We start from the raw sequence: 461,373 nt of genomic DNA, 5'->3' as shown, positions 1-461,373 counted from the left end.
GGCCTGCGGGGGCGGCGCCACCAGGGTGGCCCCGGCGCCCCAGGCGCAGAACAGGTCGAACATCCCGCAGTCGAAGTTGAGGTCGAAGCTCTGCGAGAACACGTCCCCGGGGCCGAAGTCGTACCGGCGGTCCAGGAGGCCGAAGTAGTGATGGGTGTTGGCGTGGGTGACCGGAACGCCCTTCGGGCGGCCGGTCGAGCCCGAGGTGAACAGGATGTAGGCGATGTCCGATGGCCGGGCCGGCAGCGGCGCCTTGAGCGCGCAGTCCGGGTCGAGCGGCACCTCGGGCAGGAGATGGCCACCGGGAGCGTGGAGCACCGGCAGATCGAGCCCGGTCTCCTTGCGCAGGGCGGTGAGCGCGGGCAGCGAGGCGTCGTCGGCGATCAGCACCTCGACCCCGGCCGCGTCGATCATCTGACGGGTGCGCAGGGCGGGAAAGGCGGGTTGCAGCGGCACCATCGTGACACCGGTGTAGAGACCGGCGAGGACGGCCGCGTACGCCGAGGGGTCCTTGCCCGCCAGCACACCGATGGCACGGGGCGGGGTTGCCGCTCGCGCGAGTACGGAGCCCGCCATGAGCAGCGCGCGCTCGTGCAGTTCCCGGTAGCTCAGCTCCGTCTCGCCGGCGCGGACCGCGGGCCGGTCGGGCGAGACCGCCAGCCCGCGCAGAAAGCGTCCGGACAGCGTGACGTCCACGGTGGGGTCCATGGCCGCGGTCCGCCTAGCCCTCACCGCGGGGCAGCATGTTCTCCACGGTCTTCCACAGCACACCCGCGCTCTCGAACGTCTCCATGGTCAGCGCGCCGTCGAGGAAGCGCACCCCGTAGGCCTGCTCCAGCGTGCCCAGGAGCTGCACCATGCCCAGCGAGTCCAGTCCCAGGTCACGCAGTTTGACATCGCTCGCCAGCGGCTCGTCCGGGGGCAGGAAGGGAAGGAAGGTGCGCAGTATCGCTTCGAACTGGTCGTCCCACATCAGGGCTCCAAGGGTCGGGGTCGAATCACGCGACGAGTGGCCTGCGCCGCGGTGTCATGGCGCGCCGGGGATGGGCGGCGATGACCTCGAAGGTGCTGGTGGTGCAGGTGGTCCGGCCGAACAGGCTGTCGGGTCCGGCGACGAGGACGCGCTTCACACCGGAGAGCGCGAGCGCGTCCACGACGCGGGGCCAGTCCAGGGGGCGTACGAAGCTGTCGAGCAGCATGGTGCGTACGTCCTCGGCCGAACGCAGCGGTCGGCCGTCCTGGTCGGCCACGATCGGCAGCCGCGGGTCGGCGAAGTCGAAGCCGGCCAGCACCTCCCGTTCGGCCTTGTCCCGCAGCGGGCCGAAGGCGGCGGCGTGCATGGGCGGACGCATGGTGTACAGCGGCATCCCGCCGACGGCGCGCAGCCGTTGCTCCATCCACTCCACCCGGGTCTCGCGCAGCGAGACCATGAAGAAGCCGTCGTCGACGTAGCAGGAGATGTCGTGCCACTCGCCGTCGGCTTCGAAGTCGGCGAGGATCTCGTCCAGCTTCTCCCGGGGGGTGCGGACGAAGGAGAGGGTGACGATGTCCCGGTGTTCGACGGCGAAGTAGGCGTCCATGCAGCGGGCCAGCTCGGCGGTGAGCCGTATCGCCTCGTCCGGGGGCAGTACCCCGCACCAGGCGAGAGCGGCCTTCTCGCCGAAGCTGGGGCCGGTGCACAGCGCGGGTTCGAGACCGAGGCTCTCCCGCGCCCAGTGGGCGCTGGCCAGGCAGTTCACCAGGAACGCGACCTGCGCGGCCTCGGAGTAGTCGCCCTCGGTCCGCCGGAAGGTGTCCAGCAGGGAGTAGCCCAGCACCTCGTCGGCGATGGCGACCAGCTCCCGGGCGTACGGGTTGACGACCATGAACCTGCCGACGTCGGAGAAGGCGGACGGGCCCATACCGGGGAAGACGAGAGCCGTTTCGGATCCCATGGATTCCGTTCCTCACTTATGCCGTTATGCGGTGGGGCGCTGCGTGTGCGGGGGGCGCTAGGTGTGCCATGGGGCGCTACAGGCCCTTCAGGAAGTCGGTCATCACCTCGAGGAACCGCTCCGGCTCCTCGAGGTGGGGCAGATGGCTGGAGTGCTCGAAGAGCTCCCACCGGGCACCGGGCACCCGTTCCGCGTACGGCCCCATGCACACCGGCGTGGCCTCGTCGTGGCGGCCGCTGATCAGCAGGGTCGGGGTGCGGACGGCGTCGAGCCCGTCGGTGATGTCCCAGTCCTTCAGGGTGCCGATCACATGGAACTCGTTGGGCCCGTTCATGGTGGCGTACACGGTCGGGTCGTTGTAGATCTCCATGAAGGAGGAGAGGAAGTCCTGCGGCCACGGCTGGACCCGGCACACATGGCGGTTGTAGAAGACCCGCATGGCGGCCAGGTACTCCTCGGTGTCATAGGTGCCCGCCGCCTCGTGGCGCAGCAGTGTCTGCTGGACATCGGACGGCAGCCGGTCGCGCAGCACCGCCATCTCGCTGAGCCACACCGGGTACGAGGCGGGGGCGTTGGCCACCACGAGCCCGCGCAGTCCGGCCGGGTGTCCCATGGCGTGCGAGGCGCACAGCGGTCCGCCCCACGACTGTCCGAAGAGCACGTAGTCGTCCGCGATGCCGAGGCGGGCGAGCAGGTTGTCCAGTTCGGCGAGGAAGAGGTCAACGGTCCAGAAGTCAGCGCCCCGGTCGGGCAGATGGGTGGATCCGCCATTGCCCAGCTGGTCGTAGTGGACAACCGGCCAGCCCTCGGCGGCGAGTGCGGTCAGCCCCAGCAGGTAGTCGTGGGTGCTGCCCGGGCCGCCGTGGACGGCGACGACGGGTGGTCTGCCCGCGCCGAGCTCACCGGTGACCCGGTACCAGGTCCGGTACTCCCCGAAGGGAACGGTTCCCTTCGCACTGGGGGCCGGGTGCACAGTGAACCACCTCATTCGACGGGCGGGATGACGCCCTGGGGCGCAGGAAGGAACACGAGGACCTGCGGCCGGGCAGGCGACTCGGGACACGGGACGACACACCACCGTGATCCGGGCTCGACGCTAACGCGGCCGCTCGCCCCGGCTGGACCCCTAGCCGCCCCTAAGGGCTGTCCCGTCATCCCCATCGGGCTCCCGCCGGCTGCGGCCGCCCCCAGGCCTCGCCCGGGAGGTGCCCCCCTGCCACGTTGTCGGGATCACCCGAGTACGCCCGGTACGAGGGCGGCCCTCCGCCTTGCGACTGACCGCATCCGGCGCCGCTCGCCGATCCACTGGGGATGACGGCACAGCTCTCCAGCGGGCCCCGGGGTCCGCGCCGCCCGGCCGGGGCCGTTCGGTCCTGGGGCCACTAGGGGTGTGGTGCGCGGAGCGGGCTGATTAGCGTGCGAAGAGGCGGTCGACGAAGGCCGCGGCCACGGCGATCCGGGCGCGGGGGCTCCCCCGCTCCGCGCCCGCCCCGTCCGCCGTCGTATCCCGACGTCCGGCGCGTACCCCGTATCGAGTTCGAGAGGGCACCATGACCCCATCCGCCGATCAGCACGACACCGTGCATCCGCCGTTCCCGATGGCGCGCTCCTGCCCGTTCAGTCCGCCGGAGGAGTACGCGAAGCTGCGCGAGGGCGAGCCGGTGTCCCGTGCCGTCCTCAAGGTCAACGGCAAGCCCACCTGGCTGGTCACCACGCACGAGCACGTCAAGAAGGTGCTCGGGGACGCGCGGGTGACCTCGAATCTGAAGCTGCCCGGCTATCCGTTGCAGGTGCCGGTCCCGGAGGAGATGCTCCAGGCGGTCCCGCTGACCTTCCTGTCGATGGATCCGCCGGACCACACCGTCCAGCGCCGCATGCTGGCACCGGAGTTCAGCCTCCGGCGGATGCGTGCGCTGCGCGGCCGGGTGCAGGCGATCGTGGACCGGCAGATCGACGAGATGCTGACCGCGGGCGGACCGGTTGACCTGGTCACGGCGCTGGCGCTGCCGGTGCCCTCCTATGTGATCTGTGAACTGCTGGGTGTCCCCTACGAGGACCATCCGCGGTTCGAGAAGTGGGCGTGGGCCATCATGAACCACGAGATCAGTGAGGAGGACCGGGGTCGCGCCCACTACGAACTCGACCAGTACGTGGACGGGTTGGTGACCGCCAAGGAGTCCGAGCCGGGTGACGACATGATCAGCCGGCTGATCGAGCAGAACCGCGCGGAGCCGGCCGTCGAGCACGCCGACATCGTGAGCATGGCCCGGCTGATGCTGGTGACCGGCCATGAGACCACCGCCAACATGATCGCCCTGGGCACCCTGGCACTGCTGGAGAACCCCGACCAGCTGAAGATCGTCCAGGACGATCCCGCGCTGCTGCCCAAGGCGGTGGAGGAGCTGCTGCGCTTCTTCAGCATCTCCGACTCCGGCACCGCCCGGGTGGCGCTGGAGGACATCGAGCTCGGCGGGGTCACCATCCGGGCCGGGGAGGGCATCCTGCCGCTCAACAACGCGGCCAACCACGACGAGACCGTCTTCCCCGAGCCCGACCGGCTGGATGTGCACCGCCGGGAGGTCCGCAGCCATCTCGCGTTCGGCTACGGCATCCACCAGTGCATCGGCCAGAACCTCGCCCGTCTCGAGCTCGAGATCGTCTACGGCACGCTGTTCCGCCGGATCCCCGGTCTGAAACTGGCCACCGGGCTGGACCAGTTGCGGTTCAAGGACGACGCCATGGTCTACGGCATCTACGAACTGCCCGTCACCTGGTAACGGCCGGTCACCGCCGGTCACCCGGCGGCAGTCGGCGACATCCCCGTCCCCCACCCAGAAAGAGTTCCGAGAGGGCGCCATGACCCAGTCCGCAGAGCAGACCGCCGAGACGGCGCCGCACCCCCCGTTCCCGAAGCGGCGCACCTGTCCCTTCAGCCCGCCCCCGGAGTACGCGGAGCTGCGCCGGGACGAGCCGGTGTCCCGTGCCGTCCTCAAGGTCAACGGCAAGCCCACCTGGCTGGTCACCACGCACGAGCACGTCAAGAAGGTGCTCAGCGACTCGCGGGTGAGCTCGAACCTGAAACTGCCCGGCTATCCGCACCAGTTCCACATCCCGGAGGAGATGCTCCAGCAGGTGCGGCTGATGCTGCTGTCGATGGATCCGCCGGACCACACCGCGCAGCGCCGGATGCTGATCCCCGAGTTCACCGCCCGCCGGGTCCGGGAGATGCGGCCGCGGGTGCAGGAGATCGTGGACGAGCGGATCGACGCGATGCTCGCCGCGGGCGGACCGGTGGACCTGGTCACCGCGCTCGCGCTGCCCGTGCCCTCCCTGGTGATCTGTGAACTGCTCGGTGTGCCCTACGAGGACCACCCGCAGTTCGAGGAGTGGTCGGCGAACATGATGAACCACGACCTCAGCCCGGAGGAGTACGGGGCCTCGGTGGCCGCCCTGGACGCCTATCTGGACAAGCTGGTCACCACGAAGGAGAACCAGCCGGGCGACGATCTGATCAGCAGGTTCATCGAGAAGAACCGCGAGGAGCGGATCGCCGACCACGTCGACGTCGTCACCATGGCCCGGCTGATGCTGGTGGGCGGCCATGAGACCACCGCCAACATGATCTCCCTCGGGGTGCTGGCGCTGCTGGAACACCCCGAGCAGCTGGAGGCCGTCCGGAACGATCCCTCGCTGCTGCCCGGGGCCATCGAGGAGCTGCTGCGCACCTTCAGCATCTCCGACTCGGGCACCGCGCGGGTCGCCCTGGAGGACATCGACCTCGACGGCACGGTCATCCGCGCCGGTGAGGGCATCCTCGCCCTCAACAACGCGGCCAACCACGACGAGACCGTCTTCCCCGACCCGGACACCTTCGACATCCACCGCACAGAGGCTCGCAGCCACTTGGCCTTCGGCTACGGCATCCACCAGTGCATCGGCGCCAACCTGGCCCGGGTGGAGCTGGAGGTGGTCTACGGCACCCTGCTGCGCCGGATCCCCGGTCTGAAACTGGCCACCGGGCTAGACCAGTTGCGGTTCAAGGACGACGCCATGGTCTACGGCGTCTACGAACTGCCCGTCACCTGGTGACCACGGCACTTCTCGGGCCGCCGCCGCCCCATCGGACCACCGAAACGAGGAACGGCCTCATGCGCCTCAGCATCGACCCCGACAAGTGTGTGGGGGCCGGCCAGTGTGCCATGTTCGCCCCTGACGTCTTCGACCAGGGCGAGGACGGCATCGTGGAGCTGCTCCAGGAGGAGCCGCCGGAGAGCGCCCACGAGGAGGTGCGCGAGGCGGCCGACATGTGCCCGGCCCAGGTGATCCGGCTCATCGCACACGCCGAGCGCCCCTAGACGGGCCCGGCACACGGCTCACGGCCCGGATCCGCCCCCAACCGTCATGGATCCGGGCCGTGTGGTGCGCACCGGGCGGGGTCAGGGGCGCGGGCCCGCGATGGTCTCCGCCCGCGCGACGAACTGCGGCAGCCACTCCTCGAAGCCGACCGTGCCGAGGAACTCCACCGCCATCTCCGCGTCCCGACCGACCGGGAGATGCAGCGGGGTGGCGGGGTTCTCGACGGCCCCGACGATGGCGTCGGCGACCACACCGGGGTCCCCGGCCGCCTCGCCGACCCCCGCCAGGAAGCGGGTGAGCCATGCCTCGTCGGCCGCGTACGGATCGTCCGCGACCGCCTCGCGGGTCGCCGGGCGCGTATGGACCTCGGTGGCGAAGCTGCCCGGTTCCAGGCAGACCACCCGCACCCCGAACCGCGCCACCTCGCCGGACAGCGCCTCGCTGAGGGCGCCGAGCCCGGACTTGCTGGCCGCGTAGAACCCGCCGTAGGGCACCGACGGGACCCGGCCCGCCGCGGAGCTCACGTTGACGATGACACCGGCGCCACGGGCCCGCATGGCGGGCAGTACGGCGCGGATGGTGCGCAGCGGCCCCCAGAAGTTGGTCTCCATCAGGGTGCGTGCCCACTCCAGGGGCATGGCCTCCACCGGCCCGGTGACATCGATCCCGGCGTTGTTCACCAGGACGTCCACCGCGCCGTGTCGTTCCTCCACTGTACGGACCGCCGTGGTGACGGACGTGTCGTCGGTGACGTCCAGGGCCAGCACCTCGACCTCCGCGCCGACGGCGGCGGCGCGCTCTTTCAGCCGGGCTGCCTTGGCCGGATTCCTCAGGGTGGCGTAGGTGTGGTCGCCCCGCCCGGCGAACCGCAGGGCCGTCTCCAGACCTATACCGCTGCCGCACCCGGTGATGAGTACCGCCGCCACAACCGGACTCCCTTCACTCGTCGATGACTTCTTGTCGGTTCCGGAGAGTAAGGGAGTGGACCGGGGGATTTGTGCCCCTAGTGGCCCCTATGCGCCGCGGGCTGTTCCTCCAGGTCGCCGTGGCGCGGCAGCCGGAGCAGGGTGGCGGTGGCCAGCAGGGCCACACAGCCGGTGAAGATCAGCCCGGCGGTCCGTACCCCGACCGCGACGGAGAGCGCCCCGACCCCGATCACCGGGATCGAGATCGCCAGGTACATCAGCACGAACAGGGCGGAGGTGACCTCGGCGCGCCGCCCGGCCGGGCTCCGCTGGGTCACCGCCCGCACCGCGGCGTGGAACGAAAGACCCTGGCCGGTGCCCGCGACCACCGCGCCGAGCACCAGGAGCGGCAGTAACGCGGCGGCCAGCGATCCCGCGATGGCGGCCATGCCCGCCACCAGCAGGGCGCACCCCGAGGGCAGTGCCCGCCGGATGCCCAGGCGCTGTGCCAGCAGCTGGCCGCCGAGCGAGGCGGCGAACACGGAGAACACCACACCACCGGCGACGGCGAGGTCCCGTTCGTCCTCCACGTCGAGCAGGAAGGTGGGGGTCACCGAGGTGAACAGCCCGAGGGTGGCGAAGCCCGCGAATCCGGCCATGGCCGCGGCCACGAAGGTGGAGCGCATCTCGCGGGGCACCCGCAGCCGCTCCGGTCGCAGCGGTGGTCGGCCGGTGCGCGGTACGGTCTCGGGGAGGCCCAGCACTCCGGCCGCGGCCACCGCCACCAGGACGAGATCCACCACGAACACCAGCCGCAGCGGCGCCGGGGCCCACTGCGCGAGCGTGCCCGCCAGCAGGGAACCGAGGCCCAGCCCGCCCAGGTTGGCGACGGTCGCGACGAGGGTGGAGGAGTTCCGCAGCCGCGGGGGCGCCAGTTCGATGACGGTCACGGTGGCGGTGCCGGTGACCAGCCCGGCCGAGAGCCCCGACAGCGTACGGCCCGCGAACAGCTCCGGCAGGCCGTCCGCGTCGAGGAAGCACAGCGCGCTGGCGGCCGACAGCACCAGGGCGGCCAGCATGACGGGACGCCGGCCGATGGCGTCGGACAGACGGCCGAACAGCAGGAGTGCGGCGATGACGCCGAGGGCGTAGACGGCGAAGATCACCGTGGACATGAACGGGGAGAAGTTCAGCCACCGCTGGTAGAGGTCGTAGAGCGGGGTGGGCAGCGTGGTACCGGCCATGGTGACCACAAAGGCGTAGGCGGCCACGACGCACGGCCAGGTCCGGTCCGCTTCGTACCGCTGAGTCCCCATGCTGCGTCATTTCACCACAAAGGGGCGGGATTCCAGTGGCTCTGGAGGGACGCCCGGGCCGGCGTCGCCATCCGGACAGCGAGCGGTGACCGCCGTCCGGGCCACTCCCCGTATGGGGCAGGATAGGCACCTTGGGCCGGGGCCGAACGGATGTGCCCCGGCACGCCCGTAGTTCCCGGCTCGAGCAGGTGACAGCGTGACAGAACAGCAGTCCGGACAGCACTCCGCACCGGCGGCGACAGGGGGTGGTGACCGATGAACCGTGCGCTCACACTGCACGACATCATCGTGGTCGGCGCGGCACTGCTCGGCAGTGTGGCGATCGGTCTGCTGCTTCGAGTGGGTCTGCGCTGGCTGGGGGTACGGACCCGGAGAACCCGGTGGAGCGGTGACGACATCATCGTCGACACCCTGTGCAGCCTTGCGCCGTGGGCCGCGCTGGCCGCGGGCGCCTCGGCGGCGGCCGCGGCACTGCCGCTGACCCCCTCGGTCGGCCACAACGTGAACCGGATACTCATCGGAGTGCTGATCCTGGTCACCACGGTCACGGCGGCACGGGTGGTGGCCGATCTGGTGCGGACGCTGGCGCTGTCCCGCTCCGGAGTGGCCGGAACCGCCACCATCTTCGTCAACATCACGCGGATCGCGGTACTGGCGATGGGGATGCTGGTGCTGCTGGAGACGCTGGGGGTCTCGATCGCGCCACTGCTCACGGCGCTGGGCGTGGGCGGTCTGGCGGTGGCGCTGGCCCTTCAGGACACTCTGGCCAATCTGTTCGCGGGGGTGCACATCCTCGCCTCCAAGACGGTGCAGCCGGGGCACTACATCCGGCTCAGCAGCGGGGAGGAGGGCTATGTGGTGGACATCAACTGGCGCAACACCGCGGTGCGACAGCTCTCGGACAATCTCGTCATCATCCCGAACGCCAAACTGGGCAGTACCATCATGACCAACTATCACCAGCCGGAACAGCAGATGTCGGTCATGGTGCAGGGACGGGTCGGCTACGGAAGCGACCTCGCCCATGTGGAGCGGGTGACGGTGGAGGTGGCCGGGAAGGTCATGGCCGCCGTCTCCGGCGGGGTCGCCGACCACGAGACGACGGTGCGGTTCCACACGTTCGGCGAGTCGGGCGTCGACTTCTCGGTGTTCCTGCGCGCCCTGGAGTTCAGCGACCAGTACCTGATCAGACATGAGTTCATGAAGGAACTGCACGGTAGGTTCCGCGCGGAGGGCATCGAGATCCCGCTGCCGACCCGCACCCTCGTCCTCCCCCAGCAGGAACAACCGCTGACCGGACCGGGCTTCATCTCCTCTTCCTCACTCTGAGTCGTCACTTCACCTCGTACGCACTCCACATGACTTCCCGTCCGGAGATGAAGTGGTCATGACCGGGTGTACCCGAATGAGTACGGGACCACCCTTGTGACGTATTTCATACCGACATAGAAATGACATAACAGTTCGTAGAGAGTCTCCTACACTTTTGGTGCGTACCGTTGCGTGACGGTTGGAACAATTCATGGAGCACAAGAGGTCACTCATGCAGCCTTTTGCACTGAGCCACACAATCCCGGCCGACCAATCGCCGGTGATTGTTCCCTACTCGTATAACGTCGCCCTGCAGTTGAATGTACTTTCTGACGGGCGTCCGGCCATCGCCGACCGGGCGGTGCTTCTTGCCACCGGCACGACCACCTCAACAGCTGGTTCGAAGACGCACTTCGACGACTGACCGATAAGAACTTCGATGACGGTACTCATCCTGACGTGCCGCCAGGATGTGACGGCGGACCTGGTGGTGGCGGAGCTGCGCGAACGCGGCGTCCCCCTCGTCCGCTTCGACCCCGCGGACCTTCCCCGGGACGCCGCCCTGTCGGTCGATTTCGACCGCGGTGACTTCACCGGCTATCTGTCGACGGGCGGACGCCTGATGAGCATGCACGGCCTGCGCTCCATCTGGGTGCGCAGGCCGGGAGAGCCCGCGGCCCACGCCGAGGAGCCCTCGGAGTGGCTGACCGCCGAGTGCGGCCAGGCCCTGTACGGGATGCTGTACGCCACGACGGCCCGCTGGATGAACCACCCCGGCGCCGCCGTGCTGGCCCGCTGCAAACCCTTCCAGTTAAGGATTGCCCAGCGGAGCGGTTTCGCCGTCCCGGCCACTCTCGTCACCACGTATCCCCGGGCGGCCCATGAGTTCGCGGCCGCGTTCCGCGACATCGTCGTGAAATCCACCTCCGGTCCGCCCAGCGTCGATCCTCCGGTCACCCTCCCGACCACCCGCATCGGGCCCGAAACGGATTTCTCGGACGTCGCCGCGGGGGCCACCCTTCTCCAGCAGTACATTCTTAAACAAGCCGACATCCGGCTGATCTGTGTCGGTGACCAGTTGTTCGCAGCGCGTAAGGTCGCCGCCGCCGACCAGGTGGATGGCCGCTTCGGCTTCCATGGACATCTGTGGGAGCCGGTGGAAGTGCCCGACAGAATCGTTCGCACGGTCCACGAGTACATGTCACTCACCAATCTCGCCTACGGGGCCTTCGACTTCGCCGAGGACGAGGAGGGCATCTGGTGGTTCCTGGAGTGCAATCAAGGCGGCCAGTTCGGATTTATCGAGCTGGAGACCGGCCAGCCCATCGCGGCGGCCGTCGCGTCCTGGCTGGCCGCGCCCCGTAACCCCGAGGGCAGCTGACCGTCCCGCCCGGCGGCAGCTGCCCGGTACCGGCGGTGGCGGCAGATTCGTCGCCCCGGCCGGCTGGTCGTACCCTGAGAACTGAAGAGCTCCTGCCCCCTTAAGCGCGGGAGGTCCGGATGACCGCGCCCGAAGGAATCCTCCGCCCCCGCAAGGCGGACGCGCCCCGTTACCTCCCCATCGCCGAGCACGGACTGATCGGCGATCTGCGGACGGCCGCGCTCGTGGGGACGAACGGCACCATCGACTGGTACTGCTGCGCCCGGTTCGACGCCCCCAGCGTCTTCGCCTCGATCCTGGACGCCGACCGCGGCGGGTCCTTCGACCTCTCCCCGGATGTGCCGGTACGGAACAAGCAGTTCTACTTCCCCGACACCAACATCCTGATCACCCGGTTCTTCGCGGACGACGGGGTCGCCGAGGTCCAGGACTTCATGCCGATCGTGGACGACTCCCGGGAGGCCGACCGGCACCGGCTGATCCGCCGGGTGCTGTGCGTCCGCGGATCGATGCCGTTCACCGCGCGGGTCGCCCCCCGCTTCGACTACGGCCGGCGGACCCACACCCTGGACATCGGCCACGACCACACCGTCTTCGCCTCCCCCGAGCTGTCGCTCGCGCTGACCACCAGCGTCACCCTCGAGGCCGACGGCCAGGACGCGGTGTCCACCTTCAAACTGGTCGAGGGCGAGAGCGCGGTCTTCGCCCTGGACCGTATCGGCGACTCGGTCCGGCCCCGGTCCTGCCCGCTGGCCGAGGCCGAGGAGCAGTTCGGTGCCACCGTGCGGTACTGGCGCCGCTGGCTGTCCCACTCCCGCTACCGAGGGCGGTGGCGGGAGATGGTGCACCGCTCGGCGCTCACCCTCAAGCTCCTCACCTACGCCCCGACCGGTGCCATCGTGGCCGCCCCCACCGCCAGCCTGCCGGAGCTGCTCGGCTCCACCCGCAACTGGGACTACCGCTACGTCTGGATCCGCGACGCCGCGTTCTGCATCTACGCGATGCTTCGGCTGGGCTTCACCGAGGAGGCCGAGGACTTCGTCCGCTTCCTGTCCGAGAACATCCGCCTCCAGGAGGGCCCGCGCGGACCGCTTCAGATCATGTACGGCATCGACGGCCGCAGCGACCTCCCCGAGGAGGAACTGCCCCATCTGGAGGGCTATCTGGGCTCGGCGCCGGTCCGCATCGGCAACAAGGCGGTCGAACAGCTCCAACTGGACATCTACGGCGCCCTGGTGGACTCCCTCTACCTCTATGACAAATGGGGCCAGCCGCTGTCCAGCGAGCACTGGGACACCATCGGTGACCTGGTCGGCTGGGTCTGCGACCACTGGGACCGGCCGGACCGCGGGATCTGGGAGACCCGGGTCGGGGACCAGCGGTTCCTGTACTCGCAGCTGATGTGCTGGGTCGCGATCGAGCGGGCCATGCGGATCGCCTCCCGCCGCGGCCTGCCCGCGGACACCCTCCGCTGGGCGCGGGCGCGCGACGCCATCTACCGGCGGATCATGCGGAACGGCTGGTCCCCGGCACGGCGTGCCTTCGTCCAGCACGAGGGCGACGACGTGCTCGACGCCGCCGTGCTGATGATGCCGCTCGCCAAGTTCATCTCCCCCACCGACCCCAAGTGGCTGTCCACCCTGGACGCCCTGGGCGAGGAGCTGGTGTCCGATTCGCTCGTCTACCGCTACGACCCGCAGCGCAGCCCGGACGGGCTGCCGGGCGAGGAGGGCACGTTCTCGATCTGCTCGTTCTGGTACGTGGAGGCCCTGGCCCGGGCGGGCCGGGTGGACGAGGCCCGGCTGGCCTTCGAGAAGATGCTGACCTACGCCAACCACCTCGGGCTGTACGCGGAGGAGATCGGGCGCACCGGCGAGCAGAGCGGCAACTTCCCGCAGGCGTTCACCCACCTCGCCCTGATCAGTGCCGCCTTCAACCTCGACCGGGCGCTGGGCTGACCGGACAGCCGTGGACGATAGGTTTGACCTGTCCATGCGTATGTCTTCCAAGGGACGTTCATGTCACAGCCACCACCGCCCGGAAATCCCTACGGCGCGGTTCCCGGTACCGGGTACGGCGCACCCCAGGCTCCGGCAGGCCCGCAGGTGCAGCAGGCACCGCCGCCGATACCCGGTGCCCCCGCCCAGCCCGGTGCGTACGGGCAGGCGGGCCCGTACGGCCCGCCCGGCGGGCACCCGCAGCCCGGGGCGTACCCCCATTCCGGTGTCCACGGTCAGCACGCCTGCCGGATCTGCGGTGGGTTCCCCGCGGCGGACGTCACCATCCGCAGCCATCAGGGGCTGCTGGTGATGATGACCTTCCGCAAGCTGGAGGGGCCGTTCTGCCGGATCTGCGGCACCTCGGTGTTCCGCGACATGATGAGCAGGACGCTGTGGCAGGGGTGGTGGAGTCCGTTCTCGGCGGCGCTGTTCAACCCGTTCACGATCGTCGTGGACCTGGTGGCGCGTTCGAAGATCAACAAGCTGCCGGACCCGGGGCATGACCCGTTCGGTGCGCGCCCGGACGTCGGTAGGCCCGTTTTCCAGCGCCCTGCCTCGCTCGTGGTACTCGTGCCGGTGTTGTGGGTGCTGTCCTTGTTCGTGCTCGCCGCGCTCGGGTAGATAGGGTTGACCGACATGGGGAACGGGGAGGGGCTCGCCGCCGGGCCGGAACAACACGGCGGCCACGGGGCGATGGCGGCATGGCAGGCGCCCAGCCGTGTCGAGCGGGAGCTGTACGAGGCGAAGAACCGCGGTGACTGGTCCGCGTACTTCGATGTGCTGGCGCGTACGGATCTGTTCGTGGCCGACTCCTACACCCGGCTCCAGGCGCATCCGAGGACCGTGCGGTTCACCCCGTACTGGTACCAGCAGGTCCGGGCGGAGTGTCTGCCGGTGCTCACCGAGGGCATGCTCCCCGCTCCCCATCCGGAGACGGTCTTCCTCTCGCAGTCCCTGGGCTGGTTCGCCGACGAGTGGCGGCATGACGATCCGCCGTGGATCGTCATCAACCCCGGCACTCCGTGTGAGACGTTCTTCCCGGCGGGACCCGCGCAGCGGGCCCTGTGGAAGCAGCACGCCCAGAACGCCTCGGGCTGCGGCCACTCCCACCTCGAGTTGCGCGGACTGGACACCGGCGGGGCCACGGAAGGGCCGGTGGCCCATGGACTGGCCTGCGCGGCGCTGCTGTTCGTGAAGAACGGTGAGCTGTGGAACGCCATGGCCTACCACGGCGGTGGCTACACCAGCGAGCGCAACCGGCTCAAGGAGTGGTGGGGGGTCACCAGTCGCGAGGAGTGGCAGCGCACCCAGGAGGTGCTGCTCACCGCCGAGATGATCAGCGGTGTCTGGGAGTTCGCGCTCGGTGTCCGCCGTTCGCTGGCCCTGGACTTCGCCGGGCCGGTCGGGGTGGACCACTGGCGGGCGGTGGCCGAGCGGGTGCTGCGGCGCAACGCGGCCGAGGCCGAGTTCCGGATCACCCCCGACGGGGTCACCAAGGCCGAGCCGCGGGAGAGCTCGGAGGTGGAGGCGCAGGTCGCGGGGGTGCAGCGGCTGATCGGGCGGATCGCCCGGTACGAGGCCCGGTTCCGCGCGGACGGGCTGCTGGCCGAGGGGAAGTTCATCCGCACCGTGGAGGCGTGGGACTACGGCCGGGCCTCGGGGATGGCCCGCTGGGGGCTGGCCGCCCGGTTCTGCACCCTGCCCGAGGCCGAGCACGCGGTACTGCGGGCGAGTCGCGCGGCGCAGGCCAACTACCGCTCCTGGGAGGAGTTCTCCGCCGCGTACATCCTCGGGCGCTGTCTCCACTTCGACGAGGAGGAGTTCGGCAGCTGGTACGAGGACATGCTCACGGCGCATCGCATCCTGACCACCGATCCGGCGAGCCCCTGGCTCACCCTCCCCTTCACGTAGAGCAGCCGCCGGGGCGGCCGCGGCGTCAGCGCCGTCGCTGCCCCGCGAGGAACACGCTCACTCCGGTGAGCGCGAACAGCCCGGCGGAGACGGCCAGTCCGGTGGTGTCCGGGGCACGGTTGCCGGGAGTGTCGGCGAAGGGGTCGAGAAGCCCGGCCGGGTCCTTGTACAGGACCACCCGCTGTCCGGCCTTGAACTGGCCGAAGCAGTTCTGCTGCTGGGAGATGTGGTGGACGGCGCCTGAGGTGTCGACCACGGTGCAGGCTTCCAGATCCTTGTTCCTGATGCTCTTGCGGTGTCCCGTCCGGGTCACCACGGCGTCGACGGCGTCCCCGGCCTCCTTCGCGTAGAGCTCGTAGAGCGCGGGCCCGGCGAAGAACGCGAGGACGAAGGCCGCGACGCACGCCGATGTGGCCGCGCCCGCGCGGTGCCACAGCCCCCCGGCGACGACCGCCGCGGCACCGGCGGCGAAGAACACCAGGGGAATGCCGAGCCACATGCCGTACGGGTACTGGGCGAAGCAGCCCGCCAGGGTGCTCAACACCGGAACGATCAGTGCCCATAGGAGCGAGGTGGGCCAGGTGCGGGAGGGGCCGGACGCCGGCGGTGTCCCTGTGGCCCCGGCGCTTTTGGTGTTCCGCGCGGCCCGCACCGTACCCATCATTCCTCCGACACCCCGTGCACCTGATCGTGTTCCGACACCACGTGTTCGGACAACATACCCGCCGATCAGGGGTCGTTCGGACCAGGTGGGGGTGGCTACCGGCCCACGTCGTCCTCGGCCAGCACACGGGCCATGGTGCGCTCGGCCAGGGCGGTGATGGTGACGAAGGGGTTGACCCCGATGGACCCCGGGATGAGCGAGCCGTCGGTGACGTACAGCCGCTCGTACCCGGCCGCGCGGCCGTAGGTGTCCGTGGCCCGTCCCAGCACACAGCCGCCCAGCGGGTGGTAGCAGAAGTCGTCCGCGAAGGCCCGGGTGTCGCCGAAGAGGTCGTACCGGTAGATCGTGACGTTGGCGAGGTTGATCCGGTCGAAGAGGGCCTTGGCGGCGGCCACCGAGGGGGCGCTCTGGCCGCGGCTCCAGTTCAGGACGGCGGTGTCCCGCGCCGCGTCGTAGGTGAAGGTGCCGCGTTCGGGGTTCTTGGTGATGGCGAGGTAGAGGCTGACCCAGGTCTCCAGTCCGGCCGGCAGCGGCGCGATCTCGGCGAACACCGGATTCCTGCTGTCGGACCAGGCGTCGATCGCCATCACCGGGATGGTGGACTGATGTGCCCCGGTCGGGTTCCAGAGGTGATTGGCCCGGCCGAGCATCACATTGCCGTTGCCGCCCCAGCCCCGGCCCACCTCCGCGTTCAGCCGGGGCAGTGCGCCGGTCTCGCGGGCACGCAGCAGCAGTTCGGTGGTGCCGAGGCTGCCCGCGCCGAGGAAGAGCGAGCGGCAGGAGATCTCGTCGGTGGCGGTGACCGCGCCGGTGTCATCGATGCGGTCCACGGTGAGGACGTAGGAGCCGTCGGTGTCCTGCCGTACGGCCCTGGCGCGGCTGAGGGTGTGGAGGGTGACGTTGCCGGTGCCGAGCGCGGCCGCGAGATAGGTCTTGTCGAGGCTGCGTTTGCCGAAGTTGTTGCCGTAGATGACTTCCTGGCCCAGGGCGGACTTGGTGGCGGTCCCGGCGGCCTCGCGGCGCATGTAGTCGAAGTCGTACACATTGGGCACGAACACGGTCTTCAGTCCGGCGCGCTGTGCCTGGGAGCGCGCGACCCGGGCGTAGGCGTACCACTCGGTGGACTCGAACCAGGCGGACGGGACGGTGCCCGTGCCGAGCATCCGGTTGGCCAGCGGGAAGTAGGTGCCGTACATCGCGTCGGCGTCGATCCGCGGCAGCACCTCCTCGAAGCAGGCGCGTGGCGGAGTGACGGCGATACCGCCGTTGACCAGCGATCCGCCGCCGACCCCACGGCCGACGTAGACGGACATCCCGGGGAAGGAGACCCGGTCCAGCACCCCGGGGTAGGGGGTGATGTCCCGGTTGATGACATCCAGCCACAGGAAGGTGGACAGCGGCGCCTCGGTGCGGTTCTTGAACCACATGGAGCGCCGGTCGGGTGAGGTCATCGTGCAGTACACCCTGCCGTCGGCACCGGGGGCGTCCCACAGCCGTCCCATCTCGACGACCAGGGTGCGGATGCCGGCCTCGCCGAGCCGCAGCGCGGCGACCGCGGCCCCGTAGCCGGAACCGACGACAACGGCGGGGACGTGGTCGGCGCTCGTGGCGGCTGCCGCCGGGGTGAGGCCGATACGGGTGAGCCCGAGGGCCGCGGCGCTCCGCAGCGCGGCCAGCCCAAGAATGTGACGACGCGTCAGGTTCGCTGCCATGGCGGCATGATGAGCGCAGGAACCCGAATGGGCCATGACTGGGCGCATGGTCGTTTCCGCCGCCCGCCGTGACAGCCTTCCTGGCTCACGGAATAATTGGTAATTAATGACAACTGATGGGAGAGCCGAGGTCAGGGGCCGCATCCGGCAGCGGAAGACCACCCATCGTCGGCACACACGCCCATCGCCGGAAGGGGACGGAGCCCGTGAAGATCACCCGTATAGAGACCTTTCTGGCCCCGCCGCGCTGGATGTTCGTCCGGGTGGAGACCGACGCGGGCGTCACCGGCTGGGGCGAGCCGGTGGTGGAGGGGCGCGCCGAACCGGTCCGGGCCGCCGTCGAGGTGCTGGCCGAGTATCTGACCGGCCGGGACCCGATGCGGATCGAGGACCACTGGCAGGTGATGACCAAGGGTGGCTTCTACCGGGGCGGGCCAATCCTCTCCAGCGCCGTCGCCGGACTCGACCAGGCCCTGTGGGACATCAAGGGCAAGCACTACGGCGTCCCCGTGTACCAGTTGCTCGGCGGCCCGGTACGGGACCGGGTCCGGGCCTACGCCTGGGTCGGCGGCGACGAGCCCAGCGAGATCCGGGACGCGGTCGTGGCGCAGACCGAGGCGGGGTTCACCGCCGTGAAGATGAACGGCTGCGGGCGGATGGCCCCGGTGGCCACCCGCGCCGAGATCCACGCCGTGGTCCGGCGGGCCGAGACCGCCCGTGACGCGCTGGGCGACGACCGCGACTTCGGCCTCGACTTCCACGGCAGGGTCTCCCCCGCCAACGCCCGGCGGCTGCTTCCGCCGCTCGCCGACAGTGCACCGCTGTTCGTGGAGGAGCCGGTGCTCCCCGAGCACATGGACGCCCTGCCGGGCCTGGTGAGCGCCTCCCCCGTTCCCCTCGCCCTCGGTGAACGCCTCTATGAGCGCGGTGCGTTCATGGCGCCGCTGCGCGCCGGGGTGGCCGTGCTCCAGCCGGACGTCTCCCACGCGGGCGGTGTCTCCGAGCTGCGCCGGATCGCCGCGCTCGCCGAGGTGTACGGCGCACAGCTGGCCCCGCACTGCCCGCTGGGCCCGGTGGCGCTGGCCGCGTGCCTCCAGATCGCCTTCACCACCCCCAACTTCCTGATCCAGGAGCAGAGCATCGGCATCCACTACCACCACGGCGCCGAACTGCTCGACTACGTGGCCGATCCGGAGCCCTTCCGCTTCACCGCCGGACATCTGTCGCGCACCGATCTCCCCGGTCTCGGTGTCGAGGTGGACGAGGTCGCGGTGCGCGCGGCGGACCGCCGTGGCCACGCCTGGCGCAACCCCGTCTGGCGCCACGCGGACGGTGCGTTCGCCGAGTGGTGAGAACGGTGACCGGGAGGCCGTTGGGCCCTGTCCGGTGGATCTGCGAGGGTCGGCCCGCGGCGTCTGGTGCGGGGGGGGCGCCTCCCAGCGGTAGCCGGGGGAGCATCGCAGGGCGGAGGACCGCCCTCGTCCTGGGCGTACCCGGGCGACTTCCGACCACGCGGCCGGGGGCACCTCCCAGCGGTAGCCGGGGGCGCGGTGCCAGACGTCGCGGGCCCGATAAGATCCACCGGACAAGGGCTAGTCCGGCCTAGTCCTCGGCCCGCTGGGTGACGGGCGCCCCGGTGCGGTCGCCCAGGAACTCGTACCACCGGCGCTGGAGGCAGCCGTAGCGGATGTCCGCCTCGACCAGGCCGAGGAAGCCACGGACGGTCTCGGAGAGCCGCGTCTGCAACCCCGGATCGACGAGGTCCCCGTTCTCGGTGAACCCCTCGTGTGACTTGGCGAGGCTGAACATGTCCGGGTAGACACGGGTGCCCAGGTGTTCCAGCGGCACCCGCAGCACCCACAGCCCGCGGTTGCCGCCCGCCATCGACGGGGAGGCGGACACCAGCAGCGCGTGCTTGGTCTTGAACGGCTGCGGCCGCACCCGGGACACCCAGTCGATGGCGTTCTTCAGCACCCCGGGCACCGACGCGTTGTACTCGGGGGACGCGATCACGAAGGCGTCGCTGTTCTTCAGCCGGTCGCGCAGGGCGAGCGCACCCGGTGGCAGCCCGTGGGCCTCCTCCACGTCCCCGTTGTACAGCGGCATGTCGAACTCGTGCAGCGGGGCGAGATCGGCGGTGGCACCGGTGTCGTCGATCAGTCGGGCCACCAGGGAGGCGAGCCGGAGATTGGTCGACCCCGCCCGCAGCGCGGCGCCGAGGACCAGGACACGCAGCGGGCCGGCGTGGGATTCCGTGGGCATGGCGGTGTCCTCCCGGCGTCCGGGCCTTCCGTGCGGCACCCGACCGGGGCCGGGCACCCCTGCGGACCAGTGTGGTGCGCCCCCGGCCGCCCCGCCATCGGACGGCCGGGCGCGGCGGACGGCTCAGGCCGGGTGGCGCGGGGTCAGCTCCGCCATGGTGTTCCAGCCCTGGCCCGGCACCTCCACGTTGATGATCTCCGGGGTGGTGGCGATGGCGTCGGCCATCGTCTCCATGGCGGCCGTGAAGTGCGCGCTTTCGACGTGCGCCGCCCCCGCGTCGGCGTCGGCGAACGCCTCGAGCAGGACGAACTGATGCGGGTCGGCCACACTGCGGGACCACTCGAAGAAGAGGTTGCCCGGCTCCTCGCGGGTGGCCCGGGTGAAGCCGTCGACGAGGTCGAGCCAGTCGGCACTGCGCTCGGGGCGGACGGTGAACTTGACGGCGATGAAGATCATGGAGGCTGCTTTCGCGACGTGGGCGGACCGGACACGGGATGCGGCAGCCGCGCGGGCGCGGCGTGTCCTGCCACTGTGCCGCCGGTGAGTGCCGTCCGCACCTCACGGGCCCGCCGATTCCGCCACGGTCGGAAATCCGGCCCGCCACGCGTGGGGCGGCGCCCCGTCCGCTGAGCGCTCCGCGGGAAGTGCCGCGAGGTACGGTCGTTCGTCCGCGGCTGGGCCGTGGCCGGTCGCGCGGTTCCCCGCGCCCCTTCGGGGCGCAACCGAACCGCACCGGACTTCAGCGAGGCCGCTCAGCCACCGGGCCCCAGCCGGGCCGCCTCCCGGGTCAGCACCGCCCGTACCTCGCCGTGCCGCCGCGGGAAGTCCTCGGCGGGCAGGGACACCGACAGGGCGTGCGCCACCCGCCCCGGACCGGCGTCCGGCGGTGCGAGGGGCACCGCGAGACAGGCGTACGCCGGGTCGGCCTCGCCGATCGAGACGGCCACGCCGTCCCCCCGCACCCGGGCCAGCTCGGCGTCGAACCGGTCGGCGCTGGTGATGGTCCGCTCGGTCAGCCGGGCCATGCCATGGGTGTCCAGATAGCGGTGGCGGGCCGCCCGGGGCAGCTGGGCCAGCAGCATCTTGCCGTGTGCGGTGGCATGCGCCCGTACCTCGGGGCCGGGGGTGAAGGGGTCGTCGAGGTCGGTGGCCGGGTTGGTGGAGTCGATCATCGTGATCCGCCCGTCCCGGTAGGCGGTGAGATACGCCGGGAGCCCCGCGGTCTCCCGTACCCGCCGCATCAGCTCGGCCGTGCCGGGGTGCACCCGCAGATGCCGCCGGAAGGAGCGGTGCAGCGCGACGGCCCGGGGGCCGGTGACATAGCCGTCACCGGTGCGCATCAGATGGCCACGGACGGTCAGCGGACCCAGGAGGTGGTACACGGTGGACAGGGAGCAGCCGAGCCGCCGTGCGAGCGCCTTCGCGCTGACCGGGCGGGCGGCCTCCGCCACCGCGTCCAGGATGTCCAGCGCGCGGTCGACGGACTGCGGGCCTGAGGCGGGGGCGGGCATACGGCGCGGTCCTCTCGTGCGGGGCGACGGCGTACCACCGTATGCGCCCCCGGGGCGCATGACGGCCACCATCTCGCCCCGGGGCACGTGACGGCCACCACGCAGGCGTCTCACATAGCGGCGGGATGAATCCGGTCGGCTGGGTAGGAGGACGGCATACGTCACGAGAAGTGGATCACATGGGGGCGGCCTGTGCGCAACTCGGCAGTAGTGTCGCCCGCGAGCTCATGCCCGTACGGGGCAGGCTTGTGGTCGTACCGGGCAGGTAGAAGGGATCGGGCATGTTCCGCAAGGTGCTGGTCGCCAACCGTGGAGAAATCGCCATTCGCGCCTTCCGCGCCGGCTATGAGCTGGGGGCGAGGACGGTCGCGGTCTTCCCCCACGAGGATCGCAATTCGTTGCACCGGCTGAAGGCGGACGAGGCGTACGAGATCGGTGAGCCGGGACATCCGGTGCGCGCCTATCTGTCCGTCGAGGAGATCGTCGCCGCCGCCCGTGAGGCCGGGGCGGACGCGGTCTATCCCGGATACGGCTTTCTGTCCGAGAACCCCGATCTCGCGCGAGCGTGCGAGGAGGCGGGGATCACCTTCGTCGGCCCCAGCGCGGAGATCCTCGAGCTGACCGGGAACAAGGCGCGCGCGGTGGCCGCGGCCCGCGCGGCCGGGGTCCCGGTGCTCGGTTCATCCGAGCCCTCCACCGATGTGGACGAGCTGGTACGGGCCGCGGAGGAGCTCGGCTTCCCGGTGTTCGTCAAGGCGGTGGCGGGTGGCGGCGGGCGCGGGATGCGCCGGGTCGAGGACGCCTCGACGCTGCGCGAGTCCATCGAGGCGGCGTCCCGTGAGGCCGATGCCGCCTTCGGTGACGCGACGGTGTTCCTGGAGAAGGCCGTCGTCGAACCGCGCCACATCGAGGTGCAGATCCTCGCCGACGGCGAGGGCAATGTCATCCATCTCTTCGAGCGCGACTGTTCGGTGCAGCGCCGCCACCAGAAGGTGATCGAGCTCGCGCCGGCGCCCAATCTCGACCCCGGGCTGCGCGAGCGGATCTGCGCCGACGCGGTGAAGTTCGCCCGGCAGATCGGCTACCGCAACGCGGGCACCGTGGAATTCCTGCTCGACCGCGACGGACAGCATGTGTTCATCGAGATGAACCCGCGCATCCAGGTCGAGCACACGGTGACCGAGGAGATCACCGACGTCGATCTGGTGCAGTCGCAGCTGCGGATCGCGTCCGGGCAGACCCTGGCCGACCTCGGGCTGGCCCAGGAGTCGGTGTACACCCGCGGTGCCGCGCTCCAGTGCCGGATCACCACCGAGGACCCGGCCAACGGCTTCCGCCCGGACACCGGCATGATCAGCGCCTACCGTTCACCGGGCGGTTCGGGTATCCGCCTCGACGGCGGCACCGCCCACGCCGGTACCGAGATCAGCGCCCACTTCGACTCGATGCTGGTCAAGCTCTCCTGCCGGGGCCGGGACCTCGCCACCGCGATCGGCCGCGCCCGGCGCGCCGTGGCCGAGTTCCGGATCCGCGGTGTGTCCACCAACATCCCGTTCCTCCAGGCGGTGCTGGAGGACCCGGACTTCCAGGCCGGGCGGGTAACCACCTCGTTCATCGAGCAGCGGCCGCATCTGCTGACCGCGCGGCACTCCGCCGACCGCGGCACCAAGCTGCTCACCTACCTCGCCGATGTCACGGTGAACAAGCCGCACGGCGAGCGGCCCCATCTCATCGACGCCACCGAGAAGCTGCCGCGGCTGCCCGCCATCGAGCCGCCCGCCGGGTCCAGGCAGCGGCTCACCGAGCTCGGCCCGGACGGCTTCGCGCGGTGGCTGCGCGAGTCGCCGACGATCGGGGTCACCGACACCACCTTCCGCGACGCTCACCAGTCGCTGCTGGCCACCCGGGTACGCACCAAGGACCTGCTGGCCGTGGCCCCGGTGGTGGCGCGGACCACGCCCGAGCTGCTGTCCCTGGAGTGCTGGGGCGGCGCCACCTATGACGTGGCACTGCGCTTCCTCGCCGAGGACCCCTGGGAGCGGCTGGCCGCGCTGCGCGAGGCGGTGCCGAACATCTGCCTCCAGATGCTGCTGCGCGGCCGGAACACCGTGGGCTACACGCCCTACCCCACCGAGGTGACCAACGCCTTCGTCCAGGAGGCCGCCGCCACCGGGATCGACATCTTCCGCATCTTCGACGCGCTCAACGACGTGGGGCAGATGCGACCGGCCATCGACGCGGTGCGGGAGACGGGCACCGCGGTGGCCGAGGTCGCGCTCTGCTACACCTCGGATCTGTCCGACCCCTCGGAGCAGCTCTACACGCTGGACTACTACCTCCGGCTGGCCGAGCAGATCGTGGACGCGGGCGCCCATGTGCTGGCCATCAAGGACATGGCGGGGCTGCTGCGCGCCCCGGCCGCGGTGAAGCTGGTGTCCGCGCTGCGCCGGGAGTTCGACCTGCCGGTGCACATCCACACCCATGACACCGCGGGCGGCCAGCTGGCCACCTATCTGGCGGCGATCCAGGCCGGTGCGGACGCGGTGGACGGGGCGGTGGCGTCGATGGCGGGCACCACCTCGCAGCCGTCCCTGTCGGCCATCGTGGCCGCCACCGACCACTCCGAGCGGCCCACCGGGCTCAGCCTGGAGGCGGTCGGCGCGCTGGAGCCGTACTGGGAGGCCGTTCGCAAGATCTACGCACCGTTCGAGGCGGGGCTCGCCTCGCCGACCGGGCGGGTGTACCACCACGAGATCCCCGGCGGGCAGCTGTCCAATCTGCGCACCCAGGCCATCGCGCTCGGCCTCGGGGACCGCTTCGAGGAGATCGAGGCGATGTACAGCGCAGCGGACCGGATCCTCGGCCATCTGGTGAAGGTCACCCCGTCCTCGAAGGTGGTCGGCGACCTGGCGCTGCACCTGGTGGGGGCCGGGGTGTCGCCGGAGGACTTCGAGGCCGAGCCGAACCGCTTCGACATCCCGGACTCGGTCATCGGATTCCTCCGCGGTGAACTGGGCAATCCGCCCGGTGGCTGGCCGGAGCCGTTCCGCAGCCGGGCGCTGGAAGGCCGCGGCGCCTCGAAGCCGACCGACGGGGAGCTGTCCGCTGAGGACCGTGAGCGGCTGGAGAAGGAGCCGCGGGCCACGCTCAACCAGCTGCTGTTCCCCGGGCCGACGAAGGAGTTCGAGACGCACCGCGAGGCGTACGGCGACACCAGCGTGCTGGACAGCAAGGACTTCTTCTACGGGCTGCGCCCGCGGCAGGAGTACACGGTGGACCTCGACCCCGGTGTCCGGCTGCTCATCGAGCTGGAGGCGGTGGGCGACGCCGACGAGCGCGGGATGCGCACGGTGATGTCCACGCTCAACGGCCAGCTGCGCCCGATCCAGGTGCGGGACACCTCGGCGGCGACCGATGTACCGGTGACCGAGAAGGCCGACCGGTCCAACCCCGGCCATGTTGCGGCACCGTTCGCGGGCGTGGTGACCCTGACGGTGTCCGAGGGCGACCAGGTGGAGGCCGGTGCCACGGTGGCGACGATCGAGGCGATGAAGATGGAGGCCACCATCGCCGCCCCGAAGGGCGGAACGGTGTCCCGGATCGCCATCAACACGATCCAGCAGGTGGAGGGCGGCGATCTGCTCGTAGCCCTGGACTGAGACACTGCGTCCGACTACAGCCGGACGGAAGGAAGCGGCACCACGTGGGGGACAAGGGGCAGGCTGCGCGGTATCGGTGACGCGGTGACATCCGCCGCGGGCGCGGTGACATCAGCGGCCACGGACGGATTCGACGCCGAGATCGACCGCGTCCGTGATCTGCTGCCTCCGCTCCCCGGCCGCACACGGGCGGTGACCAAGGTGGTCGAGGGCCTGGGCACAGTGGCCCTCGCCGCCCTGGAGCAGTCCGGTGAACAGCGGCTGGACACCCGGGAGGTGGCCCGCGAGATCGTCTACCGGGGGCTGCTCGGCCGGGAGAAGTCGCTGCGGGCCCAGCTGTTCACCACCGCGCCGCTGGCCCAGCAGCCCGAGGTGGTGCACAGTCTGGTCGTCACGGCCGAGTCCATGGGGGGTACCGGTCCTCCCGGCGGAGCCGGCGCCGCTGGAGGTCGGGGCGGCCGAGCGGGTGCTCGCGCTGCGGCGCCGTACGGACGCGGTGGCGGCACAGCTGGGGGCGGCCGCGGAGGACGGGGCCGGGAACGGGGCCGGGGCCGCTGACCCGGCCCCGGACGGTGCCCCCGCGCGGCCACGCGCCGATCCACGGCTGACCGCCGGGGCGTAGCACTCGCCCGGCGCCGCGGTCCGCGCGGCGCCTCTTCGCCGGTGCCGCCCGGGCCGGTGTCTCCCCGAGTGGGGGGCGACAACGGCCCGAGTACGGGGGCGCCGCTGACTGCCGTGCCCCGTGGCCCGTACCGCGCGCGGCGTCAGCCCCGTGACGCCGAGTCCGGGGCGGAGGCCGCCGCCTCGGACAGTGCCGTCTGCCCGCGCGTGAGCGGGGTACGGCCGGGCAGACGGGCGGCCAGGATCGCGCCGACGGCGGCCAAGGCGGCAAGGGCGGCGAACGTCGGCCGCATGGCGGTGAGGAAGGCATCCGCGGGCAGCCGTGGCCCCTCCCCCGCGCCCCGGCCACCGGCTGCGGTACCCGGCGCGGTGAGTGTCATCAGCGTGGTCGTGACGGCGATGCCCAGCACCGGGCCGATGTTCATCGCGGTCTGCTGGAGTCCCCCGGCCACCCCGGCGGAGTCCACCGACGCCTGGTGCACGATCACATGGGTCGCGGTGACCATCACCGTGCCGAACCCGGCCCCCAGGAGCAGAAAGCAGCCGCCGATCGCGACCGGGGTCGAGGACCGTTCGAGGCCGGACATCAGCAGGGCGGCGAGGACCATGAGCGCCATCCCGGCCACCACCGTCCGCCGGGCCCCCTGCCATCGCATCAGCATGGCGGAGGCGGGCGCGCTCAGCACCATCATCACGGCCCCGGGCAGCGCCCTCAGGGCACTGTCGAGCGGATCCAGCGCGAGGACGTCCTGAAGGAAGTACGTCCCGAGGAACAGCGCCCCGGACATCGCGGCCGACGCGGCCACCAGGACACCCAGCGCCGAGGTGACGGGCACCGAGCGCAGCACGCTGGGCGGCACCAGCGGGCTCGCCATACGCCGCTCGTGCTGGACGAAGGCCCCGCCGGCCGCCGCGACGGCGACGAGCCCCAGGGCGTTGGCCACCGTCCAGCCGGTCTCCGGTATCGCGACCAGCGTGTGCACCAGACATATCAGAGCCACCGCGAGAAGACAGGCGCCGGGCAGGTCGAGCCGGTGGTCGGCCGCGTCCTCCCGGGGCTGCCGGGGCTCCGGGATCCGGTCGGTGAGTGCGAGGACGCCCACGGCGAGGGCGGGCACGACGTTGAGGAAGAACACCGCCCGCCAGCCCAGGTGGGCGACAAGCGCGCCACCCACGAGCGGCCCGGCCGCGGCGGCCACGCCGATGGCTCCGGTGCGCAGCGCGATGGGCATGCCGAGCTTGTCGCGCGGATAGGCGGCCCGCAACATCCCGAGGGTGGCCGGTTGCAGCAGCGCGCCGAAGACGCCCTGGGCGACGCGCAGCCCTATCACCCAGCCGACTCCGTCCGCCAAGCCGATCCCGGCCGACGTGGCCGCGAAGCCCAGCACCCCCGAGGCGAAGATCCGCCGATGGCCGTACCGGTCGCCGAGACGGCCCGCGAACACGAGCAGACTGGCCACCGCGATCAGGTATCCGGTGCTGGTCCACTGGACCTGGGCGTAGGTGGCGTCGAGCTCCCGGCCCAGGGCGGGCTGGGCGATCGTCAGCACGGTACCGTCCATGGCGACGATCACCGCCCCGGTGATACTGCTGACGAGGGTGAGGCGCCGCCGGCGCACGGTGCTCATCGGGCCTCCGGTCCGAGGTGGGCGTCCACCGCGGCGCGCAGCAGCGGTTCGATGTCCTCGCTGCCGGTGGCGAGTTGGAGGCTGCCCCACCCCCACAGCTGGGCGATGCCGTGCAGATTCGCCCACAACGCCCCTGCCACCAGAGCCGGTTCGGCACCGGAGGACGGCCGGGCGCGGGCCACGAGGTCCACCAGCACACCGAACAGCGGCAGACTGGTGTCCCGCAGCCTGAGCCGGTCGCTCTCCAGCAGATCGTGGCGGAACATCAGCTCGTACATGCCGCGCTCGGTGCGCGCGAAGCCGAGGTAGACCCGGGCCACCGCCTCGATCTGGGCACGCGGCGCGGTCCCGGTGTGCGCGATCGCCGTGGCGGCACGGTTGGCCAGATCGATGAAGCCCCGGCGCGCGATGGCGGAGAGCAGATCCAGATGGGTCGGGAAGTAGCGGCGTGGCGCCCCGTGCGAAACCCCGGCCCGGCGCGCGATCTCGCGCAGGGACAGAGCCTGCACCCCCTCTCTGGTCACCAAGTCGACGCCCACGTCCACCAGCCGGGCCTGAAGCCCCATGTCCCGCTCGTTCATAGACACTGTCTACCAGAGCTGAGTAGACAGTGTCTACTCGTCGTGATGGGATGACGGTCCCCCGAGCTCCGATAGACGACATCTTCTGACCTATAGGGCCTCTACCGTTCTGCACATCGCACGACGGATGCCCAGGAACTCCCAGCAGAGGACGCCGAGATGAGCACCGAGATCCGCCCCTTCCGCGTCGACATCCCCAGGCCGACCTGGACGATCTCAACGACCGACTGCCCGTGCCCGCCGGCCCCGGCAGCTGCCCGGTGAGGGCTGGAGCCGTGGCGTTCCCACGACGTACCTCAAGGAGCTGGCCGACTACTGGCGCACCGGCTTCGACTGGCGTCGCGCCGAGGCGCGGATGAATGAGTTCCCGCAGTTCATGACCGATATCGACGGTCTGGACATCCACTTCCTGCATATCCGCTCCCCCGAGCCGGACGCCCTGCCGCTCCTCCTGACGCACGGCTGGCCCAACTCCTTCGTGGAGTTCCTCGATCTCATCGGCCACCTCACCGACCCGCGCGCCCACGGCGACGACCCCGCCCAGGCGTTCCACGTGGTCGTCCCCTCGGTGCCCGGGTTCGGCTTCTCCGCCCCGCCGCCCACCACCGGCTGGCACGTCGCCCGGGTGGGCAGCCTGAGGCGGAGCTGATGCGCCGCCTCGGCTACGACCGCTACGGCGTCCAGGGCGGCGACCTCGGGGCGTACATCGCCCCCGAGGTGGCCAAGGCCGCTCCGGACCAGGTGGTCGGCGTCTATGTGATCGGCGGGCTCGGCTTCCCCACCGAGGCCGACCTCCCCGAGATGAACGAGGAGGAGCGAGCCGTCTTCGCCTTCATGCAGAGCCAGGACTGGATGTCCGGTGTGGACCACCACGCGCTGCTGCGCGCCGCGCCGCAGACCTTCGCCTTCGCCCGGTACGACTCCCCGGTCGGGGCGCTGGCCTGGATGACGCAGAAGTTCAAGGAGTTCACCATGGTGGACAAGCTGCCGGACGAGATACTCGACCGCGATCTGCTGCTGACCAATCTGACCCTCTACTGGCTCACCGACACCTTCGGTTCCTCCTCGTGGTACATGTACGAGTCCACCGAGTCCACCGAGTTCGCCTGGCCGGAGGGCCGGCAGGCCGCGCCGACCGGTGTCCACAACGGCCCGCCCGGAATCCGCCGGCTCGCCGAGCGCCACAACACCGTCACCCACTGGCCGGTGGGCAGCCCGGGCTGGCACCACTTCGTGGCCATGGAGCTGCCCGGCAGTGTCGCCGCCGGTCTGCGGGTCTTCTTCGGTCCGCTCCGCGGCTGACCACGGCCGGGGGCGCTGGTGATCCGACCGGCGCCCCCGCACCGGCCCGCACCGGCGAACCCGCACCGACGGGGCATGAGGTGATCCTTTCCGGGAAACCGGGACGCCATGGAGACGCTGAGCCGATGGGAACGAGCGCTCGAACGCTGGCAGGAAGGACTGCTCGCCAAGATGTCCCGGAGCGGACCCGTGGAACTCGTCGAAGCGCTGCAACGGGAGTGCGACGACCACGCCGTGGTCTGCGGACCGAAGCGGGTGGTGGTCCCCAACGCCTACGACGTCGAGCTGTCCGAGGGCGTGTACGGGGAGCTGACCCGGCGCGGCTGCTCGGTGGGACAGGTGCTCACCGACAGCCTGCTGCGCCACGCGGAGAGGAACGGATACGAATGGGCGGGCCCGCTGACCGTCCATGTGACCTGGTCCCGCGAGGTGCCGAACGGACGGTACCGGGTGGCTGGAAACCCCATGGCCCACATCCGCGCGGACGGGTTCGCCGCTCCGGTGGTCACTCCGGTACCCGCTCCGGTACCCGAGTAGGGCTCCGGGCTCCCGGGACCGGTCCCGGGAGCCCGCGCCTACGGTGACCGCCATGCGGATCACACGGAAACTGGTCATCGGCTTCCTCGCCGTCTCACTGCTCGCGCTGCCGGCCGTGCTGGCCGGATCCTGGAGGTCGAGCGGCGCGGACACCGCGCACCGCACCCGGCACACCACCGATCCCCGGGACACCGCCCGTTCGGCACGGACCGGGGACGTGGTGTGTTTCGACGGCGACCTGTCCCGGCGGCGGCCGGCCATCACCCGGGGCGGGACCGCGCGGGAGCCGATCACCTACTCCGGTGGCGGAGCCGCGGTGCACGGGATCACGGTCGAGGCCGACCACGTGGTCGCCATCGGGCTCGCCGACCACTCGACCGGTGCCCCTATCGGCCGCAACACCCTCGATCCCGGGATCGGCTACGAGGTGGGCGTCGACGCGTCGTCCCGGCCGGGCTACGAGGGCCCGGAGCCCGGCGGCGCCCCGTAGCCCGCACCGGCCGCCGGGTGCCGCCACGACAACGCCTCCAGCAGCGCGGCCGTGAGGGGGTGGCGCGGTGCGCTCAGAATGCGGCCGGATCGCCACGGTCTCACAGCAGAACGGTGAGGAGCATGACCCCGTCACCCCGATCGCGGCACCCGTGGGCTCCGCCGACAGCGCCCCGGAACCCGGCTGGTGACACTGGATCAGGACTGTGCGCACGGGGTGTTCGCCAGCCGGACAACGCGTGTGTCGACGACCGCCGCGTACCTGGCCGACGGAACAGCGCTGGCTCCTCCAGGCGTACTGGCTGCTGTCCGGCTACGGTCTGCGCGCCTCTCGGGCGCTCGGGCGGTTCGCCGGTGCCGTGCTCGCCACCGTGCTGCTGATGATGGGCTTCGGCCTGCCGGGCACCCCGGCCCGGCCGTATGCGCCCGCCTCCGGGGTGATCGGCGACCGCCGCCCGGAACTCCACCGGCCGTTCGCCGACGCCGTCCGCGGGCGCATCAAAAGAGGATGACCACACCGCGGGGACGGTCGCGGCTCTTGAGTGGGCCCAGGGTCCGTGACGTACCCACGGCGTCGACAGTCGATGTCGTACGGCGTCGGCCTCCGGACGCAGAAGCGGCGTATTCCGCATGTCTGATTCAGGTCATGTCGCCGGGGCGGCCGGAGGCTGGTCTACTCTGCTGCCCGCACATAGGACTATGGAATATGCTCCTCCAGGCCCTTGGCCGCATGGACCACTCCGCGCTATGTGTCGACCACGGGCCGAAGTGGCCGGTGAACCCGAGGAGTTCGGGGCGCGACCGCGGGTCGTGGGCGGCCGGGCGGGGCGGGGGCGCCGTACGCAGGGCATTCGCCGGGGCCCTGTGGTGGGTGGGGCCGCTGGGGCCCGTGGGGCTGAGGGGGTCGTGGACCCTACTACAACGCACCGGCCTTTTCATAGCATTACCGGATTTCACCCCCTCGTGCTGAACGGTGCGTAACCTCACGGTCACTGATGTAGCGCCATCGGTGCGCGCCACGGGTACCGCAAGGAGGGGAGACCGTATGCCCGGCATCGACGAATGTCTGCTCGAGGCCATGACCGTGAACGGCGCCCGCGGAGCCGCCGTGATCGAGTGGACGAGCGGACTCGCGCTCGGGATGGTCGGCGAGGTGCGGGACGACGACCCGGAGGCCACGGCGGCGGAGACGGCCGAGCTGGCCCGGATGGCCGCGGAGCAGCGGGCGTTCGCGGCGGTCGGGGCGGAGGACGCGGAGGAGGCCGGAGGCGCGGGCGGGGCGTCGTGTGTGGAGGACGTCATCGTCACCACGGGCACCTGCTATCACCTGCTGCGCTTCGTCGACACAGCCTTCGACAGCGGCGTGTTCTTCTACTTATGGCTCGACCGCCGGGAGGGGAATCTGGCCCTCGCCCGGATGCGACTGCGCGATCTGTCCGACCGGTTGACCCTCATATGAACCCTGACATGAACCCTATGGCGAGACACAACGGCCGACCGGGACACCGCGGATCCGGAGACGGGCCCAGCCTCACCGAGCTCGCCGGTGAACAGGCCAGCGGCGCCCTGCTGTGCGACGCGGGCACCGTCTATCTGTCGCGGGGCCGGGTCGTGCACGCCGAGAGCCCGGTGGCCCCCGGTATCGATGTGCTGCTCACCACCGGTGGACGGCTGACCGCCGACACCTGGCGGGAGGCGGTCGGCCGTACGGACGGTCCCGGCGTCGGCCGGTTCCTGGTCGACAGCGGTCGGCTGTCGGACGCGGAGCTGGAAATCTGCCACCTGGGGGCGCTGTTCGACGCGGCCTACTTCGCCCTGGGTACCGGCAGCGGCCCGCGCGGCTTCCAGCCGGGCGCCGCCCACTGGCTGGGCCCGGTCCGCCCGGTGGGTGCCGACGCCGTCGAACGGGAGACCCGGCGACGCGGCCGACTGCTGGACGATTTATGGCCTTGTCCCCAAGTCGACACCGCGCCGGTAGTGCTCCGCCGGCCGGATCCGCGGTCCCCGGCCGTGACCCGCCGTCAGCGCGCGGTGCTGGAGCTGGCCGACGGTGTGCGCACCCCCGCCGACATCGCCCGAGCCCTGGGCCGCCCCGCCTTCCACACCCTCATCGACATCCGGCGGCTGGCCGCCGCCGGACATGTCGACACCCCCCGGCCCCAGGCCACCGCGTCACCGGCCCGCTCCCCCGGGTCCGGCGCGGTGGTCTGGCCCGGCCCCGTCCCCGGCACCGTCTTCGCCGACCCCGGTATCGATCTGCTGCGTCGGCTCCGTGACGCCTTGGAGGCAACCCTGTGAACCCCCCGACCACTCCGGCCGCCTCTTGCGCACCGTCATGAGACGCACCTTGCGACAGCGCACGGAGAGGAAACACCTGATGGCCGCCGAACCCGATGTGCTGGAAGAACTCCGACGGTTACGGGCCAGGGTCGTCGATGTCACCGGTGCCCTGGCCGCCACCAGCGACGGCCTCGTGCTGGCGCATGACACGGCCACCGTCGAACCCGAGGGCGTCGCCGCGCTGACCGCCGCGGCCCTCGGGGTGTCGCAGTCGCTCGCGGACGCCACCAGCCGCGGCGCCTTCCGTGAGTTGCTGGTGCGCGGCGAGGACGGCTACGTCGCCACCTACGCGGCGGGACCCGCGGCGGTGCTGACCGTCCTGGCCGGACGCCGCACCAACGTCGGCCGACTCCATATGGAGGCCCGCCGGTCGGGCGCCCGGATCGCCGACCTGGTCGGCGGCTCCTCGCACGGGCCGAGCACCACGCGTCGCCCGTAGTACGCGCAGCCCGTCGTACGCGCAGCTCGCACGCCGCGCAGCTCGCACCCCGCGCAGCCCGTACCCCGCGCAACCCCTACCGCGCACAGCCCGCCCCCTGCACACCATCGCCGGGCCGTCCCGGCCGCTCCACGGCCTGCTCACGGCCCGTTCCACCGCCGCGGCCACGCCTGCGGCACCCACGCACCACCACCATCCGGACTCACCCGGACATCACCCGATTGATGGGAAAGGAATCTCAATGATCGTGTCAAGCCGCCTGCGTGACCGGTGGGGCGGGGGTGAACGGCCTTTTGTCACGCAGCATCGCCCACAGCACGTCGACCCGGCGGCGGGCGAGTGCGAGCAGGGCCTGGGTATGCAGCAGGCCCTCGGATCGTTTCTTGAGGTAGTAGTCCCTGGACGGACCGGGCCGCATCATCGCGGTCTGCGCGGCCAGGTAGAAGATGTGTCGCAGGCGCCGGTTGTAGCGCTTGGGCCGGTGATAGTTGCCGCTGCGGCGGCCGGAGTCCCGCGCGACCGGGGCCAGGCCGGCGTGGGAGGCAAGTCGGCCGGCATCGCGGTAGCCCGACAGGTCCCCGACGATGGCGACGAACTCGGCGCCGAGGATGGGCCCCATGCCGGGCATGGACTCGATGACCTCGGCGCGGTCGTCGTCGCGGAAGGTTTCGCGGATCTCCCGGTCGTTGTCCTTGATCCGCTCGTCCAGCGTCAGCAGCTGGTGGGCGAGGTCGCAGACCAGCTTGGCAGCCCGTTTCTCGCCGGGCAGCACGGTCATCTGGGACTGGGCGGCCTCCACCGCCTTGGTGGCCACGGTGTCGGCGCTTCGGACCTTGCGGCGTTCCAGCCAGGTCGTCAGCCGCTTGACGCCGATCCGGCGGAGGGCTGCCGGGGTCTGGTACTCGGTCAGCATGACGATGGGCCCCTTGGCCGCGGAGTAGTCGAAGGCCCGTTCCAGCGCGGGACAGATCCCGACCAGCAGGTCGCGGAGCCGGTTGATCAGTCTCACCCGGTCGGCGATCAGGTCGGCCCGGTAGTTGGTGAGCACCTGGAGGGTGGTGACCAGCTCCGGGGGTGTGTTCAGCGGGGCGAAGTCCTTCGGGCGCATGCGGGCCTGGTCGGCGATGACACGGGCGTCCTTGGCGTCGGTCTTGCCCTCCCCACGGTAGGCGCCGGACATACGGTTGACCGTCCGGCCGGGCACGTAGACCACCTGCTGGCCGTGGGCAATCAGCAGGGCCAGCAGCAGGGTGGAGGCCCTGCCGGAGATATCCACCGCCCACCGCACTTCATCGGCCCGCTCACGGGCGGTGTCGATGAGGGCGAGAATCTGCGACTCGTCGTTGATCACCTTCGTCGAGAAAAGTGTCTCGCCGTCGGCGTCGACCGCCACCGCCCAGTGATGCCCCTTGCCGGCGTCGATGCCGACCCATATCCGCGTGTGAGACGTGCTCAAACTCGTTGCTCCGTTCCACCGTGACCAGCACCTTTCGTGGTCCGAGGAACACTCCGCCAACAGGTCCCTAACCAGCGATGACCGCAGTTCTCAATCAGTGGTCGGAGCGTCCCGGAGGACCGGGCGGCCATTCCTTTCGAGCCACGAACGGCAACCCACCATCAGCCACACCCGGTCCTCCCGGACCGCCAACATTCTTAGGGAAACTCCACCATGGCGAACACCCAGACCGCGCTCAAAGAGGCGATGACGAGTATCGAGGGCAGCCTCGGCGTCGCGCTGGTCGACTACTCCAGCGGTATGGCCCTGGGCACTGTGGGCGGTGGCAAGGAACTCGACCTGACGGTGGCCGCCGCGGGCAACACCGATGTGGTGCGCGCCAAGGTGCGCACCATGGAACAGCTCGGCCTGAAGGACGGCATCGAGGACATCCTCATCACCCTCGGCACCCAGTACCACCTGATCCGCCTGCTGAAGGGACGTGACAGCCAGGGGCTCTTCCTCTACCTGGCCCTGGACAGGAACCGTGCCAATCTGGCCATGGCCCGCCACCAGCTACGCAAGATCGAAGGGGAGCTGGAGGTCTGACCCCTCCGGCGCGGTAGCGGAACCGGCCGGCCCGGCCCCGGTGTCCGGCCGGTTCCGCTACGCCCCGCAGGCGTATCGTCACGGACATGACCGTGCTGAGGAAGATCATCCTGTCCATGTCGGTGTCCCTCGACGGCTACTTCGAGGGGCCGAACCGCGAGATCGACTGGCATCAGGTCGACGACGAACTGCACCGCCACTTCAATGAACACGCCGCGGCCATGGGCGCCTTCCTCAGTGGACGTGTCACCCATGAGCTGATGGCCGGCTTCTGGCCGACGGCCGACGCCGACCCGTCCTGTACCGGGCCCATGGCCGAATTCGCCGCGATCTGGCGGGAGATGCCCAAGATCGTGTTCTCCCGGACCCTCACCGGCGCCGACTGGAACACCACCGTCCGGCACGAAGTGAACGTGGACGAGATCATGGCACTGAAGGCACGGCCGGGCGGCGATCTGGCACTCGGCGGCGCCGACCTGGCCGAAACGTTTCGGCGGCACGACCTGATCGACGAGTACCGGATCTATGTCCATCCGGTGCTGCTCGGACGGGGCAGACCCCTCTTCCGGCCCTCGGACACCACCACCGGGCTGGAACTGGAGCGGACCCGGACCTTCGGCAATGGTGTGGTCCTGCTCCACTACCGGCGGTCCGGGTCCGCGGTGCCCGGGTGAGCGTCCGCTGGCGCGATTACGCCGTGCCGGACTGCTGCTGTTCCGACTACTGCTGTTCCGACCGCTGCTGTTCCGACCGCTGCTTGACCACGCGGTTCAGCCGGTCCATCCGGGTGGCCAGCGTCATCCGCCCCTCCAGCCGGAAGGCCGGGGGCCGCTTACCGTCCACATCGTCGAAGCCGTACCGCTCGGCCAGGTCACCGGTGGCCAGCACCTGCCCGGTGTACTCCTTGGCCTCCGGGTCCGCCAGCAGCGAGACGACCGCGCGGCCGACGTACTCCGGTGTGTGCACCACCGCGGCGGGGCCGCTGCCGAGAGCGTCCCAGGCCGCCTCCACCCGCTCGGTGCGGACGAAGCCGGGGTGCAGGGAGACGGCCGCGATATCGGTCTTGCGCAGATCGGCGGCGAACCCCCGGCACATGCGGTCCGAGGCCGACTTGAACACGTCGTAGCCGACCTGGCCCAGATAGATGTCCCCGTCGGAGAAGCTGATGCCCACGATCAGGCCGCGCTTCTCCGGGAGCATCAGCCGGGTGAGGCGGCGGGTCACATCGTACTGAGCCCGTAGCGACCCCTCGAAGAGGTCGTAGCGCCACATGGGCTGATCCCAGTACGGGGCGTCGAAGCGGACCTCGGAGGAGCGTTCGTAGCCGCCCCAGGCGTTGTTGACCAGCAGATCGAGCCGCCCGTGGTCGGTGTTGATCCGCTCGAACAGCGCCTCGTTGTCCGCCGGATCGCGGTGGTCGCAGCGTACGGCGACACCCGTGCCGCCACGCCGGGTGACCTCCTCGGCCGTCTCGTCGACCGTGCCCGGCAGGTTCTCGGTCCGGCTCCCGTCGCGCGCGCTGCGGCCCGTGACGTACACGGTCGCCCCCGCCGCGCCGAGCGCGGCGGCGATGCCACGGCCCACGCCCCGGCTGGCGCCGGTGACCACCGCCACCGCCTTGCTGAGGTCCGGTGGGTTCCAGCCGTCGTTCACCGTTCTGTCCTTCCGTTGTGGGGCGCGTATCAGCTCAGATGCGCCGTGGCGTACTCCAGGCTGCGGAGGTACGCCGTGGAGTCGGCCACAGGCGGCACGCCGTAGCGCTCGCGGAGGTGGGGCATGGAGGTGGGCAGGACCCCGCCGCTGCACGCGGTGACCTCGCTGACATCGCGCAGCACGGAGAGGTACGAGCGGGTCATCGGCGCCATCCGTGCCAGCTCGGCCGGGTCCAGCGAGGCCGGGTCCACGACCGGTGGTGCGGTGAGGTCCCGCCCCCGGGCGGCGGCGTGTTTGACGACCACCTGGAGACACTCGGCCACATCCATCGCCTCGGCCCCGTAGGTCACCCAGAACTCGCCCTGGTCGTCGCCGAGTTGGATGGCCCGCAGCACCGCCTTGGACAGCAGGTCCTGCGGGACGAAGTCCATCCGGATCCCGTCGTGGGCAGGGACGAAGGGCGCCCGGCCGCGGCCGATCCAGTCGGACATCAACTGGACGATCTGGCCCTGGGATGTCCAGCCGGTCACCGAGTCGCCGACCAGGTTGGTGGGCCGGAACACGGTGTGCGGCACTCCGGACGCGCGCAGCAGCTCCTCGGCCCGGTGCTTGGACTCGATGTAGTTGCGGCACACATTTCCGTCGCCGAGCGGCATCGGGGCGGTGTCCGCGAGCGCGGCGACGAAGGCCGTGCTCATGAAGTGGACGACCGCACCGGCCCGTTCGGCGAACTCGGCGACCCGCCGGGTGCCCTCGACATTGATCGGCTGGTAGCGCTCGGCGGGCAGACCCCATTCGGTCAGCCCGGCGGAGTGGATGACCACGTCCACCTCGTCGGCCAGCGCCGCGTAGCTCTCCTCGTCCAGTCCGAAGCGCTCGGCCGTGACGTCGCAGGCCACCGACCGCTCGGCCTCCGGCGCGGGGGCGCTGTGGGAGGCGGCGATGATGCGCAGTCCCGCGGCCTCCCGGCCGTCCGTGGGGCCGGTGTTCTCGCGCAGCAGGGATCGGCCGACCACACCGGAGGCACCGGTGAGCAATACGGTCCGCGGTGTGCCGCTCATGGCCGGGCGTCCTTCCAGTCCATCAGCCGGGGCGCCATCCGGGCTCCGGCGAAGAGGAAGGGCTCGGGCGGGAACGGGGGCGGGGGCTTGCGCTGGTCGTTGTCGACCAGCAGCAGCCGCGAGTGGTCGGTGTCCTTGCCGAGCACCAGATCGCGAAGGACCTTGCCACCGGTGTGGGTGGCCGCGATGCCGTTGCCGCAGTAGCCGTAGCCGTAGAACACACCGTGGCTGAGCCGGCCGAAGTGCGGTGCGTAGTCGCGGACGACGTCGGCGGTCCCCCCGTAGGCGTAGCTGAAGGACACGTCGTCCCACTGCGGGAAGAACCGCTGGAACTCGTGGCGGATCGTGCGGTAGACCTCGTCGCGGTTCATGTTGCGCTGCCGCTTGTCACGCCCGTAGTAGTACGGCGCGGGACCCCCCGCGAACATGATGCGGTTGTCGTGGGTGAAACGGGCGCAGGTCAGCAGGGACTTGGCCTCCACCATGCCCTCGCGTCCGGCCCAGCGCACCCGCTCGATCTGCCGGTCCGTGAGCGGTTCGCTCACCATCGCGTAGGTCCAGATCGGGACGACCCGGTGGCGGAACGGCCGGAACGCGTCCATGTGGACGTTGGTGGCGAGCACCACCTTGTCGGCGGTGACCCGGCCGCCCGCGGTGACGACGGTGGTCCGCACACCGGGCTCGACCCGCAGACAGGGGGTGTCGTCATGGATGACCACGCCCTTGTCCCGGACCACCCGGGCGATACCGCGCGCCAGCCGGAACGGGTTGACCAGGGCGCCGCCGACCCGCATACCGGCCTGGACGGCGGGCGAGTCGATGATGTCCCGGGCCTCTTCACCGCTGAGGATCTCGGGCGCGACCCCGCCGATGCGCTCGGCCAGCTCCCGGTCCTCCCGCAACCGCCTGACCTGACCACGGTCGGTGGCGACCATCAGGTAGTCATTGGCCTCGTATCCCGCGTCGACCTTGTTCCTGCGGGTGAACCGGCCGATTTCCAGGATGGACCGCCCGACGGCCTGGGTGGCTTCCAGGGCCCGCTGCGCACCGAACTTCTTGACGAGCGCCTGGAGATCCTTGCCGATGGTCGGGGTGACAAATCCGTCCGCCCGTCCCGAGGCTCCGTAACCGGAGTGCTTCGCTTCGACGATGTGGATGTCCAGCGCGGGTTCGGCCTCCTTGAGGAAGTAGGCCGTCCACAGTCCGGTGAATCCACCGCCGACAATGCACACATCGCAGTCGACCGACTCCCGCAGCGGGGGTCCGGGCACGACGGGCTCGGTGTCGTGCCAGTACACGACATGTTTCAGGTTGCTCAATTATGGCCCCTTGACATGAACCACCAGTGATTTCCGGTCACACCGCTTCGAGAACCATTCTCGACAGCCCCAGGTGCCGCTTGGCGAAGTGCTCGACGGTCGCGCCCAGGTACCTCTCGTAGTTGGCGACATTGAGCTCGCCGACGCATTCCAGGGCCTTCTCGCGGTTCGCCCGCAGCCGGTTCAGCCACTCCTGACAGGTGCGGCTGTAGTGGTCCGGGTCGTTGCGCAACGTGACGACGTCAAACTGTTTCTCACTGCCCTCCAGAACCTCGGAGAGTGCAGGAATCTCGGATTCCGGAAAGACCGTCTCCATGATGAACATCAGGTCACGGACGGTCTGCTTGTCCATGACCGTGTTGTTGCCCTTGATATTGGTCTGGAGCGCGAGCCGGCCGCCCCGGGGCAGCCAGGACCGGCACCTCTGGAAGAATTCCCGGTACGCCGCGACCCGCTCGGCGCGGGACAGCCCGGTGCGCGCGAAGTGCTCGAAGGCGCCGATCGAGATGATGGCGTCATAGCTCTCCACGGGTTCGTGGTCGAGCCAGTTCTCCACCCGGATCTCGGTGCGGGGCAGTTCCAGCCCGTTCAGATACTGCGCCTGACTGCTACTCAGCGTCAGCCCCACGGCCTGCTCGACGCCGTGCGTGCCGACCAGCCGCTTGAGCAGACTTCCCCATCCGCAGCCGACGTCGAGCACCCGTCGTGCGCCCGGCGCACGGGAGCCCTCGATCAGATAGTCCAGCTTCCGCCGCTGGGCGTCCTCCAGAGTGTCCCCCTCGCCCCACAGGGCGCAGGTGTAGGTCAGCTCCTCGTCCAGCCACAACTCATAGAAATCGTTGGAGACGTCGTAGTGGTGCCTGATCGATTCCGCGGTGGCACCTTGGTAGTCGACCGTCACTCGGCGCTCGCCTTGGTGGCCTCGGCCAGCTTCACGAGATCACCCACGGTCTTCACGCTCGCGGCCTGGCTCGGGTCGAATTCGATTCCCGCGTCGTCCTCGATGGTGTAGACGATGTCAGCGATCTGGAGACTCGACAGGCCCACCTCGTCGAAGGCGGTATCGGCGTTGAGTGTGAACGAATCCGCCTTGCTGCCGAGCTTCTTGGCTATGAGACCGCAGACGTCCTCGACGGTAATCACGGGCTTCACCTCTCCTGGAATGGTTACGCGACCGTAAACCGGTCCGAAACTCGATGCTCATGGTGCGGGAACGCGGGTACGGCGGTGCGGGACCACTCCCCGCGCCCGCGACGCACGGGCACTCGCGATGAACGGGTGAAACGAACCCGGGCCGTCCCCCGTCGAACCATCGAACTCGGTTGCCCATCTTGCACGACCGGCGAGGTCATTGCCAGTGTCTCCACTAACTCCCCGGCGTGCCGTAGGTTTCGGACCGTGAAAGAGTACGAACCGTACCGCCGCCCCAGGATCGCTCACGTCAGAGCGGTTGAAGTGCATGTGGCATGTGTTTCGCGGAAAATGGCAAGGACCTGCCACTAGGTGCTTCCGGAAAATTGGCAACGTCCTGCCACCGGGTAGCGGGTTGAACTCCTTTGCCGCAGTATCAAAAAATGGTGGGTGGACCATCGCCACCCGCCCTCCCGCTCGACGCAGGAGGGCGGAGGGCAAGACGATGTGACGGCCAGAGGGTGACATGCCTGATCAACTGGGGGAGCACGGCGATGCGTCGGCGTCGCCGACGTCCGGCTTATCCACCGGCGAAGCATGGGACGAAAGAATTCCGCTCGCCCCTGTCATGAAGTTGCCGATCGTGTCTTCGCGCTCCGGCCCCGGTCCACTCCCGCCACGGGTCATCTCCCTGCCGCCGTCACGGTGTTGACCGCCGCGGCAGACGCGTGATCAGCGGACGCGTGATCAACCGCGCCAGGTGAAGCAAGGGATCCAGAGAGGGAGAGAGACACCATGGACGGTAGGGAACATCGCTGGTTCATCCTCGCGGCGTCGGTGATTCCGCTCGTCGCGGTCTTCGGCGCCATGGTTCTCCTGTGGCAGGAGATCTTCCGCTGGTCGGACATCGTCGTCCTGGTCATCATGTACGCGATCTCCGGCTTCGGTATCTCCACCGGCTACCACCGGATGCTGACCCACCGTTCCTTCGAGACCTACAAGCCGATCCGGGTCGCCCTGGCCACCGCGGGAGTCATGGCCGGACAGGGCCCGCCGATCATCTGGGCCGCCCACCACCGGCGTCACCACAGGGTGGCCGACAAGGCCGGTGACCCGCACAGCCCGCATCTCGACTTCGAGCCCGGCTTCAAGGGCATGATGGCCGGACTGTGGCACGCCCACCTCGGCTGGCTGTTCCGGACCGAGCTGACCTCCGATCCCATCCGTTACTGCCCGGACCTGGTGCGCGAGAAGCCCCTGCGCTGGCTCAGCGAGAACCTGGTGCCGGTGGTGCTGGCCGGGGTGCTGCTGCCCGGCCTGATCGCGTACGCCATCACCGGCGGTTCGGTACGTGCGCTGCTCACCGGCATCCTGTGGGGCGGCCTGGTCCGCATCTTCCTGATCAACCACATGACCTACGCGGTGAACTCGGTCGGCCACTACTTCGGCCGGCGGCGGTTCACCACCACCGACGAGTCCCGCAACGTGGCCTGGCTCGCCATCCCGTCGTTCGGCGAGGCATGGCACAACAACCACCACGCCTTCCCCCGCTCGGCGCGGCACGGCATGAAGTGGTACGAGCTCGACCTGAGCGCCATCCTCATCTGGAGCCTGGAGAAGACCCGCCTGGCCTGGAAGGTCGTCCGCATCGACACCGAGCGGCTGACCATGCGGGAGGCCAACATCAGCCGGGTGGAGGCGGGCCGGCTGGGCCGCCAGGAGCTGCTGGAGGGCCAGCAGCGGATCGCACCCATGGCCGACCGCAAGCGGAACGCGACGGCGTCCGTGGTGGACGTCGAGTAGCCCCGGCGTACCGCCCGGCCCTCCACCGCCGGGTTGCCGGATTCAGACAACCGGAACACCACCTGAGCGGCCGGGCGACCGGATCAGCCGGGGAGCGAGACGACGGGGGAACATCCCATGCAACTGTGGAACGCGCTGACCAGCGGCTCGGCGGGCGGCACCCTGCACGCCTGGTCCGGCGAGGACTTCGAGCACACACCGTGGCGCGAGGTGGTCGCCGACGCCCATGGGATGGCCGCGCGGCTGCGCGCCCACGGAGTGCGGCCCGGCACCCGGGTGGCCACCATCCTCACCAACACCCCGGACACGGTCCGAGGGCTGCTCGCCATCTGGCTCGCGGGCGGCGCGGTGGCCTCGCTGCCGCTGCCCACCCGCGGCCAGAGCCAGGAGGAGTACCGCCGTCAGTTCGCCGCCGTCGCCGCGCGGCTGGATCCGACGCTGCTGCTGGTGGACGACTGGCTGACCTCCCTGGTGCCCGAGGAGCTGACCGCCCAGGTGCCGGTGGCGGGGTGGGCCTCGCTGCGCGGTTCCGGGACCATCGAGCCGAGCCCGCCGGGGCCGGACGACATCGCCTTCATCCAGTACTCCTCGGGCAGCACCAGCACCCCCAAGGGATGTGCGCTCACCACCCGCGCCATCGAGGAGCAGATGAAGATCATCCTCAGTCTGACCGGTGGCCGTCCCGCCAATGACACGGTGGTGTCCTGGCTGCCGCTCTCGCACGACATGGGGATGTTCGGCTGTCTGCTCTACGCCTGGTCGTACGACTTCCACTTCGTGCTGTCCACGCCCGAGCGCTTCGCGATGGCGCCCCGCAGCTGGTTCCGCGACATGTCCGAGTACGAGGCCACCATGACCGCGGGCACCAGCACCGCGGTATATCTCGCCGCCCGCGCCCAGGGCCGCGCGGAACTCCCCAAGGAGCTGCGGCTGCGCGCCGCGGTGATCGGGGCCGAGCGCGTGGACTGGGACACCCTGGCCATGGCCACCGAGAAGTTCAGCCGTTTCGGCCTGTCCGAAACCGCCTTCCAGCCCGCGTACGGCATGGCCGAGGCCACCCTCGCGGTGACCGGCAAGCCGTGGGCCAACGCCCCGTCCTCGCTCGTCTTCGACGGAGCGGCACTGCTGGACCTGAAGGCGGTGGAGGTGTCCGCCGACCACCCCCGGGCCACCCGGCTGGTGTCCAACGGACTGGCGCTCCCCGGGGTCGAGGTGGTGGCCGGCTCCTCGGGCCAGGTGGCCGAGATCGAGGTCGGCTCGCCGAGCCTGGCCCAGGGGTACTACGCCGATCCGGAGCGCACCGCCGACCGGTTTGTGGACGGCCGGCTGCGCACCGGCGACCTGGGCTTCGTCCACGACGGCGAGCTGTATGTGATGGGGCGCTCGGACGACATGCTCTCCGTCGGCGGACGGAAGATCTACGCCGCGGAGATCGAGTCGGCCGTGGACTCCTTCCCGCAGGTGCGCAAGGGGTGTGCGGCGGTGGTGGACATCGGCGGCTCCGGGGATCTGCCCCGGCTGGTGCTGATGCTGGAGCCGCAGGGCAAGCCGCGTGACTTCCGGCCGATCGCGGACCAGGCGGCGGCCGTGGCGCTGGAGAAGTCGGGGGTCGCGCTGTCGGAATGTGTGTTCCTGCCGCGCGGCACCCTGCCGAAGACCCCCAGCGGAAAGATCCAGCGGTTCCGCTGCCGGGCGATGCTGGACGGGGACCGGCTCGAGCCGCTCGCCCGTGTGGCGTTCGCCTGACGAGGAGGACGTCTGTGACCCCCACCCCAACGGCCGTTTTCCCGGTTGCCGTTCGGGCTCCCGCGGGCAGCTCCGCCCCTTCTCCCCGGAGGCATCGCACATGAAGGCGCGGATCACTCCGTCCGTGGGCGCACCGCACGCCCGTATTCTCGGCGTGGGCGCGTACCGGCCCCGCCGTGCGGTGACCAACGAGGAGCTGTGCCACCAGGTGGACTCCTCCGACGAGTGGATCCGCACCCGCACCGGGATCGCCGCCCGGGGCTGGGCGGATCCCGACGAGACCATCGCCGACATGGCGGTGCCCGCCGCGGGCAAGGCGCTGGCCGCCGCGGGCGTCCCGGCCGATGCCCTGGACTCTGTCATCGTGGCCACCTTCACCCATCTGCGGCAGACACCCGCGGTGGCGGCGGAGGTGGCACACCGGCTGGGGACGCACGCCGCCGCCTTCGATGTGTCGGCCGGCTGCGCCGGGTTTGTGCACGGTCTCTCGCTGGCCGCGGACGCGGTGCGGTCCCGGGGCGGCCATGTGCTGGTGATCGGGGCCGAGCGGATGACCGATCTGCTCGATCTGGAGGACCGCTCGACGGCGGTCATCTTCGGCGACGGCGCCGGAGCCGTGGTGGTCGGCCCGTCGCAGACGCCCGCGATCGGCCCGGTGGTCTGGGGCGCCGACGGCTCCCAGACGGAGGCGATCTCGCAGACCGTGCCGTGGGACGCGCTGCGCACGGACCGCGACCACCGGTGGCCCGCCCTTCAGCAGCAGGGACAGAAGGTGTTCCGCTGGGCGGTCTACGAGGTGTCCAAGGTGGCGGAGCAGGCCCTGGCCGCCGCCGGGGTCTCCCCCGCCGATCTCGACGCCTTCATTCCGCACCAGGCCAATACGCGGATCATCGACGCGATGGCCAAGCGGCTGGAGCTGCCCGAGTCCACCGTCATCGCCCGGGACATCGTGACCACCGGGAACACCTCGGGCGCCTCGATCCCGCTGGCGATGGAGGCGCTGATGTCCTCCGACGCGACCAGCCCCGGGGATCTGGCGCTGCTGGTCGGTTACGGCGCCGGGCTGTCGTACGCGGCCACCGTCGTCGCGCTGCCCTGAGGACACCGGGGGGCTGGCCCATGGTGGGTCCGCCCCCTCCTCTCCGTGGGCCGCCCCCGTGTCCGGTGGGCCGCCCGGTCAGCCGGTGGCGCGGGACCGGTCGGCGCGCTTCAGCAGATACGGCACGGCCATCTGATGGACCGGTTTGGCCATGCCCCAGACGGCGCGTGCGATTCCTTTGTTGAAGCGCACAAAAGTCACCCATACAACATCCCCGTCGTTCACCAGGACGATGTTGTAGGTGGCGACGATCCCGGAATGGGCTTCGATGGTCATCATCCCGTCGTCGGAATCCGCGATGTGCCAGCCCAGGACGTGCCGCGGCGACGTGGTCTTCGGGCCCATCCGTAAGCCGAGGACCTTGGTCCAGCCGAACCGGAGAAACCACCGCAGGACGGCGGGTGCGTCCTCGAAGGTGGCCCGCCCCCATTGTTCGGGCGTCAGCTTCCGTGCTTCCTCCACGGGCAATTGATACGCCGACTCGTAATGGAATCCCGTGAATTTGTGCCCGTCCTGAAGTGCTCGCGGAATGTCGACACGCCGTGCGCGCGCAGTGGCCATGGAAGAGGGCTCCTTGGGAATCGCTGGCGGGGACATACGGCCTGACGGCCCATGATGGCGTCGAATTTTACCCGCTGCTGACGAACGCCCGGAAGACGGCGCTTCGATATCCCCCCGCATCTCCGCGTCTCTTCCCGGCCGGCACGCTTCTCTCCGCGCAACACGTCAGCCGACCGGATTCCTCCGGGCGGCTGACGGCTCCGCTCGATCACCGGAATGGGTCCGGCGCGATGGGCTCAGGCACTCGTCCGCGGCGTCGGTAAGTCGTCCCGCTTGGCGGCGAGTTCGCACACCAGGTCGACGACATCACCGACGGTGCGGACCCAGGAGAGCTGCTCCCGTTCCACATGCTGGCCGAGTTCGCGCTCCAGCACGGTGATGAGGTCGACATAGTCCATCGAGTCCATGCCGAGGTCTTCCCGGAGATTGGTCCGCGGGTCCTCCACGTCCTCCCGCGGCATCACCACGGCCTCGGCCAGTAGCGTGATCACCCGCTCCTCGAGCTGGGCGCGCTCCATATCCGCTCCTTCGATCGATGTCCCGACGTCGGTCCCGGTCACGGCGTCGGCGCTTGTGTCGAGATCGGCACTCCGGCCATGGCCAGCGCCTTCGGGGACAGCTCATCGCGCTGCCAGCCCAGCGAGGAGAACCGGCTCAGCCCGTCACCCTCGTTGTTGTGCCCGACCATCACCGAGTACAGGTTGATGGTCCCGGGCTCCCGGAGCTGCTCGGCGAAGGGCACATCGTCGAATCCGACGATCCGGCGGTGCCGGACCGTCAGCCCGCCGTACTGCCGCTCGTAGTCCTCGGGAGTGAAGGTCAGCACCCCGGTCTGGCCGCTGATGCCCGAGGGCTTGACGCTCTCCCGGTAGGTGCGGATCACGGAGTGGCTGCCGTTGACGAACCGGAAGATGCTGAGGTTGCGGCGGAACGGCTCACGGTCGACCGCGATCTGCTGGACGAGGGTGGGCACGATGTCCGGGGTCATGGCGGCGGCGCCGTCGCCCGTGAAGGAGATGACGTTCTCCTCGCGCCGGGTGAGGATGCCGGGCAGGGCCATCAGACCGTCGCCCATCAGCCCCCGGCCGTACCAGCCGGAGACACAGGGGCTGGTACGCGGCAGGCTGTTGACCGCGGAGAGCCCGGCGCGCCCGATGTCGTAGACACCGACGTAGCGGTAGTCGTGCTGCCTGATGATGCCGTCCAGGACGCCGCGCAGCCGCCGGAAGAAGTAGTTGGTGGTCATGGGCAGCACCGGCAGCAGGCTGATCACATCGCCGTCGGAGTCGGTGGTGGAGGCCATGGCGTCCCGCCGGTAGGCCAGCACCTCGGGGTCCACGTCGAGCCGGTCCAGCAGGGTGCGCAGCACCCCCTCGATGTCGGCGACGATGCCCAGTCCGGTGAACGGCGCCCGGTCGATCTCCCGCTCGATGATCTGGATCGGGGCCAGCTGCCGCTGCTGGGATTCCGAGAACGGGGTGTCGATCTGCGGGATCTGGGTGCCGAGGAACATCACCGACTGCTCGTCACCGGGGCGGAGCCGCCCGTCGCGGTACAGGTACTCGTAGACGCGCGGTGAGTAGCCGTACATGCTCAGCGTGCCGATGTACTCGTCGACGGTGCGGCCGTTGTGGTGGCGGGTCACCGTACCGGGCTGGGCCACCGAGTCGGCCAGGCCGATACCCGCCTTGTGCGCCAGCTCGTACAGCAGCCCCTTCGCGGTGTCGCCGAGCGGCCCGACCTGGCAGAGCAGCCTGCGGCGCTCGGAGTTGAGCAGCTGGGACAGCCGCTCGACCTCGGGGGTGCGGACGGCTTCCGCCGTGGGTGCTGCCGCGGCCCCCGCCGCGGGCAGCTCGTCGAGGTCGAGGGTGGTCTGGAGGACATCGCGGGGTGCGATCACCATGACCGGGCCGCGGTCGGCCGAGTACGCCTCGAACGCCTCGGCGAGGCCGCGGGGGATGTCGTCGGACCGCGGGATGTGGACCACCGGGAAGCCGCGGGCCAGCAACGACGGACGGCTGTCCTCGGTGCGGTGGATGGTGCCCTGGAACGGGTGCCACTGGTCGACGCGGGAGTCGCAACAGACGATGAAGCCCTTGGTGCGGACGGCGACGTGGTTGGCGAGCGTACCGCGGAACTCCTCGTGCATACCGCTGGTGGCGACGATGGCGAACGGGGCGCCGTCGAGGGTGTAGCGGGCCAGCGCGGAGCAGGCGAGGCTGTGCTCGCTGGGGCCGCGGACGATCGGGTTCCCGCCCGCGACGGCGCGCTGCTCGATATCGTCGATGAAGGTGGCTACCCCTGATCCGGTGTAGTAGTGCAGCCCCCACTCGGATCCGGCCCGGGCGGTCAGGAAGTCGGCGATGGCGTCGGCGATGGTGCTCGGCTTCATCGCGGGCCGCAGCCGGCTGTTGCTCTGCAACTGGACGGAGTCGACGAAGACGCAGGCGATGTCGGCGGGAACGACCCATTCCTCGACCGGCTTCCAGCGCGGGGTGAAGTGCTCCACCGAGTAGAAGCTCTCGACATCGGTGTCGGTGTAGACGTGCACCGTGTAGGGGCTCGGCTCGAACTCGACCGTCTCGCCCAGTTCCTGGGAGAGGGCGCCCAGCCGCTCATTGAGGTCATCGGGCGAGGTCATGCGGTAGCGGTAGTCCGCGTGGTCGACGACCAGCAGGCTGAGGACGGTCTTCCGGTCCTGTGCCGCCTTGATGACCGCGTCCCCGACGGCATCGAGTGAATCCACCGTCAGAAGGGTGAACTGGTCCTCGGGCGCGACGAGGTCAAGGAATCGTAAACCGCGCTTGACCACTTCGCGGTATTCGTCATTCGCCGGATTACCGGCCGGTGAAACGGCTATGTCGACGTCACGCGCTCCGGCCAGATCGGAAAGCGCGCGGCCCGCCGCCGGGCCCATCACCTCGCTATCGGTGACGACAACCACCAGCCGGTGAAAGGGACTGATATGAGCCATCTCGGGCATCTAGAACATCCCAACAGTAGGCGTGATCAGGACTAACCAGGTCGGAGAGTGGTTCTGACGTTCCGTCGCCCTCGATCCGACATCGTGCGACTATCCCAATTTCGATCCTGACAGTCCTCTGTACTCGGTGTCAACGCATTGCGGATACACGGCCTTTCAGGGAGTCAGCCGGACTACGGCGGACCACAGAGAACGGCCGGGGCGGCGTGGATTCCCCTTGGGCAGCCGGGCCACGATTCGCATCACGGGTGACAGCCGATTCCATTGGGCGGCCGCGGGCAACTGTGAGGCGAAGCGATCGACGGTCCAGCCCGCCCGTTCGAAGAACGCAATCCCGTTCTCCGGCCCGAAGATGACCGGCGCGTTATTCGTTCTGCTCGCTCTGCTGGACATCTTGAGAATGGCGGGTCCGATGATGTCCGCGACCCACCAGGCGATTTCCGGCCTTTTCAGCTCCGTGGTGAGCTCATGGACCTCGGACTCCGCCAGATACAGCAGAAGTCCCTCGGTGATGACGAGTGTCTTCGCGGCCCCCTTGGTGGCGTCGATCAGACAGCCGCGGCGCGCCGCCACGTCGGTGAGATCGACCGGCACCCGGGAGAGCTTGCAGCGCGGGGACTCATCGGCGAGGAGGCGGTTCTTCTCCTCGATGATCCCCGGGAGGTCCACCTCGATCCACTCCAGCGACGGCGGCAGCTGAAGCCGGTACGGTCTGGTGTCCAGACCGGCGGCGAGGTTGACGACCCGGTCGCACCCTTCGGCGAGGGACCGCTCGATGAGGTCGTCGATCAGCTTGGTGCGCGCGATGAAGAACCAGCCGTTGCCGAACGACCGCTTGGCCGCCTCGGCGATGACCCTGCCGCGCTCCCCCGCCAGCCCGGTCGCCAGCGGATCACGGAACAGGGCGTCCGGGCGGGCGGATTCCCGTGCCCGGTACTCCGCGACCCAGCGCGCGGTGTCGGAGACATTGTCGATCACCGATTTGACCATGGGCTCTCCCCTTGTGCTGCTCGTGCTGCTTGCTGCTTGCTGCTTGCTGCTTGCTGCTTGTGCTGCGCCGGAGACGGGTGGGTCTGTTGCTGCGGCGGGACGCCGGTCAGGGTGCGGACACCCGGGCGAACCAGTCCCCGACCACCCGGGCGGTGGTCGCCGCCTTGTCCTCCAGGATCGAGAAGTGGTCGGCCAGGACGGATTCGCTGGTGTCCGCCGCCTTCCAGACCGGGTCGACGGGCAGGCTCAGCGGGGTGTCGGAGGCCACCGCCCGCACCGCGAGGGTCGGTGCGTCGAAGCTGCCCGGGGACCACTCGTCGTACAGCCGCAGATAGGACCCCATCGCCATCAGGTTGTTGTCGTTGACCACCAGACCGGTTGGATCCCGGTCGAGGATCTCGCTCATCGCCCAGACGAACAGGGCCTCGCGTTCGCTGCGGACGTCGATGTCATAGGTGTCGATCATGACAACGCCCCGGGCGGGATGGCCGCTGTGCTGGAGGCGTTCCGCGATGGCCCGGGCGATCAGCCCACCGACGGAGTGGCCCACCAGGAAGAAGGGCTCGCCCGCGGCGGCCGCCAGGGTGGCGTCCGACATCGCCTCGATCGCCACCGTCCAGGAGGCGGGCAGCAGATGCGACTTGCCGAACCCCGGCAGGACCAACGCCGATGTCCGCAGCCGCGGGGTGAACTCCGAGGCCAGCCGGGCGAATTGGTGCGGACCGGAACCGGCGAGGAACGAGGGTACGCAGATGACCGCGGGCGAGGCCGCGCCCTCGGCCGCGAGTATCGAGCCCGGCACACCGCTCAGCTCCGCCGTCGAGGAGAACGACGGCCGGAACCGCGAGGCGGCCATCACCATCGGGACGGCCTCGGGGATGGCGTTCTCGACATGGGCGCGGCGCAGCAGCACGGTGAGGGTGCCGCGGCTGTCCTCGGCCGCGGCCGGGCGCTCCGGCGGAGGCGCCGCCGGCCGGTCCTTGGTCCCGGCCAGCCAGTACCGCTGGCGCTGGAAGGGATAGGTCGGCAGCTCGACGGTGCGGGCGTCGCGCCCGGCGAACAAGGGAGACCAGTCGACCCGTACGCCCCCGACGAACGCCTGGGCCAGCGTGTGCAGAAAGGTGGCCAGGCCGTCGGGCGCGCCCGGCGCCGGTTCGGTGATCATGAATTCGCCGGGATCGCCGCCCGCGGCGGTCACGGCGCCGGTCAGGGTAGCGCTGAGCGTCGGCTGCGGGCTGATCTCGATGAAGGCGCGGAAGCCCTGTTCGACCTGGGTACGGAGGGTCTCCCGCAGGGCGCCGGACTCGGCCGCGCCGGTGGTGGCCGCGGTGGCCACGGCGGGTGCGGCGTCCTCGAGGGTGCGCCGACCGGCGATCACCTCGATGGTGATGTCGGCGCCCGGCTCACCGACGACCGCGTCGGGCTCCACACCGTAGGCGCGCCAGAGCGCCGCCAGGGACACCTGGACGGCGAAGAGGGCGGGGCCGAGGACACCGGGCTCCTCGGGCGCGGGGGCGTCCGGGGCGCCGTTCACCACGTCGAGCAGGTTCCAGTCGGTGTGCGGAGCGAGCGCCTGGGCGCACTCCTCCATCCGCGCGGTGAACGCCGGTGCGTCGGTGAGGAGTTGGCGGGCGAGCTCCATGGACTGCTTGTCGGGGGCGGGGACCACGAATGCCGCGCTTCCGGCCCGTGCCCCGGAGTGGAGCAGTACCCCGGGGGCCGCGTCCCCGCTGATCACCGTGTCCAGCCCGGCCAGGAGTTCGTCGCGGTCGCGGCCCACCACGACCGCACGGTGCGAGAGCTGGGCTCGGCCGGTGGTCAGGGAGTGGCCGATGTCCACGGGGTCGAGTTCGGGGTGGGCAGCCAGCCGCTCCCGCAACCGGCGTGCCTGGGCGGTGAGTCCGGACGGCATCTTTCCCGACACCGGCCACACCACCGGCTCACCGGGGGCGGTGGCGGCGGGCCGGGCCCGGGCGGGTGCCGGGTCGGCGGGCGGTTCCTCGACGATGAGGTGGGCGTTGGTACCGCTGGCGCCGAAGCTGGACACCCCGGCCCGCCGGGGGCGGTCGGCGCGCGGCCACGGGCGCGCCGAGGTCAGCAGGGCCACGGCGCCGGAGGACCAGTCCACCTTGGTGGTGGGCTCGTCCGCGTGCAGGGTGGCCGGAAGGGTCTCCGCACGCATCGCCGTGATCATCTTGATGAGGCCGCCGACGCCCGCCGCGGCCTGGGTGTGGCCGATGTTCGACTTCAGCGAGCCCAGCCACAGCGGCCGGTCCGCGGGGCGGTCCTGGCCGTAGGTGGCGAGCAGTGCCTGTGCCTCGATGGGATCGCCGAGCACGGTGGCGGTGCCGTGTGCCTCGACCGCGTCCACCTCGGCCGCTGACAGCCCGGCGTCCGCCAGCGCGCCGCGGATCACCCGCTCCTGGGAGGGGCCGTTGGGGGCCGTCATCCCGTTGCTGGCGCCGTCCTGGTTGACCGCGGAGCCGCGTAACACCGCGTGGACCGGATGGCCGTTGCGACGCGCGTCCGAGAGCCGCTCCAGCAGCAGCACCCCCATGCCCTCGGCCCATCCGGTGCCGTCGGCCTTGGCCGAGAAGGACCGGCACCGGCCGTCCGGCGACAGCGCCCGCTGCCGGGAGAACTCCACGAAGACACCCGGGGTGGCCAGTACGGTCACCCCGCCGGCCAGGGCCATCGAGCATTCGCCGCGACGCAGCGACTGCATCGCCAGATGGGTGGCCACCAGCGAGGACGAACACGCGGTGTCCACGGTCATGGCGGGGCCCTCGAAGCCGAAGGTGTAGGCGATCCGGCCGGAGACGAAGCTGCCCAGGTTGCCCAGTCCCCAGCGGCCGCCGACCTGGTCGTCGCGCTGGCGCGCCAGCCAGGCGTAGTCCTGGAACATGGCCCCGGCGAAGACTCCGGTGCTGCTGCCCCGCATCGTGTCGGGGGCGATACCGGCGTCCTCGAACACCTCCCACACGCCTTCGAGCAGCAGCCGCTGCTGCGGGTCCATGGCCAGGGCGTCACGGCGGCTGATGCCGAAGAACCGGGGGTCGAACTCGGTGGCGCTGGACAGGAAGCCACCGGTGCGGACGTAGCTGGTGCCCGGATGGCTGGGGTCGGGGTGGTAGATGGCGTCCAGGTCCCAGCCGCGGTCGCCGGGGAAGCCGGATATGGCCTCCCGGCCCGCCGCCACCAGCTCCCACAGATCCGTACGGGACATCACATCGCCGGGGTACCGGCAGGCCAGGCCGACGACGGCGATCGGCTCCCGGGAGCGTTCGTTCTCCTGCCGCAGCCGGACGTTGTCCTTCATGGCCGCGCGCAGTGCTTCTAAGACATCCTCGTTGTCGACAGGCATAGGTGTGGGTCCAATCACGAGTCGTTGCCGCGCAGGGCCAGGCGGACGAGGGTTTCGGCGTCCATGGCGTCGAGTTCGGCCGCCGCGTCGGGCGCGCCGTCGTCGTCGCGGGGTGCGCCGCCGCCTCCGGCGGTGTCCACGGCCGGGTCCGCGGGGGTGTCCCCGGCGGGGAAGAGCCTGCCCGCCAGGAACAGGGACACCGCCCGTGGTGTCGGGTGGTCGAACACCGCCGTCACCGGCAGTCCGAGTCCGGTGGCCAGGTTCAGGCGGTTGCGCAGTTGTACGGCTCCCAGCGAGTCGAAGCCGAGGTCGCTGAAGGCCCGGTCCGGGGGCACCGCGTCCGGCCCCGGGTACTGGAGCACGGCGGCGATCTCGGTGCGCACCAGGCGCAGCAGGACGCGTGCGCGCTCCGGCCCGGTGCGTCCGGCCAGCTCCTCCATGAGCGCGGCGGAGGTGGCGGCGGGGCGGGCGGGCGCGGTGCGCACCAGTCCGCGCAGCGGGGCGGGTGCCACGCCCGCGGCGGCCTGGGTGCGCAGGGCGGCCATGTCCAGCCGTGCGGCCAGGACCAGGGAGGCGGGCGCTTCGAGCGTGGCGTCCAGCAGTCGCAGCCCCTCCTCGGCGGTGAGGGCGATCACCCCGCTGTCGGCCAGCCGGGCGGTGTCGGTACGGCTGAGGTGGCCGGTCATGTCACTGGCCTCCTCCCACAGCCCCCAGGCGATGGACACGGCGGGCCTGCCCTGGGCACGGCGCCGGTGCGCCAGGACGTCCAGGAAGGTGTTGGCGGCGGCGTAGTTGCCCTGTCCGGGCCCGCCGATGACCCCGGCCAGCGAGGAGAACAGCACAAACGCGGTGAGGTCGTGGTCGGCGGTCAGCTCGTGCAGGTGCCATGCGGAGTCGGCCTTGGCGCGCAGCACCCGGTCGAGCCGGCCGCCGGTCATGGAGGTGATCAGGCCGTCGTCGAGCACACCGGCGGCGTGGACGACGGCCTTCAGCGGATGGTCCCGGGAGACCGTGGCGAGCAGGTCGGCCACGGCGTCGCGGTCGGCCAGGTCGCAGGCCGCGACCCTGACCTCCGCGCCCAGCGCGGTGAGTTCGTCCGTCAGGGCCCGGGCACCCTCGGCGTCCGGGCCGCGACGGCTGGCCAGCAGCAGATGGCGCACTCCGTGTTCGGCCACGAGGTGGCGTGCCACCAGCGCCCCCAGACCGCCGGTGCCACCGGTGATCAGTGCGGTCGTGTCCGGGTCGAAGGACGGGGCGGACGCCGCGGGGCGGGTCCGGACCGTCCGTGGCACCAGCAACTCTCCGTCGCGTACGGCCACTTGTGGTTCATCGGCGGCGAGGGCGGCGGCGAGGCCGTCCGCCCCGGCGGCGGCCTCGAGGTCGATCAGCCGGAAGGTGCCGGGGTTCTCGGCCTGTGCGCTGCGCACCAGGCCCCACAGCGGTGCGAGTTCCAGGGTGGGCTCGTCGTCGGGCAGGGCGGCCACCGCCGTCCTGGTGACGAACACCAGCCGGTTGTCCTGGAGTCCGTCGGCCGCCAGCCACTCCCGCAGCAGGGACAGCACACTGCCCGTCGCCGTCCGCACCGCGTCGGGTGCGGTCGTGGCGTCCGGCAGCCCGATGGGCGCGACGACCCACCGGGGCGGGGTGCCGTCCGTCTCCTCCAGCAGCGAGCGGAGATCGGGGTACGCGCGCGGCGTCTCGAGCCCCTCCCCCGTGCCGAGGACGGCCACGGTGTCGGGGGACACCGGAGCGTCCGCGGTGGCGGGCACCCAGTCCACGCCGAACAGACAGTCGGCCGTCACCGAGCGGGCGGCCGCGAGCTGCGCCATGGACACCGGCCGGGCCAGCACCGAGTCCACCGAGACGAGGAGGTGTCCGTCCGTGTCCCGGGCGGACATCCGCAAGGTGTCGGCGCCGAGCGGGGTCAGCCGGACCCGCAGTTCCCGGGCGGTGTGTTCCCCGGACCGGATCCGCACCCCGGACCAGGCGAACGGCAGCCGGGCGGAGCCGGATCCGCCCTCGTCCGACCGGTCGGCGAAGGCCGCGTGGAAGGCGGCGTCCAGCAGCGCCGGGTGGAGCAGATGGCGGGGGTCGATGTCCTCGCCGCCACCGTCGAGGCGGACCTCGGCGCAGATGCCGTCCCCGCACCGCCAGGCGGCACGCAGCCCCCGGAACATCCCGCCGTACTCCATGCCCCGGTCGGCCAGGCGGTCGTACAGATCGCCGATCGGGATCGCGACGGCGCCCTCCGGGGGCCAGACGGCCGACGGCCCCTCAACGGACGGCGCGTCGGCGGACGGCTCCTCGGTGTGCGGCGTGTCGGCGGAAGCGGCCAGCACTCCGGAGGCGTTCTGCGTCCAGCCGTCCGCGCCGTCCTCGGAGTGCAGGGTGAAGGCGGCCCGGCCCCGGGCGTCGGGTTCGGCCACCTGGAGCTGGATCCCGATCCCCTCGTCCCGTACCACCAGCGGGGATTCCAGGGTCAGTTCCTCGACGACGGGAACGCCGAGACGGTCGCCCGCGCTCGCGGCGAGGTCCACCAGTGCCGTGCCCGGCACGAACACCTCGCCGAACACGGTGTGGTCGGTGAGCCACGGCAGCTGCTCCAGCGAGAGCCGCCCGGTGAACACCGAGCCCAGCCCGCCCGCCAGCCGCACCTGGCCCGCCAGCAGCGGATGGTGCGCGGAGGCGAGTCCGGCGGGGCGCGGATCGCCCGCGCCCTCGCCGGTGGTGGCCCAGTAGCGCTGCCGGGTGAAGGCGTAGCGGGGGAGGTCGACCCGGTGCGCGGGCCGTCCGGCGAACGCGGCCGGCCAGTCCACCTCGACGCCGCGCGCATACGCCTCGCCGAGGGAGCCGAGGAAGTCCTCGAGCCGTCCGTGGTCCCGCTTCAGAGAGCCGAGGACCACCGCGTCGGGGTCGCCCAGCGACTCCATGGACTGCTGGAGGGCGGCGGTCAGCACCGGATGCGGGCTGACCTCGACGAAGACGCGGTGGCCCTGGTCGGCCAGGTCGCGGACGGTCTGCTCGAAGAGCACCGGGTTGCGCAGATTGGCGTACCAGTAGTCGCCGTCGAGGGTGGTGGTCTCGACGGCCTTGCCCACCACGGTGGAGTGGAAGGCGACCTGACCCGCCCGCGGTGTCACCGGGGCGAGCGCGGTGTGCAGCCGCTCACGGAGGTCCTCGATTTGCGGCGAGTGGGAGGCGTAGTCGACGGGGATCCGGCGGACCCAGACGTCCTCCGCGACACAGTCCTCGAAGAGTTCGTCCAGCGAGGCGGAGTCGCCGGAGACGATGACCGAGGACGGGCCGTTGACCGCGGCCACGGACACCTCGCCGGACACCATGGCCAGCCGGGCCCGGACGTCCTCCACGGACTCGGCGATGGACAGCATCCCACCGCTGCGGCCGAGGGTGGCTATCTCCTTGCTGCGCAGGGAGACCACGCGGGCGGCGTCGTCGAGGGTCAGGGCACCGGCGACACAGGCGGCGGCGATCTCACCCTGGGAGTGGCCGACCACCGCGTCCGGCTCCACACCGTAGGAACGCCACAGGGCGGCGAGCGACACCATCATGGCGAACAGGGCGGGCTGGACCACATCGACCCGGTCGAGCGAGGGCGCGTCCGGAGCGCCGTTCAGCACATCGAGCAATCGCCACCCGGTGTACGGTTCGAGCGCCTCCGCGCATTCCCGCATCCGCTCGGCGAAGACCGGTGAGGAAGCCAGCAACTCCACGGCCATTCCGGCCCATTGGGAGCCCTGGCCGGGGAAGACGAACGCCACCCGGCCCGGCCGTGCGCTGACCCCGGCGGTCTCAAGTCCGGGGCCGCGGTTCTCGATCCGGTCCAGCCCGGCGAGCAGGTCGTCACGGCCGTGGCCGACGACCACCGCACGGTGCGAGAGCGGAGCGCGGGTGGTGGCGAGCGAGTAGCCGACGTCCACCGGGTCCAGCCCGGGATCGGCCAGCAGCCATGCGCGCAGGCGGCGCGCCTGCGCCGACAGCCCCGACTGCTGCTTCCCGGACAGCACCCAGACGGTCGGGGTGGCCGCGGGCGGCCGCGGCCCGGCGGACGGTGGACCGGCGGACGGTGGACCGGGCTCGGCGGGCTGCTCGGCCGGGGCCTCCTCGACGATGATGTGGGCGTTCGTGCCGCTGGCGCCGAAGCTGGACACCCCGGCCCGCCGGGGTCGTTCGGCGCGCGGCCAGGGGCGTGCCGCCGTCAGCAGGGCCACGGCGCCCGAGGACCAGTCCACCTTGGCGGTCGGCTCGTCCGCGTGCAGGGTCGCGGGCAGGGTCTCCGCCCCCATCGCCATGATCATCTTGATCAGTCCGCCCACCCCCGCCGCGGCCTGGGTGTGGCCGATGTTCGACTTCAGGGAACCCAGCCACAGCGGCCGGTCCGGTGTGCGGTCCTGGCCGTAGGTGGCGAGCAGTGCCTGTGCCTCGATGGGGTCCCCGAGCACGGTGGCGGTGCCGTGTGCCTCGACCGCGTCCACCTCGTCCGGTGACAGCCCGGCGTCCGCCAGGGCCGCCCGGATCACCCGCTCCTGTGACGGGCCGTTGGGCGCGGTGAGGCCGTTGCTGGCGCCGTCCTGGTTCATCGCCGAGCCGCGCAGCACCGCGTGCACCCGGTGGCCGTTGCGGCGCGCGTCCGAGAGCCGCTCCAGCAGCAGCACACCGAGGCCGTCGGAGAACCCGGTGCCGTCCGCCGTCTCCGCGAAGGACCGGCACCGGCCGTCCGGCGACAGTGCCCGCTGCCGGGAGAACTCCAGGTACACGGTGGGGGTGGCGGCCACGGTCACCCCGCCCACCACGGCCATCGAGCATTCGCCGTGGCGCAGCGACCGCATCGCCAGATGGGTGGCCACCAGCGAGGACGAACACGCGGTGTCCACGGTCAGCGCGGGGCCCTCGAAGCCGAAGGTGTAGGCGATCCGGCCGGAGGCGACCGCGGGCAGGGTGCCGATCCCCCAGTAGCCCTGGAGGCCGGTGCCGCCGGAGCGGGCCACATAGCTGTAGTCGACGCCGGAGACGCCCGCGAACACCCCGGTACGGCTGGCGCGCAGGGTGCCGGGGTCGATCCCGGCGTCCTCGAACGCCTCCCAGACGCCCTCGAGCAACAGCCGTTGCTGGGGGTCCATCGCCAGCGCCTCGCGCGGGCTGATCCCGAAGAACTCGGCGTCGAACTCGGTGGCGGCGTGTACGAAGCCGCCCGACCTCGTGTACGCGGTGCCGGGGTGGTCCGGGTCGGGGTGGTACAGCTCCTCCAGTGGCCAGCCGCGGTCGGACGGGAAGCCGGTGATCGCGTCACGGCCCTCGTCGACCAGCCGCCACAGCTCGGCGGGGGATCCGACCCCGCCCGGATACCGGCAGGCCACTCCCACCACGGCGATGATGTCGTCGGCGCCGTCCGCCCCGCTCCCGGAGGGCGGTGGCGGGGCCTCGGGCCCGGTGGCGGACTCGGCTGCCGACAGCCCCATGCGGGAGAGCAGATATCGGGCCACCGCGTCGGGATTCGGTTGGTCGAACAACATGGTCAGCGGTAACGCAAGACCGCAGATGGAGCTCAATTCCTCGGTCAGCGCAACAGCGGCGAGGGAGTTGTAGCCGTAGTCGAGATAGGGGCGCTGCGGGTCGATGGCACTGGGCGGTCGGCCGAGCAGGGCCGCCGTTTCCCTCAGCACCACATCGAGTACGATCCGCAGCCGCTCGTCCGCCGCGGTTTCCGCCAGCCGGCCGGCCAGGGATTCGCCGCACGGTGCGCCGTCAGTTCCTGAAGTCCCCACGGTGTCCACCCTTTCTACGAACCTTCGGTCGGGCCGCAAAAGGGGGCCGGTGGCCCCGGTGATGAGGTGGGAGGCGGACGTCGTGATGCTTTCCCTCGTCCGATGTGCTCGCCATGCCATTCACATCCGGGAGGAGGTAACCCCGTTTTCTTCACAGTCAACTCCGCGACATCTTCTGGTCATTGAGTGTGCGGTTGTTATCCGGTTCGGCGGGGGATCACCATCGGAAGGCGGCCGCCGCGGCGAAATCCCCGGCATGCGCGAAGCCCGCCGTGACCACAAGATTGCCGGGCTTGATACGGCCGGCGGTGACCGCGTCGTGCAGGGTGACGGGCACTCCCGCGCCGTAGAGATTGCCGAAGCGGTCGTAGGTGTCGATATGGCGCTCGGCGTCGATCCCCAGTCCATTGCGCCAGTTGCGCAGGAAGATACGGTTCGGCTGGTTGGTGACGAGGACATCGATCTCGTCGACGTCGAACGCGCACTGCTCGCTCAGTTCGCGGACGAGCTCGGGCACCAGCCGGTTGCCCAGCTCCAGGGTCTCCTTGGTCTTCGCGGCGTCGAACTGCACATCGAGGACGCTGTCGCCGGTCTGCCAGTGGTGCCGGCCGTCGGAGGTCGCCATGCCGAGGTCGCGTGCGGTGGCGGGGGTGTTACGGGTGCGCGTGCCCAGCAGCCGGGGCGTGTCGGGGCCGGGGTCGAGGGTGACCAGGGCGACTCCGCAGCCGTCACCGGCGGCGACACTGTGCGATTTGAAGCGGTTGCCGTCCTGGGCGAATATCTGGCCCGCGGTGTTCTGCACATTGGCCAGCAGCGCGGTCCTGGCGCCTTCAACGGCCATGATGGGCGCGACGATCTTCAGCATGTACTGGAAGGACGCACAGCCGCCGTTGTGCAGATCGATGATCCACTCGGGCGACATCCCCATCCGGTGGGCGGTGTCGGCGCCGCATCCGGTGAACAGATCGTCGGGCAGCAGCACATTGGTGACTAGTAGGTCCACATCGCGGGCGGGATCGACTCCGAGCCGCTCGAACATCGGGGCCGCGGCCCGTTCGATCATCTCACTGGCCCGCTCACCCGGTGCGATGTGGTGCCGCCACTGCGGGGCCCGCAGCAGCGGTCCGTTGTCCATCGGGCTCAGTTCCAGACCCGCTTCGACATACGACTCCAGGCTGATCGGCTCGTGCGGCAGATAATTCCCGGTCCCCGCAATGCCGATCGAGGGGGTCAAGACAGCCACTCCCCGTTTCCTTCCCACTGTTCCGATGGTGCGACGAGCTTACGCGTCACCGGTCCGAGACTGCCAGCTTCGACATGTCCGACTCGGCTTCCACATCCTCGGGAACGTCCTCGCGCATGTCGCGCCGCCGGATGAACAGCAGGGCGGTGACGGCGCCGATCCCGGCGACCACGGCCAGCACCACAAAACACAGATGCATACTGCTGACGAATACGCTGTCGGCGGAACGGAGAAAGTCCTGCCGCAGGGGCCCCGGAATGGCCTCACTCGCTTCTCTGGCACCGCCGTTGGCGATGGTGACACCGAGAGTGTGGGTGTCCACTCCGGAGTCACCGAGCTGTTTGCCGACCGCACTGTCGGAGAATTCCCGCGCCACGTGGTTCTGGAACAGCGAACCGGTGGCCGCGATTCCGAGTGCCACTCCGATCTGCTGGAATGTCTCACTCGCGCCCGAGGCCATCCCGGCCCGGGCCGGTTCGGCGACCAGCATCGCGACCGACGCGCGTGGCGGATTGAAGGCCCCCATTCCGATACCAGCGGCGATCATGCTCGGAAGCAGCGCCGTCCACGACGAGTCCTGGTCGGCCAGCAGAACCAGGAGCATGGCTGCACACAGAAACGCTCCACAGCCGAACAGCAGCAGCCGGGTAGGGATGCGATTCATCACCATACCCGCCACGGTCCCGGCGACGAGCATGCCGAAGGTCAATGGCAGGAAGCGGACACCGGTCTCCCACGCGCTCAGCCCGAGGACGTTCTCGACGTAGTTGGCCTCCAGGAAGATGGAGGTCGTACCGGCCATGTAGGCGAAGAGGGCGACCAGGGCCAGACCGACGAAGGTCACATTGCCGAACAGGCTCATGTCGAGCATCGCCGCGGGTCCGCGGCGGCGCTCCACCACGACGAACAGGGCGAGGCCCGCCACCGCCAGCACACCCAGGCCGATGATCTTCGGATCGCTCCAGCCGTCCTGTGGGCCCCGGATCAGCCCCAGGACGAGGGCGAGCAGCGCGACCGACAGCACCAGCAGACCGGGTACGTCCACGCCACGAGCCCGTGGATCGCATGACTCACGGACGAACACGGCGGTGATGACGATCGCGAACACCCCGATCGGGATGTTCAGGTAGAAGATCCACCGCCAGCTCGCGGTGGTGACCAGTGCGGCGCCGATCAGCGGTCCCAGGGCGACGGCCAGTCCGATGATGGCCCCGAACACGGAGAACGCGACCGCCCGTTCCCTGCCGCGGAACTGATGGGAGATCAGCGCGGGGGCGACGGCGAACAGCACGGCTCCGCCCACGCCCTGGGCACCGCGGGAGATGTCCAGGGCGAGGCCGGTGTTGGACACTCCGCAGGCCAGGGATGCCAGCGTGAAGACGACGAACCCGACCTGGAAGATCTTCTTACGGCCGAGGGTGTCGGCCAGCGCCCCGGCGGTGAGCAGGAAGACCGCGAGGGTGAGCGCATAGGCGTCGAGCACCCACTGCACCTCCTCGAACCCGGCGTCCAGCTCCTGGCGGATCACCGGCAGGGCCACGTTCACCACGCTGAGGTCGAGCATCAGCATGAACGTCCCGAGCACGGCCGCCGTCAGCGTCCACCACTTCGAGGCGCCGGAACCGGGTGGCGCGGAGGGCCGGCGGCCCCCCGGCAGTGGCCCCCCTCCGCCGGCGGAGGGATCGGGACCGGCAGGGCTGACGGACGGCTCTAAAGCCACTCGGATTCCCCCATGCGTCGAACGAAACGGACCACGCTCTTCGGTTCCGGGACGTGGATGACCCACGCTCAAGAAGACGAACGTCCCCCAGATCGCGTCGGCATGTCAATCACCGACGCCCCGACACACCGCACCCGTCCGATCCCATCGAGTCGGCGGTCCGCGGTCAAGGGCGCACCAGGCAGGGGCGCTTGGCATCAAATGTCCACCCGGGAACCAGGTACCGCATACCGGCCGCGTCGTCCCGCGCGTTGAGCGCCTTCTCCCGGTGGAGCTCATGGGCCGCCAGCAGCCGGTCCCGGTCGAGGGTGACACCGAGCCCGGGGGCGTCCGGGAGGGTGATCTCCCCGTCGCTGATCCGCGGGGGGTCGGTGGTGAGGCGCTCCAGTCCCTCCTGCCAGATCCAGTGCGTGTCCAGGGCGTTGTACTCGCCGGGGGCCGCGGCACCGCAGTGGGCCACCATGGCCAGGGAGATGTCGAAGTGGTTGTTGGAGTGGCACCCCCAGGTCAGGCCCGTGGCGTGGCACAGCTGGGCGACCCGTACCGAACCGCGCATGGTCCAGAAGTGCGGATCGGCCAGCGGGATGGACACCGACTGGAGGGCCAGTGCGTGGGCCAGTTGGCGCCAGTCCGTCGCCACCATGTTGGTCGCCGTGGGCAGTCCGGTGGCCCGCCGGAATTCGGCCAGGATCTCCCGTCCGGAGTAGCCCCCTTCGGCTCCGCACGGGTCCTCGGCGTAGGCCAGGGTGTCCACCAGGGGCCGGCACAGCTCGACCGCCTCGCGCAGGGACCAGGCGCCGTTGGGGTCGAGGGTGATCCGGGCCCCGGGGAAGCGCTCCTTGAGCGCCCGTACCGCCCTGGCCTCCTCGGCCCCCTCCAGGACACCGCCCTTGAGCTTGAAGTCGCGGAAGCCGTACAGCTCATGGGCGGCCTCGGCCTGACGGACGATGGCCTCGGGGGTGAGCGCCTCCTCGTGGCGGATGCGGTACCACTCGGCGGTCGCGTCGGGTTCGCGTGCGTAGTCCAGGTCGGTGCGGTCGGGGTCGCCCACGTAGAAGAGGTAGCCGAGGACCCGGACCGTCTCGCGCCGCTGTCCGTCGCCGAGCAGGGCGGCGACGGGCACTTCCAGGTGCTGCCCGAGGAGGTCGAGCAGCGCGGATTCGACGGCGGTCACGGCGTGGACGGCGGTGCGCAGGTCGAAGGTCTGCGCACCCCGGCCACCTGCGTCGCGGTCGCCGAACCGGTCGCCCATCGCGCGCAGCACCCGCTGGTAGTCGCCCAGCCGTGCTCCGGCGACGAGGGGTTCGGCGTCGCGCAGTGTCCGGGTGATCAGCTCCCCGCCCGGCACCTCGCCCAGTCCGGTGCGGCCCTCGGAGTCCTGGAGCACCACCACGTTGCGGGTGAAGTAGGGGCCGTGCGCACCGGAGAGGTTCAGCTCCATGCAGTCCCGTCCGGCGACCGGATAGACGGAGAAGGCGGTGACGGTCGGTTGTCTCATGACGGGGCGCTCCTGAGGGCTGGGTTTCCCGTACGGCCGCCGCCTCACACTTGTTCCACGTATGTGGACGACGTTTATATATGAGGATGGAAAGGCTTGGCCGACGGGCCACGTCGGTCAAGGGGGAGAGAGGCAGAGGACTCTTCGCAGAGGATCCTCTGCAACCTACGATGCGATCATGACCGACACGCCCGAACCCGTACCGCCCCCCGCTCCCCGGCCCCGCCCGGCGGCTGGACGCACACAGCCTGCGCGGGCTGGCCCGTGCTGTGCGGGCCGCAGCGTGGACTGCATCTGGGAACGCCACTGCGTGGCCATCTACATCGCCACGCCCTGGTCGGCGCCCTCGGTACCATCCTGGCGGCGCACCGGAAGCGTCAGGAAGCCGATCTGATGCACGCCGGCTCGGTGGCCGAGGCCCTGATGCGCACCCTGCTGCGGCCGCTGCCGCACGAGGTGGGGCATGTGCTGGCGGCGGCGCTCCACTGCCCCGCCGAGGCGGGGCACCATGATGGGCGGGGATCTTTTCGACATCCGCGCCACCCAGCACGGTGAGCGCGCCATCGTCGGCGATGTCCGCGGCAAGGGGCTCCAGGCGGTACGCACCGTGCTCTGACACCTGGCGACGCGGTGTGCGGACGGCGCCACATGAGGTGGGGGCGCTCGTCAGACGGCGACCGGCAGCTCCGCCCAGCGGGTGACCCCGGAACAGCCCACCCGGGTGCCGTGGCAGGACGACAGCGCGGAGACGATGCCGATCCCCCGGCCGTGTTCGTCCGGCTCGATCCCCTCGCCCACCTGCTCGGCCCGGGGCGCGGGGCCACCGTCGGTGACCTCGATGCGCAGGGTGCGGCAGCCGTCGGTCTCGCTCGAGCACAGCCGCAGTACGGCGGGGGGAAGCGCGTGCAGCACCGCATTGGTGATCAGCTCGGAGATCACCATGAGCGCGTCCTCGAGGCATTCGGCAGGCAGATCCCACTCGTCCAGCAGCAGCTGCGCCCGTCGCCGTACCCCGGCGACGGCCTCGTGGAGGTGCGGCACCGGGAGATGGTGGTCGGTACGGTGGTCGACATGGCCGAAAGGCGCACCCTCGGCGGGTCCGGCCTGACCGCCGCCCGGCGCCGTCCCGTGCGGCGAGCCCGCCCCGCTCAGCTGGGGGCCGATGAACGGCGCCGGCGTCTGGGTGGGAACGGTGGGCCCCACGAAGCCGAATGCCCGGGGAACGCTCCAGTCCCCCGCTGCGACCACGGGAGCCGCTCCCACGCGGGGATCAGTCGGCGGGGCGCCGCCGACCGTCGAAAAACTCAGCTGGTCCGCCACTTCTCCTCCTCCGGGTGCTCTGCCGGGCACTGCCCTGTCGAGCGCCCAGTGGGTTGCCTGTCGGCCTCCGGCCGAATAACGACCGGCAAGTCACCCCGGATGTCGGGGCTGTTCTGATAGGGACGCTATGGGCGCACAAAGGCGCGGTCAACGAATCCTGGTCGGCATTACCGAACGTTTTTGTACAACGCTGAACAAGCGCGGAAACATGCAGCTAACGGCACCAAAGGGGATCACCTCCCGTCAGCGAACAACTCTGGTCAACAAGCTGAATGAGGGGACATAGAGCTACGATCGCGACATGGCCGGCCCGGTGCAGTCGATCGAGCGGGCGGCGGCGATCCTGCGGCTGCTCGCCCAGGGCTCCGGACGGCTCGGCCTGGGCGAGGTGGCGGCCGCGCTGGGCCTGGCGAAGGGCACCGCACACGGCATACTGCGCACCCTCCAGAGCGTGGACTTCGTCGAGCAGGACAAGGAGACCGGCAAGTACCAGCTCGGCGCCGCGCTGCTCCACCTGGGAACCAGCTATCTCGATATCAACGAGCTGCGCTCCCGCTCCATCAACTGGGCCGATGCCCTCGCCGCCCGCAGCGGTGAGGCAGTCCGGCTCGGCGTGCCCCTCGAGGGCAAGGTACTCATCGTCCACCACGTCTTCCGTCCTGACGACACATTTCAGACCCTGGACGTGGGATCCCTGCTGCCCCTGCACGCCAGCGCCCTGGGGAAGGTCCTGCTGGCGTACGGGGCGACACCCCTGGAGCCGGTTATGGAAGCAGAACCAGAGGGCTACACCCGGCACACCCTCGTCTCCCACCACCAGCTGGGCAGAGCGCTCGGCGAGATCCGGGAGGCCGGATGGGCGGCCGCGGTCCAAGAAATGATCATGGGTGAAGCGGATGTCGCGGCGCCGATCCGCGGACAGGGCGGCCTGGTGGTCGGCGCCATCGGGGTGTCCGGATCCGTGGATCGCCTCTGCGACAGCAAGGGCAAGCCGAACCCCCCGCTCGTCGGCCTGGTGCGCGATGCCGCACGGGCGGTCTCCCGAGACCTCGGTGCGGCCCGCTGGTGATACCCCATGTCCTGCTCGAACCCGCGCGAAGACAGGCCAGGCCATGGTTGAACGCTATGTGATCTCCATTGACCAGGGCACCACCTCCACCCGGTGCATCCTTTTCGACCACCAAGGACGCCTGGTGTCCGTCGCACAGAGGGAACACCAGTCGTACTTCACCCAGCCCGGCTGGGTGGAACACGACGCCGCCGAGATCTGGGCCAATCTGCAACGCATCGTGCCCCGGGCGCTCGGCAACGCGGGTATCGGCCCGGACCAGGTGGCGGCGATCGGCATCGCGAACCAGCGTGAGACCACGGTCGTCTGGGACCGCGCGACCGGCATCCCCATCGGCCACGCCATCACCTGGCAGGACACCCGCACCGACGCTCTGGTGGAGCAGCTGCGGCGCACCACCGGTGACGGCTTCTTCCTCGACCGCTGCGGTCTGTCGCCCACGACCTATTTCTCCGCGCCGCGGATCCGCTGGCTGTTCGACCATGTCGACGGCCTGCACGAGCGCGCGGAACGCGGCGAGGTGCTGTTCGGCACCGTGGAGAGCTGGCTGATCTGGAATCTCACCGGCGGACCCAACGGCGGACTGCACATCACCGACGCCACCAATGCCAGCCGCACGATGCTGATGAACATCCGCACCCTGGCCTGGGACGACGAACTGCTGAGCTACTTCGGGGTGCCCCGTCCGATGCTGCCGGAGATCCGTCCGTCCGCCGAGTGCTACGGAGTGGCCCGTGCGCTGCTGCCCGACGTGCGTATCTGTGCCGCGCTCGGCGACCAGCAGGCGGCGCTCTTCGGACAGACCTGCTTCGCCACCGGAGAGGCGAAGTGCACCTACGGAACCGGCAGCTTCCTGCTGATGAACACCGGCACCAACCTGGTGCGCTCCCGGCACGGGCTGCTCACCACGGTGGGGTACAAGATCGGGGACGAACCGACGGTCTACGCCCTGGAGGGGCCGATCGCGGTCACCGGTTCGCTGGTGCAGTGGTTCCGGGACCGGCTGGGTCTGATCCACAGCGCCCCCGAGATCGAGACCCTCGCCCGTACCGTCGAGGACAACGGCGGCTGTTACATCGTTCCCGCGTTCTCCGGGCTCTTCGCCCCGCACTGGCGCAGCGACGCCCGCGGGGTCATCATCGGCCTCACCTCGTACATCACCAAGGGACATCTCGCCCGCGCGGTGCTGGAGGCCACGGGCTGGCAGACGCGCGAAGTCATCGACGCCATGAACGCGGACTCGCCCGAGCCGCTGAAGGCCCTGAAGGTCGACGGCGGTATGACGGCCAACAACCTGCTGATGCAGTTCGTGGCCGATGTGCTCGATGTCCCCGTGGTACGGCCCATGGTCTCCGAGACCGTCTCGCTGGGCGCGGCCTACGCCGCGGGCCTGGCCGTGGGCTACTGGCCGGACCTCGAGGGGCTCCGCCGCAACTGGCACCGGGCCGGTCAGTGGATGCCCACGATGGACCCCGGGCGCCGGGAGGCGGAGTACGAGAACTGGCGGCGGGCGGTGGAGCGGTCGTTCGGGTGGATCCAGTCGTAGCGGAGCACAGAACCGGCCCTTCGGTCACGATGAGCCGGTCCTGTGGGAGCTGACCCGCCGGGCCGGGTGGCTCCACCGTCCCGCGCCCAGCCGGTCAGGGCGGCTCCACCGGCCCGCATTCTGGACCGGAAGAGCCTGGCCATCGCGTTCCCCCGGGGGCTCCGTCGACAGCTTGCGCAGCGGGTACCCCGGGGCGCGCGGATTACGTCAGCCCTGCCCGGACTTCTCCCTGGCTTTTTCCCTCGTCCCGTCCAACCGCCCTTCCTCCCCCGCGTACCGGTCGTTCCGGGCGTGCCGTCGCCGCCAGAACGGATGGGCGGGCCATCGGCGCTCCGCGAGATAGGCGTCGTCGTGATGGCGGACGTAGACGGCACGGATCCGGCGGAGTTGGGCGGTGTAGTCCCGCAGTGCCTCGCGGTTACCGCGCAGCCGGGCGTCGACGGCCTGGCCCGCGCGCAGTCCGGTGTGTCGTTTGATCGCGCCCTGGGCGTCCCGGTAGAAGCCGGGGCGCGCGGGTCTCTCGTCGGGCAGCTCGGGGCCGTGGAAGAACTCCGTGGTGCTGTTGCCGACCCGGGCGATTCCGATCGCGGGATGGATGGCGATGCGGACGATGTCCCTTGCCATGGTGGATCACCTGTCGCGGACGGCCTGTGTTCGGTCTCCCCGAGCCCCCGGATCCCGCTAGCCCTTCCGTACCGTCCCCCTCCACCACCGTCCCTCGCGTCGGCCGCGGCCGCCACCGCAGGTTCCCCGCGGAGTCAGTGGCCGCGCGGGGCGTACATGATCACGGCCACTCCGGCGAGGCAGACCAGCGCGCCGAGCACGTCGAACCGGTCGGGGCGGTAGCCGTCGGCGACCATGCCCCAGGCCAGCGAACCGGCGACGAAGACCCCGCCGTAGGCGGCGAGGATGCGCCCGAACTCGGCGTCCGGTTGGAGGGTGGCCACAAAGCCGTACAGCCCGAGGGCGATCACCCCGGCACCGATCCAGACCCAGCCCCGGTGTTCCCGCACCCCCTGCCACACCAGCCAGGCACCGCCGATCTCGCAGAGGGCGGCGACCACGAACAGAGCGACGGAGCGGGCGATGAGCACGGTACGGGCTTTCTCTCGGACGGGCTGCGCGCGGCCAGGTGCCCGGCCGGTGCGCCGGGCACGCCCCGACCGTAGACCATCCGCGCGGAGGGGCGGCCGCGTCCACCGCCCCTCCGCCGCACCCCGCTACAGCCCGACGTCGCGGCTGCGGAAGTCGGCCAGCGACTCGCGCCGCACCAGCAGCCGGGCGTGGCCGTCGGCCACGGCGACCACGGGCGGCCGTCCGACCAGGTTGTAGCCGGAGGCCATGGACAGGTGGTACGCGCCCGCCACCGGCACCGCGAGCAGATCGCCGGGGTGGACGTCGGCGGGCAGTTCGGCCCCGCCCGCCAGGATGTCACCGGCCTCGCAGTGGCGTCCGGCCACCGTCACGGGGACCAGCGGGGCGGTGGAGCGGCGGCCGACCAGCCGGGGCGCGTAGCGCACCCCGTACAGCGCGGGCCGCGGGTTGTCGCTCATCCCTCCGTCCACGGCGATGAAGCGGTTCTCCCCGGTGCGCTTGACGGCCAGTACCCGGTAGAGCGCCACCCCGGCCGGGCCCACCACCGCACGCCCCGGTTCGATGATCAGCCGCGGTACCGGCAGCCCGGCCGCCGCACAGCCCTCGGTCAGTTCGGCCCGCACCCGACCGGCCAGGGCGGCGATGTCGAGCGCGGGTTCACCGGGCCGGTAGGCGATGCCGTGGCCGCCGCCGAGGTCCAGCTCCGGCAGGACGACCCCGTACAGCTCCCCGACCCGGGCCATCAGACCGACCATGCGGCGCACCGCCGAGAGATAGGGCTTGGTGGAGGTGATCTGGGAGCCCAGATGGCAGTGCAGGCCGACCAGTTCGAGCCGTGGCTGGTCCAGGACCCGGGCGATGGCGTGGTGTGCGGAGCCGTCGGTGAGGGACAGGCCGAACTTCTGGTCCTCGGTACCGGTACGGACCTTGGCGTGGCCGCCCGCGGCGATCCCGGGCGCGATCCGCACCATCACCTTCTGGCGGCTGCCCACGGGCACGGCGACGGCCAGCCGGGCGATCTCCGAGGGGCTGTCGATCACGATGCGGCCGACGCCGAAGCGCAGCGCGGCCGCCAGGTCCTGCGGGCTCTTGGCGTTGCCGTGCAGCACGATGCGGCCCGGCGGGAAGCCGCTGGTGAACGCGAGCTCCAGCTCCCCCGCCGAGCAGACGTCCAGTCCCAGGCCCTCGTCCTCCACCCAGCTCGCCATGGCGCGGCACAGGAAGGCCTTGGCCGCGTAGAGGACGGTGGCGCCCGGGAAGGCACGCTGGTAGGCGCGGCAGCGGGCCCGTACCTCGGTCTCGTCGAGAAGATAGGCCGGGGTGCCGAAGCGGTCGGCGATCTCGGTGAGCGGCACTCCGCCCACCGCCAGGTCGCCGTGGACGAGCCGGGTGGCCGAGGCGGGCCATACGGTCAGCTCGTCGTCGGGGCCGGGTGCCGGGTGCTCGGCGTCCGGGAGCAGTGGTGTGACCATGGCCGTTTGTCCCCTCAGCCGATGCCGGTGCCGAGGGCCCCGGTGCCGCGTCCGGAGAGCGGTGCGGCGAGGGTGATGCCCTCGGGGTCCCGGGGGCGCCGGATGCGCCGTTCCAGTGGCCGGGCCGGTGGCAGACCGCGGCTCCCCGCCACCTTCGGGTCCACGGTGAGGACGGTGACGCCCAGCGGTTCGGTGAGGGCGCGCAGCGCCGGTTCGGCGAGCCTGACCCACGGCTGACGGGCACCGAGGACCTCCGTCAGGCGGCGCCGGCTGGAGAAGCCGACGGCGGTGCGGCCGCCGAGGGGGGTGCGGAACACCCGCACCGCACAGCTGTCGGGTCCCGGCCGGACGGGGACGTAGAGCGGTCCGGCCGGGATCCGTTCCGAGGGTTCCGGGTCGTCCCCGTACAACAGCTCGGTCATGGCGGTCCTCCCTGGAGGAGTGGTGAGCAGCGGTGGCGGCCACGGGCCGGGCGGGTCCGGGGGCGCGTCGGGCTGCTCATTCCCCCGGGCCGGGGACCGACGCCGTCCCTGACGCGACGCTGACGGGATTCGGTGGGGTGTTGACGCGATACTGGCGCGTCGCGGGGGTTCGAGGTGGCCCGGTTCACATCTCGGGCGGGTTCGCGGCGAGTTCGGGGCGCGTGCGCGACGGGTTCGCGACAGGCGCTGCCGACGGGACGCTCAGGGGGTCCGGGTGACCGTCAGTCCGGCCGCGGCGGCGGCCTCGAAGGCGTCGTCGACGGCGACGACGGCGCGTCCGGCGGCGTCCAGCAGGGAGGCGGCGATCGCCGCGCGCATCCCGCTGGCGCAGTGCACCCACACCGTGCCGGGCGGCACCTGGTCCATGCGGTCGTGCAGCCGGTGGACGGGGAGGTGGACCGAGCCTTGGATGAAGCCGCCGGAGCGTTCGGAGTCGCGGCGGACGTCGAGGACCACCATCTCCTCGCCGCGCCGACGGGCCGTGGCCAGGGCGGCGAAGGTGGTCCGGGGGAAGGACCGGGTCTCCTCGCCCGCCCGGACCCAGGCGGCGGGGCCGCCGGTGGCGGCGGCGGCCGGATGGTCGATGCCCACCCGGACCAGTTCGCGCTGGGCGGCGGCGATCTCCTCGGGGCTGTGCGCGAGCAGGGTGACGGGTTTGCCCCAGGGGATCAGCCAGGCCAGATAGGTGGCGGGGTTACCGTCGCCCTCGAAGTTGAACGATCCGGGGAGGTGCCCCTCGGCGAAGGCGACACGGCTGCGCAGATCCACCACCCACTCCCCCGCCGCGAGCCGCGCCGCGATCTCGTCGGGATCCGCCCGGTGCGGCGGGGTGAGGTCGACCGGGGCGGGTCCGGCGGCGTTGGCCGGGCCCATGTGCGCGTAGTACGCCGGGATGTCGTCCAGACCGGCGAGGGTTTCGGCGACGAAGGTCTCCACGTCCTCGGTCAGGGCGTGGTTGCGCGCCCGTTCCCGGCCGATGGTGGTGGTCTCGCCGGTGGCCTGGGAGGAGGAGCAGAAGCTGCCGAAGCCGTGGGTGGGCAGCACCGGCACCTCGTCGTCCAGTTCGTCCGCCAGCCGGTGGGCCGAGGCGTACTGGGCGCGGGCCAGCGGCTCGGTGAGCCGGGGTTCGACGAGGTCCGGCCGTCCGACGGTGCCGATCAGCAGCGATCCGCCGGTGAACGCCGCGGCGGCGCGGCCGTTGTCCTCGACGACGTAGGAGGTGTGGTGCGGGGTGTGGCCGGGGGTGGCCAGCGCCCGTAGCACCAGCCCGTCGTCGAGGGCGAGGGTGTCGCCGTCGGCGACCGGGGTGCGGTCGAAGGAGACCGACGCGCGGGCGGGCACCAGATAACCGGCGCCGGTGACCCGGGCCAGTTCGAGACCGCCGCTGACGTAGTCGTTGTGCACATGGGTCTCCGCCACGTACGCGATCCGCACCCCGCGCCGGGCCGCCGCGGCGATCACCCGGTCGATGTCCCGCGGCGGGTCCACCACCACCACTTCGTGCGGCCCGCCCGCCAGATAACTGCGGTTTCCCAGGCCCTCGATCGCCAGGGTGTCCACGACGAACACGACTGCGGCTCCTTTCCGGACCGGCCCCGGCGGGCAGGCCCTCAGACGGCTAGCCGCCGGGTACCCAGCGCCAGGGCCTCCGCCACCTTTGCCGTCGCGGTTCGTCCGGTCCGGACCAGCCACAGCCGCAGCACCGCGGTGATCTCCGGCAGCAGCCGCTCGGTCGCGCAGTCGTGGGCCGACGCCCGCGGACGGCGGATGTACGGGGCGGGCGCCGTCTCGCGCTGCCACGCCCTGAGCCGGGCGCAGAACCCCTTGCCCGCGTAGCGAACGCGGTCCAGCGGCTGGTCGAAGTGGGCGCGTCCCGCACCCCGTCGGCGTCGCGGATGAGGTGGGCCGCATAGGGGTCGAGGCAGGCGATGGTGCCGGGGGCCGACCGCGCCCAGGTGTCGCACAGGAAGAGCCGGGAGACCCGGTCCGGGGCCCCGGCGGCCACCTCCTGGGCGACCCGTCCGCCCAGCGAATGACCGGCGGCGGAGAACGCCTCAGGGGTGCGCGCGAGGTCGTACCCGGCCATCCCGGCACGGGTGGCCTGCCGGTCCAGGACCATGACCTCGCTGGTCGCGAGGGCGGCGAGGGCGGCCGTCTGGTGGCGCCACAGCCGCTGCCGGCCACCGCCTCCCGGGATGAAGACGAAGTGCTCGTTCGTCACGGGGACCTCCCGTGCCCCTGTGCCCCTCCGGATTCCACACTAGGCGACCTGGTGGCGGGGCGCTCCACGACGGCGACGGCCGCCGCCCGGCCGCGGCGGGGCGGTGACCCGGGCGGCGGTCAGGCCGTGGGGCCGTGCCGGTGGCGGGCGAGGCGTTCCGCCTCGGCGTGCCACCAGGCGGGCGGGGACGGGCCGGTGACCCGTGGGGTGGGCTGGTCGGGGTGGAGGCCGAGCCGCCGCAGGGCGGCGGCGTCGACCTGGATCCGGAACCAGCCGAACCAGTGGCCGTCGGTGCCGATACCGCAGGCGTGGTCCCAGCGGATCTCGTCGGGCGCGAAGGGCATCCAATCGATACCGCGCTCACGCAGTCAACCGCGGACGGCCGCCATCGGGGTGGGGCGGCCCGGGCTGTTCCCGTAGGCCGCGATGGTGATCAGTTCAGGGCTCGGAGCGTTCATGACGCCCATGATGGCCGTCGGCTCCGCGGGATGCGGCCATGGCCCGCCGTGTGCGGCACCGTGCGGTGAACGCCCAGCCGCTGGTGGACAGTTGCAGGTGCTGAAAACAGGCGGACCTGACGCGGCCGGGCCGGGCGGCGGCCCGGCCGCTCGGTCACTGGATCGGCGCGTCCGGCGGCGGCAGGCGGACGGTCCGGTCCCGGTCGACGGAATCCACGCCGTCAACGGCCTCGAGGGCCGGGATCCGGTCCTCCTCGATGGTCCCGGAGAGCGAACCGAGCACGTCCTGCTCCCTGGTGACGGTGAGTCCGGCCCGGCGCGCCGCGGCCACCACCTCGGCGAACCGGTCCGGGTCGACCGAGAGGATGACTCCGACCGGGCCGGACGGGGAGGTCCGGTTCACGGGGCCTGGAGCAGCCCCGAGCCGATGTCCGCGGCGGGCTGCGGCAGCGGGTACGCCCCGGAGAGCAGCCGGGAGCGGAGGTCGGCCGCGGTGGCCTCGGGGTGTGCCTGGACCATCAGCGCGATCGCACCGGCCGTGTGCGGAGTGGCCATGCTGGTGCCGCTCAGCGTCTGGTACGTGCCGTCCGGCGCGGCCGAGAAGATATCGACACCGGGAGCGGCGATATTGACCTCGCCGCCCGCCCCGTTGATGGCTCCGCAGGAGAACCACGCGGTCGCCAGGTCCTTGCCGAGCGCGGCCACCGCGAGGATGGACGGGCAGTTGGCCGGGCGGCCCACGGGTGCGACGAACCGGGGCCGGCGGCTCTCGTTGCCCGCCGCCGCGACGATCACGGTTCCGCGTTCGAGCGCGCGCAGCGCCACGTTCTCGTAGGTCTGCGGGAAGAGTTCACCCGGCTCCACCGGAGCGCCCAGCGACATGGAGATCACCCGTGCGCCCTGGGAGACCGCCCAGGCCATGCCCGCGAGGATCTGGCCGTCGGTGCCCACACCGCGGTCGCTGAGCACCTTCCCGGCCAGCATCCGGGCCTCGCCCGCCACACCGTAGCGGGGCGCGTGCTCGGGTTTGACCGGTCCGGCCACCGTGCCGATGCAGTGGGTGCCGTGGCCGTTGCCGTCCTCCACGGTCTCACCGGGGACGAACGAGGCGGTGGCCTCGAGGCAGCCGGTCAGATCCTGGTGGTCGGTGTCCACACCGGTGTCGAGGACGGCGACCTTCACCGCGCTCCCGGTCAGGGTGGACCAGTTGGCCCGGATCGCCTGGAGTCCCCAGGTGGTGTTCTGCTCGTCCCAGGCCGGGCCGAGCGAGGCGGCGAGTTCGGCGCGGGTGTGACGGTTTACCTCGTCCTCGTCGCTGCGATAGGTCGGGAAGAAGCCGGTCAGCGTCCGCTGGGGTTCGGTGATCACGGAGGCGTAGACCATCCGTTCCGGCTCCGCGGCGATGATCGTGGGTTCCGCCTCGGCGGTCGTCACCAGCGTGTGGCGCTGGTCGGGGCGTACTTCGACGACGGCGGTGGCGAGGTCGTCGAAGAGCACCGAGGTGTCGGGGCGTTGGAGGAGTTCGGTGGCGCCTTCGGCCTCGGCTCCCCCGACCCGTTCGACGGACGCGATGCCGACCGAGGACTGGAGGGCGTCGATGCCGCTCTGGGGTTCCTGCTCGTCGAGCAGGACCACGTACCGGCCCGTGTACTCGGCTTTCTGCTGCGTCATGGGGGAATCGGCCCGCTCCGGCGGTTCGCCGCCGAAGGGACGCCTGCCCATGGGTCCGTTGGTCATTGCTGTCTCCGCTTTCTGTGCGCTCCCCCGGCTCGGAGGAGACGCGCCGATGCGCGGAGTGTCAGGCGGCCAGGACGAGAGAGCGGTTCTGGCGGGAGAGCGGTTCTGCCGTGTACCGGCGCGTCGCCATCGCGTATGGGATGTGATCGCGCGTGCGCACCTCGCGTACGCGCGTCCTCGCACACGTACCGCACCCCGCTCCCGGAAGGGGCATGGCCGGGTACGTCCGCAACGCCCCCTCTCCACCGTCCCTCCGGCCACGGCGCGCCGCAACTCGGGCCCCGCCGTCCACCGCTTCTCCGGATCCACTACATCTCCGGCGGTTTTGCCACCGCGGGCGGCCGTCTGCTGACAGACTGACGCGCCGACGAGTTGGCAGAAAGGGCACTTCATGGACGTCAGCGCTCGTATCGAGGCCGTCTACGCGCAGGTCGTGGACCGTAACGCCGGTGAGGCGGAATTCCACCAGGCGGCGCGCGAGGTGGTGCAGAGCCTCGGACCGGTGCTCACCGCACACCCGGAATACCTGGACTCCCGGATCCTCGAGCGGCTGTGCGAACCGGAGCGTCAGATCATCTTCCGGGTGCCCTGGGTCGACGACCGGGGAGACGTCCAGGTCAACCGCGGCTTCCGGGTGGAGTTCAACAGCGCGCTGGGCCCGTACAAGGGCGGCTTGCGCTTCCACCCCAGCGTCAATCTGGGCATCGTGAAGTTCCTCGGCTTCGAGCAGATCTTCAAGAACGCGCTGACCGGGCTGTCGATCGGCGGTGGCAAGGGCGGAGCGGACTTCGACCCCAAGGGGCGTTCCTCGGCGGAGGTGATGCGGTTCTGCCAGTCGTTCATGACCGAGCTCCACCGCCACCTCGGTGAGCACACCGATGTACCGGCGGGGGACATCGGGGTGGGCGGCCGGGAGATCGGCTATCTCTTCGGCCAGTACAAGCGGCTGACCAACCGCTTCGAGGCGGGTGTGCTGACCGGTAAGCACACCGGCTGGGGCGGTTCGTACGCCCGCACCGAGGCCACCGGCTACGGCACCGTCCACTTCGCCGAGGAGATGCTGCGCACCCGGGGCCGGGACTTCGACGACCGACGGGTGGTCGTCTCCGGGTCGGGCAATGTGGCCGTCTACGCCATCGAGAAGGTGCACGCCCTCGGCGGCCGGGTGGTGGCCTGCTCCGACTCCTCCGGCTATGTGGTCGACGAGGACGGTATCGATCTGGAACTCCTCAAGGAGATCAAGGAGGTCCGCCGCGCGCGGCTGTCCGCCTACGCGGAGGTCAGGCCCCGTGCCGCGCACTCCGAGCGGGGTTCGGTCTTCGACGTGCCCTGTGATGTGGCGCTGCCCTGCGCCACCCAGAACGAGCTGGCCGAGCACCATGCCGTGGCGCTGGTGAAGAACGGTGTGCTGGCGGTGGCCGAGGGCGCGAACATGCCCTGCACCCCGGCGGCGGTGGACACCCTGCGCGAGGCCGATGTGCTCTTCGGTCCCGGCAAGGCGGCCAACGCCGGCGGGGTGGCCACCTCGGCGCTGGAGATGCAGCAGAACGCCTCCCGCGACCGCTGGACCTTCGACCAGACCGCGTCCCGGCTCGGCTCCGTCATGACCGAGGTGCACGAGCTGTGCCGGAACACCGCTGCGCGGTTCGGCTCCCCCGACGACTACGTCCTGGGCGCGAACGTGGCGGGCTTCCTGCGGGTGGCGGAGGCCATGGAGGCGCACGGGGTCATCTAGGCCCTGTCCGGTGGATCCTATCGGGCCCGCGACGCCTGGCACCGCGCCCCCGGCTACCGCCGGGAGGTGCCCCCGGCCGCGTTGCCGGAGTCGCCCGGGTACGCCCAGGACGAGGGCGGTCCTCCGCCTTGCGATGCTCCCCCCGGCTACCGCTGGGAGGTGCCCCCCGCCCCAGACACCGCGGGCCGACCCTCAAAGATCCACCGGACAGGACCTGGGCGGCGGGTTCCGGGTTCAGCGGCGAGTTCCGGGTTCAGCTGAGGAACTGCGAGCACTCGTAGGGGCCGTAGGTCCGCTCACCGTCGTTCAGCGAGACCCGGACGTCGTCGGGCCGGATGCCTTCGGTCCGGTGCACAAAGGACTGGGCGCGGGCGAGCGTGCACACCAGCTGGCCGTTGGGCAGCCGGTCGCGTTCACCGGCGAAGGAGGCGCCGGGCGCGCGCAGGGTGATCCGGTTGCGCGTACCGCTCGTCGAGTACGACCCGAGCCGGACGAGGTTGGTGAGCCCGCGCTCCTCCTCGGCCCGGGTCGGCTTCTCCGCCAGCAGCTTGAGGACCGCGGAGGCCTCCTCGATGGAGACGTCGGGGCGGGTGACGCCCTGGAGCCCGGAGCCGCGGACGTAGTAGATCCGCAGGTCCTTGGTGAGCCCGCTCGCGGGCTCACCGCCGTCCACCACCCCGGTGGGCCGGACACCGCAGCCGGCCGTCGCCAGGGCGAGGACCAGGGCCCCGGCCGCCGTACGGAGGCGGGTCATCGCACACCTCCGTCCGGCGTCGTCCGCCGCTCCTCGGATCGCTGCCGGTGCCGGGGCAGCCGCAGGGTGAACACGGCTCCGCCGCCCTCCTCGGCGGGCCGGTTGGCCGCCTCGATCGAGCCGCCGTGCAGCCGTGCGTTCTCCAGTGCGATGGCGGTGCCCAGCCCGCTGCCCTCCGAGCGGGTCCGGGCGCTGTCCGCCTTGTAGAAGCGGTCGAAGACCTGGGCGAGGGTGTCGGGCGGCAGCCCCGGCCCCCGGTCGGCGACCTCCACCGTCACCCGGTCCTCGTCGGCGGCCAGCGTCACCGTCACCGGCGGCGCACCGTGCCGGAGCGCGTTGCCGACGAGATTGGCCACGGCCACGTCCACCCGCCGCCGGTCCACCACCGCCCGTATCCCCTCCGGGAGTCGCGCCACCACCTGGCCGGTCCAGCCGCGCAGCTCCAGCGTGCCGCGGACGGTCTCCGCGAGGTCGGTCTCGGCCGCGTCGAGCCGGGCGGCGCCCGAGTCGAAGCGGGACATCTCCATCAGGTCCTCCACCAACCGAGCCAGCCGCGCGGTCTCGTCGCTGACGGTACGGGCGGCACGGGCCGCGTCCGAAGGCAGATGCGGCGCGTCCTCGTCGAGCACGGTCGTCACCATCGTCATGGCGGTCAACGGGGTGCGCAGCTCGTGCGAGACATCGGCGACGAACCGCCGTGCCCTGGCCTCCTGGTCGCGCAGGTCGTTCACCGACCGCTGCAACGCGTCGGCCGTGGTGTTGAAGTCGGCGGCCAGCCGGGCGAGTTCATCCCTGCCCCGGATGGCGACCCGGGAGTCGAGATCGCCCTCGGCCAGCCGCCGGGTGGCCCGCCCCAGCTCGCGCACCGGCCGCAGGACGGTCCCGGCGGCGAGCAGGGCGAGCACCGCGGCGAGGCCCAGCACCGGGAGCAGTCCGCCGCGCACCGAGTCCAACAGGGCCGCGGTGTGCTCCTCCTCCGCCTCCAGGGAGGTGACGGCGAAGACCTCGAGGCCGGAGACCCGGCCGCCGTCGTAGGTGACGGGCGTGCCGACCACCAGATAGGGCCGGCCCCGGTACGCCACGCGCTGGAAGCGGGTGCGGCCGGAGGAGCGGACCGAGGCGCGCAGTTCGGGGGTGATCCGGGTGCGGTCGGCCAGGCCGTCGGAGGCGGCGGTGAGGTCGTGGTACCGGGTGACGACGAGCGGGGCACCGGAGAGGCGGGAGGAGACGGAGTCGGCGAAGGTGGTCAGGGTGCGGACGTCGGGTGGCAGGTCGAGGTCGGGGGCGACGCTGTCCACGCGGTCGCGGAAGTCGGTCTGGAAGGCGTCCTGGGCGCGCTTGAGCACGGCGGTGCGGGATTCGCGGTAGGCGAGCGCGGTGGCGGTGACCGTGCTGATCAGCGCGACCAGGACAAAGGCGATGACCAGCCGGGTGCGCAGCCCGCCCATACGCGGCCGGAGCGGGCTCATATCGGACCGAACCGGTAGCCGAAGCCGCGCACGGTCTGGATGTAGCGGGGCCGGGCGGGCACTTCCTCGATCTTCGCGCGCAGCCGTCCGACCGCGGCGTCGACCAGTCGTGAGTCCCCGAGGAAGGAGTGGTCCCAGACCGAGGCAAGCAGTTGCTCACGGCTGAAGACCCGGCCCGGGGAGGCGGACAGCTCCAGCAGCAGCCGCAGTTCGGTGGGGGGGCAGCGGGACCGGAGTGCCGTCACGGGTGACGGTCAGCCCCGCCCGGTCGATGACCAGCCCGGCGTAGTTCTCCCCGGGCTGCCGCGGTACGGGGTCGGCGCGCCGCAGCGCCGCCTTGATCCGCGCCTCCAGTACGGGTGCGGTGACCGGCTTGACCACGTAGTCGTCGGCCCCGGCCTCGAGTCCGCCGACGATGTCCGGGTCGTCGCCGCGCGCGGTCAGCATGATCACGGGCATGGTGGAGCGGGCCCGGATCCGGCGGCAGACCTCGAAGCCGTCCATACCGGGCAGCATCAGATCGAGCACCACGAGTTCGACGGCCGTCTCCGCGGGGGCGTCGAGCAGTGCGAGGGCCTCTTCGCCGGTGGCGGCGACGGACACCTGGTAGCCGTGGCGGCGCAGGACGAGCTCCATGCCATCGCGTACGGAGGCATCGTCCTCGATGAGCAGTACATGCGGCATGCGGTCGATTATGGCCCAGGAAATCGCCGGAATCCGCTGGTCAGGCCAGCGAATGAAAGGCGGGCGGGCTTTGTTACACATCCATCATGTGGTCATGCGCGGGCCATCATGTGGGCGCCGGAAGGTGTTCGGCATGACACACCACACCACCTCCCACACCACCTCCCGCGCCACTTTCCGGCGCACGCTGGCCGCCCTCGCCGCGCTCCCCGTGCTGGCCCTCGCGGTGGGCTGCGGCGGTGGCGGCGAATCCGCCACCAGGGATGAGGGGGTCGCCTCCGTCCCGGGCGAGGACACCGGCGGCTCCGGAGGCTCTTCGAAGGACGCCGGGGGCGGCACCGGCAAGAGCGGCACCGGCAAGGGCAAGAGCGCCTACTACGACGCCCAGATGGACTATGTGCGCTGTATGCGCGGCAAGGCCGGGGTCAAGGACTTCCCCGACCCCAAGCTCAGCGGCTATCTGGACTGGACGAAGATCGAGCGGCTCGACGACCCCACCGGCACGGGTGAGGTGACGAAGGGCGGCAAGGACGGTGTCTGCAACGCCGAGATGCAGAAGGCGATGCGGCTGGAGCCCGAGCGGGACGCGCAGAAGGAGTACGAGTCGATGCTCGCGCACGCCAAGTGCATGCGGGACGAGGGCGTGTCGGGGTTCCAGAACCCCACCATGTCCGCAGGCAACGCCGTGCCCGGCGGTGACCTGGACCCGGCCAACCCCCGTATCGACACCGATTCCCCGGTGTACAAGCAGGCCCGTGAGGCGTGCAAGGACAAGCTGCTCGACGGTCTGGACGGTATGCAGTGAGGCGCAGTACCGCATGGATCGCGGGTGGCGCCGTGGTGGCCGCCGCCACGACCGGGGCCGCGGCCCTGGTGCTCGGCGGCGGTGACGGGGCGGACGCCTCGTCCCGGGACGGTGACCGGCCGCCCTCCACGGCCGAGATCGTCCGCACCGACCTGGTCCAGAGCAAGACCGTCGACGGACAGCTCGACTACGCCCAGCGGCGCGAGGTGCCCTCGGCCGTCGACGGCACGGTGACCGTCGCGGCCGACGCGGGCCGCACCGTCACCCAGGGGCAGGCGCTGTACGAGCTGAACGACAAACCCGTCACCCTGCTGTACGGGCAGATACCGATGTTCCGCGACATGAAGCCCGGTGACCGCGGCTCCGATGTCCTGCAACTGGAACGGAACCTGTCCCAATTGGGGTTCGGCTCCGGGCTGTACGTCGATCCGCGTTACGACGCGGCGACCAAGGCGGCCGTCAAGAGCTGGCAGAAGTCGCTCAACCGCACCCCCACCGGGACGGTCGGCAAGGGCGAGGTGGTCTTCCAGCCCGGCCGGGTGAAGGTGGTCTCGGCGGACGCCCCGGCCGCGGAGCAGGTGGGCCCGGACAAACCGGTGCTCACCGTCGCCTCCACCAAGCCGGTGGTCCGGGCGCAGCTGGACCAGGAGGACGTGGCACTCACCTCCAAGGGCACCACGGTGAAGGTGACGCTGCCCAGCGGACGGACCGAACGGGGCACGGTCTCGGGCACCGTCCGCCCCGAGTCGTCCGATGACCACGCGTCGGGCGGGGCCGAGGACGGTATCACCGTGGAAGTGACCCTGGACGGCGGCCGTTCCGCCGTGTCCGGGGAGGACACCAAGGCGACCGTGAACGTGTCGTTCGTCAGCGAGAGCCGCAAGAACGTACTGGCCGTCCCGGTGGAGGCGGTGGTGGCGCTGCGCGGTGAGCACGGTGGCTACGGACTGGAGCTGGTACGCGGCGGCACCACCCGGATGGTGCGGGTCGAGACCGGGATGACGGCCGACGGGCAGATCGAGGTCAGCGGGGCGGGGCTGCGCGAGGGCATGACGGTGGGGGTGGCGGAGCAGTGATCGGCACCGCACCGCACCGCCCGGCGGCCGTGATCGAGCTGGTGGGGGCCACCAAGACCTATCCGGGCGAGGTCCATGCCCTGCGCGGAGTGGATCTGACGGTCGCCTCCGGTGAACTCCTGGCGATCGTCGGCCCGTCCGGCTCCGGCAAGTCGACCATGCTGAACATCATCGGCACCCTGGACCGGCCCACCACGGGCACGGTCCGGGTGGCCGGCCACGATGTGAACACGCTCTCCGACGCCCAGCTCTCCGCCCTGCGCGCCCGTCACATCGGCTTTGTCTTCCAGCACTTCCACCTCTCCCCCGGCCGGGACGCGGTGGACAACGTGGCGGACGGGCTGCTGTACGCGGGGGTGGGCGCGCGCGAGCGCAGGGCGCTGGCCCGCGCGGCGCTGGAACGGGTACGCCTCGGCCACCGGCTGGACCACCGGCCGCATGAGCTGTCCGGCGGTGAGAAGCAGCGGGTGGCCATCGCCCGGGCGCTGGTCGGTGAGCCCGAACTGCTGCTCGCGGACGAGCCGACCGGCGCTCTGGACTCGGCGTCGGGGCGGATCGTGATGGAGCTGCTGCGGGAGCTGAACGCGGGGGGTACCACGGTGTGTGTCATCACCCATGACCACGAGATCGCCGACGCGCTGCCGCGGCGGGTGCGCTTCCGTGACGGCGAGGTGGTCGACGACTCCATGGCAGCCGATTCCCCGACGCCCGGCTCCCCCGCGGCCGGTTCCACCACGGCCGACTCCCGGACGCCCGGTTCCCCGGCCCACGAGGTGAGGTCATGACCGACCGGAAGAGCGCGGCACGGACGAAGGGGGGCGGCCGCGGGCTGAAACCGTCCCGGCCGGCCGTCGGTGACATCCTCCGCGTGGGCGCTGTCGGACTGCGGGCCCGCCGGACCCGGGTGGTGCTGTCCGCCCTCGGTATCGCGATCGGCATCGCCACGATGGTCGCGGTGGTGGGTCTTTCCACCTCCAGCCGCGCCGCTCTGATGGCCCGGCTGGACCGGCTGGGCACCAATCTGCTCACCGCCGAGGCCGGGAAGGACGCCCTGGGGAACGATGTCACCCTGCCCAGGAACGCCGTCGCGATGGTCGAACGCATCGGCTCGGTGCGGCACGCCACGGCGACCGGTGAGGTGGACAGCCGGATCCGGCGCAGCGATGTGGTGCCGGAGGAGCGGATGGCCGGGGTCACCACCCAGGCCGCCCGGCCGGATCTGCTGGACGCGCTCGGCGCGGAGGTGGACCGGGGCGGCTGGCTGAACTCCGCCAACGAGCGGCTGCCGGTGACCGTGCTGGGGTCGATCGCGGCGAAGCGGCTCGGAGTGACCGCGCCCGGCGAGAAGATCATGGTCAATGACCGCTATCTGGTGGTCGTGGGCATTCTCCGACCGGTCGAACTGGTGCCCAACCTGGACCGGGTGGCGCTGGTCGGATTTCCGGCCGCCGAACGGTACTTCGGTTTCAACGGCCATCCCACCACCATCTTCGAGCGCTCCACGGACGCGTCGGTGGAGGATGTGGCCGCGGTGCTGGCCCGGAGCGTCAACCCTGGTCACGAGGGCACCGTCAAGGTCTCACGGCCCTCCGACGCCCTGGAGGCGAAGGCGACCACGGACGAGGGGCTGACGGCGCTGATGCTGGGGCTCGGGGCGGTGGCACTCCTGGTGGGCGGGGTGGGCGTGGCCAACACCATGGTCATCTCGGTGCTGGAACGCCGTCAGGAAATCGGTCTGCGGCGGGCGATCGGGGCCACGCGCGGCGCCATCCGGCTTCAGTTCCTGACCGAATCGCTACTGCTGTCGGCCCTCGGCGGGCTGGCGGGGGTGGTGCTGGGGTCGCTGGCGACCTGGGCGTTCGCCCTGGCCCAGGGGTGGACGACGGTCATCCCGCCCTGGGCGCTCGCCGGTGGGTTCGGCGCCACGCTGGGGATCGGCGTGCTCGCGGGGCTGTTTCCGGCCATTCGCGCCTCCCGCCTCCACCCCACCGTGGCGCTCAACGCCTCGTGAGCGCCGCGCAGTTATCGCCACGGTTGTCCCCACCCACGGGTGTGGGCGGGGACGGGGCGGCTTACGATCCTGGGGTGGGCCGCCGCGATACAACGATCGCGCCCTGGAGTGGAGGAGAACACGACGTGACCGGTCACGGGGTAGCATCCCAGACGGCGAGCGGGCCGGAGCCGCCCAACAGCCCCATCAACCAGGGTCGTCCGCACAGCGCCCGGATGTACGACTACTTCCTGGGCGGCAAGGACAACTACGTCGCGGACCGGCAGGCCGCGGCGAAGGTGCTCACCCTGTGGCCGGGCGTCATGATCGCCGCCCGCACCAACCGTGCCTTCATGCAGCGCGCGACCCGGTATCTGGCCGCCGAGTGCGGTATCCGGCAGTTCCTCGACATCGGCACCGGCATTCCCACCAGCCCCAATCTGCACGAGGTCGCCCAGTCGGTCGCGCCGGAGTCGCGGATCGTCTACGTCGACAACGACCCGATAGTGCTGGCCCATGCGCAGACCCTGCTCACCAGCCACCCCGAGGGCCGGACCGCCTATGTCGACGCGAATGTGGCCGACCCCGGGACCATCCTCGACTCCCCGGACCTCGCCGAGGTGCTGGACCTCTCCCAGCCGGTGGCGCTGAGCCTGTGCGCGCTGCTGCACTTCGTCCCGGACGAGTGGGAGCCGTACACGATCGTGCGGCGGCTGGTCGACGCGCTCGCGCCCGGTTCGTATCTCGTGCTGAGCCACATCACCCCGGACTTCGACCCTGTGGCGACCCAGCGGACCGTGGACGTTTACCACAGCGGCGGGATCAAGGGGAAGATCCGCAGCAGAGCGGAGGTGGAGGAGTTCTTCACCGGGCTGGAGCTGGTGGAGCCAGGGGTCGAGGTGCCCCACCGCTGGCGTACGGACCTGGCCACCGGCCCCCAGGTGGGCACCGGTGACGTCACCGACGAAGAGGTGTCCTTCTGGGCGGGAGTGGCCCGTAAGCCCGCTTCCTGACGGCCACGGCCCCGCCCCACCGTGTACGGCGGCACGGAGCCGCCGGACGGCGGGTGGGGCCACCTCAGGGCAGGAGCCGCTGCTCATTGGCCACGGCCACGGCTCCCGCCCGGGTCTCCACCCCCAACTTGCTGTAGATCCGCCCGAGATGGGTTTTGACAGTGGCCTCGCTGACGAACAGCGCACGGGCGATCTCCCGGTTGCCCAGCCCACGGGCGAGCTGCCGCAGGATGTCGCGTTCACGCTCGGAGAGGGTGGGACGCGGGTTGCGCATCCGGGCCATCACCCGATCGGCAACCGGCGGCGACAGCGCGGTACGGCCGGAGGCGGCGTCGCGGATCGCGGCGAACAACTCGTCCGGGCGCTCGGCCTTGAGCAGATAGCCGGTGGCGCCCGCTTCGATGGCACGGGCGATATCGGCGTCGGTGTCGAACATGGTGAGCACCAGGACACGGGGGGCTTCAGCACCGGAGTCGGCACCGGGGTCGGCATCGGGGTCGGCATCGGCGTCGGGCGGGGTGGTCAGCCGTCGGGTGGCCGTCACCCCGTCCATGCCGCCGCCGAGTTGCAGATCCATCAGCACCACATCGGGCCGGATCCGGGCGGCCACGGCGAGGGCCTCTTCACCGCTGCCCGCCTCACCGACCACCTCGATGCCGTCGGTACTGGCCAGCAGGGCGCGCAGCCCGGCCCGGACCACGGCGTGGTCATCGCACAGCAACAGCCGGACGGGCTCGGTGGGTTCGGTCGGACGTGGGCTCAACGACGGGCCTTTCTCAGGGGGCGAGGGGGACCGACGCCGACACGACGGTGCCCTCGCCCGGTGTGGATTCGACGGTGAGAGTGCCGCCCGACTGCCGTGCCCGGACCCGCATGGCGGGCAGACCGTGGCCCCGGCCCCCGTCGGGTCCCGCGCGGCGATCGGTGTCGAAGCCCCGGCCGTTGTCGGCGATGTCCAGGGAGATCTGGTCCTCCAGGCAGGTCAGGGTGAGTGCGGCGCGGGTGGCCCAGGCGTGTTCGCGCACATTGGCCAGGGCACCCTGGGCGATGCGCAGCAGTGCCGCCGCCACTCGTTCCGGCAGCGGGCCCGGGGTGCCGTCCAGCCGGAAGTCCACGGTGAGCCCTTCGCCCGACGCGCGCTCGGCGAGGGTGTGCAGCGCCTGGGCGAGGGTGCGCTCGGCGAGATCGGCCGGGGCCAGGTCATGGACGAACCGGCGGGCCTCGGTGAGGCTGCGGGACGCGATCCCGGCCGCCTCCCGCACATGGCGACGGGCGGTGTCCGGCTCCGTCGACCACATGCGGTCGGCCGCCTGCAACAGCATCCCCTGGCTGGACAGCCCCTGGGCGAGGGTGTCGTGGATCTCCGTCGACAGCCGCTGCCGCTCCGCCAGCACACCCGCCCGCCGCTCGGTGGCGGCCAGCTCGCGGCGGGTGCGGACCAGGTCGTCGATGAGGGCGCGCTGCCGGGCGGCCTGGCGTTGCAGATGGACCAGGACGGCGGTGGCGACCGCGGCGATGGCCAGGGGCGCCACCACCACATTGGGGTTGAAGGCGCCGTGGCCGCCGTGCCCGCCTCGCGCCACCCGCAGTTCGGAGGCCACGACCAGCACGGTGAGCCCGGCCGCAAGCGGCACCGCGGTGCGCGCGGGCAGCGTCTGCAACCCGGTGAAGAGCAGCGGCATCGCACACCAGGTGGCGCTCGGGGCGAGCACCAGCAGTCCGGCCCACACCGTGGACACCGCCCCCAGCCAGGCCAGATGGCGGGCGGCCGGCCGGGTGCCGGGCCGTGGCGCGGGGGCCAGCAGTCTGCCGAGGACATAGAGCACACCGAAGGCGGTGAACAGGGCCACCACCCAGGGCGTACGCGGCTCCCCCTGGTCGCGGCTCAGAAAGCGGCCCAGCGAGGAGCCCAGCAACAGGAGGAAAGCGGAGTCCATCACCGCCCTGAGCCACCGCCCGTCCGGATCGGCCGGTGCACCCGTCGGTGCGGAGCGGCCGGTCGCGGGTGGCCTCCCGAGCAGCGCCGTCACGGGCCGCACCCCTCGCTCCGGCGGACGGGACCACCCCGGCCGCCCGTATCGCGCGTCGCACCGCATCCAGCCTCCTCGTCCCGCCCGGCCACCGTCGGACATCGTCCGGACACCTCCGCAGCCAGTCCTAACGCGCCCGGCGCACCTCCCGCATCATCCGATCGGCTGATACCGGGGTCCACCGGGCCGCGTCCGCACCGTGGCCGGTCCGCCGACCCCGGACCATCACCGGGACACGGAGGCTGAGACCGAGGCCCGCAACACCACCACACCGCCATCACGGGAGGACCGCCGCCCATGCCCGCCAGGAACGTCACCGTCAACCGAGCGTCGCTCGGCCATCGCCTCACCTACGCGCTGCGCCACCCCGACCGGGTACCGCGCTATCTGACCCGTGCCGCCCGGGACGCCTGGCTGCGTCACCGCTGGCCGGACCACATCTCCTACTACCGCGCCGTGATGCGCTCCGACACCCGCGCGGACCCGGACGCAGCGGTGGGCAGTGCCAGCCGCGAGCGGTGGCTCGCCCTGGGCGCCATGCAGTTCGACTACCTCATCGGCCACGGGCTGCGCCCCGAACACCGGATGCTGGAGATCGGTTGCGGCAATCTGCGGGCGGGCTGGCGGTTCATCCGCCATCTGGAGCCCGGCCACTACTACGGCATCGACATCTCGCCCGACATCCTCGCCGCCGCGCAGGACACCCTGGTGCGGTCGGGGTTGCAGGACCGGCTGCCGCATCTGGTCCCGGTCCGCGATCTCACCCTGCGGTTCCTGCCCGAGGGCCGGTTCGATGTCATCCACGCGCACAGCGTGTTCTCGCACTCCCCGCTGCCGGTCATCGAGGAGTGCCTGGCCCATATCGGCCGGGTGATGGCGCCCGGCGGCTGGTTCGACTTCACCTTCGACCGCACCGAGGGCACCGAACACCAGGTGCTGCGCGAGGACTTCTACTACCGCACCGAGACGCTCGTCGCCCTCGCCGCGAAACACGGCCTGGAGGCGCGTTTCATGGAGGACTGGGAGGCGTTGCCGCACGGCCAGTCCAAGATCCGGGTCACCCATGGCCCGGCCACCGGGACGTCTTCGGAGTCCGGGGCCGGGGCCGGGACCACCTGACCGACCGCCCGGACGCGGAGCCGCCGCCCGCACCAGGGAGACTGGGCCCAGGCCCTCTACCTGTGAAGGAGCAAGGTGTTCGCGAAATCGCTGGGTGACGACGGTGCGGAGCTGCGCCCGCTGGAGCCGTGGAACGCCAAGGAGTACCTCGCCCACATCGACCGCTGCCGGGAGTACGTCGGTACGCATATCGCGCTGGGGGACCGCGCCACCGACCTGCCGTCGGCCACCGCCTTCCTCCAGATGTACGCGGACAAGGCGGCCACTGACAGTGGACGGCTGTACGGCATCTGGGTCGACGGGACGCTCATCGGCGGTGTCCTCTTCCGGTCCTTCGATACCCAGTCCGGGACCTGTGAGGTCGGCTGCTGGCTGGAGGAGGCGTTCGCCGGGCGCGGGCTGGTCACCCGGGCCGTCCGGGTGCTCATCGACTGGGCGGTCGAGGTGCGCGGAATCCATCGGGTGGAGTGGGTCGCCTCGTCCGCCAACACGGCGAGCATCAAGGTCGCCCAACGGCTCGGCATGGTGCGGGACGGAGTGCTGCGGGAGAGCCATCCGCACCGGGGAGTGCGCGTGGACAGGGAGGTCTGGTCGGTGCTGGCGCCGGAGTGGCGCGCAGCGCGGATGACCGGGTGCCGGGGCGAGGCGGCGGCGCCTCGCCCCGGCACCCCGGCCGCTAGGTGATGGTGAGGGTGCGTTCGCCCCCGGCCAGGGAGCTGTTGCCCGCGTAGAGCCGGATCTCGCCCTTCTCCACCGCGAAGTTGCCGTCCCGGTCATGGGTCCAGAAGCCCAGGTCCTCGGCGCTCAGCCGGAAGCGCACGGTGGTGGACTTCCCGGCGTCGAGGGTGACCCGGCGGAAACCGCACAGCCGGCGCACCGGCTGCACGATGCTCGCCACCGGATCCCGCAGATACAGCTGGACGACCTCGTCGCCCGTGCGCCGCCCGGTGTTGCGCACCGCCACCGCCACCTGGACGGTGTCGCCCTTGCATAGCGCGTCGGCGGCGATCCGGCGCACCGACAGCCTGGGTTCGCCGATGTCGAAGGTCGTGTAGCTCAGGCCGTGCCCGAAGGCGAACTGCGGGCCGTCGGGCAGGTCCAGATAGCGGGAGGTGTAGGGGTTGTGCGGGTCGTAGGGGCGGCCGGTGTTCTCGTGGTTGTAGTGGATCGGCACCTGGCCGACCGCGCGCGGGAAGGACACCGGCAGTTTGCCACCGGGGTTGACCTTTCCGAACAGCACGTCCGCGATGGCGTGTCCGCCCTCGATACCGGGGTGCCACGCCTCCAGGACGGCGGGCGCCGACTCCAGCCAGCCGCCGATCGTCAGCGGGCGCCCGTTGACCAGCACCACCACAAACGCCGCACCCGACTTGGCGATGGCCTCGATCAGCTCCTCCTGCTTTCCGGGCAGGCTGATGTCACTGCGCACCCTCGCCTCACCGCTCAGCTCGGCGCCTTCGCCGACGACCACGACCGTCACCTCGGCCGCCCTGGCCGCGGAGACCGCCTTCACGATGTTGTCGGTGTCCCTGCCCTGGGCGTCCACGCCGCGCACATGGGTCACCTTCGCCTTGGGGACGGCGGCTTTGATGGCATCGGCCACCGTGACCGGACGGGGCGTGACCGCCCAGGGCCCGGCCCAGGAGCCCTTCAGGTCCGGGGAGTCGCCGAACGGGCCGACCACCGCGATGGAGCGGGCCGATGTGCTCAGCGGAAGCGCCGACTTGTGGTTCCTGAGCAGCACCATGGACCGTGCGGCGGTTTCGCGCGCCGCCGACCGGGCGGCCGCGGTGGGTTCGGTGATGGCGGCGTCCTCGTCCACGTAGGGGCGGCGGAAGAGGCCGAGCCGGAACTTCAGCCGCAGGACGCGGGCCACCGCGTCGTCCAGCCGGGCCATGGTGATCCGGCCGTTCCTGAGCAGCCGTTTGCCGTACTGGACAAAGAGGGTGCTGGCCATCTCCATGTCCACCCCGGCGTTGAGGGCCATCCGGGCCGCGTCGGCGCCACCCGCCGCGTAACCGTGGACGGTCAGTTCCCGGATGGCGATGTAGTCGCTGACGACCACCCCGTCGAACTGCCACTGCTCTTTGAGGATATCGGTGAGCAGATGCCGGTTGGCGTGGGCCGGAATGCCACTGACGGTGTTGAAGGCGGCCATCACGGTGGCCACTTCGGCCTCCACGGCCGCCGCGAACGGCCCGAGGTACAGATTGCGCAGCCGCGCTTCGGACACGTCCACGCTGTTGTAGTCACGGCCGCCCTCGGCGCCCCCGTAGGCGGCCAGGTGTTTGGCGCAGGCGGCCACCCGGTCGTTGTCGGCCAGGTCGTCGCCCTGGTAGCCGCGGACCTTCGCCGCCCCCAACGCCGCCGTCAGATACGGGTCTTCGCCGTTGCCCTCGGCGATCCGTCCCCAGCGTGGCTCATGGGTGACGTCCAGCATCGGGGAGAACGCCCAGTTCACCCCGTTGGACCGGGCCTCCCGCGCGGACACCTCGGCGTCCCGCCCGGCCACCGCGGGATCGAAACTGGCCGCCTGAGCGAGCGGGATCGGAAAGGTGGTCCACAGACCGTGGATCACATCGAGCCCGAAGAGCAGCGGAACACCGAGGCGGGACTCCTCCACGGCGATCCGCTGCAACGCGTTGGTCTTCCTGGCCCCGTAGAGGTTGAGCACCGACCCGAGCCTGCCGCCGCGCGCCGCCCGCACCGCTTCGGCGTTCTGCCCGGCGCCGGGGCCGGTGTCGGCGCTCCAGGCCAGTTGCTGCAACTGCCCCAGCTTCTCGTCCACCGTCATCCGCCCGAGCAGCGCCTGCACCCGGGGCTCGTACGGACGGGGACGTTCCGGCGCCTGCCGCACACCGTCGGGAGGGCCGGGCGGGCTCTCGCGGCGACGGATGCGTCCGACGGCGCCACCCGCGGCGACGGTGCCCCCGAGCGCCCCGAGCACCGTACGTCTGCGCACACCATCCATGGTCTTCGCCTCGTGAAGAGCATTGAGTGGTTCTGCCGGACCTCCGTGCCGTCCGCGCCCGGTACGCGCTGAGCGCGCACCTTCTCCCCAGCGTAGACCGGCCTCGCCGGTGCGCCCCCGGCCGGTGGCCGTACCGGATCTCCGGCCGTGGCGGGGGAAACACGCTGGGATATCGTGCGCACATGACCGGGGAGGACGGGATACACCAGCCGCTGCTGCGGTTCCGGGACGTGGCGCTGCGGGGGATGCTCTACGGGCTTGCCGCGATACCCCTCGTCGGCGTGGGCTCGCTCGGGGTGAGCGACCACCACGCGCGGATGACGTTCCTGGCGGTCACGGCTGGTTTCGCCGTGATCGGCGGGGGTGTGTTCACGGTGACGGGGCTCGGGTTCTGGGCCGCCTGCGGTGGCGACATCCGGCGCTGCCGCGACTGGCGCACCATCACGGGCCAGACCGAGAGCGTCACGGTCGCGGCCCCGGTCCTGCTGCGGCTCGGCGTGCTGGCGCTCGTGCTCTTCCCCGGGGTGCTCGGCCTCTACCACCTGGTCGACAACGCCGACTACGACAGCTTGATCTACGGCAGCTGACGGTCGTCGGCGGCGGTCGGCGACGGTCGGCGGTGGCAATAACCGGTGTGCACACACACATACCGGCAAAACAGGAAAACACGTGCGATAGCGCATGTGAGTGGGTAAGAGTCCGGTGTGCCCAGCAAGACACGGCGACGGGCCACGCTGGCGCTGGCCGTCCTCGTTGCCCTGGTGGCGACGTTGTTCGCCGCCGGAGGCGCCCGTGCCGAAACGGACGTGGACAGGATCGCCCAGAAGCTGCGCAGCAGCCCCGTGTACGTCGATCCCGGCGCCTCCGACTCCCTGAGCACTGCACAGGCACATGCCCTCGCGGACCGTATCCGGGCCACGGATGTGCCCATCTACGTCGCCGTTCTGCCGGACGACCGCGCATACGGAGGGGAGCGCATCTTCCCGCGGCTGCGTGCGGCCGTCGACAGCCCCGGTGTCTACGCGGTGGCGCTCGGCTCCTCCTTCGGCGCCGCGTCCGACGCCTCGGTGCTGCCGGGCAGCACCTCCCAGGCGCTGGCGGAGCAGAACCTGCGCCGCCACCCCGATGACCTGCCGAAGGTCCTGGCCGGCTTCGTGGCGGACGTGGCCGCGGCCACCAGCGGACAGTCGGCCGACGGCGATCAGGGCGCCCCGGACTCCACCGGGTCCTCGACGGGCGGTGCCCTGGTGCTGCTGATCATCCTGGTGGTGCTGGCCGGAACCGCACTGTTCGCGATGGGGCGCACCCGCAAGCGCCGCCGCGAGCGCGAGCGGGCCGAGCTGGAGCAGGTGCGCGGCACGGTCCAGGAGGACATCACCGCGTACGGCGAGAAGCTGAGCGGGCTCGGCTTCACCCCGTCCGACCCCTCGTCCACCCCGGAGATGGTGGACGACTACGTCCGCGCCCTGGACGCGTACGAGGAGGCCAAGGCGAAGTCGGACACCGCCCGGCGCCCCGGGGACGTACGGGCGGTGACCGAGGCGCTGGAGGACGGCCGGTTCTCGCTGGCGGTGCTGGAGGCCCGCCGCGCGGGCACGCCCCTTCCCGAGCGACGGCCGCCGTGCTTCTTCGATCCGCGGCACGGGCCGTCGGTCGGGGATGTCACCTGGGCTCCGGCGGGCGGCGCCGAGCGGCCGGTGCCCGCGTGCGCCGCGGACGCCACACGCATCGAGGAGGGCCTCGACCCGGACACCCGTACCGTTGCCGTCGGGGCCGGCGGCCGCCGCCCGTACTGGGAGGCGGGCCCGGCCTACGCCCCCTGGGCGGGGGGGTACTTCGGCGGTTACGGAGCGGCGCTGCTGCCCGCCCTGCTGGTCGGGACGATGCTGGGCGGCTCGCTGAGCCCCGGCTACGACGAGGCCGGCGCGTTCGGGGACGGCGGGGACTACGGCGGCTTCGGGGACGGCGGGGACCACGGCGACGGGGGCGGCTTCGACGGCGGCTTCGGCGGTGGCGACTTCGGGGGCGGTTTCGGCGGAGGCTTCGGCGACGGCGGCTAGCCGTGTCCGTCGGGGACGTGCTCCGGCCGCCCGTGCTCGCTCTCGCGCACCCATCGTGTCCCGCTCGTATCCCGGACGCCACTCCTCCCCCACCGGGGCGGTGGGGCAGGATGGTGGGCGATCGGTGAGCAGGTGATGGGCCATGATCAGTCTGCAACGGCTTCTCGACGCCGTGGGGCCAGCCGTGCTGTCGGGGACGTGTGCCCCTGAGCGGCTGTCCGTCACGGTCGGCGACGCGGTGATCGCCGAACCGGACCAGGAGCTCGAGCCACGGGCGGGCGACGTGGTGCTCGGGGTGAACCTCACCGACCGCGACGCGGCGCTGCGGCTGCTGGCGCTGTGCGCCCGGCGGTCGGCCGCCGCCGTGCTGCTCAAGGCGCCGGTGGCGGTGGACGAGGAGGTGGCAGCGGCGGCGGACGAGGCGGGCGTGGCGCTGTTGCGGGTCTTTGAGGGGGCCGGCTGGGCCCAGGTGCTCTCGCTGCTGCGTGCGGCGCTCGACGGCGAGGGGCTCGCCACGGCCGCCGCGGGACTGGGGGTGGCGGAGGCCGGGGATCTGTTCGGGGTGGCGGATGCCATCGCCCGGATCATCGACGCCCCGGTGACCATCGAGGACCGCAGCTCGCGTGTGCTGGCGTACTCCACCCGCCAGGAGCGCGGCGACGAGGCGCGGGTGGCCACCATCATGGGCCGTCATGTGCCCGAGGACGTCAACGCGCACTTCCGGCGGCACGGCGTCTTCCGCAGGATCGCCCAGGACACCACGCCCATCTATGTCCCGGCGGTCGTCGAGGGCACCAAGCCGCGGCTGGTGGTACCGGTGCACGCGGGAGGCGATGTTCTCGGCTCCATCTGGGCCATCGTGCCCGGCCCGGTCGAGCCCGAGCTGGCGGCGGCGTTCGCCGACGCCGCGGACGCGGCCGCCCTGCATCTGCTGCGCCGGCGCGCGGAGGCCGACCGGCAGCGGCTGGCGCTGGCGGACATGGTGGCGAAGGTGCTGCACGGGCAGGAGGGGGCCGCGGACGCCGCGCGTCTCCTCGGCCTGACCAGCGGCCCCTGGCGGGTGATCGCCGTGGGGGTGCCCGGTGAGGACGCCGACGAGGCCGAGCGGCAGCGGCTGACGGTGCGGGAGCGGCTGAGCCGGTTCCCCGACACCCGGCTGCGCTCCCCCGCGGCCGTGATCGGCGATGTGGTCTACGGCATCGTGCACGCCGACGCGGTGAACTCCGCGTCCGGGGCCCATGCCGACTGGCTGGGCGAACTCGCCGGTACCTCCGGGGAGGCGGCCGCGCCCCTGGTCGCCGTGGGCGGGCTCGCCACCACCGTCCCCGGGCTCGCCGACTCCCGTGAGCAGGCCGATGACACCCTCGCGCTGCTCACGGCGGGGCTGGTCCCCGGTGGCGCGGCCGTCCACGACGAAGTGTGGGCCACCGTGGTCCTCCGCCGTACCGCCCGGTCCGCCACCACCGCCCGGACCGCGGACATCGGGCCGCTGCGACAGCTGCTGGACCACGACCGCGAACACCGCACCAGCCATGTGCCGACGCTGTACATCTGGCTGGAGGAGATGGGCGACGCGAAGGCGGCCGCGGCCCGGCTGCACATCCATCCGAACACGCTCCGTCACCGGATGCGCCGGATGCGGGAGGTGGTGGACCTGCGGCTGGACAGCGCGGAGGTGCGCTCGGCGCTGCTCCTCCAGCTGACCGCCCGGCGTTACGGCAACGACGGCACCGCGGCCTCCGGGGGCGGCCCGCACGGCACGGCCCCCGCCCCCGTCTGACGGCGCCCACCCCCTCTGACGGCCGCCCGCCCCCGGTCCCGTTGTCCTCCCGGCACTCCGCGGCACCGCACGACAGTGGCGTTTGCACGATGACGGAGCGTTGTCCCCGGCGCGACCATGGCTTCACCCGCGGCCCGCCCCGGGCCCGCTGGAGTCTCCACGGAAGGACGACGGTGTGGCGATCGGCAGCCCCCACGAGGTCAGCAACCGCGCGGACGGGGCCCACGAGGACGCGCCTCTCGCACAGGCGCGCATCGACCTCGCGGCCATCCGCGCCAATGTGGCGCGGCTGCGGGAGGCCGCCGGTTCCGCGGAGACGATGGCCGTGGTGAAGGCCGACGGCTACGGCCACGGCATCGTCCCCAGCGCCCGTGCGGCGCTGGCCGGTGGCGCCACCTGGCTCGGTGCCGCGCGGATCCACGAGGCACTGGCCCTGCGCGCCTCGGGCATCACCAGCCGGATCCGCATCATGGCCTGGCTGCTGGCGCCCGGCGACGACTGGGCCGCCGCCGTCGCCGCGGACATCGAGCTGTCGGCCGGGGCGGTCTGGGCGGTCCAGGCGGCGGAGGACGCGGCGCGGGCGGCGGGCCGCCCCTGTCTGCTGCATCTGAAGGCGGACACCGGAATGGGCCGTGGCGGCTCCCCCGCCGCCGACTGGCCCGCGCTGCTGGAGACCGCCGCGCGCGCCGAGGCGTCCGGGCACATCCGGGTCGTGGGGATCTGGTCCCATCTCGCCGACGCCGACACCCCCGGCCACCCGGTGACCGACGTACAGGTGGCGAACTTCCGTACCGCGGTGGACATGGCGCGGAAGGCGGGGCTGCGCCCCGAGGTGCTGCACCTGGCCAACTCGGCCGCCACCCTGCGGCTTCCGCACACCCACTTCGATCTGGTGCGCCCCGGGATCGCGGTGTTCGGGCTGAGCCCGGTGCCGGAGTCCGCCGACGCCACCGCCCTGGGACTGCGGCCCGCGATGACCCTCTCCGCCCGGCTGGTCTCCGTCAAACGTGTCCCTGCCGGACAGGGGGTCTCCTACGGCCACCGCTACCGCACACCCCGTCAGACCACCCTCGGTGTGGTGCCCCTGGGGTACGCCGACGGGGTACCACGGCACGCTTCGCGCACCGGTCCGGTACTGGCCGCCGGGGAACGGCGCTCGGTGGCGGGCACGGTGTGCATGGACCAGTTCGTCGTGGACCTCGGTGACGCCCCGGCGGCGGTCGGCGACGAGGTGGTGCTGTTCGGTCCGGGCGACCGTGGTGAGCCCGGCGCGGAGGACTGGGCGCGGGCCGCGGACACCATCGCGTACGAGATCGTCACCCGGGTCGGCGACCGGATACCGCGTGTCTACACCGGCAGCTGCGCTCCGCGGTGAGGTACTAGGACCCGTCTTCAAAGGGGCCGCCCTGCTCCCGACGCCTGGCACGGCACCTCGCTGCGTTGTCGGAGTCGCCCGAGTACGCCCAGTACGAGGGCGATCCTTCGCCTTGCGATGTACCGCACCAGACGCCGCTCGCGGCCGGACGCCCCCTTTGAAGACGGGCCCTAGTCGGCCGGCTGCCGCCGGGTGGCGTCGAGGGTGCCGAGCAGTCCCAGTGCCTGGGCGCTGGGACTGCCGGGTTCGGCGTGGTAGATGATCAGCTGCTGGCCGGGGGCGGCACGGACGTCGAAGGACTGGTAGGTGAGGTCCAGCGGGCCGACCTCGGGGTGGTGGAGGTGTTTGGCGTCCTGGGTCTTGCCGCGCACTGCGTGGGCGCTCCACAGGGCGGTGAATTCGGCGCTGTGCCGGGTGAGGGTGTCCACGAGGGCGTTCAGCCGGGGGCTGTCGGCGGGATAGCCCTCCGCCTGGCGCAGATTGGCCACGGTGGCCTGGGCGGTCCAGTCCCAACGGGTGAAGAAGTGACGGGCCGCGGGGTCGAGGAAGATCATCCGGACGAGGTTGTCCGCGGGCCGGAAGGGCGAGAACAGCGCCTCGGCGAGGGCGTTGGCGGCGAGGACGTCCAAGGTGCGGTTGACGACGAAGGCGGGGGTGTGGGCGTAGCCGTCCATCAGCCGCCGCAGCCCCGCGCTGACGGTGTCCGGGGCGAGGCGGTGGCGGTCGTCGGGGGCGGTGCCGGTCAGCCGGTACAGATGGGCGCGGGCGTCCGTGTCCAGGTGCAGGGCGCGGCTGAGGGCGTCGAGGACCTGCGGTGAGGGGTGGCGTTCGCGGCCCTGTTCCAGCCGGGTGTAGTAGTCGGCGTTGACCCCGGCGAGAACGGCCACCTCCTCACGGCGCAGTCCGGGGACCCTGCGGACCCCGTGGTGCGCCATGCCGACGTCCTCTGGGCGCAGGCCCGCGCGGCGTGCGCGCAGGAATTCGCCGAATGCGTTGTCGGGCATGCGTACCAGGCTAGGCAGCCGGGCGGGACGCTGCCCGGGTGTGCCACACCCAGCCACCGCTCCTCCTGGCTGACCTGCGGCTTTCTCCTCAGACTCGGTGACGGGCGGATCAGCTCCACGATCGAGAGGACGGACAGGGATGACGGACACCGAGAAGGTCGTTCTGATCACGGGGGCCAGCAGTGGCATCGGCGAGGCGACGGCCCGACGGCTGGCCGCCGACGGCCACCGGGTCTTCCTGGGGGCGCGGCGCACGGACCGGCTGGCCGCGCTGGTGGACCAGGTGTCGAACGGCGGTGACCGGGCGGCGTTCCGGCGGCTGGACGTCACGGCGCCGCGGACGTACGGGAGTTCGTGGCCGCCGCGCGGGAGCGGTTCGGGCGGGTGGATGTGATGGTGAACAACGCCGGGGTGATGCCGCTGTCGCCGCTGGCGGAGCTGAAGGTCGAGGAGTGGGACCGCATGATCGATGTAAATGTGCGGGGTGTGCTCCACGGGATCGCGGCGGCCCTGCCGGTGATGCGGGAGCGGGGCGGCGGACACATCGTCACCATTGCGTCGGTGGGCGCGTACGAGGTGGTGCCCACCGCCGCGGTGTACTGCGCCACCAAGTTCGCGGTGCGTGCGCTGTCGGAGGGGCTGCGTCAGGAGTCGGCGGGCGACATCCGGGTGACCGTGGTGTCCCCGGGGGTGACCGAGTCGGAGCTCGCGGACTCCATCTCCGATCCGCGGGCCCGGGAGGACATGAAGACCTACCGTTCGGTGGCCCTTCCCGCGCCGGCCGTCGCGAACGCCATCGCCTTCGCCGTGGGCAGCCCGGCCGAGGTGGACGTCAACGAGATCGTGGTGCGCCCCGCCGCGAGCGCCCAGTGAACCGGTGTCACCGCGGCGGCGCCTCCCTTCGATGAGGGGGTGCCGTACCCGCGGTGGTGGGAGTCACCGGCCTGACGGGGGCACCGCCGTCATCGTGCCACCTCACCGGCGAGCGCGCTGATGGTGGGGTGTTCACTGCTGAACATGGCGGTGACGGGGCTGCCCAGCGCGTCGCCGAGCCGGGCGATGACGTCGATGAGCATCAGCGAGTCCAAGCCCAGTTCGAAGAGGTCGGCGTCGGCCTCCGGGAGGGTGTCGCCGGACTCGGGCAGCATGGTGGCGATCTGCTCGCGCAGGAAGTCCTCCACCAGGGCCTGGCGGGCGGTCTGGTCGCCCCGGGTGAAGTGGTCCCGCAGACCGGCGCCGACGGTGTCTCCCGCGGTCTCCCGGCCGGGCGTCCGCTCCGGCTCCACCCAGTGCCGACCGCGCTGGTACGGGTAGGTGGGCAGCGGTACGCGGCGGTGGCCCGTGCCGTACCGGACGGTCCACTCGACCTCCGCGCCCCGGGTCCAGGCACGGCCGAGGGCGTGCAGCAGGGTGCGCCGGAGCGGGGCCGCGACTCCCGGCGCGGGCGCGAGGTCGAGGGCGGTCAGCTCCCGCTCCTTCAGCAGGGCCTCCGGTGCGCATTCGCCACCGGGGTCGGGGGTGGTCCAGGTGGCCGGGTCGGTGCTCTCCTCCGGCCGCAGCCACCGGCCGCTCGCCCCCAGGCTGAGCGGCAGTTCAGGGGCGGCCAGGGTGTCGGGGGCGTCGCCGAAGAGGAGGGCGAGCGCTTCGGTCAGCCCGAACACACCCGCCAGGCATCCGGCGACCACCCGTCCGGTGCCGGAGCCGCACAGCGCGGCAGGTGTCACCCCCGCGGCCTGGCAGGTGCGGGCCAGGGCGTAGCCGGCCGTGAACGACGCGAGCCGGTCGCCGCCACCGCCGGTCAGCAGGTCCAGCGCGTCGGGGCCGCCGCCCGGGAGTGCCGCGGCGCAGGCGTCCGCCGCCTCGCGGAAGGGGCGCAGGGAGTGGTAGAGCGCGGCCCCGTCCGTGACGTGGGTGTCGGCCGGGTCCGGGAAGACGAACGCGAGCGCGGCGGGGCCACCGTCACCCGGTCCGTCCATCACCCGCGACGGGTCGCCGATCGCGAGCGTCACGGCGGCGTCGGTGGTGTCCTCGCACACCACGGCCCGCCGGTGGGCATGGGGGCGGCGGCCCACGGCCAGGGTGTGGGCGACCGCGGCGAGGTCCAGCTCCTTGTGGCGTCCCAGGTGGCGGGAGAGCTCGTCGGTCACCCGGGCGAGGGCGGCGGGGGTGCGCGCCGAGAGGACCACCAGCTCGGGGGTGGCGGCGGCGGGCGGCGTGGGGAACACGGGCGGCTCCTCGAGCACCACATGGGCGTTGGTGCCGCCGACGCCGAACGAGCTGACCCCGGCACGCCGGGGCGTGCTGCCGGCCGGCCACTCGGCCGTGGTGGTGGCGATCCGGAACGGGCCGCCGGTGAGATCGATATCGGGGTTGGGGGTGCGGAAGTGCAGGCTGGGTACCAGGGTGCGGTGGCGGAGCATGAGGACGGTCTTGATGAGCCCGGCCATACCCGCCGCGGTGTCCAGGTGGCCGATGTTGGTCTTGACCGAGCCGAGGTGCACACGGTCGGGCGCCACGCCGTCGAAGGCCTCGGTCAGGGCGGCCACTTCGATGGGGTCGCCGAGGGGCGTCCCGGTGCCGTGCGCCTCCACATAGCCGATGGTCTCCGGTGCGCAGTCGGCCACACTCTGGGCGTCCCGGATGACCTCGGCCTGCCCGGTCACGCTCGGGGCGGTGTAACCGGCCTTGGCCGAGCCGTCGTTGTTCACCGCCGTTCCCTTGATGACGGCGTGGACGGTGTCGCCGTCCGCCACCGCGTCGGCCAGCCGCTTGAGCACCACCACACCGACACCACTGGAGATCACGGTGCCGCCCGCGTCCGCGTCGAAGGCGCGGCAGTGGCCGTCCGGGGAGAAGATCATGCCTTCCTGGTGGACATGGCCTTCCACCTGGGGCACCCGCAGATGGACCGCTCCGGCGAGCGAGATCCGGCATTCGCCCGCGAGCAGGCTCAGGTACGCCTGGTGGACGGCGACCAGCCCGGTGGAGCAGGCGGTGTTGACGCTGAGGCTCGGCCCCCGCAGATTCAGCTTGTAGGACACCCGGGTGGCGAGGAAGTCCTTGTCGTTGGCGAGCATCAGGCGGTAGCGCCCGACCGAGGTCTCGCGCCGGTAGCGTTCGGCGAGATGGGTGAGCAGATAGGTGTTCATCCCCGCACCGGCGAACAGGCCGATGTCGTCGGGGCAGCGCGAGGGGTCGTATCCGGCGTCCTCGAGGGCGGCCAGGGAGCACTCCAGGAAGTGGCGGTGCTGCGGGTCGAGGATCTCCGCCTCGTCGTCGGGGACTCCGAAGTGCCCGGCGTCGAACAGCTCCAGGCCGGGGAGCGGATGACCGGCGCGCACATAGCCGGGGTGGCTCAGCTCGGCCGGGTCCGCCCCGGCGGCCAGCAGTTCCTGCTCGGTGTAGAACACCACGCTCTCCCGGCCTTCCCGGAGGTTCTTCCAGAAGCCCTCGGGGGTGGTGGCGCCGGGAAAGCGGCATGCCATTCCGATGATCGCGATGTCGGTTTCGCGGATCGCCGTCGCCTGTTCCATGATTCCTCCGTCTCCCCGCCCTAGAGGGCGATGCCCAGGTCGGCGGCGAGCGTCCGCATGCCGAGGAAGCCTCCGGCGACGAACCGTGCCGCGTCCGCCGTGGCGCCCAGTTCCTGGAACAGGTCCACGAGTTCGTGCTGCTGTTTCTCCGGCTCGCCGCGGCCCTCCGCGATGTCGAGGACGACGTGTTTCATCCGCTCCTCGATCGCGGGGAGATCGGCCGCGCGCGGGAAGGTGATGCTGAAGGTCGAGCGGTCCTGGTGCTTGTTGCGGTGCACCGCGCGCCGCCGGCTGGCGGCGTTGAGCTTGTAGAACATGCAGTTCCAGTGGGCGAAGGAGTAGTAGTTCAGCAGCGGGAAGAGCGTGCAGTGGGTTTCCAGCGGGGAGGAGTCGTACAGGCCCTTGGCCTTCAGGTCGGCCACGATGCGGTCGGGGTCGTAGGCGTAGCGCATGGCGACGAACGGGAAGACGATGCGGGGCAGCCGCTCCTCCTCGGCGAAGAGCACCTGCTCGGCCTCGCCCTGGAAGACCGTGTCGGTCAGCTTCGCGCCGAAGGTGCGGTAGAAGCCGCGCACCACCTCCCGGGTGTCGGATTCCATGGTGAGGATCTGCTGCGGATCGGCGCACAGCGCGATGTAGGGAATGCGGTGCCGGAAGGCGTAGAGGATCGCGCGGATGACGAAGAAGGTGCGGCAGGAGACACACGGCAGCTTTTCGTCGAGGTACTTTCCCGGTTTGGCGACGGGCCGGTTGAAGACCTCCCGCATCACCGTTTTGATGTTGTCGTCGTCGGAGTCGACCACAAAGGTGGCGGGGATCTTCTCCCGGGCCAGGACGATGTTGTCGGCCGCGTGGGTGCTTTCGAAGGGCACATCGAAGGTGTAGGCCAGGACGCGCTTTCCGTATTCGTTGACGAACTTGTCCAGCATGTAGGTGCTGTCCTTGCCACCGCTGTACATGAAGAGGCAGTCGTAGGGCCCGTCGGGGTTGGGCCCGCTGCGGGTGAACTCGTCGTGGACCTGCTGGGTGTAGCTGAAGTTCTCCAGCAGATCGCCGACGCGATCGAGACGGCACACACTGCACACCCCGTCGGCGTCGAGGGTGACGCCGGGGTGGTCCTCCTTCAGGGCGCATACCTGGCACACGCGCATGGTGGGTGGTTCCCTAAGAATGTTGGCGGTCCGGGAGGACCGGGTGTGGCTGATGGTGGGTTGCCGTTCGTGGCTCGAAAGGAATGGCCGCCCGGTCCTCCGGGACGCTCCGACCACTGATTGAGAACTGCGGTCATCGCTGGTTAGGGACCTGTTGGCGGAGTGTTCCTCGGACCACGAAAGGTGCTGGTCACGGTGGAACGGAGCAACGAGTTTGAGCACGTCTCACACGCGGATATGGGTCGGCATCGACGCCGGCAAGGGGCATCACTGGGCGGTGGCGGTCGACGCCGACGGCGAGACACTTTTCTCGACGAAGGTGATCAACGACGAGTCGCAGATTCTCGCCCTCATCGACACCGCCCGTGAGCGGGCCGATGAAGTGCGGTGGGCGGTGGATATCTCCGGCAGGGCCTCCACCCTGCTGCTGGCCCTGCTGATTGCCCACGGCCAGCAGGTGGTCTACGTGCCCGGCCGGACGGTCAACCGTATGTCCGGCGCCTACCGTGGGGAGGGCAAGACCGACGCCAAGGACGCCCGTGTCATCGCCGACCAGGCCCGCATGCGCCCGAAGGACTTCGCCCCGCTGAACACACCCCCGGAGCTGGTCACCACCCTCCAGGTGCTCACCAACTACCGGGCCGACCTGATCGCCGACCGGGTGAGACTGATCAACCGGCTCCGCGACCTGCTGGTCGGGATCTGTCCCGCGCTGGAACGGGCCTTCGACTACTCCGCGGCCAAGGGGCCCATCGTCATGCTGACCGAGTACCAGACCCCGGCAGCCCTCCGCCGGATCGGCGTCAAGCGGCTGACGACCTGGCTGGAACGCCGCAAGGTCCGAAGCGCCGACACCGTGGCCACCAAGGCGGTGGAGGCCGCCCAGTCCCAGATGACCGTGCTGCCCGGCGAGAAACGGGCTGCCAAGCTGGTCTGCGACCTCGCCCACCAGCTGCTGACGCTGGACGAGCGGATCAAGGACAACGACCGGGAGATCCGCGAAACCTTCCGCGACGACGACCGCGCCGAGGTCATCGAGTCCATGCCCGGCATGGGGCCCATCCTCGGCGCCGAGTTCGTCGCCATCGTCGGGGACCTGTCGGGCTACCGCGATGCCGGCCGACTTGCCTCCCACGCCGGCCTGGCCCCGGTCGCGCGGGACTCCGGCCGCCGCAGCGGCAACTATCACCGGCCCAAGCGCTACAACCGGCGCCTGCGACACATCTTCTACCTGGCCGCGCAGACCGCGATGATGCGGCCCGGTCCGTCCAGGGACTACTACCTCAAGAAACGATCCGAGGGCCTGCTGCATACCCAGGCCCTGCTCGCACTCGCCCGCCGCCGGGTCGACGTGCTGTGGGCGATGCTGCGTGACAAAAGGCCGTTCACCCCCGCCCCACCGGTCACGCAGGCGGCTTGACACGATCATTGAGATTCCTTTCCGCTTCAGCCCGTTGAGGTCTCGTCGGCCGGGTGGTGCTGCCGCCGCCGTCCGCGCAGGGCGCCGAGGCCGGAGCGGGAACGCCCGGCGCCCCGGTGCGCGACCGGATCGGGGCGGGGTCCGGTGCGGCCGGGCCGCTGACCGTCCAGGTGCCGGGCCAGCGACCGGACGGTGGGATACATGAACATGTCCACGCGTGTCAGCGAGGCGCCCACGTCGGCGTTGATCCGGGCCATCGCCCGCATCAGCAGCAGTGAGGTGCCGCCCGCCTCGAAGAAGTTGTCGTCGGTGCCCACCGCGTCCGCCCCCAGCACCTCGCACCAGACGGCGGCGACGGCGCGCTCCAGACAGCCGGTGGGTGCGGTGCCACCGCCGGTGGTGCGTGCGGGGCGCGGCAGGGCCGGCCGGTCGGTCTTGCCGTTGGCGGTCAGCGGAAGGGCGTCGAGCTCCACGAAGGCGGTGGGCACCATGTAGTCGGGGAGCGTGGCGCGGAGATGGCCGCGGAGTTCGGCGGGGCGTACGCCGGGGTGGCCGGGGACGGTGTACGCGACCAGCCGCCGGTCGCCGGGGCGGTCCTCGCGGACCACCACCACCGCGTCCGTGACACCGGGGTGCCCGCGCAGCGCTTCCTCGATCTCGCCCGGTTCGATGCGGTAGCCGTGCAGTTTGACCTGGTCGTCCAGGCGGCCGAGGTACTCCAGTTCGCCGTCGGCCCGCAGCCGCACCAGATCGCCGGTACGGTAGACGGTGCCGTCCGAGGGGCCGTAGGTGTCCGGGAGGAAGCGTGCGGCGGTGAGGTCGGGACGGTGCAGATAGCCCTGTGCCACGCCCGCTCCCCCGATGAGCAGTTCGCCGGGGACGCCGGGCGGCACCGGGCGCAGCCAGCGGTCGACGACATGGAACCGGGTGTGGGCGATCGGCCGCCCCAGGGTCACCGGCTGCCGGGGGCGGATTCGTTTGACGGAGGACCAGATAGTGGTCTCGGTGGGCCCGTACATGTTCCACAACTGGGCCCCGTGGGACAGCAGTTGTCCGGCGAGGTCGGTGGTCAGGGCTTCGCCGCCGCACAGGATGCGTGGCAGGGGAGCGTCGGTCGTGACGGGCCATCCGGCGTCCAGGAGCATCCGCCAGGTGGCGGGGGTGGCCTGCATGACGGTGGGCCGGACGCGTTGCAGCACCTCGCGCAGCCGGGCGCCGTCGGCGACGGCTTCCGCCGTGGCCACCTCGACCCGGCCACCCGCGGCCAGTGGGCAGTACAGCTCCAGCCCGGCGATGTCGAAGCACACGGTGGTGACCGCGAGGAGGGTGTCCCGCCCGGTCACCCCGGGGGTGCGGCACATGGAACGGACCAGGTTGGTCAGGGCGCGGTGGCCGATCCGTACGCCCTTGGGGCGGCCGGTGGAGCCCGAGGTGTACAGCACATAGACGTCCTGTTCGCCGCGGACGTCGGCACCGGGCTCCGGAGGCGCCGCGGCGATCACCGGCCGGTCCCGGTCCAGGACGAGCACATCGCCGTGGCCGGCGGGCAGCCGCCCGGCCAGCCGTGATTCGGTGACGATCAGGGAGAGCGAGGTGTCGGAGAGCATGTACGCGATGCGCTCGGGCGGATAGATGGGGTCCAGCGGCACATACGCCGCCCCCGATTTCATGATGCCCAGCAGCGCGACCGGCAGCTCGGCGGACCGGTCCAGGAACACACCGACCAGGGATCCGGCGCCGATGCCCCGGGTCCGCAGATGACCGGCCAGCGCCGACGATCCGCGGTCCAGCTCCGCGTAGCTGATGACACGTTCACCGCAGGACACCGCCGGTGCGTCCGGGTGCAGCCGGGCCTGGCGCGCGACCAGCTGGTGCACACAGCCGTCCGGTGGGGGACCGCCCGCCGCCGCGTCGTTCCAGCGGGCGGCGGCGCGGCGGTGCGCCGGGCTGCCGAGCGGGATACGGGTCAGATCACCGCTGCCCTCCGCCGTGGCCGCCGCGGCCATGAAGGCGGTGGCGTACTCGGCGAGCAGGGCCAGGGTCCGGCCGTCGCAGGTGTCCTCTCGGGCGACCCACTGGCAGGGTCCGCCGCCGCCGCGCGGAAAGCGGAGGAGCAGGGACGTGCCGTCGGCGGGGGCGGCGGCCGCACCGAGGTCGTCGCAGACCTCGACGGCGATCGGCAGTCCGGGGGCCGGTGGGCGGTGGGCGCGCAGCCGCGGGTGCCGGACCCACAGGTCATGGGGGTGGGTCCGGTGGCGGTCCGCTTCCGCGGTGCGCTCGGCCAGCCGCGCACCGAAGGTGGCCATGCTCGCGCCGTCCACGCACGGGACCCGCAGCGGTACGAAGGAGGCGTACAGCGCGTCGACCGCCGGACGTCCGGTGGCGGGGTGGACGGCCCGCCAGTGCACATCGGTCTCGCCGTCCGTGCCGAGCCGGGCGAGAAAGGCGAGTTGGGCGGCGAGCAGCCACTGGTCGCGCCGGAGCCCGGTGGTGGCGGCGGCACGGGTGGCCACCGGTGGCACGGGGACGGACACGGTGACATGGCCGCCGCTGCCCCGCTCGGCGGCCTCGGTCCGGATGAGGTCGGCGGGGGTCAGCTCGGCGAGGCGCCGGACCCAGTACCGCTCGTCCCGCAGGCTGCCGGTCTGGGCCACGGTGGCGGCGGCGAGCAGCCCCGGGCCGGGGCCGGGCAGCCGATGCCCCGGGCATGCGCCCCGCGCGGCCAGGGCGGGGGCGGTGAGCGGCTCACCGGTGGGGCTGGTGAGCCGGGTGAGCCGTACGGCGCCGTCCGCGGTCGCCACCACGAGGCCGTCCTCGCCACCGCGCAGCACGGAGCCGGGTGGTGCTTCGGGCGGTCCGGGCAGCGGGGTCAGACCGCCCACCAGGACGGGGGTGCCCCCGATGACGATCTTCGCGGTGCCGAACTCGTTGGGGTGCGGCCCGAGATCGGCCGCGCGGACGGCGGCGTGCAGCAGTGCGGACGGCCGGTCCCAGACGAGGAACCCGCCGCCCGGCGGACGGTCGAAGCGGCCGTGGTAGCCACGGGCGCTCAGGTCCTGTGGTGTTTGCCGGACACCTCCGCTCTCCAGACCGTCGAGCAGCTCGACGAAGGAGTCGTAACCCGCCTCGAAACACTTGGCGTTGAGAGTGTGGCTGGTGTCCTGGTCGGTCACCGGGACCGCCCGCTGGACGAGGATGTCGCCCTCGTCGGCCCGTTCCGTCATGACGTGCCAGGTGACCCCGTGGGACTCCGCGCGTTCCGCCACCGCCCAGGTGGTGGCGTACAGCCCGGCGCGCAACGGAAGCGGGCCGTCATGGAAGTTCACCGGGAGCTCGCGCGGCAGTTCGAGCAGCGGGGCCGGGAGAATCCGCAGATTGGCGATGCTGAACAGATAGTCGAATGGTTCCGTACTCAGCCGGTCGGTCAGATCGGGGCCGAAGTCATGGGAGGGCAGCTTCCGTTGCCGGGCCCAGTCGCGGATGCCGGCGTCCTCGGACACCAGCCCCACCACCTCGTGGCCACGGCTCAGAAGCAGCTCCCCGCAGCTCACGACCAGCGCGTTCGCTCCGATGAGGAGGCAGCGGAAGCGTGCGGAACGACGGCTGTCGGCATCCGGGAATGGGCCGGGTGAAATGTGCACACGACTCCTTGCTCTCCTTGTTCAGCGCGGTCCGCTTGTTCAGCGCCGTCCGCGCCAGTCGGAGGCCATTGGTAGCCACCCGCGATCGAACTTCACTTGAATTTCGGTCCGATCAAAAATCTGCTGCACAATTGCAGGGTTTCTTCTCATGAGTGCCCGCCGTCCATTGCCCCCCGTTGGAATCGGGGTGGCTTGGCATGCCTCATCACCTTTCAGCCAGGGGGCTCCATGCATGTCACTGATCTACTGAACGGCGATGCGCTCACCGTGGTCGGGGTGGCTCGCCGCAGTCCTGATCAGCGGGGGCCGGACGCGGCCCGCACCCCGGCGGAGCGCGGACCGTTCCGTGCGGTGTGCGGAGCCGAACCGGACCCCGGACATCTGCTCCTCCTGGAGACGGTGTGGGCGGCCGTGGAGGACGCGGGACTGGCTCCCGGCCAACTTCCTTGCCCCGTGGGGATGTTCGCCGCCGGTGACGCGGGATCCGCCGATGACGTGGCCCGCGCCGACGAGCCCGCACGGGTGCTCGGCCTCACCGGACCACGGTGGACCGGCGCGGATCCGGTGACCGCCGCCGTCGGGAGTTTACGTCGAGGGAATTGCGGCCTCGCCCTCGCGGTGGCCGTGGACTCCACGGCGGGGGCGGTGGCCGCGCTGCTCTCGGTGTCCTCGGGTACGGAGGGCCACGGTGGTTCGGATGACCGAAGCGGCGAGGGGCACGACGAGGGCTGGGACGACGGCTACGGGGACAGCCCTGACGAGGACCCCGACGACTGCCCGGACAACGGATGTGCGGAGGGCTGCGGTGCGGGTGACGTGGCGGATTTCGGCTATCCGGGTGCCCTCTCCCCCGGGGTGACCACCCGGGTGTGGGACGTGGTCGAGGCCGCGCTGCGGGGCGGACGCCCCGTGCTTCAGCGAGCCGGGGGCGGTTCCGGGCCGGACACCTCGTCGGACGACGCGGCGGACAGCGGACCGGAAGGCGGACCGGCCGACGACGGACCGGCCGACGACGGACAGCCGGTCGTTCTGCCGCTGTCCGCGCACAGCCCGGACGCGCTCCGGGCCATGGCCCGCGAACTGCGGACCCACCTCGACGTACATCCCGGACTGCCGCTGGCGGACATCGCGTACTCGCTCGCCACCACCAGGGCGGCGCTGCCCCACCGGGCCGTGCTCGTCGGCCACGACCGCGACCGGCTCGCCGCCGAACTCGACCGGCTGGCGCAGGGGGCCTTCTGGCCGGGGCTGGTGCACGGTACGGCGGGCCACCGGTGCCGTACGGCTTTCGTCTTCCCCGGACAGGGCCCGCAGTGGCCGGACATGGCCCGGGAACTGCTCGCCACTTCGGCGGTGTTCCGGGAGCGGTTGCACCGGTGCGCCGACGCCCTCACCCCGTACGTCGACTGGCCGGTGATGGCCGTCCTGCGCAACGCGCCGGACGGCCCCGCCCTGAGCCGCCCGGAGGTGGCTCAGCCCGCGCTGTGGGCGGTGATGGTGGCGCTGTCGGAGATGTGGCGGTCCTACGGTGTGACCCCGGACGCGGTGCTGGGCGCCAGCGCGGGTGAGATCGTCGCGGCCACGGTGGCCGGTGCGCTGTCGCTCGACGACGGGGCGCGGGCCGTGGCGCTGTTCAGCCGGGCGCAGGTGGGGCTGGTGGGTCGGGGGGTCATGCTGTCGGTGATGGCGCCCGCCGACACCGTACGGCCCCGGCTGGCCCGGTTCGGCGGTGAACTCGAGCTCACGGCCGTCTACGCACCCCACTCGGTGGTGGTCTCCGGCCCCGAGGACGCCGTGGCGCGGCTGCACACCGAACTCGTGGCCGACGGGGTGCGTACCTGGCGGATCGCGCTCGGGCTCGCGGGGCACAGCCGCCAGGTCGATCCGGTGCTCGGGCGGCTGGGCGCCGATCTCGCGTCCATCAGGCCCCGGCCGACCGATGTGGCCTGCTACTCCTCGGCCACCGGTGGCAGGGTCGATCCACTCGCGCTCACCGGGGACTTCTGGTGCCGGGCGCTGCGTACCCCGGTGGACTTCGAGGGCGCCACCCGCGCGCTGCTCGACTCCGGACACGGTGTGCTGCTCGAGGTCAGCCCGCATCCCGTCCTCACCCACGCGCTGGAGGAGACGGCGGAGGACGCACGCCCCGGGGCCCTGGTGGCCGGCACCCTGCGGCGTGGTCAGGGCGGAGCGCGCCGGGTGCTCACCTCGCTCGCCCAGCTGTACGCGCACGGGGTGAACCCGGAGTGGGGCGGGGTGTTCGGGGAGGGTGCGTTCGGGGGCCGTGCGGTGCGACGGGTACCGCTACCCACCTATCCGTTCCGTACCGGCCCCGCTCGCGAATGCCCGGCCGACGCCCCGGTCTCCACCCGGGACCGGCTCGCTTCCCGTCCGGCGGCCGAACGGTTCGACGAGCTGCTGGACCTGGTCCAGGCCCAGATCGCCGCGGTGCTCGACCGGGACCCAGCGCATCCGGTCGACGAGCGGACACCGCTGTTCGAGCTGGGCGTGGACTCGGTCGGCGGGGTGGAGCTGCGCGCACTGCTCAACGCGGCCACCGGTCTGACGCTTCCGGTGACAACCGTGTTCAACCACCCGACGGTGACCGCGCTCGCCGATTGTCTCGACCGTGCCATCACCGGCGGTTCCACGGGGGACGGCGACGCGCTGTCGCCGACCGTCGCCGCGGAGGACACCGAGCCCATCGCGATCGTGGCGATGAGCTGCCGACTGCCGGGCGGGGTGCGCAGCCCGGAGGAGCTGTGGGATCTGGTGTCCTCGGGCGGGGAGGTGCTGGGCCCCTTCCCCACCGACCGGGGCTGGCGGATCGAGGAGCTGTACGACCCGGAGCCCGGCCGCCCCGGTCGCTGCTATCAGCGCCAGGCGGGCTTCCTCAGCGATGCCGACCGGTTCGACGCGGGCTTCTTCGGGATCTCGCCACGTGAGGCGCTGGCGATGGACCCGCAGCAGCGGCTGCTGCTGGAGATCTCCTGGGAGGCCGTGGAACGGGCGGGGATCGATCCGACGACCCTGCGCGGCAGCCGGGCCGGGGTGTTCATCGGCGCCATCGCCCAGGACTACGGGCCCCGTCTCCATGAGGCACCGGCCGATCTGGAGGGGCATCTGCTCACCGGCAACACCGTCAGTGTGGCGTCGGGCCGGATCGCCTACACCCTCGGGCTGACCGGTCCGGCGCTCACGGTGGACACGGCGTGTTCGTCATCGCTGGTGGCACTGCATCTGGCCTGCCACTCTCTGCGCCGTGGCGAATGCTCGCTGGCGCTGGCGGGCGGGGTGACCGTGCTGTCCTCTCCGGGTCTGTTCATCGAGTTCAGCCGTCAGCGGGCGCTGTCGCCCGACGGCCGGTGCAAGGCGTTCTCGGACGACGCCGATGGATTCGGCCTCGCGGAAGGCGCGGGGATGGTGGTGGTGGAGCGGCTGTCCGACGCGCAGCGGCTGGGCCACCCCGTACTCGCCGTCATCCGCGGCAGCGCCATCAACCAGGACGGCGCCTCCAACGGACTCACCGCACCCCACGGCCCCGCCCAACAAACCGTCATCACCCAAGCACTCACCAACGCCGGACTCACCCCCGCCGACATCCACTACGTCGAAGCACACGGCACCGGCACCACCCTCGGCGACCCCATCGAAGCCCAAGCACTCCACACCACCTACGGACCCCACCACACCCCACACCAACCCCTCCACCTCGGCTCCCTCAAAACCAACATCGGCCACACCCAAGCCGCCGCAGGCATCGCCGCCCTCATCAAAACCATCCTCGCCATCAACCACCACACCCTCCCCCGAACACTCCACATCAACCACCCCACACCCCACACCAACTGGACCAGCCAAACCATCCAACTCCTCACCCAACCCCAACCCTGGCCCCACCCCCACCAACCCCACCGCGCCGCCATCTCCTCCTTCGGCGTCAGCGGCACCAACGCCCACACCATCATCGAACAAGCCCCACCCCCACCCACCACCGAAACCCCCGAAACTCCCGAAACCACCGAAACCCCCGCACCCACCACCACCCCCTGCGTCCTCACCGCCAAAACACCCACCGCACTCACCGCCCAGGCACACCAACTCCACACCCACCTGCTCACCAGGCCCGAGTTGGCCATCACGGACATCGGCCATTCCCTGGTGACGACCCGTTCGGCCTTCGAGCACCGCGCGGTGGTCATCGGCGCCGACCGGGACGAGCTGCTCGACGGCCTCATGGCCCTGGCCGACGGCATTCCGGCGGCCGATGTGGTGACGGGCCGGGTCGCCGACGGTGCCAGGAAGGTCGTGTTCGTCTTTCCCGGCCAGGGCTCGCAGTGGCCGGGGATGGGTGCGGAACTGTGGGAGGCGTCACCGGTGTTCCGTACGGAGCTGCGGGCGTGCGCTGACGCCCTGGCACCGTACGTCGACTGGTCGGTGGTGGACGTGGTGCGGGGGCTGCCCGGTGGGGCGTCCATGGACCGGGTGGATGTGGTGCAGCCCGCGCTGTGGGCGGTGATGGTGTCCCTGGCGGCGGTGTGGCGCTCGGCGGGCGTGCGTCCGCGAGCGGTGGTGGGACACAGCCAGGGCGAGATCGCGGCGGCCTGTGTGGCGGGCGCGCTGTCCCTCGCCGACGGGGCCCGGTCGGTGGCGCTGCGCTCCCGGGCGCTGACCGCCCTGGCGGGCACCGGTGCGATGGTTTCCGTCGCCCTGCCGGTGACCCGGGTCCGGGAGCGGCTTACGGACTGGGACGGCCGGGTCTCCGTGGCGGCCGTCAACGGCCCCGCGTCGGTGGTCGTCGCGGGCGACCCCGATGCCCTGGACGCGCTGGTCGAGTCGTGTGCCGCCGATGGCGTGGACACCCGGCGGCTTCCGGTGGACTACGCCTCGCACTCACGCCATGTGGAGAGGGTGCGCGAGGAGTTGCTGAACGCACTGGCGGGGATCAGGCCCGGCCCGGTGAAGGTGCCGATGCTGTCGACCGTCTCCGGCCGCCAAGTGTCCGGACCGGAGCTGGACGCCGGGTACTGGTACCGCAATCTGCGGGAGACGGTGGAGTTCGAGCGGGCCGTCACCGAGCTGGTCGGATCGGGCCACCGGAGCTTCGTCGAGGTCAGCCCGCATCCGGTGCTGACCGTGGGAATCCGGGCCACGGTGGAGACGCTCGCCACCGACATCGCCGTGGTGGGCACACTGCGCCGCGACGACGGTGGTACGGCCCGGCTGACCACCTCGATGGCGGAGGCGTACGTCCACGGTGTGCCGGTGGACTGGACGCCGTCGTTTCCGGACGCCTCCCGGGTGGATCTGCCGACCTATCCGTTCGAGGGGCGGCGCTACTGGATCGAGCGGCCCTCCCCCGGCGCCGATACACCGTCCCGTCCGCGGGACGCGGCCGACGACGCGTTCTGGTCCGCCGTCGAACGGGAGGACATGGCGGCGGTGGCCACGGCGCTGGGCACCCCCGCCGACGATGCGCTCGCCACGCTGCTGCCGACGCTGGCCGACTGGCGACGGCGGCGGAACGATCGGGCGGCGGTCGAGTCCTGGCGCTATCGCGTCGTCTGGCGGCCGGTCGACACACCGGCCGGACGCGAGTTGACCGGCCACTGGTTGCTGCTGGTTCCGGCGGACGCGGACGGGCCAACGGCCGCATGGTCCGAGGCCGCCATCGAGGCGCTGCGCCGCCACGGGGCGTCCCTCGTGACCGTCGGCTGCGCCGGCACCGGCCGGGCCGCGCTCACCGAGCGGCTGAGCCGGGCCATTGGCGGTCCCATGCTCACGGGGGTGCTGTCGCTGCTGGCACTGGACGAGCGTCCCGACCCCGAAGAACATCCCTCCCTGGTACGAGGGTTGGCCGCCACGTCGGCTCTCGTCGGCGCACTCGGCGACGCGGGGATCGACGCACCGCTGTGGCTGGCCACCCGGAGTGCGGTGGCCGTCGGCCGGTCCGATCGCATGACGACCCCCGCGCAGACCCAGGTGTGGGGGCTCGGCCTGGTGGCGGGGCTGGAACACCCCGGCCGATGGGGCGGGCTCGTCGATCTGCCCGAGGTGGCCGATCGCCGGGCCGCGGACCGGCTGGCCGCGGTGCTCGCCGGAATCGGCGACGAGGACCAGCTCGCCATCCGTCCCTCGGGGGTGTCGGTTCGGCGGCTTGTGCCCGCGCCGCTCACCGGCTCCGGATGCGTACCCGAGTGGCGTCCGCGCGGCACGGTGCTGATCACCGGTGGCACCGGTGCGGTGGGCGGCCATGTGGCCCGGTGGCTGGCCGCACGTGGTGCGGAGCGTCTGGTGCTCGTCAGCAGGCGTGGTCCGGACGCGGCCGGTGTCGATGAGCTGGCGCGGGAGTTGTCCGCGCTCGGTGCCCGGGTGACGGTGGCCGCCTGCGACATCGCCGACCGCGCGGCGCTCGCCGATCTGCTGGAGCGGCTGGATGCGCAGGGCTCGCCCGTCCGTTCGGTGTTCCACGCGGCCGGTGTCGGACCGTCACTGCCGCTTGCCGACACCGGTCCGGCCGAACTGGCCGAGGTGCTCGACGCGAAGGCCATGGGCGCCGCTCATCTGGACGCGTTGCTGGAGGGCCGGGAGCTCGACGCGTTTGTGCTGTTCTCGTCGGCGTCGGCCGTGTGGGGTAGCGCCGGGCTCGGTGCCTACGGGGCGGCCAACGCCTTTCTCGACGGGCTCGCCGAGCGGCGCAGGGCACGCGGGCTGCCCGGGTGTTCGGTCGCCTGGGGCAGTTGGGACGGCGGTGGCATGACGGACGGAGCCACCCGTGGGTGGTTGCGGCGGATCGGGCTGCGGCCGATGGCTCCGGAGCGTGCGGTGGCCGCTCTCGGCGCCGCGCTGGGCGGCGGCGAGACCACGGTGGCGGTGGCCGATGTGGACTGGGCACGGTTCGCGGCGGCGTACACCGCGAGCCGGCCGCGTCCGCTGATCGGTGACATCCCGGACGTGGCGCGTCTGACGGCCCTGGGTGCGGCGCCGGGGACGGGCCGCGGTACGGACCCGGTGTCCGGCGGTCGGTCCGGACTCGCCGAGCGGCTGGCCGGGTTACCCGAGGCCGAGCGGCACGGGGTGGTGCTCGAGCTGGTGCGGGCGCATTCCGCGGCCGTGCTGGGACTGTCGGGGGCCGGGGAGATCGCCGCTGACCGGCCCTTCCGTGAGCTGGGGTTCGACTCGCTCATCGCGGTGGAGCTGCGCAAACGGCTGGGCGACTCCACCGGCCTGGCGCTGCCCAGCACGGTGGTGTTCGACCATCCGACGCCCCGGGAGCTCGCCCGCCATCTGCGGGCGGGGATGCTGGACGACCTCCCGGACGAGACCCGGCCCGCCGCGTCCGCCACGTCCGCCCCGTCGAATGTGGCGACGGACGCGGACGAGCCGATCGCCGTGGTGGCCATGGCCTGCCGCTACCCGGGCGGCGTGCGCGGCCCTGACGACCTGTGGGAACTGCTGCTCGCCGAGCGGGATGTGATCGGGCCGTTCCCCACCGACCGGGGCTGGGACATCGACCGGCTGTACGAGGAGGACGCCGAAGCGGTCGGCCACAGCACCACGGCCGAGGGCGGTTTCCTGTACGACGCGGGCGACTTCGACGCGGACTTCTTCGGTATCTCGCCCCGTGAGGCGCTGGCGATGGACCCACAGCAGCGGCAGGTGCTGGAGCTGTCCTGGGAGGTGCTGGAGCGGGCGGGCATCGATCCCGGGGCGATGCGGGAGAGCGCGACCGGGGTGTTCATCGGCGCCTCGCCGCAGGGGTACGCGGGCACCCTGGAGCAGTCCGCGCTGGGCACGGAGGGCTATCGGCTCACCGGTGACGCGCTGAGTGTGGTGTCCGGGCGGGTGGCCTACGTACTGGGTCTGCGTGGACCGGCGATGACGGTGGACACGGCGTGTTCGTCCTCGCTGGTGGCACTGCATCTGGCCTGCTCCGCGCTGTCGCGGGGCGAGTGCTCGGCGGCGCTGGCGGGCGGGGCGGCGGTGATGGTGGCGCCCACGTCGTTCGCCGAGTTCAGCCGTCAGGGCGGGCTGGCGCCCGATGGCCGCTGCAAGCCGTTCGCCGACGCGGCCGACGGCACCGGCTGGGGCGAGGGCGCCGGAATGCTGCTGCTGGAGCGGGTCTCCGACGCACGGCGCCACGGCCACCCCGTTCTGGCGCTGGTACGGGCCACCGCGGTCAACCAGGACGGTGCGTCCAACGGCCTCACCGCGCCCAGCGGACCGGCGCAGCGACGGGTGATCCGTCAGGCGCTCGACGGCGCGGGGGTGTCCGGGGCGGAGGTGGACGCGGTGGAGGCCCACGGTACGGGTACCACACTGGGCGATCCGATCGAGGCACGGGCGCTGCTCGCCACCTACGGGCAGGGCCGGGAGGACGGCGGTCCGCTGTGGCTGGGGTCGCTGAAGTCCAACATCGGCCACACACAGGCGGCGGCCGGTATCGGTGGTGTCATCAAGATGGTGCTGGCGATGCGGCACGGCGTCCTGCCGAGGACACTGCATGTGGACCGGCCGTCGTCCCATGTGGACTGGTCCTCGGGGGCGGTGCGGCTGCTGACCGAGGCCCGGCCGTGGCCCGAGAGCGGACGTCCGCGCCGGGCGGGGGTGTCCTCCTTCGGGGTCAGCGGTACCAATGGCCACGTCATCCTGGAGCAGGCCGATCCCGCCGACACCGTCCCGCTCGAGCCCTCTGAGGGGGCCGAGGACACGGTCGTGGGGTGGGTGATGTCCGCACGGAACGCGGAGGCGCTGCGCGCACAGGCCGGGCGACTCCACGCATCGCTCAGCGCGCGTGTCGCCGGGTCCGAGCCGGACCCGGCGGACATCGCGTACTCCCTGGCCTCGGGCCGTGCGGCGCTGGAGCACCGGGCGGTGGCTCTCGGAGCGACGCGAGCCGAGCTGCTGGCCGGGGTGGGGGCGGTCGCCCACGGTACGGACATCCCCGCCGTACCGTGCGGCGTGGCCGACGGCGGGACACTGGCTCTGCTCTTCTCCGGACAGGGCTCGCAACATGTCGGCATGGGGCGGGAGTTGTACGGGCGGTACCCGGTCTTCGCGGACGCTCTCGACGCCGTCTTCGCGCATCTGGATCCCCTGCTGGACCGCCCGCTGCGCGAGGTGATGTTCGGCGAGGCCACCGCCCCGGCCACGTGCGGGGCGGTCGGTCCCGACACCGGCCTCGAGGACACCGGCCTCAGCGCCGACCTCCTGGACCGCACCGTCTTCACCCAGCCCGCGCTGTTCGCCCTGGAAGTGGCGCTGTTCCGGCTGTGGGAGTCCTGGGGGCTGCGGCCGGACGCGCTGGCCGGGCACTCCGTCGGCGAGCTGGCCGCCGTCCATGTGGCCGGGGTGCTCTCGCTCGCCGACGCGTGTGCCGTCGTGGCCGCGCGGGGTGCGCTCATGGAGGCGCTGCCGCCCGGCGGGGCGATGGTGGCGGTCCGGGCCACCGAGGACGAGGTCACCCCGCTGCTGTCCGGGCGGGTGGCCGTCGCCGCGGTCAACGGACCCATGTCCGTGGTGCTGTCCGGAGCCGAGACGGACGTCCTCGACGCGGCCGCCCAGTGGGAGCGGCAAGGCAGGAAGGTCACCCGGCTGCGCGGGGGCCATGCGTTCCACTCGCCGCTGATGGAACCGATGCTCTCGGACTTCCGGCAGGTGGTGGCGAAGGCGTCGTTCCACCCGCCCCGGATCCCGGTGGTGTCCACGCTGACCGGGCGGCCCGCCGGACCGGACGAGCTGTGCTCACCCGACTACTGGGTCCGCCACGCACGGGCCACCGTGCGGTTCGCCGACGGGGTCGGGGCGCTCGTGGCCCAGGGCGTGACCACGCTGCTGGAGGTCGGACCGGGCGGTGTGCTCACCGCGATGGGCCAGGAGTGTGCGCCCGACGCGTCCTTCCTGCCCTCGCTGCACCCCGACCGGCCGGAGGCGGCAGCCGTGACCACCGCCGCGGCACGGCTGTTCGCGCGGGGTACGGATCTGGACTGGCCCGCGTTCCTCGCAGGACGGTCCGGTCGGCGGACCGAGCTGCCGACCTACGCCTTCCAGCGGGATCGGTACTGGCTGAAGGCCGCCGTGGCGGACACTGCGGCCTCGGGGCTCGGGCTCACCCCCACCGGCCATCCGCTGCTGGGTGCGGCGGTCGCCCTGCCGGAGGGCGGCGGTGTGCTGTTCACCGGCAGGGTGTCGGTGCGTACGCATCCGTGGCTGGCCGACCATGTGGTGGGCGGCCGGACCCTGTTCCCCGGCACCGGCTTTGTGGAACTCGCGCTGCACGCCGCCCGGCATTGCGGGCTCGACCAGATCGAGGAGCTGACGCTACGGGTTCCGCTGGCGCTGCCTGAGCGGGGCGCGGTCGCGCTGCGGGTCACGGCCGGTGCCGAGACCGAGGGGCGCCGTTCCGTGGACATCCACGCACGTGCCGAGGACGCGGAGCGGGACGCGCCGTGGATCCACCATGCGAACGGCACTCTGAGCGCGGGCGATCAGCCGCCCGTGGAGCTGACCGCCTGGCCACCGCGCGGCGCGGTTCCGCTGGACGTCTCCGATGTGTACGACCGGGCCGCCGGACTGGGTTACACCTACGGTCCGGCCTTCCGGTCACTGCGGGCGGCGTGGCGCTGCGGTGACGACATGTGCGTCGAGGTCGCGCTGCCCGGTGCCGCAGACACCGGGGAGGGTGCGTTCGGCGTGCATCCGGCGCTGCTGGACGCGGCGTTGCACGCGCCGGTGCTGGCCGCCCTGGAGGAGGAGGGCGGCCGGGCCCGGCTGCCGCTCAGCTGGTCCGGCGTGCGGTTGTACGCCCCGGAGGGTGGTACGACCCTGAGGGTGCGCTGGTCGCCGAAGGGCCCCGGCGATATGGCCCTGTCCCTCGCGGACGGCCATGGGCGACCGGTGGCGGCGGTGGACTCGCTGGTGATGCGGCCGGTGGAGCTGGACCGGCCCACGGCGCCGGGCGATGTGACCGCCGATTCCCTGTTCGAGGTGGTGTGGTCACCGGTCCGCACCTCCGACGTCCCCTCGCCCGAGCGGCTGTTCGTGCTCGGCGCCGATGACCTCGGCCTCGCGGGTCCGGGACGTTCCGTCACCCCCGTCACGGACCTGGCCGAGCTGAAGGACGCTGACGGCTCCGGGGTGGTGCTTCTCGCGCCCTGCCCGGTGCGGTGTGACGAGGAAACACCCGCGGCGGTCCGCGCGGCCACCGCCTGGGCACTGGAGCTGGCGCGGTCGTGGTCCGCCGACGAACGGTTCACGACCGGCCGGCTGGTGTTCCTCACCCGCGGCGCGGTGCACACCGGGACGCCTGACCCGGCGCAGGCGGCCGTCTGGGGGCTGGTGCGTTCGGCGCAGGCCGAGCATCCGGGGCGTTTCACCCTGGTGGACCTCGACGACGCCCCGGCGTCCCATGAGGCGCTCCCCACCGCCCTCACCGCAAATGATCCCCAACTCGCCGCGCGCGACGGCGCCTTGGTGGCACCCCGGCTGAGCCGCGCGGACGGACGGGCCCCGCTGGCGGTGCCACCGGGAGCCGATACCTGGCGGCTGGACATTCCACACAAGGGCTCCCTGGACGAGCTCGCCCTCATCCCTCACCCGGAGGCCGAACGCCCCTTGGCGCCCGGTGAGGTACGTCTCGCCGTCCGCGCCGCCGGAATGAACTTCCGGGATGTGCTCATCGCCCTCGATTCCTACCCCGGGGACGCCCCGCTGGGCTGTGAAGCGGCCGGGGTGGTCACCGAGGTGGCCGCCGATGTCGCCGGACTCGCCGTGGGCGACCGGGTGATGGGCCTGGTCACCGGTGGTTTCGGGCCCCTCGCCGTGACCGACCACCGGCTGGTCACGCGGATGCCGGACGGCTGGTCGTTCGTACGGGCCGCGTCGGTGCCGGTGGCGTTCCTGACCGCGTACTACGCACTGCACGACCTCGCCCGGCTGCGCGGCGGCGAGTCGGTGCTCATCCACGCGGCGGCCGGCGGTGTCGGGATGGCGGCCGTCCAGCTCGCCCGCCACTGGGGCGCCGAGGTGTTCGCCACGGCCGGGCCCGGCAAGTGGCACGCGGTGCGGTCGGCCGGGGTGCCGGACACCCGACTGGCCTCCTCCCGGGACGTGGAGTTCGAGGACCGGTTCACCACGGCCACCGGAGGACGTGGAGTGGACGTGGTGCTGAACTCCCTGACCGGCGAGTTCATCGACGCCTCGCTGCGGTTGCTGCCCCGCGGCGGCCGGTTCGTGGAGATGGGCAAGGCCGACGTGCGCGAGCCCGGCGCCATCGCGGCCGCGCACCCCGGGGTCGGCTACGACACCTTCGATCTGAGCCGTCCCGGACCGGACCGGGTCCAGGAGATGCTGGCGGAACTGGTCGAGCTGTTCGCTCGAGGCGACCTGCGGCCCCTGCCCACACATACCTGGGACGTACGGCGCGCGCCGGAGGCGTTCCGCTTCCTGAGCCGGGCGCGGCATATCGGCAAGCTGGTGCTCTCCGTGCCCGCCCGCTTCGATCCCGAGCGTCCGGTCCTGGTCACCGGCGGTCTCGGCACCCTGGGGGCCACCGTGGCGCGCCATCTGGTCACCGGGTGGCACGCGCGGCGGCTGGTCCTCGTCGGCCGTCGTGGCCCCGAGACCGAGGGCGCGAAGGCCCTGCGGGACGAGCTGGCCGAGCACGGTGCCGAGGTGTCGGTGGTGGCGTGCGATGTGTCCGACCGGGAGGCGGTGGCGCGGCTGCTGGCGTCCCTGGACCGTCCGGTGGGCGCGGTCGTGCACACGGCCGGGGTGCTCGACGACGGTGTGCTCGGCTCACTGACGGCGGAACGCGTCGAGCGGGTGCTCGCACCGAAGGTCGACGGCGCGGCCCATCTGGACGAGCTGACACGGGAGTCGGACCTGTCGGCGTTCGTGGTGTTCTCGTCGGCCGCGGGAGTGATGGGAAGCGCCGGACAGGCCGGATACACGGCCGCGAACACCGCGCTGGACGCCCTCGTACAACGGCGGCGCGCGGCCGGTCTGCCCGGAGTTTCCCTGGCGTGGGGGCTGTGGGCGGAGGCGAGCGGGATGACCGCCGCGCTCGACGGGGCCGATCACGCCCGCTATCGGCGGTCCGGTATCGCCGCGCTGGCCACGCGGGACGCGCTCGCGCTGTTCGACGCGGCGATCGCCGACGGCAGGGAGCTGCTGGTGCCGCTCCGGCTGGATCCCGTGGCGCTGCGCGACCGGGCCACGGCGGGCACCCTCCCGCCGCTGCTGAGCGGCCCGGGCGTACGACTGCCCGCCGCCCGCCGTCCGGTGCGTGTGGCACCCGCCCCGGCCGCGAACCTGCGCGACACGGTGGCCGCGCTGCCCGTGGCAGAGCGCCACGACGCCGTGCTGGAGGCGGTGCGCGCCCAGGTGGCGGAGGTCCTCGGCCATTCCGGCACCGATCGGATCGATCCCGAACGGGCGCTGAGCGACCTCGGGTTCGGCTCGCTGACCTCCATCGAGCTGCGCAACCGGCTGAACACCGTGACGGGTCTGCGGCTGTCCGCCACCCTCGCGTTCGACCACCCCACGTCCACCGCCGTGGCCGCCCATCTACTCACCCAGTACGGCCTGGACGGGTCCGGTGACGGGCCGGACGATGTGCTCGACGGGATCGACCGGCTGGAAGCCGCCGTCCTCGGGCTCGCCGGGGACCCCACCCGCGACAGCGCCACCACCGACCGGATCGATACCCGGCTGCGCGCCCTGATGGCCCGGTGGGGCGGCGCCCTGCGCACCGGGCCGGAGCCGGAGGCCGAACACGATTTCGGCACCGCGACCGACAGCGAACTCTTCGACTTCCTCGACCAGGAACTCGAAGCCCAGGACCCCGACCAGTGACCGCGTCCCCCGCCACCAGGAAGAGTCGCCAGATGGAGAACGAGGAAAAGCTCCGCACCTACCTCAAGCGGGCGAGCACCGATCTGCGCACCGTCCGGCGGCGGCTGCGCGACGCCGAGGAACGGGAGCGGGAACCCATCGCCGTCGTCGGCATGGGCTGCCGGCTGCCCGGCGGTGTGATGTCGCCCGAGGACCTGTGGCGGCTGCTGATCGACGGTGTCGACGCGGTGAGCGAATTCCCCACCGACCGGGGCTGGGACCTCGAGGCCCTGTACGACCCGGACCCCGACCGGCCGGGCACCTCGTACACCCGCCACGGTGGTTTTCTGCGCGACGCCGCCGACTTCGACGCGGAGTTCTTCGGCATCACACCGCGCGAAGCGCTGGCGATGGACCCGCAGCAGCGGCTGCTGCTGGAAACCTCCTGGGAGGCGCTGGAGCGGGCCGGGATCGACCCGGCGCGGATCCGGGGCAGAGAGGCCGGGGTGTTCGTGGGCGTCATGTACAACGACTACGCGGCGCGGTTCGCCCGGGTGCCGGAGCACGTCGAAGGGTATCTGGCCAACGGAAGCGCGGGCAGTGTCGCCTCCGGTCGCATCGCCTACACCCTCGGGCTGACCGGTCCGGCGCTCACGGTGGACACGGCGTGTTCGTCATCGCTGGTGGCACTGCATCTGGCCTGCCACTCACTGCGCCGCGGCGAATGCTCGCTGGCGCTGGCCGGGGGTGCCACCTTCATGGCCACTCCCCGGACCTTCATCGAGACCAGCAGGCAGCGGGCGCTGGCCCCGGACGGGCGCTGCAAGGCGTTCGCGGAGGCGGCCGATGGCACCGGCTGGGGCGAGGGTGTGGGGATGGTGGTGGTGGAGCGGCTGTCCGACGCGCAGCGGCTGGGCCACCCCGTACTCGCCGTCATCCGCGGCAGCGCCATCAACCAGGACGGCGCCTCCAACGGACTCACCGCACCCCACGGCCCCGCCCAACAAACCGTCATCACCCAAGCACTCACCAACGCCGGACTCACCCCCGCCGACATCCACTACGTCGAAGCACACGGCACCGGCACCACCCTCGGCGACCCCATCGAAGCCCAAGCACTCCACACCACCTACGGACCCCACCACACCCCACACCAACCCCTCCACCTCGGCTCCCTCAAAACCAACATCGGCCACACCCAAGCCGCCGCAGGCATCGCCGCCCTCATCAAAACCATCCTCGCCATCAACCACCACACCCTCCCCCGAACACTCCACATCAACCACCCCACACCCCACACCAACTGGACCAGCCAAACCATCCAACTCCTCACCCAACCCCAACCCTGGCCCCACCCCCACCAACCCCACCGCGCCGCCATCTCCTCCTTCGGCGTCAGCGGCACCAACGCCCACACCATCATCGAACAAGCCCCACCCCCACCCACCACCGAAACCCCCGAAACCACCGAAACCCCCGCACCCACCACCACCCCCTGCGTCCTCACCGCCAAAACACCCACCGCACTCACCGCCCAGGCACACCAACTCCGCACCCATGTGACCTCCCACGGTGACATGACGCCACTGGACATCGGCTACTCGCTGGTGACGACCCGTTCGGCCTTCGAGCACCGCGCGGTAGTGGTGGCGGACGACATCGAAGGATTCACGGAGGGGCTGTCGGCGCTCGCCGAGGGCGTTCCCTCCCCCCGCGTGCTGTCCGGGGCGGTGGTCCCCGGCGGGCTGGGCATGGTGTTCTCGGGCCAGGGCGCGCAGCGGCTGGGCATGGGACGCGAGCTGTACGCCCGGTACCCCGCCTTCGCCACGGCGCTGGACGCCGTACTGGAGCTGCTGGACGGATCCGTACGCGAGGTGCTGTTCGGCGACGACGAGGAGGCGCTGCACCGGACCGGGTTCGCCCAGCCCGCGCTGTTCTCCGTCGAGGTGGCGCTGTTCCGGCTGCTGGAGTCGTGGGGGGTGCGGCCGGACGTCGTAACCGGGCATTCGGTCGGCGAGCTGGCCGCCGCGCATGTGGCGGGTGTGCTGTCGCTGGCGGACGCGTCGGCGGTGGTGTCCGCGCGGGGCAGGCTGATGCAGGCGCTGCCCGCGGGCGGGGCGATGGTGGCGGTACGGGCGTCCGAGGCCGAGGTGGCTTCCGAACTGCCCGACGGGGTCGGTGTCGCGGCGGTCAACGGGCCGCGGTCCGTGGTCCTCTCGGGCTCGGAGGCCGCGGTGGTCGCGCTGGCCGACACGTGGCGGAGCCGGGGCCGGGAGGTGTCCCGGCTGCGGGTCAGCCATGCCTTCCACTCACCGCTGATGGAGCCGATGCTGGAGGAGTTCCGGCAGGCGGTGGCCGGAATCGCGGTCTCCCCGCCGCAGATCGCGGGGGTTTCCACGCTCACCGGGCGGATCACCGCCCCGGAGCAGTGGGCGGACCCCGGCCACTGGGTGCGGCACGCACGGCAGCCGGTGCGGTTCGGGGACGCGGTGGCCACGATGGCCGAACAGGGAGTACGGACGTTCCTGGAGGTCGGGCCGGGTGCGGCGCTCTCCGCCCTGGGCCAGGAGGTGGCGTCCGAGGCGGTGTTCGTCCCCACCCTGCGCGATGAGCGGCCCGAGCCGTCGGCCCTGGCGACGGCGCTGGGGCAGCTGCACGTCCGCGGCGTGCCGGTCGACTGGGCCGCGTACTACACCGGGACCGGGGCGCGCCGGGTGGATCTGCCGACCTACGCCTTCCAGCGCCGCCGTTACTGGCTGGACGCCCCGATGGCGGCCGGGGACGTGGCCGCCGCCGGACTCGGCTCGGCGGATCACCCCCTGCTGGGCGCGGCGGTGGCGACCGCGGACACCGAGGGGTTCCTGTTCACCGCGCGCCTTTCGCTCGCCACCCACCCCTGGCTGGCCGGCCACGCCGTGTTCGGCACGGTCCTGCTGCCGGGTACGGCCTTTGTGGAGCTGGCCGTGCGCGCGGGCGACGGGGTCGGCTGCGCCGTGGTGGAGGAGCTGACGCTGGAGTCCCCGTTGGTGCTGCCCCAGCGGGGCGCCGTGCGACTGCAACTCGCGGTGGGCGCACCGGAGGAGGAGGGTCGCCGGAGGCTGTCCGTGTACGCACGGGCCGAGGAGGGGGACTCCGACGCTCCGTGGACCCGCCATGCCAGTGGTGTGCTGGGCGGGGACACCACACACCGGCCGTCCGCGATGGAGATGTGGCCGCCGGTCGATGCCCGGGCCGTCGATCTGGAGGGCTTCTACGAGCGCCGCAAGGAGGACGGGTTCGACTACGGCCCGGTCTTCCAGGGGCTGCGGGCCGTATGGCGGCGCGGTGACGAGGTGTTCGCCGAGGTGGCGTTGGAAGACGGCACCGAGGCGGGCGCGTTCGGGCTGCATCCGGCGCTCCTCGATGCGGCGCTGCATGCGATCGGCCTGGGTGCGGAGCGAGCGGTGGACGGCGCGCGGCTGCCCTTCGCCTGGTCGGGGGTTCGGCTGTACGCGTCGGGTGCGCGGACGGCACGGCTGCGGATCACCCCGGCGGGTCCGGACGGAGTGTCCCTGGAACTGGCCGATGCCACCGGTGCCCCGGTCGCATCGGTGGCGTCCCTGGTGCTGCGGCCGGTGTCGGCCGGACAGCTGACCGCATCGGACGGTGTGTGGGAGTCGTTGTTCCAGGTGGAGTGGGCGCCGGTGACGGTGTCCGCCGAAGGTGCCGCGTCGGTCGGGGAGTTCGGCGACCGGGCGGCGGTGGACGCCGTGGTGGCGGACGGCGGAGCGCTGCCGGAGGCGGTGGTCCTGCGCCGCTCCGCACCGGCTTCCGTCGAAGGCGCCGACGCGGTGCGTGCATCGGCGCGTTGGGCGCTGGACACGGTCCGGTGGTGGCTGGCGGACGAGCGGTTCGCCGGTGCGCGGCTGGCACTGGTGACACGGGGCGCGGTGGCGGTGTCCCCGGCGGAGGACGTTTCCGATCCGGCGGGCTCGGCGGTGTGGGGGCTGGTCCGGTCGGCGCAGTCGGAGAATCCCGGACGCCTTGTGCTGGTCGACGAGGACGGAGAGGGCTCCTCGCGCGCCGTTCTGCCGTCCGCGCTCGCTTCGGACGAACCGCAGCTGGCGGTGCGGTCCGGTGCGGTGTGTGCCCCGCGGCTCGCCCGGGTGCCCGCGCCGGAGGGACCGGCGGACACCCCGGCAGTCGGCTCCGGCCTCGATCTCGGCTCGGACTGGGTGCTGGTGACGGGTGGTACGGGTGGGCTGGGCGGCCTGGTGGCCCGGCATCTGGCGGAGGAACACGGGGCGCGTCGGCTGCTGCTGGTGAGCCGCCGTGGGGAGACCGCCCCGGGTGCGGCGGAGCTGCGTACGGAGCTGCGGGAGCTGGGGGCCGACGTGGCCGTGGTGGCGTGCGATGTGTCCGAACGGGACGCGGTCGCCGTCCTGTTGGCGCGCCATCCGGTGTCCGCCGTGGTGCACACCGCGGGTGTGCTGGACGACGGTGTCCTCGCGTCGCTGACACCGGAGCGGGTGGACGCGGTGCTGCGCCCGAAGGCGGACGCCGCCTGGCATCTGCACGAGCTGACCCGTGACCTCGGTCTCTCGGCCTTCGTGCTGTTCTCGTCGCTGTCCGGCACGCTCGGCTCACCCGGGCAGGCCAACTACGCGGCGGCCAACGCGTTCCTGGACGCGCTGGCCTGGCACCGGCGCGCCCTGGGGCTTCCGGCGGTGTCGCTCGCGTGGGGGCTGTGGGCGCAGGACGGTGGGATGACCGGCGGACTGGACGAGGGCGACCGGCGGCGGATGAGCCGGGCCGGGCTCGCCCCGCTGACGCCCGAGCGGGGGCTCGCCCTGTTCGACGCGGCGCACCGGGTGGATCGGGCCGTGCTGGTACCCGCCCGGCTGGATCTGCCGGCCGCGCACCGGGAGGCCCGGGTGCGGCCGGTGCCATCGCTTCTGCGGGGTCTGGTGCGGACGGCGCCCCGCCGGACGGTGGACCAGGGCGGGGCGGTGGACGACGGCGGTTCCGGGTTCGTGCGGAGGCTGGCCGCGCTGTCTCCCGGGGAACGCGCCCGTACGCTGCTGGAGCTGGTCACCGGGCGGGCGGCGGCTGTGGCGGGCCATGGCCCGGCCGGTGCGGTGGCGGCCGAACGCACCTTCCGGGAGGTCGGTTTCGACTCGCTCAGCGCGCTGGAGCTGCGCAACCAGCTCAGCGCGGCCACCGGGCTGCGGCTGCCGCCCACCCTCGTCTTCGACCACCCCACACCGGGCGCGCTCGCCCGCCATCTGGACGAGGAGATCGTGGGCGCCCCGGTGGCCCCCGTGGCCACCGCGGCGGTTGCGGTCGACGAGCCGATCGCCATCATCGGGATGAGCTGCCGCTATCCGGGTGGCGCCGGGTCCCCGGAGGAGTTGTGGCGGCTGGTGGCCGACGGGGTCGACGCCGTCGGCGGGTTCCCGGAGGACCGCGGCTGGGATGTGGCGAACCTGTACGACCCCGATCCCGACCGGCCCGGCACCTCGACGGTGCGGGAGGGCGGTTTCCTGTACGACGCGGCCGACTTCGACCCGCACTTCTTCGGCATCACCCCGCGTGAGGCGCTGGCGATCGATCCGCAGCAGCGGCTGCTGCTGGAGACCACCTGGGAGGCGTTCGAGAGGGCGGGGATCGACCCGACCGGGATGCGCGGCAGCCGGACCGGTGTGTTCGTCGGGGTGATGTACCACGACTACGCGTCCCGGCTGCACCACCGGATGCCCGAGGGGTTCGAGGGCCATCTCGGGGTGGGCAGCGCCGGAAGTGTGGCGTCCGGCCGGGTGTCCTACACCTTCGGTCTTGAGGGCCCGGCCGTCACGGTCGACACGGCGTGTTCGTCGTCGCTGGTGGCACTGCATCTGGCGGCGCAGGCGCTGCGCCGTGGTGAGTGTTCGCTCGCGCTGGCGGGCGGGGTGGCGGTGATGGCGGGCCCGGCCCCGTTCATCGAGTTCAGCAGGCAGCGCGGACTGGCGCCGGACGGCCGGTGCAAGGCGTTCTCCGACGGGGCCGATGGCACCGGCTGGAGCGAGGGCGCCGGAATGCTGCTGGTGGAGCGGCTGTCCGACGCACGGCGCAGCGGGCATCCGGTGCTGGCCGTGGTGCGGGGCAGCGCCGTCAACCAGGACGGTACGTCCAACGGTCTGACCGCGCCGAACGGCCCGTCGCAACAGCGGGTCATCCGGCAGGCGCTCGCCGACGCGAGGCTGGCCGAGGGCGAGGTGGACGCGGTCGAGGCGCACGGCACCGGCACCCGGCTGGGCGATCCGGTCGAGGCCCAGGCCCTGCTGGCCACCTACGGGCGGGGGCGTGACGCCGAACGGCCGCTGTGGCTGGGCTCGTTGAAGTCCAATGTGGGCCACACCCAGGCCGCGGCGGGGGTCGGCGGGATCATCAAGATGGTGATGGCGATGCGGCACGGTGTGCTGCCGCCGACCCTGCATGCGCGGGAGCCGTCGTCGCTGGTGGACTGGTCGGCCGGGACGGTGCGGCTGCTGGCGGAGGGGCGGCCATGGCCGGAGACCGCGCGCCCGCGCCGGGCGGGTGTGTCGTCGTTCGGGGTGAGCGGCACCAACGCCCACGTCATCGTGGAGCAGGGCACACCGGCCGGACCGGTGCGGCCCGCCGAGCCGCTGCCGGCGGTGCCGTGGGTGCTGTCCGGCCACTCAGGGGCCGCACTGCGCGGGCAGGCCGCACGGCTCCACGAGCATCTGCTGGCCCGGCCCGGACTGGACGCGGCCGAGGTGGGCCATGCGCTGATCGGCGGCCGGGCCGCCCTGGACCACCGGGCCGTGGTGGTCGCCGAGGACCGTGAGGCGATGCTCGGCGGACTGGCCGCGCTGGCGCGGGACGAGCAGGTGCCGTCGGTGGTGCGCGGGGTGGCGGGCCCGGATCCGCGGCCGGTGTTCGTCTTTCCCGGCCAGGGCTCCCAGTGGGTCGGTATGGGACGTGAACTCCTCGACGCCGAACCGGCGTTCGCCACGCGGATGGCGGAGTGCGCGGCGGCACTGGCACCCCATACGGACTGGTCGCTGCTCGATGTGGTGCGCGGCGCACCGGGTGCCCCGGGTCTTGACCGGGTGGATGTGGTGCAGCCCGCCCTGTGGGCGGTGATGGTGTCGCTGGCGGAGGTGTGGCGCGCGCACGGTGTGGTGCCCGCGGCGGTGGTGGGCCACTCCCAGGGGGAGATCGCCGCCGCCTGTGTGGCCGGTGCGCTGTCGCTCCAGGACGCCGCCTGGGTGGTGGCGCTGCGCTCCCGCGCCCTGCGGACGCTGGTCGGGCACGGCGGGATGGTCTCGCTGGTGGCGTCCGCGGAGGAGGCCGCCCGGCGGGTCGCGCGCTGGTCCGACCGGCTGTCGATCGCGGCCGTCAACGGACCGCGGACGGTGGTGGTGTCCGGGGAACCGGCCGCGCTGGAGGAGTTGCTGACCGCGGCCGAAGCGGAGGGAGTGAGGGCCCGCCGGGTGGCGGTCGACTACGCCTCGCACTCGGCGCAGGTGGCGGCCGTCGAGGCCGATCTCATCGAGACGCTGGGCGGTGTCCGGCCGGAGGTTCCGCGCGTGCCGTACTACTCGGCGCTGACCGGGGAACGGGTGGAAACCGCCTGTCTGGACGCCGGTTACTGGTACCGCAGTCTGCGCCACACCGTCGACTTCGAACGTGCCACCCGCGCCCTCGCGGAGGCAGGGCACCGGGTGTTCATCGAGGTCAGCCCGCATCCGACACTGGCTCTGCCGATCCAGGACACGGTGCGGGACACCGGTGGCGCGGCCCTGGGCACACTGCGCCGGGACGACGGGGGCCGTGCGCGGTTCCGGCTGTCCCTGGCCGAGGCGTACGTCCGTGGCGTACCGGTGGTCTGGGCGGAGCCCCCGTCCGGGGACCGGCCGGGGGTGGAGTTGCCCACGTATGCCTTCCAGCGGCAGCGGTACTGGCTGGAGGCGCCCCGGGTGCCGGTCGGCGAGGCGGCCGTGACGGAGCTGGGGCTGACGGCCGCCGCTCATCCGCTGCTGGGCGCGACGGTGGAACTGGCCGACGGGCGGGGGCTGGTGTGCACCGCCCGGCTGTCGTTGGCCACCCATCCCTGGCTCGCCGATCACACGGTCGGAGACACCGTACTGCTGCCGGGCACGGCCTTGGTGGAACTGGCCCTCGAGGCGGGCGAGTCGACGGGCTGCGACACGCTGGAGGAGCTGACGCTCACCGCGCCCCTGGCGCTGCCCGAGCACGGTGGGGTGCGGCTGCGGCTGACCCTGGCCGGGGACGATGGTTCCGGGCGCCGCGCGGTCACCGTGGACTCGCTTCCGGAGGGCCCGGGGGGCTCGTCCGTCCTGGACGGCACGGAGGAGTGGACCCGGCACGCGGTCGGTGTGCTGGCCGCGGGCGGCGGTACGGCACCGGACTCCGCTCCGGTCTGGCCACCGGCCGGGGCGGAGCCGCTGGACGTGGCCGGGGTCTACGACACGATGGCCGCCGCCGGGCTCGGTTACGGCCCCGCGTTCCAGGGGCTGCGCGCGGTGTGGCGCCACGGGGACGAGGTGCTGGCCGAGGTCGAACTCGCCGAGGAGCAGCGGGCCGGGGCCGACGCCTACGGCGTGCATCCGGCCCTGCTCGACGCCTGTCTGCACGCGATCGAACTCGGCGGACTCCTCGAGGACGCGGGGCGGGCCAGGCTGCCGTTCTCCTGGCGCGGGGTGCGGCGCCACGCCGTCGGCGCCGCCGTGGTACGGGTGCGGCTGGCCTCCGTCGGACCGGAGGCGGTCGCCCTGTCGCTGACGGATCCGGCGGGCGGTCCGGTGGCGTCCGTCGAGTCGCTGGTGCTGCGGCCGGTCGATGTCGGCCGGCTGGGAACGGGCCGTGGCGCACACGCCGATGCGCTCTTCCGGCTGGACTGGGTGGCCCGGCGGCCGATGTCCACCCCGGCCGCCGCGCCCCGCTGGGTGGTGGCCGGTCCGGACCACCTCGGACTGGGGTCCGCGTGTGCCGCCGGCGGCCCCGGCGTGGCCCACCGCCCCGATCTGGCCTCGGCCATCGGAGCGGGGGACGCGGCGCCCGATGCGGTGCTGATGTCGTACGGCGGCGCGCCCGGCACCGATCCGGCGGCCGCCGCCGGGGACGCCACGCTGGAGGTGCTGCGCCGGGCCCAGGAGTGGCTGTCCGACGAGCGGTTCGGCGGTGTTCCGCTGGTGGTGGTGACCCGGCGGGCGGTGGCGACCGGTCCGGAGGAGGACGTGTGCGATCTGGCGCGGGCCGCGGTGTGGGGGCTGATCCGGTCGGCCCAGACCGAGAACCCGGGCCGGTTCGTCCTGCTGGACATCGATGGATCCGCCGCCTCGTCCGCGGCGCTGCCGACTGCCCTGGCCGACGCGCTGGCCGGGGGTCAGCCCCAACTGGCCCTGCGCGAGGGCGAGGTACGGGTGCCACGGCTCGCGCGGGCCGATACGGCCCGGCACCCCGACCCGGGCACGGCCCTGCACCCCGGCCCGGGCACGGCCCGCTTCGCGCCCGGTGGCACCGTGCTGGTCACCGGCGCCACCGGGACGCTCGGCAGGCTCGTCGCCCGCCACCTGGTGACCGAACACGGTGTGGACCGGCTGCTGCTGGTCAGCCGGGGCGGACCGGTGGCGCCCGGCGCCGGGGCGCTGCGCGCCGAACTGACCGGGCTGGGCGCGGAGGTGACGCTCGCCGCCTGCGATGTGTCCGACCGTTCCGCGGTGGCCGCGCTGCTCGCCGACATCCCCGCGGCACATCCGCTCACCGGGGTCGTGCACACGGCCGGGGCGCTCGACGACGGGGTGATCGGCGCACTCGACGCGGAGCGGATGCGGCGGGTGCTGCGGCCCAAGGCCGACGCGGCCTGGCTGCTGCATGAACTGACCCTCGACACGGAGCTGTCGGCCTTCGTGCTGTTCTCCTCGGCGGCCGGTACGCTCGGCGGGCCCGGCCAGGGCAACTATGCGGCGGCCAACGCCTTCCTGGACGGGCTGGCCCAGCACCGCCGTTCGGCGGGCCTGCCCGCGGTGTCCCTGGCCTGGGGGCTGTGGGCGGACACCAGTGGGATGACGGGCGGGATGTCGGCCGCGGATGTGTCCCGACTGTCCCGCTCGGGGGTCGCCGCGCTGTCCGCGGCCGACGGGCTGGCCCTGTTCGACCTGGGCCTGGACGCACCGACGGCCGTGGTGGTGCCGATGCGGCTCAACGCGGCCGCGCTGCGCGCCGCCCCGGACACCGTGCCGGTGATGCTCCGCGGGCTGGTGCGGACACCGGTGAGGCAGGCGGCCCAGGCTGCGGCGACGGCCGCCGGTGGCGACACCGCCGGCCGGCTGGCCGGGCTCCCGGAGGCCGAGCGGGAGCGGGTGCTGACGAAGGTGGTGCGCGACCACGCGGCCGCCGTCCTCGGCTACGCGTCTCCCGACGAGCTCGACATGTCCGACGCCCAGGGCCAGTGGAGCTTCGACTCGCTGACCGCGTTGGAACTGCGCAACCGGCTGGCGGAGGCCACCGGGCTGAGCCTGGCCGCCACCATCGCCTTCGACCACCCCAGCGGGGAGGCGCTGTGCGCCCACCTGTGCGCCGAACTCGCCCTCGGCGACGAGGCCGCGGCCATCGCCCCCGAGGACACCCTGCGCGGGCTGTATCTCCAGGCGTGCCGGCTCGGCCGGTGGGTGGAGAGCGTGGAACTGCTGCGCGCGGCCGCGGTCCTGCGGCCCACGTTCACCGCGGCGGCCGAAGTGGCCACCCCTCCGCCCCCGGTGCGGCTGGCCACCGGAGGTGCCCCCGAACTGCTCTGCTTCCCCCCGCTGGTGGCCCCGTCCGGTCCGCACTTCTACACCCGCTTCGCCACGGTCTTCGGCGGCCGCCGGAAGGTGACCGTACTGCCCTATCCGGGGTTCCGCACCGGGGAGCCGCTGCCCGCCGGGGTGGAACAGGCGGTGGACTTCCAGGCCGAGACCGTACGCGCCCACACCGGCGGAGCACCGTTCGCCCTGGCCGGTTACTCCTCGGGCGGGCTGATGGCCAACGCGGTGGCGGCGCGCCTCGAACAGTGGGGTGTCCCGGTGGGCGCGGTGGTGCTGCTCGACACCTACCCGGTCACCGACCGGTTCGACGACCAGCTGTGGCCCGAGATCGTCGCCCGGGTCAACGCCGCCTCCCCGGAGGAGCTCGAGCTGCTGACCGGTGCCCAACTCACCGCCGAGGGATGTTACTTGCGCGCGTTCGAGAACTGGTGCCCGGTGCCGGTCAGCGCGCCCACCCTGCTGGTTCGCGCGGCCTATCCGCCCGGTGGAGCCACCGCCGCAACACCCGCCGAGGCGGCCGAGGGCGCCTGGCGGGCGACCTGGCCGCTGCCACATGTCCCCCTCGATGTGTCAGGAGACCACTTCACCATCATGGAAGACCACTCCGAGGCGACCGGCCGGGCCGTTCAGGACTGGCTCGTCGCACACGGGGACACGCTCCGGTGACCATCGTCACGACTCCGGTGATCACCATCACAACGCGGCCGCCCACCGCGCGGCCCCCGGCAGGCGATGATCGGTCCATGACCGGGATCGTCCTGATGTCAGATCCGCGAGTCACGGCCATTCCCGTGGTGGACTGCGGTGAACCGCTCCTCGACGTCCGGCTCCACACGCAGCTGTCCACCGCCCCCGACCGGGCGGACGCCGAAGGGGCGTTCGCCCGGCTGCGGGAAGGGGTGCTGACCCGCCTTCTCAAGGCGCGGAAGCGGCCGTCGATCTCACCCTCGCCACCACGGCCGACGGGCGCGAACTCGACATGGGGACGCGGATGAACGCCAGTCCGGAGGAAAGCGACGGAGCCTGCTGCACCGACGCGCCCGGTATCGGCGCGGAAGCCCGTGCCAACCGACGGACACTCGCCGCGGCGCTGACGGCGGTGGGCATGGTCAACTACCCCACCGAATGGTGGCATTGGTCCTACGGCGACCGGTACTGGGCGCTCGTCACCGGTCGGGGCGAGGCGCTCTACGGGCCGCGTGAGCGGTCGCACGGCTGAGCACATACCGCGGTCAGAGCCGTGGGGCCGGTCCCGTTCCCCGTCCCGGGAAGGGGGACCGGCCCCGTCCGGGGTGCCGGACGGCGGCGGGCTGTATCGTGGTCGGCTGACCACGGGGGAGGGGACTTGACCATGCTCGCCGAACAGTACGGCTACGAGGTCTCGGCGCTGCCCGCCGATCGCGCACCCGGCGCGGCGGAGCATCTGCGGAGGGTGGTCCGCAAGGGCATCCGGAAGATGGCCGTCCTGGGCGGATTGTGCGCGGTCTGCTGCGGGGTGGCCGCCCTGCCGGGGATGGCCGGTGACACCCGGGCGGTGGTGCTGGTGGCCACCGGGACCTTTCTGCTGCTGCCCCTGCTGATCATGGTCCAGGTGTTCCGGACGATGCTGCGCGAGATGAAAGTGCTGCTCGCGCACTACCACTGGCAGGTGTGGCCGTGCCGGTTCGAGAACGAGTCGGTGTCGGGGATCGACATCGTGCTGCTGAGCCCCGGCGGCGATCAGGTCGCGGTGCTGAACTGCCCGGCCACCCGTCGCTACCGGGCGATGCTGCGCGAGCGGAGGCGGGTGCGTTTCGCCGGGGACCCGCGCTTCGGCGGGGTCGTGGCGCCGCTGAGCGTGATGGAGTTCGGCAAGGTCACCCGGGATGAGCCGGATCTCCAGCCTGGCACCCCTGACGAGGACGAACTCGCCCGCCGCGCCGGTCTGTACCCCTCGGGGCGCGCCCCGCGGCGCTGAACCGCCGTGCCACAATGCTCTGATGCAGAGCTGGCCGCAGCGCGGCGCACCGGAACGGCCGTGCACCCTCGTCGTCTGCCGGGGCTGCTGCTGCGGCAACGTGGCCAAGCACCCCCGTACGGATCACCAGGGCCAACTGGACCGGCTGCGGGCGGCGGCCGATGACTCACCCGGACGACTGGCGGTCCGGACGACCGACTGTCTGGGCCCGTGCGGTCAGGCCAATGTGGTGGTGGTCCAGCCGTCCGCCACCGGGCGCCGCGGCGGTGGGCGGCCGACGTGGGTCGGCTGGGCCCTGGACGACAACAGCACCGACGATCTGCTCGCCTGGGCGCTCGCGGGCGGACCCGGTGTGGCCGAGCCTCCGGCCACGCTGGAGCTCCAGTTCGTCCGCCCGCCCGGTGAAGCGCGGGCACGGGCGCGGGCGGCCGGGGCCGGCGGCTGAGCGTCGGCCCCGGCCTGGGCGGTGTCAGCGGGCGGTGGCGAAGTCCTGGGTCCAGTAGTGGCCGGGCTGGGCGTGGCCGACGCCGATCTCCTTGAAGTCGCAGTTCAGGATGTTGGCCTTGTGGCCGGAGCTGTTCATCCAGCCCTCCATGACGCTCTCGGGCGAGCTGTAGCCGTAGGCCACGTTCTCGCCGTAGGTGCTCCAGGAGTATCCGGCCCGCTCGATGCGGTCGCCGGGGGACGAGCCGTCGGAGCCGGTGTGCGACATGTTGCTGTGCTCCGCCATGTCCTCACTGTGGGCCTGGGCCGCCTTGGTCAGCTTGGCGTCGACGGTCACCGGCTTGCAGCCGACCTTGGCGCGCTCCTTGTTGACCAGCTCGACGATCTGGTCCTGGAGATCGGAGGACCCGGACGCCGTGCCGGCGGTGGTGGACGCGGGGGGCGCGGAGGACGGCGAGCTCGCCTTGGTACTGGCCTTGGTGGTGGTCTTGGCCGGAGTACGGGTGGGGGCCGCGGACGACGGCGCCGCGGAGGAGGCGGGGGCGGACTTGGCGGTACGCGGTGAGGCGGAGGCCGACGACGAGGCGCTCGGGGCGGGCCTGGACCGGTCGGCGCGGTGCTTCCCCCGGTGGTCACCCTTGTCGGAGTCCGTGTGCCGGCTATGACCGGCGGTCGTGGTCCACTCGCCGCCACGGGCTTCGGAGCCCTTGGTGTCCTGCCCGCCCAGACAGGCCATGGCAACGGAAGGCACACCCACGGCGGCGACGGCCACGGCCGCGATGGCTATCTTCCGGTGGTGCGTCTTCTTGCTGCGGTGCTTGCTCATACATGACCTCACTCGGTGATCGCGGCACGCCCTCCCCCCTGATCCGGCAGGCTCCGCACGAGGCCGCGCAAGAGCTGCCGGGACGCCTTGCGGGCCGCCATTCTCAGGTCCGCCGGAGGTGCGGGGCAACAAGTGTTCGGTCCTACGGAGCTTCGTAGTGGCGCACCTGGCTTGCGCTCCTCGGCGATGCGTGCTGGTGCGGCTTCACAGATTCGTCACCGCACTGCCACACCGTCAGAACGCCTGGCCCCGAGGCGAGTGCACACCATGGCGCTCCGGCCCGGATGGCATCGCCAGCCGGAGTACACATGTCCACCAGAGCGGAAAAACCTCTTATGTCGCCTAGGAGATATCGTCCTCCACATCCCTTTTGAGTCATGGATCGATGTGACAGATCTCATGACATGGCGTGTGTTCTCGGCTCGGTGACCCGGCCGCCGTGGTGTGGAAGTACGGGGACGGCCACCGCGAATTTGCCCGGGACCAGGGGCGGTGTGCCACAGTGGGCGGCCGCCTTCCCCCCGAACCCCTCCCCCGTGGCTCCTCAGCCGTCCTTCCTTGTCCTTCCTCATGTCTTCGTGTGAGTAGCGATGCAGGCAACGACTGTCCTTCCCCGCCCCGCGGACCTGTTCGACCAGGGCCTGGAACAGCGGCCGGGCTCCGCCCTGCTGCGTTTCGGCGCCGCACGGCAACGCCCGGCCGACCGGATCGGCTGGTCCGGCGACGGCGCCGCCGCCTGGCTGGACGACACCCGTGGTCATGTGTGGAGCGTCGGTGAGCCGGTGGCCGCCGCCGCCCTCGTGCTGCGCGCGGCGCAGCGCCATCCCGACCAGGTGCGTGAGTTCACCGGGCCGCGTGGCACGGACGCCCTGGTCGCCCGCCATCTGCCGATGACCGATGTGGTCGAGTGGGTCTTCCGCTGGACGCTGGAGGAGCCACCGGTCCAGCGTGGTGAGGAGCAGGTGGTCGAGCTCGGCGTAGACCACCACGAGGAGCTGCTGGCGTTCCTCAATGAGCACAGCCCGGCCCACTCCACCGGCCCCGGTTCCGCCGGGGTCAGCCTGTGGGCCGGGATCCGGGACCACGACGGCCGGCTGGTGGCGTGCGGTGCCCTGAGCAGTCTGCGGGACAGCGGGGCGCCGCTGATGGCGTCCGTGGCCACCGACGCCCGGATGCGCGGCCAGGGTCTCGGCGCGGCGCTGACCTCGTGGCTGACCCGGTACGCGGTACGCCACCACGGGTTCTGCACCCTGTGGCAACTGGCCGACAACGCGGCCGCGGACCGGCTGTACGACCGTCTCGGCTACCGCAACGAGGACCCCTGCGTGGCCGCGCGGATCCCGGTGCGCTGACGGTCACCCCGGCCCGGCCGTCGAAGGCGGTCAGCGGCGCCTGGTAGGCCGCGGACTGCTCGTCGGCGACGGCGCGCTCGCTGAGCGTCCGGGAGTACGGCGCGGGCGGAGCTGCGGAATCCCATCCGACCGGGCATGGTGGAGGTCGTCCGTCGGCATGGCACACACCGTGCCGACGGGATCCGGACCGGAATCAGGGGTGAGGTGGCGTTCGTGGCGGACACCGGCGGCGGAGCGGAGACCGTGCCCGTGCGGCGGCGGGACTCCGTGCCCGACCGGGCTCTGGTGTGGGAACCCAGCGAGCGCTGGGTGCGGGGTACCAAGGGCGGGGTCACGGTGGTGGACAGCCGCCGGCCGATCCTGGTGTGGGAACCGGGGCGCCCGGTCCCGCTGTACGCCTTTCCGCGCGAGGACGTCCGGACGGACCTGCTGCGCGAGGCCGCACGGCCCGCCGCCTCGCGGCCCGCGGGGGCGACGGTGCACTACGACCTGGACACCGGCGAGGGGACCGTGCCGGACGCGGCGTGGAGCTGGCCCGGCGAGGAGCTGGCCGGGTACATCGCCTTCGCCTGGTTCGGCCGGGACGTGCTCGACCACTGGTACGAGGAGGACGAGGAGATCTTCGTGCATCCCCGCGACCCCCACAAGCGCGTGGACGCACTGCCCAGCAGCCGCCATGTCCAGGTCTCGATCGGGGGGACGGTGGTGGCGGACTCGCACTCCCCGGTGCTGCTCTTCGAGACCCATCTGCCGGTCCGCTACTACCTTCCGCGCGAGGACGTCCGGCTGGATCTGCTCACCCCGGCCGATCTGACCACCCGCTGCCCGTACAAGGGGGTGGCCACCGCGTACTGGTCCTGGGCGGGCGGTGGCGAGGTGCCACCCGGGATCGCCTGGAGCTACCCTGATCCGCTGCCGGCCGTGGAGGTCATCCGGGACCGGGTGGCGTTCTACAACGAGGCGGTCGACATCACGGTCGACGGAGAACGCCAGGAGCGCCCGATCACCGGTTTCCTCACCCCTCCGGAGCGGTGAGCGGCCGCCCCTCCCCCGGTGTGACCCGCCCGCCCCTCACGCCTATCGGCCGTCTGTCTCGAGGCCGTCCAGGCCCGCCGGCAGGGGTGCGGTGTGCACCACGCCCAGCCGCTGGGTGGCCCGGGTGAGCGCCACATAGAGGTCGCTCGTTCCGAACTCCGCGGGTTCGGCCACGATCACGGTGTCGAACTCCAGCCCCTTGGCCTGCCGTGGGTCGAGCAGAACCACCGCGCGGGTCAGATCCGGGGTGCGTCCGGCGGAGGCGTCCGGCAGGGCGGCGGCGAGGGCGTCGAGGCGGTCGCGCGGCGCGATCACCGCGATCCGGCCCTCCTCCCGGGTCTCCCGCGCCACGGCCCCGGCCACCGCGCCCGGCAGATCGGCGGTGTGCCGGGCCCAGGGGCGTACCCCGGTGGCGCGGACGGAGCTGGGCGGTTCGAAGGCGGGGTCCGCGGACCGGGCCACATCCGCCGCGATGGCCATGATCTCGGCCGGAGTGCGATAGTTGACACCGAGCCGGGTGTGCTCGAAGCGGTCCTCGACGTACGGGGCGAGGATCCGCGACCAGGAGCGGCAGCCACCGGGCTCCGCGGTCTGCGCGGGGTCCCCCACCAGGGTCATCGAACGGGTCGGGCTGCGCCGCATCAGCAGCCGCCACGCCATCGCGGACAGCTCCTGCGCCTCGTCCACGATGATGTGGCCGAAGGCCCAGGTGCGGTCGGCGGCGGCACGCTCGGCGGCGCTGCGGTGGTCGGCCTCGTCATTCCGCTCCGCCAGCCGCTCGGCGTCGATCAGGTCATGGGCGGCCAGCACCTCCGACGCGTCGTCTTCGCGGTCCTCGAACTCCTGGGTGCGGGAGCCGTAGGAGAGATCGAGCACCCCCTGCGCATAGGCGATGCGCTGCTGCCGCCTGCCCTCGGCGGCGGCGCGGGCGGCGGAGTCGTCCTCGCCGAGGAGTTCGGCGGCCTCGTCGAGCAGCGGGACATCGGCGGGTGTCCACGCACCGCCGGTGCGGCGGATCGCCTCGGCGTCGGCCTCGGGGAGGTGGACCGGCTCGCCGAGGAAGTCCGCGACCAGCTGCCGCGGGGTGAGCCGGGGCCACAGCTCCTCGATGGCGGCGTGCACCTCGGAGCTGGTGGCGATCGCCTTGCCGAGCTGGGCGATGTCATCGGGGCCCAGCAGGTTCGGGCCGCCGTAGGGGTCGGCGCCGATCCGGTCGGCCAACTGCTCGGTCAGCGCGTCGATGACGGAGAACGCGAAATGCGGACGGGCGAGGTTGTGCGGCAGCCGCGTGCCACGCGCCAGCCAGCGGGCATCGGACGCGATGTCCGCGTCCAGCACCAGCTCACCGTCCTCGTGGGGGATGACGATCGCCGGGTCGGGCAGGGACTGCTTGTCCCGGACGAACCGGGCCAGCGCCTCGGCCATCGTGGCGCGCCCCTTGGCCTCGGCTGCCGCGGGGGTGTCGGTCCCGGTGGCCGTCACCCCGGGGAACAGCTCACCGAGGGTGGCGAGCATGACCCCCGTCTCACCGAGCGAGGGCAGCACCTCTCCGATATAGCCGAGGAACGCCGGGTTGGGGCCGACGATCAGTACCGCGCGCCGGGCCAGCAACTCCCGCTGTGCGTACAGCAGATAGGCGGCGCGGTGCAGGGCGACGGCGGTCTTCCCGGTGCCGGGGCCGCCCTCGACGACCAGGACACCGGTGTGCGGGGCACGGATGATCCGGTCCTGTTCGGCCTGGATGGTCTGCACGATGTCGTGCATCCGGCCGGTGCGGGCGGTGTCCAGGGCGGCGAGCAGCACGGCGTCCGCGTCACTGCCCTCATGACCGGTCCGTATGGTGTCGGACAGGTCCAGGATCTCGTCATGGAGCGAGGTGACCCGCCGGCCTTCGGTGCTGATGTGCCGTCTGCGGCGCAGACCCATGGGGGTGTGCCCGGTGGCGAGGTAGAACGGGCGCGCCACCTCGGCCCGCCAGTCGACGACCAGCGGGGTGCGCTCGGCGTCGTCGCGCCGCATACCGATACGCCCGATGTGGTGGTCGCGGCCGTCACGGAACATCAGCCGGCCGAAGCACAGTCCGCGCTCCCCCGCGTTGAACGCGGCCAGGAGACCGGACCGCTCGGCGACCAGCACATCCCGCTCCAGCCGCCCCTGGGAAGTGGTGTCGCCCATGGTCAGGGCGTCGGATACGGCCTGCTCCGCTTCATCCCGCAACTCGGCGAGGCGTCCGTGGAGCATGTCAAGAAATTCTTGCTCACGGCGCAATTCCTCATTTGACAATTCGACTCCCGCCGGGTAATATCACTGCATCAGGCTTATCCATGACCTGAATTCTTCAGAACATGGAAATCACCAATATACGCAGAGAAACACCCCGGTCGTCAAGGCGACCGGGGTGTTTCTCTTTTACCGCCGTTAGGTGCGGGCCCCGGCGGTTATATGCGGGCGGCCGCGCGACGACGGCCCGCACGGTGGATCAGCACCGCGCCGGCAATCATCAGCAGCCCCGTCCCGGCGGCACCGAGACCGATGGTGAGCAGGTCCGTCTCCATCGGCGGATGCTCGGTCTTGGGCGTGCCGTCCGGTTCCGCGAGATATTCCTTGCCGTGGTACTTCACCGGGACCGCCCCGTCGGCGGGCGGTTCAGCCGAGGCCCGCACCGCCGCGGCGGCGTCGATCGGGCCGTAGCCGACCAGGGCGTTGCGTCCGCCGGACGGATGGCCGGCCGTCCTGGTCAGCACCGCCCGCACCTGCTCCGGTGTCAGCTTGTTGTCGTGGGAGAGCATCCGCGCCACCACACCGGAGGTCAGCGCGGCGGCGGGCGAGGTGCCGTCGACCGGCGCCCAGCCGCCGGTGTGCTTCGCGCTCATGATGCCCACACCGGGCGCGGCCACCGCGTTGTAGGTCCGCACGGTGGAGAATTCGGCGCGGGTGCCCCCTTTCTGGGTCGCGGCGACGGCGACCCCTCCCGGATAACCGGCGGGATAGGAGGCTTCGTTGAACGCGTCCCCCTCGTTGCCCGCGGAGGCGACCACCGGAATGCCCTTCTGGGCGGCCCGGGCCAGGGCGTTGACCTCGGTGTCGTCGTAACGGTCGCCCCACATCTCCCCGCCGAGCGACATCGAGATCACCTCGGCGCCGTGGTCGACCGCGTAGTCGATGCCCTGCCCGACCGGACTGGGCCCCGACGGCCCCTCGTCGAAGTCGTGCTCATGCTTGTCGTCGATCACCCGGACCGACAGGATGTCCGCCTTCGGGGCGACCTTGAGCACGTCCGAGGCCATCGCCGTACCGTGCCTGCCCCAGCGCGGATCGCCGGCCCGGAGTCCGTCCCGGTAGAAGTCGGGGCCGGTGGTCACCTTGCCGCGGAGCGCCGGATGGTCCGCCATCACCCCGCTGTCCAGCACGGCGACCTTGATGCCCGCGCCCTGGGCGATCCGCTGTGCCGCGGGCAGTCCGAGCGCCTGGGACTCCCAGCCGGCCGGGGTGGGAACGGGGGCGGCGGTGGCCACGGTGGTGCCGGTCGGGTCGGCATAGGTGGCGCGCAGCACGGCCTTGCAGCCCAGTTTCCTCGCCTCGGTCGCGGTGGCCCCCGCCAGCCCCTCGTCACAGCCGGTCTTCTCGGATATGCCGAGCCGGTGCCACTGGGACCGGGTGCGGTCGGTGGATTTGGCCTGGGCCTTCTCGCGGAGCGCGAGGGTCTCCGGGAAGAGTGTGTCCGCCCGCTCGTTGCGCCACATCGCCGGGCCGTACTCGGAACGGTTGGGGCTGGTCTGGCTGTGGTTGGAGAAGGCGTGGGCGGTCAGCGCGCCACCGCCGAGCAGCGCCAGCACACCGATGACGCTCAGGCCGGCGGTGAGACAGCCGCGCCCGGTGTTCTTCCGCGCGGCCGGGGTCCGGGGGCGGAACGGGCGTACCGCCGGGTGGCATTCCCGGCGCCCGCGAACCGGCGGGCGGCTGACCCGGCGGCCCCATCGAGCCTGGCTGAACCGGCTGCCGACCCATCGGACCCGGCTGGCCGGGGGCGAAGGAGACACTATCGATCGCCCGGTCACCGGCCCCCTTCCGACCCCCGGCGACCGACGTCCGGTCATCCGCCACCGCACCGCCTGTCGTCCACCGGTGCCGAGGGCGGGATCGTCGGCGGACGGCCGGGATCGGGGATGCGGTCGGTGAAGCCACCGGGGACGGAACGGCCCTGCCGCTCACGGAAGCGGACCGGTGCCGTGCCCACGCGGCGGGCGAACAGCCTGCTGAAGTAGGCGGGATCGTCGTAGCCGACACGGCGGGCGATGGCGGCCACCGGCAGTTCGGTGCCGACCAGGAGTTCCTTGGCACGGCCCAGCCGGATCCCGAGGAGATAGTCCTTGGGGCTGCATCCCGCACCCCGCCGTACCGCGGTGCGCAATTCGGCCGGTGTCATCCCGTGCCGGGCGGCGTGCTCGGCCACCGACAGCGGCTGGAAGGCGTCCCGGGCCAGCGCCTGGAGCACCGGATGGCCGTCAGGCCCGGTGTCGGCGCGGACGCGGCGCAGGGCGACGAGGAGTTCATGGACCGCGGCGGCGGTTTCGACCTCCAGGAACGGATTGCCCTGACGTGCCGCTCGGACGATCCGGCCGATGGCCGTACGGGCGGTGGCGGTGTCGGTGAGCGCGACCACGGGATCGTCCCGTTCGATGTATCCCAGATCGGTGTAGGCGGCGGTGGCCGGTCCGGTGAAGTCGACGAACGCCTCGTCCCATCCGGAGTCCGGATCCGGGGCGTAGTGGTGGGTGACACCGGGGGTGAGCCAGAGCAGCGCGGGCGCGGTGACGGTACGGCGACGGCCGTCCGCACCGCGGAACCATCCGCCGCCCGCGCTGATGACCACCGCCACATGGTGGTCGAGCGCCCGCGGGCCGACGACGGGCAGGGCGCCGTGCTGGAGGCCGACGCCCAGGCACACCAGGCCGAGCCGGTGATGGACCGGACTGGGCGTGAAGTACCGCATCCAGGTGTGATACATCCGCGCTCCCGTACTGCCGGTGGTGCTGTCCGGGGTGCGGTGGCGCTGGTGGCGCCGCCACGTCCGGCCAGCTGCGTCCAATCAATCGCCGATCTTTGTCCATGGACCGCCGGCCCGCCAGGGGGAAAGGGTGACCCGGTCGGAGCGGATCGGACGAGACGGACGCACGAGAGGCGGGGCCGGGCTGTGCCGGAGTTCGTGGTCGGGGCTGAGGATTTCGAGCTGGACGGGCGGCCGGTCCGGCTGCTGTCGGGGGCGTTGCACTACTTCCGGGTGGCCGAGGGCCACTGGGAACACCGGCTGGCGATGCTGCGCGCGATGGGGCTGAACTGTGTGGAGACCTACGTGCCGTGGAATCTGCACGAGCCGTCGCCCGGCCGGTTCGAGGACGTGGCGGCGCTCGGGCGGTTCCTGGACGCCGTGCGGGAGGCCGGGCTGTGGGCGATCGTGCGCCCGGGGCCGTACATCTGCGCGGAATGGGAGAACGGCGGACTGCCGCACTGGCTGACCGGGTTGGTGGGCCGCCGGGTGCGGACCTCGGATCCGGAATACCTGGCGGCGGTGGAGGGGTGGTTCGAGCGGATGATGGCCGAGGTGGTGCCACGACAGATCACCGCCCCGGCGGCGCCGGGACCGGGATCCGGAAGCGGCGGTCCGGTGCTCATGGTGCAGGTGGAGAACGAGTACGGCTCCTACGGTTCGGACCTCGGACATCTGCGGCGGTTGATCCAGCTGCTGCGGCAACTGGGCGTCTGCGTACCGCTGTTCACCGCCGACGGCCCGGAGGACCACATGCTCACGGGCGGTTCCGTGCCGGAGATCCTGGCCACCGTCAACTTCGGGTCCGGGGCACCGGACGCCTTCGCCGCGCTGCGTCGCCACCGGCCCTCGGGGCCGCTGATGTGCATGGAGTTCTGGTGCGGCTGGTTCGGCCACTGGGGAGCGGAGAGCCCGGCCCGGGACGCTGCGGACGCGGCGGCGGCGCTGCGCGAGATCCTGGAGTGCGGTGCGTCGGTCAATCTCTACATGGCGCACGGCGGAACGAACACCGGTGGCTGGGCGGGCGCGAACCGCGCCGGAGAGGATCATCTCGGCGCGCTGCGGCCGGTGGTGACCTCGTACGACTACGACGCCCCGGTGGATGAACGGGGGCGGCCCACCGAGAAGTTCTGGCGGTTCCGGGAGGTACTGGCGGAGTACGCGGACCGGCCGCTGCCGGAGGTGCCGCCCCCACCTCCCGCCCTGGGACGGCCGGTGCGGATCGACCTGTCGCAGTGGGCGCCACTGAGCGATGTCCTCGGGACCCTGGGCGACGAGGAGGTGATCGCGCCGATGCCACCGACCTTCGAGGAACTGGACGTGGACCGGGGTGTGGTCCGCTACCGCCTCGACGTACCGGGTCCGCGCGGCCCGTATCCGCTGCGGGTGACCGGGCTGCGGGACCGCGCGGTGTGCACGGTGGACGGGGAGCGCCGCGGGGTGCTGGACGAGACGGACGCGGTGGTCGAGGGGGTCACCGGTCCGGCCGCGGTGGAGCTGTGGGTGGAGTCGCTGGGCCGGGTCGGTTACGGGCCGCGGCTGGCCGAACCGAAGGGCATCACCGGCGGCGTCCTCCACGAGCGCCAGTATCTGCACGGCGTACGGGCGCGGGCGCTGCGGCTCGCCGCGGTGGCGGACGGGGACGCGGTGGACCGGGTGCCGTTCCGGGAACCGGAGGCGGAAGGCACAGAAGGCACAGAAGACACGGAAGGCCACGGTGAGGGGCTGTACCGGGGGTGGTTCACGGTGTCCGCCGTGGGTGACGCCACCCTCGAACTGCCCGGCTGGACCCGTGGTTTCGTCTGGGTCAACGGCCACTGCCTGGGCCGGTACTGGTCGGTGGGACCGCAGCGGACCCTGTACGTCCCCGGCCCGCTGCTGCGGGCCGGGGACAATACGGTGCTGGTGCTGGAGCTGGAGGGCGCGGGTGAGCGGGAGGTGTGCCTGCGCTGACGGAGCCCAGCGCGGCTGCTCCACCGTGTCAGTCCAGCTCCTCCACGGCGAAGGAGTCGAGGGTGAACTCCGCGGTTCCGCTGTCACCGGTCTTCCGCAGCCCCACCCACATCTCACCGTCCGCGGGGGCGGTGACGGTGTAGGTGTGGGTGGCCCGCCCGGTGGCGGCGGGCAACGGGGTGCGCTCCAGCTCCCGCGCCCCGGGCTCGTCCACGGCGGTGATCCACGCGTACTGACCTGCCGCCTCGTTGGCATAGACCAGGCTCACGCGGTAGCGCCGACCGGGCCGGAAGCGGGCGGTGTGCGGCACCGTGCGATAGACCAGACCCGCGTTCTCACCGCGCGACTTGAGGGACTGGCCGCCCTCGAGCACATCGTCGATCACCTTGCCGTTCCATCCGGCCTGGGTGAACGGGGCGTGCCGCTGGGCGATATGGGTCCGGGGGTCGGTGACACCGCCCGCGTCGCCCTTCACGAACGGGCCCCACCCCTGCGGCACCCGCTCGAAGTCCTCGTACACCAGGGTGCCGGGCTTCTCGGTGCGCTGTGCCCGCACCACCCGCAGCCGGTCGAAGCGGACCCGGGCCCGCCCTTCGGCCACGGCGAGGGTGAGGGTGACCGGTCCACCGCCGTCGGGGACGGTGAAGTGGGTGAACATCCGCTGGAAACGGGTGCCGTGCTTGCGGTCGGCGGCCATGTGGTTGTCGGCCGTCGAGGTCTCGGTCCAGTTCTCCGCGGTGACGCCGTCGGAGGTGTGCACCCGCAGCGCGGCCCGCCGCCGTTCACCGGCCTTCGCACCCACTTCCACCTGTACGGAGGCCACATAGCCGCCGGGGGCGAGCCGGCCGAGCCGCTGGGCCACGGTGGCGGCCGCGCCGTCGCCGACGACCAGTTCGTAGTCGCCCAGTGCGCCGCGTTCGACGGCCGCCGGGCCGGTGGTCTGCCAGCCGCGCAGCGAGCCGGAGTGGAATCCGGGGTCGTACAGCGGGGTGCCCTCGCCCCAGCCGGGTGCCGTCTGGGCACGGGAGCGGGTGCGCAGCACCACATAGGGGACGCCGGGGTCTGCGGCGATGCTGACACCATCACCGTGCACCGGCAGGGTGACGGCGTCGGCGCGGCCCTGGTCGGTGAGGCGGTACAGGACCACGGACCGCAGCCCCGACCAGCCGCGCGGCAGCCGCCAACGCGTGGTGCCGCCTGCCGGGTTGTAGTGGTAGAGCTTGCCGGGGTCGGTGGCCTCGCACGGTTCCCAGGGCAGCAGATAGCCACCGCCGTCGTAGACCAGCCGTCCGTCGGTGGTGATGCGGCGGACGCCTCCGGTGTCGGTGACCGAGGTCCGGCCGGGTCCCTCGAAGGTGATCTCGTGCTCGTCCCAGGTGCGGATGGGATACGCCTGGAGGTATTTGGCGGGCAGGCTGTGGGTCCAGATGAGCCGGTAGAAGTCGGTCCAGTCGGTTTTGCCGGTCCAGCCCTCGAAGTTGCCCATCCGGGCGATGCCGAGCAGGGTCGGCCACTTGTCGGCGAAGACGTCCTTCTGGTGGTTGCGGACGAAGCGGATGAGCCGGGAGTTGATACCGCGCGAGGTGTCCGGACCGTAGTCGGTCTCGGTGGCCCAGTGCGACCACAGCGAGGAGCGCTCCAGACCGTGGCCCCATTCGGTGGTGAGGTACCAGCCCTGGTCGCGCAGGGCCCGCTGGAGCCGGTCGGAGTTCCAGCCGGACTCGCGGAAGACGTCGATATAGAGGGTGTTGAGGGCCGGGTCGGTGTCGTTGCGCAGGTCCTGGAAGCGCCGGATGATGTCGCCGGAGACCAGGTCGCGGCGGGCGTCGATGCGGTAGGACTGGTCGAGCCAGTCCCACTGCTTGTCGTTTCTGTCGACGAGTGTCTCGGAGAAGGCGTGCGCCACCGGATAGGACTCGGTGGCGTTGACGTGCACCGCGAAGTCGCTGTTCCAGCGGCGTCCGGCGCGCAGCAGGGTGTTGAGGTCGGCCAGGCCCCCGGCGCGGGTGTTGTAGTTGCCCGCGTAGTCGGGGTGCGCGGAGTCATGGCCTTCCGACTGGTAGCCCTTGAGCAGGGTGTACTGCCGCAGGCCGTCGGTGGCCAGGGCGATGCGTTTGACGTTGTCGAGGGTGTCGAGGAAGGGGTTGGTGGCCTGGCTGGCGAAGTTGAACGGGATGTGCGGGACGACCCGCAGATGCTGCTCGTCGGCGCCGAGCGGGTTGACCATGATGTCGCGGAAGGCGATGGCGGCGTCCTGCCAGTCGACCACACCGTCGCCGTTGCGGTCCCGGGTGAGGATCACGGTGGCCCAGGGCAGTGGCTCGGTGTCACCGACGGCGGCGGTGGCGGCCCGATGCGTCCACTCCCCGCACATGAGCCGGGCGGTGATCCGGCCGTCCTCCCGCACCGTCTGCCGCCGCAGCCGTCCGTTCTCCCAGGTGGTGCCCGCGGCGGCGGTGGGCTTGTCCCAGACCGTGTTGGTCTCGACGGCGGCGGCGAGCCGGTCGGTACAGACCACGGCGTAGGCGCAGCCGATCGGCTCGCTGTCGGTGGGGGTGTCGGCCGCGGGGCGGACGAAGGTGTCACCGCTCTTGGCCTTGTCGAGTTCGACCCGGGCGGCCAGCAGGGTGGCGCCCGGCTGGTCGGCGCGGACGCTGAGGAACGCGAGTTTGGGGATGCGCAGGGTGCCCACGCGCAGGGCGTCGGTGTCGGCGATCCGGGTGACCCGCCAGTCGGTCTGCCATCCGCTGACCCGTATCCGGATGTCGAGCTCGGCGTCCGGGGCGGAGGTGTCCGCGCCGAAGGCGAGGGTGTAGGTGATGTGGTCCGGGCCGCTGGTGACGGCGGTCGTGCGGGGAGTGCGTTCGGTGCCGTCGATGAGCACCGAACGGACCGGCTCCCGCTGTCCGTACAGCACCGCGCCGGTGCCGCGGTCGGTGTACGCGACGATGCGCGGGAAGTCCGCATCCACCCGGACCTCCAGCCGTTTCGACCGCAGCGTGCGCTCGGTGGCGCGGGCGTGTGCGGCCTCGCGGGCGTGCGCGGTGCCACCGCCCGCGCCGATGGCCGTTCCGATTCCGGCCAGTGTGGTGGTCACCACGACCGCTCTGCGGCCGGGACGCCCCTCCTCGGGCCGCCTCTCCTCTGTGTGAGTCAACGCGCCGGCTCCTCCGCCTCGCTGGTGGGAACAGTGCTCCACCCTGGGACCGCGGCGGGGCGGCCGCCCATGGACAAGTGCGCGCGGGTGTTGGACTAACGGGCCGTGTCCCCGGCGCCGGTCACCACAGGCGGTCGATCTCACCGGGGTACAGCTCGATCCGGGCGGAGAGGAAGTCGGCGCGGTGGCGGAGGGCTCGTCGCTCGGCACGGGGGCCTCCTGTGTGCCTCCCACGAGCACCGTGCCGGGCAGCGGCTGCCATCCCGCTCCCGTGTAGAAGTCCAGCAGCGGCCGGTCGCAGGTGAACACGCCCAGGTCGAGCCCGGAGGCGGCCATGGTGCGGTGGGCGGCGGCGACGAGACGCGCACCGTGTCCCCGGCCGCGTACCGCCCGCCGGGTCACCACGGTGCTCAGTCCCCCGGCCCGGTAGGACCGGCCCGCGTGGGTGATCGTCTTGGTGAGGATGTCCAGGGCGGCCAGCACCGTGCCGCCCTTCTCCTCGTCGTATGTGCCGTCGTCGTCCACGAGCAGTATCGACAGCGGACGCAGCGCGGGGTCGTGGACGGGCCGTGGTTCGCCCTCGGCCCCGGGGTCCGCCGGGGGCCACGCCTCCTGCTGGAGCTCCCACACCTGGACGCGGAGCGGGGGCGGTGTGTCGGTCTCGGGGAAGGACAGGATCTGCACCCGCCGATTGTGACCCATGGCGGCTAAGAGGGTTCTCGGAGCGCGTTCTGCCAGGGTAGGGACTGACCTGCGCCCACCGGAAAGGCCCTGTGATGTCCGCTGCCGCCTCCTCCCCGTCCGGCCGGGGGAAGCCTTCGCCCGGGCGGGGCAAGCCCGACGATCCCCGGACGGCGGCCGTGCTGGTCGTGGACGACGACCCGGAGGTGCGCGCCGCCCTCGTGGACGGGCTGACCGTGGAGGGGTACGTGGTGCGGGAGGCCGGGGACGGTCTGGCGGCGCTCAGCGCGGTGGCCGCCGAGCCGCCGGACGCCATCGTGCTGGACCTGGCCATGCCGGTGATGGACGGCCTGGCGGTGTGCCGTCGGCTGCGCGGGCTCGGCGACCGTACACCCGTCCTGGTGCTCACCGCCCGGGACGAGATCAGCGAGCGGGTGGCGGGCCTCGATGCGGGAGCCGACGACTACCTGGTCAAGCCGTTCGCGCTGGATGAGCTGCTGGCCCGGCTGCGGGCGCTGCTGCGCCGCGCCGCGCCCGCCGACGCCCTCGACGAGAACGTGTCCGGTGTGCTGACCTTCGCCGATCTGACCGTCGATCCGGAGAGCCGCACCGGAGTGCGCGGCGGACGGCGGATGGAGTTCACCCGTACCGAGTTCGCGCTGCTGGAGGTGTTCCTCCGCCATCCGGGCCAGGTGCTGCCGCGAGAGCTGATCCAGGAGCTGGTGTGGGGCACCGAGTTCGCCACGGACTCCAACTCGCTGGCCGTGTACATCGGCTATCTGCGCCGCAAACTCGAGGCGGACGGCGCCCCGCGGCTGGTCCACACGGTGCACGGCACCGGCTACGAACTGGCCGAGCGTTGAGCGCCGCCCGCCGGGCCGGAGGAGGACGTCTGACGGGCCGTCTGCCGCTGCGCACCCGGATGGCGCTGATCACCTCGGCGGCGGTGGCGCTGGTCACGGTCGGGGTGTGCGCCGCCGCGTACGTGGTCATCCGCTACGAGCTGGTGCGTCAGCTCGACCTCCAGCTCACCCAGCAGGCCACCCTGCTGGCGCAGGACCGGCGCGACGAGGGCACCGGGACGCTGTACGGCGAATGCCGCTGGCTGGCCGCCCCGGCCTGTGCCCAGGTCGTCACCCCGAGGACCGGCACTCCGGGGCACCCGGGCGGCAAGGAGCTGGTGGTGCCGGTCACCGACGCCACCCGCCAGGTGGCCGCGGGCTCCCGCGGTGCGTACTACAGCGAGGTCACCGTGCGCGGACACCGGATGCGAACGCTGACCACCCCGCTGCGCGGGCATCGCGCGCTCCAGCTCGCCCTGCGGTCCGACACCGTGCAGCAGGGCGAACGCCAGGCCGCCTGGCTGCTCGCCGCCATCGGCGGGGCGGGGGCGCTGCTCGCCGCCGGGCTCGGCTATCTCGCCTCCCGCCGGGCGCTGGCGCCCGTCACCCGGCTCACCGCCACCGCCGAACGGATCGCCGTGACCCGCGACCCGGCCCATCGCATCGAACTCCCGCCGGAGCGGGGGCGCCGCGGGGACGAGATCACCCGGCTGGCCGGGAGCTTCAACACCATGCTCGGCGAACTCGAGGAGTCGGTGGCCGCCCAGCGGCGTCTGGTGGCCGACGCCTCCCACGAGCTGCGCACCCCGCTGACCGCGCTGCGCACCAACGCCGAGCTGCTGGCCCGCGCCGACCGGCTGTCCCCCGCGCAGCGGGACCGGGCCGCTTCGGCGCTCGGCGGCCAGCTGCGCGAGGTGACCGGCCTGGTCAACGATCTGATCGAACTGGCGCGGGACGAGGAACCGCAGCCGCTGGTGGAGCCGGTGCGGCTGGATCTGCTGGCCGCGCGCTGTGTCGAGGAGGCGCGCTCGCACTGGGCGCACACCGCCTTCACCGCGGACCTGGCCGAACACACCGTGGACGGGGTGCCCGCACGGCTGGCCCGGCTGCTGACCAACCTGCTGGACAACGCCGCCAAGTTCAGCCCGCCCGGCGCCGGGGTGGAGGTCCGGCTCACCACCGGCGAACACGCCGTCGACCTCACCGTCCGCGACCACGGGCCCGGTATCTCCGCCGAGGACCTGCCGTATGTCTTCGACCGCTTCTACCGCTCCCGGCAGGCACGCGCCCTGCCCGGTTCGGGGCTGGGACTGGCCATGGCCCGGCAGATCGCCCGGGCCCACGGCGCCGCGCTCACCGCCGAGGCGGCCGACGGCGGCGGTGCGCTGTTCCGGCTGCGCATCCCGCGACACCGGTCCGGCCGTGTGGACCCGGAGGCGTAGGGACAGCCCCTTCCCGGGGCCGTTCCAAGGCGCCCTCCGGCGCCGTTCTTAGAAGCCCTCTTATATCGGCTCGTTATCAACGTCCCATGAAACGCACACACTTCACCCGGTCGCGGGTGACCGCCGTGGCGGCCCTGGCAGGCGCGGTGTCCTGTCTCGCCCTCGCCTGGACCACTCTCGCCTCCACCGCCCACTCCGGGACGCGGGCCGCACCACGGCCGGTCGTGGTCGGTGCCCATCGTGTGGAGGTCCCGGTGCGGGGCGGCACCGCCACCGTGGACACCGCATCGCTGCGGGTCACGGCCCGTACCGGCCAGGGGACCGTGGAACTGTCCGCACCCGCCGCCACCGCACCCGGTAAGCCGGGCTCCGTGACCACCTCACCGGGCACCGCCCGCTGGAGCTATCCGGACAGCGGGCTGGACGTCACCGCCCGCGCCGGTGACAACGGCCGTCTGGTGCTGTCGGTCACGGCCACCGGCAAGGCCACCGCCAACGCCGCCCGCACCCTGTCGTGGCCGGTCACGGGCACCGACCGGCGTGTCTCGGCCGTCCAGCTGCCGCGCGGGGAAGGGCTGTCGCTGCCGGTGGCCGACCGCTTCTGGAACTCCTCCCGGGCCGATCTGGTCGACACCGACATGGCCATGGAGTCGGATCTGTCGATGCCGCTGTGGGGCTATACGCTCGGCGGCCGACAGGGCGTGAGCTATCTCGTGCCCACCGACATCGGCACCGCACTGCGCGTCACCTCCGACGGGGGCCGACTGCGCACCGCCGCCACCCACCGCTTCTCGCGCGCCGAGGGCACCACGCGGTACACCGTCGCCTTCTCGCTCACCGATGGCTCCCCGGTGGCCTCCGCCCGGGACTACCGAGCCTGGCTCGGCGAGCACGGGCAGCTCAGCAGCCTGCGGGAGAAGATCCGGCGGACGCCGGCCACGGCCAAGCTGCTCGGCGCCTTCCACGCCTATCTGTGGGGCGACGCCCGCAAGGCCGATTTCGTGGGCAGGTTGCGCGGACTCGGGGTGAACCGCATGTGGCTCGGCTACGACGCCGACGACCGCCCCATGGACGCCGCGGCCACCGCGGCCGCGAAGAAGGCGGGCTATCTCGTCGGCCCGTACGACTCGTTCGCCAACGGCCAGGACCCGGCCACCTCCGACGCGCCGACGTCCACCTGGCCGGGCCGGGTGTACCCGGACTTCTGTGTCCGGGACGCCGACGGCAAGCCCGTCCCCGGCTTCCACGACCGCGGCTGCTACCTCAGCTCCGAGGCGTTCGAGAAGGCCGAGCCGCGCCACCACTACCTCGCCGACCGCACCCGCGAGATGACCGAGGCGGGAGCCGACAGTTACTTCCTCGATGTGGACGCGGCCGGTGAGCTGTTCCGCGACCACAGCACCGCCCACCCCATGACCAAGGCGGACGACCGCGCCAACCGGCTGGCCCGGATGAAGCGCCTGTCCGACCGCGGCCTCGTCCTGGGCTCCGAGTCCGCCGGGGCCTGGGCCAACCGGTTGCTCGCCTTCGACCACGGCTCGGGCACCCCGGTGGCGGGCGGTCTGTGGACGGCCCAGCGGGACAGGGAGACCTGGGGCGGCTACGCGCCCGCCGACGCGCCGGGTGTCTTCTTCAAGCCCGCGGAGCTGCCCGCCGACGTGGCGAAGGCGATGTACGACCCGGTCTACCGGGTGCCGCTGTACGAGACCGCGCTCCACGACTCCCTGGTGAACACCGAGCGCTGGGAGCTGTCGTACGACAAGCTGCCGCGGCAGAAGACCGACCGCGCGCTGCTCGCCATGCTCTACAACACCCCGCTCAACTTCGTGCTCACCGGTGACTCGCTGGAGAAGGGCGGCCGTGAACTCGCCGCCCTCCAGAAGTACTTCGCCCCGCTGCACCGGGCCGCCGGTACCGAGCCCCTGACGGACTTCCGCGCGCTGACCGCCGATCGCACCGTGCAGCGCACCGTCTTCGGCGACGGCACCCTCACTGTCACCGCCAACTTCGGCAGCACACCCCACAAGGGCCTGCCCGGTGGCTGTGTGGACGCCAAGCTCCGCGATGACGGCGCAGCCCGGCGGCTGTGCCCGGCCTCGGTGACGGGCGGGTCCTAGGCCCCGTCAGCCAAGGCTCGCCCCGCTCGCCGCCCTGGCACGCTCCCCCAGCTACCGCTGGGAGGTGCCCCCTCTCCCTGCGCTGGCCGAAAGTCCGGGCAGGCCCACTACGAGGGCTTCCCCGCCGCCTTGCGATCGCACGCACCAGGACGCCTCGCCACCGGGCACACCTTGGCTGACGCGGCACTGGACAGGGTCACCGGCGGTAGAGGGTGATGGAGTGGCCGACCTCCTCGACCGGTGTGCTGCTGTCGAGGAGGTCGGCCAGCCGTCCGCCGGCCAGGGCGGCCGAGGAGTCCGACACCGCGAGCAGACCGTGCACCCGCTCCGGGGCCGACCCGCGCGGGTCGGACGCCTCGATGCCGTACGCGGACGGCACCCCGCTGCCCTTGTAGACGAGCCAGACCCGCTCTCGCGGATAGCGCGTCCGGAGGCGGTCGGCGAGCCGTCCCAGGTCCTGCCCCCAGTCCACATTGGAGTCGTGCAGATAGCGGTGGGTCCGCGACGGTCCGCCGAACGCCTCGTTGGCGTACGGGAGATAGAAGGGGTACGTCCGCAGCGAGCTGACCGCGACCCACACCACCAGCACCGCGGTCACGGCGTGGCTCCAGCGCCATCGCACGGCGGTGGCACACCCCGCGGCGACCGCCAGGAACATCGGCAGGAAGACCACGTAGCGGACTCCGAAGTCGCGGGACCCGTCCATGGCCGCGAGCATCAGTACGGCCGAGGGAACGAGGAGGTACGGCGCCGCGGGGCGGAACCGGCGGACCGCCACCAGCGCCACGGCACCGGCCGCCCACAGCGCCAGCATGCCCAGCGGTGTCTTCACCAGCAGCGCCACGGGCAGGTAGTACCAGAACGAGCCGATGTAGTGGTGGCCGAAGAGATAGCCGTGGTGCCGCGCGTACTCGAAGCGGAACTGGATGCGCATCCCGTCCCGGAAGGGCTCGGGGAACGGCATCCACTCGACGGCGAGTTCGCGCAGGCCCCGGAGGTCCGGCACCTGCGGCGGTGTGGTCCAGCGCAGCCGGGGATCGACGGCCAGATAGCTCGCCCACACCACGGCCAGCGCCACCAGTCCCACCCCGACCGCCGCCGCGACACCGCGGGCGAGCAGCCGCACCGCCCCGCGGAGATCGAGCGGTTCGGGGTTCCCCGCCCGGCGGGCACACCAGAACGAGAGCACGGCCAGGGGCAGCAGCACGGGCACCGCCGCCAGCGCGCTCATCTTGGTGGCCACCGCCGCGCCGAGTGCCACCCCGGCCGCTGGAAGGCACCTGAGCGGGCGCCGTCTGGCCCGCCACAGCAGCCACACCGATGTCAGCAGAAAGCCCGCCATGGGGACGTCGAGCGTGGCCAGGGAGCCGTGGGCGATGACATCGGGCGAGAACGTGTACAGCGCGAGCGCGGCCAACGCGCCCACTTGGCCCGTGAGATCGCGGGTGAGCGCCAGCACGACAAGACCGAACAGCAGCGTCAGCGCGATCACCGGCAGCCGGGCCCAGAGCATCAGCCGCCAGGGGTCATTGCCCGATTCGTACAGCAGATGCCGGCCCAGCTCCGTTTGATTGCCGGAGAAACCGGGGTCCGGACGGGCATCGGTGAACAGCATCCCGGACCCGATGACCAGCTTGCCCAGGGGCGGATGTTCGGGGTTGTACCGCAGGCTGTGCTCTTGGACCTGGACCACCCCGGCGCCCAGGTACACCGGCTCGTCGATGGTGGGCGTCTGCTCCACCGCCGTGGTGACCATCGCCACCGCCATCTGGACGAGCAGCGCCACCACGGCGAGCACGAACAGCGGCCGCCGGTGCCGCCGCAGCGCCCGGAGCACGCCCCGCGTCCGAGGCCGGTCAGGTCGCCGTCCGGTGACGGCCCGGGTCGCACCGTCGATGACACCAGCCCATTGCATAGCGACAGACGTTAACCCACCGGCCCGCCCGTCCCTGGCCCGCCATCAGAAAGTGATCGAGAGTTGCGCACTTCGGAGCAGTGGTGGCGCCGATCACCCGGTGGCCGGTGCCCGCTAGTGACAGTGGACGCCGGGGTTGGTTCAATGCCGCAAGCGCTTTCCATCCACATCCTCGCGAGCGTTGGAGCGTATCCCGTGCCTCTCTCACGTCGTGACCTGCTGTCCCTGGCCCCCGCCGTGTCCCTGGCGGCTCTCGCCCAGCCGCCGCGCGCACGGACGGCGGCCCGTCCGGCCGCCTCGGCCACCGACGCGGCCGCCGACCACGCCACGCTGATCGACAACACGGTCGCCGTCTTCGCCGGAACCGCCGACTCCAACGCCCGGCCGGAAGTGGCCGCCAAGCTCACGGCCATCGCCACCACCGCCCGCTCCCGGCTCGCCGCGATGGACGGTGCCGGGGAGGGCGAACTCTTCAAGGGGCTGCCGCTGGGCACCAGCGACCCCAACCTGATGACCTCGTACCAGTACCTCTACGAGATCGCCCTCGCCACCCGCGTCCCCGGCGGACCGCCGTCCGCGCTGCGCGGTGACCCGGCCGTCCAGCAGCGGGTCATCGACGGTCTGGTGTGGCTTCACGAGCACTACTACGGCGACCAGTCGAAGGGCTACTACGGCAACTGGTTCACCTGGGAGATCGGCATCTCCTCCCATGTCAGCAGAATTCTGGTGCTGCTGCGGGACGCACTCGCCGCCCACCGGCCGGACCTCACCGCCGGTTACGTGGCCTCGATGGACGCCTATCTGCGCAACGGCAAGGACGGCGATGTCGATCCGGACTCCCGTTTCCACACCGGCGCCAACCTCGCGGACATCACCACCAACCGGATGCTCCAGGGGGCGGTGCTGGAGGACGACACCCGAGTGAGCAAGGCGGTGGCCGACCAGCTGACGGTTCTGGCCACGATCGACCCCTACCACCCGCGGCACGGTGTCACCGACGGCTTCTACGCGGACGGTTCCTTCATCCAGCACGCCTCGGTTGCCTACACCGGCTCCTACGGCAAGGGGCTGCTCACCCGTGTGGTGCAGACCGTCAAGATGCTCGACGGCACCGGCTATGTGCGCGGTGCGGACCTCGTGCGCACCGCGCAGCGCTGGGTCGTGGACGGCTTCGCCCCGCTGATCTTCGAGGGCTGGATGATGGAGATCGTCAAGGGGCGCGGGGTGTCCCGGACCACCACCGGGTACACCGATGTCACCCAGGTCGTCGAGGCCGTCGTCGACCTCTCCGGCCACACCACCGGCACGGACGCCACGGCGCTCAAGGGCTATGTGGCGTTCGTCCGCAACACCTCCAAGGCCGCGCTCGATCCGTCGGCGTTCGTCTCCCCGGTGAGCATCGCCCGCTACGCCGACATCCTCGCCGATCCGTCGGCCCCGGCGAAGGACCTCACCCCGGCCGCGCACCACATCGCGTTCAACGCCATGGACAAGACGGTCCACCGGCGCCCCGGGTACGCCTTCGCGCTGGCCCGCAGCTCGGCCAGGATCAGCAAGTACGAGTACATGAGCGGCGAGAACCTGATGCCGTGGTTCCAGGGCGACGGCGCCCACTACCTCTATCTCTCCGGTCAGGACCAGACCCGGGCGTTCGGCGTCGACTACTTCACCACGGTCCCGCCCTACCGCCTGGCGGGTGTCACCGCCCCCGTGGAGACCCGGCGCACCGTCCCCGAGCTGTACGGCACGCTCTGGTACGACAACCCCGAGCGCGGCTTCACCGCCTCCTCCGAAGCGCAGAACACCTATGTGTACTTCCCGCGCGGCACCCACGCGTTCTCCGGTGGCGCCGCCCTCGGCGCGTACGGTGCGGCCGGGCTGGTGCAGTCGGACGACGTGGCGTACGCGGCGAAGCGGGACGGCGAGCTGCCGGACGACTTCGTCGTCCACCGCAACGCGGACGCCACCAAGTCGTGGTTCATGTTCGACGACGAGATCGTCGTCCTCGCCGCCGGGGTGGGCGACTCCTCCGGGCGCGCGGTGACCACGACCGTCGACAGCCGGATCGCCCCGCCGTCGGACACCCTCACCGTCACCGGACAGCTCCGCGACGGCACCCCGTGGTCCGGCACCGGCACGGCCCCGCTGGCGTGGCTGCGTTACGGCAACACCACCCGGTCCACCTCCGTCGGCTATGTCTTCCTCGACACACCACGGCCCACCGTGACCCTCGACACCGTCACCCGCAGCCGCCGTGCGGTGCGTCTGTCCAACCCCGACACCCCGGTGACCACCCAGGTCTTCTCGGTCGCGGTGGAGCAGCGGGCCGGTGTGCCGCACCGCTCGATGGCCTACGCCCTGGTCCCGCACGCCTCGGCGGAGGGTCTGCGGGCGTACGCGGACGGGCCGCTGTCGGTCCTGGTGAACACCACCCGTGCGCAGGCCGTCCGCCACCGGGGGCTGGGTCTGGTCGCCCTCAACGCGTTCACCCGGGGCACCCACCGCGCCGGACTGCTGTCGATCGACGGACCGGGCTCGGTGATCCTGCGCGCGGCCCACCGCGGTGCGGCGCACGACGGCACGGTGTCACTCGCCGTGGCGGACCCGACCACTCAACGGGACACGGTCTCGGTGCTGGTCCGGGGCCGGAGGATGAGGGCGCTCGAGGCGGACGAGGGGGTCCGGGTCTCCCGGGTGCGCGGCGGCACCCGGATCGACGTCACCACCCGCCACGCCTACGGGCGCAGCTTCACCGCGACGCTGCGCTGACCCCGGCGATCCGACGGCCCGGCGTCACGGCGGGGCCCCGTGGGGCTGGACGGCGGCCCAGCGGCTTGAGTATGTCCGGCTCTCGGACCACGCTGGAGGGTATGGACACGCGGGGCGCCCCTCCCAGCGGTGAGGCCATACGGCCTGGCGCGGCTCCGGGCAGCCCATTGATGATGATCGACGCGGCGGGCGAGGTGGTGGTCTGGAGCGAGGCCGCCACCCGGCTGCTCGGCCACAGCCCCGCGCAAGCCGTCGGGGGTCCGGTGACCGAGCTGCTGGAGGGGGCGCCACCGTGGTCGGCCGACCGCCAGGAGTGGCACGGCCGGCTCGCGCTCCGCCACCGCGAGGGCCATCGGCTGACCTGCCGGGTCCGAGTACACCGGCTGGCGGGAGGCGATCACGCACCGTTGTGGCTGCTGACGGCGGAGCCCTCGGCCGGGGAGGCGCCGTTCCCGGGTGGCGAGTCCCTGTCGGACTGGCTGCTGACCAGCTCCCCGGTCGCCCTGGCCGTCTACGACACCGATCTGCGGTTCGTCCGGCAGAACCCGGCGATGGAGCACATCGTCGGCATCCGGGGTGAGCACCGGGTCGGGCGCGGGCTGTCGGCCGCGGTGACCGGGCCCGGCAGCGCTGAGTGGGAGGCGCGGATGCGGCGGGCGCTGGAGACGGGGCGGGCGGACGAGGGCTATGTGCTCCAGGGGCGCACCCGGGCGGACCCGGACCACGACCACTTCTTCGCCATGTCCGCCTCCCCGCTCCGCGACCGGGAGGGCCGGATCGTGGGGCTGTGCGCCACGTCGCGCGATGTCACCGAGCAGCATCGCGGCCGGGAGCGGCTGGCCCTGCTGAACGAGGCCAGTACCCGGATCGGCAGCACCCTCGATGTGATGCGCACCGGTCAGGAGCTGGCCGAGCTGGTGGTCCCCCGGCTCGCCGACTTCGTGAGCGTGAATCTGCTGGAGTCGCTGTTGCGGGGTGAGGAGCCGCCGCCGGGGCCGGTCACCGGGGCGGTGCTGCGGCGGGTGGCGAATCAGTCCGTGCGCGAGGGCGCGCCGGAGGCGGTGAGCGAGGTGGGCGAGGTGGCGTTCTACTCGGCGCGCTCGCCGCACGCCCGGGCCCTGGCGACGAGCCGTTCGGAGCTGCACCGGGTGATGGACCACGAACTGCGCTCCTGGGCGACGCAGGAGGACCCCGAGCGGTTCGCCAAGGCCATGCAGTACGGGTTCCATTCATGGCTGGTGGTGCCGGTGATCGCGCGGGGCACCACGCTGGGCGTGGTGGACTTCGTCCGGTCCGCCACGGCCGAGGCGTTCGACACCGAGGATCTCTCCCTGGCCGAGGAGCTGGTGGCGCGTGCGGCGGTCTGTCTGGACAACGCCCGCCGCTACACCCACGAGCGCGCCTCGGCCCTGGCGTTGCAGCGCAGTCTGCTGCCGCGGCGGCTGCCGGAGCAGTCCGCGGCCGAGGTGGCCAGCCGCTATCTTCCGGCGGCGGCCCGGTCGGGGATCGGCGGCGACTGGTTCGATGTGATTCCGCTGTCCGGGGCGCGGGTGGCGCTGGTCGTCGGGGATGTGGTCGGCCACGGTCTCCAGGCGTCCGCCACGATGGGCCGGTTGCGCACCGCCCTGCGCACCCTGGCCGAAGTCGACCTGACGCCCGAGGAGTTGCTCACCCAGCTGGACGACCTGGTGGCGCGGCGGGACGACGCCCCAGAGCTGGAGGCGGACGAGGCCACGGCGGGTGACTTCGGCGCCACCTGCCTCTACGCCGTCTACGACCCGGTGTCGGGCCGGTGCAGCCTCGCCCGCGCCGGTCATCCGGCCCCCGCGGTGGTCCCACCGGACGGCCCCGCCACCTTCCTCGACCTGCCCGCGGGGCCTCCGCTGGGTCTGGGCGGGCTGCCGTTCGAGGCGCTGGAGGCGGAGCTGCCGGAGGGCAGTCTGCTCGCCATCTACACCGACGGGCTGGTGGAGTCCCGCAGCCGCGGTATGGACGCCGGGCTGGACACCCTCCGCCACGCCCTGACGCTCCCCGCCGAGGGGCTGGACACGCTGTGCGACCAGGTCGTCGACACGATGCTCCCCGACCGTATCGGCGACGACGCGGCCCTGCTGCTGGCCCGGCTGCGGCGGCTGGACGCGGACCGGGTCGTGGCCTGGGAGGTACCGGCGGACCCCGCCGCGGTGGCCGAGGTGCGGGCGGACGCGGTGCGCTGGCTGACGGAACGGGACCTGGCGGAGACGGCCGTGGTCAGCGAACTGGTCGTCAGCGAGCTGGTCACCAACGCCATCCGGTACGGCACCGCCCCCATCCGGCTGCGGCTCATCCTCGACCGCGCGCTGATCTGCGAGGTGTCCGACGCCAGCAGTACCGTCCCGCACGCCCGCCGGGCCCGCGTCCTCGACGAGGGCGGCCGGGGCCTGCTGCTCGTCGCGCAGCTCACCCAGCGCTGGGGCACCCGCCACACCCCGACCGGCAAGGTCATCTGGTGCGAACAGCCGCTCCCCGCGCCCTGATCGCGGTGGATCGTCTAGATTATGCAGAGTGCGGGGGTGCAACAGCTGTATCAGCTACGCTTTTTGAGAGAGGCGCGGGCGTGACGGACTATGAGGCAACCTACGACTCCGCCGCACGAGTCGCCGGCCGGATCGACACCACCCGGCCGCACACCGCCAGGATCTGGAACTACTGGCTCGGTGGCAAGGACTACTACGTCGTCGACCAGCAGGCGGGCGACCAGATCCGCAGGCTGCACCCCGGGATCGGTGACTACGCCCTGGCCGACCGGGCGTTCCTCGGCCGTGCGGTGCGGTATCTGACCGCCGAGCGGGGGATCCGTCAGTTCCTGGACATCGGCACGGGCTTGCCCACCGCGGACAACACCCATGAGGTCGCGCAGCGGATCGCACCGGAGTCCCGGGTGGTCTACGTCGACAACGACCCTCTGGTGCTGGCCCATGCGCGCACCCTGCTGACCAGCACTCCCGAGGGGGTCACCGACTACCTCGACGCGGATCTGCGGGACATCGACACCATCCTCGAACGCGCCCGGAAGGTCCTGGACTTCACCCGGCCCGTCGCGCTGATGCTGCTGGGTGTGGTGATCTTCATCGGTGACGACGAGGACCCGTACGGCATCGTCCGCAGCCTGGTGGACGCCCTGCCCTCCGGAAGCCATCTGGTGCTGTCCCACACCATCTCCAGCCCGTCGATGCCGGATGTGGACGAGGCGGTCGCGTTCTGGAACGAGAACGGCATCCCGAAGCTGACCCAGCGCACCCCGGACCGGGTCGCCCGGTTCTTCGACGGTACGGAGCTGCTGGAACCGGGCGTGGTCTCCTGTTCGCGGTGGCGGCTGGAGGACACCTCCGGGGACGAGCCCGAGGAGGTGGCGATGTTCGGCGGGGTCGGCCGGAAGCCGTGAGCCCCCCGGACCGGCGGGCGGGCTACAGGTCCTCGCAGAGGCGACGGGCCTTGGTCAGCTCCTTCTTCACCTCCCCTTTGAACGCGAGTTCCTGGGCGTAGCCGAACTGTGAACGGCGCAGGGCTTCGGCGAGCGGCTTGTAACGCCGATCGCCCGCGGCGGCCGAGACCGCGAGGGCGCCCGCGGCGGCGAAGCGGTTGAGGGCGATGTCGCCGTCCTTGCCCTTGGTGCCGTACTTCGTCTCGTCGAATCCGTCGAGTGCCACGCAGGCTGTGTGCGCGTCGCCCGCCGGGCCGGAGCCGGGGGCGTCCTTGTCGTCGCCCCCGAACGCCCAGGCGGCGCCCACTCCCCCGCCACCGAGCAGCAGCCCGATCGCGAGCGCGGTGACCAGGGGGCCGACGGGGCGACGGGACGGTGGCGCGTACGGCACGGACGGCGCGTACGCGGGCGGCGGAACGGGAGCGGAGTCGGGCTCGTGAGGCTGCATGGCGCACAACATAGCGGCAGTTCGCGGCGCAGGAGGAGGCCCCGCACGCCCATGGCACGGCAGCGGGGCGGCGTTCAGGGGCCGAGTTCCGCGGTGATGGCGCCACACAGCAGATCACGGGCCCGGTCCAGGGTGAGGGAACCGCTGAGCCACCGCTTGCTGAGCTGCTCGACGAGCGCGGTGAGTCGGTCGGCCACGTCCTCCGCGGACACCTCGGGCCGTACCGTGCCCCTGCTGCAGGCAGCGGTGGATGAGGTCGCTCGCAGTAGTCGGTCCAGCGGTCGGTGGTGGTGGGCAACCGCTGGCGCAGCTCGGGCTGGAGGACGGCGGCGGCGCGCAGTTCGCCCCAGGCGGCGCTGTTCTCGATGACCACCGGTTCCTCCTGGGGCTCGCGCGGCAGCATCTGCTCGGGATGGCCGCGCGGACAGCGGCCCCACGTTCGTCCGCGGACGGGACGGGCTGGAGGGGATCGACCTCCGCTTCAACGGCTGGGGCGGCAGACAGCGGCACCCGCGGGACGCACGGGTCGCCCGCTCCGTCCCGGCCCACGCCGGGGGCACCCGCATCGACGCCCGGCTGACCGGATCGAGGCCCGGCTCGAGGAGCTGCTGGGCGTCACCAAGGTCATCTGGTTCGCGGGGGTGAAGGGGAAGGACATCACGGACCGTCATGTCGACGCCCTCGCCCGGTTCGCCGAAGACGGAGAGACGGAGCGGTGCCGCTCCGTCCGCGGACGGACCGGGGACCGACCGTGTGGAGCCGGGCGTACGCAGCCGGGCGCCGCTCCGGACAACCCGCGGACCGCACTGAACGACTCGTGGATCACGGCCGTATGTCGTGGCGTGGACGAGTGCGTGACGCCCGGCCCCGCGCCCGGCTGGGCATCGCGCGAACTGTTGACCCTGGTCAGGGCGATGGGACCGCATCCGGCCGCCGTGGTGGACTGGCGCGGGGACCTGCTGGCGTGGAACGACGGATACGCCGCGCTGTTCACCGACCCCGCATGGCTCCTGCCCGAGCAGCGCAATCTGCTCTGGCTGCTCTTCCGCTGGCCTCCGTCCCGCCTCCTGCTGGCCGACTGGGAGCGGGAAGCCCGCGCACTGCTGGCCGCGTTCCACGACCGTGCCGCGCGCAGGCCGGGGGATCGCAGGATCGGCGCGCTGGTGGCCGAGTTGATGGCCGACCCGGTCGCGGCCGAGTGGTACAGACGGCCGGAGCCGGTCGGTGCCCCACCCCCGGTGTGCTGCTTCCACCACCCGGTCGCCGGTGAGCTGCGGCTGCGGCCGGTGACACTGACCGCGGTCGGGGAACCCGGCCACCATGTCCTGGCCCAGGTGCCCGACGACCGGGTGTCACGGGAGGCGCTGCGGGCGCTTGGGTCCCCCGGTGTCCGGCTGACGGGACGCCCGGACGGGGCCCAGGGGTGTCCGTAAAGTGCCGCCGGGCCCGCGACGCGACGTTACGGAACCCCCTAGCGCATCTGCCGCCGCACGAGCTCGTAGAGCTTTCCGCCCGGCTTGGCCATCAGCGCGGCCGGGGCGCCCTGTTCGACGATCCGCCCGTCCTCCATCACCAGCACCCGGTCGGCGTCCATGACCGTTGACAGCCGGTGTGCGATGACCAGGCGGCTGGCGTGGAGGCGGCGGGTGCTGTCGATGACCACCCGCTGGGTCTCGTTGTCCAGGGCGCTGGTGGCCTCGTCGAAGAAAAGGATGCGCGGACGGCGGATCAGGGCCTGGGCGATCATCAGCCGCTGGCGCTGGCCGCCGGAGACGGCACCGCTGCCGGAGATCATCGTGTGCAGGCCCATGGGCATCCGGCGGATGTCCTCGGCCAGACCCGCCAGTTCGGCGGCGGCCATGGCCTCCTCGGGGGTGTACGGCTCGGCGCCGCGGATGCAGTCGAGCACGGTGCCGTTGAGGGGCTGGGCGTTCTGGAGGACCACCCCGCACTGGCGGCGTACGGCGGCCTGGTCGAGGGCGGCGAGGTCCTGGCCGTCGTAGAGCACACTGCCGGACACCGGCCGTTCGAAACCGATGAGCAGCCGCAGCAGGGTGGACTTGCCGCAGCCGCTGGGGCCGACGACCGCCACGAACTCTCCCGGCCGGATTTCCAGCGAGACGTCGTCGAGGACCAGCGGGCCGTCGTCGGCGTAGCGGAAGGTGAGGTTGCGGGCGCGCAGATCGCCGGTGAGCGCCCCGGGCTGGGCACTGCCGCCGCGGACCTCCGGCGGCTCGTCCAGGATCGGCTTGACCTGCTCGAACATCGGCAGCACCGCGACCACCGAGACCAGGGCGTTGGTGAGCTGGGTGACCGAGGTGAGCAGCATGGTGACAGAGGTGTTGAACGTCAGGAACGCCCCCGCCGACATGCTCCCCCGCGCCGGTCCGGCCAGCAGCATGAACACGATGAGCGAGCACAGCGGGAGGTAGACAGCGTCGAGCACCTGGGTGAGGTTCTTGATCCGCCCGGTGCGCTGGTGGAGTTCGCGGGAGTGGGCGAAGCCACGGGCCCATGCCGCGTAGGCGAAGTTCTCGGCCGCGGCGACCCGCAGTTTGGGCAGTCCGCGAAGGGTCTGGAACGCCTGGTTGTTGAGCTTGTTCTCGCTCTCCACCAGCCGCCGCTGCCAGCGCACCTGCCACAGCCCCATCCCGAGGAACACCCCGGAGATGACCAGCAGCATGGCCATCACGGCGAGCGCCAGGTCCACGCTGAAGTACAGCAGCAGCGTGAGGTTCATCGCGCCGACGGTGCCCGCCTGGAGGACCACGGGCGCGACACCGGAGAGCACCCGGCGCATGCTGCTGATGCCCATCGCCGCGCTGGCCAGTTCACCGGTGGAACGTTCGGCGAAGAAGCGGGTCGGCAGCCGCAGCAGCCGGTCCCAGACCGCGGGCTGGAGGGTGCTCTCCAGCCGTCCCTCCAGCCGCAGCAGGGTCAGGTTCTGGAGCAGCATGAAGGCGGCCGAGACCACGCTCGCGACCATCAGGGCCAGCGCGATCTGGACGATGGGGCTCCTCTCGGCCCGGGGGACGAAGCCGCCGAGCACCTGACCGGTCGCCACCGGCACCAGGGCGCCCAGCGCCACCGTCACCAGTCCGCCGACCACGAGGTTGCGCAGATCGGGTGCCACCCCGCGGGCGCTGAACCGCAGCAGCCGCCACATCGTCATCGGACGGTCGGGCAGCGGGCGGTAGAACATCACGGCACGCGGTTCGAACTCGTCGGCGTTGCCCTCGCCGATCCGCATCCGCAGACCGGAGGCGGGGTTGACCGCCTCGTAGCGGCCGCGCCGCCACAGCAGCGCCACCGGGGCGCCGGACAGGGCGCGGTAGCCCACCAGCGGTCCGGCGTCCTCGCGCCACCACTCGCCCTCCAGTCGGACGGCACGGGTACGGATCCGGGAGGCGACCGCGATGCGCTCCACCGGGCTCGTGCGGTCGTCGTCGGCGGTGGCGCCCCGCGGTGCGTCGGCCAGCGTGATTCCGGCGGCCTCGGCCACCGTGCGGCAGACCGCGTGGACGGTGTCGTCGGTGGTGTCCTCCGCCGCCCGCGACGCCTGCCGCGGGCGGCCGATGGAGGCGATCAGTGCTTGGTCGGCGCGGGAGCGGACCGCCTCACCGGCCCGGATCCCGGCCGCCGTGCGGTCGGCGTGGGTGCGTTCCAGCGCCTCGATCCAGCGGTCCACGGCGGTGCCGAGCCGGTACTGCTGATTGACCATCCGCTGCCACAGCGCACCGTCGATCAGCAGGTCACCGGCGGCCTGGGCGCTGTACTCGGCGCCATAGCGGACACTTCCGGGCGGCACCGGGAGCCAGAGCAGGTCCTCGTCGGCCGCCTCGCCCTCGGCCGCCGGTCCGCCGCCGTCCAGCGGGGCCTGGAACAGTACGCCCAGGCTGCGGCTGACCCCGAGCGCCACGGCGTGTTCCAGCGGGGTCGCCGGGACGTCGCCGTACGGTTCGCCGGCCCAGCCGGTGGCGTACGCCTCGTACCGCTCGGGCCGGTACAGCTCCCGCAGCGGGATCCGGCGCACCGCGCAGTCCTGCGAGGGCCTGCCGACCAGGGTGTGGCGCGGGCCCTCGACCGGTCCCGGGAGCGCCGCGCCGGGCTCCAGGCGTCCGAGGAAGTGCCAGTGTCCCTCCTCGGCGGCGTCGACCGCGAAGAGGTCCAGGGCGCCACCGGTGACGAGCCAGAGCACCTGTGGGCCCTCCAGCGGAAGGCTGCGCAGTCCGGTGCGGTCGACGGGGGTGCCGAGTGCGCCCAGCGCCTGGACCACCGCGTCGCCGCCGTCCGCGGCCACGGTGGCGACCGGGTGAACGGAGGCCATCTCAGTGCTCCTTCATCAGCTGGGCGTACGGTCCCCCGGCCGCGGCGAGGTCCTCGTGGCGTCCGCGTTCCACGACCGTGCCGTGGTCCAGGACGAGGATCTCGTCGCTGTCCCGCACGGTGCTGAGCCGGTGGGCGATCACCACACACGCACAGCCGCGGCGGCGCAGGTTGTCCATGACGGTCCGTTCGGTCAGCGCGTCCAGGGCGCTGGTCACCTCGTCCAGCACCAGCACGCTGGGGCGGCGGACCAGGGCGCGGGCGATCTCAAGACGCTGCCGCTGCCCGCCGGAGAAGTTGCGGCCGTCCTGCTCGACGCGGCCGTGGATGCCTTCGGGGCGGCGGGCGATGACGTCGTGGAGCGCGGCGTCCTTCAGGGCCGCCACCACCGCCTCGTCCGGGATGGAGGGGTCCCACAGCGCCACGTTGTCCCGGACCGTCCCCTCGAAGAGGAAGACATCCTGGTCGACGAAGGACACCGAGGCGGCGAGCGCGCCGCGGGGGATGTCCTCCAGACGCTGCCCGTCGATGCGGATGGCCCCCTCCCACGGGCGGTAGAGGCCGGAGACCAGCCGGGACACGGTGGACTTGCCACTGCCGGAGCCGCCGACCAGTGCCACCTGGCGGCCGGGGCCGACCGACAGGGAGATGCCGCGCAGCAGCGGTTCGTCCAGTGGGTTGTAGCCGAAGGTGACGTCCTCCAGCGTCACATGGCCGGTGAGCCTGCGGGTGTCGGGCTCCGGCTGGTCGCGGGTGTAGAGGGTGTCCAGCGGGAAGTTCTCCACGTCCTTCAGCCGGGCCACGTCCGCGGAGAAGTCCTGGATGCGCCCGGCCACGCCGTTGAGCCGGGTGATGGGCGCGGTGAACCGGGCCACCAGCGCCTGGAAGGCCACCAGCAGTCCGACCGAGACATGGCCCTCGACGGCCCGCAGTCCGCCGATCCACAGGATGAGCGCGCTGTTGAGGGTGGCGAGGGTGGGCGCCACCACGGCCAGGGCCGCGCTCGGCACACCCAGCCGCTGCTGTTCCTCGAGGGTGATGGCGTGCTGGCCCGCCCAGCGGCGGAAGTAGCCGTTCTCGCCGCCGGTGGCCTTCATCGTCTCGATGAGCTGGAGCCCGGTGTACGAGGTGGTGGTCAGCCGGGCGGTGTCGGCCCGCAGTTTCTGGGTCCGGGTGGCGCGCAGCCTTATGACGACGCGCATGGCGACCACGTTGAGCAGCGCCAGTCCCACGCCGACCAGGGTGAGCTGGGGGTCGTAGGTCCACAGCAGGAGGGCGTAGAGCACCACCACGATTCCGTCGACCGCGGCGGCGGCGAGGTCGCGGGCGAGTGTTTCCGCCACGGTGTCGTTGGACCGCAGCCGCTGGACCAGGTCGGCCGGACTGCGCTGGGCGAAGAAGGTGACGGGCAGCCGCAGCAGATGGCGCAGGAAACGGGCGCTGCTGAGGGTGGAGGAGATGATCCGGCCGCGCAGCAGATTGGCCTGCTGCACCCCGGTGAGCACGGCCGTCAGCAGCACCGCCACGGCCATCGAGGCGAACAGCGGCCCCAGTGCGGAGGTCTCCCCGCCGATCAGAAAGGTGTCGATGAAGGTGCGGCTGAGCGCCGGGACCGCGGCGCCCACCACCACCAGCAGCAGACTGGCCAGCAGCGAGGCCAGCAGGGTGCCGGTGGTGCCCCGCATCCGGGCGGGCAGGGCGCCCAGTACCCCGGGGCGGCGGCCGCCGCGGCGGAAGTTCGCCTCGGGTTCGAAGACCAGGACCACACCGGTGAAGCTGGTGTCGAACTCCTCGGAGGGCACGAACCGGCGTCCCTTGTCGGGGTCGTTGATGTACACCCCGCGCCTGCCGAACCGGCGCCCCATGCCGTCGTAGACGACGTAGTGGTTGAACTCCCAGAACAGGATCGCCGGTGCCCGCACCTCCGCCAGGCTCTCCGGCTCCATCTGCATGCCCTTGGCGCTCAGCCCGTAACTGCGCGCGGCCCGCAGCAGATTGCTCGCGCGGGAGCCGTCCCGGGAGACTCCGCAGGCGATCCGCAGCTCCTCCAGCGGCACATGGCGGCCGTAGTGTCCGAGCACCATCGCGAGCGAGGCGGCACCGCACTCCAGCGCCTCCATCTGGAGCACGGTGGGGGTGCGCACGGTACGGCGCCGGGGCCGCTGGGGCCCGGCCGTGCGCCGCGGGGCGCGCCGTCGTCCCCGGGCGGGCTCGGTGCGGCGGCGTCCGCTGCTGCCGGCCGGTGCCGGGCGGGGCGGTCCGCCGTCGGGGGTGGTGGTCACGGGAGCAGCCATTCGATCGGGTGCCGGTCGGCCAGATGGACCGTGCCGGTGGCCAGGGTCATGGAGTCGAGGGTGAACGGCGGGCCCTTCGGGGAGGACCAGCGGTACCCGGAGCGGGTGGCGGTGGAGCGGTCCAGCCGGACCAGCACCGCGACCGGCGGGCCGTCTTTGGAGAACTCCTCGCCGAGCTGGTCGCTGCCGAGGTGGGAGCCGATCTGCTGGCGCGACTGGGCGGTGCGGCCGACCGCTCGGACGTGGCCGCGCAGCACTCCGTAGGTCTGGGTGGGCGCCGACTGCACGCCGAGGTCGACGGGTGCGCCGACCGGCACCGACGCGGCGCGTCCGGCCGGTACGTAGAGGGTGGCGGTCAGCGGGTCACGGGAGTGGCGGACCCGTTCGATTGAGGCGACGTCGGCGCCGGTGGTGAGGACGGAGCCGATCGAGGCGACCAGGGTGGTGAGCCGGCCCGCGGCGAGGGTGCGTACGACACTGCTGCCGCGCGGGGTGCGGATCTTCAGCAGCGGTGCGCCCGCGCGCAGGGTGCTGCCTTCCTTGGCGAGTACGGCGGTGACCTGTCCGGCGACGGGGCTCTGGAGGACGTAACTGCCCTGTCCGTGGGTGAGGATGCCGGGGGCGGCCAGGGTGCTGGACACGGTGCCGGTCACCGACCAGACGGCGGCCGCGGCCATGACGACGAGTGTGACCGCCAGGGCGAGCCACCCTTGCGGGCGGGCGTAGCGCACCGGCAGATCGATGTCCTCTGCCGACTGCGCTTTGGAAAGGGCCTGCTGGCGGAACTGCACGAGAGTCTTTCCTCAACCGCGGGAACGGATGGAGTGCGCGGCTTCGCTCGGTGGCGCCGCGGCCGTCCACCGGGTGGGCACCAGTGGACCGCCGAATGCCCCGGACCAGGCGGGCCCGGGGCACGGGGCCGGTCGTTCGGCGGGGCCGTCCGACCGGTGGTGCCACGCTCGGCGGCACCGGGAGGCGAGGTGAAGGTCGCCTCAGAGGTGAGATCGCCTCAGGGGGTGAGGGTCGCCTCAGAGGGCACCGACGGTGCCGACAACACCGGTGGTGTTCAGGCCGGTGAGGCCGTCCACCGTGCCGGTGGCGGTGCCGACGGCGCCGGTGACCGGGGCGGTGGCGGCGTCGACGGTGCCGAGGGCGTCGGTGACCGTCGCACCCAGCCCGCCGGCCACGTTGTCCAGCTCAGCGTCGGAGATCTCCTGGGTCGCGACCTTGGGTGCGTTGTTCATTATTGCGTCTCCCTTGGATAAATATCTCGAATGAGCCTTCAGCGGCCCGCGGTTGCCGAATGTCTCGGCCCCCGCAGAACAATCACAGGATTCCGGGGACCGGCTCCTGAGAACGCTTCAGCGCGAAAGGATGTAATCACGCCAACTCGGTGGGCTGCGAATCAGACGTCGCACGGAACAGCGCATTCCGTCACGTCTCGATCACCGGGTGGGCACAGACGGCCACGTGATGTGCGGCTCTTCTTCACAGCATCGTCACTCTTCTCCTGCGCACCCCTGTTGACCTCGTCGGACAACCCCGGGATCACGGGCGAAGCCCCCATGCGCGGACCGGATCCGGCGCCCAATCCGGGCTCCACACACGTCGTCTGTGTAATAGGTGTGCCGATCGCTTGAAGACTGGCCGACCGGCACTCCCATTCCCGATCCCGTACACACCGGGAATACGACATGTGCGACGGGTTGCCGATAACGCGGCCCAATTCAGCCCATCCCGCCGATCGGTGTGCGTTATGACAACTGCACCATCGGGCGGATGCTCCGCCGAAAGGCCGGGAATTCCCGCGGAATGGACATAGAGCGCATGAGTACCGCAGAGGACCTGACTTCGGGCGGGGCACTGTGGTGCGCCCGACCGCCCGTGGCGGGCGGCCGGACCGGTGGTTCCGCTCGTGCTCAGTTCACCGTTGTGGCGTGCTGCGCCAGGGAGTTGACCACATCGGACGCGGTCAGCAGACGCACCGCCGCCGCGTCCAGACCGGCCGGGTGGAGGGCGTACACCGGGCAGCCCTCGGGCAGCGGGAGGTCACCGCGGACGAGGAACGCCGCGCCGATCCGGGCGGGTTCCTGCTCGGTACCGGCCGACGGGTCGTGGTCCGGCGCGCCGATGCGTCCCGCGAAGGCCATGGCGTCCTCGCCCTCGCGGCGGCGGTAGGGGCTGATCGAGCCGTCGGAGTGGCGCAGCAGGACGGTGCCGGCACGGGCCGCGGCCTGCCAGATGGCGAGTTCACCGAGACCGACCCGGGCGCCGGAGGCGAACAGCCCGGTGAGGCTCTTCCCGAGGACGGCCAGCAGTTTGACGTGCCGGTGGACGGCATGACGGGTGCCGGACACACCCTGGACCACATCGAGCCAGCGCATGGTGCGCCCCGGGATGTCCAGGACCAGCGGTACCGAACTCCGGGATGCGGAGGTCAGATCGAAACGCTGCTCGACGGCGCGGGGGTCGAAGACCGGCCCCCGGTCGCCGGGTTCGTCGCGGACCATGAATCCGGCGAACGCCTCGGCGAGCTCGACGAACGGCACGTCGTTGTACGAGAACACCACGGCGACGGCGTAACGCACCCCGGCGTTCTCCAGCTTGTCCAGGTCCAGGTCGATGAACTCCGACGCGCCGTCCGGGGCCGGGGCGCTGGTGCGGTCCCCGGAGTGGACGGCGCCGGTGCGGCGCAGCTCGGTGTAGTCGCAGGTGCCGATGTGTTCCCAGTCCTCGTTGAACAGGGCCAGCGACAGATCCAGATCGGTCTGGCCGGACTCCTCGCTCTCCGTCCAGTGGAGGAACAGCCGCAGCGTACGGCCCGGGGTGAGGGCACGTTCGCTGCCGCGCGGCAGGGTCACCAGGGCGCGCGAGGCGGTCCGCTCGGCGAACGGCGCGACGATGCCGTCGAGTTCTGCGTCGACCACGGCCACGTCGAGCGGGCCGAGGGCGGCGGCGCGGCGCAGCACCTCCTCGGTCAGGGCGGTGATGGCCGTCTCGACCGCATGGCCCGTCGGGGCGTCCCGGTCGTCGTCGGCCAGATACGCCTTGGCCTGGGCGCCCTTGGGGAAGAACACTCGCTCGCCGGTGGGCCGCCGGCGGGCGCGCAGGGCGCCGAGCGCGGACAGCAGCACCGCGGGCGACACCCGGGTGGCCGCTCGGGGCAGGGCGGACAGGACGGGTTCGGTGTCGTCACCGGCCAGCCGCAGCAGATGGTCCAGGCGGCGCAGGAGTTCACCGGGGCGCTGGGCGAGCAGGGCGGTGGCGCGGCGGTGGTCGCCGTCGGCGAGCGCCGTCTCCACCCGCCCGCCCCAGGTGCGCACCCGCGGCCGGTCACCGGTGGTGTCGACCGAGGTCAGCGGCTCGGCGGCGGTGCGCAGGGCGTCGCCGAACCGGTCGTACGGCAGTCGGATGTTCCGCAGGGCCGCCACCGCGAGCGCGGCGTGCGGATAGCGGTCCGCGTACTCGAAGGGGTGCAGGGCGTGGGCCGCGGGGATCCACAGCGCGCGGTGGCGCCGCATGTCGGCGACGGCGAGGGCCGGGTCGAGCGCGTCGAGCGCGCCCAGCAGGGCCCGGCGCACCGGCCGGGGCACCGGGGCCAGCCGCGGGACCTCCACCAGGCCCGGGTCGCCACCGGACCACACGGCCAGCAGCCGCAGGATGTCGGTGGCGGTGTCCAGTCGCGCCGCCACCTCGGGAAGCACCTGGGCGCGGGTCTCCGGTGCGCGCAGCAGCCACGCCAGGACACGCGCCTTCGTCTCGCGCCCGGGCAGGGTCGTGGGAAGCCACTCCAGGTCGGCGCGGCCGCACGCCTCGAGCAGTGCGGCGAGGTCATCGGCGTCTTGCGGGGACAGCGCGGCGGTACGGCTCAGCAGGCGGCCCGTTTCCTCGTGGACGGCGTGCCGACGGGCCGCCATGTCGCCGCCGAGGGCGAGGACACGCAGCCGCTCGGGCAGTGCGCGGTGGCGTCCGGCCTCGGGCCGCGGCGGGGCCGGACGCAGGAACGGGTCGTCGTCGGAGATGGCGCGGTAGCAGATCGGGCAGGCGGCGAAGTCCGATCCGTCGAAGCACCGGCGGCACACCAGATGCGCACACGGCGAGACGGCGTGGACGGTGCCCTCGCTTCCGCACAGCACACACGGCTGCCGCGGATGCTGTGCCAGCAGGGTCAGCACCCGGTCCACGTAGCAGGCCGTGGTGTCGTGCGGCGTGCTGTCGGGGAACCGCCGGAAGATCGGGGTGTGGTCGCGATCGGCCCCGAGCGCCCGGTCGATGTCGGCGAGCAGGGTACGTCCGGCGACGGCCATCGCCGTGGGGCCGCTCCCGGTGAGTGCTTCGCGCAGCGGCGCGGACAGCACATAGCCGCGGTCGAGGAGGTCGGCCTCGAGCAGGACCACACCGGCGAGCACCTCCGGGGACACCGGCCCGGACGCCCGGTCGTGGGCGGGCAGGAACACCGCGCCCCGACGGGCGAGCAGCACCTCGGCGACACCGCGGAGTTCGGTCCGGGCATACGCGGCACGGGTGGTGGCGGTCATGCTGAATCCCCCTTGTCCGACGGCCCCCGCCGACGGAAAACAGCCGCGCCCGCCGGTACGGGCGGGCGCGGCGTGAAGCCTTGGAGCGGGCGGAAGTGCGGTGCGCTGGTTGTCGTAGTAATCGAGTGAGAAGGAAGCACACCTGAGAGCCGCCCGCTGCGCAGAACGTACCAAGACCGGCGGTGCGTTCGCAGCGCTTTTCCCGTCGGGTGGCGGGCGTCACGCGGCGCCTCCCCTCCGGGAGCGGGAACCCGGGGCGGGGCTGTCGGCGCCGGTGACCACCATGGTGGGTACGGACACCCGTGAGAACACCGGGCCCGATGCCCTGCACACGCCGGCCCGCACCCACTTGCCCACCGACCTGGCCGACCGCTGGACGGCGCTGCTGCGCCCGGCCGCCCACCTCCGGGCGGCCGGTGCGGGCGATCCGGTGGGCGGTCAGCTCGGCGGTCTGCCCCGGCTGCCCGAGGACATGGAGTGGCCCGTCTGGGGGGCTCACGGCCCGCTGTCGTTCGTGGCCGTGGTCGACTGTGCCGCGCTGCCCGTGGACGAGCTGGACATCCCGCTGCGCCCCGAGGGCCGGCTGGCCTTCTTCTACCTCGAGGACGAGGAGTGCGAGGCGGTGGTGGACACCTGCGATCCGGACACCTGGGCCGGTGCGCGGCTGCTGCATCTGCCGCCCGGGTCCGCCGGCTTCCCCGAGCGGCCCGCTCCCGAGGGGCTCACCCCGTTTTCCGGCCGTGCCGCTGACGGCCCGGGTGGCACCGAGCGCCCGGACTCCGAATCGACCGCGCTGAGGGCCGCGTTCGGGCTCGGCGCGCTGTCCGTCATGGAGCGCTACGCCCATCCGGTGCGCTCCGGCACGTTCCAGGAGGCGCTGTGGGACCACCGGGCCGGGGCCGCGCACCAGATCGGCGGGCACGCCGTGTGCAGGACGCCGTGGAGATCACGGTCGCCAAGGCGGCGCTGGGCGACGAGGTCGGCTGGGAGGACCCGCGGGTGGAGGAGGAGGCGGCGCGGTGGGTGCTGCTGGCCCAGTTCGACTCCGACGAGGACACCGGCATGATGTGGGGTGACGGGGATGTCCTGTACTGGCTGATCCGCCCCGAGGACCTCGCCGCGGGCCGTTTCGAGGCGGCCGTGTTCACCTGGCAGTGCGGCTGACGCTCCGCTGGGCCGTGGTGGCCCCGCCGACCGCCCTCGGAAAGGGCGCCATGGATCGAAGGGTTACGCTGGGGCCGCCTTACCCGGACACGGGGTGCCCCTGCGGGGGCTGAGATCACACCCGTCGAACCTGAACCAGTTAGCACTGGCGGAGGGATGTCACCCATGTCATTGCCGCATGCCCCCGGCGGCCCGGCGGCCACCGCCCCGGCCTCCGTCCACGACGGACGGATGCCCGCCTCCCCGGGGGATCTGCGGGTCGAGGCCCGCGGTATCGCACCCGTGCCGGAGACCCACCGCTACGGCGGGCCGGGACGGCTGTTCGGCTACTGGATCCCCGGTTTCGTCGCCGTCGTGGCCGTGGACTGGTTCGCCCGGGCCCGGCCCCGCGGTGGCGCGCCGGTCGACCTGGCCACCGAGAACGCCCGCCCGCAGCCCTGGTGGCCCGCGCTGCCGGCGTTCGCGGCCGCCTTCGCCGCGGCGGTACCGTTCATGGACACCAGCCTGTACACGGGCCCGGTGGCCGAGGCGCTGCACGGCGCCGATCTGGCCTACTACACCGCCTTCCTCGCGGCACTCCTGGTCTACGCACCGCTCAGGATGCGCCGCCACGCGCCCGCCGGGGAGCCGCGCCGCCTCGGCCCGGTGCCGGAGTGAGGTCCGGCGCCGCCCCTGTCCCCCCGCCGCCGTCCCGACCCCTTCCGGAGCGTTCCGCCATGGACCCTTCCACCGCCCCCGAGCACACCGCCTTCGCCGCGCACGCCCTCGCCCGGGTGCGCGACACCACCCCGCTGGTGCAGTGTCTGACCAACGCGGTCGTGACCGGATTCACCGCGAACGCGCTGCTGGCCCTGGGTGCCTCCCCCGCGATGGTGGACATCCCCGAGGAGGCCGGGCCGTTCGCCGGGATCGCGTCAGGCGTGCTGGTCAACGTGGGCACGCCGCACGCGGAGCAGCGCACCGCCATGGCCGAGGCGGCGCGAGCGGCCGGAGCGGCCGGGACCCCGTGGGTGCTGGACCCGGTGGCCGTCGGCGCCCTGCCGGTGCGCACCGGGCTGGCGCGGCGGCTGCTGGAGCTGCGGCCCACCGTGATCCGCGGCAACGCCTCCGAGATCATCGCCCTGGCGGACGGCGGTGACGGGGGCCGCGGAGTGGACTCCGCGCACGAGGTGGAGGCGGCACGGCAGGCCGCCGAGGCGCTGGCGCGCACCACCGGCGGGGTGGTCGCCGTGTCCGGTCCGGTGGACGTGGTCACCGACGGCACCCGGCACGCCCGGATCGCCAACGGGGACGCGCTGCTGACCCGGGTCACCGGCGGCGGCTGCGCGCTGGGGGCGGTGATGGCGGCGTTCGCGGCGTTGGACGAGGACCGGTTCGCCACCACGGTGGCCGCCGTGGCCGTGTACACCGTGGCCGCCGAGCTCGCCGCGCGGGAGGCGTCGGGCCCCGGGAGTTTCGCGGTGGCGTTCCTGGACGCCCTCGCCGCGCTGGAGCCGTCGGAGCTCACCGAGCGGGCGGCGATCTCATGAGCGCGGTCTCATGAGCGGCGCCCCGAGCCCGTCGTCCGCGGCACGGCCGGTGGATCTGTCGGTGTATCTGGTCACCGACACCGCCCAGTGCGCCGCCCACGGCCGGAGCGTGGCCGAGACCGTGGCCCGCGCCGTGGCCGGTGGGGTCACCGCGGTGCAGGTGCGCGAGAAGGACGCGGACGGCCGGGACTTCCTGCACACGGTGCTGGAGGTGGCCGCGGTCCTTCCGGAGCCGGTGGCGCTGATCGTCAACGACCGGGTCGATGTGTTCCTGGCCGCGCGGGCCGCCGGTGCCCGGGTGACGGGTGTCCATGTGGGTCAGTCGGACCTGCCCGCCTCCGCCGTACGGGAGCTGATCGGCGGAGAGGCGGTGCTCGGGCTCAGCGCGGGCACGCCCGGCGAGGTGCGGGCGGCGGCCGAGGACACCGCCCGTGTCGACCATGTGGGCATCGGGGCCCTGCACTCCACCCGCACCAAGGCGGACGCGCCGCCCGCCCTCGGCCACGACGGCTTCGCCCGGCTCGTGCGGCTCAGCCCGCTGCCCGCCGTCGCCATCGGCGGTGTCACCCCGGCCGATCTGCCCCGGCTGCGGGCCGCCGGTGCGGCGGGCGCGGCCGTGGTCTCCGGGGTGTGCGCGGCCGAGGACCCCCGTTCGGCCGCCGCGGCCTACGCCCACGCGTGGCGGAACACCACGCCGGTTGGGCCAAAGGGGTGCGGGGGCGACACGGCCACCCTCTGAGCGGGCACATCTCCTGATGCGACGGGTCGTCGGACCGTATGTCCGTCGGAGGTGTCGAAGATGTCGGAGGTGGCGGACCGCCTGATACGGCTGCCGCCACCGGGCCGTGTCAGGAGAGGAAGTGCCATGCGCCGCACCGCGGGAGAACGGAGCCCGGCCCCTGCCGTGGACCCGGAGGTGCCCGCGCCCGGGAGCGGCGGCCGATGAGGACGGTCAAGGGACGCACCGACCATGTGGTGGTGGTCGGCGCGGGACTGTCCGGGCTGGCGGCCGCACTCCATCTGCTGGGTGCCGGACGCCGGGTGACCGTCGTGGAGCGAGCCACCCTGCCCGGCGGGCGGGCCGGACGGACCGAGCGCGGTGGCTACCGGATGGACACCGGCCCGACCGTGCTGACCATGCCGCATCTGATCGAGGAGGCGCTCGCCGCCGTCGGCGACCGGCTCACCGACCGGCTGGAGCTGATCGGCCTGCACCCGGCCTACCGTGCTCGTTTCGCCGATGGTGAGCACCTCGACGTCCACACGAGCGCCGCCGCCATGGAGGAGGAGGTCCGCCGGTTCGCGGGCCCCCGCGAAGCGCTCGGCTACCGGCGGCTGCGGGCCTGGCTGGAGCGGCTCTACGTGGTCCAGATGCGGCGTTTCATCGACACCAACTACGACTCCCCGCTCCAGCTCCTCCATCCCGATCTGGCACGGCTCGCCGCCCTCGGCGGCTTCGGACGGCTCGACGCAACTCTCGGCCGCTTCCTCGACGACGAGCGGGTGCGCCGCGTGTTCAGCTTCCAGGCGCTGTACGTCGGGGTGCCGCCCGAGCGGGCGCTGGCCGCGTACGCCGTCATCGCGTACATGGACACCGTGGCCGGGGTGTATTTCCCGCGCGGTGGTATGCACGCCCTGCCGCGCGCGCTGGCCGCCGCGGCCGCCGACGCGGGTGCCGAACTGCGCTACCGGCACCGGGTCACCCGGCTGGAACGCACCGGGGACCGTGTCACCGCCGTCCTCACCGACCACGGCCGCATCCCCTGCGACGCGGTGGTCCTCACCCCCGATCTGCCGGTCTGCTACCGGCTGTTGGGGCGACGGCCGCGCCGCCCGCTGCGGCTGCGCCACGCACCATCGGCGGTCGTATTGCACGCGGGCACCGACCGCACCTGGCCCCAGCTGTCGCACCACACCCTCTCCTTCGGCGCGGCCTGGCGGAGCACCTTCGACGAACTCACCCGCGCCGGGCGGCCGATGACCGATCCGTCCCTGCTGATCACCCGCCCGACCACCCACGATCCGGGCCTCGCCCCGCCCGGCCGCCATCTGCACTACGTCCTCGCGCCGTGCCCCAACACCGCTATCGGGCCCGGTCCGCGCGCGTGGCGGGAGCTGGCACCCCGGTACCGCGACGGTCTGCTGACCGAGCTGGAGCGCCGCGGCCTGGCCGGGCTCGGCGCCGCCATCGAGGAGGAGTGCCTGGTCACCCCGGCCGACTGGGCGGCCGATGGGCATGCGGCGGGCACCCCCTTCTCCGCCGCGCACACCTTCGCTCAGACCGGCCCGTTCCGGCCCCGCAATCTGGTGCGCGGAGTGGCCAACGCGGTACTGGCCGGATGCGGCACCACACCCGGTGTGGGGGTGCCGACGGTCCTGCTCTCCGGCAAGCTGGCCGCCCTCCGGATCACCGGGCGGCCGTCGGCCACCAGAAGGCCACCGTCCCGCGCCACCGCCCGGCCACCCGCCCTGACCGGCAAGGTCGGTGGCGCATGACCGCACGGGAGCTGGACGCCGCGGGCATCCTCGACCCGGCGCTGCGCGCCGCGTACACCCGCTGCCGGGCGCTGAACGCACACCACGGCAAGACGTATTTCCTCGCCACCCGGCTGCTGCCGGTGGCCCGCAGACCCGCGGTGCACGCCCTGTACGGCTTCGCCCGCTGGGCCGACGACATCGTGGACGACCTGGGGAGCGACGCCGGTCCGGCCGAGCGCGGCGCGGCGCTGGACGCGCTCCAGGTGCGGCTGACCACCGGGCTGCGCACCGGCGGCAGCGACGATCCGGTGGTACGGGCCCTGGCGCACACCGCCGCCGTGTACGGCATCGACCACCGGCACTTCACCGACTTCATGGCCTCCATGCGCAGCGATCTGGACGTGACCGACTACCCCACCTACGGCGATCTGCGCGCCTATATGCACGGCTCCGCGGCCGTCATCGGGTTGCAGATGCTGCCCGTGCTCGGCACCGTCGTACCGCGCGCGGAGGCCGCCCCGCACGCCGCCGCCCTCGGTGTCGCCTTCCAGCTCACCAACTTCCTGCGGGACGTGGGCGAGGACCTGGAGCGCGGCCGGGTCTATCTGCCCGGCGATCTGCTGGCCGCGCACGGCGTGGACCGGGCGCTGCTGGAGTGGAGCCACGCCACCGGTGTCCACGATCCGCGGATCGTGGCCGCGCTGCGGGCCGCCGCCGACCTCACCCGCGGGGTGTACCGCGAGGCTGCCCCCGGTCTGGCGATACTCGACCCGGTCTCCCGGCCGTGCATCCGCACCGCCTATGTGCTCTACGGCGGCATCCTGGACGCCATCGCGGAGGACGGCTACCGCGTGGTGCACCGCCGCTCGGTCGTCCCGCGCCGCCGCCGTGTCGCGGTCGCGCTGGACGGCCTGGGGCGGGTCGCGGCCGCCCGGCTGCGGGCCCGCACCGGCCGGACCGGGGAGCAGGTGCCGTGCGCAACGCCCTCTTTGACGTGTGTACGGGAGGACGTCGTATGACCTTCCTTCACATCCGGCGCGGACGCTACGCCCTGCAACTGCGCCACGGCCCCGTGCCGTGGGAACGGCAGCCGCCCACCTGGCGCGAGGCCCGACCCGCGCTCATCGGCGACGCGCTGGCCCGCGCCCGGGCCCGGCCCGGCGGCAACTGGTTCGTCCTGGCCGCCGCGCGTGACATCCGGCCGGGGCGGCCGTTCGGCCGGAGCGTGGCCGGTGCCGAGGTGGTGGCGTGGCGGGGCGCCGACGGCAGTCTGCGGGCCGGGCCCGGGGCGTGTCCGCATCTGGGCGCCCCGCTCAAGGACAGCCCGGTGCGCTGCGGCACCCTGATCTGCCGCTGGCACGGACTCGCCCTCGACGGCGGGCCGTTCGCGGGCTGGGAGCCCTTCCCCGCGTACGACGACGGGGTGCTGGCCTGGGTGCGGCTGGACAGGGCCGGTGGGGAACACCCGCTGGAGCGGCCGGTCGTCCCGGTCAGACCGCATCCCGCCCGCGCGGTCAGCGCCGTCTACACCGGTGTCGGCCGCTGCGAACCGCAGGACGTGGTGGCCAACCGGCTCGACCCGTGGCACGGCGCCTGGCTGCACCCGTACTCATTCGTCGATCTGACGGTGGTGAAGACCCCCGCGCAGGACAGCGGCGCGGTCCCGGACGGCGACGGATTCACGGTCGACGTCGCGTTCAAGGTGGCCGGGCGGGCCAGCGTCCCGGTCCGGGCCGTGTTCACCGCGCCCGGTCCCCGTACGGTCGTGATGCGCATCGTGGCGGGCGAAGGGCAGGGCTCCGTCGTGGAAACGCACGCCACGCCCCTGGGGCCCGACACGGCGGGGCGGCCCCGTACGGCGGTGATCGAGGCGGTGGTCGCGGTCTCGGACCGGCCGGGCTTCGCCGTGGCGCGCGCCGCGGCTCCCGCGCTCCGCCCGCTGATCCGTGCGGCGGCCGCCCGGCTGTGGCGTGACGATCTCGCGTACGCGGAACGGCGCTGGGCGCTGCGCAGCACGGGCAGGTTCCCGGGCTGACGCTCCGCCGTGCCGCCGCCCGTCAGCCGCCGCCCAGCCCGGCCAGCGCGCGCAGGGCCGTCGAACGGCCCTTCTCCGGCACCGTCCACAGGGTCTGGCCCCGCACCCCCCAGCGCTCCAGCAGGGCGTTCGCGGCGAGGAAACCGGTGGTCGCCGCACGTTCCATGAGCGCCACCGGCAGGGCGGTACGGACCAGGTCGCCCGCCAGCACCACGGCCGGATCGGGGGTGCGCACCGCGGGACGGCCACCGTACCCACCGACCGGGAACAGCGGGCAGTCCGCCCGCCACTCATGGCGGTGGCCGACGATCCGCGCGTCCCGTGTCTCCGGGTAGACCCGGTGCAACTGCGCGACCAGCCGGTCCTGTTCGGCCTCGCGGTCGGCGCCCGGGGCCACGGCGTACGCGTGCAGTTCGACCACCGAACCGCCGGTGCGAGCGGCCCAGCGGGCGGCCTCGCCCTCCCACCGCTCCAGCACGCTGACGTTGTCCAGGGCACCGTAGCCGCTGGTGCCCAGGAAGCCGGGGCGGTCGGTGCGCACCGGCCGGTCCAGCCACAGCCGGGTCACCAGGAACGGCGGCGCGGTGCGCAACCGGTCGATCCCGGCCCGCCACCGGCCGGTGCCCAGGCGCGGTGAGTCCGCCACCACCCGGCGCAGCCCGTCGGTGTCCAGCGCCAGTACGGCCGCGTCGTGGTGGCGGGTGACACCGCCCGCGGTGAGCCGCACCCCGCCGTCGGGGCCCGGCTCCAGGCACTCCACCGGGCTCGCCGTCCGCAGTCGCACCCCGTGGCCGGTCAGATAGCGGCCCAGCGGTTCCCACAGGGCCTGCGGGAACGGCTCCCGGGGGACATCGAAGAGCAGGCCCTCGGCGGAGCCGAGGAAGTAGATGTGGAACATCAACGCCAGTTCGGCGGCGGAGAGTTCCCGCGGGTCGGCGAAGAAGCTGCGCGAGAACACCTCGAACGCCAGGTGCCGCGCGGCCTCGGGGAAGCGGATCCGGGTGAGGAACTCCTGTGCGCTGATGCCGTCGAGCCGCTCGTACACCTGCGGCACCCGTACGTCCAGCAGCGGCAGCGCGGCGGCCGGACGCATCCGCAGCAGGTCCCGGAGGCCGAAGCTGGGGCTGAGCGCCACGAAGCCCAGGGCGCTGAGCGGCGGGGTGCGGGGCACCCGGGCGAAGCTGTCGTACAGCCCGCGGCTGTGCCGCAGCGGGTAGTCCGGCAGCCCGGTGAGCATGCGGAGCCCGGGGTCGGTGCGCCGCAGCAGGCCGCGGAGGTTGTAGTACTGCCGGAAGAAGGCGTGGAAGCCGCGGCTCATGGTGGCCTGTGAGCCGTCCTCCAGCCGCACCGGCCAGCCCGCGAGCCGTCCGCCGAGATGTGCCTCCCGCTCGTACAGCGTGACCTGCACGCCGCGTTCGGCCAGGCAGGTGGCCGCCGCGAGTCCGGCGATCCCGCCTCCGGCCACCCCCACACCGGGCGCGGGCCCGGTGATACGGGGCCGTCCGGCCGGTGGCGGCAGCATCCGGGCGCGGCGGTCGCGGCCCCGGCGCGGTACGGCTCCGTCCACCGCACCGCGCCGTCCGGGGGCCGTCACCGGACGGCCCGGAGGTCCGGTGCGAGGGTGGCGGCGCTGCCCACGACGGTGTGCACCACACCGGTCTGCCAGCCGGGCACCGGCAGCACCCGGACCTGGCCGAAGCCCGCCCGCCGCATCCGGTCGCTGAAGGCGTCCGCGGTGTCGAACACCGCGACACTGCGGCGGAGATGGCGGTAGAGGGCCCGGTCCCCGGCGAGTGTCCCGGCGGGCTGGACGACGGTCCGGCACACCGCCGTCCACACCGCCCGGTGCAGGGGGTTGCCGCTGAGGAGGTAGTCGTGCACCGCCAGCCGCCCGTGGGGCACGAGCACTCCGCGGACGGTGGCCAGCAGCGCGTCCGGATCGGTGACATTGCGGAAGAGGTAGGCGGCGAAGACCGCGTCGAAGGAGCCCGCGCCCCAGGTGGCGGAGAGACGTTCCGCCGGAGTGTGCACAAAGCGCACCCGGGGCGGCCAGCGCTTTGCGGTGGCCCGCTCCAGCATGCCCACCGACGCGTCCACGGCCACGATCTCCGCCTCGGGCGCCGCCCGGAGCAGCGCGGCGGTGGACGCCCCGGTGCCGCAGCCGAGGTCGAGCAGCCGCAGCCCGGAGCCGTGCGCGGGCAGTCCCAGGCGGCGGGCGGAGCGGCGCAGATGGGCGTGGTAGCCGGGGTTGAGGGCCACCAGACGGTCGTAGCCGGCCGCGGCGTGGTCGAACGCGGCGGCCAGCTCCGCGTCGCGCAGCAGGGTCATCCGCGGATCCCTTCGCCGGATGCTTCGAGGTGATGTCCGCATGTTCCGATGCGATGTCCGAGTGTTCCACGATGCCTGACGCGGTGTCATACCGCCTCCGCGGGGGCCGGGGCACGCCGTCGGAGCCAGGGCAGCTCGGCGACGGTGCGCAGCATGGCGGGCACAGGGGTGCACAGTCCGATGGCGATGTCCTCGGCCGCCCGGGTGCGCCCGTCGAGAAAGCGCAGCAGCCGCTCCATCGGCACCTGGCGGAACAGACCGGTGAAGAACGCCGCGCCGTCCACCCGTCCGGCCGCCAGCGCCCGCAGCAGCACCGCGTCCATCGCCCGGGCGCGCACCGGATGCGGCCGGGGCGGCACCGGGGGCCGCCCGCGCCGCCATGCCTCCGCCACCGCCCGGCTCTGCCGTTGCACGGCGGCGAAGGTGTAGCCGGTGGACGGACGGGTGGCGCCACCGGCCGTACCGATGCGGAACACCGCGGCGCCGGTCCGCCGGGGGAAGCGGGCGTCGGTCATCGGGATCACCCCCTGCTCGACGGCCGTCACCTCCCAGCGCTCCAGACCGAGCACCTGCCGTACGTAGTGGGTGAGCGCCCGGTCGTACCCGGTGTCGCCGAGCACCGACGGGGAGAACTCGGTGTACTCCACGAGGGCTTCGCGGGAACTGAACGGCAGCACGTAGCCGAAGGACAGTCCGCGCGGCGGCTGTGGGGTGCGGAAGTCCATGAGGTCCGCCACGGCCGGGTCGAAGCATGGCCGCGGGGTGCGGACGAACCAGCCGCGGAAGTGCTGGAGGAGCGTGGTGCGGGCCGGTGGCAACGGCCGTGGCGGCCGGGAGTCGAACGCCCAGCGGGCCCGCAGCACGACGGGCTCGCCCGCGGCGTCCGCTCCCCGTACCTCGGCGCCGCCCGGCGCGTCGTCCACGGTGTGCACGGCGGCCACCACCCGCCGGAGCCCGGAACACCGCTCGGTGCGCCGGGCCACGAACGCCTCGAAGTCACCGGATCGGAGCATCTTGTACCGCAGACCGGCCGGCCGTCCCACCACCGGCTCCCCGCCGGGGCCGCGCACCCGCAGCCGCTCCCAGGACGCGGTGAGCACGTCGTCGAAGTCACCGCCCGGCGGCTCCCAGTAGCACCAGGTGCGCTCCGGCGGGCGCAGTGGACCGGGCGGGGCGTCGACCAGGGTGACGCGGGGCGGCCGCGTGTTCGGCGGCCCCGTGCACAGCCGGTACGCGAGTGAGAGCCCGGCCGCGCCCGCGCCCACGATGACGACGTCCTCGTCCCGCACGGCGGCGCCTCCTTCCGCACCCGGGGCCCGCACGCAGGGGCCAGGACCGCGGCGGTCCGGGGCGTCCGCCCCGCAACACCGCGAGTCCACTGTTCCCTATGCGCGACCGGTACGGAGGTACGGCGGTGGACATGTCGCCCGGTCGGCCTCCCGCGCCGTCCCCTCAGCGGGCCACCGCACCGCCACCGCCTCACGGGGCGTCAGAGCGGGCCTCAGAGCGGGCCAAGGCGTCAGAGCAGGCCGACGATGCGTGGTGGCGCGAAGAGATGGCGTGCCCGGTGCTCGAAGACCAGCAGCTCCGGAAGGTGCCGCCGCAGGTCGGACACGCACTTCTCGCACGCCTCGTCGGCGGCGGGAAGGAATTCCTCGTGCTCGACGGCGATATGCCGGGCCAGCCGGATCTGTGTTGTCACCACACTGTCACTGGGATCGCAGTCCACCCCCGGCCCGAATTCCTCCAGTGCCGCCTCCACGACCTCGGGAGCCAGCTTCATCGCCTTGTACAGCTCGATGCACTCCCCGCAGCCCCACATCCAGGAAGGAGGGAGGGGCCATTCGTCGTCGGGGTGCTCATTCCCGGCATCCATGGGGCTCACAGTAACGACATTCGGGCGGCGCCGAGGGCATAACGGCCACATCCGCCTGTTCCACCGGGAATCAGCCGATGGCGCCCCCGATGTGTGATCTTCTGCCGCTGCTCTGAGCGGCGGGCATGAGCCTGCCCCCTGCCCTTCCGCACGGTGGAACTCCCCCGTCCCGCGGCCCGGTCTGACAGGATGGCGGCGTGGGAGGCGTGGACAACAGCGGCCGTCCGTCCGACGGTTTCGAGGTGGCCACCGGCGACGGAGGGATCCCGGCCGAGGGCGGCCGGGAGGCGGCGGTACGGGTCGCGTTCGAAGGGCTGTTGCAGATCCGCCGGCTGATGAACACCGGCGCCACCGACCCCGAAGCGGTACCCGCCGCATGGGAGGGACATCAGCCGGTGCGCGCCGTGTCACTCGCCCTCGAGGCAGCCGGTGTCCGGCCGTCGGCGGTGGACACGGAGGGACACCGCGTCACGACCGGATACCGGGTGAGCGCGGCCGAGCGGCCCGGGGTGGTGCGGGTCGAGTGGCTGGGCCCGCCGGGAAGCGGTGCCGGGTACGCGGCCCACGAGGCACTGCGGGAGTGCGCCGCGGCCCTGGGGCGGCTGGGCTGGGAGGCCCTGGAGTACCGGGGGCCACGCGGCCGCCGGTTCCTCGAGGTCGAAGCCCTGCCCTGACCGGCCGCTCCCGGGGCATCACGGGACCGTCGTTTGCGTGGCCACGGCCGCGGTCGCACGCTGGGGACATGGCCGAGCGTCCACCCGTCGCCGTCCTTGCGGCCTCCCCGCGCGGTGGGCGGCCGGTGCCGGGGAGCCGTCCATGACCACACCACGAGACCTGCTGATCATCGCGATGGACATGGCGTCCAGCCACTCCGTCGACCGCGGCGACCTCTCGCTCGCGCTGGCGGGCGCGGAGGCCGTCGACCTCCTGGACGCCCGGGCCATCGGGCTGGAGGGCGAGCGCATCGTGCCGGGCCCGCCGCTGCCCCTGGCCGACCGGATGCTGAAGCGGGCCGCGGCGTCCCTCACCCGGGAGCCGCCGTACGAACCGGTCGGCGAATGGCTGTGGCGCCGGGGCCGCGGACTGCCGGAGGCCTATCTGGACACCCTGGAGGCGGACGGGGACGCCGTCCGGGAGCGGCACCGCCGGTGGATGGTCTTCCACACCAGTGAGCTGGTGCTCGTCGACTCCTCCGCGCGCCGCCGCGCGGCGGACCGCCTGCGCTCGGACGAGCCCGTCCTCGCGACGCTCGCCGCGGCGGTCGGGATCAGCGATCCGAGCACGCCGGAGTCCCCCACCGTGACCCGGGTGGACGATGTGGCGACGGCCACCGTGCTCACCGCCGTGGACGACGCGCTGGGCGAACTGGCGGTGGAACGGCAGCGCCGGGCCCAGAGGCGCGACGACGCCACCGCCGACAACGTACGGCGCGGCTACTGACACCACCGGACACCACCCGCCCCGAGCACCGCTCATGGTCCAGACCAGCGGCATGGTCCAAACCAGCGGCGCACAAGGGGGGCGCACTTCAACTCCCGTGCGCCGTAAGCCTCTTCAGAAGTCTTTGTGACCACCATCCGCTCTGCTAACTTCCCCACCAGGCCAGCGCGTCCGGGGTGCGGCACACCGGGGAATCGGGCCGGCCCGGACGAGGGAGTCGCAGACGTGTCCCAGCTCGACGCTTGTGAACCATCGGCGCACCTCACCGGCAACCCCCGGTCCGACGCCGAGCTGATACGGCTGGTCGCCGGTGGCCGCCCGCCGGGGGACACCTCCGACAAACTCGACGACGCCCCCTCCCCCGTACTCATGGAGGAAGCGGCCGAGGAGTTCCGGCGCCGCCACCTCGGCGCCGTCCGGTCCTATGCCCGCGTCTGCTGCCGCGACGGCTCCGTCGCCGAGGAGCTGGCCGACGAGGTCTTCGAACAGGCCCGCCACACCGTCCGGACGTCGCGGGAGCCGCGCGAGGCATGGCGCCACCACCTGCTGGTCCTCGGCTACCGCACGGCCGCCGCCTGGGCCGCCACCCGTCGGCGCACCGATGTGGCACCGGACTTCGCGGCCTGGCTGGACACCGCCCTCGCGGGGTTGTCCGACCCCGCCCCCACCGCGCGACTGCTGGAGAACCGGTCGCTGATGCTGCGTGGCTTCCGCAACCTCCCGGGGCGCACCCAGGCCGTCCTGTGGCACACGGCCGTCGAGGAGGACACCGGCGCGGAGACGGCGCGACTGCTGGGGGTGGAGCCGCAGCGGGTGCCCGCCCTGGGGAAACGGGCGCTGCGGTCCTACCGCGACGCGTACTTCTGGGCCTATGCCGCGCAGGCCGCGGAGGACGACTGCGGGCGGTTCTGCGGACTGTTGGACGCCGCCGCGCGCCGTGCGGGGGTCCAGCACAGCGGCGATCTCGAAGGCCATCTGGCCGCCTGCGCCCAATGTTCCCGGGTGCTGAACGTGCTGGTGGGGCTGGGCGAACGGCCGGCGCAGGTGCTCGCCGAGGGGCTGCTGCCGTGGGGCGGACTCGCCTATCTCGCGTCCCGCCCCGCCACCGGCGGGCCCGGCCGTGCGGAAGCCCGTGCCGCAACGGGCGGTCCGCTCCCCCGGGCGGCCACCGTGCGGATCGGTGAGGGCTCCGGGACCGGTGGCGGTGCGGCCACCCACAGCCTCCTGACCGGTCCGGACGGCCCGACCGGCCCGGACGGGCGCGGTGGCGGGGTGTCCGCCCGGCGGTTCCCCGTGGTGATGGCACTGGCCGCGACCCTGACCGCCTCAGCCGTGGCAGCCACGGTCGCCGTGCTGCTGGCGTCCCCGACCGGCACCACGGACTCCGGGGCGCGGCAGGGCGCGTCCGTGTCGCTCACCCCGCCCGCCTCCGGTCAGGGCACGCCCTCGCGGCCCGCGCCGGACACCACCCCGCCGTCCCGGCCGACCCACACCACCGCCCCGCCCCGGCCGACCGGGGCGGCATCCCACGCACGGCACACCACCTCCCCCGCACGGCCCTCGCCGGGCACGGTCCCCGCCACCTCGCTCATCCCGGCGGACGCCTTCGGCGCGGCGTCCCTGGGCGACGCGGCCGTCCGCCCCGCCACAGGTGACACCGGCCCCCGGGGCGCGAACGGCCGTCAAGTGGCATCGCTGGCCGACGGCGCCTATCTGCGCTACGACCACGTGGACTTCGGCGACGGCTCGAATCAGTGCGAGGCCCGGGTCGCCTCCGACGCGGCGGGCGGAGTGAGCGGGCTGGTGGACATCCACCTCGACACCCCCTCCAGCGCGCCCATCGGCACCTTCGCCGTCGACAACACCGGCGGCCGGACCACCTGGCGTACGGTCCCGGCGAACATCGCCCGTACCACGGGGGTGCACACCGTCTACCTCCGGTTCTCCTCGGCCGCTCCCGGCCGTCCGCCCTTCGTCGGACTGCACTGGTTCACCTTCCCGGTGCGCTAGCGGCCCGGCCGCCACGCCGTACGGCACGGCCCGGCGCAGGGGGGCATGCTGGAGTCATGGCCCTTCGGCCGCTTGCGTCCCTCCGTCGTTCCTGGGAGCCGGGCCATACGACGGTGGTGCTGCCGCTCGGGCTGATCGCCGTGGTGTTCGTGGTGGACACCCTGTCGCCGTCCCATATCCACCTCGGACCGCTGCTGGTCGCGGCGCCCGCGCTCACGGTGGCGTTCGCCGGTGCCCGGCTGACGGCCCTGGTCGGAGCGCTCGCGGTGGCCACCCAGGTGGCGATCGGTGTGGCGCGCGGGGTGCTGGCCACCGCCAACATCCAGGCGCAGATCGGCGCTCTCCTCGTGGTGTCCGCGCTGCTCGTCGGGTTCTGCCTGGTCCGGGACCGGCGGGAGCAGAAACTGCACCAGGTGACCTCGGTGGCCGAGGCGGCTCAGCAGGTGCTGCTGCGGCCGCTGCCGTCCCGCAGCGGCCCGCTGGAGATCGCACATCTCTATCTGCCCGCCGAGGAGGAGGCCGAGATGGGCGGCGATCTCTACGCGGCGGCCCGCACCTCCCACAGCACCCGGCTGCTCATCGCGGATGTCCGGGGCAAGGGGCTGGCCGCGATCAGCCACGCGGCTCTGCTGCTGGGCGCCTTCCGCGCGGCCGCCCACCGTCAGGCCACGCTGCGCAATCTCGCCGTCCATCTGGACGGCGCCATGCGGTGGGACAGTGCGCAGTGGCGCAACCGGGAAGAGCCGGACACCGAGGAGTCCTTCGCCACCGCCATGCTGCTGGACATCCCCGACGAGGAGCCGGTCGTCCGCTTCATCACCTGCGGCCATCCCCCCGCCCTGCGGCTCGGGGGAAGCGGTGTCAGCGTCCTCCCCGCCCGGGTCGGCCAGCTGCCCCTGGGGCTGGCCAGGCTCGCCGGGCCGCCGGAGTACGAGACCGAGACGTTCCCGTTCGAGCGCGGAGAGCTGCTGCTGCTCTACACCGACGGTGTGGTCGAGGCCCGAGACGCGGACGGCGCCTTCTACCCGCTCACCGAGCGGGCCGCCGCCTGGCGCCGTCACCGGCCCGAGGAGGTGGTGCGCCAGCTGCGCGAGAACCTCATCGCACATGTCGACGGCCACCTCGGCGACGACGCCGCGGCGGTGGCGGTACGCCGGATTTAGCACGCCGGAGCGCCAGGAGTCGACGGCCTCGTAGAGGCGGCGGCGTGCGAACAGGTCGAGGTTGTTGGTCGGTTCGTCGAGCAGCAGCACATCGGGGCGCTCCAGCAGCAGGGCGGCCAGCCGCAGCAGTACGTTCTCCCCGCCGGACATCTCGCCGACGGCACGGCCGAGTCCGATGCCGTCGAGCCCGAGGCAGCCCAGTGTCGCGAGGGCGCGTTCCTCGACGTCCCAGTCGTCGCCGACCGTGTCGAAGTGTTCCTCGTCCACCTCCCCGGCCTCGATGGCGCGCAGCGCGGCGCGGCGCCGGTCGATGCCGAGGGCCTGGTCGACGCGGAGCGCGGTGTCGAGGGTGAGGTTCTGGGGGAGGTGGGCGAGGGCGCCGCCGATGGTCACCGACCCCTGGGCGGGCCGCAGCCGTCCGGCGAGCGGCCGCAGCAGGGTGGATTTGCCGGTGCCGTTGTTGCCGACGAGGCCGGTGCGGCCGCGGCCGATGGTCAGGGAGAGCCCGTCGAAGACGGGTGTGCCGTCCGGCCACCGGAAGGTCAGTCCGGAGCAGGTCACGGAGGCGCCGGGCACGGTGGTATGGGCCATGGATGGTTCTCGCACAGCCGTACTCAGAGGGAGGTGCGGTGTGCGGTCCGGAAGCGGGTCCACCGCCGTGCCGCGGTGTATGCGTGGCGGGGCGTCCGGTGTACCCGGGCCAGGACGAGGACGGTGTCGTCGGCCGGATCCCCGGGCACCATGTGGCCCAGGATGCGGTCGGCGGCGGTCTCCAGCGCGTCCGGCGCCAGGCGCAGTTCGGAGCGGAGCGCGTCGAGCCCCTTCTCGACGTCGTGGGTGCGGCCCTCGATCAGCCCGTCGGTGTACAGGGCGAGGACGGAGTCCTCCGGCAGGTCGGCGTCGGCCGTGCGGAAGCGGCAGCCGCCGATGCCCAGGGGGACGCCCAGCACCTCGTCCAGCAACTCGACCCGGCCGTCGGGGAGGAGGACCAGGGGCGGGGGGTGTCCGGCGCTGGCGATGCGGAGGTGTCCGGTGGTGGGGTCGTAGACGGCGTACAGACAGGTGGCCAGGTCGATGTCGGACTCTCGGGCGAACTGGTCGAGTTCGGCGAGCAGTTCGGCCGGTTCCGGGTCGTGCCGGGCCAGGGCGCTGGCGGTGATGCGCAACCGTCCCATCGCGGTGGCGGCGGGGATGCCGTGGCCCATGACGTCGCCCACGACCAGGGCGACCCGGTGGGCGGGCAGACCGATCACGTCGTACCAGTCGCCGCCCACCTCGGTGATCCGCCCGCCGGGCAGATAGCGGTGCGCGATGTGCACATACGGGCTGCTCGCCAGGGAGTTGGGCAGCAGCGCGCGCTGGAGTCTGAGGGCGATGTCCCGCTCCTGGTTGTACAGTCGGGCGTTGTCCAGGCACAGCGCGGCCCGGGAGGCCAGTTCCCCGGCGAGGCCGCGGTCCTGCTCGGTGAAGGCCGGCCGGGCCGCGGACCGGCCGAACACGACGATGCCCTGGACGGTCTTGCGGGCGATGAGGGGTGCGAAGAGCAGACTGGACAGCCCGCTGTCGTTCAGCAGCCGGGCGCGCTCCTCGGTGAGCACGGTGCGGGTCAGGAAGTCCTCGTCCACCCGGGCCAGGGTCGGACGTCCGGTCCGCAGCACCTTGTGGATGATGGAGCCGGGCGGATACGTCACCACGTCCAGCCCGCCGACGAGTTCGGTGGCGGGCGGCGGCAGAATGGTCTCGGCGGCGATCCGGCGGGTGACCAGGGGCCGGTCCGGGTCGAAGTCCAGCCCCTCCTCCGGGGACCGCATGACCTCCACCACGCCGCCGTCGCAGAAGTCCGGGACGGTCACATCGATCACCTCCCGCGCGGTGACCGTGGTGTCCAGGGTGGTGCCGATCCGGGCGGCCGCCCGGTCGAGCAGGGCCAGCCGCTGACGGGCGGCGGACGCCTCGACGAGGGCCTGCTCCCGGTCGGTCACATCGACCATCACCCCGCCCACCCCGAAGAAGCGGATGCCGCCGGGGCGGGAGAGGGGGAACATGCTCACCGACCACACCTGGTCGGTGTCGGGGCGCCCCTTGGTGCACACCCCGACCAGCGCGCCCACGATGGGCCGCCCCACCTCGGCCACCGCGCTCAGCATGGCCGCGTACTCACCGTTGTCCGACGCGATGACGACCTCGTCCACATGGCGTCCGAGGTGCGCTTCGACGGACAGTCCATCCATGTCGGCGAGGGTCTGGTTGACATGGGCGTAGCGCAGGTCCTCGTCGAACATGACCAGGCCGATCGGGCAGCTCTGGAAGAGCACGTCGAGGAAGGCGAGGTTGGTCTTCACCCGGTCCAGTTCATCGCCCCGGCTGCCCAGGGCCAGCACCACCACCCGGCCACCGACCCCGGTCACCGGGAAGACCCGGAACGCCGCGTCGAGGGAGGTGCCGTCCCGGTGGCGGGCCCGCGCCCGGCCGCGCCAGTACCCCTCGGTGCGGCCCCGCTCGACCAGCCGGGTCCACGATCCCGCGGCTCCGTCGGTCGGTCCGGCGAAGAGCATCTCGCCAGGCTGTGACAGCGCCTCCCGGGAGCGGTAGCCGAAGAGGTCCTGCGCACCGGGTCCCCAGTAGCAGATCCGGTCGGTTTCGTCGACGGCGAACACGGCCACCGCCACGCGCTCCAGCAGGGTGCCCGGCTCTGACCAGAGCGGCCCTCGTCCCGCTTCGTCGCTTCGCCGGTCTGCTGGCACCAGTCATCCCTCCGCGCTCGTCAAACGCAGTGACCTGGTCGCCCTCGAAGAGGGGTCCTCCCGGTCCAGTCTGCGCTTCTCGGACGCGACCCGAAAGGGAGCACGGAGGGTGCGCGGCCAGTTACGCACTGGTGGCGGCGGTGGCACCGGCCGGGTTCGCAGATCGAGCAGGCGACCGGTGAGTGCCGGAGGCCCCTGGCGCGACCATCACCCATCACCACGCCGTCGGCCGCGGCACCGCCCCGGTTACCACCGCCAGCGGCCCGAGCGTTCGCGCTCGCCCTCGACGCGGCCAAACGTGCCCTCGACCCCGGCGGTGTGCTCGTCCCGGGCGTGCTGGTGTGCTGATCGTTTTGGGGACAACACGGCTCCGGCGACAGCACATGTGCCGGCGGAGGCGGTTCCCGGCGGAGGCGGTTCCCGGCGGCAAACCTGCTCAGCGGCACACCTGCTCGGTGTCAGCGGCCCTGGAAGTCGGCGGGCCTGCGCTCGATGAAGGACGCGACCCCCTCTGCGGCGTCCGCGGTGTGGAACAGGGCGGCCACATCCTTGGCGAGCCGGTCGGCGGCGGCCTGATGGCCGTCCACCCGGGCCCGGCGGGCCGAGGCCAGCGTGGCACGCACCCCCAGCGGGGCGGCACGGCGCGCGATGTGCTCGGCCAGCTCCACCGCGCGCGCCAGCTGCGCACCGGTGTCCACCACTTCCTGGACCAGCCCGATCCGCAGCGCCTCCGCGACGTCGAAGTCATCCCCGGTCAGCAGCCAGCGCATCGCGTTGCCCCATCCGGCCTCCTGGGGGAACCGGATGGTGGCGCCGCCGAACGGGTAGATGCCACGCTGCACTTCGAGCTGGGAGAAACGGCTGTCGGCGGCGGCGATCCGGATGTCGGACGCCAGCAGCAGTTCGATGCCGAGGGTGAGGCAGCGCCCCTGCGCGACGGCCACCACCGGCTTGGTGCGGTCCCGGCCGACCAGCCCCCACGGGTCCACCCCTTCGGCGGCGCGGAAGTCCTCGCCCTCGGCGATCCGGGACGCCACCTCCGCCAGATCCAGCCCGGCGGTGAAGTGGTCGCCATGGGCGAACAGCACACCGACCCATGCGTCCGGGTCGTCCTCGAGCCGCTGGTAGGCATGGACCAGGCCGTGGAGCATCTCCAGGTTGAACGCGTTGCGCTTGGCGGGGCGGTTCAGCCCCATCAGCAGGACATGACCGCGCAGCTCCTCCGTCACCACGGGTGCGTTGCCCGCGTCGTGCTCACTCATCGGCTCGCTCCTGTCCCCATCGTGGACATCACGTCTCTACCGGCGGGTAACTATGGTCTATAACATAATCCTGAGTCAAGAGTGGGCAGATCGTGAACGGGGCCGACCGGGACGGGCAGCGCACCGGCCGGGCATGGCACCATCCCATCGGGGTACCCGGGCCATGGCGAGGGTGAACGGGCTTCCGGCGCACGGGAGTCACGCACCGCCCCCGCCCCGAACGAACGCGCCCGACAGGGCCGACAGGAAGGACCGCACCGTGCTGATGGCCCACCCCGTCGTGCTTCGCCGGCTCATCGAGCAGTACACCGCCCTCCAGGTGCTGCACGCCGAACAAGGCGGCACCGAAGTACGTCAGCGGATGGACGACCTCGCGTACACCTTCTGTGTCTCCACCGGCACCCGCGATGTGGACGCCGCACTGATCGCGGCCCGGCACCAGCTGCCGGGGGCCCGCGTGGAGGACGACTCCGCCGTCGCCACCTGAGCGGGCCCCTCGGGAATCGGCCCTCGGGCGTGCTGACCGCCCGAGGGCCGGTCTCCGCCAGGGCGGAGCACGACGCGCAGAGGACGAAGCGCGACGCGTGCCGCCGAGCCGCTTGGCATACTATTTCTCACTGCATGCCCCGGCACCGGGAGTGTCATAGCCTGGGATTCCAGAGGTGCAGGCGGTACGAGATGAATGCGAAGCCTCCCTTCCGGGACACCGGGTACGGCGTGGGTGCCGGTTGCCCGCGGCTCGAGGACGCCCGCCATCTCGCTGGTCACGGGCGGTTTCTCGCCGATGTGCGGCTTCCCGGGACGCGGGAGGTGGCGGTGGTGCGCAGCCCCGTTCCGCACTGCAGGCTGCGGTCGGTGCGCGCGCCGGACGGGGTGCCCGGCACGGATGTGTGGACCGCCACCGAGCTGGCTCCGCTGGCACGGCAGCTCATCGCCACCGCCGAGCTGCCCGGATTCCGGGCCGCTCCGCTGCCGAACCTCGCCGTGGACACCGTGCGCTACGTCGGTGAGCCGATCGCGCTGGCCATCGGCGACAGCCGGGCCGAGGCGGAGGATCTCGCCCGGCGGATCACCGTGGACATCGAGGAGTTTCCCGCGGTCGTCGGCCACCGCGCCGCGCTGGCCGACGGTGCGACCCGGGTGCACCGGGAGTGGCCCGACAACATCTACGCCACCACCTCCGGCAGCATCGGTGATGTGGACGCCGCGGCGCGGCGGGCGGCGGTCTCGCTCACCCGGGAGTACACCGTGAGCCGCCAGTCGCCGCTGCCGCTGGAGACCCGCGGGGTGATCGCACACTACGACCGCGTGGACGAACAGCTGGTGGTGTGGACGTCCACCCAGACCCCGCACATGATCCGCGACACCATCGCCGACCTGCTCGGTCTGCCGGGCAACCGGGTGCGGGTCATCGCACCGGACATCGGCGGCGGGTTCGGCGCGAAGTGCACGGTGTACCCCGAGGAGATCGCGCTCGCGGCCGTCGCGACCCGGCTGGACCATCCGGTCCGCTGGGTCGAGGACCGGGCGGAGGCGATGGTCGCCACCACCCAGGGCCGGGACCACCACTACCGGCTCACCGGACACGCGGCGGCCGACGGCGAACTGCTCGCGCTCGAGGCCGACATCGTGGTCGACGCGGGCGCGTATTCGGTGCATCCCTGGACGGCCACGATGGACGCGTCGATGACCTCGGCCATGCTCCCCGGGCCCTACCGGGTGCGCAACTACCGCTACACCGCGCGCAGTGTGGCCACTCACACCACACCGCTTGGGCCGTGCCGCGGGGTGGCCCGCCCGGCCGCCTGCTTCGGTATCGAGCGCCTGATCGACGAGCTGGCCCATGAGCTGGGGATCGAGCCGTACGCGATGCGGATGCGCGCGATGGTCGGCCCGGAGGACATGCCGTACACCTCGGTCGCCAGCAAGGTGTACGACAGCGGCGACTACCCCGAGGCGGTGCGCCGGGTCAGCGAACTCATCGGCCACCAGGGAGTGCGCGCCCGGCAGCGGGCCACCGATCCCGGCTCACGCACCCGTCTCGGCGTCGGGTACGGCTCGTTCACCGAGCAGACGGCGCACGGCTGTCTGGAATGGGCCTCCCGCGGCCTCGCGGTCACCTTCGGTGTCGAGGGCGCCCGGCTGGTCATGGACGCGACGGGCAGTCTGACGCTGAGCGTCGGTGTGCAGAGCCAGGGCCAGGGACATGAGACAACCCTCGCGCAGGTGGTGGGCGAGGTGTTCGACATCGCCCCGGACCGGATCGCGGTGCGCCACGGCGACACCGCGCACATGCCGCGCGGGGACGGCACCTTCGCCTCGCGCTCGATGGTGATGGCGGGCGGGGCGGCGTACGGGGCCGCCGGTCTGCTGGCCGGGCGGGTCCGCAGCATCGCGGCGGTGCTGCTGGACGAGCCGCCCGGTCAACTGCGCTTCGTGCGCGGTTCGGTCGTCGGACACCACGGCGAGCGCACCCTCACGGCGCTGGCCCGGGAGTTCTGCCGGACACCGGACCACGTCCCGGGCGTCGAAGGCGGCCTGGACGTCACCTACTACTACCGCCCCGAGGTGGAGACCGGCGCGTTCGCCTACGGTACGCACGCGGCCGTGGTCCGGGTGGACCTGGACACCGGCGAGGTGGAACTGCTCGACTACGCGGTCGTCGAGGACTGCGGCACGGTGGTCAATCCGCTGATCGTCGACGGCCAGATCATCGGCGGCACCGTGCAGGGGATCGGCACCGCGCTGATGGAGGAGATCCCCCATGACACCAGCGGCAGACCGACCGCCACCACGCTCGGCGGGTATCCGTTGCCCAGAGCGATCGACGTCCCCGACATCAGGGTCGAGCATCTCCGCACACCGTCGCCGCACACCGTCCTCGGGATGAAGGGCGTGGGAGAGAGCGGAGCCATCCCGCCCCCCGCCGCGATCGGCAACGCGATCACCGACGCACTCCGGGAGTTCGGCGCGCGGATCGACCGGACCCCGATGACGGCCGCCCGGGTGTGGGCCGCGCTCGACCGCGCCTCGGCGCCCGGTCCCGCGCCCGTGGACGCCGGGGCCGGTGGCCGGGCGGGGGCGCGATGAAACCGGCGGAGTTCGCCTATCACCGGCCCGGTGGAGTGTCCGCGGCGGTGGCGCTGCTGGCCGGTCTGGGCGACGACGCCCGGGTGCTGGGGGGCGGGCAGAGCCTGGTGCCGGACCTGAACACCCGCCGGATCACACCGCGCCATCTGGTGGGCATCACCGGCATCGGCAGCCTGCGGGGGGCCCGGAAGATGGCCGGGGGCGTGCGCTACGGAGCGACCACCACCCATCAGATGGTCGAGGACGGACTGGTCCCCGACGCGGCAGGGGGTCTGCTCGCGCGGGCCGCCGCGGGCATCGGCCACCGCGCCGTCCGTACCCGCGGCACACTGGGTGGAAGCCTGGCGTACGCGGATCCGGCGGCGGAGTGGCCCACGGTGTTCGCCGCCCTGGACGCGACCGTGGAGGTGTGCGGGGCACGGGGTGTCCGCTCGTTTCCCGCCCGTGAGCTGCCGCTCAGTGCGTTCCGCAGCGCTCTGGCCGCCGATGAGATCATCGTCGCCGTCGATGTGCACCGACTGCCGCCGGGGCGCTGGTGGGGGCTGCACAAGACGGCCGGAGCCAAAGGGGCCTGGGCCGCGTCGCTCGCGGTGGTCCTGTTCGACATCGACGAGCGGGGCACGCTGTGCGCGGTGACGCTGTGGCTCGGCGCGGCACGTGACACACCGGTACAGCTGCCCGCCACGGAACTGCTGCTCACCGGCCGACGCGCGGCGGGGCTGGACGTGGCGGCCGTCCTGCCCGGCGTCGCCCAGGATCTCGGCACCGTCGAGGGGGTGTCGGACGACACCGCCCGCCATACGCTGCGCGTCCACGCGGCCACGGTGTGCCGGGCGCTGGCCCGCGCCGAGCGGGCGGGCCGGTCCTCCGGTACGGGCCGGTCCTCCGGTACGGAGGGGACGGGAGCGTCATGAGGAAGGTTTCACTGCGTCTGAGGGTCAACGGGACGGAGCACACCGTGACCGTTCCCGCCCGGACCAGCCTCGCCGACCTGCTGCGCGATCGCCTCGGGCTGACCGGTACCCACCTCGGCTGCGAGGAGGGGGTGTGCGGGGCGTGCACCGTACTGGTCGACGAACTGCCCGTCCGTGGCTGTCTGGCCCTGGCGGCGACCTGCGACGGTGCGGAGGTGACCACGGTCGAGGGCCTGACCGGAGCGGACGCCGACCGGCTGCGGGCCGCGTTCTCCCGCGAAGGGGCCCTCCAGTGCGGTTTCTGCACACCGGGCATGCTGATCACCGCGTACGACCTGGTGCGCCGCCACGCGGCCGGGTCCGCGGAGGACATCCGCGCCGCCCTCTCCGGCAACCTGTGCCGCTGCACCGGCTACCAGGCCATCGTGCGAGCCGTCGCCTCCGCCGCCGCGGAGGCCGAGGCGGCCGCGGAGGCCCCAGAGGCCGGAGAGGCCGGAGAGGCCGGAGCCGCGACCGGCGCATCCGGCACGTCCCATGCATCCGGTGCGACGGCTTCCGGCGGACCCGGCCCCAGGACCGGGGCCGCTCACGCCCGCGACGGCGCGTGACCCGCTGTATACCTGTATAGAGGGCAGTTTTCGCCGGGAAATCCGCTAGGAAACGTCGAGTGCCACGATGCAGGAGCGCAACCACAGCCGACCAGAGGCGACGCAGTCCGACACCGGTCGCGTCACCTCGGTGTTCGCCCAGGCTCTCCAGCAGGCGGCCCATGAGCTGAGGGCCACCGCGGCCATCGTGGTGGTCCCCGTCGACGACGGGGACAGTCTGGCCTCGGCGGTCGTGGTGGGCCTTCCCTTGTCGATCTTCACCACGATCGAACGCATGCCGGTGACCGCGCGCCTGGCGTCCGCCACCGCACACCGCACCGGCCGCCAGTACGTGTCCACCTTCACCGAGTTCGACAGCGCGGCCCCGTCCCGCTTCGACGTCACGATGCCATTCCCGTACACGATCGCCTCCACCCCGATCCGGGCCTCGGGGCACGCGTACGGAGTGCTGACCATCATCTGGGCTCCGCCGCTGGGGCCGCGGGCGCTGCAACCCGATGAACTGGACCACTGCGCGAAGATCGCCGAGGATCTGGCCCAGGAACTGGTGCAGTCCGGGATCACCCCTCCGCCGCGCACCACCCTGCCGATGCCACAGTTCCTCCAGGCCGCACCGGACCGGGTGGGCCAGGAGTGGGCGCCCGAGTCCGCCAACATCACCTTCCTCTACCAGATCTACAAGCTGGCCTCCTGGCTCAACCGCGCGGTGCGCGGTCAGGAGGTACTGGATGTGGTGGCGTCGCGGATCATGCAGCCCTTCGGCGCCCGTGGCATGGCGGTCTCCGCGCACCAGGACGACCAGGCCACCCTGCTCGGCTACAGCGGCTATCCCCGGACCGTCGCCCACGCCATCGCCGGGGCCCCGCCGTCCTCCCCCGACGACCAGACCCCCGGCATGCCACCGCTGTTCGTGGACGCCCCCACGTTCCTGGAGTCCGAACAGTCCCTGGCCGAGGCGCGGTTCGACGGTGCCGCCCAGGAGGTCCGCGCATGTGCCCTGCTGCCCCTGATCAGCGGTGGTCTCCGCACGGGCACCCTGGCGCTGGGCTTCGACGGCCCCCGCCGCTTCTCGGCCGAGGAGCGGTCGACGCTGGTCACCATGGCCGATCTGGTGGCTCAGGCCGTGGAGCGCGCCGTGCACTTCGAGACCGAGCACCGGCTCGCCCGTGAACTGCAACAGGGGCTGCTGCCCGCCCGGCTCCCGCACCGCGAGGACCTGGACATCGCCACCCGGTACGTGACGGCCACCGCGGGCACCGCGGTGGGCGGCGACTGGTACGACGTACTGACCCTCCCCGACGGCAACGTGGGCCTGGTCATGGGCGATGTCGAGGGCCACAACCCCAGCGCGGCGGCGTGCATGGGCCAGCTGCGCAGCGCGGTGCGCGCCTACGCGGCCGAAGGACACCGCCCCGCGGACCTGCTGGAGCGCACCAACCGGATCCTCACCGAACTGGACACCGAGTTGTTCGCCACCTGCTGCTGTGTCTGGCTCGATCTGGACGTCGGTACGGCCGAGATCTCCAGTGCGGGCCATCCCGCCCCGCTGCTGTGCCACCCGGACCACCGGGTGGTCGTTCCCGAGATGTCGGTGGGGCTGCCGCTCGGGGTCACGCCCGACACCCACTACCAGTCCCTGGAGCAACCCCTGCCGGACGGCACGGTGGTGGCGCTGTACACCGACGGGCTGGTGCACTCCCAGGCCGTGGGTCTCGGCAGCGGCAGCGAGGTGCTCGGCGAGGCCCTGGCGGCCACCGAGGACGAACGGCTGGAGGACCTGGCCACCCGCATCATCGAGAGCACCGAGACCCAGCGGGCCCGCGGCGACGACGCGGCGCTGCTGCTCGCCCGCTACGCCGGAGTGCTGCCGGGTTCGCGCCAGCACGTCAGCCGGGTCTTCGTCCAGCGGCACGATCTGCGCTCGGTCAAGGACGTCCGGGAGTTCCTGCGCCACTACACCAGCACCCGGGGCTGGGACGAGATCGCACACGATCTCGAACTGATCGCCACCGAGGTGGTGACCAACGCCCTGATGCACGCGGACAGCGAAGTGGACGTACGGCTGCGCGAGTACCCCGACCGGCTGCGGGTGGAGGTCCTGGACTCCGACCCCCGTCCGCCGATGCCCGCGCCGATCACCGTCTCGGACTCCGTGCAGGACAACTCCGAGCACGGGCGCGGCCTCGTCATCGTGGAGGCCCTGGCCGCCGCGTGGGGCAACAGCCCCAGCGGCCGCGGCAAGTCGGTGTGGTTCGAGCTGCGCCTCCCCGAGGATGCGCACTCGCGGATCGGCGCGTAGCGAGCACCGGTGAGGTGGTTACCGGTCAGCCGCGACTGCCGAAGGTCTGGGTCCACCACGGGCCCCCGGCACCGAACTCGACGCCCACACCGAGCTCTTCGAAACCGCAGTCGAGGATGTTGTCCCGGTGTTCGGGGCTTCTCATCCACGTCCGCATGACGGCCGAGGGAGTGGTCTGACCGGCGGCGATGTTCTCCCCGGAAGCGGTCCACGGGTAGCCGACCGCCGTCAACCGGTCCCCCGGCTCGGCACCGTCGGGGTTGATGTGGTCGAAGAAACCGCGCTGGGCCATATCGGCGGAGTGCCGCTGAGCGGCCTTCCGGAGGGCCTTGTTGAACCGCAGCGGGGCGCATCCGTGGTGGACCCGGGCCGTGTTGACCGTGCGGATGATCTGGCGGACATACCGCGCGCGTCTGGCGCGGCCGGCGGTGCGCTCGGCGGCGGATCCCGTGGCCGACGCCCCTCCGGGGGCCGACCGGACCGAGTCCGGCGGGGACGCGGCGCCGGCCGACGCCGTACCGGCGTCCACCGCGCCCATGATGATCCCGCCGGTCACGGCTGCCGTGACGATGACCTGTGCTGTGGCTGAACACTTCATTGGGTTCATGCTGGCGGGATCGTTCTCGGGAGGGCGGCGGCTCGGGCCGCGACACGCGAACGAAACCCAACGACCGACCCGTCCGGGGGATTCGGCGGCCGGCGGTACTCGGTCAGGCGCCGTGGACGGCGAGTTTGAACTCGGCGAACACCAGCCTGCGTGCCGTGCGGTCGTTGTGCCCGACCATCAACGCGAGCGGAACGTCGGGATGTACGAAGATCTCGTGGTGTTTGGTGAAGCACTGCATTCCGGGGCTCGGCGGCCGGTGGTCGGTGGCCGTCGAATCGGCGCCCGTCGACAGCCCCAACGGATCGCGCGCAAAGCGGTCCCGCAGCTCGGTGTAGCCGCCCTTCTCCCACTGGATCATCGCGGTGAGCGCACCCCAGCCGTCCACCGACGGCCAGATGAGCCCCGAGCGTTCGTCGGTGCGCCACTTGCCGACCGTATGGCCGTCCGGCTGCCGGGCCGGGTGCATGTTGTCCGGGTCGTGGGACTCCTCGCGGCCGTACGGGAACCGCACCACGTGATACCTGCCGTCGGCCGGGATCAGCTGCGGCACATCGACGATCAGCGAACAGATCCGTACAGCCACGGCGCCTCCTGGAACGGGAGTTCCGCACAGTGTGCGAGCGGATGTCCAGACTGTCCATCACTCCGGCAGCGTCCGGGCACGCATCGTCCGTGGCCCGGGGATCCGCGGTACGGCGAGCCGTTCAGCGCTCCAGGTACGACAGCAGCTCGCGCGCGGCCGGGCTCGGGCGGTCACCGGCCGGGAAGGCCACGGACACCTCCCAGCGCCGCCGATGCCCGTCCCCCTCCGCCATCGGCACCTCGCACAGCCCCACCGCCTGTTCCTTGCGGGCGATGGGCCGGGGCACCACCGCGATCCCGAGTCCGTGGCGCACCAGGTCGATGAGGGTGTGCACGTCGTACACCTCCAGGGCGACGCGGCGCGGCGCACGGCAGGCGGCGAACGCCCGGTCGGTCAGGCGCCGGGCGCCCCAGTCGGGGTGGAAGTCCACGAAGGTCTCGTCCGCCAGCTGTGGCCACTCCACCTCGGGGGCGTCCGCCAGCCGGTGGCCGGGGCCGCAGAGCAGCACCATCGGCTCGCTGTCCAGCGGCAGCAGACAGGCCCCGTCCGGGGGCGGGCCGGGGAGGGTCACGAAGGCCATGTCCAGCCGTCCGTCGACCACATCCTCCATCAGCAGGGCCGAGCCCGCCTGACGCAGCCGGACCTCCACATTGGTGTGCTGTGCGCGGAAGCGCGCCAGCAGCGCTCCGACGTCGACGGTGACGCACTGCTCGACGCCGACCGCGAGACTGCCCCGCAGCAGGCCCTGCACCTCGGCCACGGCCTCCCGGGCCGCGCGCGCACCGGCCAGGGTACGGTTCGCCTCCAGCAGCAGGGCGCGACCGGCGCCGGTGAGCTCCACACTCCGCGTGGTGCGGACGAACAGCGGTGCGCCGAGCTCCCGCTCCAGCGCGCGCACCGAGGCCGAGAGCCCCGACTGGGACACCATCATCCGCTGGGCCGCCTTGGTGAAGTGCCGCTCTTCGGCGACGGCCACGAAGTACTCGAGCTGCCGGAGTTCCACGATTGAGAATTGTAGGCGCTGAATCCGTCCGCTTTCTTCTCTTGGACAGATGGGTGGGGTACGCCCCAGCATGGAGACCGCCCGCCAGGCCCGGCCGCGCCACCGCCCCCGCACCTCGCCCCCACCTCTGATCCAAGGAGTACCGACCGTGGAGTACCGCACCCTCGGCCGCAGTGGTTGCAGTGTCTCGACACTCGCGCTCGGCACCATGACCTTCGGCGCCGAGTCCGACGAGTCCTGCGCCTTCGCCCAGCTCGACCGCTTCGTCGAAGCCGGCGGCACCCTCATCGACACCGCCGACGTCTACACCGCGGGCGCCGCCGAGGAGATCATCGGCCGCTGGCTGGCCGCCCGCCCCGCCGACATCCGCGACCGGGTCACCATCGCCACCAAGGGACGTTTCCCCATGGGCACGGGCCCCAACGACGTGGGACTGTCCCGCAGCCATCTGGACCGCGCGCTCAACGCCTCGCTGCGCCGTCTGGGCGTCGAGAGCGTCGAGCTGTACCAGGTGCACTCCTGGGACCCGCTGACGCCGATCGAGGAGACCCTGCGTTTCCTGGACGACGCCGTACGGCAGGGCCGGATCCACTACCTGGGGCTGTCCAACTTCACCGGCTGGCAGCTCCAGAAGGCCGTGGACGTGGCCGACTTCCGGGGGCTGAGCCGGCCGGTGACCCTCCAGCCGCAGTACAGCCTGCTGTCCCGTGAGATCGAATGGGAGATCACCCCGGCCTGTGCGTCCGAGGGGCTGGGGCTGCTGCCGTGGAGTCCGCTCGGCGGTGGCTGGCTGACCGGCAAGTACCGCCGTGACGCCCGCCCCAGCGGGGCCACCCGGCTGGGCGAGAACCCCGAGCGGGGCACCGAGGCGTACGACCGGCGCAGCCAGGTCGAGCGCACCTGGGACGTGGTGCGCACGGTGCGGGCGGTGGCCGAGGAGCGCAACGTCTCCATGGCCCAGGTGGCCCTGGCGTGGGTGCTGGCCCGTCCCGGCGTGAGCTCGGTGATCCTGGGCGCACGCACCCCGGAGCAGCTCGAGGACAATCTCGCCGCCGCCGAACTCCGCCTCTCCGAGGGCGAGTTGGCACGTCTCGACGAGGTCAGCGACCCGGGCGCGGCGGACTATCCGTACGGCGCCCCGGGGGTGGAGCAGCGCAGCCGTGCTCTCGCGGGCGGCCGCTGATCCCCTTCGGCCCGGGGCCGGCCGACCGGCCCCGCGGTCCGGTCCGCTAACCTCGGTCCGGCGTCGCTGACGCCTGTCGGTGGCGTCGGTTGTCGATGCGGGGGGTTGGACGATGTCCGGGGAGCCGATGCCGTACGAGCGGCGCCGGGCCGCCGTCGCGGACCGGGTGCTGCGGGAGTGGGGTGTCACCCTGCCCGCGTCGTTCTTCCGGTTCTGGACGTTCCTCGAGGGGCTCGGGCCGGTCGAGCGGCAGGCGCTCGCGGACATGGACGTGGCCGTGGCGGGGATCGCGGACCTGTGCGCCGGTCCGGGGCTCCCGGCGCGGGACGGCATCGACGTACGGGCGCACGGGCGCTACTACCGCGACCCTCCGGAGTTCCTCACCTTTCTGCACGGCGGCTCGGACGGACTGCACTACGGGCTGTGGTTCGACGACGGCCGCACCTGCGACGGCGTCGCCTCCTACTACACCCATGACGGCGGTGGGATCGACCGGACGTGGCGGACACCGCTGGAGGCGCTGCGCGCCCGGCTGGAGCGCCACTGGCGGGACCTCGCGGACGACGACGCGGACGCGGCGTACCTGGCCGCGCGGATGTCGGGTCTTGAGCGGCTGCGCGAGGCGCTGACCGCACTCGAGACCGGGGACCGCACGGAGGTGGGTCTCGCGTACGGCAACGCCCACGACGCGGTTCTCCCGCCGGAGGACCCGGACCGGATCACCACCCTGGACGCCGGTGGCGCGCTGGTGGCGGGCCGGACCGCGCTGGACCGGCCGCCGCACCGGGGCGCCGACGAGTACCGGTTCGCGCGGTACATGTACGGGCTGTTCGACGATGTCGCGGCCGTGGAGACCTGTGTGGCGGACGCCCTGCGGTGGTGCGCGGCCGGCGATCCCGCGGAGGCCCTGGTGCTGGGGCGGGATCTGCACTGGGCCTCGGCCGGGGACGAGGTCCGGGAGGCCCAGGCGAACGCCCTGCTCGTGGCGGCCTACCGGGCGCTGGGCCGCTCCTCGCTGGTGGAGATCGCCGAGGCCCACCACCGGCACCGGGCTCTTCCCCGCGTCGACGTACTGGACACCGGTGGTGGGTGAGGGCACGACGAACCGAGTCCGTCGACGGCCGCCGGAGCCCGCCCCGATGTGCTGCGACGGCATCCGGGCGTGCACGAGGGCGCCTCGCCGACACGGTCGGCGAGGCGCCCTCGTGCTGGGCACGCGGTGACGGGGCGCTGTGTGCCAATCCGCCGGCACGGACCGCTAATGACACTCCAGCAGGGAGGCGGCAGCATGCACCGCACCGTCCACCTCCAGGGGGAACAGATGAGAAGGAAGCACACCCGCGGGAAGGCGCCGCTCGGCGCAGCACTCGCGACCGCCGTCCTCACCCTCGCACCACTTCAGCAGGCCATCGCGCGGACGCCGGACCGCGCGGGTCCACCGAGCCGGTCCGCCGACGCGGCACCCCGCGGCATTCCGCCTCGGGTCGGGGTGCTGACGTGGAACATCTGTGGTGCCATCAACAGCTGCCCCAACAGCTCCCATCCGCAGCGCAAGCTCGACGAACTGGTCGACCGGGTCAACGACGACGCGTCCATCAGCGTGGTGATGATTCAGGAGGCGTGCGACAGCCTGCACTCCACGCCACTGGAGACCGCACTCAACCAGGGGACTTCCGGAGAGTGGGTGGTTCGCCACCGCACCGCGAAGACCATCGGTACGGACAACCCGGTCCGCTGCCCCCGGAGCGGCAAGCCCGAAGCCGGAGTGGCCATCGCCATGAAGAAGCTGCCCGGAAGTGATCTGGTCCACGACAGCGCGGGACGCCCCGGCTGGGACATGACGTTCACCAGCACCTCCGAGCCCGGCGGCAAGCACTCCCAGGGCGCCGCGTGCCTCGAGGACCGCGGCAACAAGCTCCTCGCCTGCACCAGCCACTTCGCCAACGAGAACGCGGACCCGGACAAGGCGCTGCGCACCGCCTCCGCCCGTGACTTCCGCAACCAGGCCCGTGACTGGCAGAACGGCGGATACCGCACCATCATCGGCGGGGACTTCAACCTCGAGCCCGGCGACGACGCCACACAGCCGCTGTACGACGGCAACTTCGAAGCCGACTCCGACGAGAAGTGCACCACCACCGGCCCCTGGTACCTCAAGGGCTGCCGCAATGTGCTGGGATCCAAGTTCGACTACGTCTTCTTCAGCGACCGCGGCTGGGATCTGGAACGGGGCCGCCCCCTCTACGTCGGATCGTGGCGCTACGACGTCGGCCAGCTGAGCGACCACTGGATGCTCCGCGCCGTGGTGCGTCCCGGTGACTGAGCGGTTCCGGCGGGGCCGTCGCCCCACCACACCGGTCAGCGTACGATCGACGAAAGGGACGGGACACCACACCATGGCAATGCGCACCCATCTCGCTCTCGCACTCGGTGCTCTGCTGCTGGGCGCCGGTGCCGCGGCCGGGCCCCCGGCCGCGGCCACTGAGCCCGCCGCACCCGTGGCGGCCGACGAGACCATCGGGCAGTTCAACATGGCGGGCGGCAACGACGAGCACGGCCCCAAGGGCGACGAGGTGCCCGATGCCCTCGTCCGCAGCGTCGAGGACCGCCGTCCGGCGTTCATGACACTCGAGGAGAGCTGCCGTGACTGGACCGACCGGCTGCGGAGCCGACTGCCCGGCTACACCGTGGTGTTCCACGCGGTGACCGCGGGAGACGGCAAACCCGCGCAGTGCAAACACCCGTCGGACTTCGGCAACGCGGTGCTGTTCCGCAACGATCTGGGCTTCGACGCGAACACCGCCGTGGCCCACCCGCTGGAGTCACCGGCCGGCTACGAGCAGCGCGAGATGCTGTGCGTACGCTCCGAGGCCCGCAAGACCGCGGTGTGCGGCACCCATCTGACCGTCGGCAGCGACGGACCGCATCTGCGGGCGCGCCGTCATGAGGCGTCGGTGGCGGCCCGGATCCTCGCCACCGACTACGCCGGATACCACCGGTTCCTCGGCGGTGATCTCAACGACGACCCGCTGTCCGGGGCGACCGACAACTTCTACCACCCGGGCTACGCCCGTGGGGCGCACGGTGAGTTCAAGGAGGCCGACAGTCCGTGCGGCAATGAGATCAAGCGCGGCTATTGGATCTGGTCCATACCGCCCCGCTGGGTCTCCTGCCGGTCCGGTGAGTCCACCCACAGCCAAGGGAAGATCGACTATCTGTTCACTCCCCCGTCGGTCCGGGTGAGCTGGGCCGACGCCACCCACGCCAGCCACTCCGACCACGATCCGCTGTGGGCGGGGGTGGCCCTTCCGTCCTGACCGGCCGGCCGTGAAGACGCGGGAGCCGGAGGCGTGAGGCCTCCGGCTCCCGCGGCCGTCCACGTCATGTCGTCAGCGGAGCTGGGCGGGCGCCTCGGTGGCGATGTGTTCGAAGACCGTCTCGTCCACCGCGAAGTGCGCGTCGGGCATGGGCCAGTGGATGACGATCTCGGTGAAGCCCAGCTCCCGGTGGCGGCCCGCGAAGTCGACGAACGCGTCGACGGAGGCCAGCGGCGCTCGGCGGTCCGGGGTGAATCCGGTGAGCAGGATCTTCTCCAATCCGGCGGTGTCCCGGCCGACCGCCGCACAGGCGGCGGCCAGCTTCTCGGTCTGGGCGCGCAGGGCCTGAACGGACTGCCGTGGGGTGCCCGTTTCATACAGGGTGGGGTCGCCCATCGTCACCCACGCCCGGCCGTGGCGCGCGGTGATGTCCATCCCGCGCCGTCCGGTGGCGGCCACGGCGAACGGCAGCCGGGGGCGCTGGGCGCAGCCGGGGATGTTGCGGACCTCGTGGGCCGAGTAGAACACCCCGTCGTACGACGTCCTCGAAGCGATCGGTGCGTTCGCGTACCGTCCAGGGTTTCCGGCCGAGGGCCGTGGTGTCGAAGCCGGGGGCACCCGCGCCGATGCCGAGGGTGATCCGGCCCTGGGCGATGTCGTCGAGCGAGATGAGTTCCTTGGCGAGCGTCACCGGGTGGCGGAAGGTGGGTGAGGTCACCAGGGTGCCGAGGCGCAGGCGTTCGGTGGCGGCCGCCGCGGCGGTCAGGGTGGGCAGGGCCCCGAACCAGGTCCGGTCCCGGAAGGCCCGCCAGGACAGATGACCAGCCGCCGAAGGCAGGCTGACAGGAAATTACGACGCCAAGTGAGCACGCGCGCAGGCGAATCCACTAAACTGAACTCCTGCAACAGAGCAATTTCTGTCCAGCATCTACTCTACGCCGTGCCGCACGGCTTGTCAACTCGCACCGAGCGGCCGGACGAAAGGACGGGCATGGGTGAACGATTCCGGTGGGAGCCAGGGGACGCCGACGATTCCGGGGCGGAGGACACGTTCCGCCGCCGGGAGCTGGCGGCGGAGAACACCTATGTGTCCGCCCTGTACCGGAAACTGGACACCCTGCGGGACCGGGCCAGTGCCCAACTCAGGGAAACGCAGCGGCAGGACGCCAGTGGCACGCACCAGGGACGGTCCGAGCGCGACGCGATGGAAACGCACCACGCGCGCCGGCTGACCCAGCTGTCCGCCGCGGAGCACGGACTCTGCTTCGGGCGGCTGGACATGGAGGACGGCGAACGGCTGTACGTCGGCCGGATCGGACTCTCCGACGAGGAGCACGAGCCCATCCTGCTCGACTGGCGCGCCCCCGCCGCCCAGGGCTTCTACCGTGCCACACCGGCCAGTCCGCAGGGTGTGGTGCGGCGTCGGCAGCTGAGGACGAAGGAGCGGCGGGTCGTCGCCATCGACGACGACGTGTTCGACCTGGAGACGCTCAGCGACGCCCGGCGCGCCACCCTCAACGGCGAGGCGGCGCTGCTGGCCTCACTCGACGCCAAGCGCACCGGGCGGATGGGGGACATCGTCGCCACCATCCAGGGCGAGCAGGACCGGATCATCCGGGCCGATCTGCCGGGCGTCATGGTGGTGCAGGGCGGACCGGGCACGGGCAAGACGGTGGTGGCCCTGCACCGGGCCGCCTACCTCCTCTACACCTACCGCGAACGGCTGGCCAAGCGCGGTGTGCTGGTGGTCGGCCCCAACCCCACCTTCATGCGCTACATCGACGAGGTGCTGCCCTCGCTCGGGGAGAGCGACGTGCTGCTCTCCAGCGTCGGGCAGCTCTTCCCCGGTGTCGACGCGGTGGCCCACGAGCCGCCGGAGGCGGCGGTGGTCAAGGGCGATCTGCGGATGGTGGAGGTGCTGGCCGAGGCGGTGCGGGAGCGGCAGCGGCTTCCGGAGACCACCTGGGAGCTGACCATCAGGGAAGGCACCGTGCACGAGGAGGTGCTGCGGCTGGACCCCGCCCTGGTCGAACAGGCCAGGGCGGCCGCGCGGGAGCAGCACCAGCCGCACAACCAGGCCCGGTCGGTGTTCGTCCGGGAGGTCATCGGCACGTTCACCCGGCGGATGGCCGACCGGCTGGGCCAGGGGCTCCTGCGGGACGAGGACGTGGCGGACATCGCCCGTGAGCTGCGGGCCGAACCGCAGGTGCGGGCCGCGCTGCGGCGCCTGTGGCCGCTGCTGACTCCGCATCAGCTGCTGGTGGATCTGTTCGCCTCACCCGAGCGGCTGGCGGCGGTGGCACCCGGACTGGACGAGGCGGAGCGTACGGCGCTGCTGCGCGAGCCGCCGGGGCCGCCGCCGCACACCGAGCCGTACTGGACGCCCGGGGACGTTCCGCTGCTCGACGAGGCCGCCGAGCTGCTGGGACCGGTGGAGACCGCCGCCGAACGGCTCGCCGCGCAGGCCGCGTCGCAGGAACGGGCGGAGGAGCTGGCGTACGCCCAGCGGGTCCTCACCGAGATGGGCATCGGCATGGTCGACCCGGAGATGCTGATCGACCAGCACCACGGCGGGGCACTGCACCGGCCGGTGGCCGACCGTGCGCGCAAGGACCGCACCTGGGCGTTCGGCCATGTGATCGTGGACGAGGCGCAGGAGCTTTCCGCGATGGCGTGGCGGTTGCTGATGCGCCGGTGTCCCAGCCGTTCGATGACCGTGGTCGGCGATATCGCGCAGACCGGTGCCGAGGTCGGGCTCACCTCCTGGGAGGAGGTGCTGACCGCCCATGTCGGGGACCGCTGGCGCAAGGAGGAACTCACCGTCAACTACCGCACCCCGGCGGAGATCATGGACATCACCACGGATGTGCTGCACAGCATCGACACCCGGCTCCGGCCGCCGCTGGCCGTCCGCAGAACGGGGAGGCCGCCGTGGAGCCTGCGGATCGAACCCGCCGCCCTCGCCGGCGAGCTGCCGCGGCTGGTCCAGCGGGAGATCGGCGGGATTGGCGACGGCCGGCTCGCGGTCATCGTGCCCAGGTTCCGGATGGACGACCTGGGCGGCGCTCTGACCACGTCGGAGGACGTGGCGCTCGCCGACGATCCGGAGGCGCTGGACATGCCGGGCGTGGTGCTGACGGTGGAGCAGGCCAAGGGGCTGGAGTTCGACACCGTCCTGGTCGTGGAGCCGGAGGAGATCCTGCACGAGTCGCCCAACGGCACCCGGGATCTGTATGTGGCACTCACCCGCGCCACCCAGCGGCTGGGCCTCGTGCACAGCCGGGATCTGCCCGCGGTGCTGGCGGGTGTGAAGGCGGCCGGGGAGCCGGAGCGGGGGTACGCCGATGTCTCCTGAGCGCGCGCCACGGCGGTGGCTGACCCTCGCCGTGCTGTGCATGGTGCTGCTGACGGTGGTGCTGGACAACGCGATCCTGTTCGTGGCGGTCCCCTCGCTGACCCGCGATCTGGGGGCCACCACGGCCGAGACCCAGTGGATGATCAGTGCCTATTCGCTGGCCATGGGCGCTCTGCTGATCGCCGCGGGCGGGCTGGCGGACCGTTACGGACGGCGCCGGGCGCTGCTGGTGGGTACCGCCCTGTTCGGGCTGGGGTCGCTGACCGCGGCGCCGGCGCGGAGCCCGGATCAGGTGGTGGCGGCCCGTGCCGGGATGGGAGTGGGCGCGGCGTTCCTGATGTCCTGCACCCTGGCCGTGATCGTGCGGCTCTTCGACGACGAGGAGCGGCCGCGGGCGATCGCCATCTGGACGGCGGTGTCCTCGGCTTCCTCCGCCGACTCCGCCACGGAGGGCACACCGCCTCTGGCTACCGCACCCCCGCGGACGAGCCGTGCCGGGGACAACTCCTCGGTGATACCGGGTGGCCCGCGCCCGGGCCACAGCGCCCTAGAGTTCCCCCATGACGAGGACCACTCCGCCCCGCCCGCTCGATGTCGAGAAGCTGTACCCCGGGCTGGCCGCCCACCGCGGTACGACAACGCGGTTGCATCCGCGGCCGGGTACGCCCGAGGTGTCGGACAGTTCCGTGGGCGGGCCGCTGCTGTGGCCGGTGGACGAGCCCTGGCCGGTGTGCACCGAACCGCACGGACGGGGACGCGGCAGGCGCCCGGCGGACATCCACCGCGCACGGCGGATCCTCGACGCCGCGTGGGTGCGCGATCCCTCCTCCGGTCCCACGGACGAGGAACGGGAGCTGCTGACGGAGCTGGGGCGTGAACACTGTGTCGCGGGGATCGCCGACACCGATCCGCTGCCGATGGTCGGGGTGGCGCAGCTGTACCGGCGGGATGTTCCCGATCTGCGTCCGGGGCCGGACGGCTGCGATCTGCTCCAGGTGTTCTGGTGCCCCTTCGACCGCCACGGGCGCACCGGGTACGGCATGTCGGTGCGGCTGCTGTGGCGCCGGTCGTGGGAGGTCACCGAGGTGCTGGCCACGCCGCCGCGGCCGGAGGTGGTCGGTTACGAGGGGTACGTGGCGGAGCCCTGTGTGCTGCACCCGGAGCAGGTGGTCACCTACCCGTTCGCCGGGGTGCTGCCCGAGGAGCTGCGTGCCCGGATCCACGACACGGAGGATGCCCGGGAGGAGGCGGCGGAGGCGGTGTACGAGGCAACCGGGGAGGAGCCGGCCGGCGAGCCCGCCTACCAGTACGACCTGTCGATACCGCCCGGCTGGCGCGCCGGGGGGTTCGCGTCGTGGCATCTGACCGACCCGGCCCGGATGGACTGCGCGTCCTGTGCGGCACCGATGGAGCTGCTGCTGACCGTGGACAGCTCGGAGTGGGACGGTGGCAGCGAAAGCTGGATCCCCGTGGAGGAGCGCGATCTGCCCAAGTATCTGCGGTCGGCCACTCCCACCGAGGTGACCGTGGGCCGGTGGGGTGAGCTGAACATCTTCGCCTGCCCCGCCGATCCCGGCCATCCGCACCGCTGGAGCATCCAGTAGGCGTGGTGGCCCGGTGAGTGTGGCACGGTGCGTGGTCACACCCCCGGTCCCGGGACCCCCTCGGGCCGCGCCGTCCTGAGGTGGTCGGTGCCCGAGCGCACCGCCCACAGGAAGACGGCGAACGCGAGGGCGGCCACCGCCAGGGAGTCGTACGGCGCCGGGAGCCGCCCGGAGCCGCCGAAGGTGCCGAGCCACGACAGCAGGGTCAGTACGGCCAGGTGCAGCACCAGCCAGGCGCCGTGCCGCAGTTCGTCCCGGACCGGGACCCCGTTGGCCTTGCGCCGTTGCAGCAGGAACAGCGGGACACCGGCCAGCACGAGGGGCAGCGCGAGCCGCAGATCGTGCCAGCCCGACCAGTAGATGAACTCGCTGGCCACGACGAACCCGACGGGGGCGATCCAGTGCACGCCGGGCACCTGGCCCTCGGTCCGTGGCACGCCCCGCTCCCGGTCGTGTGCGCGGAACACGGCGACGGCCACCGCCGAGGACGCGTAGATGAGCAAGTACATGTCGCCCATCACGCTCACGATGTCCTGCCAGCCGCCGAACGGCAGCATGAAGACCACGATGACCACGAGGTTGAGCACCAGGGCGCGGTGCGCCATACCGGACCGGGGGTCGATGCGCATGAAGAAGCGGGGCAGCAGGCCGTTCTTGGCCAGGGCGTACGTGTGCCGGGCGTCGATGGCCACTCCCACGTAGGCCGAACCGCCCGGTGAGACAACCGCGTCCGCGTACAGCAGCGTGGCCAGCCAGTGCAGATTGAGCACCAGGGCGAGCTGTCCGAACGGTGACTCGAAGTTGACGCCCTGCCAGCCGTGCTCCAGCAGGGAGTCGGGCACCGTGAAGAGAAACGCCAGTTGCAGCCCGAGGTAGACCAGGACGGCGAGGCCGATACCGGTGAGCACCGCGGCCGGTACGGTACGCCGCGGGTTGCGGGCCTCCCCGGAGAAGTCCAGCGGGGCCTGGAAGCCGTTGACGGAGTACACGATGCCGCCACCGGCGAGCGCGGTCAGACATGCCGCGTAGCCGTACGGCGCGAAGCCGCCGTGATCGGTGAGACGTCCGCCGTGGGTGCCGGACAGGAACAGCGCGACGATGGTGACGACGGGGACGACCACCTTGAACACCGACACCAGGTTGTTCATCCGGGCGAATATCCGCACCGCGAACCAGTTGAGCGCCGTCAGCAGCACACTCAGCGCGACGGCCACACCGAGGCCCGAGGCGGTGAGCCTGCCGTGGTCGTAGAGCCCCGGCACATAGTGGGCGGCGTACTGCATGATGGCGCTGATCTCGGCCGCCGTACCGCCCACCGAGAGCACCACGGACCAGCCGATCATCGTGCCGACCAGCCGTCCGCTCGCGTACAGCGGCCAGCGCACGGTGCCGCCGCCCTCCGGCCGGGTGGCCCCGAGCTCCACCATGACCAGGGCGATCAGGGCGCACAGCACACCCGCCGCGACCCAGGACAGCAGGGCGGCGGGTCCGGCGGCCTGGGCGGCGTACAGGGCCGCGAACAGCCAGCCGGACCCGAGGATGTTGGAGAAGCCGATCGCGGTCAGACCCCAGAATCCGAGGTCCTTGTGGAGTCTGCGCTCCTCGGCGAGTACCGCCGGGGCGGCGAAGGACTCCGCTGGCTGGTTCTGCGACACGTGGCATATCTCCTCGGGTGGTGCGGAACGTGAGCGTGCCCAGCGTGCCACGCGACGTGGCGCACACCGTCGAAGGGATACCGTCTGACGTGCGGATTCCGATGAAACGCCCTGTCGTGTCCGGGTCCCGGGGGCAGAATTCTCCGTGGTGCGGGAGATATCCGGTGGCATCCGGTGGCCGGGCTCCGCCGGCCCGGCCACCGGATGTCGGTGCCGGTCGCCGCTACCCGACCGGCTCCGGTGCGAGCAGCCGCGCGACCGCCTCCACCGTGGCGGGGTGGCGGGTCAGCAGCTCGTCCACCTCCCGTGCCGCGCCACCGCCGCCGACGGGGTCTTCCGTCCGCCACTCCGCGTCACAGCCCAGCAGCCCTGCCACCGCGTCGCAGCTCCCCGGATGGGCGGCCAGCAGCTCCGCGGCGGCCGCGGCCGGACCGGACACCGCGCCCGGCGCCGGACCGCCGCCGGTGGATGGCCGCGCCGACCACGGGGGCACCCAGCTGTCCACGGCGGACAGGGTGGCGGGGAAGGTGCGGCCCGCCTCGCGGACCAGCGTCGGCACCATCTCCTCCGCCTCGGCGCGCAGTGTGGTGATGAGCCTCGGCAGCCAGGGCAGCAGCACGGTGTCCGGCAGCCGTGCGAACGCCTTGGACATCAGCTCGACCACGAAGGGCGACAGCGCCGGAACCGGCTCCAGGGCCTGGAGGAACCCGCTGATGTAGCGCGGGAAGGACGGCACGACCAGGGGGTTGGCCAGCAGTTCCTCACACCGCGAGCGCAGTTCGTCCCTGGTGGTCAGGCCGAGGTGGGTGGTGGCCGCCCACAGCAGGGCCACCTTGTCCGGTGTCTCGGGATGGGACTGGCGCACCGCCAGCTCCAGCTGGCTGTGGTCACAGCCGAGCGAGAGCGCGAAACTCTCCATGCTGAACAGGAAGCCCAGCATGGCCGCCACCTGGCGGACCCCGGTGTCCTCGTCCGTGAAGGCGGTCGGCAGCAGGGTGCAGTAGTGCGCGTAGCCCGCGGTGACGAACCCCTCGCACCAGCGCGGCAGCTCCGGCTCGGTGGCACGGTAGTGGGCCAGCAGCCGGCGGATCTGCCGCAGCACCCGGGGCGCGCCGTCCACCGTGCGCTCGGCGGTGAGCAGCTCCACCGCCCGGGTCCCGAGGTCATCGGCGAGCCGCCGGCTCCCCAGATACAGCAGCGCCTCCTCCACGGACTCCAGCACGGCCGCCGCGGTGGCCTCGGGCGCCCAGGCGTCGCGGCGCAGCCGCTGCTCCAGCACCTGCTCGATGGTGACGCCCTCGTAGCCGATTTCGACCAGGGCGCGCTGGTTCCGCCCGATGGCCAGGTCCCAGCTCTCCTGGATGGACCGTTCGCCCAGCCGCCGGGCTCCCATGATCGGGCGGGCCACGTCCCCCAGCAGACGGCGCAGGATCCACAGCAGATCCGAGCAGGGCCGCAAGGCGGGGTCGGCGTCCAGATCGAGCAGTGCCCGCTGGTTGGTCCGTGCGCTCAGGTTGAGGCCGAGCGGCTCCAGCCGGTCCAGCACATCACGGGCCAGGGGCGGCAGCGAGTGGTAGCCGACCGTGCCGATGCGGTCGCCACCGAGCAGGATTTCGCACAGCCGGCGCACATCGCGGCGGCCGGGTACGGAGTTCTTCTCGATGCAGGTGACCGCGGCGTCCTCGAAGTCGTACGGGGTGGGACGGGCGCGGCCGCGCATTCCGGCCAGCAGGATCGAGGTCTCGAACACCGCGATGGCGTCGGCGGTGCTGGCGAGATACCCGTTGCGGCGGGCCAGCCTGACGATGTCGACACTCCAGCCCAGCAGTTCGGCCTCGTCCAGTCCGTCGAGCACGGGCGGCGTGGCCAGGAAGCCGGAGAGCCGGTCGGTGACCGCTTCCGGGGTGTCCGGTGCGGTCCCGGTGGCGCCGGACCGCCCGCGCCCGGACTTCCGGCCGGTGCGCTGGGAGCCCGAGGGCTGCTGCCCCTTCAGCCGGTACGGGGTGACACCACCGCGTTTCAGCGCCTTGGACCAGGTGGCCGCGGCGATCGACACCGCCCCGGGGGCCAGCCCGAACTGTATCTCGATGGCGGAGTGGCTGGACGGGATGAGCCCGTACATCCAGCGGCTTTCGGAACGAGGGGTGATGGCGAACGGCTCCGCCCGCGAGCCCAGGCCGAACTGCTCGACCCGGCTGGCCGCGTGGTACGCACCGCACACATACATGCAGTGCGCCGGGTCGGCCTCGGACTCCGCCAGGTGTTCGCGGATCCGCGTCCACATGTAGCGCTCGCGGTCCTCGTCCCGGGCGTCGCGTCCGTGCGGATCGGGGCGCAGCCTGCGGAACAGGCTGCCGATCATGACCATCACCTGGCGGTAGGTGGTGTAGTCGGCGCCGACGAGGGGCTGTTCGACGTACTGGTCCCACCACTCGGACCAGTGCCTGACCTTGCCGTGGTGGAGCAGATACCGCTCCAGCTCGGCGAAGCGGGGGCGCAGATCACCGATCTCGATGCCGACCGCGTCGCCGTGCAGGGCTGCCTCGTCCTGCGCCGTGTCCTGTGTGGTTTCGCTCTGCGCCGCGTGGGTGTCGTCGTCCGCCGCGGAGGGATCCGGCGGGGTGTCCCCGGCGGGCCGCCGGGGCTCCCACTGGAAGACGTGGTCGGTGGAGCGGTCGACCAGCACCAGTTCCACACCCGGGGTCTCCAGGGCGTAGGCGATGGCCTGGTACTCGGCCGACGCCTCGGTGATGGGTGCCACCACGCTGAGCGGTGCCCATTCGGGCGGGAAGCCGTCGATCTCGCCGGCGAACGCCTGGAGTGCCACCGGGAGGCGGCAGTTGCGCAGCTCGTCCAGGAGCGGCCGCAGGTCCTCGCACAGTTCCAGATAGATGACCTTGGGCCGCTTCTCGTTCAGCCGCCGGACCATGGCCAGGGCCGAGGCCGGGGAGTGGTGGCACACGGGGAAGATCTCGAGCTCTTCGCGCAGCGCCCGGTCGACGTCGTCCACCATGCCCGAGAGGATGCCGGGGACCGCGCCCGGGTGGTCGGCGAAGGCGACCGCGGCATCGCGCAGTTGGTCACGGAGGGCGCCGAACGGGTGCGTCGCCACCGCACCCGTGGCGGGCTCGTTCGAAAGGTTCACATCTGTCATGACAGGGTCTCGATCGCCTCTCGGCCGCCCTCCAGGAAGTCCTGCCAGCCCCCGTCCTTGTCCTCCTTGCTGCGAGGTTCGACGACGCCGTGCCAGAACTTGTTCAGGATGGCCAGGTCCTCAGGGCTGCGCCGGGCCAGCGAACCCACCAGGGAGCCGGCCAGCGTACGGGCGCCGAGGACCTGGTCGCCGAAGAACTGGCTGTGCAGGATGGCGTCCTCGAGCACACCGATCTGCTCCGCGGTGGACAGCGCCGACTCCAGCTTGTCGTCGTCGCTGGTGGCGGCGGCCGACGCGGTGCGCAGATCGGCGAAGCTCTGGAGCAGGATGTCGAGCAGGGTGGGCGGTACCTCCAGTTCGATCCGATGGCGCCGCAGCAGCTCGCTGGTGCGGAAGCGCACGATCTCCGCTTCGCTGCGCTTGTTGGTCACCACGGGGATACGGACGAAGTTGAACCGCCGCTTGAGCGCGGAGGAGAGGTCGTTGACACCGCGGTCACGGCTGTTGGCGGTGGCGATGATGGAGAACCCGGGCTGGGCGAAGACGATGTTGTCGTCGTCGAGCTCCGGTATGGACACGTACTTCTCGGACAGGATCGAGATCAGCGCGTCCTGGACATCGCTGGTGGACCGGGTCAGCTCCTCGAAGCGGCCGATCACACCCCGCTCCATCGCCGTCATGATCGGCGACGGGATCATCGACTCGCGGGACTGCCCCTTGGCGATCACCATCGAGACGTTCCACGAGTACTTGATGTGGTCCTCGGTGGTGCCCGCGGTGCCCTGGACCACCAGGGTCGAGTTGCGGCAGATGGCGGCCGAGAGCAGTTCGGCGAGCCAGCTCTTGCCGGTTCCCGGATCGCCGATCAGCAGCAGTCCGCGGTCCGAGGCGAGCGTCACGATGCTGCGCTCGACGAAGCTGCGGTCACCGAACCACTTCTGCGAAATCTCCCGGTCGAGCCCGTCGGCGCGCTCGGACCCCAGGATGAACAGCCGGACCATACGGGGGCTGAGCCGCCAGGAGAAGGGCTTCGGACCGTCGTCGACGGACTCGAGCCATTCGAGCTCCTCGGCGTACTTCACCTCGGCCGGGGCGCGGAGCATGGAAGCGTCGGACATGGGTCGTTCTCCTTAGGCGAGGAAGTTCTTGAGCTCGAGGACGAGCTTGCGGATATGTCCGGAGATCACGGGTGTGCCGAGGTTCTTGAGCCGGTCGCGGAACCATTCGTCCACGCTCTGCCGCCCCGAGCTGTTGACCGAGCCGACCGGGATGAGCTTCACACCGGAACGGTGGATGGCCTCGAAGTCCGTCATCAGCGCCCGGTTGTCGTAGAAGTCGGAGATCCACACCACCACGGTGTTACGGGGATCGGCGATCTTCGGCCGGGCCAGGGCCATCGCGGCGGTGCCGTCCGTGCCACCGCCGAGTTTGGTGCGCAGCAGCACCTCGAACGGGTCCTTCACCCAGGGGGTGAGGTCGAGCGCACGGGTGTCGTAGGCGACGAGGTGGACATCCACCTTGGGGAGCCCCGCGAAGATGGAGGCGAGGATGGTGCAGTTGACCATCGAGTCCACCATCGACCCCGACTGGTCGACCACCACGACCATCCGGGCGGGTGTGGTCCGTTTGGCGGTGTGCCGGTAGAACAGCTGGTCCACATAGAGCCGTTCGCTCTCCGGGTCCCAGTTGGTGAGGTTCTTCCAGATGGTGCGGTCCAGGTCGAGGTTGCGGAACACGCGCTTGGGCGGCACCGAGCGGTCGATGGTGCCCACGCTGGTCTGCTGGACCTGGGTGCGCAGCACCTCCGCCACCTCGTCGACATAGCGCCGGATCAGGGCCTTGGCGTTGGCGAGCGCGACGCCGGAGAGGTTGTCCTTGTCCCGGAGCAACTGCTCGATGAGGGACATGCTCGGTGTCAGTTGTCGGGCCAGTGCGTTGTCGGCCAGCACCTCGCGCAGCCGCATCCGCTTGACCAGGTCGCCTTCCAGGCCGGCCAGCACCCCTCTGAGCTCGTCCGCCGACTCGGTGCCCATGGCCTGGGTGCACCAGCCCGCGTCGCGCTTCCAGTCGGACAGCTGCTGGGCGGTGACATTGCCGGTGCCGGTGGCGAACACGTTGAGCAGGAGTTTGGACACCAGCGCGGCGCGCCGGACCTGTTCATCGGGATCGTCCGCCTCGTTCTCGTGCTCGTTGTCGCCGTCCTCGGCCTTGAGCTCCGTCAGGCCCTGGAACTCGGCCTCGAGGTCCGGAAAGCGCTGGACCAGGGTGTCCACGGACACCGACGGGTCGAGCAGGCCGGACGGCAGTCCGATGGTGTCCACGATGGCCACGCTCGCGGCCTCCAGCGTGGGCTGCTCCTCGCGGTCGAACAGCCGGGAGAGCAGACGCCAGTAGAGGACCTGCCGCCGGTTGCGGTCGGCGCCGCCGCCCTCGGGGCCGACCGCGTCGGTGGTCGTGTGATTCGTCTGGTCGCTCATTTCCGCAGCAGCCGTCCCGCCCGCTCACGCAGCACCGCCACAGCGTCGCCCGCCCGGGCATCGGCCTTGGCCACCTTCGGATCGGTGATGCCCATGGCCCACGCGCCACCGTGCACCTCGGTCTTCTTGCGCTTGACCGTGGTCTGGAGGGCCAGCGGCTGGAGCGACCAGCGGCCGCCGTCCCACCGCAGCAGTCCGACACAGGCCGTGGAGGCGGCCACCAGCGCGGGGGTGAGCGGTCCGCAGCCGGGCAGCCGCTCCAGGTCGAAGGGGAGTGTGGTGCCGTCCAGGTCGAGCACCTCTCCGTCGGTGCTGTACTCCTCCAGCAGCACCGGTTCGGCGATGCGCACCGGATGGCGGTCCAGCGGTGGGACCGGGGCGGCCACCGCGTCCGTGAGCTGGACCCGGGCGGTGACGAACGGATCGGCGGGCTCGCCCGCGGTGGCCCGGTCGTCGTCCCACACCAGATCGCCCCCGGCCAGCAGCGGCAGATCGGTGACCTCCAGGGCACGCTGCTCGGCCAGCGCGGTGAGCAGCACGGGGTGGCGGTGCAGCAGACGCCAGACGGCGGGGCCGACGATGGTGTCCACCTTCGCGGCGGTGACACCGGTGCGCACCAGCCGCGAGGGCGCCGCGCCGGTGGGCTCCAGGACGGCGTGCACCTGCACCTGTACGGCGGTGGCGTGCTCGTGCACATCGACCCCGAGGATCAGCAGCCGGCCGGACACGGACTCGACGGGCTCTACTCCTCCGGGGCGTTCGCCGTCGCGGGCCAGCAGCAGGGCGCGGGCCCACAGATCGGCCCAGCGCCGGGTGGGCAGCCGCTCGGCCGTCGCGAGCGGGGAGGCGGCCCGCAGTTCGGCCGCCAGGCCGTCGAGCAGGACCGCCGGACGCCGCAACGCGGGCTCGGCGAGCAGCGCCTCGATGGTCTGGTCGGCGGCGGAGATCAGGTCGTGGCCGATCCCGCGCCAGCCGGTGATGGCGAGCTCCTGGAGCCATGACCGGCATCCGGTGAGCAGCTGGTCCGCCACCGGTGCCGCCGCGGGTGGCTCCTCCCAGGTCTGCCTGGTCCGTCCGAGCGCGGTGTCGAGGCCGGTGAGCCGCGCGTCGTGGACCGCGCCGAAGAGGGCGGTACGGGCCCCGGCCAGGGCCGCGAGGTGTTCTTCGGTGAAGGATCCGGCGGCGACCTTCCCGGCCGCCTCGGCCACGGCCGGACCGAGCGGTGACCCCGAAACGGCGGCGGCCAGGGCGGTCAGCGCCGCGGCGCTGTCCTCACCGAACCGGGCCAGTCCCTGGACGAGGGTGTCATCGAAGCCGGCCACCAGGTCGAGTGCTTCCCCGGCTCCCGGCGGTGTGGCCCCGAGCAGTTCGGCGAGCTGTATTCCGCGCATCAGGCGACCGCCCCCGTGGCCGGAAACCAGTGCAGCTCGGGCACGGGCGCCGTGGTGTCGGGCAGCTCCAGATAGGCCAGATGGCGCAGGAAGCGGCTGAACACCCCGGCGGCCGGGGCCCGTTCCACAGAGCCGTGCAGGCTGCTGACCAGATCCTCCTCCGCGCCCGCCTCGACCCGCAGATAGCGGGCGACCCGCTCCCGGCCGTACTGCAGGACCGCCTCGTCGGCGAGGGCCCGCAGATGTTTGCACGGCGAGCTGTGCAACGCACCGCACGGGCGGTTGTTGTTGGTGCTGCAACTGAGACCGTGGGTGCCCGCGGCGATCGAGGACACATACACCCGGGCGATGTCCGAACCGCTGGACACCACCCCCTGCAACCGCCCTTCCGCCAGCTCGACGAACGGCACCTTCGCCAGCTTGCGCGCCCGGACGGGCGGCACCACCCGGACCGCACTGCACCGTTCCCACGCGGCCTCGTCCGCGTTGACCACTTCTCGACCTCCAGCCCGGCGTCTGCGCCGTATCGGTCCATCACATCCGGCAACAGACCCGGGCGGTCGGCCTCGTCGGCACTCCCCGGGACACGTGGCACAGCACGCCGTTGCCATGAGCCGGTGCCGGAGAAAACCCTTCTCCGCCGACCCGGGACACAGCATGGCGCACCCCACTGACAATCAGCTCACCGGCGAGTGGCGGCGGGCTGGATACGCCGTCACTCGTCCCGGGACGTGGCAAACGCGTGGTGTGGTGCGCGGAGTTGCGCGGGACGCCGCACACCTGGCCTACGCGGCATCATGCACCTGTCATGCGTAGGTGTAGAACCTGGTGTGGTCCAGCAGATCGGCCGGGGTGACGTCGTTCCACGGCTTCATGGTGTCGTTCAGGGCGACCACATCTCGGGTGCCACCGGTCGGCAGATATCCCGACCGCGGATGCAGCTGCTGCCAGTCGGCCCAGAGCTTGTCGATGAAACAGTGGTGCAGCCAGAACACCGGATCGTTGGGCGAGGCCCCCGTGGTCATCTGGCCGCCGACCCACACATGCACCCGGTTGTGCAGATTGGGGCCGCGCCACCCCTCCACGTTGTTGCGGAAGCCGTCGGAGGAGCTGTTCCAGGGGGCGGCGTCATAGGTGGTCAGGGCGAGCACCCGGTCCACCTCGGCCCGGGTGGGCAGCTCGCGGACCCCCGCGCCGAGCGCCCGGCGCAGGAACGTCCGGCCGTCCACCCGTATGTTCATCGGCCATTTGCCACCGCCGAAGGCGAACCGGCCGGTGGTGACCCGGCCGTCACCGCTCCGCCCGTCGCCGCCGAGGAAGTCGTCGGCCCACAGGGAGCTGCGGGGCGAGCGGTCCACGGTCCAGTCCCAGTAGGGCAGGGTGACCGACGGTGTGATGCTCTGGAGCGCCTCCTCGAACTGCAACAGGAACGTGCGGTGCCAGGGCAGGAAGGACGGCGACCGGTGACCGGTCCGCTCCCCGCTGTCGGTGTCGGAGATGATGAAGGCGTTGTGGGTGCTGATGAACTCGTCGTAGCGGCCGGTGCGCTTGAGTTCGAGCACCGCGTCGACGAAATCGCGCTTCTCGGTGGCGGTGAGGTCCGCCTGGTTCTTCCGGACTGCCATGTGTCGGAACTCCTCGGGGGTGGGGATGGACGGCCGGCCGGTGGACCTCAGCCGGTCACCACGGGGACCAGGTCGGCGCCGTTGAGTTCACGCACGGCCGACCGCGCCACGGCGCGCGGCGAGTCGAGGGTTTCGTAGTGGTTCACCAGACTCACCCAGGTGCCGTCGGCGTTCCGCATGACGTGCAGGTCGTCGTTGTCGATCCGGACGACGAACTCCATGCCCTCGAGCGGACCGCCGTGGCCACCCTCCTCCGGCCAGCCCTCGATATGGCGGCCCTCGTACATCTCGTCGAAGGGCTGTGGCATCTCATGGCCTCCGGGCCGCCCGTGCCCCTCCGTGTGTTCGGGGCCTCCGGTGGAACGGGCGGTGGCGGCAAAGGTGTCCGATGCGGTGGCCGCGACGACCGGTCCGGCGAGCGCCGCTCCGGCCAGGCCCGCGACACCACGGTGCAGCACCCGGCGCCGGGTGGGACGCGACATGGTCGACTCCTGTCGTTCGTTGGGGTCCGGGCCGTGAACCGGCCCGCGCCGCCACATGCTGGCAGGGTCGAACGGATCATCAAGTCGACGCGGTGAACGAAGCAACGAACGAGACAACTGTTGTCGGAAGGTGCGGAATTCAACGGCGGATGATCACAGTGACGCTCGTCACCCGCCGTTATGAAACAGGATATTCCGCGCTTGGGATCGCTCCCGACCGCCGATCCTCTTCTCGTACCGCCGTAACCGTGAATCATCCCACGGTCACAACTCGGCGCAATTCCAGGGTCCTCAGGACGCCGCCCGGAGTGGGTCCGCACACCCCGGCGAGGGGGCCGTCACAGGGGTCAGCCGAGGCCCGGCGGCGCCGCCGTCTGCTCGGTCCAGATGGTCTTGCCGCGACGGCTGTAGCGACTGCCCCACCGGGTGGTCATCTGGGCCACCAGGAACAGTCCACGTCCGCCCTCGTCGGTGTCCCCGGCCCTGCGCAGCCGGGGCTGGGTGCTGCTGGGGTCGGTGACCTCGCAGATGAGACCGTTCTCCCGGATGAGCCGCACCCCGATCGGGCCACCCGCGTACCGGATCGCGTTGGTGACCAGCTCACTGACGATCAGTTCCGTGCTGAACGCCAGCTCCTCCAGCCCCCAGGTGGCGAGCTGGTCGGCGGTGGCCTTTCTCGCCCGCGCCACCGATGCGGGGTCCGCGGGGAACTCCCAGCTCGCGACGGTCCACAGCGGGGAGGTACGGGTGCGGGCGAGCAGCAGGGCGCTGTCGTCGGTCTGCCGCTCGTCGTCGACACCGTCCAGCAGCGCGGCACTGATCTCGTTCAGTGGCCGGTGCGGACGGCACTGCGCGGCCAGTTCGTCCCGCAGCCGGTCCATCCCCGTCTCCAGATCGGCCCGGTCGCGGCTGATCAGCCCGTCCGTGTACAGCGCCAGAACGCTTCCCGGCGCCAGCTCGATGGTGAGGGGTTCGAACGGCATCCCGCCGACCCCGAGCGGCGGACCGGGCGCGAGGTCGACGAAGCGGGTGGTGCCGTCGGGGGCCACCACCGCCGGTGGCGGATGTCCGGCGCTGGCCAGGGTGCACTGGCGGTCCACCGGGTCGTAGACACCGATCAGACAGGTGGCGCCGACGGCGTCACGCTGTTCCTGTGTGGCCTCGGCGGCGAGTTGCTCGACCAGGTCCTCCACCCGGGACAGCAGGTCGTCCGGGTCCAGCTCCAGGGCGGCGAGGGTCTGGATGGCGGTGCGCAGCCGGCCCATGGCCGCGGTGGCCGGAAGCCCGTGGCCGATGACGTCCCCGACCACGAACGCCACCCGCAGACAGGGCAGCGGGATGACATCGAACCAGTCGCCGCTGATGCCGGCCCCGCCACTGGCGGGGCGGTAGCTTCCGGCCGTCTCCGCCGCCAGGGTGTCGGTCACGGCATGCGGCAGCAGCCGCTCCTGCAAGGCGACGGCCGCCCGGTGCTCCCGGGCGAAACGCCGTGCGTTGTCGATGCCGAGCGCGGCCCGTGAGCAGATCTCCGTCAGCAGCACCCGCTCGTCCTCGTCGAACGCCTCGGGGCGGTCGGTGCGCCACACCGCCACCAGACCCAGCACCAGTCCGCGTGCCCGCAGCGGGGCGACCGCCAGCGCGTGGCCGCCGTCCGGGATGAACAGACGCTCCTGCTCGGGGCCGACGGCCCGCACCGCGCCCACGCGGTCGGTGGTGATGGCCGCACCGCCCTGGACCGCGCGCAGACCGGTGTTGTCCGGCAGCGGTGGATAGCTGGTTCCGGTGGTGAGCAGTCCATCGGGCCAGTCCCCGGTGGTCGTGGCACCGGCGACCCGGACCAGGTGCTGCTTCCCGCCGCCGAACATCCTCGGTGGCTCGTCACCGGCGAGCACGGACTCGTGCAGTTCCACCGTCGCGAGATCCCCCAGGCCGGGGACGAGGACGTCCACCAGGTCCTCGGCGACACGCACCGCGTCGAGCGAGGCACTGATCCGGGAGGCGGAGTCGCGGAGCAGTTCGAGGTGGTCGCGCACCCGCTTCTGCTCGGTGGTGTCCCGGAAGAGGCTCATCACCCCGGTCGGCACACCACGCGCGTCGTCCAGGCGGAACGCGCACTGGCCCACCGCCCGGTCCCCGTCCGGTGTGCTCAGGGACTGCTCCCGGTCGATGACCGCGTTACCGGTTTCCATCACCTCGCGCAGGACGGCCCGGAAGGACGGTGCGTCCGGTCCGTCCACCACCTCGGCCAGCCGGCTCCGGACCGCGTCCGCGCCCGGCAGCCGCCCGGAGGGGGCGTTGACGCTGAGCACCTTCAGATCCGCGTCGTGGACGGCCACCCCGACGCCGTCCTGGGCGAACAGCGCCCGCAGCAGCGCCACACCCTGTCCCCACTCGGCCGCGGTGTCCGCGGGGGCGGCGAGCACCACGCAGCCGCCGCCGTCCAGCGGTGTCGTTCGGAAGACGGTGTCCACCGAGCCCTGGGTGGCATGCCGCAGCCGGGCCCGGCCGCCAGGAGGGAGCCCCGGACCGCCCGGTGGCTCCTGGTCCTCCACGAGCAGCTCGGTGACCGGACGCCCCACGACATCGGAGGCGGACAGCCCGAGGAGGTCCGTAGCGGCGGCGGACCAGTGCGTGACGGTGCCCGCGCCGTCCAGGACCACGGACGCCACGCGGTCGAGGCAGAAGCCACGATCGCCCGCGCTGTCGGTGGTGGTGTCCATCGGCGGCTGTCCTCACATTTCGGGGGCTCGGAGGCCTGGCGGCCCGGGAACCCGACGGCCCGGGTCGCACATCGCCGGGGTGACTCGGGCGCTCGCACACGTCCTTGCCGTACGTGGCGTGGGGGGCGTGGGTGTCCGCGGGCGGAGGTGATCCGCGGTGGCCGCACGGGAGAGGCCCTGAGCGGGCGCTGCCCGCGCGCCGCTCGCCGTCGCGTCCGTGTCCGGTGGGGCGTACTCCGCGACGGAGCGTGCCACCGCGCCGCACCATCGGTCACGGAGCGGCGTGGTGGCCTCTGGGGAGGTTCCATGTGCCTGGCTGGACCTCACCAGAAGGCGTGTTCCACTATGCCGTAGTTTGTGAAGCAATCAATGGGTGCCGTCGACATTGCGATCCTGTGTTCGAATTTCGTTCGAATGACCTGGACCGCGCCGTTGACCTGCGAGGACACCCATCAGGCGATCCAGTGCGGCTGCCGGGCGGTGGACGGGAGCGGCAGGCCGCCCGCGAGCGCGGTGGCCATGCGCCGCACGGCCTCCCGCAGGGTGTCGGGCGGGAGGGTGTAGGGGACCCGGAGCCGCTGCTCGAAGACACCGGGATGAGCGGCGAACCGGCCACCGCCCTCGATCCGCACGCCGCACTCCACCGCCCGCTCCGCCAGCGATGAGGCGAGCGGCTCCCCGAGGTCCACCCAGAGGGACAGGCCACCGGGCGGCATCCGCCAGCTCCACCCCGGGAGGTGCTCGGCGAGGGCTTCGGCCAGGGCGGCGCGCCGGGTGCGGACCTGGTCCAGGCGGGGTGGCAGCAGCTCGTCCTCCCGGTCCAGGAGATGCAGGGCCAGCAGCTGGTCCACCACCGAGCCGCCCATGTCGCCGGCCACCCGCTGTGCGGCGAGTTCGGTCACCAGCCGCGCGGGGGCGCGCAGCCAGCCGATCCGCAGACCGCCCCAGTGGGTCTTGCTCATCGAGCCGATCGTGAGGACCTGGCCACCGCCGCCGGGCCCGGCGTGCGAGGCGAGGGGCCGCGGGACGGACACATCGAGGGCGAGGTCGGTCAGGGTCTCGTCGACGATCAGCCAGGTGCCGGAACGTTCAGCGGCCCGCAGTACCCGCGCCCGGTCCTCCTCGGGCATCAGACACCCGGTGGGGTTCTGGAAGTCCGGTATCAGATAGGCCAGTTGGGGGACGGCCTGGCGCAGGGTCGATTCCATGACGCCGATGTCCCAGCCGGTGTCGGCCACCGGCGCGGACACGGTGCGCAGCCGGGCCCGGCGCAGGGCTTCCAGGGCGTTGGGGTAGGAGGGGTTCTCCACCATGACGCGGTCGCCGGTGCCGCACAGCACTCCCAGGATCAGGGTGAGGGCGTGCTGGGCGCCGGAGGTCACCAGGATCTGTTCGGGCCGGGTGGCCAGGCCACGGCGGGTGAACCAGTCGGCGACGGCGGCGCGGAGTCCGGGGAGGCCGTAGGGGTGATACCCGGGGGTGCCCGCGTGGTCGGCCAGTTGCGGGGCGATGTGGACGAGTGCGTCGACCAGGGTCTGTCCCGGCAGTTCGGGGGCGGCCCTGGCCAGGTCGATGGCGGTGTCCGGGGGTGGCAGGACCCGGGTCACCCCGTGCGGCGTACGGCCTTCCGGCAGGGCCGTCCAGGTACCGGCGCCCTGGCGGCTGTAGGCGTAGCCGCTCGTCCGCAGCAGGTCGTACCCGGCGGTGACGGTGGCCCTGCTGGTGCTCAGGGCGACAGCCAGTTCGCGTTCGGCCGGGAGCCGTACGTGCAGGGCGATCCGCCCGTCCAGGATCAGTGCGCTGATCTCCCGCGCCAGCTGGCGGAAGGCGGGCCGCATCCCCGCCGGGTCGGGCAGCATCGCGGCCAGTTGCCCGCTGCCCAGCGTTCCGCCGGTCCGGTCTCCGCCACGCATCCGGTGCGGTGTGTCCATTCCCGCCACTTCCCGCCACTCCCCCGAAATTGGCCATGTCGTGCAGGCCAATCACTGTACAGACTCACCGTCCATGGCCTTGAAACCCCTTCCTCCCCTCGGCTACCTGCCACTTGGTGAGCATCCGCTGCGGCGCCTCCCCCAGCTCTTCACCGGACTGGCGCTGTACGGCTTCAGCCTGTCGGTCATGGTCCGCTCCTCGCTGGGCGTCAATCCCTGGAGCGTTCTCTACGAGGGCGTGGCACGGCACACCGGGTTGAGCTTCGGCACGGTGAACGCCGTGCTCGGTGCGCTGGTGCTGCTGCTGTGGATCCCGCTGAAGCAGCGGCCGCGTTTCGGCACGGTGGCCAACATCGCCGTTCTGGCGTGCGCGTCGGACCTCGGCCTCGCGCTGATCCCCCGCGATCTGGACCTCGCCGCCCGGGTGGCACTGCTCATCGGCGGGGTGCTGCTCAACGGGGTGTCGGTGGCGCTGTACGTCGGCGCCCGGTTCGGCCCCGGTCCGCGCGACGGGCTGATGACGGGGGCGTCCGCCGCCACCGGTCGGTCCCTGCGCTTCGTCCGCACCCTGATGGAGATCACGGTGCTGACGCTGGGCTGGCTGCTCGGCGGGACGGTGGGCGTCGGCACGGTGCTCTACGCGGCCACCGTCGGCCCGGTCACTCAGGCGCTGCTGCCCCGGTTCGGCTACCGCCCGACGGACCCGTCCAGTCGGCCGCCACATGACCGATGCGCACCCGCTGCGGATGGTCCCCGACCGGTACGGATCTGACCTTTACGCCGGTGGCGAAGTCGATCGCGGTGACCCGGTCGGCACCGCTCTCGGAGATGACACAGGACGCGCCGTCGCCGCTCACCGTGGCCCAGTACGGCTTCGAGGCGGCCACCAGGGGGCCTTCCCGGAGGGTGGCGCGGTCGACGACGGTGGCGTAGTCGTCCATCGTCCCGGCGACGCAGAGCCTGGTGCCGTCCGGACTCATCGACAGCCCGTGGTGGCGGGAGTCATTGACCCAGGTGGTGCGGTCCTCGCTGGTGTCCGGGTTCTTCGGCAGGGTCTTCAGCCGGGCGATGCGGTCGGAGGCCACGTCGTACTCCAGGAAGCCGTTGAAGAAGGACACCTGGAAGTAGAGCCTGGACTCATCCGGGGTGAAGGCCACCGGCCGGACGGCGTCGGACAGGTCCTCGCGGCCGAAGGCGTCGAGCCGTTCGCGCATGTCGATGACCTTGACCTGTTGGAAGGTCTGCGCGTCGACCACGGTGATGTGCCGGTCGCCCTTCGTGAAGTCCAGCCAGGGTTCGTCCAGCGCGGTGTTGACCTCGCCGATGGACATGTTCCACAGGTACTTCCCGCCGTCCGTGAAGACGTTCTCGTGGGGCTTGTCCCCGGTGGCGAACGATCCGAACTGCCTGCCCGTCTCGATGTCGAGCACATGCACCGTGTTCGAGGTCGAGGCCGACACCGCGACCCGCTTTCCGTCGGGTGACACCGCCATGTGGTCCGAGCGGAATCCGGAGACCGGGAAACGCCACTTGAGGGCGCCGGTCCTCAGGTCGATGGACACCACGTCGGCGAAGCTGGGCCGGGAGACGACGAGGGCGGAGCCGTCCGGGGTGGAGTACATGTCGTCCACGAACTGGTCGTGCCCCTCGCCCGGCCCCTGCCGGATGCCCAGGAAGAACGCCAGCTTGACGGGGTTGAGGTAGATCTCCGTGAGCCGCTGGCCCTTGTCCGGTACGACGTCGATACGGCCGATCCTGCCGAAGTCGCCCCTGGACGCGATGACATCGGCGGTGCCGTCCCAGTTGTTGCCCACGAACATCACCTCACGCAGCCCGGCCGCCGACGCGGGCCGGGCGGTCGCGGTGGCCGTCGCGGAGCCGGTCACCGCCGGCACCATGACGGCGGCGAGGGAGAAGAGTGTGCGCAGGGTCCTCCCGCGCATGGGCCTGCGGGGACGCCGGACTGCGCGGACAGACATGGTCACTCCTCCAGAAGGCCGACTCCGGGGCCTACCGGAACGTAATGAGCGGAGGCGGACGCCACAAGAGCCCGGACAGAAAAAGTGACACAAACTCATCTTCACCGGTTCTCCCGGGCGGAACACACCACGGAAGTCACCGGCGACACCGGCGACACCGGCGGCATCCCCAAACAAACTCTAGGTATTTCCATCGAGACTTCCCCGGAGCCCCCTGATCAGGTTGTCCGAAATTCATGGACGCCCTGCCCCGCGTCTTCGCTACTGGCCCGAGGCCCGCTCCCCCAGATGCTCACCGGCCGTCAGCAGCGCCTCGCCGAAGCACAGGGACAGTTGATTTCGCGAGGTGATACCCAGCTTCGGAAAGACCTTGTACAGGTGGTAGCCGACGGTCCGCGGGCTGAGGAAGAGCCGGGCCGCGATCTCCCCGTTCGTCATTCCCTGTGCGGCCAGCCGCGCGACCTGGAGTTCCCGCGCGGTGAGCAGCGTGTCCGGCGAGGACGGTGACGGTTCCGACGCCTCCGACGCCTCCGACGCCTCCGACGGCGCCACGGCCGGCGGCCGGGCGGCCCGGATCCCCGTCCCCCGCACCCCCGCCGCCCGGAGCTCGGCGTGAGCCAGCTCGGCCCACGGGACGGCGCCGACGGTGCGCAGCCGTTCCTCGGCCCGGCGCAGCTGCTCCCGGGCGTCCTTGACGCGGTGGCGCCTGCGCAGCCACTCGCCGTACAGCAGTTGGGTCCTGCCGAGCTCGAACATCGAGAGTCCGGCAGCCCGCTGGGCCCGGCGGAACAGGGTGTCGGCCTCGGTGTCGGGGGCCAGCAGGGCACGGCAACGCTGGAGCGCGGCATGCAGTTGGGTGGCGTCGTCCGGTACGCCCTGGCGCTCGAAGCGGCTCAGCGCGTCACGGGCCCGGTCCTGTTCCCCGGCGCGCACCAGGGCCTCGACCAGATCGGGGTAGGCCAGCCAGCTGATCATGAAGTGGAAGCGCGGGCTGTCGGGGGCGGTGACCTCGGCGAGGATAGGGGCCGCGCGGTCGGGGCGGCCGTCGGACAGCGCCTGGAGTCCCAGGGACCAGTACGCGAGCGCCGCGGCCGAGGAGATGCGGTGGGGTTCGGCGATGTCCAGCGCCTCCTGGGCGAGCCGGTGGCAGCCGTGGCCGTCTCCGGTGACGGCGGCGAGCCAGGCCAGCAGGGCGCGCAGATGGCTGGCCGGGCCGAGCTGACGGGTCTCGTCGGCCAGCGAGACGCCTTCGGTGCCGAGGGCGACGGCGTCCGTCCAGCGGCCGGTGACCAGTTGCAGCGCGGCCATCGGCGCGAGCAGCATCGGCAGCGCACCGGCCGAGCCGTCCCGGTGCAGGGTGTCCAGGGTGCGCTGATAGGCGTCCAGCACGGTGTCCGCGACGCCCACCAGATACGGCAGGAAGGTGGGGGGACCGGCCCAGGGCAGCACGCCAGTGCCCGGCAGAGAGCTCAGCGGGGCGGCCCGGTGGCGGTCGTCGCAGGAGGTGCCGTAGGGCGTCGGCCCCGCGGTGTCCGCCGCGTCCGCCAGCCCGCTCAGATAGCGGCAGCGCTCGGCCATCCGCCGCGACACCGTGGCCTCGGGTTCGGGGCAGTCCTTCTGCAACCGCTCCAGCAGTCCGGCCACTTCGTCGAGGCGGACCGGGTCACCGGCGATCCACGCCGAGCGGGCCGCCATCGTCAGCGTCTCGCGGGCGAGTTCGGGATCGGAGTCCAGGACCAGCCGGGCACCGTCGAGCAGGGTGGCGCAGGCGACGACGGGGTCACTGGAGGCATGGATGATGGCACCGCGCAGCTGGGCGAGCCGGGCGCGCAGCCCCGAGGTGTCCGCCAGTGGCTCCGCCTGGCTCAGCAGCAGAGCCGCCTGATGGTGCTCGGCGGCCGTCCAGGAGCATTCGGCGGCGTCGATCAGCCAGCGTGCCCGGTGGCGCGGCGCCGAGGTGAGCGTGGCGGCACGGCGCAGTGCCCGGGCGGCGGTGGCCGCGTCGCCGGTGTGCCGCGTCCGGCGGGCCAGTTTCACCAGGCTGCGGGCGAGTTCGTCGTCCGGTCCGGTGGCGGCGGCGGCCAGGTGCCAGATCCGCCGGTCGTCGTCCTCGACGGCGCGTGCCAGGGCGAGGTGGGCGGCGCGGCGGCGGTCCGGCGAGGCGCCCTGGTAGATCACCGAGCGGTAGAGCGGATGACGGTAGCGGACGGACTGCTGGTTCATGCTGAGCAGACGTGCGGAGGCGGCCTGATGCAGGAGGTTCAGGGCCCGGTCGGGGTGGTCGGCGGCGCCCAGGATGGTGGCGAGGCTGCCCTCGGGTTCGGCTGCGGCCAGCAGCAGGACCCCGGACTCCTCGGTCAGCAGGGGTTCGGCGCTGTGCGGGAGGATGCGGTGCAGCCGTTTGGTGAGCGGCAGTCCGTCGGTCAGCGGGACGGCGCCGCGCAGCTGGTCCCGGCTCAGGGCGGTGGACAGTTCGGTCAGCGCCAGTGGATTGCCCTCGGCCTCCCGGATCAGTAACTCCCTTACGGCCGTGGCGCCTTCGGGGACGGCCTGGTCGAGCAGTTCCCCGGCGGCGGCGGTGTCCAGGGGGCGCAGGGTCAGTTCGGGCACCCCGGGGGCCTGGAAGGACGAGCCGTCGCGGACGGCGAGGACCATCGCCACGCCCTCGGGGCCGAGCCTGCGGGCCACGAACCCCAGGGTGTCCGCGGAGGCCGCGTCGATCCACTGGGCGTCGTCCACGAGCAGCAGCAGCGGTGTCTCGTGGGCGGCCTCCGACAGCAGGGTGAGCGCGGCGAGCGCCACGAGGAAGGAGTCGGGGGACGCGGTGTCCATCCCGAACGCGGAGTGCAGCGCGGCCCGTTGGGGCGGCGGTAACCGCCCCTCGAACCGCAGCAGGGGCCGCAGCACCTGGTGGAGTCCGGCGAACGGCAGTCCGGCCTCGCTGCGTACCCCCATGGCCCACAGCGTCCGCAGGCCCTCAGCGGATCCCTCGGCCAGGTCGCGCAGCAGGGCGCTCTTGCCGATGCCCGCCGCGCCGCGCAGGACCAGGGCGGTGCTGTGGCCGTCGCGCGCGGCGGCCGCCATGGCGGCCAGGGTGCGCTGTTCCTCCGCCCGTCCGACGACCGGCATACGAGGTCCTCCTTGTATTGGGGCCCCCGTCGGTTCACCAATTACCTTCACCGAACGACCGGTGCGGATCCAGGCGGTGGGGACCGATTTCGGACGACCTGTCGGAGGGGCCCCAGTCGGACGACAGATGCGGCCGGGTGGCCGTCCGGTCCGACGACTGATACGGGCGGCGGGGCGGCGCAGTCGAACGACAGATGCCCGCGGACCGGACCGCGTCGCAGTCTTGCCGGGAGGGTCCCGCGCTGACGTGCCACCGAGTCCGACGACCGTGTGCCGAAGCAGGAACCGCCTCTGTCGTTGTTCACCGGACGTGGACGGGAGTTATGTCACTATCCGAAGTCGCACCGAGTCACCTGCTGGAGATTCCGGGTGCTCCCTCTCCCCTCGCCGTGGGCCCCTATGAGGTGCTGGACGGCCCGTTGGACGGCGCCGAACTGCTCGACGCGATGCGCACGGTCCTCGACCGGCAGGAACCGTCCGGGGAGGGACCGGTGCTCGTGTCCCCGGGCCCCGATGACCATGTGGTGGACGTGGCCGGTGCCCGGCTGGAGGTCCGCAGCCGGCCGCTGCCGGGCGGTCCGCCCGGTACGCTCGACCCCGTGCTGCCCGCCCCGGCCCGGCGGCGGGTGCTGGTGAGTGCCGCCGCCACCGCCGGACCGCTGCCGGAGCGGGCCGCGGCGCTGTACACCGCGCTGGTCGAGGAGATCGGGCTGCGGACGCGGTGCTACACCGCCGCCGAGATCCAGTCCATCCGGAACGGCCTGCCCCTGGTCGAGCGCTATGCCACCCCAGAACCCGCGCTCGCCGACTGGGCGTTGGTCTTCCGCGACCACTACGTGGAGAACAGCGTCGGCTTCCTGTTGGCCATGGAACGCGCGGGGCTTCCACGGGAGTGGATCTACGCCCTGTCCAAGGGCGACCGCACCCTGCGCCGCGACCGGGTGCACGCCTGGTTCGTCCGCCACGGCTACCGCAGCGACACCCTCGACAACTCGGTGATCAACGGCACCGCCGACACCGCAGCCCGGGCCCACGCCCTCCAGGTCAACGAGCGGGTGAGCGCCTTCGTCGCCCGTGCGCACGCCGAGGGCCGCCGGGTCCTCGTCATCGACGACGGAGGGCTGCTCGCCCAGGGCTACGGCTCCGACGATCCGTTCCCGGAACACGTCGACGCGGCCGTCGAACTCACCGTCAGCGGACTGAAGCGGATCGCCGGAGCGCCCGGCAAGCTGGCCATCCCGGTGCTCAACATGGCCCGCTCACAGGTGAAGACGGAACTGGGCTACAACGAGATCGCCGACTCGTGCGTCCGCAGGCTGCGTGCCATCATCCCGGGCGAGAAGTTCATCGGACGCCATGTGCTGCTGCTGGGCTACGGCACCCTGGGCTCCCGCACCGCACACGCGCTGCGCGCCCTGGGCTGCCGGGTGGGGGTGGTGGACACCGACATCCTCACCCTCATCACCGCCGCCGAGGACGGCTTCGAGACCTACCGCTCCACGGCCGAGGCGCTGGCCCACCGAAGCCCCTTCCTCATCATGGGCGGGACCGGTGAACTCGCCGTCACACCGGCGGATCTGCCACTGCTGCCGGACGGGGTGTTCCTCGCGGGCTTCGCCACCAAGGACTTCAGTCTGCTGGCCGACGGCCACGCCGAGGCGCGCGAAACCGTGATCCCCCACGTCGGGCTGCACTACGCACTGCCGTCAGGGAAGTCGGTGACCGTCCTGGGCGACGGGCGCTCCCTGAACCTCTTCGAGTACGAGGGGATCGCCAACCGCGGCTACGACGCCTACCGGGCCGGAACCCTGCTCGCCGCGAAGAAGCTCTGCCGCGATCTGCACGAGTTCCCGCCGGGTGTGCATCTGGAGCCGGTGAACCGGGTGATCGACGAGGCGGGGCTGTTCACCGCCTACTACGACCGGTACCTCTCCGGCACCGCGTCGCCGTCGAGCGAGGTGGCCGGCCATGCCCGGTAGGACACATGTGTGCGTCGTCGGCTACGGCGTGGCGGGGCGGCTGCACCACCGGCTGCTGGAGGCACTCGGGGTGAGCGTGAGCGTGGTCGACCCGGCCGCCCGGTCGCTGCGGCGGCCGGGGCTCCGGATGGCCGGGTCGGTGGCGGAACTGCCCACCGAACCCGCGGTGGACCTGTGGTCGGTGTGCACCCCGACCGCCGACCATCTGCCCACCGTGGCGGCCGTCCTCGCCCGGGATCCGGCGGCCCGACTGCTGGTGGAGAAGCCGGTGTGCGGTTCGTGGGAGGTGCCCGCGTTCGGCGCGCTGCTCGCGGAGTACCCGCGGGCCCGGATGGTGGTGATGAACCAGTACCAGCACGCCCAGGCCCCGGCGCTGCTGAAGACGGTCACACAGGATGTCGCCCGTCGCTACCCGGTGAGCGCCGTGCGCATCGCGTTCGTGAAGGACCGCCGCGCCGACATAGCGGCGGGACGGTTCGTGGACCGCGACTACGGGGTGTTCGGCTACGAGTGGCTGCATATGCTCGCCCTGCTCGGCACCGTACTGCCGCGCGAGTCCCTCCAGCGCTATCTGGGGACCGTGCCCGGCCCCGAGACCGTGCGGATCGCGCCCGACCCGGAACTCATCAGCACCGCCGCCCATGACACCGTCGCCCTCGACGGATTCGGCACCGTCGAGCTGTACTCCAGCATCGTCGGCCCGGACTCCGAGCCGTACGTGCCGGTCCCCGGCTGGGCCGCGAGGCCCGGCCCGGCCGCCGACGACCGGCTGCGGCTGGTCCGGCTCGACGCGGGCCCGGCGCGGTTCACCCTGGAGCTGGACCCGGTGAGCCTGCCGCGCGGCACCGCCCTTCCGCGCAACACCCACCGGCTGACCGTGGATCTGCCCGGCCGCCGCCAGGAGTGGCTGGTCCACGACTCCCCGCTGGAGAACGCGCTGCGTCGGGCCATGACCGCGCTGCTGGCCGACTCCGCGCCGCCGGAGTACGACTTCGGACCGGTGCGCCGCATCGGCCTGCTGGCGGAGCTGGCCCGCTCCACCGAGCCCTTCGCCCCCGTGCGCTCCGTATCCGCCGACCTCCCTTCCCCCCTGTGAGAGTGACGCGCCATGACCCGGATCTGCTTCGTCATCCCCAGCAACCCCTTCGACCAGTACTTCGTGCAACTGCCCCTGGACGCGGTCACCGCCGCGGGGCAGTTGCGTGCCGACGGCCATGCGGTGGCCATCTGGGACCAGCGTCTCCAGGACGCGCCCGACACCGCCGAGGACGGCTTCGACCTGCTGATCGCCATCACCGCGATCGCCGACCGGGCCCAGTGCTATCCGCTGGAACTGGGCCCGGTGGCGGCCGCCGTGGAACGCGCCCGGCTGCGCTTCCCCGGGGCCCGCACCCTCGCGGTCGGCGCCCACCCCACCCACCTCCCGGAGGCCACCCGGGCCGAACTCGGCGTCGACCACGTGGCCCTCGGCGAGGTGGACTCGGCGGCCGTCGGCGCGGTGCGCTCGCTGGAGGCGGGCGCCACCGACCCGGTGCTGTCCCCCGACTCCGGGAACCTGCCGGCGTCCACCGGGGCGCGGCCCTACCCCGCCGTCCCGCTGGAGGAATTCGCGTTCCCGGCCTTCGACCTGGTCCCGGTGGCCCGCTACACCGCCGAGGTCATCACCGGGGGGCTGCCGATGCCCGGTCCGTGCGGCATGGTGCTCGCGGCCCGTGGCTGCACCTACGGATGCACCTTCTGCCATCTGCCGTTCGGCACCCGGATGCGCACCCAGCCGCACGACCGGGTGATGGCCGAGATCGAGGCCCAGCAGGCGGCGGGGCTGGAGTTCGTGTTCTTCCTCGACTACGTCTTCGGCATCAACAAGGGCTTCTACCGCGAGCTGTGCGGGCGGCTGAAGGGCCGGGGACTGGGCTGGGTGGGGCAGACCCGGGCCGAGATCGTGCTGAAGAACGACGTCTCCGAGTGGGCCGAGGCGGGCTGCCAGGGCATGTGGCTGGGCGCCGAGTCCCCCGCCATCGCCGACACCGGCGTGCACAAGCGGGTCACCGAACAGCAGGTCCAGGAGGCGGTACTGAGGCTCCGCGACGCCGGTATCACCCCCTTCGCGTTCGTCCTCCTCGGCCTGCCCGGCGACGACGCGTGTGTATCCGGCCGACTGGTGGACTGGGCGGCCGGGATGCCCGCGTGGTTCGGCATCAACCAGCTCTTTCTGCGCCCCGGTACCAGCCTCTACGACGATCTGGCCCCCGCCCTCAACGGTGGCAGGCGGCCCGCCACCTGGCAGGAGGTGCAGGAGGTCACCCGGCGCTACCGCGCGGAGTACCCGGTGGACCTCGACGCCCAGCAGCAGCGCCTCACCGAACTGCCGAACTACCTCGGCAACGCCATCGTGCCGGTCGGCTGAAGGGGTCGGGTCATGCTCCGGTTCGGAATCATCGGCTGCGGATCCATCGGCGGTTTCCTCGGCCGGCTGCTGACCCGCGAGGATCAGCCGCTGTACGGCAGGGCCCGGCTGGCGGGCGTGGCCTGCCGCGACCCGGGCCGGGCCGCGGCGTCGGCGGCCGAACTCGGCTGCCCGGCCGGGCGGGTGGCCGAGCTGCTGGCCCGCCCCGATGTGGACGCCGTCGCCGTGTGCACCCCCAGTGGCACCCACGGCGAGCTGGCCACGGCCGCCCTGGAAGCGGGCAAGCACGTCCTGGTGGAAAAGCCCCTGGAGGTCACGACGACCGCCGCCGGACGGCTGCTGACCGTGGCCGCGCGGCGTGCGGACCGGACGCTGGGGGTGATCTCCCAGCGCCGGTTCGACCCCGCGGCACAAGTGGTCAAGGCCGCCGTCGACCGCGGTGAGCTGGGCCGGATCACCTCCGTACTCGTGGAGTTGCCATGGTGGCGTGGACAGCGGTACTACAGCTCCGGTTCCTGGCGCGGCACCCGCGACCTGGACGGTGGCGGGGCCCTGATGAACCAGGCCGTACACACCCTCGACCTGATCCAGTGGCTGGCCGGGCCGGTGACCGAGGTGGCGGCGCACACCGCCCTTCTGGCCCACCGTCACATCGAGGTCGAGGACGTGGCCACCGCCAGTCTGCGGTTCGCCGACGGCGCCCTCGGCACCGTCCTGGCCACCACGGCCGCCTACCCCGGGCGCACCGCCCGGATCGCGGTGCACGGCGACCGCGGCTCGGCCGTCATCGACAACGACGAGCTGACCTGGTTCCACGCCGCCGGTGCGGGCGAACAAACCGCTGACCACGGCGCGTACGGCGAGGGCAACCAGGCCGCCGAACGGCTCGCGCTCCACCCCGGTGCGGACCGGGAGCCGGTACGGGACCGGATCGGACTGCTCTACCAGCCGCACCACGACCAGCTGATGGACTTCTGCGACGCCGTGGCGGACGGACGCCCGCCGCTGGTGGACGGGGCGGCCGGGCTGCGGGCGCTCGCCGTCGTGACCGCGGTGTACGAGTCCAGCCGCACCGGTGCCCCCGTGCCGCTCGATCCCCGTGTCCCACCCCCCGTAGCCGACGAGGGACCCGCCGCGGCGGACACCGCGGCACCCGCCGAAAGGACCAGCAGCGCCATGAGCGAAACCCTGCCCGCCACCGCTGCCTGCTCCGGGCGGAAGGCGGCCATCGCCGGCCTCTTCGACCGCAGCGCCCCGACCTACGAGCGTGTAGGTGTCACCCACTTCGACGACCTGGGCGAGCGGCTGGTGGAGCACGCCGGGATCCGGCCGGGCGAACGTGTCCTCGACGTGGGCTGCGGCACCGGCTCGGTCCTGCTGCCCGCTGCCCGGGCGGCCGCCGGATCCGGTGGCGAGGCCATCGGGATCGACCTCTCGCCGGGCATGGTGGCGCGCGCCCGCGAGCGCATCGCGGACGCCGGTCCGGACAACGCCCAAGCCCACACCGGTGACGCCGAGACCGTGGACTGGGGAGTACCGGGGCCGTCCGCGACCGGCACCTTCGACGCGGTGCTCGCCGGGATCTCGATGTTCTTCTTCCTCGATCCGGTGGCGGCCATGGTGCGCTACCGGGAACTGCTGAACGACGGCGGACGGCTCGCCCTGTCGTGGTGGGGCAGGCCGGATCCGCGCTGGGACGCCGTGTTCCGCGCCAGCGCCCCGTACGGCGGTCTCTCCGCGCACCGGCTGCCCGACGACAGCCCGTTCCGGTCGGCCGACGCGCTGCACACCGCGCTCGAGAAGGCCGGATACCGGTCGGTCGAGACGGTGGAGGAGGCCTGTGTGACCCGCTTCGTCGGGCCGGGTCAGTGGTGGCGCTGGGTGTGGTCGACCGCCGGGCGGCAGTTCTGGGAGAGCGTCCCCGAGGACGCGAGGGAAGAAGCCACCGCGGCCGTCGACGCCGAGCTCAAAAAGCTCATGGCGCCCGACGGAAGTCTCACCAGTTCGTCCAAGGTGCGATTCACCCTCGCGAGGACGGACTGATGAGCGAGGCCGGGGCCGCCGCGTGCCACACCCACGGCGCCGCGGCGGCCCGGCACCCCCTGTTCTCCCCGGCGTGGCTGGACCTCGCCGCCGCCCATCCCGCGGCGCGGACCCTCGACCCGGCGGAGGCCATCCGTATCGAGCTGCGCCTCACCGACGCGCCGCCGTACGTCCCGGACACCGTCACCGTGCTGGCCGACCTGGCCACCGGCGCGCTGCGGTTCCTCGGCGGAGCCACCCCGGAACGCCCCACCGTGGCCTGCGCCCTCGGTCACGCCGATGCCGCCACCTTCCTCTTCGGCGACGCGGAACGACGGGTGCGGCTCTTCGAACACGGTGGTCTGGGGCTGGAGGGCGTGTTCCTGTTCGTCTTCTTCCTCGACCGGCTGCTGCAACAGGACACCGCCGGATGTCTGGCGGCGCTGCGCGCCGGGACCGAGGGGCTGCCGTCCGCCGCCGCGCCCGCGCCCGTCCCCCTGGTCCCGCGGGGTGGTGACGACGAGGCGGGCGCGGTGCGCGCCGCCACCGACGCGCTGCCGGAGACGATGGCCCGGCTGCGGGCCGAACTCGGCCGTACGACACCCGGCGCCCAGCTGTACGTTTCGCACGCCCCGTCGGGCACCCGTGTCTCGGCGGGACTGGGCGAGTGCCGCCCCGGAGTCCCGTTCACCCGCGCCTCCCTGCCCATCTGGTACTGCTGCTCCAAAACCCTCGGCGCGGTGGCCCTCGGCCAGCTGTGGGAGAAGGACCTGGTGGATCCGGAGCGGCCGGTGGCCGACTACCTCCCCTGGTTCTCCGGCGACGGCCGCGAGCACATCACGCTGTACCAGCTGCTCACCCACACCAGTGTGATGCCGATGGCGCTCGACCCGCTGCACGGGATCGTGGCCACACCGAAGGATCTGCGACGGGGCCGGCTCAAGAGCATGACACCGCCGCCGGACGCCACCCCCGGCGCAAAGATCAACTACGCGCCCTGGTGGGCCTGGTTCCTGCTCTCGGACGTGGTCGAGGCGGTCGACGGGCGCAGCTACGAGCGCTACCTGGCCGAGGAGGTCCTCGCGCCCTGCGGGATGCGCGACACCCGCGTCATCCTCACCCCCCAGGAGTACCGCCGTACGGCCGACCGCCTTCCCCTGATCTACATCACCGGTGGCGGACAACCCGCCCAGGCCACCCACTGGTTCGCCACCGAGGCGTCGTGCACCCGGCCGATTCCGGGGCTGAACATCCGTGGTCCGATGTCCGACCTCGGGCTGTTCTTCGAAGCGCTGCTCGCCCGGGGGCAGGGCCGGGCGGGGCGGATCCTGCGGCCACAGACGGTGGCGGCGCTGACGGCGCACCACCGGGTCGGGCTGGTCGACCCGTTCGGCAACGCCGACTGGGGGCTGGGCTTCCGCCTCGAATCACACCACCTCGGTGACCACTGCACGGCGTACAGCGGACATGCGTCACTGCGCACTTTCGGGCACTACGGACTGTGGACGTCGCTGGTCTTCGCCGACCCCGACGCCGGTCTGGTGGCCGCCCTCCACCTCAACGGAAAGACCTGGCAGGAGGAGCACCAGGAGCGGACCGTCGCCCTCTGCGACGCCGTGTACCGCGATCTCGGTCTGGTCTGACCCCCGGCCCGCCCATGTCCCCCCGTTCCGGCCTGTCCCGATACCGAAGACGGAGAACACACGATGGCTGACCACCACACGACCGAGCACGAGCCGACGGCTGATTCCCCCCATGCCCTGATCGATATCGCGGTGGCCTTCTGGAAGTCGAAGGTGCTGCTGAGCGCGGTGGAACTGGGTGTGTTCACGGCCCTGGCCGAGGAGCCGGGCACCCTTGACGAACTGCGCAAGCGGCTCGGTATCGCGGGCCGTGGCGCGGCCGACTTCCTCGACGCGCTGGTCTCGCTGGGCGTACTGGAGCGCGAGGACGGGGTGTACCGGAACTCCGCGCTGGCCGCACGCCATCTGGACCCCGCCCGGCCGGCCACCGACATCTCCGGTTATCTGGAGTTCCTGAACGCGGGGTTCGGCTGGTGGGCGCGGATGGCCGACGGGCTGCGCGGGGGCGGCAGGCTCGACTTCTCCACGGCCCTGGCGACGGCGGGTGGCGAGGAGGACGACCGGCGCGGAGGCGCTGCGCGGCTGGTCGACGGCGACACCCAAAGCGACACCTTCGGGGAGGCGTTCGCTACCCCGGAGCAGGTGAGGGGCTTTCTCCGGGCCATGACCGGATACAGCATGGGTGCGAACCAGGCGCTCGCCGAAGCCCACGACTGGGGTCCGGTGGGCACCGTGGCCGACATCGGCTGCGCGGAGGGTGCGCTTCTGGTGCAGGTCCTGGGCCGCCATCCGCATCTGCGGGGCATCGGTTTCGATCTGCCGTCCGTGGGCCCCGGTTTCACCGAGCACACACGGAGCGCGGGCGTCGGGGACCGGGCGGAGTTCGCCGGTGGCGACTTCTTCGCCGAACCGCTGCCCACCGCCGATGTGCTCGTCATGGGGCATGTGCTGCACGACTGGGACCTCGACACCAAGAAGACGCTCATCCGCAAGGCGTACGAAGCACTGCCCACCGGCGGTTCGCTGATCCTCTACGAGTCGCTCATCGACGACGACCGGCGGCGGCGCACCACCGGTCTGCTGATCAGCCTCAATGTCTCGCTCGTCTCCGCCGGCGGGCTGGGCTACACCGGGGCCGAGGCCCGTGAGTGGCTGACCGATGCGGGGTTCCGGGACATCGTGGTGACCCATCTCGACGGGCCCGAGTACATGGTCGTGGGCGTCAAGTAGCGGGTGGATGCGCATGAGTGCCTCCGGAAACCGCGCGGTGGCCCGGGCCGGTGATCCGGCCACCGCGGCGCAGCGGGGTCCGCTGCCGCCCTATCTGCCGCGGAGGCCGGTGCCGGATGTGGTGCGGATCCTCGCCCCCACCGGTGACCGGCTCTGGCTGGTCACCCGGTTCGCACTCGGCCGCCGGGTGCTGGCCGACCCGGGCTTCAGCCGTGCCGCGGCGGTCGCCCCAGCAGCCCCGGCGGTCCATCCGCTCCAGCCCGATCCGGCCAGTCTAACCAGCCTCGATCCTCCCGCACACAGCCGATTACGGGCCCTGGTCAGCCGCGCTTTCATCCCGCACGCCATCGCCGCCCTGGAGGACGGGATCCGCGCCGAGGCCCGGGGTCTGCTGCGGCGCGGCAGCCCGTTCGACCTCGTCCGCGACTACACCATGCCGCTGGCCGCGGCCACGATCTGCCGAATGCTCGGTGTCCCCGAGGCGGAACGGGACCGCTTCGCCGCCCTGGCCGATCTCGGCCACGCCCTCGTGCCCTGCACACCCCGGGAGTCCGCGACGGCCCGCGCCGAACTACGCGCTCATTTCGTCGCGTTGCTACGCATGGCTCGGCGTGATCCGGGCGAGCATCTGCTCGGCGCGCTGGTGCGGGCCCATGACGAGGACGGTTCACTGAGCGAAGCGGAGCTCATCGCCCTGGTCGAACTCCTCCTCAACGCCGGGTACGAGACCACCATCGGGCAGACCGGTCTCGCGGTGTTGGCGCTGCTGGAGCACCCCGGGCAGTGGCGGCGCCTGGTCGCGGGCCCCGGTCTGGTTCCCGGCGCGGTGGAGGAACTGCTGCGGTTCGCCCCGGTGGTCCCGATCAGCTTCACCCGGCTGGCGCGGACGGACACCGAACTCGCCGGGGAACCGGTCCGCGCGGGCGAAGCGGTCCTGGTCTCCCTCCTCCACGCCAACTTCGACCCCCGTGCCCATCCGCGCCCCGGGGCACTGTCCGTGGACCGCACGACCACCAGACACGTGAGCTTCGGACACGGTCCGCATATCTGCCTCGGCGCCCAACTGGCCCGTCTCCAGCTGCGGATCGCCCTCGAGGAGCTGGTGGCGGCTTGCCCCCGCCTCGCCCTTGCCGCGGACCCCGCCACCCTGCGCTGGCGCCCGCCGGAGGCCATCGTCCGGGGACCGACCGCCCTTCCGGTGTCCTGGTAGGCGCGGGCATACCGCGGGGCGCCCCGCCGCCGGGACGACGACGGGGCGTCGCCGCATCCGCTCAGGGGCAACGTCCCGCCCGCTCGGGTGACAGGATCACCGGCGCGGACAGATAGGGGAAGTCATCGCGCGGTGCCCCCGCCGCGGCGCTCGCGTCCAGTGCCATTCCGACGGGTACGCCCAGCACCAGCTGGAACATCACCTCGGGCACACAGTCCGTCAGCGCGCGTCCGTTGCGCGCCTCGACACCGAAGCGGGCCTCGCTGCCCACCTCGTACCGCAGGACGTCCGGCAGCAGCAGATCCCGGAGCCGGGCGGCGTACGCGGCCGGGTCGGACGCGGCTCCGGTGGCCGCGACGGCCCGCTCGGTGGCGCGGCGGAGCTCCGGCCCGTAGCGGTCGGGGTCCTCGGCGGGTTCGGTGGCGTTGAAGTCGATGTCGTGCTCCGCCTCTTCGAGGTCGAAGAGGGTGTTGAGCAGCGGATGGGCACAGCGGTTGATCTGCCGCCAGTCGCCCGCGTCGGTGGCGAGCACGGTGGCGGCCCAGAAGCCGATGGTGGCTCCGGCGCCACCGAGGCGCCGGTCCGGCACCTCCAGGACGATCGAATGGACCTGTGTGTCCGCGAAGAGGTTCACCGCGGTGGCCGGGTCGACGCCCGAAAGATCGGGCGCGGTGCCCTGGGCGATACCGGTCTTCACCGCCGTCACCACCGAGCCCTCGATCCAGAAGGGGTCCCCGGCCTGGCCCGCCCACACCCGCAGCCCCTCGGCCGTCGTGACGGGCTCCCCGGTGAGACCCGAGAGCAGTACAGCGCCGTCGGCGAAGCGATCGCGGGCGGCGGCGCCGGTGAGGCACCGCAGTTCCCACCGCTGGGTGCCGTCGGTGTCCGGAGTACCGAAGGTGAAGCGGTAGGTGAGGTCCTCGACGGCGTCCCCGTCGGTGTCCACCTTGATCTCGTAGAGGCTCTCGTCGTCGTGGAAACCACCCTCCCCGGAGAGCGGATTGACGTTCACGACGAAGACGGTCCCGGTGGAACCACGGAACAGATACACATCACTGATGTCGAGCCGCGGGTCCTGCCGGGCGAGCAGCGAGTCGTGGTGATGACTCATCAAGGGTCCTGTTCTGCTGGATCGGGGGGCGCTCGGCGGAGCATGGCCGTGCTGCCGTACGACGAGGGGGAGCACCGCGCGGCGTGAGGGCAACGCCCGTGTGTGTCACGGGAGATGGGCCCGGGAGGGCAGGGTGCGGCCGCCGTGCTTCGCTCAGGACAGTAGGCACCGGTGGCACGGACGGCGAGGACGGAAGTGCACAGTGACAGCTCCCTTCGGTTGACCTTCGAACGATGAACGCACCCGTGAGGAAGGGGAGTGGGCAGAGCCCGGAACGGCCGCCGGGGCCGTGATCGGCCACCCCTGTCTCCCGGCCGGCACCGTCCGCCCAAATGGGCCGGATGCAGGGCCCGCGGCCTCGCGCTGACCCGCGTGGACGGGAACGGCCATACGGGGCCGCGGGGTGCCCGCCGGCCCCGTACGCCCGCGCTGGGGCGACGGCGTCCTACGGCGCGGCCCCGCCGTCGTCCAACGGCGGTTAGGGGTCGCGCGCCCGGTACGGCAGGAGCTCCGCGCCGAGGAACGCGGGCGACCGTGCCGTCCGGCGCCGTACATCTCGCCCACCGGCTCCAGTCGTTGGTGCAGCGCGGGATCGAGTCCCGCCTACCCGTCCCGGGGAGGGATCGCCATACGGCATCCGCTGCTTCCCCCGGCGGACACCGACGCCCCGTCGCGGGTGCTCCGGCTCCAGGAGGTGGGGATCGGCGACAGCCCGGTCCCGGAGTTCGACGACTTCGCACTAGCCACCGCCACCGGTGGCCGCTATGCGGTGGTCAACTTCATCGACGAGAACCGTCAGTACTTCGCGGGTCTGTCCACCGCGGTGGCCGACCGCACGGTCGGCCTCGGCCCGCAGGACGCCGCCCAGGCCCAGCCGGGCCGGGTGATGGCCCGTGGCCACGGCTACGGTCCGCATGGGGTGGTACGGCGCAAGGCGCTGGGACTGGAAGAGGTCCGCGACTACCCGCGGTTCGCCGGAAATCCCGTGGTCGAGGAGATCGGGATCCACCCCTGCCTGGGCGCGCCGCCGATCGACCGTACGGGGATGGGGCTGGGCACGATCTGTGTGGGGGACAGGATCCCCAGCCCCGGGGCCGTCAGGAGCGGGTGGAGCGGATCCGGCGGCTGGAGTTCCACCCGGGAGGCCACCGGAGGTGAGGGGGCACCTCGCGGCGGGTCGCGGGCGCCCTCACACCCCGGGCGCGGGCCGCACGGTGATGCCGTTGCGCGCGAAGAGCGCCGCGGTCACCCCGTCGCCGGGGGTCAGCTCCCCGGAGAACGATCCGTCGTGGACCGCGCCCCGTCCGCACGAGGGACTGCGCGGCATCAGCAGGGCCTCCGTACAGCCTCCCCGCCGGGCCGCCTCGAGGGCGCGCCGCGCGCCGTCCACGAACGCGGCGGTGACATCGCGGCCGGTGTCGTCGACGACCCGTGCCGTACCGTCCAGGACATCGTGGCCGTCGCCACCCACCAGCTCCGCGGGCCGCCGCGGGGTGGGGAGCCCGCCCGCCACCTCCGGGCAGAAGGACACCACCTCGCGCCCGGCCACCGCCTCGTCGAGCTCGGACACCCGCTTGTGCCGCCCGTCGTACCGGCAGGGTACTCCGCGCAGACACGCGCTGACCAAGATTGCCGTCATTCCGCCAAGGCTAGCCGCGAGGCCGGGGGGCCTGGGCAGTATGGCCTCGGGAGTGCGGCGCCGAACGTGGTCGTCCGCGCTCCGCGGCCGTGCCGATCCGTGGAAGGAATCGACGAGATCATGCGTTTCACCCTGCCCCGCGCACAGACCGGTCCGGCCGGGGCGGCCCGATGACGACGGCCGACGACGAGCAGGTGCTGCTGCGCACCGAAGGACACACGGCCCATCTCACGCTCAACCGGCCGAGGGCGCTCAACGCCCTGACACACACCATGGTGACCCGTATCGACCGGGCGCTGACCGCCTGGGAGCGGGACCCGGCGGTGGAGACGGTGGTCATCACGGGTGCGGGCGAGCGCGGGCTGTGCGCGGGTGGCGACATCGTGGCCGTCTACACGGACGCCCGCGCCGGAGGGGCGGCGTCGGCGGCCTTCTGGGCCGACGAGTACCGGCTCAACGCCCGGATCGCCCGTTTCCGCAAGCCCTATGTCGCGCTGATGGACGGCATCGTGATGGGCGGCGGTGTCGGGGTCTCGGCCCACGGCAGCGTACGGATCGTCACCGAGCGCTCCCGTGTCGCCATGCCCGAGACCGGTATCGGCTTCGTCCCCGATGTCGGCGGCACCTATCTGCTCGGCCGCGCCCCCGGTGAACTCGGCGTCCATCTGGCCCTGACCGGCCGGGCGGTGGGCGCGGCGGACGCGCTGCTGTGCGGGCTCGCGGACCACTTCGTACCGTCGGAGCTGGTGCCCCGGCTGATGGCCGACCTCGCCCGGTCCTCCGTGGACGAGGTGCTGCCCCGCTATGCGCACCGGCCGCCGCCCGGTGAACTGGACGCCCAGCGCGGCTGGATCGACCAGGCGTACGCGGCCGGGACGGTCGAGGAGATCGTGGACCGGCTGCACACCATGTCCGGGACCGCGGCGAAGGAGACCGCCGAGACACTGCTCACCCGCTCCCCCACCGCGCTGAAGGTCACCCTGGCGGCGCTGCGCCGGGCCCGGGCGCTGGGTCCGCTGGAGCGGGTGCTGGAGCAGGAGTACCGCGTCTCCTGTGCCGCGCTGTCCAGCCCGGATCTGGTGGAGGGGATCCGTGCGCAGCTGGTGGACAAGGACCGCAGACCGCGGTGGTCCCCCGGCACGCTCGCCGAGGTGACGGACGAGCACGTGGCCGCGTTCTTCGCCCCGCTGGGCGAGCGCGAGTTGGGCCTCGGAGCCACCGATTCCGCGTAGCCGGAGGGTGAGGGGGCGGTAGGACGCGGGAGCACGGGCGGCTCACTGGGGTGGGCGGATGTCCCGGCGGTGGACGGCGTCGGTGCCGCCCGGCTCGTCCAGCGCCTCGGTGAGCAGTGCACGGTGCTCGGTGAGACGGCGGTCGCCGAAGCGCGCGGCCAGCCGCTCGTCGAGCGCCGCCCGCGCCCGGCGTTGCGGCGGTCACCGCGGCGCGGCCGCGGGCGGTGAGCCCGACGCGGCGGAGACGGGCGTCCCCGGTCGTCGGGGACGCGCTCGGTGTGGCCGAGGAGCTCGAGCTCGGCGACGGCCTTCGAGGCCCCTTGCCGGGTCATGTCCAGCTTGGTGGCGAGTTCCCCGACCGTTCACCACGAGCTGCCGAACGCCCTGTTCCCCGACGGTGCCGTGCGCGATCGGGCCGGGACGGACGCGGCGGCCGAGGCGGGCCGCCGCGTGCTCCGCGAGCAGAGTTTCGAGGTGATCGGCGCGGTCGCCGCGGGCGATCAGGTGGCCCTGGAGGTCCGCTGGACCGGAACGCTCGCGGTGTCCCGCGGTGAGCTTCCGGCGGGCCACGTCCCGCCTGCCCACATCTCGACCTTCATCGACTTCCGCGACGAAAAAGACCGCCGGTCAGCGGAACGACGACTGCTACGAACCCCTGGCCCCTCCCCCGCCGCCTGACTCCGGCCCTCAGACCGTTTCGTCGAGGTCCCGGGCGTAGTGGGCGATGGCCCGCCGGTAGCTCCGCACCGACGGGTCGTCGCTGGTGGTGGCCAGCAGGGTGAGCAGCAGCCCCATGGCTTCGTGGTGGTGGCCGGTGTTGTACAGGGCCATGGCCAGGAAGACGCGGAACGCACCGTCGTCGGGGAACTCCTCCGCGGCCCCGCGAAGGGTGTCGACCGCCTCGGTGTACCGCCCGAGTGTGCGGTAGGTGCTGCCGAGCCCGAGGAGCGCACCGCGGCGGTCCTCGGCCGACAGCCCCGGAGCGCCGAGGCTCCGCTCGTAAAAGGGGACGGCCTCGGCCTCCAGCCCCAGCAGATCGTGGACCCAGGCCGTCTGGTACGCGATCCCGGTGTCCTCGGGGTACGCGGCGGACAGCGCCACCAGCCGCTGCCGCGCCTGGTCGGGGTGCCCCTGTTCACGCAACCGCACGGCCTCGGCCAGCAGTTCGTCTCGTGTGCCCTTGTCGCTCATACCGGATAGTGTCCCAGCCGGACCGGCCGGGTGATCAGCCGGTGGCGGCTCCGAAGCGGCGCACATAGCGGCGCTGCCACGGGGTCTCGACGGCGTGCCGGTCGTAGTGCTGCCGTACGAAGGCCACCGCCTCGGCGGGCGGGACGCCGTCGAGGACGGCGACGCAGGCCAGGGCCGTGCCCGTACGGCCGCGGCCGCCGCCGCAGGCGACCTCGACCCGCTCGTGTGCCGCGCGCCGCCACACCTCCCTCAACAGGTCCTCGGCGCGGCCCCGGTCACTGGGGAGACGGAAGTCCGGCCAGCGGAGCCAGTCGGATTCCCAGGCCGCCTCCGGTGGCCGCTTGCCGAGCAGATACACCGCGTAGGCGGGCGACGGTCCGGTGGGCAGGGGCTTCCGCAGTCCCCGGCCGCGCACCAGGCGGCCGGAGGGCAGCCGGAGGATCCCGGGGACGCCGGGGTCCCACAGCCGCGGTCCGGGGGTGTGGTCCGGCTCCGTGGAGCTGTCCGTCACCGCCGTGTCCCCGTCTCCGTTGTCCGGTCGGCTCGACGGCATCATGTCCCCCTGACGCATCGCTGTATGGACTCTTCGATGTCAACGTAACCGAGGGCTGCCCGTGTCACCGCGGATTTCCGCCCGCCAGGTGGCGCAGCGCGGTGCCGAGTACCGCGACGCCCGTCTCGATGTCGCCCGGCGGGGACGCCGCGTAGCCGAGAACGACCCCGGGGTGCAGGGGCCGCTGGCCGTACCACGACAGCGGATGCACTTTGACACCCCGCGCGAACGCCGCCGCGGCGAGGGCGACGTCGTCCGTCCCGGACCCGAGCGTGATCGAAAGGTGCAGCCCGGCCGCCGCCCCGTGGACCACCGTGCCGGGCAGCCGGCCGGCGATGGCTTTGATCATGACGTCGCGGCGGTGCACATGGCGTCGGCGCAGCAGCCGCAACTGGCGCTCCAGCTCTCCGGAGTCCAGCAGTTCGGCCAGTACCAGCTGCGGCAGTACCGCGTTGCCGAGGTCGCTGTTGCGCTTGGCCAGCACGAGGTCGTCGCGGTAGCGCGTCGGCGCGAGCAGCCATCCCAACCGCAGTGCGGGGGCGAGGAGTTTGGAGATGGACCCGGTGTAGAAGACGTGTTCCGGCAGCGCGGCGCGCAGCGCCGAGACGGGAGGACGGTCGTAGCGGTGCTCGGCGTCGTAGTCGTCCTCGATGATCAGCCCTCCGCCCTCGGCCCACCGCGCCAGCCGGCGGCGCCGGTCGCCGTGGAGCACCACCCCGGTCGGAAACTGGTGTGCGGGGGTGAGCACGACCGCCTTCGCCCCACTGTCGCTCAGTTCGTCGACGCACAGGCCGTCGGCGTCGACCCGGACCGGGGGTGTGTCCAGACCCCAGTAGTTCAGATGCTGGCGGATACCGAGTGAGCACGGGTCTGCGACGGCGATCCCGGTGATTCCGTCCTGCCGCAGCACACGGGCGATCAGGGCGAGCGCCTGCGAGACCCCCGCCACGATGATGACCTCGTCCGGATCGACACGGATCCCGCGGTTGAGCGCCAGCCACCTGGCGATGGACCGTCGTACGGCCGGTGTGCCGCTCGGATCGCTGTACCCGAACGCGGACGGCTCCAGGGTGTTCAGCACGGTGCGTTCGGCGCGGAGCCAGGCCGCGCGCGGAAAGGCGGCGAGGTCGGGCAGGCCGGGTGAGAGATCGATCCGCGCCGGTGTGGTGCGCAGCCGGTCGAAGATGTCCACACCGGGCGGGTCGTGGCCGAACAGCGCCGACGATGTCGGGGGGCGCGTCGAGGGCCGCTCGGGGCGCGGCAGCGCCGGGGCGGAGACCACGGTGGTGCCGCCGCGGCCGTGGCCACTGACATGGCCCGCTTCGGCCAGCCGCTGATAGGCGTCGGTGACGACCCCACGGGAGACACCGAGGTCCGCGGCCAACCGTCGGCTCGCGGGCAGTGTGCTGCCCACCGGGAGACGGCCGTCGGCGATGGCGAGGCGCAGCCGCTCGGCCAGCCACCGCGCGCGGCCACGCGCGGGCGCGTCGCCGATGTCGAGTTGCAGAAAGTCGGCGCCCGGCTCTTTGGACCTGCTGACCGACTCCTCTTTGGCTCTCCTCACCGGACCATTCTCTCAGGCAGGGTGACCGCATGAGCATCGCTTTTCTCCTCACCACGCTCATCGTGGTGGCCACCCCGGGAACCGGCGTCGTCTACACGCTGTCGGCCGGGCTGTCGCACGGGCGGCGCGCCAGTGCCGCGGCCGCGTTCGGCTGCACGCTCGGTACCGTCCCGCACGCCGCGGCCACCCTGCTGGGTCTGGCGGCCACGCTGCACACGAACGCGGTCGCGTTCCAGGCGCTGAAGTACCTGGGGGTGGCCTATCTGCTGTTCATGGCGTGGTCGACGCTGAAGGACCGTCAAGCGATCGGTGTGACGGCCGGGTCCGGCCCGCGGTCCACCGGCCGGGTGATCTCCTCCGCCGTCCTGATCAATCTGCTCAACCCCAAGCTGACCATGTTCTTCGTCGCCTTCCTCCCCCAGTTCGTGTCCGCCGACGATCCCCGTGCGCTGCCCCGAATGACGGTGCTCAGCGGTGTCTTCATGCTGGCCACGTTTGTGGTCTTCGCCGGGTACGGCGCCTTCGCCGCCGCGGTCCGCGATCAGGTGATCGCGCGCCCGAAGGTGCTGGCCTGGATCCGCCGGCTGTTCGCCGGGGCGTTCGTCGGTCTGGGCATCAAGCTGGCCCTGGTCAATCCGTAAGGACACTCATGCGTTTTCTGTACTCACCCGCGATCCGGACCGAGCATCCGGAGCTGGTTTCCGGGGCCGTCCATGTCACCGGGATCACCAGCGACGTCCGCGTCGATGCGGCGGTCGCCCGTCACACGGCCGTCGCGGAGGAACGCCTCGCCGACGGTACCGAAGGGGAGTTCCCCGAGATCCAGGCATGGCGGCGGGCGTTCACCCGGATGGGAGTGAAGCCCACGCAGTACCGGAACGCGGCGGAGGCGCTGCTGCGGCGCTACCGCAAGGAGCGGTCGCTGCCCTCGGTCCATCCGCTGGTGGATCTGTGCAACGCGATCTCGGTCGCGTACGCCATCCCGGTCGGCGTGTTCGATCCGGCCCGCATCACGGGGCCGTTGGAGGTGCGTCACGCCGTGGGCGACGAGGTGTTTCTGTCGTTCTCCGGCCGGACGGAACACCCGGAACCGGGGGAGGTGATCTTCGCCGACGCCGCCGGCCGCGCCCATGCGCGCCCGATGGACCCATCGGCAGAGCAGCCATTCCGTCGTCCGGGACACCACGGCCTCGGCCCTGATCGTGTCCGAGGGTCTGCATGCCACCGCTCCCGCGGACGTCGGCAAGCTCATCGCCGCGGTGGCCGCCGAACTGACGGAGATCTGGAAGGTGACACCCACGACGGTGACACTCACTCCCTCCGACGGTCCGGTCGATCTGCCGGAGTGAGCGGCCCGCCGGTGCTGTGCGTACGCGGTGCGGGGTGCCGGGGGAACGGGGCGAGATCGGGTTCGACCAAGCCGGTCCGGGCGTTCGGGGCCGGACGTGCGGCGGGCCGGTAGAACCGGGTGAGCAGCCGTTTGCCGGGTCGCAGGCAACCCCGTAGGCCGGGGCGGCGTCAGAAGTGGAGTGGCCCGGCCACGCCATGTGCGGTCCCGGCGGCGCCCCGGGAGGCGAGGAAGTGCGCGGCATCGCCCGCCAGATGTGCCTCCACCTCGGGCAGACCGGACACGACGGTCAGTAGTTCGTCGGCGACGTCGGGGAGCTGGGCCCAGACCGCGGGATCGCTCCGCAGTACGACGGAGAGCAGATCGCCCTCGTAGTACCTGGCCTCCGCCAGTGGCTCGTCCCGCAGCACCTCGAGCGCCAGCGGCAGCAGAAAGGGCAGGCCGACGTCCTGGGCGATCAGGGTGCGGAGGTCCTCGACGGTGAGCTCGCCGAGTTTCTTGTGCCGCAGCGCGTGCACGGTCCGCACCAGCCCCGTGGCGTCGGCCGGGGCGTCCGGCCAGCGGACGCCGTCCAGTTCTTCCAGGGTGCGGTCGCGGTGGAGCAGTCGGCTCATCGGGGCAGGGTAGCGCCCTGGAGTCCGGGGGGTACCCAGTGGTGTTCTGAGTACGCGCACTCAGGTCAGCGGGGCTCCGGGCACGAGCGTGATCCCATGAGCAGCCAGGACACCATCGAGCACACCGACGCCGGAGAGGGCACCGCCCCCGGCGGGGACGCCGGGACACCGCCGAAGAAGGTGTCGGGGTGCGCCGTGGCCGTGGCCGTGCATCGGCGGCCCCTACGGCCCGCTGATCGTTCGCGCCGGGGCCCCTACGACTCCGACGGGCCCGACGACGGAACCGACATCGACTGGCTCAGCGATGACGAGGCCAACCGCAGGCTCCGGCCGTCGCTGGGTGAGGGCGAGACTGTACGGGTGCCGGTACGGGTGCGCGCGGACACCAAGGCGACGCCGGTCACCGTCGGGGGCAAGCCGCCGGGCGACGACTTCCGGGACACCGCGCGATGGGGGTTCACCCTGTACTGACGGTGGCCACCGCACCCGCTACGCGGTGACCACCGTGCACAGTTCGGTTGCGGTGAACGCCCGGACCGCCCCCGGGTCGGCCCCGGCGTCGGTGAGCAGTGTCCAGGGGCGTTCCGGCAGGGCGTGGTAGGGGAACGGGCTGGTGCCCAGTTTGGTGGCATCGGCGAGGACGCACACCTCGCGGCCGCGCCGGGCCATCAGCTCCTTGGCGTGGGCCTGTTCAAGGGACGGGCAGGACAGCCCGTCCCGCGCGTGGACACCGTCGGCACCGAGGAAGACCCGGTCGGGGGTGATACGGCGCAGCATGTCCTCCCCCGCGGGGCCGAGGATGGCGCCGTTGGGGCGGCGCACCCGGCCGCCCAGCACGATCAGTTCGACACCTGGGGCGTCCGCGAGGTGGCGCAGCGCGGTGGTGGAGTTGGTGATGACCGTCAGCCCGTCGCGGGAGCGGAGGTGGCGGGCGAGCCGTCCGGTGGTGGTGCCCGCGTCGATCAGCACCACGTCGCCGTCGGCGACCCATGCGGCCGCGAGCTGGGCGATGGCCTCCTTCTGGACCCGGTTGCCGGACTCCTTCTGGTCCAGGGTGCGTTCGACGGTGTGCTCCCCCGCCACCGCGCCGCCGTAGGTCCGGTGGATATGGCCGTCCTCGGCGAGTTGCTGGAGGTCGCGCCGTACGGTGGACACCGACACCTCGAAGCGGGCGGCGAGTTCGGCGATGTCCCCGTTGCCCGCGAGGACTTCCCGCAGCATGTCGCCGCGGCGCTGGGCGGTGGAGCGGTGGGGGGCGCGGGGCCGGTTGCCGGTCACCGCACCCCCTCGGTCGCCGAACCGGCCGGACCGGCCGGACCGGCCGCCGTGGCCGATACCGCCGGGGCGGCTGCTGTGGCCGGGCCGGGGACGCGGTGCCGCAGTCCCAGCAACACGAGCGCCACCGCCACGGCGAGGAATCCGGCGAGCACCGCGAACCCGGTCAGGCTCGTCCCCGTGGTGTCGGTGAGCCAGCCGACGAGATACGGGCCGACAAAACCACCGAGGTTCCCCAGCGCGTTGATCAGACCCATGGCGACCGCAACCACCTCGATACGCAGCAGCTCTCCCGGAATCGCCCAGAACGGGCCGTACGGAGCGTACACCGCAGCGGCGACCACACACAGCAGCGCCATCTGCACCACGGCACCGTGGACGACCTGGCCGAGCAGCAGGGCAGCGATACCGACGACGAGGGGGATCGCCACCGCCTCCCGTCGCCGTCCGGTGCGGTCGGACCAGGCCGCGCAGGCCACCATCGCCGCCAGGGCCACGGTGAAGGGGATGGCGGTGAGCGCGCCGACCTCGGTCGAGGAGCCGTCGTGGGAGAGGGTTTTGACCACCGAGGGCAGCCACAGGCTGAAGCCGTAGAAGCCGGTGATCCAGAAGAAGTAGACGGCGATGAGCAGCAGTACGGACTTCTGCCGGATCGCGGCGAGGTAGGAGCTGTTGCCCGCGGCGGGTTTGGCGGCCTCGTCGGCGGCCAGCTCACGCCGCAGATGGTTCGCTTCGGCTGCGGAGATCCAGCGTGCCCGTTCCGGGCGGTCGGCGACGGCGAACCACCAGACCAGCCCCCACACCAGCGGCGGTATGCCCTGCGCCACCAGCACCCAGCGCCAGGACATGTGGTCCAGCATCCAGCCCGACAGCGGAGCCATGATGATGGAGGAGACCGGCAGGCAGGCCATCCACAGCGCGTTGGCGCGGGCGCGTTCGCGCAACGGGAACCACGAGGCGAGCAGGATGAGCACGGCGGGCCACACCCCGCCCTCGAAGAAGCCGAGGAGCAGCCGTGCCGCGTAGAACTGCTCCTTGGTCCGCACCAGTCCGCAGGCCATCGCCGCAAGGCCCCAGGCGACCATGAGGATCAGGACCGTCTTGCGGGCGCTCCAGCGCTGGGCGAGGATCGCGGCCGGGATCTGGAGGAAGACGTAGCCGATGAAGAAGATCCCGCTGACCAGGCCCTGGTCGGCACCGGAGAGTTCCAGCTCGCCGTCCAGGTAGGGCAGGACCACGGAGATGTTGTTGCGGTCCAGATAGGCCAGCATGTACATGAATGCGGCGACGGGGATGACATAGGTCCAGCGCTGGGCGGGGATCGCGCCGGTGTCCGGCGGTGGCGCTGCCGGGGTCTGGGGCATGGTGGCTCCTGCGGGCGGTACGCGGGGACGGTGGTGGTACGCGGGGAAGGCGGCGCCGCGGGGGAGGTGAGATGGGTGGGGCGGTGGCGGCGTGCCGGGCGGCTCAGCCGCGGGACCCGGTGCCGTAGGCGGCGCGGATACGGTTCCGGGAGCCGCTGAACCCGGCGGCGGCGCGGAACGCGGCTGCCATCGTGGCGGGGGACGCCGTGCCGGTTCCGGCGATGTCGAAGGCGGTGCCGTGGTCCACCGAGGTGCGCAGGACCGGAAGGCCGACGGTCACCGAGACGGTGCCCTCGAAGTCCACGGTCTTGGCGGGGATGTGGCCCTGGTCGTGGAAGTGGGAGAGCACACCGTCGAAGCGGCCCTGGAGCCCCTGGTGGAAGACGGAGTCGGCCGGTACTGGACCGGCCACGTCATGTCCTTCGGCCACGGCCTTCTCCACGGCGGGGGCGAGCGCGGTGATCTCCTCGTCGCCGAAGTGGCCGTTCTCGCCACCGTGCGGGTTGATGGCGGCGACGGCGAGGCGGGGCCGCTCATGGCCGAAGACGCGCAGCGCGGTGAGCGCGTGCCGGATGCTGTCGGCCACCCGCTCCTCGGTGATCTGGTCCAGTGCCTTGCGCAGGGACACGTGGCGGGTGGTGAAGAAGATCTTCAGTCCACGGACCACGAACATGGTGTCGAAGTGTGCGGCGCCGGTGAGTTCGCCCAGCATCTCGGTGTGGCCGAGATGCTGTGAACCGGCCGCCCAGATCGCCTCCTTGTTGATGGGGGCGGTGACGATGCCGTCGACCTCGTCGGCCATCGCGGCCCGGGTGGCGGTCTCGATGGCGGCGACGGCGGAGCGCCCGGCGACCCCGCTGACCCTGCCCCACTCCAGGTCGTCGCCGGCGATGCCGAGGTCGAGGACGTCGATGGTGCCCGGTTCGAAGCGGGCTTCGCCGACCGATCCGACGGCGTTCACCGACACGTCCAGGCCGCACACCGACACGGCGCGGCGCAGTACGGCGGCGTCGCCGACCGCGAGGCCGTGGGCGAGGGCGCCGGTGCCGGGGTCGGCGAGGGTCCGTGCGGTGATCTCCGGGCCGATACCGGCGGGGTCGCCGAGGGTGACGGCGAGGACGGGGAGCCGACGGCTGGTCATGATGATGCCTCTTTCCGCTGGTGCGCAGGGTGCGGGACAGGGTCGAAACGGGGGGTGCCGGATCTTCGGCCGTCGCCGGACGGCCAGGCGGCGGTGCGGCGGGTGCACAGGGCCCGCAGATGTTCCAGACAGGCCACGGTGGCGTCGGGCCCGCCGATCAGACCGCCTTTGGTGGCGAAGTACAGTCCGTCGTGGGGGCCGCCCACCAGATGGCCGGCCACCGCCAGCGGAAGCACCTCGGATGCGATGGCGAAGCCGTCCGCCCCCAGCGCGGAGGTGACGGCGGCGGCGACGTCGCCGCCCGAGACATACAGCCCGCCGGGGCGCAGCCGGGGCACCGCCAGCGCGGCCACTTGCGACAGACAGCGCAGGATGCGGGTGGCGGCGGCGGGGTCGTGGACGGCCCCGGGCGCGACCCGCACCCCGAGTACAAGGGCCCCGGTGTCGGACGCCGCGCACAGCTCACGGACGATCCGCTCCGGGGACGGGGCCGGGTCGGCCGGGTCCAGCGGGACGTAGCGCGCGCCGAGGGTGGTCTCGGTCCTGGCCAGCTGCTCCCGGGTGTGGTCGGTGGCGCTGCCGACGACGGCGAGGACGCGTGGCGGGGTGCTGCCCGTGGGGCGGATGCCGAGTTCGGTGGCGAGGGCGGCGCCGAACGGGCCGGAGTCCAGGGACACCCAGCGCACTCCGTCCTCGGCGGCCACCCGGGCGGCGGCCACGGCGACGGTGCGCAGGTGTTCGTTCCCGGTGGCGTCGCACACCAGCACCTCGGCCGGGGCGCGCAGCGCCGTGGCGACGGCCTCGGGGCCGTCCTCGACGACGTCGAGCGGGATCTCACGGACCGTCAGCGCGCTCTGTTCGCCCAGGACGGCGGCCACCCGGGAGTGGCGTACCGGGTCGAAGGGGTCGCGGGCGACCGCGGTGCGGTTCAGCGGTACGCCGTCCACCAGATGCAGGCCCCCGACGGTGGTGCGGCCGGCGTCGGGGAACGCGGGCACCGCGAGGACCTTGACCGGGCCGCCGGGGTGGCGGGTGGTCAAGGAGTCGATGACGGCGTCGAGTTCACGCCCCGGGTTGCCGCGGAGGGTGGTGTCAACGCGTTTGACGACGAGGGAGACCGCGTCGGCGGCGTCGGCGACCGCGCGGACGGCCGCGTAGCCGTCCTCTCCGGGCAGATGCCGGGAGGCGGTGTTGACGACCAGGACGTCGACCCGGTCGGCGTAGCGGGGCACCTGGGCGGGGTCGCCGACGGTGACCGCGCGCAGTCCGCGGCGGGCGAAGAGCGCGCCGGTGGCGTTGGAGCCGGTGAGGTCGTCGGCGACCACGAGCACCTGTGCCACGGGTTTCCCCTCTCGCCGGTGTGCCGTCGGCGTCGGCACGGGGCCGACTCTCGGTTGATTGGTCCGCGCAATTTTTTCTGCGCGGACCGGTCATCAAACCGTGGCGGCCGCCGGACGAGGCTGTCAAGGGTGGTGCACGCATCGCCTTTCTTGCGCGCACCGCGCAGTAGGAATGCAGTGGCGGACCCTTGACGCGAGGCGGGAGGTCAGTTGAATATCACCGTGCGGTTGCCGTGCAGCAGAACACGCCCCTGGCAGTGCCAGTTGACGGCGCGGGCCAGGGCCAGCCGTTCGGCGTCGCGGCCGACCGTGACCAGGTCCTCCGGGGTGGAACGGTGGTCCACCCGGATCACCTCCTGCTCGATGATCGGCCCCTCGTCGAGGTCCGCCGTGACGTAGTGGGCCGTCGCGCCCACGAACTTCACCCCGCGCCGGTACGCCTGGTGGTAGGGCTTGGCCCCGGCGAAGCTCGGCAGGAAGGAGTGGTGGATGTTGATGGCGCGGCCCTCCAGCCGCTTGCACAGGTCGTCCGAGAGCACCTGCATATAGCGGGCGAGGACCACCAGGTCGACGCGGTGTTCCTCGATCAGCTCCAGCAGCCGTGCCTCGGCCCGTGGCTTGGTGGCGGGGGTGACCGGTACGTGTGCGTACGGCACACCGGCGGCCTCCGCCGTGACCGCGAGGTCCGGGTGGTTGGACACCACCAGCACCAGTTCCGCGTCCAGGGCACCGCTGCGCCAGCGGTACAGCAGATCCGCCAGACAGTGGTCGAACCTGGACACCATCACCAGCACCCGTGGCCTGGCCCCGGCGTCCCGCAGCTGCCACTCCATGCCGAAGGACGCCGCGACGCTCGCGAAGGCGGTGTGCAGCCGGTCGAGGGTGAGGTCCGCATCGTGGGCGGTGAACGCGGTGCGCAGAAAGACACTTCCGTGCTCGGTGTCGTCGTACTGCTGGTGCTCGGTGATGTCGCAGCCGTGCCGCACCAGGAACGAGGTCACGGCATGGACGACGCCGGGGCGTTCGGGGCAGGTGAGGGTGAGCAGATAGCGGCCACTCATGAGCCACCCCGGTATTCCGTGCAGGCGTCGACGAGCCAGCTCGCCACGTAGGAGGCGAAGGACGAACGGACCAGCAGCCAGACGCTGGACGCCGCCACTCCCCTGACCACGAGCGTCACCCCGGCCTGGGCCAGCAAGGTGGTGAGACAGGAGCCGACCGGGGTCACCCGCGGGTCCAGGTCGATGGCGCAGCCGCGGGCCAGCACCTCACGGGTGAGGTGTCCGGAGAGGGCGAGGGTGGTGCGCTGGGCGGAGACATCGGTGACGGTGGCGAACGCGTCGCCGATCGCCGTGCGCAGCCGCGTCACCAGGTCCTGGCCGCGGTCCGGGGGCGCCACCAGAAGCCATTCGTCCGGCCCCAGCCACAGGGCCTTCACCTCACCGGACATATCCGCGCGCGAGGGGCCCGGGAGGGTGATCCCCAACGTGTCCTCGACGGCCCGGGCCGCCGGGCTGCCGGGCTGCACCCGGAGGGAGAGCTGTGTCAGGAAGGGGAGCTCCCTGATGTCCAGACCGTCGGGCAGCCGCTCGAAGGTGTGCTGCCACCCGTCCAGCGGGCTGATGCGTACGGGGGTCTCAACCGTCACGACGAGCTCCCTCCTTGTCGAAGAGCACGGGCTCGGACACGGTCACCGGGACGGTCTCGCCGTCCAGCGGCACATACAGGGTTTCGCCGATCCGCCGGGTCCCCGACCGCACCAGCGCCAGCGCGAACGTCCGTCCCAGGGCGTCGCTGCGGTAGCTGGAGGTGACGTGTCCGAGCATGGGCACCGGTGGCGCGGGGACGGTGCTGGTGGCGATGATCTGGGCGCCCTCCGGCAGCACCCTCCGCTCGTCGGCGGGCAGCAGTGCCACCAGCTCCTTGCGGTCGGTGCGCTGGTTCTCGGGGCGGGCGAAGGACCGCTTGCCCACGAAGTCGGCCTTCTTCTTGGACACCACCCAGGACATGCCCAGGTCCTGCGGGGTGACGGTGCCGTCGGTGTCCTGTCCGATGATGGGGTACGCCTTCTCGGCGCGCAGCACGTGCATGGTCTCGGTGCCGTAGGGGGTGAGGCCGAGGGGGGCGCCCGCCGCGTACAGGGCCCGCCACACCGCGATGCCGTCCCACGCCGGTACGTTGATCTCGTAGGCGAGTTCACCGGAGAAGCTGATCCGGCAGACCCGGGCCGCGACCCCGGCCACGGTGGTGTCGCGCCAGGACATGAAGGGGAAGGCGTCGTTGCTGACATCGAGTTCGGGGGCGACCAGGGCCAGCACGTCCCGGGAGCGCGGCCCCACCAGGGGGATGGTCACCCAGTGCTCGGTGACGGAGGTGAGGTGCACCCGCAGCTCCGGCCACTCCGTCTGGAGCCACTCCTCCATCCACTCCAGCACCCTGGCGGCGTTTCCGGTGGTGGTGGTCAGGAGGAACTCCTCCTCCGCCACCCGGATCACGGTGCCGTCGTCCATGGCCATACCGTCGACCCCGCACATCACGCCGTAGCGGATCCGGCCGGGCTTCAGGGTGCTCATCAGGTTGGTGTAGAGCCGGTCCAGCAGCTCACCGGCGTCCGGGCCCTGGACATTGATCTTGCCGAGGGTCGAACCGTCCATGATGGCCACGCCCTCGCGCGCCGCCCGGCATTCGCGCAACACCGCCTCGTCCATCGACTCCCCCTCGCGGGGGAAGTACCAGGGGCGCTTCCACTGTCCGACGTCCTCGAACAGCGCGCCGTGCTCGACATGCCAGGGGTGCAGCGCGGTGACGCGGACCGGGTCGAACAGCTCGCCCCGGTCGCGCCCGGCGAAGGCGGCGAAGGCCACCGGCACGGCGGGCGGCCGGAAGCGGGTGGTGCCCAGTCCGGCGATGTCCACGCCCAGCGCCTCGGCGACGATGCCGGAGGTCATCACGCCCGAGGTGCGGCCCTGGTCATGGGCGGTGCCGATGGTGGTGTAGCGCTTGACGTGCTCCACCGACCGCAGCCCCGCGCCGACCGCCCGCAGCACGTCCGTCACCAGGGCGTCGCGCTGGAGGTCGACGAACTGGTGGGCACCGTCGGGCCCGTCCTGCGGACTGGGCACCCGCCACAGCACCCGGCCCGGTGCGGCGGGCGGTGCTGGGGCCGCCGCCGGGAGCGTGGCCGGTGCCACGGTGCGGTCCAGCGCCGACAGTGCCCCGGCGGCGGCGTCCACTCCATCGGCCAGACACTCCGCGAGGGTGGCCGTGCCCCGGGCGGCCCCGGCCGTCCGCACGGTGGGCAGCTCGCCCGCGGGGACGAACGCTCCCGCCTCCGGGGCGTAGGCCAACGCGCCACCGGCCTGGCTGAACAGGGCCACCGCCGGGTTCCAGCCGCCGGAGACCAGCAGCAGATCGCAGTCGATGCCCTGGCGTTCGCCGAGTCGGCCATCGTCGAAGCGGGCGACATGGGCGCGGGAGATCCGGTCGATGCCACTGGTGCCCGTCACCACGTGTCCGGCGCGCGCCTCGATACCACGTTCGACGCAGGCGGCCAGCAGATGCGCGGGCACGCTCTCGCGTGCCTCGATCACCGCCGCGATGCGCACACCGGCGTCGGCCAGGTCGAACGCGGCGTGGTAGGCGGAGTCGTTGGTGGTGAACACCACGGCCCGCCGCCCGGCCGCCACCCCGAACCGGCCCAGATAGGTACGGGCCGAACCGGCGAGCATGATGCCGGGGCGGTCGTTGTTGTCGAAGGCCACCGTGCGCTCGTAGGCCCCGGTGGCGTAGACGACCTGACGGGCCCGGATCCGCCAGACCCGCTGCCGGGAGACATGGGCGGGCGCGGCGGCGCCGAGGTGGTCGGTGCGCTTCTCCAGGGCGAGCACCAGACCGTCGTCGTAGTGGCCGAAGGCGGTGGTGCGGCTCAGCGTCGTCACATCGGGGCAGGCGGCCAGCTCGTCCGTGACGGCCGTGGCCCATGCGGTCGCCGGGGCGCCGTCCAGTGTCTCCTGACCGCTCAGCAACGATCCGCCGGGCCAGGGTAGTTCGTCCACCAGGACCACCCGGGCACCGGAGCGGGCGGCGGTGAGCGCCGCCGAGAGACCGGCCGGTCCGGCGCCCACGACCAGGACGTCGCAGTGTGCGTGCATGGTGTCGTAGCGGGCCGGGTCCGGCTGCTGGCTCAGCCGGCCCTGGCCGCCCAGCCCCCGCGCGACCAGTCCGTCGTAGAGCTCCACGGTGGTCGCGGTGAGCATGGGCTCGGGGAACGGTGCCTCGATCTGCACCAGGGCGTTGGGCTCCTCGACACCGGCGGCCATGATGCCGCGCGGCCTGCCGAACTTGATACCGGTGGCGACCCGGTGCACTCCGTTGGCGAGCAGGGCCGAGGCGAGGGTGTCCCCCGGGTGCCCGGTGTACGTCGTGCCGTCGAAGACGAAGGAGAGGGTGGTGCCGCGGTCGATGTGGCCGTGGCCCGCGGTGCGGAACGGGTTGCTCATGAGGTGGCCTCCGGGTCCTGCCGCGGCTGTGCGCCGGGGGCGGTGCGGATGAGGGGCGGCGGTGGGTCACCGACGCGGTAGACCGCGAGGAACTCATGGGTGACCGTGTCGCGCAGGGCGTTGAACCAGCGGCGGCAGCCGGCGGAGTGTGTCCACCGCTCAGCGAACGGCCCCTTGGGGTTGTCGCGGAAGAACACGTACTGGGCCCACTGTTCGTCGTCCAGGGCGTGGGGGTCCTCGGGGTGGGCGACATGCGCCTGTCCGCCGTAGTGGAATTCGGCTTCCTCGCGTTCACCGCACCAGGGGCAGTCGATGAGCTGCATGGGGTCTCCTCGCTCCGGCGGTCGTCAGTGGGCGACGGCGGCGGCGCCGTGTTCGTCGATCAGTGCGCCGGTGGTGAACCGGGACAGGGTGAAGGGCGCGTTGTAGGGGTGGGGTTCACCGGTGGCGACGGTGTGCGCGAAGCACCAGCCGACCCCCGGGGTGGCCTTGAAACCACCGGTGCCCCAGCCGCAGTTGAGATAGAGGTTCCGGACCGGGGTCAGTCCGACGATGGGTGAGGCGTCCGGGGTGACATCGACGATCCCGGCCCAGGTGCGCAGCATGTGGGCGCGGGCGAACACGGGGAAGAGCTCGAGGACGGCGGCCATCTGGCGTTCGATGATGTGGAAGGCGCCGCGCTGTCCGTAGCCGTTGTAGCTGTCGATGCCCGCGCCCATGACGAGTTCGCCCTTGTGCGCCTGGGAGACGTAGACGTGCACCGCGTTGGACATCACCACCGTGGGGTGCACCGGCTCCAGGAGTTCGGAGACCAGGGCCTGGAGCGGATGGCTCTGCAACGGCAGCCGCAGCCCGGCCATGGCGGCCACGACGGAGGAGTGTCCGGCGGCGGCGAGTGCCACCTTCCCGGCGGCGATCCGGCCACGGGTGGTGCGCACACCCGTCACCCGGCCGTCGCTGATGTCGATGCCGGTGACTTCGCAGTCCTGGATCAGGTCGATGCCCAGGTCATTGGCGCGGCGGGCGAACCCCCAGGCCACGTAGTCGTGTTTGGCGATGCCCGCGCGCGGCTGGTAGGTGGCGCCGTGCACCGGGTACCGGACGTCGGAGGAGACGTTGACGATGGGGCAGACCTTGGCCACCTCGTCGGGCTCCAGCCACTCGGCGTCGATGCCGTTGAGCTGGTTGGCGTACACCCGGCGCTTGCTGTCGCGGACGTCCTGGAGGCTGTGCGCGAGGTTGAGCACCCCGCGCTGGCTGAACAGGATGGGGTAGTCGAGGTCCTCCTCCAGGGTCTCCCACAGCTTCAGGGAGTGCTCGTAGATGCCGGAGCTCTCGTCCCACAGGTAGTTGGAGCGGATGATGGTGGTGTTGCGGGCCATGTTTCCACCGGCCAGCCAGCCCTTCTCCAGGACGGCGATGTTGGTGATGCCGTGGTTCTTCGCCAGGTAGTAGGCGGTGGCCAGACCGTGTCCGCCGCCGCCGACGACCACCACGTCGTAGGAGGGCTTGGGGTCGGGGTTGCGCCACAGGAAGTCGGGGTGGTCGGGCAGGACGTCCCCGGGGGTGGGCGGGGTGTTCGCGGCGGGGTGCATCACGCGTCGGCCTCCTGGGTGGCGGACTGGGCGGCGGACGGGGTCGCGGACGGCCGGGGGGCGGACGGGGTTGCGGACGACGGACGGCCGGGAGCCGCGGGGAAGCCACCGGGGTAGAGGGGGAAGCGGTCGGCGAGGACCTGGACCCGCTTGCGCAGCGCGGCGGACACCTGCTCGTCGAAGCCGGGCAGGAACGCCGTGGCGATGATGTCCGCCACCTCGTGGAACTCCTCCGCGCCGAAACCACGGGCGGCGAGCGCGGGGGTGCCGATCCGGACGCCCGAACTGACCATCGGCGGCCGGGGGTCGAAGGGCACGGCGTTGCGGTTGACGGTGATGCCCACCTGGTGCAGCCGGTCCTCGGCCTGCTGTCCGTCCAGGTCGGAGTCGCGCAGGTCCACCAGGACCAGATGCACATCCGTACCGCCGGTCAGCACGCTGACCCCGGCGGCCCTGGTGTCCTCGGCCAGCAGCCGTGCGGCGAGGATCGAGGCGCCCTCCAGGGTGCGCCGCTGGCGTTCGGCGAACTCGGGCCGGGCGGCCATCCCGAACGCGACCGCCTTGGCCGCGATGACATGCTCCAGCGGGCCACCCTGCTGACCGGGGAAGACCGCCGAGTTGATCTTCTTGGCCAGCTCCCGCGTGGAGAGGATCACTCCGCCGCGCGGGCCGCCGAGTGTTTTGTGGGTCGTGGTGGTCACCACGTGGGCGTGCGGAACGGGCGAGGGGTGCAGCCCGGCCGCCACCAGGCCCGCGAAGTGGGCCATGTCCACCATCAGATAGGCGCCGACCTCATCGGCGACGGCGCGGAAGGCGGCGAAGTCCAGGTGGCGCGGGTACGCGGACCACCCGGCCACGATCAGCTTCGGCCGGTGTTCCCGGGCCAGCTCGCGGACCCGCTCCATGTCGATGCGGTGGTGGTCCTCGCCGACCTGGTACGCGGCCACGGTGTACAGCCGCCCGGAGAAGTTGATCCGCATCCCGTGGGTCAGATGACCGCCGTGCGCCAGGTCGAGTCCCAGGATGGTGTCGCCGGGCTCCAGCAGTGCCGCCATGGCGGCCGCGTTGGCCTGGGCGCCGGAATGCGGCTGCACATTGGCCGCCTCGGCGCCGAACAGCTCCTTCACCCGGTCGATCGCGAGCCGCTCGACGATGTCCACGTGCTCGCAGCCGCCGTAGTAACGGCGGCCGGGGTAGCCCTCGGCGTACTTGTTGGTGAGCACCGAGCCCTGCGCCTGCATGACCGCGAGCGGGGCGAAGTTCTCGCTGGCGATCATCTCCAGGGTCCCGCGCTGACGGGCCAGCTCCGCCTCGATCGCCGCGGAGACCTCGGGGTCGGCGTCGTGGAGCTGCTCGGAGAGCACCGCGGAGCGAGCCGCTCGCTGGTCGGGGATGGCGGCAGTCATACGAACTCCCTTGAGGACCGACTAGAAGGCGACTGATATATCAGTTGCCTGTTGAGGTACGGTAGGAGTGCGTTTCCGGGCGCGTCAAGGGAGGGATCCGGGTGACTTCTTCAGCCGTCGCGGGCCAGGGCGGCCAGACCCTGGCCGACCGCGCCTACCAGGCGATTTCCGAGCGTCTTGTGACCCTGCGCATCCGCCCCGGCGAGCCGGTCAACGACGAGCGGATCGCCACCGAGCTCGGCTTCGGCCGCACCCCCGTGCGCGAAGCGCTCAAGCGCCTGGAGACCGAGCGGCTGATCGTCGCCTATCCCCGTCGTGGCACCTTCGCCACCGAGGTCCAGATCGCCGACCTCGGACATATCTCGGAGGTCCGCCAGCAGCTCGAACCGCTCGCCGCCTCCCTGGCCGCCGGACGCGCCACCGACCGCGACCGCACCGGGCTCGGTGAGCTGCTGACCAGGCTGGAGAACGAGAGCCACGCCGCCCCGGACGGCGGCGCGGATCTCATCCGGCTGGACATGGCGGTGCACCGGGCCCTCTACGCCACCACCTACAACCCGTATCTCCAGGACACCCTGATCCGCTACGACAACCTGGCCACCCGCATCTGGTGCCTGTTCATCGACCGGCTGCCGGGGCTGGCCGGGCATGTGCGCGAGCACGGACCACTCCTGCGGGCCGTCATCGACGGCGATCCGCAGAAGGCCGCCGCCCTCGCCGCCAGCCATGTGGAAGGTTTCGAAGCGGCCATCCGCGAGATCATCTGACCCCGCTTCGGGGCGCGTCGGCCCCCGCGATCCGCATATGTGGTCACCGGACCGGTCGGGCACGCCCACCGAACCGAGGTCATGGCCAACGCGCAGAACGGGGCCGGAAACCTCGTCAAATTCTGTCCTGGCTCCCCGCGCGGCCACCATGGCCATCTCGATGCCCAGCGGGAGCTGGCCAGGGTGCGGACATGGTCCTCACCGAGGACCCCGGCTCCCGGGTGGGTGCGGCACTGGCGGTCGACACCGCCGGCGCCGGCGGGGCTGCCCTCATGGACGAGGATCCCGCGTTCCGGCGCGCGCTCGAGGACGTGGCCGGACGGATCGATGTGACCCGGAGCGCCGGTGACCGGAGGGCCGTGCTGCGCGACACCATCGGGGAGCTGATCCAGGAGTGGCGCGAACAGTAGCCGCACGGACGCGTGGCGTCACCATGAGGGGAAACACCGCCCGGGTCGGGGACGCTACCAATAGTGCTTCCGGCCGCCCACGGCGTGGCCGAGGGAGCCCATGATCCACAGAACCGCGCCGATGACCAGCAGGATGATTCCGATGGTCCACAGGATGGAGACGCCGGTCAGCGCGCCGATGATGAGAAGAATGAGCCCGAGGACAATCATTGCGTCCTCCCATCTTCGGGGAATTCTTCCCTTCCACTATCGTCCCCGCCCACATTCCTCGCCAGCGGGGGTCCGCGCCGCCCGGACCGATGTCGCCCGGGGATGATGGCGGTTACGGGATGGCGGGGCCGCTACGGGATCATGGACGCCAGTGAAGCGGGCATCCGCGCCTTGAGATCCTTCCACTCGCCCTCGCTGACGTGCCGTCGCAGCGCCTGGAGCACGGTGCGCACCAATTGCTCGGTGTCCCCGTGGATGGCGTACGGGAAGTCCTCCCGGACCCGGCGGAGGAATTCCTCGCCGTTCATCTTCACCGGGGTCTCCGCGGGTTTCCAGCCGTCGTAGTAGACACCGCGCAGCAGGGTGGGCAGCTGTGCGCCGAACTGGACGGCCTCGTCCACCGGCAGCCGGTCCCGCAGGTGGTGCAGTACGGACCGGAGGGCGGCGTACGACTGCTTCCGGCGCTCCTTGGGCCAGCCGTAGGCGTCCTCGATCTCCCGCAGGAGCCGGTTGGACTTGTCGACCGTGGTGTCGAATGAGGCAAAGCCTGTCGCAACCATCGTGGGGTCCTTCCGTGCCCCGCGGCGGCCCGCATGTGGCGGGCCACCGCGAGGAGAGAGCCCGGGCCCGCGGCGTCAGCCGCCCTCGGCCCTCTCGGTGATCTCGATATGGCGGGGCTTGGCGGTCTCCGCCTTGGGGACGGTGATCGTCAGCACCCCCTCGGACATGGTGGCCTTGACGCGTTCGGTGTTCACTTCACCCGGGAGCAGCATCCGGTACTCGAAGCGGCCGGTACGGCGGCCGCTGCGGCGCAGCACGCCCTTGCGCTCCCGTTCCGCGATCTCGCCGGTGACGGCCACTTCCTGGCCGCTGACCTCGATGTCGACGTCCCTGCGGCTGACACCGGGAAGTTCGAGCTCGATGTGGTACGCGTCGTCGGCCTCGGTCACATCGGCGGACGGCGTCCAGACCACCAGTCCGGCGCCGGGTGCCGTGCTCCCGACCGTGGATTCGAGCAACCCGCCCATCTGGTTGAGCAGATCGTCGAATTCCGCCAGCGGATTCCGGGCCCACCGGGGGCGCTCCATCGCCCCTTGGCCCCGCTGTCGTCTCACCGGCATGCTCATCGTCCATCACCTCCGGTTGTGCCACTGATGAGCGGATGTGTGCGATCACCGTCCGGCTCGGCGGTCCGGCCGGGCGGAGCTTGGATGTCATCAGGCCAGGGCCTCATGGGCGTAGCACCACCGCCACTCCTCGGCCGGCTCCAGGGGCTCCACAATGGGGTGCTCCTCGGCGTAGGCGTGCGCGCGGGCGTGCTTCAGCGGTGAGGAGTCGCAGCAGCCGACGTGTCCGCAGGTGAGGCAGAGCCGCAGATGGACCCAGGGGGAGCCGATGCGCAGGCATTCCTCGCATCCTTCGGGGGTGCGCGGGGTGACTTCGCGCACCATGCTCAGATGTGGATCGGATTCGATGGTCATGACGCGTTCACCTCTTCTGGCAGTCCAGCAGGCCGGTCATCACCAGGTCGGCCCAGGCGCGCAGGGTTGCCGCGGGAGCCGCGCCCGCGCGGCGGGCAACCGTCTTGCCCCGGTCGAGGATCAGCTGGGTCGGCACGGCCTGGATGCCGAACCGCTCGGCGAGCCGTGGGTTGCGGTCGAGGTCGACGGTGACGAGTTTGATGGTTCCGGCGAGTTCCCGGGCGACCTGTTCCAGTGCGGGGGTGGATATCCGGCAGGGTCCGCACCAGGTGGCCCAGAAGTCCACCAGGACGAGTGGGGTGGCCTTCTCGGCGATGTCGGCGAAGTCGTCGTCGCCCGCGTCGGTGATCCACGGCAGCGGCTCCTTGCAGTTGCCGCAGCGCGGCCGCCCCTCGGCCACGGCGGGCACCTCGTTGGCGTGTCCGCAGTGGGCGCATGTCACGATCCCGGACGACACGCTTCTCACGCCGCCTCTCCCGCTCCCGCGGTCTCGAACTGCTCGTAACTGACCATGAGTTCACCGTGCTGGGCGTCGACACGTACGACGGCGCCGTCCTGGACGTCACCGCGCAGCAGGGCGCGTCCGATGAGGGTTTCGACCTCGTGGGAGATCAAGCGGCGCAGGGGCCGGGCGCCGTACACCGGGTCGTAGCCCTCGTGGGCGATGGCCTCGCGGCCGGCCGGGGTGAGTTCGACGGTGATCCGGCGCTCGCCGAGACGCCTGCGCAGCTCGTCGAACTGGAGCTCCACGATGCGCTCGATCTGGGGTTCGCCGAGCGGCTTGAAGAGCACGATGTCGTCGACCCGGTTGAGGAACTCGGGGCGGAAGTGGCCGCGCAGTTCGCTCATGACCAGGCTGCGGGCGTCCGGTTTGAGCTCTCCCTGGGAGGTGACGCCGTCCAGGAGGTGTTCGGAGCCGATGTTGGAGGTCATGATGATCACGGTGTTGCGGAAGTCGACCACATGCCCCTGGGCGTCGGTGATCCGCCCGTCGTCGAGGACCTGCAACAGCGTGTTGAACACATCGCGGTGCGCCTTCTCGATCTCGTCGAAGAGCACCACCGAGTACGGCTTGCGCCGCACCGCCTCGGTGAGCTGACCGCCCTCCTCGAAGCCGACGTATCCGGGCGGCGCGCCGAGCATCCGGCTGACCGTGTGGCGCTCCTGGTACTCGCTCATGTCCAGCCGGATGATGTTCTCCTCGGAGTCGAACAGCGCCGCGGCGAGGGTCTTGGCCAGCTCGGTCTTTCCGACGCCGGTGGGGCCGAGGAAGATGAACGAGCCGATCGGCCGGCGCGGGTCGCGGATACCGGAGCGGGCCCGGATGATGGCGTCGGAGACCAGTTTGACGGCCTCCTCCTGGCCGATGACCCGGTCGCTCAGGATCTCGTCGAGGCGCAGCAGCTTCTCCCGTTCGCCCTCCTGGAGGCGGGAGACGGGGACACCGGTCCAGGAGGCGACGATCCCGGCGATCTCGTCCTCGGTGACGACCTCGCGGAGCAGCCGGTGTGCTCCCTGTTGGGCGGCGAGCTGTTCCTCCTCGGCGGCCAGTCTGCGTTCCAGTTCCCGTAGCCGTCCGTAGCGCAGTTCGGCGGCACGGTTGAGGTCGTAGGCGCGTTCGGCCTCCTCGGCCTCGAGGCGGACCTGTTCCAGTTCCTGGCGCAGTTCCTGCACCCGGCGGATGGACTGCCGTTCGGCCTCCCACTGGGCGTGTTCGGCGTCGGCCTCGGCCCGCAGATCGGCCAGTTCCCTGCGCAGTTCCGCCAGCCGGGTCCGGCTGGCCGGGTCGGTCTCCTTGGAGAGCGCGGCTTCCTCGATCTCCAGCCGGGTGACCCGGCGGGTGACCTCGTCGAGTTCGGCGGGCATGGAGTCGATCTCGGTGCGCAGCCGGGCGCAGGCCTCGTCCACCAGGTCGATGGCCTTGTCGGGCAGGAACCGGTCGCTGATGTAGCGGTGGCTGAGGGCGGCGGCGGAGACCAGGGCGGTGTCCTGGATCTTGACGCCGTGGAACACCTCGAGGCGTTCGCGCAGTCCGCGCAGGATGGAGATGGTGTCCTCCACGCTGGGCTCGTCCACCAGGACCTGCTGGAAGCGGCGTTCGAGGGCGGCGTCCTTCTCGATGTGCTTGCGGTACTCGTCGAGGGTGGTGGCGCCGATCATGTGCAGTTCACCGCGGGCCAGCATGGGCTTGAGCATGTTCCCGGCGTCCATGGCGCCTTCGGCGGCTCCGGCGCCGACGACCGTGTGCAGTTCGTCGACGAAGAGCAGGATCCGCCCGGCGGCGGCCTTGACCTCGCTGAGCACGGCCTTGAGCCGTTCCTCGAACTCACCCCGGTACTTGGCCCCGGCCACCAGGGAGCCCATGTCGAGGGCGAACACGGTCTTCTCCCGCAGCCCTTCGGGGACGTCGCCGCGGACGATGCGCTGGGCCAGTCCCTCGACGACAGCGGTCTTGCCGACGCCGGGGTCGCCGATGAGCACCGGGTTGTTCTTGGACTTGCGGCTGAGGATCTGGGTCACCCGGCGGATCTCGGCGTCCCGGCCGATGACCGGGTCGAGTGTGCCGGAGCGGGCTTCGAGCACCAGGTCGCGGCCGTACTTCTCGAGCGCCTCGTAGGCCACTTCGGGGTTGGCGGAGGTGACGCGCTGGCTGCCGCGGACGTGGGTGAGGGCGGAGAGGAACGCCTCCTTGGTGACACCGTGGTACTTGAGCACCCGTCCGGCGGCGGTGCCCGAACCCTCGTCGGCGAGTGCGAGGACGAGGTGTTCCACCGAGACGTACTCGTCCTTGAGCCGCTTGGCCTCCTTCTCGGCCTCGTCCAGCACCTGGGCCAGCCGCTGGGTGACGAAGACCTGGCCGGGGATGGCGCCGGGGCCGGTGACCTTCGGTTTGCGGGCCACCTCGGACTCCAGCATGGTGCGCAACGCGGTGGGGTCGGCGCCGAGCTGGTCGAGCAGCCGGGGCACCAGGCCCCCGGGCTGGTCGAGCAGGGCGAGGAGCAGATGCTCACCGTCGACCTCGGTCTGGCCGAGCCGCATGGCCATGGACTGGGCGCCCTGGAGGGCCTCCTGGGACCTCTGGGTGAGGCGGTTCATGTCCATGGTGGTTGATCACTCCTCGTGCCGCCGCGGCGCAGGGCTGCCTCGAGCCGGTCGATGCGGTCGAGCAGATCGAGCACCAGACCGATGGATGCGTAGTTCAGGCACAGTCCGGTGCGCAGCCGCTGGACGCGGGCGAGTGTCGCCGGAGCGGTGGGGGCGAACACCAGCCGCCCCCCGGCGTCGCGTTCGGCGCCGACGAGGCCCAGGGCGACGAAACGCCGCACCAGATCGGGGTGGAGTCCGGACCGGCGCGCCACGGTCTCCAGCGAGAGCCTGCGGGCGGGCACCAGGGCGAAGCGGGCGGTGGCGACGGGCGGGGTGGCCGGTGCGGCGGCCTCCGGCCCGGTGGCATGGGTGCTCATGACGCCCTCCTGGGGTCGAACGAGGAGGCGGCGGCGAGCTTCTCGAACAGCTCGCGCTCGCGGTCGTCGAGGCGGGGCGGCACCTTGACGCTGATCTCGGCGTAGAGATCACCGCCCGTCCCGCGGGGGTTGGGCATGCCCTCGCCGCGCAGCCGCAGCCGCCGCCCGCTGGAGGATCCGGCCGGGACGGTGACCTTGGCGGTGCCGCCGGGGGTGGGCACGGGGACGGTCGCGCCCAGGGCGGCCTCCCAGGGCGTGACCGGAAGCTGGACGTGGATGTTCCGGCCGTCCAGGCGGAACCGCTGATGCGGCTGGATCCGTACCCGCAGATACAGATCGCCCGCGGGGGCGTCACCGCTGCCCCGGCCGCCCTGTCCGGCCAGCCGGACGCGCTGCCCGTCGGTGACCCCGGGCGGGACGTCGACGTCGTAGGTGCGCTGTCCCTCGGCTCCGGCGAGGGTGACACCGCGCCGCCCGCCGCGGTAGGCCTGCTCCACGGTGAGCGGCAGTTCGGCCTCCTGGTCGGCCCCGGGGACGTCCACGCGTACGCCGCCACCGCCACCGGCGCCGAAGAACGATCCGAAGAGGTCCTCGAAGCCGACGCCCGCTCCCCCTTGGTCGTCACCGAAGCCGCGGACCACCCGGACCCGGTGGCCGCCGTCGCCCGAGGCGGTCCAGCCGCGGAAGCCACCGCCGCCCCCTCCGGCGGCGGCGCCGACCCGCTCCTCCCAGTCCTCGGGGATCCTGCGGAAGTCCTCGCCGAACCGGTCGTAGCGGGCACGGGTCCCGGGGTCGGAGAGCACGCTGTACGCCTCGTTGAGCTCCTTGAACCGCTCCTCTGCCCGCGGGTCCCTGTTGACGTCCGGATGGTGCTTGCGGGCCAGGTTGCGGTACGCCTGCTGGATCTCGTCGGCGCCCGCGCCCCGCGAGACACCGAGTACGTCGTAGAAGTCCCGTGCCATGGCCGGTCACTCCCGTTTGGCCACGACGACGGCGACCGGCCGGAGCTGGCGGTCCGCGTCCCCGTAGCCGGGGCGGAGGACCTGGACCACCGTTCCCGGTTCGGCCTCGGGGTCCTCCACCACGCTGACCACCTCGTGCCGGGCCGGGTCGAACGGCACCCCGGTCTCGGAGTGGCGTTCGTAGCCGAGGCGGGCGAAGGCGTCCACGGCCTGGTCCCGCACGGCCTTGACGCCTTCGACGATCGCACCGGGGGCGGCCTCGGCATGGGCCAGGGCGAGTTCGAGGTTGTCGATGACGGGCAGCAGGGTCGTGGCCGTACGGGCGCGCTCGGCGGCCCGCTCCCGCTCCAGCTCGCGGGCGTGGCGCTTGCGGAGGTTGTCCAGGTCGGCCAGGGCGCGCCGCCAGCGGTCCTCCAGTTCGGCCAGGGCCCGTGCGGTGGTGTCCTGCTCGTGCGTGTCCGGGCCGGTGGCCGCGTCCGGGCCGGGCTCCGGCGGCGGCTCCGCCCGCTCCCGGCCCTCGGCGGCGGGCAGCTCCTGCTCGGGGTCCGGCACGGCGCCCTCGGGCACCGGATCCGGCTGCTGTGAGCGGGTGGACATGGGTCACCGCCTCAGTCCTTGTCGAACTCGGCGTCGATGACGTCGTCGCCGCCCCCACCGGCCGCGCCCGGCCCGGTGCCCGGTGCCCCGGCGGGGCCGGCGCCGCCCGCGGGACCGCCTTCCGCGCCCGCCGCGCCATGGGCGGTGAGCCCGGCGTGGATCTGCTGGAGCTCGGAGATCAGCGGCCGGGTCCGGTCGGCGCCCGCCTCGTCCTTGACGGCCTGGCGGGCGTCGGACACCAGCATCTCGGCGCGCGCCTTCTCGTGGGAGGGCGCCGCCGCGCCCAGCTCGGTCAGCCGCTTCTCGACCTGGTAGGCGACGGCGTCCAGCTCGTTGCGGATGTCCACGGCCTCGCGCAGCGCCTGGTCCGCGCCCCGGTTGCGCTCGGCCTCGGTGACCATGCGCTCCACCTCGGTGCGGTCGAGGTTGGAGCTCTCGGTGATCCGGATGGACTGCTCCTTGCCGGTGTCCCGGTCCCGTGCGGTGACATTGAGGATGCCGTTGGCGTCGATGTCGAAGGTGACCTCGATCTGCGGTTCGCCGCGCGGCGCCGGGCGGATGTCGGTCAGCTGGAAGCGGCCGAGCACCCGGTTGTCGGCGGCGCGCTCGCGCTCGCCCTGGAGGACCACGACGTCGACGGCGGGCTGGTTGTCGTCGGCGGTGGAGAAGGTCTCCGTGCGGCGCACCGGGATGGTGGTGTTCCGGTCGATGATCTTCGTCATCACACCGCCGCGGGTCTCCACACCCAGCGACAGCGGGGTGACGTCCAGCAGCAGGACGTCCTTGACCTCGCCTTTGAGCACCCCGGCCTGGATCGCGGCGCCCAGCGCCACCACCTCGTCGGGGTTGACGCTCATATTGGGCTCCTTGCCACCGGTGAGCCGGCGGACCAGGGCCTGCACGGCGGGCATCCGGGTGGAGCCGCCGACCAGGATCACCTCGTCGATGTCGTTCCCGCCCACCTTGGCGTCGGCCATGGCCTGCTCGACCGGGCCGAGGCAGCGCTCCACCAGATCGGCGGTGAGCTGCTCGAAGGTGGACCGCATCACCGACTGGGTCAGGTGTTTCGGGCCCGCGGCGTCGGCGGTGATGAACGGCAGGCCGACCTGGGCCTGGGTGACCGTGCTCAGCTCGGTCTTGGCCTTCTCGGCGGCCTCGAAGAGCCGCTGGAGCGCCTGCGGGTCCTGCCGCAGGTCGATGCCGTTGTCCTGCTGGAAGGAGTCGGCGAGGTGGTCCACCAGACGGCGGTCGAAGTCGTCGCCGCCCAGGTGGCTGTCACCCGCGGTCGAGCGCACCTCCACCACTCCGTCCCCGACGTCGAGGATGGACACGTCGAAGGTGCCGCCGCCGAGGTCGAAGACGAGCACCGTCTCGTGTTGCTTCTTGTCCATGCCGTAGGCGAGGGCGGCCGCGGTCGGCTCGTTGATGATCCGCAGCACCTCGAGACCGGCGATCCGGCCCGCGTCCTTGGTGGCGGTGCGCTGTGCGTCGTTGAAGTAGGCGGGCACGGTGATGACCGCCTCGGTCACCCGCTCCCCCAGTTGCTTCCCCGCGTCGTCGGCCAGTTTGCGCAGCACCAGGGCGCTGATCTCCTCCGGTGCGTACAGCTTGTCGCCGACCTCGAAGCGCGCCACACCCCCCTCGCCCTCGACGACGTCATAGGCGACCGCCCTGGCCTCGTCAGGGATCTCGTCGTACATCCGGCCGATGAACCTCTTGGCCGAGTAGATGGTGCCCTTGGGGTTCAGGATCGCCTGGCGCCGCGCCAGCTGGCCCACCAGGCGCTCGCCGCTGTCGGTGAACGCCACGACGGAGGGGGTGGTGCGACTGCCTTCGGAGTTGGGTACGACCGAGGCCTCGCCGCCCTCCCACGCAGCGATCACCGAGTTGGTGGTGCCCAGGTCGATTCCGACTGCCTTGGCCATGGCCGCTCCTTCCGAGGCGCCGACGGGCACCCGCCCCGGTGCGCACCGACAAATCCGGACGGGGCTCGGTGAAAGACCTACATCCTCACCGTCGCAAGCCCCGGGGCCGGTGCGCCTGCGCCTGCGGGGTCGAATCTCGGCGCGCTGGTCCTCCCCCGGGTACACACACGGCGGGGTGATCGCCGCCCCGGCCGCCGGACGCCCGGAAACACCGCCGGGTGGGTAGCCTGGATGAAGGATCGAGAGACGGTTTCTCGACGCGAAGCGCTGGGACCTCCACCATGACCGCCACGCCGGGCGAGGGCGCTCCTTCCCGCCCGGACACCTGGGGCCGGGAGCACGTGGCCAATCTGTACAGCCTGTCCGTGCTCTCGATGATCATGAATGCGCGGGAGGACGAGGCGGACATCCTGCGGCTGGCGATGACCTCCGTGGGAGCACTCGGCCCCTGCCGGGCCGAGGCGGGTGTCGCCGTCCTCGGTGAGGCTCCCCTGTATCCGTCCGCCGACGGCGACCGGTCCGCCGATGGCGCCGCGGACGGTGTGGACGGACTCGCCGATCAGCTGCACCGGCTGCGCGGCCAGGACGGGCCGGTCCGGGTGCCGGGCCGGGAGTGGGGCTGGGCGGTCGCCCTGCACCACACCCGGGACGGCGCCGGCGGCTATCTGGTGGTGAGCGCCCCCGCGCCCCCGGCCGACGGCGATGTCTTCCTGATCCGTGTCCTGGCGCAGCAGACCGCGGCGGCGCTGGCGATCGCCACCGCACGGCGGCTGGACCGCGATCATGCCCGGGAACTGCGGCAGCTGAACGAGGACCGGGCGGCTGTGAACACCCGGCTGGCCACCGCCGTCTCCACCCTGGAGCATCAGCGCAGCGTCCATGAGGTGCTCGCCGAGACCGCGGCCGCCGGTGGCGGGGTGGCGGGCATCGCCACCGCCGTGCACCGCCTCACCGGCCGCCCCGTCGCCGTCGAGGACCGTTTCGGCAACCTCCGGGCCTGGGCCGGACCCGGCCGCCCCACGCGCTATCCGAAACCCGACGCGACCCGGCACGAGGAGCTTCTCCAGGAGGCGGCCCGCCGGGCGCATCCGGTCCGGGCGGGCAGGCGGCTGGTCGCCGCGGTTACCCACCGCGGTGAGGTGCTCGGCGCCATGGCCCTGATCGACCCGGACGTAAGCGCCGGTGACGAGGACGTCTTCGTCCTCGACCACGCGTGCGCCGTACTCGCCGTGGAGCTGGCCCATGTGCGCAGCCTCGCCGAGGTCGAGCTGCGGCTGCGCCGAGAGCTGGTGGACGACCTGATCACCGGTACCGACGACGAGAGCGCCTACGCCCGGGCCGCCGCGGTCGGCCACGATCTGCGCGGTGCGCACCACCTCGCCGTGGCGCAGTGGGCGGACCGGGCGGCCGACGACGCGTTCCTCCAGGCGGTCGGCCGGGCGGCCGCGGGGTTGCGGGGCCGGTCGCTGCTGGCGAGACGGCCGGGCATGGCCGTGCTGGTGTGCCAGGGGCCACCGCGGGGGGACGCGCTGTACCAGGCGGTCGTCCGCGAACTGGGCTCCCCCAACGGCGCGATCGGTGTCAGCGCCCGCTGTGACACCCCGGGCGGGATACCGCGCGCGTACCGGGAGGCTCTGCGCGCCCTGGAGGTGCGCCGGCGGTCCCGCGTCCCCCACGGCACCACCACCTTCGACGACCTGGGTCTGTACCGGCTGCTCGGTCCGGGCAGCGACCACCGGGAGATCCAGCGGTTCGTCCGGGTGTGGCTGGGCCCCCTGCTGGACTACGACGCGGCGCACCACACGGATCTGACACAGACCCTCTCCCAGTACTTCGAGTGCGGCGGCAACTACGACGCCACGGCCGCCGCCCTCGGGATCCACCGCAGCACCCTGCGCTACCGGCTGCGGCGCATCCGCGACGTCAGCGGCAGCGATCTCGCGAACGTCGACAGCCGACTGAACCTGCACGTCGCCACCCGGGTGTGGAAGGTCCTGGACGGAGCGTCCTGATCGGAGGGTTCGATGGCTCAGCACACAGCGGCAGCCGGCCAGGAGACCGCGGTCTCCTGGGACGGGATACCCGTGGCTCCGGGCGACCATCTGTGCGCGCTCTACCGGGGGCCCACCGAACGGGACGAGCTGGTCCGCCCGTTCCTCGCCGACGGATTGCGGGCCGGGCACATCTGTCTGCTGCTGGCCGCGCCGGACGACGCCACCTCGTTCCGCGAGACGCTGGCCGCACACGAGACGCCCTCCGGCGACGGTCCGTCCGGCCGCCTCCAGATCAAGGTGCCGCAGGACGGCTATCTGGAGGACGGGGCCTTCGACGGCGACCGGATGCTGCGCCGGATGGCCGACTGGTCGGCGGAGATGTTCCACGGCCACGACGGCGATATGGCCCGGCTGACCGCCGATATGAGCTGGGCCGGACCACTGCTCCGGCCCGCCTTCATCCGCGGACTGATCCGGTACGAGATGCGGGTGGCGCCCTGGCTGGGGTCGTATCCCCAGGTGGGCGTCTGCATGTACGACCTGGAGGTGTTCGGCGGCGACCTGATCGTCCCGCTGGTCAAGGCCCACGCGAAGATCTGGGTCGGCGGCAGGCTGGTGGAGAACCCCTACCACCTCGTCGGCTGACCCCGTTTCACCCCTCAAGATCCTTCTGAAGGGATTGCCGATCCGGTATTGACGGAGGGTCAACGGAATGCCGTGCCGTGCGGTACGGTGGGTTTGATCGTCGCAGATTGGGGAGACTTGGTGTACTCATCTGGCCGCGATTCCGACCAGGGCACGCTTTCCGCACTCACCGTCCATGCGTATTCCGATCCCTCGGAAATCTCCCGGGAGTGGTGGGAGAGTCTGTCCCATCCCTCGGCCTATCTCAGTTTCGACTGGTTACGGGCCCGAAGCGCGACCATTCACGGGAAGCCGCGGTTCATCGGGGTGGCGGGACCGGATGGTGAAGCGGTTCTGGGGGCGCCCGCCTTTCTCACCGACAGCGACTCCCATCCGGGTTATGACCCGGCGCGCTTTCTGGTCATGGACGACATCCCGGAGGAGGACGTCGCGGCCGAGCCCGGCGGCGCGGCGGCGCTGGCACGGCTGCGCGGACGGCTCAGGACTCTGGAGTCCCGCCCTTCCGTGGTGAGCGGCTCACCGGGGCGGATGGGGGGCGTCAGTTACGCCGGGACGCTGTCCCCACGGGAGCGCGCGGACGCCCTCGGCCTCGCCACGGACGCGTTGGAGCGGCAGGCCGAAGCCGCTTCGGCGGAGTTGGTCTGCTGGGTCTACTTCATCGAGGACGCCGACGCCACCGTGGACACCGTGCTGCGGGAGCGGGGGTACACCCGGGTGTCGGTGGGGGCGGACTGCCACCTTCCGATCACCTGGGACAGCTTCGACGGATATCTGCGCGGCTTCAGCGCAAAGCGCCGGTGGTCGATCCAGCGGGAGGTGCGGGGGTTCGCCGAAGCGGGGGTGACCGTCGAGCGGCACGGCGCCGAGGCGCTCGGCCCGGAATTGGCGGGCCTGGAGCTCCAATGGCGCCGGAAATACGGCAGAAAGGCCGATCTGGAGGCCACCGTCGCCGATTACCGGGAACTGCGTGAACATGTCGGTGACGCGATGACGGTCTTCGTCGCCCGGCGACAGGGACGCGCACTGGGGTTCGTGACCTTCATCGAGGACGGACCGGTATGGTGGGCCCGGTTCCCCGGATTCGACTATTCCGCGGGATCGGACATCTATCTCTATTTCAACCTCCTCTTTTACCATCCGATCCAGGTGGCCATCAGCGAGGGGATTTCCTCGATCTCGTACTCGATGGGCTCCTACGAGACAAAATGCAGCCGGGGGTGTGCACCCCGGCACCTTCTGGCCTATGTGCGCACCGCCGGCGACGCGGGGCTGGCCGCCGATCTGGAGGTGGCCGACCGGATACAGCACCGGCGGTTCGACCGGATCGCGCGGGCCCACACCCACCGCGGCCGGGGGTGACCGGTGGAGACACGCGACGAGGACGGGCTGACCGTACGGTGGCTGACGCTCGACGAGGCGCTGGACGGCGCGGGCCACACGGAGGGCGTCCAGAACGGCGGCGGGAACGCCGATGTGCTGCGGGTCGCCGAACCCCCGCGCGACGCCTGGTCCGCACTGCGCGCCCGTGGCTTCGTACCCAAACCGGCGAAGATCAGCTGGATCACCGAAACCCGGGACAGCGACGAGGAGTTCCTCGCCCGGCTGCCGAAGGGCGAGCGGTGGAGCGTCCGCCGCGCCCGCCGGATCGCGGCCGAGGACGGGGTGCGGTTCGTGGTCCAGGAGCCCGTCGAGGCCACCGCGCTGGATGCCTTTCTGCACATCTACCACCACCACATCGGCACGATGCGTCACGGCGTTCCCTACGCCGGCGGTCAGCGCGAGGCCATCCTCGGCGGGCCCTTCTTCGCGGTGTGGGCCTGTGCGGGGGCGGAGCTGCTCGGCGGCTGTCTGGTGGTGGCCGCCCCGGGCGCGCCGTACACCAAGATCCGGTACGCCGCGGTGGCCGGGCGGTTCCGGGACACCGGGCTGTCCCGGGCGGTCTATCTGGAGGCCGTGCGCGCCAGCCGGGAGCGGGGGTTCACCGCCACGAGCCTGGGCACCGAGCCGAATGTCTACGGCCATATCGCCAAGGCCGGGCTGTTCAGCTTCAAGCGGCGGATGGGCTTCGCCCCGATGCCCTCGCAGGACCTGGGGAACGCGGGCGGGGTCGAGGCGGACCGGGTGCTCCACCTCGGGGGCCTGGAGGACCCCGGAATGATCCTGGGCTATCCGGACTCCCCCGGCTGGCTCGGCGGCTGGGGCCACTTCTACACCTCCGCGCCCGACCTCGATCTGGGCCCGTATCGCACCGATCTGATGGCCGGGGTCCGGGTCATCCGGCTGTCCGCTGGACGGCCAGTGTCCGGTCGGCGTGGATGACCCGGAACCGGTCGTCCCGGCCGAGCCATTCGTGCACCGCCCGGCGGCAGCCGTCGTAGACCACGTAGTCGTCGAAGAGCACGATGCCGCCGGGGCTGATCCGGTCCGCGATCCGCTCGACGCACAGCCGCACCGAGTCGTACCAGTCGCAGTCGATGTGGGCGAAGGCCACCGGCTCGTCGACCCTCAGGGTGTCCTCGTACAGACCCTTGACGAAGCCGATGCCCGCCTCGTCGGGGTCGATGCCCACCCGGCGCATGTTCTCCCGGGTGAACGCCAGCAGATCGCCGCTGTGCTCGAGGTAGATCCGGTCCGCCTCGCGCCCGACCACCCCCTCCAGCAGCGCCGTGTGGTCCGCGTGCGACTTCTCGTCGTCCCGGTCGCCCGGCGGGGGCATCATGGCGAACACGTCGTAGAGCCGCAGCGGCCGGTCCCGCGCCTTGGTCCGGGCGATCACGATCGCCGATCCGCCCATGGCCACCCCGGCCTCCAGGAAGATGCCCGGGACCCCGGCGGCCTCCACCCGGCTGGCCATGGTGTGCACCACCTCCAGCTTCCCGGGGCGGGCGGAGAAGGTGAGTGCGTTGCTGCGCAGGAACTCGATGGTTTCCGTGACGTTCACCGGACCTCCGGGGGAAGGGGCTCAGCAGGGGGTGTCGGTCGGGCGCGGGGAGTACTCGGCGGATGCCGTCAGCACCGTGTCCAGGTTCGCCATCACCTTGTCCACGGCGCTGATGTAGCCGTCCATCAGCTCCGCGTCCTGGACGTAGAGCGGGTGCCGCACCGTTCCCAGGCTCAGGGTGACATCGCACAGCTCGGACGCCACCGGGTACTCCGACCGGTCCCAGGGGCGCAGCGGGACCGCGTCGGTGCGGGGGTGCCACACCTGGATGGCGCGGCGGAACACCGGTTGCGCGGGGACCGGCTGCGGCTGCCAGATGCCGGCCTCGACGCCTTCGCCGCGCAGCGCGTACAGCACGCGGTCGCGCAGATCGCGGGGGTCGCCGTCGAAGCCGAGCTCCTCCGGGCACACCCGGAGCGCGTATTTCCAGTACGAGCAGCCGCCGTTGGGACTGTGCCGGGGCGGCTGGAGACCCTTGAGTCCGGCGAGCCCCGCGGTGAGCCGTTCGGCGTTGGCCTGGGCGCGCGCGTTGTACTCCTCCAGGCGGCGCAGCTGGCTGCGGGCGAGGGCGCACACCATCTCCTGGCCGCGGTAGTTCCAGCCCACGCCGTGCGACCAGTACGGGCGGGCCGCGTCCGCAGTTACGTCCTCGCCGTAGAGCACCATCCGCCGGGCGGTGCGGGCGTGGTCCTCGCGGTCGGTGGTGAACAGGCCGCCCTCGCCGCCGGAGAGGTTCTTGGACTGGTTGATGCTGGCGCCGGACGCCTGGCCGAAGGAGCCGGTGACCCGGCCCTTGTAACGGATGCCATGGGCCTGGGAGTTGTCCTCCACCACCGGGACACCGTGCCGCCGGGCGATGGCGAGGATGGGGTCGAGGTCGGCGGGTTCACCGTGGATGTGCACGGCCATGACGGCCTGGGTGCGGTCGGTGATCAGCGCTTCCAGCCGGGTGGGATCGAGGTTGAAGGAGCGGCGGTCGACATCGCAGAAGACCACCTCGGCGCCCTGGTGGACGGCGGCCAGCGCGGAGGCCACGAAGGTGTAGGCGGGCACGATGACCTGGCCGCCGGGCCGGACGCCGACCGCGGCCAGGGCGGCGTGCAGCGAGGAGGTGCCCGCGTTGGTGGCCACGCAGTGGCGGACGCCCACGTATGCGGCGTACTCCTCCTCCAGCGCCTTCAGCTCCGGTGCGTGCGGCCCCGCGGTGATACCGCGCCGGAGCACCCGGTCCACCGCGCGGCGGTCCTCGTCGGTGATGTCGGGCCAGGGGCGGTGCCGGTGCGGTTCGATGAGCGGGACACCGCCCGCGATGGCGAGGGTGGCCATGGGCGTCAGTACCAATCGGCTCGGCGGTGGACGTCGAACGGTTCGTACCCGGGCCGCTCCGGGTGCGGGACGGGCAGCACCGGCTCGCCGGAGGTCCGGGAGGGCAGGAAGACGGTGGCGTATCCGAGGCAGTGCACCTCGCCGCGCTGGTTGGTACCCACGATCTCGATGGCCACCGCCGGGTAGGTGGCGGTGCGGCCGGTGTTGTCGGTGCGTTCGGCGCGGTAGGTGCGCAGCACCTTGCCCGAGAAGAACACGGTGTCGCCGTAGAACACGGGTTTGCGCATGGAGGTGTACATCCGGTGGACGAAGCCGGTGTCACCCGCCCAGTCGGTGAGCAGCCGGAGCGGGATCTGCGCGCGCTGGATGCCGAAGTCGAACGGCAGCGGCTCGCAGCGGTAGGCGGAGAGGTGGCGGTCCTCGTGTTCGTCGTAGGCGGTGTAGGGCCAGCCGGTGAGTGGATGGGTTCTGGCGAAGTCGGGGTTGAGCCGGCACCGCTGGAAGGCGGGGCGGAAGGCGCGCACCAGCCGGGTGCGGTCGAAGGCGGCGTTGAGTCCGTGGTGCAGCGACTGGTAGGTCAGTTCGTCGCGGATGCTGTACGGCGGCTGCACGATCCGGGGCAGTCGCTCGCCCTCGGTGACGTCCTCCCACCACAGGGGCCGGGCGCCGCGCCGCGACTGCCGCCGCAGCGCGGTGACGATCTCCTCGGTCTCCTCGGGGCCGTAGCGGTGGGGTTCGTGGTCGTAGAACATCCGCTTGCCCAGGCGTTCGACGGGCATCACCCGGGTGCCGCCCATCTCCTCCACCGGCAGGTGGATCAGCCGTCCGTAGGCCTTGGCCACCAGCTCCTGGCTGTTGTCCCAGTAGAAGGTCTCCGAGTGGTGGGAGATCACCCGGGCCTGGCGGGCCCGGCCGATGGTCATCTCCCGGGGGATCTTCGAGGAGGTGAAACGCATCCCGGGACGCAGCACGTCGTAGAACTCCCAGGCCACTCCGGACAGGAAGTTGGCCACCGGGTAGCCTTCTGCCCGCTGTGCGCCGTGGTCACCGGGGTAGCGGACGTGGACCAGGACGGTGCCCGGGGCGATCTGACTGCCGAGCCAGGACCGCTCCCCGTAGCCGGGGTCGGTGTACAGCGGGTTGTCGTCCCCGATGGTGCCGGCGTAGCGGCGGATCAGCTCGTGGTCGAGGATCAGGGCGCTGGGCACCGGGACGGCGTCGCGGTCGAGGGGCGCCGGGTGCGGTGGCGGACGGTCCTCGGGGCTCTCCCGGCCGAGCAGTTCGCGGCTGCGCTCGATGAACTCGGTGACTGCCTCGTCGAAGGTCTGCATCACTCGCCCCCGGGGTGTTCGGGTGCCGGTCCGCCGAGGGGTGCCAGTCCGCCGACCACGGGCAGCGTCACCATCCTGCCCCGGTCGGGGAGGAACACGGTGGCCGCGCAGTCCAGGACGGTCTCGTGCCGCTGGTTGACCCCGGTGACCCGCAGGGTCACCACGTGATGGCGGTGGCCGGCCTCGTCGGTGGCGGGGTAGCGGTCGGTGACGGTGCCGGTGAGCCGCAGGGCGTCGCCGTACAGCAGGGGCCGGAGGATCCCGGCCTCGAGCCGCCGCAGGAACGCGTCGTCGCCCATCCAGTGGGTCACGTACTGCCCGGCGAGGGAGAACAGCAGTCCGCCGCGGGCCGCGGGCGCGGGCAGTCCGGCGGTGTGCGCGGCCGCGGAGTCCAGCCAGGCGTCGGTGCGGTCCCAGGCGGGCCAGCCGGTGACCGGGTTGGTGATCTGCCGTCCCGGGAGACCCGCCAGCCGCTCGTGGTGGAGGTTGCCGGCACGCACCGGACGGCCTTCGGCGAACACCCACACCATCAACTCGGCCAGTGACAAAGGCCCTTTGAGGAGGGTGGGCCCGGTGTCGCCGACGGCGGTGTCGCTCCAGAACCGGGGCCGTCCGCCGCGCGGTGGTTCCTCGGTGTCCAGTTCCCGCACCATCCGCTCCACCTCGGCGTTGTCGTAGTGGTGGACGGGCCGGGTGGGGCGGTCGCGGTCGTGCGGGGTGAGGTCGACCTCGCAGGCGCCCCGGGCGAGCGGGACCCCGTGGCGCAGGTAGTCGGCGGCCGAGGTGACGCGGACGAACGGGCGGCCCCGCTCGTCGTGGTGGCGGGCCAGTGCGCCGATCTCGACGCGGCCGGTCAGCGGGTCACCGAGGCGGATGGTGTCGTCCCAGGTCAGCCGGAGGGTGCGGACGGTGTCGAGCAGCCCGTACCGGTCGAGGTCCAGCCCGCCGGAGGAGTCGGGCATCCGTACCGCGAGCACGAACGCTGGTGGGGCGAGCATGGTGTGGTGCACCGAGCCCGCGCCGTACTGCACATCGGTGTAGAGGGGGTTCTCGTCGCCGGTGGCCTCGACGAACCGGCTGACGTTGATCCAGCTCGCCACGCCGACACCGGCCTCGACATCCGGTGCCAGATGGCCGACGATCCGTGTGCCCGCGAGGACCAGTTCCTCGATGGCCGTGTCCGCCACCGGCGCGGCGGCGGGCTGGGTCTGGGTGTCATGCGTCATCGGCGCTCAGCTCGTCCTCCAGGTGGGCGTAGTCCGTCTTGCCGGACGTGGTCCTCGGGATGCTCTCGACGTCCCGGACCCGGATGAACCGGGTGGGGATGCGGATGCGCTCGCGGACGATCCGGGCCAGGTCGCCCGCGGTGGCCGCACCGGCGCCGGGGGCGCGGGCGATGACCAGCTTCTCGTCCAGTTCCAGGGTGGCCACCGTGGCGTGGACGGCGAGCAGCGACTCGAGTTCGTCGAGGTTGATGCGCTGTCCGCAGAGCTTGGCCACCCGGCGTTTGCGTCCGACGATGGTGAACAGCCCCTCGTCGTCCACCCGGGCGAGGTCACCGGTGGGCAGTCGGCCGCCCATGTCGTCGCCGCGGGCCAGATCGGCGCGGCCGCGGGCGTAGCCGAGCATCACATTGGGCCCGGTGTAGATCAGTTCTCCGTCGTCGGCGAGCGAGAGGGCGCCGCCGGGCACCGGGCCACCGATGCGGTCGGGCTTGTCCAGGGCGCGGTCCGGCGGCAGATAGGCGATCCGGGCGGTGGCCTCGGTCTGCCCGTACATCACCACCAGCCGTCCGCCCCGGTCCCGCATGGTCCGGGCGAAGCGCAGCACGGTCTCGGGTGCCATCCGGCCGCCCGCCTGGGTGAGGGTGGTCAGCGCCGGCAGATCGCGGCGCTCGAATCCGGTGCGCTCGAGGATGGTGTACGCGGAGGGGACCCCGGCGAAGGAGGTGCAACCGGTGTGCCGCAGGGTGTCCCAGAAGCCCTTGCGCACCAGGCTGGACCGGGTCAGGAGCACCGAAGCCCCGGCCAGCAGATGGGAGTTGAGCACCGACAGTCCGTAGGAGTAGTGCAGCGGCAGGCTCTGGACGGCGCGTTCATGAGGGCCGATACCGAGGAAGGACACGATCTGGGCGGCGTTGGTGTCGAGGTTGCCGGTGCTGAGGCGGACGAACTTGGGGCTGCCGGTGCTGCCGGAGGTGCACAGCAGGACTGCCAGGTCCCGGTGGACCGGGTCGGCCGCGCCCTCGAGAGGCACGGTGCGGTCGCCGTCGAGCACGAACTCCGGCCGGTAGGCGCGGATGATGGCGTCGACGGCGGCGGGGTCGGCGGTGCCGTCGAGTAAGAGCACGGCATGGTCGGCGGCGAGGGCGGCGAGATATCCGGTGACGCTGTCGATGTCGGGGCGGGCCAGACAGACCGCAAGCGCCTTCCGCCCGGTGGCCAGGGCGGTGGCCCGGTGCCGTACCCGGTCGGCGAGTTGGGCGTAGCTCCAGCTCCGGTCCGCGTCGGCGTCCACGAGGGCGGGGGTCGGCGGCGGGTCGTCCAGCCAGCCGAGGATCGCCTGCCTCACGAGTCGGCGGGGTGGCGCGTCCGGAGCCGTTCCGCTGCGGCGGCGTAGGTGGTGATCTCCTGGACGTCGTCCTCGTCGAGCCGTACGCCGAAGCTCTCCTCCAGGGCGGCGACGAGGGAGATATGGCCCAGGGAATCCCAGTGTTCGTGCTGCTCGAAGGCGAGGGCCGTCACATCGGTGTCCGCCGGAAGGTCCAGTCCCTCCCGGAACGCCTCCGCGAGCCGCCGGTCGAAATCGGAGTCGGGCACCGGGACCACCCGGTCACGCGAAGGCATGCCGAACCCTCCTGTTCGTTCTCGACGTTCGGGGCGCGCGGACCGAGGGGCGCGGACAGGCGGAAAAGAGCAATATCCGGTCACAGTCGCTCCCGTACCGGATATCTGTCGCCGATTTTCCCGAATTCGCCGGATGCCTGATAAAGGCTCAGAAATCGAGCCCCCGACGCAAGCTCTTTCCATTTGAGCGTAGACACGGCCCCGCACGGGAGTCAAGGGCCGAAGTCCCGGGGAACCAGCGCGGGTTCCGGGTGGCTATCGCGGCTCCGTTTCGGCGCGCCGGGAGGCCGGTTCGTCCGCGGTGGCCGTACCGCCGCGGCGGCGGTGGACGGCCAGCGACACCGCGTACGCGGCCCCGCCCGCGATGGCCGCGAGCCCGCACATCACCAGGGTCGGGCTGGTGCCCACGTTCCCCGACAGCGAGGTCACCAGGATGGCGCCGAGCGGGGTGGTCCCGGTGAACGCCACCGCGTAGAGGCTGCCGACCAGCCCGCGGCGCTCCTGGCTGACGCCGACGGCGAGGACCGCCTCGGAGGACGCGGTGAACATCAGCCTGCCGAATCCGCCCGCGAACAGCAGGGCAGGCACCACGGCCAGAGAGGGCGTCAGCCCGAGCGCCACGAACGCCGAGCCGAACAGCAGCAGGCCGAGGAAGGCGGAGGTGGCGGCGCTGGTGCGCAGCCAGGCCCGTACCGCGCCGCCGAGGAACGAGCCGATCCCGAAGGCGATGTTGAACGCGGCCAGCACCCACGGGTCGTTGTGGTAGTCCTCCCGGACCACCAGCGGGACCATGGTGGCGACATTGAACGACACCAGGCTGACCAGCGAGAAGATGATGAGCAGATCCCGGACGGCGGGGAGCGACCAGATGTACCGGAACCCCTCGCGCAGCGGGCTGGGTCCGGCGATCCGCACCTCGTAACGCGGCCTGGGCAGCAGCAGCGCGGCGAGGACGAAGGTCAGCGCGTCCACCGCGAAGCACAGCCCGGACGGGCCGAAGGTCAGGATCACACTGGCGAACGCCGGTCCCACGATCCGGCCCAGAGTGCTCGCCGAGCTGGTGGCTCCCGCGAACCGGGCGCGGGCCTCGTCCGGGACGATCGCCGCGACATAGGCCATCCGCCCGGCGTGTTCGAGCATCGCGAAGACCTGACTGGCGGATCCGGCGATGACGAAGGGGACGAACAGCAGCGACCCGGGGGTGAACGCCAGGGCCATCACGGCGAGGGCGAGCAGGGACTGGGCGTAGTTGGCCAGGAGCACCAGCCGGCGCGGATCGCGGCTGTCGACGTACTTGCCTATGGCGGGGCCGAGCAAGGCGGCGGGCGCGTAGCGGGCGGCCATCAGCACACCGAGCGCCAGCGGCTGGTGACCTGCCTCGAGGACAACCCACGCCTGGGCCGTCACCGACAGATAGGTCCCGCTCTGGGACAGGAACTCGCCCGACATGTAGGTGATCGCGGGCCTGCTCCGCAGCGTCCTGGCGGCCTTGGTCCCGGCGCTCACGGGCGGGCTCCGTTCCGGCGTGCAGGGGCATACATGGGCACGACGTGTATCACTCGCTGTAGGGGGCTGTCCACGCGGAGGAAGCGTAGCCGCCGCACCGGAGGGGGGCGGGGGTGATTCAGGATCGGGGTCTTGCACGGCCCGTGGTGGATCGGGTTTCCTGGAGGGCGGTCGACCGCGAACAACGCGGGGGTTGGCGCGTCCGCGCATTTTCCGGTCCTCAATCGTTCTCTGTCTTGTATGAGCTTCGACCTTCCTTTACCGAGGCGTGCCGTGATGCAGCGGAATTGACCCTTCCGTATTTGTTTCCCAGCCGGCCCCGTTATCTCCTCGGCGCGGGGTGAAGACATTTTCTTGTTCCCGGAATCTCCTCGGCCGCCCCCCGATCATCCCCATCGGTCCAGCAGAAGGAGCACAGTCATGAAACTGGCGGTCGCTGGTGTCGGCAACAACATCTCCGCGTTAGTCCAGGGCATCGGGTTCTACCGCCGGTCCGGTGCGGACGGGCCCCTTCCCGGGGTCACCCATCCCGTGCTCGGCGGGGTGCGGGTGACGGACATCGAGGTGGTGGCCGCCTTCGATCTCGCGGACAACAAGAGGGGCAGGCCGCTGTCGGATGCCCTCTTCGCCGAGCCCAACAACTACCCGGTGCTGGAATCCCTGCCCCTGACGGAGGATCCGGAGGTCGCGCCGGGGATCGCCGATCCGGACGACGAGGCGCGGATCGACCAGGTTGCCAAGATCCTGCGGGAGCAGGAGGCCGAGGTCCTGCTCTACTCACTGCCCACGGGACTGCCGGAGCTGGCGCGGGCCTACGGCCGCGCGGCGCTCGGGGCCGGTGTCGCGGTGGTCAACTGCACCCCCGATCCGATGGCGGGGCTGCCCGAACTGCGAGCCGAGGCGGAGGCGAAGGGCGTCCCGCTGGTCGGCGACGATCTCCAGAGCCACTTCGGCAGCTCGATCGTGCACGGCTCGCTGCTGGCCCTGCTGGAGGAGCGCGGCCTCACGCTCAGCGGCTCGTACCAGGTCAACATGGGCGGCAACGCCGACTTCGAGAATCTGCGCACCCACAGCGAGAGCAAGCAGGCGTCCAAGCACCGGGCGCTGCGGCAGAAGGTGAGGCGGACCGACGCGGTGACGGTCATCCCGTCCGCCGGGTTCGTCTCCCACCTGGGCGACCGCAAGGTGGCGCATATGTCGGTGGAGGCGCGCGGCTGGGCCGATATGCCGGTCAAGCTGGATGTCACCCTCCAGGTGCAGGACTCCAGCAACGCGGCGGGCGTGATCATCGACCTGGTGCGGATCGCGGCGGTGGCCAGGCGGCGCGGTGAGGGCGGCTTCCCGGTGGCGGCCACCTCGCTGCTGAAGTCGCCGACCCTGGTGGAGGATCCACTGCTCCAGAGCCGTCACGCGCGGGAGGCACTCACGGAGCTGTCGGCCGAGAACGACGGCTGAGGCGGCGTCATGGCCGATCTCACCAGCGTGGCTGAGCTGTCCGTCCTCAAGCACATCCCCGTCGAGGTCCTGACCGGGTACGGGCTGCGGGACATCCCCGGCGGCGGTGTCCACATCGACTACCTCACCCCCGACGGCCACCCGGGCCGGGCCCGCCACCGCTGGCAGGTCACCGGGCTGACCGGGTCGACGTTCGAGGAGAGTGACCGGCCGGTCACCGCGTACTGGCGCCCGGAGAGCCGGGAGTTCGCGCGACGACGTGACTTGGTGCTGCTCACGGAGGGCGAGTCCACCTGCTGGACGCTGTGGTACCGGGGGTTCGCCGCGGCGGGCTTTCCCGGCGCCGAGCAGGTCGACTGTCTGGACGCCGGCCATCTGGCACCGGCGTCGACCGCGGTGATCGTCGCCGAGTGGGACGACCCGGACACCTACCCCGACGGTGTCGGCGACTTCGTCGACCGGGTCGTGCGGCGGCTGGCCGTCTGCGGTTTCCACGGGGCGGTCAAGGTGCTCGACCTCGAACCGGTGGCCGAGGACATCAACGCGCTCTACCGGGCGGATCCCGAGCGGTTCGAGCCCGCCCTCCTGGAGCTGATCAGCAAGGCGCCGAAGCGGTGAACCCGACGGACGGAAGCGAGGCGAAACCCATGGCGGCAGCCCCGGCCACCCGGGTGGCGGTGCTCGGCACCGGCACACTGGGGGCTCCGATGGCCCGCAACGTGGCGGCGACCGGTGTCGAGGTCACCGTCTGGAACAGAACGGCAGAACGCACCAAACCCCTGGCGGATGCCGGGCTCCGGGTGTGCGCCTCGGTGGCGGAGGCGGTGGCGGACGCCGATCTCGTACTGACCATGCTGTCGGACACCACCGCCGTGTCCTCGGTGATGCGCGACCACGGCGGTCTGGAGGCGATGACACCGGGCGCCGTCTGGGTGCAGTCCAGCACCGTCGGCATCCAGGACACCGAGGGCTGGGCCGGGGCGGCCCGCACCGCCGGGGTGGCGTTCGTGGACTCCCCCGTGCTCGGCACCCGTACCCCGGCGGAGAACGGGCAGTTGGTGCTGCTGGCCTCCGGCCCGGACGAGGCGCGGGAGGTGTGCCGCCCGGTGTTCGAGGCGATCGGCAAGCGCACCCTCTGGCTGGGCGCGGCGGGCACCGGCACCCGGCTGAAGCTGGTGGTGAACACCTGGCTGCTGTCGCTGGTGGAGGTGCTGGCCGAGTCGGTGGCTTTCGCCAAGGCGATGGGGTTCGACGCGGAGACCTTCTTCGCCACCATCGAACAAGGCGGCGTCAGCCTCCCGTATGTGCGGCTGAAGGGTTCGGCGATGGACCGGGAGGAGTTCCCGCCGGACTTCACCCTGCGGCTGGCCCGCAAGGACCTGCGGCTGGTGCTGGACGCCGCCGCTGACGCCGGACTGCCGGTACCGGTGGTGGAGGCGGTGGTCCGGCAGTTCGACCGGGCCATCGGGCTCGGCCACGGCGACGCGGACTACGCCGCCACCTATCTGGCCACCCGGAGCGAGTCATGAGCGGGCGGGCCCCGGACGAGTGGCTGGCCGTCGTCGGGCTGGGCCGTCTCGGTGCCGCCGTCGCCGGGCGGCTGGTCGACGCCGGGTACCAGGTCAGCGGATTCGATGTGTCGGCCGCGGCGACGGCACACGCGGACGCGATGGGCGTACGCACCGGGGACAGCTGCGCGGCGGCGGTGCGCGGGGCGGCCACGGTCATCACCGTCCTGCCCGACGCCACGGTCGTGGCGTCGGTGGCACCGGAGATCCTCGCCGCGATGGAACCGGACGCGTGCTGGCTGGAGATGAGCTCCTCGCATCCCGAGGTCACCCGCGCGCTGGCGGCGGACGCGGAGAGGCGCGGTCTGGCACTGCTGGACGTCCCGGTGGCGGGCGGGGTCGCGGGCGCGGAGCGAGGCGTGCTGACGGTGATGGCCGCCGGACCCGCGCCCCTGCTGGAACGGGCCCGGCCGGTCCTGGAGGTGTTCGGCAAGCGGATCATCCATGTCTCGGAGCGCCCGGGCGACGGCGATATCGCCAAGACCATCAACAACCTGCTGGCCGCCGCCAATCTGGCCGCCGCCTCGGAGGGTCTTGCGCTCGGTCTGGCCGAGGGGCTCGATGTGGAGGTGCTGCTCGAGGTGGTCAACGCCGGAAGTGGCACCTCGTTCGCCACCACCGCGCAGATCCCCGGATTCGCCCTGGAGGGCCGGTACACCGCCCGGTTCACCGTCGGCCAGTACGCCAAGGACGCCCAAGTGGCGCTGGATCTCGCGGGGCGGCGCGGGATGAATCCGGCGATGCTCACCCGCGCGCGCGATCTGTGGCAGGTGCTCGCCGACGACGGACACGCGGACGACGACTACACCCGGATCACCCCCCTGGTCGCCGGGGCGGCCGGGGTCGAGTGGCCCGCACCGCGGACGGAGGAGGCGTGATGAGCGCGCGAACGGCCGTGGTGACGGGCGCGGCCCGGGGTATCGGCGCGGCCACCGCCGACCGGCTGCTGGAGGAGGGCGGCACCGTGGTCGGGGTGGATGTGCTGCCCCCGGCCGAGCCGTCACCGGTGGTGGCGAAGCACCCCGAGCGGTTCGAGCACCGGATCGCCGATGTCAGCGACGAAGCGGCCGTGGCCCGGGCCTTCGACGGGCTGGACCGGATCGATGTGCTGGTGAACGTCGCCGGTACGGTGCTGGTGAAGCCCTTCCTCGACACCACCTGGGCCGACTACCGCCGGACCCTCGATGTGAACCTCGGCGGGACGATCCTGGCGTGCCGGTATGCCGTACCGCTGATGCGGGACGGCGGCGTCATCGTCAATGTGGCGTCGATCTCCGGGCACATCGGCCAGACCCAGCACGCCGTCTACGCCGCCAGCAAGGGGGCGGTGCTGTCGATGTCACGGGGGCTGGCCTGGGAACTGGCGCCCCTGGGCATCCGCGTCAACACCGTCTCGCCGGGCTCGGTCGACACCGCGATGCTGCGCGAGGACATCGGTATCGAGGCCCGTCGGCTGGGGCAGCCCTTCGAGCGCGTGAAGGCCGAGCGCGAGGGTGAACAGGCGCTGGGACGCTGGGCCCGTCCGGAGGAAGTGGCGCATGCCATCGCCTTCCTGGCGAGCCGTCAGGCGTCCTTCATCACCGGCACCGACCTGCTGGTCGACTCGGGGTGGGTGGCGAAGTGAACCCGGAGGGCCACGCGGGCACATCGGGGCCGCTCGGCGTCGGTGTCATCGGGCTGGGGCGGGTCAGTCCCGCGCATCTGGAGGGCTATCTCGCACTGCCGGGCGAAGCACAGGTGGTGGCGGTGTGCGACATCGACAGGAGGAAGGCGGACGCGGTCTCCACCGGGCTGGGCGTGCCCGGGTTCACCGATCACACGGACCTGCTGGCACACCCCGGTGTGGACTGTGCGGTGATCCTCCTCCCCCATCTGCTGCACCATCCGGTGGTGGCGGCGGCCGTGGCGGCAGGCAAACACGTGACGGTCGAGAAGCCGCTGGCGGTGTCGGAAGCGCAGTGCCGGGAGCTGATCGACGCCGCCCGGGCGCGCGGGGTGGTGCTGTCGGTGTCGGAGAACAGCCGTTTCGTGGAGAGCTATCTGCGGGTCAAGGAGCTGCTGGACACCGGCCGGATCGGCGGTGTCCGGCTGGTGCGGGCGTTCATCTCCGGCTCCGCCGTGTCCGAACTGGCCGATCCGGACGAGTCGTGGAAGCACCAGGACTTCGGCTTCGCCGCCATCCTCGACGCCGCGACGCACGTCTTCTACGTACTGCGGTGGATGTTCGAGCCGGTGGTCTCCCTCCAGGCGACCACCCGCCACTGGTCGGTGGACCACGGTGTTCCAAAGTCCACGGTGGAGGACGGCGCGGTGGTCACCGGCCGGTTCGCGGGCGGTGGACACTTCTCCGTCGAGATCGCGCTGAACCTCGAAGTGCCGTGGGGCGAACGGTTCGAGATCTACGGCGAGGCCGGATCGGTGGTGTGCGACCAGCTGACCGACCCGGTGGCGACCTTCTACCGTGACGCGTCCGACTTCGGGTCCGTTCTGCCCGGGGTGTCCACCGATCCCCGTGGCTGGCGTACGGCGTCGATGCACCGCGGCGCGGCCGACTTCGTACGCGCGGTCCGCTCCGGGCGTTCCCCCGCCGTCACCGCCGAGGACGCCGCCTACGCGGTACGGCTGGCGGAGGCGGCGTACCGCTCCGTCCGCGAAGGGGGTGTGATGGTGTCAGTGTGACGGCACCGGCACCTCCGGGCCGAGCAGGCCCTCGGCGCGCAGATCGTCCCAGAGCTCCCCGGGGATCGGGGTGTCCATCCAGGTGACGGCGTCGTTGACCTGCTCGGCCGTGCGGCATCCGATGACCACCGAGGACACCGCGGGGTGGGCAAGCGGGAACTGGATCGCCGCCTGCGGCAGCGCCACACCGTGGCGGGCGCACACGGCGGCGATCTCACGGGCGCGGGCGATCCGCTCCTGGGGCGCCCGGGTGAAGTTGTAGCGGGCGTCGTCGGCGACCTCGGGGCGGGACAGCAGCCCGGTGTTGAACACCGCGGCGGCCACCACGGACACTCCGCGCTCGGCGCACAGCGTCAACAGCCCGCCGAGGGCGGGCTGTTCAAGCAGGGTGTAGCGGCCCGCCAGCATGACCTCGTCAATATCGGTCTCCCGGACGAAGGCGGCGGGCATCTCCCACTGGTTCATGCCCACCCCGATCCTGCCGACCACACCCTGGGCCCGCAGGTCGGCCAGGGCCGGATAGGCCGTACCGACCGCTTCGGCCCAGTGGTCGTCCGGGTCGTGCAGATAGACGGTGTCCACCCGGTCCGTACCCAGCCGGTGCAACGACGCCTCCAGCGAGCGCTTCACCCCGTCGGCGCTGAAGTCCCACACCCGGCGCAGATCCGCGGGCACGTCGTACCCGCCGATCTCCAGGTCGGTGCCGCCCCGGCCGGAGGGCTCCAGCCACCGGCCCACCTTGGTGGACAGCACGAAGGCGTCCCGCGGCCGGTCCGCGAGGGCGGCGCCCAGCCTCCGTTCGGACAGCCCCAGCCCGTAGTGCGGTGCGGTGTCGAAGGAGCGCACGCCGGCGTCCCAGGCGGCGTCGACGGCGCCGCGCGCCGTGTCGTCGGTGATCGCCCGGTAGAGATTGCCGATGGTCGCCGCCCCGAACCCCAACGCACGCATGCTCTCGGCCCCTTCGACGTGGCGCGCCCCGACAACAGCCCCGCGGTCGAGCTGAAGACCAGTGTAGGAAGCGCACGGTCGCCGTGGCGAGACCGCCGCCCCCGCGTGACCGCGCCCGCGAACGGAAGCCGTACCCGCCGGCGCGAGCCGTAACCGCTAACGGGAGCCGTACGGGAGCAGGGCCATCTCCCGGGCGTTCTTGATGGCACGGGCGATCTGCCGCTGCTGCTGACGGGTCACATGGGTCACCCGACGGCTGCGGATCTTGCCGCGGTCGGAGATGAACTTCCGCAGCAGATCGGTGTTCTTGTAGTCGACGTAGGTGATACCGGCGGCGTCCAGCGGATTGACGCGGGGACGCTTGGCGCCACGGCGGGTGGCGGTGCTGGTGCGGCGGGTCATGAGCGGGTCCTTCCCGTAGAGGCCCACCACAGGATACATAGCATTGGTTTTCATTTTCATGTAGCTGCTGCGGCGCCGCCGCACCGACCCCCTACGAGGAACAGGGCCATGTCCGCGCACTGCCAACTCACCGGCCGCCGACCCGGCTCCGGCCACCACCTCTCCCATGCGCACCGCCGCGGCCCGCCGAGGCCGCCGTGACCCGGACCCGCTCGCGGGGAGGGAAGGCCTGATGGCGAAGAAGAGCAAGATCGCCAAGAATGAGCAGCGGCGGCTGATCGTCACCCGTTACGCGAAGCGCCGCGCGGAACTGAAGGCGCTCATCGCCGGCCGCGCACCTCCGACGAGGAGCGCGTGACCGCTCAGCGGGAGCTGCGCCGCCGGCCGCGCGACGCCGGCGCCACCCGTGTGCACCACCGTGACACCGTCGACGGGCGACCCCGCGGCATCTGCGCGCGTTCGGCCTGTCCCGTGTCCGGATGCGCGAGATGGCACACGCGGGTGAACTCCCCGGCGCGACCAAGATCAGCCGGTAGCCCGCTCCCGGCGGCACCGGATGTCCGGGCGGGGAGCCGGCCTCAGCCCCCCGTCCGCGTGGCCACCACACCGTTGCACGGTCCTTGGACTCGGGAACGCGTCTGACGGCCGTGGCGTCCAGGGCCGGGCTCGCGGCGTGCGCACCGGCCCTCCCGGCGGGACGCCAGGTGCCGGTCACGGTCACCCAGGAGTCGCCGCGCGGCGCCGCGGCCCCGCGCACCCGCACCTCGCGCACCTCGCGTCGGCGGCGCGGCAGCCGAGGGCGAGACGGCTGACGTACCAGGTGCCGTGGTGTCCCGGGTGACGAACCCGGTGAGGCGGACGGTGCGGCCCCACAGGGCGCCGCGGGCATCCCAGACCGCACGGGAGCTGAAGTCGGAGAGCGACATCGGGACCGGTGCACCTCCGCTTATCGATAATGAAAACCACTGCCATATAATGAGGGCATGGCACGCGATGAACTCCGGCCGGTGATCAAGCTGCGCTCCACCGCGGGCACCGGCTACACCTACGTCACCCGCAAGAACCGCAGAAACGACCCCGCCCGCCTGACGCTGCGCAAGTACGACCCGGTCATCGGCCGCCATGTCGACTTCCGCGAAGAACGCTGACCAACTCCCCGCCGCACTGAAGGGATCCGCCATGAAACCCGGCATCCACCCCGCCTACGGTCCCGTCGTCTTCCGGGACCGGGCCGCCGACTACGCCTTCCTCACCCGCTCCACCATGACGAGCGAGCACACCGTCGAATGGGAGGACGGAAACACCTACCCCGTCGTCGACGTCGAGATCTCCTCCGCGAGCCATCCCTTCTACACCGGAACGGCACGGGTGATGGACACCGCGGGACGCGTCGAGCGGTTCGAGCGCCGCTACGGCCTGCGCGGGGCGAAGTGATGCCGGGGAAGACCGCTCTGCCCGTGGTGATCGTCGCGGGGCTGCACCGCGACGCCCGCCGGACCGTTGTGGACCACCTGCTGCACACCGTCCCCGGCAGCGTCGCGCTCCACCACGATCTGGCCACGGCCGCCGACGGCACGGTCCGGCGCGTTGTTCGCGACGCGTCCGGCGAGCTGTCCCACGGGGAGACGCCGCTCGTCAACGACTGCGCCTGCTGTGCGCTGCGGGAAGATCTTGTCCCCGAGCTGGAGCGACTGGCCGACGGAGGTCTGGTCCGGCTCGCCGTCGTGGAGTTGTGGGATTCCGTCGAGCCCCGGGCCATGGCGGAGGTGGTCGCCGCACACGGCGGGGATTCGCTCGCCGTCAGCAATGTGCTGACCGCCGTCGATCCCGCGCTGGTGCTGCCCTGTCTGGCCAACGGCGACGATCTGACCGAGGCGGGTCTCGCCGCGGCGGCCACCGATCAGCGCACCGTCGGCGACACCTTCGCCCGGCAACTGGAGTACGCCGCCGTGCTGGCACTCGTCGACAGCGAGGACGCGGACGACGAGGACCGCTCCCTGCTCCGGCAACTGCACCCCACCGCACGTCAGCTGTCCGTCAGCTCGGGCGAGTTGGGGCGTGCCGCGTTCGCGGGATTCGATGTGGCGGCGGCCGCCGCTGCCCAGCATCCGGCCTGTGCGCTGCTGCCCCAGGAGGCCGACGAGGCGGGTGTCAGCACGGTGGTGTGGCGCCACCGCCGCCCGTTCCACCCCGGCCGTCTGCACCAGGCGCTGGAGGATCTGACATGTGCGGCCGCCCGCAGCCGGGGCCGCTTCTACCTGGCCGACCGGCCGGACACCCTGCTCGCCTGGGACGCGGCCGGGGGAGCCCTGTGTGTGGAGGGGGCGGGCCCGTGGCTGGCCGCCCTCCCCGACGCGGCCTGGGAGATGGTTCCGCCGGTGCGGCGGGCCGCCGCCGCACTGGACTGGCACGCCGAACACGGGGACCGCTGCCAGCACCTGGTGTTCGTCTCGCCCGGCCTGGACCGCGACGGACTGGTCCGGCTGCTCGAGTCGTGTCTGCTCACCGACCAGGAGTACGCCGCGGGGCGGCAGGCGTGGCGCCACCTGTCGCATGCGTTCGACGAGCTGCTCGATCCCGTCGTCTGACGGCTCGTATGCGCCGTACGCGTCCGTACCGGCGGAGGAGGTGGTCACCGTGGCGCGGTGACCAGCCCGCCGGTGCGGACGCGGCGCCGTGGCTAGGTCCTGTCCTGTCGATCTTCGTGGATCAGGCCGCGGCGTCTGGTGCCGTGGATCGCAAGGCGGAGGGTCGTCCTCGTACCGGGCGTACTCGGATGATCCCGACAACGCGGCGAGGTGCGGTGCCAGGCGTCGCGGCCCCGCGAAGATCGGCAGGACAGGGCCTAGGGGTTCTCCTGGAGGGTGAGCCCGTAGTAGTCGACGCGGTACTCCCCGACCCGCTGCGCATGGTCCGACAGACTCAGCTGCTTCGGGGATTCGACACCCAGGTCGCGCAGGGTGTCGACGATCATCCGGCCCAGCGCACGGCCGTCCACCTCGCCGATGCCGAAGTCCCCCGAGTGGTACGGGCACTCGAGCCAGTGGTCCAGCGCCGCCGGACGCGTGGCCTGCGCGATCCAGCCGAAGGACGCCGGATCGGTGATGTCGGCGCCGAGCGGCTCGGTGTCGTAGACGATCTCCAGCCGCTCACCGCAGCTGAGATGGAACAGGATCGGGCCGTAGGTGCCGGGCACCAACGCGTGGAATCCCAGGTCCAGTTCAATGCCCAGGGCGGTGGTTTCGGCCGGGAGGGTGGTGAGGAAGTCGCCCAGGGCGCCGGCGAAGACGTCCCAGTCGTCGGTGCGCCAGCGGCCCGGGAACCCGAGACCCGCGTTGGCCGGATCCTGTCGGGTGCCGAAGAACCCGCCGATGGCGTGGTGCTCACCGTGGCCCTGCCGCCAGAACCAGTTCTCCACCGGTTCGGTCGGCTGGAGCAGCAGTTCCGGGCCGTGTTCACCGGCGTGCAGCTCCAGGGTGTCCTCGCGGTCGCGCCAGCGCAGGAACGGGCTGCCCCAGAGCGGGGCGGAGTCGTAGAACGGTCCGGGGTCACCGTAGACACCCATGATGGGGGCGGGCCCGAACTCCTTGGTCAGGATCTGTGCGGCATCGCGGAACGCGGCCGCCTTCCCCGCCGCCCCGCCCTCCGGCACCGCGACGGGCACATACAGCCCGACGTATTCCTGGCCGTCAGGAACGAAGTCCCGCTCGAAACGGCCGACCGAGCGCAGCCGCACCGCCCATGCGGACGCGTCCGCGCCGTTCCGCCGCTGGTCGAGGTCCTCGGCCAGCGGCCGGAGTGCCGCACCGCTCCAGTCGCCGGTCTCCGCCCCCTTGAGCCGCCGCGCCAGGTCCACCAAGCGTGCCTCGTCCAAGGCCCCCGTCATCCGAACTCCCCGCATCGTGCTGTGTGGTGCTGTGTCGTGCTGATGGAGAAGACGATGTCATACGGCACCGACAGCGGTACACCGCACGGACCGCATGGGTGGCGCGCCGCTCCCCCGCCCTCGGGGCGGGGGACGGACACCCGGGCTAGATGCGGACCGGTAGGGCCGAGGCGAGAGTGTCCGCGATCAGGCCGGACCCGGTGGCGCCGTCCGGGGCGAGGATCTCGGCCACCGCGGCGCCCGCCGTACGGTGCCAGACACCGCCGCGCCGCAGCATCGCGTGGTCGCCTCCGGTGATGAGCAGGGTCCCGGCGCGGGCCCCGTCCACACGGGCGCGGCGGACCAGGTCGAGCGAGGCGTCCGGATCGGTCGTACGGTCCCGGTCGCCGTGCAGGATGACCACGGTGCCGCCGCGCAGCTGCGCCACCGGCTCACCTTCCGGACACCACGGAGCCAGTGCGACCACTCCCGCCACCCGCGGGTCGGCGGCGGCGCGCAGGGCGGCCCGCCCGCCCATGGAGTGTCCGATGAGCACCACCGGTACCTCACCGGCGCGCCGGGCCAGTTCGGCCAGCGCCCGTTCGGTGTCCCGCAGGGGGTCGGCGAGGGTGCCGTTCCAGCCCTGGTAGCGGTAACGGACGGTGCCGACGAAGAGCCGCCGGTCCGGGACGGCACGGTCCACCGCCCGCAGGAAGGGGCGCATCCGGACCGCCGCCGGCTGCCAGGGGCGGGCGGGCCGCCGTCCGTGCTCCCGGCCGCCGTGCAGCACCAGCACGGCGGCGTCGGCGCCCGCGGGGCCGGTGACGACGCGCAGGGCGGAGCCGTCCGGTGACGGATCCCGTCGGGAGCCGGGGTCTGTGAGCCGCGGTGGTTGTCCTCGCATCGTGATCCTCCTGGTGGCGGGCGCCGGGGCCCGCCGGATCCCAGCCTGCCCCGGACCTCTCCCGGAGCGCCTCACCCATGCCGGTATTGTCCCTGATCACACGCAAACTCTCGATGTTCCCGGCAAGCCCTTCCGCCCGCGGCTCCCGGGGAGAGCGCCGGCACCGATCCGGGAGCCGCCCTGCTGGCCTCCGGTGCGACCGTCCCAGGGATAGCCGCTCATGCTCAGACTGTTGAGGAGGAACAGCGCGCTGAGAGCCGTGGCGGCGGTGAGCACGGTCCGTGCCCAGTTGCGCCCCGCGCGCATTCTGACGGCGAGGAACAGCCAGAGCGCGCTGACCACGCGCCGCCCCACCTCGTACCGCGTCTCGCCGAGCCCGGTGGGGGCGAAGACAAACGCGTCCAGCACCCAGGAGACGAGCTGGAGCGCGATGGCTCCGAGGGAGTGCAGGAAGGCGTTTTCCACCTGCCGCGGGGGCTCACCGTCGCGTACCCCCGGGCTGCGGCTGCTCATTCCGTTTCCCCTCCGCTGAAGGACGTCCGGCCGAGGTTTCGTCCACACCTCTGGCACGACCGTCAAGCGCCTTCGAGGTTCCATCCGAGGGCGTCTTCGGGGACAAGGGCGCCTCCCCGGTGTGTCAGCCGCCGTGACACACCGGAGCCCGTAACGCGCCGCGGACCGGCGTCAGGTCGGCAGATGCGCCAGCGCGGCGATCAGCTGGACGGGCATGAAGACCGGCCAGTGGGGGCGGCCCACCAGATAGGACACATACCCGAGGGACCTGCTCGCCTTGATCTCGTCGGTGGTCTCGGCCTGGTAGACGAGTCGGCAGTCACCGGAGGCGCTCCGGGCGCGTTCCCACAGGACCGTGGCGGGCTTGCGCTCGGCCTCCGTGCGCGGAGTGAGGATCCGGTCGCCGAAGTCGGACCAGGCGAACGGACGCGAGTCCGTCCAGTCCTCGGCGATGACCTTCTTCAGCTCCGCCGCCCGCTCGGCGTCGGTGCTCCCCCAGGACGAGGGGACGTTGGTGATCAGGCCGACGGGTATGTGCCGGGCCCGCAGCGCCCGCAGATGCTCGGCCGCTCCGGGCAGGTACCGGATGCTTCCGTCGTCGGCCGTGTGGATGAGCGTCTCTCCGAGGTCGAAGTACACCACCACACAGCCACGGTGCCCCTTCGCCGCGTTGTCCTGCGGTAACCGCTCGGCGCCCTGCGCCGCGGTGGCCGGCACGGCCATCGCGGTCAGACCAGCGAGGGCCAGCAGCAGCCGTGTGGTGATCTTCCGGGCAGATGTCCTCGTCATGGCAGGTGCCCTTTTCTCTGTGGGGGGTGACAGGTCGTGTGCGGACACGACGGAAGGCCGCGCCATGCACACGTCATAGGGCATACCCCGTGATCGCCGGAAGACTGCATTCCCCGGCAAGACCACTGGCATTATCAGTGGTATACGACATGGTGCCGTGACGGATACGCCTTTCCGTCCCGACGTCCTCGTCATCGGAGCAGGCGCCGTGGGAGCGGCGTACTACCCCGCACGGCCGCAGGACTGAGCGTCCACGTGGTGGAGCGCGGGGCGGTGGGGGCACCAGCAGCGCGGGCGAGGGGACCTGCTGGTTGCGGACAGAAAGCTGGGCCCGGAGCTCGAGTCGGCGCTGCTGTCGTCCCGGCCGTGGCGTGAGACCGGCCTGGGCCAGCACCGACGCCTGGTCCCAGTAGCTGTGTTCACCGGAGATACGGTGGTCGTCGAGGGACACCACGGCGACGACCGATGCCGAGGGGGCGGCCGGTCGGGGCGATGTCGGCGTCGCGGGTGTCGAACTCGCTGCTGGTGTGCAGTTCCCAGACGCGCACCGGTTCCGCGCGGTGGGCGGTGGCCGTCATCGCGTGGCCTCCTCGGGCCCGGGTCTGCTGCCCCAGGCCGTGATCATTCCGGCGGAGAGCGCGGCACAGCCGGGCGAGTCGAGATACCGGATCGCCGCGTCGACCCCGGCGCCGTCCACCAGTCCGGTGGCCACGATCGCCTCCCGCGCCCGGTTCCAGGTCTCCGCCCAGAAGCGGCTGATGGGGCCGGCCGGGAGCAGCGGGGGCACCTGGATCTCGGCGGCGACGGAGGTGAGTCCGGCGGCGTGCAGCAGCTGGGGGTATTCGGGCACCCAGGAGATGTCGGTGCCGATGGTGTTGTGCAGCCCCCGCCACATGGCGCGCATGACCGTGGTGTACGGCGTCACCGGCGCGGTCGCGGTGGTCAGGTCGATGGCGTCGCTGAGCACCAACACCCCACCGGGGAGCAGGAGTTCGGCGAGTCGGTCGATCAGCCGCCGCCACGGGGAAAGATGCATCAGGACGAACCGGGCGTGGACCAGATGGAACCGGCCCGGGTCGAAGTCCGGTGAGGTGATGTCCGCCTCCATGACCTGGAGCCCGGGGACGGGGCGGGCCCCGAGGAAGCGTATGTCGCGGTCGACGGCGAGCACGGTGTCGACACCGGCCTCGCTCAGCAGCCGCCGGGCGACGGTGCCGGTACCGGCGCCGGCGTCGAGACAGCGCCACCCCGGTCCGGCGCCCAGGTCCCGCAGGCGGGCCAGCGTGATGGCATCGTAGGCGAGCGCGCCGAGATCGATCCGGTCGCCCTCGCCGGTCCGCTCGGGCCGGAACACATCCTCGCCGTAGCGGCCCGCCGTGTTGGCGGGCCCCGGCTGCGGTGCGCCGGGGCGGATGTGTGCGCACATGGGTCGGTCACCGCCTCCGTGTGTCGCCCCTGGTGGCCGTCGGCCGTACGGCGGGTCCGACTCCATTATGGCCGTGGTGCTCCGGCCCTTCCTGTCGTGAGCGTTCCTGCCGTGGCGAACGGTGCCCGCCCCCACCGGGCGGGCCGTACCCTGGTGCCCGTGCACATCTGCTTCGTCTGCACCGGGAACATCTGCCGGTCACCGTCGGCCGCGCTGGTCTTCGCCGAGCGTCTGCGCCGGGAAGGGCTCGACGGCGCCGTACGGGTCAGCAGCGCCGGTATCGGCCCCTGGCACGTCGGGGAACCCATCGACGAGCGGGCCGGTGAGCTGCTGGCCCGGCACGGTTACCCCGTCGAGCACATCGCGGCCCAGGTCGGTGCCGAGCACGAGGACGCCGACCTCTTCCTGGCGATGGACGTCGGCCACGAGAAGGCGCTGCGGCGGCTGGTCGACGATCCGTCCACGGTCCGGCTGCTGCGGTCCTTCGACCCGGACGCCCGTGACCTGGACGTACCCGATCCGTACTACGGCGGCCCGGAGGGATTCCACGAGGTACTGGCCATGATCGAAGCCTCGGTGCCCGGCCTGCTCGCCTGGGTGCGCGAGCGCCTCCCCGCATGACCGCCCGTCCGGCGTCCGGGGACGCCGAAGGCCCGGGTGCGGCGGCGGCCCGGTTCACCGGCCGCCGGGTGACCGCCGAGCGTCCGCTGTCGGGCGCGCTCGCCGAAGTCGGGCTGGGCGACGGGCAGGTGGTGATGGTCAAGCGCGGTGACCAGCCCGGCGCGGTACGGGCCGAGGCGGCGGGGCTGCGCTGGCTGGCCGACGCCGGTGCGGTCCGCGTTCCCGCGGTGTACGGCCACGACCGGCACTGGCTGGTCACCGAACGGGTCCCGAGCGGGACGCCGAGCGCCCGGGCGGCGGCCCGGTTCGGCCGCGAACTGGCCGCCCTGCACACCTCCGGCGCACCCGCGTTCGGCGCACCGCCGCCCGACGGCCCCGCGGACGCGTACATCGGGCTCGCCCCGATGCGCAATGTGCCCGGCACCGACTGGCCACGCTGGTACGCCGAGCACCGGGTGCTGCCGTATCTGCGCCGCGCCGTCGACGGCGGCACGGTGCGCTCCGCCGAGGCCACCGTGGTGGAACGCGTCTGTGAGCGGCTGCCCGAACTGGCGGGCCCGGCCGAACCGCCCGCCCGGCTGCACGGCGATCTGTGGAACGGCAATGTGCTCTGGGATGCCCACGGGCAGGTCTGGCTGATCGACCCGGCCGCGCACGGCGGTCACCGGGAGACCGATCTGGCGATGCTCCATCTGTTCGGCTGTCCGCAGCTGGACCGGGTGCTGGACGGCTATCAGGAAGCGGCGCCGCTCGCCGACGGCTGGCGGGGCCGCGTCGGACTGCACCAGCTCTTCCCCCTGCTGGTGCACACGGTGCTGTTCGGCCGTGGCTATGCCGAGCAGACGCTCGCTGTGGCCCGGGCGGCCCTGGCGGGGTGAAGCGGCCGGCCGCGGGTCGTGGACCGGGCCAGAGTGCAGGTCCGGGCCGTGGACCGGGTCCGGTTCAGCCTGCGCCCCAGACATCGGGCTGGGCGCCGTCGACATCGGTGAATCCGTACTCCCGGGCGAGCTGCGCGGAGCTGACCGACCGCTGGTTCCATCTGGCCCGGCCGGTGTCCGCGGCCAACGCGGCAACGGCGCGGCCGACATAGCGGGGTGACTCGGAGGACGCGAAGCCCGCGGGGGCGGTCGGGCGGCCCTCGCCCCGGTCGGGAGCGAGCGCCTCGCGCCAGTTCGCCTCCCCCACCCCGTAGTTGTCGAGCATCATCTCCGAACGCAGCCAGCCGGGTGTCAGGGCGACCGCGGTGGCCCCGTACGGTGCCAGTTCATGGCCCTGGGAGAACGCCAGCCGGTTCACCGCCGTCTTCACCAGGTCGTAGAAGACCGAGATGCGGTACCGCTCGGCGTTGTACGCGGCGGTGCCGTCGGTCACCTCGACCAGCAGGCCGCCCGGCTTCCCGATCAGCAGCGGCAGCAGGTGGTGCGAGGTGATGAGGTGTGTCTCGAGGCCGAGCCGGAGGATGCGCAGACCGTCGTCGAGACGGTGGTCCCAGATCGGGGTGTTCCAGTCGGCGGGCCCTCCCTTGAGCCGCTCGGCGCCCCAGATGTTGTTGACCAGCACATCGATGGCGCCGTGGTCGCGGCGGATGCGCTCGGCCAGCCGACGGACCTGCTCGGAGTTCAGATGGTCGGTCCGGGCGGCGATCCCCGTGCCGCCGAGCCGGGTGACGAGCTCGGCGGTCTCCTCGATCGTCTCGGGCCGGTCGTAGTCCGAGCCGCCCGGGCCCGTCACACTGCTGCGTCCGGTGCAGATGACGGTCGCACCGGCCTCACCCAGCGCGGCGGCGATTCCGCGTCCGGCGCCCCGGGTAGCTCCCGCGACGACGGCGACCCGTCCGCGCAGCGCGTCCTGATCGAGTGATCGGCTCACCCGACGAGTGTGGCACGGCGGTCATGGCCACCGCATGTGTGCGGCGGCGCCTCCGTCCGCTTGTGCCGGGTGGTCCCCGGCCGTCGGACGGCCTTGCCACCCGTGCGGCGGATGACGCGGGATGAGGGAACATCCCACCGGAGAAGGGGGGTTGGCCGGCGAGCTCCCCAGGGCGGGGCGGCATCACCAGGACATGCCCGTGGCCGGATGGCGTCACGGATCGACCACGGGATTGCCTGTATCATGAACCGGCAAGCAACGAACCACTCTGCCTGACGCAGAGCTGGCGCGACCGCTCGGCGGCCGCGGTCCTTCTGCCCCCTTTCGGCGCGGACCCGGTATCTACCCCGGTCCTGCGCGAGAGGACAGCTCTCGGCGCACTCCGCGACGACGCTCGGGTGCGCTACCAGGCGGCAGAAAGGGCATGGCCGTGGCAACCGCGGTCTCCACCACCCCTCCCGTCCGGCACCCCGAGCCCGCCGAGCGCCCGGAACCCGTCAAGCGCCCCGGCTACGGGCAGCTGCTGCGCACACCCGGCGCGTGGACGTTCCTGCTGCCCGGCTTCGCCGCACGGCAGCCGTTCGCGATGCTCACGATCAGCATCGTGCTCCTGCTGCGCCACACCACCGGCTCGTACGGTGTGGCCGGTGCGGTGGCGGCGGTCACCGGTGTCTCCATGGCGCTCTTCGCCCCGCAGGGCGGCAAGCTGGCCGACCGGTACGGGCAGAGCGCGGTCCTGGTGCCGGGTGTGCTGATCCACGCGGCGTCCGCGACGCTGCTGACGGCACTCGCGCTGGGGTACGCCCCGCTGTGGGCGCTGTTCGCCGCCGCGGTGCCGACGGGCGCGTCCGTTCCGCAGGTCGGCCCCATGGTGCGGGCCCGCTGGGCGGCGACGCTCGGGGAGGGATCCCCGGACGGGTCCCGGCCCGGGCCCGGCGGACGGCGCGGTCGGCTGCCGGCCACCGCGGCGGCGTTCGAGTCGGTGACGGACGAGCTGACGTTCGTCATCGGCCCGGTGCTGGCGACCGCCCTGAGCACCGGGGTGCATCCGGCCTCCGGGCTGATCGCGGAGGCCGCGCTGACCCTGGCGGGCGGGCTGCTCTTCGCGGCGCAGCGCCGTACCGCACCGCCCGTGAACCCGGCGACGCCGGGGACCCGTGAGCGGCGCGCCTCGGCCCTGTCGGTGCCGGGTGTACGGGTCCTGGCCGTGGCCTTCCTGGGCATCGGCTCGGTCTTCGGCGGTATGCAGGTGGCCCTGACGGCCTTCACCCAGGAGGTCGGTCAACCGGGTCTGAACGGTGTGCTGTACGGGGTCTTCGCCGCGGGCAACATGCTCGCGGGCGTGGCGTGCGGCGCCATCGCGTGGCGTACCTCACCGCAGCGGCGGCTGCTGGTCTCCTACGCCGCGCTGGCGCTGACCTGCTCTGTCCTGTGGGCGGTGCACACACCACTGGCGCTGGGCGGGCTCGGGCTGCTGGTCGGTCTGTGCATCGCACCGGCGCTGATCACCGGATACACCCTGGTCGAGTCCCTGGTCCCGGCCACGTCCCGCACGGAGGCGTTCACCTGGCTGACCGGCTCGGTGGCGCTGGGGCAGGCCACGGCGGTGACGGCGGCCGGGCAGGTGGCGGACGGCTTCGGCGCGAGCGCCGCCTTCACGGTGCCGCTGGCCGGTACGGCGCCGGCCCTGCTGACCGTGGTGGCCCTGCGCGGCCGTATCGCACCGCTTCCCCGCTCCGCGGTGAGGCGTGCGGGTCCTTCGGTGGGGCTCTGATCGCTGCCGGTCCGATCGGTGGCGGGCCGAGGGGACACGGAGTCCAGCCCTCAGGAGCCGATCGGTGATGTCCGGAGAGCCGGGTATCACCGGCCGGCTCGACGACGAAGCGGGTGCGGGGCGCGCGCCGTCAGGGCGACATGAGCTGGAAAATCTCACGAGGCCGCGATTCACGCTCGTCGAAAACGATGTCGGATCCCGCCTTCGCCGTGACGACGGAAAGCGCCGAGTCCAGCGCTTCCGCGGATTCGCATCGCACCGTCGACACCACCGCGTCGTCGTTCACCCAGCATTCGGCCGACAGACATCCCGGAGCGGCCCGGAACACCTCGGCGACGCGATGGACGCGGGCGATGAACTCTTCCCGGTGAGGTGCCCGCGGATAATGGAATGCCACGAGACATGCTTTCACGCTGTTCTCCTTAGGCAGATATCAGCAGAGGAAGCCGGGTTCGAAGACCACCGGCGGCTGCCCGTGGTCTCCGCTGACACGATATATACGCTACCGTATAGAACGCTGCGGTGCCCGGCGGGTCCGTCGCCCTTCAGTCACCACGGACAGAGGCAGGAAGAGCCATGGGTGCCGAAACCCGAACGCCGCGCGGGAAATGGATCGAGGCCGGGCTGCGGGCACTCGCCGACGGCGGTCCGGACGCCGTCCGCGTCGAAGCCCTCGCGAAAACCCTCGGGGTCACCAAGGGCGGCTTCTACGGCTACTTCGCCGACCGGAACGCCCTGCTGGAGGAAATGCTCGACACCTGGGAGCGCGAAAGCGTCGACGATCTGCCGGCGCGGGTCGAGCGCGAGGGCGGTGATGCCGAGGCCAGGATGCGGACGGCGGGCGCGCTGGCCTCCGACGACCGGCTGCTGGCGATCGACCTCGCGGTCCGCGACTGGGCACGGCGGGACCGGGCCGTCGCGCACCGGCTGCGGCGCGTCGACAACCGGCGCATGGAGTATCTGCGCTCACTGTTCCGTGAGCGCTACAGCGACGAGGACGAGGTCGAGGCGCGCTGCATGCTCTCCTTCTCGCTCGTGGTCGGCAATCACTTCCTGGCCGCCGACCACGGCGGCCGCACCCGCGAAGAGGTCTACGAACTCGCGGTCAAGCTGATCAGGACCTGATCGGCCCGACCGTTCAAGGGGCCTGCGCGAGTAAGGGGCTTGCGCAAGCGAGGAGACATCGGATTGGGTGAACTCCGCCGGTCGGAGAGCGCGCACGGACAGGGGATCACCGGCGATTTCCCATACGTCAGGAGGGCGGGTCCGGTGACGAGTCTTCTCACGACCGGTGGACAGGGCCGCGATGAATCGCGCGACCGATCCCTGCCCCCGCCGAGCACCCCGGACCCGATGAAAGTCCCCCGTCTCAACTGGGGTGTGGTCGCACCCGGCGGTATCGCGTCCTCATTCGCCGATGCGGTGCACACCTACACGGCACAGCGCATTGTCGCGGTGGCATCACGCACCATCGAGCGCGCCCGCGCCTTCGCCTCCCGATTTGACGTACCGAACGCCTACGGCAGTTACGACGAGCTTCTCCGCGACCCTCGCGTCGATGTCGTCTACGTCGCGTCGCCGCACTCCGCGCACTTCATCCACGCGCTGCGCGCCATCGAGGCGGGCAGGCACGTCCTGGTGGAGAAGGCGTTCACCCGCAACGCGGAGGAGGCGGAGCAGCTGATCGCCGCGGCGCGGCAGCGGGGTGTCTTCCTCATGGAGGCGATGTGGACGCGCTTCCTGCCACATATCGACGTGGTCCGGCAGGTGCTCGACTCCGGTGTCCTCGGTGAGGTGCGGACGATTGTCGCCGATCACGGGCAGTACATGGTGCCGGACGCGGCCCACCGGCTGTACGCGCCGGAGCTGGCCGGTGGCGCCCTCCTCGACCTGGGTGTCTATCCGGTGTCCTTCGCGTCGATGGTGCTCGGCGAGTTCGCCACGGTGTCCGTCGTCGGCACCAGTGCCTTCACCGGTGTCGACGGCCAGGTGTCCGTGGTCGTCACCAACGACACCGGGGCCCACGCCATGCTGAACACCACGCTCTTCGCACGCACACCCACCACGGCGTCCATTTCGGGCACCCTGGCCCGCCTTGAACTCGACGGCGACTTCTACGCGCCCACCTCGGTTCGTCTCATCGGCCGGGAGAACACCGTGCTGGACGTCTTCACCCCGGCCCGGCTCCACGGCGGGCTGTGCTTCGAGGCCGCGGAGGTGGCGCGATGTGTCTCCGAAGGCCGTCCGGAGTCCGATCTGATGCCACTTGACGAGACGCTGCGCATCATGCGGACGCTGGACGAGATCCGCCGGACCGTGGGCAACCTCTTCCCCGGGGAGTGACCCCGGCACCGGTTCCCCTCACCCAGCCCACCCCCACACTCCGATATCGGCCCGTTCTCCGGACGCGCCGGTCAGTGCGTCTTCATCAGCTCGGCGGCCGCCTCCGTACGCGCGCTCCGCGCCTCTCCGTCTTCCGTGTCCGGCGTGTCCGGCGCACGGAAGACACCGACGTCGATCTCGAGGAGCGTGGTGGGGAGGTGACGCCACCTAACGGAAGGTGTGCGTACCCGACCAGCCGGGATCTCCCGTCGCCGCGAACCGCACCCACGCCCCGTGCATCTCCGCAGCGAGCGCGGGCGGGATGTCCGGGCCCAGGAGGCCGTTCGCCGTACGGAGGGCGGGCAGGGCGGTGTTGTCGAACACGAACGGGAGTTCCGCGGTGTGGCAGGCGCCGAGCGGGCCTCCACGCCAGTCGAAGTCGTAGACGAACGCCCCGTCGTACCGGGCCGCCAGCCGCTCCCGGGCGCCGCGGAAGAGCGCGTCGATGGCCGCGGTGTGTTCCGGCCGCTGGTAGAGCCGGGACTCCTGGGTGTTGGTGCCCACCAGTACATCCGCCGGAAGCGCCGGTCCCGCGTCGTCCAGCACCACCCCCAGCGGGGACAGCCGCGCTCCGCTCCCCGGCACTTCGGCCAGCGCGGACACCAGGCGTTCGTCGGGGATGTCCGCGAACGCCTCGGCCGTCGGCGGAACGCCCAGCCGGTCGGCCAGGGCCCGGGTGGTCTCCGCCGCCTCCTCGCCGGTCAGGGTGTGCAGACCACCGCTCTGGCTGATCGCACGGTGGAACAGCCCGGCCGCCTCGGGCGTCACCAGCAGCGCGCTGACGATCATCGCGCCCGCCGACTGCCCGAACACCGTGACACGGCCCGGGTCCCCGCCGTACTCCGCGATGTGCTCCCGCACCCATCGCAGCGCGGCGATCACATCCAGCAGGCCCCGGTTGCGCGGCGCGCCCGGCAGATCGATCCAACCGGGCGCGCCCAGGCGGTAGTTGAGGGTGACCAGCACCACCCCGTCGCGGGCGAAGGACGTCCCGTCGTACAGCGGCGCCCGGCCGGTGCCGGAGACGAAGCCTCCGCCGTGCACGAACACCATCACCGGTGCGCTGCCGTCGGTGCGCGGTGTCCAGGCGTTGAGGGTCAGATAGTTCTCGCCGCGTACCCAGCCCGGCCCTACGACAGGGCTCAGATCGAGCGCGAACCGCCGCGCGGGCGCCGGGGCGGTCGGCCCCGGTCCGTCGGCGCCGGGTGTGCCGTCCACGGGGACCGGGGCGGCGAACCGGGCGGCGCCGGTCGGGGCGGCCGCGTACGGGATGTTGTGGAACGCCTTCACCGCCATGCCGCCCACTCCTTCACCGCGAACCGGTCGCCGTCGCGCCGCACTTCGGCCGCGCCCGGGCCGGGGAAGTGCGCGGGGAACAGCAGGGCTCCCCGGTCGGCGGCTTCCTCCAGCACCCGGCGCCGGGAGGCCCGAGCCCCCGTCTCGTCCTCGTCGAAGCAGGGGCAGCAGTCGGGCTCGACGATCTGCAAGGGGCTGTGCAGCAGATCGCCCACGAATACCGCCCTGTCCGTACCGGACCGCAGCCATACGACCGAGGAACCGGGCGTATGGCCGGGGGCGGGCTCGATCCGCAGCTCGGCGCCGACGTCGTGGTGGTCCCCCTCCCACAGCACGGTCTGTCCGGCCTGGTGGACGGGGGCGACACTGTCCTCGAAGACGTTGGCCATCTTGGGCCCCGAACGGGTCCGGTGTCCGTTCACCGGGTTCCAGTAGTCGAAGTCGGCGCGCGGGAACACGTACTCGGCGTTGGGGAAGGTCGGCCGCCATTCGCCGTCCGTCAGGGAGGTGTTCCAGCCGACGTGGTCCCCGTGCAGATGGGTGCAGATCACCGTGTCCACGTCCTCGGGGCGAACCCCGGCTGCGGCCAGCCCGCTCAGGTAGTCGGTGTTCAGCTGGTGGAAGAACGGCATGGCCGGGCGCTCCCTGCCGTTGCCGACCCCGGTGTCGATCAGGATCGTCCGGCCCTCGCTGCGGATCAGCCAGGTCTGGATCATGGTGCGGATCTCGTCGGCGACCGCGTCGAGGAATTCGGGGGCCAGCCAGTTCTCGTTCGCGCGCCAGTGCTCCATGGCCACGTCGGGGAAGACGAAGTCGCGCGCGAGGCCCTTCGTGGGCAGCTCGACGACGCGGGTGATCTCGGTATTTCCCAAGGTGATGGTATCCATGCCCCCAGCCTGTGCGACGGTCGGCGACAGCGGTATCAGTCACCTGACTGCACCGTGGGACGCAGTCGGACATCGTGGCTCACGGTGCGGGATACAGTCGGATGGTGACCATGGTCGGGCGGGAGAGGGAGAGCGCGGCCGTGCTCGGGCTGACCAGCGGTGTGCTGATCGTGACGGGAGAACCGGGCGCGGGCAAGAGCACGCTGCTCGCGCTCGCGGCGGACCGGCACGGGGGCCGGGTGCTGCGGATGACGGGCAGCGAGAGCGAGGCGGATCTGCCGTTCGCGGGGCTGCACCAGTTGCTGCGGCCGGTTCTGGGCGAGACGGCCCGGCTGCCCGCGCGGCAGCGGTCGGCGCTGCTGGGTGCGATGGGTCTGGGGGACGGCGATCCGGGCGACGCGGGCCTGGGTGACGTCCGCCCAGGGGCCGCGGACCCAGCGGGCGCGGTACCGAGGAACGCGGGTCCGGACGGCGCACGCCGGGGAGACGTGGGCGCAGGGGACGCGAGCCCGGCCGACGCGGGCCTCGCGCACCCCGGCCTCACCCGTATCGACGGGCGGCCGGCCATACCCCGCCCGCCCGGACGCCTGCTGCTCGGCGTTGCGCTCCTCGCCCTGCTCTCCGACCTCGCCCGTCGCTCACCCCTCCTCGTGATCGTCGACGATGTGCAGTGGATCGACACCGGCTCACTGGAGACGCTGGCCTTCGTCGCCCGCCGCATCGACGACGAACCCCTCGCCGTACTCGCCGGTGCGAGGGACCTCACAGGCGACGGCATGCCAGGCGGCACAGCGGGCGGGGACGCACCAGGCGGCACACCGGTCCACGGCACACGGGGCGGCGGGTCCGGGGCCCCCGCACCGTTCTCCGGCTTTCCCACCCTTCCGCTGGGCCCGCTGGACGCCACCGCCGCGGGTCTCCTGCTGGACCGGCAGCCGCATCCGCCCAGCGGCAGCCGCCGGTCGCGCATCCTCGACCAGGCCGCCGGAAACCCCCTGGCCCTGGTCGAACTGGCCCGCGCGTACGGCGCCTGCGGCACGGACACCGCCGACGAAGAGCTGCTGCCGCCCACCGACCGGCTGATGCGGGTCTTCGCAGCCGACCTCGACGCCCTGCCCGACACCACCCGGCAGGCGCTGCTCCTGGTCGCGGCGGACGACCGGGCGGTGGCGGGCCGGATCGAGGATCTGGCCCCGGCCGAGGCCGCCGGGCTGCTGAGGATCACCGGCGGCGGGGGCAACGGCCCACGCGCCCGTTTCCGGCATCCGCTCATCAGGTCCGCCATCTACCACTCCGTACCGCTGGCCGCCCGGCGGCAGGCCCACCGCCACCTCGCCGCCTCGCTCACCGCTGAACCCGACCGCCGCGCCTGGCACCTGGCCGCCGCCGCGGAGGGGCCCGACGAGGAGATCGCCGCCGCGCTGGAGGAGTCCGCGGCCAGGGCCCGGGAACGCGGTGGCTACACCGCGGCCGCCACCACGCTGGAACGCGCCGCCGAACTGAGCCCCGACGGACACGACCGCGCCCGCCGCCTGGTGGGCGCCGCCGGCGCGGCGGCCTCCACCGGGCAGCCCCGCTGGGTGCGTCAACTCGCCGCGCGGGCCGGGGCGCTCACGGATGACCCGGCACTCGTGGCGGAGGCATCGCTGCGGATCGGACAGGTGCTCACCCTGACCGCCGAGCACACCACCGCACTCTCCTCGCTGCTGCGAGCGGCGGAAGCGCCGGGTCTGCGCCGGGTCGCGATCGCCACCGCGTCCGTGGCCGGTTTCTACTCCGGCGACGAGGAACACCGGCTCGCGGTACGGGCGCAGGCGCAGGACGATCCGTGGACCCTCACCGTGACCGACCCCACCGAGCACAGGTCGGAGCGGGTGGCGGCGATTCCGGCGCTGGTGGAGCGGGCGGGCGACGACCCCTCCCTCCTCACCTCGCTGGGCGCCATGGCGTGGCTGCTCGACGAGACCGCGCTCGCGGTACGGATCTTCGACGACGCGCTCCACCGCTGGCGTCTGCGCGGTGCGCTGCCCACCGGGCTGGGCTGTTCGGCGGGGTGGGCGTATCTGGACCACGGACTCTGGGCGCAGGCCCGGCTCGCCGCCGCGAACACCGCGTCCGCCGGTGCCGGGCTCCCGCATCTCGACGCCGCCGTACGGTCGCTGGACGCCGCCGTCCTTGCGCTCACCGGGCAGACCAGCGAGGCCCGTAGCGGTGCCGGGACCGCGCTGTCCCTCATCGACCCGGACCGCAGCCGTGCGGTCGCCGTACGGGCCCGCTGGGCGCTGGGCATGGCAGCAGTGGCCGACGGCGACCAGGTGAGCGCGTACGAACAGTTCCGGCTGCTGTTCACCGCCGACGGCGACCCCGTCCACTACGCGTGCTCCCTCGCCGGGCTCGCCGAACTCGCGGCCGCGGCCGTACGCACCGGCAACGGCACCGAGGCCACCGCCGTCGTGGCACGTATCGCCAAACGGCTCGCCGGTGATCCGTCCCCGCGGCTGCAAATCCTCCTCCACCGCGCCCAGGCGCTGCTCGAACCGTCGCGGGCCGAACCGCACTTCGACGCCGCGCTCGCCGACCCCGCGGGCGTCCAGTGGCCCTTCGAACGCGCGCAGATCCTGCTGGACCACGCCGAATGGCTGCGCCGCCGCCATCGCATCACCGAGGCCCGCGCCCGGCTGAGCACCGCGCTGGAATCGTTCCGCCGTCTCGGCGCCCGCCCCTGGATCGACCGTACGCAGGCCGAACTCCGCGCCGCCGGCGTCGACTCCGCCCCCGCCGCCCCGGACGCGCTGAACTCCCTGACCCCGCAGCAGCAGCACATCATCCGGTTGGCAGCGCAGGGGCTGAGCAACCGTGAGATCGGCGAACGTCTCTTCCTCTCACCGCGCACCGTCGGCTCACACCTCTACCGCAGCTTCCCCAAGCTGGGCGTCACCGCCCGCTCCCAGCTCCGCGATCTGCTCAAGGCGTCGTCCGGCCGGGTGACCGACCGGGTGTAGCGACCACGCCCTCATCGCATGTGACGCGCATCACAGAACATCGGGGCTCGTACCCGCGTAAGGGTTCCGCCGCGACCCGCTCTCCCTCCCACCAGGCACCGCCAACATCACGGGCGGGCCGTGTCGCCCGGGAGGACTGTGGCTCATGAACGGTCACATGGATCAGCGCATGGCACTGTTGCTGCTGGCGGGCAGCGTCACCGTGTACGTCACCTTCGAGCACCCTTCGTTCGGAACCGCGCTGCTGGTCGGCGTCGGCGTGGTCACACTGCTGCACCTCCTCCTGAAGGACCGCTGACGGTGAGCCCATCCGTCACATACGCATCAAGAGATCGGCTGGCCGTGCCCCCCGCCCCCGGCACCCGCCAGGCCCAACCACGACAGGAGCAGCCTCTTGGGATACGTCGCCCAGGACCAGTGGGATCAGCACTATGCCGACGGCCGTGATTTCCGGCCCCTGAGACACGCCGAGAGAACCCTGCTCGCCGCCTACACACCCCCACCCGACTCCGGACGAGCCCTGGACGTCGGCTGCGGCACCGGTGAACTCGCCGCCCACCTGGCCGATCTCGGCTATCACGTCGATGCCGTCGACTTCGCCTCCAGCGCGGTCACCCGGGCCACGAGGGAGCGCGCCGACGCCGAGAACATCCGCTGGCTGCACCTGGACATCGAGCGCGACGACCTGGCCGAGCTGAGTGGCGACGGATACGACCTCATCACCCTTCGGCTGGTCTACGCGTTCTTGAAGGACCGGGCCCGGACCCTGCGCGGTCTCGCGGAGCGACCGCGCCCCGGCGGCACTGTCGTGGTGATCACGCCCCTGGCTGAACACACACCCGTGAAGCGGCGGGACATTGCCCTGGACGAGGACGAGATCGGCCTGCTGACCACCGGCTGGGACGAGGCGGAGCGGCTGGCGGCGGACGGCCTCGCCGTCCTCGTTCTGCGGGGTCCGGTCGGCGATTCTGTGACGTCGCCTCAACTCAACGGCGGATAAGGCGAGTTGGGAGAGCGTAGACAGCCACATAGGGGCTTGTCGGCGGATGTGTCCGTACTTATGCTGCGACCGTGCGTGACCCAGGCGTTCACACTTCGGACGGCCAGACGGGGGAATCATGTCATTCAAGTTGATCGAGAAGAGCGAGACCGGATTCGGCAAGTTGCGCTCGATCGAGATAGGCGTCACCTCGCGGTGCAACTTCCGGTGTTCCTACTGCGGCGCCTACGATCTCCAAGAGCGCCGCGTCCTCTCCCTCGACGAGGTGAAGCAGACCGTTGAAACGCTCCCCGACCTGGAACGGGTCAAGCTGTCCGGCGGTGAGGTGCTCCTTGAGTTCGACCTCTGCGAAAGCATCGTCGCCCACTGCTCCGAGAAGGGGATCCACACCCAGATCAACTCCAACGGCACCCTGCTGACGGACGAGAAGTTCGACCGTCTGGAAGCGGCCGGGCTGGGCGTGCTGCACTTCTCCCTCAACCACACCGACGCGGTGAGCCACTCGGCGTTCTACAAGGTCACCGAGAAGATGTTCCCGAAGATCGTCAAGGCGATCGGCCGCTCGGTGGCGTCGTCCTCGATCGACACGGTCGTCGAGACGATCCTGTTCGACGAGACCCGCGACCGGATGGCCGATGTGCATCGGTTCGCGGCGGATCTCGGAGTGGGCAAGCACGAGATCCAGATGGAGATCCCCGGTGTCCACCAGGGCTATGAGAACACCCTCTCCGCCGATGCCATCTGCGACGCCATCACCCGTCTGGTCACCGCACGCGACCCGCGAACCACGATCTTCTTCAGCTGTCTGTCCGCCTATTTCCGGCCGGGCAGCGAATCCTGGAGGCGTCTCCAGCCGTTACTGCGCGATCCGGGGGTCATCTACGCCAGCTGTATCGAGGGCAAGGCGCAGCTCCATCTGCATTCCAACGGCGATGTGCTGATCTGCGAACTCGGCGCGCCCGAGGTGATCGGCAATATCTTCGACACCCCTCTGCTGCGCCTCTACGAAGAGAGCGAGAAGTTGCGGGAGTTCGTGCAGAGCAAGCACGAGGAAGCCACGTTCTCCTGTTTCCGCCACTTCGACACCCAGGGCAAGAAGGCCGACAAGCCGTCGGTCCTGCTGCCCATGCCCCAGCTGATCAGCCGTCCTCCGGGGAACGACTGACCTCGTCCTTCGCCACCCGGTGGAGCAGGTCGATGGCCTCCGCAGCCAGCGCCTGCCGGTCGATCTTGCCGTCGTTACCGGTGGACGGCAGGGTGTCGCGCTGCCAGAGGTGCCGCGGCACCATATGCGAGGGCAGACGGTCCTTGAGGAAGTGGCGGTACTCGGTCTCGGCCACTGTCCCGGTGGCCGAATAGAACAGCGCGATCTCCTCGCCGATCTCGACATTGGGCACGCCGACGGCGGCACAGGCCGCGATCTCCGGGAAGCGGGCCGCGATGTCCTCGACCTCCGTCGGGCTGACCCGGAAGCCCAATGTTTTGATCATGGCGTCCCGGCGTCCGGCGAAGTAGAGAAAGCCCTCGTTGTCCCTGGTCACGATGTCACCGCTGAACACCACCCGCTCCCCCGGGAACTGCGGCAGAGTGCGGAACCTGGCGGCGGTGGCCTCGGGCGCGTTCCAGTACCCCTTGCTCACGCAGCCGCCGCGGTGCACCAGTTCACCGGGCTCCCCGGGACCGACCTCGCGCAGTTCCTCGTCGAGCACCAGGATCTCCACATCGGGAATCGCCTTGCCGATGGAGTCCGGCCGCTGGGAGAGCTGATCCGGCTCCAGATACGTCGAGCGGAACGCCTCGGTCAGCCCGTACATGAGGAACACACGGGCCGCCGGAAAGGTGGCCGCCAGCTCATCCAGCATCCGCTGGGAGACCGCTCCGCCGGACGTCGATACATAACGCACCGAGGACAGATCGCAGGTGGGCCGTCGGCGCAGCAGCCGGGGGTCGAACAGCCGCGTGATGATCACAGGCATGACGGGCAGTACGGTGATCCGCTGTTCGAACAGAAAGCGGAAGGCGTCGGCCGGGAAGACCAGTTCATGCAGACACAGACAGGCGCCGGTGAGCAGTGACTGCCACAACTGGTTGAGTCCGTAGTCGAAGTTGAGGGAGAGCAGACTGCCGATCCGGTCCTCAGCGCTCGTTCCCAGGTAGTCGGCGGTGATCCGGGCCCCGTCGGTGATATTGCGATGGGTGATCATGATGCCCTTGGGGCGTCCGGTCGACCCCGATGAATAGATGACGGCCGCCACATCGGACCCGATGGACGCCCCCGCGATGGCGTCGTACCGCTGCGTCCGCAGCCACGGCAGGTTCAGCTCCGGATCGACCTCGGCCTCCTGCCCGTACAGCAGCGGAAGCCCGGGCACCGCGTCGATGACCTCCCGGGCGCGGGCCTCATCGGTGATCATCAAACACATCCCGGAGTCGCCCACGATATGCGCCACCCCCTCCCGCTTGAGCTTCGGCAGCACGGGGACCAGGATCGCGTCGGCGAGCAGCACACCCAGGACGGCCACGGCCTGGTCGGCGCTCTTCGCCATGCAGACACCCACCCGGTCGCCCCGGCGCACACCGGCCCTTCGCAGCGCCGCGGCGGTGGCTGCCGCGGTGTTGCGCAGCTCTCGGAAGCTCAGTGACTGGTGGTCGTCCTCGACGGCAGGACGGGCACCGAACTGTTCCGCAGCGGAGTTGACGAGGACTTCGACAGTGCACACGGAAGAGGGCCTCATTCCGGCGATGATAATGAGCATCGACCCGGCCGGGTACGGCCGTGGCGCGCCCCCGTGGGTCTTGCTGAGCCCCTGCCCGGCTGACACGATGCCGACCACGGTTGTTTTTTTTGTGAAATGCCCACTGCTGCAAGGCACTTGGGGGTGCAGGGGTGCACAGCGTGGTACACCGGACCTTTGCCATGATCGAGTTTCCCGGCCGCCGGTTCACGGTCGGATCGACACACCCGGCCCATCACGCGGAGCCGTTGCACGAGGTGGAGATCGACTCCTTCCAGCTCGCCGACCGCTGTGTCAGCGCCGCCGACTTCCTCGCGTTCCTGCGCGACGCACCCCACGACCTGGATCACACACAGATCGACTGCATCGATCCGGCGTTCATCGTGAGCAGGGCCGCGGGGTTCGAACTCCGCCCAGGCTGCGATGGGTTCCCGATGATCCAGATCAGCTACTGGGGCGCCGCGGCGTACTGCAACTGGCTGTCGCGCCTGGAGGGGCTGCGTCCGGTGTACCACCTCGCCGCGCACACCGCCGACCTCGGCCGGGACGGCTATCGGCTGCCCACCGAGGCCGAATGGGAGGCGGCCTGCCGGGACGGCCGACCGGACGGCACCCTACCGGGCCCCGAGGAGTGCAACTCGCGGGACGCGGGGCCGTTGTGCCGGGCGCTGCGGGCGGGCGAGTCGCTGGCGGGCGCCTTCCTGCCGGGCGCGCCCGCGCCCGTCCCGGTGGCGAGCCTGCCTCCGGATGCCGCCGGGCTCTACCAGATGCTGGGCAACGTACGCGAGTGGTGCCACGACCGCTTCGGCGGCTATGCCCCCGGCTCCGGCACGCTTCGCAACCCCACCGGTGCGCCCCGGGGCGCGTTCCGGGTGGTGCGGGGCGGTTCGTTCGCCGATCCGGCGGACACCATCGGGCCCGCCGGCCGGATGGCCGCGCATGAGGACACCCGGTGCGAGGTCTACGGCTTCCGGGTGGTGCGCCGGGGATGACCACGTACGACAGCCCGCCCTCGGCTGACATGCCGTGCTTCGTCGAGGTGCCGGCGGGCGAACTCCCGTCGTCCGGCGCGGCTCCCGTACGGACGCCCGGGTTCCGCCTCGCCGCTCTCCCGATCACCATCGGGCAGTACTGGCACTATCTGGTGGCCCAGGGCCTGCGGGAGAAGCCCCGCCCCGAACTGCATGCCTTCCCCACCGGCCACGGCACCGGACTGCGCGCCGCCCCGCCCGGCGCCGTGACCCTCGACGAGGAGCTGAGCGGGCTGCCGGTGACCAGGGTGACCTGGCGCGGCGCGGTCGCCTACTGCGACTGGCTCACGGTCCGCACCGGGGCGCACTGCCGCCTCCCGTCGGCCGCCGAGTGGCAGTACGCGGCGGCAGGGCCGGAGCGGCTGCGCTGGTCGCTCGGGAACGAGTTCGACCGCGCGACCTACGCGCCGCAGGCGAGCGGTCCCCGCCCGGTCGGGGCCACACCGGCCAACGCCTTCGGCCTGCGGGATCTGACCGGAAACGTCTTCGAGTGGTGCGAGGACGAGCTGACCACTCCATCGGGTGAGGGTCTCGGTTCACGGGTCATCAAGGGCGGGGCGTACACCGTGCGCAACCCGGAGAGCTTCGAGAACGCCACCGCGTTCACCGCCGATGAACTGAGTACCGTGCCGTACATCGGCTTCCGGGTGCTGTGCGCCCGCACTCGGCCCGCCCCCACCGGGTCTCCCGCATAACCGGCCGCCCCGGAACGCGCAACTCCGCTCGTCCGAACGTGTCCCGTGACACCGGCGGATTCCCGGTTCAGGAGTCCCCGAACGGTGACTACGAGTACCGTTGTGTCATGCCTGCCGCTCATCCCGGCAGCAGCGAAGCCGACAGCCGTCGCAACCGCAGGAGAGCCTCATGGTCTCGAGCCCTGTCCTCACCGGTGTTTCCGGTCCGTCCCGCTCCGCCCGTGTGCAGGCCCTGCGCGACGCGCTGGCGAGCCGCGTGGTGGTGGCCGACGGTGCCACCGGCACGATGCTCCAGTCGCTGGAGCCCACGTTGGAGGACTTCACCGGGCTGGAGGGCTGCAACGAGGTCCTCAGCGTCAGCCGCCCCGATCTCGTCGACTCCGTCCACGTCGCCTATCTGGACGCGGGCGTCGACTGCATCAAGACCAACACCTTCGGCGGCAACTACTCCGCGCTCGCCGAGTACGACATCGCCGACCGCGTCTTCGAGCTGTCCGAGGCCAGCGCCCGGATCGCCCGCGCCGCCGCCGACCGCGCCGCCGAGGCGAGCGGGCAGCAGCGCTGGGTGCTGGGCTCGATGGGCCCCGGTACCAAGCTGCCGACGCTGGGCCATCTGCCGTACATCACGCTGCGTGACGCCTATCAGGCGAGCGCCGAGGGACTGATCGGCGGGGGCACCGACGCGCTGCTGGTGGAGACCTCCCAGGACCTGTTGCAGGCGCGGTCCGCCGTGCTCGGCGCCCGCCGGGCGATGGACAAGCTCGGGGCGGACATCCCGCTGATCTGCTCGGTGACGGTGGAGACCACCGGCACGATGCTGCTGGGCTCGGAGATCGGTGCCGCGCTGACCGCTATGGAGCCGCTGGGCATCGACATGATCGGGCTGAACTGCGCCACCGGCCCGGCCGAGATGAGCGAGCATCTGCGCTATCTCGCCCGCACCTCACGTGTGCCGCTGTCCTGTATGCCGAATGCCGGGCTGCCGATCCTCACCAAGGACGGCGCCCGTTATCCGCTCACCCCGGCCGAGTTGGCGGAGGCGCAGGAGACCTTCGTCCGCGACTACGGTCTCTCCCTGGTCGGTGGCTGCTGCGGTACCACGCCTGAGCATTTGCGTCAGGTCGTGGAGCGTGTGCGGGGAATGGTCCCGGCCGAGCGTGAGCCGCGGCCCGAGGCGGGTGCCGCCTCGCTCTACCAGACCGTTCCGTTCCGGCAGGACACCTCGTATCTGGCCATCGGGGAGCGGACGAACGCCAACGGGTCGAAGAAGTTCCGGGAGGCCATGCTCGAGGGCCGCTGGGACGACTGTGTGGAGATGGCCCGTGAGCAGATCCGCGAAGGCGCCCACCTGCTCGACCTGTGCGTGGACTACGTCGGCCGGGACGGTGTGGCCGACATGGAGGAGCTGGCGGGGCGTTTCGCCACCGCCTCCACCCTGCCGATCGTGCTGGACTCCACCGAGGTCGAGGTGATCCGGGCGGGGCTGGAGAAGCTGGGTGGCCGCGCGGTCATCAACTCCGTCAACTACGAGGACGGCGCGGGACCGGATTCGCGGTTCGCCAAGGTGACCCGGCTCGCCCAGGAGCACGGCGCCGCGCTCATCGCGCTGACCATCGATGAGGAGGGCCAGGCCCGTACCGTCGAGAAGAAGGTCGAGATCGCCGAGCGGATCATCGCCGATCTGACCGGTGACTGGGGCATCCGTGAGGAGGACATCCTCATCGACTGTCTGACCTTCACCATCTGCACCGGGCAGGAGGAGTCCCGCAAGGACGGTATCGCCACCATCGGGGCCATCCGCGAACTCAAGCGCCGCCACCCCGAGGTCCAGACCACCCTGGGTCTGTCGAACATCTCCTTCGGCCTCAACCCGGCCGCCCGGATCCTGCTCAACTCCGTCTTCCTGGACGAGTGCGTGAAGGCGGGCCTGGACTCCGCCATCGTCCACGCCTCGAAGATCCTGCCCATCGCGCGGTTCGACGAGGAGCAGGTCACCACCGCCCTGGATCTGATCCACGACCGCCGCGCCGAGGGCTATGACCCGCTCCAGAAGCTCATGGAGCTGTTCGAGGGCGCCACCGCCTCCTCGCTGAAGGCCGGCAAGGCCGAGGAGCTGGCCGCCCTTCCGCTGGAGGAGCGCCTCAAGCGCCGCATCATCGACGGTGAGCGCAACGGCCTCGAGCAGGATCTCGATGCCGCGCTCGAGGAGCGGCCGGCCCTGGACATCGTCAACGAGACGCTGCTGGACGGGATGAAGGTGGTCGGTGAGCTGTTCGGGTCCGGCCAGATGCAGCTGCCGTTCGTGCTCCAGTCCGCCGAGGTCATGAAGACCGCCGTGGCCCACCTGGAACCGCATATGGAGAAGTCCGACGCGGAGGGCAAGGGCACCATCGTGCTGGCCACCGTCCGCGGTGACGTCCATGACATCGGCAAGAACCTCGTGGACATCATCCTGTCCAACAACGGCTACAACGTGGTCAATCTCGGTATCAAGCAGCCGGTCTCCGCGATCCTGGAGGCCGCCGAGGAGAACCGCGCGGATGTCATCGGCATGTCCGGGCTGCTGGTGAAGTCCACGGTGATCATGAAGGAGAACCTGGAGGAGCTCAACCAGCGCAAGCTGGCCGCCACCTACCCGGTCATCCTCGGCGGCGCCGCCCTCACCCGGGCCTACGTCGAACAGGACCTCCACGAGATCTACGAAGGCGAGGTGCGCTACGCCCGCGACGCCTTCGAGGGCCTGCGCCTCATGGACGCCCTCATCGCGGTGAAGCGCGGTGTCCCCGGCGCCAAGCTGCCCGAGCTCAAGCAGCGCCGGGTCCCCCGCCGCGACGCCGCCCAGGTGCGTGAGCCGGAGCCGGACCAGGGGCCGGCGCGCTCCGACGTGGCCACCGACAACCCGGTGCCCACGCCGCCCTTCTGGGGCACCCGCGTGGTCAAGGGCATCCAGCTCAAGGAGTATGCGAGCTGGCTGGACGAGGGCGCGCTGTTCAAGGGCCAGTGGGGGCTGAAGCAGGCCCGCACCGGCGACGGACCGACCTACGAGGAACTCGTCGAGACCGACGGCCGTCCGCGGCTGCGTGGTCTGCTGGACAAGCTGCACACCGAGAACCTGTTGGAGGCGGCCGTCGTCCATGGCTACTTCCCCTGTGTCTCCAAGGGCGATGACCTGGTCCTGCTCAACGAGGACGGCAGCGAGCGCACCCGCTTCACCTTCCCCCGCCAGCGCCGCGGCCGCCGCCTGTGCCTGGCCGACTTCTTCCGGCCCGAGGAATCCGGCCAGACCGACGTCGTCGGCCTCCAGGTCGTCACCGTCGGCTCCCGGATCGGCGAAGCCACCGCCGAACTCTTCGAGGCCAACTCCTACCGCGACTACCTCGAACTCCACGGCCTGTCCGTCCAGCTCGCCGAGGCCCTCGCCGAGTACTGGCACGCCCGCGTCCGCGCCGAACTGGGCTTCGCCGGAGAGGACCCGGGCGAGATCGAGGACATGTTCGCGCTGAAGTACCGCGGCGCCCGCTTCTCCCTCGGCTACGGCGCCTGCCCCGACCTGGAGGACCGCGCCAAGATCGCCGAACTCCTCCAGCCCGAGCGCATCGGCGTGAAGCTCTCCGAAGAGTTCCAGCTGCACCCGGAGCAGTCCACGGACGCCATCATCATCCACCACCCCGAGGCCAAGTACTTCAACGCACGGTAGCCGCCTTCAATGCGCGGTAGCCACCGCCCGCCGCCACGCTCTCAGGTCACCCGGAAGATCTGGGCGGCGAGGTCGTCGGCGATGTCCAGGTGTTCCGCGGGCGGGACGTCCTGCGCCTTGCGGCCCGGCCAGAAGCATTCGACGTACCCCTCACGGGTGAGGTAGTTCGCCGGAGGTTCGGAGACGGCCCCCACGGTGGCGGAGACCTCGTACGCGGTCACCACCTCCGGGACGCGGGAGGGTGCGTCGATCGCGGTGATGGTGCCGTTGTCGGCCTTGAGCACCGCGATGGCGGCCACTCCCCTGGCCTCCGGACTGGTCGGGCCCGGGTCGGGAAAGTCGGGGTCGAGGTCGAGGTAGGACGCGATGTGCAGGGCGTACGGGGCAAGGCCGGTGGCCCGTTCCACCTGGTCGAGGATGCCGCCACCGGCCGTCCGGGCGCCCACTTCGATGACGGCCGGCTCATGCCCGTCCTGCCGCCGGATCTCGACATGGGCCAGACCCCGGTCGAGCCCGATCGCCTGACAGGCCCTGACGGCCAGGTCACGCAGCTCCGTATCGTCCGTGTGAACACTCGGCACCCGGTGTCCGATCTCGGCGAAGTGCGGACGCGGGCCCAGCGCCTTGTCCACGACGGCCAGCACCTCACGCCGGTCGCCGTGGTTGAGCACCTCCACGGACACCTCTTCGGTGAGGTCGCAGAACTCCTCGACCTGAACACTTCGGTTGACGACGGAGAAGGTGGCGGCGTTGCGGTCGATGATCTCCATGACGTACCGGAAGGCCTCCTGGGCCTCGGCCGTGGAGCCGACCAGGCGTACGCCCAGGCTGCCGCCGAACGCGGCGGGCTTGATCACACACGGCAGTCCCAGCTCGGCGACGGCCGCCGCCACCTCGGCGGCGCCCGCGACCTTGACGTAGCGCGGTGTCCGCACCCCGGCGGCCCGCAGCACGTCCTTCATCCGGTCCTTGTTGATGGAGGAGTTCTCGATCGCCTCCCGGGAGAGGTACGGGACCCCGTAGTGCTCGGCGATGGCGAAGCCCGCCCAGAGGCCGCCGTCGATGAAGGGGACGACGGCCGCCGGGCGCAGCCCGGTCTCCCGCTCGAACGCCTGGACCGCTTCGAGGGCCGCCCGTGGGGCGAAGGGGTCTCCGGTGATGATGTGATCGAAGAACTTGGCCGAGCGCGCGCCGGGGGCGGCGAAGATGGTGGCGATCGGTCCCGGGAACAGGCGGATCGCGGACACCAGCGCCCGCTCCCGCAGAGCCATATGTGCCCCGATCGCCAGGAGGTAGCCATCGGAACGGGCAGGGGTGTGGGTCATGTCCGCCTTCCGAGCGGGCACCGACGGTGCGGAGACCGGCGCCATCTGTCAGATCGTCAGCCGAGTCTACGGCGCGTGACATATCGAGTCGAGGACGCCACGACATCCGTGATCTGCGTCAACTGCCTTTGTATGCTGCCCATATGGACCACTCAACGAGTCCGTCGACGACCACCGGCTGCTTCACGGATCCCCTGGGCGGTCTGGACGACACCACGTGGGACGAACTGGCTGCCGACCGCTTCTACTCCTCGGCTCTGTGGCTGCGGCTGTGCGCGCTGGAGCCCGGCGGTGTGTCGGGGGCGGTCCACACCCGGCTCACGGGCGGCGGACGGGCCGCGGTACCGGTCTCCGCGGTGACGGGCGAACAGAACACCAACTACCGCTGGAGCGATGTGCTGGCCCGGCACGGCCTCCCCCAGCCCCCGCCGCAGGGCATCCTGGTGGGCCAGCGGCGTGGCTATCTCGCCCATCTGCTCACCGGGCCGCGCGCCACCCCGGACGCTTCGCACACCGCTGACGCGGCCGGGGGCCTGCTGGCGGGGGTCCGCGCGGCCGGTTCCCCGCTGGAGGACACCCGCACCCGGGTGGCGATGTACTTCACCAGCGAGGACGTGGCCGCGCTGCGCTCCGCCGGGGTGGACACCCTGCCGGTCGTGCTGGCCGCGGACGCGGCGATCGACGTACCGGAGGGCGACCGGGACGCCTGGCTGGCCTCGCTGACCTCCAAGCGGCGGCAGACGGTGCGCCGGGAACTGTCCGACTTCGAGCGCGCCGGGTACCGGGTGGAGCACCATCCGCTGCCCGAGGTGTACGGCGACGTGGCCCGGCTGGCGGCCGGGACCCAGCGGCGGTACGGCCATGCGGTGGACCTGGAGGCGTTCACCGAGGGCTTCCGCCGCCACGGCGAGCTGGCGGGCGAGGTCGCCGAGGTGCTGTTGCTGCGCGATCCGGACGACGGGGCCGCGGTCGGCTGCTGTATGTACTGCCGCAGCGGCGACACGGTGTACGCCCGGGCCGTGGGGTTCGACTATCCGAGGCTGCGTGGCGCGGCGGAGTACGCCAACCTCACGTACTACCGGCTGCTGGGCCTGCCGGGGGTACGCCGCCTGCATCTGGGGATGTCCTCACCCGGCGCCAAGGTGCTCCGGGGCGCCCGGCTGAGCCCCCTGTGGCTGCTGGATCTGTCGGAGGACAGTGTGCTGCGCGGCCATGACGACGCGGTCCGGGCGCACAACCGTGCCTTCGCCGAGGAGCTGCGCGAGTCCGTCCCGGCGGTCAAGGGCGCGCTGGACGAGGACGAGTGGACGGTGTACGCCTGACACGTCGGCCGGAAGGGCCGCACCGGTTTCCGTGGCGGGGTCAGACGGTGTCGCTCTCGATCCCGACCGGCTGGGCGGTCCGCGCGGGGGCCGTGGGTGTCTGACCGGTGAAGCGCCGCGCGGGCGGCAGGGCCAGCACCAGCAGCACGCTCAGCACATGCCAGCCCGCGCCGAACAGCAGGACGTTGTCGGCACCGACGGAGTCCGCCACCGAGGCGGCGACCGCGAGGCCGAGCGGTGCGAGCGCGTAGGAGCACAGGGTGCTGAGCGAGGTGATCCGGGCCATCACCTCGGCCGGGACGTTGCGTTGCAGGGTCGACGACCAGACGGCGTTGAAGACGGCGGAGCCGGTACCGGCGAGCAGTGCGCCTCCGGCGATCACGGCCAGCGGCAGGTCCAGAGCGAGGGCCAGCAGCGGCAGCGCCCAGGTCACATGGAAGGCGGTGAGCACCACCAGGGGCCGGGCGGGGGTGCGGCCCATGATGACCGGTCCGGTGGCCACCGCGCCGATACCCAGCGCGGTGAGCACGATCCCCCAGCCGTCCGCGCCGCCGAAGCGCTCCTTGGCGAGCGCCGGGCCGAGCACGATGAGCGGTGCGTAGACGACCGAGTTGAACAGGGCGAACCGTGCGCTGGTGATCCAGATCCAGGGGCGTGACCGCCAGGCGTGCCAGCCGTCGGCGAGGTCGCGCAGCGGTGAGGGGCGTTCCTTCCCCCGTTTCGCGGGCACCCTGATGGAGGCGAGGGTGACCGCGCTGACAGCGAAGGTGAACGCGTCGATGGCCAGGACGGCGCCGGGTTCCAGCGCGGCGGCGACGGCACCCGCCGCGGCAGGCCCCAGCACCCGGCCGATGTCCCTGGCCAGCCCGAGGTAGGTGTTGGCGTCGTGCAGATCGTCGACCGGGACCAACTGCGGGGTCAGCCCGCCGAGGGCGGGCATGTAGAACCCTGCCGCCGCGTTCTGCACCATGTACAGGATGACCAGCCAGTACAGCGGTGGGTGCCCGAACAGGATGAGGGCGGCGAACGACGCCTCCCCGGCACAGCGGACGGTGTCGCAGCAGAGCATCACCGTACGGCGGCTGAAACGGTCCGCGATCACTCCGCCGACCAGCAGACAGCAGACGTTGGCGGCGACCCCGGCGGTCAGGACGTTGCCGAGCCCGGCGGCGGAGTGGCCGCTGTCCAGTACGGCGAACGCCACTCCGACGGCCTCCATGCCGGTACCGAACAGGGAGGCGAAGTAGCCGATGGAGAAGCGCCGGAACCGGGGGTCGCGCAGCAGCCGGGTCGAGGCCGTCCACCTCTTCATGGGTACTCCTGCCGGGTTGTGCCGTGAGTTCGCCGGATCGCCGGGCGGGCGCCGGTGCGGTGGTCAGGGGCGTCCGCACGCCCGGACCACCTGACCCACGAAGGCGTACTCGGCGCTGTCGGGGGCCAGGTCGATGATGAGGTCGGTGACGCCCAGGGACCGGCACGACATCAGCCATGCGGCCACCTGGTCCACCGAGCCGACCAGTTTCGGCGCGTCGATCCCCCGCGCCGGTGCCCCGTACCAGAGGCGTTCGTCGTGGGTCTCCTCCTCCTCGGCGAGGGCGTAACTGGCGAGGTGCTCGCTGGAGACCACCTGGGACATGAACATCCGCCCGGCGACCTGCTGCCGCCGGTCGGGTGCGCTGAGGCGGCGGGCGGCCGCCCACGCCTCGTCCTCGGTGTTCCGGGCCACCACACCCACGAGCATGGAGACCCGGTCCACGTTCTGTTCCTCGCGGGCCCGGCCGACGCTCTCGGCGAGCGCGATCCGTGGCCGGGCCATCATCAGCACGCAGTCGGCCGGGACGAGGCCCGGGGTGGCGGAGGAGGGGGTGACGAGCAGGGGGTGTCCGGTGGCGGGGTCGCACCGCTGGTCCAGTTCTTCCCTCAACCGCTCGGCGTAGCGGCCCAGTTCGGCGCGTGCCGCGACCTTGTCACCCCGGTCGTCGGCCGTGGCGCGGGAGGGGCGGGTGGCTCCGGCGACCACATTGACGTGGGTGGGGCGGCCGAAGCGGTAGCCGAGGTCGGCGACGCGGCGCGCCACCGACTCCGCGCTCTCCTGGTGGGGGCGGACGGCGACGACGGGTTCGAGCGCGGTGGAGGCCGCGAGCACGTCGAAGGCGGCGAGCCAGGGGTCCATGGCGACCGGGAAGTCGTAGACGAAGGCCCCGGTGACCCCGATCGCCTCGGCGGCGTCCATATAGGCCGTGAGCCGCCCGAGGTAGACCGAGGGCTTCAGTCTGCCGCCGTAGCCGAACTGCGCGGAGTGCGGCGGGACGATGAAGCTCAGTGTGAGCGGCCACGACGGCACGGGCGGTCCCCTTCTTCCGGCTCGGTGGGTGTCATCCGGGGCCACCCACCGGCGGTCTGATCTCCCGCACCGCCACCGGGACTCCGCCGTCGGGCCACATGGTGGCCACGCCGGTGGGCCGGACCGTGCTCCTGACCGGTGCGAGGTCGGCGCGGCGGGCCAACTCGGCGATGAGCAGCTTCAGTTCGAGCTCGGCGAAGGCGTATCCGATGCACCGGCGGTAGCCCCCGCCGAAGGGGACGAAGCTGTAGGGAACGGGTTCGCGGTAGTCCGGGGCGGCGGTGTTCCAGCGCTCCGGGCGGAACTGGAGCGGGTCGGTCCACAGGCGGGGCATCCGGTGGGTGACGTACTGGGAGTAGAGCACCCTGGCACCCCTGGGGACGAGGTGTCCGCCGAACTCGAAGTCCTCCACCGAGGTCCTTCCGGTGAGCACTCCGGGGGTGTACAGGCGCAGGATCTCGGAGACGGTCCAGCCGATGTAGTCCATCCTGCCCACGAGTTCCGCGCTGAGCGGCTCGTCTCCCGCGGCCCGCGCCACCTCGTCCCGGACACGGCGCAGCACCTCGGGGTGTTTCAGCAGGGCGTACACCGCCCATCCGGCCGCCGAGCTGCTGGAGTCGTAGCCCGAGGCGATGAGGCTGATGACCTGGTCGCGCACCTCGAGGTCGGCGAGGTGGTCGCCCTCGAAGTACGACTCGAGCAGGGCGTCGAGAACATCGCCCTGGTCGTTGGGTTCGGCCCGCCGGTTGGCGATCTCCGCCCGTACGTAACGGTCGACGCGCTCGCGTGCGGCCATGGCGCGGCGGTAGGCGGTGCCGGGCAGATCGTGGTCGAAGCGCAGGAACGGGGAGCGGTTGATGTAGTTCAGCGCTGTCTGGAGTTCACGGCCGATCTCGTCGGTGTGCGCCTTCAGCCGGTCGCCGAAGAGGGAACGGATCGCGATCCGCCGGATGCAGGAGCGCACATCGGCGAAGGCGTCCACGGTGTGTCCGGGCCGCCATCCGTCGATCATGCGGTGGATCTCGTTCACCATGACCGGGACATAGCCCTCGATGCGCTTGCGGACGAAGGCGGGGCGGACCAGCGCCCGGCGGCGCCGGTGGTCCTCACCGTCGCTGACGACCATGGCGTTGGCGCCGACCACCGGGATGAGCAGGGTGAGGACGTCGCGGGAGAGGAACCTGGGGTTGCGCGGGGAGTCGGTGAGCAGCAGTTCGTTGGCCTCGGCGCCGAAGAGCAGTACGTACTTCTGGCCGCCGACGCCGAACGCGCACACCGGACCGTAGCCGCGGTGCAGTTCGAGCAGGGCGTCGTAGGGCTTGCCGAGCAGCCCTTTGAGGTAGCGGAGGTGGCCGAGCGGGGTGGGGCCCGGCAGCCGGTTCACCAGGGTCCTGGTGCGGGCGCTGCCCATGGCCGCTCCTCTTCCGTCCCGGCCGGTGCCACCGGTCGTCCCGCGCGGGGCAGCCGGGGCAGTCCGAGGTCGTCGTAGAGCGCCCGCACCAGTGCGTAGCGGCGGGCGAAGGTCCGTACGTCGTCGAGCCGGCCGTTCCAGTACACCGCCACCACCAGGTCGAACAGCGGGTCGACCAGCAGTGTGGAGGTGTTGCCGCCCGCGTGGCCGAAGGTCCGTGCGGAGGTGCGGCGGCCGAAGACGGCCGGGAGGGTCATCACCCCGAGGCCGTAGGGGAAGTCGGTGTCGCAGATGGAGCGGTCGGGCGAACCGGGCCAGTGGGTGGCGGTCAGCGCCTCCACCGTGGCGGGCCCGACGAGCGGAACACCCTGGTGGACGCCCTTCATCAGCAGCACTTCGCCGACGACGCGCAGATCCCGTACGGCGCCCCAGACGCCGACTCCGGGCAGCGGGAGCGCGCTGGCCAGCCGCAGGTAGGCCAAGCCCTCCGCCTGGTCGGCCGAGGCGGTGACGGTGACCTGGCGGTCGGCGGGTACGCCGGGGTCGAGGCCGAGCGTGGCGGTGAGGCCGAGGCGGCCGAGGAGGTCGCGGTAACTGTCCCCGGACCGGCCGCCGGTGAGGGTGGTGAGCAGCCGGTCCAGCACGTACCAGGTGGTCACCGGGTTGTAGACCATGGCGGCGCCGGGCAGTGGCCCGGTGGTGGCGTCGCAGATCACCGCCCAGATCAGCGCGTCGATATCGGACCAGGTGAACGCGGAGAGATCGGTGTCCCCGGTGTTCACGGCCAGCACCGGGTCCGGCATGCCCAGTGTGTGGGTGAGCAGATCGCGGACCCTGACCCGTTCCTTGCCACCGCCGGTGAACTCCGGGAGCACCGTGGACACCGGGGTGTCGGGGTCGACGGCGCCGGACTCCCACGCCCGGCCGAAGGCCAGGGCGCCGACCGGTTTGGAGGAGCAGGTCCAGGGGACGAAGGTGTCGGTGGTCATCGGGTGGCCCGCGCCGTTGTCGCCGACGGCGAGGTCCATCACCCGGCCCCGGCAGGAGACCGAGAGCTGCACCCCGGTCTCGATTCCGCGGTCGATCTCCGCGTCGAACAGCCGTCGCACCGCACTGAGGTCGAGCTCCGTGGTCACGGTCATGAGCACGCGGCTCCCGGGGTGGTGGAGAAGACCATCTCGTAGACATCGCGGGGGGTCGCGGTGTCCCAGCGGGCCACCAGCTCCGCCTCCACATCGGCGGGGAGGTCGACACCGAGGTCGTCGAGCCAGGCCAGGACGGCGAAGTCACCGGCGGTCAGCCGGCTCAGCGGGGTGGTCTCGTAGTCCGGCGCACCGGCGGTGGCGAGCAGCGGGCGGACGAATTCCTCGAACGTGGGTACGTGGGCGCTCATCCCGTGGTGTCTCCCATCTGGTGGGGGGGTGGTGGCGGCGCGGCCGCCGCGCGGCGTCAGGCCCGCTCGCCCAGCAGGGAGCGGACGGCGGCCTCCAGCGACGGCAGGTGTTCGAAGGTCTCCCGCACCAGCAGCTCATCGGGGAACTGCACGCCGAAGAGCTCCTCGAGGGTGATGACCAGTTCGATCGCGGACATCGAGTCCAGGCCGACGTCGGGCAGCCTGACGGTGGCCCAGTCCACGTCGGGCGGCACGTTCCGCAGGTGGCTGTTGAGTGTCTCCACCAGTCGATCGGTGATGGCCGGACCGGTGGTGTCGATACCGCTCAAGAGACCCCCCTCTCTCAGTGCGACGCACCTGTGTTCCATCGAGTCCCAGGAGGCTCAACAGCCTTGTCTCGCAACGGCCTTGGGCCATTCCGCAGGCGGCGAATGGGAGTACAGTAAGCGCGCGATCTACCCGCTGCAAGCACGGGGCGACGGGCGCGTCGGACGCCCGGCCCGCGGAACCGGGGCATCCGCCGAGGGGCACCATCACGGCTGCCGCGGGCGACGAACCAGGAACGGACGCTGCGACGTGATCGAGCGCATTCTCCGCCGGGCCGCCGAGCGGTTCGGCACACCGCTCTACGTCTACGATCTCGCCGAACTGCGGGGCCGGGTGGCGGATCTGCGGTCGGCCCTCCCCGCGTCGGCCGGGCTGTTCTACTCGCTCAAGGCCAACCCCCATCCGTCGGTCGCCGCCGAACTCCGGCGGGCCGGATGCCGGGCCGAGGTCTCCTCTCCCGGGGAGCTGGCCGCGGCGCTCGAGGCCGGATACCGCCCGCGGGACGTCCTGTACACGGGCCCGGGCAAATCCCCCGCCGAGATCGAGGAGGCGCTCGCGCGGGACGTGAGGTGGTTCTCCTGTGAGTCGGCCGCCGAACTGCGCCGTCTCGGCCGTGCGGTGGCCGGATCCGGACGTACGGCGGAGGTGCTGCTCCGGCTCCAGCCGCCGACCGGGACCAAGGCGGGGCTGTCCATGGGCGACGGCCGCCAGTTCGGGTTCACGCCCGAGGACGCCGCACACGCGTGCGCCGTACTGCCGCGCGGGATCGCGCTCCGCGGCTGCCATGTGTATCTCGGGTCGCAGTTCCCGGATGTCACCGCCCTGCTGGAGGGATTCGCCACCGCCAAGAACACCATCGAGCGGGTCAGCGGAATGGCGGGGATCACCCCCGGTGTGGTCGACCTGGGCGGCGGCTTCCCCTGGCCGTACGCCACGGCCGGGACGGGTCCAGCGCTGACCGGACTGCGGGCGGGGCTGGGCAGGTTGCTGTCCGACTGGGCCACCGGCCCGGCGCCCGAGGTGCACTTCGAGTCCGGCCGCCGCCTGGTCGCGTCGGCGGGCCGTCTGGTCACCACGGTGCGGGACGTCAAGGAGCGCCCCGAGGGCACGGTGGTGGTGCTGGACGCCGGGATCAATGTGCTGGGCGGGATGAGCGGACTGGGCCGGGTGCTGAGGCCGACCACGGGTTTCCTCCCGCTCGTGGTTGATGGGGAGGCTCTCCCTGCTGGGCACCGTGAACCGGTCACCGCCGATGTGGTCGGGCCGCTGTGCACACCGCTGGACCGGCTGGCCGTCCGGGCGTCGTTGCCCGCCCCGCGCGAGGGCGATCTGCTGTACGTGCCCAACGTGGGCGCGTACGGGCTGAGCGCGAGCCTGGTCCGTTTCCTGAGCCGTCCCGCGGTGGTGGAGGCGGTCTACGACGGGGAGCGGTGCGTCGGGGCGTGGCGGTCGGTCACCACCTCGGTGGCGGTGGAGTAGCGGGCACGCGTGCGGCGGTCAGGCGGACGGTTTCGCCCGCGTCCACTGCTGGTTGGTGGAGACCGCGCACTCCCACATCTGCAACGGGGTACCGGGGTCGCTGTAGCCGTTGAACGCGTCGACACAGGTTCCGTGCTGCCGGATGGTGCCGTCGCCCTCGAGCTGCCACCGCTGCCGGTCCCCGCCGCCGCACGAGGCGATGACGACCGGTGTCCCCAGCGCGCCTTCCGTACCCATCGCCGTCACACAGGTGTCGCCGTACACCCGCAGCTCTCCGGCGTCCGTGTAGGTGAACTTCTGACCGCTCGATCCCGAACAGGGCGCGAGGCGCAGCTGCATGCCCTCCTGGTACGGCACATCGACACAGAGCCCCGATCGGACCCCGACATAGGCGTAGGCGGCGGGGCCGGGTGCCCGGGTGGGCGTGGGCTTGGGGGACTTCGACGCCGTGGGGGCGGCACCTTTGTGCCCGGCCTTCGGGGACCGCGTGGCGGAAGGGCGGGCCGAGTGCGACGGCCGGTGGCTGGTGGGCGAGGTCGCGACGGTGGGAGCGGTGGCCCGGGGCAGGGTGGGCACCCGTGTCGCGGTGCGGGTGGGCGACGCGGTGTCTCGTCTCTCCTGGTCCGGGTAGAGGAGGAAGGCGGCGGTGGCGGTGGCGCCGATCAGGACGGCGGCCACGATCCACAGCCGCCCGGTCCCGCGGGCCGCGCGACCGCCGGCATCCGGTGTGCCCTCGGGCTGCGCTTCCGGGGCGCCCGAGGGCCGTATGCGCTCCTGGTCGAACGCGGCCACGACAGCGGGATCGGGTGTGGTCGAGCCCGAGGGCAGGAAGACGGAGGCCCGGAAAGCCGGATCGCCATCGCCTCCCGGGGCGTCCGGCGCGGCGCCGGGTCCCCGGCCGTCCGGTGCGGCGCCGGACGGCCCCTCGCACCCTGCGGTGCCGGAGCATGACGGGTCATCGCAGAATCGACACGTCGTCATGGAGGGCGCCTCTTCTCGGTCTTGCGGTGGTGCCGGATCGAGTGGCCTTTGTACCAGGTCACCGCCGGTAGGCCCAGGGACGGCGACAGGATCGTCGCACCGGATCGCGCTGGGAGTTCCCGGGCCTTGTCCGGCGGCGGGTCCGGCACCGTTCCCGCGGGCGGGGACGATCCGGCGGCGCGCCCGTCCACGTCCCGGCGGCGGCCCTCGCCCGCGTGGGAGGATTCCGGGGCGGGTGGTGTACGTGGGCTGTATCCGTGACGGAGGACGTAGCGTTCATGCGTGATGAGAAGATCGGCGAATTCCTGACCCAACTCGCCGCCCGGGTACCGGCGCCCGGTGGCGGCGCCGTCGCCGCGCTGCACGCGGCGCAGGCCGCGGCGCTGCTCGGAATGGTGGCCCGCTACAGCACGGGTGAGAAGTACGCCGAGCACCAGGACATCGTCGAGTGGGTCACGTCCGAGTCGGACCGGTTGCGGGACGAGGCGCTGCGGCTGGCGGAGGCGGACGCGGCGGCGTTCACGGCGGTGTCCGAGGCGTACGGGCTGCCGAAGGACACCGATGAGGCGAAGGCCGCGCGTTCGGCGGCGATCGCGCGGGCGCTGGCCGAGGCGGGCAGACCACCGGCCGAGGTGATCGAGGTGGCGCAGGTGGTGGTCGAACTGGCCGAGGAGCTACTGCCGGTCGGCAACCCCAATGTCATCACCGATGTGGCCGCCGCGTCGGAGGCCGCGCGGGCCGCGGCCACCACGGCCCGGGTCAATGTCGAGATCAACCTCGGCGGTGTACGGGACGAGCTCGTCTACGGGGAGCTGACCGCGGCGGCGGCGAGGGTGCCCACTCTGGTGGCGCGGGCGGAGCGGGTGACCACCGCCGTGCGCGAGCGGATCGCCGCATGAGCGCCACGGTGCTTACCGGCAAGGAGCTGTCGGCCGCGATCCGTGCCGGGACCGCCGACCGCGCGGCGGCGCTGACCGCCGCCGGTACGGAACCCAGGCTGGCAGTCGTGGTGGCCACCGCGGACGAGTCCAGCGCGTGGTACGTCCGGTCGATCGCCAGGGCGGCCGGGAAGGCCGGTATCACCTGCGACATCGTCGACCTGGGAGCCACGGCCGCGCCAAAGACCATCCGGGCGCGGCTGGCGGAGCTGTCCGCCGATGACCGGGTGCACGGCATCATCCTCCAGACCCCGCTGCCCGCGGGCGCCTCGCTCCAGGAGCTGGCCGGGGCCATCGCGTTCGAGAAGGACGTCGACGGGGCCAACCCGGTGTCCCTGGGGCGGCTGGCCGCCGGGCTGCCCGCGTTCGCCCCGGCGACGGCCGAGGCGGTGGTGCGCGTCCTGGAACACCACGGGGTCGAACTCACCGGGCGCCATGTCGCTGTCGTCGGCCGCTCGATGGTGGTCGGCAAGCCCGTGGCCCATCTGCTGCTGAACGCCAACGCCACGGTCACCGTGTGTCATTCGCGCACCCGGGAGCCGGCCGCGGTCACCTCGGCGGCGGACGTGGTGGTGGCCGCCGTCGGCCGGGCCGGAATGATCACGGCCGACCATGTCGCACCCGGCGCCGTGGTGATCGACGTGGGCACCAACCCCACCGAGGACGGCGGACTGACCGGTGACGTCGACGCCACCGCCGTCAGCGGGAAGGCGGGGGCGCTGACTCCCGTGCCCGGCGGTGTGGGGCCGGTGACCACCGCCCTGCTACTGAGCCACACCGTCCAGGCCGCGGGCGGCTGACCGCGGCGGTGGACACGGGCGGCGCCGCGATGCCGAAGGCGGCGGCCCGTGTGGGCTTGAACCCGTGTCAATGGTTTTCGGCTATTCCCGAAACCCGGAAAACACCGGCCACGCGTCGCCGCCCCCACCCGTGAACCACTGTTCACGATCGGAGCCGTCGGTCGCACCACCGCGGCGTCAGGGCCGGTGTCGAGCCGGAGACGGATGCGCGGCCGGCGCGGGATGGGGTGGATCGCCGAATTCCGTTTGGCTCTCCACCCGGTTGGCCGGCTACCGACGATAATCGGCCACCCCTGCATGTCATTTGCAAAGATCTACCGACGACACTTGTTTCCATGCGTTTTTTCCTGTTTTGATCCTCGTGGCTTCGAAGAGACATCCACCGAGGCCCACCAGGAATCACCAACACATGGGGGAATCATGCGGCATATCCATGCCGGACCCGACCACGTCCGTCATCTGCACACACTCGGTCCGCACGGGACCAATCTGGAAGCCGCATCCCACGAATGGCTGCGCAGGCGCGGTATCGAGGGAACCGTGCAGTTGCACTCCTCCATCGAATCGGCGCTGGAGGCCGTCCCGGCGGACGGGGAGCACGCGTTGACCGCCTGCGCGGTCTATCCAGCACTGCACACACTGGTCTTCGGCAACCTCCACCGGTTACGGATGGTCGACAGCTTCGTCATGCCGACGCACAACATGGTGTTCGCTTCCCGGGGCACGGCGACACCGGCCACCGTGGCCTCGCATCCGGCACCCAGGGGGCTGGTCCCCGACTCGGCCGAGATCCATGAGGTGCTGAGCAATGCGCAGGCCGCCATCGACTGCGCCGAGGGCAGGGTGGAGGGCTGCATCACCACGGTCGTCGCCGCCAAGCGGCACGGGCTGCGGGTGATCCGCGACTTCGGGCCGGTCCCGATGGTCTTCACCGTCCACCAGGTGCTGGCCATGGATACGGCGGTGGCGGACACCGGAGGCATGGGCGCCGGAGCCGGGGCCGCGCTGACGGCGGGAGTGGCGCTGTGACGGCACAGGCACCTCTCGACCCCCGGTGGCTCGCCGAGGCCCAGAGGCTCAAGGACACGCTCATACCGTGGGTCAACCGCTTCCGGACCCGTCAGGCCGATGACGGTACGGTCGCCGGGGCCACATCGGACGACCATGCCCTGCTCACGCGGATATCGGACGAGGCGTGCGCCTGGTACCGGCGGCACGGGCGCGGGCACCAGGCCGACGCGCTGCACGCCGATGTGGCGGACTGGCTCGCTGCCGGGCTGGACACGCCGCCGCACTTCGCCCGCTCCCGGGACACGCTGCGGCCGCCGGAGGACGGGGATGTGGTGTTCTTCCTCGCGCCGCTGCGGAGCACCAACAGCGCACCGCCCGTGGGCAAGCGGCTGGACTGCTTCTTCGCGCTGCGCAAGGAGCCCGCGGCGCTGCCGGAGCTGGCCGTCAGCTGTCCGCACCCCAAGAACAACTGCCAGGCCCTGATCCTCATCACCGGCAGCCACGGCTTCGCGCAGGGCAACTGCCTGGTCTTCTTCCCGGAGAACGTGGCCGCTCACGACAAGATCACTGAGCAGCCGTACGCCATGTTCTTCTACAACAAGATGCGCAGCATCCACGAGACCTACGCGCTCCCCGGGGCGGCGGCCGTGCTCACCCCGGACTCGGTGCCCCGCGCCTCCAGCGATCTGGCACCGGAGGTGTGTTACGAGGCCCGCGCGCTCTGGGGCTATCTGCACGACTCCCTGCACTACCAGGGGCTGTGGCCGTTCGACGAGCACATCTCGCTGAAGATGAACTGGTTCGTGGGGCTGCTCGAAGAGATCAAGGTGGACGCCAAGACCGCGCTGGCCTGCGCCGACGGTGGAGTTCCGTACGCAGAGGAACAGATCGCCATGATCCTGCTGGAACGTGTCTTCCGCTACCCGCAAGCCGATGACGCGACCCGCAACTTCGACTCGGGCACGGGTGTGTTCGTGTATTCCTGGCTGCGTGAGCACGGTGCGCTGACCGGTTCCCCGGACAACGGCGGTCTGCTGCGCCTGGACCGGGAGGCCACCGTGGCCGCGCTGCGGGACTATGTCGCCACCGTCGAGAAACTGGAGGCCGAGGTCACCACCGACGACGCCTACCGGGCCGCCGCCAAGGAGTTGGTGCGCGGGTACCTCCCCGCCGGGGAGGAGAAGCAGCGCTATCGGTTCACCGAGGACCAGCGCGTACTGCTGCGCGCCAAGCAGGGGCTGGACCGGCTGCCGCCGCTGACGTTCGCCATGGCGCAGTGGTGACGGGCGGTCCGGTGCCCCGTCGGCAGGGCGGGCCCCTGGTGGTGCCCGCCCTGTCGGTGCTGATGGTGTTGCTGCTCGCCGCGGGCTGGCTGATGTCCGCGCGGCTGGTGGACGGTGTTCCCGCGCTCGCGGTGGCCACCGGCCGGACGGCGGCGAGCTTTCTGGCGATCTCACTGGTCGCCCTGTGCCACCGGCGCGGCTGGCGGGACGTCCGCACGGCGTTCGGCCGCCCGGCCGGGTATGTGCTGCTGGCGTTCCTGGGGTTCTTCGCGTACTACTCGGGCACCCTGCTCGGCATCGGCCGGATCGGCGCCTCCCGGGTGGGTCTGATCGTCTCGCTGCTGCCCTGCCTGACGTTCGTCATCGGCCTGGTGGCCTTCGGCGAGCGCGGAACCGTCCGCAAGGTGTGCGGCACCGTGCTCGCGGTGGCCGCGGCGTGCGGATACGCGGCGGCGGACGGCCCGGGCCACGAGGCGGCGGCCGGCACCGGCGCCCTGCTGACCGGTGTGCTGCTGGCGCTGGGCGGCACCTTCACCTATGCCCTGTACGGCTATGCGTACCGGCAGCGCATGGCCGATGTGTCACCGCTGGCGGCGCTTCCCGCCATCACGGGGGCGGGTGCGGTGATGCTGGGGCTGACGACCGTCCTCTTCGTTCCGCTGAACGGTGTCACGGCGGCCGACTGGGGCGGCGTCGCCCTGCTCGGCGCGGGGCTGACCGCCCCGGTGTTCCTCATCTCGCACGAGCTCATCCTGCGCAGGGGCCCGCTGTACACCTCCGCGGTGGCGCTGATCGTGCCCTTCCTGATCCGGCTCGGGGAATGGACGCTGGGGTGGGCGGGAGCCCCCGGTCCGGTGGTACTGGTCCTCATCGTCGCCTGCGCGGCCGGGGTGTGGCTGACGGTGGGCGGCTCCCGCCGGGCGGACCCCGCCCCATCCGGCGCCACCGACGCCGACGCCGATGCCGATGCCGATGCCACCGACGCCGATAGCGCCACCGACCAGCCGTCCGGAATCCGTCAGGAACAAGGAACCTCGTGAACACATCACCGCCCACCGTCGTCCTGGTGTACCAGCGCACCACGCTGCCCTGGGTCTTCGACAGCGCCGAGCGCGCCGGAATCCGTCTGGTCCTGGTCCCCCGCCCCGACGAGGACGTGGCACCGGACCGGCTGCCCCCGGCCGTGTCGGACGTCCTGCGCCTGGACGTCGACCGGGACCGGGCGGGCGCCCTGGCCGCCTTGCGGAAGCTGCACGAGACCACTCCGTTCCAGGGGATCTGCTCCCTCTACGACCCGGCCGTGCCGTTTGTCGCGGAGGCCGCCGAACTCCTCGGGCTGCCCGGTATCGGCCGGGACGCGGCGCTCGGCGCCCAGGACAAGCGGGTGATGCGCGAGCGGCTGGCCACGGCCGGGCTCAATGTGCCCCGTTTCGTACGGCTGGAGGATCCGCGCGGCTGGGAGGAGGCCACCCGGCTGGACTTCCCCGTGGTGGTCAAACCCGCCCACGGCTTCTCCAGCCTCGGTGTCACCAAGGCGGACCGCCCGGAGCGGCTGAAGGCCGTGGTCGATGAGGTCTGGCAGATCTGCCGCGCGAAGCTGGGGCGGGTCGAGGGCCTGGTGGTGGAGGAGTTTCTCGACGGGCCCGAGTTCGCGGTGGAATCCCTGGCCCACCGGGGTGAAGTGACGGTGTGCACCATCGGCTACAAGGGCGAGCCCGAAGGCCCCTACTTCGAGGAGAGCGTCTACCGCGCACCCGCCCTGCTGCCCGCGGCGGTCGAGGACGCCGTCCGGCGGGAGGTCACGGCCGCACACACCGCCCTCGGCATCTCCGACGGCCCCACCCACACCGAGCTGCGGCTGCGCGGTGGCGAACGGCCGTATCTGCTGGAGCTGGGCGCCCGGATCGGTGGCTCGGGGGTGTCCCAGTACATCGTCCAGCATGTCACCGGACGGGACTTCGCCGCGGACGCGCTGCGGATCGCCGCCGGGCTGTCACCGCTGTCCTTCGGTGACGGCCGCACCCCCGCCGCCACCGGCGCCGCGGCCAACTACATCGTGCCGTGCGGCGGTTCGGGCCGGATCGAGTCGGTCCACGGGCTGGCGGAGCTCCATGACGATCCGCGGGTGGACCATGTTGTCCAGATGCTCTTCCCCGGCGATGTGGTGCGCCCCTACCCGGACTTCACCGGATATCCGGCGTTCGTGCTCTCCCGGCACACCACGACCGCCGAGGCCGAGGAGTTCCACCGCACCCTGGAGACCGCCGTCTCCGTCGAGTACACCCCGGAAGGCAGTGACCGATGACCGTGCTCCCCTTCGACGAGCGGGACGGGACCCTCTGGTACGACGGCGCTTTCGTGCCCTGGCGGGAGGCGAAGCTGCATGTCCTCTCCCACGGGCTGCACTACGGCGGCGGTGTGTTCGAGGGTGAACGGGTCTACGGCGGCGCGGTCTTCAAGCTCACCGAGCACAACGAACGGCTGCACACCTCCGCGCGCGAACTGGGCTTCGCCATCCCCTTCCCCGTGTCCGAACTCGACGACGCCACCCGGGAGCTGGTCCGGCGGCAGAACATCACGGACGGCTATGTCCGGCCCGTGGCCTGGCGGGGCAGTGAGCAGATGAGCGTGTCCGGCGCGGGCGCCCGGGTCCATGTCGCCATCGCCACCTGGGAGTGGCCGCGGGTGTTCTCGGGCCCGGCCCGCGACGAGGGCATCAGCCTCGGTACGTCGCGGTGGCGCCGCCCGGCACCCGACACCGCCCCGGTCCGGGCCAAGGCGGCATCGCTGTACAACATCTGCACCCTCGCCCGCGAGGAGGCCGAGGCGGCCGGTCATGACGACGCGCTGCTGCTGGACCACCGGGGTCTGCTGGCGGAGGCCACCGGCGCCAATCTCTTCCTCGTCATCGACGGCGCCCTGCACACACCCGTCGCGGACACCTTCCTCAACGGCATCACCCGGCAGACCGTCATCGGCCTCGCCCGGGACCTGGACATAACGGTCCATGAGCGCGCGCTCACCCCGGACGCCCTCGCCGACGCCGACGAGGTGTTCCTGACCGGCACCGCCTACGAGGTGCAGCCGGTCCGGGCGGTGGACGGCCACCCTTACGGCGTCGGCAAGGTGACCCGGTCCCTGGCCGAGGCGTACGCCCGTCTGGTGCGTCACCCGGACGGCCGGGGCTGACGCGCAGAGCGCGAGCGGGTCAGGGCGTGCTGAACGGCACGGTCAGCCAGGGGCTGTCGGGGTCGGTGGTCAGCTCCCGGTGCGCGTCCAGGACGGTGGTGTACCAGGAGCCGAACCGCTCCTCGTCGAAGTGGAGGCACCGCCCGAGGATGTAACCGGCGGAGAACTCCTCCCACGTGCGGTACGCGGACCGGGCGCTCCTGGACGCGCGTTGCAGCGCGGTGTACATCTCGGTCTCGGTGGCGTACCGCGCACCCAGACCCCAGCGGGCCATCTTGGACGCGCGGCCGATGTCCCAGGCCGCGACCGAGCCCACGATCCCGTCCGGCGGCAGCAGTCCGTCGGCGCGGAAGCGGGCCTCGTACCGCAGGATCTTGCCCACCAGGTCCCGCAGGTGTGCCACGAACTCGCTGAGGTCGGAGTCGTCGGTGGGGGTGCGGGCCTGGCGGGCGCGGGCGCGCAGGGACGCCTCCACACCGTCGCGCCACTGGTCGGGGTGGCCGGTCCCGCTCTGGAGCAGCGCGTTCCGTGCGCCCAGGACGAAGTCCCAGTACCAGGGGCTCACCTCGGTGTCGAGGAGCGACTCCTGCATCCGCAGCCACTCCTCCCGGCTGTCCACACCCCAGTCGCGGGCGATCCGCTCCATCTCGCCCCGGTAGCCCATGCCGTGCCAGTGCGGGGTGTTCCAGGCGTCGCCGTTGCGGAAGCACAGATGCGCTCCGCAGGCCAGACCGTGCAGCAGCGGACCTGGCTCGGGGACCCGGGTGCGCCTGGTCACCACCCGGTCCATCAGCTCGTCCGGCACGAAGAGTTCGTGGTGCAGGTCCAGCCAGACGTCGCGTTCCTCGTCGTCGGTGAGGAAGTAGTGTTCGCACGGGGTGGCCGCGTTGACCACGAGGACGTCCACGTGGCCGGGGACGATATGGGCGAGGGCACCGAGCGTGGCGTACTCGTAGACGAGGTACGGATGCGGCCGCGGCAGCACACCGGCGGTGTAGACCTGCGCCACGACCCGGCCGTCTGAGGTGTCGACGGTCAGCATCGGGTGTTCGTCCTCGGCGGCCTCGCGTGCGTGGTCGAGACGGACGGGGTAGTACACCCCCTCGGTCGCGAGGGTGCGCAGATAGGCGTATCCGTTGTCCGCCCGGGCCAGCTTGTACAGATGCTGTTCCAGATCGGTCGGCGCCTGCCAGCGGGCGGCGTCCTCCGGGGGCGGTATGGACGGGAAGAACTCGTCGTGGAGTTCGTCCTCGCTCACCACGTGCATGGGATTTCCTTTCCTCCGGTCCCGCCCCGAACCGAGTCATGCAAGATCGATCCGTAGCGTAACCGGGTGCCGTGGCACGGCCCGCACGTGGGGCGGGTGGAGCTCCCGGGCGGTGCGCTGCCCGCGGGCTGACGGCAGGGCCTTCGTGTCTGACCGCCGCCCGCGGCACCGCACACCGCGGAGGGTCACATGGCATCCTCCGGCACATCCATGAACTCCGCCCCCGCCGACCGCGTGATGGCGCGCTGCGCCGTCAGCAGAGGCAGTACTTCCTGCGCGAAGAAGGCCGCGCAGCCGACCTTGCCCCGGTAGAAGGCGGTGTCCTTGGCCGTTGCCGCGGGTTGCTTGTCCAGGGCCACCGCCGCCTGGCGCAGCAGCAGCCAGCCCAGCAGGAGGTCGCCGGTGGCGAACAGCAGCCGGGTGGTGTTGCGGCCCACGCGGTAGAGGGAGGTGGGGTCCTCGAGGGAGGCCACGAACTGATCGGTCATGGTGTCGACCATGGCTCGCACATCGTCGAACGCGGTGGCCAGCAGGGCGCGTTCGGCCGCGAGGGGCTCGCCGCCGGTTTCGGCGTCGAGGAATTCCCGTACGCCGGCGAAGAGCGCGGTGAGCGCCTTGCCCTGGTCACGGGTGACCTTGCGGAAGAAGAAGTCCAGGCCCTGGATGGCGGTGGTGCCCTCGTACAGCGAGTCGATCTTGGCGTCGCGCAGATACTGCTCGACGGGGAAGTCCTGGATGTAGCCGGAGCCGCCGAGGGTCTGGAGGGACTGGGTCAGCTGCTCGAAGGACTTCTCCGAGCCGTATCCCTTGACGATCGGCAGCAGCAGATCGTTGAGCGCCCTGGCCTCCTCGTCGGTGCCGCCCGCCGCCTCGGCGGCCGCCATCCGGTCCTGCACGGTGGCGGCGAACAGCACCAGCGCGCGCATCCCTTCGGCGTAGGCCTTCTGGAGCAGCAGGGAGCGTTTCACGTCGGGGTGGTGGACGATGGTGACACGTGGCGCGGTCTTGTCCGCCGCCCTGGTGAGGTCGGCGCCCTGGACGCGCTGCCGTGCGTAGGCCAGCGCGGTGAGATAGCCGGTGGAGAGGGTGGCGATGGACTTGGTGCCCACCGTCATCCGGGCGGCTTCGATGATGTGGAACATCTGCCGGATGCCGTCGTGCACCTCCCCCAGCAGATACCCGACCGCGGGGTGTTCGGCGCCGAAGGTCAGTTCGCAGGTGGCGGACGCCTTGAGCCCCATCTTGTGTTCCAGACCGGTGGCGTGGACGCCGTTGCGGGCGCCGAGCTCACCGGTGGTCCAGTCGGCGACCTGGAACTTGGGCACGATGAACAGCGACAGCCCCTTGGTGCCGGGTCCGGCGCCCTCGGGGCGGGCCAGCACCAGGTGCACGATGTTCTCGGACAGGTCGTGTTCGCCCGAGGTGATGAAGCGTTTGACGCCCTCGATGTGCCAGGAGCCGTCCTCCTGCCGGACGGCCTTCGTACGGCCCGCGCCCACATCGCTGCCCGCCTCGGGCTCGGTGAGCACCATGGTCGAGCCCCACTCGCGGTCCGCCATGACCTTGGCGAGCCGGCGCTGCTCGGGGGTGCCGAGCCGGTGCACGACCTTGATGCCGATCCCCAGCGAGTACAGGTGGACGGCGGGGTTGGCGCCCAGGACGAGTTCGGACACCGCCCAGTACAAGGACGGCGGGGCACCGGCGCCGCCCAGTTCCGGTGGTAGGTCCAGCCGGTGGAAACCGGCCTCCGTCCAGGTGCGGTACGCCTTTTTGAAGGTGTCCGGCAGGGTCACCGACCGGCTGCCCGGGACGTAAGCCGGCGGGTTGCGGTCGGAGTCGACGAGGCTGTCGGCCAGGTCGTCGGTGGCCATCCGGGCGACCTCGGCCAGGACGGTGCGCGCCGTCGAGGGATCCATCTCGGCGAACGCGCCCCGTCCGTACACCTCGCTCCGGCCGAACACCTCGAAGAGGTTGAACTCGAGGTCCCGGAGGTTGGGTTGGTAGTGGCTCATCTTCACCTATTCGACGTCGACCAGGGATTCCTGGCTGCCACGGGTGCGGTCGGCCATCGGCGCGATCTTCTGCTGACTCTCCAGCAGTTCCTTCTTGTCGGCCGCGCTGCCGGAGACCCGACTGATGCCCGCCTCGCGCATCTCCATCCGCTCGGTGTCGATCCGGATGACCTTCCAGGCCAGACGGGTCTTCTCCAGACTCCAGATGAGGATGGCGCTGGGGTCGACCTCGTACCACTTCATGCCGTGGTGCGCCGAGCGCGGGAAGGCGTGGTGGTTGTTGTGCCACGCCTCGCCGAAGGAGGGGATGGCCAGCCAGGCGACATTGCGGGAGTGGTCGGTGGTCTCGAAGCGGCGGCGGCCGAAGTAGTGGCCGATGGAGTTCACCGCGTAGGTCACATGGTTGATGAGGAAGATGCGGACCAGACCGCCCCACAGCATGCCGGTGAACAGCGCCTCGACGTCGCCCCCGGTGATGGCGAACGCCAGCAGACCCGGGGCCACCACTCCGGCGGCTGTGACCAGCAGCAGGTTCTCGCTCAGCCAGCGCAGCGGCTTCTCACGGACCAGGTCGGGGCAGTACCGCATCGGGTCGGAGGTGAGGCCGGTGTCGAAGAGCCAGCCCAGGTGGGAATGCCACAGACCCTTCATCATGCCCTTGAATCCCGGCTCGAAGTCCAGGTGCGGGCTGTGCGGATCGCCCGGCTTGTCGGCGACCCGGTGGTGCTTGCGGTGGTGTGCGGCCCAGATGATCGGCGGACCCTGGCCGGCCAGGACACCGGCCGTGGCCAGGCTGTAACGGATGGGCTTGTAGGTCTCGAACGAGCGGTGCGTCAGCATCCGGTGGTAGCCGGTGGATATACCGAAGCCGGAGATCACGTACATCACCAGCGTGACCACCAGATCGGACCAGGAGAAGATCTGGTTCCACAGCAGCACCATCGCGCCCAAGACGGCGACGAGCGGCACGACCGACGCGATGAGCATGAACCAGCGGTGTTCCCTGCCGTCCATGGTTTCCTCACTTCCGGGAGAGCTGGGGCAGCGGAGTGTCCGCTCCCCCGCCCCGCGCCTTGCGCAGACGGGGCAGGATCGCGGTACGCAGTACGGGAAAGAGCAGCGCACGGGGTGTGTGGCGGCCCGCGAGGTTCTGGGCCTTGGCGACCGGGCCGGGTACGACGACCCGGCGCCCGCGCGCCAGTCCGTCCAGCCCGGCGTCGGCGACCCGCCGCGGCGAGAGCCAGGCCAGGATCTTCTGGTCGGTCAGCCGCGGAATGCCACCGACGTCGTAGAACCGGGTACGTACCGGGCCGGGCGCCAGCAGGGTGCAGGTGACACCGGTGCCGCGGAGTTCGGCGTGCAGCGACTCGGCGAAGGTGTTGGCGAACGCCTTGGTGGCGGAGTAGGTGGCGGCGGTGGGCACGGGCTGACGGCCCGCCGTGGAGCCGGTGATCAGGATGCGCCCGCGGCGCCGCGCCAGCATGCCGGGCAGTACGGCCAGGGTCAGCTGATGCAATGCCACCACGTTGACCTGGACCTCGGCGGCCTCCTGGACCGGGTCGTTGTCGGCGAGCGCACCACAGGTGGGGAAGCCCGCGTTGGCACAGAACACGGACACCTCGGTGGCCGCGAGCTCCGCGGCCAGTTCCTCCCGCTGTGCGGGGTCGGCGAGGTCGCAGGGCCGCACCCGCACCTCCGTCTTGTGGGCGTCGCGCAGTTCGGCGGCGAGCGTTTCCATGGCGTCGGTGCCACGGGCGATCAGCCACAGGTCGTGGCCGCGGGCGGCGAGCCCCCGGGCGAGGTCGGCGCCGATCCCGGAGGAGGCGCCGGTCACCACCGCCGGCCTGCCGTGGCTCATCGGGTGCCCGTCCCGGTGAGGTAGGCGGCCAGCCGGGAGCCCGCGGCATTGCCCGAACGGCAGCACGCCTCGATGCACACGCCCTGGATGTAGTCGCCGGCCAGCTCCAGGCCGGGCAGCGTGGCCACGGACTCGCGGACCTCGCGGAGGAAGTCGGCGTGGAAGGGGAGGTAGCCGGAGTAGGCGGCGTTCCAGTGCTTGACCGTGGTGTTGACGCGCCGGGCGCGCGGCGCGCCCAGGTAGGTGCGCAGCTTCTCCTCGGTCTGGCTCGTCAGCTCGTCGATGCGCTCCGGCGTGGGATCGATGAGCCGCCCCTGCCGTCCGCTGTAGGTGTAGCGGACGATGTGGCGCTCCTCCATGCCGTACGAACCGGCGTTGCTGCACGGGCCGTCGTCCATGGCCAGCGCCCGTACCTCACGGTTGAACATGGGCTGGTCGTACTCGACGATCACCACGGTGGCCGGGAAGTACCGCACGTCCTTCAGCCGGCGGCCGAGGGCGGGCCGCTCGGAGTGGACGATCCCGGCCGTGGCGTGCGCCGGGGTGGCGATGACCACTCCGTCGTAGGAGCTCTCCTCGGCGGGCGCACCGTGGTCGGACACCCGCAGCCCGGTGACCCGTCCGGCGCGTAGGACCAGCCCTTCCACCCGGGCGCCGAGCCGGACCGAGACCCGCTTGGCGATGGCCTCCAGGGCGGGCTGGATACCGCCCGCGAGCTGGTCGTAGTGGTCCATCAGCATGGCCAGGTTGGTGCCGAAGGTGCCCGGGTAGACCTCGTCGGGCTCGGCGCCGTTGTTCCGCATCACCATCGGGCGCACCAGCATGTCCGTCATCTGGGGCCCGAAGTAGGAGCTGAGCGGTGCGTGGTCGTGGGCGCGTGAGAGGTTGGTGAAGTGGCGGGAGCCGAGGAAGCGGTTGGTGTCGTCCATGCGGATGCGCGCCGCCATCGCCGCCATCCGTGCGAAGTCGCGGGTGGAGCCCATCTTGCGGATGTTCTTCAGTGTCTGGCTGCGGCGCTCGCTGTCGAGGGTGAGCACCTCGCCGTCCTTGATCCGCGAGGCGTTGTAGCCGAAGGACTCGTAGGTGTCCGCGCCGAGTTCGGCCGTGAAGGCGCGGAAGGCGGTGTAGCGGCGGCCGATGTTCTTGCCGCCGGTCATGATCTGCCGGTCGCCCAGCCGCGCCACTCCGAACCGTCCGCCCAGGGTGTCGTCCGCCTCGACGATCTCGACGTCGTAGCCGTTCCGTTCCAGCCGGAGGGCCGCGGCCAGGCCGGATATGCCCGCCCCGACGACCGCCACCCGGCCGCGGTTTCCTGCTCGCTGATTCGCCATGTATCAGACTCCGTGTGCGTGAGAATGTGCGTGTGCGGAGGTGCGGGTGTCGGGCAGCAGGTCGATGCGGCCGGTCACCATCGCCTTGCCGAACTGGTGCAGGCCGACCTCGACCGGCACCCGGCCGTCGGCGGCGGGGTCGCCGACGGTGGCGGTGCAGGTGAGGTCCGCCTCGAACTCCCCGAAGTCGAGGAACGCGGCCTCGCAGCCGACGGTGATGGCGTGCGGTGAGGGCACCGCACCGGCGCGGCAGGCCGCCACCAGCGCCGCCTGGCGCAGGCCCTCGGCGATGAGGGGCCCGGGGACGTGGTCGTACTCGTGGTCGAAGAAGGCGGGGTGGCGGCGGTCGGCGGCGAGCAGATGGCCGTCCGGTCCGCCCGTGTTGTCACCGGGGGTCCCGATGACCACGTTCTGCGGGTTGCTCCGGCCGACGAGGGCCGGGTCGAGGGGGCGGCGTGGTGAGGTGGTGGCGGTGGCCACCGGCTTCTGCGCCCGCTGGAAGGCCCGGAAGACGTCGTAGTCCTGCTGTGACATGAAGGCGAGTTCGGCGGTGAGGGTCATGGCGGGGCGTCCGCCGATCTCCATCGCGCCCTCGAGCGTCATGCCGACCACGTCGGAGCCGCGGTTGCGGCGCCCGGCCACGCGGTAGCGCAGATGGCCCTGGAGCGGCCAGGCGTGGTCGTTGCGGTACGCCTCCACGTCCTCGATCCGGAAGCTGATCCGCTGGAGGCTGAACGGCAGTCCGACCTCCACGCCGACGTGGCGGTGCAGCAGGACGAAGATGGCCTGCCGTGCGGCCTCGGCGGAGGCGAACGGGTCGTGGTAGGCGTCCCATTGGTCGGACCACAGGCTGTGCGCCCGCGGCACCTGGAAGGAGAGGCCGAAGTCGTCCTCGCCGACCTGGGCGGAGTCCGCGACGAACACCTCGCCGATCTGGCGGCGGTGTGCGATGGCCCGCGGCACGGTCTGCTCGAAGGACAGCTCCACCTCCGGCGGCAGCAGGGGGTGCGGGAAGTCCGGTCGCGGTGGCGCGGCCGCGGCGCCGGTGTCCGTGGGGGTGGGCGTGGTCATCGGTTGAGCTCCTGTTCGGTACGGCCCGATGGGTGTGGCTCGGTGCGGTGGTCCCGCCGCACCGCGGGCGCCGGGCCGTAGACCGGGCGCCACATGGCCTTGCGGCGGCGCACCTCGGTCGCGGCCAGGGCCCCGGCCTCGCGGAGCAGTGCGCCGCGGCCGCTTCCCGGGCCGGGGCCGTCCGCCAAGCTCCGGCCGCCGCGCATCAGCAGTCTGCCGGTGGCGCCCAGCACCCGTGCGGGGGTGAGGACCTCGAGCAGGGTGGCGCGGTGGCTCAGCAGGTCCAGGACGTCGCCGATCCGCCCGCGTGCGTGCAGTCGGCGGACGACCTCGGGCACGGCGGCCGCGATGGGCCCGGCCACGCCCAGGTCGGCGGCGAGGCCGTAGTACTCGGCGTAGGTGCGGTTGCGCCAGCGGCCGAACTCCGCGGTGGCCCGGTCGAGGGCGGCCACCGGTCCGGTCAGCGCGGCCTCGACGGAGGGTGCGAGCCGTTCGGCCTGGTGGAAGGCGTCGCCGATACCGCGTCCGCCGGCCGGGTCCTTGAAGTGTCCGGCGTCGCCGATGAGCACCCAGCCGGGCCCGGACGCCTCCCGGAAGTACCCCTGGAAGCGCTGGATGCCGTAGATCCTGGTGGCGCGTTTGGCGTCGGCGAGGGCGGTGGCGATCGGTTCGCACGCGGCGATGTGGGCGGCGATCGAGCCCTCGAGGTCGGTGCGGAAACTCTCCGTCTCATGGGCCTGCGGCGACACACCGACGATGTACAGCCCGCCGTCGGCCGGGCCGCCGAGCATATGGCGATCGCCCCAGCGGTGGAAGACGAAGGTGGGGGTGTCCCCGAGGTCGGCGCCCTCGAAGTACGTCCAGTGGTAGCGGCGTTCATTGGTGGTGAGGTGGTACGGACGGGCACCGGCCAGGGCGGCGACGGTGGAGTTCCGGCCGTCGGCGCCGACCACGAGCCGGGCGTGCAGCACGGATTCGGCACCCTCGCGCACCACGCGCACACCCGTCACCCTGCCGTGCTCCCGGACCAGCTCCGTCACCCGGGTGTCGAGCCGTACCGTCGCCCCGGCGGCGATGGCCGCGTCCCGCACGATCGGGTCCAGGACCTCACGCCGGATGCAGGCCGCGCCGCCCATGTCACCGGGGCGCTGCGGGAAGCGGGCGTGCACCCGGAAGTCCTCCAGCCGCATGTCGACGCGCGTCATCGGGGTGACACCCGCGTCGCGCAGTCGGCCGGTGACACCGAGCCGGTCGAGGAAGGCGAGCGAATCGGCCTGGAGAATGTTGGAGGAGAGGGTGAAGCCCAGGGATCCGGCCTGGTCGAGCACGGCCACCCGCAGTCCGCGCCGGGCCAGCAGGGCGCCGAGCGAGGAGCCCGCGACCCGTGCGCCGACGATGACCACGTCGAACCGTTCGCTCGGCACGGTCATCACGCACCCCCGTTCCAGCGCACGGCGGCCGCCGAGGCGAAGTCACCGGCGTGGGCGAACCCGGCCATCACCACGAGGTCGCCATCCTTCACATCCCCCTTGCGCAGGGCCTGTTCGAGCGTGATCGGTACGGCCGCGCCATAGAGGTTGCCGCAGCGGTCGAAGGTGTCGAAGTGGCGCCGGGCGTCGATATCGAGCGCCTCCCGCCAGTTCTTGAGGAAGATGCGGTTGGGCTGGTTGGTGACGAGCACATCGATCTCGGACGTCGGCACCCCGAGGTCCGTGCACAGCTCCTTGACCAGCTCCGGCACCAGGGTGTTGCCGCGCTCCAGGATCTCGGTGGTCTTGGACTCGTCGAAGTGGATGTCCATCTGGCCGCTGCCCGGCTCCCAGTACTTCCGCTTGTCCGGGGTGACCATCCCCAGGTCGTACGCGTAACCGGGGGTGCTGCGGGTCCGCACGCCGAGCACCGGGGAGCCGCCGCCGGCCTCCAGATAGGCCACCCCGCAGCCGTCGCCCGGCATCGGGGCGTGGGAGAGCGTGCGGACGTCGGACTGGGCGAACACCTGGCCCGCCGCGTTCTGCACATTGGCGATGAGCGCGGTACGGGCCGAGCCGTCCGCCATGATCTTCTCGGCCAGCCGCAGCATGTACATGAACGAGGCGCAGCCGCCGTTGTGCAGATCGACGATCCACTCGGGGTCGCAGCCGATGCGGTGTGCGGCCTCCGCTCCGATGCCCATGAACGGCTCGTCGGGCAGCAGCACATTGGTGATCAGCACATCCACCTGGCCCGCGGGATCCCTGCCGAGCCGCTCGAAGACCGGCCGGGCCGCCTTGGCGATCATCTCGGCGGCGCGGTCCTCGCGGCCGACGTGGTGGCGGGTGGCCGGGACACGGAAGAGCGGCAGGTCGGCGAGCGGATCCGCGGCGGCGTTCGCGTCCAGGAAGAACTCGGGCCCCACGACGTTCTCGGGCAGATGGCTCCCCAAGTCGACTATGCCCAAGGGAGGTTGCATGGTGTTTCCTTTCACAGCCATTCCTCGACGGTCCGCGCGGTGTGTCCGGCGTGTTCCTCAAGGACCGAGAAGTGGTCGCCGGGCAGCGGGGTGACCGTGTCCGCCGCGCGCCACAGGGTCCAGGTACCGGCCTCCGGGACGGGCGGGGGCACCTTGGCGGTCAGCAGCAGGGCGGGCGCGGTGAGCCGGTCCGCGGCCCAGTTCTCCAGCAGCCGCAGATAGCCGCCCATCGCCAGCACACCCGCCTCGCTGACGTCGATGTAGGCGTGGTCGCGGTCCAGCACACTGCCCATCGCCCAGGCGAACACCTGGGCCCGCTCGGCGGGTTCCGGCTCATAGGTGTCGATCAGTACGACCCCCCGGACCGGATGGCCGTCGCGCTCCAGCCGGGCCGCCACGGAGTGGGCGAGGACACCGCCGATGGAGTGGCCGACGAGCAGGGCCGGAGCGCCGCCGGCGGTCCGTACGGCGCTGTCGGCCAGCGCCTCGATCGCCGCCTCCCAGGTGGCGGGCAGCAGGGGGGAGTCTCCGAAGCCGGGCAGGGTGAGCGCCGAGACATGACGGCGGCGCTCGAACCCGGCCGCGAAGCGGGCGAACTGGTGTGGGCCGGACCCGGCGAGGAAGGACGGCACACAGATGACCGCGGGTTCGGCGGGCCCGTCGGAGATCAGCACGGCCCGGGGCGGGCCGTCCAGTTCGGCGGCAATGGTGAAACCGGGCCGGTAGGCGGCGGCCGACGCCAACACCGGTACGGAGGCGGCCAGGTCACCCCGGGCGTGGGCGGTGCGCAGCAGCGTGGTGAACGAGCCGTCGTCCGAGGTGTGGGCGGGGCCCACCGGTTGTTCGGTGGGGTCCTGGCCGGTGTCGGGGATGCCGAGCAGGGTGCGCAGATGGCCGGCGATGGCCGCCGGGGTCGGATGGTCGATCAGGAGCGTCGGCGGCAGGTCCAGGCCGGTGGCGGCGGTCAGCCGCTGCTGCAACCGCACCGCGCCCATCGAGTCGATGCCCAGCTCCAGCAGGGTGCGGTGCTCGTCCACCGTGGCACCGTCCTCGTAGCCGAGGACCAAGGCCGCCTGGGTGCGGACCATGGCGAGCACATCGCGCGGGCCTTCGCTCTGATCGCCGGTGGCGGCCGGGGATTCATCGGCCGTCTCGGCGATGGACTCGGCAGCGGCCACGGTACGCGCCGGGGCGTCGATCCAGTGGCGGTTGCGCCGGAACGGATAGCTGGGCAGTTCCAGGGCGCCCGCCGCCCGGCGCGCGGCCATCGTGTCGAACAGCCCGGCCAGGTCCGTACCGCCCGCACCGTGGGCATGCAGTTCGCCGACCGCGGTGACCAGCGCCTGGGCCTCGGGCTTACCGGCGTAGAGCGCGGGCACCAGGGTCGCGGCCCCTTGGCCGGACAGACATCCCCGCGCCATGGAGGTGAGCACCGCGTCGGGGCCGATCTCGAGGTACGCGGTCATCCCCGCGCTCTCCAGTCGGCGTATCCCGTCCTGGAAGCGCACCGGCTGCTCGGCGTGGCGCGCCCAGTACGCCGGATCGGCCACCTCCTCGGGGGTCAGCGGTGCGCCCGTGACGTTGGAGATAACGGGGACACGCGGCGTCGTGAACGTCAACTCATCTGCGACCGACTCGAGTTCGCCGAGCATGGGCCGCATCAGGGGCGAGTGGAAGGCGTGGCTCACCCGCAGCCGCCGGGTGCGGCGTCCGCGTTCCCTCCACTGCCCGGCCCACTCCAGCACTTCGCCCTCGGCTCCCGACACCACCACCGCGCGCGGTCCGTTGACCGCGGCGAGGGCGAGGTGCCCGCCGTGGCCGTCGAGGGCGGCCCTGGCCTCGTCCTCCGTCACCTCCACGGCGACCATGGCGCCACCGGAGGGCAGTTGCTGCATCAGTCGGCCACGGGCGGCCACCAGCGCGGCGGCGTCGGCCAGGGAGAGGGCCCCCGCGGCGTGCACCGCGGCCGGCTCGCCGATCGAGTGGCCCATCAGGAAGTCCGGCCGCAGCCCCCATGAGGTGACGAGCCGGAACAGCGCCGTCTCCAGGGCGAACAGCGCGGGCTGGGTGTACTGCGTCCGGTGCAGCAGCTCGGCGTCCGCGCTGCCCTCGGGCGCGGTCATCACGGTGCGCAGGCGTCGCGGCAGATGACGGTCGAGTTCGGCGCAGGCGGCGTCCAGCGCGTCGGCGAACACCGGATAGGTGGCGTACAGCTCCGCACCCATGCCCGGCCACTGCGATCCCTGGCCGGAGAAGAGGAAAGCGGTCCTGGCCTTGCGGGCGGCGGTGCCGTGCACCACGTTGGCGGGGAGCTCGCCCCGGGCGTAGGCGTCCAGTCCGGCCAGCAGTTCGGTGCGGCCGGTGCCGACCACCACGGCCCGGTGATCGAGGCGGGCCCGGGTCACCGCGAGCGCCGCGGCCACCTCACCGGGTGGCGTGTCGGTGCGCTCCGGGTCCGAGAGGTGGATGTGCAGCCGCCGGGCCTGCTCGCGCAGCGCCGCGGGGGAGGCGGCGGAGAGCACCCACGGGACCGGCCCGGTGAACTCGGCTGCCGGGTAGGCGGGTTCTTCGGCCGGTGCCTCTTCGACGATCACATGGGCGTTGCTGCCGCTGATGCCGAAGGCGGAGATGCCCGCCCGGCGGATGCGCTCGCCACGCGGCCAGTCGGCCGCCTCGGTCAGCAGGGACACCGAGAGCCAGTCGGCCTTGTCGGTGGGCCGGTCGACGTGCAGGGTGCGCGGCAGCACACCGTGGCGCAGGGCCTGCATCATCTTGATCAGCCCACCCACTCCGGCGGCCGCCTGGGTGTGCCCGAGGTTGGACTTCAGCGCTCCCAGCCGCAGCGGACGGTCGGCCGCGCGGTCCCTGCCGTAGACGGATGCCAGGGCCTCGATCTCGATGGGGTCGCCGAGTGTGGTGCCGGTGCCGTGTCCTTCGACCGCGTCGATGTCGGCGGGGGTGAGACCGGCGTCCTTGAGGGCGGCGGTGATGACGCGTTCCTGTGAGGTGCCGTTGGGGGCGGTGAGGCCGTTGCTGGCGCCGTCCTGGTTGACGGCGGTGCCGCGGACGAGCCCCAGGATCCGGTGACCGTGGCGCCGGGCGTCCGACAGCCGCTCCAGCAGCACCAGGCCGACCCCTTCGGACCAGCCCGTCCCGTCCGCGGCCTGCGCGAACGACTTGCAGCGGCCGTCGGGTGACAGTCCGCGCTGACGGCTGAACTCGGTGAAGGTGGCGGGGGTGGACATCACCGTGACACCGCCCGCGAGGGCGAGGGTGCACTCGTCGCGGCGCAGCGCCTGCACCGCGAGATGGACCCCGACCAGCGAGGACGAGCAGGCGGTGTCCACGGTCATCGCGGGGCCCTCGAAGCCGTAGACGTAACTCACCCGGCCCGACAGCACGCTGCCCGCCGAGCCGATGCCCCAGTACCCCTCCAGCTCCGCCGAGCCGGAGCGGGCGAGCCACGCGTAGTCCTGACCGGTCGTCCCGACGAACACACCGGTGGCGGATCCGCGCAGGGTGCCGGGGTCGATCCCGCCGTCCTCCAGCGCCTCCCACACGGTCTGCAACAGCAGCCGCTGCTGCGGGTCCATGGCCAGCGCCTCACGGCGGCCGATGCCGAAGAACTCCTCGTCGAAGTCGGCGGCCCCGTCGAGGAATCCGCCCGCGCGGGTGTAGCAGGTGCCGGGCCGGTCGGGGTCCGGGTCGTACAGCCCCTCCAGATCCCAGCCACGGTCCTCGGGGAAGTCCGAGATCACGTCCCGGCCCCGCGCCACCGTCTCCCACAGCTGTGTGGCGGACCCGATCCCGCCCGGGTAGCGGCAGGCCGTCCCGACGATGGCGATCGGCTCCTGGAGGAGCTTCAACTTCTGCCGGGTCTCGGCGAGTTGGGCGGTGACCCGGCGGAGGTAGCGAAGCGACTTGTCCGCGTCGGACATGGTGTCGGACGGGGTGCCGGACATGACTCAGCCCACCTCCAAGTCGTTGTCGATAAAGGCGAAGAGCTCTTCCGCGGTGGCCGTTTCGACGTGTTCCCGGGCACTGCCGGCGATGTCCCGGTCCGCCGTTCCCGGCCCGTCCCCGGTCACCTCGGGGTGCGCGCGGGGCGGTGCCTGGTTGCCGGGGAGATTCCGCTCGAGCAGGGTCCGCAGATGAGCGGCGAGCGCGGCGGGCGACGGGTGGCCGAACACCAGGGTGGAGGGCAGGGTCAGCCCGGTGGCCTGTTGCAGCCGGTTGCGCAGCCGTACCGCGCCGAGGGAATCCAGCCCCAGTTCCTTGAAGGCGCGCTCGGGCTCCACCGTGTCCGGGCCGTCCTGTCCGAGCACCGCGGCGACATGGACCGCGACCACCTCCAGGACGAGGTCGTCACGTGTCTCCGGGGACGCGGCCGCAAGCCGGGCGAGCAGATCGCCGTCGGCGGGTGTGGATCGCCGCCGTGCCGGAGCGGGCACCAGGGAGCGCAGCACGGCGGGCAGGCTGTCGTCCCGCGCCTGGGCGCGTAGCGCGGCGGTGTCCAGCCGGGCCGGGACGAGCGTCGCGTCGGGTGTGCCGTGCACGGTGTCGAACAGCCGGAGCCCGTCCGCGGTGGACAGCGGGGCGAGCCCGGACCGGCCGAGTGCGGCGACACCGGATCCGCCCAGGTGGCGGGTCATATCGCTCTCTTCCTCCCACAGCCCCCAGGCGAGGGAGACCGCGGGCAGCCCCTGGGCGCGGCGCCACTGGGCGAGCGTGTCCAGGAACATGTTCCCCGCGGCGTAGTTGCCCTGGCCGGGTCCGCCGACGGTGCCCGCCACGGACGAGAACAGCACGAAGGAGGCGAGGCCGAGCCCGGCGGTCAGCTCGTGCAGATGGAGTGCCGCGTCCACCTTGGGCCGCAGTACCCGGTCCAGACGTTCGGGGGTCAGCGACTCCAGCAGTGCGTCGTCGAGTGCGCCCGCGGAGTGGATCACGGCGGTGAGCGGCCGGTCGGCGGGGATCGTGTCCAGGAGCGCGGCGAGCGCGTCCCGGTCTGCGGTATCGCACGCGGCCACCGTCACCCGGGCGCCCGCGTGGGTCAGTTCACGCTCCAGTTCCGCCACGCCCTCGGCGTCGCGCCCGCGTCGGCTGACGAGCAGCAGGTGGTGTGCCCCGTGCACGGTGGCCAGGTGCCGGGCCACCTGCGAGCCCAGACCGCCGGTGCCACCGGTGATGAGGACCGTGCCGTCACGGTCGAACTCCAGCGGTCCGCCGGTGGGGCCACCGGTGGCCCGTACCAGTCGGGGCACCAGGGCCGTTCCCGACCGGATGGCCAGCTGGGGTTCACCGGTGGCGAGGGCGGTGGGCAGGGCGTGCGCGGACGCCGTCTCCTCGTCGAGGTCGACGAGCCTGATGCGGCCGGGGTGCTCGGACTGCGCGGTGCGGACGAGCCCCCACAGGGGTGCGAGTCCCGGTTCCGGGCCGTCCGGTGCCGTGGTGCCGGACCCGGAGGTGGAAGCCCTTAGTGCGTTGCGGGTCACGAACACCAGTTCCGTGCCGCTGAACCGGTCGTCGGCCAGCCATTCCCGCAGGAGCTCCAGGGTGGTGTGGGCGACCGCACGGACAGCGGTGGCGGTGCGGTCGGCGGGGGGCTCCGTGAAGACCACCACGACGTCCGGGACGGGCGCCCCCTCCCGCACCGCGGCGGCCAGCGCGCCCAGGTCGGGGTGGTGCCGCAGCTCCGTCCCGGGAAGGTCGAACGGGACGGCTCCCAGGGCCGCCCAGCTGCGTGCCGCGGCGGGCCCGTCCGACGCCGCCGCACGCACCCAGTCCAGGCGGAACAGCGCGTCGTCGGCGGTGGCGGTACGAACCGCCGCCAGCTGCTCGGTGGAGACCGGGCGGGCCACGACCGACTCGACGGACACCACCGGCGCGCCGGTGCCGTCCACGGCCGTCATTCCGACCGTGCCCTCGCCCAGCGGTGTGAGGGTGACCCGCAGCGGTCCGGTTGCGCCGGGGGCGCCGATCCGTACGCCGGACCAGGCGAAGGGCAGCCAGGCGCCGTTCTTCGCGCCGGCGCGGCCCAGGTCGATGAGCTGGGCGTGGAACGCGGCGTCCAGCAGCGCCGGATGGACTCCGTGGCGTTTGCCGTCGGCGGTCTCGTCCTCGGGGAGCGCGGCCACCTCGGCGTACAGGGTTTCGCCGTGCCGCCACGCCGCGCACAGGCCCTGGAAGGCGGGGCCGTAGCCGAAACCCCGGTCCGCCAGCCGGTCGTAGAGATCGTCGATGTCCAGGCGCTCCGCGTCGGCGGGCGGCCACACCGCCGCGGACGGGGCGGCCGCGGTGGTCCGGTCCTCGGCCGCGAGGGTGCCCGTGGCATGCCGGGTCCAGCCGTGTTCGCCCTCGGTGCCGGCGGCCCGCGAGTACAGCGCGAGCGGCCGCCCGCCCTGGCCGTCCGGTTCGCCGACCACGGCCTGGAGGTCCACCGCGGTGTCGCCGGAGACCGCGAGCGGCGCCTCGAGGGTGAGTTCCTCGACCACCGGGCAGCCGGTCAGCTCACCGGCCCGTACCGCGATGTCCACGAACGCGGTGCCGGGCAGCAGCACCACGTCGTGCACCGCGTGGTCCGTCAGCCAGGGGTGCGTACGGCGGGACACCCGCCCCGTGCACAGCCACCCCGTGCCCGCGGCCATGGGCACGGCCGCAGCGAGCAGCGGGTGGTCGACGGCGCGCTGACCGGCGCCGGACACATCGCCGCCGTCCGTGTTCCGGGGCGCCGCCCAGAACCGCTCGGCCCGGAACGGGTAGGCGGGCAGGTCCAGCTGGCCGCCGGTCCCGCCGAACACCACGTCCCACGACACCGGCACCCCGTGGGCGTGTGCTTCGCCGAGCGAGGCCAGGAAGCGGCGCGGGCCGCCGTCGTCGCGCCGCAGGGAGCCGACGACCGCCGCGCGGCCGGCCGGGGACGCCTCCGTGGTCTGCTCGACGGCGACGGTGAGCACCGGGTGCGGACTCATCTCGACGAACGTGGTGAAGCCGCGGCCCACCAGGTCCGTCACGGCCTCCTCGAAGCGCACCGTCCGCCGCAGATTGCGGAACCAGTAGTCGGCGGTGAGCTGGGAGGTGGGCAACTCGCCGCCCGTCACGGTGGACTGGAAACGCACCTGGCCGTCATGCGGGCTGACCGGGGCCAGCGCGGTGGCCAGCTCCTCGCGCAGCGGATCGACCCCGGCGGAGTGGGAGGCGTAGTCGACATTGACACGGCGGGCCCAGATGTCCTCGGCCGCGCAGACGTCGAGCAGTTCCGTGAGGTCGTCGGCGGGGCCGGAGACCAGCAGGGAGGCGGGTCCGTTCACGGCGGCCACCGAGATCCGGCCCTCCCACCGCTCCAGCAGGGGGGTGAGCCGGGCGGGCGTCGCGGTGACCGACGCCATCCCTCCCCCGCCCGCGATCGCGGCGATGGCCTTGCTGCGCAGTGCCACCACGCGGGCGGCGTCGGCCAGGGTCAGCCCGCCCGCCACATACGCGGCGGCGATCTCACCCTGTGAGTGGCCGACCACCGCGTCGGGCCGGACACCGTGGTGGCGCCAGAGCGCGGCCAGGGACACCATCACGGCGAACAGCGCGGGCTGCACCACATCGACCCGGTCCAGCGGCGGGGCGCCGGGCGCACCGCTGAGCACATCGTCGAGGGACCAGTCGACATGCGGGGCCAGCGCGTCGGCGCAGGCGCGGAGTTCATCGGCGAACACGGGGTGGGCGGCGGCCAGTTCGCGTCCCATGCCGAGCCACTGGGAGCCCTGGCCGGGGAAGACGAAGGCGGTCCTGCCGGTGCGCGCGGCGGCCTGGGCGGCGTACTCGGCTGTCTCTCCCGCGTCGTGGGCACCGCGGGCCAGTGCGTCCAGCGCGGTGAGCAGCTCCTCGCGCCGCTCGCCGACCACCACCGCACGGTGGTCGAAACGCGCACGGCCGAGCGCGAGGGCGTGGCCGACCCGGCCGGGGGAGGTGTCGGTGTGCTCCGGGCCGGAGAGGTGGGTGTGCAGCCGCCGGGCCTGCTCGCGCAGCGCCGCCGGAGAAGTGGCGGAGAGCAGCCAGGGCACGGGTCCGGTGAACTCCGGAGGCCGGTCGGCGAGTTCATCGGAGGGTGCTTCTTCGACGATCACATGGGCGTTGGTGCCGCCCACGCCGAACGCGGAGACACCGGCCCGGCGTATGCGCTCACCGCGCGGCCACTCGACCGGCTCGGTCAGCAGCGACACCGGGCCCGCGGACCAGTCGGCCTTGTCGGTCGGCCGGTCGACATGCAGGGTGCGCGGCAGCACACCGTGGCGCAGCGCCTGCACCATCTTGATCAGCCCGCCCACTCCGGCGGCCGCCTGTGCGTGGCCCATGTTGGACTTCAGCGAACCGAGCCGCAGCGGCCGGTCCGCCGCCCGGCCCTCGCCGTACGCCGACGCCAGGGCCGCGATCTCGATCGGATCGCCGAGTGTGGTGCCGGTGCCGTGTCCCTCGACCGCGTCGATGTCGGCCGGGGTGAGGCCCGCGTCCGCGAGCGCGGCGGTGATGACCCGCTCCTGCGAGGGGCCGTTGGGGGCGGTGAGGCCGTTGCTGGCGCCGTCCTGGTTGACGGCGGTGCCGCGGACGAGCCCCAGGATCCGGTGACCGTGGCGCCGGGCGTCCGACAGCCGCTCCAGCAGCAGCACACCGACCCCCTCGGACCAGCCCGTACCGTCCGCGGCCTGCGCGAACGACTTGCAGCGGCCGTCGGGCGACAGCGCCCGCTGACGGCTGAACTCCGTGAACACCTTGGGGGTGGACATCACCGTGACACCACCCGCGAGGGCGAGGGTGCACTCACCGCGGCGCAGTCCCTGCGCGGCGAGGTGGACCGCCACCAGCGAGGACGAGCAGGCGGTGTCCACGGACAGCGCGGGGCCCTCGAAGCCGTAGACATAACTCACCCGGCCCGACAGCACACTCGCCGCCGAGCCGATGCCCCAGTACCCCTCCAGCTCCGCCGGGCCCGAGCGGGCGACCTGGTCGTAGTCCTGGCCGCTGGTGCCCATGAACACACCGGTGGCGGACCCGCGCAGGGTGCCGGGGTCGATCCCGCCGTCCTCCAGCGCCTCCCACACCGTCTGCAACAGCAGCCGCTGCTGCGGGTCCATCGCCAGCGCCTCACGGCGGGCGATCCCGAAGAAGCCGGCGTCGAAGTCGGCGGCCCCGTCGAGGAATCCGCCCGCACGGGTGTAGCAGCTGCCGGGTTGGTCGGGGTCCGGGTCGTACAGCCCCTCCAGATCCCAGCCACGGTCCTCGGGGAAACCCGAGACCACGTCCCGGCCCCGCGCCACCACGTCCCACAGCTGCGCGGGTGATCCCACCCCGCCCGGGTAGCGGCAGGCCATCCCGACGATGGCGATGCGGTCGTCGTCGGTCTCGGTCCCGGCTGACGGCACGGTGGGAGCCGGCTCGGGGGCGGGCATCTCGAACCCGGCCCGCTCCAGGAGGTTCTGGGCCACGGCGGCCGGGTTGGGGTGGTCGAACAGGAGGGTGAGCGGCAGTTCCATCCCGGTGGCCTTGCGGAGCTGGTTGGTCAGCTCCACGGCCGCCAGGGAGTTGTAGCCGTAGTCGCGGTAGGCGCGCTCCGGGTCGATGGTCGCGGGATCCGTGCCGAGCAGTCCGGCGGTCTGTTCGCGTACGAGGTCCACTACGGCGGCGTAGCGGTCTTCGGCGGACAGCTCGCCCAGTCGGCCGGCCCAGGACCCGGGGGCCGGTCCGGCCCCGGGCCCCGGCCCCTCGGATCCGGTCCGTGCTCCCGGGTGGGTGTCGCTTGCGGAACTCGTCTGCGCGTCCGCGTCCTCAGCCATGTGCTCCTCCTACACGTTCCACTCGCCACCCGGCCGGAGCACGCTCGCCGCGACACCCCCCGTCCGGCCTGTGCTACTCCGCTGCCGCGGACCCCTCCAGCAGGAACGTCCGCACCGCGGCTGCGAGTTGTCCCGGCTGGTCCTCGGGGATGAGGGTGTAGCTGTCGGTGATCTCCACGTGCTGCCCCTTGGGCAGCAGCTCGGCCAGCTTCCGGCCGTGCTCGGGCGGCATGACCTTGTCCTCGGCGGCCCAGGCGACGAGCGCGGGACGGTCGAAGTCCCGCAGCCTTTCGGCCCAGTTGTTCAGTTCGCTCTTCGCGGGCACACCGAGGACGTACTTCTTCAGATCCCGGCGGATCTCCTTGGAGGTCCACAGCGGCTGGAACCACTGGTTCATGACCTCGTGCGGCACCGGCCGCTTGCTCATCCTCCCCCAGGTCATCGGCATCCGCCGCATCGGCGTGAGCTTCAGCAGTTTGAACGCCAGATTGATGCCACCGGGCATCTTGGCCGACATGTACAGATTGCTGCCGGGCAGCCCCGGCGGGAAGTTCTCGAAGGCCTCGCAGGAGGTGATGACGAGCCGTCCGATCCGCTGGTCACGTCCGTCGGCGACCAGGGCCTGCGCCCCGCCCCAGTCGTTCATCACCAAGGTGACGTCGTGCAGGTCGAGCCGCTCCAGCAACTCGGCGACCAGCCGCGCCACCCCCAGGATGGACAGATCCGCGTCGGCGCGCATCGGACGCCGGTGCCCGCCCAGCGGCAGTGTGGGCACCACGCACCGGAAGTCGGCACGCAGCTCGGTGACCACGTTCCGCCACAGCGAACCGTCCATGGCAACGCCGTGCAGGAGGACAACAACCGGCCCGTCGCCACCGGTGTCTTCGTACTCGATGGTCCCTGCCGAGAGTTCCACCTCAGCCATATACGAAATCTCCCAACGGTCAGCGAACGAAGGCGGGGTGCCGTCCCACGGCTGGGGTGGATCTGACTGGCGCTTGGATGTCACTGCGTCGACAACCACGCTAGCGGCCGTAAGACAGAATCCAGGAAAGCATCCGTGTCCTCTTACTGCCAGCTATCCGGAGGGGTTTGGCAGGAAGTTGCCGATCTCCGACTATTCCTTGGACCGGTGACCACAGGATGCCACGCACGAAAAACTTCAGAATGACATAATGACGTACCGGCGTCAGGTATTCAACGATGTATTCAATGACCCGCGAACAGGGCCGGATTCACCCGCGATCCCGGCGGGACGGCCGGGCCGAGGGCCGGGCACGGACCATGGATGACCTCGGATGACCTCGCAAGCGGAACCGAAACCGCCTGAATCCAATATTCCGGTTGCCCGGCCCGCTCAGCCTGTCGGTGTCACGTGCTATCACGGTCCGCATGACCACCACACCGTACGCGGAATTGTCGGGACTATCGATGAGTTCGCCACGGCGCTGGGCCCCATCGGCAGGCCGCCCGGCTTTACCGGCCGGTCTCCGTAAAGCCTTTGCAGGGACCAGGACGCGGAGCGGCACGTGATAACCCAATCGGCCCCCACCCTCGACCAGGACTTCCCTCGCGGCTTCGACGGTGCAGGGGGAACGGCGATGCGGCCGGCGAGCCGCCGGCCGCATCGCGTGCCCTCGTGACGTTGTGCGTCCGCTACCGCTCCTGATCGTCGATGTACGACGAGATCCAGGCCAGCGGCGCGTTCCAGTTGATGGTGATCTCGTTGGTGGAGAACGCCATGATGTCGTCGGTGTAGCACATCGCCGGGGCGCAGCCCTTCAGCTTCTTCTTGGCGACGGGGTCCTCGAGCCCGGAGTTCGGGCCTCCGGCCAGCGAACCCGGTGCCGGGTGCGGCAGCTTGGCGTTCAGCTGGTGCGCCCAGAAGCGGTGGTGCTGGTTGTGCGAGTCCCGTTCGCCGTAGCCGGTGACGTAGGACTGGTTGAGCGGGTTTCCGCCCAGCAGGTAGTCCATGCCGCGCAGCACCGCGTCCCGGTAGCGGGTCTTGCCGGTCAGGTCGTGCGCGGTGGCGAGAACGACCATGTTGTTCAGCACCTGGCTGTTGGAGCCCCACTCGTACTTGCCGCCCTTGGGCGCGTACGGAACACCGTAGGCCGACTTCGCGGAGAACGAGGCGTAGCGGTCGGCGGCCTTGGCGACCACCGAGCGGACCGCGGCGCGCTGCTCGCCGGTGAGGTTGTTGGGCACGGTGGCCAGGTCGAGCGCGCCGAGCCCCGCCACCGACGACCAGGAGACTCCGCTGACGCGCGGGAAGAGCGCGTCGGCGTCGCCGTGCAGCGGTGAGGTGAGGACCGCCTTGCGGTAGGTGTCCTCGCCGGTGCTGATGAACAGCTCGGAGGCCGCCCAGTAGAACTCGTCCCGGACGTCGCGGTCGCCGTAGGCGCCGCCACCGATGGAATCCCCGTCGCCGGCGAGTTTCCTGGGGTGCGCCTTGGCCGCGGCCCACGCGGTGCGGGCCGCCTCCAGGCACCGGTCCGCGTACTGCGCGTCGTAGGGCCGGAAGAGGCGGGCGGCCTGCGCGGCGGTGGCCGCCAGGTTGAGCGTGGCCGCGGTGGACGGCGCATGCAGCTCACGCGGCTGCTTGTCCTGGTCCGGCCGGGTCGGCATCCCGGTCCACTGCTTGTCGTGCACCTTATGGAACGCCATCCCGGCGAGCGGCTTGCCCTTCGGCACCTGCATGCGCATCAGGAAGTCCATCTCCCAGCGGGCCTCGTCGAGGAGGTCCGGGGTGCCGTTGCCGCGCTCGGGCACCCGGAGCCGGCCGTCGCCGAACGGCGCGGCGTCGGCGCCCGGGGCGGTCAGGGTTCGCTCGTACGCGGACATCAGCTGAGCCACCGAGATGCCGCCGTTGACCACGTACTTGCCCTGGTCACCGGCGTCGTACCAGCCACCGGCGACATCGCGCCGGTAGTCGCACACGCCCTTCTGGCAGCGCGCGTCGGTGTCACCGCGCAGCGGGGCCTTCTTGTCGTGGCCCGCGGGGCGGGCGTACGCGTCCCCGACGAGCTTCTTGTCGATCTTGATACCGCTGCGGTTGTGGTAGAAGTACGCGAGCGCGTCGGAGCGCAGCGCGCCGTAGAGGTGGTCACCGATGGTGAACGGCTCGCTCTTCTGCCCGCCGACGGTGATGGTGTACCCCTTGCCCGCGGCGGTGACCTCGCTGAAGTCGAAGGTCTGGACGCGCTGGCCGGAGCTGCGGTCGATCCCCGCGGGGGTGGTGGTCCCACGGGCCCGCTCGATACCGTCGGCGTCCCGGAGGGTCCAGGTCAGGGGCTTGGTGGCGGGGGTGACGACCGTGCCCTTCCTGGGGCCGTGCGTCGGATAGCCGACCTGGTTCACGCGCACCGGGGAGCCGGTGTCGGCCTGGGGGCGGTCGGCCCCGGCGCCACGCGGACCGGAGTGGTCCGCGGCCACTGCCGCGGGTGCGGTCAGAGCGCCCAGGGCCAGCCCCGCGGCGACCGCGGCGCCCACGGTGCGCCGACGGCGGCCGGTCCGGTCGAGGGCAGGACGTGTCCGGGGAGCGGAGTGAATCAAGGCGTCAGTACTTCCGAAGCGGGGGCGGGGCAAAGGCAGCGCGGCGGCACGGCAGCCGCCGGTTGTGCTGCTGCTCGCCGATGGGGGTCCGAGGGAGTCACGGATACCTGCTGGATTCCACCGTGAGCGACGTTACGGACACGTCGCGCCACGTCGGTGCGGCTGTCCCGAGCGCGCGGCTCAGACCCTTCGACGGCTTTTTCCATACGCCAGAGACCCTAGGGAACCGACCTGGCCTGCGGCTTCGTACGGCTAGCCGACATTTGGGTGCACCAGTCGAACGACCCCGCCTCATTCAATTGAGGTAGCTGTCACCCCGTACGCCGTCACACCCGGTGGGCCACCGCCGCCAGCGCCTCGCGGGCCGCGTCCACCGCAGCGGTCCGGTCCTCGGGGACCAGGCCGATCCGGGTGCGGCGGTCGAGCAGGTCGGACTCGTCGAGGGCGCCTTCGTGGCGTACGGCCCACAGGAGTTCGGCGCGAGTGGTCCGGACCCCGTCGGCCACCGGTTCGGCGAGGTGGGGGTCGGCGTCGGCCAGGGCCTGGACGGCGGGGGCCTCGGTGCCATAGCGGTCGACCAGCCTGCGGGGCGCGGCCAGGGCGGCCAGGGCGGGCCGGGGGGCGGCGCCCACCAGGGGGAGGCGGGAGGTGCGGCAGGGCCCGGGCGCGTCCAGGCGGCCCGCGGTGAGTGCGGCGTCCACGGCGTCCTGAGCCATCCGGCGGTAGGTGGTGAGTTTGCCGCCGACGACGGTCACCACGCCCTCGGCGGAGGTGAGGACGGCGTGGCGGCGGGAGATGTCGGCGGTGCGGGTGGTGTGGTCCGTCTCCAGCAGGGGGCGCAGCCCCGCGAAGGCGCCGGCCACGTCCTCGCGGCGGACGGGCACGTCGAGCACGGATCCCAGGATGTCCAGCAGGAAGCCGATGTCGGACTCCGGCGCCTCGGGGACGTCCGGCAGCGGGCCGTCCACCGGCTCGTCCGTCAGCCCCACGTAGACGCGGCCGTCGTCCTGGGGGATCACCAGGACGAAGCGGTTGGTCTCCCCGGGGACGGGGATGTGCAGTCCGGTGCGCAAGCCCCCCAGGCTCTCGGCGCGGAGCACCAGATGGGTGCCGCGGGAGGGGCGGAGCCGGATGCCCTCGGTCAGCCCGGCGGCCCAGACACCGGTGGCGTTGATGACGGTCCGGGCCCGGATCCGGATCTCCTGTCCGGTGCGTTCGTCGCGGACCAGGGCCTCCCCGCCGGTGAGGGACAGGGCGCGGGTGCGGGTGAGCACCCGGGCGCCGTGTCCGGCGGCGGTGCGCGCGATGGCGGTCACCAGCCGGGCGTCGTCGGCGAGTTGGCCGTCCCAGGACAGCAGTCCGCCGCGCAGGCCCTGCCGCCGCAGCCCGGGCGCCGCGGCCAGGGTCTCGACGGCGGACAGCCGCCGGGGGGCGGGCAGGGTGGCGCGGCCGGTGCGCGCGGACAGCCGCAGCGCATCACCGGCGCGCAGCCCGGCGCGCACCAGCGCGGCGTTGCGGTGCGAGGTGAGGGCGGTCAGCGGCATCACGAAGGACTGGGCGCGCACCAGGTGCGGGGCGGTGCGCTCCATCAGCGCGCCGCGCTCCACCGCGCTCTCATAGGCCACGCCGACATCTCCGGTGGCCAGATAGCGCAGTCCGCCGTGGACCAGCTTGGAGCTCCAGCGAGAGGTGCCGAAGGCCAGGTCGTGCGCGTCCACCGCGGCGACCGACAGGCCCCGCGAGGCGGCGTCCAGGGCGGCTCCGGCGCCGGTGATACCGAGGCCCACGACCAGCACGTCGACGAGGGCGCCGGCGCCGCCGGCGGCCAGCTCCTCCAGTTCCCGGGAGCGGCGCGCGGCGGTGAGGGAGTGGTCGGGGCGGGGGCCTGCGGCAGCACTCATGGGGCGAGGATCCTTTCCAGGATGCGGCGGACTTCCGCGTAGAAGGCGGTGTCGTCCAGTTCGGGATCGGTGTCGTCGGTCATGGTCTGCAGGGACAGGGCGAACGACTGGAGCACCAGCACCAGGGCACGGGCCTGCCGCACCGGGTGGTCCTCCCGGACCGAGCCGTCCGCGTGGCCGCGCCGCAGCGCCTCCTCGATGAGCTCCAGCAGCCGGTTCTGGCTCGCGCCGCGGCGGTCGAAGAGGTACGGGAGCATCAACTCGGGGTCGACGTCGAGGATCTTGCGGAGCAGCGGGTGGGCGCGCAGCGCCCGGAGCCCGCCGACCAGGGCGTCGACGAGCGGGACGTCCGCCGACCCGAGCGGGCCCGGCCGCGGCACGGACCCCACGGTGACGGCCAGCCATTCCCGGGTCATGAGGTCGCCGACCAGCCCCCGTACGTCGGGCCAGCGCCGGTAGAGCGTCATCCGGGACACGCCCGCGCGGCGCGCGACGTCGGTCAGGGTCGTCCGCCGTACGCCGACGGCCAGCACACAGTCCCGTGCGGCGTCGAGCACGGCATCGTCATGCCGAGAGGTGTTGCGTTTGGACGTCATCTGTCACAGTGTAACGGCCCCCCCCGGGATGCGGCGCCGGGCGAAGGCCGGGGCCGCCCCGGGTGCGAGCGATCCGCACCGAGAAGCACGGCTGAGCCGCACGGAGAAGCGAGGAATCAGGTGGAGTCGACAGACATGCTGTGGAACGGCTGGGGCGATCCGGACCGGGCGGCGCCGCTGCCCGAGCCGGTCGTCGGCCTGCTGGGCGAACTGCTCGGCGTACGGCCGTCCGACGGCCGCTCCGTCGCCCTGGAGGCCGTCGAGCCCCGCGCCTCCCGGCTCACCGGGGACGCGCGCGAGGCGTTCGCCCGGATCGTGGGCGCGGACCACGTCCGCACCGACGGCGAGAGCCGGATCCGCCGCACCCGCGGCAAGTCCACGCCCGACCTGCTGCACATCCGGTCCGGCGCCGTCGACGACGCCCCCGACGCGGTGGTGCGGCCCGGCAGCCACGACGAGGTCGTGGCCGTCCTGCGGCTGTGCGCCGAACACCGGATCGCGGTCGTCCCCTTCGGCGGCGGCACCAGCGTCGTCGGTGGTCTGGCCCCCGGCGGTCACGGCTGCTTCGTCTCGCTCGACCTGCGCCGGATGAACCGGCTGACCGACCTGGACACCGTCTCCCGCACCGCGGTGCTCGAACCCGGTCTGCGCGGGCCCGAGGCCGAGGCGCTGCTCGCCGAACGCGGCTACACCCTGGGCCACTTCCCGCAGTCCTTCGAGTGGGCGACGATCGGCGGATTCGCCGCCGCGCGCTCCAGCGGCCAGGCGTCGGCGGGCTACGGCCGCTTCGACGACATGGTGACCGCCCTGCGCGTGGCCACGCCCGAGGGCACCTGGGAGACCGGGCGCAGCGCCCCGCGCTCGGCCGCCGGACCGGATCTGCGCCACCTGGTGCTGGGGTCCGAGGGCGCCTTCGGTGTGATCACCTCGGTGACCGTGCGGATCCGACCGCGCCCCGCCACCCGTGTCTACGAGGGCTGGCGCTTCACCTCCTTCGAGGAGGGCCGGGACGCGTTGCGCGCCCTGGCCCAGGACGGTCCGCTGCCCACCGTGCTGCGGCTGTCGGACGAGACCGAGACCCTGGTGGGCCTGGCCGACCCCGCCGCCATCGGGAAGGGCGCCGCGGAGTCGGGGTGCCTGGCCATCGCCGGGTACGAGGGCAGCGCCGAGGAGGTGGCGGTCCGCAGGGAACGCGCCCACGCCGCGCTGCGCGCCCATGCGGGCACCTTCCTCGGGGAGGAGCCCGGCGAGAAGTGGAACCACGGCCGCTACTCCGCCCCGTATCTGCGCGACGCGCTGCTCGAGGCGGGCGCGTTCGCGGAGACGCTGGAGACCGCCGCGTACTGGTCGCAGATCCCCGCGCTCTACGAGAACGTGCGCACCGCGCTCACCACCGCCCTCACCGACGCGGGCACCCCGCCGGCGGTGCTGTGCCACATCTCCCACGTCTATCCGGCGGGCGCGTCGCTGTACTTCACCGTGCTCAGCGCCCAGGGCGACAAGCCCGAGGGCCACTGGGCGGGCGCCAAGCAGGCGGCCTGCGACGCGATCCTCGCCTCCGGCGGCACCATCAGCCACCACCACGGGGTGGGCACCGACCACCGGGCCTGGTACGCACAGGAGATCGGTCCGCTGGGCGTGGAGGTCCTGCACGCCGTGAAGAACCGGCTCGACCCGTCCGGCATCCTCAACCCGGGTATTCTCCTGCCGCCCCTGACGTCCCCCGGAGCGTAGCCATGCGCCACTTCACCGCCGTCGTCAAACCCACCTCGGGGAGTTCGGGCAGCGAGTCCCTGGTCCCGCTGGCCCGTGCCCTCCGCGAGGGTGGCGCGGAGCTCGAAGTCGAGTACAGCCGCAGTCTCGGCCATGCGCGGGACCTGGCCCTGCGCGCGGCCGAACGGGACCGGGTCGTCCTCGGTGTGGGCGGCGACGGGCTGGCGGGGCGGGTCGTCGGCGCCCTGGCCGGGACCGACGCCGTCGCGGGCATCGTGCCCGCGGGCCGCGGCAATGACTTCGCCCGGGCGCTCGGGCTGCCCGAGAACGTGGCGGACCTCGCCGAAGTACTGCTGCACGCCGAACCCGTGAAGACCGACGCCATCGAGGTCGAGTCCGCCGTTCACCAGCGGATGGCGGCCCTGGGCAGTGTGTACGCGGGCGTCGACGCGCTGGCCAACCGCCACGCCGACGCCTACCGCGCCCTGGGCGGCGCCGCCTCGTACTACGTGGGCGGACTGCGGGCGGTCACCACCTGGCGGCCCGTCCGGTACCGCATCACCATCGACGGCACCGTGCACGAACGCAGCGGATACACCGTGGTGGCGGCCAACTCCGGCTACTACGGCTTCGGCCGGCAGATCGCGCCCGGCGCCTCCGTGCGCGACGGCGTGCTCGACGTGGTGGTCATCCACCACGCGTCGCGGCTGCTGTTCTTCAGCATGATGAACGAACTCAAGACCGGACGGCACATCCGGCGGCCGGAGGTGGAGATCCTGCACGGGCGCGAGGTGCGGATCGAGGCCGACCGGGAGCTGCCCTACGGCGCCGACGGCGAGGTGGAGGCCGAACTGCCGGTGACGGCACGGGTGTTGCCCGGGGCGCTGAACCTGTTGTGCTGAAGCTGGTGTGCTGAAGCTGGTGTGCTGAAGCTGGTGTGCTGAAGCTGGTGTGCTGAAGCCGTTGTGTCCACCGGCAGCACCGATGGAGGAGCCGATGAGGAGAGGCCGATGACAGGAGCGACGACGGACGACATGGTGTCCGAAACCCTGCGGATCGCCGTGCCACCGCGGGCGGTGTACGACACCGTGACCCGGGTGGCGGACATGGGCCGCTGGAGCCCCGAGTGCACCGGGGGCGAGGTCAAGGGCGGCGGTGGCGCCGCGGAGATACGCGCGGGCACCCTGTTCACCGGCCACAACCGCTCCGACCGGCGCCCGTGGTCGACCCGGTGCACCGTCACCGCGGCCGATCCCGGTGAGCGCTTCACCTTCGTCGTACGCGCGGTGGGCCTGCGTATCGCGGTCTGGAGCTACCGCTTCGAACCGCTCGACGAGGGCCGGGCCACCCAGGTCACCGAAACCTGGATCGACCAGCGCGGATGGCTGATGCGGCGGATCAGCCCGGTGGTCTCGGGGGTGCGCGACCGGGCCGGGTTCAACCGGCGCGGTATGCGGCAGACCCTGCGGCGGCTCAAGGAGGCTCTGGAGGAGGAACACCGGGCGTCCTGAGCGCGCGGAGTGGCGGGGCCCGGATCCAGCGCGCTTCCAGGTCGCAGCCCCGGGCCCCCGCGCGGAAACCGTGCGGCCCCGGGCCCCCGGGCGGAAACTGCGTGGGCGCGGTTCCCGCACCCGGGGTACGGTCCCGCCATGCCTCGATCAGAAGAGACCAGCCCCCGCCCCTCCCCCGTCACCGCGGACGACCTCGACCTCGCCGTACGGCTCGCCGTGGAGGTGCTGCGCACGGCATCCCCGGCCGCCTGGGACGGCAGGGCCGGGGCGCTGGACTGGGACTGCTGGGAGACGGCCGAGCACCTCAGCGACGACCTCTTCGCCTATGCCGCCCAACTGGGCCCGGCCACACCGCCGTTGGATGGCGAAGTGCCCTTCCTATGGGAGAGACGACGCCCCGGGGGCCCGGCGAACGCCATCCACGCCGACCGCGCGGCCGGATCCGCCGGGCTGCTGTGCGTACTCGAGGCGAGCGGTGCGCTGCTGGTGGCCATGGTGCGGTCGGCATCCCCGGACACCCGCGCCTACCACGTCTTCGGCAACGCGGACCCCGCGGGCTTCGCCGCGATGGGCATCGTGGAAACCCTGGTGCACACATACGACATGGCCGAGGGTCTCGGGCTCGTCTGGGACCCGCCCGCCGATCTGTGCACACGGGCACTGGCCCGGCTGTTCCGCGACGCCCCCACCACCACCGACCCATGGCTCACGCTGCTGTGGGCCACCGGCCGTGCCGAACTGCCCGGCCACCCCCGCCGCACCACCTGGCGCTGGGACGGCACACCGTAATGGGCCCCCGCCGACACCTGCGGCGTTGGTGGGAGGGGTGCCGGGCGCTGGGGGCGGCCAATCCCCTGGCGCTGGACATCGGGATCGCGCTCCTGGTCCAGGCGGCGATGACGATGCCGTTCGTGGTGCCACGCGCGCCCGAGCTCGAACCCGCGACCTGGCCCGCCTACGGGCTGACCACCCTCATGGTGCTCCCCCTGGTCTGGCGGCGGCGCGCACCCCTCGCCGTCCTGCTGGCGATCGTGGCGGCCGGCGCCCTGTACCAACTGGCGCTGGACGGTCCCGGGCAGCCGCTGCCGTACCCCGGGCTCGTGGTCGTCTACACCGTCGCCGCCCTGTCGCCCCCGCGGAAACGGCTGGCCACCGGGCTACTGATGCTGGTGGCCGTGCCGGTGTCGGTGTGGCTCAACACCCGGTCGGCGCGTGAACTGTCCTTCGCCGCCTTCGTGTTCGCGGCGGCCTATGTCTTCGGGCGGCTCACCGACGCCCGCCGGCGGGCGAACCGGATCGAGGCCGAGCAGGCCGCCGCCCGCGAACGGGCCCGGATCGCACGCGAGATGCATGACATCCTCTCCCATGCGGTGAGCCTGATGATCGTGCAGGCGGAGGCCGGCCCGGTGGCGGTGCGCACGGCCCCCGAGCGGGCGGAGGCCGCCTTCGACGCGATCTCCGAAACGGGCCGGGGCGCCATGGCGGAACTGCGCCGGATGCTCGGGGTACTGCGCGCGGGCGACGAGCCGGACGGCGGCGCCGCCGCTCCGCGTGAACCGCAACCCGACCTCGCCGGACTGCCCGATCTCCTGGACCGGGTACGGGCCGGCGGTCTCGAGGTGGTGTACCGGACGACGGGGGCGGTACGGCCACTGCCGGACGCGACCGGTGCGACCGGGTACCGGATCGTCCAGGAGGCGCTGACGAACACGGTCAAGCACGCGGCCGCCCGCACCGTGGCGGTCCATCTCGCCTACGGTGAAGACGAGTTGGAGATCCGGGTGACGGACGACGGGCGCGGGCCGCAGCCCGGTCCGGGTGGCGGCCACGGTCTGGTCGGTGTGCGGGAGCGGGCGGCGGCGCACGGCGGTACGGCGGTGACCGGGCCGGGCCCGGACGGCCGGGGCTTCGAGGTGCGGGTGCGGATCCCCGTACCGTCCCGCGCCGCCACCCCGGTATCGGCCCCCGTACCATCCGCGGCGGAGGTGGCACATTGACGATCCGTGTGGTGGTGGCCGACGACCAGGAGCTGGTGCGCAGCGGCTTCGCCATGATCCTGGACGTCCAGCCGGACATCGAGGTGGTGGCGGAGGCGGGCGACGGGGCCGAGGCGGTCGAGGCGGTGCGGCGGCACTCGCCCGATGTGGCGCTGCTGGACATCCGGATGCCACGCGTGGACGGCATCGACGCCTGCCGCACGATCAGCGCGGACAGCGCCTGCCGGACGGTGATGCTGACGACCTTCGACTCCGACGAGTATGTGTACGAGGCGCTGCACGCGGGCGCGAGTGGCTTTCTGCTGAAGGACGTACGCCGTCACGACCTGGTCCATGCGGTACGGGTGGTGGCCCGCGGCGACTCGCTGCTCGCGCCGTCCGTGGCCCGGCGCCTGGTGGAGCAGTACACCCGGTCGGCCGTCCGGCCGCGCCGACCCGACCCCCGGCTGGAGGTGCTGACCGGTCGGGAGCGGGAGACCCTGCTGTTGCTCGCACGAGGCCTGTCGAACGCCGAGATCGCCACGGAGCTGACGGTCAGCGATCACACGGTCAAGACCCATGTCGGCAATGTGCTCGCCAAGCTGGGGCTGCGGGACCGGATCCAGGCGGTGATCTGCGCGTACGAGACGGGGCTGGTCGCGGCGGGGTCGGCGGGAGCTCCCCCGCCCGGGGGAGCCCCCGGTCCCGGTTCCTCCCCCGCGTCGGCGAGGAACTGACGCGGGAAGACCGGCTGCGCGGGCGATCCGCGCATCGTCGCCGGTCAGCAGGATGGGAGCCATCGACAACACCGGCTCATGTCCATGGAGTTGACCATGCGCGGCACACCGTTCGAGAAGACCACCTCCCGCACCCTGCCGGCCGCGGCGCTCGTACTGAGCGTCGTGGCGGGCCCGGCGGCCCTTGCGGCCGACGCGACGGCGGCGGCCGGCGCCGTCCCCTCCCCCGCGGCCTCGACCCCTGCTTCGCCGTCGGCCCCGGCAGCGCCCTCGAAGTCCGCCCTGGAGGATGCCATCGCGGGCCTCCCGACGGCGGACACCACGGCCGCGCTGGTACGGGTCGGAGGCACCGAGGGTGTGTGGCGGGGCAGTGCGGGTGTGCACGATCTGAAGAGCCACCGCCCGGCCGATCCGGACGCCCGTTTCCGCGCCGGTTCCGTCACCAAGGTGTTCACGGCGGCGGTCGCCCTGCAACTGGCCGCCGAGGGCCGGCTCGATCTGGACCGTACCGCCCGCTCGTATCTGCCCGAGCTGATCCCGGCCTCGTACGGGCAGGTCACGGTCCGGCAGTTGCTCAATCACACCCATGGCATCCCGGCCGCCGACGTCCCCGGGGACACCGTCGAGGAGTGGTACGCCGACCGCTTCCGGATTTACCGCCCGGAGGAGATGGTCCGCTCGGCGACGGCGAAGAAGCGCGAGTTCGCGCCGGGTACCGAGCAGCACTACCTCAACATCGGCTACACCATCGCCGGGCTGCTGATCGAGCGGGTCACGGGCGACACGTACGAACACCAGGTGGCCCGCCGGGTACTGCGCCCGCTCGGACTGCGCGACACCTCGTACCCGGGGACGGACCCGCGCATCAGCGGCCCGCACAACCACGGTTACCAGAGGATGCGGCTGGACGACGGCACGACCGGGCTGCGCGATGTGTCGGTGTGGGGGCCGACGGACGGCTGGGCGGCCGGGGACATCATCTCGACCACGGCCGACCTGGAGCGTTTCACCCGAGCCCTGTTCGCCGGCCGAGTGGTGCGCGGGCCGCTCCTGGAAGAGATGTTCACCCTGCCGAAGGTGAAGGACGGCACCAGCGGCGCCCCGGCCGCGTACTCCGTCGGACTGGCCATGAAGAAGCTGGGCGGCCGCGAGGTGTGGGGCAAGTCGGGCGGCCGCTGGGGCTACAACACGGCCATCGCCGCCACCCGCGGCGGCTCCCGCACCCTGGTCTACAGCGTCAATTCCACCGACGCCAAGGGCCATGACATGAACGAGGTGGCGATGAACCTCATGGTCGCGGCCTTCGGCAACCCGTAGCCGCAGGAGCCCCGGAGGGCGGGCCGCGGGGCATCCCGGCACCCTCCGCCGGGCCCGCCCCGGCGGGGGTCGGGGCGGGGACGGCGGGCGGTGCCGGGAGATCAGCGGGGCGTGCGCCCCGTCGCGGACCTGAGGTCGTCCTCCCATTCCTGCCAGTCGGATCGCTCCGTGGGGTGGGCGTCGAGGTCGAGCCACCGCGCCGTGGGTCCGGTGACGGTGGGCGCTTCCGCGGTGGGGGCCGAGGCGGGAGGGGCTTGTGCGGCGGGCGCGGTCGCCGTGGAGGGGACCTGGCCCGGCATCAGCAGATCGACCCGGGTGCCCTTGGCCCGCTGCTGCTCCGCGAATTCGGTGATCTGGCTGTGGCAGGCGTGGTCGAGGTGGGTGGCGCCCGAGAGGTCGAGTCGAAGGTGTGGGGTGTCCGCTTCCCCGGCGGCCTCGAGGGTCTCGATGAGACGGGGAAGCCGGAGGAAAGTGGCGTTGCCGGTGAGGGTGACGGTCGTGGTGTCACCTTCGGTGTGGTGTGTGACGACGGCTTGGGACATGCGCAGGGCGGCGAGGATCATTCCCGCGGCCAGACCGGTCAGAACACCTTCGAGCAGTGCGGTGGCGAAGATGACAAGCGTGGTGAGGGTCATGACACCGAACTCACCCCGGTCCTGGCGCCACATCTTCGGGAACTCCGCGGGAGCGAAGAGCTTCCAGCCGCTGTGGACCAGGACTCCGGCCAGTACGGAAATCGGGATCAGAGCCAGGACCTGCGGCAGCAACAGCGCGAAGGCGAGCAGCCACAGCCCGTGCAGGGTGCGCGAGAGCCTGGTCTTCGCACCGGCGTGGACATTGGCCGAACTGCGGGCCACCACCGCGGTGATGGGGAGGGCGCCGAGCACTCCGGCCACGGTGTTACCGGTGCCCTGGGCGATGAGTTCGGCGTTGTAGCGGGTGCGGGGACCGCTGTGCATCCGGTCGACGGCCGCGGCCGTGAACAGCGACTCGGCGGAGGCGATGACGGTGAAGGTCAGGATCGAGGTGATGATCCCGACATCCGCCAGCCCGGCGAACTCCTCGGCCCCCGGCAGATGCACGGAACCCAGCAGGTCACCGACCTGAAGTGTCTTCACCTCCACGCCCGGCAGGCTCGTCACGACGATGCCGACGCCCACCGCCACCAGGGCGGGCGGTATCTTCCCGGCCGCTCCGGGTGCGTTCTTCCAGACGAAGCTGAGCACCACGGTCGCGATGCCGAGGCCCGCGGCGATGAGGGCCTGCGGATTCTGCACGGTGTCCGCGACCAGGCCGGGGAGACCGGCCACGTTCTCGATCGGGGTACCGGGCGCCTTGGCGTCGGCCAGGGGGTAGGACTGGCTGAACATCAGCGGCAGTCCGATACCGGCGAGCATGCCCTGCACCACGGCCAGGGAGATGGCCTGGAAGACCCGCCCCAGCCGGACCAGGCCCAGGCTGATCTGAAGGATGCCGGTGCCCAGAACGATGATCCCGAGCATGGCCACACCATGCTCCAGCACCGTCTCGGCCACCAGGGCCGCCAGACCCGCCGCCGGTCCGCTGACCTGGAGGGTGCTGCCCCGGGCCATGCCGACGACCAGTCCGCCGATGACCCCGGAGATGATGCCCAGCTCGGCCGTGACACCGGACGCCACCGCCACCCCGATGCACAACGGCAGGGCGACGAGGAACACGACCAGCGACGCGGCGAAGTCGGTGGCCAGGTTCCCCCGGTCCCATCCGCTCTTCGCCCGACCGTCCTTCGCCTGACCGTCCTTCCCCGAGACGCGGCCCGCACGGGCCGCGTCGGTGGAAGTGTCAGCGGCGGGGGCGGTGGTGTGCGCGGTGTCCTTGACCGGCTGAGGTCCGCTGGGGGCTCGCCCTGGTTTTCGCCGGGGCCTGGCGTGGGCGCCACTCATGAGGCATGCTCCTGGAACAGCCCGTCAATGCCCAGCTCATACAGTCGGCCGGTGTCCACCTCGTAGTACCAGCCGTGCAGCCGCAGCCGCCCCGCCGCCACCCGTTCCCGCACTGCCGGGTACTGCGCCAGCACGGACAGCTGGTTGACCACATTGCGCTGGACCACCTCCGGCAGCGACGGCCCGTCCCCGCCGCCCTTCGCGGCGTCCCGTACCAGCAAGGGGGCGAGTCCGGGGCGGGCGAGCTCGAGCCAGGAGTCCACACCCGGCAGATCCGAGAGATCGGTCCCGGCTTGCAGTGCGCCCATGGCCCCGCAGTGCGAGTGGCCGCAGACAACAACGTCCTGAACGTTCAGCACCCGGAGCGCGTACTCAATGGTGGCGGCCTCACCCGATGCTCCGTGCCCGCCGGGCGGGGGGACGATATTCCCCGCGTTCCGCAGCTCGAATATCTCCCCGGGACGCGCCTCCATGATGAATGCGGGTATCACCCGCGAGTCGGAGCAGGTAATGAACAAAGCCTCCGGATTCTGCCCCTCCGCCAGCTTCCTGTATTCAGTACCCGCGAAATCCACCCGCTGCCTCAGCGAACGCGCACGGTCCAGCAATGCCTGCACGATTACCTCCCTGATTGGGGGTCAGACCGACGAGTCGGCCACGTACCGGCACCATATGAGGGCAACCAATAGGCGAAGGTTAGGGGAAGGCTAGGACAGTGCAAGAAAGCCCATTTGAGCGATGCATCACACCGACGGGGAATCCAGAGACGGCACCGTCCGCGTGCAGCCTTACCTTTCAGGCCACCGATGGAGCGGAAGCGCAACCGCACAGCGGTGGGCTTCGTCATGGGTACTGACGGCCCACCCCCAGCCGGAACATGGACCTGATGTGCGACGATCTCCGGTGGGTGGGCACACCTGGTAGCGACGGAGCGATACGGGGGAAAGACATGTCGTTGCGCGATTTGGTGCGTGATGAGGCGATTGCCTCGATGTCTCGTTCGGAACGGTTGACGGCGCTGCGCTCTGCGCGGCTGTACTTCCAAAGACCGGACGAGCCGGGCTTTTTGGTCTCCGAGACGGAGGACGGTCCGGTCGTCCCGGTCTTCACCTCGCTCGAGCGGCTCGCACTGTTCGCGGGCGTGTGCGGATGGGCCTCCACCACGCTCGAGGACGTGGTGGAGCTGCTGCCCGAGGGCGTACGCGCACTGGTCGACCCGCTGGGGCCACGCACCGTTCTGCTGGACGCGGCGTCACTGGAGGACAACAACGAGCAGACGCCGGAGGAAGACCAGTGAGCGACGGCCATGGCAAGGGTGGTCCGGGGGCGGAGGGTCCGAAGCCCGGTGACGGCTATCGGGTGGAGATCGCCTCGGTGCGGAGGGTGCTGACCCCGCTGGAGGAGTCGGTCGTCGCCGCGGGGAAGATCAAGAAGGACTGGAAGGCGCTGGCGGAGAGCATCGGGGTCACCGCGGACTTCGACATCTACTCCTCCTCGGAGAAGATGCTCTCCTCCTGGGGCTTCGGCATGGGGCGGGTCGCCGATCAGGCCAAGGTCGTGGTGGAAACCCTGCGACAGGTGATCGCCGCTTACATGCTCGCGGACCTTCTGCGCATCAAGGACTTCGCCCCCACCGAGGACAACATCGCCAAACTCCCCTTCGGCGAGCACGGAATGAAAGCGTGGAAGGACGGCTACCGGCCGAAGTTCGACCCGCCGCCGGAGATCTACCAGGAACCGTGGCTGGACGACGACGGCACCACCGTCACCGGAGACGTTCCCACCAACCCGCGGCTTCGATACGACGGCGGCGGCTGGGAGTCCGACGGCGGGGGGAAGGGAACCATCGCATGACCCGTCAGCAGGACGTCGCCGGCGCGGAACCCCTCGCTCAGGGGAGATGACCGGACCACTTCCGCCCGCCCAGCGGCTCTCGACGACACGCAGGGGCACAGGGGGCCAAGGAATGAGCATTTCATCTGAATCGCTCCTTAAGGTGGCGTCGTCACCGGACGCATATACCTCGTAGGAGGCCCGTATGCCCATCCTCAGATCACGCCACTGCCTCGCCGCCGGAACACTGCTCCTCGCCGCCGCCATGTCGGCACCGGCCATGGCCACGGAGCCGCGCGGGAGCGACAAGCAGACAATCCGTCTGTCGCTCGAGAACACAAGCCGTTTCGGAAACTTCGGCAACCAGGTGCCCGGTGCGGAATTCGGGAGTACGTCGAACGCCTTCCGGGAGCCGGAACACCGGGCGTTCGGCACGTTCGGCATTCAGTGCACCGTACTGCGGGCAACCAGGACCGAGGCCACGACCCAGTGTGTGGGCACGTTCGACACCCCGCACGGTCAGATCACCACCCAGGGCATCAAGACCCGCCCGGCCGGTGCCCCTCCCGGCGATTTCGACCAGGCCATCACGGGCGGCACCGGCAGGTACCGGCGTGCGGCGGGCTTTGTGACGATCTCCGCGAGCGCACCGGGCGGGGACGATACGGCGGTGCTGCACATCGTCAAGCTCCGGTAGCCACTGGCGACACCGATCCATCCGCGGGGTGCCCTCCTGTTGGGGGCACCCCCGCACTTCCGCGCGGGGCGAGTTCGTGGTGGGGCGGGGCGGCCCGTACCGCGTGACCGTCGCCGGCCGCGGCACATCACCCCATGACAACGGCCTTGATGCCGGTCGAGCCCGCGACCGCGGACAGCGGGCTCAGCGCCGCCTTCCGCGCCGGACGCATCGCGATGTGCCCCCACTGGCACGAGTACGCGGCGTCCGACGAGGCCGCCATGCCCGGCAAGCTGGGCTACGCCCGGCTGCCGAAGGGCCCGGTCCGCCCGGCCGGGATGTACGGCGGCACCGGTATCGCCATCTCGCACCTCATCCCGCCCCGGCGCCGAAGGGCCGCCTGGCTGTTCCTGAACTGGGCCACCGCCCCGCGGACCCAGCTGGCCAACCTGACGAGCAGAGCGGGCGGCGGCACCCCCACCCGCACCTGCGTGTACGCGATGCCACGTGTCACCGCGGCCGAGCACCGGCCCTCCACGATGCCCACCATGCTCTCCACACGCGCCGTACGTCAGGCGTGGGATCCAGAACATCGGACTCAGGCCGAAGATCCCCAGGTGGGCTGAGTGCGACACGGCCATTTACACCGAGCTGTCCGGGGTGCTCGCCGGGGACACCTCGCCCGCCGCGGCGATGCGCGCCGCCGCCGACCGCATCGACCGCGTCACCGCCCGCGGGCGGGCGAACTGACGATGGACACGTCTTCGGCCACATCCCCTGCGCCGGAAGCGGAGGTGGAGGCGCCGGTCATCGCACCGGTACGGTCTGGAGCGACGGGAGGATCAGGAGGATCAGGAGGAACGGAAGGAAGCGGAGCGGGACACCGACCGGATCCGCCCGCGACCGTAGGACCATCAAGCCGCTGGTGTGCCCGGGAACGGGCCGAACCGCGCCTGGCGCGGAGGGGAAGGAGGCCGTATGCCGGCCAAGGCACGGCTGTCGCAGGCCGCCGTCGAGGAGCGGCGCCAGGCCGTCCTGCGCCATGTGGTCGAGCGGGGCGAGATCCGCATCGACGACCTGGCCACACACTTCGGCGTGAGTCTGATGACGATGCACCGCGACCTCGACGACCTGGCCGCCCGTCATCTGCTGCGCAAGGAACGCGGGCGGGCCGTCGCCTTCCCCGCCCTCACCATGGAGACGGCCACCCGCTTCCGGGAGAGCGCCCGGCTGGCGGCGAAGACCGCGCTGTGCGCCGCGGTGGCCGACCGGATCTCTCCGGGGAACACCCTGCTGCTCGACGACTCCACCACCCTCTACCCGCTGGCCGATGTCCTGGCGTCGGTCCGCCAACTCACCGTCGTCACCAACTCGGTGGGCCTCGCCCAGCGGCTGAGCGGCGCGGCCGAGGTGGACATCACCCTGCTGGGCGGGCGCTACAACGGCGAGTTCAACTGCTGCACCGGCCCCGATGTTGTCAGTGCCCTGTCCCGGATCCGCGCCGATCTCGCCCTGACGTCGGCCACCGCGATCCTGGAGGGGCGGCTGTTCCATCCGCTGCGGGAGTACGCCGAGATCAAGGAGGCGATGCTCGCCTCCGCGAACCGGTCCCTGCTGCTGGCCGACCACTCCAAGTTCGGCAGGACGGCCACGTACGCGTACGGCACGGCCGCCGTCTACGACGCGGTGCTCACCGACACCGGTACACCGGAGGAGGAGATCGCGGCCATCCGTGGCCTCGGGGTGCGCGTGGAGCGGGTGGCCCCGGACGAACCCGCCTGACCCGTCCGCGTCTACTGACCGGCCGGGACGACGGTCTCCACCCGGACTCCGTGGCCCCGGATCGCGTCGGTCTCGTGCTCCGGTGCGCCGGTGTCGGTGATGACCGCCTCGTAGGAGCCGATGTCACCAAAGGCGTACGTGGCGGTCTTGCCGAACTTGGTGTGGTCGGCCAGCAGCGGCGAACGCCCGGAGCAGGCGATCATGGCCTCCTTCACCTCCGCGTACTCGCGCAGCGGGTGGAAGAGACGGCCTTCCAGGACCGCGGTGGCGGACATCAGGGACAGCTCGGCGCGGATCCGGGACAGCGCGCGGATGACCTCGGGGCCGGTGCAGGAGTTGAACTCACTCCGGCAGCGGCCGCCCAGCAGGGTGATCTCCACTCCGGCCGCCGGTCCCAGCCGCCGGGCGATGCCGACCGAGTTGGTGACCACCGACAGCTGTTCGGACCCGGCCAGCAGGCCGGCCAGTGGGTACAGGGTGGTGGAGTCGTCCATGACGGGGGTGTCACCGGGCCGGATCCAGCGGGCCGCGGCCGCGCAGACGGCCTCCTTGGCCGCGAGGTTCTCCGATGCGCGGAAGCGGGTGGCGGTCTCCATGGTGAGGGCGGGGAAGGCGACGGCCCGCCCGCGCTCCTTGCGCAGCAGATGACGGGCGGCCAGGTCGTCGAGATCCCGGCGCATCGTCATCAGACTCACGCCGAAGTGGGCGGCGAGGTCGTCGATGCGGATCTCCTCGTGCTCGGCGACATGGCGCAGCACGTCCTGGCGGCGCTGTTCCACGGTGGCCTGCGACGACCGTACCTTGGCGGGCACCTGTCCTCCCTGGCTGGCCGTACCGGCTCCGGCGGCCGGTCCTCGTGGCGCGCTCGACACCGCGCGACCGCGGTCGGCGCCCCTCGGTGACCTCGATGTCGAGGTTCCCATATGACGCCGCGGGCGCAAGGCGATACGGCCCCGGCGCCACCGACGGCCCTGCCACCGGCGGCCACCGCCACCGCCCCTCCGTGGCACGGTCACCCCGCCACCGCCCGTTGCCGCGCGCGCCCGGCGGAGGTGAGAGCATCACGATGAAGGCCCGCGATCATGCTCGTGCCGACCGTGGACGACGCCGTGCCGGTCCGGCAGGCACGCCGACGGCGGAGAGGGATCCGGTATGTCACGACCAGCGCTGGGGCGGCCGGTGACCGGTGTCGCGGCCGTCAGCTGTGCGACGGCGCTGCTGGCGGTGGGCTGTGGCGGATTCGGCGGGGTGGGGCCCGGTGGCGGCACCACCGTCTCGGTGGCCGTGGTGCCCAATCCGCGGTCGTCGGAGAACTGGCCGCCAACGCGGCCCGTCACGGCCGCAGCCGGATGACCCTCGCTCCGGACGCCCTCCACCTCGTGGTGTCCGACCACGGTCTGCTCCCCCGCCCCAGGCGGCCGCACGCGGTCCCCGACCCCGATGAACACGGCCGCGGAATCCACCTGGTGGAAGCCCTGACCGCCCGGGTCGAAACCCGCCACCACGACAACGGCCGCTGGGTCCGCGCCACCCTGCCGGTGGCAGCGGCACACCCGATGGCCGCGTGAGCGGCCCGCCGACACAACACGGCGGACCGTGACCGCTTTCACACCGGTTCACACGGCTTTCACGCCGGCAACGTGATCGATTGCCCGCAGACTGGCCCCCATGTGGACGCAGACAGTGACGGCGGCCGGAGTGCTCGCCCTGTTGACCGTGGTGCCGGGGCCGGACATGGCCGTGGTCACCAAGCGCGCGATCGCCTCCACGCCGTCCTCGTCTCCCGGGCACGCGGGGTGGTCCAGCGGCCCAAGGTCCGCCGTCTGCTGGACCGCGTGACGGGCGTGGTGCTCATCGGCTTCGGGGCGCGCATCGCCACCCAGACCCACTGAGGTCCGTACCGGCGGCGGGGGAGCGACCGGATCCCATCGGGATCGATCGCTCCCCCGCCCACCAGAGGCTCTGTGCCGGATGCCGGATGCCGGATCGAGCCGTACGCCGGGGTCAGACCACCGGTGCCGGGTACGTCGGGTACTCCACCCCGGAGACGTACTGGACCACGCGGATGACCTGGCAGGAGTAGCCGAACTCGTTGTCGTACCAGAGGTAGAGGATCGCGTTGTCACCCTCGACCTTGGTGGCACCGGCGTCGACGATCGAGGCGTGGCGTGAGCCGATGAAGTCGCTGGAGACCGCGTCGGGGGCGCTGGTGAAGTCGATCTGGCGCTTGAGCGGCGAGGTCAGCGAGACATCGCGGAGGTAGTCGAGGACCTCCCCGCGGGTGGCCTCACGCGCGAGCCGCAGATTGAGGATGGCGATCGAGACGTCCGGCACCGGCACACGGATGGAGCTGCCGGTGATGGGCGCCTCGAGGTCGGGCAGCGCCTTGGCCACGGCGGAGGCGGCGCCCGTCTCGGTGATCACCATGTTGAGCGGCGCGGAGCGGCCGCGGCGATCGGCCTTGTGGTAGTTGTCCAGCAGGTTCTGGTCGTTGGTGAACGAGTGGACGGTCTCCACGTGGCCGCGCAGCACACCATACTCGTCCGCCATCGCCTTCAGCGGCGGGACGATCGCGTTGGTGGTACAGGAAGCGCAGGACAGGATCTGCTCATCCGGCTTGATCATGTCGTGGTTGACGCCGTGCACGATGTTGGGGACATCGCCCTTGCCCGGCGCGGTCAGCACGACCTTGTCGACACCGGAACGCAGATGCTGCGACAGGCCCTCGCGGTCGCGCCACTTGCCGGTGTTGTCGATGAGGATGGCGTCCTTGATGCCGTACGCCGTGTAGTCGATCTCCGACGGGTCGTTGGCGTAGATCACCTTGATCTCGTTGCCGTTGGCGACGATCGTGCTGTTCGCCTCGTCAACGGTGATCGTGCCCTGGAACTGGCCGTGGATGGAGTCACGGCGCAGCAGCGAGGCGCGCTTGACGATGTCCTGGTCACCGCCCTGGCGGACGACGATGGCGCGCAGCCGCAGTCCGTTGCCGGATCCGGCCTTCTCGATGAGCAGGCGGGCGACGAGACGGCCGATGCGGCCGAACCCGTAGAGCACAACATCGCGCGGCTCACGGCGCTCGATCTTGTCGGCACCCGTGGCGCCCGCGACGGCTTCGGCGGTGAACTCCTCCACCGAGAGACCGCGGTCGTCGGTCCGGTACGTCGCGGCGAGCATGCCGATGTCGATCTGGGAAGGCCCGAGATCGAGCGTGGTGAGCGTCTTCAGGAACGGCAGGGTCTCGGTGACCGAGAGCTCCGCACCCGCGATCTGCCGGGCGAACCGGTGGGTCTTGAGGATGCTGACCACCGACTTGTTCACCAAGGAGCGGCTGTGAAGCAGGACTGTGACGTCCCGCTCCCGATGCAGCTTCCCGATGATCGGGATCATCGACTCCGCGATCTCCTCGCGGGTCTTCCAGTTTGTGAACGAGTCCTCGTTGACAGTCACAGTGCATCTTTCGAGCTAGGCGGTGCTCATATGCTACCCCTGCCATCACGATGATCTTTCAATCACCCCCCTGGGGCGGACTCCTGTGATGGGAGCCATCACCACACCAGATCACGGAAGGGACTCCCGCCCCGTGCGGCCACGGGCAGGCTACTGGGGGCAGCCGGTAGCGGAAGCGCGCGCGTTTCGCCACCGAATGTCCGCTACCTCTCAGGCATCACGGCTGACCGTCCTCTTGATGCCCGCGGCGTACGAGAGCGGCACTCGCGGCTGACGCGGCCCTGGAGCAGGGCGACTCAGCGTCATGTCCGTCCCCGAAGGGGTGCCGCGAAAGGCACCTGCACGATTGAAGTAAAGGGACTCTCCAAGCGCTACGGCGACAAGAGCGCCGTGGATGACGTGAGCTTCACGGTCCGGCCCGGGCTCGTCACCGGTTTCCTCGGGCCGAACGGGGCCGGGAAGTCCACCACCCTGCGGATCATCGTCGGCCTCGACCAGCGGACTTCCGGTACGGCGACGGTGTGCGGCCGTCCCTACCGGGAGCTCGCCCGTCCGCTGTGCGCCGCCGGCGCCCTGCTGGAGGCGAAGGCCGTGCACAGCGGGCGTACCGCGCGCGAGCATCCGCGGGGGCTCGCCGCATCGAACCGGCTGCCCGAGCGGCGTGTTGGCGAGGTGCGGGCCCGAACGGGGAGGTGTCGATACGGGCGTTGAGGAAGTTGGGGAAGGGGTCGGCGTCCGCCCTGTCGGCAGCCTGCCGGGCCGCGGCCGGCCGCGTCACGAGTTCGCCCGGCGGCCGGGTGCCGTCCTCGATGTCGGCGGTGACCGGGACCGTGACGGCCGCGGGATACGGGCGATACGGGCGATCAGGTCAAGCGCCCGTCCACGGCCGAGGACGTCGCCGTCCGACATCGACGTCCGAGGCTCCGGGTCCCGGCTGCACCCGGGCACGCCACGGACGGCAGGCCCCGTACCGGGCGGAGCGCGCTCGGTGATCAACTCACCGGACTCACCGGACCGTGAACGTTTCCCTGCCTGCCTAGGCGCAGGACGGGCACAGCCCCTGGTAGGTGACCTCGACCCCGGACACCGTGAAGCCGAACCGTTCCGCCGCGGGGAGGTGGGCCAACGGGTCGCCGGTCGGATGGACATCGCGGATGGTGCCGCAGCCGGAGCACACCAGGTGCTGGTGCGGCCGGTGTGCGTTGGGGTCGTAGCGCTTGGCGCGACCGTCGGTGGAGACCTCCATGACCTCACCGAGGGACACCATCTCCCCCAGGGTGTTGTAGACGGTCGCCCGGGAGATCTCGGGCAGCCGCTGGGCCGCGCGGGCATGCACCTCGTCGGCCGTGAGATGCACATGATCGCCATCGAGGACCTCCGCAACGACACGCCGCTGGGAGGTCATTCGCCAGCCACGCCCTCGCAGTCGCTCCAGCAGGTCACTCATATCGGTTCACCTATTCAGGTTCGGCGGGATACCCGAAGTTTACCAATGGACATCCGGGATCCGATCGGATATGGGTTTGGTGCACTTCTTGACTTAGATTCTGTCCATCGTAGGATCGGTTCCGGCGAGAGCCAAGAGACAGGAAGACTCCCGTACGAACAGGAGAAAGAGACGTGACGGGACCACCGCCGAGCAGCTCCGCGGTGCGGGTCGGCGGGTGACGGCCGCCCGCGCCACGCTGCTCGGGGCCGTCCGGAGCGGTGACCACCTCGGTATCGGGGCGTTCGCCTCCGGGTCACACCTTCGCGTGGTCCCCTGTCTCCCCCTCCGTCGTATGCGAGGACCTCTGCCCACCATCCCGCAGTTCATGAGCACCGTGATCCGCCTGGTCCGGAAGGATTCCCATGTCTGAGAACCATGACGCAATCGTCGTAGACGCGAAGACGGAAGGCGGAGGTGGCTGCCCGGTCGCGCATGGGCGCGCTCCGCACCCGACACAGGGCGGCGGAAACCGCCAGTGGTGGCCGGACCGGCTGAACCTGAAGATCCTCGCCAAGAACCCCGCCGTGGCGAATCCGCTCGGAGAGGAGTTCGACTACGCCGAGGCCTTCAAGAACCTGGACCTCGCGGCCGTGAAGCGGGACATCGCCGAGGTGCTCACCACCTCGCAGGACTGGTGGCCGGCCGACTTCGGCAACTACGGCCCGCTGATGATCCGCATGGCCTGGCACAGCGCGGGCACGTACCGCATCAGCGACGGCCGCGGTGGCGCGGGCGCCGGTCAGCAGCGCTTCGCTCCGCTGAACAGCTGGCCGGACAACGGCAACCTGGACAAGGCCCGCCGTCTGCTGTGGCCCGTCAAGAAGAAGTATGGCCAGGCCATCTCCTGGGCCGACCTCATGATCCTCACCGGCAACGTCGCCCTGGAAACGATGGGCTTCAAGACCTTCGGCTTCGCCGGTGGCCGCGAGGACGTCTGGGAGTCGGAGGAGGACGTCTACTGGGGCCCCGAGACCACCTGGCTCGGCGATGAGCGCTACACCGGCGACCGCGAGCTGGAGAACCCGCTCGGCGCGGTCCAGATGGGCCTGATCTACGTCAACCCGGAGGGCCCCAACGGCAACCCGGACCCGATCGCCGCGGCCCGCGACATCCGTGAGACGTTCCGCCGCATGGCGATGAACGACGAGGAGACCGTCGCCCTGATCGCCGGTGGTCACACCTTCGGCAAGACCCACGGCGCCGGCCCGGCCGACCACGTCGGCGACGACCCCGAGGCCGCCGGCATCGAGGAGCAGGGCCTCGGCTGGCGGAGCACGTACCGGACCGGCAAGGGCGCCGACGCCATCACCAGTGGCCTCGAGGTCACCTGGACCAGCACGCCGACCCAGTGGGGCCACGAGTTCTTCAAGAACCTCTTCGAGTACGAGTACGAGCTCACCCAGAGCCCGGCCGGTGCCAACCAGTGGGTGGCGAAGAACGCCGAGGCGATCATCCCCGACGCGCACGACCCGTCGAAGAAGCGCCTCCCGATGATGCTCACCACCGACCTGTCGCTGCGTTTCGACCCGGTCTACGAGCAGATCTCGCGTCGCTTCTACGAGAACCCCGACCAGTTCGCGGACGCCTTCGCGCGCGCCTGGTACAAGCTGACGCACCGTGACATGGGTCCGATCGTCCGCTACCTCGGACCCGAGGTGCCCTCCGAGGTGCTGCTCTGGCAGGACCCGCTGCCGGCCCACACCGGTGAGGTCATCGACGCCGCGGACAGCGCCGCGCTCAAGGAGCAGGTCCTCGCCTCGGACCTGACCGTCTCGCAGCTGGTCTCCGCGGCCTGGGCCTCGGCCTCGTCCTTCCGCGCCAGCGACAAGCGCGGCGGTGCCAACGGCGCCCGCGTCCGCCTGGAGCCGCAGCGCGGCTGGGAGGTCAACAACCCGGACGAGCTCGCCCAGGTGCTCCGCACCCTGGAGGGCATCCAGGAGTCCTTCAACGCCAAGGGCGGCAAGCAGGTCTCCCTGGCCGACCTGATCGTGCTCGCGGGCAACGCGGCCATCGAGAAGGCGGCCAAGGACGGCGGCGTCGAGGTCGAGGTGCCGTTCTCGGCGGGCCGTGTGGACGCCTCCCAGGAGCAGACGGACGTCGAGTCCTTCGCCGCCCTGGAGCCGGCCGCCGACGGCTTCCGCAACTACGTGGGCAAGGGCAACCGCCTGCCGGCCGAGTACCTGCTGCTCGACAAGGCCAACCTGCTCACCCTGAGCGGACCCGAGATGACCGCGCTCGTCGGTGGTCTGCGCGTCCTGGGCGCCAACCACGGCGGTTCGAAGCACGGCGTCCTCACCGACCGTCCGGGCACTCTGACCAACGACTTCTTCGTCAACCTGCTCGACCTGGGGACGACCTGGAAGTCCACCTCCGAGGCGCAGGACGAGTTCGAGGCCCGGGACGCGAACGGCGCGGTCCGGTGGACCGGCACCCGCGCCGACCTGGTCTTCGGCTCGAACTCCGAACTCCGCGCGCTCGCGGAGGTCTACGCGAGCGATGACGCGAAGGAGAAGTTCGTGAAGGACTTCGTCGCCGCGTGGGCCAAGGTCATGGACCTGGACCGGTTCGACCTGGTCTGATCGACTCCGCCACGTCCAGGCCGGCCCGTCAGCGGGCCGGCCTGGACGTTCTTCCGTCCGGCGCCGTGCTTCCCGGCTACGGCTGGGAGCGGGTGACCGCCGCGGTCAGCTCCGGGGCGACCTCGGCGCACAGAGCGGTGAACTCCGGGAGGTGGCGGGCCGCGAAGTCGTCCGCGTTCCAGGTCTCCGGGCGGACCTCGCCCTCACGCCAGATGTAGGCCCAGCCGTGGGCGCCGGAAGCCAGGGGGATCTGGCACAGCTTGTACTCGTCGTCCTCGAAGGCGTCGAGGATCTTCCATTCCGTGAGGCTGAGATCGGTGAGCAGCAGACCCGGGGCCGTGGCGTCGGGTGCGGGGACGAGGCCCGGGTAGACGCGGCCTTCGAGGGCGGCGGCGCGCCAGCCGGGGGCGGCGGCGGGGGAACTGCGGGGCAGGCGGCCGAGCAGGTGGGTGAGTACGGCGTCGAACTGGAGGGTGCCGTAGACGAACAGCGCGTTGGGCCCGCCGGCGAGGCGGTCGCGCAAGGCGGCGTCGGGGCCGGTCGAGTGCTCGACGGGGGTGGCGTCCTGCACGTGTCTCTCCGTTCCCTCCGCAGGAGCGGTCGGCGACTTCCGGGTCACCTTATACGGCAAGCGTCTCAGTGCCCGCCGCGAGCCTCGTGCCCGGTCCCGGGCGGTACGCACCACCCTGCGAGACCCGCGGCGATCAGGTAGGCGAGGGCGCCGATGGCCATGCTGACGCGCAGTCCCGCTCCGTAGGTGGCGGCCGTGGCCAGCAGGGTGCCGCCGAGCGCCACGCCGGTGGCGCTGCCCAGCTGCCGGGTGGTGTTGAACAGGGCGGAGGCGGTCCCCGAGTACGCCGGGGGCGCGGCACCCATGATGGTGGAGGTCGACCCGGTGAGCGCGAAGGAGGTGCCGAATCCCGCCGCCATCATCGGGGCGACGAGCAGCGGGTAGGCGGGGGCGTCTCCCGCCGCGGCCCAGCCCCCGAGGCCCAGGGCGGCCAGCAGCATGCCGGTGATCACCAGCGGGCGGTCCCCGGTCCGCCGGGTCAGCCGCCCGGACAGGACGGAGGCGAACATCGTCATGGCCACCGCGGGGAACAGCGCCACCCCGGTGGCCAGGGCGCTGAAGCCACGCCGGTGCTGGAAGTCCAGGCTGGCGGTGAACACCATGCCGTAGAAGCCGAAATTGAACAGCAGGCCGATGACGGCTCCGCCGCCCAGCGCACGCGAGCGCAGCAGGTTCGGCGGCAGGGCGGGGGCGCCGGCCAGCCGCTCGCGCGCCACGAACGCCACGGCGGCCAGCACGGACAGGCCCACCCCGGCGAGGACGGCCGGATCGGACCAGCCGCGCCGGCCCGCCTCGTTGAGCGCGGCGGTCAGCAGCGCCACCGCCGCCACGACCGCACACTGCGCCGGCCAGTCCAGGGTCCGGGTGGTGAGTCGGGGTGAGGACGCCATGTGGCGCAGTGTCAGCGCCAGGCAGGCGACGCCGACGGGCAGATTGATGAGGAACACCCACCGCCAGCCCACCGTGGAGACCAGCAGTCCGCCGAGCAGCGGCCCTGTCGATGCCGCGATGCCCGCCACCGAACCCCAGAGCCCGAAGGCCCGCGAGCGGGCGCCGGGAGCCGGATACGCCTGCTGGAGAAGGGCCAGCGAACCGGGCACGATCAACGCCGCGCCGAGTCCCTCCACCACCCGGGCGGCGATCAGGAAGAGGGCGCTCGGCGCGAAGGCGCAGCCCGCGGAGGAGGCGGTGAACACCGCGACACCGGTCAAGAAGATCCGGCGGTTTCCCAGCCTGTCGCCCAGTGCCCCGCCGGTCAGCAGGAAACCGGCCAAGACCAGGGTGTACCCGTCGGTGATCCACTGGATGCCGGTGAGCGAAGCCGACAGCTCCCGGCCGATCACGGGTACGGCGACGTTGATGACCGTCACGTCCAGGATCACCATGAAGTACCCGGCGCACACGGCCAGCAGCGGGACCAGGGACCCGCCGGACGCGGGTGGCTCGTCACCACCGGCCGACTCCGCGAACGCCACGTCCCCACTCCGTCCCGCGCACGAAGGCCCTACGGCAAAAGCCACAACATGGGATGGATACCACATAGCGCTCGGCTGGAGTGGGCGTGGCGACCGCGCGGGAGTGCGCGTGGGCTCAAGGGGAGGCCTGGCTCGTTCGGGTGCCACCCGCGATCATGGCGCAGTCATCACCTCCCACACCCCGGGACGGACTGCGTGCACGGATGCCTCGACAGAACGTTGCCCGGCCACCGTCCTCCTGCTCCTCTGCCTGACGGCGCCGGATGCCACGGCCGCCCCGCGGGAACCACGGCGGACCGTACCGTCGGCCACGGATACGGCACCCGTCTCGGCAGCGGGCGACTGGAAGGCCCCGCTGAGCACCCGGGGCCGCTGGATCGTCGACGCCGACGGCAAGCGCTTCAAGCTGAGATCATCTCAGCCCGGCCGGGACCGAGCGTGCGGATACACCGACTCCAGTGTGCGGACGGCCAGTTCCTGACGGGCTACGGCGTCCGCGGCCCGGCGGTGTCCGCCGCCCCGTGTGCGGCCGCCTCCCCCGGGACGCTCGGGAAGGACGGCCGCAGGGTGTGGTTCGACCGGGGCGACAGCCGGGGTGCGGACCCGAAGGGCGGTGACTTCGCGTACGGCCACTGCGAAGGACAGTGCGCGGACGACGAGTACGCCGCCGGGACCGCCTCCACCGGCCGCCTGGGCTCCTCGCGTATCCCGGACGCCCTGTACTGCCGGAGACTGCGCTGAGCTGGGGCCGGCCCGTGGCCCGCTATCCCGTGCGCCGCTTCAGCATCGCCTTGATCGCGTACACATCGCTGTTGTTGGACGGACCGCTTCGGGTGTCCTTGTAGAGGGCGTTGGCGGAGAAGTAGCTCATGTTGACCGCCCGCGGATCCTGGCCGAGTTCGATGCGGTACGTGCGCCCCTTGGCCAGCCGTGCCGTGGCGTAGGTGGAGCCGCGCACGGTCGACCAGCTTCCGGTGTGGGGCATGGCGAGGACCTTTTCGGTGACGAGGCGTCCGGTGGTGTCGTCGTAGACGCGCAGCATCTTCATACCGCTCGCGACACCGGTGTTGACGGGGCCGCCCACCGCCGCGTCCGCCTGGAGCAGATACTCGCCGTCGGCCCGGGGGGTGACGCGGGCCGTGATCTTGTCCTGGGGCCCGGTCCCCCAGTCCGCGTAGTACACACCGTGCTCACCGCTGCTGCGGTGCCCGCCGGTGACCTCGAAGTCCTCACCGGTGACCCGGGTGACGCGGTCGTGGTGCGGACCCCAGTAGCACCGCGGCAGGGCGTGCTGGGAGGTGTTGCCGGTGGCGGTGTAGCGCAGCCGGACGCTGTAGCAGTGCGAGACCGTGTCCGCGTCCGCGGAGGTGCGGTCGGTCCAGGTCTGCGTTCCGCCGGTGACACGCTGGTTCTCGGCGATCACCCGGCCGTCGCGGAGGACGTCCATGGTGACCCTGGAAGGGGTCTCGTCGCCGATGCCGAGGGACAGCCGGGTCCGGCCGTCCTTGACCGAGACACCGCGCACGGTCGGGGTGCCCGGCCCGTACAGCGCTTCCTTGGAGGAGACGTTAACCGGCTCCGGAGCGGGCGAAGCCGATCCGGGACGCGGCGGGCCGAGCTCGATGACCAGCTTCGCGGTGCCCTCCCCCAGCATGTTCTCGGTGATCGGCGTGTCCGCGGGCAGCCGCTTCCCGTTCAGCTTCAGCGATGCGACGCGGAGGGCGCCGCGCCCGGCGGTGTGCCGCGGGAGGTCGAGGGCGATGTCCAGGGTGTGGCCGCGGTAGTTCAGGTGGTGGAGCGCGGCGCGATCGCTGTCACGCAGGTAGGCGTTGCGCAGTTGTGCCGGGAGGAAGGGCTTGATGTGCAGTCCGTCGCGGCGCGCGTCGATGCCGAAGAGGCTCTGCTGCACCATCGACAGCATGCCCGCGACGCTCCACAGCTGCCGATCGGAGTTGATCTCGGTCTTGGTGCCGCCGTCCAGGAGGTTGATGTTCTCCTTGTTGGTGCCGAACAGCGCGGCTCCCCGCACCAGCGACCGCGCCTGGAGGGTGGCCACCCCGTCGTTCCCGGTCTTCGCGGCCGCGCGCATCAGGTACGCGGTGACGAAGGGCCAGACGGCGTTGTTGTGGTAGGCCGGTACGCCTCGCTGCTGCGGCCAGAGGACGGACGGGCCGTACGGGGTCTGCGGGTAGGTGGCCACGGCCTGCCGGGCCTGGCGTGGCGTGGCGACCCCCGTGAGGACGGCCAGCGAGGTGCCGAGCGCGTCGTAGCGCCGCACCGGTGAGGTGTCGCGCTCCGTGGTGAGCATCTGGGAGAACTGCCCTTGCCGTGGCAGCCAGAACGCGGTGCGGATCGCCGAGGTGAGCCGGGTGGCCCAGCGGTGGTACTTCGCGGCGGCCGCGGTGTCGCCCGCGTCGGCGGCGAGACGGGCGGCGGCGTCGATGGCCGCCCGGTGGACGACGTTGGTCGACAGCGAACGGGAGGTGGCGATGGTCGCCACGTCGTCCTTCGTCCAGTCCGGATAGCTCTGCTCGCGCCAGTCCAGGAAGGAGTGTTCGCCCTTGTAGAGGCCGCCGTGTGGGTCGTAGACGACCTTCCGGTCGTGTTCGACGGTGTTGCGGATCGCGTCGTAGGCCTTGCGGGCGAAGGCCCGGCGTTCACCGTCAGGTAGCCAGTCGAGTATCTCGCTCGCGCCCAGGGCCCACACCACACGGTCGGAGGAGCTCGGGTAGCTGCCGCCGGTGCCGGTGTCCTGGATGACCTGAGTGTCCCCGGAACCGTCACGGCGGTCGCTGAGCTTGAACGCGAGGGTGTTGCGCATCCGTTCCGGGTCGGCGGGCGTCAGCCCGAGGTCCGCGGAGTAGGAGACGTCGCGCGTCCAGACGTACGTCCACGCCTTGCCGGTGATGTAACAGCCGCCCGGACACGGCACCGGTTTGCCGTCGTTGTACGCATCGTCGGTGAGCTGGTCGGTCTCATTGCGTTTCGCGTCGTCGTGGGCCATCGCGTACAGCCCGTCCAGCAGCACCGAACCGGACCGCAGCGTCGGCCGGTCCGCGCCCTCGGTGAAGGTCCGTTCCCCGGTGACCGAGCTGACCAGCTTGTACGTACGCAGGCAGGCGTCGCTGACATGGGTGACCGTCAGTGTCGCGGAGCCGGTGCCGTCCGCGAACCGGCCGCTTCCCCCTGATGGTCCGCACCGCGCGGGCCCCGCACCGGCGGTCCGCGCGGATGCGCCGGACGCGGGGACGGCCACGCCCGAGGCGGCCACCACCGCGGCAGCGACCAGTCCCCGGGCGATCAGCTCCGTTCTCCTGCGCCGTTGCATACGCAGCATCTGTTCACCTTTTGAAGAAGAAGGGCAGGGAGTAGCACCAGCGGCTACAAGAGTTGCGGTGAAGTTAGCCCTGCGTCACAGACGCGTCAAGAGATCCGTCAGAGTTGCCGAGACAGCGTTTGCATCCGGTGCTGCTCGTGAATTTTCATTGACACCGGCCTTGTGGCGAACCTAGCCTGCAAGCGCTGCGATCACCGTTCGACAGGGACCTGTCCCCTGCCCGACGCCACGTCCTCGTGCATGTCGCCATGGATCCTTGGCTTCAACTGCCGAACCACTTCACGGGTCACGGCGTGGGGTCGGCAGCGGGGCCGAGTGCCGCCGGGGAGGACAGGGTGACCACACAGCTCTGGGTCCACCGCCGTCGCAGGCTCGCCCGCTGCCGGGGGTCGTCCACGGCCGGATAGCCGAAGGCGCCCGATGGGCTCTGCTGGCGCAGCAGGAACTCCAGGCCGTCGCGGACGACACGGTGGTCGGCCCAGCCGAGCAGAGCCAGACTCTGCAGGAGCACGGCCACTTCGTCCAGCTTGTAGTCCTGGCAGGCGGCCGGAAGGGCCGCGGCCAGTCGCTCCCCCACCGCATGGGCCGAGGAGCCGCGGGAGGCCAGCCGGCCCGGATCGTCCCCGGCGTACTGGATCAGCCCCTTGGCCGTCATCGCGGGCGGGCGGCCTTCCGCCATCAGTGGCGCCGGGTCCGCGGAGGCGATGAGGGAATGTGCGGTCTGTTCGGCGAGCGAGCCCAGCCGCGTCAGATGCAGAACACCGCCGGCCGCGGCCGCGGGGACGGCGGTGAGGCCGGAGAGCGCGGTGGCGGTCTCTTCGAGGAAGCGGTCCAGCGACGCACAGCTGTGGGATGACGCCTTCAGCCCGTGTGCGCACTCGAAGACCACATCGGCTCCGATGCGTTGCCACAGCGACCGTCCCGGCTCGGCTTCGACACGCTTGACGACCGAGGCGAGCGCGGTATGGGCGAGCGCGGGTTCACCGAGTGAACGGGCGCCGCGCGCGGCAGCGGCTGCCGCGGGAAGGGCGTCCTCGAGATCAGTGGTGAGGGCGGCTTCGGCGAGCCAGACCGTGGCCCGGCGAAGGGCGTTCTCCGACTGCGAGGCATCGGGCGCCGTGGGCCGCACAGGCCGTGGGCGGCGGATGACGGAGGAGCTTCGGGCGAGCAGCCCGGCGAGCGCGGCGACGATCGTCGTGTGGTACGCCGTGGCCCAGGAGCGGTACTCCTCGTCGCCGCCTTCGAGCCCCGGGTGGACGATGCCCTCCGGTCCGGCGACTCGGCCGTCGGGTTCCTGAGTCTCCGAGAGAAAGGCCCAGGCCCGCTCCGCCTCCGCCGAGTCGTGGATTCCCAGGCACAGCAGGGAGCAGAGCAGCTCCGCCACGAGGTCGGCGTTCCCCCGGTGCCGGCACAGCAGGCACAGTGCCTCGAGCAGCTCGACGGCACGGGACAGGTCAAAACCGATGGGCCACTGCGGAACGCGCAAGCCGAAGTCGGTGGCGTAGAAGATGGTGTGGGTGATCGCGTAGATATCGCGGTCACCGAGTCCGAGGACCGAGGGGTCCGCGCAGAACAGCGTGAACGGCAGGATCGCCTCGACCGGGGGCAACCGGTGTTCCACTCCGGCCAGTTCCAATGTGTGCAGCAGATCCAGCTGCCGATACGGGATGCGCTCGAAAGCCGTCGCATAACGACCCGCGACGGATTGCTCGATGAGGTGGTGGAATTCCTGGTCCTCCTGCCCGCACAACCGAAGCGCGGCGTGCGTGCCGGCGTACAGCAGGAGTGCGCGCTCATCGCGTCCGACGAGTTCCCGATAGGAGGGACGCTTTGCCGCGGCGCCCATCCGGTCGAACAGCCGCTGATAGTCCTCGTCGAAAGGATCCGTGTCCAGACGGGCGCGGAGTCCGACCAGCAGCGCCATTTCGACCAGGGCCTTGCGGGCGAAGAGAACGGATCCGTCTTCCGCGGTGTCCGGGTCGAACCGGGTGTGGTGCGCGGCCAGCCAGGAGACTGCTCGTTCCTCGACCGCGCGCCACGGTTGGGGCAGCTCGCTCCCCGCCTTCATCGGTGCCAAAACCGCCCCCTCGTCACTGTCTGCCCATGGGGTTTCCCCGCGCCGCGGGGTCGCCCTTACTGCTCGGCCGCGGCCGCCTCGTCGCATTCGGCCGCGACGACGAGCACGTACTTCTCCCACGCCAGCACATAGCCCGCGACCTCGTCGAGTGTGGTGGTCGCGCGGACCAACTGCTCCAGGGGTATTTCGAGATGGACGAGTCCGCTGGTCTGGAGGAACTCCAGGGCTTTTCGGGTATCGATGGAACAGGACATCGCTTGCCTCCGTTGAGAGTGGGGTCTCCTCGGCGGAATTCCGCTTTCTCATCGCCGAGGCGCCTCTCAGTCTGGCAATGGCCTGACAAGGTGTCACTCGTACATTAATTACTCATATCATCACCTTGGGATCCTCCGGCGGAATACGGGTGGTACACGGAAACCGGATCAGCCGGGGTGTGTCCTGGCGCGGCGCTCCGATTCCAGGGTGGCGGCGCCGGCCGATACGACGGCGGCGAGCGCGAAACCCAGCACGGCCGGGTTCACATAGCCGGGAACCGATTCGGCGGCGTAGCTTCCGCCGCCCGTCGTCTCGCAGACGAACCGGAGCGGCACGTAGGAGACGCTGTAGTCGACAACGTGCTGCGCGCGTTCCTCCTGGCCCGGGATCCGGCAGGGCCGGAGCGGTGAGGAATCGGTGCCGCCGTCCTCCGCTTCCAGGACCGCACCGGCGACAAGGAGCAGACCCCACGTGTACAGGGCCGCCGCGGCGCCGCCCAGGAGGGCGGCGAGGACCCGGAGCCGCGCATCGCGGCCCGTGCGCCGGAGGCCGGCCCGCCCGAGAAGGCTGAAACCGTGGCCCGCGAGACCGAAGGCGGTGACCAGTCCGGCCGGAAGGAGCAGCAGCAAAAGCATCCGTTGAGTCCACCAGGACAAGATCGTGGCAACCGTGATGGAGCCCACAGTTTCCGCAACAGGAGCGTCACAACTCGCCCCGACGGCCGTGTCCAGCGGGCAGGACACACGCCCAACTGCCCGGTGGGGCACGGCACTCCCGCCCCGTATAGTCATGTCCCGACGTATTCGCCCCCGCCGGCCGGAGGTTCCACGTGACCACCAAGCCCCGCTCAGACCTGGTGCACGCCGGCCAGACCATCTACCGGCCGTGGACACTGCCCGTGTACGACCTGGTGGCCTTCAAGATCAATTGCCGGTTCCTCTTCCGCGTCCCGGTCTCCGAAGTGGTCGCCCTGTTCGACCGCAATGTCTCCCCGGACCACCTGGACGTCGGCGTGGGCACCGGCTACTTCCTGGACAACTGCCGGACGGCGCCGGGGCAGGCCATCACACTGGCCGATCTGAACGAGCACTCGCTGGAGCACGCGGCCCGCCGCCTGGCCCGCTTCGAGGTCAAGACGGTCCGGGCCAACGCGCTGGAACCACTGCCACTGCCCAAGGCGGCCTTCGGCTCGGCGTCGATGAACTTCCTGCTGCACTGTGTGCCCGGCAGCATTCGTGAGAAGGCCACGGTGCTGGACCACGTCGCGGCCTGCGTACGGCCGGGTGGGCGCATCTTCGGCGCCACCGTGCTCACCCAAGGCGTACCGGTGGGGGCGGCCGCCCGGGTCAACTTCCGGATGTGGAACCGGCGCGGCCTGATGAACAACTCCGAGGACAGCCTCGCCGATCTGCGGACGGAGCTGGCCGCCCGCTTCCCCGACCACAAGGTCACCGTCCACGGCTGCACCGCCCTCTTCGAGGCGGAGGTCCCCTGACGCCCACGACGGACGGCCCGGCCCGACCCGCCGCGATGGCAGCGGATCGAGCCGGGTCGACCGCCCGTGCGCCCCAGGCCCCGTCCGGCGGACCTTGTCGGGCCCGCGACGCCTGGCACCGCGCCCCCAGCTACCGCTGGGAGGTGCCCCCTGCTACCGGGCGCCGCGCGCTGACCCTCAACGTTCCAACGGAGGGGAGCTAGGATCGGCGGGGCACGGGGATCACATAACGGCTGAAGAGCAGATCGCGCAGGACGTCGTCGCCGCCCTCCACGATGGAGACGTAGCGGATGTCGCGCATCAGCTTGCCGATGGGCATGTCGTGGGTGTAGCCGAGTCCGCCGAACATCTCGGAGCCCACACTGGCCACGTCCCAACCGGCTTGGCCGCAGAACATCTTGGCGGTCAAGGCGGACTTGAGGGTGCCCTGCCGGTGGAACTGGGCGGCGGCGCCGGGATCCTTCATGATCGCGTCATAGTCGCGGGCAGCGCGCAGACAGTGGCTCTTCATGACGTCGATCTGCATCTCCATCTGCGCGAGCCGCTGCGCGAACACGGGGCTCTCCATGAGGACGCCGCCGCGGAGAGGCTTGCTCTTGGCGTAGGTCATGCAGTGGTCGCGGATGCGGCGGGCGACGCCGATCGCGGTGGCGGCGATCAGGATGCGGCTGGCGTTGAGGCCGATCTCCAGCAGCCGCAGGCCCGAGCCGTCGAGGCGGTTCGCGGCGGGGACGCGGCAGCCCTTCAGGCTGACCTGGTAGGTGTACGAGGCGCGCAGACCGATGACGTCCCAGCGCTTCACGATCTCGACACCGGGGGTGTCGCGCGGGATCAGCACGGCGTGGTACGCCTCGGGGTCTTCGGCCGAGCGGGCCACGACAACGAGGAAGTCGGCGAAGTCGGTGTTGGTGGAGAAGAACTTCTCGCCGGTGATGACAAGTTCGTCGCCCTCGGCCGCCACCACGGTCTCGATCTTGGCGAGTTCACTGCCCGCGGACTGTTCACTGCCCAGCGTCGCGCAGAACGAGCCCCGGGCGGCCATGGGCTCGAGGTACCGGGCCTTGAGCTCGTCGGAGCCGTACAGCTGAACGATGCTGGTGCCGAGCACGGAGATGAAGAGCGTGAACGCCACCCCGGCGTCGCCGTAGGCGATCTCGTTGACGATCTCGACGCTGTCCTCGAGGCTGAGCCCGTGGCCACCGAGCTCCTCCGGCAGCCACCAGTTGGCCAGTCCGGTCTCCCGGAACCTCTCGTAGACGTCCGAGGGCTTGTCCTCGAACGCGTCCATCTCCGCGTGTTGGCCGCCGAGGCACTCCTTCACGAACGTACGAACGGCCTTCAGGTCTTCCGGCTTCATCTCTCCACCCTTATCGAGGTCGGCGCACGGGGGCACGGGGGTTCTCATTCGGAGTTCGCGCGCTGTACGAGCGCCTCGATGTCGAGGTCGTCGATCTCGTCCAGTCCGTCGAACTCGTCGTCCGGCAGGTCGGCGGTCGCCTCCTCCGCCTGCTCCGGCAGCTCCGGCTCGGGGAACAGCAGTTCCCGCAGGCGCTCCGCCAGCGCGGCGGGCGTCGGATAGTTGTAGATCACCGTTGCCGGGACGTGGACTCCCGTGTCCTGCTTGACCTGGTTGCGGAACTCGACACCGCTGAGGGAGTCGAAACCGATCTCCTGGAACGACATGTCGGCGTCGATGTCGTCGGCGGACGGGTAACCCAGCACCACGGCCGCGGTCTCCAGCAGCAGCGTCACCAGTTCCTCGCGCTGCTCCTCCGCCGGGAGGGCGGCCAGCCTGCTCGCCATGGGGGATTCCCCGCTCTCCTCGGCGGCGACGGGCCGCCCGGAGCGCGTGGGCGCGGGCTGGACCAGGGTGCCCAGCAGCGGGGGCACGGTGTCCTGCCACAGCGCGCCCCGCTCGATCTGCACGGGAAGTTGCAGGCTCTCGTCCGCGGCGAGAGCGGCGTCGAACAGGGCGGTGCCCCGCTCCGCCGTCAGGGGCACCATGCCGTGCCGCCGGAAGCGCGCCAGGTCGGCCTGGCCGAGCGTGCTCGCCATGCCGAGCTCCCACGGGCCCCAGGCCAGCGAGAGCGCGGGCAGCCCCGCCTCGGCGCGGTGCTCGGCGAGTGCGTCGAGGAAGGCGTTGGCGGCCGCGTAGTTGGCCTGGCCCGCGTTGCCGACCACACCCACGACCGAGGAGTACAGCACGAAGGCCGACAGCTCCATGTCCTTGGTGAGTTCGTGCAGATGCCACGCGGCATCGACCTTGGGCGCGAACACCCGGTCGATGCGCTCCGGTGTCATCAACTCCACGGTGGTGTCGTCGAGTACGCCTGCCATGTGCACCACGGCGGTGAGCGGCGCCTCCCGCGGGATCCGCGCGAGCTGCTCCGCCAGCGCCCCGGCGTCGGAGACATCGCAGGCCGCGTGGGTGACGTTGGCGCCGAGCCCGGTCAGCTCCGCGGCCGGCCCGGCCGCGCCGGAGCGGCTGAGGAGCAGGAGGTTGCGCACGCCGTGCTCGACGACCAGATGCCGGGCGAGCAGGGCGCCCAGACCACCGGTCGCGCCGGTGAGCAGCACCGTTCCGTTCGGGTCCCAGGGCCGCCGCGGAGTGGCCGAGGTGGCCGCGGGGACCAGTCGCGGTGCGTAGGTCCGGCCCTGGCGGATCACGAGCTGGGGCACCCGCGCGTCCAGGGTCTCCAGTGCGCGCAGCGACTGTTCGTGGCCGTCGGTGTCCACGAGCACGATCGGTTCGCCGTGCTCGATCTGCGCGGAGCGCACCAGGCCCCACACCGGTGCGAGGGCCAGATCGGGTGTCTCCCCGGGGAGGGCCGCCACGGCGTTCCGGGTCACGATGGCGAGCGGACGGTCGTGCGGGGCGCTCAGCCGCCGCTGCACCAGCTCAAGCGCTTCGCGGACGCTCGCCCGGGCCGACGCGGCGGCGTCGCCGTGTCCACCGGCCTCGAGGTGCACGATCTCGGCCGGTTCGGCCGGCCGCTCGGGGCCCGGCTCCACCGGCGACCAGCGCACGGCGAACAGGGAGTCGGCCAGGGAGCCCCGGGACAGCTGGTCCGCCGAAGCGGGCATCAGCGCCAGGGACTCGACGGTCAGCACGGGCGCACCGTCGGAACCGGTGATCGACAGCGACACCTCGGTGTCGCTGATCCGGGCGACGCCCACCCGCAGACGGCTTCCGGCGGGCGCGTGGCAGACGACGCCGGACCAGGAGTAGGGCAGCACCGTCCGCGCCGGGTCGTCCGACACCATCAGCGACAGCATCGGGTGCAGCGCGGCGTCGAAGAGGGCCGGATGGACGGCGAACCCGCCCTTGGCGTGCGGCACCTTGTCGGGCAGCTGGACCTCGCCGTAGATCTCGTCGCCGAGCCGCCACAGCGAGCGCAGCCCCTGGAAGGCCGGGCCGTAGCCGTAACCCCTTTCGACCAGCTCCGGATAGAAATCGGACACGTCCACCGGGGCGGCCTCCTGCGGGGGCCACACGTCGGCCGTGGCGGTGGGGGCGGGAGCCTGCGGGACCGCCTGCCCGTCGGCGTGCCGGGTCCAGGCGCCGGAGGCGCCGGAGGCCGGACGTGAGTAGACCCCGACGGAGCGCCTGCCCGTCTGCTGCTCGGGCTCGCCGACGACGACCTGCACCTGTACGGCGCCGTCGGCGAAGGTCAGCGGCGCGTGGAGGGTGAGTTCCTCGATGGCGCGGCAGCCGGAGTTCTCGATCGCGCGCAGCGCCATCTCCACCACGGCCGCACCGGGGAACACGGTGGTGCCGAAGATGGCGTGGTCGGTCAGCCAGGACTCGGCGACGAGGTCGATCCGTCCGCTGAACGCCACCTGGTCGCCGACGGCCAGCTCGGTGGCGGCGGACAGGAAGGGATGCCCGACCGGCTCCAGTCCGGCGCCCGCGACATCGCCGCGCGGCTTGCTCGGCTGCGCCCAGTAGCGCTGGTGGTCGAAGGCGTAGGTGGGCAGGTCGACGGGGTTGCCCACGGCGCCGACGGCGTCCAGATAGGCCCGCCAGTCGACCGGGACACCCGCGGCGTGCAACCGGGCCAGGCCCTCCGCCGCCGAACGCGTCTCCGAACGCCCCTTGCGGACAAGGGGGATCGCGGTCACGTTGGCGTCGGAGAGGGTGTCGGCGGCCATGGCGGAGAGGACTCCGTCGGGGCCCACCTCGACCAGCGCCTCGGCCCCGGCCTTCACGGCGGCGGCGACCCCGTCGGCGAAGCGCACGGCGTCGCGCACATGGCGCACCCAGTACTCGGGCTGTTCCAGCTCGCCCGGTTCGGCGATGGCACCGGTCACGTTGGAGACGACCGCGATGCGCGCGGGGGCGTAGCCGACCGACTCGGCGACGCGCCGGAACTCGTCCAGCATGGGTTCCATCAACGGCGAGTGGAAGGCGTGCGAGACGCGCAGCCGGCTCGTCTTGCGTCCTTCGGCGGCCAGGGCCGCGGCGACCTCGGTGACGGCCTCCTCCACACCGGAGATGACCACGGCGGCGGGGCCGTTCACGGCGGCGACGGAGACGGCCCGCTCGTGTCCGGCCAGGGCCTCCCGGACCTCGTCCTCGCTCGCCTGCACGGCCACCATGGCGCCGCCGCGCGGCAGCGCCCCCATCAGGCGTCCGCGCGCGGCGACCAGACGGGCCGCGTCGGCCAGGGAGAACACACCTGCCACCTGTGCGGCGGCCAGCTCGCCGATGGAGTGCCCGACGAGCACCGCGGGTTCGACCCCGAGGGACGTCAGGAGCCGGTAGGCGGCCACCTCGAAGGCGAACAGCGCGGGCTGGGTCATCGCGGTCTCGTCGAGCAGCCCGGCCGTCTCGGACCCGGGCTCGGCCGAGACGACCTCGTCGACGGGACGCTCCAGCAGGGGGTCGAGTTCCGCGCAGACCTCGCGCCAGGCTGCGGCGAACACGGGGAAGGTCTCGATCAGCTCCCGGCTCATACCCAGGCGCTGGCTGCCCTGCCCGGAGAAGAGGACGCCGACGCTGGGCGGTGCCGACGCGTGGCCGGTGATCGCACCGGCGTCGCGCCGCCCCTGGGCCAGGGCGTCGAGCCCGGCGAGCAGTTCCTCGCGGTCCGCCCCGATGATCACGGCGCGGTGGTCGAAGGCCGAACGCCGGGTGGCCAGGGACACGGCCACATCGGCCGGGTGCGCCGCGGGGCCGGCGGCGAGCGCGGCACCCAGCTTGCGGGCCTGCCCGGCCAGCGCCTTGGCGCTGTGCGCCGACACCGGCCACACCAGCTCGCCCCGGGACGGGGCAGCGGACGGCGCGGTCGACTCGGCGCGGTCACCCTGCTCGATGATCACGTGGGCGTTGGTGCCGCTGATGCCGAACGAGGAGACCCCGGCGCGCCGGGGGCGGTCCACCTCCGGCCAGTCGCGCTGCTCGGCCAGCAGCCGTACGGCGCCGGAGGACCAGTCGACCCGGCTCGAGGGCGTTTCCGCGTGCAGGGTCCTGGGCAGCGCGCCCTCGCGCATCGCCATGATCATCTTGATTACGCCCGCGACGCCCGCGGCGGCCTGGGTGTGTCCGATGTTGGACTTCAGCGAGCCCAGCCACAGCGGGTCCTCGCGGTCCTGGCCGTAGACGGACAGCAGTGCCTGTGCCTCGATCGGGTCGCCGAGGCCGGTGCCGGTGCCGTGCGCCTCCACCGCGTCGACCTCGGCCGGGGACAGACCGGCCGAGGCGAGGGCCTGTCGGATCACCCGCTCCTGGGAGGGGCCGTTGGGCGCGGTGAGGCCGTTGCTCTCGCCGTCCTGGTTGATCGCGCTGCCGCGCAGCACGGCCAGCACACGGCGGCCGTTGCGGCGCGCGTCGGACAGCCGCTCCAGCACCAGCACACCGACGCCCTCGGACCAGCCGGTGCCGTCGGCGGTGTCGGAGAACGCCTTGCAGCGGCCGTCGGCGGCCAGCCCGCCCTGCCGGGCGAACTCGACGAACATGCCCGGCGTCGACATCACGGTGACGCCGCCCGCCAGGGCGAGGGAGCAGTCACCGGACCGCAGCGACTGGGCGGCCAGGTGCACGGCGACCAGGGAGGAGGAGCAGGCGGTGTCCACGGTGACGGCCGGCCCCTCCAGTCCGAGGGAGTAGGCGATCCGGCCGGACACCACACTGCCGGAACCGCCGGTCAGCGCATGGCCCGCGAGGTTGCCGGACACCTCCTGGAGGCGCGGCAGATAGTCCTGGGCCATGGCGCCCATGTACACCGCGGTGCCGCTGCGGCGCAGCTCCGCCGGGTCCTGTCCGGCGTTCTCCAGCGCCTCCCACACCGCTTCCAGGGCGAGCCGCTGCTGCGGGTCCATGGCGAGGGCCTCGCGGGGGCTGATCCGGAAGAAGCCCGCGTCGAAGTCGGCCGCGCCGTCCAGGAAGCCGCCGGCGGGCACGAAGTCCGCGCCCACGTCGACCTGCCAGCCCCGGTCCTCGGGGAAGCCGGTGATCGCGTCGACCCCGTCGGCGACCAGTCGCCACAGGTCCTCGGAGGTGGTCACACCACCGGGCAGCCGGCAGCTCATGCCGACGATCGCGATCGGGTCGTCGGCGGCGGAGACGGGGAGGCCCTGCGCACCGGCCCGGTCCTCGCCGGGCCCGGTGAACTGCTCGCGCAGGTGCCGCACCACCGCGGCGGGCGTCGGGTGGTCGTAGGCCAGCGAGGCGGGCATCTGCAAACCGGTCGCGGTGTTGAGCCGGTCGCGCAGCTGCACCGCGGTCACCGAGTCGAAGCCCAGCTCCTTGAAGGTGTTGTCCGAGCCGATCCGTGCCGTGTCGGTGTGCCCGAGCAGCACCGCCGCCTCACCGCGCACCAGGGTCCACAGGTCCTGCTCGGACATCCCGGTGGTGGCGGAAGCGACGGCCTCGGGCGCCGCGGCGGCGGCGACCGGTCGCGCGACGGGCGCGTCGGCGGCGGCCCCGTCGACCCAGTACGTCTCGCGCTGGAAGGCGTAGGTCGGCAGCGGAACCCGCCGGGCGCCGGTGAACACCCCCCGCCAGTCCAGGTCGACGCCGCGGCTGTACAGCTCGGCCATGGACAGCAGCAGACGGTGCGTCTCCTCCTCGTCACGGCGCAGCGTGGGCTGTACGACGGCGGAGCCGACCGTGGCCGCGGTGTGCATCGTCAGCACCGGGTGCGGGCTGACCTCCACGAACACGCCGTATCCGTCGGCGGACAGCGCCTGGACGGTGTCGGCGAAGCGCACCGGCTCGCGCAGGTTCCGGTACCAGTACTCGGCGTCCAGCGTGGCGGGGTCGACCCGTCCCGCGACGACGGTGGAGTAGAACACCACACCGGTGTCGGTGGTCGCGGCGCCCGCCACACCGCTGAGCACCTCGTCCCGGATCGATTCCACGTGGTCGCAGTGGGAGGCGTAGTCGACCGGGACGATCCGGGCGCGGATCTCCCGGGCCTCGCAGTCGGCGACGGCCGCGCGGACGCCGTCGGGGTCACCGGAGATCACCACGGTGCCGGGCGAGTTGACCGCGCCGATGGCGACCCGGGACTGGTCGACCTGGTCGGCGGGAAGGTCCAGGACGGCCATCAGGCCCCGCCCGGACAGTTTCTCGGTGATGATCCGCGCGCGGGCGACGATCAGCCGGATGCCGTCGGCCAGGGAGAGGATGCCGGCCGCGGTGGCGGCGGCGATCTCGCCCTGGGAGTGGCCGATGACCGCGTCGGGCTCCAGGCCCGCCGACCGCCACACCTCGGCGAGGGAGACCATGACGGCGAACAGCGCGGGCTGTACGACGTCCATCCGCTTGAGGGCTTCCTCGTCGCCGAGCACCTCCCGCAGCGACCAGCCGCCGAACTGCTGCAGCAGGGCCTCGCATTCATCCATCCGGGCGGCGAACACCTCGTTGGCGTCCCACAGGCCCTTGGCCATACCGACCCAGTGCGCGCCCTGACCGGAGAACACCCACACCACGCGGCCGCCCTCGGCGGCGGTGCCGGTGACGACCCGCGCCGACGGCCTGCCCTCGGCCAGCGCGGCCAGGCCGTCGAGCAGTTCCGCCCGGTCGGCGGCGAGCACCACGCCCCGGCTCTTCAGCGAGGACCTGGTCATCGCCGTGGAGTAGCCCACGTCCAGCGGGCGCAGCCCCTCGTCGTCACGCACCCAGTCGTGCAGCCGCCGGGCCTGGGCGCGCAGCGCCTGGGGGGTGCGCGCGGACACCAGCACCGGGACCGGCGTGCCGGGCACGGGCTCCGCGTCCGCCTCGGGCTCGGGCCGGGGCTCGGGGGCGGCGACGACGAGGTGGCAGTTGGTGCCGCCGATGCCGAACGAGCTGACACCGGCCAGCCGGGGGGCGTCGGGCCATGCCCCGGTGGCCGCGTTGACCCGCAGCTTCCACCGCTCCAGGGGGATGTCCGGGTTCGGGGTCTCGTAGTTGAGGCTGGCGGGCAGCAGACCGTGCCGCACCGACAGGGCGACCTTGATCAGGCCCACGACGCCCGCGGCCGCGTCGAGATGGCCGATGTTGGTCTTCACCGATCCGACCAGCAGCGGCTGCGCGGTGTCGCGGCCCTCGCCGAAGACCGCGGCCAAGGCGCTCGCCTCGACCGGGTCGCCCGCCCGGGTGCCGGTGCCGTGCAGTTCGACGTACCGCACCTGGGCGGGGGCCACTCCGGCGGCGCGGTAGGCCCCGCGCAGCAGCGCGCTCTGCGCCTCGGCGCTGGGCACGGTGAGCGCGCCCGGGCCGTCGTGGTTGACGGCGCCACCGAGCAGTACGCAGTACACGTCGTCGCCGTCGGCGACCGCGTCGGCCAGGCGCTTGAGCACGACCACGCCCGCGCCCTCACCGCGGACGAAACCGTTGGCGCGGGCGTCGAAGGTGTGGCTGCGGCAGTCCGGCGACAGCGCCCCGGAGCGGGCGAAGGCGATGGTGCTCTCCGGCACCAGGTTGAGATGGACCCCGCCGGCCAGCGCCAGACGTGCGGCGCCCGAACGCAGGCTCTCGCAGGCCATGTGCACGGCGACGAGGGAGGAGGACTGCGCCGTGTCCACGGTCAGGCTCGGTCCGTGCAGGCCCAGTTGGTGCGAGACCCGGTTGGCGATCAGGCCCCGGCTCAGCCCGGCGATGGAGTGGTGGGACAACGCGTCGGCGCCGTGCCGGTGCACCAGGGAGGCGTAGTCGTCACCGGTGGCGCCCAGGAACACCGCCGTGGCGCTGCCGCGCAGGCTCTCCGGCGGGAGGAAGGCGTCTTCCAGAGCCTCCCAGCCCAGCTCGAGCACCATGCGCTGGCGCGGGTCCATCACCGCGGCCTCTCTCGGGGAGATGCCGAAGAAGTCCGCGTCGAAGTCGCCGACGCGGTCGACGAAGCCGCCCCGGGGGTGCCGCGCCAGTTCGGGGATGTCCGTGGGCCACCGGTCGGCGGGCCCCTCGGCGATCGCGTGCTCGCTCCCCTTCAGCAGCTTCCAGAAGGAGCGCACATCCTCGGCGCCGGGAACCCGGCACGACATTCCAATGACGGCGACGGCATCCTGACCCACACCGGTGAGCCCCTGCCCGCACTCGTTCACGCCCATAGAGCTCCAGCCCTCTCTTACCCCTTTGTCTGCACGATCCGCCAAGCGCCCCCGCAGATACACTTCCGGGCGGTTTTTCGAGGATGCGGTGCGGATCACTGGGCAGGACGGCCGGAGCGACCCGGCGCGGGGACGGTCACCCCGCGGCGCACATGGGTGTGGCCGCGCCGGGGGTCCGGCGCGGCCACATCGGTCGGGCGCAGTCAGTCGGGTGCCGTCACTCGGGCGGCGTCACTGGGGCATCATCGGGTGGCGCTCGCGTGCCAGGACCGGCCGATGGCCCGGACCAGGGACGGCGTCACGAAGAGACGCCGGAAGGGAAGGATGACGGGCATGTACACCTTCCCGAGCAGGCCCTTCTTCTTGACCAGCACGGCCATCTGCGCGTGGTGCCTGCCGTTGCCGTCGTCCACCCAGCCGATGTGCATCACGGCGTGCACGGTCTGGTTGACGACCTCGGTCGCCCACTCGTCGGGGGCCTGGTAGACCGACTTCATCGGCACCGTCTTCAGGTCCGGGCCGCGCGGACCGTCGCGCAGGTCGTCCGGCAGCCGGTCCCGCAGGGAGGGGTTGCGCGGACCGACGCCGTGCTTCTCCTTGTCCCACCCGAGGACGGCGCCGAGCCTCCAGCGGATCGCGAACAGCACCTTGTACATCGGCGACGGTTTGAAGTCGGCCCCGTCACCGTCGAACTGCCGGACCAGCAGCGCCAGATCGTCGGGTCCCCCAGGGGTGTCCAGGTCCCATACGTCCTCGACCTCAAAATCCCTGATGAACTCGTGGATCCTCCACGGCCGCTCGGTGAACGCGGTGTTCGGGAGCCTCATACAAACCTCCATGTGATGTGCCGCGCGAGCGGACCGCCGGGATGAACCCGGCCACGCGCGGCGAAACCAACCTACCCGGGGTGCCCGGCCCCCGGGGCTCAACCCGCGCCGATTCCGGCCTTCACCTTGCGCGGACGGAACACCATTCGGGCGCCGTTCCGGGGGATGTTGACGACCGTTCGGCTGTGCGCCGACTCCGGCTTGGCGTCGGCACGCTCGACATCACAGGTGGTCAGGATCTCGGTCAGGGTGGCCTTCAGCTCCATGAGCGCGATCCGGTCGCCCAGGCACCGGGTGTGGCCACCGCCGAACGGGATCCAGGTGTGCGAGGCGGGCTTGACGCCGAGGAAGCGCTCCGGCTTGAACTCATCGGGCTGCGGGTAGTTGTGCTCGTCCCGGTTGAGCAGGTAGGCGCTGGCCCACAGGCGGTCGCCGGGCGCGTAGCGCACACCGCCGATCTCGATGGGCTTGACCACCTCGCGGGGGACGATCTGCTGGATCGGCGGGCCGAGCCGCAGCACCTCGTGCACCACCGCGGTCAGGTACGTGTCGCCCGCACCCTCCGCCATCTCCTCGCGCAGCCGCTCGACCACGCGGGGGGACCGGGTGAGGAACTCCAGCGCCCAGCAGATGGCCGAGGCGGTGGTCTCCGTACCGGCCAGGAACTGGGTCATGATCTCGTCGCGCATCTCGACCCGGCTGGGCTTGGTGCCGTCCTCGTTGGTGATGCCCAGCATCACGCCCAGCAGGTCGTCACCGGAGGCGCCGGACCGCTCGCGCTCCTCGATGGCCGAGTCCACCATCCGGTGGACCCGCTCACGGCGGGTCAGGAACTCGTTGACGCCGTTGGGCCGGAAGAAGCGCATCATCTTCATCTTCCGGGCCGGCAGCATGTGGAACGGCTTCATGGTGCTCGGGCGGGAGTTGAACTCCAGCATCTTCATCACCTCCTCGAACATCTCGTCCTCGCAGGACGGACGGTGCTCGCCGAAGAGCACCTCGAGGATCACCTTGGTGGTGTAGTGGTGCGCGAAGCGGTGGACCGACACGGCCCGGTCGCGCGGCCAGGCCGCGACCGTCTCCTTGGCCAGCCGGTAGACCTCCCGCTCCACACGCTTCAGGGCGTCACCGCGGAAACTCGGCATGACGCTGCGCCGCCGCGCGGTGTGCTCCTCCTCGTCCAGCCAGGCGAGACCGTTCTGACCGGTCCACTTCTCGATGGGGGTGTTGCTGGAGCCGGTGTGCAGGACGTCCCGGGGCGCGAGGAACATCTGCTTGACGTCCTCCGGTGCCGAGATCACGTAGAGGGGCACCCCGGGAATGATCGTCACTCGGAACCGGCTGCCGTACGTGGCGCGGGCGTTCTTCAGATAGGGCTCCGGGCGGGCCCAGATGCTCAGCACCTGCTTCAGCCGGGCCATGTCCACGGCGGGCAGCGAGGAGGACGGGATGACCTCCTTCGGAGCGGGTGAGGAGTGGTCTATCGGGCACTTGCCCCCGGATGCGACCGCCGCGTCGTGAGCGTTGCTGGAGTGGTCCATTTACCTTGCTTCCTTATCTCGTTGCCGCATGGGTCACGTGCTCTGGCTGGTTGCCCCCGCCCCTACCGGGCGGGGCGGACGGTCTCACCGGGCCGATCGCGAACAGGGCGAGCCCGCTGACGAGGCTGGCGCCAGTCATGATCAGGAACGCGGTGCGGAAGTCGGAGAGGTCCGGGGCACCGGTGAGCACGGACGCGATCACGGCGACGCCGATCGCCATGCCGATCTGGCGGGACATGGACGACATACCGGTGCCGGTGGCCACGCGCTCCGGTGGCAGGGACAGTGTCGCCGCCGCGGCCAGGGGCGGCAGGATGAGGCCGAAGCCGATCCCGCCGATGATCGCGCCGGGCAGGAAGTGACCGGTGAAGTCCGGTGTGCCATCCAGCGCGAACGTCCACCACAGGCCGCCCGCCGCGAAGAAGGTACCGCCGACCAGACCGACCAGATGTGCCCCGTAGCGGACGGCCAGGATGCCGCTGGGTACGGCGAACAGGGTGGCCGACACCGGACCCGGCGCGATCTCCAGGGCGCCGCGCAGGGTCGAATGCCGCCAGACCTGGGTCAGGAACAGGATGGTGGACATGGCCATCGCGCCGACGCCCACGAAGAAGAAACCGGTCGCGACATTGCCCAGGGCCACCGGCCTGATCCTCAGGATGGCGGGTTCGATGACCGGCGCCGGGTGCCGCAGACCACGGCGCACGGTGCAGGCAAGGCCGATCACACCGGCCACCGACAGACCTATGACCTGGGCACTGCCCCATCCCCACGCCTGCCCCTGGGAGATGGTGGCGACGACGGCGGCGACGGACGCCGCGAGCACCGCGATACCGACCAGGTCCGGGACCGGACCGTCCTCGGTGGCGGATGTGCGCAGCGTCCACGCGCCGATCAGCAGCGCCACCGCCCCGAGGGGCAGGTTGACCACGAAGACCCAGCGCCAGTCGATCTCCGCCAGCAGACCGCCCAGCGGCAGCGCGGCGGCGGAGCCGACACCGCCGACCGCGGTCCACAGCCCGATGGCGATACCGCGCCGCGCGGGCGGGAAGAGCCCGAGCAGCAGCCCCAGGGAGCTGGGTGCCATCAGCGCGGCGCCGACGCCCTGGAGGGCCCGCGCGACCACGAGCACCTCCAGGTTCGGCGCCGCCGCGCACGCGGCCGACACGGCGGTGAACAACCCGAGGCCCAGCAGGAAGACCCGCTTGCGCCCGGACCGGTCGGCCCAGCGGCCGCTGGGCAGCAGGAGCGCGGCGAAGGTGATCGCGTAGGCGCTCATCACCCAGGACAGATCGGTCAGACTCGCCGAGGAGAAGGACTCCTGCATGCTCGGGAAGGCGATGTTCACGATCAGCATGTCCACCGCGGAGATGAACACCCCGACGAGGACGACCGCGATGGACATCCCCCGGCGCAGCCCGTCGCTGCTCATTCCTCGATCCACCTTTCGATCGCGTCCGCGGTGTCCGCGGCGGCCGCTTCGATCAGGGCGAAGTGGTCGGCACCGACCTCGACATGGTCGTCGGTGGCCTCCCACCGCGGGCCGCCTGGCACCGCTTCCCCGCCGAGCGGTTCCGCCGCCCGGATCATCAGGGTCCTGGCGGACGCCGGCTCCGGCCGCGAACCGGTGAACAGGCGCAGATAGCCGCCCATGGACAGCCAGCTCGCGTCGTCGATGGAGACCGGGCGCCGCTCCTGCGTGAGGATCTCCGTCAGCATGGCGGCGAACGCCCGGCCCGCCTCGTCCTCGTTGTCACCGAGCGCCCGTGTGTCGATCATGGCGAGCCCGGCGAGCGCGGCGCCGGAGGACTCGAGGCGTGCGGCCAGCGAACGCGCCACCACACCGCCCATCGAGTAGCCGACCAGCACGAACGGGGCGTCGCCGACGGCCGCGCGGATCGCGCCGTCCAGCACCTCCACGGCAGCCTCCCGGGACTCCGGGGAGAGCTCGGTCCCGAAGCCCGGCAGGGAGCAGACGTGGACGTCCCGCACTCCCTCGAACCGGTCGGCCAGCCGCATGAACTGCTCCTGGCCGGAGCCGACCACATACACGTAGGACGGCACGCAGACGACCTTCACCCGGCCCGGCCCCGAGGCCAGCTGCGCCAGGCGCCCGTCGGTGTCGGGCAGTTCGGCGGCCGACGAGAAGACCGGCCTGTCGCCCGCGGTGTCCAGCAGCTGCCGCAGCGCCTGGGGCATGGTGCCGGTTTCGGCGGCCTGCCGGAGCCGCAGGCTGATGGTCTCCCCGGCGGGCTCGGCCGCCCCGGTGTCCGGTGCCCCCGAGCCGACCTGCTTGAGCAGCTGCCGGGCGATCTCCGCCGGGGTGGGGTGCTCGAAGACGAACGAGACGGGCAGGCGCAGCCCGGTGGCCTGGGAGAGCCGGTTGCGCAGGCCCACCGCGCTCATCGAGTCCATGCCGAGTTCCTTGAACCTGCGCTCGACGTCGATCCGGTCGTCGGCATGGTGGCCGAGCACGGCCGCGACATGCACCGTGACCAGCTCCAGCACCACCCGCTCACGGTCCGCCTCGGAGACGCCCGCCAGCCGCTGTGCCAGCGACCCACCGGTCGCCTCGCGCTGGGCGGGCAGCCGGACCAGGCCGCGCAGCAGCGCCGGGAGGCTCCGTTCGCGGGCCTGCGAACGCAGCGCCGCCAGATCCAGCTGCACCGGCGCCAACAGCGCGGTGTCCACGGCGAGGGCCTGGTCGAACAGCTCGAGCCCGCGCCCGACCGGCAGTTCGGCGGTCCCCGGGGACGGGACCGTGCCCGCCCACGGTCCCCACGCCAGCGCGGTGCCCGCGAGTCCGGCCGCGCGGCGCCCGCGCACCAGCGCTTCCCCGGCCGCGTCGGCCGCCGGGTCCTGGACCGGACCGCCGCCGAGCGAGGCGAACGAGGAGCACACCACGAAGGCGGCGAGATCGGCCCGTTCGGTCAGCGTGTGCAGCCGCCAGGCCAGTTCCAGTCCCTCGGGCTCGGCCCCGGTGTGGACGACCGCGGTGAGCGGCCGCTCCAGGGAACCGATCACGTCTGCCAGCCGGTCTGGCGCGGGCGCCTCGACGCGCGTTCGTGCACCGAGCTCCGCCAGCTCCGCGACCAGCCCGTCCGCGGCGGCGCCGGGTGTGCCGAGCAACAGCAGGTCCCGGACGCCGTGGTGGGCGGCCAGATGCCTGGCCAGCGCCGCGCCCGGAGGGGTCGTACCACCGGTGATCAGCACGGTGCCGTCGGAGTCCGACAGCAGCGGCCGGTCGGCGGGCGTGACCGGGACCAGAGCCAGCCGCGGCGCCAGGAGCTGCCCGGCGCGCACCGCGAGCTGCGGCTCGTCGGCGGCGAGCACCGCGCCCCACTCGGGCCCGGTGTCCCCGTCCGCCTCGACGTCCATGACGAGGAACCGGCCCGGGTGTTGGGACTGCGCGGCCCGCAGCACACCCCACACCGCCGCCTGCGCCGGGTCGGGGACCTCGGTGTCCCGGGCCGCCACCGCGCGGCGCGTCGCCACGGCCAACACGGCAGCGCCGGACGGTGAGTGGTCCACCCAGCGGCGCACCAGGGCCGCGGCCTGCTCGGCCGCGTCCCGCACCGCCGCGGGACCGTCCCCGGCGGGGGTGTCGATCACCGTGAGCACGGCCTGCGGCACCGCCGCGCCGCCGTCCACGGCCCGTTCGAGGTCGGCCAGGTCGGCGTACCGGTCCGCCACTCCCCCGGCGGCGCCGCCCAGCGCTGCAAGCCGCACCGGCGTGGCCGCACCGAGCGGAACCGGAACCCAGTCCACGCGGTACAGCGAGCTCTGGCCGCGGCGCAGCTCCTCGAGATGGGCCGGATCGACCTCGTGGAAGGCGATGCGGTCCACGCCGAGCACCGGCGCGCCGTGCTCGTCGAAGACGGCCAGCCGCAGGGTGTCACCGTGGGAGGTGAGGTGCGCACGGCCCCCGGTGGCGCCGGTCGCGGCCAGCCGCACCCCGGACCAGGAGACCGGCAGCTTCGGCGAGTCCTGCTCGCTGAAGCCCAACTGCCCGCAGTGCAGGGCGGACTCGAACAGGGCCGGGTGGATGCCGAAGTCCGCCGCGCCGACGTCCTCGGGCAGCGCGAGTTCGGCGTACACCTCGCCGCCGGAGCGCCATGCCGCCCGCACACCGTGCAGCGCCGGGCCGCAGTCGAGACCGAGGTCGGCCAGCGCGGCGTACAGCCCGTCCACCGGCACCGGTTCGGCCCCGGCGGGCGGCCACTGGCCCGCCCAGCCCGCGGCGGGCTCGGTGTCCGATGCCAGCCAACCCGCGCAGTGACGGGTGGATTCGGCGTGCTGGTCACCGTCCGGGCGCGAGTGGACCGCCACCGGGCGGCGGCCGTCGGCTCCGGGAGCGCCCACGATCGCCTGGATCTGGAGCGCCGCGCCGTCCGCCGGCAGCAGCGGTGCCTCGAACATCATCTCGTCGAGCAGCGGCGCCCCGACGCCGCGGCCCGCGGCCAGCGCCAGTTCGACCAGCGTGGTGTTGGGCGCGACCGGGAGGCCGAAGGCGGCGTGATCGCGCAGCCAGGGCTGGGACTCGTGGGACAGCCGGCCGGTGAGCACCCACTCGTCCCGGTCGGCGAGCCGCATACCCGCCGTCAGGACCGGGTGCCCGACGCGGCCGAGGCCGGAGACGGCCGGGTCGCCGGTAGCCGGGCGCGCGCTCGGCCAGTACCGCTTGCGCTGGAAGGCGTAGGTGGGCAACGGGACCCGCTGGGCGCCGGAACCGGCGAAGCGGGTGGCCCAGTCGACCTTCACCCCGGCGATGTGCGCCTCGGCGAGGGAGAGCAGGAAACGCTTCATACCGCCCTGCTCACGGCGCAGCGAGCCGACCACGCCGACCCGGCCCGTGCCGGTGGCGGCGACGGTCTCCTCCATCGCCACGCCGAGCACCGGGTGCGGGGACATCTCCAGGAAGCAGCCCGCGCCGTCGTCGACGAGCGCGCGGACGGCGGGCTCGAACCCGACCCGGCCGCGCAGGTTGGCGTACCAGTACCCGGCGTCCATCGACGCGGTGTCGATGAAGGCGCCGACGGCCGTGGAGTAGAACGGGACCCGCCCGCTCGACGGCGCCACCGGAGCGAGGGCCTCCAGCAGTTCCGTCTCGATGGCCTCCACCTGCGCCGAATGCGACGCGTAGTCCACCGCGACCCGGCGCGCCCGGACATCGTCGCGTTCGCACGCCGCCAGCACCTCGTCCAGCGCCCGCGGCTCACCGGCGAGGACGACGGCAGCCGGGCCGTTCACCGCCGCCACCGAGACCCGGCCCTCGTGCGGAGCGATCAGCTCGGCGACCCGTTCGGCGTCCAGCGCCACGGACATCATGCCGCCGAGGCCCGCCAGACGGTCACGCACCAACTGGCTGCGCACCGCCACGATCCGGGCCGCGTCCCGCAGCGACAGCGCACCCGCCACATAGGCGGCGGCGATCTCGCCCTGCGAGTGGCCCACCACGGCGGACGGCTCGACACCGTAGGAGCGCCACAGCGCCGCCAGGCTCACCATCACCGCGAACAGGGCGGGCTGGACGACGTCGACACGTTCCATCGACGGCGCGCCCGGGGCACCGCGCAGCACGTCCTCCAGGCGCCAGTCCACGAACTCCGCCAACGCCTCACCACAGGCGGCGATCTCAGCGGCGAACACCGGCGAGGTGTCCAGCAGCTCGACCGCCATGCCCTCCCACTGCGCCCCCTGCCCGGGGAACACGAACACCGGCTTGGCGCTGGTGCCGGGGCGGCCGAAGGCCGTCCGCTCGGTCACCTCGCCGACGGCGAAGGCGGCCAGCTCGGTGGCCAGTTCATCCCGGTCGGTGGCCACGAGCACCGCGTGGTGGTCCAGCGCCGCCCGGGTGGTCAGCTGGGAGTAGCCGATGTCGAGCACCGAGAGCCCGGGGTTCTCCAGCAGATGCCGCCGCAGGCGCTCCGCCTGGGCGCGTACGGCCGCCTCGGTACGCGCGGAGAGCAGCACCGGGGTCGCGGGAGCCGGAATCGCCGCCGGAGCCGAAGCCGGAGTCACGGTCTCGGATCCGGCGGCTGCCGGGGTCCCGGCGGGCGCCTCCTCGACGATGATGTGCGCGTTGGTGCCGCTCACGCCGAACGACGACACGCCCGCCCGGCGGGGACGGCCGTGGCTGGTCCACTCCCTGGCCTCGGTCAGCAGCTCGACCTCGCCCACCTCCCAGTCGATATGCGGGGAGGGGGCGTCCACGTGGAGTGTCTTCGGCAGCACTCCGTGCCGCATCGCCATCACCATCTTGATCAGTCCGGCGACGCCGGACGCGCCCGAGGTGTGGCCGATGTTCGACTTGATCGAGCCGAGCCACAGCGGCTCCCCGTCCCGCTCCCGGCCGTAGGTCGCCAACAGGGCGTGCGCCTCGATCGGGTCACCCAGGACGGTGCCCGTGCCATGGCCCTCGACCGCGTCCACCTCGGACGGAGAGAGACCCGCGTTGGCCAGCGCCTGGCGGACCACCCGTTCCTGGGACGGACCGCTGGGCGCGGTCAGACCGTTGCTGGCACCGTCCTGGTTGATCGCCGTACCCCGGATCAGACCCAGGATGCGGCGCCCGTTGCGCTGGGCGTCCGACAACCGCTCCAGCACCACCAGACCCAGACCGTCGGAGAACCCCGTCCCGTCGGCCGACGCCGCGTACGCGCGGCACCGCCCGTCCGGGGAGTTCGCTCCCTGCCGGCTGAACTCGGTCATCGTGATCGGGGTGGTCATGAATGTCACGCCGCCCGCCAGCGCGAGCGAGCACTCGCCGTTGTGCAGCGCCTGCGCCGCCATGTGCAGCGCGACCCCGGAGGAGGAGCAGGCCGTCTCCACCGACACGGCGGGGCCTTCCAGGCCCAGGGTGTAGGCGATGCGTCCGGAGGCGACGCTCGACATGGTGCCGGTGACGCGGTAGCCCTCGTACTCGGTGGGCACGAGCATGCTGTAGTCGGAACCGGTGATGCCGACGAAGACGCCGGTGTCGCTGCCGCGCAGCGACGTCGGGTCGATCCCGGCGTGCTCCAGGGTCTCCCAGGAGGTCTCGAGCAGCAGACGCTGCTGCGGGTCCATGGCCACGGCCTCACGCGGGCTGATGCCGAAGAACTCGGCGTCGAAGTCGCCCATGCCCGCGACGAAGCCACCGCCGGAGCAGTAGGTCGTGCCGACCTGTTCCCGGTCCGGGCTGTAGAGCCGCTCCAGGTCCCAACCCCGGTCGGCGGGCAGCGGGCCGATCACATCGCGGCCCTCGGCCACCAGCTCCCACAGGTCGTCCGCCGAGGTGACACCGCCGGGGTAGCGGCATCCGATGCCGACGATCGCCAGCGGCTCGTCCGCCGCCCCGCGCCGCTGCTGGGCGGCCGGGAGTGCGGTGTCCGTCGTACCGTCGGCCTGCGAGAGCAGCAGCCGCGCGACGGCCACCGGTGTGGGGTGGTCGAACACCACGGTGGCGGGCAGTGGTACGCCGGTGCTCTGCGAGAGCCGGTTGCGCAGTTCGACCGCGCTGACGGAGTCGAAGCCGAGCTCCTTGAAGGCGCGCTCGCTGTCCACCTCGTCGGCGGAGGCGTGGCCGAGTACGGACGCGGCCTGCGCCCGGACCAGTTCGAGCACCACGCGCTCCCGCTCGGCTTCCGGCACCTCGGCCAGGCGCCGCGCCAGGGTGCCGCCGGACGCCGCGCGCCGGGCGGGCACCCGTACGAGGCCGCGCAGCACGGCGGGCAGCAGTCCGGCCCGGGCCTGCTCGCGCAGGACGGCCGGATCCAGCTCGACCGGGGCCAGCAGCGGTGCGCCCGCGGCGATACCGCGGTCGAACAGGTCGAGTCCGAGCTCGGTGGGCAGCGGGAGGATGCCGGCCTGGGCCACGAGCGCGGGGTCGGCCACGCCGGTTTCGCCGGTGCCACGGCCGTCGGCCCAGAAGCCCCAGGCCAGCGCGGCGCCGGGGAGCCCGGCCGCGCGGCGGGCGCTCACCAGCGCCGCCAGGGCCGCGTCCGCCGCCGAGGTGGCCGCCTGGCCCGGGATGCCGACCAGCCCCTCGAAGGAGGAGAACAGCACGAACGCGGAGAGGTCCGCGTCCGCGGTCAGCTCGTCCAGATGCCAGGCCGTGTCCACCGTGGCCCGCAGCACCGTCTCCAGCCGCTCGTCGGAGAGCGTCTCGATCAGGCCCGCGTCGGGCACCACCGCGGTGTGCACGACCGCGGTCAGCGGGTGCTCCAGGGAGCCCAGCAGCGCGGCCAGTTGCTCCCGGTCGGTGACATCACAGGGCACGACGCGCACCCGCGCGCCGAGGAACGCCAGCTCGGCGGTGAGCCGGTCGGCCTGGTCTCCGGGGGCGGCCACCACCAGGTGGCGGGCGCCGTGTCGAGTGACGAGGTGCTCGGCGAACGGGGCTCCGAAACCACCGGTGATCAGCACGGTGCCGTCGGGGTCCACGGGCTCCGGCCGGTCCGCCGAACCGGCGGGCACCCGGGCCAGCCGGGGCGCCAGCACCTTGCCGTCGCGCACGGCCAACTGCGGCTCGTCCGGAGCGAGCAGCGCGCCCCACTCGCGCTCCCCGTCCGCGTCCACGAGCAGGAAGCGGCCGGGGTGTTCGGACTGCGCGGCGCGTACGACGCCCCACACCGCGGCCTGCGCTGCGTCGGGCACCTCGTCGGCGACCGCCACCGCGCCGCGGGTGACCACGACCAGCGTGGCCTCGTCCAGCGATCCGGCGGCCAGCCACCGCCGCACCAGCGACACGGTCCGCGCGGCGGCGTCCCGCACCGCCGACGGTGTCTCGCCTGCGGGGGTGTCGATCACGGCCAGAACGGCCTGCGGGACGGGCGCGCCCTCCGCGACGGCTCGTTCCAGCGCGGTCGGATCGGCGTGCCGGTCGGCCACCCCGGCGACCTCGCCCAGCGCGGCCAGCCGCACCGGCTTGGCCGCCCCGACCGTGACGGGGGCCCAGTCCAGGCGGAACAGCGAGTTCTGCCCGCGGCGCAGCTGCCCCAACCGGGCCGCGTCGGCGGCCCGCACGGCGATCCGGCCGATGTGCGCCACGGGCGCGCCTTCGGCGTCGAAGACCTCGAGCCGCAGCGCGTCCTCGCCGAGCGCGACGATGCGCACCCGCGCCTGGGAGACCTTGTCGCCCGCCAGCCGTACGCCCGACCAGGACGCCGCTGACGGTGCCGTACCGGCGGTGGGCCGGTGGGCGGTGTGCAGCGCGGACTCCAGCAGGGCCGGGTGGATCGCGAAACCACCGGGCTCGGTGCCGTCGGGCAGGGCGAGTTCGGCGTACACCTCGCCACCGGCGGTCCACGCCGACTGTGCGCACTGGAGCAACGGGCCGCAGTCGAGGCCGAGTTCGGACAGGGCGGTGTACAGGGCGTCCACCGACACCGGTTCGGCCCCGGCGGGCGGCCACGCGCCCAGTCGGGCGGACAGCGGCTCGGCGTCAGGGGCGATACGGCCGCGCGCGTGGCAGACGGCCTCGGTGGACTGCTCGTCGCCGGTGTCCGGCCGCGAGTAGACCGCCACTTCGCGGCGGCCGTCGGCGTCGGCCCGGCCGAGCGTGACCTGCACCCGTGCGTCGGTGTCGTCCCCCAGGACCAGCGGGGCGTCGAGGTTCAGTTCCTCGACCAGGTCGCAGCCCACGTGGCGGCCCGCGGACAGGACCAGCTCCAGCAGCGCGGCGCCGGGAAGGGTGACCGTGCCGAACAGCGCGTGGTCGCGGGTCCACGGCTGCCCCTGGTGGGAGACACGGCCGGTGAGGACCCACTCGTCGCGGTCGCCGACCTGCACGGCGGCCGCCAGGACGGGGTGTTCGACGCGGCCGAGGCCGACCGCGGAGGCGTCGGCGAGGCCGGTGGCGTCCAGCCAGTAGCGCTTGTGCTGGAAGGCGTAGGTGGGCAGGGCGACGTGCCGGGCGCCGGAGTCGGCGAAGCAGGCGGCCCAGTCGACCTTCACCCCCGCGGTGTGCGCCTCGCCCAGCGAGAGCAGGAAGCGGGCCAGGCCGCCTTCGTCGCGGCGCAGGGAGCCGACCACACCGATCCGGTGGTCCGGGCCGTGGGCGGCGACGGTCTGCTCCACGGCCATGGCGAGCACCGGATGGGGGGACATCTCGAGGAAGCACCCGGCGCCGTTGTCGATGAGCGCGCGGATGGCGGGCTCGAAGCCGACCTGGCCGCGCAGATTGGTGTACCAGTACGCCGCGTCCATCGTGGCCGTGTCGAGGAAACCGCCGGTCACCGTGGAGTAGAACGGGACCCGCCCGCTCAACGGCCTCACCGGCGCGAGCGCCTCCAGCAGCTCCGCCTCGATGGCCTCCACCTGCGACGAGTGCGAGGCGTAGTCCACCTTGACCCGCCGCACCCGGACATCGTCACGCTCACACACCGCCTGCACCTCATCCAGCGCCCGCGGCTCACCGGCGACGATGACAGCGGCCGGGCCGTTCACCGCCGCCACCGAGACCCGGCCCTCGTACGGAGCGATCAGCTCCTCGGCCCGCTCCACCGGCAGCGCGACGGACATCATCCCGCCAAGGCCCGCCAGACGGTCCCGCACCAACTGGCTGCGCAGCGCCACAATCCGGGCCGCGTCCTCCAGCGACAACGCACCCGCCACATACGCCGCTGCGATCTCACCCTGCGAGTGACCGACCACCGCCGACGGCTCCACACCATAGGACCGCCACAGCGCCGCCAGGCCCACCATCACCGAGAACAGCGCGGGCTGCACCACATCGACGCGCTCCAGGGACGGCGCGCCCGGCGCACCACGCAGTACGTCCTCCAGGCGCCAGTCCACGAACTCGGCCAACGCCGCACCGCACGCGGCGATCTCAGCGGCGAACACCGACGAGGTGTCCAGCAACTCCACCGCCATACCGACCCACTGCGCCCCCTGACCCGGGAACACGAACACCGGCTTGGCGCCGGGCGTGGCGCGGCCCTCCACGACCACTGGTGACGGCTCGCCGACGGACAGTGCGGCCAGACCGGACAGCAACCGGTCGCGGTCGGCGGCGGCCACCACACCGCGGTGCTCCAGGTGGGCCCGGGTGGTGGCCGCGGAGAAGCCGAGGTCGGCCAGGGACAGATCCGGCCGGGCCAGCGCGTGGGCGCGGAGCCGGTCGGCCTGGGCCCGCATCGCGGCCGCGGTCCGGCCGGACACCGTCACGGGAACGGCGGGCAGCGCACGCGGCTCGGTGGCACCGTCGGCCGGTTCCTCGGCCGGGGCCTCCTCCAGGATGATGTGCGCGTTGGTGCCGCTCACGCCGAAGGAGGACACCGCGGCGCGACGGGGCCTGTCCCCCGCGGGCCACTCGCGCGCCTCGGTCAGCAGCGCGACCTCGCCCGCCTCCCAGTCGATGTGCGAGGACGGCGCGTCCACGTGGAGGGTCTGCGGCAGCACTCCGTGCCGCATCGCCATCACCATCTTGATCACCCCGGCCACGCCCGCCGCCATGGAGGTGTGGCCGATGTTCGACTTGATCGAGCCGAGCCACAGCGGCTCCCCGTCCCGCTCCCGGCCGTAGGTCGCCAACAGGGCGTGCGCCTCGATCGGGTCACCCAGGACGGTGCCCGTGCCGTGGCCCTCGACCGCGTCCACCTCGGACGCGGACAGACCGGCGTTGGTCAGTGCCTGCCGGATCACCCGTTCCTGGGAGGGGCCGTTGGGCGCGGTCAGGCCATTGCTGGCGCCGTCCTGGTTGATCGCCGTACCCCGGATCAGACCCAGGATGCGGCGCCCGTTGCGCTGGGCGTCCGACAACCGCTCCAGCACCACCAGACCCAGACCGTCGGAGAACCCCGTCCCGTCGGCCGACGCCGCGTACGCGCGGCACCGCCCGTCCGGCGACACCGCCTGCTGGCGGCTGAACTCGGCCAGCAGGAACGGGCCGGACATGACGGTCACTCCGCCGACGAGGGCCATGGAGCACTCGCCGGCACGCAGGGCCTGCGTGGCCATGTGCAGGGCGACCGCGGAGGAGGAGCATGCGGTGTCGACGGACACCGCGGGGCCCTCCAGGCCGAACACGTAGGAGATACGGCCGGACGACACGCTGGCCGCCCCACCGGTCAGCTGGAAGCCCTCGATCTGCGGCAGGCTGCCCGCGGGCGCCGCGCAGTAGTCGGTGGTGCCGACGCCGCAGAACACGCCGGTGTCGCTGCCGCGCAGCGAGGTCGGGTCGATGCCCGCGTCCTCGAACGCCTCCCACGACGCCTCCAGCAGCAGCCGCTGCTGCGGGTCCATCGCCAGCGCCTCGCGCGGGCTGATCCCGAAGAACTCGGCGTCGAACTCGGCGATCTCCTCGAGGAAGCCGCCGCCGCTGGTGGACACGGCACCCGGTTGGGTCATGCTCGGGTCGTAGATCCGCTCCGGGTCCCAGCCGCGGTCGGTGGGCAGCCCGGTGACGGCGTCGCGCCCCGACGCCACGAGCTCCCACAGCTCGTCGGGGGAGGTGACGCCGCCGGGGTAACGGCAGCTCATGCCGACGATGGCCAGCGGCTCGCTGGCGTTCGCGAGCAGCCGCTTGTTGAGCTGGCGGAGCCGGTCGGTCTCCTTGAGGGATTTCCGGAGCGCCTCGATGAGCTGGTTCTGATCGGTGGCCATGTCTATTCCTTCATCTCCGAGCTCATTGCGGCGACGGCGTTCTCGGCCGGGGTCATGCGAGGTCCTCCTGAGCCATCCGGATCAGGGCTTCCGCGTCCATGTCCTCGAACGACGCGGTGTCCCCTTCCTCGCCGACCGCCTCCGGCGGGTCGCTGTCGGCCAGTTCGCGCAGGGTGCCGAGCAGCCCGGCCCGGCGCAGCCGGTCGATGGGGATCGACACGAGCAGCGCGCGGATCTCGTCCTCCTCGGACCGCGGTGTGGCGGCGGAGTCCGGCACGATCTCCGGCAGCAGGTGGCGGGCGATGGCCGCCGGGCTGGGGTGGTCGAACACCACGGTGGCGGGCAGCCGCACACCGGTGGCCTGGGTGAGCCGGTTGCGCAGTTCGACGGCGCTGAGGGAGTCGAAACCCAGGTCCTTGAAGGCCCGCTCGGGGTCGACGGACGCGGCCGAGGCGTGTCCGAGGACGGACGCCACCTGAGTCCGCACCAGTTCGAGCACGATGCGCTCCCGGTCCGCCTCCGGCACCCCGGCCAGCCGCTGAGCCAGCGCCGCCGCGCCCGCCTCGACCACCCGGGCCGGGGTCCGGACCAGCCCCCGCAGCAGCGGCGGCAGCATCCCGGCCCGGGCCTGGGCGCGCAGCGCGGCCGTTTCCAGCCGCACCGGAGCCACCACGGCGGCGTCCACACCCAGCGACTGGTCGAACAGCGCGAGACCGGTCTCCGCCGTGAGGGCACTCATGCCCATCCGCTCCAGACGGGCGAGTTCGGCCTCGTCGAGGCCCGCGGCCATGCCCGCGGCTTCCGACCACAGGCCCCAGGCCAGGGAGGTGGCGGGCAGCCCGGCAGCGCGGCGGGACGCGGCCAGCGCGTCCAGGGTCGCGTTGGCCGCCGCGTAGTTGGCCTGGCCGGGGCTGCCCATCAGTGACGCCACCGACGAGAACAGCACGAACGCCGAGAGGTCCGCGTCGGCGGTCAGTTCGTGCAGATGCCATGCCGCGTCCACCTTCGGCCGCATGACCCGCTCGAGCTGTTCGGACGACAGGGACTCGACCACCCCGTCGTCCAGCACACCGGCCGCGTGCACCACGGCGGTGACCGGACGCTCCACCGAGCCGAGCGCGGCGGCCAGTTGCTTCCGGTCGGACACATCGCACGCGACGACCCGCGCGCGGCACCCCAGATCCGCCAGCTCCGCCACCAACGCGGCGGCGCCGTCGGCCTCCAGGCCCCGGCGGCTGAGCAGCAGCAGGTCGCGCACGCCGTGGGTGGCGGCGAGATGGCGGGCGAACACCGCGCCCAGACCACCCGTGCCACCGGTGACCACCACCGTGCCCTCCGGGCCCAGGGGCGCCGGAACGGTGAGCACGACCTTGCCGACGTTGAGCCCCTCCCGCAGATGGCGCAGCGCCTCACGGCCCTGCCGGACGTCCCAGGTGCGGATCGGCGCGAACGCGAGCACCCCCTGCCGGAAGAGGGCCACGATCTCGGACAGCAGCTCGCCCAGCCGCTGCGGCCCCGCCTCCCACAGGTCGAACGCGCGGTACGCGACACCCGCGCGCTCCGTCGCGATCGCCTCCGCGTCGCGGATGTCGGCCTTGCCCATTTCCACGAACCGGCCGCCGCGCGGCAGCAGGTCCAGCGAGGCGTCGACGAACTCACCCGCGAGGGAGTTCAGCACCACATCCACCCCGGCGCCCCCGGTGACGTCCAGGAGGGCGTCCCGGAATCCGGTGTCCCGCGAGGTGGCGATGTGGTCGCCCGCGACACCCGAGGCCCGCACGACGTCCTGCTTGGCCGGACTGGCCGTGGCGAAGACCTCCGCGCCGAGGTGCCGCGCGATCTGCACGGCGGCCGTGCCCACGCCACCGGCGGCGGCGTGCACCAGCACCCGCTCCCCCGCGCGCAGTCCGGCCAGGTCCACCAGACCGTAGTAGGCGGTCGTGTAGGCCACCGGTACGGATGCCGCCTGGGTGAAGGACCACTCGTCCGGCATCGTTGCGACCAGGGCCCGGTGGGCGACGGCCACCGGGCCGAAGGACTCCATCACGATGCCGAAGACGCGGTCACCGGGTGTGAACTCGGTGACGTCGGGGCCCACTTCCAGCACCACACCGGCCGCCTCGGCACCCAGGGGCACATCGTCGGGGTACACCCCGAGGGCGATCAGTACGTCGCGGAAGTTCACCCCGGCCGCGCGGACCCCGATCCGCACCTCGTCGGCGGCGAGCGGGCGACGGGCGCCGGAGGACACGATCTCCACGTCCTCGAGGGAGCCCTTGCGCGTGGCGGACAGCTGCCATGTGTCGTCGGCGGAGGCGGGGGCCGCGCTCAGCCGCGGCGCGAACACCCGCTCCCCGCGCACGGCGACCTGTGGCTCGTCCCCTTCTGCCAGCGCACTCCAGTCCGGCTCGTCGCCGTCGAGGTCGACCAGGACGAACCGGTCGGGGTGCTCGGACTGGGCGCTGCGCAGCAGACCCCAGACCGCGGCCTGGGCGATGTCCGGCGTCTCGCCGTCGACGGCGACCGCCCGCCGGGTCACCACGACCAGCCGTGCCTCACCCAGCCATTCACTGGCCAGCCACCGCCGCACCAGGGTCAGTGCCTCGGCGGCGGCGGTCCGGGCGGCCCCGGCCACGTCGCCGTCCGGGGTGTCGACGGTGGCCAGCACCAGCCGCGGCGCCGGGCCGCCGTCGGCGAGGGCCGTCTCCAGCGCGGCCAGGTCAGCGAACCGCTCACCCGTGGCGGCCAGTCCGCCGAGCACCCCCACCCGGACGGGCTGCCCCGCACCGACCGCGACCGGGGCCCAGCCCAGCTGGTGGACCGACTGCCGGCCGCCGTGCCGCAGCCGCTCCAGCTGGGCCGGGTCGACCGGCCGCATGTCCAGCCGGGCCAGGCTCAGTACCGGCTCGCCCTGCTCGCTGACGACGTCGAGGCCGAAGGCGGTGTCGTCCACCCGGCGCATCCGGACCCGCACCCGGGACAGCCCGCTTCGCCCGGTGCGCACCCCGGACCAGGAGAAGGGCAGGAAGGCCGTGTCCCTCGGCCCTTCGTCCTGGAGCAGGCCCGAGTGCAGGGCGGCGTCGAAGAGCGCCGGGTGGATACCGAAACTCTCGCCGCCGGTGTCGCCGGGCAGGGCGACTTCGGCGTAGGAGTCGCCGTCGACCTGCCACGCCGCACGCACGCCCTGGAACGCCGGCCCGTAGTCGAACCCGAGCTCGGCCATCCCCGCGTACAGCGCGTCCGCGCTCATCTCCACGCCACCGGCCGGTGGCCACACACCCGGCACCCACGACGACACCGGTGCGGTGTCCTCCGCGGCCAGCCAGCCACGCGCGTGGCAGGTCATCTCATCCCGCTCACCGTCTCCGGCCTCCGGGCGGGCGAAGATCGCCACCTCGCGGCGGCCGTCCTCGCCGGCCGGGCCGACCGTGACCCGCAGTTGCGCCGCGGAATCCTCCTCCAGCAGGAGGGGTGACTCCATCACGAGTTCGTCCACCACCGGCGTGCCCACACGGCGACCGGCGATCGACGCCTGCTCCACCCACGCCGTACCGGGCACGATCACCACGCCCAGCACGACATGGTCCCGCACCCACGGCTGCGACTCGGCGGAGAGACGCCCGGTGAACACCCACTCGTCGCGGTCGCCCATCTGAACGGCCGCGGCGAGGACGGGGTGCTCCACCCGGTCGAGACCCGCCGCCGCGACATCACCGGCCTGTGCCGACGGCATCAACCAGTGGTTCTCGCGCTGGAAGGCGTAGGTGGGCAGGTCGACGCGGCGCGCGCCGGTGCCCGCGTAGAAGGCGTGCCAGTCCACCTCCACACCCGCGGTGTGGGCGCGGCCGAGGAATCCGGCGAAGGTCTCGCGCTCGGTGTGCTGGGCGCGCAGGGCGGGGATGAACGCGGCCTCGGTGTCGTCCTCGACACACTGCCGGGCCATCGCGGTCAGCACCGCGTCCGGCCCCAGCTCCAGGAACCGCCGGACACCGAGGTCCCACAGCGTGCGCACACCGTCGGCGAAGCGGACGGCCTGACGGACATGGCGCACCCAGTACTCCGCGTCGAACCCGGACACCAGCTCACCGGACACATTCGAGACGACGGGGATACGGGGTTCGGCGTATGTCAGGCGCTCCGCGACGGCACGGAACTCGGCGAGCATCGGCTCCATACGCGGCGAATGGAACGCATGCGACACCCGAAGACGAGTCGTCTTGCGCCCCTCCCACCGCGGCAGCCACTCCTCCGCCGCGTCCTCATCACCTGAGACCACGATGGCCTGCGGGCCGTTGACCGCGGCGATCTCCAACCGGCCCTCGAACCCGGCCAGCGACTCGGCGATTTCTGCCTCGGTGGCCTGAACGGCGACCATCGCGCCACCAGTGGGCAGCGCACCCATCAACCGGCCACGCGCCACCACCAGTTCCGCCGCATCCGCCAACGACAGCACACCCGACACATGCGCGGCAGCGATCTCCCCGACCGAATGCCCGATCAGGTAATCCGGACGAACCCCGAGGGAATCCGCCAGCCGGAACAGCGCCACCTCGACCGCGAACAACACCACCTGCGTGAACTCCGTGGAGTTCAGCACCCCGGCATCCGCGCCCAGCAACTCCCGCACCGAACGGCCCAGCCGCGGATCGAGTTCGGCGCACACCTCGCTCAGCGCCTGGTCGAACACCGGGAACGCCTCAGCCAGCTCCAGGCCCATCCCCGAACGCTGCGAACCCTGCCCCGTGAACAAGAACGCCGACGTACCCGTGACACCGGACTCCATCGAGACCTCGGCCAGCCGTGCCAGCAGCTCATCCCGATCACCGGCCACCACCACCGCCCGGCGGTCCAGCAGCGCCCGCGTGGTCACCAGCGAGTACGCCGTGTCCACAAAAGACACCTCAGACCGCGACACCAGATACGAACGCAACCGTTCCACCTGCGCCCGCAACGCCTCATCCGTCCGCCCGGACACCACGACCGGCATCGGAACCGCGGGCACGGTCCGCTCGTCCGCCACCGGCTCCTCGACCGGAGCCTCCTCCACGATGATGTGCGCGTTGGTACCACTCACACCGAACGACGACACACCCGCACGACGCGGACGCCCGTTGCCCGGCCACTTCTGAGCCTCGGTCAGCAGCCGCACCTCACCGGACTCCCAGTCCACATGCGGCGACGGCTCATCCACGTGCAGGGTCGGCGGCAGTACCCCGTGCCGCATCGCCATCACCATCTTGATCACACCCGCCACACAAGCCGCGGCCGACGTATGACCGATGTTCGACTTGATCGACCCCAGCCACAGCGGATCCCCGTCCCGATCCCGGCCGTACGTCGCCAGCAGCGCCTGCGCCTCGATCGGATCACCCAGCTTCGTCCCCGTCCCATGGCCGTCGACCGCGTCCACATCGGACGGCCGCAGCCCGGCTCCGGCCAGCGCCTGACGGATGACGCGCTCCTGCGACGGTCCGTTCGGCGCCGTCAACCCGTTGCTGGCGCCGTCCTGGTTGAGCGCGGTGCCGCGGATGAGCCCGAGGATCCGCCGCCCGTTGCGCCGGGCGTCGGACAGCCGCTCCAGCACCACCAGGCCCAGACCGTCGGAGAACCCGGTCCCGTCCGCCGACGCCGCGTACGCGCGGCACCGTCCGTCCGTCGACAGACCGCGCTGACGGCTGAACTCCCGCAGCATGAACGGCGTGGGCATGAGGGTCACACCACCGGCGAGGGCCAACGAGCACTCACCTGCCCGCAGGGCCTGTGTTGCCATGTGCAGTGCCACGGCGGAGGAGGAGCAGGCCGTGTCCACCGACACCGCCGGACCCTCCAGGCCGAACAGGTAGGAGATCCGGCCGGACGAGACGCTGGCCGCGCCACCGGTGAGCTGGAAGCCCTCCACCTGGGCGACGCTCTTCTCCGGTCCCATGCCGTAGTCGGTGACGCTGAGGCCGCAGTAGACACCGGTGTCGCTGCCGCGCAGCGAGGTGGCGTCGATGCGGGCGTCCTCGAACGCCTCCCACGACGCCTCCAGCAGCAGGCGCTGCTGCGGGTCCATGGCCATCGCCTCGCGCGGGCTGATACCGAAGAACTCCGCGTCGAACTTGCCGATGCGCTCGACGAAGCCGCCGCCCCGGGCGTAGACCTTCCCGGTCTGGTCGGGGTCGGGGTCGTAGAGCCGCTCCAGGTCCCAACCGCGGTCGGTGGGCAGTCCGGTGATGGCGTCACGCCCCGATGCGACCAGCTCCCACAGCTCGTCCGGCGAGGACACCCCGCCGGGGTAGCGGCAGCTCATGCCGATGATCGCCAGCGGTTCGGTGGCCCGGGACTCGACCTCTTCGAGCTGTGCCCGGGTCTCGTTGAGTTCGACCGCGACTTTCTTGAGGTAGCGGACGAGCTTTTCCTGCTGATCGATGTTCTCCGTCATTCCTGTGTCCCCCGTCACGCGTCGCCCAACTCCACATCGATCATCTGGAAGATCTCCTCAGCCGTGGTGGCCGCCTCGATCCGCTCCCTGGCGTGCTGCTTCTTGTCGCCCTGATCGCCATCGCCCGTACCGGCGTTGGCAGCGGCACTGATGCCGGACAGCAAGGTGCGCAGGCGCTTGGCCATGCGTTGCTGCTCGTCCGCGGAGCTCGCGGCGAGCATGTCCTCGAGCTTCCTCATCTCCTGGTCGATGAGGGGCTCGGCCCGCTCCCCGCCGCCGACCTCCGACAGCACCAGGTCAGCGACCGCGGCCGGGGTGGGGTGGTCGAACACGAGCGTGGCGGGCAGCCGCACACCGGTGGCCTGGGTGAGCCGGTTACGCAGCTCCACCGCGCTCAGCGAGTCGAAGCCGATCTCCTTGAACGCCCGCTCGGGTTCGATGGACGCGGCCGAGGCGTGGCCGAGTACGGACGCCACCTGGGCCTGCACCAGCTCGAGCACGGTCCTCGCCCGGTCCGCCTCCGGTACCCCGGCCAGCCGCTGCACCAGCGCACCCGCACTCGCGTCGACCGCCCGGGCGGGGATCCGGACCAGCCCCCGCAGCAGCGGCGGCAGCATCCCGGCCCGAGCCTGGGCGCGCAGCGCGGCGGTCTCCAGCAGGACCGGAGCCACCACGGCGGCGTCCACGTCCAGCGACTGGTCGAACAGCGCGGGGCCGGTCTCGGCTGTGAGCGCGCTGATGCCCATGCGCTCCAGACGGGCGAACTCGGCCTCGCCCAGCCGGGCCGCCATGCCCGCGTCCGACCACAGACCCCACGCCAGCGAGGTGGCGGGCAGCCCCGCGGCCCGGCGGGACGCGGCCAGCGCGTCCAGGGTCGCGTTGGCCGCCGCGTAGTTGCCCTGCCCCGGGCTGCCGATGAGCGCGGACACCGAGGAGAACAGGACGAACGCCGACAGGTCGGCGTCGGCGGTCAGCTGGTGCAGATGCCATGCCGCGTCCACCTTCGGCCGCATGACCCGCTCGAGCTGTTCGGGCGTCAGCGCCTCGACCACACCGTCGTCGAGCACACCCGCCGTGTGCACCACCGCGGTCAGCGGGTGCTCCAGGGAGCCGAGCACGGCGGCCAGCTGCTCCCGGTCGGACACATCGCACGCGGCGACGTGTGCGCGGCACCCCAGGGTCTCCAGCTCCGCCACCAACGCGGTGGCGCCGTCGGCCTCCAGGCCCCGGCGGCTGAGCAGCAGCAGATGGCGGACGCCACGGGTGGTGGCGAGGTGGCGGGCGAACAGCGCACCCAGACCACCCGTACCACCGGTGATCACCACGGTGCCCTCGGGGTCGAACGCGGTCACCGACTCACCGGCGGAGGCGCGCGACAGCCTGGGCGCCAGCACCCGGCCGTCGCGGAACGCGAGCTGCGGTTCGTCCGCGTCGAGCACCGCGCCCCAGTCGGGCTCGTCACCGTCGAGGTCGACCAGGAGGAACCGGTCCGGGTGCTCGGACTGGGCGCTGCGCAGCAGACCCCAGACCGCGGCCTGGGCCATGTCGGGGGTCTCGCCGCCGACGGCGACGGCACCACGGGTCGTGACAACGAGCCGGGCCTCGCCCAGCCACTCACTGGCGAGCCACCGCTGCACCAGGGTCAGCGCCTGGGCGGTGGCTTCCCGGGCCGCCCCGGCCACGTCCCCGTCCGGGGTGTCGACCGTGGTCAGCACCAGCTCCGGCACGGGGCCACCGTCGGCCACCGCCTGCTCCAGCGCGGCCAGTTTGTCCAGCACCGCGACCCGCGCGGGCCGGCTCGTACCGAGGGTGACCGGAGTCCAGTCGAGCTGGTACACCGACCGTCCGCCACCGCGGCGCAGCCGCTCCAGCTGAGCCGGTTCGACCGCACGCATATCCAGCCGCTCCAGCGTCAGCACCGGCTCACCGTGCTCGGACACCACGTCCACGCGCAGGGCCGTGTCGCCCGCGGGCGAGATCCGTACCCGGACCCGGGAGAGGTCCGAACGTCCGCCGGACACCTTCGACCACGAGAACGGCAGGATCGTCGCCCCGCCGTCCGAACCCTTCTCGGCGAACGCACCGTGCAGCGACGCGTCGAACAGCGCCGGATGAAGACCGAAACCCTCACCGCCGGTGTCACCCGGCAGCGCCACCTCGGCGAACACCACGTCGTCGACGCGCCATGCCGTGCGCACGCCCTGGAACACCGGCCCGTAGTCGAATCCGAGCTCGGCCATCCCGGCGTACAGCGCCTCGCCCGACATCTCCACACCGTCCGCGGGCGGCCACTGTGCCGGAAGCCACGACGACACCGCCGCCGCGTCCTCCGCGGCCAGCCAGCCACGGGCATGGCAGGTCATCTCGGCATCGTCCCCGGCTCCGGACCGAGCGAAGATCATCACCTCACGGCGGCCGTCCTCACCGGCCGTACCGACGGTGACCCGCAGCTGCGCGGTCGCGCCTTCCTCCAGCAGCAGCGGCGACTCCATCACCAGCTCGTCGACCACCGGCGCACCCACGCGGCGGCCGGCGGCCAGCGCCAGGTCCACCCACGCCGTACCGGGCACGATCACCACACCCAGGACGACGTGATCGCGCACCCACGGCTGCGATTCGGCGGAGAAGCGCCCGGTGAACACCCACTCGTCGCGGTCGCCGACCTGCACGGCCGCCGCCAGGACGGGGTGTTCGACCTGGTCGAGACCGGCCGCCGCGACATCACCGGCCTGCGCCGACGGCATCAGCCAGAAGTTCTCGCGCTGGAACGCGTAGGTGGGCAGACGCACGCGCCGTGCGCCCGTTCCGGCGTACACCGCGTCCCAGTCCACACCGACACCGGCGATGTGTGCCTGACCCAGCGACAGCCAGAATCGGGCGAGGCCGCCCTCGTCCCGGCGCAGCGAGCCGACCACGGCCACCCGGCCCGCCGCTTCCCGCGCCTCGACGGTCTCCTCGACCGCCATCGTGAGCACGGGGTGCGGGGACATCTCCAGGAAGCAGCCGGTGCCGTTGTCGATGAGCGCGCTGATGGCGGGCTCGAACCCGACCGGGCTGCGCAGGCTGGTGTACCAGTACCCGGCGTCCATCGTCGCGGTGTCGACGAACGCGCCGACCGCCGTGGAGTACACGGGCACCCTGCCCGCCGTCGGCACCACGGATGCCAGAGCCTCCAGAAGCTCCGCTTCCAGCGCCTCGACGTGCGCGGTGTGCGACGCGTAGTCGACATTGACCCGGCGGGCCCGGATCTCCTCCCGTTCGCACACCGCCATCACGGCGTCCAGGGCCTCGGGATCTCCGGCGACAACGACGGCCGCCGGGCCGTTCATCGCCGCCACCGACACCCGGCCCTCGTACGGGGCGATCAGCTCTGCGACCCGCTCCACCGGAAGCGCGACGGACATCATGCCGCCGAGACCCGCGAGGCGGTCACGCACCAGCCGGCTGCGCACCGCCACGATCCGGATCGCGTCGGGCAGCGACAGCCCACCGGCCACATAGGCGGCGGCGATCTCGCCCTGCGAGTGGCCCACCACGGCGGACGGCTCGACACCGTAGGAGCGCCACAGCGCCGCCAGGCCCACCATCACCGCGAACAGCGCCGGCTGGACCACATCGACGCGTTCCATCGACGGCGCGCCCGGCGCACCGCGCAGCACGTCCTCCAGGCGCCAGTCCACGAACTCCGCCAACGCCTCACCGCATGCGGCGATCTCAGCGGCGAACACCGGCGAGGTGTCCAGCAGCTCGACCGCCATGCCCTCCCACTGCGCTCCCTGCCCGGGGAACACGAACACCGGCTTGGCGTCCGAGGCGACGACCTGGCCGTCCACCACGTTCACCGCTGGGTTCGCCGAGGCCAGTGCCTCCAGACCCGCCAGCAGGTCGCCGCGGTCCGCGGCCACCACGGCCGCCCGCCGCTCCAGCGACGCGCGGGTGGTGGCCGAGGAGAAGCCGATGTCCTCGACGGACACGTCCGGATCGGCGGCCACGCGCTCGCTCAACCGCCGCGCCTGAGCCCGCAGTGCCACATCGGTGCGCGCGGACACCACGACCGGCATCGGAGCCGCGGGCGCGGTCCGCTCGTCCGCCACCGGCTCCGCGGCCGGGGCCTCCTCCACGATGATGTGCGCGTTGGTGCCGCTGACCCCGAACGACGAGATACCCGCGCGGCGCGGCCGGCCGTCGACCTGCCACTCCCGGGCCTCGGTCAGCAGCCGCACCTCACCGGACTCCCAGTCCACATGCGGGGACGGCTCATCGACGTGGAGGGTCGGCGGCAGCACTCCGTGCCGCATCGCCATCACCATCTTGATCACACCCGCCACCCCGGCCGCGGCGGACGTGTGGCCGATGTTCGACTTGATCGACCCCAACCACAGCGGATCCCCTTGGCGATCCTGGCCGTACGTGGCCAGCAGCGCCTGCGCCTCGATCGGGTCACCCAGCTTCGTCCCGGTGCCGTGACCCTCGACAGCGTCGACCTCGACCGGGCTCAGCCCGGCGCTGGCCAGGGCCTGACGGATCACCCGCTCCTGGGAGGGACCATTCGGCGCGGTCAGACCGTTGCTCGCACCGTCCTGGTTCACCGCGCTGCCCCGGATCAGACCGAGGATGTGCCGTCCGTTGCGCTGGGCGTCGGACAGCCGCTCCACCACCACAACACCCACGCCGTCGGAGAACCCGGTCCCGTCCGCCGACGCCGCGTACGCCTTGCACCGACCGTCGGGAGCCAGGCCGCGCTGACGGCTGAAGCCGATGAGCAGGTCCGGTGTGGCCATGAGCGAGATGCCGCCGACGAGAGCCATCTCGCACTCGCCCGCGCGCAGTGCCTGGGACGCCAGGTGCAGGGCGACGGCGGAGGAGGAGCAGGCCGTGTCCACGGACACCGCCGGGCCCTCCAGGCCCAGGGTGTACGCGATCCTGCCGGACACCACGCTCATCGTGGTACCGGTGAGGTGGTAGCCCTCCAGTTCGGGAGCCATCGTCGCGTGGTACCCCGAGGCGACGGTGCCGCAGAAGACACCGGTGTTGCTGCCCCGCAGCGAGGTCGGGTCGATGCCCGCGTCCTCGAACGCCTCCCACGACGACTCCAGCAGCAGGCGCTGCTGCGGGTCCGTCGCCAGCGCCTCGCGCGGGCTGATCCCGAAGAAGTCCGCGTCGAACTCGCCGATGCGGTCGACAAATCCACCGGCTCGCGTGTACACCGCCCCGACCTGGTCGGGGTCCGGGTCGTAGAGCCGCTCCAGGTCCCAGCCGCGGTCGGCCGGGAACGGCCCCATCCCGTCGCGGCCGGATGCCACCAGCTCCCACAGCTCCTCCGGCGAGGACACCCCGCCGGGGAAGCGGCAGCTCATGCCGACGATCGCCAGGGGTTCTCCGGCGTCGACGCGCCGCGGCCGCGCCGCACGTGTGCGAACGCCCGCGGAGTCCACCGTGATCTGGGACACCAGCAGACGCGCCACCGCCACGGGGGTCGGGTGGTCGAACACCAGGGTGGCGGGCAGGCGCACCCCGGTGGACTGGGTGAGCCGGTTGCGCAGTTCGACGGCGCTCAGGGAGTCGAAGCCGAGCTCGTTGAACGCGCGGCCGGGATCGATGGACGTGGCCGAGGCATGGCCGAGCACATCCGCCACCTGGGCCAGCACCAGGTCGAGCGCGACCCGCTCGCGGTCCGCCTCCGGTACGCCCGCGAGGCGCCGGGCGAGGGAACCACCGGCCTCCGCGCGCCGAGCGGCGGGGGCGAGCCCGCGCAGCACGGCCGGGATCGCCCCGGCCCTGGCCTGGGCGCGCAGCACCGCCGTGTCCAGCTGGACCGGTGCCAGCAGCGCCGCGTCCGAGGTCAGCGCCTGGTCGAACAGACCGAGACCCTGCTCGGGCGTCAGCGCCCTGGCTCCCATCCGCTCCAGACGGGCCCGTTCGGCCTGGCCCAGTCGCGCCGCCATGCCCGCGCTGTCCGACCACGGACCCCACGCCAGGGAGGTGGCGGGCAGCCCCACGGCCCGGCGGCACGCGGCCAGCGCGTCCAGAGCCGCGTTCGCCGCCGCGTAGTTCGCCTGACCGGGGCTGCCGATGAGCGCGGCCACCGAGGAGAACAGCACGAAGGCGGACACGTCGGCGTCGGCGGTCAGCTCGTGCAGATGCCACGCGGCTTCGACCTTCGGCCGCATCACCCGCTCGATCTGCTCCGGCGACAGAGACTCGATCACACCGTCATCGAGCACACCGGCCGCGTGCACCACCCCGGTCACCGGACGCTCCACCGAGCCGAGCGCGGCGGCCAGCTGCTCCCGGTCGGCCACATCACACGCGGCGACCCGCGCCTCGCACCCCAGGCCCGCCAGCTCCGCCACCAACGCGGCGGCGCCGTCGGCCTCCAGGCCACGCCTGCTGAGCAGCAGCACATGGCGCATCCCGTGCTCGGTGGCGAGGTGGCGGGCGAACACCGCGCCCAGTCCGCCCGTACCACCGGTGACCACCACGGTGCCCTCGGGGTCGAACGCGGTCACCGACTCACCGGCGGACGCACGGGCCAGCCGAGGCGCCAGCACCCGGCCGCCCCGCACCGCCAACTGCGGCTCGTCCAGGTCCGGCAACCCGCCCCATCGCAACCCGTCGATCACGGTGTCGGTGTCGAGGTCGACCAGCAGGAACCGGCCCGGGTGCTCGGACTGGGCGCTGCGCAGCAGACCCCACACCGCCGCCTGGGCGACATCGGGGGCCTCGCCGTCGACGGCGACCGCACGCCGGGTCACCACCACCAGCTTCGCTTCGCCCAGGCACTCACTGGCGAGCCACCGCTGAACCAGGGCCAGCGCGTCGACCGCGGCCGCCGTGGCCTCCGGGGTGTCGACGACCGCGAGCACCAGCTCGGGGGCCGGGTCGCCGCCCGCCACGGTCCGCTCCAGCGTGGGCAGGTCCTCGAACGGCTCGCCCTCGGCGGGGAGCCCACCGAGCACCGCGACCCGGGCGGACCGGCCGGTGGCGACCGTGACCGGGGCCCAGTCCAGCTGGTAAAGCGAACCCTGTGTCCCGGCGGCCCGCTTCAGCTGGGCCCGGTCGACCGGACGGAACACCAGCTTGTCCATGCTGAGCACCGGCTCGTCGTACTCGTCGACGATGTCGATGCGGAACGCGGCCTCGCCCGCGGGGGTGAGCCGGGCACGGGCGCGCGCCACGCCGGTCCGGCTGAGCTGGACGCCGTTCCACGAGAACGGCATGACGAGGGTGTCGTCCGGCTTCTCGCCGAAGAGCGAGCTCTGCACCGCGGAGTCGAAGAGTCCCGGGTGGATGCCGAAGCCCTGCGCGTCGGTGTCGTCCGGCAGGGCCAGCTCGACGTACACGGCATCGTCGTCCTGCCACGCCTCCACCACGCCCTGGAACAAGGCGCCGTAGTCGTAGCCGATGTCGGCCATGCGGGTGTAGAGCGCCTCCGAGGAGAGGGGCTCGGCGTCCTGGGGCGGCCATGCGATGTCCCATGCGGGCACGGCCTCGGGGTCCGGCCCCAGCCAGCCGCGGCCGTGGCAGGTCGCCTCGCGCTGCTCGTCCGCGTCGTCGCTCTCGGGACGCGAGAAGATGACGAACTCGCGACGACCGTCCTCCTCGGCGTGACCGACGATGATCTGGATCTGGCGCGCCGCCGTCTCCTCCAGGGCCAACGGGGCCTCGATGACCAGCTCGTCGAGCACATCGCAGCCAACTTCGCGCCCTGCGGCCAGGCTCATTTCGACCAGCGCCACACCGGGCACGACGATGGCGCCCATGACGACGTGGTCACGTGTCCACGGCTGGCTTTCGGTGGAGATACGGCCCGTGAAGAGCCATTCGTCACGGTCACCGATGAGCGCCCGACCGGCCAGAACGGGGTGGTCGACGGCGATGAGCCCGGTGGCGGAGACGTCCCCCGGAGCGGTGCCCGGGGTGAGCCAGTACCGCTCGCGCTGGAAGGCGTAGGCGGGCAGGTCGACGCGGCGCGCGCCGGTGCCCGCGTAGAAGGCGTGCCAGTCCACCTCGACACCGGTGGTGTGGACACGGCCGAGGAATCCGGTGAAGGTCTCGCGCTCGGTGTGCCTGGCGCGCAGGGTGGGGATGAACGCGGCCTCGGTGTCGTCCTCGACACACTGCCGGGCCATCGCGGTCAGCACCGCGTCCGGCCCCAGCTCCAGGAACCGCCGGACACCCAGACCCCACAGCGTGCGCACACCATCGGCGAAACGGACGGCCTGACGGACATGGCGCACCCAGTACTCCGCGTCGAACCCGGACACCAGCTCACCGGACACATTCGAGACGACGGGGATGCGGGGTTCGGCGCATGTCAGGCGCTCCGCGACGGCACGGAACTCGGCGAGCATCGGCTCCATACGCGGCGAGTGGAACGCATGCGACACCCGAAGACGAGTGGTCTTGCGCCCTTCCCACCGCGGCAGCCACTCCTCCGCCGCGTCCTCGTCACCTGAGACCACGATGGCCTGCGGGCCGTTGACCGCGGCGATCTCCAACCGGCCCTCGAACCCGGCCAGGGACTCGGCGATTTCTGCCTCGGTGGCCTGAACGGCGACCATCGCGCCACCAGTGGGCAGCGCACCCATCAACCGACCACGCGCCACCACCAGTTCCGCCGCATCCGCCAACGACAGCACACCCGACACATGCGCGGCAGCGATCTCCCCGACCGAATGCCCGATCAGGTAATCCGGACGAATCCCGAGGGAATCCGCCAGCCGGAACAGCGCCACCTCGACCGCGAACAACACCACCTGCGTGAACTCCGTGGAGTTCAGCACATCACCCTCGGCGCCCAGCAACTCCCGCACCGAACGGCCCAGCCGCGGATCCAGCTCCGCACACACCTCGCTCAGCGCCTGGTCGAACACCGGGAACGCCTCAGCCAGCTCCAGGCCCATCCCCGAACGCTGCGAACCCTGCCCCGTGAACAAGAACGCCGACTTCCCCGCAACAGCCGACTCACCGGCCGTGACCTCGGCCAGCCGCGCCAGCAACTCGTCCCGGTCCGCGGCCACCACCACGGCACGCCGGTCCAGCAGCGCCCGAGTTGTCGCCGCCGAGAGGCCGATGTCCGCGACGGACACGTCCGGATCGGCGGCCACACGCTCCCGCAGCCGCTCCGCCTGGGCCCGTAGCGCCGCGTCGTTGCGGGCGGACAGAACAACCGGCACGGATCCGGCGGGACGTACCACCTCGACCGGAGCGTCCTCGGACGGCTCGTCCGCGGGCGCCTCCTCCACGATGATGTGCGCGTTGGTGCCGCTCACGCCGAACGAGGAGACACCGGCACGGCGAGGACGGCCCTCAACCTGCCACCGCCGAGCCTCGGTCAGCAGCCGCACCTCACCGGACTCCCAGTCCACATGCGGCGACGGCTCTTCGGCGTGGAGGGTCGGTGGCAGCACGCCGTGGCGCATCGCCATGACCATCTTGATCACACCGGCCACACCGGCCGCGGTCGAGGTGTGGCCGATGTTCGACTTGATCGACCCCAGCCACAGCGGGTCCCCGTCGCGCTCCCTGCCGTACGTCGCGAGCAGCGCCTGCGCCTCGATCGGGTCACCGAGAACGGTGCCCGTGCCGTGGCCCTCAACGGCGTCCACATCGGACGGACCCAGCCCGGCGTTCTCGAGGGCCCGCCGGATCACCCGCTCCTGCGACGGACCGTTCGGTGCCGTCAGCCCGTTGCTGGCACCGTCCTGGTTCACCGCGCTGCCCCGGATCAGACCCAGGATGCGCCGGCCGTTGCGCTTGGCGTCGGACAGCCGCTCCAGCACCACCAGGCCGAGCCCGTCGGAGAACCCGGTCCCGTCCGCCGACGCCGAGTACGCCTTGCACCGACCGTCGGGAGCCAGGCCGCGCTGACGGCTGAACTCCATGTGCAGGAACGGTCCGGCCAGCACGGTGACACCACCGGCGAGCGCCAGCGAGCATTCACCGCCCCGCAGCGCGGTGACGGCGAGGTGCAGGGCGACGGCGGAGGCGGAACAGGCGGTGTCCACGGACACGGCCGGACCCTCGAGACCGAGGCTGTAGGCGATACGGCCGGACACCACGCTGGTGGTGGAACCGGTCAGACGGAAACCCTCGATCTGGGGCAGGGCTCCGGCGGGCATGGACGCGTAGTCGGACGGGCCGACGCCGCAGAACACACCGGTGTTGCTGCCGCGCAGATGGTTCGGGTCGATGCCCGCGTCCTCCAGCGCCTCCCACGACGCCTCCAGCAGCAGGCGCTGCTGCGGGTCCATGGCGGTCGCCTCGCGCGGGCTGATCCCGAAGAAGTCGGCGTCGAACTCGGCGGCGCCGTCGACGAACCCGCCCTCCCTCGCGTACACGGTGCCCAGCTGGTCCGGGTCCGGGTTGTAGAGCCGCTCCAGGTCCCAACCGCGGTCGGTGGGGAACGGGCCGATGGCGTCGCTGCCGGTGGCCACCAGCTCCCACAGCTCCTCCGGCGAGGTCACCCCGCCCGGGTACCGGCAGCTCATGCCGACGATCGCAAGGGGCTCCCCGTCGCGGGACTCGTACTCACGGAGCTGCGCACGAGCCTGGTTGAGGTCACTGGCCATCTTCTTGAGATAGCGGGCGACCTTCTCCTGCTGATCGGTGTTCTCTGCCATTTCCGCGCCCCTCGTCACGCTTCGCCGAACTCGGCGTCGATCATTTGGAAGACCTCGTCCATCGTTGTGGCCGCTTCGATGCGCTCGGCCGTGCTCTCCGCTTCGCCGTCGTCGGCGACGACGGACAGCAGGCGGCGCAGACGCTCGGCCACGTGGCGCCGGTCGTCCTCGGCGATCGTGGTGAGCATGTCTTCCAGCTTCTTCAGTTCCTTGTGGATGGGTGGTTCGGCGGCAACGACGCCACCGAACTCGGCGAACAGCAGGCGCGCGATCTCCGCGGGTGTGGGGTAGTCGAACACCAGCGTGGCGGGCAGGCGCATACCGGTGGCCTGGGTGAGCCGGTTGCGCAGGTCGACGGCGCCGAGCGAGTCGAAGCCGATTTCCTGGAAGGCGCGTTCGGGTTCGATGTCGGCGGCGGAGGCGTGTCCGAGCACGGCCGCCACCTGGCCGCGGACCAGGTCCAGGATGATGGGCTCCCGGTCCTCCGCGGCGACTCCGGCCAGCCGATCGCGCAGGGACACCGTCGTGGTGTCCACCCGCCGGGCCGGGACGGGTGCCAGCCCGCGCAGTACGGCCGGCACCGCCCCGGCCCTGGCCTGGGCGCGCAGCACCGCAGTGTCCAGCCGGACAGGCGCCAGCAGCGCCGCGTCCGAGGACAGGGCCTCGTCGAACAGACCGAGACCCAGCTCGGTCGTCAGCGCCTTCGCCCCCATCCGCTCCAGACGGGCCAGCTCCCCCTGACCCAGCTGCGCCGCCATACCCGCGGCCTCCGACCACAGCCCCCACGCCAGCGATGTCGCGGGCAGCCCCACGGCCCGGCGTGACGCGGCCAGCGCGTCCAGGGTCGCGTTGGCCGACGCGTAGTTGCCCTGGCCGGGGCTGCCGATGAGCGCGGCGACCGACGAGAACAGCACGAACGCCGAGAGGTCCGCGTCGGCGGTCAGTTCGTGCAGATGCCACGCCGCGTCCAGCTTGGGCCGCATCACCCGCTCGATGTGCTCCGGCGACAGCGACCCGATCACACCGTCGTCGAGCACACCGGCCGCGTGCACCACCCCGGTCACCGGACGCTCCACCGAGCCGAGCGCGGCGGCCAACCGGTCCCGGTCGGACACATCACATGCGGCAACGTGTGCGCGGCACCCCAGGGTCTCCAGCTCCGCCACCAACGCGGCGGCGCCATCGGCCTCGAGACCCCGGCGGCTGAGCAGCAGCAGATGGCGCACCCCGTGCCCGGTGGCGAGGTGGCGGGCGAACACCGCGCCCAGACCCCCCGTACCACCGGTGACCACCACGGTCCCATCCGGGTCGAAGACCGGCGACCGGTCGGCCACCGGCGCGGCGGTACGCGACAGCCTCGGCGTCAGCAGCCGTCCGCCGCGCACCGCGAGCTGCGGCTCGTCCGTCTCGAGCACCGCACCCCAGTCCGGATCGTCACCGTCCAGGTCCACCAGGACGAACCGCCCGGGGTGCTCCGACTGCGCACTGCGCAGCAGACCCCACACGGCCGCCTGGGCGACAGCGGGAGCCTCACCATCGACGGACACCGCGCTCCGGGTCACCAGGACCAGTCGGGACTCACCCAGCCACTCACTGGCCAACCACTGCTGCACCAGCCCCAGTGCCTCACCGGCGGCGGCGCGGGCCGCCCCGGGCACCTCACCGTCCGGGGTGCCGACCGCGGCCAGCACCACCTCGGGCGCACTCGCACCGTCGGCAAGGGCCTTCTCCAGCGCGGTCAGATCGGCGAACCGGTCCACCGAACCGCCGACCGCACCGATCGCGGCGAACCCGACGGGCCGTGTCGTGACGGCCTTCGCGGGGACCCAGTCCATCTCGTACAGGTGGCGCTCGCCGTCCTGCCGCGCGGCTTCCAGGTGCGCCCGCTCCACCGGGCGGACGTCGAGCCGCCGCAGACAGGCCAGCGGCAGCCCGTCCTCGCCCGCGATGTCGAGCCGCAGGGAGGTCGGGTCCGGCAGGGTGATCCGCACCCGGACCCGGGTGAGGCCGAAGCGCTCGAGCCGCACACCGGACCAGGAGAACGGCAGCCCGCTGGGGTTGTCCTCGCCCATGTCCAGCATGCCGAGCCCGCCGTGCAGGGCGGAGTCGAACATCGCCGGGTGGATGGCGAACCCGTCCGCCGGGCCGGCCACTTCGGGCAGCGCCAGCTCGACGAGGACCTCGTCGCCCCGGCGCCAGGCGGACCGCACGGCGCGGAAGGCCGGTCCGTAGTCGAAGCCCACGTCCGTGAGGTGAGCGTTCCGGTTGAGCAGTGTGTACAGCTCGGACACGGCGAGGGACTCGGCGTCCGCGGGCGGCCACGGGGCGGGCAGTGCCTCAAGGGGCTCGGCCTTGGCGGAGAGCCAGCCGCGGGCGTGACAGGTCAGCTCGGTGGCTTCGTCCTCGCCCGCCTCGATCCGGGAGAAGAAGGCGATCTCGCGGCGACCGTCCTCACCGGCCTGGCCGACCGTGACCCGGATCTGCCGGGTGACGTGGTCCTCCAGGACCAGGGGCGCGGCGATGACCAATTCGTCCACGGCATCGCTGCCCAGGCGCCTGCCGATGGTCAGCGCCATCTCGACCATCGCGGCACCGGGCACCAGCACGATCCCGAACACCATGTGGTCGCGGGTCCACGGCTGGGTCTCCTGGGACATGCTGCCGGTGAACACCCACTCGTCGCGGTCGCCGACCTGCACGGCCGCGGCGAGGATCGGGTGCTTCATCCGGTCCAGACCGGCGGCCGAGGCGTCGCCGACGCCGGCCTTGCGGGAGAGCCAGTAGTTCTCGCGCTGGAAGGCGTAGGTGGGCAGGTCGACGCGGCGCGCGCCGGTGCCCGCGTAGAAGGCGTGCCAGTCCACCTCCACACCCGCGGTGTGGGCGCGGCCGAGGAATCCGGCGAAGGTCTCGCGCTCGGTGTGCTGGGCGCGCAGGGCGGGGATGAACGCGGCCTCGGTGTCGTCCTCGACACACTGCCGGGCCATCGCGGTCAGCACCGCGTCCGGCCCCAGCTCCAGGAACCGCCGGACACCGAGGTCCCACAGCGTGCGCACACCGTCGGCGAAACGGACGGCCTGACGGACATGGCGCACCCAGTACTCCGCGTCGAACCCGGACACCAGCTCACCGGACACATTCGACACGATCGGGATACGCGGCTCCGCGTACCGCAGCTTGTCGGCCACCGCACGGAACTCGGCGAGCATCGGCTCCATACGCGGCGAATGGAACGCATGCGACACCCGAAGACGAGTCGTCTTGCGCCCCTCCCACCGCGGCAGCCACTCCTCCGCCGCGTCCTCATCACCGGACACCACCACCGCCAACGGGCCGTTGACCGCGGCGATCTCCAACCGGCCCTCGAACCCGGCCAGCGACTCCGCCACCTCAGCCTCGGCGGCCTGAACGGCGACCATCGCGCCACCAGTGGGCAGCGCACCCATCAACCGGCCACGCGCCACCACCAGTTCCGCCGCATCCGCCAACGACAGCACACCCGACACATGCGCGGCAGCGATCTCCCCGACCGAATGCCCGATCAGGTAATCCGGACGAACCCCGAGGGAATCCGCCAGCCGGAACAGCGCCACCTCGACCGCGAACAACACCACCTGCGTGAACTCCGTGGAGTTCAGCACCCCGGCATCCGCGCCCAGCAACTCCCGCACCGAACGGCCCAGCCGCGGATCGAGTTCGGCGCACACCTCGCTCAGCGCCTGGTCGAACACCGGGAACGCCTCAGCCAGTTCCAGGCCCATCCCCGAACGCTGCGAACCCTGCCCCGTGAACAAGAACGCCGACGTACCCGTGACACCGGACTCCATCGAGACCTCGGCCAGCCGTGCCAGCAGCTCATCCCGATCACCGGCCACCACCACCGCCCGGCGGTCCAGCAGCGCCCGCGTGGTCACCAGCGAGTACGCCGTGTCCACAAAAGACACCTCAGACCGCGACACCAGATACGAACGCAACCGTTCCACCTGCGCCCGCAACGCCTCATCCGTCCGCCCGGACACCACGACCGGCATCGGAACCGCGGGCACGGTCCGCTCGTCCGCCACCGGCTCCTCGACCGGAGCCTCCTCCACGATGATGTGCGCGTTGGTACCACTCACACCGAACGACGACACACCCGCACGACGCGGACGCCCGTTGCCCGGCCACTTCTGAGCCTCGGTCAGCAGCCGCACCTCACCGGACTCCCAGTCCACATGCGGCGACGGCTCATCCACGTGCAGGGTCGGCGGCAGTACCCCGTGCCGCATCGCCATCACCATCTTGATCACACCCGCCACACAAGCCGCGGCCGACGTATGACCGATGTTCGACTTGATCGACCCCAGCCACAGCGGATCCCCGTCCCGATCCCGGCCGTACGTCGCCAGCAGCGCCTGCGCCTCGATCGGATCACCCAGCTTCGTCCCCGTCCCATGACCCTCAACGGCGTCCACATCGAACGGCCGCAGCCCGGCGTTCTCGAGGGCCCGTCGGATGACCCGCTCCTGGGAGGGGCCGTTCGGCGCGGTCAACCCGTTGCTCGCACCGTCCTGGTTCACCGCCGTACCCCGGATCAGACCCAGGATCCGCCGCCCGTTGCGCTGGGCGTCGGACAGCCGCTCCAGCACCACGACACCGACACCGTCGGAGAACCCGGTCCCGTCCGCCGACGCCGAGTACGCCTTGCACCGACCGTCCGGCGACACCGCCCGCTGGCGGCTGAACTCGGTCAGGAGGTAGGGGCCTGCCAGCAAGGTCACACCGCCCACGAGCGCCAGCGAGCATTCACCGGCCCGCAGCGCCTGCCCGGCCAGGTGCAGGGCGACCGCGGAGGAGGAGCAGGCCGTGTCCACGGACACCGCCGGGCCCTCCAGGCCCAGGGTGTACGCGATCCGGCCGGACACCACGCTCGTCGTGGTCCCGGTGAGGCGGTAGCCCTCCAGCTCGGCGGAGGACATGCCGCCGTAGTCGGTGGTGACCACGCCCGCGAACACTCCGGTGTCACTGCCCCGCAGCGTCGTCGGATCGATGCTCGCGCGCTCGAACGCCTCCCACGACGCCTCCAGCAGGAGACGCTGCTGCGGGTCCATCGCGGTGGCCTCGCGCGGGCTGATGCCGAAGAACTCCGCGTCGAACTCCCCGATCCGCTCGAGGAAGGCACCACCGCTGGTGTTGATCTTCCCGGCCTGGTCCGGGTCGGGGTCGTAGATGTTGCGGTCCCAGCCGCGGTCGGTGGGCAGCCCACCCACCGCGTCGCGGCCCGTGGCCACCAGGTCCCACAGCTCCTCCGGCGAGGTGACCCCGCCGGGGTAGCGGCAGCTCATGCCGACGATGGCCAGCGGCTCGTCCAGCGTGGCCCGCTGGGTCCGGGTGGCGGGCCTCGGCGCCTCCGCGACACCACCGAACTCGGAGAGCAGCAGCCGCGTGACGGCGGCCGGGGTGGGGTGGTCGAAGATCAGCGTGGCGGGCAGCCGTACGCCCGTGGCCTGGGTGAGCCGGTTGCGCAGCTCGACCGCGCTCAGCGAGTCGAACCCGAGGTCCTTGAAGGCGCGGTCGGTGTCGATCGCCGCGGCGGAGGCGTGGCCGAGGACGGCCGCCACCTGCTCCCGCACCGCGTCCAGGACGATCCGCTCCCGGTCGGCCTCCGCAACGCCCGCGAGGCGCTGTGCGAGCGAGCCGCCGGTCTCGGTGCGTCCGGCGGGGACGGGTGCCAGACCGCGCAGCAGCGCGGGCAGCAGACCGGCCCGGGCCTGGGACCGCAGGGCAGCCGGGTCGAGTTGGACGGGCGCCAGGAGTGCCGCGCCGGTGCCCAGCGCCAGGTCGAACAGCTCGAGCCCGCGCTGCTGGGACAGCGCGCCCACACCGGTGCGCTCCAGGCGGGCCAGGTCGGCCTCGCTGAGCTCGCCGGCCATACCGCCCGCGTCGCCCCACAGGCCCCAGGCCAGCGAGGTGGCGGGCAGCCCAGCGGCCCGGCGTGACGCGGCGAGCGCGTCCAGGGCGGCGTTGGCCGACGCGTAGTTGCCCTGGCCGGGGCTGCCGATGAGGGCGGCCACCGACGAGAACAACACGAACGCCGACAGGTCCATCCCGGCGGTCAGTTCGTGCAGATGCCACGCCGCGTCCAGCTTCGGTCGCATCACCCGCTCGATGTGCTCCGCCGACAGTGCCTCGATCACACCGTCGTCGAGCACGCCGGCCGCGTGCACCACCGCCGTCAGCGGACGCTCCAGAGATCCGAGCACCTCGGCGAGCCGATCGCGGTCGGACACGTCACACGCGGCAACCCGGACGCGGCACCCCAGGCCCTCCAGCTCCGCCACCAGCGCGGCAGAACCGTCGGCCTCGAGACCCCGGCGGCTGAGCAGCAGCAGATGACGCACGCCGTGCGTAGTAGCGAGGTGGCGGGCGAACACCGCGCCCAGGCCACCTGTACCGCCGGTGACGAGTACGGTCCCGTCCGGGTCGAGAGCGGGCACCTGATCGGCCGCCGCACCGGCACGCCCAAGCCTCGGTGCCAGCAACCGGCCGCCACGGACCGCCAGTTGGGGCTCGTCCGCGTCCAGCACCGCACCCCAGTCGGGCTCGTCACCGTCCACATCGACCAGAACGAACCGGCCCGGGTGCTCGGACTGGGCGCTGCGCAGCAGACCCCAGACCGCGGCCTGGGCGACATCCGGAGCCTCGCCGTCGGTGGCCACCGCACGCCCGGTCACCACCACGAGCTTTGCCTCGCCCAGCCGCTCACTGGCCAACCACCGCTGCGCCAACCGGAGCGCCTGGGCGGTGGTGGCGCGCGCCGAGTCGGGGGTGTCCTCGCCGGTGGCGGACACGGCGGCGAGCACCGCCCGCGGCGCCGGAGCGCCCTCGGCGAGCGCCCGCTCCAAGGCGTCCAGGTCCGGGTAGGTCTCCTCCGCACCGATCCGGATGAGGTCCTGAGCCCCGGTGGCCGGCCCGGTCTCGATGCTCGTCCAGTCCACCGTGTACAGCGACTGCCGCGCGTCCCCGCGCGCGCTGTCGATGCGTTCCTGCTCCACGGGGCGCACGACGAGGGAGCGCACGGACACCACCGGGGCTCCGTTCTCGTCCACGGCGTCCAGCCGCAGCGAGGTGCCACCGGTCATGGTGGAGCGCACCCGGAGTCGCGAGGTGCCGGGGCGATCGAGCCGCACACCGTTCCAGCTGAACGGCATGAGGTGCGCCGCGGCGCCGCTTCCGGTCAGCAGGATGACACCGCTCTGGAGCGCGGAGTCGAAGAGCGCGGGGTGGATGCCGAAGCCCTCGTGGCCCTCGGGCAGGGTCACCTCGGCGTAGGTCTCGTCGCCGTCGCGCCAGACGGCCTCCACGCCGTGGAAGAGCGGGCCGTAGTCGTACCCGAGGTCGGCGAGACGACCGTAGAGCTCGTCGACGGGCATCGGTTCGGCGTCCTGCGGCGGCCACTGCTCCGGCCAGGCCGCACCGGCGGGCGCGCTGTCGATGCCGAGGGTGCCCCGGGCGTGGCAGGTGGTCTCGGTGTCCCCGTCGGCGTTCTCCGGCCGCGAGTAGACCGCCACGTCACGGCGGCCGTCCGGGCCCGACGCCCCGACGGTGATGTGCAGTTGCCGGGTGACACCGTCCTGGACGAGCAGGGGCGATTCGAGTACCAGCTCGTCCAGCACCGGGCTGCCGGTGCGGCGTCCGGCGGCGATGGCCAGCTCGACAAGGCCGGTGCCGGGCACGACCATGGTGCCGAGCAGCAGGTGCTCCGCGACCCAGGGCTGGGTCTCGGTGGAGAGGGTGCCGGTGAACACCCAGTCGTCGCGGTCGCCGACCTGTACGGCCGCGGCCAGGACGGGGTGCTCGACGCCGACGAGTCCGGCGGCCGAGACATCGCCCGGAGCGGTGCTCGGGGTGAGCCAGTACCGCTCGCGCTGGAAGGCGTAGGTGGGCAGGTCGACGCGGCGCGCGCCGGTGCCCGCGTAGAAGGCGTGCCAGTCCACCTCCACACCCGCGGTGTGGGCGCGGCCGAGGAATCCGGCGAAGGTCTCGCGCTCGGTGTGCCTGGCGCGCAGGGCGGGGATGAACGCGGCCTCGGTGTCGTCCTCGACACACTGCCGGGCCATCGCGGTCAGCACCGCGTCCGGCCCCAGCTCCAGGAACCGCCGGACACCGAGGTCCCACAGCGTGCGCACACCGTCGGCGAAACGGACGGCCTGACGGACATGGCGCACCCAGTACTCCGCGTCGAACCCGGACACCAGCTCACCGGACACATTCGACACGATCGGGATACGCGGCTCCGCGTACCGCAGCTTGTCGGCCACCGCACGGAACTCGGCGAGCATCGGCTCCATACGCGGCGAGTGGAACGCATGCGACACCCGAAGACGAGTCGTCTTGCGCCCTTCCCACCGCGGCAGCCACTCCTCCGCCGCGTCCTCATCACCTGAGACCACGATGGCCTGCGGGCCGTTGACCGCGGCGATCTCCAACCGGCCCTCGAACCCGGCCAGCGACTCCGCCACCTCAGCCTCGGCGGCCTGAACGGCGACCATCGCGCCACCAGTGGGCAGCGCACCCATCAACCGACCACGCGCCACCACCAGTTCCGCCGCATCCGCCAGCGACAACACACCCGACACATGCGCGGCAGCGATCTCCCCGACCGAATGCCCGATCAGGTAATCCGGACGCACTCCCAGCGATTCCGCCAGCCGGAACAGCGCCACCTCGACCGCGAACAACACCACCTGCGTGAACTCCGTGGAGTTCAGCACCCCGGCATCCGCGCCCAGCAACTCCCGCACCGAACGGCCCAGCCGCGGATCCAGCTCCGCACACACCTCGGTCAGCGCCTGGTCGAACACCGGGAACGCACCGGCCAACTCCAGGCCCATCCCCGAACGCTGCGAACCCTGCCCCGTGAAGAGGAACGCCGACTTCCCCGCGACAGCCGACTCACCGCCCGCCACCCCGGCCAGCCGCGCCAGCAACTCGTCCCGGTCCGCGGCCACCACCACGGCACGCCGCTCCAGCAGCGCCCGCGATGTCACCTCCGAGTACGCGGTGTCCACAAGGGACACCTCGGGCCGCGACCCCAGGTGCGAACGCAACCGCTCCGCCTGCGCCCGCAGCGCCTCATCCGTCCGCCCGGACAGAACCACCGGCACCGATCCGGCGGGACGGACCACCTCGACCGGCTCTTCCTCGGACGACTCGTCCGCGGGCGCCTCCTCGAGGATCAGGTGCGCGTTGGTGCCGCTCACACCGAACGACGACACACCCGCGCGGCGCGGACGACCATCGACGCGCCACTCCCGGGCCTCGGTCAGCAACTCGACCCGCCCGGACTCCCACTCCACGTGCGGCGACGGCTCATCGACATGGAGGGTCGGCGGCAGCACTCCGTGCCGCATCGCCATCACCATCTTGATCACACCCGCCACCCCGGCCGCGGCCGACGTATGACCGATGTTCGACTTGATCGACCCCAGCCACAGCGGATCCCCGTCCCGATCCCGGCCGTACGTCGCCAGCAGGGCGTGTGCCTCGATCGGATCGCCGAGCTTCGTCCCGGTGCCATGTCCCTCGACGGCGTCGACCTCGACCGGGCTCAGCCCGGCACTGGCCAGCGCCTGCCGGATCACCCGCTCCTGGGAGGGGCCGTTCGGCGCGGTCAACCCGTTGCTCGCACCGTCCTGGTTCACCGCGCTGCCCCGGATCAGCCCCAGGATCCGCCGGCCGTTGCGCTTGGCGTCGGACAGTCGCTCCAGCACCACCAGACCGACACCGTCGGAGAACCCGGTCCCGTCCGCCGACGCCGAGTACGCCTTGCACCGACCGTCGCGGGCCAGGCCGCGCTGACGGCTGAACTCGACGAACAGGAAGGGCCCGGCCAGCACGGTGACACCACCGGCGAGCGCGAGCGAGCACTCGCCCGCCCGCAGCGCCTGCGCGGCCAGGTGCAGGGCCACGAGGGAGGCGGAGCATGCGGTGTCGATCGAGACCGCGGGCCCCTCGAGACCGAGGCTGTAGGCGACGCGGCCGGACATCACGCTGCTCTGGGTGCCGGTCACCCGGAACCCCTCCAGCTCGGGCAGCGTCGACGGGCCGTAGTCGGAGGAGACGGTGCCCGCGAACACTCCGGTGTCGCTGCCCCGCAGCGTCGTCGGGTCGATGCCCGCGTCCTCCAGCGCCTCCCACGCCGTCTCCAGCGTCAACCGCTGGGTCGGGTCCATGGCCAGCGCCTCGCGCGGGCTGATCCCGAAGAAGTCGGCGTCGAAGGTGGGGACGGTGTCGACGAACCCGCCTTCCCGTGCGTAAGCGCTACCCGGCCGCTCCGGGTCCGGGTCGTAGAGCCGTTCCAGGTCCCAGCCGCGGTCGGTCGGGAACGGGCCCATGGCGTCGCTGCCGGATGCCACCAGCTCCCACAGCTCCTCCGGCGAGGACACCCCGCCGGGGAAGCGGCAGCTCATGCCGACGATCGCGATCGGCTCGACTTCACGCTGCTCCAGCTCGCGCACCCTGCGGTTGGCGGTGCGCAGCTCGGAGGTCACCCGGCGCAGATAGGTGCGGAGTTTCTGCTCGTCGCTCACTGGTCCGCTCGATCCACTCGAACCGCTCAGGCCGTCGTCTGTCTTCCCGGTCATGCGGATCCGAGCTCCTTGTCGATCAGATCGAACATCTCGCTGTCGGAGACGAAGTCGAGGTCTTCCTCGAGGCTGTTGTCGGTGGTGTCCTGGCCGGAACCCGTTGCGCTCAGCAGGGTCCGCAGCCGGTTGCTGAGCGAGCGCAGGCGCGGTTCCGCGCCGGCCAGTTGCTGCTCCTGCTCGGACAGGGTGATCAGGACCGCCTCGAGCCGCTGCAACTCCTCGTCGAGCGGCGAGGGGCGCTGCGCGGTGGTGGTTCCGCCGACCTCGGCGAGGATCAGCCGGGCCGCCTCGATCGGGGTGGGGTGGTCGAAGACCAGCGTCGCGGGCAGGCGGATGCCTGCCACCTGGCTGAGCCGGTTGCGCACCTCCACCGCGGCGAGGGAGTCGAAACCGAGCTCCTTGAAGGTGCGTTCGGGGTCGATGGCGGTGGGCGAGGCGTGGCCGAGCACGGACGCGACCTGGGCGCGCACCAGGTCCAGTACGACCTGCTCGCGGTCGGCCTCGGGCACTCCGGCGAGCCGCCGCTCCAGCGACCTGGCGTTGTCGGCGCGGCGCGCGGGGGCGCGCACCAGACCGCGCAGCAGGGCGGGCAGCATGCCGGAGCGGGCCTGGGACCGCAGTGCGGCCGGGTCCAGCCGCACCGGGGCCAGCAGGGCGGCCTCGGAGTCGAGGGCCTGGTCGAAGAGTTCCAGGCCGAGGTCCCCGGAGATGGCGCCGATGCCGGTGCGTTCCATGCGGGCGAGGTCGGCCTCGTCCATCTCGCCGGTCATCCCCGTGGAGTCGGACCACAGGCCCCACGCCAGGGAGAGGGTGGGCAGACCGGCCGCCCGGCGCAGCGCGGCGAGCCCGTCGACCGCGGCGTTGGCGGCGGCGTAGTTGGCCTGGCCCGCGTTGCCGAGCAGTCCGGCGGCGGAGGAGAACAGCACGAACGCCGAGAGATCCATACGCGAGGTGAGCTCGTGCAGATGCCATGCGGCGTCCACCTTGGGCCGCATGACGTGCCGCAGCTGCTCGGGGGTGAGCGACTCGATGACGCCGTCGGCCAGCACACCGGCCGTGTGGACCACGGCGGTGAGCGGGCGCTCGAGCGAGTCGAGCAGACCGGCGACCTGTTCGCGGTCGGCCACGTCGCAGGCGGCCACGTGTGCCTGGGCGCCGAGTGCCGCCAGTTCGGCGACCAGTTCGGCGGCGCCGTCGGCGGCCGGGCCGCGCCGGCTGACCAGCAGCAGATGGCGGACGCCGTGGCGGGTGACGAGGTGCTTGGCGAACAGGGCACCCAGGCCACCGGTGCCACCGGTGATCAGCACGGTGCGCTCGGGGTCCAGGGGTGCCGGAACGGTCAGTACGACCTTGCCGACGTTGCGGCCCTCGCGCAGGAAGCGGAACGCCTCCTGGCCCCGGCGCACATCCCAGGCGCGGATCGGCGAGGGGGACAGCATCCCGCGGTCGAACAGGTCGGCGATCGCGACCAGCATCTCCTGGATGCGGTCCGGCCCGGCCTCCATGAGGTCGTAGGAGCGGTAGCGCACACCGGCGCGCTGCTGCGCGACGGCCTCCGGGTCGCGGATGTCGGTCTTGCCCATCTCGATGAAGCGGCCGCCCCGCGGCATCAGTTCGAGCGTGGCGTCGACGAACTCGCCGGCCAGGGAGTTCAGCACCACGTCCACGCCGGCGCCATCGGTGGCGTCGTGGAGGGCGTCGCGGAAGTCCAGGTCGCGGGAGTTGGCGATGCGCTCCGCGGGCACGCCCAGGGTGCGTACGGCGTCCCACTTGGCCGGGCTGGCCGTGGCGAAGACCTCGGCGCCGAAGTGGTGGGCCAGCTGTACGGCGGCCATGCCGACACCACCGGCGGCGGCGTGCACCAGCAGCTTCTCGCCCGCCTGTAGGTCGGCCAGGTCGACCAGGCCGTAGTACGCGGTCAGGTAGACGACGGGGATCGCGGCCGCCTCGGTGAAGGTGAGGTGCTCCGGCATGGGCGCGACGGTCTTCCGGTCGGCGACGGCGACGGGGCCGAGGGCGTCCATCACCAGGCCGAACACCCGGTCGCCGGGCTTGAGGTCGGTGACGTCGGAGCCGACCTCCAGCACCACGCCCGCCGCCTCGCTGCCCAGCGGTGCTTCACCGGGGTACATGCCGAGCGCGATGAGCACGTCGCGGAAGTTGAGACCGGCGGCGCGGATGCCGACGCGGACCTCGCCGACGCCCAGCGCGCGGGTGCCGTCGGAGGGCAGGATGGTGAGGTTCTCCAGGGAGCCCTTCTCCGTGCTGCCCAGCCGCCACGCCGCACCGGACGGTCCGGGGACCGGCCGTCCCAGGCGGGGGGCCAGCAGCGCACCACCGCGCACGGCCAACTGCGGTTCGTCCAGACCGGCCAGGGAGCTCCAGTCCGGCTGGGTGCCGTCGTCGGTGTCGACCAGTACGAAGCGGCCGGGGTGTTCGGTCTGCGCGCTGCGCAGCAGACCCCAGGCCGGGGCCTGGGCCAGGTCCACGGACTCGGCGCCGACGGCGACCGCTCGCCGGGTCACCGCCACGAGGGTGGCCTCGCCCAGCCACTCGCTGGCCAGCCACCGCTGGGCCAGTGCGAGGGTGCGCTCGGCGACCAGGTTGGCGGCGTGGGCGGGGTCGTCCGCGGCCGGGGTCTCGATCTCGGCGAGCACCAGGTCGACACCGGCGGCGCCGTCGGCGAGCGCGGCCTCCAGGGCGGGCAGATCGGCGAAGCGCTCGCCCGGCGCGTCGAGATCGCCGAGGATCACGACGCGGGCCTGCGACGACGTTCCCGTGACGGGCGCCCAACCCAGCTGGAACAGCGTGTTCTGTTCGCCACCGGCGCGCATCAACTGCCCCGGGTCCACCGGACGTACGGCGAGGCTGTCGACGGCGATGACCATGTCGCCGTTCTCGTCCACGACGTCGACGCGGAAGGCGGACTCGCCCGCGCCGGCGATGCGTACGCGCACCCGGGAGGAGGCCGGACGTCCGCCGCGCACTCCGGACCAGGAGAAAGGCAGGTCCGGAGCGGATCCGGGGTCCTTGTCCACCATGCTGGCGTGGAGTGCGGAGTCGAACAGCGCCGGGTGGATGGCGAATCCGTCGACGGCGGTGTCCTCCGGCAGGGCGACCTCGGCGTACACCTCGGTGCCGCTGCGCCACACCGCCTGCACCCCCTGGAACAGCGGGCCATAGTCGAGCCCGACGTCGGCCAGCCGCTCGTACAGGGCGTCGGCGGAGGACTCGACGGCCGCGACCGGCGGCCAGGAGGCGGGGAAGGGCGCCGCGGGCTCGGCCTCGGGAGCCAGCCAGCCGCGCGCGTGCCTGACGACCTGCCGTTCACCGTCCGGCCCGGTCCCGGTCTCGGAGAGGGAGTGCAGGGTGACCTCACGACGGCCGTCCTCCCCCGGCCGGCCGACGGTGACCTTGATGTGCCGGGCGGCGCCCTCGTCGAGGGTCAGCGGAACCTCGAAGATCAACTCATCGAGGAGTTCGCAGCCGAGGTGCCGGGCCGCGGCCAGGACGAGTTCGACGAGCGCGGCGCCCGGCACGATCACCGCACCCAGCACCACGTGGTCCCGCACCCACGGCTGCGTCTCGGTGGAGAAGCGACCGGTGAACACCCACTCGTCGCGGTCGGCGACCTGCACGGCCGCCGCCAGGACCGGGTGCCGCATCCGGTCCAGGCCGGCCGACGTCACGTCACCGCCCCGCGCCGACGGGGTCAGCCAGTACGTCTCCCGCTGGAAGGCGTAGGTGGGCAGGTCCACCCGCTGCGCGCCGGTGCCCGCGTACAGCGCCTCCCAGTCGATCCGCACACCCGCGACATGTGCCTGGCCGAGCGAGAGCAGGAACCGGGCCAGGCCGCCCTCGTCGCGGCGCAGCGAGCCGACCACGGCCACGCGGCCCACCGCGTCCCGCGCCTCGACGCTCTCGTCCACCGCCATCGTCAGCACCGGGTGCGGCGACACCTCGACGAAGCAGCCCATCCCCTTGTCGATGAGCGCGCGGATGGCGGGCTCGAAGCCGACCTGGCCGCGCAGATTGGTGTACCAGTACGCCGCGTCCATCGTGGCCGTGTCGAGGAAACCGCCGGTCACCGTGGAGTAGAACGGGACCCGCCCGCTCAACGGCCTCACCGGCGCGAGCGCCTCCAGCAGCTCCGCCTCGATGGCCTCCACCTGCGACGAGTGCGAGGCGTAGTCCACCTTGACCCGCCGCACCCGGACATCGTCACGCTCACACACCGCCTGCACCTCATCCAGCGCCCGCGGCTCACCGGCGACGATGACAGCGGCCGGGCCGTTCACCGCCGCCACCGAGACCCGGCCCTCGTACGGAGCGATCAGCTCCTCGGCCCGCTCCACCGGCAGCGCGACGGACATCATCCCGCCAAGGCCCGCCAGACGGTCCCGCACCAACTGGCTGCGCAGCGCCACAATCCGGGCCGCGTCCTCCAGCGACAACGCACCCGCCACATACGCCGCGGCGATCTCACCCTGCGAGTGACCGACCACCGCCGACGGCTCCACACCATAGGACCGCCACAGCGCCGCCAGGCCCACCATCATGGCGAACAGCGCGGGCTGCACCACATCGACGCGCTCCAGGGACGGCGCGCCCGGCGCACCACGCAGTACGTCCTCCAGGCGCCAGTCCACGAACTCGGCCAACGCCGCACCGCACGCGGCGATCTCAGCGGCGAACACCGACGAGGTGTCCAGCAACTCCACCGCCATACCGACCCACTGCGCCCCCTGACCCGGGAACACGAACACCGGCTTCACACCCGAGCCGGCGGCCTGGCCCTCCGCCACGTTCGCGGCGGGCTCGGCCGAGCTCAGTTCGCTCAGACCGGTCAGCAGCGCACCCCGGTCGGTGGCCACGACCACGGCACGGTGTTCGAGGTGGGCGCGGCTGGTGGCCTGGGAGAAGGCGATGTCCAGGTGGTCCAGCTCCGGACGGGCGATCATGTGCGCCCGCAGGCGGTCGGCCTGCTCGCGCAGTGCGGCCTCGCCACGGGCCGAGAGCGGTACGAGCACCGGCGGCCGGACACCGTTCCCGTGCTCCCCGGTCGGCTCGGGTCGCTCGGCCGCCTCCCCTTCCGGGGCCTCCTCAAGGATCACATGGGCGTTGGTGCCGCTCACACCGAACGACGACACACCGGCGCGGCGGACACGCTCCCCCGCGGCCCACGGCCGGGCCTCGGTCAGCAGCGCGACCTCACCCGACGCCCAGTCCACATGCGAGGACGGCGCGTCCACGTGCAGGGTCTGCGGCAGTGTCTCGTGCCGCATCGCCACCACCATCTTGATCACACCCGCCACACCGGCCGCGGCCTGGGTGTGGCCGAAGTTCGACTTGATCGAGCCGAGCCACAGCGGGCCGTTCTCCCGGTTCTGGCCGTAGGTCGCCAGCAGCGCTTCCGCCTCGATCGGGTCACCCAGCGGTGTGCCCGTGCCGTGGCCCTCGACCGCGTCCACATCGGCCGGGGAGAGCCCGGCGCTGGACAGCGCCTGACGGATCACCCGTTCCTGGGACGGGCCGTTGGGCGCGGTCAGGCCATTGCTGGCGCCGTCCTGGTTGACGGCGCTGCCGCGGACGAGAGCCAGGATCTTGCGCCCGTTGCGCTGGGCGTCGGACAGCCGCTCCAGTACGAGCAGGCCCATGCCTTCCGCCCAGCCGACACCGTCCGCCGCCTCCGCGTACGCCTTGCAGCGCCCGTCCGGCGACAGGGCGCGCTGGCGGCTGAACTCCACGAAGGCGCTGGGCCGGGCCAGGGTCGTCGCTCCGCCGACCACGGCGAGCGAGCACTCCTTGGCGCGCAGGGACTTGGCGGCCAGGTCGATCGCCACGAGGGAGGAGGAGCAGACCGTGTCCACGGTGACCGCGGGCCCCTCGAAGCCGAAGGTGTAGCTGATCCGGCCCGATGCCACGCTGGGCGAGGACGCGATGGAGAGATAGCCCTCGATCTCCGGCCGCCGGTCACTGAGGCCCGCGATGAACTGGTAGTCGGAGAACATGAGCCCGCAGAAGACGCCGGTGTCGCTCTCCTTCAGGGTCAGCGGGTCGATGCCCGCGTCCTCGAAGGCTTCCCACGCGCCCTCGAGCAGCAGCCGCTGCTGGGGGTCCATGGCGAGCGCCTCACGGGGGCTGATACCGAAGAACTCGGCGTCGAAGTCCGCCATGCCGTCGAGGAATCCGCCGTGACGCGTATAGGCGGTGCCGGGGTGGTCCGGGTCCGGGTCGTAGAGGTTGTCCAGGTCCCAGCCGCGGTCCTCGGGGAACTCCGAGAACCCCATGCGTCCCTCGGCAACCAGCGACCACAATTCCTCCGGAGAGGTCACCCCTCCGGGAAAGCGGCAACTGATCCCCACAATTGCCAGGGGTTCGCCCGCCTGATCGAGCAGCTGCTGATTCTGCCGCCGCAGGCGCTCGGTCTCCTTCAGCGACTTACGCAGGGCTCCGACGATGTCGGGCTTCTCGAGGGCCATGCTTGTTTCCCCCACCTTCGGGCTCTTGCCGGCAACCATGTGGTCGACTGTTTAGATCCCGCGGTGGGTCGCCCAGATACAGCGATTCCACAAATTTTTCTCGAGAGAGGTTTGAGGTGCGGTGGTGGGTTCGGCCCGGAGTGTTTCCGGGCACGGCAGGACGGACCCGGCCGCGCGGGGCTTCGGGGTGGATACCGAGGCGCCGCGCGACGGGTCCGCCGACCGTCAGAACCTCATGGGTTCACGGCCAGCACATCGTCCACCGACCTGTTGATGGAATCCGTCAGACGGTCGCCGTTGTCCGTGAAGAAGAAGTGGCCGCCGTCATGGGTGTCGAGGGTGAACTCCCCGGTGGTGCTCAGCTTCCACTCGGCCGCTTCGGCCTCGGTCACCTTGGGGTCGGCCTTTCCGATGTGCACATGGACCGGCACGGAGAGCCGCTTCTCCGGCGAGGCACAGTAGGTCTCCGCCAACCGGTAGTCCGCCCGCATGGGGGGCAGGATGAGGTCGAGCATCTCCTCGTCCTGGAGCAGCTCATGCCCCATGCCGCCGAGCAGGGCCATCTCCCGGAGAAAGGCGTCATTGCCCTTGCGGTGCGTTCCCTCGTCCTTGCGCAGTGTCGGCGCCACCCGGCCGCAGGCGAAGAGGGCCGAAGCGGCGTTGCCTCTGGCCTCCATGCGGTGGGCCACTTCAAAGGCCACCAGTGCGCCCATGCTGTTTCCCATCAGGACGACGGGCAGATCGTTCCACTCGCCGATGAGTTCGGCGATCTCGTCGGCCAGCTCCTCGATGGTGTCCCGGAAAGGCTCATGACGACGATCCTGCCGACCGGGGTACTGGACCCCGCGGACGTCCAACTCACCGAAGCCGCGAGCGAACTGGAAGTAGGAGTTCGCCGACCCACCGGCGTGAGGAAAGAGAATCAGTCTGGCCTTGGGATCGCCGGTGGAGCCCAGTTTGCGAATCCAGCGACCACATTCTTCCGCGGTACCCATAGGAAGCCCTCCCCGTTCATCTCCGCACGACGTCAACTGGCTTCCTCGACCTTCTGCATGGCGACCTCCTCGCCCTCCTTCCGCGTCTCCTGCGACGGGAAGCGGATGAACAGGGTGCAGGCGATCGCCCCCAGCACCAGGAAGCCGACGGGCAGCAGACCCGTCTCGCTCAGCGCCGTGCTGTAGGGCTCCTTGAACATCTCGGGAATCGCGGTGGCGCTGCCCTCGACGTGGGCCCCGCCCCCTCCCATGCCCGGCATGTGGGCGCCGAGCCGGTCCACGAACAGCGCGCCGACCGCGGCGCTGCCGAGCACGGCGCCCACCTGGCGATTGGTGTTGTAGACGCCCGAGCCCGCACCGGACTGGTGGATGGGGAGGTTGCGGGTGGCGATGGCACCCAGCGGGCCCCACACCATGCCGTTGCCGATACCGGTCACGGCAGCCGTGGCAGAGAACATCCACAGCTGCGAGTCCGGCCTCATCAACTCGCTGTAGGCGACGATGGTGAGGCCGAACAGCACAAAGCCGGTGGTGGTGAAGGTGCGCGGATGCATCGTGTCGGACAGCTTGCCGACGACCGGGGCGCAGGCACCGGTCAGGATCGCCAGCGGCGCGAAGAGCAGGGCCGACTCCATCGAGGAGAGCCCTCGCACTCCTTCCAGGTAGAAGTACGTGGGCACGGTCATCGCGGTCACCGCGGCGCCCATGGCCGCGATCCCCACGTTCGCCAGCGCGAAGTTGCGGTCGCGGAACAGGCTCAGCATCAGGAGGGGTTCACCCTTGTTGAGGGCCTGTGTCACGACGAACATCACCAGCACGGCCAGCCCCGCGCCGATCATCAACCAGATACTGGCCGACCAGTTCTTGTTGTTGCCCTCCTGGAGGCCGAAGACCAGCAGGAACATGCCCCCGCAGGACAGCGCGATGCCGAGCAGGTCGAACTTGTGGGGCCTGGTCTCGAGGGTCGGAACCAGCTTCCACGCCAGGACAAAGGCGAGGACACCGATCGGCACATTGATCAGGAAGATCCACTCCCAGCCGGCGGAGTCCACCAGCAGGCCGCCGATGACCGGACCCACCAGCAGGGCGACACCGGCGGAGCCGCCCCACGCTCCCATCGCGGCACCGCGCTTGTCCGCGGGGAAGATCCGGGTGACCACCGCCATGGTCTGGGGGGTCATCAGCGCGGCCCCGAGGCCCTGCACCGCGCGGGCCGCGATCAGCATGTCGATGCTCCCCGCCACGCCGCACCACAGCGAGGCGAGCGTGAACACCACCAGGCCGACGAGATAGACGTTCTTGGGGCCGTAGCGGTCGCCCAGCCGTCCGGTGAACAGCAGCGGCGCCGCGTAGGTGAGCAGATACGCGCTGGTCACCCAGACCACTGCGGAGACATCGGCCTCGAGCGACTCCATGATGGCGGGGTTGGCCACCGCCACCACGCTCATGTCCAGCAAAATGAGGGAGAATCCGACAAGCAGCGCGCCTAGAACGTGCCACGGATTTCGTTCAACGGTCACGGTTATCTTCCCACCCTCAAGCTGACTGTTCCCTTCTCCGGACCACAGATCCGGGTGCACCGGGTCCGGATACACCCACGGGGGATTTCTGTCACAGATGTGGCAGAGGTCACATCAGCGCCGGGCTGGGTTGGAAACGACGGATGCGCTCGCAGGCCGCGTCGAGGACGGCGTCGTCCTTGGCGAAGCAGAAGCGCAGCAGTTGGTCGCCGGTCGGGCCCTGGTAGAAGGCGCTGCCCGGTACGGAAGCCACCTTGCCGTGTTCGACGAGTACCCCCGCCGCCTCCCATGCCGTGGGAAAGCCCCAGTCGGAGACATCGGCGAGGACGTAGTAGGCGCCCTGGGGCACGATGGGCCGGGTGCCCGCCGCCGCCAGCGCCTCGCACAGCCGCTCGCGCTTGCGCTGATAGTCCGTGGCGAGTCCGGCGAAGTAGGTGGTGGGCAGGCCGAATCCGGCGGTCACCCCGTGTTGCAGCGGGGTCGGGGCGCAGACGTAGTACAGGTCGTTGACGAGGGCGATGGCGCGGGCCAGCGGTGCGGGCGCGACCGCGTACCCCATGCGCCAGCCGGTGATGCTGAAGGTCTTCGACAGCCCCATGATGCTGACCGTGCGCGGCCAGAGTCCGTCCACGGTGGCGGGCGAGATATGCGGTCGGCCGTCGAAGCGGATGTACTCGTAGATCTCGTCGGTGATCACCAGCAGATCGCGCTCGTGCGCGACACGGGCCACCGCCTCCAGCTCCGCCCGGCCGAACATCTTGCCGCTGGGGTTCGCCGGGGTGCACACCACCACGGCGCGGGTGTGGGGGCGCAGCGCCGCCCGCAGCGCGTCCTCGGTGACGGCGAACCCGGGCGGTTCGAGTGTGAGGCAGTGCGGTTCGAGCCCGGCCACCACCGCGGCGTTGAGGTGGTAGCCGTAATAGGGCTCCATCAGCAGGATGCCGTCACCCGGGTCGAGCAGGGCGTTGACGGCCGTGGTGTACGCGCCGGTGGCGCCCGCCGTGACCACGATCTCGGTGTCCGGCCGCGCCTGGATACCGTTGTCCCGGCCCAGCTTGGCGGCGATGGCCTCGCGCAGCGCGAGATCGCCCTCCGGGTAGGAGTAGACGCTTCTGTCGGCGTCGATCGCGGCCTTCGCGGCCTCGGCGACCGCGGGCGGGGTGGGCAGATCACAGATGCCCTGGCCGAGGTTGATGGCGCCTGCCCGGTCGCTCTCCCGGCTCATGCGCCGGATGTCGGACTGGACCAGTCCGCGCAGCCGCCGTGCCTCAAACCCCGGCATGGGGCATCCCTTCGAGTTCGTCGTGGGTGTCAAGGGCCCCTTCGGGCAGGGACAGCCGCCGCGCGAAGTCCTCGATCGTCCGGAGCAGCCCCTCCTCCAGACCGGTCTTGGGTTCCCAGCCGAGGAGCTCACCGGCCCGGGAGATGTCCGGGCAACGGCGGGTCGGGTCGTCCTGGGGCAGCGGCCGCAGCACCGTCTCCGAGCGGGAGTTGCTCAAGTCCTTGATCGCCCGCGCGATCCGCTCGATGGTGGACTCCTGGGGGTTGCCGAGGTTCATCGGGGTGGCGTCGGTGTCCGCCTCCATGAACCGGACGGCCGCCTCCACCAGATCGTCGACGTAGCAGAAGGACCGGGTCTGACGGCCGTCTCCGTAGAGGGTGAGGGGCTCGCCGCGCAGCGCCTGCACGATGAAGTTCGACACCACTCTGCCGTCGTTCTCGTGCATACGCGGGCCGTAGGTGTTGAAGATGCGGGCGATGCGCACCTGGACGCCGTACTGCGTCGCGTAACTGATCGCCAGGGCCTCGGCGCAGCGCTTGCCCTCGTCGTAGCAGGCACGGACCCCGATGGGGTTCACATGGCCCCAGTAGTCCTCGGTCTGCGGATGCACCGCGGGGTCGCCGTAGACCTCGGAGGTGGAGGCGATGAACAGCCGTGCGCCGACCTCGCGGGCCGCCTCCAGGGCGTGCATCGTGCCCTGCACACAGGTGCGGACGGTGCGCACCGGGTTGCGCTGGTAGTGCACGGGCGACGCCGGGCAGGCGAGGTGGAAGATCCGGTCGGCCTCCACGACGAACGGCTCGTTGACGTCGTGCCGTTCGAACTCGAAGCGCTCGTGGCCCAGCAGATGCTCGATATTGCGTCGTTGTCCGGTGAAGAGGTTGTCCATGCACAGGACGTCATGGCCCTCGTCGAGTAGTCGCTCGCACAGGTGGGATCCGATGAACCCGGCACCACCGGTGACAAGAACGCGCTTGGACGCCATGGGGGTGAGCCCCTCTCGTGACGGCCCCCTGGGGGGCTTGGCCGGACCGGTGGTCAGCGCATCGACAGTCCGCCGTTGCAGTCGACCGTCTCGCCGGTCATGAATTCGTTGTCGATGAGGAAGGTGATGGTGCGGGCGACGTCGACGACGGTTCCGGCCCGCTTCAGCGGGGTGCTGTCGACGAACTGCCGCATCTTCTCCGGGGAGGTGACCCGCTCGTGGAACCGTGTGTCGATGATCCCCGGCGCCACGGCGTTGACCCGGATGTGCGGCGCCAGTTCGTTCGCGGCGCCCCGGGTGAAGGCGTCCAGGGCGGACTTGGCGGCCCCGTACGCGGTCGCGGTCGGCGCGCCGTGGCGCATCGCGATGGAGGTCACGTTCACCACGCACGGGTTGCTGCCGTGCCGGAGGAGTCCGGTGCACAGACCCGTGAGCCGCATGGCCGAGAAGGTGTTGAGCGCGAAGGTGTCGGACAGGTGCCGCCAGTCCAGGTCCTCGACCGCCTGCCGCTCGATCATGCCGCCCGCGTTGTTCACCAGGACGTCCAGGGCGTCGAACTGCGTGCTGACCGTACGGAACAGGCTCAGACAGCCGTCGTCGGTCGTCAGGTCCGCCGCGACCACGTCCACGCTCGCGCACAGTGGTTTCAGTTCCGCCTGGAGGGCCAGGGCGGTTTCGGCGGAGGAGTGGTAGTGGAGCAGAAGCCGGTTGCCCGCGGCCAGGTGGCGGGCCGTCTCGGCTCCGATGCCCATTCCGGCTCCGGTGATGACGATGGTCTTGGCTGACACCAATGGGTCCTTTCTCGGCCGGCCCGTGGGGAGAACGCGTCAGACGGTGAGAACGCGTCAGACGGTCCCTCGGGACGATGCGGATTCGGCGTGCGGCGGGGCGAAGCGCTGGGCGAGCACCTGGGGAACGTTCATGTTCACCGCGTGCGCGGCCGCACGGGCGGTGATGCTCTGTGGATCCCCGGCCCATGCGGGGAGGGTCTCGAGGCAGGGCCGCATGGCGTGCCCGGCCAGTTCGCGTGCCTCGTCCGCGGAGAGACGGCCGGAGGCCACGGAGTGCTCCAGGGCGAGCGTCACTTCCTTCCTGGCGTTCACCGCGCACATCGTCCACTTGGGCAGGACGCTCATCGTGCAGCCGGGCCGCACGTCGAACACGCCCATGTTCCGGCGGACCCGCGAGTCCGAGACCGTGTTGATCGCGACCTTGAGGTAGGTGCCCAGGATCGTCGAACGCCGCAGCTCGGGGTAGAACTCCCGGAGCCGGTCGAGGGTCCACTCGGCCCGCTTCTCCTTCTCCGGGTGGCCTTCCGCCAGGTAGTGGACGTACTCGTCGGGGAACGCACAGGTCTCCGGGTCCATCACCAGGTTCATGATGTGGGCCGCGGGCGGGTGGTAGATCATCGCGCAGGCGTTGTTCAGCGGGCTGAGCATGCCGCCGTAGGAGTCCTCGAGCTTCAGGCAGGTGAAGTTCTTGTCCGTGCCGTCCGGGAGGTCCACGTACAGGATCTCGCGCAGGGCCAGGAACAGCTTCGGGAACACGATCGACGGGTTCAGCCGCTTCGCCATGCCGAACGCCGCCGTCGCCGCGCACAGGCTGACCTGGTCCGCGACCACGGTCTCCGGGGTGCCGTCGGCGCCGCGGTACGCCACCTCGTACCGGCCGTCGGCGCGGTGGGTCACGGAGGTGACGGTGCTGCCCTCGCGGAAGTCGACCCCGGCGCTCCTGAGCTCCCAGTCCAGGACGGTGGAGACGAGCACCGGGTTCATCCCCCGCTGGGGGGTGAGGAAGGCGGCGGCGACGTCGTGCACGCCGGGCACGGTCGGGATCTCCCGGCAGATGTCCGCCGGGTCGCCGAAGACGGCGTCGGCCGGGTCCTGTGCGCGGCGGTCGGCGTAGTGCGACTGGATGACGCGCATGTTGGCGCGGCACTGGCCGACGATGTCATGGCCGTCGTCCATCATGCTCCGCGAGGCGATGATGCGGCTGTAGGTCTTGCCGCCGTAGATCAGCTCGGGGAAGAAGCGTTCGTTCTCGATCCGGCCGTCGAGGCAGTCGCGCGCGCTCCGCGGGTCGAAGGGGTACTCCGCGCCGCTGTGGTTCTCGCTGACGATGTTGCTGGTCTGGGTGCACACCGGGTACGTCCCGGCGGAGCGGGCGCTCTCCCGCTCCAGGACCACGACCTGGTACCCGGCACGGCTGCGGGTGATCGCGCTGAGGCAGCCGGCCACCCCGGCGCCGATGACGACGTGTACTTCCCTGCGGTGCATTCCACACTCCCGTCGAGGTGGCGGATCACGCGGAGGACGTTCGGACCCGCCGCAAGGCGGCGGTCAGGCCCCGGATGTCGTCCGGGGTGTGGTTCGCCGCGAGGCACACCCGCAGTTGCGCGGCGCCGCGCCGGACGATGGGGAAGAAGACGACGGAGACGTAGTAGCCCTCGTCCAGGAGCCATTCACCGGCCCGGAGTGCGTCCTCCTCCCCGCCGATGGGGACCATGCGGATGGGGCTGAAGGGGAGCTGTTGCCCCATCAGTTCGTCGAAGAGCGTGACGCGCTCGCGGAGCGCGCCCTGAAGCTGCTGAACCGTTCCGTCTCGGTGCAGTCCCACCACGGCCCGGCAGGCGTGCACGGCCTGGAAGGTCTGCGCCGCGGAGAACGCGTAGATCTGGCCGTAGGAACGGATCAGCCGCTCCCGCCACTCCCCCGCGACGAGCAGCCCGCCGCCGTAGGCGCCGAAGCCCTTCGACAGCGAGTAGGTGAGGATCAGCCGGTCGGGTACGTCGCCCTCGACCTCGCTGAGCACCACGCCCTCGCCCCGGTCGCCGAAGATGGTCATGCCGTGGGCGTCGTCGATGTACACAGAGAAGTCGAGCCGTTCGGCCAGGTCCAGCAACTCCCGCACCGGGCAGAGACCGCCCATGGAGTAGATGCCGTCGGCGATGTAGACCGGCACCTCACCGCGCTCCCGCGCCTGGCGGACCTGCTGCGCGAGGTCGTCCAGCGCGTTGTGCCGGACGGTCTCGACGGTCGCCTCCGCGGCCACCACGGGCTTGAGGTACTGCATGGAGGAGTGCGCGAACTGGTCGAAGATCAGGCACATCCGGTGTGTGGTGTCCTCGTCGACCAGCACACCGCTGGCCAGCAGCGGCATCACGGAGATGTGCGCGGCCGTCGTCGAGGGAAAAGTGATCACCCGTCCCCGGTAGAGCTCCGACAGCTCCTCCTCCAGCTCGCGCTGGGGCTCGATCGAGAACCGGGAGCGGGCGCAGCAGAAGTTCATGCCCCAGGTCTCGTCCACGGACTTCGACGCCTCGATGACGCTCGGGTGGACGTCGAGGCCGAGGTAGGAGCAGTTGACGAACTCGACCACGTCCCGGCCGTCCGGCAGCAGCACGTGCTTGCCGTTCCGTCCCTTGATGGTGACCTGCATCAAGTTGCTCTGGACGGCGCGGTTGAATCGGTCGGACGACTCCTTGATAACGAACGGCGTATTCCTGTGCTTTGCGCCGCCTGCGGACGGTTTCATGTCTGGTTTCAGGGCTGGTTTCACGGCAACCTTCGTCATGGATTGGCGAGCAGG

Annotated in this window: 321 protein-coding genes, 16 pseudogenes and 1 riboswitch (1 of these 338 only partly in view); of the genes and pseudogenes, 155 read left to right on the top strand and 182 right to left on the bottom strand. The window is 71.9% G+C overall.

The window, feature by feature from the left end:
- The 4 genes from HUT19_RS36835 to HUT19_RS36820 form a co-directional block, all read right to left on the bottom strand.
- On the bottom strand, positions 1-708 hold the 5' portion of the coding sequence (locus HUT19_RS36835; RefSeq protein WP_176184978.1) for an AMP-binding protein. 849 nt of this gene lie to the left of the window's left edge; the window shows 708 of its 1,557 coding nt (coding positions 1-708); it begins with the start codon at positions 706-708; the stop codon falls past the left edge of the window.
- A 13-nt stretch (positions 709-721) separates the two neighbouring features.
- Positions 722-973, bottom strand: a complete 252-nt coding sequence (locus HUT19_RS36830) for a phosphopantetheine-binding protein (protein WP_176184977.1) — start codon at positions 971-973, stop codon at positions 722-724.
- A 25-nt stretch (positions 974-998) separates the two neighbouring features.
- Complete coding sequence (locus HUT19_RS36825) at positions 999-1,934, bottom strand: ACP S-malonyltransferase (RefSeq protein ID WP_176184976.1); 936 nt, start codon at positions 1,932-1,934, stop codon at positions 999-1,001.
- 76 nt (positions 1,935-2,010) lie between these two features.
- Positions 2,011-2,907, bottom strand: a complete 897-nt coding sequence (locus HUT19_RS36820; protein WP_217712324.1) for a proline iminopeptidase-family hydrolase — start codon at positions 2,905-2,907, stop codon at positions 2,011-2,013.
- A 577-nt stretch (positions 2,908-3,484) separates the two neighbouring features.
- Between HUT19_RS36820 and HUT19_RS36815 the strand changes: the two genes are divergently transcribed.
- The 3 genes from HUT19_RS36815 to HUT19_RS36805 all read left to right on the top strand — a co-directional run bounded on the left by HUT19_RS36815 (position 3,485) and on the right by HUT19_RS36805 (position 6,289).
- The gene (locus HUT19_RS36815) at positions 3,485-4,711 is read left to right on the top strand and encodes a cytochrome P450 (protein ID WP_176184974.1); all 1,227 of its coding nucleotides are present in this window, start codon (positions 3,485-3,487) and stop codon (positions 4,709-4,711) included.
- 79 nt (positions 4,712-4,790) lie between these two features.
- Positions 4,791-6,023 carry a cytochrome P450 gene (locus HUT19_RS36810; protein WP_176184973.1) on the top strand — a complete coding sequence of 411 codons (1,233 nt, stop codon included), beginning with the start codon at positions 4,791-4,793 and terminating at the stop codon, positions 6,021-6,023.
- Positions 6,024-6,082: 59 nt separating this feature from the next.
- Entirely contained in the window at positions 6,083-6,289 is a 207-nt protein-coding gene (locus HUT19_RS36805) for a ferredoxin (protein WP_176184971.1), read from the top strand.
- An 81-nt stretch (positions 6,290-6,370) separates the two neighbouring features.
- Here the strand turns inward: HUT19_RS36805 and HUT19_RS36800 are convergent, their stop codons facing one another.
- Complete coding sequence (locus HUT19_RS36800; RefSeq protein WP_176184969.1) at positions 6,371-7,216, bottom strand: SDR family oxidoreductase; 846 nt, start codon at positions 7,214-7,216, stop codon at positions 6,371-6,373.
- 77 nt (positions 7,217-7,293) lie between these two features.
- Positions 7,294-8,511: an MFS transporter gene (locus tag HUT19_RS36795; protein WP_176184967.1), complete on the bottom strand. Its 1,218-nt coding sequence runs from the start codon at positions 8,509-8,511 to the stop codon at positions 7,294-7,296.
- Positions 8,512-8,766: 255 nt separating this feature from the next.
- On the opposite strand from HUT19_RS36795, the gene HUT19_RS36790 reads away from it, so the two are divergent.
- From HUT19_RS36790 to HUT19_RS36765, 6 genes are all read left to right on the top strand, one after another.
- Positions 8,767-9,840: a mechanosensitive ion channel family protein gene (locus HUT19_RS36790; protein WP_176184965.1), complete on the top strand. Its 1,074-nt coding sequence runs from the start codon at positions 8,767-8,769 to the stop codon at positions 9,838-9,840.
- A 214-nt stretch (positions 9,841-10,054) separates the two neighbouring features.
- Positions 10,055-10,246, top strand: coding sequence for a putative ATP-grasp-modified RiPP (tgmA, locus tag HUT19_RS36785; RefSeq protein ID WP_176187743.1), 192 nt, complete (start codon positions 10,055-10,057; stop codon positions 10,244-10,246).
- 15 nt (positions 10,247-10,261) lie between these two features.
- Positions 10,262-11,203 carry an ATP-grasp ribosomal peptide maturase gene (gene tgmB / locus HUT19_RS36780; RefSeq protein ID WP_176184963.1) on the top strand — a complete coding sequence of 314 codons (942 nt, stop codon included), beginning with the start codon at positions 10,262-10,264 and terminating at the stop codon, positions 11,201-11,203.
- A gap of 119 nt (positions 11,204-11,322) precedes the next feature.
- Positions 11,323-13,161 carry a glycoside hydrolase family 15 protein gene (locus tag HUT19_RS36775; RefSeq protein ID WP_176184961.1) on the top strand — a complete coding sequence of 613 codons (1,839 nt, stop codon included), beginning with the start codon at positions 11,323-11,325 and terminating at the stop codon, positions 13,159-13,161.
- 60 nt (positions 13,162-13,221) lie between these two features.
- The gene (locus HUT19_RS43645) at positions 13,222-13,824 is read left to right on the top strand and encodes a hypothetical protein (protein ID WP_254885982.1); all 603 of its coding nucleotides are present in this window, start codon (positions 13,222-13,224) and stop codon (positions 13,822-13,824) included.
- Positions 13,825-13,839: 15 nt separating this feature from the next.
- Entirely contained in the window at positions 13,840-15,114 is a 1,275-nt protein-coding gene (locus tag HUT19_RS36765; protein ID WP_176184959.1) for a DUF1266 domain-containing protein, read from the top strand.
- Between the two features lie 25 nt (positions 15,115-15,139).
- Here HUT19_RS36765 and HUT19_RS36760 read toward each other — a convergent pair whose 3' ends face one another.
- Complete coding sequence (locus HUT19_RS36760) at positions 15,140-15,655, bottom strand: hypothetical protein (RefSeq protein WP_176184957.1); 516 nt, start codon at positions 15,653-15,655, stop codon at positions 15,140-15,142.
- Positions 15,656-15,873: 218 nt separating this feature from the next.
- Complete coding sequence (locus tag HUT19_RS36755; RefSeq protein WP_176184955.1) at positions 15,874-17,490, bottom strand: GMC oxidoreductase; 1,617 nt, start codon at positions 17,488-17,490, stop codon at positions 15,874-15,876.
- 206 nt (positions 17,491-17,696) lie between these two features.
- On the opposite strand from HUT19_RS36755, the gene dgoD reads away from it, so the two are divergent.
- Positions 17,697-18,842 carry a galactonate dehydratase gene (gene dgoD / locus HUT19_RS36750; RefSeq protein ID WP_176184953.1) on the top strand — a complete coding sequence of 382 codons (1,146 nt, stop codon included), beginning with the start codon at positions 17,697-17,699 and terminating at the stop codon, positions 18,840-18,842.
- Between the two features lie 250 nt (positions 18,843-19,092).
- On the opposite strand, the gene HUT19_RS36745 is transcribed toward dgoD, so the two are convergent.
- The 3 genes from HUT19_RS36745 to HUT19_RS36735 form a co-directional block, all read right to left on the bottom strand.
- Positions 19,093-19,752, bottom strand: coding sequence for an NADPH-dependent FMN reductase (locus HUT19_RS36745; protein ID WP_176184951.1), 660 nt, complete (start codon positions 19,750-19,752; stop codon positions 19,093-19,095).
- Positions 19,753-19,875: 123 nt separating this feature from the next.
- Positions 19,876-20,208 carry a putative quinol monooxygenase gene (locus HUT19_RS36740; protein WP_176184949.1) on the bottom strand — a complete coding sequence of 111 codons (333 nt, stop codon included), beginning with the start codon at positions 20,206-20,208 and terminating at the stop codon, positions 19,876-19,878.
- Positions 20,209-20,504: 296 nt separating this feature from the next.
- Entirely contained in the window at positions 20,505-21,263 is a 759-nt protein-coding gene (locus tag HUT19_RS36735; RefSeq protein ID WP_176184947.1) for an IclR family transcriptional regulator, read from the bottom strand.
- Between the two features lie 281 nt (positions 21,264-21,544).
- Between HUT19_RS36735 and HUT19_RS36730 the strand changes: the two genes are divergently transcribed.
- Positions 21,545-24,922, top strand: coding sequence for a pyruvate carboxylase (locus tag HUT19_RS36730; protein WP_176184945.1), 3,378 nt, complete (start codon positions 21,545-21,547; stop codon positions 24,920-24,922).
- Positions 24,923-25,006: 84 nt separating this feature from the next.
- Entirely contained in the window at positions 25,007-25,480 is a 474-nt protein-coding gene (locus HUT19_RS36725) for a hypothetical protein (protein WP_176184943.1), read from the top strand.
- A 206-nt stretch (positions 25,481-25,686) separates the two neighbouring features.
- Here the strand turns inward: HUT19_RS36725 and HUT19_RS36720 are convergent, their stop codons facing one another.
- Positions 25,687-27,171 (bottom strand): MFS transporter, encoded by a 1,485-nt coding sequence (locus tag HUT19_RS36720; protein ID WP_176184941.1) that lies wholly within the window; start codon positions 27,169-27,171, stop codon positions 25,687-25,689.
- Positions 27,168-27,752, bottom strand: a complete 585-nt coding sequence (locus HUT19_RS36715) for a TetR/AcrR family transcriptional regulator (RefSeq protein WP_176184939.1) — start codon at positions 27,750-27,752, stop codon at positions 27,168-27,170. The genes HUT19_RS36720 and HUT19_RS36715 overlap by 4 nt, the downstream gene beginning before the upstream one ends.
- Before the next feature lie 253 nt (positions 27,753-28,005).
- Between HUT19_RS36715 and HUT19_RS43640 the strand changes: the two genes are divergently transcribed.
- The 8 genes from HUT19_RS43640 to HUT19_RS36680 all read left to right on the top strand — a co-directional run bounded on the left by HUT19_RS43640 (position 28,006) and on the right by HUT19_RS36680 (position 32,859).
- Positions 28,006-28,401 carry an epoxide hydrolase N-terminal domain-containing protein gene (locus HUT19_RS43640; RefSeq protein WP_254886281.1) on the top strand — a complete coding sequence of 132 codons (396 nt, stop codon included), beginning with the start codon at positions 28,006-28,008 and terminating at the stop codon, positions 28,399-28,401.
- Positions 28,401-29,054 (top strand): alpha/beta fold hydrolase, encoded by a 654-nt coding sequence (locus HUT19_RS43635; protein ID WP_254885981.1) that lies wholly within the window; start codon positions 28,401-28,403, stop codon positions 29,052-29,054. The genes HUT19_RS43640 and HUT19_RS43635 overlap by 1 nt, the downstream gene beginning before the upstream one ends.
- A gap of 108 nt (positions 29,055-29,162) precedes the next feature.
- Positions 29,163-29,591, top strand: a complete 429-nt coding sequence (locus HUT19_RS36705; RefSeq protein ID WP_176184937.1) for a DUF3662 domain-containing protein — start codon at positions 29,163-29,165, stop codon at positions 29,589-29,591.
- A 52-nt stretch (positions 29,592-29,643) separates the two neighbouring features.
- Positions 29,644-30,081, top strand: a complete 438-nt coding sequence (locus HUT19_RS36700; protein ID WP_176184935.1) for a hypothetical protein — start codon at positions 29,644-29,646, stop codon at positions 30,079-30,081.
- A 238-nt stretch (positions 30,082-30,319) separates the two neighbouring features.
- Complete coding sequence (locus HUT19_RS36695; RefSeq protein WP_176184933.1) at positions 30,320-30,592, top strand: hypothetical protein; 273 nt, start codon at positions 30,320-30,322, stop codon at positions 30,590-30,592.
- A gap of 533 nt (positions 30,593-31,125) precedes the next feature.
- The gene (locus tag HUT19_RS36690; protein ID WP_176184931.1) at positions 31,126-31,539 is read left to right on the top strand and encodes a hypothetical protein; all 414 of its coding nucleotides are present in this window, start codon (positions 31,126-31,128) and stop codon (positions 31,537-31,539) included.
- A gap of 17 nt (positions 31,540-31,556) precedes the next feature.
- On the top strand, positions 31,557-32,378 hold the full coding sequence (locus HUT19_RS36685) for a transcriptional regulator (protein WP_176184929.1): 822 nt from the start codon (positions 31,557-31,559) through the stop codon (positions 32,376-32,378).
- A gap of 37 nt (positions 32,379-32,415) precedes the next feature.
- Positions 32,416-32,859, top strand: coding sequence for a roadblock/LC7 domain-containing protein (locus tag HUT19_RS36680; RefSeq protein ID WP_176184927.1), 444 nt, complete (start codon positions 32,416-32,418; stop codon positions 32,857-32,859).
- Positions 32,860-33,109: 250 nt separating this feature from the next.
- Here HUT19_RS36680 and HUT19_RS36675 read toward each other — a convergent pair whose 3' ends face one another.
- Positions 33,110-34,315: an IS110 family transposase gene (locus HUT19_RS36675; protein ID WP_176179363.1), complete on the bottom strand. Its 1,206-nt coding sequence runs from the start codon at positions 34,313-34,315 to the stop codon at positions 33,110-33,112.
- A 213-nt stretch (positions 34,316-34,528) separates the two neighbouring features.
- Here HUT19_RS36675 and HUT19_RS36670 point away from each other — a divergent pair, with 213 nt between their 5' ends.
- Both HUT19_RS36670 and HUT19_RS36665 read left to right on the top strand, forming a co-directional pair.
- Complete coding sequence (locus HUT19_RS36670; RefSeq protein ID WP_176184925.1) at positions 34,529-34,903, top strand: hypothetical protein; 375 nt, start codon at positions 34,529-34,531, stop codon at positions 34,901-34,903.
- Between the two features lie 95 nt (positions 34,904-34,998).
- A complete protein-coding gene (locus tag HUT19_RS36665) occupies positions 34,999-35,577 on the top strand; it encodes a dihydrofolate reductase family protein (RefSeq protein WP_176187740.1) in 579 nt (192 codons plus the stop codon).
- A 46-nt stretch (positions 35,578-35,623) separates the two neighbouring features.
- Here HUT19_RS36665 and HUT19_RS36660 read toward each other — a convergent pair whose 3' ends face one another.
- The 5 genes from HUT19_RS36660 to HUT19_RS36640 are packed head-to-tail and all read right to left on the bottom strand — an operon-like array spanning position 35,624 to position 40,079.
- The gene (locus HUT19_RS36660; RefSeq protein ID WP_176184922.1) at positions 35,624-36,556 is read right to left on the bottom strand and encodes an SDR family NAD(P)-dependent oxidoreductase; all 933 of its coding nucleotides are present in this window, start codon (positions 36,554-36,556) and stop codon (positions 35,624-35,626) included.
- A 29-nt stretch (positions 36,557-36,585) separates the two neighbouring features.
- Entirely contained in the window at positions 36,586-37,617 is a 1,032-nt protein-coding gene (locus tag HUT19_RS36655) for an SDR family oxidoreductase (protein ID WP_176184920.1), read from the bottom strand.
- Positions 37,614-38,936: an FAD-binding oxidoreductase gene (locus tag HUT19_RS36650; protein WP_176184918.1), complete on the bottom strand. Its 1,323-nt coding sequence runs from the start codon at positions 38,934-38,936 to the stop codon at positions 37,614-37,616. The genes HUT19_RS36655 and HUT19_RS36650 overlap by 4 nt, the downstream gene beginning before the upstream one ends.
- Positions 38,937-38,973: 37 nt before the next feature.
- Positions 38,974-39,837: a cyclopropane-fatty-acyl-phospholipid synthase family protein gene (locus HUT19_RS36645; RefSeq protein WP_176184916.1), complete on the bottom strand. Its 864-nt coding sequence runs from the start codon at positions 39,835-39,837 to the stop codon at positions 38,974-38,976.
- Positions 39,834-40,079 carry an acyl carrier protein gene (locus HUT19_RS36640; protein WP_176187738.1) on the bottom strand — a complete coding sequence of 82 codons (246 nt, stop codon included), beginning with the start codon at positions 40,077-40,079 and terminating at the stop codon, positions 39,834-39,836. Before HUT19_RS36640 ends, HUT19_RS36645 begins: the two co-directional genes overlap by 4 nt.
- 783 nt (positions 40,080-40,862) lie before the next feature.
- Here HUT19_RS36640 and HUT19_RS36635 point away from each other — a divergent pair.
- The 3 genes from HUT19_RS36635 to HUT19_RS36625 all read left to right on the top strand — a co-directional run bounded on the left by HUT19_RS36635 (position 40,863) and on the right by HUT19_RS36625 (position 44,715).
- Complete coding sequence (locus HUT19_RS36635; RefSeq protein WP_176184914.1) at positions 40,863-41,870, top strand: acyl-CoA desaturase; 1,008 nt, start codon at positions 40,863-40,865, stop codon at positions 41,868-41,870.
- A gap of 117 nt (positions 41,871-41,987) precedes the next feature.
- Entirely contained in the window at positions 41,988-43,616 is a 1,629-nt protein-coding gene (locus HUT19_RS36630; protein WP_176184912.1) for an AMP-binding protein, read from the top strand.
- A 100-nt stretch (positions 43,617-43,716) separates the two neighbouring features.
- A complete protein-coding gene (locus tag HUT19_RS36625; RefSeq protein WP_176184910.1) occupies positions 43,717-44,715 on the top strand; it encodes a beta-ketoacyl-ACP synthase III in 999 nt (332 codons plus the stop codon).
- A 78-nt stretch (positions 44,716-44,793) separates the two neighbouring features.
- Here the strand turns inward: HUT19_RS36625 and HUT19_RS36620 are convergent, their stop codons facing one another.
- From HUT19_RS36620 to HUT19_RS36570, 11 genes are all read right to left on the bottom strand, one after another.
- Entirely contained in the window at positions 44,794-45,276 is a 483-nt protein-coding gene (locus HUT19_RS36620; protein WP_176184908.1) for a DUF2867 domain-containing protein, read from the bottom strand.
- 236 nt (positions 45,277-45,512) lie between these two features.
- Positions 45,513-45,794 (bottom strand): acyl carrier protein, encoded by a 282-nt coding sequence (locus HUT19_RS36615; RefSeq protein WP_176184906.1) that lies wholly within the window; start codon positions 45,792-45,794, stop codon positions 45,513-45,515.
- Between the two features lie 38 nt (positions 45,795-45,832).
- Positions 45,833-48,259, bottom strand: a complete 2,427-nt coding sequence (locus tag HUT19_RS36610; RefSeq protein WP_176184904.1) for a hypothetical protein — start codon at positions 48,257-48,259, stop codon at positions 45,833-45,835.
- Positions 48,260-48,415: 156 nt separating this feature from the next.
- Entirely contained in the window at positions 48,416-49,249 is an 834-nt protein-coding gene (locus tag HUT19_RS36605; RefSeq protein ID WP_176184902.1) for an SAM-dependent methyltransferase, read from the bottom strand.
- A gap of 106 nt (positions 49,250-49,355) precedes the next feature.
- Positions 49,356-52,613, bottom strand: a complete 3,258-nt coding sequence (locus HUT19_RS36600; RefSeq protein WP_176184900.1) for a type I polyketide synthase — start codon at positions 52,611-52,613, stop codon at positions 49,356-49,358.
- Between the two features lie 14 nt (positions 52,614-52,627).
- Positions 52,628-58,396, bottom strand: coding sequence for a type I polyketide synthase (locus HUT19_RS36595; RefSeq protein ID WP_176184898.1), 5,769 nt, complete (start codon positions 58,394-58,396; stop codon positions 52,628-52,630).
- Positions 58,397-58,613: 217 nt separating this feature from the next.
- The gene (locus HUT19_RS36590) at positions 58,614-59,639 is read right to left on the bottom strand and encodes a 3-oxoacyl-ACP synthase III family protein (RefSeq protein WP_254885980.1); all 1,026 of its coding nucleotides are present in this window, start codon (positions 59,637-59,639) and stop codon (positions 58,614-58,616) included.
- Between the two features lie 46 nt (positions 59,640-59,685).
- The gene (locus HUT19_RS36585) at positions 59,686-61,359 is read right to left on the bottom strand and encodes an MFS transporter (protein WP_368661727.1); all 1,674 of its coding nucleotides are present in this window, start codon (positions 61,357-61,359) and stop codon (positions 59,686-59,688) included.
- Positions 61,360-61,525: 166 nt separating this feature from the next.
- Entirely contained in the window at positions 61,526-62,857 is a 1,332-nt protein-coding gene (locus HUT19_RS36580; RefSeq protein ID WP_176184896.1) for an enolase C-terminal domain-like protein, read from the bottom strand.
- Between the two features lie 318 nt (positions 62,858-63,175).
- On the bottom strand, positions 63,176-63,367 hold the full coding sequence (locus tag HUT19_RS36575) for a hypothetical protein (RefSeq protein WP_176184894.1): 192 nt from the start codon (positions 63,365-63,367) through the stop codon (positions 63,176-63,178).
- A 156-nt stretch (positions 63,368-63,523) separates the two neighbouring features.
- Complete coding sequence (locus HUT19_RS36570; RefSeq protein WP_254885979.1) at positions 63,524-64,105, bottom strand: ATP-binding protein; 582 nt, start codon at positions 64,103-64,105, stop codon at positions 63,524-63,526.
- 373 nt (positions 64,106-64,478) lie between these two features.
- On the opposite strand from HUT19_RS36570, the gene HUT19_RS36565 reads away from it, so the two are divergent.
- Both HUT19_RS36565 and glpK read left to right on the top strand, forming a co-directional pair.
- Positions 64,479-65,246 carry an IclR family transcriptional regulator gene (locus HUT19_RS36565; protein ID WP_176184892.1) on the top strand — a complete coding sequence of 256 codons (768 nt, stop codon included), beginning with the start codon at positions 64,479-64,481 and terminating at the stop codon, positions 65,244-65,246.
- Positions 65,247-65,289: 43 nt separating this feature from the next.
- Positions 65,290-66,792 carry a glycerol kinase GlpK gene (gene glpK / locus HUT19_RS36560; protein ID WP_176184890.1) on the top strand — a complete coding sequence of 501 codons (1,503 nt, stop codon included), beginning with the start codon at positions 65,290-65,292 and terminating at the stop codon, positions 66,790-66,792.
- Between the two features lie 207 nt (positions 66,793-66,999).
- Here the strand turns inward: glpK and HUT19_RS36555 are convergent, their stop codons facing one another.
- From HUT19_RS36555 to HUT19_RS36515, 9 genes are all read right to left on the bottom strand, one after another.
- Positions 67,000-67,416, bottom strand: a complete 417-nt coding sequence (locus tag HUT19_RS36555) for a LodA/GoxA family CTQ-dependent oxidase (RefSeq protein ID WP_176184888.1) — start codon at positions 67,414-67,416, stop codon at positions 67,000-67,002.
- Between the two features lie 134 nt (positions 67,417-67,550).
- Positions 67,551-67,886, bottom strand: coding sequence for a YnfA family protein (locus HUT19_RS36550; RefSeq protein WP_176184886.1), 336 nt, complete (start codon positions 67,884-67,886; stop codon positions 67,551-67,553).
- A 126-nt stretch (positions 67,887-68,012) separates the two neighbouring features.
- A complete protein-coding gene (gene lysA / locus HUT19_RS36545) occupies positions 68,013-69,359 on the bottom strand; it encodes a diaminopimelate decarboxylase (RefSeq protein WP_176184884.1) in 1,347 nt (448 codons plus the stop codon).
- A gap of 14 nt (positions 69,360-69,373) precedes the next feature.
- The gene (locus HUT19_RS36540; protein ID WP_176184882.1) at positions 69,374-69,781 is read right to left on the bottom strand and encodes an SAV_915 family protein; all 408 of its coding nucleotides are present in this window, start codon (positions 69,779-69,781) and stop codon (positions 69,374-69,376) included.
- Positions 69,782-70,042: 261 nt separating this feature from the next.
- Positions 70,043-71,410: a rhodanese-like domain-containing protein gene (locus HUT19_RS36535; protein WP_176184880.1), complete on the bottom strand. Its 1,368-nt coding sequence runs from the start codon at positions 71,408-71,410 to the stop codon at positions 70,043-70,045.
- Between the two features lie 49 nt (positions 71,411-71,459).
- Positions 71,460-72,062, bottom strand: coding sequence for an alpha/beta fold hydrolase (locus tag HUT19_RS36530; RefSeq protein ID WP_176184878.1), 603 nt, complete (start codon positions 72,060-72,062; stop codon positions 71,460-71,462).
- 119 nt (positions 72,063-72,181) lie between these two features.
- Positions 72,182-72,406 carry a hypothetical protein gene (locus HUT19_RS36525; protein ID WP_176184876.1) on the bottom strand — a complete coding sequence of 75 codons (225 nt, stop codon included), beginning with the start codon at positions 72,404-72,406 and terminating at the stop codon, positions 72,182-72,184.
- A 268-nt stretch (positions 72,407-72,674) separates the two neighbouring features.
- The gene (locus HUT19_RS36520) at positions 72,675-72,923 is read right to left on the bottom strand and encodes a hypothetical protein (protein WP_176184874.1); all 249 of its coding nucleotides are present in this window, start codon (positions 72,921-72,923) and stop codon (positions 72,675-72,677) included.
- Entirely contained in the window at positions 72,920-74,257 is a 1,338-nt protein-coding gene (locus tag HUT19_RS36515) for a S8 family serine peptidase (RefSeq protein WP_176184872.1), read from the bottom strand. Before HUT19_RS36515 ends, HUT19_RS36520 begins: the two co-directional genes overlap by 4 nt.
- A 391-nt stretch (positions 74,258-74,648) precedes the next feature.
- Here HUT19_RS36515 and gdhA point away from each other — a divergent pair, with 391 nt between their 5' ends.
- Complete coding sequence (gene gdhA, locus HUT19_RS36510; RefSeq protein WP_176184870.1) at positions 74,649-75,992, top strand: NADP-specific glutamate dehydrogenase; 1,344 nt, start codon at positions 74,649-74,651, stop codon at positions 75,990-75,992.
- A gap of 253 nt (positions 75,993-76,245) precedes the next feature.
- On the opposite strand, the gene HUT19_RS36505 is transcribed toward gdhA, so the two are convergent.
- The 3 genes and pseudogenes from HUT19_RS36505 to HUT19_RS36495 form a co-directional block, all read right to left on the bottom strand.
- Positions 76,246-76,746, bottom strand: coding sequence for a hypothetical protein (locus HUT19_RS36505; RefSeq protein ID WP_176184868.1), 501 nt, complete (start codon positions 76,744-76,746; stop codon positions 76,246-76,248).
- Positions 76,743-78,215 carry a HAMP domain-containing sensor histidine kinase gene (locus HUT19_RS36500; protein WP_176184866.1) on the bottom strand — a complete coding sequence of 491 codons (1,473 nt, stop codon included), beginning with the start codon at positions 78,213-78,215 and terminating at the stop codon, positions 76,743-76,745. The genes HUT19_RS36505 and HUT19_RS36500 overlap by 4 nt, the downstream gene beginning before the upstream one ends.
- Positions 78,212-78,899: pseudogene (locus tag HUT19_RS36495) on the bottom strand (response regulator). Before HUT19_RS36495 ends, HUT19_RS36500 begins: the two are co-directional and overlap by 4 nt.
- Positions 78,900-79,032: 133 nt before the next feature.
- Between HUT19_RS36495 and HUT19_RS36490 the strand changes: the two are divergent.
- From HUT19_RS36490 to HUT19_RS36470, 5 genes are all read left to right on the top strand, one after another.
- The gene (locus tag HUT19_RS36490; protein ID WP_176184864.1) at positions 79,033-79,704 is read left to right on the top strand and encodes a hypothetical protein; all 672 of its coding nucleotides are present in this window, start codon (positions 79,033-79,035) and stop codon (positions 79,702-79,704) included.
- Positions 79,701-80,780 (top strand): efflux RND transporter periplasmic adaptor subunit, encoded by a 1,080-nt coding sequence (locus HUT19_RS36485; protein ID WP_176184862.1) that lies wholly within the window; start codon positions 79,701-79,703, stop codon positions 80,778-80,780. The genes HUT19_RS36490 and HUT19_RS36485 overlap by 4 nt, the downstream gene beginning before the upstream one ends.
- Positions 80,777-81,565, top strand: coding sequence for an ABC transporter ATP-binding protein (locus HUT19_RS36480; protein WP_254885978.1), 789 nt, complete (start codon positions 80,777-80,779; stop codon positions 81,563-81,565). Before HUT19_RS36485 ends, HUT19_RS36480 begins: the two co-directional genes overlap by 4 nt.
- Positions 81,562-82,791, top strand: coding sequence for an ABC transporter permease (locus HUT19_RS36475; RefSeq protein ID WP_176184860.1), 1,230 nt, complete (start codon positions 81,562-81,564; stop codon positions 82,789-82,791). The genes HUT19_RS36480 and HUT19_RS36475 overlap by 4 nt, the downstream gene beginning before the upstream one ends.
- A gap of 125 nt (positions 82,792-82,916) precedes the next feature.
- Complete coding sequence (locus HUT19_RS36470; protein ID WP_176184858.1) at positions 82,917-83,783, top strand: SAM-dependent methyltransferase; 867 nt, start codon at positions 82,917-82,919, stop codon at positions 83,781-83,783.
- Positions 83,784-83,847: 64 nt separating this feature from the next.
- Here the strand turns inward: HUT19_RS36470 and HUT19_RS36465 are convergent, their stop codons facing one another.
- Together HUT19_RS36465 and HUT19_RS36460 are read right to left on the bottom strand one after the other, a co-directional pair.
- Positions 83,848-84,546, bottom strand: a complete 699-nt coding sequence (locus HUT19_RS36465) for a response regulator transcription factor (RefSeq protein ID WP_176184856.1) — start codon at positions 84,544-84,546, stop codon at positions 83,848-83,850.
- A gap of 13 nt (positions 84,547-84,559) precedes the next feature.
- Positions 84,560-85,720 (bottom strand): sensor histidine kinase, encoded by a 1,161-nt coding sequence (locus HUT19_RS36460; protein WP_254885977.1) that lies wholly within the window; start codon positions 85,718-85,720, stop codon positions 84,560-84,562.
- Positions 85,721-86,110: 390 nt separating this feature from the next.
- Between HUT19_RS36460 and HUT19_RS36455 the strand changes: the two genes are divergently transcribed.
- A complete protein-coding gene (locus HUT19_RS36455) occupies positions 86,111-86,932 on the top strand; it encodes a class I SAM-dependent methyltransferase (RefSeq protein ID WP_176184852.1) in 822 nt (273 codons plus the stop codon).
- A gap of 75 nt (positions 86,933-87,007) precedes the next feature.
- Entirely contained in the window at positions 87,008-87,616 is a 609-nt protein-coding gene (locus tag HUT19_RS36450; RefSeq protein WP_176184850.1) for a GNAT family N-acetyltransferase, read from the top strand.
- Here the strand turns inward: HUT19_RS36450 and HUT19_RS36445 are convergent.
- Entirely contained in the window at positions 87,609-89,903 is a 2,295-nt protein-coding gene (locus HUT19_RS36445; protein ID WP_176184848.1) for a glycoside hydrolase family 3 N-terminal domain-containing protein, read from the bottom strand. The genes HUT19_RS36450 and HUT19_RS36445 overlap by 8 nt on opposite strands.
- Before the next feature lie 182 nt (positions 89,904-90,085).
- On the opposite strand from HUT19_RS36445, the gene HUT19_RS36440 reads away from it, so the two are divergent.
- From HUT19_RS36440 to alr, 4 genes are all read left to right on the top strand, one after another.
- Entirely contained in the window at positions 90,086-90,490 is a 405-nt protein-coding gene (locus tag HUT19_RS36440; RefSeq protein ID WP_254885976.1) for a DUF6336 family protein, read from the top strand.
- Positions 90,491-90,607: 117 nt separating this feature from the next.
- Positions 90,608-91,963 (top strand): hypothetical protein, encoded by a 1,356-nt coding sequence (locus tag HUT19_RS36435; protein ID WP_254885975.1) that lies wholly within the window; start codon positions 90,608-90,610, stop codon positions 91,961-91,963.
- A 142-nt stretch (positions 91,964-92,105) separates the two neighbouring features.
- Entirely contained in the window at positions 92,106-93,743 is a 1,638-nt protein-coding gene (locus HUT19_RS36430; RefSeq protein WP_176184846.1) for a CdaR family transcriptional regulator, read from the top strand.
- Positions 93,744-93,924: 181 nt separating this feature from the next.
- A complete protein-coding gene (alr, locus tag HUT19_RS36425) occupies positions 93,925-95,118 on the top strand; it encodes an alanine racemase (protein ID WP_176187723.1) in 1,194 nt (397 codons plus the stop codon).
- Between the two features lie 170 nt (positions 95,119-95,288).
- Here alr and HUT19_RS36420 read toward each other — a convergent pair whose 3' ends face one another.
- Complete coding sequence (locus HUT19_RS36420; RefSeq protein ID WP_176184844.1) at positions 95,289-96,122, bottom strand: helix-turn-helix transcriptional regulator; 834 nt, start codon at positions 96,120-96,122, stop codon at positions 95,289-95,291.
- A gap of 139 nt (positions 96,123-96,261) precedes the next feature.
- Here HUT19_RS36420 and HUT19_RS36415 point away from each other — a divergent pair.
- A pseudogene (locus HUT19_RS36415) lies at positions 96,262-96,995 on the top strand (SDR family oxidoreductase).
- A gap of 89 nt (positions 96,996-97,084) precedes the next feature.
- On the opposite strand, the gene HUT19_RS36410 reads toward HUT19_RS36415, so the two are convergent.
- Together HUT19_RS36410 and HUT19_RS36405 are read right to left on the bottom strand one after the other, a co-directional pair.
- Complete coding sequence (locus tag HUT19_RS36410; protein ID WP_176184842.1) at positions 97,085-99,655, bottom strand: type I polyketide synthase; 2,571 nt, start codon at positions 99,653-99,655, stop codon at positions 97,085-97,087.
- Between the two features lie 20 nt (positions 99,656-99,675).
- Entirely contained in the window at positions 99,676-100,806 is a 1,131-nt protein-coding gene (locus tag HUT19_RS36405; protein ID WP_176184840.1) for an OzmP, read from the bottom strand.
- 214 nt (positions 100,807-101,020) lie between these two features.
- Between HUT19_RS36405 and HUT19_RS36400 the strand changes: the two genes are divergently transcribed.
- Positions 101,021-102,226: an IS110 family transposase gene (locus tag HUT19_RS36400; RefSeq protein ID WP_176179363.1), complete on the top strand. Its 1,206-nt coding sequence runs from the start codon at positions 101,021-101,023 to the stop codon at positions 102,224-102,226.
- 26 nt (positions 102,227-102,252) lie between these two features.
- On the opposite strand, the gene HUT19_RS36395 is transcribed toward HUT19_RS36400, so the two are convergent.
- Positions 102,253-105,867 carry an amino acid adenylation domain-containing protein gene (locus HUT19_RS36395; protein ID WP_176184838.1) on the bottom strand — a complete coding sequence of 1,205 codons (3,615 nt, stop codon included), beginning with the start codon at positions 105,865-105,867 and terminating at the stop codon, positions 102,253-102,255.
- A gap of 228 nt (positions 105,868-106,095) precedes the next feature.
- Between HUT19_RS36395 and HUT19_RS44095 the strand changes: the two genes are divergently transcribed.
- The 5 genes and pseudogenes from HUT19_RS44095 to HUT19_RS36340 all read left to right on the top strand — a co-directional run bounded on the left by HUT19_RS44095 (position 106,096) and on the right by HUT19_RS36340 (position 132,913).
- A complete protein-coding gene (locus HUT19_RS44095; protein WP_217712322.1) occupies positions 106,096-119,721 on the top strand; it encodes a type I polyketide synthase in 13,626 nt (4,541 codons plus the stop codon).
- A gap of 32 nt (positions 119,722-119,753) precedes the next feature.
- Positions 119,754-131,177 (top strand): type I polyketide synthase, encoded by an 11,424-nt coding sequence (locus HUT19_RS36355; RefSeq protein ID WP_176184836.1) that lies wholly within the window; start codon positions 119,754-119,756, stop codon positions 131,175-131,177.
- Between the two features lie 77 nt (positions 131,178-131,254).
- Positions 131,255-131,730: pseudogene (locus HUT19_RS36350) on the top strand (M15 family metallopeptidase).
- A 132-nt stretch (positions 131,731-131,862) separates the two neighbouring features.
- The gene (locus tag HUT19_RS36345) at positions 131,863-132,468 is read left to right on the top strand and encodes a hypothetical protein (RefSeq protein ID WP_176184834.1); all 606 of its coding nucleotides are present in this window, start codon (positions 131,863-131,865) and stop codon (positions 132,466-132,468) included.
- Between the two features lie 22 nt (positions 132,469-132,490).
- Positions 132,491-132,913: a (2Fe-2S) ferredoxin domain-containing protein gene (locus HUT19_RS36340; RefSeq protein WP_176184832.1), complete on the top strand. Its 423-nt coding sequence runs from the start codon at positions 132,491-132,493 to the stop codon at positions 132,911-132,913.
- 24 nt (positions 132,914-132,937) lie between these two features.
- On the opposite strand, the gene HUT19_RS36335 is transcribed toward HUT19_RS36340, so the two are convergent.
- Complete coding sequence (locus tag HUT19_RS36335) at positions 132,938-133,738, bottom strand: CAP domain-containing protein (RefSeq protein ID WP_176184830.1); 801 nt, start codon at positions 133,736-133,738, stop codon at positions 132,938-132,940.
- Between the two features lie 590 nt (positions 133,739-134,328).
- On the opposite strand from HUT19_RS36335, the gene HUT19_RS36330 reads away from it, so the two are divergent.
- A complete protein-coding gene (locus HUT19_RS36330; protein ID WP_176184828.1) occupies positions 134,329-135,090 on the top strand; it encodes a GNAT family N-acetyltransferase in 762 nt (253 codons plus the stop codon).
- Between the two features lie 243 nt (positions 135,091-135,333).
- Positions 135,334-136,125 (top strand): DUF427 domain-containing protein, encoded by a 792-nt coding sequence (locus HUT19_RS36325; RefSeq protein WP_254886279.1) that lies wholly within the window; start codon positions 135,334-135,336, stop codon positions 136,123-136,125.
- Positions 136,126-136,167: 42 nt separating this feature from the next.
- Here the strand turns inward: HUT19_RS36325 and HUT19_RS36320 are convergent, their stop codons facing one another.
- From HUT19_RS36320 to HUT19_RS36310, 3 genes are all read right to left on the bottom strand, one after another.
- Positions 136,168-138,366, bottom strand: coding sequence for an ATP-binding domain-containing protein (locus HUT19_RS36320; protein WP_254885974.1), 2,199 nt, complete (start codon positions 138,364-138,366; stop codon positions 136,168-136,170).
- 197 nt (positions 138,367-138,563) lie between these two features.
- Positions 138,564-139,961, bottom strand: a complete 1,398-nt coding sequence (locus HUT19_RS36315; protein ID WP_254885973.1) for a S8 family serine peptidase — start codon at positions 139,959-139,961, stop codon at positions 138,564-138,566.
- Between the two features lie 257 nt (positions 139,962-140,218).
- Complete coding sequence (locus HUT19_RS36310) at positions 140,219-141,133, bottom strand: AraC family transcriptional regulator (RefSeq protein ID WP_176184822.1); 915 nt, start codon at positions 141,131-141,133, stop codon at positions 140,219-140,221.
- A gap of 186 nt (positions 141,134-141,319) precedes the next feature.
- On the opposite strand from HUT19_RS36310, the gene HUT19_RS36305 reads away from it, so the two are divergent.
- Positions 141,320-143,125 (top strand): beta-galactosidase, encoded by a 1,806-nt coding sequence (locus tag HUT19_RS36305; RefSeq protein WP_176184820.1) that lies wholly within the window; start codon positions 141,320-141,322, stop codon positions 143,123-143,125.
- A gap of 28 nt (positions 143,126-143,153) precedes the next feature.
- Here HUT19_RS36305 and HUT19_RS36300 read toward each other — a convergent pair whose 3' ends face one another.
- Positions 143,154-146,966 (bottom strand): GNAT family N-acetyltransferase, encoded by a 3,813-nt coding sequence (locus HUT19_RS36300; protein ID WP_254885972.1) that lies wholly within the window; start codon positions 146,964-146,966, stop codon positions 143,154-143,156.
- Between the two features lie 92 nt (positions 146,967-147,058).
- On the opposite strand from HUT19_RS36300, the gene HUT19_RS36290 reads away from it, so the two are divergent.
- The 3 genes from HUT19_RS36290 to HUT19_RS36280 all read left to right on the top strand — a co-directional run bounded on the left by HUT19_RS36290 (position 147,059) and on the right by HUT19_RS36280 (position 151,364).
- Entirely contained in the window at positions 147,059-147,826 is a 768-nt protein-coding gene (locus HUT19_RS36290) for a response regulator transcription factor (RefSeq protein ID WP_254885971.1), read from the top strand.
- A gap of 59 nt (positions 147,827-147,885) precedes the next feature.
- Positions 147,886-149,247 (top strand): cell wall metabolism sensor histidine kinase WalK, encoded by a 1,362-nt coding sequence (locus tag HUT19_RS36285; RefSeq protein WP_176187712.1) that lies wholly within the window; start codon positions 147,886-147,888, stop codon positions 149,245-149,247.
- A gap of 86 nt (positions 149,248-149,333) precedes the next feature.
- The gene (locus HUT19_RS36280) at positions 149,334-151,364 is read left to right on the top strand and encodes a glycoside hydrolase (RefSeq protein WP_176184818.1); all 2,031 of its coding nucleotides are present in this window, start codon (positions 149,334-149,336) and stop codon (positions 151,362-151,364) included.
- A 196-nt stretch (positions 151,365-151,560) separates the two neighbouring features.
- Here the strand turns inward: HUT19_RS36280 and HUT19_RS36275 are convergent, their stop codons facing one another.
- Positions 151,561-153,132 (bottom strand): phospholipid carrier-dependent glycosyltransferase, encoded by a 1,572-nt coding sequence (locus HUT19_RS36275; protein ID WP_254886278.1) that lies wholly within the window; start codon positions 153,130-153,132, stop codon positions 151,561-151,563.
- Positions 153,133-153,474: 342 nt separating this feature from the next.
- Between HUT19_RS36275 and HUT19_RS36270 the strand changes: the two genes are divergently transcribed.
- From HUT19_RS36270 to HUT19_RS36260, 3 genes are all read left to right on the top strand, one after another.
- On the top strand, positions 153,475-156,048 hold the full coding sequence (locus tag HUT19_RS36270; protein ID WP_176184814.1) for a polysaccharide lyase family 8 super-sandwich domain-containing protein: 2,574 nt from the start codon (positions 153,475-153,477) through the stop codon (positions 156,046-156,048).
- 170 nt (positions 156,049-156,218) lie between these two features.
- Positions 156,219-158,564: a SpoIIE family protein phosphatase gene (locus tag HUT19_RS36265; RefSeq protein ID WP_254885970.1), complete on the top strand. Its 2,346-nt coding sequence runs from the start codon at positions 156,219-156,221 to the stop codon at positions 158,562-158,564.
- Between the two features lie 80 nt (positions 158,565-158,644).
- On the top strand, positions 158,645-159,472 hold the full coding sequence (locus tag HUT19_RS36260) for an SAM-dependent methyltransferase (RefSeq protein WP_176184810.1): 828 nt from the start codon (positions 158,645-158,647) through the stop codon (positions 159,470-159,472).
- Between the two features lie 22 nt (positions 159,473-159,494).
- On the opposite strand, the gene HUT19_RS43620 is transcribed toward HUT19_RS36260, so the two are convergent.
- On the bottom strand, positions 159,495-159,959 hold the full coding sequence (locus HUT19_RS43620; protein ID WP_254885969.1) for a hypothetical protein: 465 nt from the start codon (positions 159,957-159,959) through the stop codon (positions 159,495-159,497).
- A 74-nt stretch (positions 159,960-160,033) separates the two neighbouring features.
- Positions 160,034-160,156, bottom strand: a complete 123-nt coding sequence (locus HUT19_RS44090) for a hypothetical protein (protein WP_303332307.1) — start codon at positions 160,154-160,156, stop codon at positions 160,034-160,036.
- Between the two features lie 262 nt (positions 160,157-160,418).
- Here HUT19_RS44090 and HUT19_RS44445 point away from each other — a divergent pair.
- From HUT19_RS44445 to HUT19_RS36245, 3 genes and pseudogenes are all read left to right on the top strand, one after another.
- A pseudogene (locus HUT19_RS44445) lies at positions 160,419-160,469 on the top strand (hypothetical protein); the annotation flags it as partial.
- Positions 160,448-160,606 (top strand): annotated as a pseudogene (locus tag HUT19_RS43615) (hypothetical protein); the annotation flags it as partial. The pseudogenes HUT19_RS44445 and HUT19_RS43615, both read left to right, overlap by 22 nt.
- A 207-nt stretch (positions 160,607-160,813) precedes the next feature.
- Positions 160,814-161,392: a hypothetical protein gene (locus tag HUT19_RS36245; protein ID WP_176184808.1), complete on the top strand. Its 579-nt coding sequence runs from the start codon at positions 160,814-160,816 to the stop codon at positions 161,390-161,392.
- A gap of 38 nt (positions 161,393-161,430) precedes the next feature.
- Here HUT19_RS36245 and HUT19_RS36240 read toward each other — a convergent pair whose 3' ends face one another.
- The 5 genes from HUT19_RS36240 to HUT19_RS36220 all read right to left on the bottom strand — a co-directional run bounded on the left by HUT19_RS36240 (position 161,431) and on the right by HUT19_RS36220 (position 171,117).
- Positions 161,431-164,286 (bottom strand): NHLP bacteriocin export ABC transporter permease/ATPase subunit, encoded by a 2,856-nt coding sequence (locus HUT19_RS36240; RefSeq protein WP_176184806.1) that lies wholly within the window; start codon positions 164,284-164,286, stop codon positions 161,431-161,433.
- Between the two features lies 1 nt (position 164,287).
- Positions 164,288-166,567, bottom strand: a complete 2,280-nt coding sequence (locus HUT19_RS36235; protein ID WP_303332306.1) for an NHLP family bacteriocin export ABC transporter peptidase/permease/ATPase subunit — start codon at positions 166,565-166,567, stop codon at positions 164,288-164,290.
- Complete coding sequence (locus tag HUT19_RS36230) at positions 166,564-167,370, bottom strand: HlyD family efflux transporter periplasmic adaptor subunit (RefSeq protein ID WP_176184804.1); 807 nt, start codon at positions 167,368-167,370, stop codon at positions 166,564-166,566. The genes HUT19_RS36235 and HUT19_RS36230 overlap by 4 nt, the downstream gene beginning before the upstream one ends.
- A 237-nt stretch (positions 167,371-167,607) precedes the next feature.
- Positions 167,608-167,823: a type A2 lantipeptide gene (locus HUT19_RS36225; RefSeq protein ID WP_176184802.1), complete on the bottom strand. Its 216-nt coding sequence runs from the start codon at positions 167,821-167,823 to the stop codon at positions 167,608-167,610.
- Between the two features lie 675 nt (positions 167,824-168,498).
- Positions 168,499-171,117, bottom strand: a complete 2,619-nt coding sequence (locus HUT19_RS36220) for an MXAN_6230/SCO0854 family RING domain-containing protein (protein WP_176184800.1) — start codon at positions 171,115-171,117, stop codon at positions 168,499-168,501.
- Between the two features lie 283 nt (positions 171,118-171,400).
- Between HUT19_RS36220 and HUT19_RS36215 the strand changes: the two genes are divergently transcribed.
- The 8 genes and pseudogenes from HUT19_RS36215 to HUT19_RS36185 all read left to right on the top strand — a co-directional run bounded on the left by HUT19_RS36215 (position 171,401) and on the right by HUT19_RS36185 (position 178,323).
- Positions 171,401-172,183: a DUF1963 domain-containing protein gene (locus HUT19_RS36215; protein ID WP_254886276.1), complete on the top strand. Its 783-nt coding sequence runs from the start codon at positions 171,401-171,403 to the stop codon at positions 172,181-172,183.
- On the top strand, positions 172,141-172,281 hold the full coding sequence (locus tag HUT19_RS43610) for a DUF1963 domain-containing protein (protein WP_254885968.1): 141 nt from the start codon (positions 172,141-172,143) through the stop codon (positions 172,279-172,281). The genes HUT19_RS36215 and HUT19_RS43610 overlap by 43 nt, the downstream gene beginning before the upstream one ends.
- An 80-nt stretch (positions 172,282-172,361) precedes the next feature.
- Positions 172,362-172,455: riboswitch (TPP riboswitch) on the top strand.
- A 150-nt stretch (positions 172,456-172,605) separates the two neighbouring features.
- Positions 172,606-172,938: pseudogene (locus HUT19_RS36210) on the top strand (hypothetical protein); the annotation flags it as partial.
- Between the two features lie 59 nt (positions 172,939-172,997).
- Entirely contained in the window at positions 172,998-173,810 is an 813-nt protein-coding gene (thiM, locus tag HUT19_RS36205) for a hydroxyethylthiazole kinase (RefSeq protein ID WP_176184798.1), read from the top strand.
- Positions 173,811-173,820: 10 nt separating this feature from the next.
- Complete coding sequence (thiE, locus tag HUT19_RS36200) at positions 173,821-174,549, top strand: thiamine phosphate synthase (RefSeq protein WP_176184796.1); 729 nt, start codon at positions 173,821-173,823, stop codon at positions 174,547-174,549.
- A 203-nt stretch (positions 174,550-174,752) separates the two neighbouring features.
- Positions 174,753-176,306 (top strand): phytoene desaturase family protein, encoded by a 1,554-nt coding sequence (gene crtI / locus HUT19_RS36195; RefSeq protein WP_176184794.1) that lies wholly within the window; start codon positions 174,753-174,755, stop codon positions 176,304-176,306.
- Entirely contained in the window at positions 176,303-177,307 is a 1,005-nt protein-coding gene (locus HUT19_RS36190; protein ID WP_176184792.1) for a phytoene/squalene synthase family protein, read from the top strand. The genes crtI and HUT19_RS36190 overlap by 4 nt, the downstream gene beginning before the upstream one ends.
- A complete protein-coding gene (locus tag HUT19_RS36185; RefSeq protein WP_176184790.1) occupies positions 177,304-178,323 on the top strand; it encodes a DUF5914 domain-containing protein in 1,020 nt (339 codons plus the stop codon). The genes HUT19_RS36190 and HUT19_RS36185 overlap by 4 nt, the downstream gene beginning before the upstream one ends.
- Positions 178,324-178,345: 22 nt before the next feature.
- On the opposite strand, the gene HUT19_RS36180 is transcribed toward HUT19_RS36185, so the two are convergent.
- The 4 genes from HUT19_RS36180 to HUT19_RS36165 all read right to left on the bottom strand — a co-directional run bounded on the left by HUT19_RS36180 (position 178,346) and on the right by HUT19_RS36165 (position 182,527).
- Positions 178,346-179,845, bottom strand: coding sequence for an NAD(P)/FAD-dependent oxidoreductase (locus HUT19_RS36180; protein WP_176187706.1), 1,500 nt, complete (start codon positions 179,843-179,845; stop codon positions 178,346-178,348).
- Between the two features lie 68 nt (positions 179,846-179,913).
- A complete protein-coding gene (locus tag HUT19_RS36175; protein WP_176184788.1) occupies positions 179,914-180,651 on the bottom strand; it encodes a class I SAM-dependent methyltransferase in 738 nt (245 codons plus the stop codon).
- Between the two features lie 86 nt (positions 180,652-180,737).
- Complete coding sequence (locus HUT19_RS36170) at positions 180,738-181,940, bottom strand: lycopene cyclase family protein (protein WP_176184785.1); 1,203 nt, start codon at positions 181,938-181,940, stop codon at positions 180,738-180,740.
- Between the two features lie 230 nt (positions 181,941-182,170).
- The gene (locus HUT19_RS36165; protein ID WP_176184783.1) at positions 182,171-182,527 is read right to left on the bottom strand and encodes a hypothetical protein; all 357 of its coding nucleotides are present in this window, start codon (positions 182,525-182,527) and stop codon (positions 182,171-182,173) included.
- 197 nt (positions 182,528-182,724) lie between these two features.
- Between HUT19_RS36165 and HUT19_RS36160 the strand changes: the two genes are divergently transcribed.
- The 4 genes from HUT19_RS36160 to HUT19_RS36145 all read left to right on the top strand — a co-directional run bounded on the left by HUT19_RS36160 (position 182,725) and on the right by HUT19_RS36145 (position 187,140).
- Positions 182,725-183,201, top strand: a complete 477-nt coding sequence (locus tag HUT19_RS36160; protein ID WP_176184781.1) for a hypothetical protein — start codon at positions 182,725-182,727, stop codon at positions 183,199-183,201.
- A 142-nt stretch (positions 183,202-183,343) separates the two neighbouring features.
- Positions 183,344-183,967, top strand: coding sequence for a GPP34 family phosphoprotein (locus tag HUT19_RS36155; RefSeq protein ID WP_176184779.1), 624 nt, complete (start codon positions 183,344-183,346; stop codon positions 183,965-183,967).
- A 225-nt stretch (positions 183,968-184,192) separates the two neighbouring features.
- The gene (locus tag HUT19_RS36150; RefSeq protein WP_176184777.1) at positions 184,193-185,977 is read left to right on the top strand and encodes a carbohydrate-binding protein; all 1,785 of its coding nucleotides are present in this window, start codon (positions 184,193-184,195) and stop codon (positions 185,975-185,977) included.
- A 56-nt stretch (positions 185,978-186,033) separates the two neighbouring features.
- Positions 186,034-187,140 (top strand): PP2C family protein-serine/threonine phosphatase, encoded by a 1,107-nt coding sequence (locus tag HUT19_RS36145; protein ID WP_176184775.1) that lies wholly within the window; start codon positions 186,034-186,036, stop codon positions 187,138-187,140.
- Here HUT19_RS36145 and HUT19_RS36140 read toward each other — a convergent pair.
- The 3 genes and pseudogenes from HUT19_RS36140 to HUT19_RS36130 all read right to left on the bottom strand — a co-directional run.
- Positions 187,138-187,731 (bottom strand): annotated as a pseudogene (locus tag HUT19_RS36140) (ATP-binding cassette domain-containing protein); the annotation flags it as partial. The gene HUT19_RS36145 and the pseudogene HUT19_RS36140 sit on opposite strands and share 3 nt — an antisense overlap.
- A 23-nt stretch (positions 187,732-187,754) precedes the next feature.
- Positions 187,755-189,884 carry a SpoIIE family protein phosphatase gene (locus HUT19_RS36135; protein ID WP_176184773.1) on the bottom strand — a complete coding sequence of 710 codons (2,130 nt, stop codon included), beginning with the start codon at positions 189,882-189,884 and terminating at the stop codon, positions 187,755-187,757.
- A gap of 458 nt (positions 189,885-190,342) precedes the next feature.
- Positions 190,343-191,146 (bottom strand): crotonase/enoyl-CoA hydratase family protein, encoded by an 804-nt coding sequence (locus tag HUT19_RS36130; RefSeq protein ID WP_176184771.1) that lies wholly within the window; start codon positions 191,144-191,146, stop codon positions 190,343-190,345.
- Positions 191,147-191,405: 259 nt separating this feature from the next.
- On the opposite strand from HUT19_RS36130, the gene HUT19_RS36125 reads away from it, so the two are divergent.
- The 5 genes from HUT19_RS36125 (at position 191,406) to HUT19_RS36105 (ending at position 198,057) form a co-directional block, all read left to right on the top strand.
- Positions 191,406-191,633, top strand: coding sequence for a DUF5133 domain-containing protein (locus HUT19_RS36125; protein ID WP_176184769.1), 228 nt, complete (start codon positions 191,406-191,408; stop codon positions 191,631-191,633).
- 191 nt (positions 191,634-191,824) lie between these two features.
- Complete coding sequence (locus HUT19_RS36120) at positions 191,825-194,236, top strand: xanthine dehydrogenase family protein molybdopterin-binding subunit (RefSeq protein WP_176184767.1); 2,412 nt, start codon at positions 191,825-191,827, stop codon at positions 194,234-194,236.
- Positions 194,233-195,150: a xanthine dehydrogenase family protein subunit M gene (locus HUT19_RS36115; protein WP_176184764.1), complete on the top strand. Its 918-nt coding sequence runs from the start codon at positions 194,233-194,235 to the stop codon at positions 195,148-195,150. Before HUT19_RS36120 ends, HUT19_RS36115 begins: the two co-directional genes overlap by 4 nt.
- A complete protein-coding gene (locus HUT19_RS36110; protein WP_176184762.1) occupies positions 195,147-195,758 on the top strand; it encodes a (2Fe-2S)-binding protein in 612 nt (203 codons plus the stop codon). Before HUT19_RS36115 ends, HUT19_RS36110 begins: the two co-directional genes overlap by 4 nt.
- Before the next feature lie 67 nt (positions 195,759-195,825).
- The gene (locus HUT19_RS36105; RefSeq protein WP_176184759.1) at positions 195,826-198,057 is read left to right on the top strand and encodes a SpoIIE family protein phosphatase; all 2,232 of its coding nucleotides are present in this window, start codon (positions 195,826-195,828) and stop codon (positions 198,055-198,057) included.
- 25 nt (positions 198,058-198,082) lie between these two features.
- On the opposite strand, the gene HUT19_RS36100 is transcribed toward HUT19_RS36105, so the two are convergent.
- The 3 genes from HUT19_RS36100 to HUT19_RS36090 form a co-directional block, all read right to left on the bottom strand.
- Positions 198,083-198,655 (bottom strand): CAP domain-containing protein, encoded by a 573-nt coding sequence (locus HUT19_RS36100; RefSeq protein ID WP_254885967.1) that lies wholly within the window; start codon positions 198,653-198,655, stop codon positions 198,083-198,085.
- Between the two features lie 112 nt (positions 198,656-198,767).
- Positions 198,768-199,247: a hypothetical protein gene (locus HUT19_RS36095; RefSeq protein WP_176184755.1), complete on the bottom strand. Its 480-nt coding sequence runs from the start codon at positions 199,245-199,247 to the stop codon at positions 198,768-198,770.
- 121 nt (positions 199,248-199,368) lie between these two features.
- The gene (locus HUT19_RS36090) at positions 199,369-200,250 is read right to left on the bottom strand and encodes a LysR family transcriptional regulator (RefSeq protein WP_254885966.1); all 882 of its coding nucleotides are present in this window, start codon (positions 200,248-200,250) and stop codon (positions 199,369-199,371) included.
- A gap of 148 nt (positions 200,251-200,398) precedes the next feature.
- On the opposite strand from HUT19_RS36090, the gene HUT19_RS36085 reads away from it, so the two are divergent.
- From HUT19_RS36085 to HUT19_RS36070, 4 genes are all read left to right on the top strand, one after another.
- Positions 200,399-201,433: an aldo/keto reductase gene (locus tag HUT19_RS36085; protein WP_176184751.1), complete on the top strand. Its 1,035-nt coding sequence runs from the start codon at positions 200,399-200,401 to the stop codon at positions 201,431-201,433.
- 112 nt (positions 201,434-201,545) lie between these two features.
- A complete protein-coding gene (locus HUT19_RS36080) occupies positions 201,546-202,526 on the top strand; it encodes a DUF2228 domain-containing protein (protein WP_176184749.1) in 981 nt (326 codons plus the stop codon).
- A gap of 195 nt (positions 202,527-202,721) precedes the next feature.
- On the top strand, positions 202,722-203,756 hold the full coding sequence (locus HUT19_RS36075; RefSeq protein ID WP_176184747.1) for an endonuclease/exonuclease/phosphatase family protein: 1,035 nt from the start codon (positions 202,722-202,724) through the stop codon (positions 203,754-203,756).
- A gap of 73 nt (positions 203,757-203,829) precedes the next feature.
- The gene (locus HUT19_RS36070; RefSeq protein WP_176184745.1) at positions 203,830-204,750 is read left to right on the top strand and encodes an endonuclease/exonuclease/phosphatase family protein; all 921 of its coding nucleotides are present in this window, start codon (positions 203,830-203,832) and stop codon (positions 204,748-204,750) included.
- Between the two features lie 72 nt (positions 204,751-204,822).
- On the opposite strand, the pseudogene HUT19_RS36065 reads toward HUT19_RS36070, so the two are convergent.
- A pseudogene (locus HUT19_RS36065) lies at positions 204,823-205,588 on the bottom strand (LLM class flavin-dependent oxidoreductase).
- Between the two features lie 153 nt (positions 205,589-205,741).
- Here HUT19_RS36065 and HUT19_RS36060 point away from each other — a divergent pair.
- From HUT19_RS36060 to HUT19_RS36050, 3 genes are read left to right on the top strand one after another with little or no spacing between them, the layout of a single operon-like run.
- Positions 205,742-208,105 (top strand): ATP-binding domain-containing protein, encoded by a 2,364-nt coding sequence (locus HUT19_RS36060; protein ID WP_176184743.1) that lies wholly within the window; start codon positions 205,742-205,744, stop codon positions 208,103-208,105.
- The gene (locus tag HUT19_RS44440; RefSeq protein ID WP_368661726.1) at positions 208,095-208,982 is read left to right on the top strand and encodes an MFS transporter; all 888 of its coding nucleotides are present in this window, start codon (positions 208,095-208,097) and stop codon (positions 208,980-208,982) included. The genes HUT19_RS36060 and HUT19_RS44440 overlap by 11 nt, the downstream gene beginning before the upstream one ends.
- The gene (locus HUT19_RS36050) at positions 208,918-209,709 is read left to right on the top strand and encodes a hypothetical protein (RefSeq protein WP_368661725.1); all 792 of its coding nucleotides are present in this window, start codon (positions 208,918-208,920) and stop codon (positions 209,707-209,709) included. Before HUT19_RS44440 ends, HUT19_RS36050 begins: the two co-directional genes overlap by 65 nt.
- Before the next feature lie 35 nt (positions 209,710-209,744).
- Here HUT19_RS36050 and HUT19_RS36045 read toward each other — a convergent pair whose 3' ends face one another.
- The 10 genes from HUT19_RS36045 to HUT19_RS36000 form a co-directional block, all read right to left on the bottom strand.
- Positions 209,745-211,364, bottom strand: coding sequence for an APC family permease (locus HUT19_RS36045; RefSeq protein ID WP_176184739.1), 1,620 nt, complete (start codon positions 211,362-211,364; stop codon positions 209,745-209,747).
- Positions 211,365-211,587: 223 nt separating this feature from the next.
- Positions 211,588-214,518, bottom strand: a complete 2,931-nt coding sequence (locus HUT19_RS36040; RefSeq protein ID WP_176184737.1) for a DUF5682 family protein — start codon at positions 214,516-214,518, stop codon at positions 211,588-211,590.
- Positions 214,515-215,636, bottom strand: coding sequence for an AAA family ATPase (locus tag HUT19_RS36035; protein WP_176184735.1), 1,122 nt, complete (start codon positions 215,634-215,636; stop codon positions 214,515-214,517). The genes HUT19_RS36040 and HUT19_RS36035 overlap by 4 nt, the downstream gene beginning before the upstream one ends.
- A gap of 12 nt (positions 215,637-215,648) precedes the next feature.
- The gene (locus HUT19_RS36030) at positions 215,649-216,995 is read right to left on the bottom strand and encodes a VWA domain-containing protein (RefSeq protein ID WP_176184733.1); all 1,347 of its coding nucleotides are present in this window, start codon (positions 216,993-216,995) and stop codon (positions 215,649-215,651) included.
- Entirely contained in the window at positions 216,992-218,386 is a 1,395-nt protein-coding gene (locus tag HUT19_RS36025) for a hypothetical protein (RefSeq protein ID WP_176184731.1), read from the bottom strand. The genes HUT19_RS36030 and HUT19_RS36025 overlap by 4 nt, the downstream gene beginning before the upstream one ends.
- The gene (locus tag HUT19_RS36020) at positions 218,386-218,880 is read right to left on the bottom strand and encodes a hypothetical protein (protein ID WP_176184729.1); all 495 of its coding nucleotides are present in this window, start codon (positions 218,878-218,880) and stop codon (positions 218,386-218,388) included. The genes HUT19_RS36025 and HUT19_RS36020 overlap by 1 nt, the downstream gene beginning before the upstream one ends.
- Before the next feature lie 312 nt (positions 218,881-219,192).
- Positions 219,193-220,011 (bottom strand): tyrosinase family protein, encoded by an 819-nt coding sequence (locus tag HUT19_RS36015; protein WP_176184727.1) that lies wholly within the window; start codon positions 220,009-220,011, stop codon positions 219,193-219,195.
- A 47-nt stretch (positions 220,012-220,058) separates the two neighbouring features.
- Positions 220,059-220,493, bottom strand: a complete 435-nt coding sequence (locus tag HUT19_RS36010; protein ID WP_176184725.1) for a tyrosinase cofactor — start codon at positions 220,491-220,493, stop codon at positions 220,059-220,061.
- Between the two features lie 347 nt (positions 220,494-220,840).
- Complete coding sequence (locus HUT19_RS36005; protein ID WP_176184723.1) at positions 220,841-223,213, bottom strand: SpoIIE family protein phosphatase; 2,373 nt, start codon at positions 223,211-223,213, stop codon at positions 220,841-220,843.
- 452 nt (positions 223,214-223,665) lie between these two features.
- Entirely contained in the window at positions 223,666-225,144 is a 1,479-nt protein-coding gene (locus HUT19_RS36000; RefSeq protein WP_176184721.1) for a PLP-dependent aminotransferase family protein, read from the bottom strand.
- A gap of 73 nt (positions 225,145-225,217) precedes the next feature.
- Between HUT19_RS36000 and HUT19_RS35995 the strand changes: the two genes are divergently transcribed.
- A complete protein-coding gene (locus tag HUT19_RS35995; protein ID WP_254885965.1) occupies positions 225,218-225,916 on the top strand; it encodes a YitT family protein in 699 nt (232 codons plus the stop codon).
- Here HUT19_RS35995 and HUT19_RS35990 read toward each other — a convergent pair.
- Together HUT19_RS35990 and HUT19_RS35985 are read right to left on the bottom strand one after the other, a co-directional pair.
- Entirely contained in the window at positions 225,804-227,087 is a 1,284-nt protein-coding gene (locus HUT19_RS35990) for a YncE family protein (protein ID WP_217712394.1), read from the bottom strand. The two genes, HUT19_RS35995 and HUT19_RS35990, sit on opposite strands and share 113 nt — an antisense overlap.
- Before the next feature lie 297 nt (positions 227,088-227,384).
- Positions 227,385-230,252 (bottom strand): LuxR family transcriptional regulator, encoded by a 2,868-nt coding sequence (locus tag HUT19_RS35985; protein WP_176184719.1) that lies wholly within the window; start codon positions 230,250-230,252, stop codon positions 227,385-227,387.
- 323 nt (positions 230,253-230,575) lie between these two features.
- Between HUT19_RS35985 and HUT19_RS35980 the strand changes: the two genes are divergently transcribed.
- From HUT19_RS35980 to HUT19_RS35945, 7 genes are all read left to right on the top strand, one after another.
- Entirely contained in the window at positions 230,576-232,231 is a 1,656-nt protein-coding gene (locus HUT19_RS35980; RefSeq protein WP_176184717.1) for a hypothetical protein, read from the top strand.
- Complete coding sequence (locus HUT19_RS35975; RefSeq protein ID WP_176184715.1) at positions 232,221-233,327, top strand: Gfo/Idh/MocA family oxidoreductase; 1,107 nt, start codon at positions 232,221-232,223, stop codon at positions 233,325-233,327. Before HUT19_RS35980 ends, HUT19_RS35975 begins: the two co-directional genes overlap by 11 nt.
- Before the next feature lie 12 nt (positions 233,328-233,339).
- Positions 233,340-234,638: a radical SAM protein gene (locus HUT19_RS35970; RefSeq protein ID WP_176184713.1), complete on the top strand. Its 1,299-nt coding sequence runs from the start codon at positions 233,340-233,342 to the stop codon at positions 234,636-234,638.
- A gap of 12 nt (positions 234,639-234,650) precedes the next feature.
- A complete protein-coding gene (locus HUT19_RS43605; protein ID WP_254885964.1) occupies positions 234,651-236,681 on the top strand; it encodes a Gfo/Idh/MocA family oxidoreductase in 2,031 nt (676 codons plus the stop codon).
- Positions 236,681-238,303 carry a serine hydrolase gene (locus HUT19_RS35955; RefSeq protein ID WP_176184711.1) on the top strand — a complete coding sequence of 541 codons (1,623 nt, stop codon included), beginning with the start codon at positions 236,681-236,683 and terminating at the stop codon, positions 238,301-238,303. The genes HUT19_RS43605 and HUT19_RS35955 overlap by 1 nt, the downstream gene beginning before the upstream one ends.
- Before the next feature lie 63 nt (positions 238,304-238,366).
- Positions 238,367-239,473 (top strand): methyltransferase, encoded by a 1,107-nt coding sequence (locus tag HUT19_RS35950; RefSeq protein WP_176184709.1) that lies wholly within the window; start codon positions 238,367-238,369, stop codon positions 239,471-239,473.
- Between the two features lie 13 nt (positions 239,474-239,486).
- The gene (locus tag HUT19_RS35945; RefSeq protein WP_176184707.1) at positions 239,487-240,683 is read left to right on the top strand and encodes a cytochrome P450; all 1,197 of its coding nucleotides are present in this window, start codon (positions 239,487-239,489) and stop codon (positions 240,681-240,683) included.
- 61 nt (positions 240,684-240,744) lie between these two features.
- On the opposite strand, the gene HUT19_RS35940 is transcribed toward HUT19_RS35945, so the two are convergent.
- Positions 240,745-241,794 (bottom strand): DUF4331 family protein, encoded by a 1,050-nt coding sequence (locus tag HUT19_RS35940; protein WP_176184705.1) that lies wholly within the window; start codon positions 241,792-241,794, stop codon positions 240,745-240,747.
- A gap of 622 nt (positions 241,795-242,416) precedes the next feature.
- Here HUT19_RS35940 and HUT19_RS43600 point away from each other — a divergent pair.
- Positions 242,417-242,869: pseudogene (locus HUT19_RS43600) on the top strand (GAF domain-containing protein); the annotation flags it as partial.
- A 114-nt stretch (positions 242,870-242,983) separates the two neighbouring features.
- On the opposite strand, the gene HUT19_RS35930 reads toward HUT19_RS43600, so the two are convergent.
- Positions 242,984-243,433 (bottom strand): DUF523 domain-containing protein, encoded by a 450-nt coding sequence (locus HUT19_RS35930; protein ID WP_176184701.1) that lies wholly within the window; start codon positions 243,431-243,433, stop codon positions 242,984-242,986.
- A gap of 170 nt (positions 243,434-243,603) precedes the next feature.
- Between HUT19_RS35930 and HUT19_RS35925 the strand changes: the two genes are divergently transcribed.
- From HUT19_RS35925 to HUT19_RS35915, 3 genes are all read left to right on the top strand, one after another.
- A complete protein-coding gene (locus HUT19_RS35925) occupies positions 243,604-244,665 on the top strand; it encodes an enoyl-CoA hydratase/isomerase family protein (RefSeq protein ID WP_176184699.1) in 1,062 nt (353 codons plus the stop codon).
- A 69-nt stretch (positions 244,666-244,734) separates the two neighbouring features.
- Positions 244,735-244,893, top strand: a complete 159-nt coding sequence (locus tag HUT19_RS35920) for a hypothetical protein (RefSeq protein WP_176184697.1) — start codon at positions 244,735-244,737, stop codon at positions 244,891-244,893.
- Between the two features lie 114 nt (positions 244,894-245,007).
- Positions 245,008-245,343, top strand: a complete 336-nt coding sequence (locus tag HUT19_RS35915; RefSeq protein WP_176184695.1) for a nuclear transport factor 2 family protein — start codon at positions 245,008-245,010, stop codon at positions 245,341-245,343.
- A gap of 9 nt (positions 245,344-245,352) precedes the next feature.
- Here HUT19_RS35915 and HUT19_RS35910 read toward each other — a convergent pair whose 3' ends face one another.
- The 3 genes from HUT19_RS35910 to HUT19_RS35900 all read right to left on the bottom strand — a co-directional run bounded on the left by HUT19_RS35910 (position 245,353) and on the right by HUT19_RS35900 (position 247,973).
- Positions 245,353-245,856, bottom strand: coding sequence for a tetratricopeptide repeat protein (locus tag HUT19_RS35910; RefSeq protein ID WP_176184693.1), 504 nt, complete (start codon positions 245,854-245,856; stop codon positions 245,353-245,355).
- A 34-nt stretch (positions 245,857-245,890) separates the two neighbouring features.
- Positions 245,891-246,322: a protein-tyrosine phosphatase family protein gene (locus tag HUT19_RS35905; protein ID WP_176187700.1), complete on the bottom strand. Its 432-nt coding sequence runs from the start codon at positions 246,320-246,322 to the stop codon at positions 245,891-245,893.
- A gap of 151 nt (positions 246,323-246,473) precedes the next feature.
- A complete protein-coding gene (locus HUT19_RS35900; protein ID WP_176184691.1) occupies positions 246,474-247,973 on the bottom strand; it encodes a PLP-dependent aminotransferase family protein in 1,500 nt (499 codons plus the stop codon).
- Positions 247,974-248,002: 29 nt separating this feature from the next.
- Here HUT19_RS35900 and HUT19_RS35895 point away from each other — a divergent pair, with 29 nt between their 5' ends.
- From HUT19_RS35895 to HUT19_RS43590, 3 genes and pseudogenes are all read left to right on the top strand, one after another.
- A complete protein-coding gene (locus HUT19_RS35895; protein ID WP_176184689.1) occupies positions 248,003-248,614 on the top strand; it encodes a LysE family translocator in 612 nt (203 codons plus the stop codon).
- Between the two features lie 8 nt (positions 248,615-248,622).
- A pseudogene (locus HUT19_RS44435) lies at positions 248,623-249,039 on the top strand (B3/4 domain-containing protein); the annotation flags it as partial.
- Positions 249,040-249,103: 64 nt separating this feature from the next.
- The gene (locus tag HUT19_RS43590; protein ID WP_254886304.1) at positions 249,104-249,322 is read left to right on the top strand and encodes a hypothetical protein; all 219 of its coding nucleotides are present in this window, start codon (positions 249,104-249,106) and stop codon (positions 249,320-249,322) included.
- A 169-nt stretch (positions 249,323-249,491) separates the two neighbouring features.
- Here HUT19_RS43590 and HUT19_RS35885 read toward each other — a convergent pair whose 3' ends face one another.
- Positions 249,492-249,935, bottom strand: coding sequence for a contact-dependent growth inhibition system immunity protein (locus tag HUT19_RS35885; protein WP_176184687.1), 444 nt, complete (start codon positions 249,933-249,935; stop codon positions 249,492-249,494).
- Positions 249,936-250,031: 96 nt separating this feature from the next.
- Between HUT19_RS35885 and HUT19_RS35880 the strand changes: the two genes are divergently transcribed.
- Entirely contained in the window at positions 250,032-250,406 is a 375-nt protein-coding gene (locus HUT19_RS35880; protein ID WP_176184685.1) for a hypothetical protein, read from the top strand.
- Positions 250,407-250,424: 18 nt separating this feature from the next.
- Here HUT19_RS35880 and HUT19_RS35875 read toward each other — a convergent pair whose 3' ends face one another.
- From HUT19_RS35875 to glyA, 10 genes are all read right to left on the bottom strand, one after another.
- Positions 250,425-251,213, bottom strand: coding sequence for a DeoR/GlpR family DNA-binding transcription regulator (locus tag HUT19_RS35875; protein ID WP_217712320.1), 789 nt, complete (start codon positions 251,211-251,213; stop codon positions 250,425-250,427).
- Positions 251,210-252,574, bottom strand: a complete 1,365-nt coding sequence (locus HUT19_RS35870; protein WP_176184683.1) for an MFS transporter — start codon at positions 252,572-252,574, stop codon at positions 251,210-251,212. Before HUT19_RS35870 ends, HUT19_RS35875 begins: the two co-directional genes overlap by 4 nt.
- 103 nt (positions 252,575-252,677) lie before the next feature.
- Positions 252,678-253,715 carry a 4-hydroxythreonine-4-phosphate dehydrogenase PdxA gene (pdxA, locus tag HUT19_RS35865; RefSeq protein WP_176184681.1) on the bottom strand — a complete coding sequence of 346 codons (1,038 nt, stop codon included), beginning with the start codon at positions 253,713-253,715 and terminating at the stop codon, positions 252,678-252,680.
- Positions 253,712-255,055 carry a four-carbon acid sugar kinase family protein gene (locus HUT19_RS35860; protein ID WP_176184679.1) on the bottom strand — a complete coding sequence of 448 codons (1,344 nt, stop codon included), beginning with the start codon at positions 255,053-255,055 and terminating at the stop codon, positions 253,712-253,714. The genes pdxA and HUT19_RS35860 overlap by 4 nt, the downstream gene beginning before the upstream one ends.
- A gap of 206 nt (positions 255,056-255,261) precedes the next feature.
- A complete protein-coding gene (gene purU / locus HUT19_RS35855; RefSeq protein ID WP_176184677.1) occupies positions 255,262-256,116 on the bottom strand; it encodes a formyltetrahydrofolate deformylase in 855 nt (284 codons plus the stop codon).
- The gene (locus HUT19_RS35850) at positions 256,113-256,703 is read right to left on the bottom strand and encodes a sarcosine oxidase subunit gamma (RefSeq protein WP_176184675.1); all 591 of its coding nucleotides are present in this window, start codon (positions 256,701-256,703) and stop codon (positions 256,113-256,115) included. Before HUT19_RS35850 ends, purU begins: the two co-directional genes overlap by 4 nt.
- Positions 256,693-259,554: a 2Fe-2S iron-sulfur cluster-binding protein gene (locus tag HUT19_RS35845; protein ID WP_176184673.1), complete on the bottom strand. Its 2,862-nt coding sequence runs from the start codon at positions 259,552-259,554 to the stop codon at positions 256,693-256,695. Before HUT19_RS35845 ends, HUT19_RS35850 begins: the two co-directional genes overlap by 11 nt.
- Entirely contained in the window at positions 259,551-259,877 is a 327-nt protein-coding gene (locus tag HUT19_RS43585; RefSeq protein ID WP_176184671.1) for a sarcosine oxidase subunit delta, read from the bottom strand. The genes HUT19_RS35845 and HUT19_RS43585 overlap by 4 nt, the downstream gene beginning before the upstream one ends.
- 24 nt (positions 259,878-259,901) lie before the next feature.
- On the bottom strand, positions 259,902-261,149 hold the full coding sequence (locus HUT19_RS35835; protein ID WP_176187696.1) for a sarcosine oxidase subunit beta family protein: 1,248 nt from the start codon (positions 261,147-261,149) through the stop codon (positions 259,902-259,904).
- A complete protein-coding gene (gene glyA, locus HUT19_RS35830; protein ID WP_176184669.1) occupies positions 261,149-262,555 on the bottom strand; it encodes a serine hydroxymethyltransferase in 1,407 nt (468 codons plus the stop codon). Before glyA ends, HUT19_RS35835 begins: the two co-directional genes overlap by 1 nt.
- Before the next feature lie 101 nt (positions 262,556-262,656).
- On the opposite strand from glyA, the gene HUT19_RS35825 reads away from it, so the two are divergent.
- Positions 262,657-263,322, top strand: coding sequence for a GntR family transcriptional regulator (locus HUT19_RS35825; RefSeq protein ID WP_176184667.1), 666 nt, complete (start codon positions 262,657-262,659; stop codon positions 263,320-263,322).
- 191 nt (positions 263,323-263,513) lie between these two features.
- Complete coding sequence (locus tag HUT19_RS35820; protein WP_176184665.1) at positions 263,514-263,732, top strand: hypothetical protein; 219 nt, start codon at positions 263,514-263,516, stop codon at positions 263,730-263,732.
- 54 nt (positions 263,733-263,786) lie between these two features.
- Here the strand turns inward: HUT19_RS35820 and HUT19_RS35815 are convergent, their stop codons facing one another.
- The 10 genes from HUT19_RS35815 to dnaK all read right to left on the bottom strand — a co-directional run bounded on the left by HUT19_RS35815 (position 263,787) and on the right by dnaK (position 272,371).
- Positions 263,787-263,942, bottom strand: coding sequence for a DUF6131 family protein (locus HUT19_RS35815; protein WP_176184663.1), 156 nt, complete (start codon positions 263,940-263,942; stop codon positions 263,787-263,789).
- A 131-nt stretch (positions 263,943-264,073) separates the two neighbouring features.
- Positions 264,074-264,502: a DUF2267 domain-containing protein gene (locus HUT19_RS35810; RefSeq protein WP_176184661.1), complete on the bottom strand. Its 429-nt coding sequence runs from the start codon at positions 264,500-264,502 to the stop codon at positions 264,074-264,076.
- A gap of 75 nt (positions 264,503-264,577) precedes the next feature.
- Positions 264,578-265,069 (bottom strand): Hsp20/alpha crystallin family protein, encoded by a 492-nt coding sequence (locus HUT19_RS35805; protein ID WP_176184659.1) that lies wholly within the window; start codon positions 265,067-265,069, stop codon positions 264,578-264,580.
- A gap of 90 nt (positions 265,070-265,159) precedes the next feature.
- On the bottom strand, positions 265,160-265,423 hold the full coding sequence (locus HUT19_RS35800) for a UBP-type zinc finger domain-containing protein (RefSeq protein WP_176184657.1): 264 nt from the start codon (positions 265,421-265,423) through the stop codon (positions 265,160-265,162).
- Between the two features lie 7 nt (positions 265,424-265,430).
- Positions 265,431-265,889, bottom strand: a complete 459-nt coding sequence (locus HUT19_RS35795) for a co-chaperone YbbN (RefSeq protein ID WP_176184654.1) — start codon at positions 265,887-265,889, stop codon at positions 265,431-265,433.
- Positions 265,886-268,525: an ATP-dependent chaperone ClpB gene (gene clpB, locus HUT19_RS35790; protein ID WP_176184652.1), complete on the bottom strand. Its 2,640-nt coding sequence runs from the start codon at positions 268,523-268,525 to the stop codon at positions 265,886-265,888. Before clpB ends, HUT19_RS35795 begins: the two co-directional genes overlap by 4 nt.
- Complete coding sequence (locus HUT19_RS35785) at positions 268,516-268,887, bottom strand: chaperone modulator CbpM (RefSeq protein ID WP_176184650.1); 372 nt, start codon at positions 268,885-268,887, stop codon at positions 268,516-268,518. Before HUT19_RS35785 ends, clpB begins: the two co-directional genes overlap by 10 nt.
- A complete protein-coding gene (locus HUT19_RS35780; protein WP_176184648.1) occupies positions 268,884-269,849 on the bottom strand; it encodes a DnaJ C-terminal domain-containing protein in 966 nt (321 codons plus the stop codon). Before HUT19_RS35780 ends, HUT19_RS35785 begins: the two co-directional genes overlap by 4 nt.
- Positions 269,850-269,855: 6 nt before the next feature.
- Positions 269,856-270,446 (bottom strand): nucleotide exchange factor GrpE, encoded by a 591-nt coding sequence (locus HUT19_RS35775; RefSeq protein ID WP_176184645.1) that lies wholly within the window; start codon positions 270,444-270,446, stop codon positions 269,856-269,858.
- Between the two features lie 11 nt (positions 270,447-270,457).
- On the bottom strand, positions 270,458-272,371 hold the full coding sequence (gene dnaK / locus HUT19_RS35770; RefSeq protein ID WP_176184643.1) for a molecular chaperone DnaK: 1,914 nt from the start codon (positions 272,369-272,371) through the stop codon (positions 270,458-270,460).
- 281 nt (positions 272,372-272,652) lie between these two features.
- Here dnaK and HUT19_RS35765 point away from each other — a divergent pair, with 281 nt between their 5' ends.
- The 4 genes from HUT19_RS35765 to HUT19_RS35750 all read left to right on the top strand — a co-directional run bounded on the left by HUT19_RS35765 (position 272,653) and on the right by HUT19_RS35750 (position 277,329).
- Complete coding sequence (locus tag HUT19_RS35765; protein ID WP_176184641.1) at positions 272,653-274,383, top strand: CdaR family transcriptional regulator; 1,731 nt, start codon at positions 272,653-272,655, stop codon at positions 274,381-274,383.
- Between the two features lie 12 nt (positions 274,384-274,395).
- Positions 274,396-275,010 carry an MEDS domain-containing protein gene (locus HUT19_RS35760; RefSeq protein ID WP_176184638.1) on the top strand — a complete coding sequence of 205 codons (615 nt, stop codon included), beginning with the start codon at positions 274,396-274,398 and terminating at the stop codon, positions 275,008-275,010.
- A gap of 306 nt (positions 275,011-275,316) precedes the next feature.
- The gene (locus tag HUT19_RS35755; protein WP_176184636.1) at positions 275,317-276,369 is read left to right on the top strand and encodes a GNAT family N-acetyltransferase; all 1,053 of its coding nucleotides are present in this window, start codon (positions 275,317-275,319) and stop codon (positions 276,367-276,369) included.
- A gap of 3 nt (positions 276,370-276,372) precedes the next feature.
- Entirely contained in the window at positions 276,373-277,329 is a 957-nt protein-coding gene (locus HUT19_RS35750) for a hypothetical protein (RefSeq protein WP_176184634.1), read from the top strand.
- Here the strand turns inward: HUT19_RS35750 and HUT19_RS35745 are convergent.
- From HUT19_RS35745 to HUT19_RS35715, 7 genes are all read right to left on the bottom strand, one after another.
- Positions 277,283-277,951: a TylF/MycF/NovP-related O-methyltransferase gene (locus HUT19_RS35745; protein WP_176184632.1), complete on the bottom strand. Its 669-nt coding sequence runs from the start codon at positions 277,949-277,951 to the stop codon at positions 277,283-277,285. The genes HUT19_RS35750 and HUT19_RS35745 overlap by 47 nt on opposite strands.
- Positions 277,952-277,972: 21 nt before the next feature.
- Entirely contained in the window at positions 277,973-279,277 is a 1,305-nt protein-coding gene (locus HUT19_RS35740) for a DegT/DnrJ/EryC1/StrS aminotransferase family protein (RefSeq protein ID WP_176184630.1), read from the bottom strand.
- Between the two features lie 5 nt (positions 279,278-279,282).
- Positions 279,283-280,608, bottom strand: coding sequence for a hypothetical protein (locus HUT19_RS35735; protein ID WP_176184628.1), 1,326 nt, complete (start codon positions 280,606-280,608; stop codon positions 279,283-279,285).
- Positions 280,608-281,834, bottom strand: a complete 1,227-nt coding sequence (locus HUT19_RS35730) for a MaoC family dehydratase N-terminal domain-containing protein (protein WP_176184626.1) — start codon at positions 281,832-281,834, stop codon at positions 280,608-280,610. Before HUT19_RS35730 ends, HUT19_RS35735 begins: the two co-directional genes overlap by 1 nt.
- Positions 281,824-283,179: an AMP-binding protein gene (locus HUT19_RS35725; protein ID WP_176184624.1), complete on the bottom strand. Its 1,356-nt coding sequence runs from the start codon at positions 283,177-283,179 to the stop codon at positions 281,824-281,826. Before HUT19_RS35725 ends, HUT19_RS35730 begins: the two co-directional genes overlap by 11 nt.
- Positions 283,176-283,454 carry an acyl carrier protein gene (locus HUT19_RS35720; protein WP_176184622.1) on the bottom strand — a complete coding sequence of 93 codons (279 nt, stop codon included), beginning with the start codon at positions 283,452-283,454 and terminating at the stop codon, positions 283,176-283,178. The genes HUT19_RS35725 and HUT19_RS35720 overlap by 4 nt, the downstream gene beginning before the upstream one ends.
- Before the next feature lie 255 nt (positions 283,455-283,709).
- Positions 283,710-284,960, bottom strand: coding sequence for an MFS transporter (locus HUT19_RS35715; protein WP_176184620.1), 1,251 nt, complete (start codon positions 284,958-284,960; stop codon positions 283,710-283,712).
- A 420-nt stretch (positions 284,961-285,380) separates the two neighbouring features.
- Here HUT19_RS35715 and HUT19_RS35710 point away from each other — a divergent pair, with 420 nt between their 5' ends.
- The 6 genes from HUT19_RS35710 to HUT19_RS35685 are packed head-to-tail and all read left to right on the top strand — an operon-like array spanning position 285,381 to position 290,662.
- Complete coding sequence (locus HUT19_RS35710) at positions 285,381-286,415, top strand: myo-inositol-1-phosphate synthase (protein ID WP_176184618.1); 1,035 nt, start codon at positions 285,381-285,383, stop codon at positions 286,413-286,415.
- A gap of 9 nt (positions 286,416-286,424) precedes the next feature.
- The gene (locus HUT19_RS35705; protein WP_176184616.1) at positions 286,425-287,033 is read left to right on the top strand and encodes a hypothetical protein; all 609 of its coding nucleotides are present in this window, start codon (positions 286,425-286,427) and stop codon (positions 287,031-287,033) included.
- A 29-nt stretch (positions 287,034-287,062) separates the two neighbouring features.
- Complete coding sequence (locus HUT19_RS35700) at positions 287,063-287,944, top strand: NAD(P)-dependent oxidoreductase (RefSeq protein ID WP_176184614.1); 882 nt, start codon at positions 287,063-287,065, stop codon at positions 287,942-287,944.
- A complete protein-coding gene (locus HUT19_RS35695; RefSeq protein WP_176184612.1) occupies positions 287,941-288,861 on the top strand; it encodes an NAD(P)-dependent oxidoreductase in 921 nt (306 codons plus the stop codon). The genes HUT19_RS35700 and HUT19_RS35695 overlap by 4 nt, the downstream gene beginning before the upstream one ends.
- Complete coding sequence (locus tag HUT19_RS35690; RefSeq protein ID WP_176184610.1) at positions 288,861-289,607, top strand: SDR family NAD(P)-dependent oxidoreductase; 747 nt, start codon at positions 288,861-288,863, stop codon at positions 289,605-289,607. The genes HUT19_RS35695 and HUT19_RS35690 overlap by 1 nt, the downstream gene beginning before the upstream one ends.
- Entirely contained in the window at positions 289,604-290,662 is a 1,059-nt protein-coding gene (locus HUT19_RS35685) for a Gfo/Idh/MocA family protein (protein ID WP_176184608.1), read from the top strand. The genes HUT19_RS35690 and HUT19_RS35685 overlap by 4 nt, the downstream gene beginning before the upstream one ends.
- On the opposite strand, the gene HUT19_RS35680 is transcribed toward HUT19_RS35685, so the two are convergent.
- Both HUT19_RS35680 and rpsR read right to left on the bottom strand, forming a co-directional pair.
- Positions 290,654-291,610: an aldo/keto reductase gene (locus HUT19_RS35680; protein WP_176184606.1), complete on the bottom strand. Its 957-nt coding sequence runs from the start codon at positions 291,608-291,610 to the stop codon at positions 290,654-290,656. The two genes, HUT19_RS35685 and HUT19_RS35680, sit on opposite strands and share 9 nt — an antisense overlap.
- A gap of 156 nt (positions 291,611-291,766) precedes the next feature.
- Positions 291,767-292,012, bottom strand: coding sequence for a 30S ribosomal protein S18 (rpsR, locus tag HUT19_RS35675; RefSeq protein WP_176184604.1), 246 nt, complete (start codon positions 292,010-292,012; stop codon positions 291,767-291,769).
- A 232-nt stretch (positions 292,013-292,244) separates the two neighbouring features.
- On the opposite strand from rpsR, the pseudogene rpsN reads away from it, so the two are divergent.
- The 4 genes and pseudogenes from rpsN (at position 292,245) to HUT19_RS35655 (ending at position 294,600) form a co-directional block, all read left to right on the top strand.
- Positions 292,245-292,548: pseudogene (rpsN, locus tag HUT19_RS35670) on the top strand (30S ribosomal protein S14).
- 447 nt (positions 292,549-292,995) lie between these two features.
- A complete protein-coding gene (gene rpmG, locus HUT19_RS35665; protein ID WP_176184602.1) occupies positions 292,996-293,160 on the top strand; it encodes a 50S ribosomal protein L33 in 165 nt (54 codons plus the stop codon).
- A gap of 31 nt (positions 293,161-293,191) precedes the next feature.
- Entirely contained in the window at positions 293,192-293,446 is a 255-nt protein-coding gene (locus HUT19_RS35660; RefSeq protein WP_176184600.1) for a type B 50S ribosomal protein L31, read from the top strand.
- Positions 293,446-294,600: a GTP-binding protein gene (locus HUT19_RS35655; RefSeq protein ID WP_176184598.1), complete on the top strand. Its 1,155-nt coding sequence runs from the start codon at positions 293,446-293,448 to the stop codon at positions 294,598-294,600. The genes HUT19_RS35660 and HUT19_RS35655 overlap by 1 nt, the downstream gene beginning before the upstream one ends.
- 257 nt (positions 294,601-294,857) lie before the next feature.
- Here HUT19_RS35655 and HUT19_RS35650 read toward each other — a convergent pair whose 3' ends face one another.
- The 6 genes from HUT19_RS35650 to HUT19_RS35625 form a co-directional block, all read right to left on the bottom strand.
- Entirely contained in the window at positions 294,858-295,898 is a 1,041-nt protein-coding gene (locus HUT19_RS35650) for a hypothetical protein (protein WP_176184596.1), read from the bottom strand.
- A 145-nt stretch (positions 295,899-296,043) separates the two neighbouring features.
- Positions 296,044-296,781 (bottom strand): alpha/beta hydrolase, encoded by a 738-nt coding sequence (locus tag HUT19_RS35645; RefSeq protein ID WP_176184594.1) that lies wholly within the window; start codon positions 296,779-296,781, stop codon positions 296,044-296,046.
- A 96-nt stretch (positions 296,782-296,877) separates the two neighbouring features.
- On the bottom strand, positions 296,878-297,294 hold the full coding sequence (locus HUT19_RS35640) for a hypothetical protein (protein ID WP_176184592.1): 417 nt from the start codon (positions 297,292-297,294) through the stop codon (positions 296,878-296,880).
- Between the two features lie 171 nt (positions 297,295-297,465).
- Positions 297,466-298,083 (bottom strand): hypothetical protein, encoded by a 618-nt coding sequence (locus HUT19_RS35635; RefSeq protein ID WP_254885961.1) that lies wholly within the window; start codon positions 298,081-298,083, stop codon positions 297,466-297,468.
- Positions 298,084-298,502: 419 nt separating this feature from the next.
- Entirely contained in the window at positions 298,503-298,661 is a 159-nt protein-coding gene (locus tag HUT19_RS35630) for a hypothetical protein (RefSeq protein ID WP_176184590.1), read from the bottom strand.
- Positions 298,658-299,509 (bottom strand): trans-aconitate 2-methyltransferase, encoded by an 852-nt coding sequence (locus HUT19_RS35625; protein ID WP_176184588.1) that lies wholly within the window; start codon positions 299,507-299,509, stop codon positions 298,658-298,660. The genes HUT19_RS35630 and HUT19_RS35625 overlap by 4 nt, the downstream gene beginning before the upstream one ends.
- 159 nt (positions 299,510-299,668) lie before the next feature.
- Here HUT19_RS35625 and HUT19_RS35620 point away from each other — a divergent pair, with 159 nt between their 5' ends.
- A complete protein-coding gene (locus HUT19_RS35620) occupies positions 299,669-300,130 on the top strand; it encodes a low molecular weight protein-tyrosine-phosphatase (protein WP_176187692.1) in 462 nt (153 codons plus the stop codon).
- Positions 300,127-301,008, top strand: a complete 882-nt coding sequence (locus HUT19_RS35615) for a fructosamine kinase family protein (protein WP_176184586.1) — start codon at positions 300,127-300,129, stop codon at positions 301,006-301,008. The genes HUT19_RS35620 and HUT19_RS35615 overlap by 4 nt, the downstream gene beginning before the upstream one ends.
- A gap of 64 nt (positions 301,009-301,072) precedes the next feature.
- Here HUT19_RS35615 and HUT19_RS35610 read toward each other — a convergent pair whose 3' ends face one another.
- On the bottom strand, positions 301,073-301,999 hold the full coding sequence (locus HUT19_RS35610) for an SDR family oxidoreductase (RefSeq protein ID WP_176184584.1): 927 nt from the start codon (positions 301,997-301,999) through the stop codon (positions 301,073-301,075).
- A gap of 424 nt (positions 302,000-302,423) precedes the next feature.
- Here HUT19_RS35610 and HUT19_RS35605 point away from each other — a divergent pair, with 424 nt between their 5' ends.
- Entirely contained in the window at positions 302,424-303,773 is a 1,350-nt protein-coding gene (locus tag HUT19_RS35605) for an MFS transporter (protein WP_176184582.1), read from the top strand.
- 130 nt (positions 303,774-303,903) lie between these two features.
- Here HUT19_RS35605 and HUT19_RS35600 read toward each other — a convergent pair whose 3' ends face one another.
- A complete protein-coding gene (locus HUT19_RS35600; RefSeq protein ID WP_176184580.1) occupies positions 303,904-304,185 on the bottom strand; it encodes an antibiotic biosynthesis monooxygenase in 282 nt (93 codons plus the stop codon).
- A 164-nt stretch (positions 304,186-304,349) separates the two neighbouring features.
- Between HUT19_RS35600 and HUT19_RS35595 the strand changes: the two genes are divergently transcribed.
- Positions 304,350-304,898: a TetR/AcrR family transcriptional regulator gene (locus HUT19_RS35595; RefSeq protein WP_176184578.1), complete on the top strand. Its 549-nt coding sequence runs from the start codon at positions 304,350-304,352 to the stop codon at positions 304,896-304,898.
- Positions 304,899-305,126: 228 nt separating this feature from the next.
- Positions 305,127-306,116, top strand: coding sequence for a Gfo/Idh/MocA family protein (locus HUT19_RS35590; protein WP_176184576.1), 990 nt, complete (start codon positions 305,127-305,129; stop codon positions 306,114-306,116).
- A 207-nt stretch (positions 306,117-306,323) separates the two neighbouring features.
- Here the strand turns inward: HUT19_RS35590 and HUT19_RS35585 are convergent, their stop codons facing one another.
- Both HUT19_RS35585 and HUT19_RS35580 read right to left on the bottom strand, forming a co-directional pair.
- The gene (locus HUT19_RS35585; protein WP_176184574.1) at positions 306,324-307,451 is read right to left on the bottom strand and encodes a carboxylesterase/lipase family protein; all 1,128 of its coding nucleotides are present in this window, start codon (positions 307,449-307,451) and stop codon (positions 306,324-306,326) included.
- Positions 307,442-308,338, bottom strand: a complete 897-nt coding sequence (locus HUT19_RS35580) for an MBL fold metallo-hydrolase (protein ID WP_176184572.1) — start codon at positions 308,336-308,338, stop codon at positions 307,442-307,444. Before HUT19_RS35580 ends, HUT19_RS35585 begins: the two co-directional genes overlap by 10 nt.
- 110 nt (positions 308,339-308,448) lie before the next feature.
- On the opposite strand from HUT19_RS35580, the gene HUT19_RS35575 reads away from it, so the two are divergent.
- The 4 genes from HUT19_RS35575 to HUT19_RS35560 all read left to right on the top strand — a co-directional run bounded on the left by HUT19_RS35575 (position 308,449) and on the right by HUT19_RS35560 (position 313,505).
- Positions 308,449-311,340, top strand: a complete 2,892-nt coding sequence (locus HUT19_RS35575) for a helix-turn-helix transcriptional regulator (protein ID WP_176187690.1) — start codon at positions 308,449-308,451, stop codon at positions 311,338-311,340.
- A 145-nt stretch (positions 311,341-311,485) separates the two neighbouring features.
- Positions 311,486-311,638, top strand: coding sequence for a hypothetical protein (locus HUT19_RS35570; protein WP_176184570.1), 153 nt, complete (start codon positions 311,486-311,488; stop codon positions 311,636-311,638).
- Positions 311,639-311,734: 96 nt separating this feature from the next.
- Positions 311,735-312,340, top strand: coding sequence for a bifunctional 2-polyprenyl-6-hydroxyphenol methylase/3-demethylubiquinol 3-O-methyltransferase UbiG (locus HUT19_RS35565; protein ID WP_176184568.1), 606 nt, complete (start codon positions 311,735-311,737; stop codon positions 312,338-312,340).
- Positions 312,341-312,458: 118 nt separating this feature from the next.
- Positions 312,459-313,505, top strand: a complete 1,047-nt coding sequence (locus HUT19_RS35560) for a radical SAM protein (RefSeq protein WP_176184566.1) — start codon at positions 312,459-312,461, stop codon at positions 313,503-313,505.
- Here the strand turns inward: HUT19_RS35560 and HUT19_RS35555 are convergent.
- Positions 313,480-315,060, bottom strand: coding sequence for an AMP-binding protein (locus tag HUT19_RS35555; RefSeq protein WP_176184564.1), 1,581 nt, complete (start codon positions 315,058-315,060; stop codon positions 313,480-313,482). The two genes, HUT19_RS35560 and HUT19_RS35555, sit on opposite strands and share 26 nt — an antisense overlap.
- 197 nt (positions 315,061-315,257) lie before the next feature.
- On the opposite strand from HUT19_RS35555, the gene HUT19_RS35550 reads away from it, so the two are divergent.
- From HUT19_RS35550 to metH, 3 genes are all read left to right on the top strand, one after another.
- Positions 315,258-316,067: an SUMF1/EgtB/PvdO family nonheme iron enzyme gene (locus HUT19_RS35550; protein WP_176184562.1), complete on the top strand. Its 810-nt coding sequence runs from the start codon at positions 315,258-315,260 to the stop codon at positions 316,065-316,067.
- The gene (locus HUT19_RS35545; RefSeq protein WP_176184559.1) at positions 316,064-316,801 is read left to right on the top strand and encodes an SUMF1/EgtB/PvdO family nonheme iron enzyme; all 738 of its coding nucleotides are present in this window, start codon (positions 316,064-316,066) and stop codon (positions 316,799-316,801) included. Before HUT19_RS35550 ends, HUT19_RS35545 begins: the two co-directional genes overlap by 4 nt.
- 169 nt (positions 316,802-316,970) lie before the next feature.
- The gene (gene metH / locus HUT19_RS35540) at positions 316,971-320,498 is read left to right on the top strand and encodes a methionine synthase (protein WP_176184557.1); all 3,528 of its coding nucleotides are present in this window, start codon (positions 316,971-316,973) and stop codon (positions 320,496-320,498) included.
- A gap of 41 nt (positions 320,499-320,539) precedes the next feature.
- On the opposite strand, the gene HUT19_RS35535 is transcribed toward metH, so the two are convergent.
- Positions 320,540-321,823: an acetyl-CoA carboxylase biotin carboxylase subunit family protein gene (locus HUT19_RS35535; RefSeq protein WP_176184555.1), complete on the bottom strand. Its 1,284-nt coding sequence runs from the start codon at positions 321,821-321,823 to the stop codon at positions 320,540-320,542.
- 143 nt (positions 321,824-321,966) lie between these two features.
- Here HUT19_RS35535 and HUT19_RS35530 point away from each other — a divergent pair, with 143 nt between their 5' ends.
- Entirely contained in the window at positions 321,967-323,145 is a 1,179-nt protein-coding gene (locus HUT19_RS35530) for a phosphatidylglycerol lysyltransferase domain-containing protein (protein WP_176184553.1), read from the top strand.
- Positions 323,146-323,185: 40 nt separating this feature from the next.
- Here HUT19_RS35530 and HUT19_RS35525 read toward each other — a convergent pair whose 3' ends face one another.
- From HUT19_RS35525 to HUT19_RS35500, 6 genes are all read right to left on the bottom strand, one after another.
- Entirely contained in the window at positions 323,186-324,457 is a 1,272-nt protein-coding gene (locus tag HUT19_RS35525) for an MFS transporter (RefSeq protein ID WP_176184551.1), read from the bottom strand.
- A 63-nt stretch (positions 324,458-324,520) separates the two neighbouring features.
- Positions 324,521-325,489: a hypothetical protein gene (locus tag HUT19_RS35520; protein ID WP_176184549.1), complete on the bottom strand. Its 969-nt coding sequence runs from the start codon at positions 325,487-325,489 to the stop codon at positions 324,521-324,523.
- 31 nt (positions 325,490-325,520) lie between these two features.
- Positions 325,521-326,900, bottom strand: a complete 1,380-nt coding sequence (locus HUT19_RS35515) for a cytochrome P450 (protein WP_176184547.1) — start codon at positions 326,898-326,900, stop codon at positions 325,521-325,523.
- Positions 326,870-328,042, bottom strand: a complete 1,173-nt coding sequence (locus HUT19_RS35510; protein WP_176184545.1) for a serine hydrolase — start codon at positions 328,040-328,042, stop codon at positions 326,870-326,872. The genes HUT19_RS35515 and HUT19_RS35510 overlap by 31 nt, the downstream gene beginning before the upstream one ends.
- Entirely contained in the window at positions 328,039-328,293 is a 255-nt protein-coding gene (locus HUT19_RS35505) for a hypothetical protein (RefSeq protein ID WP_176184544.1), read from the bottom strand. Before HUT19_RS35505 ends, HUT19_RS35510 begins: the two co-directional genes overlap by 4 nt.
- Before the next feature lie 56 nt (positions 328,294-328,349).
- On the bottom strand, positions 328,350-328,622 hold the full coding sequence (locus HUT19_RS35500) for a phosphopantetheine-binding protein (RefSeq protein WP_217712319.1): 273 nt from the start codon (positions 328,620-328,622) through the stop codon (positions 328,350-328,352).
- 247 nt (positions 328,623-328,869) lie between these two features.
- Between HUT19_RS35500 and HUT19_RS35495 the strand changes: the two genes are divergently transcribed.
- Positions 328,870-330,099, top strand: coding sequence for a type III PLP-dependent enzyme (locus HUT19_RS35495; RefSeq protein WP_176184539.1), 1,230 nt, complete (start codon positions 328,870-328,872; stop codon positions 330,097-330,099).
- A gap of 18 nt (positions 330,100-330,117) precedes the next feature.
- On the opposite strand, the gene HUT19_RS35490 is transcribed toward HUT19_RS35495, so the two are convergent.
- The gene (locus tag HUT19_RS35490; protein ID WP_176184536.1) at positions 330,118-331,080 is read right to left on the bottom strand and encodes an RICIN domain-containing protein; all 963 of its coding nucleotides are present in this window, start codon (positions 331,078-331,080) and stop codon (positions 330,118-330,120) included.
- 278 nt (positions 331,081-331,358) lie between these two features.
- Here HUT19_RS35490 and HUT19_RS35485 point away from each other — a divergent pair, with 278 nt between their 5' ends.
- The 7 genes from HUT19_RS35485 (at position 331,359) to HUT19_RS35455 (ending at position 338,301) form a co-directional block, all read left to right on the top strand.
- Entirely contained in the window at positions 331,359-331,979 is a 621-nt protein-coding gene (locus HUT19_RS35485) for a cyclodeaminase/cyclohydrolase family protein (RefSeq protein WP_176184534.1), read from the top strand.
- Positions 331,976-332,818, top strand: coding sequence for a bifunctional 5,10-methylenetetrahydrofolate dehydrogenase/5,10-methenyltetrahydrofolate cyclohydrolase (locus HUT19_RS35480; RefSeq protein WP_176184532.1), 843 nt, complete (start codon positions 331,976-331,978; stop codon positions 332,816-332,818). Before HUT19_RS35485 ends, HUT19_RS35480 begins: the two co-directional genes overlap by 4 nt.
- A gap of 420 nt (positions 332,819-333,238) precedes the next feature.
- Positions 333,239-333,847, top strand: a complete 609-nt coding sequence (locus HUT19_RS35475; RefSeq protein WP_176184530.1) for a bacilysin biosynthesis protein BacA — start codon at positions 333,239-333,241, stop codon at positions 333,845-333,847.
- Positions 333,844-335,112, top strand: coding sequence for a DUF6421 family protein (locus HUT19_RS35470; protein ID WP_176184527.1), 1,269 nt, complete (start codon positions 333,844-333,846; stop codon positions 335,110-335,112). The genes HUT19_RS35475 and HUT19_RS35470 overlap by 4 nt, the downstream gene beginning before the upstream one ends.
- Entirely contained in the window at positions 335,109-336,152 is a 1,044-nt protein-coding gene (locus tag HUT19_RS35465) for a DMT family transporter (RefSeq protein WP_176184525.1), read from the top strand. The genes HUT19_RS35470 and HUT19_RS35465 overlap by 4 nt, the downstream gene beginning before the upstream one ends.
- Positions 336,149-337,417, top strand: a complete 1,269-nt coding sequence (locus tag HUT19_RS35460; RefSeq protein ID WP_176184522.1) for an ATP-grasp domain-containing protein — start codon at positions 336,149-336,151, stop codon at positions 337,415-337,417. Before HUT19_RS35465 ends, HUT19_RS35460 begins: the two co-directional genes overlap by 4 nt.
- Entirely contained in the window at positions 337,414-338,301 is an 888-nt protein-coding gene (locus HUT19_RS35455; protein WP_176184520.1) for a branched-chain amino acid aminotransferase, read from the top strand. Before HUT19_RS35460 ends, HUT19_RS35455 begins: the two co-directional genes overlap by 4 nt.
- A 19-nt stretch (positions 338,302-338,320) precedes the next feature.
- On the opposite strand, the gene HUT19_RS35450 is transcribed toward HUT19_RS35455, so the two are convergent.
- The 14 genes from HUT19_RS35450 to HUT19_RS35385 all read right to left on the bottom strand — a co-directional run bounded on the left by HUT19_RS35450 (position 338,321) and on the right by HUT19_RS35385 (position 364,162).
- A complete protein-coding gene (locus tag HUT19_RS35450) occupies positions 338,321-339,568 on the bottom strand; it encodes a DUF1266 domain-containing protein (protein ID WP_176184517.1) in 1,248 nt (415 codons plus the stop codon).
- A gap of 185 nt (positions 339,569-339,753) precedes the next feature.
- Positions 339,754-341,580, bottom strand: a complete 1,827-nt coding sequence (locus HUT19_RS35445; protein ID WP_176184515.1) for an acyl-CoA dehydrogenase — start codon at positions 341,578-341,580, stop codon at positions 339,754-339,756.
- A gap of 6 nt (positions 341,581-341,586) precedes the next feature.
- Positions 341,587-342,594, bottom strand: coding sequence for an acyl-CoA desaturase (locus HUT19_RS35440; RefSeq protein WP_176184513.1), 1,008 nt, complete (start codon positions 342,592-342,594; stop codon positions 341,587-341,589).
- Positions 342,595-342,601: 7 nt separating this feature from the next.
- Positions 342,602-343,438: an SDR family oxidoreductase gene (locus tag HUT19_RS35435; protein WP_176184510.1), complete on the bottom strand. Its 837-nt coding sequence runs from the start codon at positions 343,436-343,438 to the stop codon at positions 342,602-342,604.
- Positions 343,435-344,769 (bottom strand): NAD(P)/FAD-dependent oxidoreductase, encoded by a 1,335-nt coding sequence (locus tag HUT19_RS35430; protein ID WP_176184508.1) that lies wholly within the window; start codon positions 344,767-344,769, stop codon positions 343,435-343,437. The genes HUT19_RS35435 and HUT19_RS35430 overlap by 4 nt, the downstream gene beginning before the upstream one ends.
- A gap of 3 nt (positions 344,770-344,772) precedes the next feature.
- On the bottom strand, positions 344,773-345,840 hold the full coding sequence (locus tag HUT19_RS35425; protein ID WP_176184506.1) for an AfsA-related hotdog domain-containing protein: 1,068 nt from the start codon (positions 345,838-345,840) through the stop codon (positions 344,773-344,775).
- A complete protein-coding gene (locus tag HUT19_RS35420; protein WP_176184504.1) occupies positions 345,837-347,270 on the bottom strand; it encodes an NAD(P)/FAD-dependent oxidoreductase in 1,434 nt (477 codons plus the stop codon). The genes HUT19_RS35425 and HUT19_RS35420 overlap by 4 nt, the downstream gene beginning before the upstream one ends.
- The gene (locus HUT19_RS35415) at positions 347,270-348,289 is read right to left on the bottom strand and encodes a 3-oxoacyl-ACP synthase III family protein (RefSeq protein ID WP_176184502.1); all 1,020 of its coding nucleotides are present in this window, start codon (positions 348,287-348,289) and stop codon (positions 347,270-347,272) included. Before HUT19_RS35415 ends, HUT19_RS35420 begins: the two co-directional genes overlap by 1 nt.
- Before the next feature lie 11 nt (positions 348,290-348,300).
- On the bottom strand, positions 348,301-352,251 hold the full coding sequence (locus tag HUT19_RS35410) for a type I polyketide synthase (protein ID WP_254885959.1): 3,951 nt from the start codon (positions 352,249-352,251) through the stop codon (positions 348,301-348,303).
- Positions 352,252-352,254: 3 nt separating this feature from the next.
- Positions 352,255-358,110, bottom strand: coding sequence for a type I polyketide synthase (locus HUT19_RS35405; protein ID WP_176184500.1), 5,856 nt, complete (start codon positions 358,108-358,110; stop codon positions 352,255-352,257).
- A 73-nt stretch (positions 358,111-358,183) separates the two neighbouring features.
- Positions 358,184-359,035 carry an alpha/beta fold hydrolase gene (locus HUT19_RS35400; RefSeq protein ID WP_176184498.1) on the bottom strand — a complete coding sequence of 284 codons (852 nt, stop codon included), beginning with the start codon at positions 359,033-359,035 and terminating at the stop codon, positions 358,184-358,186.
- Between the two features lie 731 nt (positions 359,036-359,766).
- Positions 359,767-361,578, bottom strand: a complete 1,812-nt coding sequence (locus tag HUT19_RS35395; protein ID WP_368661752.1) for a glycoside hydrolase family 9 protein — start codon at positions 361,576-361,578, stop codon at positions 359,767-359,769.
- A 413-nt stretch (positions 361,579-361,991) separates the two neighbouring features.
- Complete coding sequence (locus HUT19_RS35390; RefSeq protein ID WP_176184496.1) at positions 361,992-363,566, bottom strand: glycerol-3-phosphate dehydrogenase/oxidase; 1,575 nt, start codon at positions 363,564-363,566, stop codon at positions 361,992-361,994.
- Positions 363,563-364,162 carry a TetR/AcrR family transcriptional regulator gene (locus HUT19_RS35385; protein WP_176184494.1) on the bottom strand — a complete coding sequence of 200 codons (600 nt, stop codon included), beginning with the start codon at positions 364,160-364,162 and terminating at the stop codon, positions 363,563-363,565. The genes HUT19_RS35390 and HUT19_RS35385 overlap by 4 nt, the downstream gene beginning before the upstream one ends.
- 135 nt (positions 364,163-364,297) lie before the next feature.
- Between HUT19_RS35385 and HUT19_RS35380 the strand changes: the two genes are divergently transcribed.
- The 7 genes from HUT19_RS35380 (at position 364,298) to HUT19_RS35350 (ending at position 371,416) form a co-directional block, all read left to right on the top strand.
- Positions 364,298-365,896 carry an FAD-binding oxidoreductase gene (locus tag HUT19_RS35380; protein WP_176187684.1) on the top strand — a complete coding sequence of 533 codons (1,599 nt, stop codon included), beginning with the start codon at positions 364,298-364,300 and terminating at the stop codon, positions 365,894-365,896.
- 2 nt (positions 365,897-365,898) lie between these two features.
- Positions 365,899-366,777, top strand: a complete 879-nt coding sequence (locus HUT19_RS35375) for a diacylglycerol kinase family protein (protein WP_176184492.1) — start codon at positions 365,899-365,901, stop codon at positions 366,775-366,777.
- 108 nt (positions 366,778-366,885) lie between these two features.
- The gene (locus tag HUT19_RS35370; protein ID WP_254885958.1) at positions 366,886-367,386 is read left to right on the top strand and encodes an SRPBCC family protein; all 501 of its coding nucleotides are present in this window, start codon (positions 366,886-366,888) and stop codon (positions 367,384-367,386) included.
- 138 nt (positions 367,387-367,524) lie between these two features.
- Complete coding sequence (locus HUT19_RS35365; protein WP_176184490.1) at positions 367,525-368,175, top strand: hypothetical protein; 651 nt, start codon at positions 367,525-367,527, stop codon at positions 368,173-368,175.
- Entirely contained in the window at positions 368,175-369,383 is a 1,209-nt protein-coding gene (locus HUT19_RS35360) for a sensor histidine kinase (RefSeq protein WP_176184488.1), read from the top strand. The genes HUT19_RS35365 and HUT19_RS35360 overlap by 1 nt, the downstream gene beginning before the upstream one ends.
- The gene (locus tag HUT19_RS35355) at positions 369,380-370,099 is read left to right on the top strand and encodes a response regulator transcription factor (protein ID WP_176184486.1); all 720 of its coding nucleotides are present in this window, start codon (positions 369,380-369,382) and stop codon (positions 370,097-370,099) included. Before HUT19_RS35360 ends, HUT19_RS35355 begins: the two co-directional genes overlap by 4 nt.
- 96 nt (positions 370,100-370,195) lie before the next feature.
- Positions 370,196-371,416, top strand: coding sequence for a serine hydrolase (locus tag HUT19_RS35350; protein WP_176184484.1), 1,221 nt, complete (start codon positions 370,196-370,198; stop codon positions 371,414-371,416).
- Positions 371,417-371,517: 101 nt separating this feature from the next.
- Here HUT19_RS35350 and HUT19_RS35345 read toward each other — a convergent pair whose 3' ends face one another.
- Together HUT19_RS35345 and HUT19_RS35340 are read right to left on the bottom strand one after the other, a co-directional pair.
- Complete coding sequence (locus HUT19_RS35345; RefSeq protein ID WP_254885957.1) at positions 371,518-373,338, bottom strand: SulP family inorganic anion transporter; 1,821 nt, start codon at positions 373,336-373,338, stop codon at positions 371,518-371,520.
- A complete protein-coding gene (locus HUT19_RS35340; RefSeq protein WP_176184482.1) occupies positions 373,335-373,955 on the bottom strand; it encodes a carbonic anhydrase in 621 nt (206 codons plus the stop codon). The genes HUT19_RS35345 and HUT19_RS35340 overlap by 4 nt, the downstream gene beginning before the upstream one ends.
- 374 nt (positions 373,956-374,329) lie before the next feature.
- Between HUT19_RS35340 and HUT19_RS35335 the strand changes: the two genes are divergently transcribed.
- From HUT19_RS35335 to HUT19_RS35315, 5 genes are all read left to right on the top strand, one after another.
- Positions 374,330-374,635 carry an SseB family protein gene (locus HUT19_RS35335; RefSeq protein WP_254885956.1) on the top strand — a complete coding sequence of 102 codons (306 nt, stop codon included), beginning with the start codon at positions 374,330-374,332 and terminating at the stop codon, positions 374,633-374,635.
- The gene (locus HUT19_RS35330) at positions 374,632-375,192 is read left to right on the top strand and encodes a hypothetical protein (RefSeq protein WP_176184478.1); all 561 of its coding nucleotides are present in this window, start codon (positions 374,632-374,634) and stop codon (positions 375,190-375,192) included. The genes HUT19_RS35335 and HUT19_RS35330 overlap by 4 nt, the downstream gene beginning before the upstream one ends.
- A 184-nt stretch (positions 375,193-375,376) precedes the next feature.
- Complete coding sequence (locus HUT19_RS35325; protein ID WP_176184476.1) at positions 375,377-375,868, top strand: hypothetical protein; 492 nt, start codon at positions 375,377-375,379, stop codon at positions 375,866-375,868.
- A 149-nt stretch (positions 375,869-376,017) separates the two neighbouring features.
- The gene (locus HUT19_RS35320; RefSeq protein WP_217712318.1) at positions 376,018-376,473 is read left to right on the top strand and encodes an extracellular solute-binding protein; all 456 of its coding nucleotides are present in this window, start codon (positions 376,018-376,020) and stop codon (positions 376,471-376,473) included.
- A 352-nt stretch (positions 376,474-376,825) separates the two neighbouring features.
- Positions 376,826-377,629 carry a DeoR/GlpR family DNA-binding transcription regulator gene (locus tag HUT19_RS35315; RefSeq protein WP_176184474.1) on the top strand — a complete coding sequence of 268 codons (804 nt, stop codon included), beginning with the start codon at positions 376,826-376,828 and terminating at the stop codon, positions 377,627-377,629.
- Positions 377,630-377,640: 11 nt separating this feature from the next.
- Here HUT19_RS35315 and HUT19_RS35310 read toward each other — a convergent pair whose 3' ends face one another.
- Positions 377,641-378,441, bottom strand: coding sequence for a DeoR/GlpR family DNA-binding transcription regulator (locus tag HUT19_RS35310; protein WP_254885955.1), 801 nt, complete (start codon positions 378,439-378,441; stop codon positions 377,641-377,643).
- A 340-nt stretch (positions 378,442-378,781) separates the two neighbouring features.
- Here HUT19_RS35310 and HUT19_RS43580 point away from each other — a divergent pair, with 340 nt between their 5' ends.
- From HUT19_RS43580 to HUT19_RS35300, 3 genes and pseudogenes are all read left to right on the top strand, one after another.
- Positions 378,782-378,982, top strand: coding sequence for a hypothetical protein (locus HUT19_RS43580; protein WP_254885954.1), 201 nt, complete (start codon positions 378,782-378,784; stop codon positions 378,980-378,982).
- Positions 378,979-379,197: an ATP-binding protein gene (locus HUT19_RS43575; protein WP_254885953.1), complete on the top strand. Its 219-nt coding sequence runs from the start codon at positions 378,979-378,981 to the stop codon at positions 379,195-379,197. The genes HUT19_RS43580 and HUT19_RS43575 overlap by 4 nt, the downstream gene beginning before the upstream one ends.
- Positions 379,198-379,297: 100 nt before the next feature.
- A pseudogene (locus HUT19_RS35300) lies at positions 379,298-379,393 on the top strand (LysE family translocator); the annotation flags it as partial.
- A gap of 240 nt (positions 379,394-379,633) precedes the next feature.
- Here HUT19_RS35300 and HUT19_RS35295 read toward each other — a convergent pair.
- A complete protein-coding gene (locus HUT19_RS35295; protein ID WP_176184468.1) occupies positions 379,634-381,079 on the bottom strand; it encodes a glyceraldehyde-3-phosphate dehydrogenase in 1,446 nt (481 codons plus the stop codon).
- A gap of 345 nt (positions 381,080-381,424) precedes the next feature.
- Between HUT19_RS35295 and HUT19_RS35290 the strand changes: the two are divergent.
- Positions 381,425-381,754 (top strand): annotated as a pseudogene (locus HUT19_RS35290) (ATP-binding cassette domain-containing protein); the annotation flags it as partial.
- A 16-nt stretch (positions 381,755-381,770) separates the two neighbouring features.
- On the opposite strand, the pseudogene HUT19_RS43570 reads toward HUT19_RS35290, so the two are convergent.
- A pseudogene (locus HUT19_RS43570) lies at positions 381,771-381,982 on the bottom strand (isocitrate lyase/phosphoenolpyruvate mutase family protein); the annotation flags it as partial.
- A 133-nt stretch (positions 381,983-382,115) separates the two neighbouring features.
- A complete protein-coding gene (locus HUT19_RS35285; RefSeq protein ID WP_176184466.1) occupies positions 382,116-382,526 on the bottom strand; it encodes a Fur family transcriptional regulator in 411 nt (136 codons plus the stop codon).
- 217 nt (positions 382,527-382,743) lie between these two features.
- On the opposite strand from HUT19_RS35285, the pseudogene HUT19_RS43565 reads away from it, so the two are divergent.
- Positions 382,744-382,821, top strand: a pseudogene (locus tag HUT19_RS43565) (transcriptional repressor); the annotation flags it as partial.
- A gap of 109 nt (positions 382,822-382,930) precedes the next feature.
- Positions 382,931-385,147: a catalase/peroxidase HPI gene (gene katG, locus HUT19_RS35280; RefSeq protein WP_176184464.1), complete on the top strand. Its 2,217-nt coding sequence runs from the start codon at positions 382,931-382,933 to the stop codon at positions 385,145-385,147.
- 76 nt (positions 385,148-385,223) lie between these two features.
- Here katG and HUT19_RS35275 read toward each other — a convergent pair whose 3' ends face one another.
- Together HUT19_RS35275 and HUT19_RS35270 are read right to left on the bottom strand one after the other, a co-directional pair.
- Entirely contained in the window at positions 385,224-385,718 is a 495-nt protein-coding gene (locus HUT19_RS35275; protein ID WP_217712317.1) for a gamma-glutamylcyclotransferase family protein, read from the bottom strand.
- Positions 385,719-385,783: 65 nt separating this feature from the next.
- On the bottom strand, positions 385,784-387,193 hold the full coding sequence (locus HUT19_RS35270) for an MFS transporter (protein WP_254885952.1): 1,410 nt from the start codon (positions 387,191-387,193) through the stop codon (positions 385,784-385,786).
- Positions 387,194-387,614: 421 nt separating this feature from the next.
- Here HUT19_RS35270 and HUT19_RS35265 point away from each other — a divergent pair.
- A pseudogene (locus HUT19_RS35265) lies at positions 387,615-387,934 on the top strand (glycoside hydrolase); the annotation flags it as partial.
- A 22-nt stretch (positions 387,935-387,956) separates the two neighbouring features.
- On the opposite strand, the gene HUT19_RS35260 reads toward HUT19_RS35265, so the two are convergent.
- From HUT19_RS35260 to HUT19_RS35245, 4 genes are all read right to left on the bottom strand, one after another.
- Positions 387,957-390,530 carry a hypothetical protein gene (locus HUT19_RS35260; protein ID WP_176184460.1) on the bottom strand — a complete coding sequence of 858 codons (2,574 nt, stop codon included), beginning with the start codon at positions 390,528-390,530 and terminating at the stop codon, positions 387,957-387,959.
- Positions 390,531-390,816: 286 nt separating this feature from the next.
- Complete coding sequence (locus HUT19_RS35255) at positions 390,817-392,598, bottom strand: hypothetical protein (RefSeq protein ID WP_176187674.1); 1,782 nt, start codon at positions 392,596-392,598, stop codon at positions 390,817-390,819.
- A 65-nt stretch (positions 392,599-392,663) separates the two neighbouring features.
- Positions 392,664-392,861, bottom strand: a complete 198-nt coding sequence (locus tag HUT19_RS35250) for a hypothetical protein (RefSeq protein WP_176184458.1) — start codon at positions 392,859-392,861, stop codon at positions 392,664-392,666.
- A gap of 168 nt (positions 392,862-393,029) precedes the next feature.
- Positions 393,030-393,497: a hypothetical protein gene (locus HUT19_RS35245; RefSeq protein ID WP_176184456.1), complete on the bottom strand. Its 468-nt coding sequence runs from the start codon at positions 393,495-393,497 to the stop codon at positions 393,030-393,032.
- A 194-nt stretch (positions 393,498-393,691) separates the two neighbouring features.
- On the opposite strand from HUT19_RS35245, the gene HUT19_RS35240 reads away from it, so the two are divergent.
- On the top strand, positions 393,692-394,357 hold the full coding sequence (locus HUT19_RS35240) for a class I SAM-dependent methyltransferase (protein ID WP_176184454.1): 666 nt from the start codon (positions 393,692-393,694) through the stop codon (positions 394,355-394,357).
- Positions 394,358-394,556: 199 nt separating this feature from the next.
- Here HUT19_RS35240 and HUT19_RS35235 read toward each other — a convergent pair whose 3' ends face one another.
- The 17 genes from HUT19_RS35235 to HUT19_RS35115 form a co-directional block, all read right to left on the bottom strand.
- Positions 394,557-395,714 (bottom strand): acyl-CoA dehydrogenase family protein, encoded by a 1,158-nt coding sequence (locus HUT19_RS35235; RefSeq protein WP_176184452.1) that lies wholly within the window; start codon positions 395,712-395,714, stop codon positions 394,557-394,559.
- Between the two features lie 44 nt (positions 395,715-395,758).
- A complete protein-coding gene (locus HUT19_RS43560; RefSeq protein WP_176184450.1) occupies positions 395,759-403,891 on the bottom strand; it encodes a type I polyketide synthase in 8,133 nt (2,710 codons plus the stop codon).
- A gap of 242 nt (positions 403,892-404,133) precedes the next feature.
- Positions 404,134-404,718, bottom strand: coding sequence for a DUF2867 domain-containing protein (locus HUT19_RS35225; RefSeq protein WP_176184448.1), 585 nt, complete (start codon positions 404,716-404,718; stop codon positions 404,134-404,136).
- A 98-nt stretch (positions 404,719-404,816) separates the two neighbouring features.
- Positions 404,817-406,259, bottom strand: coding sequence for a cytochrome P450 (locus tag HUT19_RS35220; RefSeq protein WP_176184446.1), 1,443 nt, complete (start codon positions 406,257-406,259; stop codon positions 404,817-404,819).
- Between the two features lie 13 nt (positions 406,260-406,272).
- Positions 406,273-407,691, bottom strand: a complete 1,419-nt coding sequence (locus tag HUT19_RS35215) for an MFS transporter (protein WP_176184444.1) — start codon at positions 407,689-407,691, stop codon at positions 406,273-406,275.
- Positions 407,688-418,847, bottom strand: coding sequence for a type I polyketide synthase (locus tag HUT19_RS43555; RefSeq protein ID WP_254885951.1), 11,160 nt, complete (start codon positions 418,845-418,847; stop codon positions 407,688-407,690). The genes HUT19_RS35215 and HUT19_RS43555 overlap by 4 nt, the downstream gene beginning before the upstream one ends.
- Before the next feature lie 52 nt (positions 418,848-418,899).
- Positions 418,900-425,271, bottom strand: a complete 6,372-nt coding sequence (locus tag HUT19_RS43550; protein WP_254885950.1) for a type I polyketide synthase — start codon at positions 425,269-425,271, stop codon at positions 418,900-418,902.
- 14 nt (positions 425,272-425,285) lie between these two features.
- Positions 425,286-435,896, bottom strand: coding sequence for a type I polyketide synthase (locus HUT19_RS44085; RefSeq protein ID WP_176184442.1), 10,611 nt, complete (start codon positions 435,894-435,896; stop codon positions 425,286-425,288).
- Positions 435,897-435,910: 14 nt separating this feature from the next.
- Positions 435,911-446,518 carry a type I polyketide synthase gene (locus HUT19_RS43535; protein ID WP_176184440.1) on the bottom strand — a complete coding sequence of 3,536 codons (10,608 nt, stop codon included), beginning with the start codon at positions 446,516-446,518 and terminating at the stop codon, positions 435,911-435,913.
- On the bottom strand, positions 446,515-453,003 hold the full coding sequence (locus tag HUT19_RS35150) for a type I polyketide synthase (RefSeq protein WP_217712316.1): 6,489 nt from the start codon (positions 453,001-453,003) through the stop codon (positions 446,515-446,517). Before HUT19_RS35150 ends, HUT19_RS43535 begins: the two co-directional genes overlap by 4 nt.
- Positions 453,004-453,236: 233 nt before the next feature.
- A complete protein-coding gene (locus HUT19_RS35145; RefSeq protein WP_176184436.1) occupies positions 453,237-453,998 on the bottom strand; it encodes a thioesterase II family protein in 762 nt (253 codons plus the stop codon).
- A gap of 32 nt (positions 453,999-454,030) precedes the next feature.
- Positions 454,031-455,518, bottom strand: a complete 1,488-nt coding sequence (locus HUT19_RS35140; protein WP_176184434.1) for an MFS transporter — start codon at positions 455,516-455,518, stop codon at positions 454,031-454,033.
- Positions 455,519-455,627: 109 nt separating this feature from the next.
- A complete protein-coding gene (locus tag HUT19_RS35135) occupies positions 455,628-456,800 on the bottom strand; it encodes a pyridoxal phosphate-dependent aminotransferase (protein ID WP_176184432.1) in 1,173 nt (390 codons plus the stop codon).
- Positions 456,787-457,785, bottom strand: coding sequence for a UDP-glucuronic acid decarboxylase family protein (locus HUT19_RS35130; RefSeq protein WP_176184430.1), 999 nt, complete (start codon positions 457,783-457,785; stop codon positions 456,787-456,789). Before HUT19_RS35130 ends, HUT19_RS35135 begins: the two co-directional genes overlap by 14 nt.
- 53 nt (positions 457,786-457,838) lie before the next feature.
- The gene (locus HUT19_RS35125; RefSeq protein ID WP_176184428.1) at positions 457,839-458,573 is read right to left on the bottom strand and encodes an SDR family NAD(P)-dependent oxidoreductase; all 735 of its coding nucleotides are present in this window, start codon (positions 458,571-458,573) and stop codon (positions 457,839-457,841) included.
- A gap of 57 nt (positions 458,574-458,630) precedes the next feature.
- Positions 458,631-460,061, bottom strand: a complete 1,431-nt coding sequence (locus HUT19_RS35120) for an FAD-dependent oxidoreductase (protein WP_176184426.1) — start codon at positions 460,059-460,061, stop codon at positions 458,631-458,633.
- A 25-nt stretch (positions 460,062-460,086) separates the two neighbouring features.
- Positions 460,087-461,319 (bottom strand): aminotransferase class I/II-fold pyridoxal phosphate-dependent enzyme, encoded by a 1,233-nt coding sequence (locus HUT19_RS35115; protein WP_176184424.1) that lies wholly within the window; start codon positions 461,317-461,319, stop codon positions 460,087-460,089.
- Positions 461,320-461,373 lie beyond the last annotated feature (54 nt).

The sequence above is a fragment of the Streptomyces sp. NA02950 genome (genome assembly GCF_013364155.1).
Taxonomy (GTDB): domain Bacteria; phylum Actinomycetota; class Actinomycetes; order Streptomycetales; family Streptomycetaceae; genus Streptomyces.
This window is presented reverse-complemented; position numbering and strand designations above follow the sequence as displayed.

What these genes read in the sequence shown, in the direction of transcription:
- HUT19_RS36830 (WP_176184977.1), bottom strand. Translation starts at nt 973, where the DNA reads ATGTGGGACGACCAGTTCGAAGCGATACTGCGCACCTTCCTTCCCTTC.
- HUT19_RS36825 (WP_176184976.1), bottom strand. Translation starts at nt 1,934, where the DNA reads ATGGGATCCGAAACGGCTCTCGTCTTCCCCGGTATGGGCCCGTCCGCC.
- HUT19_RS36815 (WP_176184974.1), top strand. Translation starts at nt 3,485, where the DNA reads ATGACCCCATCCGCCGATCAGCACGACACCGTGCATCCGCCGTTCCCG.
- HUT19_RS36810 (WP_176184973.1), top strand. Translation starts at nt 4,791, where the DNA reads ATGACCCAGTCCGCAGAGCAGACCGCCGAGACGGCGCCGCACCCCCCG.
- HUT19_RS36805 (WP_176184971.1), top strand. Translation starts at nt 6,083, where the DNA reads ATGCGCCTCAGCATCGACCCCGACAAGTGTGTGGGGGCCGGCCAGTGT.
- HUT19_RS36795 (WP_176184967.1), bottom strand. Translation starts at nt 8,511, where the DNA reads ATGGGGACTCAGCGGTACGAAGCGGACCGGACCTGGCCGTGCGTCGTG.
- HUT19_RS36790 (WP_176184965.1), top strand. Translation starts at nt 8,767, where the DNA reads ATGAACCGTGCGCTCACACTGCACGACATCATCGTGGTCGGCGCGGCA.
- tgmA (WP_176187743.1), top strand. Translation starts at nt 10,055, where the DNA reads ATGCAGCCTTTTGCACTGAGCCACACAATCCCGGCCGACCAATCGCCG.
- tgmB (WP_176184963.1), top strand. Translation starts at nt 10,262, where the DNA reads ATGACGGTACTCATCCTGACGTGCCGCCAGGATGTGACGGCGGACCTG.
- HUT19_RS36775 (WP_176184961.1), top strand. Translation starts at nt 11,323, where the DNA reads ATGACCGCGCCCGAAGGAATCCTCCGCCCCCGCAAGGCGGACGCGCCC.
- HUT19_RS43645 (WP_254885982.1), top strand. Translation starts at nt 13,222, where the DNA reads ATGTCACAGCCACCACCGCCCGGAAATCCCTACGGCGCGGTTCCCGGT.
- HUT19_RS36765 (WP_176184959.1), top strand. Translation starts at nt 13,840, where the DNA reads ATGGGGAACGGGGAGGGGCTCGCCGCCGGGCCGGAACAACACGGCGGC.
- HUT19_RS36755 (WP_176184955.1), bottom strand. Translation starts at nt 17,490, where the DNA reads ATGGCAGCGAACCTGACGCGTCGTCACATTCTTGGGCTGGCCGCGCTG.
- HUT19_RS36745 (WP_176184951.1), bottom strand. Translation starts at nt 19,752, where the DNA reads ATGCCCACGGAATCCCACGCCGGCCCGCTGCGTGTCCTGGTCCTCGGC.
- HUT19_RS36740 (WP_176184949.1), bottom strand. Translation starts at nt 20,208, where the DNA reads ATGATCTTCATCGCCGTCAAGTTCACCGTCCGCCCCGAGCGCAGTGCC.
- HUT19_RS36735 (WP_176184947.1), bottom strand. Translation starts at nt 21,263, where the DNA reads ATGCCCGCCCCCGCCTCAGGCCCGCAGTCCGTCGACCGCGCGCTGGAC.
- HUT19_RS36730 (WP_176184945.1), top strand. Translation starts at nt 21,545, where the DNA reads ATGTTCCGCAAGGTGCTGGTCGCCAACCGTGGAGAAATCGCCATTCGC.
- HUT19_RS36720 (WP_176184941.1), bottom strand. Translation starts at nt 27,171, where the DNA reads ATGAGCACCGTGCGCCGGCGGCGCCTCACCCTCGTCAGCAGTATCACC.
- HUT19_RS36715 (WP_176184939.1), bottom strand. Translation starts at nt 27,752, where the DNA reads ATGAACGAGCGGGACATGGGGCTTCAGGCCCGGCTGGTGGACGTGGGC.
- HUT19_RS43635 (WP_254885981.1), top strand. Translation starts at nt 28,401, where the DNA reads ATGCGCCGCCTCGGCTACGACCGCTACGGCGTCCAGGGCGGCGACCTC.
- HUT19_RS36705 (WP_176184937.1), top strand. Translation starts at nt 29,163, where the DNA reads ATGGAGACGCTGAGCCGATGGGAACGAGCGCTCGAACGCTGGCAGGAA.
- HUT19_RS36700 (WP_176184935.1), top strand. Translation starts at nt 29,644, where the DNA reads ATGCGGATCACACGGAAACTGGTCATCGGCTTCCTCGCCGTCTCACTG.
- HUT19_RS36690 (WP_176184931.1), top strand. Translation starts at nt 31,126, where the DNA reads ATGCCCGGCATCGACGAATGTCTGCTCGAGGCCATGACCGTGAACGGC.
- HUT19_RS36685 (WP_176184929.1), top strand. Translation starts at nt 31,557, where the DNA reads ATGGCGAGACACAACGGCCGACCGGGACACCGCGGATCCGGAGACGGG.
- HUT19_RS36680 (WP_176184927.1), top strand. Translation starts at nt 32,416, where the DNA reads ATGAGACGCACCTTGCGACAGCGCACGGAGAGGAAACACCTGATGGCC.
- HUT19_RS36670 (WP_176184925.1), top strand. Translation starts at nt 34,529, where the DNA reads ATGGCGAACACCCAGACCGCGCTCAAAGAGGCGATGACGAGTATCGAG.
- HUT19_RS36655 (WP_176184920.1), bottom strand. Translation starts at nt 37,617, where the DNA reads ATGAGCGGCACACCGCGGACCGTATTGCTCACCGGTGCCTCCGGTGTG.
- HUT19_RS36635 (WP_176184914.1), top strand. Translation starts at nt 40,863, where the DNA reads ATGGACGGTAGGGAACATCGCTGGTTCATCCTCGCGGCGTCGGTGATT.
- HUT19_RS36630 (WP_176184912.1), top strand. Translation starts at nt 41,988, where the DNA reads ATGCAACTGTGGAACGCGCTGACCAGCGGCTCGGCGGGCGGCACCCTG.
- HUT19_RS36625 (WP_176184910.1), top strand. Translation starts at nt 43,717, where the DNA reads ATGAAGGCGCGGATCACTCCGTCCGTGGGCGCACCGCACGCCCGTATT.
- HUT19_RS36620 (WP_176184908.1), bottom strand. Translation starts at nt 45,276, where the DNA reads ATGGCCACTGCGCGCGCACGGCGTGTCGACATTCCGCGAGCACTTCAG.
- HUT19_RS36615 (WP_176184906.1), bottom strand. Translation starts at nt 45,794, where the DNA reads ATGGAGCGCGCCCAGCTCGAGGAGCGGGTGATCACGCTACTGGCCGAG.
- HUT19_RS36610 (WP_176184904.1), bottom strand. Translation starts at nt 48,259, where the DNA reads ATGCCCGAGATGGCTCATATCAGTCCCTTTCACCGGCTGGTGGTTGTC.
- HUT19_RS36605 (WP_176184902.1), bottom strand. Translation starts at nt 49,249, where the DNA reads ATGGTCAAATCGGTGATCGACAATGTCTCCGACACCGCGCGCTGGGTC.
- HUT19_RS36600 (WP_176184900.1), bottom strand. Translation starts at nt 52,613, where the DNA reads ATGCCTGTCGACAACGAGGATGTCTTAGAAGCACTGCGCGCGGCCATG.
- HUT19_RS36580 (WP_176184896.1), bottom strand. Translation starts at nt 62,857, where the DNA reads ATGAGACAACCGACCGTCACCGCCTTCTCCGTCTATCCGGTCGCCGGA.
- HUT19_RS36575 (WP_176184894.1), bottom strand. Translation starts at nt 63,367, where the DNA reads ATGGTGCCCCGCCTCGGCGGGGCAGTGGAGCGCCGCCGCCAGCACATG.
- HUT19_RS36565 (WP_176184892.1), top strand. Translation starts at nt 64,479, where the DNA reads ATGGCCGGCCCGGTGCAGTCGATCGAGCGGGCGGCGGCGATCCTGCGG.
- glpK (WP_176184890.1), top strand. Translation starts at nt 65,290, where the DNA reads ATGGTTGAACGCTATGTGATCTCCATTGACCAGGGCACCACCTCCACC.
- HUT19_RS36555 (WP_176184888.1), bottom strand. Translation starts at nt 67,416, where the DNA reads ATGGCAAGGGACATCGTCCGCATCGCCATCCATCCCGCGATCGGAATC.
- lysA (WP_176184884.1), bottom strand. Translation starts at nt 69,359, where the DNA reads ATGGTCACACCACTGCTCCCGGACGCCGAGCACCCGGCACCCGGCCCC.
- HUT19_RS36540 (WP_176184882.1), bottom strand. Translation starts at nt 69,781, where the DNA reads ATGACCGAGCTGTTGTACGGGGACGACCCGGAACCCTCGGAACGGATC.
- HUT19_RS36525 (WP_176184876.1), bottom strand. Translation starts at nt 72,406, where the DNA reads ATGCCCTTCGCGCCCGACGAGATCCGCTGGGACCACGCCTGCGGTATC.
- HUT19_RS36515 (WP_176184872.1), bottom strand. Translation starts at nt 74,257, where the DNA reads ATGACCAACGGACCCATGGGCAGGCGTCCCTTCGGCGGCGAACCGCCG.
- gdhA (WP_176184870.1), top strand. Translation starts at nt 74,649, where the DNA reads ATGGACGTCAGCGCTCGTATCGAGGCCGTCTACGCGCAGGTCGTGGAC.
- HUT19_RS36505 (WP_176184868.1), bottom strand. Translation starts at nt 76,746, where the DNA reads ATGACCCGCCTCCGTACGGCGGCCGGGGCCCTGGTCCTCGCCCTGGCG.
- HUT19_RS36500 (WP_176184866.1), bottom strand. Translation starts at nt 78,215, where the DNA reads ATGAGCCCGCTCCGGCCGCGTATGGGCGGGCTGCGCACCCGGCTGGTC.
- HUT19_RS36490 (WP_176184864.1), top strand. Translation starts at nt 79,033, where the DNA reads ATGACACACCACACCACCTCCCACACCACCTCCCGCGCCACTTTCCGG.
- HUT19_RS36475 (WP_176184860.1), top strand. Translation starts at nt 81,562, where the DNA reads ATGACCGACCGGAAGAGCGCGGCACGGACGAAGGGGGGCGGCCGCGGG.
- HUT19_RS36460 (WP_254885977.1), bottom strand. Translation starts at nt 85,720, where the DNA reads ATGGACTCCGCTTTCCTCCTGTTGCTGGGCTCCTCGCTGGGCCGCTTT.
- HUT19_RS36455 (WP_176184852.1), top strand. Translation starts at nt 86,111, where the DNA reads ATGCCCGCCAGGAACGTCACCGTCAACCGAGCGTCGCTCGGCCATCGC.
- HUT19_RS36445 (WP_176184848.1), bottom strand. Translation starts at nt 89,903, where the DNA reads ATGGATGGTGTGCGCAGACGTACGGTGCTCGGGGCGCTCGGGGGCACC.
- HUT19_RS36440 (WP_254885976.1), top strand. Translation starts at nt 90,086, where the DNA reads ATGACCGGGGAGGACGGGATACACCAGCCGCTGCTGCGGTTCCGGGAC.
- HUT19_RS36430 (WP_176184846.1), top strand. Translation starts at nt 92,106, where the DNA reads ATGATCAGTCTGCAACGGCTTCTCGACGCCGTGGGGCCAGCCGTGCTG.
- HUT19_RS36420 (WP_176184844.1), bottom strand. Translation starts at nt 96,122, where the DNA reads ATGCCCGACAACGCATTCGGCGAATTCCTGCGCGCACGCCGCGCGGGC.
- HUT19_RS36410 (WP_176184842.1), bottom strand. Translation starts at nt 99,655, where the DNA reads ATGGAACAGGCGACGGCGATCCGCGAAACCGACATCGCGATCATCGGA.
- HUT19_RS36405 (WP_176184840.1), bottom strand. Translation starts at nt 100,806, where the DNA reads ATGCGCGTGTGCCAGGTATGCGCCCTGAAGGAGGACCACCCCGGCGTC.
- HUT19_RS44095 (WP_217712322.1), top strand. Translation starts at nt 106,096, where the DNA reads ATGCATGTCACTGATCTACTGAACGGCGATGCGCTCACCGTGGTCGGG.
- HUT19_RS36355 (WP_176184836.1), top strand. Translation starts at nt 119,754, where the DNA reads ATGGAGAACGAGGAAAAGCTCCGCACCTACCTCAAGCGGGCGAGCACC.
- HUT19_RS36345 (WP_176184834.1), top strand. Translation starts at nt 131,863, where the DNA reads ATGCTCGCCGAACAGTACGGCTACGAGGTCTCGGCGCTGCCCGCCGAT.
- HUT19_RS36340 (WP_176184832.1), top strand. Translation starts at nt 132,491, where the DNA reads ATGCAGAGCTGGCCGCAGCGCGGCGCACCGGAACGGCCGTGCACCCTC.
- HUT19_RS36335 (WP_176184830.1), bottom strand. Translation starts at nt 133,738, where the DNA reads ATGAGCAAGCACCGCAGCAAGAAGACGCACCACCGGAAGATAGCCATC.
- HUT19_RS36330 (WP_176184828.1), top strand. Translation starts at nt 134,329, where the DNA reads ATGCAGGCAACGACTGTCCTTCCCCGCCCCGCGGACCTGTTCGACCAG.
- HUT19_RS36320 (WP_254885974.1), bottom strand. Translation starts at nt 138,366, where the DNA reads ATGCTCCACGGACGCCTCGCCGAGTTGCGGGATGAAGCGGAGCAGGCC.
- HUT19_RS36310 (WP_176184822.1), bottom strand. Translation starts at nt 141,133, where the DNA reads ATGTATCACACCTGGATGCGGTACTTCACGCCCAGTCCGGTCCATCAC.
- HUT19_RS36290 (WP_254885971.1), top strand. Translation starts at nt 147,059, where the DNA reads ATGTCCGCTGCCGCCTCCTCCCCGTCCGGCCGGGGGAAGCCTTCGCCC.
- HUT19_RS36285 (WP_176187712.1), top strand. Translation starts at nt 147,886, where the DNA reads ATGGCGCTGATCACCTCGGCGGCGGTGGCGCTGGTCACGGTCGGGGTG.
- HUT19_RS36280 (WP_176184818.1), top strand. Translation starts at nt 149,334, where the DNA reads ATGAAACGCACACACTTCACCCGGTCGCGGGTGACCGCCGTGGCGGCC.
- HUT19_RS36275 (WP_254886278.1), bottom strand. Translation starts at nt 153,132, where the DNA reads ATGGCGGTGGCGATGGTCACCACGGCGGTGGAGCAGACGCCCACCATC.
- HUT19_RS36265 (WP_254885970.1), top strand. Translation starts at nt 156,219, where the DNA reads ATGATGATCGACGCGGCGGGCGAGGTGGTGGTCTGGAGCGAGGCCGCC.
- HUT19_RS43620 (WP_254885969.1), bottom strand. Translation starts at nt 159,959, where the DNA reads ATGCAGCCTCACGAGCCCGACTCCGCTCCCGTTCCGCCGCCCGCGTAC.
- HUT19_RS36240 (WP_176184806.1), bottom strand. Translation starts at nt 164,286, where the DNA reads ATGGCCTCCGTTCACCCGGTCGCCACCGTGGCCGCGGACGGCGGCGAC.
- HUT19_RS36225 (WP_176184802.1), bottom strand. Translation starts at nt 167,823, where the DNA reads ATGAACAACGCACCCAAGGTCGCGACCCAGGAGATCTCCGACGCTGAG.
- HUT19_RS36220 (WP_176184800.1), bottom strand. Translation starts at nt 171,117, where the DNA reads ATGACCGCCACCACCCGTGCCGCGTATGCCCGGACCGAACTCCGCGGT.
- HUT19_RS36215 (WP_254886276.1), top strand. Translation starts at nt 171,401, where the DNA reads ATGGTGGGTACGGACACCCGTGAGAACACCGGGCCCGATGCCCTGCAC.
- thiM (WP_176184798.1), top strand. Translation starts at nt 172,998, where the DNA reads ATGGACCCTTCCACCGCCCCCGAGCACACCGCCTTCGCCGCGCACGCC.
- thiE (WP_176184796.1), top strand. Translation starts at nt 173,821, where the DNA reads ATGAGCGGCGCCCCGAGCCCGTCGTCCGCGGCACGGCCGGTGGATCTG.
- crtI (WP_176184794.1), top strand. Translation starts at nt 174,753, where the DNA reads ATGAGGACGGTCAAGGGACGCACCGACCATGTGGTGGTGGTCGGCGCG.
- HUT19_RS36190 (WP_176184792.1), top strand. Translation starts at nt 176,303, where the DNA reads ATGACCGCACGGGAGCTGGACGCCGCGGGCATCCTCGACCCGGCGCTG.
- HUT19_RS36185 (WP_176184790.1), top strand. Translation starts at nt 177,304, where the DNA reads ATGACCTTCCTTCACATCCGGCGCGGACGCTACGCCCTGCAACTGCGC.
- HUT19_RS36180 (WP_176187706.1), bottom strand. Translation starts at nt 179,845, where the DNA reads ATGCTGCCGCCACCGGCCGGACGGCCCCGTATCACCGGGCCCGCGCCC.
- HUT19_RS36175 (WP_176184788.1), bottom strand. Translation starts at nt 180,651, where the DNA reads ATGACCCTGCTGCGCGACGCGGAGCTGGCCGCCGCGTTCGACCACGCC.
- HUT19_RS36165 (WP_176184783.1), bottom strand. Translation starts at nt 182,527, where the DNA reads ATGGATGCCGGGAATGAGCACCCCGACGACGAATGGCCCCTCCCTCCT.
- HUT19_RS36155 (WP_176184779.1), top strand. Translation starts at nt 183,344, where the DNA reads ATGACCACACCACGAGACCTGCTGATCATCGCGATGGACATGGCGTCC.
- HUT19_RS36145 (WP_176184775.1), top strand. Translation starts at nt 186,034, where the DNA reads ATGGCCCTTCGGCCGCTTGCGTCCCTCCGTCGTTCCTGGGAGCCGGGC.
- HUT19_RS36130 (WP_176184771.1), bottom strand. Translation starts at nt 191,146, where the DNA reads ATGAGTGAGCACGACGCGGGCAACGCACCCGTGGTGACGGAGGAGCTG.
- HUT19_RS36120 (WP_176184767.1), top strand. Translation starts at nt 191,825, where the DNA reads ATGAATGCGAAGCCTCCCTTCCGGGACACCGGGTACGGCGTGGGTGCC.
- HUT19_RS36115 (WP_176184764.1), top strand. Translation starts at nt 194,233, where the DNA reads ATGAAACCGGCGGAGTTCGCCTATCACCGGCCCGGTGGAGTGTCCGCG.
- HUT19_RS36110 (WP_176184762.1), top strand. Translation starts at nt 195,147, where the DNA reads ATGAGGAAGGTTTCACTGCGTCTGAGGGTCAACGGGACGGAGCACACC.
- HUT19_RS36105 (WP_176184759.1), top strand. Translation starts at nt 195,826, where the DNA reads ATGCAGGAGCGCAACCACAGCCGACCAGAGGCGACGCAGTCCGACACC.
- HUT19_RS36100 (WP_254885967.1), bottom strand. Translation starts at nt 198,655, where the DNA reads ATGAAGTGTTCAGCCACAGCACAGGTCATCGTCACGGCAGCCGTGACC.
- HUT19_RS36080 (WP_176184749.1), top strand. Translation starts at nt 201,546, where the DNA reads ATGTCCGGGGAGCCGATGCCGTACGAGCGGCGCCGGGCCGCCGTCGCG.
- HUT19_RS36075 (WP_176184747.1), top strand. Translation starts at nt 202,722, where the DNA reads ATGCACCGCACCGTCCACCTCCAGGGGGAACAGATGAGAAGGAAGCAC.
- HUT19_RS36070 (WP_176184745.1), top strand. Translation starts at nt 203,830, where the DNA reads ATGGCAATGCGCACCCATCTCGCTCTCGCACTCGGTGCTCTGCTGCTG.
- HUT19_RS36060 (WP_176184743.1), top strand. Translation starts at nt 205,742, where the DNA reads ATGGGTGAACGATTCCGGTGGGAGCCAGGGGACGCCGACGATTCCGGG.
- HUT19_RS44440 (WP_368661726.1), top strand. Translation starts at nt 208,095, where the DNA reads ATGTCTCCTGAGCGCGCGCCACGGCGGTGGCTGACCCTCGCCGTGCTG.
- HUT19_RS36040 (WP_176184737.1), bottom strand. Translation starts at nt 214,518, where the DNA reads ATGACAGATGTGAACCTTTCGAACGAGCCCGCCACGGGTGCGGTGGCG.
- HUT19_RS36035 (WP_176184735.1), bottom strand. Translation starts at nt 215,636, where the DNA reads ATGTCCGACGCTTCCATGCTCCGCGCCCCGGCCGAGGTGAAGTACGCC.
- HUT19_RS36030 (WP_176184733.1), bottom strand. Translation starts at nt 216,995, where the DNA reads ATGAGCGACCAGACGAATCACACGACCACCGACGCGGTCGGCCCCGAG.
- HUT19_RS36025 (WP_176184731.1), bottom strand. Translation starts at nt 218,386, where the DNA reads ATGCGCGGAATACAGCTCGCCGAACTGCTCGGGGCCACACCGCCGGGA.
- HUT19_RS36015 (WP_176184727.1), bottom strand. Translation starts at nt 220,011, where the DNA reads ATGGCAGTCCGGAAGAACCAGGCGGACCTCACCGCCACCGAGAAGCGC.
- HUT19_RS36010 (WP_176184725.1), bottom strand. Translation starts at nt 220,493, where the DNA reads ATGTCGCGTCCCACCCGGCGCCGGGTGCTGCACCGTGGTGTCGCGGGC.
- HUT19_RS36005 (WP_176184723.1), bottom strand. Translation starts at nt 223,213, where the DNA reads ATGGACACCACCACCGACAGCGCGGGCGATCGTGGCTTCTGCCTCGAC.
- HUT19_RS36000 (WP_176184721.1), bottom strand. Translation starts at nt 225,144, where the DNA reads ATGGACACACCGCACCGGATGCGTGGCGGAGACCGGACCGGCGGAACG.
- HUT19_RS35995 (WP_254885965.1), top strand. Translation starts at nt 225,218, where the DNA reads ATGGCCTTGAAACCCCTTCCTCCCCTCGGCTACCTGCCACTTGGTGAG.
- HUT19_RS35990 (WP_217712394.1), bottom strand. Translation starts at nt 227,087, where the DNA reads ATGCGCGGGAGGACCCTGCGCACACTCTTCTCCCTCGCCGCCGTCATG.
- HUT19_RS35985 (WP_176184719.1), bottom strand. Translation starts at nt 230,252, where the DNA reads ATGCCGGTCGTCGGACGGGCGGAGGAACAGCGCACCCTGGCCGCCATG.
- HUT19_RS35980 (WP_176184717.1), top strand. Translation starts at nt 230,576, where the DNA reads ATGTCACTATCCGAAGTCGCACCGAGTCACCTGCTGGAGATTCCGGGT.
- HUT19_RS35975 (WP_176184715.1), top strand. Translation starts at nt 232,221, where the DNA reads ATGCCCGGTAGGACACATGTGTGCGTCGTCGGCTACGGCGTGGCGGGG.
- HUT19_RS35970 (WP_176184713.1), top strand. Translation starts at nt 233,340, where the DNA reads ATGACCCGGATCTGCTTCGTCATCCCCAGCAACCCCTTCGACCAGTAC.
- HUT19_RS43605 (WP_254885964.1), top strand. Translation starts at nt 234,651, where the DNA reads ATGCTCCGGTTCGGAATCATCGGCTGCGGATCCATCGGCGGTTTCCTC.
- HUT19_RS35955 (WP_176184711.1), top strand. Translation starts at nt 236,681, where the DNA reads ATGAGCGAGGCCGGGGCCGCCGCGTGCCACACCCACGGCGCCGCGGCG.
- HUT19_RS35950 (WP_176184709.1), top strand. Translation starts at nt 238,367, where the DNA reads ATGGCTGACCACCACACGACCGAGCACGAGCCGACGGCTGATTCCCCC.
- HUT19_RS35945 (WP_176184707.1), top strand. Translation starts at nt 239,487, where the DNA reads ATGAGTGCCTCCGGAAACCGCGCGGTGGCCCGGGCCGGTGATCCGGCC.
- HUT19_RS35940 (WP_176184705.1), bottom strand. Translation starts at nt 241,794, where the DNA reads ATGAGTCATCACCACGACTCGCTGCTCGCCCGGCAGGACCCGCGGCTC.
- HUT19_RS35930 (WP_176184701.1), bottom strand. Translation starts at nt 243,433, where the DNA reads ATGACGGCAATCTTGGTCAGCGCGTGTCTGCGCGGAGTACCCTGCCGG.
- HUT19_RS35925 (WP_176184699.1), top strand. Translation starts at nt 243,604, where the DNA reads ATGACGACGGCCGACGACGAGCAGGTGCTGCTGCGCACCGAAGGACAC.
- HUT19_RS35910 (WP_176184693.1), bottom strand. Translation starts at nt 245,856, where the DNA reads ATGAGCGACAAGGGCACACGAGACGAACTGCTGGCCGAGGCCGTGCGG.
- HUT19_RS35895 (WP_176184689.1), top strand. Translation starts at nt 248,003, where the DNA reads ATGAGCATCGCTTTTCTCCTCACCACGCTCATCGTGGTGGCCACCCCG.
- HUT19_RS43590 (WP_254886304.1), top strand. Translation starts at nt 249,104, where the DNA reads ATGCGCGCCCGATGGACCCATCGGCAGAGCAGCCATTCCGTCGTCCGG.
- HUT19_RS35885 (WP_176184687.1), bottom strand. Translation starts at nt 249,935, where the DNA reads ATGAGCCGACTGCTCCACCGCGACCGCACCCTGGAAGAACTGGACGGC.
- HUT19_RS35880 (WP_176184685.1), top strand. Translation starts at nt 250,032, where the DNA reads ATGAGCAGCCAGGACACCATCGAGCACACCGACGCCGGAGAGGGCACC.
- HUT19_RS35870 (WP_176184683.1), bottom strand. Translation starts at nt 252,574, where the DNA reads ATGCCCCAGACCCCGGCAGCGCCACCGCCGGACACCGGCGCGATCCCC.
- pdxA (WP_176184681.1), bottom strand. Translation starts at nt 253,715, where the DNA reads ATGACCAGCCGTCGGCTCCCCGTCCTCGCCGTCACCCTCGGCGACCCC.
- purU (WP_176184677.1), bottom strand. Translation starts at nt 256,116, where the DNA reads ATGAGTGGCCGCTATCTGCTCACCCTCACCTGCCCCGAACGCCCCGGC.
- HUT19_RS35845 (WP_176184673.1), bottom strand. Translation starts at nt 259,554, where the DNA reads ATGAGCAACCCGTTCCGCACCGCGGGCCACGGCCACATCGACCGCGGC.
- HUT19_RS43585 (WP_176184671.1), bottom strand. Translation starts at nt 259,877, where the DNA reads ATGCAGCTCATCGACTGCCCCTGGTGCGGTGAACGCGAGGAAGCCGAA.
- HUT19_RS35835 (WP_176187696.1), bottom strand. Translation starts at nt 261,149, where the DNA reads ATGCACCCCGCCGCGAACACCCCGCCCACCCCCGGGGACGTCCTGCCC.
- glyA (WP_176184669.1), bottom strand. Translation starts at nt 262,555, where the DNA reads ATGACTGCCGCCATCCCCGACCAGCGAGCGGCTCGCTCCGCGGTGCTC.
- HUT19_RS35820 (WP_176184665.1), top strand. Translation starts at nt 263,514, where the DNA reads ATGGTCCTCACCGAGGACCCCGGCTCCCGGGTGGGTGCGGCACTGGCG.
- HUT19_RS35815 (WP_176184663.1), bottom strand. Translation starts at nt 263,942, where the DNA reads ATGATTGTCCTCGGGCTCATTCTTCTCATCATCGGCGCGCTGACCGGC.
- HUT19_RS35810 (WP_176184661.1), bottom strand. Translation starts at nt 264,502, where the DNA reads ATGGTTGCGACAGGCTTTGCCTCATTCGACACCACGGTCGACAAGTCC.
- HUT19_RS35805 (WP_176184659.1), bottom strand. Translation starts at nt 265,069, where the DNA reads ATGAGCATGCCGGTGAGACGACAGCGGGGCCAAGGGGCGATGGAGCGC.
- HUT19_RS35800 (WP_176184657.1), bottom strand. Translation starts at nt 265,423, where the DNA reads ATGACCATCGAATCCGATCCACATCTGAGCATGGTGCGCGAAGTCACC.
- clpB (WP_176184652.1), bottom strand. Translation starts at nt 268,525, where the DNA reads ATGGACATGAACCGCCTCACCCAGAGGTCCCAGGAGGCCCTCCAGGGC.
- HUT19_RS35785 (WP_176184650.1), bottom strand. Translation starts at nt 268,887, where the DNA reads ATGAGCACCCATGCCACCGGGCCGGAGGCCGCCGCACCGGCCACCCCG.
- HUT19_RS35780 (WP_176184648.1), bottom strand. Translation starts at nt 269,849, where the DNA reads ATGGCACGGGACTTCTACGACGTACTCGGTGTCTCGCGGGGCGCGGGC.
- HUT19_RS35775 (WP_176184645.1), bottom strand. Translation starts at nt 270,446, where the DNA reads ATGTCCACCCGCTCACAGCAGCCGGATCCGGTGCCCGAGGGCGCCGTG.
- dnaK (WP_176184643.1), bottom strand. Translation starts at nt 272,371, where the DNA reads ATGGCCAAGGCAGTCGGAATCGACCTGGGCACCACCAACTCGGTGATC.
- HUT19_RS35765 (WP_176184641.1), top strand. Translation starts at nt 272,653, where the DNA reads ATGACCGCCACGCCGGGCGAGGGCGCTCCTTCCCGCCCGGACACCTGG.
- HUT19_RS35760 (WP_176184638.1), top strand. Translation starts at nt 274,396, where the DNA reads ATGGCTCAGCACACAGCGGCAGCCGGCCAGGAGACCGCGGTCTCCTGG.
- HUT19_RS35740 (WP_176184630.1), bottom strand. Translation starts at nt 279,277, where the DNA reads ATGGCCACCCTCGCCATCGCGGGCGGTGTCCCGCTCATCGAACCGCAC.
- HUT19_RS35735 (WP_176184628.1), bottom strand. Translation starts at nt 280,608, where the DNA reads ATGCAGACCTTCGACGAGGCAGTCACCGAGTTCATCGAGCGCAGCCGC.
- HUT19_RS35730 (WP_176184626.1), bottom strand. Translation starts at nt 281,834, where the DNA reads ATGACGCATGACACCCAGACCCAGCCCGCCGCCGCGCCGGTGGCGGAC.
- HUT19_RS35720 (WP_176184622.1), bottom strand. Translation starts at nt 283,454, where the DNA reads ATGCCTTCGCGTGACCGGGTGGTCCCGGTGCCCGACTCCGATTTCGAC.
- HUT19_RS35710 (WP_176184618.1), top strand. Translation starts at nt 285,381, where the DNA reads ATGAAACTGGCGGTCGCTGGTGTCGGCAACAACATCTCCGCGTTAGTC.
- HUT19_RS35705 (WP_176184616.1), top strand. Translation starts at nt 286,425, where the DNA reads ATGGCCGATCTCACCAGCGTGGCTGAGCTGTCCGTCCTCAAGCACATC.
- HUT19_RS35700 (WP_176184614.1), top strand. Translation starts at nt 287,063, where the DNA reads ATGGCGGCAGCCCCGGCCACCCGGGTGGCGGTGCTCGGCACCGGCACA.
- HUT19_RS35695 (WP_176184612.1), top strand. Translation starts at nt 287,941, where the DNA reads ATGAGCGGGCGGGCCCCGGACGAGTGGCTGGCCGTCGTCGGGCTGGGC.
- HUT19_RS35690 (WP_176184610.1), top strand. Translation starts at nt 288,861, where the DNA reads ATGAGCGCGCGAACGGCCGTGGTGACGGGCGCGGCCCGGGGTATCGGC.
- HUT19_RS35680 (WP_176184606.1), bottom strand. Translation starts at nt 291,610, where the DNA reads ATGCGTGCGTTGGGGTTCGGGGCGGCGACCATCGGCAATCTCTACCGG.
- rpsR (WP_176184604.1), bottom strand. Translation starts at nt 292,012, where the DNA reads ATGACCCGCCGCACCAGCACCGCCACCCGCCGTGGCGCCAAGCGTCCC.
- rpmG (WP_176184602.1), top strand. Translation starts at nt 292,996, where the DNA reads ATGGCACGCGATGAACTCCGGCCGGTGATCAAGCTGCGCTCCACCGCG.
- HUT19_RS35660 (WP_176184600.1), top strand. Translation starts at nt 293,192, where the DNA reads ATGAAACCCGGCATCCACCCCGCCTACGGTCCCGTCGTCTTCCGGGAC.
- HUT19_RS35655 (WP_176184598.1), top strand. Translation starts at nt 293,446, where the DNA reads ATGCCGGGGAAGACCGCTCTGCCCGTGGTGATCGTCGCGGGGCTGCAC.
- HUT19_RS35650 (WP_176184596.1), bottom strand. Translation starts at nt 295,898, where the DNA reads ATGACGGGGGCCTTGGACGAGGCACGCTTGGTGGACCTGGCGCGGCGG.
- HUT19_RS35645 (WP_176184594.1), bottom strand. Translation starts at nt 296,781, where the DNA reads ATGCGAGGACAACCACCGCGGCTCACAGACCCCGGCTCCCGACGGGAT.
- HUT19_RS35640 (WP_176184592.1), bottom strand. Translation starts at nt 297,294, where the DNA reads ATGAGCAGCCGCAGCCCGGGGGTACGCGACGGTGAGCCCCCGCGGCAG.
- HUT19_RS35635 (WP_254885961.1), bottom strand. Translation starts at nt 298,083, where the DNA reads ATGACGAGGACATCTGCCCGGAAGATCACCACACGGCTGCTGCTGGCC.
- HUT19_RS35630 (WP_176184590.1), bottom strand. Translation starts at nt 298,661, where the DNA reads ATGACGGCCACCGCCCACCGCGCGGAACCGGTGCGCGTCTGGGAACTG.
- HUT19_RS35625 (WP_176184588.1), bottom strand. Translation starts at nt 299,509, where the DNA reads ATGTGCGCACACATCCGCCCCGGCGCACCGCAGCCGGGGCCCGCCAAC.
- HUT19_RS35615 (WP_176184586.1), top strand. Translation starts at nt 300,127, where the DNA reads ATGACCGCCCGTCCGGCGTCCGGGGACGCCGAAGGCCCGGGTGCGGCG.
- HUT19_RS35605 (WP_176184582.1), top strand. Translation starts at nt 302,424, where the DNA reads ATGGCCGTGGCAACCGCGGTCTCCACCACCCCTCCCGTCCGGCACCCC.
- HUT19_RS35595 (WP_176184578.1), top strand. Translation starts at nt 304,350, where the DNA reads ATGGGTGCCGAAACCCGAACGCCGCGCGGGAAATGGATCGAGGCCGGG.
- HUT19_RS35590 (WP_176184576.1), top strand. Translation starts at nt 305,127, where the DNA reads ATGAAAGTCCCCCGTCTCAACTGGGGTGTGGTCGCACCCGGCGGTATC.
- HUT19_RS35585 (WP_176184574.1), bottom strand. Translation starts at nt 307,451, where the DNA reads ATGGCGGTGAAGGCGTTCCACAACATCCCGTACGCGGCCGCCCCGACC.
- HUT19_RS35580 (WP_176184572.1), bottom strand. Translation starts at nt 308,338, where the DNA reads ATGGATACCATCACCTTGGGAAATACCGAGATCACCCGCGTCGTCGAG.
- HUT19_RS35575 (WP_176187690.1), top strand. Translation starts at nt 308,449, where the DNA reads ATGGTCGGGCGGGAGAGGGAGAGCGCGGCCGTGCTCGGGCTGACCAGC.
- HUT19_RS35570 (WP_176184570.1), top strand. Translation starts at nt 311,486, where the DNA reads ATGAACGGTCACATGGATCAGCGCATGGCACTGTTGCTGCTGGCGGGC.
- HUT19_RS35560 (WP_176184566.1), top strand. Translation starts at nt 312,459, where the DNA reads ATGTCATTCAAGTTGATCGAGAAGAGCGAGACCGGATTCGGCAAGTTG.
- HUT19_RS35550 (WP_176184562.1), top strand. Translation starts at nt 315,258, where the DNA reads ATGATCGAGTTTCCCGGCCGCCGGTTCACGGTCGGATCGACACACCCG.
- HUT19_RS35545 (WP_176184559.1), top strand. Translation starts at nt 316,064, where the DNA reads ATGACCACGTACGACAGCCCGCCCTCGGCTGACATGCCGTGCTTCGTC.
- metH (WP_176184557.1), top strand. Translation starts at nt 316,971, where the DNA reads ATGGTCTCGAGCCCTGTCCTCACCGGTGTTTCCGGTCCGTCCCGCTCC.
- HUT19_RS35535 (WP_176184555.1), bottom strand. Translation starts at nt 321,823, where the DNA reads ATGACCCACACCCCTGCCCGTTCCGATGGCTACCTCCTGGCGATCGGG.
- HUT19_RS35530 (WP_176184553.1), top strand. Translation starts at nt 321,967, where the DNA reads ATGGACCACTCAACGAGTCCGTCGACGACCACCGGCTGCTTCACGGAT.
- HUT19_RS35525 (WP_176184551.1), bottom strand. Translation starts at nt 324,457, where the DNA reads ATGAAGAGGTGGACGGCCTCGACCCGGCTGCTGCGCGACCCCCGGTTC.
- HUT19_RS35515 (WP_176184547.1), bottom strand. Translation starts at nt 326,900, where the DNA reads ATGGGCAGCGCCCGCACCAGGACCCTGGTGAACCGGCTGCCGGGCCCC.
- HUT19_RS35510 (WP_176184545.1), bottom strand. Translation starts at nt 328,042, where the DNA reads ATGACCGTGACCACGGAGCTCGACCTCAGTGCGGTGCGACGGCTGTTC.
- HUT19_RS35505 (WP_176184544.1), bottom strand. Translation starts at nt 328,293, where the DNA reads ATGAGCGCCCACGTACCCACGTTCGAGGAATTCGTCCGCCCGCTGCTC.
- HUT19_RS35490 (WP_176184536.1), bottom strand. Translation starts at nt 331,080, where the DNA reads ATGACGACGTGTCGATTCTGCGATGACCCGTCATGCTCCGGCACCGCA.
- HUT19_RS35485 (WP_176184534.1), top strand. Translation starts at nt 331,359, where the DNA reads ATGCGTGATGAGAAGATCGGCGAATTCCTGACCCAACTCGCCGCCCGG.
- HUT19_RS35480 (WP_176184532.1), top strand. Translation starts at nt 331,976, where the DNA reads ATGAGCGCCACGGTGCTTACCGGCAAGGAGCTGTCGGCCGCGATCCGT.
- HUT19_RS35475 (WP_176184530.1), top strand. Translation starts at nt 333,239, where the DNA reads ATGCGGCATATCCATGCCGGACCCGACCACGTCCGTCATCTGCACACA.
- HUT19_RS35455 (WP_176184520.1), top strand. Translation starts at nt 337,414, where the DNA reads ATGACCGTGCTCCCCTTCGACGAGCGGGACGGGACCCTCTGGTACGAC.
- HUT19_RS35450 (WP_176184517.1), bottom strand. Translation starts at nt 339,568, where the DNA reads ATGCACGTGGTGAGCGAGGACGAACTCCACGACGAGTTCTTCCCGTCC.
- HUT19_RS35445 (WP_176184515.1), bottom strand. Translation starts at nt 341,580, where the DNA reads ATGAGCCACTACCAACCCAACCTCCGGGACCTCGAGTTCAACCTCTTC.
- HUT19_RS35440 (WP_176184513.1), bottom strand. Translation starts at nt 342,594, where the DNA reads ATGGACGGCAGGGAACACCGCTGGTTCATGCTCATCGCGTCGGTCGTG.
- HUT19_RS35435 (WP_176184510.1), bottom strand. Translation starts at nt 343,438, where the DNA reads ATGAGCCACGGCAGGCCGGCGGTGGTGACCGGCGCCTCCTCCGGGATC.
- HUT19_RS35430 (WP_176184508.1), bottom strand. Translation starts at nt 344,769, where the DNA reads ATGGCGAATCAGCGAGCAGGAAACCGCGGCCGGGTGGCGGTCGTCGGG.
- HUT19_RS35425 (WP_176184506.1), bottom strand. Translation starts at nt 345,840, where the DNA reads ATGACCACGCCCACCCCCACGGACACCGGCGCCGCGGCCGCGCCACCG.
- HUT19_RS35420 (WP_176184504.1), bottom strand. Translation starts at nt 347,270, where the DNA reads ATGACCGTGCCGAGCGAACGGTTCGACGTGGTCATCGTCGGCGCACGG.
- HUT19_RS35415 (WP_176184502.1), bottom strand. Translation starts at nt 348,289, where the DNA reads ATGCAACCTCCCTTGGGCATAGTCGACTTGGGGAGCCATCTGCCCGAG.
- HUT19_RS35410 (WP_254885959.1), bottom strand. Translation starts at nt 352,251, where the DNA reads ATGTCCGGCACCCCGTCCGACACCATGTCCGACGCGGACAAGTCGCTT.
- HUT19_RS35405 (WP_176184500.1), bottom strand. Translation starts at nt 358,110, where the DNA reads ATGGCTGAGGACGCGGACGCGCAGACGAGTTCCGCAAGCGACACCCAC.
- HUT19_RS35400 (WP_176184498.1), bottom strand. Translation starts at nt 359,035, where the DNA reads ATGGCTGAGGTGGAACTCTCGGCAGGGACCATCGAGTACGAAGACACC.
- HUT19_RS35390 (WP_176184496.1), bottom strand. Translation starts at nt 363,566, where the DNA reads ATGAGTGCTGCCGCAGGCCCCCGCCCCGACCACTCCCTCACCGCCGCG.
- HUT19_RS35385 (WP_176184494.1), bottom strand. Translation starts at nt 364,162, where the DNA reads ATGACGTCCAAACGCAACACCTCTCGGCATGACGATGCCGTGCTCGAC.
- HUT19_RS35380 (WP_176187684.1), top strand. Translation starts at nt 364,298, where the DNA reads ATGCTGTGGAACGGCTGGGGCGATCCGGACCGGGCGGCGCCGCTGCCC.
- HUT19_RS35375 (WP_176184492.1), top strand. Translation starts at nt 365,899, where the DNA reads ATGCGCCACTTCACCGCCGTCGTCAAACCCACCTCGGGGAGTTCGGGC.
- HUT19_RS35370 (WP_254885958.1), top strand. Translation starts at nt 366,886, where the DNA reads ATGACAGGAGCGACGACGGACGACATGGTGTCCGAAACCCTGCGGATC.
- HUT19_RS35365 (WP_176184490.1), top strand. Translation starts at nt 367,525, where the DNA reads ATGCCTCGATCAGAAGAGACCAGCCCCCGCCCCTCCCCCGTCACCGCG.
- HUT19_RS35360 (WP_176184488.1), top strand. Translation starts at nt 368,175, where the DNA reads ATGGGCCCCCGCCGACACCTGCGGCGTTGGTGGGAGGGGTGCCGGGCG.
- HUT19_RS35350 (WP_176184484.1), top strand. Translation starts at nt 370,196, where the DNA reads ATGCGCGGCACACCGTTCGAGAAGACCACCTCCCGCACCCTGCCGGCC.
- HUT19_RS35345 (WP_254885957.1), bottom strand. Translation starts at nt 373,338, where the DNA reads ATGAGTGGCGCCCACGCCAGGCCCCGGCGAAAACCAGGGCGAGCCCCC.
- HUT19_RS35335 (WP_254885956.1), top strand. Translation starts at nt 374,330, where the DNA reads ATGTCTCGTTCGGAACGGTTGACGGCGCTGCGCTCTGCGCGGCTGTAC.
- HUT19_RS35325 (WP_176184476.1), top strand. Translation starts at nt 375,377, where the DNA reads ATGCCCATCCTCAGATCACGCCACTGCCTCGCCGCCGGAACACTGCTC.
- HUT19_RS35320 (WP_217712318.1), top strand. Translation starts at nt 376,018, where the DNA reads ATGCCGGTCGAGCCCGCGACCGCGGACAGCGGGCTCAGCGCCGCCTTC.
- HUT19_RS35315 (WP_176184474.1), top strand. Translation starts at nt 376,826, where the DNA reads ATGCCGGCCAAGGCACGGCTGTCGCAGGCCGCCGTCGAGGAGCGGCGC.
- HUT19_RS43580 (WP_254885954.1), top strand. Translation starts at nt 378,782, where the DNA reads ATGTCACGACCAGCGCTGGGGCGGCCGGTGACCGGTGTCGCGGCCGTC.
- HUT19_RS43575 (WP_254885953.1), top strand. Translation starts at nt 378,979, where the DNA reads ATGACCCTCGCTCCGGACGCCCTCCACCTCGTGGTGTCCGACCACGGT.
- HUT19_RS35285 (WP_176184466.1), bottom strand. Translation starts at nt 382,526, where the DNA reads ATGAGTGACCTGCTGGAGCGACTGCGAGGGCGTGGCTGGCGAATGACC.
- katG (WP_176184464.1), top strand. Translation starts at nt 382,931, where the DNA reads ATGTCTGAGAACCATGACGCAATCGTCGTAGACGCGAAGACGGAAGGC.
- HUT19_RS35260 (WP_176184460.1), bottom strand. Translation starts at nt 390,530, where the DNA reads ATGCTGCGTATGCAACGGCGCAGGAGAACGGAGCTGATCGCCCGGGGA.
- HUT19_RS35255 (WP_176187674.1), bottom strand. Translation starts at nt 392,598, where the DNA reads ATGAAGGCGGGGAGCGAGCTGCCCCAACCGTGGCGCGCGGTCGAGGAA.
- HUT19_RS35250 (WP_176184458.1), bottom strand. Translation starts at nt 392,861, where the DNA reads ATGTCCTGTTCCATCGATACCCGAAAAGCCCTGGAGTTCCTCCAGACC.
- HUT19_RS35245 (WP_176184456.1), bottom strand. Translation starts at nt 393,497, where the DNA reads ATGCTTTTGCTGCTGCTCCTTCCGGCCGGACTGGTCACCGCCTTCGGT.
- HUT19_RS35235 (WP_176184452.1), bottom strand. Translation starts at nt 395,714, where the DNA reads ATGAAGCCGGAAGACCTGAAGGCCGTTCGTACGTTCGTGAAGGAGTGC.
- HUT19_RS43560 (WP_176184450.1), bottom strand. Translation starts at nt 403,891, where the DNA reads ATGGGCGTGAACGAGTGCGGGCAGGGGCTCACCGGTGTGGGTCAGGAT.
- HUT19_RS35225 (WP_176184448.1), bottom strand. Translation starts at nt 404,718, where the DNA reads ATGAGGCTCCCGAACACCGCGTTCACCGAGCGGCCGTGGAGGATCCAC.
- HUT19_RS35220 (WP_176184446.1), bottom strand. Translation starts at nt 406,259, where the DNA reads ATGGACCACTCCAGCAACGCTCACGACGCGGCGGTCGCATCCGGGGGC.
- HUT19_RS35215 (WP_176184444.1), bottom strand. Translation starts at nt 407,691, where the DNA reads ATGAGCAGCGACGGGCTGCGCCGGGGGATGTCCATCGCGGTCGTCCTC.
- HUT19_RS43555 (WP_254885951.1), bottom strand. Translation starts at nt 418,847, where the DNA reads ATGGCCACCGATCAGAACCAGCTCATCGAGGCGCTCCGGAAATCCCTC.
- HUT19_RS43550 (WP_254885950.1), bottom strand. Translation starts at nt 425,271, where the DNA reads ATGACGGAGAACATCGATCAGCAGGAAAAGCTCGTCCGCTACCTCAAG.
- HUT19_RS44085 (WP_176184442.1), bottom strand. Translation starts at nt 435,896, where the DNA reads ATGGCAGAGAACACCGATCAGCAGGAGAAGGTCGCCCGCTATCTCAAG.
- HUT19_RS43535 (WP_176184440.1), bottom strand. Translation starts at nt 446,518, where the DNA reads ATGACCGGGAAGACAGACGACGGCCTGAGCGGTTCGAGTGGATCGAGC.
- HUT19_RS35150 (WP_217712316.1), bottom strand. Translation starts at nt 453,003, where the DNA reads ATGGCCCTCGAGAAGCCCGACATCGTCGGAGCCCTGCGTAAGTCGCTG.
- HUT19_RS35145 (WP_176184436.1), bottom strand. Translation starts at nt 453,998, where the DNA reads ATGGGTACCGCGGAAGAATGTGGTCGCTGGATTCGCAAACTGGGCTCC.
- HUT19_RS35135 (WP_176184432.1), bottom strand. Translation starts at nt 456,800, where the DNA reads ATGCCGGGGTTTGAGGCACGGCGGCTGCGCGGACTGGTCCAGTCCGAC.
- HUT19_RS35130 (WP_176184430.1), bottom strand. Translation starts at nt 457,785, where the DNA reads ATGGCGTCCAAGCGCGTTCTTGTCACCGGTGGTGCCGGGTTCATCGGA.
- HUT19_RS35120 (WP_176184426.1), bottom strand. Translation starts at nt 460,061, where the DNA reads ATGCACCGCAGGGAAGTACACGTCGTCATCGGCGCCGGGGTGGCCGGC.
- HUT19_RS35115 (WP_176184424.1), bottom strand. Translation starts at nt 461,319, where the DNA reads ATGAAACCGTCCGCAGGCGGCGCAAAGCACAGGAATACGCCGTTCGTT.